Annotated in this window: 418 protein-coding genes, 2 tRNA genes, 1 other RNA gene, 8 pseudogenes, 1 riboswitch and 1 other annotated feature (2 of these 431 only partly in view); of the genes and pseudogenes, 344 read left to right on the top strand and 85 right to left on the bottom strand. The window is 45.7% G+C overall.

Annotation, left to right across the window (positions count from 1 at the left end; translation table 11 throughout):
- The 3 genes from pfkB to MHB71_RS15130 all read left to right on the top strand — a co-directional run.
- A protein-coding gene (gene pfkB, locus MHB71_RS15140; RefSeq protein ID WP_339188464.1) for a 1-phosphofructokinase crosses the window boundary here: on the top strand, positions 1-641 show its 3' portion. The gene continues 271 nt to the left of window position 1, outside the view; 641 of the gene's 912 nt are visible here — the last part of the coding sequence; its start codon lies beyond the left edge, outside the window; its stop codon occupies positions 639-641.
- Positions 642-731: 90 nt separating this feature from the next.
- Positions 732-2699, top strand: coding sequence for a fructose-specific PTS transporter subunit EIIC (locus MHB71_RS15135; RefSeq protein ID WP_340030062.1), 1968 nt, complete (start codon positions 732-734; stop codon positions 2697-2699).
- 143 nt (positions 2700-2842) lie between these two features.
- Positions 2843-3631: a class I SAM-dependent methyltransferase gene (locus MHB71_RS15130; RefSeq protein ID WP_340030061.1), complete on the top strand. Its 789-nt coding sequence runs from the start codon at positions 2843-2845 to the stop codon at positions 3629-3631.
- Positions 3632-3770: 139 nt separating this feature from the next.
- On the opposite strand, the gene MHB71_RS15125 is transcribed toward MHB71_RS15130, so the two are convergent.
- The 3 genes from MHB71_RS15125 to MHB71_RS15115 all read right to left on the bottom strand — a co-directional run bounded on the left by MHB71_RS15125 (position 3771) and on the right by MHB71_RS15115 (position 6945).
- Positions 3771-4910 (bottom strand): zinc-dependent alcohol dehydrogenase, encoded by a 1140-nt coding sequence (locus tag MHB71_RS15125; protein ID WP_036609757.1) that lies wholly within the window; start codon positions 4908-4910, stop codon positions 3771-3773.
- 79 nt (positions 4911-4989) lie between these two features.
- Positions 4990-6153 (bottom strand): oxalate decarboxylase family bicupin, encoded by a 1164-nt coding sequence (locus MHB71_RS15120; RefSeq protein ID WP_340030060.1) that lies wholly within the window; start codon positions 6151-6153, stop codon positions 4990-4992.
- Positions 6154-6324: 171 nt separating this feature from the next.
- The gene (locus MHB71_RS15115; protein WP_036670058.1) at positions 6325-6945 is read right to left on the bottom strand and encodes a GntR family transcriptional regulator; all 621 of its coding nucleotides are present in this window, start codon (positions 6943-6945) and stop codon (positions 6325-6327) included.
- A gap of 200 nt (positions 6946-7145) precedes the next feature.
- Between MHB71_RS15115 and garR the strand changes: the two genes are divergently transcribed.
- The 3 genes from garR (at position 7146) to MHB71_RS15100 (ending at position 10966) form a co-directional block, all read left to right on the top strand.
- Positions 7146-8039 (top strand): 2-hydroxy-3-oxopropionate reductase, encoded by an 894-nt coding sequence (gene garR, locus MHB71_RS15110; RefSeq protein WP_340030058.1) that lies wholly within the window; start codon positions 7146-7148, stop codon positions 8037-8039.
- A 51-nt stretch (positions 8040-8090) separates the two neighbouring features.
- A complete protein-coding gene (locus MHB71_RS15105; RefSeq protein ID WP_340030057.1) occupies positions 8091-9515 on the top strand; it encodes a four-carbon acid sugar kinase family protein in 1425 nt (474 codons plus the stop codon).
- A 92-nt stretch (positions 9516-9607) separates the two neighbouring features.
- A complete protein-coding gene (locus MHB71_RS15100; protein WP_036609749.1) occupies positions 9608-10966 on the top strand; it encodes a GntP family permease in 1359 nt (452 codons plus the stop codon).
- A 91-nt stretch (positions 10967-11057) separates the two neighbouring features.
- Here the strand turns inward: MHB71_RS15100 and MHB71_RS15095 are convergent, their stop codons facing one another.
- A complete protein-coding gene (locus MHB71_RS15095) occupies positions 11058-11936 on the bottom strand; it encodes an SDR family NAD(P)-dependent oxidoreductase (RefSeq protein ID WP_340030056.1) in 879 nt (292 codons plus the stop codon).
- 171 nt (positions 11937-12107) lie between these two features.
- Here MHB71_RS15095 and MHB71_RS15090 point away from each other — a divergent pair, with 171 nt between their 5' ends.
- A complete protein-coding gene (locus MHB71_RS15090; RefSeq protein ID WP_340030180.1) occupies positions 12108-12542 on the top strand; it encodes a MerR family transcriptional regulator in 435 nt (144 codons plus the stop codon).
- A 64-nt stretch (positions 12543-12606) separates the two neighbouring features.
- Here MHB71_RS15090 and MHB71_RS15085 read toward each other — a convergent pair whose 3' ends face one another.
- Positions 12607-13542 carry an AraC family transcriptional regulator gene (locus tag MHB71_RS15085; RefSeq protein WP_340030054.1) on the bottom strand — a complete coding sequence of 312 codons (936 nt, stop codon included), beginning with the start codon at positions 13540-13542 and terminating at the stop codon, positions 12607-12609.
- 203 nt (positions 13543-13745) lie between these two features.
- On the opposite strand from MHB71_RS15085, the pseudogene MHB71_RS15080 reads away from it, so the two are divergent.
- From MHB71_RS15080 to MHB71_RS15060, 5 genes and pseudogenes are all read left to right on the top strand, one after another.
- Positions 13746-13862, top strand: a pseudogene (locus MHB71_RS15080) (Atu4866 domain-containing protein); the annotation flags it as partial.
- 25 nt (positions 13863-13887) lie between these two features.
- Positions 13888-14625 (top strand): SDR family oxidoreductase, encoded by a 738-nt coding sequence (locus MHB71_RS15075; RefSeq protein ID WP_340030053.1) that lies wholly within the window; start codon positions 13888-13890, stop codon positions 14623-14625.
- 59 nt (positions 14626-14684) lie between these two features.
- A complete protein-coding gene (locus MHB71_RS15070; protein ID WP_017689438.1) occupies positions 14685-15587 on the top strand; it encodes a LysR family transcriptional regulator in 903 nt (300 codons plus the stop codon).
- A gap of 160 nt (positions 15588-15747) precedes the next feature.
- Positions 15748-16485: a fused MFS/spermidine synthase gene (locus MHB71_RS15065; protein WP_340030052.1), complete on the top strand. Its 738-nt coding sequence runs from the start codon at positions 15748-15750 to the stop codon at positions 16483-16485.
- Positions 16486-16649: 164 nt separating this feature from the next.
- Positions 16650-18269: a sensor domain-containing diguanylate cyclase gene (locus MHB71_RS15060; protein ID WP_340030051.1), complete on the top strand. Its 1620-nt coding sequence runs from the start codon at positions 16650-16652 to the stop codon at positions 18267-18269.
- 50 nt (positions 18270-18319) lie between these two features.
- Here the strand turns inward: MHB71_RS15060 and MHB71_RS15055 are convergent, their stop codons facing one another.
- Positions 18320-18682 carry a helix-turn-helix domain-containing protein gene (locus MHB71_RS15055; RefSeq protein ID WP_036609739.1) on the bottom strand — a complete coding sequence of 121 codons (363 nt, stop codon included), beginning with the start codon at positions 18680-18682 and terminating at the stop codon, positions 18320-18322.
- Between the two features lie 223 nt (positions 18683-18905).
- Entirely contained in the window at positions 18906-19898 is a 993-nt protein-coding gene (locus MHB71_RS15050) for a Gfo/Idh/MocA family oxidoreductase (RefSeq protein WP_340030049.1), read from the bottom strand.
- Between the two features lie 225 nt (positions 19899-20123).
- Between MHB71_RS15050 and MHB71_RS15045 the strand changes: the two genes are divergently transcribed.
- Positions 20124-20207 (top strand) — tRNA-Leu (locus tag MHB71_RS15045).
- A gap of 105 nt (positions 20208-20312) precedes the next feature.
- Here MHB71_RS15045 and MHB71_RS15040 read toward each other — a convergent pair.
- Entirely contained in the window at positions 20313-20498 is a 186-nt protein-coding gene (locus MHB71_RS15040; protein WP_036609735.1) for a hypothetical protein, read from the bottom strand.
- Between the two features lie 158 nt (positions 20499-20656).
- On the opposite strand from MHB71_RS15040, the gene MHB71_RS15035 reads away from it, so the two are divergent.
- Positions 20657-21811, top strand: coding sequence for a sn-glycerol-1-phosphate dehydrogenase (locus MHB71_RS15035; protein ID WP_340030048.1), 1155 nt, complete (start codon positions 20657-20659; stop codon positions 21809-21811).
- A 222-nt stretch (positions 21812-22033) separates the two neighbouring features.
- Here MHB71_RS15035 and MHB71_RS15030 read toward each other — a convergent pair whose 3' ends face one another.
- Entirely contained in the window at positions 22034-22630 is a 597-nt protein-coding gene (locus MHB71_RS15030) for a helix-turn-helix transcriptional regulator (RefSeq protein WP_017689431.1), read from the bottom strand.
- A gap of 448 nt (positions 22631-23078) precedes the next feature.
- On the opposite strand from MHB71_RS15030, the pseudogene MHB71_RS15025 reads away from it, so the two are divergent.
- The 10 genes and pseudogenes from MHB71_RS15025 to MHB71_RS14980 all read left to right on the top strand — a co-directional run.
- Positions 23079-23462: pseudogene (locus MHB71_RS15025) on the top strand (phage holin family protein); the annotation flags it as partial.
- 285 nt (positions 23463-23747) lie between these two features.
- Positions 23748-24035 (top strand): Dabb family protein, encoded by a 288-nt coding sequence (locus tag MHB71_RS15020; protein ID WP_017689429.1) that lies wholly within the window; start codon positions 23748-23750, stop codon positions 24033-24035.
- A 173-nt stretch (positions 24036-24208) separates the two neighbouring features.
- Positions 24209-24670: a HepT-like ribonuclease domain-containing protein gene (locus tag MHB71_RS15015; RefSeq protein ID WP_076318399.1), complete on the top strand. Its 462-nt coding sequence runs from the start codon at positions 24209-24211 to the stop codon at positions 24668-24670.
- A gap of 10 nt (positions 24671-24680) precedes the next feature.
- A complete protein-coding gene (locus MHB71_RS15010; protein WP_076249925.1) occupies positions 24681-25595 on the top strand; it encodes a DUF4261 domain-containing protein in 915 nt (304 codons plus the stop codon).
- 183 nt (positions 25596-25778) lie between these two features.
- Positions 25779-26156, top strand: coding sequence for a YtxH domain-containing protein (locus tag MHB71_RS15005; protein ID WP_017689426.1), 378 nt, complete (start codon positions 25779-25781; stop codon positions 26154-26156).
- Positions 26157-26377: 221 nt separating this feature from the next.
- Positions 26378-27187, top strand: coding sequence for a glutamate racemase (gene racE, locus MHB71_RS15000; RefSeq protein WP_036610949.1), 810 nt, complete (start codon positions 26378-26380; stop codon positions 27185-27187).
- Between the two features lie 227 nt (positions 27188-27414).
- A complete protein-coding gene (locus tag MHB71_RS14995) occupies positions 27415-28626 on the top strand; it encodes a M14 family metallopeptidase (protein WP_340030047.1) in 1212 nt (403 codons plus the stop codon).
- Positions 28627-28822: 196 nt separating this feature from the next.
- Entirely contained in the window at positions 28823-29080 is a 258-nt protein-coding gene (locus MHB71_RS14990; RefSeq protein WP_036670081.1) for a hypothetical protein, read from the top strand.
- Positions 29081-29222: 142 nt separating this feature from the next.
- Entirely contained in the window at positions 29223-29525 is a 303-nt protein-coding gene (locus MHB71_RS14985) for a heme biosynthesis protein HemY (RefSeq protein ID WP_017689422.1), read from the top strand.
- 21 nt (positions 29526-29546) lie between these two features.
- Positions 29547-29768 (top strand): DUF1450 domain-containing protein, encoded by a 222-nt coding sequence (locus tag MHB71_RS14980; RefSeq protein ID WP_017689421.1) that lies wholly within the window; start codon positions 29547-29549, stop codon positions 29766-29768.
- Between the two features lie 100 nt (positions 29769-29868).
- On the opposite strand, the gene MHB71_RS14975 is transcribed toward MHB71_RS14980, so the two are convergent.
- Entirely contained in the window at positions 29869-30267 is a 399-nt protein-coding gene (locus MHB71_RS14975) for a hypothetical protein (protein WP_340030046.1), read from the bottom strand.
- A gap of 149 nt (positions 30268-30416) precedes the next feature.
- Here MHB71_RS14975 and MHB71_RS14970 point away from each other — a divergent pair, with 149 nt between their 5' ends.
- Positions 30417-30698, top strand: coding sequence for a hypothetical protein (locus MHB71_RS14970; RefSeq protein ID WP_076326962.1), 282 nt, complete (start codon positions 30417-30419; stop codon positions 30696-30698).
- Positions 30699-30871: 173 nt separating this feature from the next.
- A complete protein-coding gene (locus MHB71_RS14965; RefSeq protein WP_340030045.1) occupies positions 30872-31702 on the top strand; it encodes an aldo/keto reductase in 831 nt (276 codons plus the stop codon).
- Between the two features lie 297 nt (positions 31703-31999).
- Here the strand turns inward: MHB71_RS14965 and MHB71_RS14960 are convergent, their stop codons facing one another.
- From MHB71_RS14960 to MHB71_RS14945, 4 genes are all read right to left on the bottom strand, one after another.
- Positions 32000-32725, bottom strand: coding sequence for a DsbA family oxidoreductase (locus tag MHB71_RS14960; protein WP_340030043.1), 726 nt, complete (start codon positions 32723-32725; stop codon positions 32000-32002).
- 82 nt (positions 32726-32807) lie between these two features.
- Entirely contained in the window at positions 32808-33236 is a 429-nt protein-coding gene (locus MHB71_RS14955; RefSeq protein ID WP_340030042.1) for a cytidine deaminase, read from the bottom strand.
- Positions 33237-33311: 75 nt separating this feature from the next.
- Positions 33312-35312 (bottom strand): LTA synthase family protein, encoded by a 2001-nt coding sequence (locus MHB71_RS14950; RefSeq protein ID WP_340030040.1) that lies wholly within the window; start codon positions 35310-35312, stop codon positions 33312-33314.
- 214 nt (positions 35313-35526) lie between these two features.
- Positions 35527-36681: a class I SAM-dependent RNA methyltransferase gene (locus MHB71_RS14945; RefSeq protein ID WP_036609715.1), complete on the bottom strand. Its 1155-nt coding sequence runs from the start codon at positions 36679-36681 to the stop codon at positions 35527-35529.
- A 239-nt stretch (positions 36682-36920) separates the two neighbouring features.
- Between MHB71_RS14945 and MHB71_RS14940 the strand changes: the two genes are divergently transcribed.
- Positions 36921-37553: an O-methyltransferase gene (locus MHB71_RS14940; protein ID WP_340030039.1), complete on the top strand. Its 633-nt coding sequence runs from the start codon at positions 36921-36923 to the stop codon at positions 37551-37553.
- Positions 37554-37737: 184 nt separating this feature from the next.
- Here MHB71_RS14940 and MHB71_RS14935 read toward each other — a convergent pair whose 3' ends face one another.
- Positions 37738-38949, bottom strand: a complete 1212-nt coding sequence (locus tag MHB71_RS14935; protein WP_340030038.1) for an asparaginase — start codon at positions 38947-38949, stop codon at positions 37738-37740.
- Between the two features lie 486 nt (positions 38950-39435).
- On the opposite strand from MHB71_RS14935, the gene MHB71_RS14930 reads away from it, so the two are divergent.
- Positions 39436-40638, top strand: a complete 1203-nt coding sequence (locus MHB71_RS14930) for a cytochrome P450 (protein ID WP_340030037.1) — start codon at positions 39436-39438, stop codon at positions 40636-40638.
- Between the two features lie 110 nt (positions 40639-40748).
- Here the strand turns inward: MHB71_RS14930 and MHB71_RS14925 are convergent, their stop codons facing one another.
- Positions 40749-41960: an MFS transporter gene (locus MHB71_RS14925; RefSeq protein ID WP_036609709.1), complete on the bottom strand. Its 1212-nt coding sequence runs from the start codon at positions 41958-41960 to the stop codon at positions 40749-40751.
- A gap of 204 nt (positions 41961-42164) precedes the next feature.
- Between MHB71_RS14925 and hemE the strand changes: the two genes are divergently transcribed.
- The 6 genes from hemE to MHB71_RS14895 all read left to right on the top strand — a co-directional run bounded on the left by hemE (position 42165) and on the right by MHB71_RS14895 (position 48655).
- Positions 42165-43229 carry a uroporphyrinogen decarboxylase gene (hemE, locus tag MHB71_RS14920; protein ID WP_036609707.1) on the top strand — a complete coding sequence of 355 codons (1065 nt, stop codon included), beginning with the start codon at positions 42165-42167 and terminating at the stop codon, positions 43227-43229.
- Positions 43222-44172, top strand: a complete 951-nt coding sequence (gene hemH, locus MHB71_RS14915; RefSeq protein ID WP_253507249.1) for a ferrochelatase — start codon at positions 43222-43224, stop codon at positions 44170-44172. Before hemE ends, hemH begins: the two co-directional genes overlap by 8 nt.
- The gene (gene hemY / locus MHB71_RS14910) at positions 44172-45596 is read left to right on the top strand and encodes a protoporphyrinogen oxidase (protein WP_340030036.1); all 1425 of its coding nucleotides are present in this window, start codon (positions 44172-44174) and stop codon (positions 45594-45596) included. Before hemH ends, hemY begins: the two co-directional genes overlap by 1 nt.
- A 181-nt stretch (positions 45597-45777) precedes the next feature.
- Entirely contained in the window at positions 45778-47199 is a 1422-nt protein-coding gene (locus tag MHB71_RS14905; RefSeq protein WP_340030035.1) for a CapA family protein, read from the top strand.
- Positions 47200-47223: 24 nt separating this feature from the next.
- Positions 47224-47976 carry a glycerophosphodiester phosphodiesterase family protein gene (locus MHB71_RS14900; RefSeq protein WP_047842367.1) on the top strand — a complete coding sequence of 251 codons (753 nt, stop codon included), beginning with the start codon at positions 47224-47226 and terminating at the stop codon, positions 47974-47976.
- 46 nt (positions 47977-48022) lie between these two features.
- A complete protein-coding gene (locus MHB71_RS14895; RefSeq protein ID WP_340030034.1) occupies positions 48023-48655 on the top strand; it encodes a fumarylacetoacetate hydrolase family protein in 633 nt (210 codons plus the stop codon).
- 122 nt (positions 48656-48777) lie between these two features.
- Here the strand turns inward: MHB71_RS14895 and MHB71_RS14890 are convergent, their stop codons facing one another.
- Positions 48778-49185, bottom strand: coding sequence for a hypothetical protein (locus MHB71_RS14890; RefSeq protein ID WP_340030033.1), 408 nt, complete (start codon positions 49183-49185; stop codon positions 48778-48780).
- Between the two features lie 386 nt (positions 49186-49571).
- On the opposite strand from MHB71_RS14890, the gene MHB71_RS14885 reads away from it, so the two are divergent.
- From MHB71_RS14885 to MHB71_RS14845, 9 genes are all read left to right on the top strand, one after another.
- Positions 49572-50129, top strand: coding sequence for a MarR family transcriptional regulator (locus MHB71_RS14885; RefSeq protein ID WP_074094440.1), 558 nt, complete (start codon positions 49572-49574; stop codon positions 50127-50129).
- 59 nt (positions 50130-50188) lie between these two features.
- On the top strand, positions 50189-51637 hold the full coding sequence (locus MHB71_RS14880; protein ID WP_338708340.1) for an aryl-sulfate sulfotransferase: 1449 nt from the start codon (positions 50189-50191) through the stop codon (positions 51635-51637).
- Between the two features lie 39 nt (positions 51638-51676).
- Positions 51677-52705, top strand: a complete 1029-nt coding sequence (locus tag MHB71_RS14875) for an ABC transporter substrate-binding protein (RefSeq protein ID WP_338708341.1) — start codon at positions 51677-51679, stop codon at positions 52703-52705.
- 27 nt (positions 52706-52732) lie between these two features.
- Positions 52733-53509 carry an ABC transporter ATP-binding protein gene (locus MHB71_RS14870; RefSeq protein WP_036670119.1) on the top strand — a complete coding sequence of 259 codons (777 nt, stop codon included), beginning with the start codon at positions 52733-52735 and terminating at the stop codon, positions 53507-53509.
- Positions 53510-53526: 17 nt separating this feature from the next.
- Entirely contained in the window at positions 53527-54300 is a 774-nt protein-coding gene (locus MHB71_RS14865; RefSeq protein ID WP_340030032.1) for an ABC transporter permease, read from the top strand.
- A 228-nt stretch (positions 54301-54528) separates the two neighbouring features.
- Positions 54529-55338 (top strand): DUF92 domain-containing protein, encoded by an 810-nt coding sequence (locus MHB71_RS14860; RefSeq protein ID WP_076326951.1) that lies wholly within the window; start codon positions 54529-54531, stop codon positions 55336-55338.
- A gap of 12 nt (positions 55339-55350) precedes the next feature.
- Positions 55351-55929, top strand: coding sequence for a TetR/AcrR family transcriptional regulator (locus tag MHB71_RS14855; RefSeq protein WP_036609680.1), 579 nt, complete (start codon positions 55351-55353; stop codon positions 55927-55929).
- Between the two features lie 60 nt (positions 55930-55989).
- Positions 55990-57921 carry an ABC-F family ATP-binding cassette domain-containing protein gene (locus tag MHB71_RS14850; protein ID WP_340030030.1) on the top strand — a complete coding sequence of 644 codons (1932 nt, stop codon included), beginning with the start codon at positions 55990-55992 and terminating at the stop codon, positions 57919-57921.
- Positions 57922-58081: 160 nt separating this feature from the next.
- Complete coding sequence (locus MHB71_RS14845) at positions 58082-59020, top strand: hypothetical protein (protein ID WP_340030029.1); 939 nt, start codon at positions 58082-58084, stop codon at positions 59018-59020.
- Positions 59021-59139: 119 nt separating this feature from the next.
- Here MHB71_RS14845 and MHB71_RS14840 read toward each other — a convergent pair whose 3' ends face one another.
- From MHB71_RS14840 to MHB71_RS14820, 5 genes are all read right to left on the bottom strand, one after another.
- Complete coding sequence (locus tag MHB71_RS14840; RefSeq protein WP_133384232.1) at positions 59140-60180, bottom strand: M42 family metallopeptidase; 1041 nt, start codon at positions 60178-60180, stop codon at positions 59140-59142.
- A 113-nt stretch (positions 60181-60293) separates the two neighbouring features.
- The gene (locus tag MHB71_RS14835; RefSeq protein ID WP_047842377.1) at positions 60294-60674 is read right to left on the bottom strand and encodes a lipopolysaccharide assembly protein LapA domain-containing protein; all 381 of its coding nucleotides are present in this window, start codon (positions 60672-60674) and stop codon (positions 60294-60296) included.
- Between the two features lie 132 nt (positions 60675-60806).
- Positions 60807-62597: an oligoendopeptidase F gene (gene pepF / locus MHB71_RS14830; RefSeq protein ID WP_036609671.1), complete on the bottom strand. Its 1791-nt coding sequence runs from the start codon at positions 62595-62597 to the stop codon at positions 60807-60809.
- 213 nt (positions 62598-62810) lie between these two features.
- Positions 62811-62996, bottom strand: coding sequence for a hypothetical protein (locus MHB71_RS14825; protein ID WP_036609669.1), 186 nt, complete (start codon positions 62994-62996; stop codon positions 62811-62813).
- A 3-nt stretch (positions 62997-62999) separates the two neighbouring features.
- A complete protein-coding gene (locus MHB71_RS14820; protein ID WP_017689395.1) occupies positions 63000-63233 on the bottom strand; it encodes a hypothetical protein in 234 nt (77 codons plus the stop codon).
- 162 nt (positions 63234-63395) lie between these two features.
- Here MHB71_RS14820 and MHB71_RS14815 point away from each other — a divergent pair, with 162 nt between their 5' ends.
- Positions 63396-63593, top strand: a complete 198-nt coding sequence (locus MHB71_RS14815) for a cold shock domain-containing protein (RefSeq protein ID WP_017689394.1) — start codon at positions 63396-63398, stop codon at positions 63591-63593.
- A gap of 155 nt (positions 63594-63748) precedes the next feature.
- Here the strand turns inward: MHB71_RS14815 and MHB71_RS14810 are convergent, their stop codons facing one another.
- Both MHB71_RS14810 and MHB71_RS14805 read right to left on the bottom strand, forming a co-directional pair.
- On the bottom strand, positions 63749-64921 hold the full coding sequence (locus MHB71_RS14810) for an MFS transporter (protein WP_074094449.1): 1173 nt from the start codon (positions 64919-64921) through the stop codon (positions 63749-63751).
- A gap of 40 nt (positions 64922-64961) precedes the next feature.
- Positions 64962-66302 (bottom strand): multi antimicrobial extrusion protein MatE, encoded by a 1341-nt coding sequence (locus MHB71_RS14805; RefSeq protein WP_340030028.1) that lies wholly within the window; start codon positions 66300-66302, stop codon positions 64962-64964.
- A 179-nt stretch (positions 66303-66481) separates the two neighbouring features.
- Here MHB71_RS14805 and MHB71_RS14800 point away from each other — a divergent pair, with 179 nt between their 5' ends.
- Complete coding sequence (locus MHB71_RS14800) at positions 66482-67561, top strand: tetraprenyl-beta-curcumene synthase family protein (RefSeq protein ID WP_017689390.1); 1080 nt, start codon at positions 66482-66484, stop codon at positions 67559-67561.
- Between the two features lie 53 nt (positions 67562-67614).
- On the top strand, positions 67615-68586 hold the full coding sequence (gene pfkA / locus MHB71_RS14795) for a 6-phosphofructokinase (protein ID WP_036609663.1): 972 nt from the start codon (positions 67615-67617) through the stop codon (positions 68584-68586).
- Between the two features lie 86 nt (positions 68587-68672).
- Here pfkA and MHB71_RS14790 read toward each other — a convergent pair whose 3' ends face one another.
- From MHB71_RS14790 to MHB71_RS14775, 4 genes are all read right to left on the bottom strand, one after another.
- Complete coding sequence (locus MHB71_RS14790) at positions 68673-70025, bottom strand: MATE family efflux transporter (protein WP_340030179.1); 1353 nt, start codon at positions 70023-70025, stop codon at positions 68673-68675.
- A gap of 201 nt (positions 70026-70226) precedes the next feature.
- Entirely contained in the window at positions 70227-71387 is a 1161-nt protein-coding gene (locus MHB71_RS14785; RefSeq protein WP_340030178.1) for a putative glycoside hydrolase, read from the bottom strand.
- 184 nt (positions 71388-71571) lie between these two features.
- A complete protein-coding gene (locus tag MHB71_RS14780; protein WP_029880762.1) occupies positions 71572-71760 on the bottom strand; it encodes a hypothetical protein in 189 nt (62 codons plus the stop codon).
- 174 nt (positions 71761-71934) lie between these two features.
- Complete coding sequence (locus MHB71_RS14775) at positions 71935-72756, bottom strand: YitT family protein (protein ID WP_036609659.1); 822 nt, start codon at positions 72754-72756, stop codon at positions 71935-71937.
- A 305-nt stretch (positions 72757-73061) separates the two neighbouring features.
- Between MHB71_RS14775 and MHB71_RS14770 the strand changes: the two genes are divergently transcribed.
- The 4 genes from MHB71_RS14770 to MHB71_RS14755 all read left to right on the top strand — a co-directional run bounded on the left by MHB71_RS14770 (position 73062) and on the right by MHB71_RS14755 (position 76512).
- Complete coding sequence (locus MHB71_RS14770) at positions 73062-74663, top strand: DEAD/DEAH box helicase (RefSeq protein ID WP_036609657.1); 1602 nt, start codon at positions 73062-73064, stop codon at positions 74661-74663.
- A 218-nt stretch (positions 74664-74881) separates the two neighbouring features.
- Positions 74882-75694, top strand: a complete 813-nt coding sequence (locus MHB71_RS14765) for a DUF624 domain-containing protein (protein WP_036609655.1) — start codon at positions 74882-74884, stop codon at positions 75692-75694.
- A gap of 51 nt (positions 75695-75745) precedes the next feature.
- Positions 75746-75937: non-coding RNA, 6S RNA (gene ssrS / locus MHB71_RS14760), on the top strand.
- A 182-nt stretch (positions 75938-76119) separates the two neighbouring features.
- Entirely contained in the window at positions 76120-76512 is a 393-nt protein-coding gene (locus MHB71_RS14755) for a DUF1499 domain-containing protein (RefSeq protein ID WP_017689382.1), read from the top strand.
- Positions 76513-76584: 72 nt separating this feature from the next.
- On the opposite strand, the gene tpx is transcribed toward MHB71_RS14755, so the two are convergent.
- The gene (gene tpx / locus MHB71_RS14750) at positions 76585-77103 is read right to left on the bottom strand and encodes a thiol peroxidase (protein WP_036609653.1); all 519 of its coding nucleotides are present in this window, start codon (positions 77101-77103) and stop codon (positions 76585-76587) included.
- A gap of 148 nt (positions 77104-77251) precedes the next feature.
- On the opposite strand from tpx, the gene MHB71_RS14745 reads away from it, so the two are divergent.
- A complete protein-coding gene (locus MHB71_RS14745; protein WP_036670140.1) occupies positions 77252-77878 on the top strand; it encodes a rhomboid family intramembrane serine protease in 627 nt (208 codons plus the stop codon).
- A gap of 69 nt (positions 77879-77947) precedes the next feature.
- On the top strand, positions 77948-78859 hold the full coding sequence (locus MHB71_RS14740) for a LysR family transcriptional regulator (protein WP_036609648.1): 912 nt from the start codon (positions 77948-77950) through the stop codon (positions 78857-78859).
- Positions 78860-78908: 49 nt separating this feature from the next.
- Here MHB71_RS14740 and MHB71_RS14735 read toward each other — a convergent pair whose 3' ends face one another.
- Positions 78909-79589, bottom strand: coding sequence for a zinc metallopeptidase (locus MHB71_RS14735; RefSeq protein ID WP_036609646.1), 681 nt, complete (start codon positions 79587-79589; stop codon positions 78909-78911).
- Between the two features lie 28 nt (positions 79590-79617).
- Complete coding sequence (locus MHB71_RS14730) at positions 79618-80046, bottom strand: MerR family transcriptional regulator (RefSeq protein WP_017689377.1); 429 nt, start codon at positions 80044-80046, stop codon at positions 79618-79620.
- 351 nt (positions 80047-80397) lie between these two features.
- Here MHB71_RS14730 and MHB71_RS14725 point away from each other — a divergent pair, with 351 nt between their 5' ends.
- Genes MHB71_RS14725 through MHB71_RS14715 form a run of 3 tightly spaced genes read left to right on the top strand, consistent with a single transcriptional unit; the run spans position 80398 to position 83659 of the window.
- Entirely contained in the window at positions 80398-81798 is a 1401-nt protein-coding gene (locus MHB71_RS14725; RefSeq protein ID WP_036609643.1) for an ammonium transporter, read from the top strand.
- Between the two features lie 38 nt (positions 81799-81836).
- Positions 81837-82925 (top strand): DUF294 nucleotidyltransferase-like domain-containing protein, encoded by a 1089-nt coding sequence (locus MHB71_RS14720; protein ID WP_152683033.1) that lies wholly within the window; start codon positions 81837-81839, stop codon positions 82923-82925.
- Positions 82922-83659: an exonuclease domain-containing protein gene (locus MHB71_RS14715; RefSeq protein ID WP_017689374.1), complete on the top strand. Its 738-nt coding sequence runs from the start codon at positions 82922-82924 to the stop codon at positions 83657-83659. Before MHB71_RS14720 ends, MHB71_RS14715 begins: the two co-directional genes overlap by 4 nt.
- Here MHB71_RS14715 and MHB71_RS14710 read toward each other — a convergent pair.
- Positions 83645-84136 carry a M67 family metallopeptidase gene (locus MHB71_RS14710; RefSeq protein ID WP_340030027.1) on the bottom strand — a complete coding sequence of 164 codons (492 nt, stop codon included), beginning with the start codon at positions 84134-84136 and terminating at the stop codon, positions 83645-83647. The two genes, MHB71_RS14715 and MHB71_RS14710, sit on opposite strands and share 15 nt — an antisense overlap.
- 226 nt (positions 84137-84362) lie before the next feature.
- Between MHB71_RS14710 and MHB71_RS14705 the strand changes: the two genes are divergently transcribed.
- Positions 84363-84914, top strand: coding sequence for a TlpA disulfide reductase family protein (locus MHB71_RS14705; protein ID WP_076318425.1), 552 nt, complete (start codon positions 84363-84365; stop codon positions 84912-84914).
- Positions 84915-85033: 119 nt separating this feature from the next.
- Here the strand turns inward: MHB71_RS14705 and cimA are convergent, their stop codons facing one another.
- Positions 85034-86653 (bottom strand): citramalate synthase, encoded by a 1620-nt coding sequence (gene cimA / locus MHB71_RS14700; protein ID WP_100529309.1) that lies wholly within the window; start codon positions 86651-86653, stop codon positions 85034-85036.
- A 531-nt stretch (positions 86654-87184) separates the two neighbouring features.
- On the opposite strand from cimA, the gene MHB71_RS14695 reads away from it, so the two are divergent.
- From MHB71_RS14695 to MHB71_RS14685, 3 genes are all read left to right on the top strand, one after another.
- On the top strand, positions 87185-88486 hold the full coding sequence (locus tag MHB71_RS14695; RefSeq protein ID WP_036670145.1) for a DNA polymerase IV: 1302 nt from the start codon (positions 87185-87187) through the stop codon (positions 88484-88486).
- Between the two features lie 116 nt (positions 88487-88602).
- Positions 88603-88845 (top strand): ferredoxin, encoded by a 243-nt coding sequence (locus MHB71_RS14690; RefSeq protein ID WP_017689369.1) that lies wholly within the window; start codon positions 88603-88605, stop codon positions 88843-88845.
- 217 nt (positions 88846-89062) lie between these two features.
- Positions 89063-90505 (top strand): L,D-transpeptidase family protein, encoded by a 1443-nt coding sequence (locus MHB71_RS14685; RefSeq protein ID WP_340030026.1) that lies wholly within the window; start codon positions 89063-89065, stop codon positions 90503-90505.
- Positions 90506-90547: 42 nt separating this feature from the next.
- Here MHB71_RS14685 and MHB71_RS14680 read toward each other — a convergent pair whose 3' ends face one another.
- A complete protein-coding gene (locus MHB71_RS14680; RefSeq protein ID WP_017689367.1) occupies positions 90548-90685 on the bottom strand; it encodes a hypothetical protein in 138 nt (45 codons plus the stop codon).
- 255 nt (positions 90686-90940) lie between these two features.
- Between MHB71_RS14680 and MHB71_RS14675 the strand changes: the two genes are divergently transcribed.
- From MHB71_RS14675 to MHB71_RS14665, 3 genes are all read left to right on the top strand, one after another.
- Complete coding sequence (locus tag MHB71_RS14675; protein ID WP_017689366.1) at positions 90941-92038, top strand: quinone-dependent dihydroorotate dehydrogenase; 1098 nt, start codon at positions 90941-90943, stop codon at positions 92036-92038.
- A gap of 134 nt (positions 92039-92172) precedes the next feature.
- Positions 92173-92988: a GTP pyrophosphokinase family protein gene (locus MHB71_RS14670; RefSeq protein WP_036609636.1), complete on the top strand. Its 816-nt coding sequence runs from the start codon at positions 92173-92175 to the stop codon at positions 92986-92988.
- Entirely contained in the window at positions 92975-93457 is a 483-nt protein-coding gene (locus MHB71_RS14665) for a DUF309 domain-containing protein (RefSeq protein WP_036609634.1), read from the top strand. The genes MHB71_RS14670 and MHB71_RS14665 overlap by 14 nt, the downstream gene beginning before the upstream one ends.
- A gap of 218 nt (positions 93458-93675) precedes the next feature.
- Here the strand turns inward: MHB71_RS14665 and MHB71_RS14660 are convergent, their stop codons facing one another.
- On the bottom strand, positions 93676-94224 hold the full coding sequence (locus MHB71_RS14660) for a thioredoxin family protein (RefSeq protein ID WP_036609632.1): 549 nt from the start codon (positions 94222-94224) through the stop codon (positions 93676-93678).
- 221 nt (positions 94225-94445) lie between these two features.
- Here MHB71_RS14660 and MHB71_RS14655 point away from each other — a divergent pair, with 221 nt between their 5' ends.
- From MHB71_RS14655 to MHB71_RS14630, 6 genes are all read left to right on the top strand, one after another.
- The gene (locus MHB71_RS14655; RefSeq protein ID WP_340030025.1) at positions 94446-96143 is read left to right on the top strand and encodes an RsmB/NOP family class I SAM-dependent RNA methyltransferase; all 1698 of its coding nucleotides are present in this window, start codon (positions 94446-94448) and stop codon (positions 96141-96143) included.
- Positions 96140-96886 (top strand): pseudouridine synthase, encoded by a 747-nt coding sequence (locus tag MHB71_RS14650; protein WP_036670158.1) that lies wholly within the window; start codon positions 96140-96142, stop codon positions 96884-96886. The genes MHB71_RS14655 and MHB71_RS14650 overlap by 4 nt, the downstream gene beginning before the upstream one ends.
- A 422-nt stretch (positions 96887-97308) precedes the next feature.
- Positions 97309-98112: a Cof-type HAD-IIB family hydrolase gene (locus tag MHB71_RS14645; RefSeq protein ID WP_315936455.1), complete on the top strand. Its 804-nt coding sequence runs from the start codon at positions 97309-97311 to the stop codon at positions 98110-98112.
- Between the two features lie 97 nt (positions 98113-98209).
- On the top strand, positions 98210-99250 hold the full coding sequence (locus MHB71_RS14640; RefSeq protein ID WP_340030024.1) for a hypothetical protein: 1041 nt from the start codon (positions 98210-98212) through the stop codon (positions 99248-99250).
- A gap of 107 nt (positions 99251-99357) precedes the next feature.
- On the top strand, positions 99358-99909 hold the full coding sequence (locus tag MHB71_RS14635; protein ID WP_340030023.1) for a GNAT family N-acetyltransferase: 552 nt from the start codon (positions 99358-99360) through the stop codon (positions 99907-99909).
- Positions 99910-100102: 193 nt separating this feature from the next.
- Positions 100103-101233, top strand: coding sequence for a glycosyltransferase family 4 protein (locus tag MHB71_RS14630; protein WP_036609621.1), 1131 nt, complete (start codon positions 100103-100105; stop codon positions 101231-101233).
- Between the two features lie 135 nt (positions 101234-101368).
- Here the strand turns inward: MHB71_RS14630 and MHB71_RS14625 are convergent, their stop codons facing one another.
- Positions 101369-102424 (bottom strand): hypothetical protein, encoded by a 1056-nt coding sequence (locus tag MHB71_RS14625; protein ID WP_076326933.1) that lies wholly within the window; start codon positions 102422-102424, stop codon positions 101369-101371.
- Positions 102425-102628: 204 nt separating this feature from the next.
- Between MHB71_RS14625 and MHB71_RS14620 the strand changes: the two genes are divergently transcribed.
- The 4 genes from MHB71_RS14620 to MHB71_RS14605 all read left to right on the top strand — a co-directional run bounded on the left by MHB71_RS14620 (position 102629) and on the right by MHB71_RS14605 (position 104446).
- The gene (locus MHB71_RS14620) at positions 102629-103210 is read left to right on the top strand and encodes a xanthine phosphoribosyltransferase (RefSeq protein ID WP_036609617.1); all 582 of its coding nucleotides are present in this window, start codon (positions 102629-102631) and stop codon (positions 103208-103210) included.
- A gap of 97 nt (positions 103211-103307) precedes the next feature.
- Positions 103308-103637 carry a hypothetical protein gene (locus MHB71_RS14615; RefSeq protein ID WP_036609615.1) on the top strand — a complete coding sequence of 110 codons (330 nt, stop codon included), beginning with the start codon at positions 103308-103310 and terminating at the stop codon, positions 103635-103637.
- Positions 103638-103756: 119 nt separating this feature from the next.
- Complete coding sequence (locus tag MHB71_RS14610) at positions 103757-103975, top strand: hypothetical protein (RefSeq protein ID WP_036609613.1); 219 nt, start codon at positions 103757-103759, stop codon at positions 103973-103975.
- Between the two features lie 141 nt (positions 103976-104116).
- Entirely contained in the window at positions 104117-104446 is a 330-nt protein-coding gene (locus MHB71_RS14605; protein ID WP_017689352.1) for a carboxymuconolactone decarboxylase family protein, read from the top strand.
- A gap of 73 nt (positions 104447-104519) precedes the next feature.
- Here the strand turns inward: MHB71_RS14605 and MHB71_RS14600 are convergent, their stop codons facing one another.
- The gene (locus MHB71_RS14600; RefSeq protein WP_036609611.1) at positions 104520-104984 is read right to left on the bottom strand and encodes a C40 family peptidase; all 465 of its coding nucleotides are present in this window, start codon (positions 104982-104984) and stop codon (positions 104520-104522) included.
- Positions 104985-104989: 5 nt separating this feature from the next.
- Positions 104990-105121: riboswitch (cyclic di-AMP (ydaO/yuaA leader) on the bottom strand.
- Between the two features lie 418 nt (positions 105122-105539).
- On the opposite strand from MHB71_RS14600, the gene pelA reads away from it, so the two are divergent.
- Positions 105540-106502 carry a pectate lyase gene (pelA, locus tag MHB71_RS14595; protein WP_340030022.1) on the top strand — a complete coding sequence of 321 codons (963 nt, stop codon included), beginning with the start codon at positions 105540-105542 and terminating at the stop codon, positions 106500-106502.
- 176 nt (positions 106503-106678) lie between these two features.
- Positions 106679-106762: transfer RNA gene (locus tag MHB71_RS14590), tRNA-Leu, on the top strand.
- 145 nt (positions 106763-106907) lie between these two features.
- Here MHB71_RS14590 and MHB71_RS14585 read toward each other — a convergent pair.
- Positions 106908-108593 carry a carbohydrate-binding protein gene (locus MHB71_RS14585; protein WP_127543925.1) on the bottom strand — a complete coding sequence of 562 codons (1686 nt, stop codon included), beginning with the start codon at positions 108591-108593 and terminating at the stop codon, positions 106908-106910.
- Positions 108594-109008: 415 nt separating this feature from the next.
- Between MHB71_RS14585 and MHB71_RS14580 the strand changes: the two genes are divergently transcribed.
- Positions 109009-109848, top strand: a complete 840-nt coding sequence (locus MHB71_RS14580; RefSeq protein ID WP_340030021.1) for a divergent polysaccharide deacetylase family protein — start codon at positions 109009-109011, stop codon at positions 109846-109848.
- Here the strand turns inward: MHB71_RS14580 and MHB71_RS14575 are convergent.
- Positions 109823-110566, bottom strand: coding sequence for an N-acetylmuramoyl-L-alanine amidase (locus MHB71_RS14575; RefSeq protein WP_076249888.1), 744 nt, complete (start codon positions 110564-110566; stop codon positions 109823-109825). The genes MHB71_RS14580 and MHB71_RS14575 overlap by 26 nt on opposite strands.
- Before the next feature lie 195 nt (positions 110567-110761).
- Between MHB71_RS14575 and MHB71_RS14570 the strand changes: the two genes are divergently transcribed.
- Positions 110762-110980 carry a YqzE family protein gene (locus MHB71_RS14570; protein WP_036609606.1) on the top strand — a complete coding sequence of 73 codons (219 nt, stop codon included), beginning with the start codon at positions 110762-110764 and terminating at the stop codon, positions 110978-110980.
- Positions 110981-111101: 121 nt separating this feature from the next.
- Here MHB71_RS14570 and MHB71_RS14565 read toward each other — a convergent pair whose 3' ends face one another.
- From MHB71_RS14565 to MHB71_RS14555, 3 genes are all read right to left on the bottom strand, one after another.
- A complete protein-coding gene (locus tag MHB71_RS14565) occupies positions 111102-112106 on the bottom strand; it encodes a hypothetical protein (protein ID WP_340030020.1) in 1005 nt (334 codons plus the stop codon).
- 154 nt (positions 112107-112260) lie between these two features.
- Positions 112261-113454 (bottom strand): YqhG family protein, encoded by a 1194-nt coding sequence (locus MHB71_RS14560; protein WP_340030018.1) that lies wholly within the window; start codon positions 113452-113454, stop codon positions 112261-112263.
- A 3-nt stretch (positions 113455-113457) separates the two neighbouring features.
- On the bottom strand, positions 113458-115221 hold the full coding sequence (locus MHB71_RS14555; protein WP_340030016.1) for an SNF2-related protein: 1764 nt from the start codon (positions 115219-115221) through the stop codon (positions 113458-113460).
- Positions 115222-115786: 565 nt separating this feature from the next.
- Between MHB71_RS14555 and MHB71_RS14550 the strand changes: the two genes are divergently transcribed.
- Positions 115787-118426, top strand: coding sequence for an adenosylcobalamin-dependent ribonucleoside-diphosphate reductase (locus tag MHB71_RS14550; protein WP_340030015.1), 2640 nt, complete (start codon positions 115787-115789; stop codon positions 118424-118426).
- Between the two features lie 82 nt (positions 118427-118508).
- Here MHB71_RS14550 and catA read toward each other — a convergent pair whose 3' ends face one another.
- Entirely contained in the window at positions 118509-119156 is a 648-nt protein-coding gene (catA, locus tag MHB71_RS14545; protein ID WP_076326925.1) for a type A chloramphenicol O-acetyltransferase, read from the bottom strand.
- 231 nt (positions 119157-119387) lie between these two features.
- Between catA and MHB71_RS14540 the strand changes: the two genes are divergently transcribed.
- From MHB71_RS14540 to MHB71_RS14500, 9 genes are all read left to right on the top strand, one after another.
- Positions 119388-119948, top strand: coding sequence for a flavin reductase family protein (locus tag MHB71_RS14540; protein WP_340030014.1), 561 nt, complete (start codon positions 119388-119390; stop codon positions 119946-119948).
- A 574-nt stretch (positions 119949-120522) separates the two neighbouring features.
- On the top strand, positions 120523-122616 hold the full coding sequence (locus MHB71_RS14535) for an acyltransferase family protein (RefSeq protein WP_340030013.1): 2094 nt from the start codon (positions 120523-120525) through the stop codon (positions 122614-122616).
- 258 nt (positions 122617-122874) lie between these two features.
- Positions 122875-124188, top strand: a complete 1314-nt coding sequence (locus MHB71_RS14530; RefSeq protein ID WP_036609593.1) for an extracellular solute-binding protein — start codon at positions 122875-122877, stop codon at positions 124186-124188.
- 101 nt (positions 124189-124289) lie between these two features.
- A complete protein-coding gene (locus tag MHB71_RS14525; protein ID WP_036609591.1) occupies positions 124290-125171 on the top strand; it encodes a sugar ABC transporter permease in 882 nt (293 codons plus the stop codon).
- A 36-nt stretch (positions 125172-125207) separates the two neighbouring features.
- Positions 125208-126062 (top strand): carbohydrate ABC transporter permease, encoded by an 855-nt coding sequence (locus tag MHB71_RS14520; RefSeq protein WP_164783106.1) that lies wholly within the window; start codon positions 125208-125210, stop codon positions 126060-126062.
- A gap of 30 nt (positions 126063-126092) precedes the next feature.
- Positions 126093-127874, top strand: coding sequence for a sensor histidine kinase (locus tag MHB71_RS14515; protein WP_340030012.1), 1782 nt, complete (start codon positions 126093-126095; stop codon positions 127872-127874).
- A complete protein-coding gene (locus MHB71_RS14510; protein WP_340030010.1) occupies positions 127871-129457 on the top strand; it encodes a helix-turn-helix domain-containing protein in 1587 nt (528 codons plus the stop codon). The genes MHB71_RS14515 and MHB71_RS14510 overlap by 4 nt, the downstream gene beginning before the upstream one ends.
- 90 nt (positions 129458-129547) lie before the next feature.
- The gene (locus MHB71_RS14505) at positions 129548-132124 is read left to right on the top strand and encodes a glycoside hydrolase family 2 protein (RefSeq protein ID WP_340030009.1); all 2577 of its coding nucleotides are present in this window, start codon (positions 129548-129550) and stop codon (positions 132122-132124) included.
- 215 nt (positions 132125-132339) lie between these two features.
- On the top strand, positions 132340-132570 hold the full coding sequence (locus tag MHB71_RS14500; protein WP_076208990.1) for a hypothetical protein: 231 nt from the start codon (positions 132340-132342) through the stop codon (positions 132568-132570).
- 117 nt (positions 132571-132687) lie between these two features.
- Here MHB71_RS14500 and MHB71_RS14495 read toward each other — a convergent pair whose 3' ends face one another.
- Entirely contained in the window at positions 132688-133803 is a 1116-nt protein-coding gene (locus MHB71_RS14495) for an FAD-dependent monooxygenase (RefSeq protein ID WP_340030008.1), read from the bottom strand.
- Positions 133804-134073: 270 nt separating this feature from the next.
- Between MHB71_RS14495 and MHB71_RS14490 the strand changes: the two genes are divergently transcribed.
- Positions 134074-134556 (top strand): MarR family transcriptional regulator, encoded by a 483-nt coding sequence (locus MHB71_RS14490; protein WP_036609579.1) that lies wholly within the window; start codon positions 134074-134076, stop codon positions 134554-134556.
- Positions 134557-134652: 96 nt separating this feature from the next.
- Here the strand turns inward: MHB71_RS14490 and MHB71_RS14485 are convergent, their stop codons facing one another.
- On the bottom strand, positions 134653-134952 hold the full coding sequence (locus tag MHB71_RS14485; protein WP_047842412.1) for a hypothetical protein: 300 nt from the start codon (positions 134950-134952) through the stop codon (positions 134653-134655).
- A 214-nt stretch (positions 134953-135166) separates the two neighbouring features.
- On the opposite strand from MHB71_RS14485, the gene MHB71_RS14480 reads away from it, so the two are divergent.
- The 5 genes from MHB71_RS14480 to MHB71_RS14460 all read left to right on the top strand — a co-directional run bounded on the left by MHB71_RS14480 (position 135167) and on the right by MHB71_RS14460 (position 140120).
- Entirely contained in the window at positions 135167-137191 is a 2025-nt protein-coding gene (locus tag MHB71_RS14480; RefSeq protein ID WP_340030007.1) for a Na+/H+ antiporter, read from the top strand.
- Positions 137192-137303: 112 nt separating this feature from the next.
- Positions 137304-138242: an aldo/keto reductase gene (locus MHB71_RS14475; protein WP_101313418.1), complete on the top strand. Its 939-nt coding sequence runs from the start codon at positions 137304-137306 to the stop codon at positions 138240-138242.
- A gap of 66 nt (positions 138243-138308) precedes the next feature.
- Positions 138309-139097: a polysaccharide deacetylase family protein gene (locus MHB71_RS14470; RefSeq protein WP_340030006.1), complete on the top strand. Its 789-nt coding sequence runs from the start codon at positions 138309-138311 to the stop codon at positions 139095-139097.
- A 214-nt stretch (positions 139098-139311) separates the two neighbouring features.
- Positions 139312-139518, top strand: a complete 207-nt coding sequence (locus MHB71_RS14465) for a YwbE family protein (RefSeq protein ID WP_340030005.1) — start codon at positions 139312-139314, stop codon at positions 139516-139518.
- Positions 139519-139520: 2 nt separating this feature from the next.
- Positions 139521-140120, top strand: a complete 600-nt coding sequence (locus MHB71_RS14460) for a DUF4269 domain-containing protein (protein WP_340030004.1) — start codon at positions 139521-139523, stop codon at positions 140118-140120.
- Between the two features lie 22 nt (positions 140121-140142).
- Here the strand turns inward: MHB71_RS14460 and MHB71_RS14455 are convergent, their stop codons facing one another.
- A complete protein-coding gene (locus tag MHB71_RS14455) occupies positions 140143-141585 on the bottom strand; it encodes a hypothetical protein (protein WP_340030003.1) in 1443 nt (480 codons plus the stop codon).
- A gap of 399 nt (positions 141586-141984) precedes the next feature.
- Between MHB71_RS14455 and MHB71_RS14450 the strand changes: the two genes are divergently transcribed.
- From MHB71_RS14450 to MHB71_RS14355, 20 genes are all read left to right on the top strand, one after another.
- Positions 141985-143784: a sensor histidine kinase gene (locus MHB71_RS14450; RefSeq protein ID WP_340030002.1), complete on the top strand. Its 1800-nt coding sequence runs from the start codon at positions 141985-141987 to the stop codon at positions 143782-143784.
- Positions 143759-145372 carry a helix-turn-helix domain-containing protein gene (locus MHB71_RS14445; RefSeq protein ID WP_076318456.1) on the top strand — a complete coding sequence of 538 codons (1614 nt, stop codon included), beginning with the start codon at positions 143759-143761 and terminating at the stop codon, positions 145370-145372. The genes MHB71_RS14450 and MHB71_RS14445 overlap by 26 nt, the downstream gene beginning before the upstream one ends.
- Positions 145373-145552: 180 nt before the next feature.
- Positions 145553-146539 (top strand): ABC transporter permease subunit, encoded by a 987-nt coding sequence (locus tag MHB71_RS14440; RefSeq protein ID WP_211081719.1) that lies wholly within the window; start codon positions 145553-145555, stop codon positions 146537-146539.
- A 17-nt stretch (positions 146540-146556) separates the two neighbouring features.
- Positions 146557-147465, top strand: coding sequence for a carbohydrate ABC transporter permease (locus tag MHB71_RS14435; protein ID WP_017689303.1), 909 nt, complete (start codon positions 146557-146559; stop codon positions 147463-147465).
- Between the two features lie 133 nt (positions 147466-147598).
- Positions 147599-149128 (top strand): ABC transporter substrate-binding protein, encoded by a 1530-nt coding sequence (locus MHB71_RS14430; RefSeq protein WP_036609560.1) that lies wholly within the window; start codon positions 147599-147601, stop codon positions 149126-149128.
- A 175-nt stretch (positions 149129-149303) separates the two neighbouring features.
- Positions 149304-150002 carry a hypothetical protein gene (locus MHB71_RS14425; RefSeq protein WP_340030001.1) on the top strand — a complete coding sequence of 233 codons (699 nt, stop codon included), beginning with the start codon at positions 149304-149306 and terminating at the stop codon, positions 150000-150002.
- A gap of 299 nt (positions 150003-150301) precedes the next feature.
- A complete protein-coding gene (locus MHB71_RS14420) occupies positions 150302-152056 on the top strand; it encodes a sensor histidine kinase (protein ID WP_036609555.1) in 1755 nt (584 codons plus the stop codon).
- A gap of 73 nt (positions 152057-152129) precedes the next feature.
- Positions 152130-153758, top strand: a complete 1629-nt coding sequence (locus tag MHB71_RS14415) for a response regulator (protein WP_076208977.1) — start codon at positions 152130-152132, stop codon at positions 153756-153758.
- Positions 153759-153881: 123 nt separating this feature from the next.
- Positions 153882-155567, top strand: coding sequence for an extracellular solute-binding protein (locus MHB71_RS14410; RefSeq protein ID WP_047842420.1), 1686 nt, complete (start codon positions 153882-153884; stop codon positions 155565-155567).
- Between the two features lie 189 nt (positions 155568-155756).
- Entirely contained in the window at positions 155757-156647 is an 891-nt protein-coding gene (locus tag MHB71_RS14405) for an ABC transporter permease subunit (protein WP_017689297.1), read from the top strand.
- A gap of 29 nt (positions 156648-156676) precedes the next feature.
- Positions 156677-157555 (top strand): carbohydrate ABC transporter permease, encoded by an 879-nt coding sequence (locus tag MHB71_RS14400; protein WP_036670224.1) that lies wholly within the window; start codon positions 156677-156679, stop codon positions 157553-157555.
- A gap of 32 nt (positions 157556-157587) precedes the next feature.
- On the top strand, positions 157588-158673 hold the full coding sequence (locus MHB71_RS14395; RefSeq protein ID WP_081745916.1) for an arabinogalactan endo-1,4-beta-galactosidase: 1086 nt from the start codon (positions 157588-157590) through the stop codon (positions 158671-158673).
- A 97-nt stretch (positions 158674-158770) separates the two neighbouring features.
- On the top strand, positions 158771-160843 hold the full coding sequence (locus MHB71_RS14390; protein ID WP_340029997.1) for a beta-galactosidase: 2073 nt from the start codon (positions 158771-158773) through the stop codon (positions 160841-160843).
- Between the two features lie 207 nt (positions 160844-161050).
- A complete protein-coding gene (locus MHB71_RS14385) occupies positions 161051-162490 on the top strand; it encodes an NAD-dependent malic enzyme (protein WP_282321973.1) in 1440 nt (479 codons plus the stop codon).
- A gap of 1 nt (position 162491) precedes the next feature.
- The gene (locus MHB71_RS14380) at positions 162492-163214 is read left to right on the top strand and encodes an HD domain-containing protein (protein ID WP_083656915.1); all 723 of its coding nucleotides are present in this window, start codon (positions 162492-162494) and stop codon (positions 163212-163214) included.
- Between the two features lie 300 nt (positions 163215-163514).
- Positions 163515-164582 carry an aromatic acid exporter family protein gene (locus MHB71_RS14375; protein ID WP_017689291.1) on the top strand — a complete coding sequence of 356 codons (1068 nt, stop codon included), beginning with the start codon at positions 163515-163517 and terminating at the stop codon, positions 164580-164582.
- 150 nt (positions 164583-164732) lie between these two features.
- Positions 164733-165224: a pyridoxamine 5'-phosphate oxidase family protein gene (locus MHB71_RS14370; RefSeq protein WP_340029995.1), complete on the top strand. Its 492-nt coding sequence runs from the start codon at positions 164733-164735 to the stop codon at positions 165222-165224.
- Between the two features lie 244 nt (positions 165225-165468).
- Positions 165469-167844, top strand: coding sequence for an RNA polymerase recycling motor HelD (helD, locus tag MHB71_RS14365; protein WP_340029994.1), 2376 nt, complete (start codon positions 165469-165471; stop codon positions 167842-167844).
- Positions 167845-168153: 309 nt separating this feature from the next.
- Positions 168154-170013, top strand: coding sequence for an adenine deaminase C-terminal domain-containing protein (locus MHB71_RS14360; RefSeq protein WP_340029991.1), 1860 nt, complete (start codon positions 168154-168156; stop codon positions 170011-170013).
- Between the two features lie 385 nt (positions 170014-170398).
- Positions 170399-171319, top strand: coding sequence for a hypothetical protein (locus tag MHB71_RS14355; protein WP_340029990.1), 921 nt, complete (start codon positions 170399-170401; stop codon positions 171317-171319).
- Positions 171320-171495: 176 nt separating this feature from the next.
- Here the strand turns inward: MHB71_RS14355 and MHB71_RS14350 are convergent, their stop codons facing one another.
- Positions 171496-172416, bottom strand: a complete 921-nt coding sequence (locus tag MHB71_RS14350; RefSeq protein ID WP_100529349.1) for an AraC family transcriptional regulator — start codon at positions 172414-172416, stop codon at positions 171496-171498.
- Positions 172417-172588: 172 nt separating this feature from the next.
- Between MHB71_RS14350 and yicI the strand changes: the two genes are divergently transcribed.
- From yicI to MHB71_RS14330, 4 genes are all read left to right on the top strand, one after another.
- A complete protein-coding gene (gene yicI, locus MHB71_RS14345) occupies positions 172589-174907 on the top strand; it encodes an alpha-xylosidase (RefSeq protein ID WP_100529350.1) in 2319 nt (772 codons plus the stop codon).
- Between the two features lie 75 nt (positions 174908-174982).
- Positions 174983-175993: an aminoglycoside phosphotransferase family protein gene (locus MHB71_RS14340; protein ID WP_100529351.1), complete on the top strand. Its 1011-nt coding sequence runs from the start codon at positions 174983-174985 to the stop codon at positions 175991-175993.
- Positions 175994-176012: 19 nt separating this feature from the next.
- Positions 176013-178964 (top strand): glycoside hydrolase family 3 C-terminal domain-containing protein, encoded by a 2952-nt coding sequence (locus MHB71_RS14335; protein WP_340029986.1) that lies wholly within the window; start codon positions 176013-176015, stop codon positions 178962-178964.
- An 82-nt stretch (positions 178965-179046) separates the two neighbouring features.
- Complete coding sequence (locus tag MHB71_RS14330) at positions 179047-180348, top strand: MFS transporter (protein WP_047842428.1); 1302 nt, start codon at positions 179047-179049, stop codon at positions 180346-180348.
- 160 nt (positions 180349-180508) lie between these two features.
- Here the strand turns inward: MHB71_RS14330 and MHB71_RS14325 are convergent, their stop codons facing one another.
- Both MHB71_RS14325 and MHB71_RS14320 read right to left on the bottom strand, forming a co-directional pair.
- On the bottom strand, positions 180509-181852 hold the full coding sequence (locus tag MHB71_RS14325; RefSeq protein WP_340029984.1) for an MFS transporter: 1344 nt from the start codon (positions 181850-181852) through the stop codon (positions 180509-180511).
- A gap of 30 nt (positions 181853-181882) precedes the next feature.
- Positions 181883-182305 carry a MarR family transcriptional regulator gene (locus MHB71_RS14320; protein WP_017689281.1) on the bottom strand — a complete coding sequence of 141 codons (423 nt, stop codon included), beginning with the start codon at positions 182303-182305 and terminating at the stop codon, positions 181883-181885.
- Positions 182306-182560: 255 nt separating this feature from the next.
- On the opposite strand from MHB71_RS14320, the gene MHB71_RS14315 reads away from it, so the two are divergent.
- On the top strand, positions 182561-183034 hold the full coding sequence (locus tag MHB71_RS14315; RefSeq protein ID WP_036609525.1) for an RbsD/FucU domain-containing protein: 474 nt from the start codon (positions 182561-182563) through the stop codon (positions 183032-183034).
- A 4-nt stretch (positions 183035-183038) separates the two neighbouring features.
- Here the strand turns inward: MHB71_RS14315 and MHB71_RS14310 are convergent, their stop codons facing one another.
- The 4 genes from MHB71_RS14310 to MHB71_RS14295 are packed head-to-tail and all read right to left on the bottom strand — an operon-like array spanning position 183039 to position 187007.
- Positions 183039-184157, bottom strand: coding sequence for a GerAB/ArcD/ProY family transporter (locus MHB71_RS14310; RefSeq protein ID WP_340029981.1), 1119 nt, complete (start codon positions 184155-184157; stop codon positions 183039-183041).
- A gap of 15 nt (positions 184158-184172) precedes the next feature.
- Positions 184173-184379 carry a hypothetical protein gene (locus tag MHB71_RS14305; protein WP_340029979.1) on the bottom strand — a complete coding sequence of 69 codons (207 nt, stop codon included), beginning with the start codon at positions 184377-184379 and terminating at the stop codon, positions 184173-184175.
- A gap of 37 nt (positions 184380-184416) precedes the next feature.
- The gene (locus MHB71_RS14300) at positions 184417-185565 is read right to left on the bottom strand and encodes a Ger(x)C family spore germination protein (protein ID WP_340029977.1); all 1149 of its coding nucleotides are present in this window, start codon (positions 185563-185565) and stop codon (positions 184417-184419) included.
- Positions 185562-187007, bottom strand: coding sequence for a spore germination protein (locus MHB71_RS14295; RefSeq protein WP_340029975.1), 1446 nt, complete (start codon positions 187005-187007; stop codon positions 185562-185564). The genes MHB71_RS14300 and MHB71_RS14295 overlap by 4 nt, the downstream gene beginning before the upstream one ends.
- A 245-nt stretch (positions 187008-187252) precedes the next feature.
- Here MHB71_RS14295 and MHB71_RS14290 point away from each other — a divergent pair, with 245 nt between their 5' ends.
- Together MHB71_RS14290 and MHB71_RS14285 are read left to right on the top strand one after the other, a co-directional pair.
- Positions 187253-187753 (top strand): GNAT family N-acetyltransferase, encoded by a 501-nt coding sequence (locus MHB71_RS14290; RefSeq protein ID WP_340029974.1) that lies wholly within the window; start codon positions 187253-187255, stop codon positions 187751-187753.
- A gap of 77 nt (positions 187754-187830) precedes the next feature.
- Entirely contained in the window at positions 187831-188451 is a 621-nt protein-coding gene (locus tag MHB71_RS14285; RefSeq protein ID WP_340019986.1) for a TraX family protein, read from the top strand.
- Positions 188452-188565: 114 nt separating this feature from the next.
- Here MHB71_RS14285 and MHB71_RS14280 read toward each other — a convergent pair whose 3' ends face one another.
- Positions 188566-192273 carry an amino acid adenylation domain-containing protein gene (locus MHB71_RS14280; RefSeq protein ID WP_340029973.1) on the bottom strand — a complete coding sequence of 1236 codons (3708 nt, stop codon included), beginning with the start codon at positions 192271-192273 and terminating at the stop codon, positions 188566-188568.
- A gap of 46 nt (positions 192274-192319) precedes the next feature.
- A complete protein-coding gene (locus MHB71_RS14275) occupies positions 192320-194062 on the bottom strand; it encodes a methyl-accepting chemotaxis protein (protein ID WP_076249981.1) in 1743 nt (580 codons plus the stop codon).
- A 509-nt stretch (positions 194063-194571) separates the two neighbouring features.
- Between MHB71_RS14275 and rpiA the strand changes: the two genes are divergently transcribed.
- From rpiA to MHB71_RS14210, 13 genes are all read left to right on the top strand, one after another.
- Complete coding sequence (rpiA, locus tag MHB71_RS14270; protein ID WP_047842431.1) at positions 194572-195243, top strand: ribose-5-phosphate isomerase RpiA; 672 nt, start codon at positions 194572-194574, stop codon at positions 195241-195243.
- A 25-nt stretch (positions 195244-195268) separates the two neighbouring features.
- A complete protein-coding gene (locus MHB71_RS14265; RefSeq protein ID WP_340029970.1) occupies positions 195269-195868 on the top strand; it encodes a GNAT family protein in 600 nt (199 codons plus the stop codon).
- 15 nt (positions 195869-195883) lie between these two features.
- Positions 195884-196345, top strand: coding sequence for a MarR family transcriptional regulator (locus MHB71_RS14260; protein WP_036670259.1), 462 nt, complete (start codon positions 195884-195886; stop codon positions 196343-196345).
- A 167-nt stretch (positions 196346-196512) separates the two neighbouring features.
- Entirely contained in the window at positions 196513-197376 is an 864-nt protein-coding gene (locus MHB71_RS14255; RefSeq protein WP_340029969.1) for a cobalamin-dependent protein, read from the top strand.
- A 15-nt stretch (positions 197377-197391) separates the two neighbouring features.
- Entirely contained in the window at positions 197392-199089 is a 1698-nt protein-coding gene (locus MHB71_RS14250; RefSeq protein ID WP_340030177.1) for an ATP-binding protein, read from the top strand.
- Between the two features lie 36 nt (positions 199090-199125).
- A complete protein-coding gene (locus MHB71_RS14245; RefSeq protein ID WP_036670264.1) occupies positions 199126-200079 on the top strand; it encodes an alpha/beta hydrolase in 954 nt (317 codons plus the stop codon).
- Between the two features lie 68 nt (positions 200080-200147).
- Complete coding sequence (locus MHB71_RS14240) at positions 200148-200861, top strand: class I SAM-dependent methyltransferase (protein ID WP_340029967.1); 714 nt, start codon at positions 200148-200150, stop codon at positions 200859-200861.
- A gap of 68 nt (positions 200862-200929) precedes the next feature.
- The gene (locus MHB71_RS14235) at positions 200930-201115 is read left to right on the top strand and encodes a hypothetical protein (protein WP_211081698.1); all 186 of its coding nucleotides are present in this window, start codon (positions 200930-200932) and stop codon (positions 201113-201115) included.
- Between the two features lie 55 nt (positions 201116-201170).
- Positions 201171-201608, top strand: coding sequence for a GNAT family N-acetyltransferase (locus MHB71_RS14230; RefSeq protein WP_036609514.1), 438 nt, complete (start codon positions 201171-201173; stop codon positions 201606-201608).
- 219 nt (positions 201609-201827) lie between these two features.
- A complete protein-coding gene (locus MHB71_RS14225; RefSeq protein ID WP_339198846.1) occupies positions 201828-202286 on the top strand; it encodes a MarR family transcriptional regulator in 459 nt (152 codons plus the stop codon).
- Positions 202283-205450 (top strand): MMPL family transporter, encoded by a 3168-nt coding sequence (locus MHB71_RS14220; protein ID WP_100529362.1) that lies wholly within the window; start codon positions 202283-202285, stop codon positions 205448-205450. Before MHB71_RS14225 ends, MHB71_RS14220 begins: the two co-directional genes overlap by 4 nt.
- Before the next feature lie 202 nt (positions 205451-205652).
- On the top strand, positions 205653-206279 hold the full coding sequence (locus MHB71_RS14215) for a GDSL-type esterase/lipase family protein (protein WP_017689264.1): 627 nt from the start codon (positions 205653-205655) through the stop codon (positions 206277-206279).
- 92 nt (positions 206280-206371) lie between these two features.
- Positions 206372-207433, top strand: coding sequence for a phosphotransferase (locus tag MHB71_RS14210; RefSeq protein WP_340029964.1), 1062 nt, complete (start codon positions 206372-206374; stop codon positions 207431-207433).
- 113 nt (positions 207434-207546) lie between these two features.
- On the opposite strand, the gene MHB71_RS14205 is transcribed toward MHB71_RS14210, so the two are convergent.
- The 3 genes from MHB71_RS14205 to MHB71_RS14195 form a co-directional block, all read right to left on the bottom strand.
- Entirely contained in the window at positions 207547-208224 is a 678-nt protein-coding gene (locus MHB71_RS14205) for a tetratricopeptide repeat protein (RefSeq protein ID WP_026081149.1), read from the bottom strand.
- A 14-nt stretch (positions 208225-208238) separates the two neighbouring features.
- Positions 208239-210227, bottom strand: a complete 1989-nt coding sequence (locus MHB71_RS14200) for a translation factor GTPase family protein (RefSeq protein ID WP_340029963.1) — start codon at positions 210225-210227, stop codon at positions 208239-208241.
- A 142-nt stretch (positions 210228-210369) separates the two neighbouring features.
- Positions 210370-211245, bottom strand: coding sequence for an AraC family transcriptional regulator (locus MHB71_RS14195; RefSeq protein WP_340029961.1), 876 nt, complete (start codon positions 211243-211245; stop codon positions 210370-210372).
- Positions 211246-211437: 192 nt separating this feature from the next.
- Between MHB71_RS14195 and MHB71_RS14190 the strand changes: the two genes are divergently transcribed.
- Positions 211438-212955 (top strand): tagaturonate reductase, encoded by a 1518-nt coding sequence (locus tag MHB71_RS14190; RefSeq protein WP_036609504.1) that lies wholly within the window; start codon positions 211438-211440, stop codon positions 212953-212955.
- On the top strand, positions 212952-214466 hold the full coding sequence (locus MHB71_RS14185; protein ID WP_179086417.1) for an altronate dehydratase family protein: 1515 nt from the start codon (positions 212952-212954) through the stop codon (positions 214464-214466). The genes MHB71_RS14190 and MHB71_RS14185 overlap by 4 nt, the downstream gene beginning before the upstream one ends.
- Positions 214467-214567: 101 nt before the next feature.
- On the opposite strand, the gene MHB71_RS14180 is transcribed toward MHB71_RS14185, so the two are convergent.
- From MHB71_RS14180 to MHB71_RS14170, 3 genes are all read right to left on the bottom strand, one after another.
- Positions 214568-215254 carry a hypothetical protein gene (locus MHB71_RS14180; protein WP_340029960.1) on the bottom strand — a complete coding sequence of 229 codons (687 nt, stop codon included), beginning with the start codon at positions 215252-215254 and terminating at the stop codon, positions 214568-214570.
- A gap of 34 nt (positions 215255-215288) precedes the next feature.
- Positions 215289-216245: a YafY family protein gene (locus MHB71_RS14175; protein ID WP_076326841.1), complete on the bottom strand. Its 957-nt coding sequence runs from the start codon at positions 216243-216245 to the stop codon at positions 215289-215291.
- 438 nt (positions 216246-216683) lie between these two features.
- Positions 216684-218711, bottom strand: coding sequence for a beta-galactosidase (locus MHB71_RS14170; RefSeq protein WP_340029958.1), 2028 nt, complete (start codon positions 218709-218711; stop codon positions 216684-216686).
- Between the two features lie 128 nt (positions 218712-218839).
- On the opposite strand from MHB71_RS14170, the gene MHB71_RS14165 reads away from it, so the two are divergent.
- From MHB71_RS14165 to coaD, 15 genes are all read left to right on the top strand, one after another.
- The gene (locus MHB71_RS14165; protein ID WP_074094530.1) at positions 218840-219673 is read left to right on the top strand and encodes an AraC family transcriptional regulator; all 834 of its coding nucleotides are present in this window, start codon (positions 218840-218842) and stop codon (positions 219671-219673) included.
- Between the two features lie 143 nt (positions 219674-219816).
- Complete coding sequence (locus MHB71_RS14160) at positions 219817-220605, top strand: alpha/beta hydrolase (RefSeq protein ID WP_340029955.1); 789 nt, start codon at positions 219817-219819, stop codon at positions 220603-220605.
- Positions 220606-220686: 81 nt separating this feature from the next.
- Complete coding sequence (locus tag MHB71_RS14155) at positions 220687-221352, top strand: SGNH/GDSL hydrolase family protein (protein ID WP_100529368.1); 666 nt, start codon at positions 220687-220689, stop codon at positions 221350-221352.
- A gap of 12 nt (positions 221353-221364) precedes the next feature.
- The gene (locus MHB71_RS14150; RefSeq protein ID WP_340029953.1) at positions 221365-222246 is read left to right on the top strand and encodes an SMP-30/gluconolactonase/LRE family protein; all 882 of its coding nucleotides are present in this window, start codon (positions 221365-221367) and stop codon (positions 222244-222246) included.
- Between the two features lie 432 nt (positions 222247-222678).
- A complete protein-coding gene (locus MHB71_RS14145) occupies positions 222679-225717 on the top strand; it encodes a X2-like carbohydrate binding domain-containing protein (protein ID WP_340030176.1) in 3039 nt (1012 codons plus the stop codon).
- A gap of 270 nt (positions 225718-225987) precedes the next feature.
- Positions 225988-227535, top strand: a complete 1548-nt coding sequence (locus MHB71_RS14140) for a response regulator transcription factor (RefSeq protein WP_340029951.1) — start codon at positions 225988-225990, stop codon at positions 227533-227535.
- An 18-nt stretch (positions 227536-227553) separates the two neighbouring features.
- Entirely contained in the window at positions 227554-229323 is a 1770-nt protein-coding gene (locus tag MHB71_RS14135) for a sensor histidine kinase (protein ID WP_036670305.1), read from the top strand.
- A 352-nt stretch (positions 229324-229675) separates the two neighbouring features.
- Positions 229676-230959, top strand: a complete 1284-nt coding sequence (locus MHB71_RS14130) for an extracellular solute-binding protein (RefSeq protein ID WP_235193818.1) — start codon at positions 229676-229678, stop codon at positions 230957-230959.
- 141 nt (positions 230960-231100) lie between these two features.
- The gene (locus MHB71_RS14125; protein WP_036610887.1) at positions 231101-231991 is read left to right on the top strand and encodes a sugar ABC transporter permease; all 891 of its coding nucleotides are present in this window, start codon (positions 231101-231103) and stop codon (positions 231989-231991) included.
- Positions 231984-232814, top strand: a complete 831-nt coding sequence (locus MHB71_RS14120; protein ID WP_036609483.1) for a carbohydrate ABC transporter permease — start codon at positions 231984-231986, stop codon at positions 232812-232814. Before MHB71_RS14125 ends, MHB71_RS14120 begins: the two co-directional genes overlap by 8 nt.
- Before the next feature lie 162 nt (positions 232815-232976).
- Entirely contained in the window at positions 232977-236024 is a 3048-nt protein-coding gene (locus tag MHB71_RS14115; RefSeq protein WP_340029949.1) for a glycoside hydrolase family 2 TIM barrel-domain containing protein, read from the top strand.
- A 171-nt stretch (positions 236025-236195) separates the two neighbouring features.
- Positions 236196-236501, top strand: coding sequence for a hypothetical protein (locus MHB71_RS14110; protein WP_017689244.1), 306 nt, complete (start codon positions 236196-236198; stop codon positions 236499-236501).
- A 456-nt stretch (positions 236502-236957) separates the two neighbouring features.
- The gene (locus MHB71_RS14105; protein ID WP_340029948.1) at positions 236958-237392 is read left to right on the top strand and encodes a hypothetical protein; all 435 of its coding nucleotides are present in this window, start codon (positions 236958-236960) and stop codon (positions 237390-237392) included.
- A 302-nt stretch (positions 237393-237694) separates the two neighbouring features.
- Positions 237695-238303 carry a 16S rRNA (guanine(966)-N(2))-methyltransferase RsmD gene (rsmD, locus tag MHB71_RS14100; protein WP_036609474.1) on the top strand — a complete coding sequence of 203 codons (609 nt, stop codon included), beginning with the start codon at positions 237695-237697 and terminating at the stop codon, positions 238301-238303.
- Between the two features lies 1 nt (position 238304).
- Positions 238305-238811, top strand: coding sequence for a pantetheine-phosphate adenylyltransferase (gene coaD / locus MHB71_RS14095; RefSeq protein ID WP_085981453.1), 507 nt, complete (start codon positions 238305-238307; stop codon positions 238809-238811).
- Here coaD and MHB71_RS14090 read toward each other — a convergent pair.
- Positions 238789-240117 (bottom strand): nucleoside recognition domain-containing protein, encoded by a 1329-nt coding sequence (locus MHB71_RS14090; RefSeq protein ID WP_340029946.1) that lies wholly within the window; start codon positions 240115-240117, stop codon positions 238789-238791. The genes coaD and MHB71_RS14090 overlap by 23 nt on opposite strands.
- Before the next feature lie 250 nt (positions 240118-240367).
- On the opposite strand from MHB71_RS14090, the gene MHB71_RS14085 reads away from it, so the two are divergent.
- Positions 240368-241408, top strand: coding sequence for a SepM family pheromone-processing serine protease (locus tag MHB71_RS14085; RefSeq protein ID WP_076318510.1), 1041 nt, complete (start codon positions 240368-240370; stop codon positions 241406-241408).
- 351 nt (positions 241409-241759) lie between these two features.
- Here MHB71_RS14085 and MHB71_RS14080 read toward each other — a convergent pair whose 3' ends face one another.
- On the bottom strand, positions 241760-242992 hold the full coding sequence (locus MHB71_RS14080; RefSeq protein ID WP_340029945.1) for a nucleotidyltransferase: 1233 nt from the start codon (positions 242990-242992) through the stop codon (positions 241760-241762).
- A gap of 219 nt (positions 242993-243211) precedes the next feature.
- Complete coding sequence (gene hmpA, locus MHB71_RS14075) at positions 243212-244447, bottom strand: NO-inducible flavohemoprotein (protein WP_340029943.1); 1236 nt, start codon at positions 244445-244447, stop codon at positions 243212-243214.
- Between the two features lie 463 nt (positions 244448-244910).
- On the opposite strand from hmpA, the gene MHB71_RS14070 reads away from it, so the two are divergent.
- The 21 genes from MHB71_RS14070 (at position 244911) to MHB71_RS13970 (ending at position 265081) form a co-directional block, all read left to right on the top strand.
- Positions 244911-245417 carry a DUF177 domain-containing protein gene (locus tag MHB71_RS14070; protein WP_047842456.1) on the top strand — a complete coding sequence of 169 codons (507 nt, stop codon included), beginning with the start codon at positions 244911-244913 and terminating at the stop codon, positions 245415-245417.
- Positions 245418-245484: 67 nt separating this feature from the next.
- Positions 245485-245658, top strand: a complete 174-nt coding sequence (gene rpmF / locus MHB71_RS14065) for a 50S ribosomal protein L32 (RefSeq protein ID WP_017689233.1) — start codon at positions 245485-245487, stop codon at positions 245656-245658.
- 372 nt (positions 245659-246030) lie between these two features.
- The gene (gene fapR, locus MHB71_RS14060) at positions 246031-246579 is read left to right on the top strand and encodes a transcription factor FapR (protein WP_047842457.1); all 549 of its coding nucleotides are present in this window, start codon (positions 246031-246033) and stop codon (positions 246577-246579) included.
- Positions 246576-247571, top strand: a complete 996-nt coding sequence (gene plsX / locus MHB71_RS14055; RefSeq protein WP_017689231.1) for a phosphate acyltransferase PlsX — start codon at positions 246576-246578, stop codon at positions 247569-247571. The genes fapR and plsX overlap by 4 nt, the downstream gene beginning before the upstream one ends.
- An 8-nt stretch (positions 247572-247579) precedes the next feature.
- Positions 247580-248569, top strand: coding sequence for a beta-ketoacyl-ACP synthase III (locus MHB71_RS14050; protein WP_036610885.1), 990 nt, complete (start codon positions 247580-247582; stop codon positions 248567-248569).
- 25 nt (positions 248570-248594) lie between these two features.
- Positions 248595-249536, top strand: coding sequence for an ACP S-malonyltransferase (gene fabD, locus MHB71_RS14045; RefSeq protein ID WP_036609461.1), 942 nt, complete (start codon positions 248595-248597; stop codon positions 249534-249536).
- Between the two features lie 244 nt (positions 249537-249780).
- On the top strand, positions 249781-250530 hold the full coding sequence (fabG, locus tag MHB71_RS14040; RefSeq protein ID WP_017689228.1) for a 3-oxoacyl-[acyl-carrier-protein] reductase: 750 nt from the start codon (positions 249781-249783) through the stop codon (positions 250528-250530).
- Between the two features lie 152 nt (positions 250531-250682).
- On the top strand, positions 250683-250916 hold the full coding sequence (gene acpP / locus MHB71_RS14035; protein ID WP_024630176.1) for an acyl carrier protein: 234 nt from the start codon (positions 250683-250685) through the stop codon (positions 250914-250916).
- A gap of 177 nt (positions 250917-251093) precedes the next feature.
- Positions 251094-252332 carry a beta-ketoacyl-ACP synthase II gene (gene fabF / locus MHB71_RS14030; protein ID WP_036609459.1) on the top strand — a complete coding sequence of 413 codons (1239 nt, stop codon included), beginning with the start codon at positions 251094-251096 and terminating at the stop codon, positions 252330-252332.
- Between the two features lie 13 nt (positions 252333-252345).
- A complete protein-coding gene (gene rnc / locus MHB71_RS14025; RefSeq protein ID WP_036670338.1) occupies positions 252346-253050 on the top strand; it encodes a ribonuclease III in 705 nt (234 codons plus the stop codon).
- 371 nt (positions 253051-253421) lie between these two features.
- Positions 253422-256991 (top strand): chromosome segregation protein SMC, encoded by a 3570-nt coding sequence (gene smc, locus MHB71_RS14020; RefSeq protein WP_340029940.1) that lies wholly within the window; start codon positions 253422-253424, stop codon positions 256989-256991.
- Between the two features lie 108 nt (positions 256992-257099).
- Positions 257100-258113, top strand: a complete 1014-nt coding sequence (gene ftsY / locus MHB71_RS14015; protein ID WP_036609455.1) for a signal recognition particle-docking protein FtsY — start codon at positions 257100-257102, stop codon at positions 258111-258113.
- 146 nt (positions 258114-258259) lie between these two features.
- On the top strand, positions 258260-258907 hold the full coding sequence (locus tag MHB71_RS14010; RefSeq protein WP_017689222.1) for a hemolysin III family protein: 648 nt from the start codon (positions 258260-258262) through the stop codon (positions 258905-258907).
- 262 nt (positions 258908-259169) lie between these two features.
- Positions 259170-259520, top strand: coding sequence for a YlxM family DNA-binding protein (gene ylxM / locus MHB71_RS14005; RefSeq protein ID WP_017689221.1), 351 nt, complete (start codon positions 259170-259172; stop codon positions 259518-259520).
- A gap of 63 nt (positions 259521-259583) precedes the next feature.
- Positions 259584-260963: a signal recognition particle protein gene (gene ffh, locus MHB71_RS14000; RefSeq protein ID WP_017689220.1), complete on the top strand. Its 1380-nt coding sequence runs from the start codon at positions 259584-259586 to the stop codon at positions 260961-260963.
- Between the two features lie 53 nt (positions 260964-261016).
- A complete protein-coding gene (gene rpsP / locus MHB71_RS13995) occupies positions 261017-261289 on the top strand; it encodes a 30S ribosomal protein S16 (RefSeq protein WP_017689219.1) in 273 nt (90 codons plus the stop codon).
- Between the two features lie 23 nt (positions 261290-261312).
- Positions 261313-261543 carry a KH domain-containing protein gene (locus MHB71_RS13990; RefSeq protein WP_017689218.1) on the top strand — a complete coding sequence of 77 codons (231 nt, stop codon included), beginning with the start codon at positions 261313-261315 and terminating at the stop codon, positions 261541-261543.
- A gap of 292 nt (positions 261544-261835) precedes the next feature.
- The gene (gene rimM / locus MHB71_RS13985) at positions 261836-262348 is read left to right on the top strand and encodes a ribosome maturation factor RimM (protein ID WP_036609454.1); all 513 of its coding nucleotides are present in this window, start codon (positions 261836-261838) and stop codon (positions 262346-262348) included.
- Between the two features lies 1 nt (position 262349).
- Positions 262350-263117 carry a tRNA (guanosine(37)-N1)-methyltransferase TrmD gene (gene trmD, locus MHB71_RS13980; RefSeq protein ID WP_340029938.1) on the top strand — a complete coding sequence of 256 codons (768 nt, stop codon included), beginning with the start codon at positions 262350-262352 and terminating at the stop codon, positions 263115-263117.
- A gap of 187 nt (positions 263118-263304) precedes the next feature.
- Positions 263305-263679 (top strand): VOC family protein, encoded by a 375-nt coding sequence (locus MHB71_RS13975; RefSeq protein WP_340029937.1) that lies wholly within the window; start codon positions 263305-263307, stop codon positions 263677-263679.
- 154 nt (positions 263680-263833) lie between these two features.
- The gene (locus tag MHB71_RS13970; protein ID WP_340030175.1) at positions 263834-265081 is read left to right on the top strand and encodes a hypothetical protein; all 1248 of its coding nucleotides are present in this window, start codon (positions 263834-263836) and stop codon (positions 265079-265081) included.
- Between the two features lie 3 nt (positions 265082-265084).
- On the opposite strand, the gene MHB71_RS13965 is transcribed toward MHB71_RS13970, so the two are convergent.
- Complete coding sequence (locus MHB71_RS13965; protein ID WP_340029936.1) at positions 265085-266050, bottom strand: polysaccharide deacetylase family protein; 966 nt, start codon at positions 266048-266050, stop codon at positions 265085-265087.
- A gap of 349 nt (positions 266051-266399) precedes the next feature.
- Here MHB71_RS13965 and rplS point away from each other — a divergent pair, with 349 nt between their 5' ends.
- The 10 genes from rplS (at position 266400) to MHB71_RS13915 (ending at position 275089) form a co-directional block, all read left to right on the top strand.
- A complete protein-coding gene (gene rplS, locus MHB71_RS13960) occupies positions 266400-266741 on the top strand; it encodes a 50S ribosomal protein L19 (protein WP_017689212.1) in 342 nt (113 codons plus the stop codon).
- Positions 266742-267046: 305 nt separating this feature from the next.
- The gene (gene lepB, locus MHB71_RS13955; protein ID WP_036609449.1) at positions 267047-267667 is read left to right on the top strand and encodes a signal peptidase I; all 621 of its coding nucleotides are present in this window, start codon (positions 267047-267049) and stop codon (positions 267665-267667) included.
- A 30-nt stretch (positions 267668-267697) separates the two neighbouring features.
- On the top strand, positions 267698-268561 hold the full coding sequence (ylqF, locus tag MHB71_RS13950) for a ribosome biogenesis GTPase YlqF (RefSeq protein ID WP_017689210.1): 864 nt from the start codon (positions 267698-267700) through the stop codon (positions 268559-268561).
- 463 nt (positions 268562-269024) lie between these two features.
- On the top strand, positions 269025-269726 hold the full coding sequence (locus tag MHB71_RS13945; RefSeq protein WP_083669772.1) for a ribonuclease HII: 702 nt from the start codon (positions 269025-269027) through the stop codon (positions 269724-269726).
- A 31-nt stretch (positions 269727-269757) separates the two neighbouring features.
- Positions 269758-271341 (top strand): hypothetical protein, encoded by a 1584-nt coding sequence (locus tag MHB71_RS13940; RefSeq protein WP_340029933.1) that lies wholly within the window; start codon positions 269758-269760, stop codon positions 271339-271341.
- Positions 271342-271812: 471 nt separating this feature from the next.
- The gene (locus MHB71_RS13935; protein ID WP_036609395.1) at positions 271813-272124 is read left to right on the top strand and encodes an EscU/YscU/HrcU family type III secretion system export apparatus switch protein; all 312 of its coding nucleotides are present in this window, start codon (positions 271813-271815) and stop codon (positions 272122-272124) included.
- A complete protein-coding gene (locus MHB71_RS13930; RefSeq protein WP_340029932.1) occupies positions 272118-272516 on the top strand; it encodes a YraN family protein in 399 nt (132 codons plus the stop codon). Before MHB71_RS13935 ends, MHB71_RS13930 begins: the two co-directional genes overlap by 7 nt.
- Before the next feature lie 320 nt (positions 272517-272836).
- Positions 272837-272998, top strand: a complete 162-nt coding sequence (locus MHB71_RS13925; RefSeq protein WP_133120486.1) for a paeninodin family lasso peptide — start codon at positions 272837-272839, stop codon at positions 272996-272998.
- Positions 272999-273058: 60 nt separating this feature from the next.
- On the top strand, positions 273059-274255 hold the full coding sequence (locus tag MHB71_RS13920) for a carboxypeptidase-like regulatory domain-containing protein (RefSeq protein ID WP_340029931.1): 1197 nt from the start codon (positions 273059-273061) through the stop codon (positions 274253-274255).
- Positions 274256-274537: 282 nt separating this feature from the next.
- Complete coding sequence (locus MHB71_RS13915; RefSeq protein WP_340029929.1) at positions 274538-275089, top strand: nitroreductase; 552 nt, start codon at positions 274538-274540, stop codon at positions 275087-275089.
- Between the two features lie 241 nt (positions 275090-275330).
- On the opposite strand, the gene MHB71_RS13910 is transcribed toward MHB71_RS13915, so the two are convergent.
- The gene (locus MHB71_RS13910; protein WP_340029927.1) at positions 275331-276941 is read right to left on the bottom strand and encodes a YifB family Mg chelatase-like AAA ATPase; all 1611 of its coding nucleotides are present in this window, start codon (positions 276939-276941) and stop codon (positions 275331-275333) included.
- A gap of 478 nt (positions 276942-277419) precedes the next feature.
- Between MHB71_RS13910 and MHB71_RS13905 the strand changes: the two genes are divergently transcribed.
- The 104 genes from MHB71_RS13905 (at position 277420) to MHB71_RS13390 (ending at position 385074) form a co-directional block, all read left to right on the top strand.
- Positions 277420-277875, top strand: coding sequence for a MarR family transcriptional regulator (locus MHB71_RS13905; RefSeq protein ID WP_036609387.1), 456 nt, complete (start codon positions 277420-277422; stop codon positions 277873-277875).
- A 244-nt stretch (positions 277876-278119) separates the two neighbouring features.
- Positions 278120-279280, top strand: a complete 1161-nt coding sequence (sucC, locus tag MHB71_RS13900; protein WP_036609384.1) for an ADP-forming succinate--CoA ligase subunit beta — start codon at positions 278120-278122, stop codon at positions 279278-279280.
- A gap of 63 nt (positions 279281-279343) precedes the next feature.
- Positions 279344-280273, top strand: a complete 930-nt coding sequence (gene sucD / locus MHB71_RS13895; protein ID WP_074094556.1) for a succinate--CoA ligase subunit alpha — start codon at positions 279344-279346, stop codon at positions 280271-280273.
- Positions 280274-280518: 245 nt separating this feature from the next.
- The gene (gene dprA / locus MHB71_RS13890; RefSeq protein ID WP_340029926.1) at positions 280519-281649 is read left to right on the top strand and encodes a DNA-processing protein DprA; all 1131 of its coding nucleotides are present in this window, start codon (positions 280519-280521) and stop codon (positions 281647-281649) included.
- Positions 281650-281765: 116 nt separating this feature from the next.
- Positions 281766-283865: a type I DNA topoisomerase gene (gene topA, locus MHB71_RS13885; RefSeq protein WP_340029925.1), complete on the top strand. Its 2100-nt coding sequence runs from the start codon at positions 281766-281768 to the stop codon at positions 283863-283865.
- A 57-nt stretch (positions 283866-283922) separates the two neighbouring features.
- Complete coding sequence (gene trmFO, locus MHB71_RS13880) at positions 283923-285260, top strand: FADH(2)-oxidizing methylenetetrahydrofolate--tRNA-(uracil(54)-C(5))-methyltransferase TrmFO (protein WP_036609377.1); 1338 nt, start codon at positions 283923-283925, stop codon at positions 285258-285260.
- A 26-nt stretch (positions 285261-285286) separates the two neighbouring features.
- Complete coding sequence (gene hslV / locus MHB71_RS13875) at positions 285287-285829, top strand: ATP-dependent protease subunit HslV (RefSeq protein WP_017689194.1); 543 nt, start codon at positions 285287-285289, stop codon at positions 285827-285829.
- Between the two features lie 116 nt (positions 285830-285945).
- Complete coding sequence (gene hslU / locus MHB71_RS13870; protein WP_036609375.1) at positions 285946-287346, top strand: ATP-dependent protease ATPase subunit HslU; 1401 nt, start codon at positions 285946-285948, stop codon at positions 287344-287346.
- Between the two features lie 981 nt (positions 287347-288327).
- Entirely contained in the window at positions 288328-288735 is a 408-nt protein-coding gene (gene flgB, locus MHB71_RS13865; protein ID WP_036670359.1) for a flagellar basal body rod protein FlgB, read from the top strand.
- Between the two features lie 6 nt (positions 288736-288741).
- Positions 288742-289191 carry a flagellar basal body rod protein FlgC gene (gene flgC, locus MHB71_RS13860; RefSeq protein WP_017689191.1) on the top strand — a complete coding sequence of 150 codons (450 nt, stop codon included), beginning with the start codon at positions 288742-288744 and terminating at the stop codon, positions 289189-289191.
- Positions 289192-289249: 58 nt separating this feature from the next.
- On the top strand, positions 289250-289561 hold the full coding sequence (gene fliE / locus MHB71_RS13855; RefSeq protein WP_282321926.1) for a flagellar hook-basal body complex protein FliE: 312 nt from the start codon (positions 289250-289252) through the stop codon (positions 289559-289561).
- Positions 289562-289698: 137 nt separating this feature from the next.
- Positions 289699-291282 carry a flagellar basal-body MS-ring/collar protein FliF gene (gene fliF, locus MHB71_RS13850; RefSeq protein WP_282321925.1) on the top strand — a complete coding sequence of 528 codons (1584 nt, stop codon included), beginning with the start codon at positions 289699-289701 and terminating at the stop codon, positions 291280-291282.
- Positions 291283-291293: 11 nt separating this feature from the next.
- Positions 291294-292310, top strand: coding sequence for a flagellar motor switch protein FliG (gene fliG / locus MHB71_RS13845; protein ID WP_036609368.1), 1017 nt, complete (start codon positions 291294-291296; stop codon positions 292308-292310).
- Entirely contained in the window at positions 292303-293166 is an 864-nt protein-coding gene (locus MHB71_RS13840) for a FliH/SctL family protein (protein WP_340029921.1), read from the top strand. Before fliG ends, MHB71_RS13840 begins: the two co-directional genes overlap by 8 nt.
- On the top strand, positions 293153-294472 hold the full coding sequence (gene fliI / locus MHB71_RS13835) for a flagellar protein export ATPase FliI (RefSeq protein ID WP_036609365.1): 1320 nt from the start codon (positions 293153-293155) through the stop codon (positions 294470-294472). The genes MHB71_RS13840 and fliI overlap by 14 nt, the downstream gene beginning before the upstream one ends.
- Before the next feature lie 11 nt (positions 294473-294483).
- On the top strand, positions 294484-294936 hold the full coding sequence (fliJ, locus tag MHB71_RS13830) for a flagellar export protein FliJ (RefSeq protein ID WP_340029920.1): 453 nt from the start codon (positions 294484-294486) through the stop codon (positions 294934-294936).
- A gap of 43 nt (positions 294937-294979) precedes the next feature.
- Positions 294980-295921 carry a kinesin gene (locus MHB71_RS13825; protein WP_340029919.1) on the top strand — a complete coding sequence of 314 codons (942 nt, stop codon included), beginning with the start codon at positions 294980-294982 and terminating at the stop codon, positions 295919-295921.
- A gap of 39 nt (positions 295922-295960) precedes the next feature.
- Positions 295961-297349, top strand: a complete 1389-nt coding sequence (locus tag MHB71_RS13820; RefSeq protein ID WP_340029918.1) for a flagellar hook-length control protein FliK — start codon at positions 295961-295963, stop codon at positions 297347-297349.
- Between the two features lie 19 nt (positions 297350-297368).
- Positions 297369-297926, top strand: a complete 558-nt coding sequence (locus tag MHB71_RS13815; RefSeq protein WP_047842480.1) for a flagellar hook capping FlgD N-terminal domain-containing protein — start codon at positions 297369-297371, stop codon at positions 297924-297926.
- Positions 297923-298306: a TIGR02530 family flagellar biosynthesis protein gene (locus MHB71_RS13810; protein ID WP_076249816.1), complete on the top strand. Its 384-nt coding sequence runs from the start codon at positions 297923-297925 to the stop codon at positions 298304-298306. The genes MHB71_RS13815 and MHB71_RS13810 overlap by 4 nt, the downstream gene beginning before the upstream one ends.
- Before the next feature lie 81 nt (positions 298307-298387).
- On the top strand, positions 298388-299203 hold the full coding sequence (flgG, locus tag MHB71_RS13805) for a flagellar basal body rod protein FlgG (protein WP_237175959.1): 816 nt from the start codon (positions 298388-298390) through the stop codon (positions 299201-299203).
- A gap of 68 nt (positions 299204-299271) precedes the next feature.
- A complete protein-coding gene (locus MHB71_RS13800) occupies positions 299272-299493 on the top strand; it encodes a flagellar FlbD family protein (protein ID WP_017689179.1) in 222 nt (73 codons plus the stop codon).
- Positions 299493-299954, top strand: a complete 462-nt coding sequence (locus MHB71_RS13795) for a flagellar basal body-associated FliL family protein (RefSeq protein WP_036609360.1) — start codon at positions 299493-299495, stop codon at positions 299952-299954. Before MHB71_RS13800 ends, MHB71_RS13795 begins: the two co-directional genes overlap by 1 nt.
- A 40-nt stretch (positions 299955-299994) precedes the next feature.
- Complete coding sequence (gene fliM, locus MHB71_RS13790) at positions 299995-300993, top strand: flagellar motor switch protein FliM (protein ID WP_036609359.1); 999 nt, start codon at positions 299995-299997, stop codon at positions 300991-300993.
- Entirely contained in the window at positions 300983-302257 is a 1275-nt protein-coding gene (fliY, locus tag MHB71_RS13785; protein WP_036609358.1) for a flagellar motor switch phosphatase FliY, read from the top strand. The genes fliM and fliY overlap by 11 nt, the downstream gene beginning before the upstream one ends.
- 28 nt (positions 302258-302285) lie before the next feature.
- Positions 302286-302651, top strand: coding sequence for a response regulator (locus MHB71_RS13780; protein WP_017689175.1), 366 nt, complete (start codon positions 302286-302288; stop codon positions 302649-302651).
- 11 nt (positions 302652-302662) lie between these two features.
- Positions 302663-303199, top strand: a complete 537-nt coding sequence (locus MHB71_RS13775; RefSeq protein ID WP_100529395.1) for a flagellar biosynthetic protein FliO — start codon at positions 302663-302665, stop codon at positions 303197-303199.
- A complete protein-coding gene (gene fliP, locus MHB71_RS13770) occupies positions 303196-303951 on the top strand; it encodes a flagellar type III secretion system pore protein FliP (protein WP_036609355.1) in 756 nt (251 codons plus the stop codon). The genes MHB71_RS13775 and fliP overlap by 4 nt, the downstream gene beginning before the upstream one ends.
- A 25-nt stretch (positions 303952-303976) precedes the next feature.
- Positions 303977-304246, top strand: a complete 270-nt coding sequence (gene fliQ, locus MHB71_RS13765; protein WP_017689172.1) for a flagellar biosynthesis protein FliQ — start codon at positions 303977-303979, stop codon at positions 304244-304246.
- Between the two features lie 10 nt (positions 304247-304256).
- Positions 304257-305045, top strand: coding sequence for a flagellar biosynthetic protein FliR (fliR, locus tag MHB71_RS13760; RefSeq protein ID WP_036609353.1), 789 nt, complete (start codon positions 304257-304259; stop codon positions 305043-305045).
- A gap of 23 nt (positions 305046-305068) precedes the next feature.
- Positions 305069-306151: a flagellar biosynthesis protein FlhB gene (gene flhB, locus MHB71_RS13755; RefSeq protein WP_179086416.1), complete on the top strand. Its 1083-nt coding sequence runs from the start codon at positions 305069-305071 to the stop codon at positions 306149-306151.
- A gap of 25 nt (positions 306152-306176) precedes the next feature.
- Complete coding sequence (gene flhA, locus MHB71_RS13750; protein WP_340029915.1) at positions 306177-308210, top strand: flagellar biosynthesis protein FlhA; 2034 nt, start codon at positions 306177-306179, stop codon at positions 308208-308210.
- Positions 308207-309559 carry a flagellar biosynthesis protein FlhF gene (flhF, locus tag MHB71_RS13745; RefSeq protein WP_076326818.1) on the top strand — a complete coding sequence of 451 codons (1353 nt, stop codon included), beginning with the start codon at positions 308207-308209 and terminating at the stop codon, positions 309557-309559. Before flhA ends, flhF begins: the two co-directional genes overlap by 4 nt.
- The gene (locus MHB71_RS13740) at positions 309556-310443 is read left to right on the top strand and encodes a MinD/ParA family protein (protein ID WP_036670376.1); all 888 of its coding nucleotides are present in this window, start codon (positions 309556-309558) and stop codon (positions 310441-310443) included. The genes flhF and MHB71_RS13740 overlap by 4 nt, the downstream gene beginning before the upstream one ends.
- A gap of 32 nt (positions 310444-310475) precedes the next feature.
- The gene (cheB, locus tag MHB71_RS13735) at positions 310476-311918 is read left to right on the top strand and encodes a chemotaxis-specific protein-glutamate methyltransferase CheB (protein ID WP_047842490.1); all 1443 of its coding nucleotides are present in this window, start codon (positions 310476-310478) and stop codon (positions 311916-311918) included.
- Positions 311919-311950: 32 nt separating this feature from the next.
- Positions 311951-314023 (top strand): chemotaxis protein CheA, encoded by a 2073-nt coding sequence (locus MHB71_RS13730; protein ID WP_076249812.1) that lies wholly within the window; start codon positions 311951-311953, stop codon positions 314021-314023.
- 41 nt (positions 314024-314064) lie between these two features.
- Positions 314065-314526: a chemotaxis protein CheW gene (locus MHB71_RS13725; protein ID WP_036609340.1), complete on the top strand. Its 462-nt coding sequence runs from the start codon at positions 314065-314067 to the stop codon at positions 314524-314526.
- A 10-nt stretch (positions 314527-314536) separates the two neighbouring features.
- Entirely contained in the window at positions 314537-315157 is a 621-nt protein-coding gene (locus MHB71_RS13720; protein ID WP_100529443.1) for a chemotaxis protein CheC, read from the top strand.
- Positions 315150-315647 (top strand): chemotaxis protein CheD, encoded by a 498-nt coding sequence (locus MHB71_RS13715; protein ID WP_091031874.1) that lies wholly within the window; start codon positions 315150-315152, stop codon positions 315645-315647. The genes MHB71_RS13720 and MHB71_RS13715 overlap by 8 nt, the downstream gene beginning before the upstream one ends.
- A 4-nt stretch (positions 315648-315651) precedes the next feature.
- Entirely contained in the window at positions 315652-316095 is a 444-nt protein-coding gene (locus tag MHB71_RS13710) for a hypothetical protein (protein ID WP_253507499.1), read from the top strand.
- A 15-nt stretch (positions 316096-316110) separates the two neighbouring features.
- Positions 316111-316899: a FliA/WhiG family RNA polymerase sigma factor gene (locus MHB71_RS13705; protein ID WP_017689160.1), complete on the top strand. Its 789-nt coding sequence runs from the start codon at positions 316111-316113 to the stop codon at positions 316897-316899.
- A gap of 62 nt (positions 316900-316961) precedes the next feature.
- Positions 316962-318371, top strand: coding sequence for a FapA family protein (locus tag MHB71_RS13700; protein ID WP_340029912.1), 1410 nt, complete (start codon positions 316962-316964; stop codon positions 318369-318371).
- 52 nt (positions 318372-318423) lie between these two features.
- Positions 318424-318744 carry a hypothetical protein gene (locus MHB71_RS13695; RefSeq protein WP_340029911.1) on the top strand — a complete coding sequence of 107 codons (321 nt, stop codon included), beginning with the start codon at positions 318424-318426 and terminating at the stop codon, positions 318742-318744.
- 65 nt (positions 318745-318809) lie between these two features.
- Complete coding sequence (locus tag MHB71_RS13690; protein ID WP_036609330.1) at positions 318810-319394, top strand: hypothetical protein; 585 nt, start codon at positions 318810-318812, stop codon at positions 319392-319394.
- Between the two features lie 3 nt (positions 319395-319397).
- A complete protein-coding gene (locus MHB71_RS13685) occupies positions 319398-320024 on the top strand; it encodes an endolytic transglycosylase MltG (RefSeq protein WP_036670382.1) in 627 nt (208 codons plus the stop codon).
- Between the two features lie 296 nt (positions 320025-320320).
- Positions 320321-321019, top strand: coding sequence for a 30S ribosomal protein S2 (rpsB, locus tag MHB71_RS13680; protein WP_017689155.1), 699 nt, complete (start codon positions 320321-320323; stop codon positions 321017-321019).
- A gap of 115 nt (positions 321020-321134) precedes the next feature.
- Positions 321135-321785, top strand: coding sequence for a translation elongation factor Ts (gene tsf / locus MHB71_RS13675; RefSeq protein ID WP_036609326.1), 651 nt, complete (start codon positions 321135-321137; stop codon positions 321783-321785).
- Positions 321786-322017: 232 nt separating this feature from the next.
- Positions 322018-322746 (top strand): UMP kinase, encoded by a 729-nt coding sequence (gene pyrH, locus MHB71_RS13670; RefSeq protein WP_017689153.1) that lies wholly within the window; start codon positions 322018-322020, stop codon positions 322744-322746.
- A complete protein-coding gene (gene frr, locus MHB71_RS13665; RefSeq protein ID WP_036670384.1) occupies positions 322746-323300 on the top strand; it encodes a ribosome recycling factor in 555 nt (184 codons plus the stop codon). The genes pyrH and frr overlap by 1 nt, the downstream gene beginning before the upstream one ends.
- Positions 323301-323389: 89 nt before the next feature.
- A complete protein-coding gene (locus MHB71_RS13660) occupies positions 323390-324157 on the top strand; it encodes an isoprenyl transferase (RefSeq protein WP_017689151.1) in 768 nt (255 codons plus the stop codon).
- A gap of 16 nt (positions 324158-324173) precedes the next feature.
- On the top strand, positions 324174-324968 hold the full coding sequence (locus MHB71_RS13655) for a phosphatidate cytidylyltransferase (protein WP_036670385.1): 795 nt from the start codon (positions 324174-324176) through the stop codon (positions 324966-324968).
- A gap of 70 nt (positions 324969-325038) precedes the next feature.
- Complete coding sequence (locus MHB71_RS13650; RefSeq protein WP_340029909.1) at positions 325039-326178, top strand: 1-deoxy-D-xylulose-5-phosphate reductoisomerase; 1140 nt, start codon at positions 325039-325041, stop codon at positions 326176-326178.
- A gap of 113 nt (positions 326179-326291) precedes the next feature.
- Positions 326292-327563, top strand: a complete 1272-nt coding sequence (gene rseP / locus MHB71_RS13645) for an RIP metalloprotease RseP (RefSeq protein ID WP_036609317.1) — start codon at positions 326292-326294, stop codon at positions 327561-327563.
- 62 nt (positions 327564-327625) lie between these two features.
- Entirely contained in the window at positions 327626-329080 is a 1455-nt protein-coding gene (gene proS / locus MHB71_RS13640; protein ID WP_100529405.1) for a proline--tRNA ligase, read from the top strand.
- 382 nt (positions 329081-329462) lie between these two features.
- Positions 329463-333782: a PolC-type DNA polymerase III gene (locus tag MHB71_RS13635; protein WP_340029907.1), complete on the top strand. Its 4320-nt coding sequence runs from the start codon at positions 329463-329465 to the stop codon at positions 333780-333782.
- A 256-nt stretch (positions 333783-334038) separates the two neighbouring features.
- On the top strand, positions 334039-334500 hold the full coding sequence (rimP, locus tag MHB71_RS13630) for a ribosome maturation factor RimP (protein WP_036609311.1): 462 nt from the start codon (positions 334039-334041) through the stop codon (positions 334498-334500).
- A gap of 123 nt (positions 334501-334623) precedes the next feature.
- Entirely contained in the window at positions 334624-335721 is a 1098-nt protein-coding gene (nusA, locus tag MHB71_RS13625; protein ID WP_036609309.1) for a transcription termination factor NusA, read from the top strand.
- A gap of 25 nt (positions 335722-335746) precedes the next feature.
- Positions 335747-336052, top strand: coding sequence for a YlxR family protein (locus tag MHB71_RS13620; protein ID WP_036609307.1), 306 nt, complete (start codon positions 335747-335749; stop codon positions 336050-336052).
- Positions 336045-336374 (top strand): ribosomal L7Ae/L30e/S12e/Gadd45 family protein, encoded by a 330-nt coding sequence (locus MHB71_RS13615; RefSeq protein WP_017689142.1) that lies wholly within the window; start codon positions 336045-336047, stop codon positions 336372-336374. Before MHB71_RS13620 ends, MHB71_RS13615 begins: the two co-directional genes overlap by 8 nt.
- Complete coding sequence (gene infB, locus MHB71_RS13610) at positions 336367-338955, top strand: translation initiation factor IF-2 (protein WP_036609305.1); 2589 nt, start codon at positions 336367-336369, stop codon at positions 338953-338955. The genes MHB71_RS13615 and infB overlap by 8 nt, the downstream gene beginning before the upstream one ends.
- A 25-nt stretch (positions 338956-338980) precedes the next feature.
- Positions 338981-339340 carry a 30S ribosome-binding factor RbfA gene (gene rbfA, locus MHB71_RS13605; RefSeq protein ID WP_017689140.1) on the top strand — a complete coding sequence of 120 codons (360 nt, stop codon included), beginning with the start codon at positions 338981-338983 and terminating at the stop codon, positions 339338-339340.
- 19 nt (positions 339341-339359) lie between these two features.
- A complete protein-coding gene (locus MHB71_RS13600) occupies positions 339360-340337 on the top strand; it encodes a bifunctional oligoribonuclease/PAP phosphatase NrnA (RefSeq protein WP_036609303.1) in 978 nt (325 codons plus the stop codon).
- The gene (truB, locus tag MHB71_RS13595; RefSeq protein WP_076249803.1) at positions 340331-341254 is read left to right on the top strand and encodes a tRNA pseudouridine(55) synthase TruB; all 924 of its coding nucleotides are present in this window, start codon (positions 340331-340333) and stop codon (positions 341252-341254) included. The genes MHB71_RS13600 and truB overlap by 7 nt, the downstream gene beginning before the upstream one ends.
- 82 nt (positions 341255-341336) lie before the next feature.
- The gene (locus MHB71_RS13590) at positions 341337-342263 is read left to right on the top strand and encodes a bifunctional riboflavin kinase/FAD synthetase (RefSeq protein ID WP_100529444.1); all 927 of its coding nucleotides are present in this window, start codon (positions 341337-341339) and stop codon (positions 342261-342263) included.
- Positions 342264-342422: 159 nt separating this feature from the next.
- The gene (gene rpsO, locus MHB71_RS13585; RefSeq protein WP_017689136.1) at positions 342423-342692 is read left to right on the top strand and encodes a 30S ribosomal protein S15; all 270 of its coding nucleotides are present in this window, start codon (positions 342423-342425) and stop codon (positions 342690-342692) included.
- 259 nt (positions 342693-342951) lie between these two features.
- A complete protein-coding gene (gene pnp, locus MHB71_RS13580; RefSeq protein ID WP_036609294.1) occupies positions 342952-345054 on the top strand; it encodes a polyribonucleotide nucleotidyltransferase in 2103 nt (700 codons plus the stop codon).
- A 175-nt stretch (positions 345055-345229) separates the two neighbouring features.
- A complete protein-coding gene (locus MHB71_RS13575; RefSeq protein WP_100529409.1) occupies positions 345230-346225 on the top strand; it encodes a polysaccharide deacetylase family protein in 996 nt (331 codons plus the stop codon).
- A gap of 99 nt (positions 346226-346324) precedes the next feature.
- The gene (locus tag MHB71_RS13570; RefSeq protein ID WP_340029906.1) at positions 346325-347608 is read left to right on the top strand and encodes a pitrilysin family protein; all 1284 of its coding nucleotides are present in this window, start codon (positions 346325-346327) and stop codon (positions 347606-347608) included.
- Positions 347568-348014, top strand: a complete 447-nt coding sequence (gene dut, locus MHB71_RS13565; protein WP_017689132.1) for a dUTP diphosphatase — start codon at positions 347568-347570, stop codon at positions 348012-348014. Before MHB71_RS13570 ends, dut begins: the two co-directional genes overlap by 41 nt.
- Positions 348015-348171: 157 nt before the next feature.
- Complete coding sequence (gene dpsA / locus MHB71_RS13560) at positions 348172-349071, top strand: dipicolinate synthase subunit DpsA (RefSeq protein WP_036609288.1); 900 nt, start codon at positions 348172-348174, stop codon at positions 349069-349071.
- Positions 349068-349664 (top strand): dipicolinate synthase subunit B, encoded by a 597-nt coding sequence (locus MHB71_RS13555; RefSeq protein ID WP_017689130.1) that lies wholly within the window; start codon positions 349068-349070, stop codon positions 349662-349664. Before dpsA ends, MHB71_RS13555 begins: the two co-directional genes overlap by 4 nt.
- A gap of 377 nt (positions 349665-350041) precedes the next feature.
- Positions 350042-351262, top strand: a complete 1221-nt coding sequence (gene dapG / locus MHB71_RS13550; protein ID WP_036670402.1) for an aspartate kinase — start codon at positions 350042-350044, stop codon at positions 351260-351262.
- Between the two features lie 47 nt (positions 351263-351309).
- Positions 351310-352188: a 4-hydroxy-tetrahydrodipicolinate synthase gene (dapA, locus tag MHB71_RS13545; protein WP_036670403.1), complete on the top strand. Its 879-nt coding sequence runs from the start codon at positions 351310-351312 to the stop codon at positions 352186-352188.
- Positions 352189-352664: 476 nt separating this feature from the next.
- On the top strand, positions 352665-354344 hold the full coding sequence (locus MHB71_RS13540; RefSeq protein ID WP_036609284.1) for a ribonuclease J: 1680 nt from the start codon (positions 352665-352667) through the stop codon (positions 354342-354344).
- A gap of 220 nt (positions 354345-354564) precedes the next feature.
- Positions 354565-355338, top strand: a complete 774-nt coding sequence (locus MHB71_RS13535) for an ATP-dependent Clp protease proteolytic subunit (RefSeq protein WP_235193785.1) — start codon at positions 354565-354567, stop codon at positions 355336-355338.
- Positions 355335-355565: a YlzJ-like family protein gene (locus MHB71_RS13530; protein WP_017689125.1), complete on the top strand. Its 231-nt coding sequence runs from the start codon at positions 355335-355337 to the stop codon at positions 355563-355565. The genes MHB71_RS13535 and MHB71_RS13530 overlap by 4 nt, the downstream gene beginning before the upstream one ends.
- A 90-nt stretch (positions 355566-355655) precedes the next feature.
- Complete coding sequence (locus MHB71_RS13525) at positions 355656-358394, top strand: DNA translocase FtsK (protein ID WP_340029904.1); 2739 nt, start codon at positions 355656-355658, stop codon at positions 358392-358394.
- Between the two features lie 195 nt (positions 358395-358589).
- Positions 358590-359417 carry a spore cortex-lytic enzyme gene (gene sleB, locus MHB71_RS13520; RefSeq protein ID WP_076318532.1) on the top strand — a complete coding sequence of 276 codons (828 nt, stop codon included), beginning with the start codon at positions 358590-358592 and terminating at the stop codon, positions 359415-359417.
- A 126-nt stretch (positions 359418-359543) separates the two neighbouring features.
- Positions 359544-360824 (top strand): pitrilysin family protein, encoded by a 1281-nt coding sequence (locus tag MHB71_RS13515; RefSeq protein WP_340029903.1) that lies wholly within the window; start codon positions 359544-359546, stop codon positions 360822-360824.
- A gap of 3 nt (positions 360825-360827) precedes the next feature.
- Positions 360828-362108, top strand: coding sequence for a pitrilysin family protein (locus tag MHB71_RS13510; RefSeq protein WP_076318533.1), 1281 nt, complete (start codon positions 360828-360830; stop codon positions 362106-362108).
- 1 nt (position 362109) lies between these two features.
- Positions 362110-362880, top strand: coding sequence for a 3-oxoacyl-ACP reductase FabG (gene fabG, locus MHB71_RS13505; protein ID WP_036670413.1), 771 nt, complete (start codon positions 362110-362112; stop codon positions 362878-362880).
- Positions 362881-363044: 164 nt separating this feature from the next.
- On the top strand, positions 363045-363308 hold the full coding sequence (locus MHB71_RS13500) for a DUF3243 domain-containing protein (RefSeq protein ID WP_017689119.1): 264 nt from the start codon (positions 363045-363047) through the stop codon (positions 363306-363308).
- 197 nt (positions 363309-363505) lie between these two features.
- Positions 363506-364273 carry a DUF3388 domain-containing protein gene (locus MHB71_RS13495; protein WP_036609270.1) on the top strand — a complete coding sequence of 256 codons (768 nt, stop codon included), beginning with the start codon at positions 363506-363508 and terminating at the stop codon, positions 364271-364273.
- 66 nt (positions 364274-364339) lie between these two features.
- A complete protein-coding gene (locus tag MHB71_RS13490; RefSeq protein ID WP_340020018.1) occupies positions 364340-365389 on the top strand; it encodes a RodZ domain-containing protein in 1050 nt (349 codons plus the stop codon).
- Positions 365390-365462: 73 nt separating this feature from the next.
- Positions 365463-365627 carry a hypothetical protein gene (locus tag MHB71_RS13485; RefSeq protein ID WP_167350848.1) on the top strand — a complete coding sequence of 55 codons (165 nt, stop codon included), beginning with the start codon at positions 365463-365465 and terminating at the stop codon, positions 365625-365627.
- Between the two features lie 155 nt (positions 365628-365782).
- A complete protein-coding gene (locus MHB71_RS13480) occupies positions 365783-366274 on the top strand; it encodes a YajQ family cyclic di-GMP-binding protein (protein ID WP_036609266.1) in 492 nt (163 codons plus the stop codon).
- Positions 366275-366593: 319 nt separating this feature from the next.
- Positions 366594-367181 (top strand): CDP-diacylglycerol--glycerol-3-phosphate 3-phosphatidyltransferase, encoded by a 588-nt coding sequence (pgsA, locus tag MHB71_RS13475; protein ID WP_017689114.1) that lies wholly within the window; start codon positions 366594-366596, stop codon positions 367179-367181.
- 107 nt (positions 367182-367288) lie between these two features.
- Entirely contained in the window at positions 367289-368545 is a 1257-nt protein-coding gene (locus MHB71_RS13470) for a competence/damage-inducible protein A (RefSeq protein WP_076249792.1), read from the top strand.
- Between the two features lie 243 nt (positions 368546-368788).
- On the top strand, positions 368789-369853 hold the full coding sequence (gene recA, locus MHB71_RS13465; RefSeq protein ID WP_036609261.1) for a recombinase RecA: 1065 nt from the start codon (positions 368789-368791) through the stop codon (positions 369851-369853).
- 282 nt (positions 369854-370135) lie between these two features.
- A complete protein-coding gene (locus tag MHB71_RS13460; RefSeq protein WP_340029902.1) occupies positions 370136-370873 on the top strand; it encodes a regulatory protein RecX in 738 nt (245 codons plus the stop codon).
- A gap of 310 nt (positions 370874-371183) precedes the next feature.
- Entirely contained in the window at positions 371184-372725 is a 1542-nt protein-coding gene (gene rny, locus MHB71_RS13455; protein WP_036609258.1) for a ribonuclease Y, read from the top strand.
- A gap of 154 nt (positions 372726-372879) precedes the next feature.
- A complete protein-coding gene (locus MHB71_RS13450) occupies positions 372880-373674 on the top strand; it encodes a TIGR00282 family metallophosphoesterase (RefSeq protein WP_036609256.1) in 795 nt (264 codons plus the stop codon).
- 117 nt (positions 373675-373791) lie between these two features.
- Positions 373792-374052 carry a stage V sporulation protein S gene (locus tag MHB71_RS13445; RefSeq protein WP_007430104.1) on the top strand — a complete coding sequence of 87 codons (261 nt, stop codon included), beginning with the start codon at positions 373792-373794 and terminating at the stop codon, positions 374050-374052.
- 85 nt (positions 374053-374137) lie between these two features.
- Positions 374138-375139: a dipeptidase gene (locus tag MHB71_RS13440; protein WP_340029900.1), complete on the top strand. Its 1002-nt coding sequence runs from the start codon at positions 374138-374140 to the stop codon at positions 375137-375139.
- Positions 375140-375332: 193 nt separating this feature from the next.
- Positions 375333-375905, top strand: a complete 573-nt coding sequence (locus MHB71_RS13435; protein WP_017689107.1) for a phosphate propanoyltransferase — start codon at positions 375333-375335, stop codon at positions 375903-375905.
- A gap of 312 nt (positions 375906-376217) precedes the next feature.
- Positions 376218-377774, top strand: a complete 1557-nt coding sequence (gene miaB / locus MHB71_RS13430) for a tRNA (N6-isopentenyl adenosine(37)-C2)-methylthiotransferase MiaB (RefSeq protein WP_340029898.1) — start codon at positions 376218-376220, stop codon at positions 377772-377774.
- Between the two features lie 265 nt (positions 377775-378039).
- Entirely contained in the window at positions 378040-378489 is a 450-nt protein-coding gene (locus MHB71_RS13425) for a YlbF family regulator (RefSeq protein ID WP_036609251.1), read from the top strand.
- 209 nt (positions 378490-378698) lie between these two features.
- The gene (locus MHB71_RS13420; RefSeq protein WP_036609249.1) at positions 378699-379103 is read left to right on the top strand and encodes a PaaI family thioesterase; all 405 of its coding nucleotides are present in this window, start codon (positions 378699-378701) and stop codon (positions 379101-379103) included.
- 78 nt (positions 379104-379181) lie between these two features.
- The gene (locus tag MHB71_RS13415) at positions 379182-379985 is read left to right on the top strand and encodes an NUDIX domain-containing protein (RefSeq protein ID WP_036609248.1); all 804 of its coding nucleotides are present in this window, start codon (positions 379182-379184) and stop codon (positions 379983-379985) included.
- 67 nt (positions 379986-380052) lie between these two features.
- Complete coding sequence (locus MHB71_RS13410; RefSeq protein ID WP_036609245.1) at positions 380053-380610, top strand: isochorismatase family cysteine hydrolase; 558 nt, start codon at positions 380053-380055, stop codon at positions 380608-380610.
- Between the two features lie 197 nt (positions 380611-380807).
- On the top strand, positions 380808-382262 hold the full coding sequence (locus MHB71_RS13405) for a nicotinate phosphoribosyltransferase (protein WP_340029897.1): 1455 nt from the start codon (positions 380808-380810) through the stop codon (positions 382260-382262).
- Positions 382263-382661: 399 nt separating this feature from the next.
- Positions 382662-383315, top strand: coding sequence for a hypothetical protein (locus MHB71_RS13400; protein WP_100529418.1), 654 nt, complete (start codon positions 382662-382664; stop codon positions 383313-383315).
- Between the two features lie 110 nt (positions 383316-383425).
- Entirely contained in the window at positions 383426-384445 is a 1020-nt protein-coding gene (locus MHB71_RS13395) for an oxidoreductase (RefSeq protein WP_340029896.1), read from the top strand.
- A 74-nt stretch (positions 384446-384519) separates the two neighbouring features.
- Entirely contained in the window at positions 384520-385074 is a 555-nt protein-coding gene (locus MHB71_RS13390; protein ID WP_340029895.1) for a hypothetical protein, read from the top strand.
- A 75-nt stretch (positions 385075-385149) separates the two neighbouring features.
- On the opposite strand, the gene MHB71_RS13385 is transcribed toward MHB71_RS13390, so the two are convergent.
- The gene (locus MHB71_RS13385) at positions 385150-385668 is read right to left on the bottom strand and encodes a MogA/MoaB family molybdenum cofactor biosynthesis protein (RefSeq protein WP_036609234.1); all 519 of its coding nucleotides are present in this window, start codon (positions 385666-385668) and stop codon (positions 385150-385152) included.
- A gap of 171 nt (positions 385669-385839) precedes the next feature.
- Between MHB71_RS13385 and MHB71_RS13380 the strand changes: the two genes are divergently transcribed.
- The 7 genes from MHB71_RS13380 (at position 385840) to MHB71_RS13350 (ending at position 392669) form a co-directional block, all read left to right on the top strand.
- Positions 385840-386958, top strand: a complete 1119-nt coding sequence (locus MHB71_RS13380; RefSeq protein ID WP_340029894.1) for a GTP-binding protein — start codon at positions 385840-385842, stop codon at positions 386956-386958.
- A 73-nt stretch (positions 386959-387031) separates the two neighbouring features.
- On the top strand, positions 387032-387367 hold the full coding sequence (locus MHB71_RS13375; protein WP_036609230.1) for a four-helix bundle copper-binding protein: 336 nt from the start codon (positions 387032-387034) through the stop codon (positions 387365-387367).
- Positions 387368-387901: 534 nt separating this feature from the next.
- On the top strand, positions 387902-389632 hold the full coding sequence (argS, locus tag MHB71_RS13370; RefSeq protein WP_340029893.1) for an arginine--tRNA ligase: 1731 nt from the start codon (positions 387902-387904) through the stop codon (positions 389630-389632).
- A 6-nt stretch (positions 389633-389638) separates the two neighbouring features.
- Positions 389639-390694, top strand: a complete 1056-nt coding sequence (locus tag MHB71_RS13365) for an ABC transporter ATP-binding protein (RefSeq protein WP_340029892.1) — start codon at positions 389639-389641, stop codon at positions 390692-390694.
- On the top strand, positions 390691-391401 hold the full coding sequence (locus tag MHB71_RS13360) for a hypothetical protein (RefSeq protein ID WP_340029891.1): 711 nt from the start codon (positions 390691-390693) through the stop codon (positions 391399-391401). The genes MHB71_RS13365 and MHB71_RS13360 overlap by 4 nt, the downstream gene beginning before the upstream one ends.
- Positions 391402-391500: 99 nt before the next feature.
- Complete coding sequence (locus tag MHB71_RS13355; RefSeq protein WP_053061520.1) at positions 391501-392046, top strand: hypothetical protein; 546 nt, start codon at positions 391501-391503, stop codon at positions 392044-392046.
- Positions 392043-392669 carry a YdcF family protein gene (locus MHB71_RS13350; RefSeq protein WP_340029890.1) on the top strand — a complete coding sequence of 209 codons (627 nt, stop codon included), beginning with the start codon at positions 392043-392045 and terminating at the stop codon, positions 392667-392669. Before MHB71_RS13355 ends, MHB71_RS13350 begins: the two co-directional genes overlap by 4 nt.
- 183 nt (positions 392670-392852) lie before the next feature.
- On the opposite strand, the gene MHB71_RS13345 is transcribed toward MHB71_RS13350, so the two are convergent.
- On the bottom strand, positions 392853-394943 hold the full coding sequence (locus MHB71_RS13345) for an ABC transporter ATP-binding protein (RefSeq protein WP_340029889.1): 2091 nt from the start codon (positions 394941-394943) through the stop codon (positions 392853-392855).
- 12 nt (positions 394944-394955) lie between these two features.
- A complete protein-coding gene (locus MHB71_RS13340; RefSeq protein ID WP_340029888.1) occupies positions 394956-396701 on the bottom strand; it encodes an ABC transporter transmembrane domain-containing protein in 1746 nt (581 codons plus the stop codon).
- Between the two features lie 485 nt (positions 396702-397186).
- Between MHB71_RS13340 and MHB71_RS13335 the strand changes: the two genes are divergently transcribed.
- Both MHB71_RS13335 and MHB71_RS13330 read left to right on the top strand, forming a co-directional pair.
- Positions 397187-397483 carry a HesB/YadR/YfhF family protein gene (locus MHB71_RS13335; RefSeq protein ID WP_036609218.1) on the top strand — a complete coding sequence of 99 codons (297 nt, stop codon included), beginning with the start codon at positions 397187-397189 and terminating at the stop codon, positions 397481-397483.
- A 56-nt stretch (positions 397484-397539) separates the two neighbouring features.
- Entirely contained in the window at positions 397540-397989 is a 450-nt protein-coding gene (locus tag MHB71_RS13330; RefSeq protein ID WP_340029886.1) for an NUDIX domain-containing protein, read from the top strand.
- 99 nt (positions 397990-398088) lie between these two features.
- Here the strand turns inward: MHB71_RS13330 and MHB71_RS13325 are convergent, their stop codons facing one another.
- The 3 genes from MHB71_RS13325 to MHB71_RS13315 all read right to left on the bottom strand — a co-directional run bounded on the left by MHB71_RS13325 (position 398089) and on the right by MHB71_RS13315 (position 400243).
- Positions 398089-398601 (bottom strand): hypothetical protein, encoded by a 513-nt coding sequence (locus MHB71_RS13325; protein ID WP_036609214.1) that lies wholly within the window; start codon positions 398599-398601, stop codon positions 398089-398091.
- A gap of 194 nt (positions 398602-398795) precedes the next feature.
- The gene (locus MHB71_RS13320) at positions 398796-399239 is read right to left on the bottom strand and encodes a DUF441 domain-containing protein (RefSeq protein ID WP_036609212.1); all 444 of its coding nucleotides are present in this window, start codon (positions 399237-399239) and stop codon (positions 398796-398798) included.
- 5 nt (positions 399240-399244) lie between these two features.
- A complete protein-coding gene (locus MHB71_RS13315) occupies positions 399245-400243 on the bottom strand; it encodes a YpdA family putative bacillithiol disulfide reductase (protein WP_076249782.1) in 999 nt (332 codons plus the stop codon).
- A gap of 178 nt (positions 400244-400421) precedes the next feature.
- On the opposite strand from MHB71_RS13315, the gene MHB71_RS13310 reads away from it, so the two are divergent.
- The 6 genes from MHB71_RS13310 (at position 400422) to MHB71_RS13285 (ending at position 405716) form a co-directional block, all read left to right on the top strand.
- Positions 400422-401015, top strand: a complete 594-nt coding sequence (locus MHB71_RS13310) for a metalloregulator ArsR/SmtB family transcription factor (protein WP_036671025.1) — start codon at positions 400422-400424, stop codon at positions 401013-401015.
- 413 nt (positions 401016-401428) lie between these two features.
- The gene (gene rsgA, locus MHB71_RS13305; RefSeq protein ID WP_340029885.1) at positions 401429-402574 is read left to right on the top strand and encodes a ribosome small subunit-dependent GTPase A; all 1146 of its coding nucleotides are present in this window, start codon (positions 401429-401431) and stop codon (positions 402572-402574) included.
- A 56-nt stretch (positions 402575-402630) separates the two neighbouring features.
- Positions 402631-402969, top strand: coding sequence for a L,D-transpeptidase (locus MHB71_RS13300; RefSeq protein ID WP_340029884.1), 339 nt, complete (start codon positions 402631-402633; stop codon positions 402967-402969).
- Between the two features lie 163 nt (positions 402970-403132).
- The gene (locus tag MHB71_RS13295) at positions 403133-403672 is read left to right on the top strand and encodes a GNAT family N-acetyltransferase (protein WP_340029882.1); all 540 of its coding nucleotides are present in this window, start codon (positions 403133-403135) and stop codon (positions 403670-403672) included.
- A 170-nt stretch (positions 403673-403842) separates the two neighbouring features.
- Positions 403843-405318: an aldehyde dehydrogenase family protein gene (locus MHB71_RS13290; protein ID WP_340029881.1), complete on the top strand. Its 1476-nt coding sequence runs from the start codon at positions 403843-403845 to the stop codon at positions 405316-405318.
- Between the two features lie 245 nt (positions 405319-405563).
- On the top strand, positions 405564-405716 hold the full coding sequence (locus tag MHB71_RS13285; RefSeq protein WP_164783094.1) for a hypothetical protein: 153 nt from the start codon (positions 405564-405566) through the stop codon (positions 405714-405716).
- A gap of 122 nt (positions 405717-405838) precedes the next feature.
- Here the strand turns inward: MHB71_RS13285 and MHB71_RS13280 are convergent, their stop codons facing one another.
- The gene (locus MHB71_RS13280) at positions 405839-406078 is read right to left on the bottom strand and encodes a hypothetical protein (RefSeq protein WP_074094612.1); all 240 of its coding nucleotides are present in this window, start codon (positions 406076-406078) and stop codon (positions 405839-405841) included.
- A 423-nt stretch (positions 406079-406501) separates the two neighbouring features.
- Here MHB71_RS13280 and MHB71_RS13275 point away from each other — a divergent pair, with 423 nt between their 5' ends.
- From MHB71_RS13275 to MHB71_RS13205, 15 genes and pseudogenes are all read left to right on the top strand, one after another.
- Positions 406502-406822, top strand: a complete 321-nt coding sequence (locus MHB71_RS13275) for a hypothetical protein (protein ID WP_074094613.1) — start codon at positions 406502-406504, stop codon at positions 406820-406822.
- A gap of 54 nt (positions 406823-406876) precedes the next feature.
- Positions 406877-410881 carry a type VII secretion protein EssC gene (gene essC / locus MHB71_RS13270; protein ID WP_340029880.1) on the top strand — a complete coding sequence of 1335 codons (4005 nt, stop codon included), beginning with the start codon at positions 406877-406879 and terminating at the stop codon, positions 410879-410881.
- 16 nt (positions 410882-410897) lie between these two features.
- Positions 410898-411728, top strand: a complete 831-nt coding sequence (locus MHB71_RS13265; RefSeq protein ID WP_047842537.1) for a hypothetical protein — start codon at positions 410898-410900, stop codon at positions 411726-411728.
- Between the two features lie 6 nt (positions 411729-411734).
- A complete protein-coding gene (locus MHB71_RS13260; RefSeq protein ID WP_017689072.1) occupies positions 411735-412283 on the top strand; it encodes a WXG100 family type VII secretion target in 549 nt (182 codons plus the stop codon).
- A 186-nt stretch (positions 412284-412469) separates the two neighbouring features.
- A complete protein-coding gene (locus MHB71_RS13255; protein ID WP_017689071.1) occupies positions 412470-412745 on the top strand; it encodes a WXG100 family type VII secretion target in 276 nt (91 codons plus the stop codon).
- 158 nt (positions 412746-412903) lie between these two features.
- Complete coding sequence (locus tag MHB71_RS13250) at positions 412904-414979, top strand: hypothetical protein (RefSeq protein ID WP_282321819.1); 2076 nt, start codon at positions 412904-412906, stop codon at positions 414977-414979.
- Positions 414980-415012: 33 nt separating this feature from the next.
- Positions 415013-415765, top strand: coding sequence for a vWA domain-containing protein (locus tag MHB71_RS13245; protein WP_127543696.1), 753 nt, complete (start codon positions 415013-415015; stop codon positions 415763-415765).
- 10 nt (positions 415766-415775) lie between these two features.
- Positions 415776-416618: a protein phosphatase 2C domain-containing protein gene (locus MHB71_RS13240; protein WP_036609194.1), complete on the top strand. Its 843-nt coding sequence runs from the start codon at positions 415776-415778 to the stop codon at positions 416616-416618.
- A 229-nt stretch (positions 416619-416847) separates the two neighbouring features.
- Positions 416848-417654 (top strand): SDR family NAD(P)-dependent oxidoreductase, encoded by an 807-nt coding sequence (locus tag MHB71_RS13235; protein ID WP_017689067.1) that lies wholly within the window; start codon positions 416848-416850, stop codon positions 417652-417654.
- A 153-nt stretch (positions 417655-417807) separates the two neighbouring features.
- A complete protein-coding gene (gene hrpB, locus MHB71_RS13230; RefSeq protein ID WP_340029879.1) occupies positions 417808-419364 on the top strand; it encodes an ATP-dependent helicase HrpB in 1557 nt (518 codons plus the stop codon).
- A 14-nt stretch (positions 419365-419378) separates the two neighbouring features.
- Positions 419379-420002, top strand: a complete 624-nt coding sequence (locus MHB71_RS13225; RefSeq protein ID WP_340029876.1) for a hypothetical protein — start codon at positions 419379-419381, stop codon at positions 420000-420002.
- 19 nt (positions 420003-420021) lie between these two features.
- A pseudogene (locus MHB71_RS13220) lies at positions 420022-420231 on the top strand (ATP-dependent helicase C-terminal domain-containing protein); the annotation flags it as partial.
- A 625-nt stretch (positions 420232-420856) separates the two neighbouring features.
- Positions 420857-421654, top strand: coding sequence for an IS110 family transposase (locus MHB71_RS13215; RefSeq protein WP_340029647.1), 798 nt, complete (start codon positions 420857-420859; stop codon positions 421652-421654).
- A complete protein-coding gene (locus MHB71_RS13210) occupies positions 421596-421994 on the top strand; it encodes a transposase (RefSeq protein ID WP_340029875.1) in 399 nt (132 codons plus the stop codon). The genes MHB71_RS13215 and MHB71_RS13210 overlap by 59 nt, the downstream gene beginning before the upstream one ends.
- 740 nt (positions 421995-422734) lie before the next feature.
- Positions 422735-423227: pseudogene (locus MHB71_RS13205) on the top strand (general stress protein); the annotation flags it as partial.
- 295 nt (positions 423228-423522) lie between these two features.
- Here the strand turns inward: MHB71_RS13205 and MHB71_RS13200 are convergent.
- Positions 423523-423915: a DUF202 domain-containing protein gene (locus MHB71_RS13200; RefSeq protein ID WP_340029874.1), complete on the bottom strand. Its 393-nt coding sequence runs from the start codon at positions 423913-423915 to the stop codon at positions 423523-423525.
- Positions 423916-423989: 74 nt separating this feature from the next.
- Between MHB71_RS13200 and MHB71_RS13195 the strand changes: the two genes are divergently transcribed.
- From MHB71_RS13195 to MHB71_RS13155, 9 genes and pseudogenes are all read left to right on the top strand, one after another.
- Complete coding sequence (locus MHB71_RS13195; RefSeq protein WP_340029873.1) at positions 423990-424964, top strand: acyltransferase; 975 nt, start codon at positions 423990-423992, stop codon at positions 424962-424964.
- Positions 424939-425139 carry a hypothetical protein gene (locus MHB71_RS13190; RefSeq protein ID WP_340029872.1) on the top strand — a complete coding sequence of 67 codons (201 nt, stop codon included), beginning with the start codon at positions 424939-424941 and terminating at the stop codon, positions 425137-425139. The genes MHB71_RS13195 and MHB71_RS13190 overlap by 26 nt, the downstream gene beginning before the upstream one ends.
- A gap of 505 nt (positions 425140-425644) precedes the next feature.
- Positions 425645-426018 (top strand): annotated as a pseudogene (locus tag MHB71_RS13185) (helix-turn-helix transcriptional regulator).
- A gap of 2 nt (positions 426019-426020) precedes the next feature.
- A pseudogene (locus MHB71_RS13180) lies at positions 426021-427029 on the top strand (Gfo/Idh/MocA family oxidoreductase).
- A gap of 269 nt (positions 427030-427298) precedes the next feature.
- Positions 427299-427739: a ribonuclease gene (locus MHB71_RS13175; protein ID WP_036609184.1), complete on the top strand. Its 441-nt coding sequence runs from the start codon at positions 427299-427301 to the stop codon at positions 427737-427739.
- A gap of 14 nt (positions 427740-427753) precedes the next feature.
- Positions 427754-428029, top strand: a complete 276-nt coding sequence (locus MHB71_RS13170) for a barstar family protein (protein ID WP_076249770.1) — start codon at positions 427754-427756, stop codon at positions 428027-428029.
- A 262-nt stretch (positions 428030-428291) separates the two neighbouring features.
- Positions 428292-428624 (top strand): hypothetical protein, encoded by a 333-nt coding sequence (locus tag MHB71_RS13165; protein ID WP_340029871.1) that lies wholly within the window; start codon positions 428292-428294, stop codon positions 428622-428624.
- Entirely contained in the window at positions 428611-429582 is a 972-nt protein-coding gene (locus MHB71_RS13160) for an MFS transporter (protein ID WP_340029870.1), read from the top strand. Before MHB71_RS13165 ends, MHB71_RS13160 begins: the two co-directional genes overlap by 14 nt.
- Positions 429583-429715: 133 nt before the next feature.
- Positions 429716-430183, top strand: a complete 468-nt coding sequence (locus MHB71_RS13155) for a helix-turn-helix domain-containing protein (protein ID WP_340029869.1) — start codon at positions 429716-429718, stop codon at positions 430181-430183.
- A gap of 416 nt (positions 430184-430599) precedes the next feature.
- On the opposite strand, the gene MHB71_RS13150 is transcribed toward MHB71_RS13155, so the two are convergent.
- Genes MHB71_RS13150 through MHB71_RS13140 form a run of 3 tightly spaced genes read right to left on the bottom strand, consistent with a single transcriptional unit; the run spans position 430600 to position 431166 of the window.
- A complete protein-coding gene (locus tag MHB71_RS13150) occupies positions 430600-430758 on the bottom strand; it encodes a hypothetical protein (RefSeq protein WP_340029868.1) in 159 nt (52 codons plus the stop codon).
- A complete protein-coding gene (locus tag MHB71_RS13145) occupies positions 430758-431033 on the bottom strand; it encodes a hypothetical protein (RefSeq protein WP_340029867.1) in 276 nt (91 codons plus the stop codon). The genes MHB71_RS13150 and MHB71_RS13145 overlap by 1 nt, the downstream gene beginning before the upstream one ends.
- Entirely contained in the window at positions 431011-431166 is a 156-nt protein-coding gene (locus MHB71_RS13140) for a hypothetical protein (RefSeq protein ID WP_340029865.1), read from the bottom strand. The genes MHB71_RS13145 and MHB71_RS13140 overlap by 23 nt, the downstream gene beginning before the upstream one ends.
- Positions 431167-431365: 199 nt before the next feature.
- On the opposite strand from MHB71_RS13140, the pseudogene MHB71_RS13135 reads away from it, so the two are divergent.
- The 3 genes and pseudogenes from MHB71_RS13135 to MHB71_RS13125 all read left to right on the top strand — a co-directional run bounded on the left by MHB71_RS13135 (position 431366) and on the right by MHB71_RS13125 (position 432753).
- A pseudogene (locus MHB71_RS13135) lies at positions 431366-431744 on the top strand (DivIVA domain-containing protein).
- 42 nt (positions 431745-431786) lie between these two features.
- Entirely contained in the window at positions 431787-432221 is a 435-nt protein-coding gene (locus tag MHB71_RS13130; protein WP_340029863.1) for an Rrf2 family transcriptional regulator, read from the top strand.
- Positions 432222-432256: 35 nt separating this feature from the next.
- Positions 432257-432753, top strand: a pseudogene (locus MHB71_RS13125) (metallophosphoesterase).
- A 1463-nt stretch (positions 432754-434216) separates the two neighbouring features.
- Positions 434217-434368 (top strand) — a sequence feature (23S ribosomal RNA rRNA prediction is too short).
- Positions 434369-435127: 759 nt separating this feature from the next.
- Here MHB71_RS13125 and MHB71_RS13120 read toward each other — a convergent pair.
- The 3 genes from MHB71_RS13120 to MHB71_RS13110 all read right to left on the bottom strand — a co-directional run bounded on the left by MHB71_RS13120 (position 435128) and on the right by MHB71_RS13110 (position 438106).
- Positions 435128-435613 (bottom strand): GerMN domain-containing protein, encoded by a 486-nt coding sequence (locus tag MHB71_RS13120; RefSeq protein ID WP_340029862.1) that lies wholly within the window; start codon positions 435611-435613, stop codon positions 435128-435130.
- A gap of 92 nt (positions 435614-435705) precedes the next feature.
- Positions 435706-437100 (bottom strand): N-acetylmuramoyl-L-alanine amidase family protein, encoded by a 1395-nt coding sequence (locus tag MHB71_RS13115; protein ID WP_340029861.1) that lies wholly within the window; start codon positions 437098-437100, stop codon positions 435706-435708.
- A 640-nt stretch (positions 437101-437740) separates the two neighbouring features.
- Entirely contained in the window at positions 437741-438106 is a 366-nt protein-coding gene (locus tag MHB71_RS13110; RefSeq protein WP_340029860.1) for a hypothetical protein, read from the bottom strand.
- A gap of 696 nt (positions 438107-438802) precedes the next feature.
- Here MHB71_RS13110 and MHB71_RS13105 point away from each other — a divergent pair.
- Positions 438803-439123 carry a transposase gene (locus MHB71_RS13105; RefSeq protein ID WP_076319340.1) on the top strand — a complete coding sequence of 107 codons (321 nt, stop codon included), beginning with the start codon at positions 438803-438805 and terminating at the stop codon, positions 439121-439123.
- A 20-nt stretch (positions 439124-439143) separates the two neighbouring features.
- On the top strand, positions 439144-439983 hold the full coding sequence (locus MHB71_RS13100; RefSeq protein WP_340030174.1) for an IS3 family transposase: 840 nt from the start codon (positions 439144-439146) through the stop codon (positions 439981-439983).
- A gap of 468 nt (positions 439984-440451) precedes the next feature.
- On the opposite strand, the gene MHB71_RS13095 is transcribed toward MHB71_RS13100, so the two are convergent.
- The 4 genes from MHB71_RS13095 to MHB71_RS13080 all read right to left on the bottom strand — a co-directional run bounded on the left by MHB71_RS13095 (position 440452) and on the right by MHB71_RS13080 (position 444287).
- On the bottom strand, positions 440452-440808 hold the full coding sequence (locus MHB71_RS13095) for a hypothetical protein (protein ID WP_340029859.1): 357 nt from the start codon (positions 440806-440808) through the stop codon (positions 440452-440454).
- A gap of 1625 nt (positions 440809-442433) precedes the next feature.
- Positions 442434-442811: a hypothetical protein gene (locus MHB71_RS13090; RefSeq protein ID WP_340029858.1), complete on the bottom strand. Its 378-nt coding sequence runs from the start codon at positions 442809-442811 to the stop codon at positions 442434-442436.
- A gap of 654 nt (positions 442812-443465) precedes the next feature.
- Positions 443466-443846, bottom strand: a complete 381-nt coding sequence (locus MHB71_RS13085; RefSeq protein WP_340029857.1) for a hypothetical protein — start codon at positions 443844-443846, stop codon at positions 443466-443468.
- A gap of 12 nt (positions 443847-443858) precedes the next feature.
- On the bottom strand, positions 443859-444287 hold the full coding sequence (locus MHB71_RS13080) for a hypothetical protein (protein WP_340029856.1): 429 nt from the start codon (positions 444285-444287) through the stop codon (positions 443859-443861).
- 514 nt (positions 444288-444801) lie between these two features.
- Between MHB71_RS13080 and MHB71_RS13075 the strand changes: the two genes are divergently transcribed.
- On the top strand, positions 444802-444903 hold the full coding sequence (locus MHB71_RS13075) for an SOS response-associated peptidase family protein (protein ID WP_340030173.1): 102 nt from the start codon (positions 444802-444804) through the stop codon (positions 444901-444903).
- 2324 nt (positions 444904-447227) lie between these two features.
- On the opposite strand, the gene MHB71_RS13070 is transcribed toward MHB71_RS13075, so the two are convergent.
- A complete protein-coding gene (locus MHB71_RS13070; RefSeq protein ID WP_340029855.1) occupies positions 447228-447539 on the bottom strand; it encodes a hypothetical protein in 312 nt (103 codons plus the stop codon).
- A gap of 781 nt (positions 447540-448320) precedes the next feature.
- Between MHB71_RS13070 and MHB71_RS13065 the strand changes: the two genes are divergently transcribed.
- The 14 genes from MHB71_RS13065 to MHB71_RS13000 form a co-directional block, all read left to right on the top strand.
- Positions 448321-449235 carry a sugar phosphate isomerase/epimerase family protein gene (locus tag MHB71_RS13065; protein WP_340030172.1) on the top strand — a complete coding sequence of 305 codons (915 nt, stop codon included), beginning with the start codon at positions 448321-448323 and terminating at the stop codon, positions 449233-449235.
- Positions 449232-450404 carry a Gfo/Idh/MocA family oxidoreductase gene (locus MHB71_RS13060; RefSeq protein WP_150367624.1) on the top strand — a complete coding sequence of 391 codons (1173 nt, stop codon included), beginning with the start codon at positions 449232-449234 and terminating at the stop codon, positions 450402-450404. Before MHB71_RS13065 ends, MHB71_RS13060 begins: the two co-directional genes overlap by 4 nt.
- A gap of 62 nt (positions 450405-450466) precedes the next feature.
- The gene (locus MHB71_RS13055) at positions 450467-451564 is read left to right on the top strand and encodes a Gfo/Idh/MocA family oxidoreductase (RefSeq protein ID WP_340029853.1); all 1098 of its coding nucleotides are present in this window, start codon (positions 450467-450469) and stop codon (positions 451562-451564) included.
- A gap of 286 nt (positions 451565-451850) precedes the next feature.
- Positions 451851-452510 (top strand): hypothetical protein, encoded by a 660-nt coding sequence (locus tag MHB71_RS13050; protein ID WP_339188136.1) that lies wholly within the window; start codon positions 451851-451853, stop codon positions 452508-452510.
- Between the two features lie 187 nt (positions 452511-452697).
- The gene (locus MHB71_RS13045) at positions 452698-453489 is read left to right on the top strand and encodes a GNAT family N-acetyltransferase (RefSeq protein ID WP_340029852.1); all 792 of its coding nucleotides are present in this window, start codon (positions 452698-452700) and stop codon (positions 453487-453489) included.
- Positions 453490-453662: 173 nt separating this feature from the next.
- Positions 453663-454382, top strand: coding sequence for a ferritin-like domain-containing protein (locus MHB71_RS13040; protein WP_076249764.1), 720 nt, complete (start codon positions 453663-453665; stop codon positions 454380-454382).
- 239 nt (positions 454383-454621) lie between these two features.
- Positions 454622-455281: an HAD hydrolase-like protein gene (locus MHB71_RS13035; protein ID WP_340029851.1), complete on the top strand. Its 660-nt coding sequence runs from the start codon at positions 454622-454624 to the stop codon at positions 455279-455281.
- A 313-nt stretch (positions 455282-455594) separates the two neighbouring features.
- On the top strand, positions 455595-456551 hold the full coding sequence (locus tag MHB71_RS13030; protein ID WP_340029850.1) for an IS30 family transposase: 957 nt from the start codon (positions 455595-455597) through the stop codon (positions 456549-456551).
- A 214-nt stretch (positions 456552-456765) separates the two neighbouring features.
- Positions 456766-457206 carry a hypothetical protein gene (locus MHB71_RS13025; RefSeq protein WP_340029849.1) on the top strand — a complete coding sequence of 147 codons (441 nt, stop codon included), beginning with the start codon at positions 456766-456768 and terminating at the stop codon, positions 457204-457206.
- A gap of 634 nt (positions 457207-457840) precedes the next feature.
- Entirely contained in the window at positions 457841-458218 is a 378-nt protein-coding gene (locus tag MHB71_RS13020) for a hypothetical protein (protein WP_340029848.1), read from the top strand.
- A 561-nt stretch (positions 458219-458779) separates the two neighbouring features.
- Positions 458780-459256, top strand: coding sequence for a GNAT family N-acetyltransferase (locus MHB71_RS13015; RefSeq protein ID WP_340029847.1), 477 nt, complete (start codon positions 458780-458782; stop codon positions 459254-459256).
- A 272-nt stretch (positions 459257-459528) separates the two neighbouring features.
- Positions 459529-460155 (top strand): Type 1 glutamine amidotransferase-like domain-containing protein, encoded by a 627-nt coding sequence (locus MHB71_RS13010; protein ID WP_340029846.1) that lies wholly within the window; start codon positions 459529-459531, stop codon positions 460153-460155.
- A 236-nt stretch (positions 460156-460391) separates the two neighbouring features.
- On the top strand, positions 460392-461171 hold the full coding sequence (locus MHB71_RS13005) for a Cof-type HAD-IIB family hydrolase (RefSeq protein WP_340029845.1): 780 nt from the start codon (positions 460392-460394) through the stop codon (positions 461169-461171).
- A gap of 201 nt (positions 461172-461372) precedes the next feature.
- On the top strand, position 461373 holds a 1-nt sliver of the coding sequence (locus MHB71_RS13000) for a nucleotidyltransferase domain-containing protein (RefSeq protein WP_340029844.1). 770 nt of this gene lie beyond the right edge of the window; just 1 of its 771 coding nucleotides falls inside the window; only part of the start codon is in view: it crosses the right edge, with 1 base visible at position 461373; its stop codon lies off the right edge, out of view.

Below are 461373 nucleotides of genomic sequence, written 5' to 3'. Positions count from 1 at the left end.
TCAAGCTGAAGCATGGAGAAGAGACAGAGATTAATGGTCTTGGACCTGCAATAAGTGCCGAAGAGGCGGAGCAGTTGCTTCACAAATTGTCCTCATTGCAAAAAGGAGATATTGTCATTCTCTCCGGAAGTGTACCTCCTTCACTTGGAACGGATTTTTATGATCGTCTCATTAAAGTGTGCAAGCAAACGGGTGCCGAATTTGTGATTGATACAACTGGCCCTGCGTTAATGGAAGCTCTTGAACATGCACCATTGCTGGTGAAGCCAAATCATCATGAACTGGCCGAACTGTTCGGTGTAACGATTAATACTCGCGAGGAACTGGTGTTATACGGGCGTAAGTTGCTGGAAGCCGGTGCCAAACATGTGTTGATCTCCATGGCAGGCGAGGGTGCATTATTCATTACCAAATCGGAAGTTCATCATGCGAATGTGCCAAAAGGCACTGTGAAAAACTCGGTTGGTGCGGGTGACTCCATGATTGGCGGATTCGTAGGTACCTATGTACAGAGCGGAGATTTGCTGGAAGCTTTCCGTACAGGGGTTGCATCTGGAAGCGCAACTGCGTTCTCGGATGATCTGGCAACACGAGAATTGATTGATGAATTGCGTAATCAAGTAACCATTACGACGATTTAGTCTAACGGTCTTATAGAAGGTCTTCATTGTAATTGTAATGTAGTGAGGCCTGCCTATGCAGGCCGACTGAACTTAAGGGAGTGTACCAAGATGAGAATAACAGACTTGATGATCCAAGAAACGATGATCATGGACCTGCAAGCCACAACCAAAGATGAGGCTATTGATGAACTAATTGCAAGCCTGAACCGAAGCGGACGAATCAATGATCCGGTCCTGTTCAAGGAAATGATCTATAAAAGAGAAGCTGAATCCAGCACAGGTATCGGTGGCGGAATTGCAATGCCACATGCCAAAACAACAGCGGTGAACGAACCAACAGTTGTATTTGCCAAGAGTAGAAAAGGACTTGATTTTGAAGCGTTGGATGATCAGCCAGCTCATGTGTTCTTCATGATTGCGGCTCCAGAAGGCGCAGGTAATACCCATCTGCGTACGCTTGCAGCTCTTTCCAGGTTGTTGATTGATAGCGATTTCATCTCACAATTGATGAGTACAGATACACCTGCCGAAGTTAGTGCATTGTTTGATGCCAAACAGGCAGAAGCAGCTGAGAAGGAAGCAGCCAAAGAAAAAGCAAAAGCTGAAAAAGCAGCAAATGCCGCATCCACTTCTACTACTGGTCAGCAACAAAATACTTCTGGTGTGATTGTAGGTAATGCCAATTCGGAAGATTTTGTTGTTGCGGTTACAGCCTGTCCAACCGGTATAGCTCATACGTTTATGGCTGAAGATGCACTTAAAAAGAAAGCTCAGGAAATGGGCATCAATATTCGCGTAGAAACAAACGGCTCTGAAGGAGCGCAGAATGTTCTCACTGCTGATGAGATCGCTCGTGCTAAAGGGGTTATCGTTGCCGCAGACAAAAATGTGGAGATGGCACGTTTCGATGGCAAACCGGTATTGCAAAGACCGGTGAGTGATGGAATCCGTAAATCCGAAGAGCTGATTCGCAAGGCCGTTAACGGTGATGCACCGATCTATCGCAGCCAAGGCGGAAATACCAAGGAAGAGGGCGCAAGCGCTGGCAAAATCAGTGTAGGTAGCAAAATCTATAAAGATCTGATGAATGGTATCTCGCATATGCTACCATTTGTTGTAGGTGGCGGTATCCTGCTAGCAATCTCCTTCTTGTTCGAACAGCTTGCTAGCCCTGAGAATCCGATTGTGCAACTGCTTCAAACGATCGGTGGCGGAACAGGTGCGTTCCACTTCCTGATTCCGGTACTTGCCGGATTTATCGCGATGAGTATTGGTGATCGCCCGGCCCTGATGCCTGGTATGGTCGGTGGATTGATGGCGGTTAACTCAAACGCTGGTTTCCTTGGTGGTTTGGCTGCCGGTTTCCTGGCGGGTTATGTAGTTATTGGTCTCCGTAAGTTGTTCAAAGGATTGCCAAAAGCGATTGATGGCTTGAAACCAATCTTGCTGTATCCGGTATTTGGTTTGCTGATCGTAGGTGCCATCAGTTTCTATGTCTTTGATCCAATCTTTGGTTCCCTGAACACATGGCTTGTAGATGCACTGGGTAATCTGGGTACAGGTAATGCGGTATTGTTGGGCTTGCTGCTTGGCGGTATGATGTCCATCGATATGGGTGGACCGTTCAACAAAGCGGCTTACACATTCGCTATTGGTGTATTCACATCCAGTGGTAACACAGACGGTGCATGGATGGCAGCGGTTATGGCAGGCGGTATGGTGCCTCCTCTGGCGATTGCACTTGCAACAACATTCTTCAAATCCAAATTTACAGAGCAAGAACGTAAATCAGGTCTGACTAACTATGTACTTGGATTCTCCTTCATTACAGAAGGTGCAATTCCATTTGCTGCGGCTGATCCATTACGTGTATTGACCTCTTGTATTCTGGGTTCCGCTGTTGCTGGCGGATTGACACAACTGTGGCACATTAATGTACCAGCTCCGCATGGCGGGATCTTTGTTGCAGCACTGGCGAACCACGCATTATTGTTCCTGCTCGCTGTTGCGATTGGTTCTGTGATCTCCGGTCTGATTCTGGGACTGTGGAAGAAGTCACCAACGCTTGTGAAGTAACAAATATAAGAAACATCTCCTGGGTGAAATTCACTTGGGGGATGTTTTTTATTTTAGCTTTTACATTCATCTATGGTAAAATAAATATAATTATATTTTGAAACTATGTTTCGTCTAATGAAACTTATGCAGGAGGAATTGGAATGTCTGATGTAATTAAAAGTCAGGTGCAGAAGCAGTTTGCGAAAAATGCTGGTAAATACGTGACGAGTTCGGGGCATGCCAAAGGTGAGGATCTCGCGTTGCTCGTGGCTTTATCTCAAGCCACTCCAGATATGAATGTGCTGGATATCGCCACTGGGGGAGGGCATGTCGCGAACGCTCTGGCTCCACTTGTTCAGCGGGTGACAGCTCTCGATCTAACAGAGGAAATGCTACAGGTGGCTGAACAATTTATCCAGGGCAATGGACACTGTAATGTAGATTTTGTTGCCGGGGATGCAGAGAAGCTACCTTTCGATGATGATATCTATGACCTTGTAACCTGCCGAATCGCTGCTCACCATTTTCCGGACGTTTCTTCGTTCGTTCATGAGGCATTACGAGTTATGAAGCCCGGTGGAAGGTTGTTATTCATTGACAACGTGGCACCTGAACGTGATGAGAATGACCAGTTTTACAATGAAGTGGAGAAGTGCCGGGATGCAAGCCATGTTCGAGCATGGCGCAAGACGGAATGGATTCATATGCTGGAGTATGCGGGCTTCCGAATGGAAACGATGGTTTCCTTCCAGAAGCGCTTTAAGTTTGAAGAGTGGTGTAACCGTGCGGCACTGCCGGAACGGGAGAGAAGGGAACTTGAAGCAAGCATGTTGAGTGCACCGTCCATCATCAGAAATTTTTTCAATTTTGAAGTGACAACGAACGGAAAGCTCGACAGCTTCCAAGGAGAAAGTGTGTATATCCAAGCGACTAAACCGACTCATGTCTAATTAGGTACAGACCATTTAGCTGGCTGAGCAGTTTATGCAACGGTAACAGGATGAATGTTGATAAAATAAAACAAGCAGAGTACCTTGAACAGGTAGTTCTGCTTGTTTTATTTTGCATATTTATAATCAAAGCGACGGTTCAGGGTTTTAGTATAACTTTGGTACATTCGTCTTCATGATCGTTGAAAATGCGGTATGCATCGCTTGCATTTTCCAGTGAAATCCGATGGGAGATGATCTCCGTTGGATCAAATTCACCAGCAGTGATTTTGCGGAACAATTCAGGCATGTAATGTATAACAGGAGCTTGTCCCATTTTAAGATTGATATTGCGTTCAAACAGATTGCCTAACGGAAACATGTTGTAGGAAGAGCCATATACACCCGTAAGTTGGAGTGTACCGAATTTGCGGATAGCTTTCATGCCGATTTCAATCGCACTCAGTGAACCGCCATGAAGTTTCAGCTTCTGTCCGATCTCCTCCAGCGTGGTTTTTTTACCATCCATACCTACACAGTCGATAACAACGTCGGTTCCGCCTTGTGTAATCTCACGAATGTGCTCACCCATATCATCGTAATCTTCGAAATTAAAGATCTCTGCATCGTTCAAACGTTTGGCTTTCTCCAGTCGATAGGGCAGGCGATCCACAGCAATAACACGTTTGGCACCTTTCATCCAGGCGAACTTCTGCGTCATCAGCCCAATGGGTCCACTACCGAGTACAGTAACCGTATCTCCCGGTTTAACTCCGGCATTCTCCACGCTCCAATATGCGGTTGGAAGAACATCGGACAGGAATAATAAAGCCTCATCTTCCAGTTCACAGGATTCAGGAATCACAAACGGAGTGAAGTTCCCGTAGGGAACACGCAATAATTCTGCCTGACCTCCGGGGTGGTTTCCGTAACGTTCGGTGAATCCAAAATATCCACCTGTATGAATATCCGGATTGCCATTGGAATTATCGCACTGGCTCTCCATGTCATGATTGCAATAGAAGCATTCACCACAAGCGATGTTAAAAGGCAGGACCACACGGTCCCCCTTCTTCACACGTGTCACTTCTGGACCTACTTCTTCTACAATGCCCATCGGTTCATGACCGATAACGTAATCTTTGGCAGCAGGCAAGGCTCCCTGATAAATATGCAGATCCGATCCACATATAGCTGTGGAAGTAATACGAACGATAATGTCATCCTTCTGTTGCAGTTTGGGATCTTCAACCTCTTTGACTTGAATGTCCTTGATTCCCTGAAACGTAACGGCTCTCATCTTTCATATTCCTCCTTATATAGTGGGATTCTCTGACAATTACCCCATTTCAGCTTAAATGATAGATATACATACTAAATTAAACGACAGGCCATTTTACTTTACGCAAGGCATCGAGCAACTCAGGCGGCGCATTCAGATTGTCACGGACCAGATCCCGCGGGGTTAACGCCATCCACTGATTCAGCGATACATCCTCGAATCGATCACTTCGGAATATCTCCAAAAACCATAAAGTGTCTGTGCCGGTATTTTGTATATAGTGTCCCATTGCGACAGGAACATATCCGACATCTCCAGCCCGATAGTCAAATGTGCGAGCAATGCCATTGCCTCCAAAGACAGTCATTCTCCCTTGTCCTGTCAGATAGTATTGCCATTCATCTGCATTGGGATGCCAGTGCAGTTCACGCATGGCGCCAGGTCGGATCTCAACGAGTGCGGCAGCAACGGTAGTTGAGATGGGGAAGTTGGTGGAGTCTACGATCCGCACGCTTCCACCGGGTGTAATGAGTGGTTCCTGGGCCAGCAATCGGTGTTTAAATGTGAGAGGGACGGTGCCGTATGGCGACTGAACTTCCTGGCTCTCGATGGAACCTGGGACAGTATCTTGGAAAATGTAGACCTGTTCCTTCGGCATTGAATGAAAAGCGGATTCGGGCACGCCGAAATTGACAGACAATACCTCTGGTGGGGTATGGGCAAACCAATCGGATATGGATAACGTATTCAGATCGGAGAAGGACCCGTCATCAAACACAAGCAGAAATTCACAACCATCCTCCAGTCCCTGAATGGAATGGGGTAGACCCTTGGGGAAAAACCAGAGATCGCCAGGCCCGACATCCGCAATAAAATTACGTCCGTTCTGATCTACCGAAGTGATTCTTGCCGTTCCCCAGATCATATAGGCCCACTCGGATTGCTGATGCCAGTGCAATTCCCTTACACCTCCCGGTGTCAGGCTCATGTTCACACCTGCCAGTGTAGTGGCAATAGGGAGATCCCGTACGGTGATTTCACGTGACCAACCCCCATGGTTCAATTGCATATGGGTATCGGAAAAAGACATTCTCAGATTGGGCAATAACCCGTTATCGGTTGCCGGAGGTACCAGCATATCGGGGTTTTGTATATCTCTCATGACGTCTCTGGGTCCCAGATCAGGTCCACCAGCGCCATCACTGCGAATGGGTTGCGGGATAATAAATGATTTTTCGTTAGGTTGCTGTCCTTTGGTCATTGAGTGATCCCTCCAGATTCAATAACATGTCACACGCGACATTGTATCGTTATGTTTACACCTATGAATCAGAGCCTGGATAATATGAGGGACAAACGACAAAAAAGACGTGACCGCATGCGGTCACGTCTTTATACGGATGTGAGAAAGTCGAACAATCCATGAATCCGGTTATCGAATCAAATGAAGGCAGAATTCCAGATCGGATTGCAGATGCTCTTTCATCAGTCGTTCGGCAGTCTGCCCGTCATGTGCCTTGATCGCTTCACAGATCTGATGATGCTCTTCAATGAGGAAGGGGCGCTGATAATACACAACCGTCTGACGGAATAGATAAATGACGGATTGCATTTTGTCGAAGAGATCAATCATCAATGCGTTATTACTCGCGCGCATGATGATTTCGTGAAACTCTTTATTGGCTTCCATAATCTCTTCTTTGCTTCCGGTATGTCCCACTTGGACGCAATGCTCAAGAGCCGCCACTTCCTGGGCGGATAAGAAGGCAGCTGCAGATTGAGCCGCATGTCCCTCCAGTAACTTCCGTAATTCAAACGTATTTCTTAGATCGGTCTCGGTTAGCTTGACGACCCGTTTGTTCACGACTAATCCTTCCTGTTCCAGGCGGCGGATGGATTCTCGGATCGGAGTCCGGCTGACATTCAGATCGGTCGCCAGCTTCTCTTCCACAAGTTTGGTTCCCGGAGAAAGGGTGCCTTGCAAAATCATGTCCCGCAGAACTTCATAGGCCTGCTGATAAGCTGGACGGGACTTGTCCGTACTTGGTTGCATTGTATTTCACCTCTCCCTTTACTTTAGCGAAAAAGAAGGCAATAAACAACAAGATTAAAAACCGAATTTTAATTTTCGGATACATAAATAATAAAATTGTATACAAAAATTAAAATGTTGTGTACAATAACGAATGTGAACAGGAATGATAGCGATTACAAGAGTGAAAAGCGAAGAATTTAGGCTGGAGGGATTGCAAGATGAAGAAACGAATTGGATTTATTGGACTCGGTATTATGGGACGTCCTATGTCATTGAACCTGATCCGGGCGGGATATGATGTAAGCGTATACGATATTAATCAAACGGCTGTGATGTCATTGGCTGATGCAGGAGCGCGAGGCGCAGCATCTCCGAAAGAGGTGGCTGAGCATAGTGATGTCATCTTCACGATGCTGCCCAACTCAGAGCATGTCCGCACCGTTATAACGGGCGAACAAGGTGTGCTGGCAGGAGCCAATACGGGAAGTATCATTATCGACATGAGCTCAATCTCGCCGGTCGTTTCCAAAGAGCTGGCTGAGCTTGTATCCAAATCAGGCTTGCATATGTTGGATGCGCCCGTAAGTGGTGGGGAACCCAAAGCTATAGATGGTACACTCGCCATCATGGTGGGTGGCAATGAAATGATTTTCGAATCTGTGAAAGAGGTTCTGCAAGTGGTCGGACAGGATGTAACGCGAGTGGGGGATAATGGTTCAGGTGCAACAGCCAAGCTGGCGAATCAGATTATCGTGAACCTGAATATTGCCGCCATGTCCGAAGCGCTTGTATTTGCAGCCAAGGCTGGCATTGATGTAGAGAAGATGTATCAGGCAATCCGTAGTGGCCTTGCTGGAAGTGCGGTACTGGATGCAAAAGTTCCACTCATTCTGGATCGTAACTTTGTCGCTGGGGGACGCATTGATATTAATCTCAAAGACATGACCAATGTGATGGAAACGGCGCATGATATCGGTGTTCCTTTACCGCTCAGCAGTCAGTTGCTGGAGATTTTCCATGCACTGAAGATTGATGGTAAAGCCGCAGATGACCATGGCGGAATCGTTCAGTATTTTGAGAAACTCGCAGGTGTAGAAGTGAATCGGGTCTAATAAAAAATTAAAAAAAGAATGTTAATAGATATAGATATGAGGTGGAGAGACATGACCTATCAGACGTTATCGGATATCCCCGCAGCTCTTCGGACGGACAACTCTTCTGAAGGAGTGCGAGGACAGATTAGGCAATTGCAGGATGCGAGGGCTCGCAAAATTATCGTGCTGGATGATGACCCAACCGGTGTACAGACGGTTCATGATATTGATGTGTTGACACAGTGGGACAAGCCACTGTTGCAGGAGGCGTTTCGATCCTCTGAATCGTTATTCTATATTCTGACCAATACACGAGGGCTGGATGCAGATACAGCGGAACGTATTAATCGGGAGATTGCCCGCAATGTGCAAGAGGTTGCAGCAGAGGAAGGAACGAGTTTCACCTTTGTGAGTCGTAGTGACTCCATGCTACGTGGTTATTATCCGCTGGAGACGGATGTGCTAGCCGAAGAAGTGGCGCGTGTCAGCGGACGTGCATATGACGGACAACTGATCATTCCGGCCTTTTTCGAGGCAGGACGGGTTACGATAGGCAACACGCATTATATGGTTGAAGGCGAACAGTTGATTTCAGTTCATGAGACGGAATTTGCCAAGGATAAAGTATTTGGGTATGAGCATGGAGATCTGCCATCCTGGGTAGAGGAGAAGACTTCAGGCCGTATTAAGGCTAGTCGCTGCCTCACCATTTCACTGGAGGAAATCCGTCAAGGAGTCGATATAGTCAAAGCGATTTTGCTAAAAGCCGAAAGCAATGTACCGATTATCGTGAATGCGCTCTCTTATGCAGACATGGATGTACTTTCTCTGGCTTTGCTTCAAGCAGAGGATGAGGGGAAAGCTTTTATTTTTCGGACGGCGGCCTCCTTTGTCAAATCGTATGCAGGCATCTCGGATCAGGCATTTCTGCCGAAAGAGCAGCTGATCGCAAGCGGACAGGAACAACATGGCGGAATCGTTGTTGTTGGTTCCTATGTGCAGAAGACGACTCGTCAACTGGAACAACTGCTTACGTTTCCGGGCATCATCAGTCTGGAGATCGATGTGGAGCGTGTATTAACGCCGGATGGATATACGGAAGAAATTCGACGTGTGATTGGTGAAGCGAACAGACAGCTTGCGGAGGGCAACAATGTTGTTGTATACAGCAGCCGTAAGCTCATCACCGTAGAAGGACATGAGGGCAATTTCAAGATTAGTCAGACGGTATCATCCGCGTTGGTCGAGATTGTGCAATCTCTTGAAGTCGTACCGAAGTTCATTATTGCCAAAGGTGGCATTACATCCAGTGATGTGGCAACAAAAGGTCTGGCCATACGCAAAGCAAGGGTGCTCGGTCAAGTGGCTGCGGGCATTCCGGTATGGTTGACAGGGGAAGAAGCCAAATTCAGTGGTATCCCATATATCGTGTTTCCAGGGAATGTTGGCGGGGAACGTGCGCTACTGGAGACGGTAGAGAAGATCGAAGCTTAAGCTTAATACGAAGGCGCGCGGTGTTCAGGTCGTTTGGGCCAGCGTAATACTGCGTGCTGACACAACATAACAACTTGGGGGAGGCTATTCGGATGTATTCCGTATTCGGTCTTAGTCATGATGCAAGTCTGCTGCTCTACGCACTGATATCCATTCTTGGATTGATTCTGTTGATTGCCAAATTTAAAATGAATCCGTTTGTTGCCCTGATCGTGGGCGCTGTCTTTATGGGATTGATCTCGGGGATGCCGTTCACGGATATCGTGAAATCCTATCAGGAAGGTGTTGCAAGCGTTCTCGGATTCATCGCGATTGTTCTGGGACTTGGAACGATGCTCGGGAAACTCATGGCCGAGTCTGGTGGGGCCGAACGAATAGCCCAGACACTCGTTCGTGTCTTCGGTGAGAAGAACGTACACTGGGCGATGATGGTTGTTGCGCTGATCTGTGGTATTCCGGTATTTATCCAGGTTGGAATCGTGCTACTCTTCCCGCTGGTATTTGTTATTGCGAAGCATACAGGGACGTCGCTGATCAAAATCGGACTTTCACTTGTCGCGGGTCTTGCCGTGGTACACAGTCTGATTCCGCCTCATCCGGCGGCGATGCTCGCGGTAGGAATCTTCAATGCCGATGTTGGTAAAACAATATTCCTGGCTCTGATTGTATCCCTTCCAGCCGCAGCAATTGCAGGTCCGCTCTATGGAACATGGATTTCCAAGCGGATCAAAGTCGAGACTTCAAGTGAGCTAATGGAACAGTTCACTGAGACCAAAGATCGGGAACTGCCTGGTTTCGGCATCACCCTCTTTACGATCTTGCTTCCGGTGATTCTGATGTTGCTCGCTACGATTGTGGATCTGATTTTACCAGAGACAAACGGATTCCGTCAGGTCGTTGATTTCATCGGTAGTCCGATTATTGCACTGCTGCTCGCTTTGCTCTTTTCCTTTTATTCTTTTGGATATGCACGTGGTTTCAGCAAACAGCAGATATTGAAATATACAAATGATTGCTTGGGCCCAGTTGCTTCCATTATCTTGCTGATCGGTGCAGGAGGCGGATTCAACCGTATCCTGACAGACAGCGGTGTAGGTGACGCGATAGCGGGTTTTGCCCAAAGTGCGCATCTGTCGCCACTCGTGCTGGCCTTTGTTATTGCCGGATTGATTCGTGCGGCGGTAGGTTCAGCTACGGTTGCTATGACAACAGCGGCGGGCATTGTGGCTCCAATCGCTATGACGATGCCGGGGGTAAGTCCGGAGTTGCTGGTGCTCGCAACGGGAGCAGGTTCAATTATTTTGTCCCATGTGAATGATTCGGGATTCTGGATTGTCAAAGAGTATTTGAATCTGTCTGTGCCGCAGACACTTAAGACATGGACGGTCATGGAGACCATTCTCGGATTTGCCGCCTTTGGCATGGTGTTATTGTTGAGTGTCTTTATCTAACAAGGAAAAAAAACCATAAAGCCTATAAACCTAAAAACACGCCGCTATGGCGTGTTTTTAGGTTATGTTTACTGCTCACCATCCATCATGATTAAGATGGGGTGATTGTGGTCTTTCCAGACTGCGTTGTACGAAAACGCTGCTCGTAGATCTCGTTTACCCGCTTTAAAACAGCAGGGCCTTGCTCTGTGAAACGAAGCGCTGTCGCTTTATTTTTAACCAGGAACGCACCGGATTCGTGTCCGGTTGGGGATAAGGCCGCATTATAGAGCAGCGAAGCGCCATGGCTTGGATGAGGAAAGAACCATTTCATGATAGGTTTGATATAGAAGGGCAGGCCGGATGTTTTGTTGCCCCTTAGCGTGTTATTTCCACCGGGATCTACGCTTAGTAGTTGTATGCCATCCGCACTGGCGGACTTGGCAACCTCGCGTGTCCATAGAGATAAGCCGAGCTTCGAGGTGGCATAAGGACCAAACAGTTTTTTGAATTCGGCTGGACGTTCCAGGATGTTCAGATCAAATTGTCTGACCATATTGAACGAGGTGGTGGAAGTATTAATAACTGTTTTCATCTGTCCTTTGAGTAATAGCTCAACTAATTCCATGTAGATGATGTAAGGGACTACCGTCTGAAGTTCAAAGTGTAGTTCATGCCCCTGATCAGAGAAACGAAGTTCAGCAGCGCTGCCTCCGGCATTGTTAAACAAGACATCGATCGAATCGGTATCGGATTTAATCTGATCTAGTGCAGTTCTCAGACTGTCGTAGTTGGTCAGATTAGCCTGAACCCAACGGAGCTGGCCTGTACGTAAGGCGTTCTCAATATCGGTATCCTCGGATGGGAAAGCAGAACGGTTGAGACCGATTAGCTGCCATCCTTCAGCCAGTAACTTTCGTGTCAGTTCAAGACCAATTCCTGACGTTGACCCTGTGATGAGAGCTGTGCGAAGTTGATTTTGTATATTCATATATACCTCCAGAAGAATGGGATTACAGAACGAATCTGTATGCTGCGCTCATTCTATAACTTGGAGTCGACTCCAAGTCAAGGGGTGTTGGGATGGAACGGATCATGCTTGACTTGGAGTCAGCTCCAAGTTGTAATATGGAGAGAAATGAATGTGGAGGAGGCCCATATGATGAGTGAGAATGAAGTGTTCTCCATTAAAGAAACGTCAGAACAGGCCGGATTATCAGAAGATACAATTCGTTATTATGAGAAGATTGGGCTGCTTCCCCGAGCGGAACGCAAGGCCAATCGCCATCGGGTATATCGCTCGGAGGATATCCATACAATGAAGTTGATCACTTGCCTGAAAAAAACAGGAATGTCTCTGGAGGAAATGAAGCCTTATTTACAAATGTCCATGGATTCCGATCTCGCAGATTTCCCGGAGGAACGGGAGATGCTGGTGAATCACCGGAAGAAAGTTGAAGCACAGATTGCTTCGCTACAGCAGGTGGTTGATTTTATCGACGAGAAGTTGGAGAAACGAAGTATGTATCCTGATGAATGTCCTATTACCGGGGAGAACCAGATGTCTGTTTTTGAAAAACAGAACCTATTCTCTTGATGGCACTGCTGCCTATATGAATCCGAAAACCCACGTCATGATGACGCGGGTCTTTTTGTTGTTTCTAGTTTTTAATATCGAGTGTAAGACGAAGTCGTTTGATATCGCTTTTGGGAGGGAGACCATACATGCGTGCATACTCCCGGCTGAATTGAGACGGACTTTCATAGCCAACCTGGAACGCAGCGTCGGCGGCATCGGTTGAACCTGCTAGCAGCATTCGCCGGGCTTCATGCAATCGAATTTGTTTCTGGAATTGCAAAGGGCTCATGGCAGTAATAGCTTTGAAATGATGATGTAATGAGGAAGAACTCATGTTGATCATGGCAGCAAGTTGTTCAATCCGAAGTGGCTTAGCGTAATCAGATTGGATGACTTCGATCACCTCGGCGATGTGCTGTGCATGACTGTCCTGAATAGCAAACTGCTTGATGGAATGTCCATGTTCATCCTGGATAATACGATATAGAATTTCGCGGATAAACAGAGGGGCAAGGACGGGAATGTCTTCAGGTGTATCCAGCAGCCGAACCAATCGGATCACGGCTTCAAGAAGGGAAGGTTTGGTTGAGCTAACAAACAATCCTCTCCGTGTTGAATGGTCAGGTTTGGGTTGTACAGAAGGCGTCTCCTGAATCAGATCGAAAATCTGCCCTGAATCAAAATCCAGTCGAATACATAGATAGGGATGTTCGGTTGTAGCCTGTACAACCTGCCCTGAAATAGGCAAGTTTACGGAAGCTACCAAATATTGTGACAGGTTGTAGGTGTAGCTCTCTCGGCCGAGTATAACTAATTTGGAACCTTGGGCGACAATGCAGAGGGAAGGCTGATAAACGGAATATATGGGTTGTGAGATCTCGGAGGCACGGATTAAGGCAAGGGATGGAATTGCTGTTGGATGTATCCCGTCATTTGGGGTGAAATGCTCAATAAGTTGAGCCAATTGTTGCTGCTGCTCCGTGATGCCCGTATCCGTTTCATTTGTTTTGATAAACATGAATTGCAGCCCCCTTGTAAACCACGATTACTATTATTTTAAAACGCGCTGGAGGAATAGGCAAGAATACTGCGGGATTTTTCTATCGTACAACGACTGATCCTCTACATAATGGAGATAAGCAACGGAATCTTTTGAAGCAGAAAGGAGTGAGAGACAATGGAGCGCAATTCAATGGGCGACCAACAAGAACCAAAACACCCGTATGTGGGAAACATATAGAGTACGTGGATGATACGGGATTTACAGCGGATGGAGACTTCAGGGACGGCGTTTTGTACCATGCAGGCATGGTTTTGTATAGAGAAAATGTACAATAACAACTAAATAAGGAGCGATTAAAATATGTCCAATGTAAAAGGGAAAGTGGTTGTCATTACCGGTGCGAGTAGTGGAATTGGCGAGTCAACAGCTCGATTGCTTGCACAGCATGGAGCACATGTAGTTATTGGAGCTAGACGTATGGAACGTTTGGAGGCATTGGCCTCCTCCATTCGTTTGGAGGGCGGATCGGTGGAGTATCATTCGCTGGATGTTACCAGATTGGAAGAGATGCAAACCATCGTTGACCTCGCTCAAACTCGCTATGGACGTATCGATGTTATTTTAAATAACGCTGGAGTTATGCCGCTATCTCCCCTTGAATCGTTAAAAGTAGATGAGTGGAATCGCATGATAGATGTTAACATTCGTGGGGTTCTGCATGGCATTGCAGCTGGACTACCCGTCATGAAAAAGCAGGGTTTCGGCCAGTTTATTAATATCGCCTCTATTGGAGCCTATGCCGTGTCACCAACGGCAGCGGTGTATTGTGCAACCAAATACGCGGTCCGCGCCATCTCGGAGGGGTTGCGACAGGAAGTAGGCGGAGATATCCGTGTAACCCTTGTATCACCGGGCGTGACGGAATCGGAACTCGCGGATACGATTTCTGATGAAGAAGCACGTGATCTCATGAAAGAGTATCGGCGCATATCGATTTCCGCCTCGGCGATTGCGCAAAGTATCTTGTTCGCCATTAGCCAGCCGGCAGAGGTGGACGTAAATGAGATTGTAGTGAGACCGACAGCAAGCATGGCTTAAGTTCGGATCCTCTTTTGGTATATAATAGATTCAATTGATACGAAAAGAGGAATAGTGCAGTGACATTACAACAACTAAAATATGTGATCGAAGTTGCCACGCGCGGTTCCATGAATGAAGCAGCCAAAAGGTTGTTTATCTCGCAACCCAGCCTTTCGAATGCCATTCGGGATCTGGAGCAGGAGTTGCGAATTACTATTTTTGAACGTACCAATAAGGGAATATCTCTGTCTAAAGAAGGCGTTGAGTTTCTGAGTTATGCACGTCAGGTGGTAGAACAAGCTGAATTGCTGGAGAATCGTTATCTGAACGCCAAGCCATCCCCGCAGCACTTCTCTGTATCGACGCAGCATTATGCGTTTGCAGTGAATGCCTTTGTTCGTCTGGTACAGCAGTATGGTCAGGATGAATACGAGTTGGCGCTTCGGGAGACAAAGACCTACGAGATTATTCAGGACGTGAAAAGCCTGCGCAGTGAAATTGGCATCCTGTATTTGAATGAGTTCAATGCCAAGGTGATTAACAAATTGTTAAAAGATGCGGGATTGGTTTTCACGAGTTTGTTCACAGCCAAGCCCCATATCTTTATCAGTGTGAAGAACCCGCTGGCGAAGCAGGAGTCGGTTGCAATCGAGCAACTGCAGGATTATCCGTACTTGTCATTTGATCAGGGAGAGTACAATTCCTTTCATTTTTCCGAAGAGATCCTGAGCACGTTATCTCACCCCAAAAGCATACAGGTCAATGACCGCGCAACATTGTTTAACCTGTTGATTGGTCTGAATGGTTATACGATTTCTACAGGTGTACTTAGCGCTGATCTGAACGGAGACGAGATCATTCCTGTTCCGCTGGAATGTGAGGAGTCCATTAATGTAGGGTGGATAAGCCACAAGAGCACTTCTCTCTCTAATCTGGGTGTAGCATATGTCCAGGCTCTGCATGAGGCCATAGGGTCTTAGAAGTGTTAAAACGTTCATCAAAAGGCCGTTTCCGTATGAGTCGGAACGGTTTTTTTGTTGTACTATGATCTTTCAAGTATAGGGTGGTATGTTGTCATCCGGTGTAATAGAATGAAGGTATATGTCGAATGTGTGCAAGAGATCGAAGGGAGAACGGTTAGTGAGAGTTCTGTATCGGAATAAAAGTGAACAGCATGAGCTGACGGTATATGATACCAAAAAGCTTTATGGAGAGAAGGGCCAGTTTCGTGTATTAGAATTCTCCAACGCAGCCGTGCAGGGAGCCATGGATCTGGATGAGCCTAACCGGATGGTGTTGGAGTATCCAAGAGCGATGGTGCATCTAATGGAACGGAATGATCCTGAGTTTGATACCGTATTTGTGGTGGGACATGGTATTGGCACATTGCCAACCTACTTGTCTGATCGTCAGGTAAAGGTGGCTGAGCTTGACGCAGAGGTCGTGGAGTTGAGCCAGACCTTTTTTGGATATGAGGGAAGCCCTGTGCTCATTGGGGATGGTCGTGAATTATTAGGTCAGGAACCCGCTGCGACATATGATTATATTATTATTGATGCCTTTACGGCAACGGGTACACCCGAGCAGTTTATATCCAGTGATTTTTTTGCCATGGTCAAGGACAAGCTGGACTCGGACGGAGCTGTGATCCTTAATGTGTTCGGGCGTGCGGGCGACGATCGGCTTGTCAATGCGATCTATACGACACTTCAGGCACAGTTTGCCTATACACGTGCATTCGCATTACCTACAGAAACAGCGGATGAAGTTCAAAATCGCATTTTAATGGGTAGTCATCACCCGATCGAATTTCAGGTTCGTCAGATGGCAGGGTTTGTTGAACAAGAGCCAGAAGAAGGATATATCATTGTCGATTAGGGCGATCCTGAACAGTGATTCTTCCAGGGAAAGTAAAATGTCATTAAATCGTCAATCTTACGATGTAATTGTTAAGATTTCTCAGTCTCTTTATTTGATCTTAACAACTTTCGTATAAGATAGAAGGAATATGCTTTTTCATGAAAATCCGGGGGAAGTAAACGATGATTGCACAGATCAAGAGATCTAGAAGATTACGAAGAAAAATAAAAAACATCAAGAAGATCAGCCTCACGGCTTTACTCGGCGGGTTGGTCACTATTTCAGTTATAATGACATTGACCCTCATGGTCATCTCATCTTATACATCTCAGAAACAGTCACTCATTGATAACACCCTGTCCCTAAACTATGCAAGCGCTGTGCAAATGAGCCAAACGCTGGATTCGCTTTTTTATTCCATGCAGGAGAGCTTGAAATATGCAGCCAATTATTTCCCGGATATGGATCACTCCAATACAAAAGAGTTGAATTCCACATTGGATTTGGTTCGCAATAGCAGTAATTTTTTCAATTCCGTTTCTTTGGTAGATAAAGCGGGAGTAGTTAGGTCTACCTCACCTTACTCACAGGCTAGCGTAGGTCACCATGTTAGTTCCAATGCAGCAAAAGAAGCGGTTAGCTTGAGGACTTCGTATATCTCCGAAGCGTACCAGACACCCAGAACCAAACGCAGAATTGTATTTGTCAGTGAACCGATCTTTGATTCGGCAGGGGAGTACCAAGGAACGATTGGTGGAAATATCTTTTTACAGGAAAATAATATATTGAGTCTGTCTTTTGGCAGTCAGCTCAAGACAAGTAATGGGTCCTACTTTTTTATTGTGGATAAGAAGGGCACTTTGTTATTTCACCCTAACACCAACCGAATTGGTGAAAATGTCAGTAAAAATGAAGTGGTGCAAAAGCTGTTAGCAAACAAGAACGGTAAAGAACAATACAAAAACCTCGCAGGTGTGGATTCGCTTGCAGGTTATTACAAAGTTCCATCAACAGGTTGGGGCGTCGTAATCGTGTCTCCAACCCAAACGGTGTACGATCAGTTGAATCATCATATCCGTATGTTGTTGCTGTACACTTCAGTGCCTTTCCTGATCCTGACCCTTATTGTGGTTCGGGTTGCACGCAAGCTGGCCAGTCCTTTTGCTATGCTTGCTGATTTGGTGAATCAGGTCGATAAGGGACAAGTAGAACTGCCTGTGATGAAACCTCACTGGAATAGAGAGGCAGATCTTCTAACAAGAGCAGTTGTTGGCGCATTGGCGAACTTTAGGAAACAGACAAACCAGCTTGTCTATGATGCCAGAACAGATGTTTTAACAGGCATGAACAATCGCAGAACCTTCGAAGAAGTCATTCAGGAATGGATTCAGGATGAGGTGCCATTCTCCATTATTGTTCTGGATATCGACCGCTTCAAGTCCATTAATGATACATTCGGGCATCATGCTGGGGATGAAGTATTAAAACACATTGCCAATATCATTCAATTGTCTGTTCGACCAGAAGATGTCTGCGCCCGGTTTGGTGGAGAGGAATTTGTAGTCTTGTTAAGAAATTCCGAGTCTAACGTCGCTTTTGAGATTGCTGAACGTATCCGAATAACGGTCGAAGAAAGCGTATTGCCCATAGATCGTTCCGTGACCATCTCGGCTGGAATTGCTGAATATCCGAAGCACTCCACAACATCCACAGAACTGTTTCACTTGGCGGATAATGCATTGTATCAAGCGAAGGAAGAGGGACGTAACCGTACGGTTACGATCCAATCGGTTATTAAATAAGCGAGCAAAGAAGCTGTTCCCTAAAAACCAGGGACAGCTTCTTTTGTGTTTTATACCTCTTGTGAGGATCTGGCCAGAACCTCATTTGTATACGTTTCTCCCCAATCTCGCATGCTGAAGATAATCGGCCTTAACGTTTCACCAAATGGTGTGAGGGAATACTCCACTTTAGGTGGGATCTGGGGGTATATTTCACGATGAACAATTCCGCTGCTTTCCAACTCTCGAAGTTGCAGGGTGAGCATACGCTGGGTAATGTCAGGAAACAATTTTCGGATCTCGTTAAATCTCAAAGGACCGGAGAATAAATGATACAAAATGGCACCTTTCCATTTGCCTCCGATTACACTGAGGGTAACTTCCACGGAACAGCCGTATGGCGCGGGACATAGCTTGGTTGCGTCCTTTTTCATTATAAGTACACCTCCACTTTACAGTGATTTTCTATAGTATCTATTTGGGTGGTTATATTACATAACGTACGTATAGTTCATGAAAGAGCATATCACTTATGATGCGGATTATAAACCCTAACTCTAGGCGAAGGAAGATGTGCTGATGTCTATAATATAAAAAAGAGCCCCGGTTTCAGGCTCTTCTCTGGATGTATAAAATATGATGATAAGCGTAAATACGCTACTTCAGTGACGATAGAATGGAGTCACATAGAGCCATCGTTGCAATATTATCCTTGGCGCTGGAATGTGGGACAGTCTGATTCTGGCAACACGCGATAAAGTGCGCCATTTCACCAACAAACCCGCGTAGATAAAGGTCACGATAAGCTCCTGACATGGGAGATTCAGAAGGTGTATATACGGTATCTTGCTCCTCGAGAGATTTCCAGGGAAGGCTGGTCGAGCTTCGGGATTGATGAACAGTAAGTGTGTTGATCTCTTCAGCTGACGCAAATCCGTTGTCAAAGGTGACGAGTACACTTTCACTCTCACGTGACCAAGCACTCATGCCGGTAAAATAAGCGCTGCCTACTACGTTATTCTCAAATACAAGGGAAATACTTTGATTAATGTGTTCCCCGTCCTTCACGGTTGTGCCTGTAACTCGTATTACTTCTCCGAATAAGTAACGCATCAGATCGACCAGATGAATGGCAGCGAGCTTCATGAACTGTTCCTCATCCTTGCAAAATGGGGTACTGTCTACAGCGAATTTCATCTGGAATGAACGTACCTTACCTAGCGAACCACTATCAATTAGCTCCCTCAGCTTCATGTATACGGGGGCATAACGTTTCATAAAACCAACCATGACAACGACGCCAGCCTGCTCGGCAGCTTCTGCTACAGTGGCGGCTTCCGCTGCGTTCCATCCGAGCGGCTTATCCACGTATACCTTCTTGCCAGCCCGAATGCATTCGAGAACAAGAGCGGTCTGATCTACAGGCTGGGCGACCACAACGACTCCGTCACAGATTTCCTGCTGCAACATAAGCTGAGCATTATCATACGCTTGTCCGTTGCTACCAAATCGCAGCAGAGCTGCTTCAGAGCGTTCCATACTGCGTGTGGCAATGGCCTGGATCTGCGCTCCGGCTTCAACAACAGAAGGGTAAATATTCGTGGACGCATGAAACCCGGCACCGATAAAGCACAGATGGGTTGTTTTCAAGGTGGATCTCTCCTTCATTTTTGCATTCTTATGGATGGTATATTTGTTGTTTAATGCTACGATAGGGTGTTTGAAGTTGAGAAAAAAGGACATATGTCCTTTTCTTGAATGAATAAAAAAGAAGTTGCATTTTTATTTTGGAGCATGTATACTCTGAATTACGGTAAAACAAGGAATTGTTTCACCGGAACGCTTTTCATCGATGGATGAGGAGATACATATTATGCGGTCGTGGCGGAATTGGCAGACGCGCACGGTTCAGGTCCGTGTGGGCTAACCCCCGTGGAGGTTCGAGTCCTCTCGACCGCATCTAACAAAAAAGGTTCGTGAGTTGCTCTAGGGCAATTCACGAACCTTTTTTTATTTTGTGGATCGTTCGTGTGAAGCCTGCATTTTGCTACCAGCATGCTAATGCTAATGTTGCCGCTGGCGCAGAATGACTGCCGTGATGATCCCGGCAATGGCTCCTGCAATACCAAATAGCGTTACACTGGCAACCACTTCAACCGACTGGAGACGAAACAAAAAAGCGATACCGCTGCCAAAAGTGGTTCCGGCGAGAAATCCGAGCGAAATTCCTAATTCTTTCGTTAATTTCATTGCTTCACCTACTTGGAAATGTGAGATATGGATTTGCAAATATTGGGTACAGGCAGTAAAGTGTGATCAGGAAAATCATCACATTTTATTTCCTTTTTTATCTTGTGGTTTTAACCCGTTAATTATGCATGATATCTCATATGGGAGGGTAAGAGCGAATGAATATGAACGAACGAATTGCAGCATGGAATGAGGAAGCACAGCAGTGTGCTTGCGGTCATCAACACAGAGTGGTGGATATGCTGATACATCTGGAAGCTGGTGCCATTCAGAGGTTACCGGGTTATTTGTCTGAGCAAGGATATCGTCAGGTGACGGTTGTTTATGATCGACATACGTTTCGGGCCGCCGGATCTGATGTGCTGAGTAGTATTCGCGAAGCGGGAATGCATGTGGATGAGATCGCTCTACCGGAGAATCGCACGGGGGATATCATTGCGGATGAAGCAGCTATTGTACAGGTCATGTTGGGTGTGAGACTCGAAAGTCAGGCTGTAATTGCGGTGGGTTCAGGTACCATTCATGATCTGGTGAGATTTGTTTGTTCCAAAATGAATAAGCCCTTTCTGTCGATACCGACAGCGGCTTCAGTAGATGGCTTTACCTCTGCGGGTGCACCCTTAATTGTAAGCGGAATCAAACAGACATTTCAGGCTGTTCCGCCTGAAGCCATTTTTGCTGATATGAATATCCTGGAGCAAGCTCCCCAAGTGATGACGGCTGCCGGATTCGGAGATATGCTTGGCAAATATACTTCCCTTGCAGATTGGATTGTTTCTCGTGATCTGGGCGGGGAACCGTTCTGTCCGGTTGCTTATCGGATGACAGAAGAAGCGCTGAATACCTGCATAGATCATGTACAAGCGATTGCGGAGGGGCGAGCAGAGGGAGTAGCTGTATTAATGGACGCATTAATTGTTTCCGGTATCTCCATGCTGATCATTGACCATTCCCGTCCGGCATCCGGAGGTGAGCATCATCTGTCCCATATTTTGGAGATGGATCTGATGCAAGCGGGAGAAAGACCGGTTCTGCATGGTGCCAAAGTTGGCGTAGCATGTGCATTGCTTACAGTGAAATATAAAGAACTTGCACAGACATCGGATGAACCAGTGTTTGGGATATATGATCAATTGCCGGAGGCTTCTCAGCTCATCGCATGGTTGGAACAAGTAGGTGGACCTGTGACTACTGAGCAACTCGGTGTAACCCCGGAGATGGTGGAACATGCATTCAACACAGCGCATACGCTTCGTCCTCGATATACCGGATTGAGATATATCAATGAAGTGTTAAACACGAGATTAGGATGACCTTTTAGAGAGAATGATCATGATGAAATGCATTAACTTCACTTGTAGCGGGCTGTGATGGCTCTCCTTGGGAGCAAAAGACGAAAAAGGGTAGGTTATCTGACATTTCAGATGGAATAGCCAGAACAGTGCTTCAAGTCCGAGAGAGAGGGCATGCATTTATTTTAAAAAAGGCTCTGGCCTCCCTATAGGGAGATCAGAGCCTTTTGGCTGTTCGCTTATTTAGTTGTTGCGACGATCTTTCAAGATGACATCTGCGAACAAAATAGTTTTCGGGATACGGAAAAATTGCTCCGCTTGTTCCTGAAATGCAGCAGAAGGCAGTGTTCCCTGATGCAGCCATTTGCGGAAAGTGCCGGGATGAACCCCGATCCAGTGGCTGACATCTGTCACCGACAGATCATGGACCATACACAAGCCTGTCAAAATACGGTTACTAACCGGAGAACGGGTCACCGTACGCTTCATGAAGCGAGATGACTCGGGTTGACATATGACAGGGCTATTGCGCACAACTTCTTCATTGAAGAGAATATGACGCGGGTAGCCGAGTAATTGGCAAGTCTTGTCCAAATTGGTACTGCCGGGTATCCGTCCTTCATATACCCACGCACTGACACTGCGTGAAGAGATGGAGAGGTCTTCAGCAAGCTGGGACAACTTGATATCATTGGCCATCAGCACGGCAAGAAGAACACGATTGCGGATTTGACAGCGTGTCGGTTTTCGGAATCGTTTAACACGGACGCCTTTTCCCAAGTATTTACGGTTGATCAGAGACCACGCCTGGATGGAATGTTGTTCTGGTTGATTAGGCATATTTCCTCCGATTTTTTTTAACCAAATACTACAATAAACAACGGGGTACTTTCAAGTGCCGGGATTACCGGTTACAAATGCGTCAATGCGTCAATTCACGATAAAGAGGGAACTACGAACTAGACCATGCGCAATTCACATCCTAGTATATTCCTAGATTACAATGTTTCACTAAAAATGTGGGGAGAAATTGGACAGGAATAAAAATAATATAGTTCTAATTACTTATTACTAGGTCTAAAGAACTTTTATCTGTTTTTTGTTGATATGATGCGGTTTATTTCCCTGAATTCCCCAAAATCATGTGATTTTCGTTCCCCTGTTGCGAAGAGGATGTGCACAAATCTGAAATGATAAATCCGCATGTTCAGCATGACATGTGACCTGTCAAATCTCTTACTTTTACATATATTGTATGATACTCAAGTGTAAAGGAGAGGTGAGGAACGTGCATCTATCTGTGAATACCTTTGCTGTCATCTCGGGAGCATTTGTTACGTTTGCTTTTGGCGGATGGGATCAATTGCTGAGCCTGCTCGCGGTCGCGATGGCTGTGGATTATATAACAGGTTTGGCAGCGGCGGTAAGAACAGGTACCGGGTTGAATAGCAACATTGGATTCTGGGGGATTGCTCGCAAAGGGCTCATGCTGACAGTTGTTTTGCTTGCTCATCGAATTGATCTGATCATGGGAACCGATTTTATCAAAGGCGGAGCTATTTATTTCTATCTGGTGAATGAACTCATTTCAATTACCGAGAATTATGCCAAAATCGGTCTTCCATTGCCTGCAAAGCTCAGACAGGCCATTGCAGTGTTGAAGAAACAGGAGGATCAGGAGTATCTGACGAATCGTGAATGGTCCAAACCGCAGCAAACCCCGGACAACATCAAACAGCAGGCTGAAACAGGACAAACTTTGCAGGATGACTCCGTGAAACAGACAGAGGATGGATCTCAAAAGAAATCCGAATCGAAAGGAAACGGTTCGGATTAGTTTTTCTTATCAAGAGAACGTTTCCAAGTATCCTTTCGTAATAGAGAACGTTATGATATATTTTGGATACATGAAAATTCATTCATTTCTACTATTATATTAAACGAGGTGTTTGCCCAGATGATAAAACATATTGTCCTGTTCAAAATGAAAGATCGCTCAGCAGAAAGCATTGAAGCTGCAGCTCAGGTGCTTCGCAATCTGGAAGGTAAAATTGATGTCCTGGTTTCACTTGAAATCGGGATTGATGTGCTTCGCTCGGAGAGATCGTTCGACATTTCACTCACAGCGGAGTTTGCGTCACTGGAGGATCTCCAGGCGTATCAGGTACACCCGCTTCATCAGGAAGTTATCAAGTACATGAACGAAGTCAGAGAACAGTCAATTGCAGTGGACTACGAAATCTGATCTTTCATTCAAACTACGTTGAGATAAAGGGGACTCTGCATGAGCGATTTAAGAGACGTTATGGAATTTCTATATATTTTTGTTGTGTTTCTAATCGCTTGTCCTGTGATGATATTCTGGCTTAAGCGAAGAGGGAAACGGAACCGATAACTCACTGAACGGGAAGTGAACGAATGTATTATGTGAACAGAGAACAGATTGCCCGCCGGCTTGCTGCTGTACCAGAAGTAGCTGAAGGGCTTCGCGGGGCAGCAGAAGCTTGGGATGGGAGTCTCATGCTGGGTATGGTACAGGAACGTTGTCTTCACCTGGCGATCGAGATTGTTACCGATGTGGGAAGTTATCTGATAGACGGCTTTATCATGAGAGATGCAAGCAGCTATGATGATATTATTCAGATTAATTATGAAGAAAAGGTTTTTGATAATCCGACCTATGAGATATTGCGTCAGCTTGTCACGTTACGCAAGCCACTGGTGCAGGATTATTACACTTGGGAGCGGTCTGAGCTCCATCCACTTAGCGTAGAGTTGCCGAGTATACTTGAACATTTTACTACTCAGGTTAGCGCCTACGTGGAAAAAGAACTTGGTCCTTTCAATACGGCACAGGCCGAGGGACAGCGTAAGGAATGAGGGAAATCGCATGACAAATGAATCAAAAGAATTCAATGAAGTAAATACTGAAAGTAACGAAACAAATGAAACACCTTCCGGGTTCCATCCGGTGTATATGGTTGAACTTTTGTTCCGGGAACGTCCAGAGGTGGATCGCCTGCGTTTGCAGGAAGCTATGATCCGTCATACAGGACAAGTCCGACTGGATGTGAAACAAGAGAGCGGAGGGCAAAAGCATGAGATGCTTGTCTTCTATCATCTGGACCACAAGGTATCCTTCCAGGAAGGGGATATCCCTGCTCAGACTTGCATGCTTCCTGTGAATGAAATCGCAGATCGTGCTCGCTTTGGCGGTGCTCTGCAACAAGCATGGCATTGGCCGGATGCAGGACAAGCTGTGGAAGCTGCGCGTTACTCCATTCGGATACATGATATGTTCACGGCTGCCATGCCTCGTAAACAGCGCCTGGAGCTGTTTCAGAAGACTGTACTGGCAATTATGGAGAGTGTGACCTGTGACGCGCTGTATTGGTATGGCAGTGATAAGCTGGTTGAACCGGAAGCATATACGCAAGCTCAGGAACGTGAGGAACATCTGTATGCAGCCATGAATGTTCGAATGTATCAAGCCGGAGGTACAGAGGAACAGCGCGGGTTGGTCATGGATACCGTGGGATTATCTGCGCTGGGTGTACCTGATGTCCAGTGTCACTTCGTCGGTCTTGATCCCGATACGGTGGCTCAGACCTTACTGGGTGCAGCGTATTACATATTTGATCAGGGGGATGTTCTGCAAGATGGACAGACGCTGGGTTCTTCAGGTGGACGTCGCTGGCGTTGTGAACATCAGGCGGCATTGATTGCACCTGGACGATATGTGATTGATTTGGACCCGGGGGATGAGCATGCCGCGGCTGATCTCGAGCCGGCTCGTCAGAACTGAGTTTAAGCCGTCATTTGCATCCATTCAAAAAGGGCGTTCAGATTATTTTTAACATCTGGAGTGTCAAGTCAAGCCTGTGCTGCTTATAATGCATCAACAGAGTAGGCATTCGCCCGGATGGCTGAGCGACAGACCGTTGCTTCTGATCCGGTACTTAAACAATAGTAAAGGGAGAGATGTGACGTGAAGGATTCTAACAAAAGTTTGTTGTGGGGAGCTCTTATTGGCTCCGTGGTTGGTTCAGTAACGGCATTATTGCTGGCGCCAAAATCGGGACGTGAACTTCGTCAGGATATTACAGAAGGTGCTCGTCAGGTATCGGAGAAAGGTCAGGAACTGGCTGGTATCGTGGGAGAACAAAGTTCGCAGATCGTATCCAAAGTTAAAGAGACCGCAGATGTTGTAATTCAGGATATTCAATCCTGGCGCAATTGCGCTGAAGGGAAAGAAATTCGCATATCGGCAGCCATTGTGGATAATGATATCGATAAAACAGTGGATGAACCTGGAATTGACATCGTAGCGAAGCTTCCTGCGGATGAGTCCAAGGACGACAACTAAGCAAAGCTTGGGATAAGCAGGCTTTCCTCTATTTAGAGGAGAGCCTGCTTTGTTGCGTGTCCACACATAGATGACGTAGCGCGTGGATTTAATTTGAACCCTGCGATGAAATCGGGTAAGATGTAGGTACCTTTTTGCCGGAATGTTCATACGGTAGGAAGAAAGCTCTGAGAAACAATCGTTTTGAGAACCAATTCAATGAAGAAGGAAGCGGTGTGTTCGTGCAGCAAGCAATCGCTATATTAGACTCCGGTGTGGGGGGATTGACCGTCGCCAAGGAAGTGATGCGTCAGCTCCCGCGGGAAAAGATCATTTATTTTGGGGATACTGCCCGGACACCGTACGGACCCCGTTCGTCCGAACAAGTAAAACAATTTACGGAACAAATCGTTGATTTCTTGATCCAATTCGATCCGAAGGTTATCGTTATCGCCTGTAACACAGCAACAGCAGCCGCGTTGGAGTATATCCGTGCCAAGGTGAATATGCCTGTCATTGGTGTTATACATCCGGGTGCGCGGGCCGCAATCACAGCGACACGTACAGGACGTATTGGTGTGATTGGTACCACGGGTACAATAGGTAGTGGGGCTTATACATCGGCACTCAAGCAGTTGTCCCCCTATATTGATGTGGTCAGTCAGGCTTGTCCGGCGCTGGTGCCGTTGGTGGAACAAGGTGAATTTCGTTCCGAGCACACGACACATACGGTGGAACAATCATTGGGCGAGATCAAACAACAGCCAATCGATTGTCTTATTCTGGGTTGTACGCATTATCCCTTTCTCATGGACACGATTCAGGAAGTTATGGGACAGGAAGTGAAGTTAATCAGTTCAGCAGATGAAACGGCACGTGAAATCAGTACGATTTTATATGACAAACGAAAGCTGGCCAGTGGGGATGAGACTCCGGTGCATCAATTTTTCTGCACGGGTGACCCGCGTATGTTCCAGAATATCACCCGCCGATGGTTGGGGGAGCAGATCTCCAAGACCCCTGTTGTCTGGCAAGTTACGCAATTATCATAGTTATACTCAAATTATGCATGAATAAGACTTTTAATTAATGTATTTTGGTTGTGGACTATCCCGGAACTGTGAAGTTCCGGGATTTTTTGTCGTCATTATGCATTAACCGGAGATAAACATGATTCTTGTCACATGACGGACAACCTGACCTGCATACATATGGTACAGACACGAAATCGGTCAGAACGGACAGGAGACCTGTCTTTTCCTGTGGAAAGGAGAACAACATGGATCTACAGTGGATTATTGTTCAGCGGGGAGATACGTTGCCGCGAATTGCGTCAGCACACCATATGACCAAAGAGTTCCTTGCTGCACTAAACCCGGAAGTGGCTTCCCAGCCGTACTTGCTGGCAGGTCAGATGCTGCGTATTGCCCCCGGGACAGGTCGCAGATACGCTGTACCGCCTGGAGAACGTGTAGGGGAGATTGCAGGGAGATTTGGTCTGGACGAAGAGGTGTTGCGCCAGGCCAATCCCGAAATCACCAATATAACCGACTGGGTTGGTCGCTGTATTCATATTCCGGCTTCGAATGGAAAAACTATTGTAAAGATTCAGGGAGAGTATGGTTATCGAGAATTAATCAGGGATATAGACAAGCTGGAGAATCAATACCCGTTTATTGAAACGGGGTCCATTGGAACAAGTGTCATGGGGAAGTCGTTGCCTTATTTGCGTATTGGGCAAGGGTCGAGACATATCCATGTTAATGCTTCCGTTCATGCGAATGAGTGGTTGACAACAGCAGTTTTGATGAAGTTTATCGAAGAGTATGCCGAGGCGTATAGTGCGCATAGGACATGGCATCAATATCAGACAGAACGCTGGATGCAAGAGACGACACTCTGGGCCGTGCCGATGGTTAATCCGGACGGGGTCGAACTGGTTCAGGAAGGTGTGGTCAATCAGCATCCACACGCACAGCAGTTGTTAGCCTGGAATGCGGACAGATCACATTTTACCCATTGGAAGGCCAACATCAGAGGGGTGGATCTGAATGATCAATTTCCAGCCCATTGGGATGAAGAAGCAGCGAGAAGAGGTATAACCTCACCTGGCCCCAGGGATTATGCGGGGGCAGCGCCATTGACAGAACCGGAGGCACAGGCGCTTGCGCAGTGGACGCAGCAACATACATTTGATGCGGTTGTCTCCCTGCATAGTCAGGGACAGGAGATCTATTGGAACTACCGTGATCTGGAACCCAGAGAGAGTGGACCGCTGTCGCGTAGACTCGCCAAAGCTTCCGGCTACAAGGCGGTGAAGCTCGGTGGCAGTGATGCCGGATACAAGGACTGGTTTATTCAAGATTTCGGTAGACCGGGCTTCACGGTAGAAGTTGGATTGGGTGTTAATCCGCTTCCCGTAGAACAGTTTGATGATATCTGTATAGAAGTGGGAATGTTGCTGGCTGAACTGTTATCCAATGGACAATGAGGCAAGACCCTGAATTATGATGGTGTGAAACTTAACAGTAGATCATTCGTATAACAGGAACGGACGCCATGAGCGACGTTCCGTTTTTATTATTTTTGATAATGGCATGTTACGTCATTCGTTCTGAATGGTTTTCGAACGGGTAATGATGGATGTGCCTTTTCGGCGACATATATAATTATACGGAGGGATTCAAATGAAGTGGAGAAGACTACTGTCGTTCAAACGATGGACACAAGTTTTCAAAAGGCTCCCCCGGCTGCTCCGGGCTCCGCAGATTCCTTTGGGAGAAAAGCTGTTGTTTATTATTCCAGCGCTGTTGTACTGGGTACTTCCTGACGTAATGCCGTTTATGCCCATCGATGATATCGGGGTCACTTTGATTCTGATGAACTGGTTTGTAAGCCGGGCAGAACGTAAATATCCTGTGCTTCAGGAGGGGACACCTTCTTAATTTGCGGCCCGATGGATCATTTTAACATTGAATTCGCATCAATGTTATTGCGAAGAGCGGTAACTTTCTTTACAATAGATGCTGTAGTTTAAGAATGCTGAAATTGTTGAAACCTGCAATTACAATATAGGAGATGAAGAGAATGAACTGCAAAATTACGCGTAATGCTGCTAAAGTATTGAAGCTTGAATTGGACAAGCCAGAGAACGAAGGGAAAAACCTGCGCGTTGTCATCACACATGCACATGGTGACCATGCTCACTACGGCCTGGATATCGACACACCAAAAGAAAATGATACGGTTGTATCTACCGATAAAGAGATTGATGTCATTCTCGCGAATGACCAGCCTTTGTTGAACGGTGTTAAAATTGACTACCTCTACTTCCCGGAAGAGGGATTTGTTATTACGAATCCGTCCCAGGGTAATCACGGCGACCACTAAGGGCGCGAAGAAGGGGAACTCATGGCTAACGATATCCGCGTATGCGAAAAGTGTAATCATGTCCGACTGAAATCGATTGTGCCCAAGTTGCAGAAAATGGCTCCAGACACGGAGATCAAGATTGGGTGCAAATCCTATTGTGGTCCTTGCGCGAAACGTGCATTTGTCTTTATTAATGGTCGGTATATCAGTGCGCCGACAGAAGAAGAAGTGCTCGCCAAAGTCGCAAAGTTTGTGAAGTAGTAGGATATAACAAGGTGAGTGGAGAAAACTGTCCACACATCAGAAAGGAGAGGCTACGTGCCTCTCCTTTTTTGCGTTTGGGTAGCGGTGAAAGGGTGTGTTACTCCATAGCACCTTTGACCAACTCAGTAATTTGGAAGGTATCTTCTCGAATTTCAATGGCAATGACGGTAGTATCCTTTTTCAGAAAATGTACATGTCCCAGCCGTTCTTCCTCTAATTCCACCCATCCTGTATCCGCTAACTTCTGAAAATAATCCATTGGCGGGTAAAGTCCTTGCTCACCCCCAATATGTTTCAGTTCGTAATTAGCGCCTTTTTTAAGGGTGGGATGATCGGAATAAGCTATGTTTTCAATAAGTTTTGCATTGGTTGGGACTGGGATGTCTGGGTTCATGGATGAGGCTGTATATCCTTCTATCTCGTATGTTGCAGGAGTGCAGCCTTGTACCCAAATGAGGAAGGGCAACATACAGAGTGTCATTAATATTTTCTTCAAATGAATTCCTCCCGACTCACATGATTATTTAATAAACGTAGCGTAATCAACTAAAGTTACGATAAAAATACAAAAGAAGAATAAGGAATGCTTGTGTTATCCATCCTAAAGGGGTAACAGGAACATGATAATCCCAAGGAGGAATACTCATGCCGAAGCGTTATGATTCCAGTTTGCAAGCCGATACCACCGTATCTCAGGCGCAAAATGCGGTGAACAAGCTTCATTATGCTGTATCTCAGGCCATGTCTCATCCGACGGCACAGACCATTGTACAGGCGGAACGACGTCTGGCACACACGGAGCAGGCGATGCGACAAGCAGAGCTTTCACTCGGAGGGCAAGGTGTTGAGTTGGCAGAGGAAATGTTCATCGAGGAGAAGAGAAGATTGAATTCTATCCAGAGTCAGCACGGTCAAGGGAATATATAACGTTCCTGTCACATCAGAACCCGCAGGGCAGTAATGCTTTGCGGGTTTTTCATATCTTTTGCAAAGACTCTCGATCATGGGTTTACTCCGACAGTATGTCGAATGGCCGCTTAAAATTCTGTGAGAAGGTTAATAGAACAAGAGCAGGCAAAATTCCATACGGGAGGTACAGAATGACAAAACATATTACAGATTGTACGATTCTGAACAACGGAGTAACGATGCCATGGCTAGGATTTGGAACATATAAAGCAAAAGGTAAGGAAGTACAACAGGCGGTTGAGACCGCTTTGGAGGTTGGATATCGCAGTATTGATACCGCGTCCATCTATGGCAATGAGGAAGAAGTGGGACAAGCTATTGTAAGCAGTGGTGTTGCCCGTAACGAACTGTTTGTGACGACCAAACTCTGGAACGAGGATCAGGGATTTGATTCAACGTTGAGAGCATTTGAAGCCAGTCAAAAGGCACTTGGACTGAATGTGATTGATCTTTACTTAATTCACTGGCCTGGCAGAGACCAGTATAAGGAGACGTGGAGAGCATTCGAACGTCTATATAGCGAAGGAAGCATTCGTGCGATTGGTGTGAGTAATTTTCAAGTACACCATTTGCAAGATATTATAGATGAGGGCGGAACGGTGCCTGCGGTTAATCAGGTAGAGCTGCATCCGGGTCTGATCCAGCAGGAACTTCAGGATTTCTGCGGGGCGCAGGGAATTCAGTTAGAGGCTTGGAGCCCGATCATGAAAGGCAAGCTGAACCAAGAGTCTACCCTCAAAGCGCTGGCCCAGAAATATGGGAAAACGCCAGCACAGATTATACTGCGCTGGGACATTCAGAATCAGATTGTGACGATTCCGAAGTCGGTTACCCCGGAGCGTATTCGTGAGAATGCGGACATCTTTGACTTTGAATTGACACCGGATGAGTTGAGACAGATTGATGCACTTGATTCCGATAAGCGGACGGGTCCACATCCGGATCAACTGTTCTGGGATTAAGTGGGTGAACGCTAATTGAATATAAGTGTTTGATGCACTACTTGTGGTTGTTCCGGTTACGGAATCGTTCTTTTGATCGCTGTTGTCTCCAAATTTTTTTGATTCCTCTTTTCAGAGGATAAAATTTGGATACAAAGGCGCACGCTTCGCTTCTTCAGAATCGATTCCGTCCCCTCCACAGTAACTGTTCATCAAACACAAATATATACAATGAGCTTGAGTGGTGTGTAGCATATAAAAAAAGCAGCAGGATCGGGAAATATCCCTGATCCTGCTGCTTTTTGTGTTTGAATTGGCTTAATTTTTTTTCGGGACTTCGCATCCGTCATCTGTGCAGATGCCACTGTCGTCTGTTTCTGTTGTGTTGGATTCAACCATGGTGAATGGGGAACGCTCGTCCCATGCTTTTTGAATGGCATCCAGAAACACCTCGTCAGGTTGAGCGCCCGATACGGCGAACTTACGGTCGAATACAAAGAACGGTACACCGCGGATACCAAGTTGCTCGCCTTCTGCTTGGTCAGCACGGACATTGTCGGTGAATTGATCACTGGACAGCACTGCCGTAGCTGCATCTCGATCCAAGCCGACTTCCTCTGCTAACTGAGCCAACACTTCAGTGTCGCCGGAGTGTTTACCTTCAATAAACACAGCTTGGAATATCCGTTCACTCAGTTCAAGCGCTTTACCTTGTGTATCTGCCCAGTGCGTTAATCGGTGAGCGGAGAAGGAGTTCGTAGGGATCATGGCATCGATATTGTATTCCAGTCCTGCCGTGCGAGCATTGGCATTCATCTGAGCATTCATACCTTTGGCCTGTTCCACGCTAATATTATATTTGGAAGCCAGATATTCCGTATTGGTTTTGCCTGGGTTCAATGCAGCATTTGGATCAAGCTCGAAGCTTTTGAATTGCAGCTTCACTTCATCGCGGTGTGGAAACTGTTGTAGTACATTCTCCAGGCGGCGCTTGCCGATATAACAGAAAGGGCACAGAAAATCAGACCATATCTCAATATTCATTATGTGAAAACCTCCATCATCCATATAGTTGAAACTGATATAGTTACAATTATAAAGCCACTTTCTATAATTCGCAAGGAGATTACTTTTTATCCCGATATGCTTTGGACCAATGATAAGGTTGAATCTCATCCAGTCTCTTGAAGACCAGCTGACCAGAAGGGTCGTATACGGCAGCTTTGACTTCTTCGCCCCAGTAAAATAATCGTTCCTGGCATACACCACAAGGTGTAAGGACCTTGAATTCTGAATGCTCGTCATCACGAGTGATACAGAGGGAGTGGGTGACACGTTCGTTCAATTTGTGGGCTTCCAGATAAGCTCCTGTTTCCATACATAGATGCGTCGCATCGTTGATGACCTCTGGAGCTACACTAATCAGCAGCGATCCAGCTTCGGTATAGACGGCACCCGCGCCGCCCCATCCCTGAGGATAACGTTGCTTCACAAATTTTGCGGCTGCATTGAACAATTGCTGTTCAATATTGAGTGGTTCAGTGTGTGATGTCATGTAATGCAAGTTCTCCTTTTTAAATCCAATTCAATTCATTTCGTGTATTTGTTTAGCTTGTCATTACGATATTGTTCATTGCGATGTTGCTGTTGAACTGTCTTCCTCTCGAAAGCGCTGAATCAAATCATAAGTAATGACCGTGTCCGAGACATGCAATCGTTTGGTTGCTTCATCATGACTGGGGCGGCAAGCATTGATGTCCGTTTTGTCGCGTGTGGACAGGTCATAACAAGCACCGCTCTCATAGATATAATCATCCGATGGAATATAGAATACAGAACCATCCGAGAATGTGCCATTACGCAGCACAACCGTACGCCCAGACTCGTCATATACGTCGTTACCCATGTGATAATAGGACTGGTCGGATAAGCCTAGCAAATGCAGTACGGAAGGCGTGATGTCCAGTTGTCCCGAAGGTTCGTTGATGGTTCCGGCAGCTGCTCCGTCCGGTAAATGCACGAGCAGGGGGACCTCGTTCATGATCTGTGCCATATCCAGTTCGTTCAGTGAACGTCCCAGGAACTGTTCGTATTGTGATTGTTCCTTAATCGAGTTGTCGTGATCCCCGTAGAACATAAAGATGGTATTTTCCCATAAGCCCCGATTTTTCAGATCCTCGACCATCTTACCCAGTGCCGAATCCACGTAATGAACGGACTGCAGATAGTTACCAAACATGGTTCCCTGGAACTCGCCTACATCCAGTTGCTGCTTCTCTTTTGGCAAGGCATACGGATGGTGACTGGTAAGAGTGATTAGGAAGGAATAAAATGGTTCGGTCACCTCACTACTCATTTTCTCAACGGATTGCCGGAAAAAGGATTCATCAGACAGGGACCAGCCAAGCGGGTCATCCTGTGCAAAATCATTTTTACTATAAAACTTGTCGTACTTCATGTTCTGATACATTGTATACCGATTCCAGAAGCCGCTCTCATAAGCGTGAAATACGTTGGTGCTATACCCGTTATCCTTCAGAATGGAAGGAAGTGAATCATACGTATGGTCTGCATAACGTACAAACGCTGATCCAACCGGAAGTGGATGTAGGGAAATGTTTGCACCAAAATCGGCATCTGACGTTCTGCCCTGACCGGTCTGGTGGTAAAAGTGACTATAATACTGACTTTCCTTCATCAGTTCATTAAAATGCGGTGTGATCTCCTGACCGCCAATGCTCTGACCAATCATGAAGTTCATAAAAGCCTCACCCTGAACAATGATGACATTGCTGTCTTTATATTTGCCAAACAAGGCATCATTCTGCGGGGCAGTTCCTCGCCTTTCAGCAAAGAACGCTTTTGCTTGCTCAACATCAGCGGGATCAGCCTGCGGCCCGGAGCCGATGTGGTCTTTGGCAAAGTTGTACAGATCATAACCGTGAAAAGCGAGCAGTCCGGTCACATTATACATGGATACATTCCACCAGTTGTTATCGAACAGGCCTTTGGCCCATGTTTTGCTGTAGAAATAAATCGGGCCAACCGCGAGGCCAAGTCCCAGCACAAGGGCGATGCTGCCAGCCGTGAGACGGCGGCGCAACCGTGCCTTGCCATCGTTGTACGAATACCTCCCATAGCCATGAACAGACGGACTGGTGTGCTTCGAACGGTAACGTCTGTTGAATAGTACGATAGCTGCGAACGGAATAACGACAAGCCAGTCGGCAAAGAACCAGAGATCACTTGTGTAGATCAGTGTAGCGATGCTGTCACCCAATGCGTCAACTTGTCTCGCCTGCAACAATACCGGGATGGTCAAGAAATCCTGGAAATAGCGATAATACACCATATCGGCGTAGATTAGTGCGGTAAGCAGCAGGTTAAGCACCACGAGAGACACGATCATTCCTCTACGTGGTAGCAACCAGGTCCAGAAGGACAAGAGTAGTAAAGATCCAATAGCAATGACTTTATCCAGCAGTCCCATCGTAATGTTATAAGCGTGAAGATTGTGATGGATCCACATGAGTTTGAGCAGCATGAGCACAAGAAAAATAAGATATAACGTTAATGGATGATTTAAAAGCCCGCGTGGCATGGAGCTGCGCGTAGGCCGAGTGACAACCATATGTATGTCCCCCTTGCTTTTGTTGTTTTGTTATCGGAATGTAAAATAGGGCTCCATCCATTATAGCGTGGCCTCATGTGTTTTCAACTATGCCTCAGGGAGAATTGAATCTTGTCCAGCCGAAGACCGAAGTCGGTGAATTCTTATGACCAGAAAAGCGCACAAAAAAAACGCCCCGGCCATAGATGGCAGGAGCACTTTAGATTCGAAATAATTATGAAGATTGTGGTGTTTTATTTCGTGGGGGCAGTGGGCCCAAATACTGATAGTACTGGGTTTCAATTCGTCCGTTGAACAACTTGCGACGTTTGTCTGCCTTATGACCGAAATACTCCTCAAAAGCTTTGGTTGACGTGATTGCAAAAAAGGACCATGTTGGCATGTCGAGGTAACTGCGCCCTAATGAGCGGAGCAACTTCTGAACTTCTTTTTCTTCACTCAAACGTTCACCATATGGGGGATTGGTAATGATGACACCATATTCACCCTGTGGTCTAGCGCGATGAGCGGGCAGGACGCTGACTTCAATATCTTTGGCGAACCCAGCACTTTTGATCGCTGCCATAGCAACTTCAATCGCTTCAGGATCAATATCGCTACCTGAAATTTGTAACGGGACATCGTCACGTACAGCATCAAATGCTTCTTCGCGCGCCTGTTCCCATAATTCTTCAGGAATGACAGCCCAATCCTCAGAGTTGAAGGTCCGACGAAGACCTGGTGCAATGTTCCAGCCGATCATAGCGGCTTCGATCAGCATTGTGCCTGATCCACAGCATGGGTCATAGAATGGACGGGATACATTCCAGCGACTGAGCTGAATAAGAGCGGCAGCAAGTGTTTCTTTCAGTGGCGCTTCGGTGACGAGTTTACGATAACCCCGTTTATGCAGACCTGGTCCCGTTGTATCTAAAGTAAGCAGGGCACGATCGTTCAGCAGAATGACCTCAATCACATAACGAGACCCATCCTCTGGGAACCACTCTGTGTCATAAGTCAGCTTCAGTTTCTCTACGATTGCTTTTTTCACGATCCCTTGTGATGCAGGCACACTGCTTAACTGGGATTTTTGAGAACGACCCTCTACAGGGAATTCGCCGTCGGCAGGAATCCACTCTTCCCAAGGCAACGCTTTGGTGCCTTCAAACAATTCGTCGAAAGTCGTGGCAGGGAATTCACCCATTTTCACCAATACGCGATCCGAACTTCTCAGCCACAGGTTACAACGGCAAATATCAATATAATCTCCTGTAAAGAAAACCCGGCCATTGTCGATCGTAACATCTTCATACCCCAGTTGCTTCAGTTCCCGGGCAACAACAGCCTCGAGTCCCATCGCCGAGGTTGCAATCAATTGCAATTGAGCCATGTGATTCATTTCAACTCCATTTCAAGCTGGAGAAGGAATATCCTTCTCTCTGCTGTATAGTAACGGTGCGGCCTTGCCGCTTTCCGTGAAAAAACTTACAATGAGAAATGCGGTGAACGTATGCACTCCTCTTTCGAGGTGATGCACCAGTCAACCGCCTGTGTTGATAACAAACATTTATTATAGAACATTGGCATCCATATGGAAAGCAGTCCAAGTGTCCAAGGAGGATTTTAGTGGTGAATCTGACCCCTGATGAATATGTAAATCAATTATTTCAAGAGGATGACCTTTTGCTGAAAGTGAAAGAGGCCATCCGTTCGAACGGTATGCCGGAAGTTTCGGTTGCGGCGGCATATGGACGTCTGCTCACGTTTCTAGCGAAGACATCCAAAGCAGAAGCTGCGCTCGAAATCGGCGTGCTGGGCGGTTACAGTGGGATCTGCATTGCACGCGGATTGCGTGAGAGTGGAACCCTGACGTCTCTGGAACTGAAAGAGGAATATGCAGCAATGGCGCGTGGTCATCTGGAAGAAGGCGGTTTTGGCGAAACGGTGGAGTACCGTATTGGCCCGGCGGCAGACAGCCTGGAGCAATTGGAGCAGGAAGGTCGCACATTTGATTTTTTCTTTATTGACGCAGATAAGGAGAATTATCCGGTATATCTTGATTATGCCATCAAGCTGGCTAGGCCAGGTGCTGTCATCGTAGGTGATAATTGTTTCCTGCGTGGTCGTACGCTGAATCCGGACAAGCAGGGCCCGGCCGTGCTGGCTGTTCGTCGCTTCAATGAACAGATGGCAAGTGACCCGCGCCTGGTGACGACCATGTTGCCGGATTACGATGGGCTGGTACTTGCCTGGGTGAAGTAAAAGTGGATATTTCCTAAAGATAAAACTCCGATGGAACACGATCTCACGCTTTTATGCTTGTGAGGTGGATCGTGATGCTGTACGGAGTTTTCTAAAAACACACAAAGAAGAGACGACACACCTTGAATCACAGGGAGTATCGTCTCTTTCTTTGTATTTACAGATATTGTTGTAGTAGTTTTATTTATACTTCAGGTGTTCCGTACGTTTCAAACCATTTTTTGATGGTGTCAAAATCATCACTGAAGGACAAGCCCAGCATCAATAATACACGAGCTTGTTGTGGACTCAGGTTGTCGCCTGCAATGATACCTTTGCTGCCACCGTACACACTTCCTGAACCCGTCCGAGTGGTGGTCACAAAGATGACACCTTCTTCAATGGCTTTGGTACGAGCTTGTCCCATAGCTCTGGAGATACCGCCAGCTCCGGTACCGGAAGTCACAATTCCTTTGGCACCGCTGCTCACGAATCCTTCAATGGCTCCGCCGCCAGCTTCTTGATACGAGATCGCGATTTCTACTTTGGCCAGATCTGCCTTTGTGATTTTACTTAGATCAAATACGGGCTTTGCTGTGCCTTCAGGTTTCAAGGCACGTGCAGGAGCACGGTAGATTCGGATATTTTCTTCATCAATATATCCTACAGCGCCGAGCATCGGCGTTTCAAACGTATCTGTTCGATAATCATTTGTCTTGGTTACACCGCGAGCAAGCTGGATTGTGTCATTCAACATGAGTACTGTGCCAAATGAGGTGGTACGACCACTACCTGCAAGTTTGATGGCGTTGTACAGATTGGCTTGAGCGTCAGAACCGATGACGGTCCATGGGCGCATGGAGCCTGTGATCACGACAGGTTTGTCACTCTGAACCGTCATATCGAGGAAATAAGCGATTTCTTCCATTGTATCTGTACCCGTGGTAACGACAACACTGTCATACGTTGCCAGAGCTTTGTCTACCGTCTGCGACAAGTCATAGAGGTCGGTCATGCTATAGGAACCTGAACCTGAGTTTCCGAATTGGAGTGTGCTAACATCAGCAATCTTCTGTTTATCCGGTAAGGCATCTACCATCTCTCCAATGGGAAGTGTGCCTGCCTTGTAATTCTGGAAGCTGGTGGCATCCTCGGATTGACCAGCAATCGTTCCGCCAGTTCCGATCACCAATACATTAGGAAGTGCAGATTGTTTGGAAGAGTCTGGTATTGCAGGGATGGAAGTATTGCGAGCTGGAGTAGTAGTTGCTGTCTGAACAGCACCTGTTGTGCCTTTCACCTCTACCGTAGCTGCGTGCGCGGCGTAGGTTCCAATGGGGGACAACGAGATGGTCAATGCTGTTAAAGCTGCGGTACTCCATACGGCCCAGGGACGAAGATTGGATGTTTTACTCATGAATAGCACTCTCCTTCAAGTAAGTGTGATGTTAAGTTTGTTAAGAAGAATATGTATACCATTTCAAATTGATTGTATTTCATGTTAAATAATATGACAAGCATAGATAATGGTAGAGTAATCGATTACATTCGTAGATAATGAGAGTAAAATGATTATTTATGAGGAATTACGAAAGAATATTCATTTTGCTAGAGATATATAAGAGCTGGTTTTAGTAATTTTGAAGGAAAATAAACCCTTTTAATGTTAGTTAACATTACATAATGAGTCTTTTGTCCTGATAAAATGAAGAATTTCAATAAAAGAATGTCGAATTGGGACTCATATCAGAAGTAGGTAACAGAATGAGAGGATGATAGTAACGCATATTAGGTAATGGGGATCAATTACGGTCTAAAGAGTGGTTTCGTAATAGAGTTATGTTTATAATAGGGGTGATCACCATATGTAAATAAATATATAATATTGATTGGAGGAGAAACGATGAAACAGGCACCGAGAAAGTATGCAAATTACATTCCGATTCGGGAACTGGAGACTTTGGAAGAGAGGTTATCTCCCTTCAAGGTGTATGCAGAACTTCGTGATAACACTCCAGTCCGCTATGATGAGCATCGAGAATGTTGGGATGTTTTTGGTTATGAAGATGTGAAGTATGTTCTGAAAAATCCGAAACTATTCTCTTCTGCACGTGATCGTGCCAATACGAGCATGTTGACGACAGACCCTCCCAAACACAAACAGCTGCGTGATCTGGTGAACCAGGCGTTTACACCCAAGGCAATTGAAGCATTGGCTCCGCGTATTCAGGAAATCACAGATGAGTTAATTGCTCCACACCTGTCAGAAGGACATATGGAACTTATCGATGACCTTGCAACACCATTGCCCGTCATTGTCATTGCGGAATTGATCGGAGTCCCTGCGACGGATCGTCAAAAGTTCAAAGACTGGTCTGATGTATTGGTGAAAGGCGCGCGTGATGATAGTGAGCAGGCCTTCCAGGAGTTATTGGAGGAGAAAAAAAGAAATATGCAGGAGTTGCATATCTATTTCACTGGCATTATGGAAGAACGTCGGTTGCAGCCAAAAGATGATCTGATCTCATTACTGCTTGCTGCGGAGATTGATGGTCAGAAATTGACTTCAGATGAAGTGGTAGGCTTCTGTATTCTCTTACTTGCTGCCGGTAATGAAACAACAACCAACCTGATTACCAATGCGGTTCGTATTCTGTCTGAACAACCCGAGCTACAACAGGAGTTGCGCGAACATCCTGAGCGGATTACTTCTGCGATTGAAGAGACGTTGAGATATTATCCGCCAATTGTGGCGATTGGGCGGGTCGCCAAGGAAACTGTAGAGTTGAATGGTCAGACGATTCAAGCTGGAGAGCAGGTGATTTCCTGGGTTGGAGCAGCCAATCGGGACAGTGCCCAATTTGAAAACCCGGAAGACTTCATCTCTGATCGCAAACCTAACAGGCATATGGGCTTTGGTTTTGGCATTCATTTTTGTTTGGGTGCACCACTCGCTCGATTGGAGGCAAGGGTAGTTCTTCATACATTGCTTCAGCACATGGGAAACATTCAACTTATGCCGGGAACGGCTCTGCAACCGATACAAAGTGCCTTTGTGTTTGGTGTGAAACATTATCCGATACAATACAATCTAATAAATAAATAATTAAATGAATGGCACATGAATGACAAAAGCCGCTTTCAGGCCCATTAGGCGCTGGAAGCGGCTTTTTCTGATAAAACGTTTATATCGACTAGTTAAGAAATGATAGGGAATCAGGATTCCGGAATAGAAGCAGGTTTGTTATACAATTTGAATCGGACCCAAACCATATTGAGTAGTAACAGTCCGCCAGAGACGATAAACAGACCTTCGATCCCGATGAAACCTGCCATAAATCCTCCAATGATCGCTCCAAGCATGTTGCCCAGCGCCAGAGTACTCGTATTAAAACTGAATGCACGGCTGATCATGCTATCGGATGTATAGGAACGGATCAGGGCATTAACGCTCGGAAGCAAGCCACCCATGAACACACCCATCATGAAACGAACAAGAATGAGCTGCCACACGGTCTGAACAAATGCCTGCGGAATAAGCATGAGTCCTGTTCCTATGAGAGAGAACGTCAGCACCTTGTGAGGACCAATCCGGTCACTCAGCTTCCCGAGAATCGGAGACATGGCCATATTGGATAGTCCCGTAACTGCACCGACAAGTCCTGCCCAGAAGGCCACATTTACATCCGAAGCATGCAATTTTTGCACATACAGCGGCAAGAGTGACATGGGGCTAATCATCGCAAACTGCAACAGAAACGTCACAGCAAACAGTGCGGGCAGTTGAGGTGACTTGTTCAATTCCTTCAGACCGGATAATACGGATTGTGCCGGTAGTTTGGCTGCTTCTTGACGGTCAAACTTCTCTCTCACCAGGAACATGGCAAGCATGGAAGCAACAAAGATCAGTCCACCTGTAATGTAGAAAATGGGGCGGAAGCCTACCGCATCCGCTAACAATCCACCAATGAGTGGACCCAGGATGGTGCCGGCAACCTGCCCGGACTGACTGATTCCCATGGCAAAACCCATGCGGTCTTTCGGAGTGGTACCCGATATCAGTGCAACAGCTGCAGGATTGAAACCGGAGATGGTACCGTTAAGCAAACGCAATAAGAGAAGCTGCCAAGGATTCTGTGCCAGACCCATAAGGGCAATTACGATGGCCATCCCGAATCCCGAACGCAGTAGCATTACTTTTCGGCCATACTTGTCCGATAACTTGCCCCAGAGCGGTTGGAACAAAAATGAGGTGAGGAAATTGGCTGCAAAAATAAACCCCGCCCATATGCCAATTTCATGTTCGCCAACAACACCCAGATCTCTTGCGAGATAAAGAGACAAAAATGGGGTAATCATGGTCATGCCCGAATTGACCAAAAATTGTCCGAACCAAAGCACAATGAGGTTTACTTTCCACGTTTTCAAAGTGCTTTCACTTCCTTTCAAAGATATTTCTGTAATTCTCAAAAAAACACCATTCTTTCATTATAACATAATTGGCATATGAGGGATGGGTGTAAGGAATGTCATAGTATTGTCACGTAGAACGCATCTGCATGTGGTTGTTACGGCTGTTTAAAAAGGGCATAATGGTAATTATGAGTCCAAAAACTATTGGAGGCTTCTTACATGAGCTATAATGATCGACTGATTCGGGCAAGTTTTAAACAACAGGTAGACCGTGTCCCGGTATGGTACATGCGTCAAGCTGGACGTTACGATCCTGAATATCGCAAAATTAAAGAAAAGTACTCCTTGCTAGAAATCTGCAAACAACCCGAGCTGGCGGCTGAAGTTACACTCATGCCGGTACGCAAACTTGGTGTAGATGCGGCTATTTTGTATTCCGATATTATGAATCCGGTTGCCTCTCTGGGCATTGATTTTGACATTGTAAAAAATATTGGTCCAGTTATCGATAATCCTATTCGGTCCGCTGCAGATGTGGATCGGCTGCGTCCCATCGACGTAGAAGGAGATCTGTCACATATTCTGGAAACCATTCGAATTCTGGATAAGGAGCTTGATGTGCCTCTTATTACGTTTGCGGGCGCACCATTCACGATTGCGAGTTATCTGATTGAAGGACGACCTTCGAAAGGTTATATCCGCACCAAAACGATGATGTACAGCGAGCCTGAGGTGTGGCATAAGCTGATGCAGAAGCTTGGTGATATGGTTATTACATATGTCCGTGCGCATATTGCAAATGGCGGTAAGGCATTCCAGTTGTTTGACAGCTGGGTTGGAGCACTTTCTCCCAAAGACTTCAGAACATATGTGTTGCCTACGATTACCCGTATCTTTACCGAATTATCGGATTTGAATGTACCGAAGATTTATTTCCCTGGTGTTGCATCCGGTGAGTTGTTGCCAGCACTGCATAATCTGCAAGCCGATGTGATTGGACTCGACTGGAGAGTATCCATTTCGGAAGGGCGTCAACGTCTTGGTGGCAAATTTGCAGTACAGGGTAACCTGGACCCATATTTGCTGACTGCCCCGATGGAACTGATCAAGGAGCAAGCCAAAGTGATTATTGACGAAGGAATCAAGGAGCCGGGTTATATTTTCAACCTCGGACACGGATTATTTCCTGAAGCATCGCTAGAGAAGCTCAGAGAACTAACGGCGTATATTCATGAATATTCTGCCGAAGCAATGAAGAGTGGGGTGACGGTAACCAATGACTAATACTGTAGGTGTACTGGTGATGTCGTATGGCACACCGGAAAATATGGAGAGTGTTGAAGCGTATTACACACATATCCGCAGAGGACGTCCGCCTGAACCAGAGCAATTGAAAGAACTGACGGATCGTTATGAAGCCATTGTTGGCGGTGTTTTCCCACTTCGGGAGAACACAGACAATCAGGTCAAGGCCCTTCAAGAGACATTAAACCGCGATGAGCGTGGCACTGAGGTGGAATTCCGTTGTTATCAAGGACTGAAGCATGCCTATCCGTTTATTGAGGATGGCGTGGAGCAGATGGCGAAGGATGGAATTCAGACAGCGATTGGTATTGTACTGGCTCCTCATTTTTCCACGATGAGTGTAGGCAGTTATATCAAACGTGCGCGTGAAAAAGCAGAAGAGCTGGGCGTTCATATGTCCTTTATTGAGAGTTATCATCTGCATCCAAAGTTAATTCAGGCGTTGTCCACACGTGTCAGTGCCAAGCTGGATGCGTTCGAAGAAGCTGGAGCAAAACGCGGAGATGTGAAGGTGTTGTTTAGTGCGCACAGTCTGCCGGCGCGTATTGTGGAGATGGGTGATCCATACCCGCAACAATTGCTGGAGACTTCAGAAGTGATTGCCTCACGTGTAGGCATAACCAATTGGCAATTTACGTGGCAGAGTGCCGGACGAACAGCTGAGCCTTGGCTTGGACCGGATATTCTGGATACGTTACAGGAGCTTTCTCGTGAACAGGTAGAGGATGTGCTGGTGGCACCAATCGGGTTTGTCTCGGATCATCTCGAAGTGCTCTATGATCTCGATATCGAGGCCAAATCGATTGCCAAAGAGATCGACATGCGCCTGATGCGTATTGACTCTCTCAATAGCGATCCTCTATACATGGAGACGTTAAGCGACGTTATTATAAGCCAATGGCAGCAAGGGTCGGATGAGTAATGGGTGATAAGAAACGCCGTGTTGTTGTTGTCGGCGGTGGCCTTACCGGCCTCAGCGCGGCATTTTATATCCGCAAGCATTACCGGGAAGCGGGCGTTGAACCCGTGATTACTTTGGTCGAGAAAAGCTCGTCCATGGGAGGCATGATTGAGACACTGCACCGGGATGGATTTGTGATTGAAAAAGGGCCGGATTCTTTCCTGGCTCGCAAAACAGCAATGATTGATCTTGCCAAAGAATTGGAGATTGATCATGAATTGGTAAGTCAGAATCCGGAGTCGAAGAAAACGTATATCATGCAGCGTGGCAAGCTTCATCCTATGCCAGCAGGACTTGTGCTCGGTATCCCGACAGAACTAAGACCATTCTTGAGAAGTGGACTGGTCTCTCCGGCAGGCAAACTGCGGGCGTTGATGGATTTTGTCATCCCGCCGCGTCGTACAACAGAGGATGAATCGCTCGGTTATATGATTGAACGCCGTCTTGGAGCAGAAGTGCTGGAGAACTTGACGGAACCACTGCTCGCGGGAATCTATGCAGGTGATATGCGGCGATTGAGCCTCCAGGCTACCTTCCCGCAGTTCGGAGAAGTAGAGCGCGATTACGGCAGCTTGATCCGGGGCATGATGACGGGTCGCAAACCGGCTGAGACGCATACCGGAACAAAACGAAGTGCCTTTCTGAACTTTCGCCAGGGGTTGCAGAGCCTTGTTCACGCCCTCGTACATGAACTGCAGGATGTGGATCAACGTCTGAACACCGCGGTGAAGTCACTGCAACGTCTTGATGCAGCACAAACCAGATACCGTGTTGAACTGGATAATGGCGAAATGCTTGAAGCCGATGATGTAGTGGTTACTGTGCCAACATATGTTGCGTCGGGGCTGCTGAAGCCTCACGTCGATACAGCGGCACTGGATGCGATTAACTATGTATCTGTAGCCAATGTGGTGCTTGCTTTTGAGAAAAAAGAGGTCGAGCATGTATTCGATGGATCGGGTTTCCTTGTTCCGCGGAAAGAGGGCCGTAATATTACGGCTTGCACGTGGACATCGACGAAATGGCTGCATACCAGTCCCGATGATAAAGTACTGCTTCGCTGTTATGTTGGTCGCTCCGGTGACGAACAGAACGTAGAGCTTCCGGATGAAGCGCTGACGAATCTCGTTCTCAAGGATCTGAGAGAGACGATGGGTATTGAAGCAGTGCCGATCTTCTCCGAGATTACAAGGCTACGTAAATCCATGCCACAGTATCCGGTGGGACACCTCCAACATATTGCTGCCCTCCGTGAGGAGCTTGGCAGCAAATTACCGGGTGTGTACATTGCAGGTGCAGGTTATGAGGGCGTAGGTTTGCCTGATTGCATCAGACAAGCGAAGGAAATGTCTGTTCAGGCTACACAAGAGCTTGCAGCAGATTAAGTACAGCAAGAGAGCTGTCTCAAACGTAGAATTATCTACTGGAGAGATGGCTTTTTTATGTGAAGATCTGGAAGCTAACTGAGTTCATACCCTTTCAATCGATACAGTTCCAAGGAATGATGGAAATCCAGAATATGCCTGATATAATGGTATGTATGGCTGTGAAGAAGAGGAGTTGCTTATGTATCCCCCAAGATCAGAGCGAAGTGTAAAGAAGAAAAAAGGTAGTAAACGCACCCGCAATACAATCACAATCATCTGGACAGTTAATATTGTATTGATCATTGCAATTGGTCTGGTGGGCATTTTTTATGTCATTAATACACGTCAGCAACAGGCAGACCAGCCGGTGAAACAAGAAATCGTCGATCAGGATCAGCCTTCCATTGGAGACGATGCCAAAGGCGGCGATCAAGTAACTTCTCCAGACTCGGAATCTGATGAGACTTCGGAAGAAGAACACGAAGCTACGGATGAAGAGACAACAGCGGATGCAGATAAGACATCTGGAGTAGCGACACCTGACACTTCAAGCAATACCAATAGTGAGAAAGTAGAATCCGGAACGAAAAAACCTACGGCAGATTCGACACCGTCCGGCACAAAGGGAAATGCAGGTGCGGATCAGCAATCAGGGACGTCGAAACCTTCCAATTCAGCGAAGGATGTCACGATTAACTTTGTTGGTGATATTCAATTCTCGGGCAAAGTTGCTGAACTGCTGGATAAGAACGGTTATGATTATCCCTTTGCCAAACTCGGCAGATTATTCAAGGATGATGATCTTACCATCGGTAACCTGGAGACACCAATAACTCATGGTGGTACCAGTGCAGCTGACAAAACCTATGTGTACAAATCTTCGCCCAAAGCATTGGCGGCAATGGCCTCTGCGGGTTTTGATGCTGTCAATTTGGCTAACAATCATATTTTGGATCAGGGCGTAGAGGGCTTGGTGGATACGTTAACTTATCTCAAGGAATATGGCATAGCTCACACCGGGGCAGGTATGAACAGGGATGAGGCCTATGCACCAGCATATCTGGAACGCAAAGGCATGAAAATTGCATTGCTTGGGTTCTCCCGAGTTGTACCGGAAACGAGTTGGAAGGCGGAAGGCAATCGGGCTGGCGTGGCTGAAGCCTATGATTCTACAGGAGCAGTCAAAGCGATCCAGGAGGCCCGTAAGAAGGCTGATCTGGTGATCGTGGTTGCACATTGGGGAGAAGAACGTGTAAGTACTCCGAATAGTGACCAGACCCGATTGGCTCATGAGTTTGTAGATGCTGGCGCTGATCTGGTCATAGGTGGTCATCCTCATGTGTTGCAAGGGTTGGAGTACTATAAGGGGAAGTGGATTGCATACAGTACGGGAAATTTCATTTTCTCCAGATCAACAACCGAAGAGACTTGGAAAACGGCGGTATTTCAGGCTCGCTGTAGTCAAGATGCAGCTTGCAGCATGAAAGTTATCCCTTATGAGGCCGGGCTAGGTCAGGCCATTCCAATGATTGATGAGGCGAACAAACTGCTGTTGGAACAGATGGCAAAGCTCTCCCCGGGTATTCGATATGATGGGAATGGAGTCGCTTCGCCTAATTAAAAACCTTTTTGAGGAGGGAATCGAATGAACAACCTTTGTGTAGCACACCGTGGATTTTCTTCTATTGCACCAGAGAATACGATGGCTGCATTCCTGATGGCCATGGAGCGGCCTGAAGTTCAGTGGATGGAGCTGGATGTGCAGTTGTCGCGTGATGGTGTACCAGTGGTCATTCATGATTTTACAGTGGATCGCACGACAAATGGCAAGGGTCTGGTTCGGGAAACTGATTGGGCTGATCTGCAACGTCTGGATGCCGGAGCATGGAAAAACAAGTCTTACAAAGGCGAACGGATTCCGGCGCTGAGTGAATTGTTAGATCGCTCGTGCGGCAGAGTACGTTTGAACATTGAACTGAAAACGCAGGGAGACATGTACCCGGGTCTGCCTGCGGCTGTTATACATGAAGTGAGAAAAAGACATATGCAAAATGATGTTGTGATCACCTCATTTGAACCAGCCGCTCTGATCGAAGTGAAGAAACTTGCACCGGAGATCCAGACAGGGCTGATTATCGATGCACGACCAGGCGATCTGTTAACCGCCCTGCGGCAGATGAATTGTACATTCCTCTCGATTGGATACACCAATGTAGACAAATCCTTAATGAACGAGATGCGGAGTGCAGGCATTCGGGTGATGGCTTGGACAGTGGATGACAAGACCATTATGAAGAAACTGGCGGCGGTTGATCCAGAACTCATGTTATGTACGAACCGTCCTGACGTATGGGAGCTGGCATTTCAGGAGACGAGCAGCCGATTTTTCAGACCTTAACTTTACTATATGCACTAATGAATCCGATAAAGGTGGTAATATACCCATGTTGACTAACATTCGCAATGTATACTGTGTAGGACGCAATTATAAACTTCATGCGGAAGAATTGGGTAACGCGGTTCCGGATGAGCCAATGATCTTTATGAAACCTTCTCATGCAGTCGTGCCCCTGAATGGTGAAACGCTTGAATTGCCTGCTAGCAAGGGTGAAGTTCACTATGAAGCTGAACTGGTCGTGCAAATCGGCCGGAGTTATGAGCCAGGTATGGCGGTAGATGAGCTGGTGGAGGCGTATGCATTTGGTGTTGATTTTACGTTACGTGACGTACAGAGCGTGATTAAGAAAAAAGGCCACCCATGGACAGCGGCCAAAGGGTTCAGAAATTCCGCTCCGGTTACTGCATTTCAGGCATTCCCGGGTGCGGCAGCTTTACTTGAGAAAGACTTTACATTGACCAAAAATGGTGAGGAAGTCCAGCGTGGTAACATTCGTAACATGATCTTCAGTTTACAAGATATTGTGGATTATGTAGGTCACCATTACGGCCTGGGGCCGGGCGATGTCATTTTTACAGGAACACCTGAAGGTGTTGGACCAACACAAGCAGGAGATGTGCTCGAACTGGCATGGGACGGCGAATCCTTGGGTGCCTGCACGATTGGGGTAGCACAATAAGGATTACACATCATACCTGCTTGAGGTGAGTAGGGTACAAGAAAGGGGCGTGAATACGCTCCTTTTTGCTGTGTTATCGTGGATATATGTTTATACCTTCATCGTACGGATACGCTACTAATTTACGCCAAGCTGTATGCTGTATTTGCGCTCTGTGTGACCAACTCTTCCAGTTCAGCTTGTTGTGCAGCATGTTGCTCCGAGCTGATACTTCCATTTGCGAGCCGTTCATCCAACTGCTCTCTGAGCTGTCTTACTTGTATAGCGATGACCTCATCCAAATTCCCGTTGTTTTCTTCCGTAATCGTCCTCAGTGACTTGCCGTTGTACAGTTCCTGGTACAGATCCGCTTCTGAAGCCTGATTCAGAGCGTCGAGCAGCTCATCACTGCTTCCCTCACGAGTGTCCAAGTCAACGATGGACCATTTAGCAGTAGGTATGGGAGAGATGGCGGATTGGCCCCATGCTGTTCCAGCGAAGGACATAGTGACAATCATTGTGCCTATAATAATGACTCTTTTCATATTCATATGGATAATCCTCATTTCTGTAGTTGAGTACGAACTGAATCGTAGCTTGTCGTAGATGTAGTTGTTGATGTTTCGATCTGAGAATAGTGTAAACGGGAAACCTGAAGTGAAACTTAAAACAGGATAAGTAATTTCAAACCAGCGGGTAATGACGGTAAAAGTAGATCTATATTTTAATTCTCACTTGACAGGTTGGGTTAGTTGGTTATATGATAATCTCAATTATTTTAATACTCATTAAATGAACAGTGAACTAATTTGAACTGAAAACTGCATTGAGCTGATTGGACCACCAAAGGCTCCCGGGACTACTCCTCTAAGGAATGTCCTCGGGGGCCTTTTTTCGTATCTTTATTGAAGCTTCAAACGATCAGGGAGGTTATGAAATGAGTGATAGAGACTGGGAAGCGTTGGAGCGGACGGATTGGTTATTTCGCAAAATGGTCAGACGATTTGTCAAAGAGCGGGATCGCATCTCTGTAGAAGGTATCAGCCTGCCAGGCATGCTTATCCTGCACAAAATCATTCGTGAGGGAGAACAGCGGCTTGGAGATCTGGCAGAACAGTTGGACTTTACATCCGGTGCCATTACTGCTCTAACCGATAAGTTGGAAAAAAAGGGACTCACCATCCGCAGACGAAAGGAAGACGATCGCCGGACGGTTTTACTGGACATCACATCCAGCGGTCGGGAGATGTATGCGAGAAACAGCAATATAGGTGCCCGATGTATCACGCTTCTGTTTGAGGGTTTTACGAGTGAGGAACTGGAGCAGCAAAGTCAATTCTACGAGCGGGTAGTAGCGAATCTGGAGGGGTTCTCGGATACGGTGCTGGAATTGGCGGAGAGCAACGGGATACAAGAACATGATCGGTCCTCCGCAAGTGACCTTGAGCAGAAGCAACGGGAAAATACCGGGAAGAGGAACTATCTCAGTTATTGAGGTTGGGTCAAAGTAACGACATTTGATATACCACAAACATTCTAGGGGAGAGATGATCAATGGGACACTCAACAATATATCCAACTGGAGCGACGTTATACAATCCGGATAAGGCTTGGGGCGGTTATACCGTTTATCAGGCAGGTGAGGAAGGCGTAGTATTGATCGATATGAATGGCAAGGAGGTTCACCTGTGGAAAGGATTGTTAGGTTTTCCGGCCAAAATATTACCTGGCGGCTACGTGCTGGGCAGCACGGGTCGGAGAGATCCGAAGTTCGGTATTCAGGATAATGTCGATCTGGTTCAGGTGGATTGGGACGGCAACATTGTATGGAAATACAATAGCTACGAACACATCGAAGATCCGGGGTATGAGCCACTATGGTATGCCCGCCAGCATCATGATTATCAGCGTGAGGGGAATCCGGTAGGTTATTATGCACCTGGCCTTGCGCCAAAGACGAAGAGTGGTAAAACACTTATTCTGGCTCACAAAAATGTGAGTAACCCTCAAATTTCAGATAAGCCATTGCTTGATGATGCCATTATCGAAGTGGATTGGGAAGGGAAGGTACTCTGGGAGTGGCTGCCTAACGAACATTTTGAAGAATTAGGTTTTGATGAAGCTGCTCGAAATGTCCTGTTCCGTGATCCGAATACACGTTCTTTCGGTCATCTGGGTGGTGGTGTTGGTGACTGGTTACATATTAATTCTGCTTCTTATGTCGGACCCAACCGTTTCTATGAGGAAGGAGACGAACGGTTCCACCCCGACAATATTATCTGGGATGCCAGGGAGGCCAACATTATCGCCATTACAGACAGACAGAGTGGAAAGATCGTGTGGAGATTAGGGCCAGACTATACTTCACCTGAAGTGAAAAACATCGGCACAATTATCGGGCAGCATCATGCACATATTATTCCCCAAGGTCTACCGGGTGAAGGGAATTTGCTCGTATTCGACAATGGCGGGTGGGCAGGTTACGGCCTTCCAAATCCGGCTTCTCCATTTGGATTGAAACATGCGATTCGTGATCACTCCCGTGTACTGGAGATTAACCCGGTCACCCTGGAGATTGTCTGGCAATATACCTCGGCAGAAGCAGGTTTCTCGGTTCCGACGGATTCTTATAAATTTTATAGCCCATACATCAGTTCCGCCCAGCGTTTACCTAACGGCAACACCCTAATAACCGAGGGTTCCAATGGCAGATTGTTTGAAGTCACAGCGGAGCATGAGCTGGTCTGGGAGTATGTCTCCCCGTACACAGATGGGCGGAATACCAATATGGTCTATCGCTCATATCGAGTTCCTTATCAGTGGGTTCCGCAGTTGGAGAAACCGCAGGAAGTTGCCATCGAAGTCATTGATGTCTCCACCTACAGGGTCCCGGGAGCAGCACCCAAAGGTTCTGCATCCATCGTGAGCGTAGAGATAACTCTTCCATTTGTGGAGGGTGCAGCCTGTGTGGCAACGTCGGATGAAGGCAAGTCGGACGGTTAAGCGTCAAGAATCATGACTAGATCGAATGGGGTGTATATTGTGAGAAAACCATCCATAGTAACTGGCATATTGATATTATTTCTGGCAACGGCACTCCTATTATCCGGATGCAGTTCAAACGCAGCAGGATCTGGAGCAAAAGATGCTACCGGCAAGAATACCGATAATGTAAAAATTCGAATCGCAGATACAAGTACGAATCCAACGTTCAGGGTAGCCATTGCCAAAGGTTTTTTTGAAAACCGGGGCATTGATGCAGAGAGTATTACGTTTGGCTCACCGGCTGAAGGTGTAAATGCACTATTTATCAAACAGGTAGATATTGCGTACGGGGCGGACTTCCCTGTATTAAATGCTTTGTCTAAAGGGGAATATTCAGTCATCGCTTCTGCAGGCCAGACTACGGATGAAGCGGCAGCCGCCTGGAAGCTGTATGCAAGGGAGGATATTCAGAGTGGAGCGGATTTGAAGGGCAAGAAAGTGAGTTTCATTCGAGGCACATTTATTCCGTATCTATGGGATGAATATTTGAAAGATCAGGGGGTGGCGCTGAGTGATGTGACGCAAATTGGTCAGGGGGCTTTTGATGAAGCCTACATCGCACTGAAACAGGGAGACCTTGATGCCGCTTGGGTTATAGGTTCCGCGTTAACCGATAAATTCGATGCACTCGAAGGAGTACATCAGCTGACGGATATGTCTCAGACCCCTATACGCCTTGGTATGGGAGTGGTATCGAGTGATGAATTCATCCAGGCAAACCCTGAAAAGATCAGTGACTTCCTTGCGGCGCTGGATGAAGCATCCACGTATGCTCAAGCGCATCCTGAAGAAGTTGCGGATCTGATGTATCAAGAGACCAAACAGCCTAAAGATGCCACGTTGAAAGACCTTCCGATCAATCCATGGGAAGTTGGATTTACGCAGGCTGCTTATGATAGTTTGGCAGGTCAGAAGCAATATATGGTGGACACTGGAATCATCGAACAGGATTTTGATCTCGACTCCAAACTCGATCTGACTTCTCTCCAGCAGGCTCTGCCGGATAAAGTGACATATAGTAAATAATTTATATTGAAATGGGAGGTGTCCGTTATGTCCTTACCTGCAACTCAGCATACCATTCATATTGAACAGCTTCGGAAAACGTATCATGCCCCGACCAATGGGGATGTGCATTATATCATTAAGGATGTCGATCTGGTTATCAAGGGAGGAGAGTTCTTTGTCCTGCTTGGTCCCAGTGGGTGTGGCAAGTCAACGCTGCTGAATATGATTGCGGGTTTTATCTCCAAGTCGGGCGGACAGCTCAAGGTGGATAACAAGGAGATCGACAGACCGGGCAGGGATCGGGCAATGGTATTCCAGCAGGCGGATTCTTCTCTCTTTCCATGGCTAACTGTGAGGGAAAATGTTGAATTCGGACTTCGAATGTCCAAGGTGCCTAAGACACAACGACGTGAGATCTCTGATCGTTACATCCAGCTTGTGGGACTGAGTGCTCATGAGGGGAAATTTCCAAAAGAACTATCAGGTGGTATGAAGCAGCGTGTTCAATTGGCCCGCGTACTTGCGAATGACTCGGCGATCTTGCTGATGGATGAGCCATTCGGTGCGCTGGACGCCATGACGCGGCGGACCATGCAGAAAGAACTGGTTAATATTTGGAAAGAAACCCATAAAACCGTTATCTTTGTCACACACGATATTCAGGAGGCGTTATTGCTTGGTGAGCGCATAGGCATTATGTCTGTAGGTCCGGCTTCGAATATAACGGATATTTACCACAACAACTTACCTTACCCGAGGAACATCGCCTCGTCTGAGTTCAACACCCTGTACGACCGGATTCAAGGCCACTTTGAAGAATAATTGAGGTGATATACAAGATGAAATGGTTGGAGAAAAAATGGGTGTCTATCCCGCTTCTATGGGTAACGGTCATCTTAATCTGGCAGCTCGGTGCCCTCATCTATGGGCCTGACGTAATCCCTGGTCCGTGGCAGACGATCCTGGGAGCACGCGAACTGATTGCTGACGGTACGCTGATGGAGTATATCGGAATCAGCTTCACTCGTGTACTGGCGGGCTGGGTACTCGGAAGCATCATTGCTATCCCGGTAGGGCTGATTATTGGTAAAGTTCATCTCATCCGGCTGTTCGCGGAACCGTTCCTTAACTTTATACGTTTTATCCCGCCGATCGCCTTTATTACCTTATTTCTGGTGTGGTTCGGTATTGGAGAACAATCCAAGATCGCGCTTATTATGTACGCAACCTTCTTCATTGTTGTATTGAATACACTGACAGGTGTACTCTCCGTCGAAGAGGACAAAATCCGGTTGGCCCGCAGTATGGGAGCCAATGAACGGCAGATTCTGCTGCATGTGATTGTTCCGGCGACAACCCCGTATATCTTCACGGGTGTGCGACTGGCGATGGGAACCTCGTATATGGCCATAATCGGTGCTGAGATGATTGCCTCGAATGAGGGAGTGGGTTACTTAATCTGGAATTCCAGACTCTTTTTCCGAACAGATTGGATCTTTGTCGGGCTGATTTCCCTGGGTTTTATGGGATTCCTGACGGATCGATTGTTCAACTGGTTTGGTCGCAGAGTACTCTACCGATATGGGGTCATTGGAGGAGCGAAGCGGGTCTGAAACAGAACCTGGGAACACCGAATTCCAGACGTTACTTGAAGAGGGAGGGTATCTTGTTTTAACGTTTGATCAAAAACCTGTTTTGGCACTTCTACACGAGGCCAAAACAGGTTTTTTGTGTGCTGGCGTAAGGAGTTTCGGCATTGGGATCAAACCGTGGTATAATTGAATTTCAAAAATACAATAAACGTCATGCGGGCTGTACATACGCTGCATGCAGGAGACATTATGGATTGGATTATTGGCGCCGTATGCGCTTCTATGGTGGCAGGTGCTGCCTATGCGAAAAAGTCGCTAACCTTGTCTGGCTGCCTGGCAGCCATCATGATGGGAACGATATATTACGGAGCGGGTAACCTGTTCTGGTTTGGCACGTTATTGTTGTTTTTCATTACTTCAACGTTGCTCTCCAGGTTTCGTAAAGATCGGAAGCAGGAGCTGGAGAAATCCTATGCCAAGTCAGGAAATCGGGATGCCGGACAAGTGATGGCTAATGGTGGAATGGGTATGTTCCTATGTCTGGGATACTGGATATTTCCACATCCGGCATGGGTGTATGCTTTCATTGGTGTAATGGCTACCGTTACATCGGATACATGGGCAACCGAAATTGGGAGTCTCAGTCGCAAGCCGCCGCGCTCTGTTCTCACGTGGAAGGTACTTACGCCAGGTGCTTCAGGAGGTGTCTCACTTCTTGGCACCGTGGCTGCAGCCGTAGGCGGGGGTCTGATTGGTGCGGGAGCATTCTTGTTTTCCTGGATCGCCGGGATAGAAGGGCTTAGTCTGTTTAGTTGGACTTTTGTCGGTCTTGCAGGCGGGTTGGCAGGGGCTTTTGCCGATTCCTATCTGGGCGCAACGGTGCAGATGATGTATCGTTGTACTGTGTGTGGCCGTGAAGTTGAGGTACATGAACATTGCGGGCATCCAACGGTTCGGGCTCGTGGCTGGGCATGGATGAGTAACGACCTGGTGAACGTGCTTAGCTCGGTGATCGGCGGATGTGTGGCGATTGGTTTAGGTAACATTTTGGCGTTGTAAGGGGGAGTACATTTGAGCACTGTACAGGGAGACAAATCGGAGGCTATTTTGGATGCGGCCTATGGTATTTTTGGCTCGAAAGGTTTTTATGAGACCAAAATGTCTGATATTGCAGACGAAGCCGGCATCGCAAAAGGCACCATTTATTTATATTTCAAAAGCAAGGAACAATTATTTATCGCAGTATCCAAGCGGGACTGTAACAGTTTTATCAGCCGTCTTGAATATGCTTTGAACTCGTATGAGAACACAGGTGATAAACTTGGAGCAATAGCCAAGACCCACCTTACGTATTATTATGAGCGCCGCAATCATACCAAGCTCTTTTTTATGGCACCCAATAATGATCCGGATCTGATGAAATTCATGAAGGCATTTATGAATCAATACATGAGTATGGTGTGTGAGGTATTGGAAAGTGCAAGTGTACCTGAGCCTGTATTGCTCGCTGAAGCCTACATTGGAATTCTGGACCGGCTGAAGATGGATATCATGTTGAATCCGGAGTTTAATGAGGAACATCTGAACAAACGAATTGCTTTTGCAGCAGCATTGTTTCTGGACGGATGCCGTTCTTTTTTACAAGTTTAAAGTAAGTGCGCGGATGTACGTAATATTGAATTTTAATTCACAGAGAAGTGGGTACGAGCAATGAACATAATGACGGTAGAGCAAATTGCAAAAAGTTATGGCGAAAAAATATTGTTCAAGGATGCTTCATTTGGTATGGCTGATCAGGACAAGATTGGTGTCGTTGGGGTAAATGGAACCGGTAAATCCACGTTTTTGCGTGTGATATCTGGTATGGAACCTGCAGACGCGGGACAGATCTCGATCGGTAATGACGTACGTATTCAGTTCCTGGCGCAAAATCCGGATATCAATCCGGATAATACGGTACTGCAACAAGTATTCGAAGGTGACAGCATGGAAATGAAAACCGTGCGCGAATATACGGAAACGATGGAATTATTGGAACTGAATTCGTCCGATCCAGCGTTGCAAGAGCGGTTATTACGTTTGAATCAGCAAATGGAGCAGCTTCAGCTCTGGCAGATGGAGAGTGAAGCGAAGAGCATTTTGTCCAAATTGGGTATTCGTCAATTCGATGCACTGATGGGCACATTGTCTGGTGGACAACGCAAAAGGGTAGCACTTGCTGCTGCACTGATTCATCCTTGTGAACTGCTCATTCTGGATGAGCCTACGAACCATATTGATAATGATTCGGTCGTTTGGTTGGAGCAGTACTTGCAGAAGCGCCGCGGCGCACTGCTTATGATTACGCATGATCGGTATTTCCTGGATCGTGTGGCGAATGTCATGCTGGAATTGGATCATGGACGTTTGTTCCGATACGAAGCGAACTATACACGTTTCCTGGAACTGAAGGCGGAGCGCGAAGAACGGGAAGCTTCTTCGGAACAGAAGCGTAAGAATTTGCTTCGGACGGAGCTTGCATGGATTCGTCGTGGTGCCAAGGCTCGGACGACGAAACAAAAAGCGAGAATTGATCGCTTCGAACAACTCAAAGACCAACAAGGAGTCCAGCGCTCGGGTTCATTGGAAGTATCCGTTGGCTCCACTCGTTTGGGTAAAAAGATTCTGGAGATCGAGCATCTTTCCAAATCCGTGGGTGGCCGCACGCTGATCGAAGATCTGAGTTATATTGCTGTACCTGGAGATCGGGTAGGGATTGTCGGACCGAACGGTAGTGGTAAGTCCACGTTGCTTCAGATGATATCTGGCAAGCTGGAACCCGATGCAGGTGTGGTTGACGTTGGTCCTACGGTCAATCTGGGTTATTTCACACAGGAACATCAGGAGATGGACGAATCTCTTCGTGTGATTGAGTATATTAAAGAAGTGGCCGAGAATGTGAAAACGGCCGATGGCTCTCTGATTACAGCATCCCAGATGCTGGAGCGGTTCTTGTTTACCCCGGCATCCCAGTGGACGCCAATCTCACGTCTGTCTGGTGGAGAGAAGCGTCGCCTGTATCTGCTGCGTGTGCTGATGGCTGCTCCAAATGTATTGCTGCTGGATGAGCCGACGAATGATCTGGACATCCAGACACTCGCTGTACTTGAAGACTATCTGGACGATTTTCCTGGTGTTGTTTTTGTCGTATCCCATGATCGCTATTTCCTTGATCGTACTGTGGATAAAGTTTTGTCTTTTGAGGGCAACGGTGCTGTACGTGTACACGTCGGCGACTACAGTGAATATGCGGAATGGATGCTGAAAAATGCGCCTGGAACTAATCAAGAGAGTGATACAGGAGTAGCGAAGGTGAAGCAGTCATCGGAGAAAACGACGCCTGCTGTGTCAGCGGCTAAACCGAAGTTGAAATTCAGCTTTAAGGAGCAACGTGAATACGACCAGATTGATGAAAATATTGAGAAGGCTGAAGCCAATCTTGTCCGGATTAACAAAGAGATGGAAGAGTCATTTAGTGATTCTGCCCGTCTGCAGGAGTTGATGGCGGAGCAGGTTGAGGCTGAGCGTCATCTGGATGAATTGATGGAACGCTGGACCGTTCTGAATGAACTTGCAGAGCAGATTGAACAGAGCAAGTCTTGATTTATGGTTAACCATCGCCCTTTTTCCTTCGTGACATTATGTCGCATAGGAGGAGAGGGCGTTTTTTGTCTGCAAATTTGCGGATTAAAGTGAAACGTTCTGTATGTTCATAACGTTTTATAAGTAAAGAATTCCATAGAAGGGAGAGAACACCACACTTATGTATAAGGAAATTAATGAACAATTGGCAGTGCTCAAGGAAAAGGGGAGAATTTACGAGAAATGGACCAAACGTCTGGAGAAGCTTCAAACGGAGGAAAGCGAATGGGAAGCAAAGGTAAAACGTCGTCTGGAGCATCTCCAGAAGGAGCAGAAGGACGTTGATCGACTGAACAGTATGACATTGTCAGCATTTTTCTATCAATTGATTGGCAAAAAGACAGAACGGCTGGAGAAGGAAGAACTGGAATTCATGGAGAGCAAGGCTGCATACGACACCGCTTGTCGCATGTTACAAGACGTACAGGAGCAACGAATTCATGTGGAGCAGGAGTTGGAGGGCCAACGGCAGTATCAGTACTGGCAGAGTGACTACAACGCTCTGTGGGGGAAGAAGGAAGGTCGTCTGCTGGACCAGGATGCGGAATTGCAACAGATGGCTGAGAATCGGGAACATCTGGCGAGCGAGCTACAAGAACTGGATGAAGCTTTCCGGGAGGGAGAATATCTGCTCTATGCTCTTGAACGTGCCGAGAAGGCTTTGTCTTCGGCAGGTAATTGGGGGATATATGACATGATGGGCGGTGGAGTCATCTCCACGCATATCAAGCGAGGAAGAATGGATGACGCTCAGGTCGCCATCATGGATGCAGGTAAGCGTCTACGACGTTTTCAGAAGGAACTGGAGGATGTAGAGATGGCTGTACACGCGGATCTGCATCTGGGAGGTCTGCTTTCATTCGCAGACTATTTCTTCGATAACCTCTTCGTGGACTGGATGGTTCAGGACAAAATTCGCAAAGCCGAACGTCAGGTGAAGGATGGACTGAGTGCGGTTCGGAAAACCATGCATGTGTTAAGAAATGAAATACGTGACCATAAGGCAGAGTTAGAGATATTGGATCGTAAGTATCATGCATATGTCGAACAGGCAGATTAAAAGACATGACAACAAAGGCCCCTTCCAAGCACACCGAATTGTGTGCTTGGAAGGGGCCTTCTGCTTAGACGAACATGTGGATATTATTCATGACAATTTCGTCGATCAATGATTCTGTTTTACTTGGTTGTAATGTAGGCTGCGAGCAATCGTGCCGTATTCAGGACAGCATCCTTATGTGTACGCTCCATGGAATGAGATGCATGAACTCCAGGACCGATCAGTGCTGCACGGATATTGTTTCCTCCTCGTAATGCTGCACTGCCATCTGAGCCATAGTGGGGATAAATGTCCACGACGTAATCCATTCCATCTTGTTTGGCCAGTTCAATGAGACGGCTAGTCATATCATAGTCATACGGGCCAGAAGAATCTTTGGCACATATGGAAACGTCGGTTTCTTTACAGCTCAGGTCATCACCCATAGCTCCCATGTCTACAGCGATCATTTCACTGATTTCCGCAGGGATATATGATGCGCCATGTCCAACTTCTTCATAGTTCGAGATAAGCAGAGAGACGTTATGTAATGGTTTCCAGCCTTCACGATGTGCAGACTCAAGGATGCCAAAGAGGGCAGCCACGCTGGCTTTGTCGTCCAGATGACGTGATTTGATATAACCACTCGGCGTGATGACTGCGCGAGCATCAAAGGAGATAAAGTCGCCGACAGAGATCCCGAGTTTCAACACATCTTCCTTGGAGGAGACGACCTCATCGATTCGAACTTCCATATGGCTCTCGGACCGTTCAAAGGTACGTGCATCCGGATAAACGTGGACAGATGGATGAAGGGAGAGAATGGTGCCTGTGTATGTCTTTCCATCCCGAGTATGGATGCTGCAATATTCGTTTTCAATACTTTGCATCGAAAAGCCACCGACAGAGGTAAGCTTCAATGTGCCATAGGATGTAACCGAGCGTACCATGGCCCCTAGCGTATCCACGTGAGCGCTTAAAGCGATTGTCTTGGAAGAGTCCTGTCCGGGCAATGTAAGCACCGCACCGCCCTTGTTATTCAGCTCACAGGCGATGCCCAGTGCGGCTGCTTCCTTCCGGATCATCTCGATAATATGATGTGTGTAACCACTTGGGCTTGGTGTATCCAGCAATTTTTTCAGAAAAGACAGAACGTATGATTCATCAATTGTAAAACTCATTGTGTAATTTCCTCCTCGGATCATGGGTATGGTGTGAAACAAAATACAGCCTGTCTGGGGGAGAGAATGTGATACTACCATTCCTGACTCGCCAGCAGGCTGTCTCTGATTGGTTACAGTGTTCCCGTAGGGTTTCCTTTGCGCTGACTCTGGATCGAATCATTCTCCAATAGGCTGTCGGATTCATTTGAGTCAAGCGAATCCATCGATTTGAAAGAATCCAACGTAGATTTGCTTGTCGCGGAACTTTCCAATTCAGATACACGCAATTTCAATTGTTTGTTCTCGCGTTGCAGTCTGTATTGGCGATAGATGCCATATGACCCTACAATAATTCCACCGATCAGGGTACAGCCGAGAATCAGCAAGATCAGCGGGATTTGTACCGTGTTAAATAACAGGTTGACTTGTACGGAATCCACATTAATAACCGCAAAGATTCCCGTGAGCAGTGCAAAAACAAGACCTGCTATGAGTGCCCATTGCATTTTCATGGTGTTGCCTCCTTGTTGAACAATTGAGAACTAGATATGCATTACCCATATTCGGGTATGTTGCATCTTGCAATGATGATAAAATCCCCTGCCCAAACGGGCAAGGGATGCAGGTCACATGGAAAGACAACCTTATTTGGTTAGTTGCTCCATCTGTTCAATCAGTTCCTTGAAGACACTCATAGCTTCACGAATTGGCTGTGGTGTAGACATATCCACACCTGCTTTTTTCAGAATGTTGATGGAGTAATCACTGCCACCACTCTTCAGGAAGCCAAGATAACGGTCAACAGCCGGTTGGCCTTCTTCCAGGATTTGCTTGGAAAAGCTTGTTGCTGCGGAGAAGCCTGTAGCATATTTGTAAACGTAAAAGCTGTTATAGAAGTGGGGAATACGAGCCCATTCCATTTCAATTTCTTTGTCGACAGCCATGCCTTCTCCGTGATATTTAACGTTCAGATCATAATAGATCTCGGATAACAATTGTGGTGTTAATGCGTCACCTTGTTCCGCACGTTCATGAATGATTTTCTCGAATTCAGCAAACATGGTCTGACGGAATACCGTTGTACGGAATTGGTCGGCATAATAGGTCAACAGATACAATTTTTCCTTTGGATCTGTTGATTTGTTAAGCAGATAATCCATCAGCAACGCTTCGTTGGTTGTGGATGCAACCTCAGCCAGGAAGATGGTGTACTGGGCATCACGATACGGAAGTGTTGTATCAGAGTAATGTGAATGCAGAGCGTGACCCATTTCATGTGCGAGTGTGAACATGCTGTTCAGGTTATCTTTGTGATTCAACAAGACATACGGGTGAGTGCCGTAAGCGCCCCAAGCATATGCGCCTGAACGTTTATTTTCATTCTCATATATATCGATCCAACGGTTATCATATCCAGTCTGCAATGCGTCAGCATAGTCCTTGCCGAGTGGTTTCAGACCGTCTTTAACCGTTTGTTTCGCTTCCTCATAGGTAATATCCATTTTGTATTCGTCTACGAGTGGAGCGAACAGATCGTACATGTGCAATTGATCCACACCCAGCAACTTTTTGCGCAGGTCCATATAACGATGCAATAACGGAAGGCTCTCGTGAATGGTATCTACCAGATTCGTATACACATCCGTTGGAATGTTATCTCCGTAGAGGGACATTTCCATTACGGAAGGGTACTTCCGTACATTAGCGTAGAACATATTTTTGGTTACATTTGCATTCAAGGCAGCCGCAATTGTATTCTTCTGTTTGGCATAGGTTTCGTATACCGCTTTGAAGGCACGTTCGCGAACTTCGCGATTAGGATTCTCCAAGAACTGAATGTAGCTGCCGTGTGTCAGCTCAACTTCGTTACCATGTTCATCCTTGATTCTTGGGAACTTGAGATCGGCGTTATTCAGCATGCTGAATATTGTCTGTGGTGCTTGTGAAAGGTTGCCTACCTGTGCAAGCAAAGCCTCTTCTGCTTGGCTAAGAACGTGGGCTTTTTCGCGTTTCATCTCTTCCAGCGTAAATGTATAAGCAGAAAGTTTTTCGTTCGCAATAAATGCGTCCAACTGATCATCCGGCAGGGAAAGAATCTCCGGTGTGACAAAAGAAAGTGCTTCACCAACCCGTACGCCTAATTTCTGGGCTTTTTGGGACAGGTTTTGATATGTAGGATTCGCTGTGTCTTCATCTTGATGCATACGTGCGTACACAAAGAGGCGTTCTATTTTGAGGCTGATCTCATCTTCGAATTCGAAGCAAGATTTGAGTACATCAGGTTGATTCAGTTTGCCTTGGAATTCGGAGGCCTTCTTGGTCAAAGACGATACTTCTTCATATTCTTGATCCCAGGCTTTCTGATCGGCAAATAAATCTTCCAGTTTCCAGCTATGTTCAGCCGGCACCTCGGAACGTTTCAATAATTGACTCATGGAAATCCTCCTTTGATGATCTAATGAATGGTTGGACGAAGCTGCCTTCGTCTCGCTTGCCTGTGCGGAGAGAGACGAAGGAATCAGACTAAGTACCAGGATAACAGATAGCGATTTCTGGTATTTCAACGGCCTTCCTCCTTACGATACGAATAATCTCGTATAGTATGACCTTAGGCACGTTGAAATATTTGAGCATCTGGGTCCCCGTGATTAGGCTCCCATGTTATACAGAAAATAAACGATCAGGAAAAAGGCGAAACAAATGAGCAGGGTAGCAATAAGCGCCATTCCCCGTCTCAGTCGATCCGGGATGGAATTGCGTCCCAGAATAAGCACAATACCAAGGGAGAAGGCAAGGATAATAAAGATGACGACATTGCTTGAGTCAAGCTGCATGGGTTAGACCCCTTTGAAGGCAGCCATCAATTGACGCCATTCATCCTCACGGTTCTCAAAATCTGCTTTTGGGAAACGGCGTTCAGCCCAGTGCATTAATGCAGGACGGCTAAGGAATGTATGGCATTCTTCGCCCCACTCTTCCGAAATTTCTCGCAGTACGAGATATTTGCCTTGAACTTCTACGGTCATCATATTCCACTTGTCTGTTTTGTATATTTCATGTTTTTTTATCATAGGTAGTCTCCAAACTAACGGTTTTGGTAAAATGATACCGTACCCTACGATTCAAAGCAAATTTTTTCGACATTTATGGAAAGATAAATTGCAAAATGGAAGCCCATACAGTATAATAAGGGTATTCGCCATAGATGGCGATATTTTTAGGAGGTTTTTCATTTGAAAGGTACAGTTAAATGGTTTAACGCAGAAAAAGGCTATGGCTTTATTTCAGTTGAAGGCGGCGAGGACGTATTCGTACATTTCTCCGCAATCCAAGGAGATGGCTTCAAAACATTGGAAGAAGGTCAAGCGGTAGAATTCGAAATCACTGATGGAAACCGTGGTCCTCAAGCAGCTAACGTAAACAAACTGTAAGAATTTATCCGGTTAACGGACTTCTTATATATTATAAATTTATAGCTGAATATTAAGAACCTAAGCACAGTCCCCCATGGGAGGCTGTGCTTTTTTTGATTCTAAAATTTTCAGTGTAAATAACGGTAGAATACGATGTAAGTTTCCCTGTGTGTTCAGGAGACACGATTGGTCATGCTGGACCATAACTTTAATCCGAAACCGATTAGTGCAGCCAGGGAGAAAGCCATAGCGGTGAGATAGAAGGTTTGTCTGCCTGCATGTTCCAGCAGCAGTCCGCCCAACGTTCCACTAAGAAGTCCCGAAGCACTGGACCAGACAATGGTGAACAAGGCCATACCTGTAGCTCTGTAGCCGTCCGGAACTAGGCGAATGATGTAGCGGACCGCCGTAACGTAAAAAATACCGAAGGTAACACTGTGCATCGTCTGAATTGCAACAACGGCTGCAGGTGTATCGGATATGGACATGAGAAGCAAACGAACCGTATACATCAGTGCAGCAAAAGCAATTAGCGGCAGTTCTTTATAACGGTTTCCATACTTGCTGAGCAGTAGAAATATGGGGATTTCACTTACGGAAGAGATCAGCAAAGACCAGCCGATCAGCCCCTCGCTGGCACCCAGATCTTTTAGCGTGATGGTAAGAAATGCTTCGTTCATGCGATGTCCCATGGCAAGCAAAAATACACAGCCAAAAAAGGTTAGCACATCTCTGCGTTTCAAAATAGCCCATAACCCCGATAGATCCATTTTGCTACTGCTTCCCGAAGGTTGATCCTTCAATTGAAAACTGATCAATAGTGTAGTTGCAGCAAGACCAACGCAGACCCAAATCGTCCATGCTGGACCAAAAGATCCAAGGAAATACCCGATACTTAATGCAAAGAAGGCATAACCGATCGATCCGAAGACTCGAATGGAAGTGAAATTTCGGCCGTACTTGCTGGCCGTTGTAATAGCCATCGTATCGGAGAGTGGATAGACCGGATAATAGAAAAAGTAAAACAGGGTCACGAGTACAAATACCTGACCGAAAGTTGTTGCATTGGCGAGCATGATCCCTGTGATCAATTGACCACCAAGCAGAATGATCATCACTTTGCGTACCGTTTGGTAGCGGTCGCTGGCCATGCTCCAGAACATATTGGAGAACACAGAGATGAGGGGGCCAATTCCGTAGAGATATCCAATCTCAGCCCGACTGAAGCCCAGATGACTGAAGTAAAGCTGGAAGTAGGATACCACCAGGACGGTGGAACCAAAGATGGTGAACATGAGAGCCCGCAGCCAGTTCTGATCCGGGCGGGCGTTGTGACTTAATTTCATGATGAGAGACTCCAATCCTGATAACAATTCAATGATTTTATTACCCTTTCAGGGATGTTGATTTACGGTCTTTGGGCACGGACATCGTAGGTTCTTGCTTCGTGCGCCGGATGACAAGCCAGACAATGATGAGTTCGGCGAGCAGGCCAAGGGATTGGGCAACAGCGCCAATCATGCCGTTCCACGCAGGAAAAATACTAACCAGTATAAGCAGCACAATTACCGTGCAGATTGCATTCGCCGTTTGTGAACGAAACATCGTTTTTGTCTGACCACGAAGCAGAATGAGGCCATTGCTGAAATCCAGAAAAGGGAAGATCAGCGGAAATAAGACGAACGCACGCAGTGTCCACAGACTTTGTTGCAAAAGTTCGCCCTGAACGCTCATGACATTTTCGAGTACCCATGGTCCCAAGGGGGTATAGGCAATCGACACCATCATCGCAAACGGAATAAATCCGGTGACAAGTGCGAATTTTCGTACCAGTTTGGCGTCTACAAGGTAGAAATTCAGCACGATCTGATGGATGTATGTAAAGAAGCTTAGCATCAACTGCATCAGACTGCTTGCTATGGCAAAGGATGAAATGGCTAGTGCGATCCCGGTCGTTTTGCCAAGTACGATGTTAATAACCGGTCCTATGAACAGCGCTACAAAGCTGGATAACAGAAGCGGCTTATAAAAGCGAAATACGTCTCCCTTGCTCTCGACGGGATGATCCTCAAGCTTGGCTGGCATCTTGCGCTTGATGCTGTTACCCTCCAGAAAGCTGACAAGCGCTTCAATCATCATGCCAGTAGCAAAAATGATAGCGCCTACACGTCCACTGTCAATGCTGTCTGTGTATATGAAATAGAGGGATAGGCCGTACATACCGGCTAAACGGAATACCATCCCGATGGTTAACCACTTGGTGCGGTTATTCGTAATGATGATCCCCTGATAGATGTTTCGGATCACTGAAAAGATACTCACATACATGAGAATTTCATATACGTCGATGACTTTGTTCAGCAGATCCGGACTTACACCAAACAAGTATTTGAACACCCCGGTACCAACGGGAGAGTATACGATAAGAAACCCAATGAGAAGCACACAGGCAAGAAATATTTTGGTCACAAACGTGAGGGCCTGAAAGGAAAGGCGATCGCGAACCAGTGCGGAACAGGTTTGCCGCAGCAGGGTGGAGGGGCGTTCCGTGAGGGTTAACAAGCTACCGGCGATGGCATAGCTGGCAATAACCGTCTCGGGATGAGCGGAACGTGCTAATGTGCTGTTTATGATGACGTGAGAAATGGTGACGAGAGAGGCGGAAATGCCAAGTGGCACAAAAAAAGAAAATAACCGTCTCCACGAAAGTGATTCACTTGACGACATGTCAACGACTCCTTTGATGGATGAAATATGCCTAGTATATCACAAAGCTTTGGGCGCGGATGCGATTTTTTATGCGGAATATGCGGCAGATCATTTGTACAATTAAGGGGATCATATTATAATAGGAATGGTTAAAAATCGCTCTAATACGTATTCAACCAAGTGGAGGCACATTTATTTTGAGCCAATCAAATCGAAAACGTCATCAATATCCGCGTGGACCGCTGGCATTGATGAGAGGGGTGTACAAATACACCATTCCGGAAACACGGAAGGCACTGAATGGATGGCGTGCTCAAGCTGAGGCGATTCCGAATGAGGAGTTGCGTACACAGGCACTTGCCAGTCTGAAGGATAAACAGTTTCACTGTGAAGGCGGAACCGTCTACGCATTGGCTGATTTGCCCAACAGACACATTCTGATTCCGCTGATCGTTTCATATCAAACTATTAGTGATTATTTGGACAATCTGTGCGACCGCAGCACGTCGATGGACCCGGATGACTTTCGTCTTCTCCATCAATCCATGCTTGATGCGGTAGATCCCGAAGCAATTCCCGTCAATTATTATGCCCTCCGTGAGGAGCAGGATGACGGTGGATATCTGCGGAATCTGGTGACCACATGTCAGGAACTGACCCGTCAGTTACCAGGCTATACGTCCGCCAAGCCCCAAATTCAGGATCTGGCAGGCCTATACACGGACCTGCAGGTATATAAGCATATCAAGCCGGAACTGAGAGAAACGGCACTGCTCGAATGGTGGTCGGAGCATCGTCATCGCACACCTCAGTTTCGTTGGAACGAATTTGCTGCTGCAACTGGCTCTACACTGGGCGTTTTCATGCTGTTTCTGGCTGCGAGTGACGATCAGTTGACTGAAGAGCAAGCGGCCTCGATCCACACGGCCTATTTCCCACATGTATGCGCATTGCACATTATGCTCGATTATTTAATTGATCAGGATGAGGACCGCATCGGGGGAGATCTCAACTTCTGCAACTATTATGAGAATGTGGAGACAATGCTGGACCGAATTGCTTTTATTGTGGAGATGGCACGCAGCGATGTACAGAAGATTCCGGGAAGCTCCTTTCACCGGATGATCATCGAAGGACTGATTGCCATTTACCTGTCTGATCCCAAAGTCAGCGAACAACAGGAAGTTCGCGTTGTATCCAAACGTCTGCTGAAAAATAGTCCGATCACAAGAATATTTTTCTTCATTTTCAGTCGCTGGATACGGAAAAATATGTAAGTCAGGTGTGATATTGCGGAGCCTGAAGTGAAACTAGAGGAGGAAGAAACATCATGACAGCAGTAAAGAAAATCGCAGTATTAACGAGCGGTGGTGATTCACAGGGGATGAACGCGGCTGTTCGTGCGGTTGTTCGCAGCGGACTGTTTCACGGTCTCGAAGTATTTGGAGTTCAACGTGGATACCAGGGTCTTTTGAATAATGACATTTTCCCAATGGATTTGCGGAGTGTAGGAGATATCATCCAACGTGGGGGAACGGTTCTTCAATCGGCACGTTGCAAGGAGTTCTATACCGCTGAAGGTCAGCAAAAAGGTGCGGACATTCTGCGTGCGCGTGGCATTGACGGTCTGGTTGTTATCGGTGGGGATGGTTCCTACAACGGAGCAAACAAACTGAGCAAGCTGGGCATTAACACCATGGGTCTGCCAGGAACGATTGATAACGATGTTTCATTCACCGACTATACCATCGGATTTGATACAGCTGTAAGCATAGTAGTTGATGCAGTAAACAAATTACGTGATACGATGTCTTCACACGAACGTTCTTCCATCGTTGAAGTTATGGGTCGTCACTGTGGGGATATCGCTCTGCATGCCGGACTTGCTTCGGGTGCTGAAACGATTCTTGTCCCAGAAGTTCCATTTGATATGGACGAAGTAGCAGATCGGATGAAAGCTAACTTTGCACATGGCAAACGTCATAGTATTATCATCGTTGCAGAAGGCGTAGGCAAAGGTGAGGATGTAGCAAAAGAACTGATGGAACGTTGCCCAACGTATGAGCCACGTGTAACCGTTCTGGGTCACATTCAGCGTGGGGGTACGCCAACACCTTTCGACCGTAACCTGGCAAGCCGTCTTGGCGACTTCGCTGTTCGCAGTCTGATTGCAGGCGAGACAGACAAAGGTTGTGGCATTATCAAGGGTGAACTTACCCTGACGGATATTGATAAAGTGGTTAACACAAAAAAAGATTTCGATATGGTGACTTACGAGCTTGCACAACGTTTGTCCCAATAATTCGATTCATACGCAAAGAGCACAATCCCGCTTTAACGTGGATTGTGCTCTTTTTGTTGTTTCCAAAGTAAGTGAGTGTTCTGATGCTACCCCTTGCGGAGTGCGGCTTGTTTTTGTACTAGGAAGAGTCTCCAGAGAAGCGCTGTTGCTCCTACAGCAAGGCCGGCAATGAGGCCGATCCAGTATCCGAAGGCACCGAGTGAAGTATACGTAGCAGTTAGATAACCTACAGGTAACCCAATAATCCAATACGCTATGAACGTAATGATCAGTGCCGGATTAACATCTTTGTAGCCACGCAATGCTCCTTGGGTCGGTGTAGCAATCGCATCCGAGATCTGAAAGAAAATGGCGTAGATGAGGAAATGCTGCGTAAGTGCAATGACCTCTCGATCATTCGAATACACGCCTGCAATCTGTTCGCCGAACACAATCAACACGATCGCTGTCAGCAGTGAGAGCCCGATGGCTCCACCAATTCCAAGCAGACTGTATTGTCTGGCATCTCTCAGACGCCCCGCACCTGCCTCATAGCCCACAAGGATCGTAAGAGCCATACATATGCTCACAGGCAGCATGTAGAGCGTAGAAGCGAAATTCAGCGCCGCCTGGTGTGCAGCAATTGTTGTGGTATCGAAACGGCTCATCATTAAAGTCACAGCAGCGAAGATGGACGTTTCGAAAAAAGTCGCAAATCCGATGGGCACTCCAATCTTGAGTAACTCTTTCCATTTGGAGAATGAGACACGGGTCCATTGACGGAAAATGCCATACTGGGCGAAAGGTTCGACCCGATGGACAAAAAAGAGACTAATAAGAAAGATCAGCCAGTATGTACATGCTGTAGCAACACCAGCACCAACACCGCCCAATTGTGGAAAGCCCCAGCGGCCGAATATCAGCAGATAATTTAGAAAGATGTTAACGGGCAGGGAAACCAACGTAATGAACATCGTAGTCCGTGTCTGGCCAAGTGCATCCATGAAGCTGCGCAGCACTGTATATCCGAAGAGCGGAATAATGCCAAAAGCGAGTGCGCACAAAAAATAGAAGGCGACTTGGGCAACCCTGGGCTCCAGAGGCATTCCGTTCAGTATAGGGCCAAGTAACAACGCCCCGGCTCCGATAACGACGAGACTGACTGCAATCCCGAGATACAGCGCCTGGATGACGTTATACCCAATCTGATCATTACGTTTGGAACCTAACAGATGGGAAACGACAGGTGTAATACCGATCAGAATCCCGCTTAGTCCAGTTTGAACTGGCATCCACAGACTTGTGCCGATTGCAACTCCTGCAAGGTCGGCTGGGGAAAACTTGCCTGACATATTGGTGTCGAAGAACGACATGGCAGAGAGGGCGATTTGAGTGGTGAAGATGGGCAAAAATATAATCAGGAATTGCTTCACTTTTTGGGAAAAACTTGTTGTGTTCATGTTCACTGGCAGTGCCTCACTATTCTATAGAGATGTCATCCGAGTGTCATATCTGGACAGCTATTTATTGTAGTGGATTTTGTTCAATTTGAATAGGGACAGAAGCAGAGTAGGGGGCAGAGAAAAATGAACACCAAAAAACCTCGCTCCGCTTCAAGCAGAACGAGGTTGGATGAAATGAGAAGTATGAAAGAGTGCGGATTACTTATATTGTACACCTGATGTATAACGGTTGGACGCATTCCAGAGCAGATATTCATGTACATCCATGTCTTTCATTGCTCTAATCTGGTCTTCCACTTGTTTCTTGCCATACTTGACATAGTGTCCACTGCCCAGCCAGCTTGCTGTGAAGTCCTGGATCCACGGACGAATGACGGGTTTGAGTTCTTTGGTAGGGTCTAGTTTCTTGTGTGCATCTTCCATTGAACCCTTGATGGTTGTGTAAGGATCTTTGTCAGGATCCTTGACCCCATACCAGCCAGTTGAATAGTGACTCGGATATACCATCGGTGAAATGACATCCACATTTTCGGATATTTTAACAAAATCCTGTCCAATGCCTTCAGCCGCAGGTACAGAAGCGGCATAACCGAAAATATCAACCGAGACACGAACACCTAGCGGGGCCAACTCCTTGCGTGCATATTGCACGAATTCAGCCACAACATCCACGCGTGACTTGTCAGATTTGGTGTATTTGAGTACATCGGCTCGAGTTTCGAAACCTTCCGGGAAACGAACGTAGTCAAATTGAATCTCTTTAAATCCAAGCTTGGCAGCTTCCTTGGCAATCTCAATGTTGTAGTCCCATACTTCCTTGCTATAAGGATTCACAAAGCTGTCGCCTTTGCCATTTGCCCATACAGATCCATCCTTGTTGCGGAAGGAGAGCTCCGGATTTTTCTTGGCAAGAATCGTATCTTTAAATACAACGACACGTGCAATCGGGTAGACCTCATGTTTTTGCAATCGTTTCATCAAGGCATCGATATCCCGGATAAAAGGTTGGGATTTACCCATTTTCTGAAGCGCTTTGTTTTCTGTGGGATAAGTTATGTATCCGAGATCGTCTTTGATATCAATGACCATGGCATTCAGTTCTGTACTGTCTGTCAGCTCCAACAATTCTTTCATACGTGCGCCGCCTGCGCTGTAGGCCGTTACATAAATACCTTTGACCACAGGTGCATCAGGTTGAGGATCAATTTTGGCAGGTGGGTTATCGGCATCAATAACAACCTGATCTTTTTGAGATTGGATAATTGCGGTGTTAAAACTGTTGGTTAACGATTGGAATTGAGGGGTTCCCTGGTCCGCCACTGCGGGGGCACCACCAAAGCTTCCAAAGGCCATAGCCATTAAAGCCCAAAACATGTTCATTCATTTCCACTCCCTTATGTGTGCATTCCATGTATGAATTATACATTAAAGCCTCTGGGCTTTTAACCATATTAATCAAGTAATGAAACACATGGAAAAAATGAAAACCGCTTCCTGCTGAGGAAATCCCCTGCAAGAAGCGGCGTGATCAATCTGAAAAAAATTATTGAATGTAAATCTCATTTTGATGCTCACAAATACTGTACTGAATGATTTCCATTGCGTCTCCCTGTTCCAGGATGCCCAGCCCATCCCGGAGGACAATCAGTGAGTCGAGTTCATTCGGTTTCAAGAAAGGGAGCATTTCCGGGCACCATCTGTTGACAATCTCAAACAGTTTTACCGTTTCCATATCCACAATAATCACCCTTTCCTACTCGAATTCCAAAATGGTAAGTCATTCGGCGCGATTCGGGAAAGCATATGGCCTGTGAAATTGAAGGGTTGAACCTGCTATACAACATATTTAGGAGCCGTACACCGTTATTATACCACAATGTTGTGAATTGTTAACCGTACAGGTGTCTCAACTTCTGCGAAATGAACCCATAACACCAACCGTTTCCACAATGTTAACAAAAGCGTTTGGATCTGTATCCTTGATAATACGTTTAATTTCAACCAACTCGTAGCGGGTGGTAACGGTCATGAGCATGTCCTTCTCAATATCCGTGTATGCTCCCTGAGTCTTAATTTTGGTAACTCCACGAGGCCGAACAAGTAATTTTTTTAACATGGCTTCGGTTTCGTTTGTAATAATGTACAGTGTTACTTTGACGTGACTGATATGGATCAGATCAAGCACTTTGCCTGTAATGTAGATGGATACCATCGAGGCCAAGGCTGTATTCCAATTGTCACTCAGGTAACCTGCAAGCATAATGATCGTACCGTTCATACCGGCCATCACTGTACCAATCGGAAAGTCTCGTTTACGCGTGAAAATGGACCCAACAATGTCGAGTCCTCCTGTGGAGCCGCCGACTCGGAAGGAAACGCCAGTACCCATTCCAATAAGCACACCGCCAAATACAGAACTAAGTAAAGGATCTGTAGCCACAGCAAAAACAGGCAGAAGCGCAATGAACCAGGAAGTGGCTGCTACCGAAAGAATACTTAATGTAATGAAGCGTCGTCCAAGAATAAACCAACCTGCAATGAGCAGGGGAATGTTAAGAACAAAATACATTATACTAAGATTCAACGTTGTAAAATAACCCAGAAGCATTGAAATACCGGACACCCCGCCGCTTAAAAGCTGATGGGGGACCAAAAACCAGTTGAAGCCGCAGGCAATAGCTGCAGCACCCAAAATGATCACTAAAGAGTGCCAAATTATTTTGGGCAATTTAATCACCTCATTTATATTTAAAACCAGATTGCTGGTAATCTTGAATTGTTTTGTGATATAATAATTTGTGGATATTCTTGAGTAGGAAACTTTTCCTAAATGGAGCAATAAAATTTTGAAATGTTTCAAACACATGTATGTAGTTTTAGTCTTATGTTGGGGACCCATTCATGGAATTATATTCGTTAGTGAAAATAATTCGTCCCGTTGGGATACCCTATAAATATTAACGCTACTTAAGAATACAGACAACAAAGTGGATTGTCCACCATGTCCACCATATAAAAGGAGCATGAATAATTTTGACAAATTTAAACTTTACAGATTTCAATCTTGAACCACTGGTGCTGCAAGCCATCACTGAGCTCGGGTTTGAAGAAGCAACACCGATCCAATCCAAAGCGATTCCTTTGGCACTCGAAGGCAGAGACTTGATTGGTCAAGCTCAAACAGGTACGGGTAAAACAGCTGCATTCGGTATTCCGTTGATCAGCAAAATCTCAAAAAGTGACGAGAAAATCCGCGCCCTTATTATGGCACCTACACGTGAACTTGCAATTCAAGTTGCTGAAGAGATCGAAAAACTCACTCGCTTCAAAGGTCTGCGCTCCCTGCCAATCTACGGCGGACAAGATATCGTGCGTCAAATCCGTGCACTGAAAAGAAAACCACAGATCATCATTGGTACACCTGGACGTCTCCTTGACCACATCAACCGCAAAACAATCAAACTAGATGATGTACAAACTGTTGTACTGGATGAAGCAGATGAAATGCTCGACATGGGTTTCATGGAGGATATCCAATCCATCCTGAAACAAGTTCCAGACGAGCGCCAAACGATGCTGTTCTCAGCAACAATGCCTCCTAACATTCAAAAATTGGCACAACAATTCTTGAACAATCCTGAACACATTTCTGTGATTCCGAAACATGTTAGTGCACCATTGATTGACCAATCCTATATCGAAGTACCTGAGCGTCAAAAATTCGAAGCATTGAGCCGTTTGTTGGATATGGAATCTCCTGAACTGGCGATCGTATTCGGACGTACAAAACGTCGTGTTGACGAATTGGCTGAAGCTTTGCAAAAACGTGGATATTCTGCAGACGGTCTTCATGGTGACTTGTCCCAGAATCAACGTGATGCGGTAATGCGTAAGTTCCGTGACGGTAGCATTGACGTACTCGTTGCAACAGACGTGGCTGCACGTGGTCTCGACGTATCTGGTGTAACTCACGTTGTTAACTTTGACCTTCCGCAAGATCCGGAGAGCTATGTTCACCGTATCGGTCGTACAGGTCGTGCGGGTAAAGAGGGTGCTGCTTGGTCCTTCGTTACACCGCGTGAGATTGATCACTTGCACTTCATCGAGCGTGTAACACGTCACCGTATTCCACGTAAACCACTGCCAACAATGGCAGAAGCGGTTGAAGGTAAACAACGTTTGACAGCAGAGCGCTTGCTGGAAATCGTACAATCAGGCGAACTGAACGAATACAAAGGTATTGCGATTCAAATGCTTGAGCAATATGATTCTGTTCAACTGTTGTCGGCTGCACTGAAGCTCCTGACAGGTGACAAGAAAGATGCTCAAGTTGATCTGACTCCTGAAGATCCAATCCGTGCAAAACGTCGTAAACCGGATGTTCGCTCTGGCGGACGTAAACCATCGGGTTACAGCGGTAACCGCACAAGTGGTAGCGGCGGCAGTGGTGGTGGTTACAACCGCGATCGCAACAGCAGTGGCGGCGGACGTGGCGGTTACAACCGTGATCGTAACAGCGGCAGCAGCACTGGCACTGGCGGTGGAAGCAGAGAAGGTGGTTACAACCGTGACCGCAAACCGCGTCCAAGCAGTAACGAAGGACGTCGTCCAGCGAAAGATTCTTCTTTCGAGTAATATAAACGTATGATCTGAAAAATGGAGCGGGCAACTGCTCCATTTTTTTATTTTCAAAGTGACTGCATCATTTTATTTTACTATCATAAGCGGCCAGAAGCGCTAGCTAAGGACAATGACGATCTCTTTTCGGGAAGTACTGGCTTTTCCTATCTATAATAAGGTATATTAATATTAGACTTCAGGTAATTCGCAAGGCTGCAGAGGAGGAGAAATGTTTGGAATTTAAAGGAGCTATGGGTGGGATCTACCGGCTTACAGAGTGGATTACGAGACTGGCCGCAACCAATCTGTTGTGGGCTATTTGTTCGTCTCCGTTCTTGTTTTTCTTGATTATGAAACTGCTCGTGATGCAGCAGAACCTCGCAAACGAATCATTGCAAATGAACTGGGCTATTGCTATTGTGGCACCGCTTACACTGTTCCCGGCGACTTCGGCGCTGTTTACGGTTGTTCGTAAATGGAATATGGGCGATACGGATGTACCGATCTTCCGTACTTTCTTTGTAGGTTACAAGGAAAACTACAAGCAAAGTTTAATTGGGGGTATTTTTTACACACTGCTGTTCGCGATTATGTATCTGGATTATACAGTGTACATGACGCAGTTCCGCAATATGCAGCTCGTGGGAATCATCATGTTAGTACTGCTTCTCTTGTTATTTGTATCACTGTTTAACTTTTTCTCGATGGTTGTACATTATCATATGTCCATCGGACTCATTATCAAAAACGCGGTATTGCTTACGCTGATCAGACCATTCCGTGTATTTTCCACATTGCTGGGAAGTGGATTGCTGTTCTACATCGGTTTCCGTTATCCGGTCTTGTTTGTTTTCTTCATTATCAGCATCATTGCTTGGTTCGCTTTCTTTAACTTCTACGCAACCTTCAACAAGATGCAGGAGCAGATGGAGAAGATGCAACTCAAGAAGGAAGAAGAGGAAGCTGCTGCGCTGGCTGAACAATCAGCAGAGAATGGTGAAACACCTGAGCCATCAGACGACAAAAACATTACATTGCAAAAATAAAACATGATGAATCGCCATTTACTTTTTACACAGTTAGGGATATAATAATTGTACATCCTGCGATGTACGTTTCGGTTATTCGTTGTTTTGAACCAATGATGATGTCTTCGGGAGATCAACACAGAATGTTGCTGAAAAGCCCTGTCTATACGACATGGGGACTTCAAAAAGCATTTTTGCGGTCACCCACCTGCCAAGCAGGTTCATAAGACAATGTAGCCGGACGGCATAGGCGGGTTCCTAAATCTTCATGTACAGCACCCTGACTTTTCCTCTACAAAAGGAATTTCAGGGTGTTTTTAAGTTGTGATGAATGTTTTTGATTGGTTTTATGATAAATATGATGCTTGCCCTTTTGTTACTACTTGAACAATGTTACACTAAGATACATAAATGGAACGGTTACAATCAAAGGAGGAAGGGTCTTGACCTTAAAGAGAACGCTCGTCGGTATCATCCGCAGCATGGAGGGGACCAGCGATCGAGCCAAGGATCCCAAATTAAAAACACGGTATTATAACTTATCCAAAGACAGAGCCTGGGAAGAGGTCTCTTCGACACTCAAAAAGATTCCGGGTTATAAAGTGCTGCATGAAGTGCCTTCTGTTGGAGAAGTTATTCTGGAGAAGCGGACTACTTTTGGACGGACGATGGATATTACAGTTTCCATTATCTCAGTAAGTCCTGTTCGCAGTGCGGTGGATATGTATTCAGCTTCACGTGGTTCACTTGGAGACTTGGGTTCCAATTATCGCACGATTATGAACTTATTCTCTGTACTGGATAAAAAGCTAAGCAAGTATAAAGCAAATGATTGAAATAGATGATAAATAACAAAAAGCGAGTGAAGGTTAACCTTCCTCGCTTTTGTTCTGAACGTATGATAACTTCTACAGCAAAGCTTTTACAGCAGCAATCGCTTGTTCGAAGTTAGGGGAGTCTGTCATTTCAGGCAAATACTCCACATATGTAATCCGGTCTTCGGCATCCAAAACAAAAATGGAGCGCATGTCGAGTTGGAATTCTTTGATCAGAACGCCGTAGTCTTCACCGAAAGAACGTGTTTTGTAGTCTGACAATGTAACTACGCGGTCAACACCAGCTGCTCCACACCAACGGGCCTGAGCGAACGGAAGGTCAACGCTTACTGTCAAGACAACAACATTGTCTCCGAGTTCTCCAGCTTCCACGTTGAAACGACGAGTTTGCGCATCGCATACGCCAGTATCCAGGGAAGGAACAACGCTGATTAATTTGATTTTGCCTGCGAAGTCTTTCAGAGAAGCGTCCTCAACCAGGTTCTTGCTCAGTGTAAAATCAGGTGCTTGATCGCCCACTTTCAGTTCGGGTCCGATCAATGTAATAGGGTTGCCTTTAAATGTGGCTGCGCCTGTACGTTCTTGTGTCATAATAATGTTCCTCCTTATAAATTGGTGATCCGTGCCAAAATCCATTATAATCTTTTATGAAAGGCATTGTCCAATTCGGGCATGTACCATTACGATGGATCAGAGATGTGAGTCCGATCTGAACAGGGTGGAGTGAAAGAAGAAATTTATGATATTTATTCGCTATGAGAACTGGAAAGGTTATTTGAAGTATTTCCCTTTGACGTCGCTTTTTTTAATTGCCAATGTAGTCATGTTTATTGTGTTAACGGTGAACGGTGGATCAACGAACAATATGGTGCTGCTGAAATTCGGGGCACTTACGAATCATGAACTGTTCGCGCATGAATGGTGGCGTTACATTACATCCATGTTCCTGCATGCGGGCTTCGGTCATTTATTGTTTAACAGCTTTGCGTTAATTGTATTTGCTCCACCGATGGAGCGTTTGCTCGGGTCGGTAAGGTATGGTGTATTGTACCTGGGTGGTGGTGTATTGGGTAATATTCTTGCTGTTGCGTGGTACAACTCGGTTGGGAGTATTACCATCTCGGTAGGTGCTTCAGGAGCGATCTATGCCGTCTATGGTGCATTCCTGTATGTAGCGCTGTTCCAGCGAACGATGATGGACGAGGCTTCGCGCAAAACGATGTACACATTGCTTTTGTTCGGGATCATATTCTCCTTTGCCATGTCAGGCATCAACTGGATGGCTCACCTTGGTGGATTGTTGGGTGGATTCTTTATTTACGGACTGTTGATCAGATTGTGGAAACCCCGCAGCTTAAAGCGGTAGTCAGAACGTTCTCAAGATGGAATACAGTCAAGGATAAGTAGGGTATAACAGATTGGAGCGATCAGGCGAGTGGAATTAAGACAGTTGCATTACTTTTTGAAAGTGGCACAGAAGGAACATGTAACACAGGCTGCTGAAGAGTTGCATGTGGCACAGTCGGCGGTGAGTCGTCAGATTCATCAGCTGGAAGAAGAACTGGGCGTGGACCTTTTTATGCAAAAGGGACGAAACCTGCAGTTGACTGCAGTAGGGCAGCTTTTTTGCAAACGAATTGAAGGTATCTTGAAAGATTTGGACAAGGCAGTTGGGGAAGTTCATGAGTTTCTGGACCCGGAGCATGGAGAAATTCGAATTGGATTTCCGCATAGCCTGGGGATTCATCTCATTCCTTCCGTGGTGGCTGCTTTCCGTCAGCGCTACCCCAACGTGAAATTCAGATTCAAGCAGGGGATGTTTCCTACGCTGATTCGTGATGTGTTATCCGGAGAGGTAGACTTGGCATTCATTTCTCCTTTTCCAGAGAAGCATGATCAAGTAGATGGCGATATTGTACTCACGGAAGAATTACATGCGATCCTTCCTCCTAATCACCCGTTAGCTGGTGAAGAGACAATTGCGCTTGAACAGCTCAAGGATGATAAATTTGTATTGTTTAGCAAAGGTTATTCTCTTCGTCCTATTGTGTGGCATGCCTGTCTGGAAGCTGGTTTTACACCCAAGATCGCTTTTGAAGGGGAAGAGACCGACACCATCCGCGGATTGGTCGCTGCGGGCATGGGGGTCAGTCTTCTGCCTGAGATGGCGTTATTCCAGACGAACCCTTTGCAACCGGCACATGTGGCTATCTCCCATCCAAAAGTAACGCGAACTATCGGGTTAATTCATCGTGCGCATGATAAACTGCCGCTGGTTGCTCAGTCCTTTCGTTCATTCTTGCTTGATTATTTCGGTTTACAACAAAACAATACCCCATCCGATTAACGGTGGGGTATTGTTTTTTGTTTTTGTTTTTGTTGTATTAAGTATCCAATTAATCACGGCTGTTGAAGATTCCGATGTAACGAATCAACTCAAGCAGTGAGATCAATGCTGCAGCAACGTAAGTCAAGGCTGCGGCATTCAGAACTTTTGCAACACCTTTTTCTTCTTCATTACGGATGTACCCTTCGGATACCATAATCTCTCTAGCGCGATTACTTGCATTGAACTCAACCGGTAAAGTGATGAGTTGGAATGCTACAGTTACGGAGAAGAAGATGATGCCGATACCTACAAGGTTCATGGCATTGAAGATGAATCCTGCAATCAACAGGAATGGAGCTAATCCGGATGCAAAGTTCACAATTGGGAAGATCCGGTGACGCAGTGCCAGCATCGGATAACTTTCTTTATGCTGAATGGCGTGGCCAACTTCGTGACACGCTACCGAAACAGCTGAGATTGAGTTTTCGTAATATACTGGTTCTGATAAACGTACAACCCGATTGATCGGATCATAGTGATCAGAGAGTGTACCGCGTACAGGTTCAATTGGAACATCATGCAGGCCGTTAGCATCAAGCATCTGGCGAGCGGCATCGTAACCAGTCATTCCGTTCTGGTTCGGTACCTCCGACCAACGTCTAAACGTACCTTTAACGCGAAATTGCGCCCATAAAGAGAGCAAAAAGGCGATAATGATCAATACGAACATACCGTTATTAAAACTCATATTCATTCCTCCGCTTTCTAAGAATAAGCTACATCATGGTGTTCTCAAGCAAGATTTTTAGTGCCTCCATTGTACCGGCACTTTTGGTGAGGAGTCCTGCCATCATTTTACGTGCTTGTACAGGTTTCATCTCTCCAAGTAGCGGTTTGAGTTCGTTAACCTCTCGCTCAAGTTGTTGTACGTGAAGTTCCAATGTTGTCAATTTGCTGGCAACTTGTTCTTCTGTACTAACCAGACGCCACTTCTCAAGAGACTGCTTAATCTCGTCGAGACTATACTTCTCTTGTTTCATCTGTACAATACGTTCAAGCCTCGTTAAAGTTTCATTACTATAGAGACGATAATTTTTTTGTGTACGTTCTTCGGGAGCGATTAGTCCAAGCTTTGTGTAATAATCAATCGTCCGTTCACTAACACCAGCGGTCTTGGCGAGTTCGCCAATCCGAAAAAGTTTCATATCCCCAATGATATTCACCTCGCTTGCAAGTTCAAATGTAGGGAATTGTAGTTTCCACTTGTGAATTTCTAGACTACGCCCAATTTTCTTACTAATAAGTATGATACATGATCTTTAACCGTACAGTCAAACGTTATGCTTTGGCAATCAGCATACTGCATTTCTATATCTATGTACTCATAGAATGTGATTATGTACTTAAGTGCAAGAAAAAGACGTATGACTTTATTCCCAGAAATAATTTTCAATTTTGATGAAAATACTCTTGTCAACTTTCCTCTCTTCTGCTTATAATGACATTAAGAGTTTCACGTTATGTGAAGAAACTTAACATAAGAGGGAGTGGGGTATATGAGAAAGAAATGGTTGGTTTCCATGTTAGTAATGCTTACTTTGTTCGCTTTTCCGGTTAGCGCATTTGCGGCTGCGGAGGGTCCGACTAACATTGAACTTCAAAGTGGTTTGAACTCAGCCTTTACGTTTTTGGCTGTTGTACTCGTGTTCTTGATGCAAGGGGGATTTGCTTTACTTGAAGCGGGTTCAACACGAATGAAGAATGCAGGACACATTGCGGGTAAGACCATCCTGACATTGGGAATTTCAGTTATTGCCTTCTGGGCTTTGGGTTTCGGTCTTGGTTTCGGTAATGGTAACAGCTTCTTTGGAACAACAGGATTTTTCCTGAGCGGTGACAAGATGGCTGCTTCCTTCGAATCACTGGCTTTCTCCGATGTTCCACTGACTATTAAATTCGTTTTCCACCTCGCTTTTGCGGCGGTATCTCTGGCCATTGCCTGCGGTGGTATGGCTGAACGTGCAAAAATGAGCGTATATATTGTATTCGGTACACTTTATACCATTATCATGTATCCGGTTGTTGCTCACTGGGTATGGGGCGGCGGCTGGTTGGCTGAGCTGGGTATGCAAGACTTTGCAGGATCGACGGTTGTTCACTTGACTGGTGCGACTGCAGCATTGGTAGCGACGATCTTGTTGAAACCACGTATTGGTAAATACAACAAAGACGGCAAACCTAACATCATTCCTGGTCACAACCAAGTGTATTCCGTACTCGGGGTTATTATCCTCTGGATCGGTTGGTTCGGATTCAACCCAGGTAGTACATTGTCTGCCATGGGAGATGGATTCTTCGGTTATGTTGCATTAACTACTAACGTAGCTGCTGCAGCCGGTGGTGTTGCTGCGCTGTTGATCTCATGGGCAGTACTTGGGAAGTCTGATATTCCTAGCATGTTAAACGGTGTGCTTGCGGCACTCGTTGCGATTACAGGAGCATGTGCATTCGTTGAACCTTGGGCAGCCCTGGTTATCGGTGCTCTGGCGGGTATCATCACATTCTTCACAGCACAGTACTTCGATCGTAAAGGAATTGACGATCCAATCTACGCTTTCTCCGTACATGGTATTGCTGGTATGTGGGGTGCAATCTCCACAGGTTTGTTCGCTACTCCTGAACTTGCCGAGAATGCTGGTGTAGGTCAAGCGGGTCTGTTCTATGGCGGTGGATTCCACCAATTGGGCGTACAGCTTCTCGGTCTGGCAGGTGCTTTTGCCTTCGTACTGGTAATGTCCTTCATTATTCTGGGCGGAATGAAAGCGATCATGGGCATCCGTGTTACTGAAGAAGAAGAAACAATGGGTCTGGATATCAGTGAGCACGGTACTTACGGATACCCTGAACAAATGAAAAATGTAGATTCTAAATCCAATGGTGGTACGTTCAGCTCCTGAGGTGAATGATGCTGAATCATGCTTCAAGGAGGCTGGACATGATGGAACCCATCTCGTATACAAACTATTCCTGGTCTTATCAGGGAATCGATGGTGCGGTGTCTTCTCAAGAACTGCGCCAGGCACGTGTAATATTACAGAACGAGCTCCAGGAATTGTTGTCCGCTTCCTTGTCGCCGATCGAGTGGTACCAAACGGTAAATGAACTGCATGACCGGATTGCACGGAAAGCAGTAGAGTTATGCATTCAGGGGATGGTTGAGGAAGGCTTCGGCCAACCTCCCGTCCCCTATGCCTTTATCGTATTTGGCAGTTCCGGCAGGGAAGAAGCAACGTTATGGAGTGATCAGGATAATGGCATGATCATTAGCGATACTCCACAAGAAGGTAAAGAGGAATATTTTGCTCAGCTCGGACTGCGAATGACGGATATGTTAGAAGAGCTTGGTTACGCCAAGTGCGAAGGCAAAGTCATGTGCTCTGAGCCACTCTGGAGAAAAACGCTGGCGTCATGGAAGCAACAATTAGCAGATTGGAGCTCGGATCTGAATTGGGAGCCCGTTCGTAATCTGATAATTGCTTCAGACATGCGTTTTGTTGCAGGTGAACAAAGTCTGGCGGAGGAATGGATCACGAGTTTTTATGAACAGTTCAGACTGGTTCCTGAACTTTCGGATGCAGTTCTTCGCAATACGGTTAAACATAAAGCTACATTAAATGTACTCGGACGTGTGGTCACAGAACGATTTGGTGAACATGCAGGCGGATTTGATGTCAAGTATGGCTTGTACATTCCGCTGGTGAACAGTGCACGTTATTTGGCTTTGCAACATGGGATCAAGGAGTCATCTACGTTAAAAAGAATGGAGAGACTGACTTCACTTGAAGCTGTTCCATTTACATTACTGGATGCATGCCAGCGGGCCTTCTTTGCCGCTTTGAAATTTCGCAGAAGTACACCGATTGTCATCCAAGGGGATTTGCAACATAGCAGTGGGTTCCTGGATGAGAAACAGATGAAACAAAAACAGATTCATTATGAGCTCAGGGATACGCTCGGGTTGGTACGACGAGTGCATCGTGCTTTGCAAAGACAGTTGCGTTTTGCAGAAAGGAGACGTCCATGAGAGAGCCGGCAAGGGGCAATACAGGATTCTGGAATTCGCTGCGTCAGGGAGGGGTTCCTTCCGCCATCGCTTCCATTATGGGAGCCCCTACGGCGCAACACATGGCGTTTATCCGCTCTATGATGAGAGAACAGCGCAGACCTGAGGTTCTGCATACACCTCTAAATGAGCTGGACGCAGTTGTATTTGATCTGGAAACGACGGGATTTTCGCCACAGCACGGGGATGAGATTATCTCATTTGGTGCGGTCCGTATACATGGAGGTGTGGTACTGGAAGGAGAACAGTTTTATACGGTGGTGCAGTCCAAGACCGCAGTTCCGGAACATATTACTGAACTTACAGGTATTACACAGGAGATGACGTTGGACGCACCGACTTTGCTGGAAGGGCTGCATGATTTCATGTCTTTTGTAGGTGGAAATGTTCTGATTGCACACGCAAGTGCGCATGACCGAGCTTTTCTGAATGCAGCTCTGTGGCGGACTTCAAAGGTAAGGCTGACGCACCGTTTAATTGATACGATGATGTTGGCCCGCTGGCTTGAACCGAGCAGGCCGGGGTATGGTTTGGATGAATTGCTGGAATCCAGAGGGATTCCGATATATGGACGTCACCATGCACTGGAAGATTCAAAAATGACTGCACAGTTATGGTCCTGCTACTTGGAGGACATGACTCGTAAAAATGTGGAGACCTTGGGTGATCTGTATACCCAGCTAAGTCACGCATAACGGAACGGGAAGCAGATTGTATGAAGGCACAACGTGTTGTGTCGGATCCTGCGATTCCTTCGAGGATTCAATCAGATAACTGTTCAGATGCATATGAGATCGCAACCCGCTTGTAAGGTCGGGTGAGCCGATGAGGTACATCTGAAGCAAACCGGCGAAGGCCGGAAGAGCTTGCAAGTCCTCTAAGGAAGGAACAGGCCTGGTCTGGGGATGAGAATGGAAGATACCGATGAGCTTGGGCTCGGAGAATACGCACCGAATCCATTCGGCATCGTCCAGAGTAAAATGGTGCAGCGGGTCAGGTGCTACGTTACGAATGGGCTGAAACCGACTGATTCGTATACCGCCCGCTGCGGTTTCACCCAGCATAACCCCGCAGGCTTCTTGTGGCAGCGAAAGGAACATGTGCTTTGACATCTCTTGTTCTACGGAAGAAGGGATGTAGAAGGCGTTTTGCTGCCCGTGAAGTGCTGCCATTTGTATTCACCCCTCTCTCTTTGGCTCCTGCTACGGCAGGAGTCCTTTTTCATTTTATTTTCTGTGATGCGGATTGTAAAATTTTAAAGGAAAAGGGTACAATAATAAAGAGAACATTTGGGAATCATGTTCTGGTGAACTATGATAGAGCGTGATAAACACTTAGCATGTGCAGAAATTACGGTTTCAGTTTCAATGTGCTAATTATATAAAAGGGTGGCGGGTTATGAAACGAAACATATACATACTCCTTGGTGCTGTCTTGCTGGTTGGTATTGCACTGGCCCAGAATGCGGGTGACGGCATTGCAGCCGTCTTTAAGCAGGAAGAACCGATGCCTACTGAGACGGGACCACGTGCGGGTCTTCTGGCACCTGCTTTTTCTCTGACAGCAATGGATGGAGAGACGTACAGTGTGGGCGGTGCCAAAGATAAGGCCACATTCGTCAGTTTCTGGGCATCTTGGTGTGAGCCGTGTAAGCAGGAAGCTCCGGAGCTGAACAGAATGGCTGCGAAATACAAGGATAAGCTTGACATGTATGGGGTTAATGTAACGTCATATGATAAACTCAAGGATGCCAAAGCTTTTGTAGATGAGTACCAACTGACATTCCCTATTCCCTTGGATGAGAAGGGGACTGTGTATGCTCAATACAATGGGGTGGCTTTTCCAACGAATGTTCTGATTGACTCCAGAGGAGTTATACAGGAGATTGTTCTGGGCATATTGCCCGAGAAAGAGTTGGAACGTAAGATTAAAAAGTTAATTGCGAATTAATTTTCATGTAAACAAAGAAGCCTTTGCATCCATGATTCATGGGTACAGAGGCTTCTTTATATTTTCCGGGAAATAAGCGTTAAGAGGTTGTTCAAAAAACGCTTTTTTGAACATGCACTTTAGTGGTTGCTTATCCCATGAGCAGGAATAGGGAGTGTACCCGGCTCATCCTGCAATTTTTCTTGAAGCAACGCATAGCGGAAACTGTGAACGAGAGCTTCCCAACTTGCTTCAATTACGTTCTCGGATACACCGACAGTGTTCCATGTGTTTTCCGTATTTTTGGATTCGATCAATACACGAACTTTGGCAGCTGTAGCATCCTTCTCATCGAGTACACGCACTTTGTAGTCTGACAGATGCATGTTGGCAAGGGAAGGGAAGTATTGCACCAGCGCTTTCCGAAGGGCGTTATCGAGTGCGTTAACCGGACCATTGCCCTCAGCAGCGGTATAAGCGCTTGTTCCAGCGATATTCACCTTGACAAAAGCTTCTGAAACAACGGATTTGCCCGCCGTTTTCTCTACAAGCATTTTGAATGATTCAAACGTGAACAATTCTTTCATGTCACCGTTCGCTTCACGAATTAACAATTCAAGCGAAGCATCCGCACCTTCGAACTGGTAACCCTGATGTTCCAGATCTTTGATTTTCTCAATAATCTGACGTGAATTGGCACTGCTTGGATCGAACTCAAGCCCCAGTTCCTGTGCTTTGGATACAATGTTACTTTGTCCGGCAAGTTCAGAGACCAGCACGCGTTGTTTGTTACCAACCAGTTCAGGCACGATGTGTTCATAGGTACGTGAATCCCGCAGGATGGCAGAGACGTGAATTCCACCTTTGTGAGCAAAAGCAGCATTGCCGACATAAGGCTGATTTATCGGCATATTCACATTGGCAATCTCGCTAACATAACGAGCCACGTTTGTAAGTTGTCTCATGGAATCTTCAGTAACACATTCATAACCAAGTTTCAGTTGCAGGTTCGGGATAATGGATGCAAGATTGGCGTTACCGCAACGCTCTCCATAACCGTTCATCGTTCCTTGCACCTGACGGGCTCCGGCTTGTACAGCGCTGAGTGTGTTGGCCACAGCCAGTTCACAATCATTATGTGTATGGATCCCGAGATGTGCATGAGGCAGGCTTCTATGCAATGTGGATACGATCTCGTGCACCTCGTTTGGCATCGTCCCGCCGTTGGTATCACACATAACGAGCCAGTCCGCTCCAGCTTCATGGGCCTTGGTCAAGACCGCTTGAGCATACTCCGGGTTATGTTTGAATCCGTCAAAGAAGTGTTCTGCATCAAAGATCACTTCCATTCCATTCTGTTTCAGATAGGCGATGGAATCATAGATCATGGACAAGTTTTCTTCCAATGTAGTCTGCAAAGCGGTGTGCACATGGAAGTCCCATGATTTACCGACCAGGGTTGCAGCCTGAGCACCAGATTCGATCATGCGCTTCAGGTTGGCGTCTTCACTAGCAACACTGCCTTTACGGCGGGTACTGCCAAAAGCAACAACCTTTGCGTTCAGGTTTAATTCCTTGACTCTTTTGAAAAACTCAATGTCCTTGGTATTGCTGCCGGGAATTCCGCCTTCAATATAATGGACACCCAGGTCATCAAGCTTCTTGGCAATTTTGAGTTTGTCGTCTGCCGATAAGCTGACACCCTCCCCTTGTGTGCCGTCACGTAAAGTCGTATCGAAGATGGAAATGGCCTTTGACATGAAGATCCTCCTTTGAGATAAAGCGCTCTTTTAAAAGTTTGGATTTTAAGTTAGGAAAAGCTGTTAAGTACGTTAGTGGACGAATCCTTCGATTCGGCAACGCTACACTGTGTTAAACTCAATGCGCTGATTTGTCCTAAAGTCGTCAATTTGTATAATTAATTATTATAGCACCATTATAGCCAAATGCTACATGGAAATCGCAGTTTCATGTAACAATTAACGTATTTTAGAGAAAAAAGAAGGATGTTAATCATAATCCGGATGTATGTTATAATCTATTATTGAGTTTTAATTGTAATATATGGAAGAAAAGGAGGGGTGATTTTGACTTTTTTATGGGAAAATACGATTATTGCTCTGATCACTTTGATATTTTTTGTGAGTGTAGGCTGGTTAATTATTCGGTCTCTGATCAGATCTCGCAGAAAATAAATGCTCATGACTGAATTAACATAACGGGTTTGATATACTATAGAAGAAAGAAATTCGTTTCATTAATTAGTGTGCAAGAAAGGGCGGGGGTTCATGATGTCTTCAGACGGCAATCCTCCAGCAAATGTGGATCAATACTACCCTACAGCCGGACGGGTGATTCTACATGTCGATATGAATGCTTTCTACTGCTCTGTACATGAAGCCGAGGAACCAGATTTATATAGAGGAAAAGCAACGGCCGTTGCGGGCAGCAGTGAACTGCGAAAGGGTGTAATTGTAACCTGCTCATATGCCGCTCGTAATCGAGGCATCTCAACAGGTATGGTTGTTCACCAAGCCATGAAAAAGTGCCCTGATCTCATTGTGATTCGTCCTGATTTCCATTTATATCGTCAATATTCAAGAGCGTTCATGCAGATTGCGTATAGTTATACGCCTCAACTTGAGGCTACATCCATTGATGAATGTTATCTTGATATTACGGGTTCAAGGCAATTCGGGAATCCAATGGAGATTGCGGAGAGCATTCAGCGGAGAATCAAGGATGAATTGGGGCTGCCATGTTCCATTGGCATTGCACCCAACAAATTATTGGCGAAAATGGCTTCGGATCTGAAAAAACCGAACGGTATTTCCATTTTACGCATGAGAGACGTACCCCGGATTCTTTGGCACAGACCATGCAACGAGATGTTTGGCATTGGCAAAAAAACGGCTGAAAAGCTGAAAAAATTGGGCATTGAAACGATTGGTCAATTGGCCAAGTCGGATGAGAACATGTTGACCGAACTATTTGGAGTTAATGGAGCATGGCTCAAAAATTCTGCGAATGGCATTAACCATTCCGCAGTTCACGCGGAACGGGAGGCCAATAAATCCATTGGGCATACAACCACTTTACCGGCGGATGTATCGGATATGAATGAGATTCATCGGGTGTTCCTCAATATAAGTGACCAGGTAGCCAGAAGGTTGCGCAAGCACGAAATGTTCAGTCAGGGTATTCAGATTACAATCCGGACACCGGATATGAAGACAATCACCCGATCACGTCTAATGGAAGTTCCTACGGAGGATGCAACGGTCATTTACCGTGAGGCCTGTAAACTATTTGAGAAGCATTGGGGTAGTGGCAAGCCTGTACGCATGCTGGGTGTGACACTTCAGAACCTGATTCCAAGAGAAGAATCCGCTGTGCAGATGGACTTGTTCGAATATGAGCAGAAGCCCAAGAAGGACAATCTGATTCGGATTATGGATCAGTTACGTGATAAATTTGGTGAGAATGCTGTTGTGACCGCCGGCATGCTTGGAGACGATCCTTCCGTGCTGCTTCGTAATCATAAAGTGCGCGGTACTTCCCTGCAAAAAGATAACTTGCAAAGTCTTGATTAAATAAGGGATAATAGAGACTTGTGGTTGCAAATTGATTTGTAATTATCCTTACTTTGTATTAATATGTTTCTAGATAAAAACACTGTACGTTTTGAATTTTAGGAGGAGAGAATGTAATGAGTAAATATACTTGGGTTGAAAAAGACACATGCATCGCATGTGGCGCTTGTGGAGCAACAGCTCCAGACATCTACGATTATGATGATGAAGGTTTGGCTGAAGTTATCTTTGACGGCGATGCTAACCATGGTGTCAAAGCTATTCCAGACGACTTGTTTGACGATATGCAGGATGCATGCGATGGCTGCCCTACAGATTCAATCAAAGTAGCGGACGAGCCTTTCAATAAAGAAGGCTAATTATTTCTCACATGAACATAGAGCACTTTCTTTTGTCTTAACGACAAGGGAAGGTGCTTTTTTGCATTCATTTAACTGTGATTATCTGACTATGGATCAAGGACGAACATTGTCGAACCCCCTTTTTTCCACCGGGTACTCAAGTCCTATGGATTCAACGCCTGGTTATGCCGATATATAATGATATACGGAAAAAGGCGAAATAGTGGAGGATCGGATGCAAAATACTCATCTAAGAACATATGTCAAGAAACATCCCGACAATAAAATGGCTTGGTACTTGCTCGGAAAGGAATATTTGGGCGAAGGACAGGAGGCCAAAGCCAACTATTGTTTTCAGCAAGCGGGCGAGGTTTATGAGGCATTTGAACGCAGTAAAGCTCCTGCTGACATCTGGGTAGACTATCAGGATAAACTGGTGGAAATGTCTGAGCAAAAGGAGAAAAAACAACGTAGACGCAAAATGTGGCTCACGTTGCTCATGCTGCTTGTGCTGGCAGGTCTGCCACCTGCGGACGCTCCGGGTTTCAGTCGGGAAGCGGCCGACGCACTGTCAGCAGCACTGGAATCCACAGATGACATCGAAGCGCCTGTAGAAGCGGATAAACAGGTTGGAACTGCATCCATTGCGCCAAGCAATGTGTTCACTGCTGCGGCATTTGGTGGAGGTAATCATGGCGAGGCTGCGCTCGCAGCTGCCTGGTCCGGGTCTGACCCAAAAGTAGAGACCTCTGCTGTACTGGGTATGCAAACCTCGGATGACTGGTCTTTATGGAAGCGAAATATGCCTGTGAAATACATAGTACAAACCAATACAAGCGGGAAATTAACTGCACAGAGTTATGATGCCAAGCAATGTAACTGTGAACCTCCTGAAATTACACCGAAAATCAAAAAGATGGCCTTGGCGTGGACCGCCAAGCAGGAAGCAGCTGCATCATTATCAAGTGCAATCGTTGCCTATCGCAAAAAAAATGACGCTTGGCCTAAGAGTGTAACGCAAATGGCTCAGCCATTTCCGAACAATATTCTGGGAGAGACTGCGTCAGGGATGCCCGAGATGTTTCCGAAGCTGTTAGCTTTGCATCAAGGAAAGGCACAGGAAGGAAAGAATGATTCGAGTGGTAAAGAGAATGGTTCAACATCTTCGAATTTGTCTCAAGGCAAAAATGCCGCTTTTGCAGATACGCTGGGAGGTCAGCCTTTTTTGCAGGAACCGCTGGAGATTGTCATTGATAAGAATAAACATAAACTTGCATTAATTAGTGGGGATACCATTGTTCGTATGTATGATGTGGGACTTGGCGGTGATCGAACACCGGAGGGGTCATTTGTCATTACAGATAAAGTGGTCAATCCGAATGGACGCTCGAACGGGGAGTTCGGAAGCAGAGGTATGCAACTCTCGAATACAAATTATGCCATCCATGGGACCAACGAGCCAAACAGTATCGGACTGGATGAGTCCCTTGGATGTGTGAGAATGCGTACAGGAGATGTAGAAGAGTTATTCGCTCTTGCTCCGCAAGGCACTCCGGTACGCATTGGAGAAGATGTACTGCCAGATCTGACGCTTGTTCCAGAAGCAAAGCAGCGTTATCAGCATACACTTGTTCCAAAGCAAAATAATCCGAACAAAACGTATCACTGGCTGAATTGATCTGTTTGATATGTAGAATCAGATGGATTCAGCCTGAATCATCTACATGTTGGCAATAATGATAAGAGCACCAATGATGATGATCAAGCCGCCTACACTGGCTGCTGTCCATGCAATGGCTTTGCGATTCACTTCTTCTTTCTTTTGCTGTAATGCAGGTGGTTTACGTTTGGGAGCCATGAGTTATTCCTCCTTATTTGGAATAGAACTGGTGTAGAGTAACCATGCTCTCATTGTAAAGAATTCAACTCGTCATTTCCAGTGGGCGGGTGGATTTCTTGTGAGCATTTTGTATTATTCGATTTGTGCTGTCTATGCGCAAACTACTTTCCTTTTTAATAAGAAACAGATAAACTTGTGAGTAGAGTGTTTTTTTACATATGAAAAGACGGACAACGGCTTTTTGGCGTACCGGACCAGAACGGAGTGAGTGATTTGTTATACAGAAGTCTTGCTAAACCTTTGTTGTTCAAAATGGACCCTGAACAGGCCCATCATCTGATTATTGGCGGCCTTAGTGGCGTGGGTAGCATCCGTCCAGTTCCTTCCGGACTGCGTGTGATGTACGGCGTTCGTGAAACGTCTGATCTGGCTGTTGACATGTTTGGGTGTCATTTCCCTACACCTGTTGGTCTGGCTGCGGGTCTGGACAAAAATGGGCAGGCCGTAACGGGCTTTTCTTCCATCGGATTTGGATTCATGGAAGTGGGAACCGTGACACCACTTGCACAACCAGGTAACGATCAACCACGGCTGTTCCGTTTGCCTCCAGATGAGGCGTTGGTGAACCGAATGGGCTTCAACAATCTTGGTGCGGAAGCCATGGCAGGTGAATTGGCACGTCTACAGGATCGGCGTATTCCAGTGGCTGTTAACATCGGCAAGAATAAGGCAACTTCTAATGAGGAAGCTCACCTGGACTATTCGAAGTGCATTCAGGCACTATACGATTATGCTGATCTGTTCGTGGTTAATATCAGTTCACCAAATACACCGGATTTGCGTAATCTGCAACATGGGAATGAATTGAAGGAACTGCTCGCTGCGGTTATGAACGAGATGAACGTGCAGCATGCACGAGCGGGCGGAGCGACCAAATCCGTTCTGGTGAAAATTGCACCGGATGTGAATGATCAGGAACTTGAATATATGGTTCGCACAATTGCAGACAGCGGTGTTGCTGGCATTATTGCAACGAACACAACCATCAGTCGTACAGGACTTTCCCACCAACATGCGAAGGAAACAGGCGGTCTGAGCGGTAAACCTCTACGTGATCGTTCAACGGAGATTATTCGCCAGATCTATCGCCAGACCGAAGGCAAACTTCCGATTATCGGTTCAGGTGGCATTTTCACAAGTGAGGATGCATACGAGAAAATTAAAGCCGGAGCAAGCTTGGTCGAAATATATACAGCATTGATCTATGAAGGACCTGAGGTGAATCGGCGCATTCATGCCGGACTGCGTGAGTTGCTGCGCAAGGACGGTTATCGTCATATCTCCGAAGCGGTTGGTGCGGAGCATCGTTAAGAAGGAATGTGAATCCCCGGAATGAAATATAGAAGCATGGGAAGAGCGTAAAATGGTTCGGGACTCTTCCCCCCACCAAACATCATGTATAATGGAATAGAACAGGGGACGCTATAGAGACAGGAGGCATAAGCATGGACGGTAGAGACTGGGGTACATTTTTACTTCCTTATGAACAAGCGGTAGAGGAATTGAAAGTCAAGTTTAAGACAATGCGAGCGGAACTGAAGAAACGGGAAGAGTATGCCCCGATTGAATTCGTTACCGGTCGTGTCAAAAAAATATCCAGTATTCTGGAGAAATCCAGACGACTGAATGTGTCGCTTGATGACGTGGAAACAGGCATTGAGGATATTGCAGGTATCCGCATTATGTGCCAGTTCGTGGATGATATCCGTCGGGTTGCCGAGTATATTCGAGGTCGTAAGGATCTCACGGTACTCATTGAGAAAGATTACATTACGAATTTCAAAGAGAGCGGCTATCGTAGCTTCCATATGATTATTGAGTATCCCGTTCAGACGGCTCTGGGACAAAAGAAAGTTTTGGCCGAGATACAGATCCGGACACTTGCCATGAACTTCTGGGCTACCATTGAACATTCGCTGAGTTACAAGTTTCGCGAAGGGTTACCTGATGAGATGAGAACTAGGCTGAAAAAAACGGCTGAGGCCGCGTTTATACTGGACAACGAGATGTCTGCTATTCGTCTACAGATTTTGGAGGCGCAGAAGGCATTTGAGGATGATTCCAATATCGTGTCAAGAACATTGAATATCATTCATCAATTATACTTCTACCACCTTGTCAGTGAAGCAATTGAAGCACAGAAGCGATTTAACGATTACTGGGAACGGCATGATATGGAAGGGCTCAAAGACTTGCTGGATGACGTGAAGAAACTTCTGAACAACGCCAGAAAGGGCGAAAACCCGGATGAGCATCTATGAGCCACTGTACGTTGACTACTTAATCTACTTCAATCGGGATCAGGATTATTTCGAGTGTCATGAGGTGTTGGAAGAATTGTGGCTGGAACGTAACCGGGATTCTCTCTATAAAGGGTTGTTGCAAATTGCAGTTGGTTTATACCACTTCAGGAATGGCAATCTCCGCGGAGGAACGATGATGTTACAGAGCTCACTTGATCTTCTGGAACCTTATCCTGCTACGACTCTGGGCATTGAGCTTGGGATTTTGGTACAGGAAGTAAAGGCAATCGTGAAGCAACTGTCTGAGCCTGACGCTCAGTCTGTGACTTATAGGGATTTGTCCATACGAATTGTTGATGAGGTCTTAGAACAAGAGATATCTAGAAGATCGCTTGAGCTAAAACCAAATATTCCGCAACGCCGGAGTCCTACCAGAGGGCGAATATACGAAGAGAAGATGAAGGCGATGGATCAGAGTAAAAGTTGAACCGTAATCAGCGTTAACATTCAAATGAGCATCCCATGGATATGAAGTTCCATGTATATGAAACACCCCGACGATTCCTGTAAAGGGAACGATCGGGGTGTTTTTGAATGTTGCGTCATATTCAGATGATTGCAGGTGGCGCAGCCTGTCCTTCAACAGAACAGTGTCTGGTGATACAAGTGCCTGATTGTAGATACTTGTGGAAACGGATCTATCAGTTAGCTTGCCGAAGGAGCGGCACTGCCTTTATATTTTTGGAAAAATTGTTTGTAATCATCCAGTGTGTAGCCTTGGTCACTGCCATTCTCTTTCAGTCCGCCAACCATACGGTCTTTCTCGACACCAGCCTCATAATAGACGAGTGTAGGCGTGAACTCGATATTGTAATCGGTCCATCCTGCTTCGAATTCACGCAGATTGAACTGCGGAAGCTCAATACCTTCACTGTCAACCAGTGGCATCAACTGAGGTGTTGTTGCACGGCAGTGCGAGCAGTCGGAAGCAAAGAAATAAACAAAAAAGCTGTCTTTGTTATCGATTTTGGCTTTGAGATCAGTGGGAACAATAATTTGTTGATAGTTGGGATCACTAAGTAGCTCCCGTGTAGCTGGATTAAGCTTGGAAGCAGCGATGCCATAAGCATTTTCCACTGAATCCATCTGTTTCTTGGATTGCTGGTCTACGACAACCAGTGCTGCAATCATAATGATTAAAATACCCAGGAAAATAAGGATCGCAGCACTTTTCTTTTTCTTCTTGGATTTCATTGGACATCCCCCATCGATCATATCGAAATATAGTTTGGGCAAAAATAAAGGTTGGGATAATATGCATAAACACCCGAATTTTTGCTCAGGAATCAATCTACTTGCCATTATACTACATTACACGCTGTAGTGGAATAGATACGATATGATAGGAAAGCAAAGCTTGGATATGATAAAATAAAACGATATTGCAATCTTACCAAGACAGGATGAGTGGGAATATGGGTGTAAAGTTACCTTTGATATTTGCTGAGCGAATGAAAAGTTTGCTTGGTGATGAGTTTGAACAATTCATGAAATCTTATGAACAGTCTCCTCATGCGGGACTGAGAGTGAATACGCTAAAAATATCGATGGAACAATTCGATGAGATTGCTCCGTTTGATCTAAGACCTATTCCGTGGTGTGAGACAGGATTCTATGTACCTCATGGTGTTAAACCGGGGCTGCACCCTTATTATCATGCAGGCCTGTATTATATACAGGAACCAAGTGCAATGGCTCCAGTTGAATTATTGCAGGTGGAGCCTGGAGATCGCGTGCTTGATCTGTGTGCTGCTCCGGGAGGAAAAACAACACAGATTGCTGCAAAGCTGCAAGGCAAGGGTGTACTTGTGACGAACGATATCCATGCTGAACGCACCAAAGCGCTGGCCAAGAACGTGGAACTGTACGGGGTGCGTAACGCGGTTGTTTTGAATGAGTCGCCAGAGCGGATCGCAAATGCATTTCCTCATTATTTTGACAAAGTATTAATAGATGCGCCTTGCTCAGGTGAAGGCATGTTCCGCAAGGATGAGGACATGGTGAAATCATGGGAACATCATTCGGTGGAAAAATGTGTGCTCATGCAGCGAGATATCTTGGAGACTGCGGCACGATTGTTAGCCCCGGGCGGAACTATCGTGTACTCGACATGTACCTTTGCGCCGGAGGAAAACGAAGCAATGATTGCGGAGTTTCTGAATGTAAACCATGATTTCGTTGTCAGGGACATTCCTGAAGAAAAAGGATTTGCTCCAGGACGTCCGGAATGGGTACGTAAGATGATGCCAGAGAAGGCAGAGGAGACGGAAGCTGTACTGGATCAAACGCGTGGCACCGCAAGATTGTGGCCTCACCTTTTGGAAGGAGAGGGGCATTATGTCGCTGTGTTGCAGCATCGTGCAGGGCAAGAAATAGAAACAGATCAACCTGGAGTAGTTAAAGAAGGAGCAATGGAGTATGGACAGGTCGTGGATGTGTCCAGGATTGAAGCAGAGGGGAACAAGGATCACTCTATTGCTGCTTCTTCAATTGCTATGACCAAGGCTGATCGTAAAAAGGAACGTTTATTGCGAATCGAATCCCGAGAGTCCCATGACAGACAGGCTGGTGGCGGCAAGAATTCGGGTAGACAGAGTAAAAAAGGTAAAGATCACGGTGGACGTAAATCGGAACGAGGTCAGGGACGCGGAGCTGATCCGGCAAGTATTGATCCGGTTGCGATATACAGTCAGTTTATGAAAGAACAATTGGAGATTGAGTTAACTGGAGAGACGGTATGTTACGGAGATCGGGTGTATCAATCATCAGTTGGTGCAGCTCGGTTGGAGGGACTGAAAGTCATTCGTCCAGGCTGGTTTATGGGCACGATTAAGAATGGACGATTTGTTCCGTCCCACCCGCTTGTGTGTGCTTTGAATACATCTGAAGCACGGCGAAGCGTAAATCTGTCATCCGCTGATGGCGAAGCCGTGAGATACCTCAAGGGTGAAACGTTAAATATTGAAGAAGAACGAGTGGTGCTCAAGGCGGATACGTTTGCCAAAGGGTATGTTCTTGTATGTGTAGATGGTTATGCCGCTGGCTGGGGAAAATGGCTGGATGGTGTACTGAAGAATGAATATCCGGCAGGTTGGAGGTGGACATCGGTATGAGTGGAAAAGGAAAACAAACGTTGCGTCTGGACAAAATATTAAGCCATATGGGTGTGGGAACACGAAGTGAACTTAAAAAGATGGTGAAACAAGGCAGAATCCACGTGGACGGCAAAGCGGTGAAAGACAGCGGGGTACAGGTGAACCCCGAGGTCAACGTCATTGAAGCCGATGGAGAGCGGATTGTGTATCGGGAGATGATCTATCTGATGCTGCATAAACCTCCGGGTGTCGTGTCTGCTACCGAGGACAACAGAGATAAGACGGTACTGGATCTGCTGCGCAAAGAGGATCGGGTGTTCAATCCTTTTCCTGTGGGACGACTGGATAAGGATACGGAGGGACTGCTCATTCTTACGAATGACGGTCCACTTGCCCATGATCTGTTATCTCCACGCAAGCATGTGCCCAAAACCTATGAAGCCCGTGTGCTGGGAAACGTGGATGAAGCGGATGTGCAACGTTTCAAGGCGGGCATTCAATTGGATGACGGATACGAGACGCTGCCGGCCGAACTGACTATACTTGGTCAGGAAGAGACGGAAGAAGGTACGATCTCGTCGATCTCGCTTATTATTCACGAAGGGAAGTTTCACCAAGTGAAACGTATGTTTCAGGCGGTAGGCAAGCGTGTGGTCTATCTGAAACGCGTAGCCATGGGTGAGCTGGAACTAGCTTCCGATCTTGCTATCGGAAGCTATCGTGAACTAACCGCAGATGAGTTGAGCCTTCTGCGGAAGTAAAAGCTCCCGACCTTCGCGAAGCAGAGCAGGGAGTGGTGGAGGGAAGCGAAGCCCCGATACTAACGCCGAAGGCGAGAAAGCTCCCGTCCTTCGCGAAGCGGAGCAGGGAGTCGTGGAGGGAAGCAAAGCCCCGATACTAACCGCCGAAGGCGAAAAAGCTCCCGCTCTTCACGAAGTGAAGCAGGGAGCCGGGCAGAGAGCGAAGCCCTGCCCGTAATGGTCCCGGTTAAGCTTGGGCGGGAGCGCCGCTAACCAGCGGTGTGCCCGGCAACAAGCGTTCCTACGCCAACCGTGACATAGCAAGACCCGACCTAACACCGTTGCGCAAGACGGGAGTCCAGAGGGCAGAGCCCTCTGGGGCCCTCCCTCGGAAGGGAGGGTTTGGGTGGGTGCGACTACTAACAGATGAGGATGAAGCTAGAATGACCTATAAATTAATTGCACTTGATGTAGATGGAACACTGCTGAATGATCATCATGAACTAACCGAATGGACTCAGGAGACCTTGATCCAAGCTTCCCGTCAGGGAGCAGAGATCGTTCTGTGTTCAGGTAGAGGTCCTGCCAACACGATTCCTTTTATGGAGCAGATGGGACTGGATGGATATGTGATTACACATAATGGTGCCGTAACGGCGCAAGTGGATACCCGTGAGGTGGTTCATCATTTTGCATTAGATGGACAAGGACTAGAGCCGATCATATCGTACTGTCGAGCCAATGGAGTACATTTTGACATCAATACGGCATTTGGTCTATATGTGGATCAACCGGAAGGTTTGGGTTTGCAGGTGCGTGAGATGTATTACAACTTTATGGCCGAGCCATTGAAGTTACCCAAGTGGGTTGACATGACAGAACCGCTGGCGAAGTTCACTGCATTTGGTCCGATTGAACAGATGGATGCAGTACTTCAGGAATGGTCTACCTGGAATCTGCCTTATTATATGACACGGAGTGGTGACTTTTTTATTGATCTGATGCATCCCGAAGCGTCCAAAGGCGCTGCACTTAAAAGGCTTGCCGAATCGAAGGGAATCTTGCCTTCGGAGATCATGGCGATTGGTAACTACTTCAATGATATTACGATGCTGACCTTTGCGGGCAAAGGCATTGCCATGGATAACTCACCGGACGAGGTGAAAGCTGCTGCGGACGAGGTTACACTCTCGAATAACGAGCAGGGAGTGGCACACGCGATCCAAAAATATGTGTTATCCGTCTAACCTTACATCTAATATTTGAAATGCACGCTTCCCTCATAATCTACCGTCCTCAGGGGCATCCTAAGAGAATAACGTTAGGAATGGAGGAGGACGCGTGATGAAATATGATGTGGAATTGGTTGCAGACCTGCGGACATCAGGTGGAGAAGTACAGGACGTGATGGTCAATGGTCAATATGCAGGCTCACTTTTCCTTGTGTACAGAGAAGGAGATCGTTTATCAGGTAGTCTTCAGATCGAGCAGGAGTCTCTGCCAGATGATACAGAGCAACGTATCGTGGAAAAAGTGCATGCCTATGTTCGATCTCTTGCAGATGCGTTGGAAGCTGCATATTATGAAGTGTTGGTTAGTTGTGGCTCATTACATTCGGTTCTGCATCAGCCTGAGTCAGAGACAGTGTGGCCGTCTGAAGAGAGGAATCATGACGAAGGCAGCTATGACGATATAGGTAGCAGTGGAAGTAAGGTAATTCCTGTTTCACAAGCCGAATCGTTTACATATGAAGATCGGGATCAGGTTCTGGAGATGGAAATGGTAAGCGCAGGACGCAGCATATCGACGTATATATTCAATGATGTCGAAGGGCAGGAACTTGCAGAAGCTTCCTTAAAACAATATGGCGCTGATGTACAAGGTGAAATACACTGGTATGACGAGCCGGAAGAGAATCAATTGGAAGCTGCGGCAGAGTTGCTGGTCAGAGAGCTGGATGAAGATATCATCGATACGATTACGATTCGCATGTGGCATCAGGGCAACGAACTCGAAACGCTAGAGTGGGTACATCGCGATTTCTCCGAGGAATTTGAGGATACCGATGAATCGGATCTGGATGAATTGGAAGCTGCTGAAGAAACATGTTATGTCATGTTGAAGCGTAAGGATCGGGAGTTCCGGGTATATGAGCTGTTTCTTCAGGAACGAGGTGGATTGCCTGTGGGAACAGCAACAATAGACACTTCTCATTCCGATCTGACGGGATACATTGATTACGAGGTTCCTGGTACCAGTATTCAGCGAAAGAGCCTGGTCGAAGTGTTGATGCAGGAGTTGGACAAGGAAATGGAGTTTGATACCCTGCACCTTACGATGTTGTATCGAAATCAGATTATTGATGAAGCCAGAATAGATGGGTAAAAGGCAGCTGCCTTTTACCTTTTTTTGTTCTCATTCATTTTGACGAAAAATCCATTTCCCGGTATAGTACCATTAGTTTAAAAGAGATCAGGAAGCGGAGGAGAACAATGAGGCACTCATTCAGGATCAGTAGCGAATATATTAACGATGGTTTTCAAGCGGTTCAGGCGAAGCCGGAAGATACGGAGGATGTGATGTCGCTGCTGGTGGAGACAGCCGAATGGTTACAGAGCCAAGGTTCTTCCCAATGGAACGCTTTGCTTAAAGGTGAAGATTCACATGATACGGCAGGGGCGATTCGCCGTGGGGATGTGTTTGTATTCAAAAAAGGGGCGGACGTAGCGGGGATGGTCATCCTTTTGGTTCAGCCAAGTCCTTGGGATATTCATCTTTGGGGTTCAAAAGCTCATGCCGAGGATGGCGCAATTTATCTGCATCGGTTAGCGATTCGAAGAAAATATGCTCAGAGCGGTTTAGGACGGTCCATTTTGCAATGGTCCAGCAGCGGCATACATTTTGAAGGCAAACATAATCTTCGGTTAGATTGCGGAGCGAGCAATGCTACGTTGAACGCCTTTTACGCGAGGAACGGGTATACTTTTTTGGGAGTGACCGATGGTTACAGTACATATGAGAAGCCCGTGGAGCCACTGAGCTGAGAATTCTGACTATCCTATGAATATGTTGACGACAACCGCAAGCGATGGACTGCTGAATTAAAGCTTTTGCTTCTGAGGGGAACGTTTCATGAATATGTTGTATATACGAGTTATCGTAATATAGATGTTCCGGCTTCCCTATGTCATAATGGATAGTAGAGCAGTACGTAAGTTAGAAAGGGGGAAACTAACGGTGAAATTGCTGCAGGCGCTTTTCTTTCCTCCGGAGCAGCCCGGAGGTGTATCCTCTATGATTCCGTATATGCAAGAGAGATTTACAACCCCGAGGTGGGAAATGGATCTGTTCTCGTTGCCAAAGCGAATTCGCAATAAGGGCAGAGAGGAAGTTCAGTTCGAAACGTTTGACTGGACTGAATATCAGGATAGTCCTGTTGTCCAAAAATATATTCAAACATATCGTGATTATCTTTGGTGGACCAAACTGCGAATTCAGAAGCCCTATGATCTGATCCATGCCCACCACCCAATTGCAGGACTTGCGATGAAAACAGTTTTCCCGGATACACCCCTCATTCAGACGATTCACTCCAGTTATGAACGAGAATTAATCCTTAATGGACGCATTGAAACGGATGGACCGGAGCATCGATTCCTGCTTGCGATATATGGTGAGCTGGAACACCAGGCAGAGCGCCTCTTGACGGTGTCGGATTCGTTCCGTCGTTATCTCGCTCCCTACGTGAAGGAACCTGATGTCATCGGTGTGATTCCCAATGGATTTGATGAGAAGCGCTTTAAGCCGATCCCTCATGATAATGCGATACCACAGCTGGTCACGGTATGTCGACTTGTTCCGGCAAAAGGGTTGGATATTCTTTTCAAAGCCTGTGCGGAACTGAAGGGCCGAGGTCATGATTATGTGTTACATATTATTGGAGATGGACCGATTCGTCCTGACCTGGAAGAATTGGCGCAGCGATTGGGGATCTATAATGAGACCATCTTCTATGGTTACACACTGCACCCTGAGGAATTCATGCCATTCTTTGATATTTTTGTACTTCCTTCACGGGCAGAAGCATTTGGTTCCGTCTTCGCTGAAGCGGCGCTGAGTTGTCTTGCCCTTGTGGGTACGGATGTAGGTGGGATACCGGAACAGATCGAGAACGGTAGTAATGGGTTGCTTGTACCGGCAGAAGATCCTTCTGCATTAGCTGAAGCGCTTGAAAAGGTGATGCTGGACCCCGCTTATCGTTATGAACTTGCCCGTTCAGCGTGTGAAAAAGCCAAAACACATTACTCGCTCGGCAGATCGGTCAATGAGTTGAAAAAGATGTATCTACAGTTTCCTAGCCAAGCCTAAAACGTAGTGCAAAAAGTGCGAGCCGCTGTGATAAACAGCGGCTTTTTATCATGTTTAAGGAAAGAGTACCCTCGGTGAATTGTGGTTGGAAGGCAAACGGATGCTCATATTCATGAAATACATGGACCGTGAGATTTATATATTGTTGCGTTTACGAAAGGTGCCCCAGCGGTTCAGTACCAATTTGGCAGCCCAGATTAATGCCATACTTCCAAAGATGGGGTAAAGGATGGACAGCAGGGAACTGAATCCAAACTGGCTGAGTGAGTAACACAATAGCATAATGGTTAATGTAATGAAACGGGGATGGACACGTATATGTTGTCTCAGTTGCAAGGTCATTCCATAGATATCGGCTACAAAGGTAGTGAATATTTCCATGAAAATAAGGGATACATATACAGATTGCACTGCCCATCCAAGTTGAAAGGCAATGCTGCCCATCGGGATTTCGAATTGGATGATGCCGGGCATCTGAGCTGACATGGCAAAATGAGCTGCCATCAGCATGAAACCAACGCCAATTCCACCCAATACTCCACCCCACTTCAGCACATTCCGACTACGAATCTGGTTACCTACAGGCACAAGAACAGCTTGAGCCAACACCAGATTGAATGAAGTATACAATAGTGGAGACAGCCACACTTGAATAGGGTTTGAGTCTGTCGTCAGTGTGATGAATCGGGAAGCACCTGGATGATGGATCGTACTGGTGATCATGAGCAGAGATAACAGGAGCATCATGGGCACGACGATGCTATTCATTTGTAGGATGGCTTGAATGCCTCGACCGAGAAGCAGATATGTCCCTACAAGTGTGACGATCAGACCTGTCTGATAATGCAAACCCAGATGCTCGACAAAAACGGAGCCTGCTCCGGCAAGCATGACACTGTTCACGCCAATGAGAATGAGAAGGGTCACCCAGGTGATCCATTTGCCCGCCTTATGGCCGAATAAATGTTTGTTCAGATCCTCATAAGAGCGGGACCCGGTATCGTGAGCGATCAGCATCATTTTGGTACCTAACCAGACAAAGAGCATGGTGGATAAGCCTATGGTGATGGTGGCCCATTTGCCATACTGGGTAAAAAACTGCAAAATTTCCTGCCCTGTAGCGAAGCCGGCTCCGACAACCGTTCCGATGTATGTAAATGCGATCTGCAGCACCCGAAATGCCTGTTTCATGTGTTTCCCCTCTCAGGCCCCTGTATAGTTTGGACATGCGGGTACCATGGTACAAGGTATGCTTGACCCACGAAAGTCATGACAATCGATAATGAGCTTTGGCTTGAAATGCGTCTCAAGGACAGCTCCCAGGCAATTTCGCTTGAACTTATAGATAGATATATGATACTTTTACCTCATAGGATAGGCTTGGGAGGTCAAATCATGGAATTATTGAAACAACGAATTTTACAAGAAGGTGTGGTTATCTCGGATCAAGTATTAAAGCTGGATGGTCTGTTGAACCACCAGATTGATCCTGCATTAACGATGGAGATGGGACGTGAGTTCGCTGCCCGTTTTCGTGAAAGTGGAGTAACTCGGGTAATCACGGTAGAATCCTCAGGGATTCCGGTTGCGTTTGCCGCAGCCTATGAACTGGGGGTGCCACTTGTATTCGCCCGTCGCAAAAAAACACTTCTGGCTGATCCTGATGCTTACTGTGAACGTGTACCGTCCTTTACCAAAGGAATTGTAACTGATATTATGGTATCCCGCGAGTTCATTCATGAGAATGACCGCATTTTGTTCATTGATGATATTATTGCCAATGGAGATGCCGCTCGTGGCGTCATCAAAATTATCGAGCGTTCCGGTGCGGAACTTGTCGGATTCGGCGTTGTGGTCGAGAAAAGTTTCCAGGCAGGGGCACGCACGATTCGTGAACAGGGTATTCCGGTGGAAGCCTTGGTACGCATTCGTTCCCTGAACGATGGTACGGTACAATTTGACGATAACGAAATGTGACATTTTAAAGGAATAGGGCCTATTTTTTGAACTATGCCTTTGCATGACCGCCGATTTCATTTATAATGGGGTTATGTTAGGGAGAGGAGGCAACACCATGGGGAACCAACCGGCAACAGAACAATTTTTTAATGATAAGCTGGCGGAATCGAAAGTTCATTTTGAACGTGCCCTGGATTGTAAACATACGGAATTCGATGACCTTTATCCCTATATGATTGAACATCCTCAATTTTTCTGGTACAAACGCTATGTTGCCTGGTCAGAATTACTGACGATTGTAGGCTTGTGCGAAGAGTTGTCCTTCTCTTGGAAAGAACAATTTACACCGCATCAAGTGGAGTACCTTGAAGAACGTGTGATGTCCGCCAAAGTGCTTGATTTTTGGTTCGAGAAGAACGACAGCAAAGAGCACGCGCAGCGGTAACTTTCAGTCGGGACATAATTTCGAATGACATGACAGTCCAATACAGTCACGTGAGACCTAAATGACTTTTCATTTAGGTCTCTTTTTGTAAATAAATTTGAAATATAGGAGCCATGAAGATGATTAGTGATACAGAATTGGACGCCCTGCGTCTGTCAGGTGAGAAAGTTAGAGTCGTACGGGACGAGCTGGAATCGAACGACGTGAAGGGGATTGTGGTTGCCTGGGATGGCGAGCAAGTACTTATCCGTCGTCAGAATCGACGTGTCGTTAAGCTGGACCGAGGTTACAGCTATCAGCTGTTCAGCGAGCCTCGCCAGAGTCCACTTAGTGAGTAACAGCTTGTAATTATGGCAGGGCCATGAGCGTTAAATGTTTGGAATTACCATGATTTCTTGGCATAATTGGCTCACTCGGGAGAGAAGATAGGTACAGTGAGGAAGATCTGTAACTATAGCCGAGAGGGTGTGCTACAAGCCATGACATTGATGAATGATAAAGTTCATGCCTACAAGGATCAGATTGGAGCATTAAGCGATGTGCTGCCAGGTGTGGTGAAGTCGTATCATGAGTTTACCGGAGAATGTTTCCAACCTGGTGTGATTGATGCGAAGACAAAACAGCTAATTGCGCTTGGCATTGGATTATTCGCCAACAATGAGGTATGTACCTTCTACCATGTAGAAGAAGCCCGTGCTAAGGGCGCAACAGATCAGGAGATTATGGAGACCGTAGCCGTGGCTGGAGCTGTTGGTGGAGGACATGCCCTGTCTCAGGGTGCGATGCGAGTGCAGAAGGCGCTGCATTAGTAAGCAATGCAACATACATTTTTAAGTGCAAAAAAGGCATCCGGTTAATAACCGATGCCTTTTTGTATGTGAATCACATTTTACCTAACATTTTATCATACATAAACTGTCCAGTTACCCGACGTGCTGTTACATAACGATCATTGAAGTATGGATTCGATAACTTCGTGATGCTTACACCTTTACTGCTGGAGGCATGAGCGAATTGTCCGCCGCCGATATATACACCTGTATGTGAAATGCCTTTGCCTGTTGTATTAAAGAACACCAGATCACCTGTCCGAACATTGCTCTTGGATACGGGAGTACCTGCTTTGGCTTGCTGCTGCGAAGTACGTGGTAATTCAATGCTGTATTTGTTGAAAAGATATCTCATAAAACCAGAACAGTCGAAGCCGGCTACAGTTGTGCCACCCCATTTGTAAGGAATACCTGTCATGTTGTTCACTACGGAGTTGATACTGCTTGCCTCTGTGCTTGTTGCCCCGGATGTAAATAATACAGCTGCTCCAAAAATGGAGATAATCAGTTTTTTCAAAATCAATGTTCTCCCTTCGATGCCTACGGAGTTAGCTAAGGGTTCGGTAGAAGGTTCCCTATATTTCCTATGTATAAGAATAATTCACCCAAATTGGTTCCCCCGTTTTCAAACATGAAACTCGGCAATGAATAATTAAGTTTTTGTAACTATTTGAAACTATATTGCATAAATGCGTAATTGTCAAACCCATTTAAAACCCTTCGTAATACCTCAATGTTAGCGGAATTAAGGTTTTTATATGAAAGAAGGGATCGAGTTTGGGTATCATTCATGACAAAAACGTCATTATTGATTCGTGTAAGACGAATTTGGATAAATAGATAGGTTTGTCATGAGTTAAAAGAACTATTCCGTTATGTAGAATTAGAGAGATTATATTCATTAAGTTGCATATATTGACAAAAATCGATTTTTTGCATATTATCTGATTATCCAATCCACATATTGGATGAAAATTGATTTTATTATGCAATAAATACAAATAAAGGAGGTTCGGGGCGTATATCATACGTAAAGTAGAAGTGGAAGATTTATAAAAACGAACATAGGAGAGTGTTACATTTGAAAGCGAAGAAAATAATTACTTTTGTCCTGGCATGTACGATGGTGTTCTCAGTAGTTGGAATGGCAGTTCTCCCTGTAGGGACGGTATCTGCTGCAGATGCGTCGGGTACTACAGCGAGTATTTCTGATATTTTGAAGAACCAGCTGCCGGATGGAGGTTGGAGAAAAGATTATAAACAGACAAGTGGAGAGTGGGCAAAGTCCACGATAGACAACAAGGCTACATACTCAGAAATTAGAAGATTGGCGAAGGAATTTAAAAAGACGAATGATCCGCGTTACTCCACAGCTGCAATCAAAGGAATTAACTTTTTGATCAACATGCAGTATTCAAACGGCGGGTGGCCACAAGTTTACCAAAGCTCCGGATACCACAAGCACATCACTTACAATGATGATGCCATGATTAATGTAATGATTATGCTGGATGAAGTAGCAGCACGCAAAGGTGATTTCTCATTTATCGACAGCACACTTGCTAACCGCAGTAAAAATTCAGTTGCCAAAGGTGTGGAGGCGATTCTGAATACACAGGTCGTTTCAGGTGGTAAGCTGACAGCATGGGGACAACAACATGATTCCAACTCTCTTAAACCAGCGAGCGCAAGAATCTACGAAGTGCCATCTCTGACAGCTGGAGAGAGTGTAACGATTGTTAAATTTCTAAAAACCAGACCTGCTAACGCTAAAATTACCGCATCCATTAAAGGAGCGGAGGCTTGGTTTAACAAAGTGAAAATTACGGGTTACAAGTATGAAAGAGCTAATGGAGATAGTAAAATTATCGCTGATTCCAAAGCTGCACCAATTTGGGCACGCTTCTATGAGATCGGAACGGATAAACCAATCTTTATTGGTCGTGACGGGGTAGTTAAATACAAATTAAGTGATATTGATAAAGAAAGAAGAGGCGGTTATGCATGGTATGGCAACTGGCCTTCCAAGCTGTAATTTGTAGTATGCTTCCGTTTTAATGAACCAAACTATTAGTAGCAGTTAAAGGTAAAGCCCGAATCGACATGGACGTCTGATTCGGGCTTTATTGTTATTATTTTCAGTGTTGACATGATAGATTACGCATGATATATTATTTCTTGTCGCCGATATTGATGACGGAGATACAATATGCGGTCGTGGCGGAATTGGCAGACGCGCACGGTTCAGGTCCGTGTGGGCTAACCCCCGTGGAGGTTCGAGTCCTCTCGACCGCATCTAATAAAAAGACTCCTTAAGCTAACGCTTAAGGAGTCTTTTTTTGCATTTTTTGATATAACACTAACTTTAGTGATGAGTATTCAAGAGGTTAGTGCTTAGCTGCACGTACAGTAAATGTCTTCCATCAGCCATACGGAACGTTTATTGTGCTGCGGTAACATTAACGCTGTCAATATTCGGTCCTTCCGATCCGGTGGTAACCACTTTCAATGTATTGGTCCCCGTGTTCATGGGGACCTGTATTGTTTTTTCAACCCAAGTGGACCAGCTTCCCGTAGCCGGAAAGGGCTCGTTGCTAATGACTTTGGTTCCGTTCACAAAAATGTCGAGGTTCCGAGTGCCGCTTTCCAGCGCATAACGAAACTTTACGTTTTTGGTACCTGTTGTCGTGTTATTAATGCCGTTCCATTGAATGGCCGAACCAGTCATCGCATTGAAGTTAACATACCCGGACCCAGTGTAACCGGTGTAGATTGTTTCAATGGCAGCTTCCGTAAGTGACGTTCCGGTCTCGGCTTCATACGTAGTGCCACTGCCTGTATTCCCGCCGCTATTTCCGCCAGTAACGTTGGCAACAAACGTTGTTACGCTCTGAGGCGGGAGCTGTGCCGTGAAGGCTCCATTGGATACGTTAAGCGAGGTTCCGCTTGCCAGATTTCGACTGCTGTCCGTAATCCATGAGGACACAGTAGAGGCATTACCATTCTGCAGAACGAATTTTTGGCTTGTGGCTGAAGTTCCACGGTTAATTGCCACGACGACGACTTTGTTATCACCTTTATAGGCTGAGACAAATGTGTTCGTATCCGGATTTTTCGTTGCATCGACTCGCAGGTAGCCTGGACGCACGAATTTAGAGAAATGAGCCATATTATACCCGCGTTTGCTTATGGTACCGTCCTCTTTCATCGGACCATACTGTCTGCGGATGTACCACCACACGTAGGCCTGGAAATCACCTTCTACCATGGCATTGTGCATGTGATAGGAAACGTCTAATGCTTCAGGCCAGCGGTCTGCTGAGTTGTTGTCACTGTTTGGAACATACACTTCAGTCATCCACAGTTCTTTACCGGCTCCTTTTTGCTTAAAGAGAGGGTAGGCAAAATTCGAAATCTGGGTTCCATACGTATGTGCTCCCAGAATGTCCATGTTGGCAAGTGCCTGCGGATCATTCAGGATTGGGTCGGATATGTTCTTTAAGTACTGGAAGGATTCAGGCGCCATGACTTTGGTACCTTGGATGGACCCGGCATTTTCTTTCATGAATCGAAGGATCTCTTGTGGAGTCCACCAAGTCCAGTCATGAGCATAATCCGGTTCGTTTTGTACAGAAATGGCATACAGATCTACGCCGTTATTTTTCATGTAGGTTACAAAGTCGTTCAGATGTTGCGCATATGCGGTATATTTGTCGTATTTCAGACGTTTGGCATTTGTGTCCCCATTGCGGTTGAATGTTTCAACCATGCTGCTTGGAGGATTCCATGGGGATGCAAATACAATAGCACCCTTTTCGATAGCCCGTTTGGCTGTGGCAACTTCACGATACCAGTTATTGGAATCTGGATCAACGTAGATTCTGAGAATGGAGAAGCCTAATTGATTCTGGTCATTACCAAAAGCAGTTTCACGTTGAGCGGGAGTCAGATCACCAATCCAGGCAGGAAGGTTAATGCCCCCAAAGCCCTTGATCAGCTGTTTTTCCGAGGACAAATTAATGTTGGCATCGCTGGCTGCTGACACATTTGTCGGGGTTAACATCAAAGGCAGGGCTGTTAAACAGGCCAAAAGAACATTAATCGTCTTTTTTAGTTTGAATTTCACTACTTTCATCCTCCTCGATAATAGTAAGTTACATAGAGAAACCGCAACCAGGAATAACAAACAAGAATAGCGGATTGTCTGGCATTTATTTTATGTAAACCCTTTCAAAACCTCCTTCCATAAATCATAGGATAGAATTGAAGCATAGAACCTCTTTCATTTGTTGATTCTACTAAAAAATTCCTAAACTGAAAACCTGACAAATTACAGTATTTTTTCTAATTAATCTCTATTTTCTAACTATTCAATGACAGTTCTTGTCTGAATGCAAAAGGGAAAACTGGAATGATGGGGGATTCGCTTGAGATAGAGGTCTTCAATGGGCGGGGGTATGATCATTAAGGAAGGCTTTGGCTTACATATTCCTCCCTTCATTATCAAACAATGAGATCACAGAAGTTACGGGGAGGGAATCATGATGAAGGTACAGAGAAAGAATTATCGATTCATTGCAGGTATCATGGCATTATTGATTGTGTTTTACGCAGGCATATCGGCAGGAGGGCCTACAGCGGCAGCTTCAGAGTCCACATCGAATCACAAACGGTTAGCGATTATCATCGATGATGTTGGTAATGACATGAAGGGTACGGCAGAGATCCTGGCGATGCCAGTCAAACTGACGGTAGCGGTTATGCCTTTTTTACCAACAACGAAGAAAGATGCGATGGCTGCACATGAAAAGGGAATGGATGTGATTGTGCACATGCCCATGGAACCCAAGAAAGGACGACCTGAATGGCTGGGCCCGGGTGCAATCACATCCAATCTAACAGATGAAGAAGTCCGCTCACGCGTGGAGAAAGCGATTGATGATGTGCCCCACGCCATTGGCATGAACAATCATATGGGTTCCAAAATTACTTCGGACAAACGCATCATGTCCATTGTGCTCGATGTATGCAAGGAGCGGGGCCTCTTCTTTGTAGACAGCCGTACGAACTTTCGCTCTGTGGTGGGGGAACTGGCCGTATCCAAAAATATGCCACCTGTAGGTAATGACATTTTCCTGGATGATCAAAATTCCAAGCAACACATTCGCAAGCAACTGGATCTGGCTGCTCAGCGTGCGATTGACAAGGATATCTGTGTTGTCATTGGTCATGTCGGTCATTCGGGGATGAACACATCCGCAGTAATTCGTGAATCCGTCTCCCGTCTGCAAAATCAGGTCCAATTTGTAGGGATTGGTGATCTGGTTCGAGATGTGTGGCAATGGCAGTCTGCTCCTACACTACCGACAGATAATAAATAATGCCATTGGCAATGGACTGGGCGATTCGTTTTTGCTCAGCGGGGTCATTCATTCTAGCTCGATCTGCCGCATTGCTCAAAAATCCGGTTTCGACGATGACGGCAGGTTGCTTCACGTAATTCAATATATAAAAGGGCTTGCCCCATACAACCCCGTGCTCCGTTCCGTACAACTTGTTCATGGCATCCTGAATGGATTGGGCCAGCAAATAACTCCTGCCTTCTTTTTGGTGCAGTACCACCGGGCCGTGTGCTGTCGATCGGGGACTCCAGTTTGCATGAATGCTGACCACGATATCTGTACTTACTTCTTCGCTAAGGCTTTTACGTTGGGCAAGATCTCTGGTATGACGGGAGCGGCTGTTCAGCCAGCGGTTCTCATCACTAAGTGCATAATCACCAAGTCGATTGATGATAACGGCATAACCTTTGCTGCGAAGCAGGAGATAGACCTTTTGGCTAATGGCCAGGTTGATATCTTTTTCCAGCACACCTTGGGCTGACGTACCACCGTCAATACCCCCATGGCCTACGTCGAGCAGGATAACAGGTGCTGCAAAGGCATGATGACTTGAGCGATAAGCATCTCCATCGGTCACTGGCAGCATGGATGGACTGTTCTGGGACGGGGCTGCTTTTCCATAAGCGACATGGGGCAGGATGGGAAGACAATGGAAGCTAATGAGCAAGGCCACCGAAGCGGTCAGCAGCTTATACATGGGAATACACACTCCTTCATGAAATAGGTACCGGACGCAGATTAAAGACTGTATGGATACCTTTGGCATTAGACTGTGCATTTTGAGGGTTTTCATACTCCTTTCAATAAAAAAATGTTTAACCATTGCACATCCTGCACACAATAGAACTATCGTAAGCTCCGTGAAAGTGCAGGAGCGAAGGAGGCAGAGGTTATGGCCAAAAGTGATGAGTTGGTAAAATACATTACGCAACGTGTAGTACATTATATCGATACGCCGAAGGATGAGCGGAAAGGTCGCACCAAAAGGAAAGAGCCGTGGGCGATGAAGTGGTTTGGTATGATCCCTTTCGCTGTATCCCTGTGGGTGGGGAAAAAGGAAAAAGAATTCGATACACAGTCTCATAAACGAAGTTCTTCGGGAAAAGGGTGACTATCGCTTACCTATTTCACTAATGGTAAACCAAAAGACGCAATCCCTTAATAAAATGGGAAGGCGTCTTATTTGTTGTTTTACAGGTTATCTGAATGTATCTTTGAGAATTTGCTGATGATCAAGGATTTACGAGGTAAAAATGGCCATCTTGCTGCAATGTGTTCAAAGGGACAAAGCGTTGAATGGATGATTTTCCACCTAGCGATACATATAGAATGGACTCTGCTTCCTGATCTGTATGCCACAGCTGATAACCGCTAACGGGTAGAGGACCGCCGTATACAACGTTACGATCACCCGCTGAGAAAACAATCTCTTGATTCTCCCCGTGTTGTAACACATCTTGTGCCCGGTCGGCAGCAACAGGTTTGGAGGTAATCCACAGCAGATTGTCAGCCGGATTGAAGACGGGTCGCAGATGAAGTGGATCGACTGATAAAGATGGCGTTGTGGATAAATCAGTTAAGCTGGCAGAGTTCTGTTTGGAATCAGCCTCCAGCAGGTTCAGGAACTCTGACGGTAGTACATCTCCGTTCGTAGCATCAATATAAAGTGCAGGATGATTAGGTTGCTCCACTTTCCAATAAGCCAGCAGGGGAAGAGCATAACCAAGATGAAGCTCTCCTCCAGCAAGTAATGCCTCAAGGTTCACATGTTGTCGATCCAAGGTTTGTCCAAGAAGTTCATTGTTGTATGGTGACTGTTCTCCATGACCATATTCACTAAGCATCAACTGACCCTGCTCTGTGGCCGTAATAATCATATATCCGATCGGTTTGCCTTCAAACTCAGCTTGTACGAACCAGCTATGTAAACCCGGCCCCAGAGGGTAGAAGTTCAGGTCGGCGTTCTTCCAATGCACTTCGCCGTTAGCTGTACCAAGTGTAACAGCTTGTTGCTCTGCAAACCGTTGTACAGCAGCGGGAGCTAGCTTTTCATTCTGAATGGCATGATGTTCGGGGCTATACTCTGTTGATGATGCGGGGGATAGCGAAGAGGTTTTTTGTTCCTCTGCATTGGCTATCGACCAAAAAGAGAATAGGGCAAGACAACTGAGCAAGCCCAAGGTTATACAGGTTGTTTTCCGAGCGTTGTTCCAACACGTATGAAAGAATCGTTTCAAATTTACACCTACTTTTTCATTTATCCGTTACCTGAGCGGGTCCTAGTTTCATTCTAGGGGACAGGCTATGCAAAGGTTGCCGCAACCTGTCGGGCGGCTGATCATGAATAAACACTACTTTTGCCAGCATTTGCAGGAAAAGTAGTGTCTTCGTCTATCTTAAGTGAAACATGCCGCTGCTAATGGCAGTCACTTTCACTTTGGGTTCATATTGCCAGATCATCTCGGTCCGGCGTGTCTCATACTGCAGTTTCATAGCTTCGCGATCGATTACCGCCTGTTTTGCTTTCTCTTCTTCGGCATCTGTCTCGGAGTCGATCGGTACTGCTGCCTCTGCCGCCAGTTCTACATCTGCTCCAATGGGTTTAGCGTTAGTTATATCCACAACTTTTATCAGTGGTACAGGTGGCGTGCGGTTAGAAGGGACATTTTCCGTGTCTGAGGTTATGTTACCTGGTGATTCTACTTCAGGCATATCTTCTCGGAGTACCGCCTCATAGTAGGTGTCCAACACGTCGAGCTCCAGATCAAGCCGCTCTTGGGCTTTCTCTGCCCAGCTGTAATCGAGTTCCAGCAAGCGGTTCGTCAAATGAGATTCCAGAGCAGCTCCGGCATCAAATAACGAAACTTTAGCTGTCTGTACATGCATGTTCTCCGCAAGCCTCGGACTAAGATCTCGTCGGTTCAGCTTGGTGCCGAATTTTTCTATAATTTCACCCGAGCGAAGGGAAATGCCGAGAAAATGCAATTCCTCCCGTTTCAAATCACAGGCGAATTCCACCTTGAAACAGACACCAAGCCAAGGCTCATATACGGCTGGCGCTGTAGCCCGCAATTGCCGTTTGGCAGCCTGTTCGAACAGGTTCACGAAGGCACCGCCTTCACGGGCAGCGCCGAAAATCTGCTGCAGTCTGCGACTGCCATACACCACTTCTTCACGCAATATTCGTCCTGGCCCCAGCTGTGGCAACGATGGCGTAATACCGAAGTAACGGCCTAAAATAGTTTCTTTTGGTGGCTCGCCTTGAGGACTGCCGTTGGTTACGCCATTCGTTCCATCAGGGTTAGGAACAGCAGGAGGTGATGCTTGCGCAGCTTTGGCTTCTGCTGCTTCAATGGCCTGCTGATAACTGTCAGGATCAAATATAAATGTAAAGGACATCGTCTCAGCGGGTGCTCCGGTTCGTTCCACGAACCCCCAATAATAGGGGCGATTGGTCAACGCTTTGTCCGCCTCAGGCGAGAGTTTGACTGTAACATGGGCAGGGGAACGCTCCATAATCTGACAATCCAGTGCTTCCAGATAGGTGAGAACATAAGCCTGCACTTCATGGGGAGACATGGTCATGAGTTAGCTACCTCCTTTACGAAGATCTAACAACCCGGATACGGCAGGCCCTTCATCTGAAACCTCACGTTGAATAGAGTTCAACGATTGTCCAAGTGAATCCATTTTTCGGCGAATATCTTCATCAGTTTGTGATTCCAGCATGATTTTGTACAAACTTTTCTCAATAGACTCCTTCTTCTCTAACCGTTCCAGAATGACATCCAGCCCGCCGATCACCATCTCAAACATATTGATCTTCTCATGCAGCAGATTCAGAATATGTTCCTCAATGGTTCCAGTCGTGGATAAATTGAAGATGTTCACGTCATTTTGCTGCCCCAGCCGGTGTACCCGACCGATTCGCTGCTCTACCCGCATAGGGTTCCAAGGCAGATCAAAGTTGATCATATGATGGCAAAATTGCAAATTGATGCCCTCACCACCCGCTTCGGTTGCAATCATGGCCTGTACACGCCCGCGGAAGAGATCCATCATCCAGTCTTTTTTGCCTCGATTCATACCACCCCGATAGGGTACAGCCGTAAGCCCATTGTTGCGGAAATAGTTTAGCAGATACTCCTGCGTGGCCCGGTATTCGGTGAAGATAATTACTTTTTCATTCATGTTCCAAATCAGTTCCATCGTTTTCTCCGCTTTGGTATTCTCCTTGATCGCTTTAATATGGGCAACGAGTTCCCAAATCTTGTCCCGAAGGGGAGAGTCCAGCGGAAGTTTCTTCGACAGATTAACCAGCGTCACGAATACAGCATCCCGACTGCTGCACACTTCACGCTGCAATGTAACAAGGGAGAGCATGCTGCTCAGGTTGCCGCCAGCTTCCTGGTACTGGTCTTTAACAAAGGAAGTCACGCCATCATAAAGCGCTTGTTCTTCGGGCGATAGTTGCAGATTCACGTTGGAGACATTCCGTTTGGTAAATTGAACAGGGCCTTCGCCGCGGCGGTTACGAATCATGACTTTGGATAACTCGTTCTTAAGCTGTTCCTGATTTTTCGGAACCCGTTTGTCTACAACAAAGTTGGCCGCAAAGTCACCCTGACGACCCAGTTGACCGGGCTTCAGCAGGTTGATCAGATTGAACAATTCACTCATATCGTTCTGCACAGGTGTAGCTGTGAGCAGCAGACAATACTTTTTGCGCAATTTGAGCATGAATTGATAGTTGGTTGTTTTCTTGTTTTTGAGTTTATGAGCCTCGTCAATAATAATCATGTCGTAGTCGGTATTCAGCAGCATATCTTTATGCGGGTCACGTTTGGCTGTATCCATGGAAGCAACAACCACTTCATTCTGCCAGGAATAGGCCTTTTTCTGGGCAATAGCAGGGATGCCAAATTTTGAATTCAACTCCCGTACCCATTGCAGTACAAGAGAGGCTGGCACGAGAATGAGTACCTTGGATACGAGACCCCGAACCATATATTCTTTCAGAATGAGACCGGCTTCAATGGTTTTGCCAAGACCCACCTCATCGGCGAGAATGGCCCGGCCTGACATTTCAAATAATACTCTGCGTGCAGTGTCCATCTGGTGAGGGAGTGGAGTGAGACCTTGTAGATGCTTGAGACATTGGATCTCGTCAAAATTGGGAATCAGGTTGGTCTCTTCGGCTTGAATGCCGAGTTGGAAGAGTCGATAATCCCCCCAAGGACCTCCTTTATCCAGTCGTGATTCCAATTGATTAATCCAGGTCCGATCAAATTCCAACGGAACGGGTAGCTCGGCTACAGGTTGATTCATGTGGTGCGGGTTTTTCCGATTCATGGTGTTTCCTCCCCTGCCATACGTGATGACGTTTTATTCGTAGGTAATAGTATGGACGAATGAGAGTCAGTTCATAACTATATAAGTTGAACTACATTTTATTTGCACGAACACTACGATGACAGAACAACCTTCCAATCGCTGTTATCCCCAGATTTCTTTGATTCCCTTTTCTGGAGGGGGAAATCCGGGGATAGCGTATGCTTTCGATGCAGCTTTCTTTCAGAAAGCTTTTAGGCGAACGCTTCGCTTTTTCAGGTTTTTTCTGTCCTCTCCGTTGACGTGCAAATGATTAGTTTAACTTATATTGAACCCAGAAATTTAGTAAAGGCACATGTTTTTTCTGTGCCAAAAAATTCACTGATGTCGTATTCATGCGTATGAGGGTGTGTGAAGAAGTTTGTCCGAACAGGGGAGTCTACAAAATAAGGTCTGTGATAAAAGTCATGTGGAAAATCAATATATGGTGTAATATACTGTTTTTATATCACTATATGTGGTGTTTCATCATAATTTACTCTTATAGTGAAAATGGAGCTTTATATCGGGGAGGTTGAATGTAGCGATGAAATCGAACCAACGATCGTACCAATTAGAAGGACTCAGCGAAAAAATATTTCTGGACCGATACGCCTGGAAGGACGCTGATTCGAATCATGCCAAGGTTGGAGATGTGGTATTGGTATTAACGAAGGATGATCCGAAGTTCCCAACCAAGGAAGTGGGCGAAATCATAGAACGTCAGGGTCAGCTTGTACAGGTAAGAACTCGAAGCGGAGAGATGATCGAGACAAGTGTGGAGAAATTGACACTCAACATAGAGAAAACACCGGAAGAGATGTGGGACCGTCTTGCCAAAGCGATGGCTTCTGTCGAATCCACAGCCGATCAGCGGGCAACGTGGGAGTCCAAGTTCCGCTCTGTGTTGGAAGATTGGAAGTTAGTACCCGGAGGCCGCATTGCTGCGGGTGCGGGGGCAAGCGACGAGTTGACACTCTTCAATTGTTATGTCATTCCGTCTCCGCAAGACAGTCGGGGTGGAATCATGAAGACTTTGACCGAGATGACGGAGATTATGGCACGTGGGGGAGGTGTTGGCATTAATTTGTCCTCTTTGCGTCCTCGCCGAGCGGTGGTGAAAGGTGTCAACGGATCATCCAGCGGTTCCGTATCGTGGGGCGGATTGTTCAGTTATACGACTGGACTGATTGAACAGGGCGGAAGCCGCCGGGGTGCGCTCATGCTGATGATGAATGACTGGCATCCGGATGTGCTTGATTTTATTACCGTGAAACAAACGATGGGGCAGGTGACCAATGCCAATCTGTCTGTATGTGTGAGCAACGCATTTATGGAGGCTGTCAAGCAGGACGGAGATTGGGATTTGGTTTTTCCCGATACGAACGATCCAGATTATGATACCGAGTGGAACGGGGATATGCAGCATTGGAAAGCCGCAGGTCATTCGGTGGTGCACTATCGTACACTGAAGGCTCGCAAAATCTGGCATACCATTATTGAATCAGCCTGGAAATCGGCAGAGCCTGGTGTGGTATTCATGGAGTACTACAACCAGATGTCCAACAGCTGGTATTTCAATCCGATTATCTGTACTAATCCGTGCGGGGAACAAGGCCTGCCTGGCTGGGGTGTATGTAATCTGTCTGCGATCAATCTGTCCAAATTCTACGATGAAACAAATCATGATGTGGCATGGGATGAACTGGCGGAAACCACTCGTATCTCGGCTAGATTTTTGGATAATGTCATCGATGCAACACCATATCATTTTGAGGAAAATAGACTGAATCAGCAGCGTGAACGCCGGGTTGGGCTTGGCACAATGGGACTGGCAGAGCTGATGATTAAGCTGCGTATTCGATACGGCAGTCCTGAATCTCTTGTTTTTCTGGATAAACTGTATGGATTCATGGCGAAGGAGGCCTATCTGGCATCGGCAGAGATTGCAACAGAGAAGGGAGCTTTTCCAGCTTTCGAAGCTGAACCGTATTTACAGAGTGGATTCATGAAAAACATGGTTGCGACGTACCCTGAAGTGGGAGAGGCCATTCGTAAACAGGGCATTCGAAATGTCACACTGATCACACAAGCGCCAACGGGAAGTACAGGTACGATGGTGGGCACATCAACAGGTATTGAGCCGTATTTCGCCTTCAAGTATTTCCGTCAAAGCCGTCTAGGTTATGATGAACAGTTCGTACCGATTGCACAAGACTGGCTGGATGAACATCCGGGTGAAGCTTTACCAGACTATTATGTGACGGCAATGGATTTGTCGGCTGAGAATCACATACGGGTGCAGGCTGCGATCCAGCAATGGGTGGATAGTTCGATCTCGAAGACGGCCAACTGTCCGGCTGATTTTACAGTGGAGGATACGGCTGAGCTGTACGAACTGGCCTTCGACCTTGGCTGCAAGGGAGTAACGATATACCGCGACGGCAGCAGGGATGTGCAGGTGTTGTCCACGTCGAAGAAGGAAGAGACCCAAGGTGAAGATCAGAACACGGCGGAAGCTGAAGAGAAGACAGTCGTATCTGCTATAGAAAACCCGAATAATGCTGAAGTACAGGCAAGTGATGGAACTTCCAATAGCCAGGTTGGTGTTAGAACGCATTCTTCTGATCAAGCCCCTTCCTCTTCTACAGTGCTGGATAAACAATACAGAAGCCGTCCTCAAGTACTGCGCGGTGCGACATACAAAATCAATACGCCATTTGGGATGGCTTACATTACGATCAATGATCTGGAGGGAACGCCGGGTGAGATCTTCCTGAACGTGGGCAAAGCGGGATCGGATGTGTTTGCCATGGCTGAGGCACTCGGTCGAGTATGCTCTCTATTCCTTCGATACGGAGATCATGGGCACAAGGTTGAACTGTTGATCAAACATCTCAAGGGAATCGGTGGTTCGGGAGCGATTGGCTTCGGAGCCAATAGGGTTGAATCGATTGCTGATGCAGTCGCCAAAGCATTGGAAAGTCATGTACAGAGCGATGTGCAGGAGAACGAACCTGGAGCATTACAAAAACAGAATCAAGTGGAGAGCACGTATCCAAAAGTAGAGGATCAGAAAACCTTTATCGAATCGAGAGATTTATGTCCTTCATGCGGCTCGGCATCCCTGATGAATGTGGAAGGTTGCAGAACATGCAGCAACTGTGGGTACAGTAAATGCAATTAAATATCTTTTGAAAAAAAGAGAAAAAGAAAGGCACTCCTGACTCCATTACGAAGTCAGGAATGCCTTTTTGTCATTTAGCTAACTAACACCAATCCTGGCATCGATCTGCAAGTGATTGCAATTCATTAAATACAACACCAGCATGGTAGCCGTCGCACACGGCGTGATGTAACTGAACGGATAAGGGAAGATATACTTTATCGTTCTGTTGAACATATTTCCCCATCGTGAAAATAGGCAACAAGTAGGTTCCCTCATTGTAAATATTCAGATTAAATCCCGTAAAGTTCACCCAAGGAATACTGGAAACGGGAAAAGTATTTGGCGGTTCATTGGGTTTGGCAACAAATTGTTTGTGATCTTTGTAATTCTTCATATCTTCCAGATAACGAATGTGGAACGTCTCAAAATCTTCATGGAATGCTGTCCAGATCGTTGAGAAACTTTTGTTGTCCTCATGAAAAATCGTATAACTCGGAGACAATTCATCCCAATAGCCCAATCTCCCCTCGGCATCAAAACAAGTTCGAAATTCCCTGTGTGCATTGACGACCGTAGAGATCATATGAATAAGAGCCGGATAGAACTTCAATCCTTTAAGCTTCAGTTCGTTGATCAATAGAGTGATATCCAGATTAGCAGTTATGCTGTAGGTACATCTGACCTGATTCAAGTAGTGGTCAAAGTATGGCTTTCGATCCCACTGATCTAACACGATTGAATTAAACATAAGTTATAACCTCCTAAATTTGAATAATGGATTTATTTAGGAGGTATATTTGACTGATTTGACCATATCCTATCACATTCCCAGTATCATATTTTTAGAAATTGACCATTTCAGTATACCATGATAGTGAATATGTCGCTTATAGCGAAATCGTCTGCAAAACGCTTTTTCAACCTGTTTCTTTCCTTTATAATTAAAATTGTCTTTATAACGAAGAAGAGAGGGGATTAGATGCGTCAGCCGATAGAAGAACCTATATTTTATTCTTATCCTGGAATGGTAGCGGTGGTGACTTCACGTCATGAGGGAGTCCAGAATGTGATGGCGTCCGGATGGCATACATACATCGGATCATCACCAGGCGTATATGGCATCTCGCTTCGTAAGGAAACATACTCCTATGAACTCATTGAGAAGAGTGGCGTATTCGGTGTTCATATCCTACCAGGTCATCGATCAGAGTGGATTCAAGCTGCAGGAACGTTCAGTGGGAGAGATACGGATAAATTCACAAGATTCGGCATTCCGTATGAGGAAGGAATCAAGGTAAGTGTACCCATTTTGACAGACGCTTATTTTGCTTATGAATGCAAGGTTATGGAGATTACGACATATGGTGACCATGAATGGATTGCAGGCGAAGTATTGCAGCGATATCAGGATCAGAAGTACTTTCTGGAGAATGGAATGGTTGATCTGGAGAAGTTGCAAATCCCAATGTACACAGGGCGTTCAGCATACCGGATCATGGATGCGAGGACAGAAGAAAAGATTCACCCGTTCCACCTCTAGGGTCCTAGGCAAGAAGAAGCAATTATGAGCAAAACTTTCAATCCGGTCTGACATAGGTTTATAATGGATATTGGCTGCTGAGCAAGTCGGCAGCCTTTTGTTATGAATTTAATTGTTTCAATCGATGTGTGCGTGGGTATGCTGGTTTGCGCAAGCGGGACAGGTAATTTTAGCCACTCGATGAAAAGTACTATATTTAACGACAAAATTAGAGTATGATTTTACAGCTATATGAGCTGGCAGGAAAGGTTACATCGGTTTAATCGTTTGTAACTATTCCTGTAAAGTATAAGGCTTAATACGGGCGTATAATGCTAAACGTGAACTCACGAATGAATATAAAGAATATTTTAATAATTAAACTTAATGGACAGGCAACTCGTCTTCTTTAAGATTATAGAATTCACACAGAATGTCGCATCATCGGATCGTGCTTCGAACAGAAGCTTTTCTTATGCTGTAAATGAAAGATGGAAGGTGCAATACGTATGTTAATGACAACCAGAACGATCAGGAGTTCCTTTATGCCCCCAACACCGATGTTGTTGACTCACAGTAACAAGGAGGGGCATGCATGTCACAATCGTTAAATCGTAAGAGACATATGAACGGACTTGACGGCTTGCGAGCCATCGCTGTACTTGCGGTAATCGCGTATCATCTGAATTTGGATTTTATTCCGGGCGGACTGCTCGGTGTAGGTATATTCTTTGTTCTCTCGGGATATTTAATTACAGATATTCTCGTGTCACAGTGGCAGGAACATGGACGCATTTCACTCGGTGATTTCTGGGTAAGACGGGTAAGGCGTTTGCTTCCAGGCATGCTGACCATGACAGCTGTGGTGATGATCTGGTTGGCCTGTACAGACCCATCCCGGCTTGCTGCGCTTCGTGGTGATATCGTTTCGGGTGTATTATACATAAGCAATTGGTGGTATATCTTTCACAACGTTTCCTATTTCGAAAGTTTTGGCCCTCCATCACCGTTTGGACATTTCTGGTCGCTGGCTGTGGAAGAGCAATTTTATCTTATATGGCCTCTTCTACTGATGGCAGCAATTGTAGTGTTCAAAAGAAAGGGATGGCTGGTCGTCTTCATTGTCGTCGCAGCGGAATTATCTGCTGGCGCAATGGCCATCATGTATAATCCGGATTTGGACCCGAGCCGTGTATATTATGGAACAGACACGCGGGCATTTGCACTGCTTGCTGGTGCTGCTCTTGCCGTGGTGTGGCCTAGTCGCAAGTTATCGAACTCTCTGTCTGGCATGAACCGGCTTGTGCTCGATGTGTCGGGACTTGCTGCGCTCGCTTTGTTAATCTACATGATGCTGAACAGCAGTGAATATGATCCGTTTCTGTATCAAGGGGGCATGGTGCTTCAAGCTATCGCAACAACGTTGCTGGTAGCGGTGTTGGCTCACCCATCGTCTTTCCTGGCACGTATCATTGGCGCGAAGCCATTACGCTGGATCGGAGAGCGATCCTACGGATTATATCTGTGGCATTATCCAGTCATTATTTTAACCAATCCCGCGGTGGATACGGGAGGAGCACATCCTGTACGCATCATTTTACAGGTTGCTGCAACGGTTGTACTGGCCTCATTGTCCCTTAAATATATTGAAAATCCGATTCGGTACAATGGATTCCGTGATTCTTGGTCCCGATTATGGGGAAGAGGGCGGTCATCAATCGGTATACGTAACGTATGGTGGAAGCGGGCAGGTCTGTTGATGACGATTCTGCTGTTGTCCTATACGGTATCTCAGATGATGGTCTCCCATGCAGCGAACTCCGATTCCCATTCGGTATCGATGTCCAACACATTAAATGGAGAGAATTCCGTAGCGGAGGAACAGGGACAGGATGTGTTGCCAGCTATTACAGGAACGTCAGGCTCTGGCCAAAAGAACGATGCTCATACCCATAAACCGGAAGCAGGAACGAAAGATGATCCGGGGAAAAATGAGAAGCCAACAGGAGAGTCTTCTCCAGATTCAAAACCTGACGAACAGGACAATTCAGTGAATCCTGGCAAGGACGGTCAGTCTGAAGATAAGCCGGCTGATGACTCCGTGACGAACGAGAATGATACATCGGATGACGCCGGAGCGAATCAATCCGATAATACGGATCATACGGATGATACACCTGATTCATCTCAGGACAATGAAGAAACGGCTCCTCCAGCCCAGGATGGTAAGGTTCATTATACTGTCATTGGAGATTCGGTGATTTTGGATGCAAAACCGTATCTGGAGCAAAGTATATCAGGAGTGTATGTGGACGGACATGTTGGTCGTCAGATGTGGCAGGCAGGCGATGTATTGGAAGGTCTGAAGCAAAACAACCAAATGGGCAGCAAAGTGGTGCTGGAGCTCGGGACGAATGGTTCTTTTAACTCCAAAAACTTGAATGCTGTGCTTGATTATCTGAAGGATGAGGATCGGGTATATCTGGTTACTGTGCGCGTACCTCGTCCATGGGAACGAACGGTGAACAGGGCGTTGAATGAAGCAGCATCCAAATACAGCAATGTCTCGTTAATTGACTGGAACAGTGCAAGTGAGGGACATGACGAATATTTTGAAAAAGATGGCGTACATCTCACTACGCAAGGGTCCGAAGCTTTTGCAGAACTGGTGAAGAACAGTATCCAATAATACGCAATCCATATTTAATACGATTTAGCACTTATTCATTATATATAGCCTGGGGTGAAGCTACCGACGGCTGCAACAAGAAAGAGCTCTCATTGTGAGGGCTCTTTTTAGTTGTTATGAACAAATAAGCCAGCAAAGTAAATTCCAAACAGGGGAACCGATATTTTTCACCCCTGCATCCGTGGATCGTCACCTTACGGTATGATAGCGTTAACATTTACAATAAGTGTATTCAAATCGCCGAGGGGGATTATAGAGATGTTGAAAAAATGGCTTTCGGGTTTCCTGGCAATAACATTGTTCTCCATTATTCTGGCTGGCTGTGCTGGCGGGGACACTTCAGAAGGAGGCAGCGGCAATGACAAAGTAACCGTCACACTCTGGCACAACTGGACCGGACAGGATGCAAAGGCGGTTGCGATGCGCAAAATAATTGAAGATTTTCGCGCGGCGCATCCAGATATTGAAGTTGTGGATGAAGGCCTGCCCACAGATGGTCTCAAAACCCGGCTTCGCACGGTGGCCGCTGCCAACGAGATGCCAGACCTGTTCGTGATGTGGCCAGATGCCATGACTAAGGAATTTGTAAAAGGTGACCTGTTACAGCCCATTAATGCAGAGCTGGACGCAAAGCCGGAGTGGAAAGATAACTTTATCCCGAATGCATTGGACGGATACACCGTAGACGGGAATATCTACTCCGTGCCGATGAATCTGGCGCCGAGTTCCTTCATTTATTACAATGAAGCTCTTTTCAAACAGTACAACGTAAAAGTACCTGAGACGTGGGCGGAACTGGAACAAGCGATTGCTACTTTTAATCAAAATAAAGTTATTCCCATGGCACTTGGCAACAAGGCCAACTGGGTAGCTCAATCAACGATATTCAGTACACTGGCTGATCGGATTACCGGCACAGACTGGTTCTTGAAAGCGGCAGCACAAGAGGGTGCTAGCTTTACCGATCCACAATTTATTGAAGCCTTGAACAAGATGCAGGAGCTTGGCAACACCAAAGCATTCCAAGATGGATTCAACAGTATCGATGAGACACAGATGATGCAACTTTATTTCCAAGGTAAGGCAGCGATGGTCATGAACGGCGGATGGGCCTTGGCAAATCTGGTGAACAATGCACCTGAAGAGGTGTTGAACAACACACATATTACGATTCTTCCTCCAGTGGACGGAGGTCAGGGTGAACCAAGAACAACATCCGGTGTAGTAGGAACCGGGTTGGGTGTAAGTAAAAAGCTGAGCGGTGCGCAAAAAGAGGCAGCGATGGAGCTGTTCTACGCGCTGGCAGGACCTGATGGTCAGAAGGCCACATTGGATAGCAGTACATTGGTGAGTTACAAGATTGATCTGGACAAAACCAAAGCACATCCATTGTTCGTTGAATTATATGATCTGATGCAGGAAGTGAAGATCACGCCAGTATACGATTCCAAGCTGGGATCGGCAACGGTTGAGGTTATTAATAATGCATTGCAAGAGTTGCTTATGGGCGGCAAGGCCGAAGACATTGCGGCTAAAATTCAGGCGGCTCAAGCCAATGCAGTTAGTCAGTAACCATTCGTTAAAACCCCTTCCCGGTAGGGGAGGGGTCTTAAGTATGGATGAGATAGTCAGTTGCAAGTTGGTAAAGGCATTTATGGAAGGGAAGTGAACAGATGAACGCACTGCGCAGTCGGCGTTTTATTATGCTGGGGCTTGCCCCGGCAGTCATCATTTATGCATTGTTTGTATTTGTACCGGTCGTGTGGTCGGCATACTACGGTTTCTTCAACTGGTCCGGCATCGGCGCATCCAAATATATTGGTATGGATAATTACGTGGAGATCTGGCATGATCCTGTGTTCTGGCGGGCACTGAAAAATAACGTTATTTTTGTGTTGGCATCGGTATTTGGACAAATTCCGTTAGCGCTGATGTTGGCGGTCATCTTACACAAAAGTAATCCGTTACAGCGGTTTCTGCGCTCAGCCGTATTTCTGCCGATGGTGTTATCCACTGTCGTTATCGGTATGATCTGGCAGTATATCTATCATCCGCAGATCGGGATATTGAACTTTCTGCTGGACGCACTGGGGCTGGAAAGTTGGAAGCTGCAATGGCTTTCCGATGACAAGATTGCCATTTTCTCATTGGTACCGCCGCTGCTCTGGAGCTTTGTCGGGTTGTATCTGATTATCTTCATCTCGGCGTTGCAGAATATTCCAGGCGAGATTCATGATGCTGCCAAAATAGACGGTGCTTCAGGAATCCGGAAACTGGTGTCGGTCTCTTTGCCCATAATCTGGGGTACGGTTCAGGTAGCGATCATTCTATGTATTTCGGGTAGTCTGAAATCATTTGATCTGGTCTACATCATGACCAAGGGTGGTCCGGCACATGCGACGGAACTGCTTGCAACGTATATGTACAATTCAACCTTTACAACATACCGATATGGTTTTGGTAGTGCGATCTCCACAACCATCGTACTGATCTCCCTGCTGCTGATCGGAACAAGCCAGTGGCTAACTAGTCGCAAACGAAAAGAGAATCAATAGAGAGGAGGAGCTATCATGCGCGTGACACCTGTATCCATGCCATCACCTCGAAGCAGCTCGGGCCATCCGATTCGTCGCTTACGTAGCGGAATTGTTTGGACGCTGCTAACGGTCTATGGTATTTTAACATTGTATCCGTTCTACTGGCTCGTGATTAGTGCATTCAAAACAAATGAAGATTTCTATAGCAGGCCCTTTGGTCTGCCGGAAAACTGGAATGTTGCCAATTTCAGCAATGCATGGGAAAGCTCCAGGCTAGGGACTGCTTTTGGCAATTCACTAATCGTATCGGTGGGTTCACTTATTCTGACGCTGTTTATTGCAGCGCTGGCTTCATTCATCCTGGCTCGTTTCCAGTTTCGCTGGAAAGGGTTGATCATGACCTTCTTTGTTGTTGGTATGCTCATTCCGATCCATAGTACGCTTGTCCCCTTATTTATTCTAATGAAACAGATGTCCTTGCTAAATACGTACTGGGCCTTAATATTACCTTATACGGCTTTTGCATTGCCTACGGCCATTTTTGTGCTTACGGCTTATCTGACAAGTGTTCCACGTGATATTGAAGAGGCAGCTTTTATTGATGGAACAGGACTTTGGGGGCTGTTTACCCGAATCATGCTACCCATGTCTGTGCCTGCGTTGTCGACGGTTACGATCCTGAGTTTCCTGCATGCGTGGAATGACTTTTCATTTGCGCTTGTATTCATCAACAAAACCGGATTGAAAACGTTACCGCTGGCCATTGCGAACTTTGCGGATGGGTATCAAACCGATTACGGATTAACGCTTGCTGCCATGACCCTATCGGTCATTCCAACCATTATCTTGTATCTCATATTCCAGGAACAAGTTATGAAAGGCATGACAGCAGGAGCTGTCAAAGGATAAGCGAAAGCGCATCCAGAGGAGGAGAAACGTTTGGCACGCTGGCTCACATCTTCGTTACAAAGGAAGCTATCGGTCGTCGTGACGGCTTCAATGATTGTGCCATTGCTGGCCTTGGGTCTGTTCGCCTTTCTGATCTCTTCCCGCATTACAGAGCAAAAAACAAAACTGTCTGGCATGGATACGCTGAAACAGGTGGAAGCAAATCTTCGTTATATGCTGCAAGATGCCGAGAACCTATCGATTTTCCTGATTGGAGAACGGGACATCCAGCAGTATCTTAGCCACAATGAAGATCATGAGCTGGACCGGGTGGATATCCTGGGCAGGATGACCAATCTGGCGGCTTCCAAGAAATATATCGCCAACATCGCCATATATCCAAGCCGATTCGATGCCACATTGTCTACGGCTACCTGGTATGAATCCAATAATTCAAGCTTATCTTATCCACCAGTGCCGAGCGGAGAAGCAGTGAAAAAATGGACGGGGGTATATCCGGTCCAGAATTATGCGGGTATACAAAATGTGATCACATTGGTTAGGCCAATCCGTAGTATCCATGATTATCGACCCATCGGCTGGTTAGCCATTAGTCTGGATGAGAAGGCCATATCCAAGGGATGGGCCGCTCTGGGATTAGGCAGAGGGCAAGGCAGACTGGAGCTCATCGGCAGTTCTGGAGAGATTCTGTCTTCGATGGACAAATCCCGGCTTGGACTTAAGCTGGAAGGTGTCGAACCAGGGATTTCGACGTTAATTCAGGATGGCGGTAGCGGAACCACCACGTATGGCAGTGGTGACGATAAACGGACGTTGCTCTATTATCCGGAAGAATTGACGGGGTGGACGTTGGTTGGAACAGTCCCATACGACCAGTACAAGTCCGAGAATCGGTATATCCTTATTCTAACCGGCTGCGCCGTTGCCATGTCTGCTGTGATCAGTGCTGGCTTGGTCTGGTTTACGGTGCGGCGTGTGACGAGGCCGCTTCGTGTGCTTACCCGGCATCTGTCCCGAATTGATCCGGAACGCCCGCTTCCTCTGTTTCGATCTGAAAGTGATGACGAGATTGGCAGGCTTGGGGAGAGTTACAATCTGCTCGGTGCACATATTCAGTTATTAAAGGAAGAGGTTATTCGAGGTGAAGCTCGCAAAAAAGAAGCGGATCTTCGGGTGCTACAGGCGCAGATTAATCCGCACTTTCTGTATAACACACTCTCTTCGATTCACTGGATTGCCTTAATGTCTGAAGAGAAGAGAATTGCGGATATGGTTGAGGGCCTGAGTGATTTTCTACGTATCAGCTTGAATAATGGTCAGGATTACTGCCCTGTGGAACAGGAAATTGCTCATATTCGCCATTATGTGCGTGTGCAGTCGATTCGTTTCCCTGATCAATTTGTGTTGCATTATATCGTAGATCCAGCACTTGAGAAGCGAATGATGCTGAAGCTATTGCTGCAACCGCTTGTTGAGAACGCAATGATTCATGGCATTCAGCCCAAAGCAGGTGTGGGTACCATCACCATAATGATTCGCAAGGACCCGGATAATGAACAGATAAATGTGTTGGTGCTGGATGATGGTGTAGGCATGGAGCCGGACAGACTGGAGCAATTAAGGATAAGCATTAGGGAATGGAAGGGAAAACAGCCGGAAAAACAGCTAAACCAAGGCGGTTATGGGCTCTGCAATGTGAATGAGAGACTGCTGCTCCATTATGGAGCGGATGCACAGCTTGAAGTAGACAGCAGGGTTGGGGGAGGTACCCGGATTTCGTTTTCCATTCCAATCTTGGAGGGTTCGCCATGAGACTATTAATTGTTGATGATGAAGTGATTATCCGTACAGGGCTTGCCAACGTTATCGCGTGGCATGAACTCGGAATTGAGCTTCTTCAACCTGCTGCCTCCGCAGAGGAGGCGTTAACACGTTTGGCTGAGGAACGTCCGCATATCCTGATGACGGATATTCGGATGACAGGCAGATCGGGACTGGAACTGGCAGAAGAGGGCCTGCGATTGTTACCTGAGCTGGAGGTCATTATTTTGTCCGGATACGATGACTTTTCTTATGCCCAACAGGCGATTCGCCAAGGCGTTACAGATTATCTGCTCAAAACAAGCAAACCGGAAGAGATCATCAAAACCGTATTACAGGCCAAACAGCGAATCACGGAACGTTGGGCAGAGAAGTCCAAAGAGGGCCAGCTTATGCGGGAGAATCGAGAGCGGTTATTTGCTGGATGGATCATTGATGGTGACACCGCTTCGGGTCATTTTCCTTCATTTTTGCGATCTGATGCTGGAAAAGAGGCATGGGTTGTTGGCCTTGATGATGAACAGATTCTCAGACAAGTCATTATTCTTCGAGCAGAGGGTTGGGATCGATCCTCGGATGCGCTATTACGATTTGCGGTGCAGAATACCCTGGAGGATATGTTACCTGGTGCCATTGCTCATGTAGAGAAACAGCAAATTATCTGTGTAGTTTCATGGCCGCCTGTAGAACATGAAACTACGTTCAGGCTGGAGAGTGCATTACGTCGGGTGGAGCAATTACTGAAGTGCACCCTGCGAGCAGCGGTAGGTCTGCCTATGCGTGGATATGCAGATCTGCACGAAAGCTATAGAACTGCTTCAGCTGCCTTCCGATATCGGGGTTTGATGGATTATAAAGTATGGCATTATGAGCACGTTCAGAATCGCCAAGGTGGTAAAACTGTACTTACGCACGAAGAGGAGACCAGACTTGGTACAATATTGCTGGATAATGATTCAGTCACGTTAACGACTTGGACGCGGGAACTTGTGGCTAATCTGATTACAGAACCGGAGGTCACACCAGAATCGTTCAATGCTTGTCTACACTCGGCCGTCATTGCAGGTCATCGCTGGCTGACTCGCACAATGCGAGCCACAGGGCGTGAAGAACCCGCAAGGCTCGAGCCCTGGTTGCCGGAACCGGATGCCGAAGCTGCGGAACTCGGGGATATGCTGTTCCATCATCTGTATGGTCTGATGCATGTCTATCATAGCCGAATGGGTCAGGGACAGGCTGCCCATGTGCAGAAGGCTATCGGTTATATTGAATCATCATTGGCACAGGATATTAATCTGCAGCAGGTAGCTGGACATGTTCATTTGCATCCGGGTCACCTCAGTGAACTGTTTAAAAAAGAAATGGGTGTGACCTTCGTAGATTTTGTCACCGATATGCGTATACGAAGAGCGATGGATATGCTCGCGGTGTCTCCAGCGAAGGTCAGTGAAGTCGCTGCAATCAGCGGCTACGAGGACGTGAAATATTTTAGCAGACTGTTCAAAAAACATACCGGCAAGACCCCGAGTGAATATCGCGAAGAGGCGTTGTCGTTCAAGCCTTCGGGAAGTTAGAAATGAGCAGATTAGGAAACATGTCTTGCCTTTCTGCAAACGTTTTCGATATGGTATTACTCAGGGTTATTGGAGAGTGAGGGCATACTGATGAAGACCTATAGTTCAAGTCAGGATTTATCGGGACAATGGAAGATACAGCATTTTGAAGTTGGAGAGAAGCGGGCAATGGATGTGGCAGCAGCTGCACTGGATGACCGTTTCTGGATCGGGGCTGAAGTGCCTGGCGATGTACATGCTGCATTGGTTGAGCGCAGTATCATTGATCCGCCCTATTACGGACATAATGATGCCAAAAGTCGCTGGATTGAGCAAAAGGAATGGTGGTATCGCACAACCTTCAATCTGGTGAGAGATGCAGAGACGGAGGAGCACTTTGAATTGGTGTTCGAAGGATTGGATACGTTTGCAACGGTATATGTCAACGGCCATGAAGTCGGGAAAACGGCCAATATGCTTATGTCACATGCATTTGATGTAACGTCTCTGGTACGCAGCGGCTGGAATGCGATTGCTGTCAAGTTTGATCCGCTTCACATGCATCACCGGGACAAAGAAACCTTTGACTGGTCCTCGTATACGAAGGAACGGCCATGGTTGCGCAAAGCAGCGATGAACTTTGGCTGGGACTGGGGTCCACGCATGGTTACGGTGGGGATCTGGGGTGCGGTAAGGCTGGAAAAACGAACAATCGCCAAGCTGGAAAATATGTATGCTCGTACGGAATCAGTCAGTTCAGAGTTGGCAGTCTTACATGTCACAGCGGATGTGAAGTCGGTCTTGTCTTACCGTAACAGACAGAAACGTGAGCAGGCTGTGGTTGCGACCTGTAATGTTCGTCTGTTGGATCGCAGTGGACACGAGGTGGCAGGTGTCACTGAACTACCCGTAGAGGGTGGTGTAGCAGATACCACATTAAACGTTACGTCACCTCAGTTATGGTGGACTCATGATCTGGGTGAGCCGTATCTGTATACGCTGGAGGTTACATTATTCGCCGATGGCGTTGAGGTGGATCGTTATAGCGAGCCTTATGGGTTACGAACGATTGAGCTGGCTCTTCACAATGAACGGGGTGAAGATGCATTTACTTTTATTCTGAACGGAGTCAAAGTATATGCCAAGGGTGCCAACTGGATTCCGGCTGATCATCTGATTGGCGCCATCCCGAACTCTCGATATCGTGAGCTTGTCGAGCTGTCGGTGGAAGGGCATATGAACATGCTGCGTGTCTGGGCTGGTGGTATATATGAGAAGGATGTCTTCTACGATGAGTGTGATCGGCAAGGGGTGTTGGTGTGGCAGGATTTTGCATTTGCAAACGCATTGTTCCCGGATTTCAATCGTGATTTCATGGATAATGTACGGCAAGAGGTAGAAAACAATGTCCTGCGCCTGCGTAACCGTGCCTCGCTTGCTCTCTGGTGTGGTAATAACGAGATAGACTGGCTCTATGATATGAAGTCGGCAAGTGGAGATATTACCAGTCCGTTCTACGGCGAACAGATATATCATGAGCTAATCCCTGAAGTGCTGGAGCGCTTGGATCTGTCTCGTCCGTACTGGCCTTCTTCGCCGTTCGGAGACAGCAACGGTCAGGATGCGAATGACCCGGATGTGGGGGATCGCCACAACTGGCAGGTATGGCATGGTTCGGTCTATCCAAGGAAGCATGGAGAGCCACCACTGCTGGACTACAGTATTGAAGGTGTAACGTTCAAAAATTACAAAAACGATCATGCATTGTTCAGCAGTGAATTTGGTATGCACGCCTCGGCCAATCGTTACACACTGGAGAAAAATATGCCCGCAGGTCAGTTTTACTGGGGCAGTCCGGAGATGGCCTATCGTAACAAAGATACCAATCATCAAAAAGGTATTTTGCTGATGGAGGGTTACACAGGGATTCCGCAAGATATAGAAGAGTATATGAACTACTCCATGCTTACTCAAGCAGAAGGGCTACGATATGGAATTGAACATTTCCGGCGCATCAATCACCGCAACAGCGGAGCGCTTGTATGGCAATTGAACGATAGTTGGCCAGGAACAAGCTGGTCCATGATTGATTATGAACTGCTGCCGAAGGCATCCTTTTATTATGGGAAAATATTCTTTCATCCTGTCCTGTTGTCACTGGAGCATGAGCCGGGTGAACCGCTTGCGTTGTGGGTTGTGAACGATACACGTGACGTCTTGAAAGGGGAGCTTCGACTCAATGTCTATGCATTGAATGGAGAGAAGATCTACTCCAGCTCATATGCTGTTGAAGTAACATCCCAATCCTCACGGTGTATTGTTGAATTAACTGAAGTAGAGGTGTTACAGGGTAGACGCGCGGAGGAAGTAATGGTTGAGTTGGTATCCGAAGGATTTGCGGCACCGAGTAATCGATACTTCTTGCGCGATCCTAAGGATGTGACGTTGCCAGAGTCGCAATTGAGCGTACATGTGAACGAGGAGGAGCAGTCTGTTACGGTTACGGCCAGTGGTGGGATTGCACGATTGGTGAAGCTGGAGCTTCCCCTTGGGCGTGTCCGATTCAGTGACAATTATTTCGATCTGCTCCCCGGTGAGAGCCGAACAGTGAGACTACGTCATCCAGAGCAAACGTCTCTGCCACTGACAGAACTTCGAGTTAGTGCCATGAACGGCAGAGAAGGATAAAATAATAATCACAGACTTCGAATCTTATTCGAGGTTCAAGGTGGTAATCCTGATCAGGGATGCCACCTTTTTTACTTTTGCAGCAGGGTGAGTTCATGTCGTTGTGTCAGGTGGTTTAGTCCTTATTCCACAAGCAAAACTTCCAATCGGGTTCACATCTTGAATCATTAAGGTTAGAATGATATAGAGAAATCGTTTTCAAAGGAGGTGGATTCATGTCATTTGTCTTTTACCCGGAGATGGTTATATTCATTCTGATGTTGATCCTGCTGATTATTGGTATCGTATATATCGTTCGTAAAAGCAAACAAGTATTGCGCCGCTTAAGCAATCTGGAGAAAGCAGTATATGAAAAAGATAACATCTCATCCTATCCGAAGGACGTTGATACTGTACAAGAAGGAGCACCCAGAGAAGACACGTTTGCTCCACGCAAACGAAAATGAAGAAGGATACGGAATTACATAAAAAAGATAAACCAACAAGCCAAACAGCCGATTCTTCTCTATGAGGAAGTGATCGGCTGTTTGGGCATATAGGCATTTTATCCGTATTAACTGGGTTTAGAGAAAGGATTCATAACGCTGTTGGAAAGAGGATTCCATCTCCACTTGTCGAGCAAGTTGCTGCTGTACCTTTGCACCGCGAATCGTCTGAAGTTCCTGAAGTTGTGCAGTGGAACGGAATTGATCTGCAGCCATTTGGACAAGTAATTCGGAGAGCACATCCGCATCTTCGAGCGCGGCATTAAGTCCAAATGCACCGGTTGGGGTCATGGTATGAGCGGCATCACCGATGAGTACAACATTGTCCTGTGCCCACGACGGGCAATAGCTGCTTTCAACAGATAACAGAACAAAATCACTCCAGCTCTGAATGTTGGCAGCTACAGAATCAGATAGGCAAGGAAAAGCAGATACAAGTTTATCTACAAAAGGAGCAATCGGCTGCTCTCGCAGCTTGGAGTAAGCTCCTTCGGGAATGTTCCATCCAATCTGAACATAACCGCCGAACTGTGAGAACAGTGCGAGCTGTTGACCATCCATGCTGGCCATTCGAACAGCGGGTTCCCAACCTACGGGTGCCGGAATGCGTGCCCAGAGCAGATCATACCCATGCTTACGAATCTCCGGGGTCATACCGGAATGTTTGCGTACAGCAGAGTATCTGCCATCAGCACCCACAATTACAGATGCTTCAATGGAGGCAGGAACACCCTTCTGCCGAATGTTAATACCCACGACCTGGCCGTTCTTGTCTCGTAACAAACCGGTCATAATCGTATTGAATAGTACTTGTTCGTTTGAATTGTGCTGCTGAGCATGCGACACGATGGCTTCCAGGAGATGATCTTGGGGTATATGAATACCAACATGAGATTCTCCATTGCCTGGTGATACCGTATGAATAATCTGCCCATTTTCCCAATACTGAATCTGTTCCAAGAGCAGCGCTCCGCGTTGCTGAATGAGGGAATAGAGGCCGTGTTTATTTAAAATGGCTTCGCCGTCCACATTAAGCAACTCCCCGCGAAACGACTTGTGCAGGTGGGGCTGCCGCTCAATGAGCATCGTGGAGATTCCTTTTTGATTCAGTAAATAAGAAAGCAAAGCACCGCCAGGTCCAGCGCCCACGATGCAAACATCCGTTTTGAGTTGTGATTGTGTATTCTGATTCATGTGCATAAGTCCCTTGCATTATAATGGTGACGCTTTATTTACTTTATAACAACAGATTTATTAAAATCATTAAGTAACTAAAAGTAACTTTAAAGATATAGGTTATTATAAACAAACCCGTTGCCATAATGCAATAGGCGAAACCCAAAATAAAACAAGAGTCTTGCAGTCAACGATAAGGTGTCGGATACAAGCGCATTTTTCACAAACATCATAGTGTAAATATGTTACAATATAAGGTAGGTTATGATGAAAGGCGGAGGAACGTTTATGAGCCCGGATACGGAGCGAAACTCTCAATTGGCAAACGTAGATCAATTGTTGGAGGCCTTCTTCAGATATAAAAATAAAGTATTGGATCAGCAGCAGAAGACCGAAACCAACTGTAAACTGAATCCGACAAAAAGTCATATATTGGGCATGATTTTACGTGAAAAACGCTGCATGGCGGTTGATGTGGCCAGACAACTCAGTTTGTCTTCCGGCGCAACCACCATTGTACTGAATCAACTGGAGACGGAAGGGTTGATCCAGCGGGTGCGCAGTGAAGAAGACCGGAGAATTGTGTGGCTGTCCTTAACGGATGAAGGCGCGCAGCTTGCCAAGACACTTAATGCGAATCGCGGCCGAATGACGTGGGAATTGTTGCAAGCACTTTCCGAAGAGGAGCAACAGCAGATGTTTGGCATGCTGAAGAAAATTGAACTGAAACTGCTGGAGAACATGAAGTCGTTTGAGCAGATCCACCGGTAGTCCATAATATGACTTGATCCTTGAAGACGTCAGTCCTCATGAGTTCGCCCTAATTGCGGGGGGATGAACCTTGAAGACTGGCGTTTTTGAGTTGGTTTACAAATGAAAGCGAACCACATGATCTGTCATGCCTTCTTGGATCAGAATTTCTTTTTGCTTGCTGCCCATCAGGTCAAAGTGGGGAAAGGGCTGGCGCCGATGAATGTATCGCGGGTCCAACCCATGATCGTTGCACCAACGTTCGAGACGTTCCAGATCTGCACAGCCAACTTTGGTGACACTGGTGATACCGGGAAATCGGTTGTCAATCCAGAAATGAGTGAGGTACGCAATCTCACCCCGAGCCACTTGTTCCTTCCAAGCAGCAAGCTCTTGTCGTTTAATTCCAAATGCCATAGATGCAAGTTCCTTTCCAAACGGGTATTGTCCTGAGCATATTGTAACATCTTATATACAGAATCCATCAGAATTCTTTCATTCAGACTAGTCTGAGGCGAGTTGATTGGGTATATGAATATGACAACATTTTTATAATAAAGGTTGGATTATGTTAAAATAAACCTATACAACAAAGGTTTCACCACTTCTATAGCGGAAAGGGATTGTCATCATGGAAATATTTATTGCCGTACTTGTGTTACTGGTACTGATTGGTTTATCCAATATTTTAAACCGGTTTGTACCCTTTATTCCCATTCCGCTCATTCAAATCGTGCTTGGTGTAGCTATAGCTTTGCTTCCCGCAGGTGTTCACCTGCCGTTGAATCCGGAATTGTTCTTTGTACTGTTCATCGCTCCTTTGTTATACAACGATGGTAAGCGAACGCCAAGGAATGAATTATGGAATCTGCGTGCACCGATACTTCTGCTTGCACTAGGGCTTGTATTCGTGACGGTGGTCGTGGCGGGATATGCCATTCACTGGCTGATTCCTTCGATTCCGTTACCTGCTGCTTTTGCTCTTGCAGCCATACTGTCCCCGACAGATGCTGTGGCCGTTGGCGCCATGGCGGGCCGGGTACATTTGCCCAAAGGCATACATAGGCTTCTTGAAGGTGAAGCATTAATGAATGATGCATCTGGCCTCGTGGCCTTCAAATTCGCAATTGCAGCCACAGTTACAGGTGTATTTTCCCTGGCGAATGCAACCTTCAGTTTTATTCTGATTGCGATTGGCGGACTTCTCGTCGGGGCCTTGTTATCTTTTCTGTTAATCAGACTAGGGTTATGGATCCGTAGACTGGGCATGGAAGATGTGACCATTCACATGCTGCTGCAAATCCTGACGCCATTTATCATCTATCTGGTGAGTGAAGAAATTGGGGTATCAGGTATTCTTGCGGTAGTGGCAGGCGGTATTATCCACGCCATTGAGCGTGACCGTGCTGAATCGGTTCAGTTGAAAATGCAGGTGGTATCTGCGAGCACATGGTCAGTCATTTTATTTATACTAAATGGTCTGGTGTTTGTTATTCTGGGTGTACAGGTCCCGGATGTGTTGAGTACCATATTTGAAAATGTTTCGTTTAATAATCTGCAGGTGTTGGGATATGTGGGCTTGATCTCGGTGCTACTGCTGGTTCTGCGTTTTCTCTGGATCTATCTGTTCTGGCAAGGGAATGAATTGCTGCGTACCAAATCCTCTATTGGCCGGCCCAGATTCAAGGATATTACGATCATTTCCCTCTCTGGGGTGCGGGGGGCTGTAACATTGGCGGGTGCGTTCTCCATTCCTTATGTGCTTCAGGATGGATCACCTTTCCCTGAACGGGATCTGATTATTTTCCTCGCGGCAGGGGTTATCCTCTTCTCCCTGATTGCGGCGAGCGTGTTTCTTCCAGTTCTGGCCAAGGACGATGGGAAATCCACAGAAGAAACACCGCAGAAGTCAGAACGAAAAGCACATGACATTATGCTGAATGCGGCAATACGAGCTGTCAAATCCGAAATGAACGATGAGAACAAAGCTGCGGCACTCGCGGTTGTCTCCGACTTGTCCAAGTACATCAGACAGGCCGCAGGTCAGCTTACCGCCGATAAACGCAAAGATATTCAGAAACAAGAAACGGCGATTAACCTGATTGCCACCCGGGCGGAGCGTAAAGAAGTTGAAGTAATGTTAGACGAAAATGCAATTGCTTCTGATGCGGCCTTCAAATGTGACAGCTGGCTGGATCGCAAGGAAATGATGCTGGCGAATCGTGCAAACACTCAGTTCATGACCTCGATCAGCGAGATCGGGCGTGTGTTAGGACATCTCTTCACCAACCGGTCCCAGAAGCCGAATCAACCATTTATGCTTGAAAATGCAGAACTGTTCCGTCAGGTGAAGTTGCGCACCTCTGAAGCGGCAATTAAGGCTATTCGTGCCCATATGAACGATGGGAATCGAGTTGTCGCACTGTCGGTCATTGCCAAGTATGAGCGTGTAGTTGCCAAATTGCGCACCTGGAACCAAGGTAAAACGGAAGATCCATTTAATCAGGAGAAATTGGAGTTGCAGATGGTGGCGATTCAGGAACAGCGTAATACAGTGCAACAACTGTATGAAAACGGTGAAATCACCCGTGATGTGGCTGCGAAACTGCGCCGGTTTATTAACGATGTGGAAGCGACTGCGTTGAAAAACACTTAATCCGATAAACCCGATATTTTAAATATGCTAAATGGTTTGATATAATATGTAACAAGAAACACGCATCATTACAGAAATGTACTTATATCGATCAGTGAAGGAGAGATGAGACATGGCAGAACAACAAATTCGGTTGGGCAAGACGGATCTGATCGTGAATCCCATTGGACTGGGTGCGAATGCAGTAGGCGGACATAATATCTATCCGGACATGCTGAATGATGAGACGGGTAAGGAAGTGGTTCGTACAGCTTTGAAACAAGGTATTAACTTTCTGGATACGGCATACATCTATGGACCGGAGCATTCCGAACGACTGATTGGTGAAGTACTGAAGGAAACTGGTCAGCGGCAGAATACCATCATTGCAACCAAGGCAGCTCATAAATTTGTGGATGGCAAGATTGTCATAGATAACTCACCTGCTTTTCTGAAAACAGCCGTGGATGAGGCGTTGAAACGTCTGCAAACCGATTACATTGATCTGTTCTACATCCACTTTCCGGATGAACATACGCCTAAGGATGAAGCGGTAGATACGTTAAAACAATTAAAAGATGCTGGCAAAATTCGTGCCATTGGCGTATCTAATTTCTCCATTGATCAGTTGCGTGAAGCCAACAAGGACGGGCATGTAGACGTACTGCAATCTGAATATAATCTGTTCAAAAGAGATGCGGAGAAAGAGCTGTTGCCGTATACGGCTGAGCATAACATTTCTTTTGTTCCTTACTTCCCTCTGGCAGCGGGACTGCTGGGCGGGAAATATAATCGTGATACAACCTTTCAGGATGGACGGGCAAAGAACCCGCTGTTCACAGGTGAAGCTTTCATTGAAAATCTCGATAAAGTTGAGCAACTGCGCAGCATAGCACAATCCAAGGATGTTGAGGTCGCTCATCTGGTTCTGGCCTGGTACCTGACTCAGCCTTCTATTGATGCATTGATTCCGGGTGCCAAGCGACCAGAGCAGGTCACTAACAATCTGCAAACATTAAATGTGGAATTAACTGCTGAGGAAATTGCAGTCGTGGATCAGATCTTTCGTTAATGAGTTCGGGTGAATCGGGAAATGCTAACAGGGAGTTTACGTATGAAGACAAAGTGAGGACACCACATGAACCTGAAGGCAGCCCGAGTCATCGGAATGTTCACGCTAATTATTTTGCTGGGTAGCAGTTCTGCCTATGCGAAGCCTGTACAGAAGAACCGTCAGTATTATGAGGAACGAGGAGAGATTGTGTGGGAAGTTCCCACACAGGATAAACTCATCGCCCTTACCTTTGATGATGGACCAGATCCGATTCAGACTCCGCAGATCCTGGCTTTGTTACAGCAGTATCATGCTAAAGGAACTTTTTTTGTACTTGGCAAATGGGCAGATAAATTTCCTAAACTGATTAAACAGGAACAGCTCGAAGGGCATGAAATCGCCAACCATACGTATGCGCACACGTATGCAGTTCGATCAACTAGTGCGGACAAGTACATGAAGGATATGAACGAAGCGGAAAGTTCCATCATTAAAGCTGGCGCGGAGCGTCCCCTGTTGTTCAGACCACCGGGCGGCTATTACAATGACATGGTCATCCAGGCTGCCAAACAAAAAGGGTATACCATTGTACTCTGGTCTTGGCATCAGGATACACGGGACTGGGCTTCTCCAGGTGTATCGGCTATCGTTAACAAAGTGTTGAAGAACGCACGTAATGGGGATATTGTACTTTTTCACGATAAGGTGGAAGGCAAGTCGCATACGGTAGCAGCACTCAAAACGATCCTGCCGAAGTTACAGCAGCAGGGGTACCAATTCGTTACGGTGTCTGAGCTACTTGCTGTAAAGGCACGCGAAGCTGCGAAGAATGGAACTTCACCTTCGTCTTTGTTGAAGCATGTGCAGCCCTGAACATGGTAATCCAATTAGAAACCGTAGGTCTCAGTTGAAGAGACCTGCGGTTTCTTTATCTTGGTCTTCATATCAACCATGGAACCAGCCTTAGGAGGTTATTGCCGTGTCCCTTTTGTTTTGAAACCAAAACGTCTACAATAGATGGAGCTTTGTGTTTAAGGGTTATATAGTATACAAGATATGAATTATGACATAGAGGAGAGTGAACATAATGAATGGACAACAACGTGTAAATATTAAGCCAGGTCTGGAAGTGGACATTGTGCTGAAGCAGGATCAAGCTACAGGTAAGCTGACACGTGGCATTGTGAAGGATATGTTAACCAAGTCACCTACGCATCCACACGGAATCAAAGTACGACTGACGAGTGGTCATGTGGGACGTGTGAAACAGGTCATTACAGGAGGCTCGAACTAACTGTGGCCCAAGACGGGGAGATGAGTAATACCGCAGAAGTAATGGCACATCTGGCTTCGGGTAATACACGTCAGCAGGACGCCTATCATGTGTTACAGAGCAGTGGATTGCTCGATATATTAGCTGACTATCACCCATATCCAGCAGGAACGGTGCCAATTGATATTGATATTCCGGGCAGTGATCTGGATCTGCTGTGTTATGCAGAGGATCTGGATGTGTTTGAAGCCGAGGTATACAATCGAATCGGAGCCGTTGCTGAATTTCAATGTGTACGTGGTGGGGATCTTCCAGACCAACGTCCTTATGTGACTTGTAATTTGCAAGTGGGACATTGGCCTGTGGAGATTTTTGCCCAACCCGTGCCAGTTTACAGGCAGAATGCATACTTACATATGATCGTAGAGTGGAGATTGTTGCAACTGTGGGGAGACGCGGGACACCGTGAGATCCGCAGACTAAAACAGGCAGGGTGGAAGACGGAGCCTGCATTTGCTTCTGTACTTGGATTACAGGGAGATCCATATGTGGACATGCTGTATCTGGCAGAGATGAAACGTGAAGATCTCTGGAACTGGGCGCGTTCACGCACGTCTTTTTGAACGGTTTAGCATAACCCTTTGGTCAGATTAGAAAGATGGCTACAATTGTTGTTACTGTGAGTCCCAGCATGACAGGTTTCAGGTTGCGTCTTGCAAGTTCAAAAGGACTGACTCCGCAGATTGCAGCCGCAGGAATCAATGCCCATGGAATCAAGGTTCCGCCACCTACCCATATGGCTGCAACCTGACCTAATGCTGTCAGTACAGGTGCGGAATCTGCTGAACCTGCAAACATGGACGCAATCGAGCCAACCAGGGATATCCCCGAGAACCCCGAACCATCCATTCCGGTCACTGCTCCGGTTACCGTCATTGTAATCGCGCCCACCGTATCATTTAATGGCACCAGCCCAGCAAGTGCGACCCCGAGATCATTCACAATCCCGTGTGAACCTTCAGGAAGAGGGTTGATGAACAACTCCGTAATCGCAGCATCTCCCAGATAAAAAAATGCGGCTATGGGAATAACCGGTCCAAACACCTTGAAACCAAACTGAAATCCTTCTATTAAATAGTTGGTCGTTTCCTCTGGTCCCGCATGTCGATGTGCGGCAAGGGTGACACCTATCAGTATAACCACAGTGGTTCCGCCAATTAGAGCTGTTGCGTCACCGCCTTGCAACTTCAATATAAACATCAGAATCACATCAACTGCGAATAACAGAGGGATAAGCAGAGCGAACACCTTTTTCAGACGGGGCGACATGACTTGACGTTCAATAGGCAGATTGCCAGGTTGAGAAGTGGACACAGCCTCTGATGAAGAAGAAGGTTCCGTGCTCACGGTACCTGATGTAACGTTTGGGGAATGAACAGGTGAACCTGATTTCATTTCTTTGCGCAGCATCCAGAAGGCTGTAAGTGTAGATACGGTGCCCATGACAATGACCAAAGGAATGCTGGCCGTCATGACGGAAGTAACCGGTATACCCGCCGCATCGGCTGTAAGTTTGGGAGCCCCCTGAATAATGTAATCTCCCGACAGTGCAATCCCATGTCCAAACAGGTTCATGGCAATAGCAGCTCCAATCGGAGGAAGACCTACACGCACGGCTACAGGAAGCAGTACTGCACCAACGAGTGCTACGGCCGGGGATGGCCAGAAAAATAGCGATACTACCATCATAATCAATCCGATACCCCAATACGCGACCTGAGGAGAACGGATAAACCGGGTGACAGGTGTTACCATGACCTCATTAATGCCGGTTCTGATTAGAACACGGCTCATCGCCACAATAATCGAGATGATAAAGATCGTACTCAGCAATTCTTTTGTTGCATAGATAAAACTGCTGAAGATCCCGGCAACTGACCCGCTTAAGGTTTCGGTTGCCAGAAGTCCAATGGTCATAATACCCGCGACACAGATGATGGTAGTATCCCTGCGCCGGATCATTACCGCAATAATCAAGACGATAAATGCCAGATAGACATAGTGTAACGCAGTGAGTTGAATATTCATCGAACAGGCCTCCCTACATCCTGGTGACTAACCCGAGGAGTGATATATCGTATGCATGTCAAGATCGGGCGTTCGTGGAGTCCGGGGCTTGCCGCAGCATTTATTTTTAGGGAGAAGCTTCTGAGTAATAATGAAGGATTTTTTTTACAACTGGAGAATTTATTACTACATGAAGCTTGTTACTCTTGAAATTGGAGCGGATGGAAGTCACCAGAATTGATATGTGAAGGTCACAGGACCCCATAGACAGTGGCAAGCAGGGGTGATTACAATAAACATGCCATCATAAGGAAGAAAATAGAAAAAAACTATGTTGAAATAAAGTGTGTGTTCAATAAGTCTGGTTTCAGTACAGCGGACTTTTTGAACTACCTCTAAAAGGGCGGGAATCCATAATCCATGAATTTGATCCGTTCACTTCGTTTTAAATTTATAGTGGGTCTTACATTGATCATGCTGCCATTATTCATGCTGCTTTATTACAACAACGTCTACGCCATGAAAGTTGTACGTGACAAAGTATCCCTCACCAATATGAATCATCTCGCCAAGAGTGTGGAGCAGAATGAACGTGTGTTACAGGAGACGAATCGGTATTTATATAGTCTGGGCGAGCGGGACCCGGATATTATCTCTCTGTTTTTTCTGAAATACGGCAGCGGCGATTATATCATTGCAAAGCAACGGATTATGAACAAATTCATGACAGATATCGGTTTTTATAATCTAATCGATTCTTTTTTTCTATATGATGCTGTGAATGATGATCTGCTGCTCGCGACTTCAGGCAATTATGATGTCAAAAAGTCGGTTGTGCAGGAGAGTATGCCAGTCCAGATGCAGCAATTGGAAGGGGATATCCAGAAGCCGGAATGGAGCATCGTGCGTGGCGGGACGTGGAATGCGCTGGTGAAAACGGTGCGAATCAACCAGCAGTTCTATGCAGGTGCACTTGTTGATATGAATGCACTGAATCATACACAACAATTCACTGAATCCGGAGATCGGGGAGGTGCAGTCATTGTTGGAACAGACGGTGGGGCACTCTCGGATTCCACATTGAATACTGCACAGATTCAGCTGGCTGCAGCGCATCTTCCCGGCCTGAAGAATCCGTATCAGGTGATCTCTGAAGTTGTGAACAAGGGAGAAGCACGTCAATATTTGATGTTGGGTACTGCATCGGCCATGTCCCAGATGAATTATATCGTGCTGCTGCCTGAGGAAGACATGATGCGTAACCTCCCGTTTTTCCAGCAGATCATTCGTCTGCTTCCCATTGGTGCGGCAGTAATTCTGGTTACTGCACTGATCTTTTTGCGGCATCTGTTATTCCGCCCGATGAATGCGTTAATCCGAGGCATGAGAAGGGTCAGCCGTGGAGATCTCGATGTGAAGCTGGACCCGCCATCTTCGTCGGAGCTTGAATTTATGACACGAAGTTTCAATCAAATGACCAGTGAGATCAGGCATCTGAAGATTGATGTGTATGAGGAACAGTTGCGGACGCGGGAGGCAGAGTTCAAACAACTGCAGATGCAGATCAATCCTCACTTTTACCTGAATTCACTCAATATTATTCATAGTCTGGCTTCCTTGCAAAAACATGAGTTGGTGCAGCAGATGGCTGGTCATCTGGCCGATTATTTTCGATTCAGTCTGCGTGCAGGCAAACGTGTTATTCGTCTGGATGAAGAGCTCGAGCACATTCGTCATTACTTAGAAATTCAAAAGCTGAGGTTTCCAAGCAGATTCGATTTTGAACTGGATATCGAACCGAATCTGGGACATTATGTGATTCCGCCATTAACCATTCAGCCTTTTGTGGAGAATGCCATTATTCATGGATTTCAGCGCCGGACACAAGCATTTGTCATTCGGATCGTGGCGCGCCTCGGTCAGAAGTCGTCCGGTCAGGTAGATGGGACGGTGCTTCAACTGATGATTGTGGACAATGGTGTTGGATTTGAAGAGGAATTGTTGGGGCGTCTGCAACATGGACAATACGCTGAAGACCCGAGTGGACAGCATATCGGTATATGGAACGTGGCTCATCGGCTTTTAGTGAAGTATGGTGATCAAGCCAGTTTGCAGTTTGGCAATGAGGTGGATCATGGCGCCAAAGTCATCATTGATTTACCCGCTCAGACCGAAGAGGAAGAAGGGGGAGCCTATGCGGAACCTGTTGATCGTGGATGATGAAGTGTATGCATTACAAGCGATGGTGGAAGGAGTCGATTGGCAAGCAGCAGGCATTGACCAGGTATACAGTGCTGGTGATGCCGAAGAGGCAAGAAAGATTTTAAAGGCTAATGCTATTGATATCATGATCTGTGATATCGAGATGCCTGGTGAAACAGGGCTTGACCTGCAAAGTTGGGTGTTAAAACATGATCCAGGTATAATGACCATTTTCCTGACAGGGCATGCTTTATTCGATTATGCTCAGACAGCCATTAAGCTAAACAGCTTTGATTATGTGTTGAAGCCGGCTCCAGCGGATCAATTGATTAAGGTAGTAACCCAGGCGGTGGAGAAGATCAAGGATGGAGAGCAGCGTACCCGTACCAACGAAGTTTATGAGACCGTATACAAACGCTGGAAAACCCATAAACCGCTACTGACGGAACGCTTCTGGAAAGATGCCATCTCTCAGCGTATCACGTTAACCGAACAACGGTTGCAAGAGCTCGCAGAACTGTATGGTGCCGAGATTGATCCGCATGCTCGTGTGTTACCTATTGTGATCTCAGTAGAGGAATGGGTGCGTGATTTTGATTTGCGTGACGAAGAGGTATTGGAATATGCCCTTCGTAATGCAGCCAAAGAGATGCTGCTTAGCGACAAGCCCGGTGAGGTGTTTCAGGATCAAAGTGGATTAAATATTGTGCTTGCTTATGAGCAAGATGGCATCATTCCGAGTGCGAGCGAAGTGGCACAACGTTGTCAGGGATATATTCAGGAATGTGGTACGTATTTCTACTGTCGGTTGTCCTGTTATGTTGGTGCCCCGGTTGCTGTGACTGAGCTGCAAGGCATGTTAAATGAACTGATGGATATGGAGCGGCGAAATATTAAGGAGCTTGAAGAAGTTTTTGTCTATGATGAGCGGGGAAGAGATCAGGAAGATCGCTTTTTGCCTATTCCATGGTTTTCGGAATTATCTATTCTTTTTGAGACAGGTAAAGTAGGGGATTTGCGAGAACGTGTGGATGAGATTTTTGAGTTGCTTGCTGCCCAAGAGGGTTTATCTCCTGAAATGCTGCATCTCTACTATCATGCCATGCTGCATGTGGTCTATCCGCTGCTTCATCAGAAAAACGTGTCAATACGCAGTCTGTATCCGGGTGAACGGGAGCCGGAGGAGAGTATGGTGACAAGGTCGTTGCCGCAGTTGAAGCAGTGGACGGCTGATCTGATTGATCGTGTTATCCCGGTGTTGTACCCGGACGATCATAGCCCTATGACCATTGTGGATCAGTTGTGCGTTTATATTGAAACTCATATTGGTGAAGAACTTATGCGAGAGGAACTTGCAGCTTTTGCCGGATTCAATCCCGCTTATCTATCACGTCTGTTTCGGAAAGAGAAGGGGATGTCCCTATCTGAGTTTATTCTGCAGGGCAGAGTAGCCAAAGCGAAGACATTGTTGTCCCAGTCCACCGTCAAAGTGACGGATATCGCTGGCAAGGTGGGGTACTACAATTACTCGCATTTCACCAAAATGTTCAAAAAGTGCACGGGTATAACGCCACAGGAGTTTCGAAAACAGTCACGTACCGTATAGTTCAGGGCGCAGCATGCTGCGTCTTTTGTTTTTTTTGGTACTAAAGTCATAATTTGATAAGTCAACAGGTCACCACAGCAGATAGAGGTCTTACTCGCCCCGCCGTATACTTGAACCACAGGAGCCGCAACGGAGCTTCATCCTGAGGAAGAATTCAAGAGGAGTGAGGGAGAACAAGTTATGAAGACACAACCCCAGGCGGGTAAGGGAGTACGGATATCGGAAATACCGGGAGAAACAGTCCGAAAGCGCAAGTCTGTGTGGCACAATCTTGGCAAATTCAAGGTGCTGTATCTCATGTTCTTGCCAGGTGTCCTGTTTCTACTGGTGAACAACTATATGCCGATGTTCGGCGTTCTGATCGCATTCAAAAATGTAAACTATGCTGATGGTATTTGGGGTAGCCCATGGAGTGGATGGGACAATTTTAAATATTTGTTCTCAACCAGTGATGCATGGGAAATTACCCGAAATACACTCGCGTATAACACGGTGTTTATTGCACTGAATCTCTTAGTAGGTGTCGGGCTTGCTATTCTGCTCAATGAAGTGAAGAACAAGGCAATGTCCAAGTTATATCAATCACTTATGTTATTACCGTATTTCTTGTCCATGATTGTGGTCAGTTATCTGGTACTGGCTTTCCTGGGCAAGGATTCAGGCTTCATGAACTCAACGGTTCTGCAGATGTTCGGCGGTCAGCCGATCGACTGGTATTCAGAGCCGAAGTATTGGCCGTATATTTTGCCACTGGTGAACACATGGAAAAATATTGGATATTATGCCGTCATTTATCTGGCAGCTGTCGTGGGTATCGATGAAGAATATTATGAAGCAGCTGTGCTCGATGGCGCAACCAAATGGCATCAGATACGTTTCATTACCATTCCGTTTCTCATCCCATTAATCGTCATTATGACGTTATTGCAAATTGGCCGTATATTCTATGCAGACTTCAGTCTGTTCTACCAGGTTCCATTGGAATCGGGGGCGCTGTTCCCTGTAACGAATGTACTGGATACCTACGTATATCGTACGTTCCTTATCGGTGGAGATATCGGGATGTCATCAGCAGCTGGTCTATACCAAGCAATCGTTGGATTTGTGCTGGTTCTTGTATCCAATACCATCGTAAGGCGAATAGATAAAGATAATGCATTATTTTGAGAGGAGGCAAGTCAGCTGTGAAATCACGTGATCCACTAGCCGTATCGAAGCGTTCCGCATCCGTTATTCATGCGATGTTTCTATTCTATGCCATTGCCTGTATCGTGCCGATCCTGCTTGTCTTCGCCATCTCATTTTCGGACGAGACAACAGTAATTGCCAATGGATATAAGCTTATTCCAGAGAAATTCAGCCTGACGGCTTATGAGTTTCTGTTCAGAGATATGGATCAGATCATTCACTCGTATGGTATATCCTTTATCGTTACCGTTGTAGGTACCATTACAAGTGTTGCGCTGACCGCATTGTATGCGTATCCGCTCTCACGGAGAGATCTGCCTTACCGGGGCTGGTTCGCCTTTTTCATCTTCTTCACAATGTTGTTCAATGGGGGTCTGGTACCTTGGTACCTGGTCTATGTCAACGTATTGGATCTGAAAAACTCCCTACTGGCACTCATTATGCCGCTACTGCTATCGCCATTCTTTGTACTGGTCATGCGTACATTTTTCGCGAACTCCATTCCGGTGTCTATTCTGGAATCGGCTCGGATTGATGGTGCGGGAGAATTGAGAACGTTTGCACGTATCGTGCTTCCGCTCTCTCTTCCCGTAATGGCAACCGTTGCGTTGTTCAGTACATTGAATTACTGGAATGACTGGTACCTTAGCATGATTTTTATATCAGATAACCGGACGATCAGCCTTCAGTACCTTATGTACCGGACGCTGCTCGATATTCAATATTTAACAACCAACTCCAACGTCTCTTCACAGATTTCGTCGCAGGGTGGATTGCTCAATCTGCCTAACAAAACTCTGCAAATGGCGATGGCTGTGGTCGGTATTGGTCCAATTGTACTGGCATATCCGTTCTTCCAGCGTTATTTCATCAAAGGTCTTACGGTTGGCGCTGTGAAGGGATAACTCTGAACCGGTTAGCGGAGTGGGCAAGGTAAATGAAGATGGACTGAAAGGGCATATACAGAAGTAGTTATCGGTTTAATTGTGAATTGGGGAATTCGGTTGTATGGTTCAACACATGACAGGAGGGGTTCAATTGGTTAGATCATTAAAGGTATGGTCACGCATGATGGCAACGGTTATGGCGCTGAGTCTGGTGCTGGCTGCTTGCTCATCAGACAAGGGTGGAACAACAACACCTGGCGCAGAAGGCGGAGGAGCAAGTGAAGGTGGGGGCAAACCCTATGAAGTGACACTGTTCTACCCAGGTACACCACAGAAGGATGTCGCTCTGGTGGAAGCCGAGATTAACAAAAAGATGGAACCAAAGATCGGAGCCACGCTTAAGATCAATGCAATTGACTGGGGACAGTGGGATAACAAGCTGAATCTCATGATTTCCTCAGGTGAAAAATCAGACATTATCTTCACAGCAGCTTGGCAGAACTACACGGTGAATGTAGCTAAAGGCGCATTCTTGCCCTTGAATGATCTGCTTGATGCACATGGTCAGGATATTAAGAAAAACCTGGACCCTGCCTTTCTGGAAGGTTCCCAGGTGGACGGCGTGAATTACGGCGTTCCTACGAATAAGGAACTTGCTGCCACACGTGGTGTGTTGGTACGTAAAGATCTGGCTGACAAGTATAAGCTGGACCTGACAGCTGTAAAAACTTGGGCTGATCTGGAGCCACTTCTCAAAACAATCAAGGAAAACGAGCCAGCCATTACACCATTCTATATGTCCAATACCAACGGTAACGGGCTGTTAGAGAATCTGGATTGGGATTATCTCGGTGATGCTTCCGTACCTGGAGTCATCTCCAAAACAGCAGGCGGAACAACGGTGCTGAATGAAGTGGAGACCCCAGAATTCAAAGAAGCGGCTGAACTCGCTCGCAAGTGGTATCAAGCGGGATATATCAACAGTGATGCTGCTACTTCTAATGTGTTCCCGAAAGACCAGGCGAAGGCTGGAAAAGCGTTTCTCTGGACAGATGGCATGAAGCCAGGCAAGGATAAAGAAGAAGAAGGGTATGTGGGTTTCCCACTCACTCAGATTGAGATGACACAGCCAACAATCACGACGGGTGATGCATCTGGAGCGATGCTTGCAATCTCCCGTTCTTCAGAGCAACCGGAGAAAGCGATGCAGGTCATTAACCTGCTGCATTCCGACAAGGAAATTAACAACTTGTTAAACTTCGGAATTGAAGGTACACATTATGTGAAAAAAGACGGACAGGATAATATCATTGCTCTCCCTGATGGCGTAGATGCTAACAGTCGTACCTACAATCCAGGTGCACAATGGCAACTGGGTAACCAATTCCTGAACTTCCTCTGGGATAATGAAGATCCACAGAAATGGGAGAAGTTCAAAGAGTTTAACGCCAAAGGTGTGAAGTCGCCTGCACTGGGCTTTACGTTCAACAGCCAATCTGTCAAAAATGAAATTGCTGCGGTCAACAACGTGAACAAACAGTTCAAGCCGGGTATGACATCGGGCGCCGTTGATCCAAATGAGATGATTCCGAAATATCTGGAGAAATTGAAAGCAGCGGGAATTGATAAAATTATTGCAGCCAAACAGGAACAACTCGATGCATTCTTGTCTAAGCAATAAATGATCGTCAGCCATGACAGAGAGACCTGTGTTATTACAAGCTCTTGTCAGCGGTGAAAATGGAGGACGTTTTCGGTGAACAACCGAAGACGTTCTTTTTATTGTTGTTTTTGGATTGTTAATCATAAATAGGAAAAATATGATATAATAAGGTGGTTGATTAGGGGGTGTTCGTGTGTCGAGAACCAGACTTGTGTTCTCAGGGGCTTTATTGCTATTTGCTATCATCTTTACATGTAACCATCATCTTGGTTTTTCTGTTGGAGATACCATGCTGTCAGCAATAGGTATATCACCGTATACTACATCTTACTTGAGTGGAGTTCATATCACACTTTTCCTCGGATTGGGGATATTCGCGTGTGGATTCTACCTTACTCGCAAAGAGATTGGGAAATCATTCCCCGGTCTTGCAAAAGGGTTATGGATCGTAGTTATCGCTATCGTTCTCAGTTATTCGTACATGACGGATAAATTCATGTATGTAGCCAAGTGGGGAGCTTCAGGCATTAATGCGGTATCCTATGTACAGAATGCAAGCTCTTGTACCTTTAACGTGCTGAAAACGGGTGAGACCCGAGCAACCTGTGATCTGACACTCAAAAATTACGGCAGAGATTCCGTATCCGCCGTGATATTGCCTGATCTCGCACGTAGTTATAAGTTAAAGGACGATCCCCTATTGGAAGCCTTGCAGTCTGTCCAATTAAGGCCCGTACATGTTGAGATTGAACGCCATGGAACGTTTACAGGTAAGTTGGAGTTTTACGGGAAAGCGGAATCCCCTCTGTTCGTCAATGGGAAACTTATGGATATTGTGCTGGATGTAGGCGTGGATGGAGCGAATACGGTATTTGATTATGATATTCCATAGTTGATATTTTCATAGAAAAAAAGAATAATTACATAAACAGAAGTGGAATAAAGTTTGAGTTGAATAGAACGATTAAAGATATATACTGAAATTAGATAGAGAGCTGGCTAATCGCTGGCTCTTTTTGTGCGTGGAAGTTGCATTTAGTGCAGAAATATTGGTTTTATCTCCTTTCCCCTTGAATTGGTAACGCTTACGCTAGATAATGAATCGGTTTGTCTCAAAAAAATTGTTTGTCTTTAGCGCTTACATCATTACAATTAATGTCACGACAAATTAAGACAAGGTGAGATGAAAAGATGTCATATCGGACAAACCTGTTTTCCAAAATGGTCATTCTTATTCTGATTATGCTGATTCCTGTAGTGCTTTTGTACTGGTACTCCAATCACAAAACAACAGCTGTTCTCAGAGATGAGTTGAATCGATCCAATAGTAACCAGCTTGAATTTTTCCAAAATCAAGTGAACACACACATCGAACTGTTATCCTCATGGCCGAATCTGCTCATACATGATCCTGATATTGGCAGCTTCCGGCGAATCTATGCGGACAGTAACTACTTTGATCTGGATGCGATCAACCTGGTCAAACGTATTCAGAATAAGCTGAGTATTCAGGAAAGCTCATCCAATTGGGCCACGAAATTATATCTGTATTCTCCTTCGCTGGGCAGGGTGGTTTCCGAAAGGGACGCACGTTCTTACGATAAAGAAGCGCTAAGGGAAAATATTATTTCCGGCTGGGATGTACGCAAAATTCAGGATGGGGAAGATGATCGGTTCATGTTTAGCTGGATTACGGTATCTCCATACGGTATTAAAGACCCGGCTAATAATGCAGAAACGATTATTAAACTGGAGTTTGATAGTGACAACATCCGGGATATGCTCGACAAATTCAAAGACGATGGCAGGCATGACCCCTTCTATTTCCGTGAAGAATCGGGTGTTATCTATAACCGGACTTCAGATCGTTCATTAACGAATCAGTTGATGGAAGAACTGTCCATCCATAAACTTCAGGACGTTGATAATCGTACAGTAGTGATCGGGAACGAGCCATATATGGTCAACACTGTGAAATCCAGTACAACAGGCTGGTATTTGGTGGACTATATGCCGCTATCAGATATTCTGAAGCCCATTCATCAATCCAATATGCTGTTCTATTCTTCCATGATTTGTTTGTTGTTAATGAGTTTTGGTGTGGCGTACTTGTTCTATGTACAGGTGCAGGTGCCAGTGAAACAACTCATTCGCGGGTTCCAGCGGTTGAAGCAGGAGGATTATTCCGTGAGGATTAAGCCGAAGGGCCGCAATGAATTCAGTTTCCTGTCCGAACGTTTCAACTTGATGGTGGAGCAGATCCAGCAGTTATTTGAACACGTTTACCTGGAACAGATTCATGTACGTGAAGCTCGGTTGAAGCAGCTGCAATCGCAGATTAACCCGCACTTTTTCTATAATTGTTTCTCCTTCATTACAAGTATGGCGAAACTCAAGCGTATGGACGCTGTTGTAGCGATGTCGCATAATCTATCACGATATTATCGGTATACAACAAGACAGGAGCGGGACGTGGTACCGTTGACAGAAGAGATTGAATTTGTCAGCTGTTATCTGGAGATCCAACGGATGCGTATGGACCGCATTCATTACAAGATTGATCTGTCTGATGAGATGTTAAGACAGGAGGTACCGCCACTCATCGTGCAACCCCTAGTGGAGAATGCGGTAATTCACGGTATCGAAGCGGACGCGGAGGCCGGAGAAATAAGAGTATCCGGGGAAAAACAGGGTGGTGTCATGGTTCTTGTCGTTGAAGATGATGGGCAAGGCATGACGCAGGAGGCACGTGAGGCGCTTCTGAATAAGCTCAGGGGAACGATGGATCAGGAGATGGGCTGTGGCCTGTGGAATGTGAATCAGAGACTCCAGCTTCGATATGGGGAGCAGGCAGGACTGGATGTAACGGAATCGGAACTTGGTGGATTACGCGTTACGCTGTCATGGCCTGCCGAACAGGAGTTTCTTCTGGAGAATGAAGGATAAGCACTTGGAATGTGTAGCGCAAGATGAACGATGGAATCCATTTGTAGAATGAACGAAATAGGGAGTGAATCATTTGATTGATATATTACTGGTAGATGATGAGACATACGTAACAGAAAGTCTGGAACTTACGATCCCCTGGGGAGAGCTTGGAGTAACGACCGTGCTGCGTGCCGCATCCGGTAAGGAAGCGTTGGAGATTATGGAGGAAAATGCAGTAGACATCGTAGTTACCGATATTCGCATGCCTGGCATGTCAGGACTGGATCTCATTGCAGAGGTAAGCAAGCGCTGGTCTCATATCCGCTGTATTTTACTAACGGGTCACAGTGATTTTGATTATGCTAAAAAAGCCATTCAATTACAGGCAGCGGATTATATCCTGAAACCCGTAAACGATGATGAGTTTATGGGATCGGTGTCGGCAGCTATCACGTCTCTTCGCGATGAGTGGGATGAATTCGATAAATATCACCGGCTGTTATACAGTCGGAAGTCTGACTATAAAATTTTGCGGGAAAATCTCATGCATGATCTGCTGCTGGGGCGTGAGATCACGGCGCGGGCACTTCGGGAACAACTGCAACAATATGAGATTCATATCGATCCAGAACAATCGGCTGTGATGATGCTGATTCGCCTTACAGGACGTTTCTCATCAATGGACCAGCAGTCTCTGGATCTGATGGATTTTGCGGTAGGTAATATTGCAGAGGAAGTACTTGGAGAGCAATTTAACGTGTGGTTTGGTCGTGGACCCCATGAGTGTCTGGTTATGTTCTTGCAGAATCAAGATCAGATCGAAGCTCCGCAGATGGACTTGGAGACGTTGAGAATCTCAGCTGAAACTTTCCGTGAGCATGTCATTCGATATTTACAGGGAGATCTGTCCATGGTAGTTACACCGTCATTTCCCTTTAACGAGTTGACAGCAGCTTATCGAAAAAGTCTGGGTTCGCTTGTCCTTTCAGGACCGGAAGAACACAAGATTATATATATGGACATGGATCAGGCACTCAGCAAAAGACCGGAGAATGATGCAACGCAGGCGCTCGAAGAGCTGTACAAACCACCTGTACTTCCGCAATTGCTTGAGACCAAGCAATGGGAAGCGGCAGCGCGTAAGCTGAACACGGTCTTTGACGCGGCAGAACAGGTACGATTGTCCAGAGAACATGTGTATGAGATGTATCTTTCGGTAACTAATGCATTTATGTATATCGCCCATAAACAGGGGCATCTGGTCCATGAGATTGATCATGCGGGATTCGATCTGCTCCTTGCTCATCAGTTGATTCAATCCCCCGAGAAGCTGCGGCGTTGGGCCACCGAGATGCTGGCGAAGCTTCAGGAAGAGTTGTCCGATCAGGAAGGTGTGCAGAGCCGCAGGCATGTAATCAAGCAGGTTCAGGAGCTGGTAACAAGAGATACAGGACAGGATCTGTCAGTGAAGATGATTGCGGACAAGGTATATTTACACCCCGTATATCTATCGAAAATTTACAAGGCAGAGACAGGGGAAGGTCTTGGGGACTACATGATTCGTATGCGCATGGAGCGTGCTCTGTATCTGCTTAAGAATAGCAACAAAAAAATATACGAGATTACGAGTGAACTTGGCTATCAAAATCCGCAATATTTCAGCAAAATGTTCAAAAAACATTATGGTATGACACCAAATGAATTTCGGGATCAGGCATAATTTCAACAACATTCCAGAATATAGGTTGGCAAAGGTGCAGAAATCTTGATTTCGTATCATAGGCTCAAAGGCCTGGTCAGCCTATAATGAAAGGGTAACCAAAACGATTTAAGGGGGAACAACATGAGAGCGCAATCAACGAAAAAGAGATTCTTGACGCTTCTCGCTACAACGCTGAGTCTAACTGTCGTTCTTGCAGGATGTTCAGGAGGCAGTGGGGGCGGAGATAGTGCAACACCAAGTACATCTGGAACCCAAAACGAATACAAAGAGAAATATGATCCGGCAGTTACTATTACTACAGCATGGGGAATCGATCCAGAGCTGAAATTTAAAAATGGCGAATCCATGGAAAATAACGTGGCAACCAAGTGGGCCAAAGATCAATTCGGGATTGAAATCAAATCGTTGTGGTCAGTAACAGACACAAATGGAGCATTTGCAACCAAGCTTCGTCTTGCGATGTCATCAGGACAGGAAATGCCTGATATTGTAAACGTAGGTGATAATCTGCTTGCTCAGGATCTGATTGATTCTGGAATGTATCAAGAAGTAGGTCCACTGTTCGATAAATATGCTTCGGACACATGGAAAAAAGCAATTGAACAAGATCCAAACGTATGGAACCAGTATAGTCGTGATGGAAAAAGAATGGGTATCCCTGTTCTGGACTATGCCTACAACAATGATTACTTGCTCTGGATTCGTCAGGATTGGCTGGATAAGCTGAACATGAAGGCACCAAAAACCATCGACGAACTAGAAGCTGTTATGGAAGCATTCAAAAACAATAACCCTGACGGCTTGGCTCCTGATAAAGTCACTCCGCTCAGCATTGGTTTCAAAACTTCCATGAATACATGGATGGGAGACCCATCTTGGATCTTCGGAGCATATGGAACATTGCCGTTCCAATGGAATCTGGGGGAAGACGGCAAGCTGGAGTATGGCTCCATCAATCCGGGTATGAAGCAAGGTCTGACCAAATTGAGCGAATGGCTCAAAAAAGGATATATCCCGCAGGAAGCAGCTCTATGGGATGAGAACAAAACAGCAGAGCCAGCAGTTGCAGGAACTGCCGGTATTATTCCAGGACCTTACTGGATGAGTGGATGGCCACTTCTTGATACAGTGAAAAATGTACCGAGTGCCGTGTGGAAACCGATTGAAATTCCTACCGGTCCTGAAGGCAAAGCGATGCGTCACGGGACACAGTTCGTTAATGGTGTTACGTTGATCAAAAAAGATATGGCGCACCCAGAAGCATTCTTTACGTACCAGAACTACCTGTTCGACAATTATGCTGACCCGGCTCCGGGTAGCCAGTATGACAACGGTCTGTTTGCAGGCTATGACTATCAATTGGATGCAGATGGGAAACAAATGCCGATTGACGAGATCGAAGGCGGATACGTGAACGTTGTACGTTATTTGCTTGTTCGTGACGGTGCTCGTATTCCAGATGCACAGATGAAAGCTCTGATGAATTTGGCCAATGGCAAAGAGCCGGAAACCAAGCTTGAAAAAGATGTTGCTGTCAACTACGGTAAAGAGACTCCAGCAGCAGCGAAAGTGTTGCTGAGCCAAGAAGAAATTTCCTTCAAGAACATGTTCACAGGCCCGACAACAAAGACGATGAAATCCAAGCTTGACTATTTGAACAAAATCGAGAATCAAGCATTTAACGAAATTATCTATGGCAAAAATCCGGTTGATGCGTTTGATACCTTTGTACAAACGTGGAAATCCGGTGGCGGTGACCAAATTACGCAAGAGGTTAACGAATGGTATGACAGTGTGAAAAAATAATTACAAGGAGCGCCCAGACGACTAACGTCTGGGCGCTTTTTTTGTTTATTAGAGCTGAGGCAAAGTGGTTGAATTTGTGCCATTTATATTGCTTTTATGTGCTGTTTGGACCCCGTAAAAGGTTGATATAATCGCATTATAAGCCACTCAGGGAGTACTTGAGTAGGAAGAAATACAGGGGGAGCAATCATGAGAACTTTGAAACGCACTTGGCCATTCCACGTTATGCTGTTGCCAGCCATTATCTTTCTGATTATCTTCAGTTATGTGCCTATGGGCGGAATCATTATGGCGTTCCAGAACTACAAGCCATGGCTTGGGATTAGCGGTTCTGAATGGGTTGGGCTGGACAACTTTAGATATTTGTTTGAACGTGAAGACAGCTTACAGGTCATCTGGAACACATTAATTATTGCTGTACTTAAACTGATTTTCAATTTATTTGTTCCATTTGTTTTTGCCATTCTTTTGAATGAGGTTCGCAAGATGGCTGTACAGCGAACGATTCAAACACTCGTATATTTACCTCACTTCTTGTCCTGGGTCATTCTGGGCGGGATTTTGATAGATCTGTTGTCAACAGGCGGCTTGGTTAACCGGGTTCTGGGAACCTTTGGACTTGGGCCATATTTCTTCCTGGGAGACAACAGTTGGTTCCGATCTACGGTCATTCTGACAGATGTGTGGAAAGAATTTGGCTATAACATGATTGTCTTTCTGGCTGCCCTTGCCGGAATTAATCCAGCGTTGTACGAAGCAGCGGAGATTGACGGAGCAGGACGCTGGAAACAGACACTGCACATTACAATCCCTTCGCTTGTGCCGATGTTGATGGTTGTAGGAACACTGGCGCTTGGTAACGTACTGAATGCCGGATTTGACCAGATATTCAACTTGTATAACCCGCTCGTATATCAAACGGGTGACATCATTGATACATTTGTATATCGTTCCGCAATGCAGAATGGTGAGATGGGCTTTGCAACCGCGATCGGATTGTTCAAATCGGTTATTAGTATGATCTTGATTCTTGTATCGTACAGCTTAGCCAAAAAATACGCTGGATATCGCATATTCTAAACGAATGAACAGAGAAAGAAGGGACCACGATGTATCATAAATCATTGCCTTATCGCGTGTTTAATATAGTCAATACCTGCTTTCTGATTTTGGTCGCCATTATGTGTATCGTACCAATGATTCATGTACTGGCAGTATCCTTTAGTACGAAGGCTGCTGCCGATGCCAATCTGGTCAATCTCTGGCCCGTAGGTTTTTCACTTGAGGCTTACAAAAAAACGATGAACAATCCAATTTTCTTGAACTCGCTCTGGATTTCACTTCTACGTACAGTGATCGGTACAGCTATTACCTTGCTGATTACGTTCCTGGCGGCGTATCCGTTGTCCAAAGAGAATAGTGAATTCAAAGGCAGAACGATCTACTCCTGGATTTTTGTATTCAGTATGATTTTCAACGGGGGACTGGTGCCGTTCTACATGGTTATCCAGAAGATCGGGTTGATGGATTCCTTCTGGGTACTGGTACTCCCAGGAGCAGTTAACACATTCCTTGTCATTCTGATGCTGAACTTCTTCCGCGGTATTCCAAAAGAGCTGGAGGAAGCGGCGCTGATGGATGGAGCTAACCATTTCAGAACATTGTTCAGGATATTCCTTCCCATTTCGATGCCGTCCATTGCAACAATTGCATTGTTCAGTATGGTGTTCCACTGGAATTCCTGGTTTGATGGATTGCTCTACATGAATAACGCTAAGGATTACCCACTTGCTACATTTATGCAAACGGTCATTATTGGACGTGATATGAGTAGCATGAGCATGAATCCAAAAGAAATGGAAGCTCTTTCTCAAACCACGGTAAGGGCAGCTCAGATCTTCATCGGAAGTGCACCGATCTTGATTGTGTATCCTTTCCTGCAACGTTTCTTTGTCAAAGGTATGACGTTGGGCTCAGTTAAAGGCTGAGCCTGTACCCCAAATTAATGGAGGTTGATACAGTGAGCAACTTGACGGAAAAGACATTCATTCTGGGAATGGATGTGTCCTTTATGGATGAAATCGAACAGCATGGCGGGAGTTATAGTGATGTGGATGGCAAGGAACAAGACTTGCTGTCCATCCTGAAGATTAATGACGCTAACGCGATACGACTTCGAATCTGGAATGATCCTGTTGGTGGATTCTGCAATCTGGAGCGGACGGTGGAGGTAGCCAAACGGATCAAGGAACAGGGCTTGAAATTTTTGCTTGATTTCCATTATTCTGATCGCTGGGCTGATCCAGCCAATCAATGGAAGCCGAAAGCATGGGAGCACCTGTCCTATGAAGAGCTTCAACGTGCGGTATGCATGTATACGGCAGACGTTCTGAGAACGTTGAAGGAACACGATGCGCTTCCGGACATGGTGCAGGTGGGCAACGAGATTACACCAGGCATGTTATGGAATGAGGGACGTGTCGGTGGAGAAGAGCATGATACGGATGAACAGTGGGAGCGTTTTGCAGGCCTTGTGAAGTACGGAATTGCTGCGGTCAAATCCGTTGACGCGGATATTCAGATTATGATACATATTGATCGTGGTGGAGATAACGCCGAGAGCCGCAAGTTTTACGATCGCTTTGAAGCACTGGGTGTGGAGTTTGATATCATTGGTCTCTCGTATTACCCTTGGTGGCATGGCACACTCGACGCATTACGTGACAATCTGCATGATCTGGCTGAGCGTTATGGCAAACCGATCAATGTAGTTGAAACCGCTTATCCCTGGACGCTGGAGCAGCCGGAAGGCATTGAATGGATTTTGAATCAGGAAGATATGTTGTTACCAGGATACCCTGCAAGTGTCGAGGGACAGACCAAATATCTGAAGGATCTTTTGCAGATTATTCGCGAAGTTCCTGGTGGTTTGGGGCACGGATTCTATTATTGGGAACCTGCCTGGATACCAAGTAAAGAAGAATGGTCCGTCGGTCATCCGAATAACTGGGGCAACCTCACTATGTTTGATTTTAAAGGTCGCAAGTTGGAATCGTTTACAGCACTTGCTACTGTTGAAGAATCAGATGTCGTGACATACGTGTAATCTAGCGTAATATGTATCGTCTGTGAAGTCGTTGTTATCGTTATCGTTATCATATATAAACTAAAAAAACAGTAATTAAAGCAAGGGAGTTGTCCTTATGACATACAAATTTCCACCTGTAAGTTCCAAAGCCCCGCACATGTTGCATGGCGCAGACTATAACCCGGAGCAATGGCTCCGCTATCCTGAAGTTCTGGAAGAAGATATTCGCTTGATGAAGCTTGCCAAGTGTAACGTGATGTCCATTGGTATCTTCTCGTGGGTATCCCTTGAGCCGGAAGAGGGCGTATACACGTTTGAATGGCTGGATCAGGTGTTGGATCGTTTTGCAGCAAACGGTATCTATGCATTCCTCGCTACACCAAGTGGTGCCAGACCTGCTTGGATGTCCGCGAAGTACCCGGAAGTGCTCCGTGTATCCGAGAAGCGTGTCCGCAATCTGCATGGTTTCCGTCACAACCACTGTTATACTTCCCCGGTATACCGTGAGAAGGTTACTGCGATCAACACAAAACTGGCAGAACGTTATTCGGATCATCCGGCTGTAATTGGCTGGCATATCTCAAACGAGTTCGGCGGAGACTGTCATTGTGATTATTGTCAGGAAGCATTCCGTGGTTGGGTTCAGAAGAAGTATAAAACACTCGATGAACTGAATCATTCGTGGTGGACCACATTCTGGAGCCATACGGTTACAGACTGGAGTCAAGTGGAATCTCCGGCGCCACACGGTGAGACACAGGTGCACGCAATGAATCTGGACTGGCGCCGTTTCGTTACGGATCAGACAGCTGATTTTATCGTGCATGAAACGAAACCATTAAAAGCTCAGAATCCTGATCTGCCAGTCACAACCAACCTGATGGAATTCTATGGCGGTCTGAACTATTGGAAGTTCGCTGATATTCTGGATTTCCTCTCTTGGGACAGTTATCCGACTTGGCATGATGCATATGACGACGCGAAACAGGCATCACGTATCGCGATGATGCATGATATCGTTCGTTCCATCAAAGGCGGTCAGCCGTTCTTGCTGATGGAGAGTACTCCAAGTTCAACGAATTGGCAAGATGTCAGCAAACTGAAAAAACCTGGCATGCATTTGCTCTCTTCTCTCCAGGCTGTGGCACACGGCTCCGATAGTGTTCAGTACTTCCAGTGGAGAAAGAGCCGGGGGTCCAGTGAGAAACTTCATGGTGCGGTAGTAGACCACGTAGGAACGGAACACACTCGAGTGTTCCAAGATGTTACCGACGTTGGAACGGCTCTTGAAGGTATGGAAGCTATTGTAGGAACAGCGGTTCCGGCAGAAGTTGCAATCATTTTTGATTGGGAAAACCGCTGGGCCGTTAATGATTCCCAGGGTCCGCGTAATATCGGTGTGAAGTATGAGCAGACCGTGGAAGAGCATTACGAAGCGTTTTGGAAAAAGGGAGTCGCTGTAGACGTTATTGATATGGATGCAGATCTGTCCAAGTATAAGTTGCTGATTGCGCCAATGCTCTATCTGGTACGTGAAGGTGTCGGGGAACGTATTGAGAAGTTTGTAGAACAAGGTGGTACGTTTGTAGCAACTTACTGGTCTGGTATTGTTAACGAAAACGATCTGTGTTTCCTGGGTGGATTCCCAGGCCCGCTGCGTAAGACACTTGGCATCTGGTCCGAGGAAATTGACGGACTGCATGATCGTGATCTGAACGGAATTATCCCTGAGAAGGGCAATGAACTTCAGCTCAATACAGCGTATGATGCAATTGAACTGTGTGATCTGATTCATCTCGAAGGCGCGAAGTCCCTGGCTACGTACCGTTCTGACTTTTATGCCGGACGTCCGGCATTGACGGTTAACCAGCTGGGTTCAGGAAAAGCATATTACGTAGCGACACGTCTGAAAGCACCATTCTATGATGATTTCTATGCGAAGCTAATCGCTGACCTGAACATTGAGCGTGGACTTGAAACTGAGCTGCCTGCCGGAACAACGGCACATACGCGTACAGATGGTACAGCAGATTATGTGTTTGTACAGAACTACACGCCAGATGAGAAGCTGGTTAAACTAGATGGACAGTCCTATACCGATCTGCTCAGTGGTGATGCTGTGGAAGCAAGTCTCAGCTTGAAGCCATATGACATTTGTGTTCTGCGCAGACCGGCTGCTCGAAAATAATATAGGTTCATCCTTACTTTATAAACGGAGTTAGGATAGACAAAGAGTGCCCTGAACGCCTGAATTGGTGTTCAGGGCATCTTTTTTAATTTATGCATTTGGCTGTTGAACCACTTTTTCTGGACAAGATAAAGGATAAACGTGTCCGCGTAGCGAAGACAAACACGTAACATGTAACTCAAGACTTTCAGTCTGGGAGGAATGGAAATGAATCAAAGAAATCTGGATGGTAACAGCATTATTATTCGACTGGAAATGACAACTAAGGATATCAAGTTTGGCGAAGTGGCTTCGGTCATCTCGGAAGCTGGGGGAGACATCATTGCCATCGACGTGATTTCCACCAATCAGGATGTAAGCGTGCGCGACTTGACGGTCGCAGTTACAGATGCACAAGATAACAGTAAAATTATAGAAGGGGTGCGCCAGCTCAAAGGTGTGTCCATTATTAACGTATCGGATCGGACGTTCCTGCTTCATCTGGGCGGTAAGATCGAAGTAACACCAAAGACCCCGATTCAAAACCGGGAAGATCTGTCACGTGTGTACACTCCGGATGTGGCTCGTGTATGTTCAGCCATTTCAGAAGAACCCGGCAAAGCCTTCTCATTAACAATTAAACGGAATACAGTGGCCGTCGTATCTGATGGCAGTGCGGTACTTGGACTGGGCAACATTGGTCCCCGTGCAGCGATGCCTGTCATGGAAGGTAAAGCGATGTTATTCAAACAGTTTGCTGGTGTGGATGCTTTCCCAATCTGCCTGGACACACAGGATACCGAGGAAATCATACGTACTGTGAAAGCGATATCACCTGGTTTTGGCGGCATTAATCTGGAGGATATCTCGTCACCGCGTTGTTTCGAAATTGAGCGTCGTCTGAATGAGGAATTGGACATTCCTGTATTTCATGATGACCAGCATGGCACAGCGGTTGTGTTATATGCTGGTCTGATCAATGCGCTCAAACTGGTGGGCAAGTCCATTGAAGATGTGAAGATTGTGGTCTGTGGCATCGGTGCAGCAGGTGTAGCATGCAGCAATATATTATTGTCCGCGGGAGCCAGCCGGCTTATAGGTGTCGATCGTGAGGGTGCGATTGTACGGACACAAACCTATGAGAATGAAGTCTGGAGTGATTATGCAGCTCGTACTAATCCCGAACTGGAGACTGGCTCGCTGCGTGATGTCATTCGTGGAGCCGATGTATTCATTGGCCTGTCCCGCGGGAATCTGTTAACTCGCGAAGATGTACAGACCATGGCAGAAGATCCAATCGTGTTTGCAATGGCAAACCCGGTGCCTGAGATTATGCCTGCCTTGGTGGAAGACATTGTGGCTGTAATGGCAACAGGACGATCCGATTATCCGAATCAGATTAACAATGTGTTATGTTTCCCGGGTATCTTCAGGGCAGTTCTGGATTGCCGTGCTACTGAAATTAATGAAGAAATGAAGCTGGCAGCCGCGCAAGCGATTGCTTCGGCCATTACGGACGAAGAGCGTACACGTTATTACATTATTCCGAGTGTGTTCAATGATAAAGTGGTCAAATCGATGCGCAGTCGCGTAATTGAAGCGGCTGTTAAGACGGGTGTAGCTCGACGTATTCCTCGTGAACAGGCCCGTGAAGGCGGGGAATCGTAAGATGTCAGAGAACCCTCTTCAACCTGGTGGGAATCTGCAAGAATTAGGGCACATGCATAATATAGATGGAATAACGGCAGGAGAGGCTGTTCTGCGCGCCGCCCGATCCTTTGTTCAAGGGGACTCATCCAAGCATAGTGATGGCCATGACTGGCCGCACATTGAACGGGTAACCGCACTTGCGGTTGAACTCGCTCACCGTATGGGTGCAGATCCATTTGTCTGCGAACTGGCTGCATTATTACATGATGTACCGGATGAGAAGCTGAATGAGAGCTTGGAAGCCGGGATGGCCAAACTGAATGACTGGCTGGATACCCAGCCTCTTGACCCGGATATACGTAATAAGGTTGTGGGTATTATTAGCACCATCTCATATGCGGGAGGACAGCGTCCTGCGGTCAGCTCGCTTGAAGCACAGGTTGTACAGGATGCGGATCGACTGGATGCATTGGGTGCGATTGGGATCGCGCGAACCTTTGCCTTTTCAGGTGCCAGAGGGCGCGAGATGTACGATCCTTCCCTTCCCCCACGGGAGCAGATGACCCGTGAGGAATATCGCAATGGGCGCAGCACAACGATAAATCACTTTTACGAGAAGTTGTTCAAGCTCAAGGATCTGATGAATACCTCCTATGGCAAGGAGCTGGCGGAACAGCGTCATGATTATATGGTGCAGTTTGTGGACCAGTTCAAAAGGGAATGGGAGGGCACGGACCGTTAGGCAGGCATAATAAGCATGAGTATTCCACAGAGGTATAATTAGTAACAGAGGCGAATCTTTGAAGTGGCGAAAATCCATTTTGAAGATTTGCTTCTTTTTGGGTTAATAATGTGTATTAACATACATAAAGGAATCAATTTCACAATACCTCTGACTTATGACATGGCAACGGAAGACCTTACATGGTACAATAAATCGTTCTCCTGAATGAATTCAGGCAAAAAAAGAAATATGGGGTAATAATGAACATGATTATCAAATGTAAAATTTCAGGTTCGGTAAAGAGGAGGGGTCATCACCATGTCGTTTGGTGCGCGTGTACTTAAGACGGGGATCGCGGTCACGCTTGCCTTGTACCTAAGCAGCCTGTTCTTGAACCCGCAATCTCCCGTGCCTGCCGCAATCGCGGCTATATTCGCCATGCAGCCTTCCATCTATCGTTCTTGGAAATACTTCCTGGATCAATTGCAAACGACCACGCTGGGAGCTATTGTCGCCCTGGTGGGGGGCATGGTGTTGTCCAATGAGCCAATCGCCGTTGGATTAATTATTGTACTTGTCATCATGATCTGTCTTAAATTGAATATGGGTGAGACGGTTGGCCTGACACTGGTCACGGTTGTATCCATTATGGAAGCCTCGGGTGACTGGCATTTTGCACTCAATCGTTTTCTGTTGACACTGGTTGGTATTGTATCGGCGTTTCTCATCAATATTACGGTATTTCCTCCGAAACCGAAGGTTCAGTTCGTGAAGCAGATCCATAGTGTATTCAGCGGTATGTCGTTGCTTCTGCGAACTTCGATCTCGGATGAGATCAAGGAAGTTGTATTCCGGGAGGAGAAAAGCAACCTGGGCGGTTCCATTAAGTCTTTGTCCGACAAGTATAACTTGTTCGAAGAGGAACAGAAAAAGATGAAACGTTCGAAATTCAGCGAAACTCGTCAGATGGTGGTCTACAAACAAATGCTGCTGAGTTTGCAAAAAGGGTACGAGGTGCTGGATTCGGTGGAACGCCACTATTTCCAGGCACCGCGGACAACGGCCATGGATCAGTTTTTTGACTCACATCTTGAACTGGTTATCAAATTCCATGAGCATGCACTGCTCAAGTTCGAGGATAAGCTGAAACCTAATGGGGAAGAGGCCGCACAGTTTGTATTGGATAATGACCGTTTCATGGAGCAGGCGATCACCCAGTTTGATATCGACAAGGAAGGGATGTTACGATTGTCCATCGTGGCAGCTGCCATTTATGATTACGGATATCAGTTGGAACGTCTGAATCGACTAGCCGAACATGTGCATAGCGCCAGTGAAGACAAAGAATCACAGGACAAAATTTTGAATTGGCTTAAGTGGCCTTAGGCATGATTCGTAATCAAAAGTAGACTTTTTGAACAACCTCTCTACGTGCGAATTGCGTACCTGCTTGGGGATCATATACAATGTAGTTACAACATAGCCCGGACAATCGTGTCCGGGTTGTTTTGTCATACATAGGGCTGAAGGGCATGAATGAATATTAACGAACTGAGGGATAGAGACATGATTATAGAGGAATTGGACGCTGAACTAATGGAGTGGTTGAGTGGGACAAATCTGGAGCATAAACAGCATGAAGCCATACAACTGCTGACCGTATCTGAGGATCAATGGCCGCATCAGGCGATGATCAGTATGGGGGAAGTGATTGCGATAAATTCGCATCAGCTTAGACTGGCTCTATGGCCAGGTACACAGACCAGTATGAACATGAGCAAAACAGGCAAGGCTACCTTGATTGCGGTTCAAGGACATCGATTGCTGCATATCCGTATAGAAGTAGAACGGCTGCCTGAGATGAAGGGGGCTGTTCATCCGAGAGATCGTTTTGGAGCACAAGTGCTTCAGGTACGTGTGGATCACGCGCCATATGCGGAGATCACTTCAGGAATAACCTTTCAATTAAAAGATGAACTTGGAGCAATTACACGCTGGAAAGAGACAATTGAAGAATTACGAAAGTAGGCAAGAGTAGCTAAGTCAGTTGAGTACCCGGTGATTGGGTAATAATGAAGAAGAAAACAACAAAAAACGCCTCCGCTTGCATCGGGACGTTGTCACTGGTACAATAAAAAATGGTTTTCAGAAAATTAGAACTAATTAACATATAATTAAAATGTTTACTTTCTAATAATTATACCATTGCCTTTTCGGGCTTGTCAAATGGGATTTTGAGGACACAATCCGGGGAAAGAGGGGCTATTAACATATGAGTACAGATCAGCAATGGATTAAGGAACAACAACGGGTCAACACCGTGACCGATCAGATCGAACGCAAGATCACAACGCTGGAAGATGAAGTTGGTTCCTTCCGTGACGAAGTGGTTGGCATGAGAAAAGATTTCTGGGACGAAGTCACGATGAACTTTAGCGAAGCGGATGATGTTGGGGAGACTTCAACCAGCATGCGGCAGCAGTCACAGGTACTGTCCGATCGGGAGCGCAGCCATCTCAATACAGCAGCTGCGTTGGATAAAATGAAACGACTGCATCATTCACCGTATTTTGGGCGCATTGATTTTAAGGAAGACGGATATCCAAATGCAGAACGCATTTATCTCGGCATTGCATCGTTGCTGGATGAGAAGGAAGAATCTTTTCTGGTCTACGACTGGCGTGCGCCAATCTCCAACCTGTATTATGACGGAGCACCGGGTCCAATCACGTATCATACACCCAGTGGGGAGATCAGCGGTGATATAGAGATGAAGCGACAGTTTGTCATTCGGGATGGTCGTATCCGGTTTATGTTTGACACAGGGGTCACGATTGGTGATGAGTTGTTGCAGGCCGTGCTCAGTCGAACTTCGGATGCACAGATGAAGAGTATTGTAGCGACCATTCAGAAGGAGCAAAACCGGATTATCCGTAATGACCGGACACGTATGCTCATTGTGCAAGGCGCAGCCGGCAGTGGCAAAACATCCGCGGCGCTCCAGCGTGTGGCATATCTTCTCTATAAATACCGCGAGCATCTGCAAGCAGATCAGATGGTTCTTTTTTCACCAAATCCAATGTTCAACAGTTATGTCTCCACGGTACTGCCTGAGCTTGGGGAGGAAAACATGTTGCAAACGACCTTCCAGGAGTATCTGGAGCGCCGTTTGGGTCGTGAATATCAACTGGAAGATCCGTTTATTCAGCTTGAATATGTACTTACGGGGACGGAAGATCCCGATTACGATGTTCGCATGTCCAGCATTCGCTTCAAGTCGTCCGAAACGTTCCTCAAGGTGATTACACGTTATAAGGAAAGTATGTTGTCAGGTGGTATGAAATTCAAGCCGGTTCGCTTCCAGGGCCGAGCGATTGTTACGTCAGAGGCTATGGCTGAGAAATTCTACAGTTTCGAGTCATCCGTTAAGCTGGTGAGTCGACTGGAGATGTTACGGGACTGGATGCTGAAAGAACTGTCTGCCTTTGGTAAAGGTGAACTGGATGCGCCTTGGGTTGATCAGCAGCTTGATCTGATGGAGCCGGAGGATCTGCAACGCGCGTATCAACGGTTGAAGCGCAAGCAAAAAGGAAAGACCCATACGTTTAATGACTTCGAGCAGGAAAGAGGGATTCTGGCACGTATGGTGGTCAGTGACCGACTCAAACCGTTGCGAAAATGGATTAAGTCCTTACGATTCGTTGATATAAGACAATTATATGCATATCTATTCAACGATCAGGCTCAGATGGAGCGATTGCTGGGTGACGAAGCGCTGCCTGCTCAATGGGATGAAATCTGTAAGATGACTTTACGCAGATTGAAGCTTCAGGAGTTGGCATATGAAGATATTACGCCATACTTGTACTTGCGTGAGCTTATGCTTGGATTCCATATTAACTCGAATATTCGTCATGTCATTATTGATGAAGCCCAGGATTATTCTGCGTTTCAGTTGGCATTCATGAAGAGATTGTTCCCACGGGCGAAAATAACAGCACTTGGTGACTTTAATCAGGCAATCTATGCCCACTCTTCAGTACTTAGTGGAACAGGACCCTTGACTAACCTGTACGGACCAGACAACACGGAAGTCATTGAGCTGACCAGAAGTTATCGATCTACCCGGGAGATCGTGGAGTTTACACGGGGCATGGTGCCTGGTGGGGAAGAGATTATTCCATTTAACCGCAGCGGTGAGAAACCTAAAGTGATCGTTTCTTCTGATTCAGAGCGTCATATGAATGTCATCACAACAGACCTCAAGCACTTGATTAAGGAAGGGTACGAATCGGTTGCAGTTATCTGCAAAACCGCCGAAGAGAGCAGAGACGTACATGCTGCATTGAGTAAGGCGCTGCCCACAGCACCGAAGTTAATCAAGAAAACGACGCTGGCTTTTGAGCAGGGTGTTCATGTCATCCCAGCGTATCTGGCCAAAGGTGTGGAATTCGATGCAGTCCTGATCTATGACGGCTCTGCGGAGCAGTATGCTCAGGAGCATGAACGCAAGTTGTTCTATACGGCTTGCACACGAGCGATGCATCTGCTGCACGTTTACTGCGTGGGCACACCTAGTCCGTTCATTACCGCCCAGTCGGAAGAAAAGTATGATCTTGGCAAGGTGTCTACTGCGCAAGTGGACTGACATAACACTTCATATGCATGAGGAAGGCTTCCGTTCAATGGAACGGGAGTCTTTTTGTATATGATACATAGATCAGGAAAAAGCTAGCTTAGCGAGGGAAGTATACGTGATGAGGCTACAGCCATTTAGATGATGGTATTGATAAAAATACCTAACGTGAATCCGTAAGGATTGGGTTTCATGGATAAATATGACTTGATAATTTGTATTCAAGCACAATCGATGTGATTTTTCTTTACACATGAGGTCCAGACTCATATAATCGTAACAATATATTTTTTTGGATCGTTTATTAAAGGAGGCAACAAAATGAACAAACCATCTTTTGAACGGCCACTTATGGCCGATTGTGTACCGGATCTGGTCGCTACAGCACGGGGAGATTTGCCAGCGACTTTGGTCATTCGGGGAGGTACGCTGGTAAACGTGATATCGGGTGAGATTTTACCTGAGATGTCCATAGCTGTACAGGGAGCTCGAATCGCTTATGTCGGTAAAGATGTAAGCCACACTATCGGAGAACATACGCGGATTATTGAAGCAAACGGTAAGTATATCGCTCCTGGTCTGCTGGATGGACACTGCCATATCGAAAGTACACAGATGAAAGTAACCGAGTTTGCGAGAGCGGTGTTGCCTTCAGGCACGACCGGAGGTTTCTTTGACCCTCATGAGATCTCTAACGTGCTTGGCCTTAAAGGTCTGAGACTGATGCTGGATGAAGCACGGACCACACCGATGGCAGCTTATATGCAGGTGGCTTCCTGTGTGCCTTCCACGCATCCAGGATTGGAGACAACAGGTGCTTATATCGGGCCTGAAGAGGTAGCTGAGGCTCTTTCCTGGGGGCCGGACATGATTGGTCTTGGTGAAGTGATGAACTTCCCTGGAGTGGTCTATGGGGATGAGACGATGATCGGTGAGATACAGGCAACGCTCCGGGCAGGTAAAGTGGCAGACGGTCATTTCACCTGGGCTGCAGATGACTGGCGTCTGCCAGCCTACGCAGCGAGTGGTGTTACAGGGGATCATGAATGTGTGACCAAGGAAGATGTGGTTGAACGTCTGCGACTCGGGATGTACGCGAAGATGCGCCAAGGTTCGGCATGGCATGATGTGGCTGAGACGATCAAAGCCTGCACTGAGCTTGGACTGGATACACGCCGGATGATGCTGGTGACCGATGACCGAAGTTCTGAATCCTTGCTCAAAGAAGGGCATATGGATTTTGTTGTTCGTCTCGCAATCTCCCAAGGGGTGAAGCCGGTTACGGCTTTCCAGATGGCTACCATTAACACGGCTGAGCGTTTCGGAGTTGCGCGCGACATTGGTGCGGTTATTCCGGGCAATATAGCTGATATTATTCTGCTAGACGGCCGGTTGGCGGATGTACGTGTGGGCATGACGATTGCTGCCGGGCAAGTTGTAGCCGAGAACGGGAAAATGACGGCGGTCTGGGACAGCTTCACGTACCCTGAGGAAGCGCTGAACACGGTGAAGTTAGAAGCTAATATTCAGCCAGAAGATCTGGAATTGGCTGCACCGATTGCAGAGGGAACGATTGGTGCCAAAATCATTCATGTGACAGAGAATCATGTGGATACGAAGGAAAAACACCTGCCTGTTACCGTAGAGAACGGCAAGGTTGTGGTTTCAACTTCAGGGGAAGTATGCAAAATTGCGGTATTGGAACGTCACAAACAAACCGGGAATCGAGCGGTAGCGCTTGTTGGAGGCATCGGCTTCACATCACCTGCAGCGATTGCGATGACAGTTGCTCATGATAGTCACAACCTGTTGATTATCGGTAATGATGATGCATTAATGGCTGAAGCCGGCAATCGCGTCATTCGTATGCAGGGCGGGGTGGCCGTGGTAACGGCAGCAGGGGTAACCGAACTCCCGCTACGGATTGCAGGTTTGATGTCAACTGAGTCTTTTGAAGTCGTTGCAGCCCAATCGGCAGCAGTCAGTGAAGCTTTACAGTCCGCAGGATGTACGTTGAATAATGCGTTCATGACGCTTTCGTTGCTCGCGCTGGTTGTGATTCCAGAATTACGTTTGTCCGACAAGGGGCTTGTGCGGATCTCGGCAGAAGGTATTGAACTGGTGTCTCTTTTCGATGAAGTGGTTGACAATACACCGGTAGCTCCATCGGGTAATGAATGAACGGAAATGTCGACGAGGCATCATTAAATAGGGTTCCATATAAAGCCGCCTTAGGGCGGTTTTTTGGTTTATTTTGAGAGAAAACGCTTTCTAGGTCTTCTGGAGCTTGGTGTACATATGGCAATAATGACTGAAGTCATGCTGGAATAAGGATTGAATTTGAAAATAATAAATAATTGTGACTTTTGAACTATACATACAGAACTACGAATTCCCGAAATATAGTTATATGATTCTTTCGTCGTAAGTCTTAAAGATGATATTGCATATAAAAGCAATCCGAATTCGTCGTACCTAATAAGTATCCATTAAATGAATATGAAACGACACAATTTCATCCAGATTTGCACGTCAGAGCTGATAACTTCAGAGGGAGTGTACAAATATGAAAAGCAAAAGGGGTTACCGTTTTATCTTATTACTGAGTTGTTTGATCTTGTGTGCGAGTACAGCCTGTTCTTCGAAAGCCGTTGCCATTGGTTCTGTGGATAGTTATGAAACGATTCATGGTAACCTTGATGTGCCGGTAAGAGCGACGTGGGTGTGGGACACAACCCAGATTCGAAGCAATCCTCAAGAGGTTTTAAATTACGCTACAGCGAATAAGATCAATACGATCTATCTGCAGATGAACCGGGATGTAAAAATTCCTGATTATAAAAGTTTTATCCGTCAGGCCAGAGCCAAGAACATTGCGGTTGACGTCATGGATGGAAGATCAGCGTGGGGATTGACGGAAAGTCGGGAACAGATTGCATCTTTCCTGGACTGGATCGAGGCATATCAGGCGCAGGCGTTGTCCAATGAGAAATTTGCTGGTATTCATCTGGATATTGAGCCACATGTGCACCCGCAATGGAAAATCAATCAAGCCAGTGTGATTACGCAGTGGCAAGGCAATGTGGAGTACATTGTTGAGCGAGCTTCACGGATGAAGATGCCAGTAGCGGCTGATCTGCCTTTCTGGCTTGATAACTACAAGATTCCGGGTTCCACGATGGCCGTAAGCAGTTGGATGATTCGCAAGTTTGATTCCATCACCATTATGGCTTACCGCGATACAGCTGCTGCAATCTATAGTGTAGCGAAGGATGAACTTGCGGAAGCAGCTCTGCTTGGCAAGACGATCTCAATCGCCGTGGAAACAAAGCAAAGTAAGGAAGGTGACTTCATTACTTTTTATGAAGAGGGATCTGCTTATATGGAAGCACAATTAAAATTGGTCGAAAAAATGGCTTCAGTACATGCGTCCTTTAACGGTTTCTCCGTACATGAGTACACTTCATGGAAGACACTGAAAAAGTGAGAAACTGTTAAGCTTCAAAGCGTAAGGCTGATAGCAGCGAATGAGATGAGTTCTAACTGAGCCAGTGTGGCTCAGATCAGATCGTTACCTCACTCGTTCCCAGGAAAGTTGATAAAGTAGATAAAGAAGGTGCTTGCAGCTGAATAGCTGTGAGCACCTTCTTCTTTTACACCCTTTTACACCTGTACCAGGGCAGACTCCACTCCTACGTTCTCATAGAACATTTTGCGATACTGTGAAGGTGTAGTGGCTTTATGCTTTTTAAATGTAGTGATGAAGTAGCTTAGATGCTCGAAACCCACATCCATGGCGATATCAACAATTTTGTGATCCGTATTCTCAAGCTGAACGCAGGCCTGCTGAACACGGTAATAGTTAATGTAATCAACAGGTGTTTTCTGCACCATTTGTTTGAAGAAACGACAGAAGTGTCCTTCACTCATATTGGCCTCATCGGCCAGTTCTTTCAGCTTTAATGGTTCAGGATACCGTTTGTGAATATAACTGAGCACGGATTTCAGGCGCTCTACCTTGTCATGACTCCCTGTAGCCACAGTGCCTTTGAGCGGAGCAGGTCTCATATGTTCGAACATTCGGGCAAATATGAGGTACAGGTACGCTTTTGTTGACATTTCACACGTTTCGGTTCGGGTAGCATGGTCTGCAAATATGCGTTTCAGGAGATCCAGAATTTCTTGTCCCCAGTTCTCATCTGCCTTGATATGACTGGGGGGAATCACCGTTTTGCGTACCAGTGGACCGATGAATTTCTCTTGGACCGTATCGAAGGCACGGCTGCCAAGCAGTTCGGGATTAAATACAATGGAAGAGAATACGCAGGGCACATCGCCCTTCAGATACCCCGCATGAATCTCACCTCGATTGATGAAAATGGCTTCTCCAGCTTGAACCTCAATGGTGTTCATATCAATTTGAAAGACGGCGCAGCCCTGGGTCACCATGGTGAACTCCATCTCATCATGCCAATGGCAATCCAGAATGCTATCCCCGTTCAGTTGTTGAATATCCGGGTACACACTGACGGGATACATGGCATTGCCGTGAATCCGGTCTTCCCGTAATCGTTCACGTTCCATATCAGATTCTCCTTTTGTATCATTATTAATGTAATCGTTTCCATAGATTGGTGGTGATGTTCAAGAATCGGATGTTTATTATCAAAATCGTGATATATTTGGTCAAAATAAGAGAAGAAATTCGTTATTAATATCAATATTATTATAATATAACCAAAGGGGGAAACAAAACATGAAATTTACTGATGGATTCTGGATGACTCGTGAAGGGTACCAGATTCAAAACCCGACTGACATTCGTGATATTGTGCAAAAAGATAATTCTGTGACCGTATATGCGGCAACTAAATATATTCGTTCCAAAGGTGACACGTTGAATGGTACATTGCTTAAAGCAACATACAGCTCACCTATGCCAAACGTTATTCGTGTAACCTTGAATCATCATAAAGGCGGCGTGAAAAAAGGGCCTGTATTTGAGCTTAACACACAAGAAGCCAACGTTGAGATCTCAAAAAATGAACAAGGTGCTGTTTTGAAAAGTGGCAACCTGGAAGTTCAAATCGACAAAACAAACGGTTGGGATATTAGCTTCCTATATGGAGGAAAACGGATTACTGGTAGCGGTCAAAGAGCGGCTGGTTATATTACAGGTCCAAGCAAGGAAGCGTACTTCCGCGAGCAGCTTGATCTCGGTATTGGTGAATACGTTTACGGACTTGGTGAGCGCTTCACACCGTTTGTTAAGAATGGCCAAATCGTAGATACCTGGAATGAGGACGGCGGTACAAGCAGTGAGCAGTCCTATAAAAACATTCCGTTTTATTTGTCCAATAAAGGATATGGCGTATTTGTAAACCATCCGGAACGCGTATCGTATGAGATTGCATCCGAGAATGTATCTAAAGTTCAGTTCAGCGTAGAAGGCGAGACGTTGGAGTACTTCATTATCGGCGGTGACAATCCTAAGGATGTACTTGATAATTATACGAAATTAACAGGTAAACCAGCGCTTCCACCGGCATGGACTTTTGGTCTGTGGCTGACAACGTCATTCACAACGGATTATGATGAAGCAACGGTTAATCATTTCGTAGATGGTATGGCTGAACGTGATCTTCCACTTTCTGTATTCCATTTTGACTGCTTCTGGATGAAGGAATACCAATGGTCTGATTTCGTATGGGATGAAGCGATGTTCCCGGATCCGGAAGGCATGCTTGCACGTCTAAAAGAGAAGGGCCTTAAAATCTGTGCTTGGATCAATCCATATATTGCAGAAAAATCCTACTTGTTCGATGAAGGTATGGAGAACGGTTATCTGGTGAAAACAGCCGATGGCAGCGTATGGCAATGGGATATGTGGCAAGCAGGTATGGCTCTGGTTGACTTCACGAATCCGGATGCTGTGAACTGGTATAAGAGTAAGCTGGAAGTCCTGCTGGATCAAGGTGTAGATTCCTTCAAGACTGACTTTGGTGAAAGAATTCCGACAGATGTTGTGTACTTCGATGGTTCTGATCCGGTTAAAATGCACAACTATTATACACAGCTCTATAACAAAGCTGTATTTGAATTGCTCGAAGAGAAGATTGGCAAAAACGAAGCTGCCTTGTTTGCACGCTCTGCAACAGCAGGTGGTCAACAATTCCCGGTTCACTGGGGCGGAGACTGCTCTTCAACGTATGAATCCATGGCTGAATCCCTTCGGGGCGGCTTGTCGCTCGGACTTTCCGGTTTCGGATTCTGGAGCCATGATATCAGTGGTTTTGAAAGCACAGCGAGCCCTGATGTCTACAAACGTTGGGTACAATTCGGACTGTTATCTTCACACAGTCGCCTGCACGGAAGCACTTCGTATCGTGTGCCTTGGTTGTTTGATGAGGAATCCGTGGACGTTGTTCGTGACTTTACCAAACTCAAAATCAGCCTGATGCCGTACCTGTACAATTCTGCGGTGGAGTCAACGGTAAAAGGGATTCCGATGATGCGCGCTATGCTGCTGGATTTCCCAGAGGACCCAACAACATACAGCCTGGATACGCAATATATGTTTGGCGATTCAATTCTGGTGGCTCCGATCTTCAACAAAGAGGGTGATGTGCGTTACTACCTGCCTGAAGGAACTTGGACGAACTATCTGACTGGAGCGAAAGTACAAGGTGGACGCTGGATCAGTGAAAACCATGACTTCAAAACACTGCCAATGATGGTTAAACCAAACAGCCTGATCGCTGTCGGTGCTGTGGATAGTAAACCGGATTATGACTTTGCAAATGATGTGTCCTTGCACTTGTTCGAACTGGCTGATGGTCAAACGGCTCAAGCTGTTGTTGTGAACCAAGCAGCTGAACAGGAGCTGACAGTTAACGTTACACGTAATGGATCAGTGCTGGATGTTCGTGCTGAAGGTGCGGGCAAACCATGGAGCTTGGTACTTCGCGGCATTGAGAGTGTATCCAGCGTTGAAGGTGGTTCCCAAGTGTCTGGTGCAAATGGTGTTGTTGTTACAGCAGCAACAGGCGCAAGCGCGCTTACAATCCAACTGTAAAATGATATAGTAAAAGAAAAGGACGGTGCCGAAAGGTGCCGTCTGTTTGTCTACGATGATAGGAGATTGAATGAAATGAGTACAATGAATTCGGGTTTGCACTGTACGATATCAGCAGAGATGCTGCATCAACTGGTAGAAATTCATTTTGGAAGCGATACCAAAGTGAAGGAGTTTGGTCTCCTGCAAGGTGGACTTTTTAATACAACGTATCGGATTCACCTTGAACATACATCCTATACGGATGTGATTTTACGTTTGGCACCAGAGCGGGGAGAGATGGAGGCTGGTTCTGCGGCTGATCCACTTTTTTCTTTTGAACGCACGATGATGGCGGCTGAACCGATTGTGTATGAATATTACCGTAACGCAGGCATTCCTGCTCCCAACATTATCGCCTGTGATGACAGCGGATCAATCATCCCAAGAACGTACATGTTTATGGAGTTTATCCCGAGTAAGCAGCTGGATCACGCATCAATTTCAGATATAAACAAAGAGCGATTGTACCATCAGCTTGGCGCCTATACCGCCATCATGCATCAGATCGAGGGTACATCGTTTGGCTGGCCGCAGGGGGATGGGACGATTAAAGGCTCGGATCAATGGTCCGAGGTGCTGCACTCTTTTGCAGAAGAAACAGCACTTAAAGCGGCACGAGCCGATTATATGTCAGGTGTGGGAGAAGATATCGCTGCTATTTTCATCAAAAATAAAGACTTATTTGATCAAGTGACCCGCCCGGTACTCGTTCATAATGACCTGTGGGAAGCAAATGTACTTGTTCATCAGGAAAACGGTGAGCTGAACATTGCGGCCATCATTGACGGAGATCGTTCCATGTTTGCCGACAGGGAGTTTGAAGCCATATTGTCGTCAGAATCGGTGGCTTTTCATGAAGGATATGATCGTCCATTGGACTCATCCGCTGAAGGACAGGCACGCAGGCTTGCCTATCGAATACTGTCTTCGTATTTTAATGCCTACGTTCATGAACATCAGGTCAATCAACCTGAAGATGGTCAGAAGTATCACCAGCGCACGCTGGATTTACTGGAGCAATGGAAGCAACTTGGACTTAACTAATTCGCAGGGGGAATGAAGGATGAAGGAGTATCATCAATACCCGATGTGGGATGCGTCACTTTCACTTGAGGAAAGGTTGGATGACCTGATTGCACGATTGACCACCGAGGAGAAGATCAGACTAATTCCTACACGCGAAGCAGCTGTACCAAGACTGGGCATTCCAGCCTACAACGTTGGGGGCGAAGCTGCTCACGGAGTTGCATGGAAAGGGGAGGCAACGGTATTTCCGCAACCACTCGGTCTATCAAGTACCTGGAATACAAGGCTCATGCGGGAGATTGGTTCAGTCATTGGCGATGAAGCGAGGGCATACCATCACCGTAATCCTGAAGTTCACGGGTTAACATTGTGGGCACCAACGGTTGATCTGGAACGTGACCCACGTTGGGGCAGAACGGAAGAGGGATATGGCGAGGACCCGGTCCTCACGGGAGAAATGTCGGCGGCTCTCGTCAAAGGTATGCAGGGGAATGATCCTTTTTATCTGAAAATGGTCGCGACATTGAAACATTTTTTTGCCAATAATAATGAGAAAGATCGGCTGAATTGTTCACCCAGCATTGATCCGCGCAATCTGCGGGAATATTATTTAAAAGCATTTGAGACACCATTTGTGGAAGGCGGAGCTTTGTCCATGATGACAGCTTACAATTCCATCAATGGTACACCTGCCATTGAGAGTCCATTTGTGAATGATGTGGTTAAGGGTGAGTGGGCGATGCCAGGTTTCATTGTATGTGATGGTGGAGACCTGTCACAGACGGTGAATTATCATGGTTATCATACCAGTCATGCCGAATCAGCAGCAGGTGCGTTGAAGGCAGGAGTGGATTGTCTTACAGATGAAGTTGATCTTGTTGTATCTGCTCTGGAAGAGGCTCTTGACCGGAATCTGTTGGAAATAGTTGATTTGGACAGAGCGATCCGGAACATCTTTGGTGTGCGAATGCGACTTGGACAACTCGATCAGTCCGGGCTCAATCCATATGCGTCTATTCCCGAGTCGGTATTATGTGCACCGGAACATGCCAAACTTAGTTATCGTGCCGCTGCCGAATCGATTGTTTTGCTCCAAAATGATGGATTGCTTCCGTTGCAGCCAGAAGTGTTGCAGAAAATCAGTGTGATTGGACCACTTGCGGATGTTGTCTATACCGATTGGTACAGTGGCACATTGCCTTATCGAGTATCCGTCCTCGATGGATTGCGCAATCGGCTACCTGAAGCAGACGTGACCTATATGGATGGGAATGACCGTATTCAGCTGAAGACAACAAACGGTCAGGTTATAACCTTGGGTGTGGAAGGTACACTCGTCGCTATACCGGAAGTCAGTGCACCTACTGCCGCCGAATTTGAACATCAGGATTGGGGTTGGGGAAGTCATACGCTGAGAAGTGTAAACAATAATCGATACGTTAGTTTAACCGAGCAAGGCATATATCAGGCAAACGCACCGGAGATTGGTGGCTGGTTTGTGAAGGAAGTTGTTCGAATAGATCCTCTAACGGATGGAAGTAACACCTTACGGACGTGGAACGGTATTCCTGTTGGACTGAGCGAATATCAGGGACAGTCTGCTGTATCACCACTCCGGCCACAAGGAGAACAAACTACAGCTACAGGTACAAATCCGAATGATGTTGGTGACTCTGGACACGCAATTCAATCACCAGGTAATACACAGAGACCTTCTGCATTCAATATTGATATTGTGAAACGCGGAATACAACAAGCCGTAGAAGCTGCACGTGGCAGTCAGGCATCTGTCGTTGTTGTTGGCAACAGCCCATATATCAACGGCAAAGAAGAAATTGACCGCCCAAGTCTGCTGCTTCCGCCGAGTCAGGTCGAGCTTGTCAAAGCCGTGTGTGAAGCCAATCCCAATACAGTGGTTGTCATTATGGGCAGTTATCCATTTGCCTTGCAGGAGTTGAAAGGTATTGCCCGCGCAATCGTTTATATGACACATGCAGGTCAGGAATTGGGGAACGCGCTTGCAGACGTGCTGTTAGATTATTATGCCCCGGCAGGCAGATTGAATATGACATGGTATGAAGACGAATCACAGCTTCCTGACATGATGGATTATGACATCATTCAGAATGGCATGACTTATATGTATCATGAAGGACCGGTTCAATATGCATTTGGTCATGGCCTGACGTATTCCGAATTCGAATACGAAGCGATTCGTGTAAGTCGCAGTGCTTCGGCGGAATCCACCACCACAGATCAATTGAAGATTGAGGTGGAGGTACACAATAAGGGTGAACGTGACAGTGATGAAGTTGTTCAGATCTATGGATCTTCATATACCTCCCGAGTGAAACGTGCTCAGAAGCAACTGCTTGCTTTCCGTCGTGTTCATGTCAAAGCAGGGACGCGTGTTACGATAAGTTTCGAGGTTCCTGTTCAGAAGCTTGCGCTATGGGATGTTACCCGAGATCGATACTGCCTGGAGACAGCGACCTGGGCTATCCTGGCAGGGCGTTCTTCCGCAGATATACGTCAGTCGGCTGATATTAAAATTGAAGGTGAGACGATTCCTGATCGTCCGCTGCACTTGCTTACCTTTGCGGAGAATTACGATGCTTGTGCAGGTGTTCTACTGGATGAATGTCTGGAAGGACGTTCGGCAGTTCGGGCAATCACTCCGGATGAATCTTTATATCGAGAGGGTCAGTCGTCTTGGATCTCTTTCAACCATAATGCTGTTCAAGAAGTACAAGGATTTGAAGCCAGAGTGGCAGCTTTTGGAGAAGAGGGAAGACTGGAGATTCGTTCCGGAGGACTGAAAGGCGAACTGCTCGGTGTGTGTGAAGTTTCTGGACCTGGAGGCAGTGTGAATGGGAAAGATATCAAGTGGACAACAGTTCAGTGTTCGCTAGAGGCCCCACATAAGGTGAATGAGCTATATATTGTCTTCAAAGGTGGAGCAGCGTTACGGCACTTTAGATTGTTGTAGTTGTAGCGTGTCCTGAATAATCAACCTCCGAAACAAGCACAATAATGCTATTGTGTGTAGAATCTGTAAAGGTGGTTGTGGTATGAACGATAAAAAGTGGGACCTCGTCGCACTTGCTTCCATCCCTTTAATTATGACCTTGGGTAATTCCATGCTTATACCGATCCTGCCACAGATTGAACGTGAGTTGAAGGTATCTGCATTTAAGGTCAGTATGCTCATTACAGTCTACGCTGTAGTTGCCATCCTGCTTATTCCTCTTGCAGGGTACTTGTCGGATCGTTTTGGCAGAAAAGCAGTTATCATTCCCAGCCTCGTTATTGCAGCCGTCGGAGGTGCTGTCGCTGGTGTGGCAGCATGGATGCTGAACGGAAACATAGCCTACTGGACCATTCTGGGTGGCAGGTTATTGCAGGGAATAGGTGCTGCGGGCGCATTTCCTATTGTTATCCCGTTGGTTGGGGACATGTTTAATGATGAGAATGAAGTAAGCAAAAGTCTGGGTATCATTGAGACCTCGAATACGTTTGGTAAAGTCATAAGTCCGATTCTGGGTGCAGCGCTGGCAGTCTGGTTCTGGTATGCGCCATTCATGGCTATTCCTATACTTTGTGTGCTTTCGCTGGTTCTTGTTATTTTCCTGGTGAAGACTCCTAGGAAAAAAGAAAAGCCTCCCACCTTTACGGAATTTGTGGCATCCATTCGTGACGTATTAAAAGAAAAGGGACGCTGGTTGTATGCGTTGTTTGCAATCGGTGGTATTTGCATGTTTGTCATCTTTGGTGTGTTATATTATCTATCCGAGACGCTGGAGAGCGAATTTGCCCTGAAAGGTGTACTTAAAGGACTTGTCCTTGCGATTCCGCTGGCAGCGTTATGTCTTTCTTCTTTCCTGGCAGGGAAGTGGATTGGGAAGAACAAAACGCGAATGAAATGGCTTGGCTTCACAGGACTTGCGCTTCTGACGGTATCCCTTGGCGTTATAGGTTTATTCGATAATATCTATGTTGTAGTAGGTCTTTTCACATTGGGAAGTGCCGGAATAGGTGCAACGTTACCATGTCTGGATGCATTGATTACAGAAGGCGTGGATAAAAAACAGCGGGGCACAATCACGGCTCTGTTCAGCAGCATGCGATTCATTGGGGTATCTCTCGGTCCGCCTGTAGTTTCTTTGCTGATCGGTTCTCATCATTTCCTGCTTTTTGGTGTGCTCGCTGCGTCTGGCGCAGTGGGCGGATTGCTAACCTTATTTGCAGTTAAACCGGATAAGGGAGATCAACCTACTTCAGGAAGCAAGCAGAAACAGGATGAAACATTTAATGATGTGATTGAGACGAGTAGAGGGTATGCTCCCATAGGTCGCAAGAAAAGTCCATTTTAGATAGACGGTGCTGAATGCTGCGTTCATATCCATGCTGTCTTAAGTTTAACATTCAGAGCTGTTCCAATAAAAAACGCGTTTACGCCTAAGAAAGCGGATGAATTTGCTTTCTCGGTGTAAACGTGTTTCTCGTTTCTATGAGCAGAATGACCTTAACCAATCATTCGTGTTTGCTTTTATTTGACTGGCTTGTTTCGGTGTTGCCGGCTCCAGATTCTGAATTCTTGGATTGATCTTGAGGTGGTTCCGTTGCGGTAATATGAGTATGAGCGAGCAGAGCATGAGGTTCAATGGAGAAGCTGCCGCTTCGTTTTCCCTGAATCAGATATATAAGCAAGAACAGAATCATAAACATCACGGAATATCGATACATATCGGTATAACTGGTTATGGCCGCAATGGCACCAAGAAGAAGGGCACCGGTCGCAATACCCAGATCCAGCGAGTTTAAAAACATACCATTAGCCATACCCCGTTGAGTAGGAGATACAACTTGAATCATCCAGGTCTGGAGAGACGACTGCATGGAACCATAACCGATTCCGTAGACAAAGGCAGCAATGAACAGGAGGGACATGGAGGTTGCATACGAGAGCAGAATGAGGCCAGCAGCAACGAATATTGCCCCTGGAATGAGCAGTGCTTTTGGACCTTTATTGTCATAGATCCGTCCTGCAAATGGTCTAACCAATAACACGGCGAGTGCATTGAACAAAAAGAATAGCGCAGGATTGGCCAGATTGGCTTCCTTACCATACAAAACGATGAATCCGACAAGCCCACCATAGGTGATGGATAATAGGCAATTCAGCACACTGGGCAGAATCAGCTTGCGGTTGAAAGGTGCCTTCTGTTTTGGGTTGGACCCTGAAGCACTTGTTGTGGCTTGTGGCATGATGGTTGTACTGTTATCGGTTCTGACTGCTTTTTTGCGTGTCAGCGAATAACTCAGTGGATAGATCACAGCGAGCACACCCGCAGTACATAACATCAGGGTTACAAAACCTGCTCCCTGGAGCAGAGTGACCCCAATGATTGGCCCCATAGACATAGCCAGGCTAGTTGATAGACCAAAGTAACCCATACCTTCACCCATTCGTTTGACGGGCACAATGTCCGAGGCCATCGTTGGAAAAGCGGTACTGCTCATACCAAACCCGATACCAAACAACATTCTGAGCAACAAGAGCACAGCTATGCCTGCAGCAAAATAATAGCCGAGCGTTGCCAGCAGGGCTACGGACAGGCCTATATAGATCATGGCGTTACGAAGACCCTTCTCCAGTGCTTTCGCGGAATAGAGACGGGCTGCTATGGCACTTAGTGCAAAAAGACAGGTGAATAAACTTACTTCAAATGCATTGGCGTGAAATCGCTCCTGAACGTAGGACGGAAGCGGAGAGACAATCATGTGCAGTTGCAAGAACAACAAGAAGTTGCACAGCATCAGCAGTATAAAATCGGTAGTCCATAGTCTAACTTGTTGTGTAGATTGTTCTTTCATGATGATGTATTCCCCCTGAGTTGTGATTCATTACAAGTTGCGGTTAATGAGGGAAAGAGTATGTTTAAATGCTTCCATCTGGTCTTCGGATATACCTTCAGCAAGTTCTTTATTCATTTCTCTTTCAATCGGAACGAGGATATCAATTAACGCTTTGCCTTCCGTGGTGAGATATAACAGATAGGCTCTGCGATCCTGTTCGCTGGTCCGGCGTTCTACCCAGCCTTTTTTCTCAAGCAAATCAATAATCCGCGCAGTGGTGGGTTGGTCTTTGAAGACACGTGCAGCGAGCTCCTTCTGATTCACACCTTCACCGCGGTCAACATTAAAGAGAACAGAAAATTGCTCTGTCGTAATATCATAAGGTTTGAATCGCGTCGCAAGTAAAGCTACAGCTTTACGATGTGTGAAACCCAGCATGAATCCAACAGATTGTTCCAGTGTATAGTCCATGTGATTGCTAGACCTCACTTCCATAATAAAATGTCCCAATTAATTAGTTGTTACAACAACTATATGTCAAACAAGTATTTTTGTCAAAATGAAATATTCTCATATCGAACTTACGTGTGCGCTGTGCAATGATCCGAAAATACTGTTAGAATAGGGATGAAACCGCTTTTATAGGATGGATGTCTAGCGTGCTTGAAGAATGGAGAAAACCAATTTGCTCTAACTGATGTTGGAGATGAACAAGGAGAGCTGTGTATGCTAAAGAATATACCCGCAATAATACCTCCAGAGTTACTCAAAATCATGTCCGAAATGGGTCATGGAGACGAGTTGGTTCTGGCGGATGGCAATTTCCCCGCAGCCAGTCATGCCAAGCGACTAGTACGTTGTGATGCACTGGGAGTTGTTGAACTGCTGGATGCCATCCTGCAATTATATCCACTGGATACCTATGCTGAGCGTCCCGCTGCTGTCATGCAGGTTGTGAAAGGGGATCAGGTGATCCCGATCATATGGGAAGACTACCGCCGGTTGATTGAAGAATACGAAGGCATTACGGATGCTTTTGATCATGAAGAACGATTTGATTTTTATAAACGCGCTTCGAATGCCTATGTGATTGTTGCAACTGGTGAGCGAGCGCAATACGCCAATCTGATTTTGAAGAAAGGTGTCATTTTCCCCGATGCTGATCCTGGTCAGGAACAGCAGAATGCTGAATCGAACTGAATAATTACGGCGACGGAGCAGTGGATGCTCTGGTCGCCTTTTTATTTTTGCCATTGCGGAGCCAGTATACCAGAACGTACAGAATGGGCATGGATTCAATAAGTACCGTGTACAAAGGTACAGCGTAAGAGCGGATAGCCAACTCGTAAGAGGCGGCATCTCTGGCATATTGAAGCACGATGGCGGAAGCCGTCCCCCCAATTAGATACACAACAGATTTTTGCTGCCTGATCCCGCTGAGTTTGGAGAGACAGACGGAAGCGACATACAACAAAAATGAGCTGCGAGTGAACATCGTTGTTGACCAAATTGCGATCAGAACAGGGTCCAGATTATCCAGGAAATCTCCGTATCGCGCAAAGCGCACCATTTCAAGTAAAGGATAGCGAAGTCCGGCGGCAACATACGGACCAAAGTTCATCAGCGTGAACATCCAGAACACAACGATGAATATAACAACGGTGATGCCGGCAAATAACATGCTTTTCAGCATAGGACGCCTAAAAGCAACGACCGGTGCGAGGAAGAGGAAAAACATCCATTCGGAGAACCATGGCATGGTGGACAAAGAACCCATCATGATCTCACCCAGATCATGATGGGTTGCCATTGCAAGCAGTATGCCGGGATTACCTCCGCCCCCAACCGCCGGAATAAGTAAGGTGGAAGTGAAAAGCTGTACCAGAAAAATACCTTCCGACATAAATACAATCGTAACCAATCCTGAACGCGCAGTCAGGCAGATGCACAGCAAAGTCAGGGTTGATGTTAACCAAATCGGAGTCTGTGGCAGATACATCGATTGCAGGAAGATAATAAAATTCTCCACATCAATGGACAACAAGTAGATACATAACATTACAATTAACCCGATATAAAAGCGATGCACAACCTTGCCCACGATATCCTCTCCATAGGAGATCCAGGGTTTGTCGGGGTTAATGGAACCCAAACGGTATGTAAAGAACAGAAAAATCAGACTGATCAGAAAGCCGCCGATGGTGGATAACCATCCCTGATAACCACTCATTTTGAACAAACGTTGCAGAAGAAAGGCAACAGGTTCGGAATACAGGTAAACAAACATGAAGCGGTAAGCCTGCCCGGCAGTCAGATGGTTCATCGTTAATCTCCTTTCTTATTTAATCAAGTGATCAGCCCAGCCAAAGACCAATTGAATTACATCATTGGGATTAGGCCATGCTGACCAGCTTACTGCAAGTGTATTCCATACGAGAAAAAGGCCGAGCAGTATGAAATAGGCACGTCTGATTGCTTTTTTGCTTGTTTTTACAGATGACCAATCCAGTAAATAAAGTCCCGCAAATACTAAAACGGCTAACACATATGTAACCTCCTTAAAAAAGCCATTCCCGTGCATGTTAGAAGCTTGACTCCGAGCCGACAAATTGAATGTTGATATTTGTGTTGACGGTATACTGAAGATCATTCTTTACATAGTTGATCCATGTAGGCCGCAGCTTCTTCCAGACCTGAGGGTATCTCCATTCGAGCCTGTATCCAAGCATGAGTATATCGGATCCTTGGTGTTTCGCGGTTTGGATGGCCTGAGTAAGATGAGCACTCACTTTTTCATTGGCTGCTTGTTCAATGTCCTTAATACCAACGATATCTTCAGCTTTCAGAACAGGAATGACCGAATTCAACTCAGTTCTTCCGGTCAGGTTGATAACAAAATGTGGTTCACCATTCTGGAGCTTTACATGTATATCCGAGTGCATACGGTATAACTTCATGCTTGCTTTTTGTTTTTTGGTTTTAACGGAAATGATCATTGAATCGAGGTTTTGCCCTGCCCAGGCAACAGCACGTGCTTCATCGGCCGAGAGAGTCCCAACCATTCGCATCTGTCTGAAGATCGTTCCACCGATTTGACTGACCCACTTTTTGGATTCTCCCTCTTCACTGACCATGTTGGTTTTTTTGCTGCCTAACATCGATGAGGCAAATCCCTGATTCATTTTATCGGATGTAAATACGCTTAACACCTGGGTTTTTAGCAGGTTTTCCTCTGTGGAGAATTCCCGCAGCACGTCACTTGGCGTTTCTTCAAATACAGGAGTCAGATCAGAAACGTCCTTGGCCCTGCCATTCGCAACCATCACGTAGCTGCTCAGGTGGAAAAGAGGTTGACGTGAAATCCATTCCATCGTGTCTTCAATTCCCTCACGTGCGTAGGCTTGGCCAAAGACAATCACTCGCGTATGTCCCCAGGATATTTTACGTGTCAGGTCTGTCTGTATACGCTCTATTGCATCTGCAATTGTCGGTGCCGTTGCTGAAACTGCTGCATAAGGATCTTTGCCTGTACCCCCACCTTCGGGAGAGAGACGATTGGGTAGCGGCATGCTAAGGGTGACCTCGATCTCTCCAGGGGTATCCGCTTTGTCAACGTACATGGCCGTAATAAAGGTACGCTCATTAATTTCGACTTTCGACCAGCATCCGGTACATAACAGACAGCAAATAATGACGACCATAATTGGAAGGGGAGGCCGTCGAAATATCATGGTGTATCCTGCCTCCTTTCATTATCGGTCGCATAGGCTTTGGTTCGTTTTTTCATCATGAACCAAGGTACCCGAATAAACGTATCCTTAAAATCACGCAGGACGAGTGGGGCAAAAGGCTGCATGTACGGAACACCAAATGAACGCATGCTGACCATATACCAGTACAACAGGTAGATAGAAATGACTACACCGAATAGACCCAGAGTTCCACCCATTAGCAGAACAGGAAAGCGGAGCAGTCGGAAGGCCAGACCTAACTCGAAATGCGGAATAATAAAGGCTGCAATGCCTGTAATGGACACCACAATAACCAATGGAGCAGAGACAATACCTGCCTGTACAGCGGCTTGTCCAATGACAATACCGCCAATAATAGAAACCGTCTGTCCAAGCGGCTTTGGAATACGTATTCCAGCTTCACGTAATCCTTCAAAGGTAATCTCCATGATGAAGGCTTCAATTAATGCCGGAAAAGGAATGTTCTCTCTTGCGGAGGCAATTGTTATGAGCAGATTGGTTGGAATGATCTCGGGATGAAATGTAGTGACTGCTACATATACGGAGGGCAGCAGGAAAGCAATGACGGCAAACAGCAAACGGATAATCCGGATAAATGAAGCCGAATGGAACCGCTGATAATAGTCCTCGGACGACTGCATCAAAGAGAAAAATGTGACTGGAATAAGCAGTGAGAAGGGCGTTCCATCCTGCATGACCCCGATCCGTCCTTCTACGAGAGCAGCTGCAACGGTATCTGGTCTTTCGGTATATTGATACTGTGGAAAAGGAGAGAGCGGATGATCTTCCAGAAATTCTGATAGATAGCTGACACCCAGACTGCTGTCCATATCAATCTCACCCAGGCTGATTAACACATTTTCCAAAATCTCAGGTTTGCATAATCCTTGAATATAAATGACAAAAACTTCAGTTTTGGTATATTTGCCGATGGTGAATTTGATCATTTTAAAATCAGGATGTTTGATTTTGTGTCGCAGTAGAGACATATTTACATTAATATCTTCGATAAACGCTTCCTGGGGGCCAACAACGACGACTTCATTTGTTGATTCAGGTACGGAGCGTTTCTGATAATTTTGAATTGAAAAAATGATCATGCCAGACATGCCTTCGATATAGAGTGCTGCATTACCGGTTACGATATCATCTACCAATGTTTCCGCTGAGTCCCTGTGCTGATTTTCGAGAGAAAAAAAGGTTCCACTCACAACTTGCGTTATGAAATCGGGACCGACCTCGTTCCGTGCAGCCTCCTCAAGCAAGGGCTTAACAATAGCTTCGCGCATGATCTGTGTATCAACAATGGATTGAATATAGAGCAAAGTGCAATGGAGCGGCCCGATCTGAAGGGGCTGATAGATCATATCTGCCACGCCGACTAGACGTGATTGCACCTGTATCAGAATGCTTTCTTTCATAGATCCCTTCCTCCTAAATCAATGAATGGTTCGGTCCCCTGTCCATTATGAGCGATACTATAGTGTGCAACGCTTCGACTGAAATATACTCCGAACGATGAATGTTCGGTATCTCCAGAGAAAAGTTCCTGGATACTACAAACTTTGATGCAGATGATGAATGGGGAAAAGGAAAGGACTGTTTTACAATTGAAAGAAATACAAAGGGGGAGACGATGCTCTCCATCCCAGAGGAGTTGAGTGAAATGCAGCACCGAATCAGACAAGCGGGTCTTCTTGATAGTAACGAAGTGGGACGTTTGTTCAATGAGTACAGGATGTTCTACAACCAAAATGCTGATATTGAGGCAGCACGTCAGTATATTAGAGAACGAATGGAAGGCCATGAATCGGTGATTTTGGTAGCAGAAACAGATGCGGAAAGTGATCATGGGACAGATGAAAGTAACGGTATGTCACTCTCGAATGGCTTTATTTGTACTGGATTCGTTCAGCTATATCCCAGTTTCAGTTCGGTATCGATGGGGCCTGTCTGGGTGCTTAATGATCTATATGTGCATCCGGATTATCGTCAGCAAGGCATTGCCAGGAAGCTCTTGCAAGCAGCCAAGCAATTGGCATCTGAGCGAGGAGTTCTTCGTATATCACTCTCAACTGAGTTAAGTAACAAACAAGCGCAAGCTTTATATGAATCCGAAGGATATGCACAGGATACCAAATTCATGTATTATGAACTTAACGTATAAGAGGTTGCTCAAAAAGACGCACTATATGAATGAATGGCACACTTGTGTCGTCGGCAACAAGGGAGGGGAGTCGCAACATGATGCAGTGGATTGCCATGATCACGATGTTAATTGATCATATAGGGGCTGTCTTTTTTCCACATATTATAGAGTTGAGGATCATAGGCCGTATCGCTTTTCCAATCTATGCGTTTGCAGTGTATGTCGGTTATAAACATACACGAGACGTACAAAAATACATATGGCGGCTGTTCTGGATCGCGATCATATCACAGGTGCCGTTCATGGCTGCGTTTAATCATTATTCTCTGAACGTGGTATGGACATTGTGGTCAGCCCTGTTGGTATTATTCGTTATTGATAAATTGCCATCCAAACTACTGGCGATTCCGATTGTAATTGGAGCAGGTTGGTTCATGGAAATTAGCCAAATGGATTACGGGATGTACGGGTTGTTATTGGTTCTGTTATTCCGCTATTTCCAGGGTCCTGTACTTGTCGTAGCACATGTCGTGTTAAATGGACTATATCTTCTGCTGCATAACAGCTCTGTGCAAATGTATAGTGTGCTCGCAACAGCCGGCATTGCTATTGCTCAGTATTACCAAGCGGGATTCCGTATGAAGGGGCCACGTTGGGTCTGGCGTTATTTCTATCCAGCTCATCTTGCCATCATTGCAATTATTCGATGGGTCTAAAAAATGATCCGAAAATGCGAAGAAAAGAAGCCATCTTATCGTCAGTGAATGACGATAGATGGCTTCTCTTTGTGTGACTTTATTTATTAATTAAATGCTAATGATAAAGTGAACTTACTCCATTGCTGTAGAAGTGCCGTTATGGCGCCGGATTGCAGACGGGAAATATCCAATCTGAACGGCGTAGTCTAACATGGCGGAGATGAAGCGATCATCTGTTTTTGCACATGAGATGCCAGCAGGTTCCACATAAGCCGTTGTGACAGGGCAAGCATAGACATATGCTGAATCCTTCGCACCGTCGCCTTCAAGCTGTGCAATAGCCAACTGAAGAGCTTCCGGCTCTTTGCTGATGCTCGCATCGAACAACCAACGTGTGTAATCGGCGAAAGGTAGCGTTTCGACTTCGTAACCAGCCCGATTCACAGAACGGATCAGCTCATCATAACGGATGGGCTCCGGATTACAGATGTGGAATACACGACCGGCGGTATCCTGACGTAAGGCCAGATGAACGATAGCTTCACTTGCATAGTTTATCGGTGTAAAATCAACCATCCAGTCAGCCGCAGGAGCCTTGCCGAGCAATAACATTGCTTTGATCATACGATAAAAGGCGTTGCTATCAATATTGGACTGGAAGCGTCCAGTTTCGGAGTGGCAAGTGAGATTACCTGCACGATAGATGCTGACAGGTACACCTTCCTCTGCCGCAATCATGAGCACTTTCTCGGCTTCAAGCTTGCTGTCCGAATACAGGTTGTCCACATGCAAGTCAGCCGGGAACCGATCATATTGCAGGGAAGATTCCCATTGTCCGCTGAGTGCCAGATCTTCCGGAATACCCATCGTGGATACATGGTGGAAGGAAGCACCTGGTTTGCTGCGAATCAAGTCTAGCAATGCGACCGTTCCTTCCACGTTTGTTTTGGCGAACTGATCGGCATCGCCGAAATGACGTACGTCTGCAGCGCAGTGGATGACACGGTCAATTCGATCCTGAACATAAGCCCTTTGTTCAGCGGACAGACCGAGATTAGGTTGTTCGAGATCCCCTTCAATAATCTCCACGCGAGTGGAGAGTTGGTCAGTCAGTTGTTTGCCGAAATAACCTTCCAGCACGTTAGTCAAACGTTCCATTGCAGTTATTCCATTGGATGGTCGACGAACAAGGGTGTAGATTCGTGTACTGGAATTCAGAATTAACTGTTGCAGCACATGAGAGCCCAGATAACCAGTCGCTCCGGTCAGTAACACATGCTCAGGTTCACGAATGAGCGGATACCCCAACTGGGGCGTTAGCTCCACAGGGTGTTCGGATAGTTGTGTAATCATACCTTCGGTCACCACTGAATCCGTAACTTCTGCAGCACTGAGAGACAATGCTTCCACACGACGAGCGAGAGCACGGATTGTTTTCTCGGCAAAGAAGTCGGCGATTTTCAGCTGTGGATAATGTGGCTTCAGAATGACCAGTACATGAATGACCCGGAGTGAATCCCCACCGATATTGAAGAAGCTGTCTCCGACACCGAAGTCATCGTGCTGAAGGATTTCTTTCCATGCGTCCAGGATAATGGATTCCGTCTCCGTCTCAGGCATGACCCGGTCAGGGCGATCTTCATGTCGTTCCACATGAGGCAGGGATACCATCGCTTTGCGATTGATTTTTCCAGTTGGTGCAATCGGCATTTCATCCAGCTGACATATCCACTTTGGTACAAAATAAGATGGAAGTTTCTCCGTCAGTTCTGCCTTGATGTCCGAAACAGAGAGGGTACTGCCATCTTTCGATGTAAAGTAACCAACCAGCATATTTTGTCCATCGGATTCTTTCTTCGGAATGACGGCAACGTTCTGGATCTGATCAAGCCGTGCAAAGTGATCTTCAATCTCCCCGATCTCAATCCGGTGACCGCGAATTTTTAGCTGTGAGTCACTGCGACCAACATATTCGAGCAACCCAGTATCCAGCAATTTGGCAATATCGCCAGACTTGTAGATTTTCTCACCTATCGCAAACGGGTTCTCAATGAATGCTTGCGCTGTACGTTCTGGCTGATTCAGATAACCTTTGGCCAATGCAGGGGTAGCAATATATACCTCACCAGGTACACCTGCCGGACAGAGCTGTTGTTCTTCATTTACAATGTATACTTTGTAGTTATGAATCGGTTTACCGATAGGGATGTTCACCACATGTTCAGGAACCTGCTCACTGATGCGGTGAGTAGTTGTGGCTACTGTACATTCGGTAGGTCCGTACACATTAACAATATCAATCTGGTTTCCAAATTTGCGCTGGAAGGCACGAACCTGTTCACCATATAACGCTTCTCCGGCTACAGTAATGATTCTGACTTTGGCCAGCTTGTGGAAACCTTCATCGGATAAGTAGGAAGCAAGCTGATTGAAGAAAATCGTAGGCAGTATCGTAATGATGGTTGTTCCTGTCCGTTCAATTGCACTTGCGAATTCTTCAACGGATACACGTTCTTCCGCAGACAACAGATATAATTCTGCTCCATAGAACAAGGCGCCAATGGTATCCCACACGGATGCATCAAAGCTGTATGTAGCAAACTGAGTTAATACATCACCTGGTTGAATGTCACAATCACGCTGAACCACACTGCCAAGATTGATTACACCCCGGTGGGCAATCAGTGCACCTTTGGGTTTACCGGTCGACCCTGACGTGTAGATAATATACGCAAGATCATCCGGTTGAATATCCAGATTGGGGTTACTTGCTGCAAATCCGGCTAAACGACCATCCACAGAGAGAATCTGACGGACCGTAGCTATACTGGAGAACAAGCTGGAAGCTTGGGCATAAGAAGCTTCCGTTGTCAGCACGAAGGAGGACGCCGTATCTTCCACGATATAACTGTTACGTTCTTGTGGATGCTCAGGATCGATCGGAACATATGCACCACCTGCCTTCAGAATACCAAGCAGGGAGATGATCGTCTCCAGACTTCGATCCATAAAGATACTGACGAATTCACCTTTCTGCAATCCATTGGATAACAGAACACGTGCAACCTGATTAGCTCGTTCATTCAATTCCCTGTACGTATAACTTTTGGATGGAGATGTTATCGCTGGTAAATCTGGATATGCCGCTGCCGTTGCTTCGAACCAGCCATGAACCGTTTGATTCTCTGGTTCGAGAACAGAAGTATCATTCATTTCACGGTAAAGCAATCGATCTGAGGCGGAAAGAATATCTACCGTACCGATTGCTTTCTCACCGTCACGCACAAGGGCGAGTAGAAGAGTCTGATAATATTCTGCATATCTCAGCACCGTAGACTCTTTTAACAGTGAACTATCATAGAACAGATCGAGGATGAGCATGTTCTGATCATCTCGAACGTTCCAGTTTAATATTTGAGGAGCTTGAGGCAACTGTACACTATTCAGCATAAAAAACGATTCAGGGTATCCAGCGTTTTGCAACGTGTATTCAATCTTGAGTTGCTCTGAAACCTGATGACATAGTTGGCTGAAGGTCAATTTCCCCTGAATCTGTAATGAAAGATAGGAAGCTGCCTGATCGGGGGAAAGTATACCTATGGCAAGTTCCTGTTCAGCTGACAATCGGAATAACAAGGCTGCATAAGCTGAGAGGAGTACCGGGTACACCATCTGTTCTCCATACTTCTGTTTAAGTTCACGGCTCAGAGAAGCATGTAATGTGATTTGAGCAGACTGATAAGAGAATGATTGTTGACGTCGCCCAAAATCCAGTGGAATCTGCAGAACTGGCAAGCTAGATTCCATGGAATGGGAAGAAGATGGTTGGTTTTCAATCACTTCAGTTATTCCTCCTTGGTTCAAACCGAATGTTTGTGGATTTGAATTATTGTTTGCTTACATTGAAATGAGAGATCAATTCTTGGAGTTCCTCAGACATGCTGTTAAGGCGTGTGGAGGAGTCTACCAGTGTAATCAAAGATGCTTTTTGCTCATCAACAGATGAGGAAATTTGTTCACTGCTGTTTGCTGTCTTGCTTACGCTTGAAGACAAGTCGTCCGCTGTAGCGGTCATTTCCTCCGTACCCGCAGAGATTTCTTCCGTCGCGCTTGATACTTCCTGAATCTGATTAGATACTTTTTTCGCTGCTTCTAAAATATCTTCGAACAGTTGTCCTGTTTGATCGGCTACGCTGAGTCCTGTATCTACTTCTGACGTACCTTGTTCCATTGCACGTACAGCTTGTTTAATTCCAGCTTGAATCTCTTGGATCAATACGCCAACCTGGCTGGTTGCTTGTTCAGACTGCTCGGCAAGTTTGCGTACTTCACCTGCAACAACTGCAAATCCTCTTCCTTCTTCACCAACACGAGCTGCTTCAATGGAAGCATTAAGAGCAAGCAAGTTGGTCTGGCTGGAGATACCCGAGATGATATTGAGAATATCGCCGATTTCCTGTGAACGACTCTCCAGAACCTCAATGGCAGAAGCGGTATTCTTAACCGATTCCGTAATCAGATTCATCTGTTCAGATACCTGACGGACAACACTGTTACCTTGTTGCGAACGACGTTCCATCTCATAGGCTTCATCCGCTACACTTGCCGAGCTGCTGGCAATCGTCTGGATTACGGTAGCCATCTCGGACATGGCACGTGCACTATCCCGGGTTGCCTGTTCTTGTGAACGAATGTTGGAAGTGATTTGAGTCACATTATTATTGATAGAATCTGCATTCTCACTGTTGCGCTCGGAAACTTCATATAGCTCTTTGGCAGACTGATTTACTTCTTGTGATGTGATTTGCACTTTAACGATAGTATCGTTGATTTTGCGAACCATGGTGTTGAACTTCTCGTTAACGAGTCCCAGATCGTCTTTGCCTGTCGGAATGTTGACATTCAAATTACCCCGACTTACGTCATCAATTCCTTTGATCAAGTGACGGATAGGGGAAAGTGTGTTTTTAACTACAAGGTATTGGATAATCAGGAATAACAGCAAGAAGGCCACAAGGATGATAATTCCGTTTTTGAGCAAGGAGTTTAGTCCCGCGGGTACGGCTGATGCATCTGCATCAACGGCAAAATATGAGAAAATCTTTCCGTTGCTGTCTTTGATTGGATATGCAATGGTTGTCCATGTTCCGAAATCATCGGAATAAAATGTTGTGAATGTTGGGCGATCCGTATTAAGCATTTCTTTCAGTGCATTGGCTACAACGACCGGCTGCTCATACATGTCACCAATATTTACGTTCTCACTTTGAAAAGCCTCTCTTAGGTTGGTCGGCATCGCTACAAGGGAAGTTAATCTCTTGTTATCGCCACCGAGCTCAACACCGAAGATGTAGGCTTGTGCAATGTTAGGATAATATTCTTGCATCTCATCGAAATACGCTCGTAATTTCGTTTGTGTTGCTCCATCATAGCTACCTTCCGCAATAGCAGCTTGTACCTCGGTAGGATTGATATCTTCAGCCCATTTTTTGGTAATTTGTTCCACCTGTCCATGCAGCTGTTCAACAAGAACTGTTTTTTGAAAATAGTAACTGCTTGCGATAAGTGCTACCCCGATGATAACGATATTAGTAAATGAGAGTAACAAATTTTTGGAGAAAAACGACATGCTTTTCCAACTTAATGATTTCACTAAACTCCACTCCTGATCTTCTTTAAATTAAGAAACTTTAGGGTTGCATTGGTACAGTGAACTAGATCATTCCGTGATCCCCTCCAAAGGAAATTTATGCGACCATGGTCTTGGTTTATCAGTCGCTTTCGTAGAGACTTATGTACCGTATGAACCATAGGTGTCTAATTATTAAAACACATCTATAATTAATATGTCGTATAAAATGTCGTTAAATTGAATAGTATCGTTAAATTTTTTTTAATATTTTACGTATTTATGGACATATCAGATGGTTTATAGGTATTTAGAACTGTTTATTTTAAAATTTCCCATTTTTTAGCTTCATTCTGTATTCTATAACATGGTGGGTAAAAATACATCCTTCAACAAACAAAAATATGATGGCAGAGATGCAACAGAAGGCACGGATATACATCGGAAGCGGTTTTATCTATAATAACTACATATGCATTTCTCAAATTATGAGCAGCGGGGGTTTATAGATGAATCTTAAACAGATAGCAGCAGAGCGTGCGGCAGAATATGTTGAAGATGGAATGAAGGTTGGATTGGGTACAGGTTCAACAGCTTATTATGCCATCTGCCGGATCGGTGAGCGGGTACGTGATGGATTGAACATTCAAGCGGTAGCCACTTCAGAGGCTTCGGACAAGCTTGCCCGTGAATGGGGGATTCCCATCGTCCCATTTGACCAGATTGGACGTCTGGATCTGACCATTGATGGCGCTGATGAAGTAGATCCCGAATTTAACCTGATTAAAGGGGGGGGCGGGGCTCTTTTGCGTGAGAAAATCGTGGCGGCCAATAGTGACAAATTGATTATTGTAGCGGATGGCAGCAAAGCCGTGCAAAAGTTGGGGAAATTCCCGCTTCCAGTTGAGGTGGTTCCATTTGCTTCTGAGTGGACCTTCCAGGCGCTCGAAAAATTGGGGTGTCAACCACAGTGGCGGATGGATGGACAGCAACGTTATCTGACAGACAACGGAAACCTGATAGCAGATTGCCACTTGGAGGCGATTGATCACGCTGCGGACCTTAATGTTCAATTGAACATGTTACCAGGTGTTGTTGATAACGGACTATTTGTGGATATGGCTAGTACAGTCATTCTTGCCAATGCGGACGGAAGTATCGAAGAGCTTCATCGTTCTTAATATGGAAGAGGGTGCTTTTCATCGTATGAAAGAACTGCCAATCGTTGATGGTGAACTTGTACTCAGGTGTGTGGAGAAACAGGATCTGGAAGAACTCTATGAATTGATCTACAGTGATGATGTACCTGAATGGAAGCAATGGGATGCACCCTATTACCCACTTAAACACGAAAGTTATGAAAGTTTTGAACAAGGTATGCTCAAACGTATGGACGTAGATCCAGGCGATTCCAAACCCGTATCAATCCGTATTATTGAATCCGACAGACAAATTGTGGGTACAATCAGCTATTACATAGAAGATGAGTTATCCATGTGGCTGGAAATGGGGATTGTAATATACAGATCTGTCCAGTGGGGACGCGGGGTTGGCACACGCTCACTTGTCATGTGGTCAAGTCATTTGTTCGAACAGATGCCTTTGGTTCGGGTTGGATTGACTACTTGGTCTGGTAATGAACGTATGATGCGTGCGGCTGTGAAAGCCGGATTACAGGTAGAGGGGCGAATGCGGAAGTGTCGTATCGTTCGGGGGCAGTACTATGATTCAATTCGTATGGGGATGCTCCGTGAGGAGTGGGAGCAGAAGCTGGCCCCTCATACGAGCCGAAATGTAAACAACTGATGGAGGATTATTGAAATGCTGAACACGGAGGACAACCGGGAACTGTCTTTACAATTATTCGTGGTTCTTGTTCGGGCCTACAATTCTGTGACCTCACGTTCCAATCGGGACATCCAGAGTCACGGACTGAATACGACAGAATTTGGTGTGCTTGATTTGTTATATCATAAGGGACCACAGGCATTGCAAAAGATTGGTGAAAAGGTGTTAATGTCCAGTGGTAATATTACGTATGTTGTAGATAAGTTGCAAAATAAAAATCTGCTGTTTCGTCGACCTTCCAAGGAAGATCGGCGTGTCATTTACGCTGAGTTAACCGAGGAAGGAAGAGAATTGTTCACACAGATATTTCCTCAACACCATCAGGTCATCATTGATGCTTTGGAAGGACTTGACCCTTCCGAGAAAGTAGCTGCGATTAAGATGTTGAAGAAGCTGGGACTGGCGGCAGAAGGGAAAACTGACTTGCGTTCATAACGCAGGTCAGTTTTTTTGTGGATCTCGAAAAGTACAGGTATATACTGGCTGACTGACTTGCAAGGCCCTCCATAATATAGGAAGATTGTTCTATACATTCATCGTGTGTAAAACATGATTATCGAAAGTTCATGTATAATGGAACATAACGATTAAGAGCGGAATGGATGGATTGGATCAAGTATAAGGTATCACCAGAAGACCTGGCGATTAATCTCAATCTGATCAAAGAGACATTGGAAGAAGAATTTGACCATCCGTCAAAGGCACTTCTGCTCGAGTATCTGGAGATGGGAATATATAGAACAACACATATGGAGTCACAGGCGGGTTACATCAACGAAGCCATGCCACATGGAGATGCCGCGCAATCGTACTTACAGTGTTTGCTTGAGAATAAACGGAAAGAAGCCTTTGAGATCATTGAAGCCCAGTTAGAAGCCGGGGTGACGATTCGTGATATTTATCGATATATCTTTCAGCCTACCCAATATGAAATTGGACGATTGTGGCAATGCCATCGTATCAGTGTGGGGCAGGAACACTTTTGTACGGCAGCGACCCAGTCATTCATATCACGTCTTTATTCTCGCTGGCTGATTCATACGGGTCAGGATAAAAAACTAGTGGCTACCTGTGTAGGCAGTGAACGACATGAGATCGGACTGCGTATGCTCACAGATGTGTTCGAGATGGAAGGTTGGGATACGCACTATCTGGGAGCCAATGTTCCCAATGGAAGTGTAATAGAGGCTATAGAGCGGCATCAGGGCGATGTTGTTGCGATTTCAGTTACGATGACGTATCACCTTCATCTGGCCAAAGAGTTGATTCATCTGATCCGTCATCATCCGGCAACGGCACATGTGAAGATTATGGTGGGGGGATATCCCTTTAATATTGATCAGGAGTTGTGGAAAACGATAGGAGCTGACGGTTATGCTCCAGGAGCCGATGAAGCGGTAGCGGTTGCAGAACAATTACTGTCTCAGCCAGCTACATGTAATTATCTTGATATGGTTAGGGATTAGGAGAGGGATGTTGTGATGTCTAATGAGAGCGGAGAGATACAGAGGCTACGCAGAACGATTGAGCAGTTATCAGATCAGATGATCCGGAGTAAAGAGCAAGAGGAACGGACACTTACGGAATTCTCGGATATGAATAATGAACTGGTGACACTCCAGCGTCTGCTTGCGAAGAACAATAACAGTCTTGAAGCTGCACGTCAGCAAGCAGTAGATGCAGGTGATTCAAAAATCGCATTTATTGCAGGCATCAGTCATGATTTTCGTACGCCATTAAATGGCATATTGGGGATGGCTGAGATGCTCAAGTTGTCTCCATTGTCTGAAGAACAGGAAAATTCCGTTTCCGTTATACAGGATGCTGCCAAACTGCTGCTTAAGCTGATTCAGGATCTTCTGGATCTGTCCAAACTTGAGGCGGGGCAGATGCGACTTGAACTGGGAGAAGTGGATCTTCAAGAGACGATAAACTATATTGTTCGTTTGCTCGAACCCCAAGTCAGAAAGAACGGAAATCAGTTATCGATAGACTGTGACCCCAGAATCTCTACTCTTCTTGAAGGGGATTCAACGAGGATTACACAGATACTGATCAATCTAATTCAGAATGCGAACAAATTCACATCAGAAGGTACAGTGCGGGTACGAGTCACCCTTATGAAAGATGATGAGATTACACAAATGATCCGATTTGAAGTCGAAGACACGGGGATTGGTATCTCGGAAGAAGATCAGAAACAGTTATTTCAACCCTACGTGCAGACTGAACGAGGACGCTCAAGTGAGTATGGAGGAACGGGCCTTGGATTATCGATCTGCAAGTCGCTCGTTACACTGATGGAAGGTCAGATTGGAGTAGACAGTCAGGAGGGTGAAGGATCAACATTCTGGTTCGAACTTACACTTGGTAAGAAAGACGGTAACCAGTCTGTTGCTTCCGCTCAAGAGCATCAGGGGCAGGATATGGATGATGAAGCTCCTCCTGTATCTGTATTGCTGGCCGATGATAATGTCATCAACCGGCAGCTTGTTATGTTGCAGCTCAAAAAACTGGGAATAAACCAAGTGGATGCTGTAGTGAATGGGGAAGAGGCAATAGCTGCTTTTCTCAGCAAAAAATACAGTTTGATTCTCATGGATTATATGATGCCAGTGATGGACGGTTTGGAGGCAACACGCAAAATCCGCTCGATAGAAATGGATGAAATGCGCCATACCACACCAATCATTGCAATGACAGGTAATGTCATGCAGGGAGAGAAAGACAAGTGTATGGAAGCCGGGATGAATGACTTTATTGGCAAACCCTTCACGCTGGAAATTTTGAGTAAGATGATCGAGAAGTGGCAGCAATCTTCCGAACCGACCGAGGTACTAAATATGAGCATCGTACATGAAATTGCGGAATTAAACACCGATGGCGATCGTACACTCCTTGGTATGTTGTTGGACATGTATCGTACCGATACACCTGGCAAAATTGAGGTGCTACGCAGACATATTGTGTCCGGTGACCATGTTGCTGCAACCGAGGTAGCCCATGATCTGAAATCAGGGAGTTTGAGCCTGGGGATTCGTTATTTATCAACTTTGTTTGCTCAGATAGAGCAGTTCGCGAAGGAAGGTCAATCACGGAAAGCAGAACCTTTGCTGGATGCTTTGTTACCCGCCTATCAAGCCGCATGTGCATCACTGCAACGAGTAAGTAAAGATTGAACATATCTTAATGAGGAAAGAGGGTAGGGCTCGTTCATGTTATTCTACGTACTTGCAGCACTGGTACTGATCTTTCTTGCTCTTCTGTGGGCAGGAGGGCTTTATTTTTTCAAAACGGCCATTCGCCGTACACCAAAAACGTTTTTGGTAGATAATCCAAATCTGATGCCTGAACCGGACAATGAAATCATTAGCAGTGCTTCTGACCTGAAGTGGCTGGATGCTCAGCCTACAGAAGAGATATCTCTTCAATCACATGATGGATTAAAACTGTATGGTACATGGCTCGGTTCCAATAAAGGGTCGAACCAGACGGTTATTCTGGCACATGGTTATTCGGGGAGAGGCAGAGAAATGGCTGGATTCGCCCGGTTTTATGCGGAAAAGCATGGTTATAACGTACTCATGCCAGATGATCGAGGTCATGGACAGAGTGAAGGTGATATCATCGGTTTTGGTTGGTTAGATCGTAAGGATTATGTCCAATGGACGAACTGGGTGCTTGAAAAAGTGGGTACACAAGGGGAAATCATATTGCACGGCATATCCATGGGAGGAGCAACCGTACTGATGACAGGTGGTGAAGTCCTGCCGATTCAGGTTAAAGCCATTGTATCTGATTGTGCGTATACATCTGTGGAAGAAGAACTAACGTTCCAGTTAAAGCAATTATACAAGCTACCTGCATTTCCGTTTATACCTGTCACAAGTCTGATCTCCCGGTGGAAAGCAGGGTATTCCTTTAGAGAGGCTTCGGCTCTCAAGCAGCTTGCCAAAGTTAACGTTCCCGTGTTATTCATCCACGGAGAGGCTGATACGTTTGTACCAACGGAAATGGTGTACAGGTTGTATGAAGCCTGCCCAACCGAAAAGGAATTGCTGACCGTCCCCCGTGCGGGTCATGGTACAGCGTTTCAAGTCGATCGCACCGGATATGAGGCGGCACTGGAATCCTTTATGAAGAAAAATCTGTCGCCTGCTTTTAATTGATTTTTTTGTGACAATCTGGGTATTAAGTAGAAGATGCAAATCATTTACTAAACGATGGGGGTATCTTGATGGGAAACGAACAATTTGAGGCTGCGCGAAAAGCAGAGGCAGGTTATCATTCCAATTTCTATCAGAATAATGAATTATTCGCCTCCGGTACCTGGATGTCGAGGCCCATGCCTATGGTGATGGATATGCTGGAACGTCTACTTGCTCACAAGGAGGAATTGCGTGTCCTCGATCTGGGATGCGGAGTGGGAAGGCATACGATACCGATTGCACAGCGCCTTGCAAAAACGAAGAGTGAAGTCATCGGTGTGGATTTGCTGGATGAGGCCGTAGACGGACTTCGCAAGTATGCGAAAGAATATCAGGTTGATCATATCGTGCAGGCAGTGAAAGCAGATGTTGAACATTATGCTGTGGAGCCAAACTATTTTGATTATATTGCTGCATGTTCTTGTCTGGAACATGTCTCAAATAAGCAAGCCTTCATGGAAGCGATAGACCGGTTACAGGCCGGAACTCGTACAGGGGGCATTCATTGTATTACGATGAGTACCAATGTGGAGGAGAAAGAAATCAATACAGGCAAGGAGATTGAACCATTAATTGAGTTGAACCTGCCCACAGCCGAGGCGATTGCTATACTGGAGGATGCCTACAAAGGCTGGAATATTCTGCTTCAGGAACATGTTACACAGACGATTGAAGAGGAAAAGTATGATGAACCGACACAATTTCGTTGTGAACTGCTTCGTTTCGCTGTGCAAAAGCAATAAATTCTCTGCCGGGACCTGACAATGGACCCGGCCCTCTTAATGTGTGGTCTGAAGGGAGATCGTTAAGGATGAATACATATGTAATAGGGATGGATGGAGGAGGGAGTCACACGCGTGTGGCTGTCGCAGATCAGAACGGGAAGATTTTATCCTATGTACAAAAGAATGGTTGCAATCGTTATCACGATACCAATGCTGAGCAAAATGTGCTGGAGGGTATCGGAGCTGAATCGGCACACGACTTGAACTTTTAGAGGCTAACGACTACAATACGATAACGGAAACAAGCAAGGTATAGGAGGAATTAAGGTGTTAATTAATCTGAAATCACGCATACAGGAGCCGGAAGTACAGGAGCTGTTGTCCTACTCGGTTTTTCCTGATCCGGATCACTTGAACCGTGCGTTGCAACAATATGTAGAGAAAGACGAATTGCAAATGGGCGGTTACGAAGATGAGGGACAATTGATCGGTCTGATTGGATATGAGAAGACAGGAACAAGTGAGGTTACCATTCATCATATCTCGGTTTTGCCTGAAAACCGCTTTAAAAATTATGGACGTGGTATGATCTCACAACTGTTGGCAACATACAATCCTGATAGACTGATTGCGGAGACCGAACTGGAAGCCGTCGAGTTTTATCGGAATACGGGGTTCGTGGTATATAGTCTGGGTGAATTATACCCAGGTGTGGAGCGATTCCGTTGTGTGCTTGAAAAAGAGGAAGATACAGACGAAGAGTAGCACAGAGGCCTTTTATTACTTTAAGGAATATATGGATTATCATCAGTACAGGATGTTGGATTTGGCAATGAGCTGAGTCGGACGTCCTGTTTTTTTGTCGTTTTCATCAAAAAAGCAGGAAAAAAGTATTGCTTTGTAAGATTGTTTCATTATAGAATAGTTTCACAGAAGAATAGTTCGTCAAGTGAACTATATAGATTTGGGAAAGGAGAATGAAGAATGAGTACACCGGATGCAAAAAGTTTGGTGAACCGCTATTTGGATGCTTCCTTTATGGTCAATAAGCGGTTTGATACGCGGATACGTGAACAAGTGGGGCAGACCATAACGACCGATCAGTTCTGCGCACTTCGTCTGATTGAAGAGAAACCTTTCTGCACGCCCTCTGATCTTGCAGAGCTTTTGTGTATAGGTAAGAGCAGCATTACCGCTTTGGTCAACAAGCTGGTGGATCGCGATCTGGTCCATCGGGCCGGGGATGAACGTGACCGCCGCGTTGTATATCTGACACTGACGGATACCGGACGACAGGTATACAAGGAAACAGAACAGGAAATACAGCAGATTCTGGAGCCGTATCTGGTTCATTTTAAACCGGAAGAAGTCCGGATTTTCATTGAATCTTTTGAGAAGCTTGCAGCTTTGCTATCGCATGAAGGAGGACGGGAGAACGAATGAGAACGATACTAAAAGCAAGATGGTGGTTAATGGGGCTATGGGTTGTTGTAGCTGCCGTGTTGATGTTTACCGCCCCTAACATGAGTGAACTGATTCGGGAAAAGGGACAGTTTTCGGTTCCGGAAGGGTACTCTTCCACCCAGGCAGCAGCGATTCTGAATGAAGCTGCAGCACAAAAAGGAGAACAACAGGGGAGCCAGATCGCCCTTGTATTCTATAATCCCGATGGGCTGGGCACCACGGGGAAACAAGAGGCAGAGAAGGCCGTTAAGCAATTGGAGGCCGACAAGGAGAAGCTCGGTATTCTGTCCATTCTGGAACCTTTCTCTCAGCCTGAACTGTCCGAGAAGATGATCTCAGCTGACGGAAAAACGATTCTAACATCGCTATCCATTGATCAGGGAGATCGTACGGTCAAGGAAATGCGGGAAGACCTGAATGAAGCATTGAAGTCCGTCAATGTGGAGCACTACATAACCGGTAAAGGTCTGATTGATGAGGACACCATTGAAAGTTCCCAAGAGGGGCTTAAGAAATCGGAATATATTACCGTTGTCTTTATTTTACTCATTCTGTTCCTGGTCTTCCGTTCGTTTGTAGCTCCGTTTGTCCCGCTACTGACGGTGGGGATCAGTTACATTGTATCGCAACAGATTGTTGCATTTCTGGTGGATGGGATGGACTTCCCGATATCCACATTTACACAGATCTTTATGGTCGCCGTCATGTTTGGGATTGGTACGGATTACTGCATCCTGTTGATCAGTCGGTTCAAGGAAGAACTGGCTCATCATGAGAATACGTGGGATGCCATCATTGCCACCTATCGTACTGCCGGTAAAACGGTACTCTTCTCAGCACTAGCTGTGCTGGTTGGATTCATTGCGATCGGATTTGCCCAGTTTATGTTGTACCGCTCTGCGGTTGCCGTAGCTGTAGGTATTGCTGTGATGATGCTTGCCTTGGTGACCATCGTGCCATTCTTTATGGCGGTGTTAGGCAAGAAGTTATTCTGGCCGTCGAAGGGTTCACTTGAACATGCCGAGAGCAAGATCTATGGTGCAGCTGGTCGCTTTTCACTTAAACGTCCATGGGCTGCGCTGCTCATCGTTGCAGCTGTCTGTGTGCCTCTTCTGGCAACCTACGATGGCAAACTGTCGTTCAACAGTCTCGATGAGATTGGCGAGAAATATGATTCCGTAAAAGCATTTAACATTATCTCTGACAGCTTTGGTCCGGGTGAATCGCTGCCGGGTCAGATCGTCATCCAGAACGATGAAGAGATGGATAATGCAAAGTATATGGCCGTTGCCGAGAAAATTAGCCGGGAAGTAGAGAAAGTAGCCGGAGTCTCTGGTGTCCGTAGTATGACACGACCTACGGGTGATGAGATTAAAGATTTTGAAGTTACACAGCAAGTGGGAACATTATCGGATGGACTGGGTGAAGGCAAGACGGGTCTGGACAAAATCCGTGATGGACTGAGTGAAGCCAGCAGTCAGCTAAGTAAAAATGAACCACAGTTAAAAGAAGCTGCTGATGGAGCAGGTGAACTTACCAAAGGAACCTCCCAGTTGCAATCGGGTATCACGCAACTCAGTGAGGGACTAGGGCAGATTGAAAAAGGTATTCGTGACGGTTCCGCAGGTGCGGGTGATCTGAAAGCCGGACTTCAGCAAGCCAAAACGAGTGCAGATCAGCTTGCGCAGGCGAACAATCAGTTGCTTGAAGCCTATCGTCAGGCGGGAGCAGGGGTCGCTGCACTGGGGGATGGAACCCGAGAACTGGAACAACAGCTGAACGGGGTTTCAACAGCTCTAACCAGTCTGTCCGAATCCTTCACAGCACTTGAAGAGCGTTATCCTGAATTGCAGCAAGATGCTGATTACCAGCGTATCAAAGGTACGATTGGAGAAACAGGTTCTGGCACAGCGCAGCTTGCGCAAGGTTTGGGTCAGATTAAGACCAAACTTGGGGAAGCCGCTGCTGGAATTAATCAGGCCAATGAAGGGTTTGCCTCCGCAGCAGCCGGACAAAAGGCGCTTGCCGATGGCCTGGGCCAGATTGTAACGGGAATCGGTCAGTTGCAATCCGGTCTCAAACAGGCTGCAGATGGTCAGGGTAAAGTGATTAGTGAAATTCCTTCCATTCAGGATGGACTTGGCCAGCTTCAGGGTGGTCAGGAGAAAATCCAACAAGGCTTCTCGGATCTGAGTGGTCAGCTGACACAACTGACAGATGGACTGAATCAAAGTGTCGATGGTATTAAACAGGTATCCGGTGGACTGGATTCAGCGCAGGACTACCTGACGCAATTGCAAAATTCACCAGATTCCGATCTGGCAGGCTGGTACGTTCCTGATGAAGCACTGAACAGCAAAGACTTCACACAGGTATTTGATACGTATCTGTCTGAAGATCGGAAAACGATGACGATTGATGTTATTTTCGCCGAAAATCCATACGGAACAGAAGCCATTGATCGTGTTCCTGACATTGAGGCGGCAGTACATCGCGCGGTACAAGGCAGTACGCTTGAAAAAGCAGACATAGCCATAGGTGGCGTTACCAGCACGTTCGCAGATTTGCAGGAGATCTCGAATAACGACTATACACGTACTGTAATGTTGATGCTGGCAGGTACATTCATTATTCTGGTCGTGCTGCTTCGCTCGGTCATTATGCCATTGTATCTGATTGTTTCCTTATTACTGGCTTATTTCACATCGATGGCGTTAACCGAAGTGATCTTTGTTAATATCCTCGGATTCGCAGGCATTAGCTGGGTTACTCCGTTCTTCGGATTTGTTATGCTGATTGCACTTGGTGTGGATTATAGCATCTTCCTGATGGACCGTTTCAATGAGAACAAAGGTATGAAAGTACAGGATGCGATGTTGTACGCGATGAAGAACATGGGCACCGTTATTCTATCTGCCGCAGTCATTCTGAGCGGTACATTTGCTGCGATGTATCCATCCGGTGTTCTCTCGATGATGCAGATTGCCACAGTAGTCCTTAGCGGACTGATCTTGTACTCTCTGCTGTTCCTGCCATTCTTCGTCCCAGTGATGGTGAAGATGTTTGGCCGGGCCAACTGGTGGCCGTTCCCGAACAAGGAACAATCAGATTCCGTTGATTCGGATCGGACCATAGGCATGTAATGCATTGCAATGGATCAGGCTCTGCCGCGTTATGCGGCAGGGCTTTTTTCTTTTTTTACCTCTACAGAGAAGAAAAATAGTTTTATGCAAAAGAAAGGTGCATGCCTAAGGACACCATCCCGCGCCTTGTCTTGCCACTCATCATAAGATATAGAGCAGTTCATTATTGTTCAGAGAAATCACAGCAGAGAGGGGCGACGGGATGGTATATCGATATGTGGCTATAGGAGATTCATTAACGGTAGGTACAGGAGCGTTGCTGGGCACCGGCTTTGTTCCTTTATATCGGCGAATGGCAGAAATGAATGTTCGTACGTTTGTATCCATGGAAAATATGGGCGTGAATGGACTGACGTCGGGGGAAATGTTGCAGATGATCTCTTCGCATCCCCGAGTGCGGCAATCGCTCCGTGAAGCGGATATCATTACCATATCCATTGGCGGGAATGATCTGATTCGTACGTTTAAAGCAAGTAATGGTATTCCAAATGCCAGCAAAATGACACAGGTGCTCGGAGAAACCCGCAGTAATGTATCCCAGATCATGCGGCACATTCGGCAGTTAAAGGGCAACCATGAGTATATGGTCCGATCCATCGGATTGTACAACCCGTATCCACAAGCGACGGAAGCTGCGTACTGGGTGCGCCAATATAATTCGTTTTTGAATGGAGCGGGATCAGGCAACTATGCGTGTGCTCAGGTGTATGACAGGTTTGAAGGTCGTGAACGTGAACTGTTGTTCTGGGACAGAGTGCATCCCAATGCAAGAGGGTATCGTGTCATTGCGGAGCAGCTTAATCGGACGGGATATTATCCGTTCTCTTGATCACTTTGGAACAGAACTAGACCAAGCGATGGACTTCCTTTAAGATAAATAAAAGACAGTTCCATTTTGTGAGATAAAGGGGTTAATTTTTGGTGCAAAACATCGATTCCGGTTCCCTCCATCCTTCAGACCAGCAGCGTATATCCGAAGTGTTGGCCTTATATGGTTTTACATCGGATTGGAAAGGCGAGCGTGGAAAGGGTGGGATGAATAATTCTACTTACATGCTCCATGTAGACGGGACTAATTACGTCATGAGACAATATGAAACACATAATGATCCGATGAAAATTACCTTTGAACACGAGGTGCTGGCAGCCCTTCAACGATCGAACTTTAAGCTTGATACACCTTCACCTGTAAGGCGGTTATCTGGTGAGGGAGGTACATTCCTTCGTGTAAAAGATACCCTCACTGGTCATACCAAAATCGTGACTCTGTTTCATTATAGGGAAGGCGTCAATCCCATCTGGCACACACCAGATCAATTGATAGGGCTCGGTAAAGCGGCGGGGGCCCTGTCTTCTGTTATGGCTACGCTGGATATACCACTTGAACCTGTGTATCCACCATACTATCGAATTCAGGATGCGTATCCGCTCTGTTCACAAGAACGATTATTACAGTTATGCACATCGCCGCCGGAGCAATTGGCCGCATGTACAAATGAGTTGAAGCAACTGAGAGAGGCGCTGCCAGATCTGTTTGAAGCCCTGCGGGGTATGGAACATCTGCCGCATCAATTGGTTCATGGGGACGTGAATGCCTCGAATGTATTGGTAGATCAGCAGGATGGTGGAATCTGTGCCATTTTGGATTTTGAATTTGCGACATGGGATTTGCGGGTAATGGAGCTGGCTGTTCCGATGTCTGACCTCCTTACCATGGACAAGAGTGAAGATTGGATGTGGCAGGCACAGGAGGGACTGATCAGGGGATTTCGGGAACAGGTCAGCCTGAAACCGGAAGAGTTGCTGGCTATACCTCGATTGATTTTACTGCGTAGTCTGGATGTGGTCATGCATTTCATCAGTCGGATGTTCGAGGGTACAGATGAGCCGGAAGTGGCTGTGGAGCAGATTGTGAAGCTGAAACAGCGGATCGACTGGATGCGTCTTCATGAAGAACGACTGCGTGAGATATTGGTGTATTAATATCGTTATTAAAAATAAAGTGCACTGGTACTGCTCATACGAGGGCAGAGATCAGTGCACTTTTATTGGTTAGAAAAGTGATATATGAAGATTACAGCGTATAGCGAATGACATTACAATCCACGTTTGCGGAACCAACTGCGGACAGCCCAGCGGCGCTCCTGACGTTTTTTGTATTTGGGCAACGAACGATAAACGTTCAACGATTGCTCGTATGCCTGCTTCGCGTCTGCATTGCGCCCAAGGGAACGGTGAACCGAACCGAGCAGATAATAGGCTTCACTGGAAGAGGAATGAATCTCCTGAAACTGATGCACATAATCCAGCGCTTTGTCCTCATGCGTATCTTTGAAGGCTCCAGCAAGGGTTAGGTACGGGCGTCCGTACTTGACTCTGGGGTTGATCTCGAGGGCTTGCAAAATATGACGTTCGCCTTTTTCGATGTTGCCCAAATGAAGCTCAGTTGTTCCTAATGCCTCCCAGTACTCAGCCGATTGCTCGTATGGGCGTTCCAGTTCAAGCAATAACGCATGTGCCTCACTGTAACGCTTGCGCTCAATTAACAGGCGAGCCAGTTCCAGCTTGGAAGAAACTTCATTAGGACTCATGGCAAGCTGTTGCCGAAGCCGTGAGATGTTACGCATACGTTTGAGAGGTTTCGTGAAGCTTGGGAACACCCCAACGTAACGACGATCCAGGAAATACAGTATAACGAGTAAAATCAGGATGGCTATGAACGGATTACCTACAATCCGCCATAAAAGGCCAAAGATAAGAAATTTAATAAGCACAGGTTCAACTCCATTTATGATGTAATCGCGTTTCGTACACTTAAAATATATTTCGACTGATCCAGCGGGTTAACTCCTCTGCGTTTGCGCGTATGATTCACATCCGCAGGACAATCTTGGTATCCGGCAAACGAAGTCGTAAGCACTCCGCGGCCGCTGGTCTCGGAACGCAGTTTCACCGGATAATCCATTGAGGTGGCAAGAGGCATAACTCCTTCAATAATACAACGTCCGCTACCGATGACGGGGGCTTCGAAGGTTGCCCGCATATGTACCAGATCACTAAGGGCCTTACCGCCGTATTCCTCCGGGACCGTCAGCCGGAACTGAAGAAGGGGTTCCAGCAACGTGGTACCTGTTCTCGACAATCCATCCATGATTCCCATAGGCGTGGCTACAACAAAATCCAGCGGATGTGTATGCCAGACATGATGTTCCCCTTCCACCAGCGTGATGCGCAGATCGGTTACTTCCCAACCGAGCATACCTTGAGACAAGGCTTCCGGAATTCGTCGTTCAACTTCATTCTGATAACGTAACAGCAGATCTTCTGTCCTTACGGTTGAGGCATAGATCAGACCGCTTTCGCGAGGCAAAGGTTCAATCTTGAAGCGGAGGATGGCCCAGCAGGGCTTAGGCATCGTATAGGCAATGTAACCTTCTCCGGCTGTACGGGGTGTCTCCTTATAGATGACGGATGGCGGATCAAACACGACATCCAATCCGAAACGACTCAGCAACAGGCTGGATAAAATCTCAAGCTGAATGGTTCCCATGACCTTGAGATGCAGTTCTCGTTCCTCCGGCAACCATTGCAGGTCGAGTAAGGGGTCTTCATCCGTCAACTCTTGCAATGCTGCAACAAGATCGGGGTAACGTGCCGGGTCCTTGCCATGTACTTGTACGGTCAGCAAAGGTACAGCCATCTGTGGCAGAGGAGGTACACCCTCAGGATTGCCGATAATGTCACCCACATGTGTATCACTCAGTCCGTACAGCGCAGCAATCTGCCCCGCGTGAACGGCACCGGTATCCGCCCATTTCCGTCCATCCATGCGGCGAATCTGCGTCACTTTCTCTTCAAGCTCCCGCGTCGAATTATGGATGGTATCCCGATTGTGTAAGCTGCCAGCATACATACGGACGTAAGCCGTGCGTCCCATCGTACGGTCACGTTCAATCTTGAACACAACACCGGATACGGGAGAGTCCACTGGTTGTGCAGGTGGAGGAAGAAATGCAAGAACCGTGTCCAGCAATGCCGTGACGCCAATTCCTTTGCCGGAAGCCCCATAACACACAGGGAATATCTCACCCTGATGCACATACCGCAGGAATGCTTCATTCAGATCCCTTTGCGATAACGGAGTCTCCTGGATGTAGGCTTCCATGACCTCTTCGTCCAGCTCGGCAAGTATCTCTACCAGACCTGGAATGGAAGGTGTGCCATCTGACAGAGAATCTTGATTCGGGTTCCAGAGGGAGTCGATGCCATGAAATGAATCTTCATGGAGCTGATACGCTTGGATTTCGCATGCGAAAGGGGACAGGGTGGAACGAATCTGCTCCATTACCGCTGGGGCAGACGCGCCAATCCGATCCATTTTATTAATATAAATGATGGTTGGGATGCGAAGTGAACGAAGGGCATGCCAGATGGCTTCACTCTGGGACTGAATGCCTTCAACTGCCGACAGAATGAGAATAGCGCCATCCATTACCCTTAGCGTTCGCTCTACTTCGGAGCTAAAATCAATGTGACCAGGCGTATCAATGAGGTCAATGATGGTGTTCTTCCAGATCAGAGAGGTCATGGCTGCCTGAACGGATATGCCACGTTCTTTCTCAATGTCCAGGGAGTCTGTGGCTGTTGTTCCGTCATCTACACGTCCCGGACTGCGGACGACACCACTCTCAAATAACATATGCTCGGTGGTGGTTGTTTTCCCCGCATCCACATGGGCGAAGATACCAATATTCCTGCGATTCAATTCGTTTAACATGGAATGCTAAGCTCCTCTGACAACGGAATGCAATGTTTCCGACAAGTAATAATCCAGATTATCATACCACATCTTCCATATGGAAGAATATGTGGATATATATGATTAGGCCCAGGCACCTATGTTCCAGTCTGGTTCTATTTTAACGAGAACTGTTCATGGTTCTGCGGTATGCTGCGGGTGTTGTACCGGTTAATTTTTTGAATTGACGGTAAAAGTGGGGCAGGCTGTCGAACCCGCAAGCATCGGCAACGGCTGCCATCGTCTCATCACCTTGCACCAGATGCTCTTTCGCCATAATGACCCTTCGTGCTAATGCGTAATCCGTTAGAGTCATTCCCGTGTATCGTTTGAAGGCACGACTGAAATGGGCAGGGGATACAGAGGCGTGCTGCGCCAGTTCAGGGAGGGACAGGCCATTCCGAAGGTTATCGTCAATATGAGAGATCGTAGAAGAGAGCCATGAGGGACCTGGAGCGGATTTACCCGGATTCGCAGGTCCCGCAGCTTCCAGACGTTCCAGAAAAATGAGCAACAGTTGCAGCCTTAACAGGGCCGCATGTGCGCTTAGATGATGACCGAGCTGGAATTCGGTCTGAATATTATCAATGAGGGCGGCCACCTGTGATTGCTCCTCTGTGTTCAGATGCCTCTTATACACGCGTTGTTTACGACAACGTTCAAACAGGCTTAGCAAGGAAGAAGCAGCGCCTCCAGCGGTCGATGCCAGCAAGCCCGGGCTGAAGAACAATGCGGAAGATGTGACAGGATTGCCTGCATCCGGCAAGGCTCGGTGAACCGTGCTGCCCGGTATAATGAACAGATCTCCTTCTTGCATATTCTCAAGTCCCGTATCAATAAAGATGCTTCCCTGACCCCGATATACATAGATAATTTCATGCCAGTCGTGAAGGTGATCTGGCAATTCGTTCTGAGGGGATTTGGTATCGCTGTACACCAGGCGGAACGGAATACCGGATTCTGCTTGAATAGTCGTACGAACAGGTGAACGTTCCATAAAGACTCCTTTCCAGACGATCGTCTTCAACGAGATGTTATACCTGGTCATGAGAGAGTATATTTACCGCAATATAAGCAATTTAATTTCCTTTTATTGATGATACAATGAATTTAAAGCGTTTACAATAAAAGGGTGCAGAGCCTTCGAGCTGCATTCCGACAGTACAAATAATCGATGAGGTGAGTGTCCATGTCGGCAAGCACGAAACGGCCAAGGTTGAAGCTGAATTTACTGGGGAGCGATGGTCAGCGCAAGTGCAAGGAGATTATGGAGCGTCCCGTGAAGGTTTTGCAGATTGGAGAAGGTAATTTCTTGCGGGGATTTGCAGACTGGATGCTTCATGAGAGTGCCAGACAAGGCAAATTCCATGGAAGTGTAGCTGTTACCCAACCACGACCGGGAGGCAAAGCCAAGCTGGAGCAGATTCGTGATCAGGATGGATTATATACGATGATTACGCGTGGGCTGTCTCAAGGAAAGCCGGTTGAGCGGACAGAGTTGATCTCCATTTTCTCACAGTGTATCAATCCGTATGAGGAATGGGATGCCTTTCTGAACTTGGCGGAACTGCCTTCACTTGAGTTCGTTATTTCCAATACAACCGAATCAGGATTGAAATATACGTATGCGGACTATATCGAGGGTGAACCCGTCCAATCATTTCCGGGGAAATTAACAGTTTTCCTGCATCAGCGATATTTGAAATTTGATGGTGATCCATCCAGAGGTTTGATTCATCTGCCATGCGAGCTGCTTGAAGGCAATGGTGACGTGCTTCGCAGTTGTGTTCTCCGTCATAGTGAGGATTATGGGTATTCGGAAGGCTTCCGCTCATGGATCGAGAACCATAATCACTTCTTGAACAATCTGGTAGATCGAATCGTAACAGGTGCGCCGACCCAGGAGGAAGCCGATTCCCTGACGAATCGCTGGGGGTATGAGGACCAGTTGATTAATACGGCAGAGCCATATCATTTCTGGGCCATTCAGGGTGATGAATCATTGGACAAAAAACTTCCTCTCAAGCAGGCAGGTCTCAATGTACATTGGGTGAAAGATCTGAAGCCTTTTCAGGTACGCAAAGTTCGTATTTTGAATGGGTCACATACCTTAATGTCATCCCTCGGCATTCTGCAAGGTAAGCAGCATGTGAGAGAAACGATGGAAGATCCGTATTTTGGCTCATGGATCAGGGAAGCTGTGCATCAGGAGATCGTGCCTGCTCTGGATATGCCCGATCATCAGCTGGACCAGTATGCAGAAGAAGTGTTCGAACGGTTCCTTAACCCATATATTGATCACAAATTGCAAGATATTGCTTTGAATACGATCGGAAAATTCAAGGTGCGTGTGCTGCCAACACTATTGTCTTACGAGCAAAATCAGGGAAGTTGGCCAGAACGTTTAATTCAAGGGTTTGCTGGATTATTGTGTCTCTATCGTCCGGTAAATACGCCAGAAGGTTACAAGGCACAAAGACTGAATGGAGAGGACATTCTGCTGCGGGATGACCCGGATGTCCTGGCTACTTTGGCTGCACACTGGGACGGTTATGACACGCTTAACAGGGATCAGAACCAACTGGATAACCGGGTAGCGGCTGTGTTGTCAGATACCCTGATCTGGGGCGAAAATCTGGATGCAAGAGAAGGGCTGCGTGCAGCACTTGTTCGTGAAATCGGATTGTTGGAAGGTGAAGGGAAATGAACACAACAAGTACAATCAATGACTGGATTGCCATTCAACCACAGGATGATGTCATTATAGCGCTTCGGGATTATGCGAAAGGAGAATGCATTACCCTGCCAGACGGTGTTTCTTTTACCTTGCTGGATGACGTGCCCAAAGGGCATAAGATTGCTGTTCATACCCTGGCACCGGGTGATGATGTGATGAAGTATGGTTTCTCCATCGGGATTGCCCAAGAGCAGATTGAGCAGGGAAGCTGGATTCATAGTCACAACCTGAAGACGGGTCTGCACGGATTGCTTGAATATGAGTATCAGCCGGGCGCGCAGGTTCAGACGGACATGCCTCCGGAACATCTGCGCTCATTTGATGGATATTTGCGCCCCAATGGTGACGCAGGTATTCGTAATGAGATCTGGATTGTGAATACGGTTGGATGTATCAATAAAGTTTGTGAAGCTTTGGCACGTATGGGGCAGTCCCAGTTTGGAAGCCGGGTAGATGGTGTATTTCACTTTCCGCATCCATTCGGGTGTTCACAGCTTGGTGATGATCTGAAGTATACACAACAGTTGCTGGCCTCCTTGGTGGAGCATCCGAATGCAGGAGGCGTGCTCGTCATCGGTCTGGGCTGTGAGAACAATCAGGTCGATGAATTCCGTGAGTGTATTGCTCCGGAATACCGCGGTAAAGTACGGTTTCTCAAAGCACAGGAAACGGATGACGAGCTTGAGGAAGGGCTTCGACTGATGGAAGAACTTGTGGAGATCGCTGAACATGAACAACGGCAGCCGCTTCCGCTCAGTAAACTTAAAATTGGTTTGAAGTGTGGCGGTTCCGATGGTTTATCTGGCATTACAGCCAATCCGCTGGTCGGTGCAGTTGCTGATATGTTGGTTGCTGCCGGGGGTACGGCTATTCTGACGGAAGTTCCGGAGATGTTTGGTGCGGAGACGATCTTAATGAACCGGGCTGCCAATGAGCAGGTATTTCACGATTTGGTGGACCTCGTGAACGGCTTCAAGCAATATTTTGTGAACCATGGCCAGAACATCTATGAGAATCCTTCACCTGGGAATAAGGCTGGTGGCATCACAACGCTAGAGGAAAAGTCACTTGGATGTACGCAAAAGGGAGGACGTTCTTCCGTAGTCGACGTTCTACGTTATGGCAAACGTGTAACTCAAACCGGTCTGAACATTGTAGAAGCACCGGGTAATGACCTGGTGTCTGTAACGGCACTGTCTGCGGCGGGTGCACATATTGTGCTCTTCACAACAGGGCGGGGGACTCCCTTCGGAGGTCCGGTACCTACCGTCAAGATTGCGACCCAATCCGATCTGGCGAATCGCAAAAAACACTGGATTGACTTCAACGCAGGCCAGCTGTTGGAGGGGCAGACGATGGATGAGGTGAAAGTGCAGCTGTTCAGCCAGCTGATTGACATTGCTTCAGGACGGTCACACACACTCAGTGAGCAGCATGGATTCCGGGAGATTGCCATATTCAAGGATGGCGTAATTCTCTAAATCCATTGTCGATGGGGGCTGTTGATCGTCTGGGTTACATTATATGGTGAACCACAGCCAATTCCGGTTGAAATTTGCACTACAACCGGGATTGGCTTTATTTAGATTCCACGGATGCCAAGCGCTTTGGCGATGCTTGATAATGCGGCTGGTGAGGCATGTTGTTGCAGTTGAGCAACCAGCAGTTCACGCGCCTCTGCAACGCTACCTTCAAACGGCTTAATGCCGTGACGTTCCATCCAGTGACCAGCAGTCTCGTATGCGGAGCTGTTCCAGGCGACTTTGCCTTCTGCGAGCCCTTCTTTTTCTTTGGTGCCACTGATCACAATGGCTACACAGCCCTGAAGGTCCAGAAGTCCACGGTCAAATGTTTTTTTGTCCTCTTTTGCCCCGAAACCGGCTTGTGATCGCAAGGCACGTCCATCGATGCCTTCTTGTTCTGCAACTAACGCATGAAGTTTGAACGCTTCACGGGAGAGTAGACCCGCTTCATACTGTTCCTTGATAGTTCTGGGATCGGCAAGCAGTCGGTGTACCCAAGGGAAGTATTCAGATGAGACAAGAAGCGCTTTCTTTTTGACAAATTTTCCATATGCAGCAATGCCCTCTTCAGCCAGGCGTGAACGCCATAACCAAGGATCGAATTCATCATCCTTGTGCCAATGTTCTTTGGGGGTTAGCGATGACAGAGAAGGATAATCGGTAAATAGTGGTGCCAGAGGCAGCAGCCCTATAGACTGGATACGCTGTACTGCTTCTTCGTACGTTATAACGGCTTCATATGTCATGATATCAGTAGGCTCCTTTTTGTGTGTAGTCAAGCTACGACTTGGTTGAAGCAAGGTATCTCCGGCTCACTTCCTCGGCATGCTGACGAATCTCACTGCGAAGTTGGAGAGGTTCAATCACTTCAGCTTCACGTCCTAATCGGTAAAAGAATCGTACGGCCCAGTCCCATTCCCCTGGTGGACAAAGGAATGATAATTCCCAGAGATCCGGGGCAATTTCAGTCATCTTTTCACCAATATGCTCGTCCTGTTCAGCTTCAATCATTCCCCTATAGCTCAGTTGTACCTTAACCAGGGTTGGCGGCTGTTCTGGAGGGATCGGCTTGCTCTGCTGTTGCTCCGCCTGTTCGTGAAGCACCAGTGCATCCTGTGGTTCGATCGCTTTGACATCGATAATTCGGTCAACCCGGAACAGACGCTGTTCACCATGTTCGAGGGAATATGCTTCACAGTACCAGAAGCCAGAGGAAGCATATACCCGTGTGGGACAGATATGCAACCAACGCTGACGTGATGCGGAGCGATACAGCACACTAAGCCACCCGTGTTCGGGTATACATGCCAGCAGTGCGTCCAGATGAGGAAGAATGTAATTGCGGTCTGGAATATGATGATGCAGTTGTTTGAGCATGGGATCAATTCGCGACATAATATCATCCGGAATGATAGCCTTAACTTTGTTCATCAGGGTCCAGCGTTTCTCATGAAAGGGTGTGTCGGCGTAGCGACTTAGACCTTCAAGAGCGAATAAGAGCGTCGCTGCTTCTACCGGGTCCAGCTGTAATGGGGGTAATACGTAACCCTCCATAAGACTGAAACCGCCTCCCGGACCGGAAATGGCAATAATGGGCACATTCATCTCGGAGAGGGATTGAATATCCCGAAGAATCGTGCGACGGGAAACCTCAAATTTCTCACCTAATGAGTGTGCCGTTTCGTGACCATGCTGTAATGCCATTACAATGGCAGCAAGCCGATTTGTTCTGTTCATGTCAGCCACTCCGTTTCGATCTGCGCCGCCGGAAAGTGATGTCGTAGTTATATTTCTATTGTAACAACGAATAAGTGACATCATGAGTGTCACCAATTTTTCAACTGTTCATTATTTTATAATGGATCAGCATCAGGATTCACAAGCATGTTCCGGCAGGCTTTGTTAAAATGTGTTTCTCGTCCAATTCGCTTTGCATACTGATATTTCCTTCTATCAAAAAGACCACAGATCATGCCAAAAACCCGTATCCGGTGTAGACGGATACGGGAAGTAGCAGCTTTTGGCTTACAGAAGACGATAAAGGTCTGAAATCTATACCAATATCCTCGCTGAAGACAATAAGAAGTATAAAAGGAATGAATATGTGACACTTTGTATCGCGGGAATTTCTATCACATTATATTATTCCGAATGATTTCAATTAAGCGAAATCGCTTATTTCATTTCGAGCAATTGCACTCCACGGGCTTCAATCTCAACACTTCCCGAAAGCTCACGATTGGTGAGCAGATCATGTGCCTTAGTTGTTCCCAGATCATAGGATTGTGTGGTTGCGTTATGGTTCATGACAAACAGGTAGGGTCTGCCGTCTTTGGTTCGTGCGCTTACTTCAACACCTTCTGGTGTCTCAAGCAAGGATTCTACGTTCTTGGCTGCTGCAAGCTGTCCCAGCAAACCATCCAGGAAGCGCTCATCCGGGTCGGATGCAACGTACCAGGCTTCACCTTGGCCAAAGGTATTACGTGTCACAACAGGCATGCCTTTATAAAAGTCGTCTCCATACTCCGCGATGACTTCGGCTCCTTCACTGTGCAGCAGGTCACACAGCATGCCGCAGCCATACTCTCCTTGAAGATCACCGTAGGTTTCTTTGAGGACAATGCGGTTCTTTTGCTCAGGTAGCAGAGCATCAATCTCTTCCACCCAGATTCCGAGCAGTTTACGGAGTTCTCCCGGATATCCACCTGTAGTCACGAGGTCGTTCTCGTTGACAATGCCGCTGAAGAAGGTCGTCAGGAATGTTCCACCTGCTTCAACATACTTCTCCAGTTTGGCGGCAAACCCTGGTTTAACCATGTAAAGAACAGGGGCAAGGACAATGTCGTATTTGCTCAAATCCGTATCCACACTGACGATATCTACCTGTATGTTGCGACGGAAGAAGGTTGCGTAGTATTTATGGATCTGATCCACATAGTTCAGGGCAACCGTTGGTCCGCTTGATTTTTCGATGGCCCACCAGTTATCCCAGTCGAACACAATCGCTACTTTGGATTCAACAGATGCATCCAGCGTGGTATCTCCAAGGATCTGCAATTCCTTGCCCAGCTCAGCGACTTCGCGGAATACACGTGTATTCTCATGCCCAGCATGCTCAATAACTGCACCGTGATACTTCTCACAGGCACCAATGGAGCGGCGAAGCTGGAAGAACATGATGGTATCGGCCCCGTGCGCAACAGATTGATAACTCCACAGACGCATGACACCTGGACGTTTCAGTGAGTTATACGGCTGCCAGTTCTGCTGACTTGGTGTTTGCTCCATCAGCATGAACGGTTGACCATCCTTCAATCCGCGCATAAGGTCATGAGCCATTGCCGTGAAGCTGACGGGTGTTGCGAGACCAGGATAACTGTCCCAAGAGACGATATCCAAATATTTTGCCCATTTGAAATAGTCTAATTGCTTGAAGAATCCCATCAGATTGGTAGTAACAACGGAGTCCGGAATATGTTTTTTGATCGTATTGTATTCCAATAGATAACAATCCAGCATGCTGTCGGAGTTGAAGCGAGAGTAGTCCAGCGAGATTCCCTGGAACGTTGAATTGTTGTTACCCCAATGTTCGCTCAGGTTACTCGGTAATACAATCTCGTCCCAATCGTAGAAGGTATGCCCCCAGAAATTCGTATTCCATGCTTTGTTGACCTGTTCCAGAGTCTGATAGCGTTCTTTCAGATACACGCGGAACGCTTTCTCACAGTTGTCACAGTAGCACTCACCGCCATATTCGTTGGAGATGTGCCATACGAGAACCGCGGGGTGATCCTTGTATCGTTCGGCAAGTTTATCCGCAATCTTCTCAGCGTATTTGCGATAGGTCGGGCTGTTGGGACAGGAATTATGGCGCCCACCGAATTTGCGTTTGCGTCCATCGGCATCTACACGAAGCACGTCTGGATATTTCTTTGCCATCCAGGCCGGATGGGCAGCAGTGCTTGTTGCAAGGCATATATAGACACCGTTTTCATGTAAACGATTAATCAGTTGGTCGAGTTCTTCAAAACGGTAAGTAACTTCATCAGGCTGAATCAGTGCCCATGAAAATACGTTGATTGTGGCAATATCAATGCCTGCCAATTGGAACATGCGCAGGTCTTCAAGGTGGGTTTCGTGATCCCACTGTTCCGGGTTGTAATCGCCCCCGTAGAACATTTTGGGCAGTTTGTTACTAATCAATGTGTTCACCTCTTGTATAAGAATAATCCTATACTATATGATACATATGACTTTTAAAATATAATAAAAGTAATGACTCATATAAGAATACGGAAGTTTATTTCAGCTTATACCCAAGGAGGCATCCCATGTTTATCTCCCCCCGACATCAACGATATTTCATGACATCACGTGATCAGCCGTTACCCCTTTATATTGAGAGCCTAGGTTATAACGGCAATCAGGAGAAGGTGTCCAGACCTGTCGGGTATCCCTGTTACCATTGGCTTCAGACCGTGAAGGGAGCCGGAGAATTCAAGTTTTCCGGGTCCACGGTCGTACTGGGGGAAGCATCAGGTATTTTGCTGCCGCCAAATGAACCGCATGAATATGTGCGCGCCCAAGGAGAGTGGGAGACATTCTACATTACATTTGGCGGTTCCCAGTGTCCGGCAATCTTGGAGTCACTTAGTCTGGGTGAAGCAGCGTTGCATCAGTGGGAGCAGAGCAGTCCGTTCAATGATTACGGCCAGGAAGTGCTGGATTCGATCAGAAGTGATCAGGATTTGTCGGGACTCGAGGCGTCAGCGGATATATACCGATTTTTGATTTTGCTCAAAAAACATGGCATGACCGGCAATCGGTCTTCGATCTCTCATGCCGTGGAGAGACTCGCTCCGCTCATTGCATTCATGGAACAGCATTATGCGAATCCTGAGATTGGTCTCGAACATATGGCTGACGTCACGGGGATCTCATCCAGACATCTGAACACCTTGTTCAAGCAGTCCTTTGGCATGACAGCCTACAGTTATTTCATTTTGCTGCGCATTCGCAAAGCCAAGGAAATCATGACCGCAGACTATAGACCCACGATTAGGGAAACTGCAGTTAGGGTAGGGTTTCGCGATGCAAGCCATTTTGTAGCAACTTTTCGCAGGATTGAGGGGGTGACTCCTGAACAGTTCCGTAATTTGTACTAACATGTACCCAAATGATCAAAAAGTGATGCCAGGAAGGTATTGATGCGTTAGGGTCATTACCGTTATGATGGTATCGATTCCTGAGATTCGAAAACGTTTAAACGGACCCATGTATCCGTTCTACTTGGAGAGGATGATTGAAGATGACAACAACTATACCCTTATGGGATCATGCTGCACCTTATGCAGCCCAGGGTCATGAAGACGAGATGCCACATTTGATTCCATTTATTCAGCCCGGTTCCGAGAGCGCTGTCATTGTATGTCCAGGGGGCGGCTATGGATTTTTGGCTGATCATGAAGGTGCTCCAATAGCCGAATTGTTGAACCGTGCAGGTATAAGTGCATTTGTCCTGAATTATCGGGTGGCGCCTCACCAGCATCCTGCACCGATAACAGATGGTCAGCGTGCCATACGTTATGTTCGTGCTCATGCTGAGCAGTATGGCATCAACCCTGCCAAGATTGCAGTACTTGGTTTCTCCGCAGGCGGACATCTCACAGCAACACTGGGAACACTGTATGACGAGGGACAACCGGATCATGAGGACCTCATCGAACGCCAGAGTTCACGCCCGGACCGAGTTATTCTCTGTTATCCGGTCATTACGATGGAGTCGTATGGACATGCCGGTTCCCGTGAGAATTTGCTTGGGTCTGATGCGTCTGCCGAGCAGATCAAGGCTTTCAGTGCGGAGCAGCAGGTAAGAGTGGATGCTCCTGAAGCGTTCATCTGGCACACCAGCGATGACCAGGCAGTGCCTGTAGAGAATAGCTTGCGTTACGCACTTGCATTGGGTGCGCATGGCATCCCCTATGACTTGCACGTTTTTGAGAAAGGCTCACATGGACTTGGATTGGCTGAGGACAACCACGCGGTTCGGGTATGGTCAGATCTGTGTCTCACATGGCTCAAGAATCAAGGTTGGTAATCACTGATTGGATAACAACTTAACGGTCTGATTAATCAATTATTCTTATATTAGCGCCTTGGAGCGAAGGAGAAAATAACGATGAAATTGCAAAAAAATGACAAGCTTCTGTTTATCGGGGATTCGATTACAGATTGTGGTCGGGAACATCCAGTAGGCGAAGGCAGTTCAGGTCTGGGCCATGGTTACGTAGCGCAAGTCTATGCCCTCTTGCGGTCCATCTATCCGGAATTGATGTTGCGTGTCCAGAATGTGGGTAATGGTGGAAATACGATTCGTGATCTGAAACAGCGTTGGGATCGTGATGTGCTTGACCTTAAACCGGACTGGCTGACGATCATGATTGGCATTAATGATGTATGGCGTCAGTTCGACAACCCATTGTCAACAGACTCACATGTGTTTCTTGAAGAATATGAATCCACATTGCGTGAACTGGTGGCTTCGGTTCGTCCCAACCTGAAAGGTCTGGTGCTAATGACGCCTTATTATCTTGAGGCCAATCCGGAAGACCCGATGCGGGCAACGATGGATATCTACGGAGAAGCGGTACGCAGGGTAGCGAATGAGTATGATGCGGTGTATGTGGATACACAGGCTGCATTTGCTCCATTTTGGGATCATTTCTATACGTCTGTGCTGACTTATGACCGGGTACATCCGGATGCAACGGGCCATATGGTACTGTCCAAAGCATTCTTGGATGCCATCGGATTCGAATGGTCAGGCAGCGTCAAATCTGAATAAGGACGTGAGGGCATGAGCGACGTAACTGTAGCAGTACAAACCCCGGCATTACTGGGGGAAGGTCCAAGCTGGGATGCAGAGAACAATCGATTGTTGTGGGTAGATATTGAAAGCTTCAAGGTGCATGTGTATGATCCAGCTACAGGGCAGGATCAGGCTTATGATGTCGGTGAACATGTCGGGGCTGTTGTTCCCTATCGTGGTGACGAAGTTGTGGTTGCTTTACGCAGTGGATTCCATACGTATCACTTGCTTACGGGTGAGCTGCAGGCTATTGAAGACCCTGAACAAGATAAGGATACCAATCGTTTTAATGATGGAAAATGTGATGCGAAGGGTCGCTTCTGGGCAGGCACGATGAGCATGAATAATGAGAGCAAAGCCGGATCATTGTATTGTTTGGAGCAAGGGCAACCCGTTCGCACAATGGTACAAGGTGTGTCTACATCCAACGGTCTGGGCTGGAGTGCGGATCGGCAGACCATGTATTACATTGATACCCCGACACGTTCTATTGACCGGTTTGATTTTGATTTGACGGCAGGTACGATTCAAAATCGGACAAGTGTCATTCACATACCGGAGGAATTCGGTTTTCCGGATGGGATGACGGTTGATGGTGAGGGCATGCTGTGGGTTGCGCACTGGGGCGGAGGAAGAGTCACTCGTTGGAACCCGCATACATCAGAACTGTTGCAACAGATCGAGGTGCCGGCAGATCAGATAACATCCTGCTGTTTTGGTGGACCGGATCTCGAAGAGTTATACATTACAACAGCACGTATAGGGATTAAGGAAGAACGTTTGAAAGAGACACCGGATGCGGGCTCACTTTTTGTCATCAGACCGGGCGTTAAAGGGCAGGAGACTCACGCTTATGGTAGCCAGCAATAAACAGGTGCCAATTATACAGTGAACCTTAGTGAACCTCTGCCTGGGTTGCCAGCTAAGAAACGATTCATTCTTTACTCTTATATAAAATGTCGAAAGGTGCTGTTCTAACAGCATCTTTTTTTGTTGTATAAACCAGTTTAAACACTGAAAATATTTTACAAAAATCGGAATTTCGACAGAGGGGTTTGTGGATTGCCAGCGAATGTTATTTATTGAAAGTATTATCCAGATAACCGCGAATCAAGAATGATTATGTAAGCGCTTAATAATATGACTGGAAGGGGGTGAGGCTTCTTGTATCAAGGGATGCATTGATTCGTCTGGCACGCCATCATCAGCACGATGAGACAGCGGGGATAGACCGAAATGCAGTAACGAAGTAGAAGAGGAGGATAAGTTAATATGAGAACGTTTATGGGGAAATTGCGAATGATGAGCCTGACGGTTGCTGTAGTAACCGCCTCGCTGGGAGGACTTGCTGGAACAACAGCGGCGGCACCAAGTGAAGCCTATGAGTGGAAAAATGTGGTGACTGGTGCAGGTGGCGGGTTTGTGCCGGGCATTATTTTCAACGAGTCGGAAAAGGATCTGATCTATGCCCGTACAGATATCGGGGGAGCCTATCGCTGGAATGCGGCTGACGAGAGGTGGATACCCTTAACGGATTTTGTCGGCTGGGATGACTGGAACAAGAATGGTGTGGACGCACTGGCTACGGACCCGGTTGATCCCGATCGGGTGTATATGGCAGTTGGGACGTATACGAATTCGTGGGACCAAAATAATGGCTCCATCTTGCGCTCTACGGACCGGGGAGATACATGGCAGACCACAACACTTCCGTTCAAAGTGGGCGGCAACATGCCGGGACGTTCAATGGGAGAACGCCTGACCGTGGACCCAAATGATAACAGTATTCTGTATTTCGGTGCACGAAGTGGTCATGGGTTATGGAAAAGTACCGATTACGGTGTGACTTGGAACGAAGTCACAAGCTTCCCGAATCCGGGAAATTATGTGCAAGATCCTTCGAATGAATATACCAGTGACATCGTAGGTCTGGCATGGATTACATTTGACAAAACAACAGGTTCGGCAGGGCAAGCAACCCAGACAATCTATGTGGGTGTTGCGGATAAAGATCAAAGCGTATATCGCAGCACAAATGGCGGCCTGACCTGGTCAGCTGTTGCTGGTCAACCTACAGGTTATATCCCGCATCATGGTGTGTTTGATCCAGACGGAAGCCTCTATATTACGTACAGCGATGGTGTTGGACCCTATGATGGGGCAAAAGGTGACGTGTGGAAACTGAATACATCGACAGGTGTCTGGAACAATATCAGCCCTGTTCCAAGCAGCAGCACGGATAATTATTTTGGATATGGCGGATTGGCTGTTGATGCACAGAATCCCGGTACATTGATGGTTGCGACATTAAATTCCTGGTGGCCGGATGCCACCTTGTTCCGGAGTACAGATGGCGGAGCGACGTGGACACGCATATGGGAATTTGAAGGATATCCGAATCGGAAGTTACGTTATACACAGGATATTTCGGCAGCGCCATGGCTCACATTTGGCACCAATCCTGCCCCACCTGAAACAACCCCAAAACTGGGCTGGATGATCGGTGATCTGGAGATTGATCCGTTTGATTCGGATCGCATGATGTATGGAACGGGTGCTACGATCTATGGAACGAAGAACCTGACAGACTGGGATGATGATGAAAAAATCAATATTTCAGTGATGGCCAAGGGGGTTGAGGAGATTGCCGTGCTGGATCTGGTCAGCCCGCCAAGTGGTGCACATTTGATAAGCGGATTGGGAGATGTCTCCGGATTCCGTCATAACAATCTGGACCAGGCTCCAGCTACCATATTTACGAGCCCGAACTATCCTTCCACAGAAAGTCTGGATTTTGCAGAGTTAAGTCCAAATACGATGGTTCGCGTAGGTAAAGCAGATTATGCTGCTGATCCCAATGCAAAATCCATTGGTTTGTCCAGTGACGGAGGTACTACGTGGTATAAGGCCAATGCAGAACCTGCCGGCACAACCGGAGGAGGGACCGTAGCCATCTCTGCGAATGGTAACCGACTCGTATGGAGCACATCAGATAAAGGCGTACATTATTCGACTGACGGCAATTCATGGACGGCAAGTACGGGCATACCTGCACAGGCAAAAGTGATTTCGGATCGTGTCAATCCAAACAAATTTTATGGATTTGCAGCGGGTAAAATCTATGTGAGTGTGAATGGTGGTGCTACTTTCACGGCAACATCTGCGACCGGACTTCCGATGGAAGGAAATGCCGATCTGGATGCCGTTCCAGGTGTTGAAGGTGAACTCTGGTTTGCAGGTGGTAGTGAGGAAGAAGGTCCTTACGGATTATGGCATTCTACGGATTCAGGCGCAACATTCACGAAGCTTGCCAATGTAGAGGAAGCAGACAGTATCGGATTTGGTAAAGCGGCCCCTGGGCAGAGCGTTGTTGCGTTATACACGGTTGCACAAATCGATGGAACACGTGGATTCTTCCGCTCCGATGACGGTGGTGCCAATTGGGTTCGTATCAATGATGATCAGCATCAGTATGCTCGTGTAACCACAATTACGGGTGATCCGCGTCTGTATGGAAGAGTATATCTCGGAACAAATGGCCGCGGAATTTTGTATGCTGACCGTGTTGGAGGTAACAATGGCGGAGGTACACCAGTGACTAACTCTGCGATTACACCGGTTACAGCCGAATTTGATCGCAAAGCAGGCAATCAGGTTAATATTCCAGTCACGTTAACACTTAACGGCAATACACTTGCATCCATTCGCAACGGGAATGCAACGCTGGTTTCAGGTACAGATTACACGTTGACAGGCAATGAGGTCGTATTAAGTGAAAACTACCTGGCTTCACTGCCAAATGGCGCAGCGGCGCTAACCTTTCAATTCAGCGCAGGCGCTCCTGCGACCTTGAATCTGCTCATTAAAGACACGACAGCTGCACCTGTTGGAACTATACGCATTGAGATGTTTAACAGCAACACTTCAGCGACGGGCAGCTCGATTAGTCCCAAATTCAAACTGACAAACACAGGTACTACAGCCTTGAATCTGTCTGATGTGAAAATCAGATATTATTACACGATAAACGGTGAACAGCCTCAGAACTTCTTCGCTGACTGGGCGACTGCTGGCAGTGCAAATGTAACAGGCACGTTCAGTGCACTCAATCCGGTACGGACAGGTGCTGACCACGTGCTTGAGATTGGATTCACAGCTTCTGCTGGAACTCTAAATGCAGGACAAAGCACGGAAATCCATACGCGCATCTCCAAGAACAATTGGACCAACTATACGCAAACGGATGATTATTCTTTTGCAGGTAGTCAGACTTCCTATACGGACTGGTCCAAAGTCACTGGTTATATCGCGGGAAATCTCCAATGGGGAATTGAACCATAAGTGAGTGATTAACGAAATAAAGGATTGAAATAAGGGTCCTGATTCGCCAGATGATCAAATGGCGAGTCGGGGCTTCTTATTTTGTCGAAATATAGTGTAAACTATAGATAGTTACCATTGCTTAAAGGATCGTTTTAGGATATAAAAAGATGTACAATTAATTTAGAATTAATGTAACCGCTAACACTGGAAAGTGTTTATAACCGATATATAATAGTTGGTATAGCCTGTACAGATATAGAGGAAAGATTAGACAAGGGGGTCGCGATCATGAACCGGTTGTGCAAGGTGCTGATTGTTGACGATGAGTTTCTGGTAAGACAGGGCATAAAGCACCATATGAACTGGGAAGCGGAAGGATTTATCATTGTGGGTGAAGCTTCCAACGGTGAAGAAGGATTACAGCAGGTGAACCTGTTAAAACCGGATATTGTGATCACCGACATTGTCATGCCTGTCATGGATGGCGAAACGTTTGTCCGTACACTAAAAGCCAGTAATCCGCAGATTGAAGTTATTGTACTTAGCAGCTTCAGTGAATTCGAGTATGTACGTTCAACGCTTCAGCACGGGGCAGCCGATTATATACTGAAACCCAAGCTGGATACAAATGAATTATTGCAAGTCCTTCAACGCACAGCGGGTAAAATTCCGGAGCTACAGTTCGAGCCGTCGCACGATGGCTGGAGACTTGGACAACTGATGGAGAAGATGCTGTCCGGATTTACACTGGATGAAGATAGCGAAATGCCGATCATTCGAGATACCTTTCCGTATGAATCCTTTCGCTTGCTTGTGTATAAACCCGTGGGTGCTGGAGGGAATCCACTAAAGATGGATCAGGAACAGATTGAATCCAAGCTCCGCAGTGATCTGCCTGAAGTAGAATGTGCAATGGTTCCCGCAGAGGGTACATTACCTGTGATGCTTCTTAATGTCGATCCTGTGAGAGATGAATGGATGCTTGAACGGATCAGACAGTTGGCCAGTGAAAATGCAGCAGGAGAAGACAGTCCTGGTTGGGTGCTTAGTGAAAGCTTTACTTCATTTGAACAGATGGGTGTTGTTTACCGGGAACGCCTGATTAAGCTGATTGAATATCGTTTCTATTATAAGGATCGACCAATCCTGGTGTATGGTGAACTGCCTCCAATGCATCCCGCAGGTTACCAGTTTAATGTGAATATGTTTTTGCAGCATGTGAAGCGTAACCGGGTCGAAGCGGCAAGGGAGTATTTACAGGATCATGCAAAAACACTTGGACGGGATTATATTGCCGACGTGTTTGAGATCAAATCATTTCTCGGTAACTTGATCTTCAACGTGACCATTACCCTCGCGGATATGGATGTTCAGTCTGCCGGGCTGGAAGAGAGCAAATATACGTATTTTAAAAATGTGGACGGCGCTTCGAGTCTGGACGAAGTCATGACTGTGCTTGACCAATTCATGACGGAAGTTCAGGAGTGTACCGTTGGTGCGGGTGGAAAACGAAGTGATCCCAACATGAAGATGCTGCTGGATTACATGCATGATCACTTTGATCAGCCGCTCGGGCTTGCTGAAGTAGCCAAGCACTTTCATTTTAATCCATCGTATTTATCCAGTTATTTCTCATCTCACAAAAAAGAAGGATTTAATGAATACTTAAATAAAATTCGGATTGAAAAAGCCGAGGAATTGCTCCGATCCGATGATGTAACGATCTCTGAGATTAGCAGTATGGTAGGCTATTCCGATCATAGTTACTTTTGCAAAGTATTCAAAAAATTCACCGGATTATCACCAAGCCGATACCGGCGCAAATTCTGGGCATAAAGTCAGAAGGATAAGATCATGAAGAAATGGATGAACCAATTATCTCGTCTCGGATTGTTTCCCAAGTTGTTTCTGGTTATGGTGGTCAGTATTGTCCTCGTTTCTGTACTCATCTTATGGACGACCATTCACATGTCAACCAATCTGTTTACTGAGACGTTCAGTATCACCAACTCCAAGGTGCTTAATCAGATCAAAACAAATTTTGAATCCTTTAATGAGGCCATTGCTGCCGTATCGAATAATGTGACGCAGAGTGGATCGATCCGAGGATTCCTGTCCGAAGGAGATGCCGATTCCCTCACGATGGCCAAATCCTTCTATAATATGAGGGAAACGATGGATCGAATTCAATCCATCACAGAATCCTACGAAGTTGGGATAACAATTATCGGGATTAATGGACGGAGCTATTCCACGAATCGTGCTCACCTTCAGTTGTCCGTGGATGAATTGAAGCAGGAGCCAATTACGATGGAAGCCGCTGAGACGCCGAGTCGTCTTATCTTTGATGTTTACCAAAACGAGGCAACGCTTGGGAGTCAGCAGATGATCTCTGCGACGAAAGCGTTGACGGACCGAACACGCAGCCGGATATACGGTACGCTCTATGTCACGATGAGAGAAGACATATTCCGGCAATTTTACAGCAGTTTTACAAGTCGTGGCAATGATGTGGTCATTATGAATGAAAAAGGTGAGATTGTATCATCGAATCGTGAAGACTGGATCGGAACAACTCAGCTGGATTTGCTATCGTATGCCCGGGATATGAACAACAACTCTCCGAGAAGTATTAATGCTCGTGTGATGGATCAGGATAGCGTTGTGTTATCCGAGTATTTACCGTTCTATCGGTTTTATATTGTCAATGTAGTGGATAAGGATCTGGCGATGGGTCAACTTATCGACATGAAGACGGTTGCCCTGATCTGTGCTGCTATCGTTGTGGGGGCACTCATCCTCGTGTTTCTCATCACCAGCCAGATTACCAAGTCACTGCGCAGACTTGTGAAGCAGATGTCCAACATTACGAAAAGTGATCTGGACAACTACATTCCGGTGAGCGGAAGCTACGAGAGCAGGCAGCTTGGTCATGCTTACAATTACATGCTTGATGAACTGCATGATTATGTGGATCAGTTAGTACAGACACAGCATGAACAACGTAACGCAGAGCTTGCGGCATTACAGAGTCAGATTAATCCTCACTTCTTGTATAATACACTTGCATCTGTCAAAGTTCTGGTGCAACAAGGCAACAAAGACAGGGCAGCGGAGACGATTAATGCATTAATTGGATTGTTGCAAAATACGATCAGTGATGTGAGTCAGACGGTTACCGTGGAACAAGAAGTCGAGAATTTGAAAAATTATGTCTTCATTAATCACGTCAGATATGGTGGCCGGATTAAAGCAGCTTTCTACGTGGCTCCGGATTGTACACACTATCATGTACCCAAACTGGTGATCCAGCCGTTTATCGAAAATGCATTTTTCCATGGATTCATCAAGAAAGAAACGGGTACGATTCATGTCATGGTTTCCAGAGCGGGAGAATCACTCATCTGTGAGATTATGGACAATGGGGATGGAATTGAAGGACTTGTCATGGGAGAAACGTTGCCCAATCCAAAGAACAATCGTCAACTATTCAGCGGTATCGGTATTCGCAATGTACATGACCGTATTGAGTTATTATATGGTTCACCTTATGGGGTCACCATTATGAGTACGGTTGGGGAAGGAACGAGAGTCACCGTTACACTACCTTTAATCACGAGTTGAATCGAAACCCGATTCCATTAAATACACTTAAAATCGAGATCCCTCGCTTCTGTTATATACAGAGTCGGGGGATTTTCACGTGTCAGAGGTAAAGCGGGTGAAATCATTTTTGTACTATTCCAAGATCAAGAAATTACAAAATCAAAAGAAATTACAAAAAACCAAATTTAATGCAAACGGTTTCTGTAAAGGTTTTCATTATGGCAATAAGATGACAAATCCGTACAAAATTATTACTAACGAATGGAGATATGGGAATGATAAGATGAATACATCGAAAGCAACCGCTTTCAGAAAACGCAAACAAATTACACACAAAGAGGTCGAAGGGGAGTTGAATGTTTTGAAAAAAATGTGGGTATTGATGCTCGTTACAGTACTGCTGTTGTCCGCATGTTCATCCGGTGGCGGAGGTAAATCCGCTAGTGGTGGTGACGAAAAAACAAACGAAATCACGGTCTGGGCTTGGGACAAAGCTTTTAACGTAGCTGCAATGGAAACAGCAAAAGAAGCATATCAAAAAGCAAATCCTGATGTGAAAATTAACATCATTGAATACGCTCAAGCTGATATCATTCAGAAACTGAACACAGGTCTTAACTCCGGAACTGCGAGTGGTCTTCCAAACGTAGTTCTGATTGAAGACTATCGTTCACAAAGCTTCCTGAATGCATATCCTGATGCGTTCAAAGATCTGTCTTCCAGTATCACGGCTTCCGATTTTGCAGATTACAAACTCGGACCAACAGCGTTTGATGGCAAACAATACGGAGTACCATTTGACTCCGGCGTTGCTGGTTTGTACTACAGAACAGATCTGCTGGAGCAAGCTGGCTACAAAGCAGCTGACCTGCAAGACATCACTTGGGATGACTACATCCAAATTGGTAAAGACGTAAAAGCTAAAACAGGTAAAGAGCTTCTTTCTCTTGACCCGAATGACCTTGGTTTGATTCGTATGATGATTCAAACTGCAGGTAAATGGTATTCCGCAGAAGATGGTAAAACACCTGACATTGCTAATAATGCTGCTCTGAAAGAAGCGTTTATTACTTACAAAGCAATGATGGATGCCAACATTGTTAAATTGCACTCTGACTGGAGTCAATTCGTTGCCAACGCCAATAACGGTAGCGTAGCAACAATTCCTACAGGTAACTGGTTCTCACCATCTGTACGTCAAGAAGCTTCCCAATCCGGTAAATGGGCTGTAGCTCCAATACCGAAAATGGCTGGTCAAGCAAACTCTGTTCACGCATCCAACTTGGGTGGTAGCTCTTGGTATGTTATGAACAACGTTCCTGGCGCAGATCAAGCAGCTGATTTTGTAGCAAAAACATTTGGTTCTGACAAACAATTGTATCAAGATCTGTTGAACAACATCGGCGCAATTGGTACGTACAAACCAGCAGTTGATGGTGACGCGTATGCCAAAGCAGACGAGTACTTCGGCGGACAAAAAATCTTCACAGACTTTGCAAATTGGACGAAAGAAATTCCAAGCGTAAACTATGGTATCAACACATATGCCATTGAAGATATTCTGGTTGTAGAAATGCAAGCATTCCTGAACGGTAAATCAATCGATGACGTTCTGGCTGATGCACAAAAACAAGCTGAAGCACAATTAAACTAAGATACCCAAGGTAACTTATAGAACCCTAGGAAACATCGGAGCCGTCTCCCACGTCCGGCGCAAGTCGAACCGGATATGGCGAGAGGCTCCGTGGGTTCTACCCATGTTCCATGGAGAGAGAGGAGCCATACTGTGAAAGCCATGAATACAGGAGACAGTCTCCAAAAGAAAAATAATTTGACTGGATGGGCTTTTGTTTTGCTGGCTGTTGTCGGGATTGTTGCATTTTACTTCTACCCGATGATTCAAGCGCTGCTCTTATCGTTCAAGTCTGGTGTAGGAGCCAATCTTGAATTTTCGGGCCTTTCTAACTACAAAAGATTGTTAGTTGATACAACGTTCCGTACAGCATTATCGAATACATTTATCTACTTGATTATTCAAGTGCCTGTAATGATTATCCTTGGTTTGTTTATTTCCGTATTGCTGAATGACAGCACACTACGTTTCCGGAGTTTCTTCCGTACAGCGATTTTCTTGCCTTGTGTAACTTCATTGGTAGCGTACTCTGTTGTATTCAAATATCTGTTCGCACCAGATGGAATGGTGAATCAATTCCTGATGGGCTTGCACATTATTGGCGATCCAATTCAATGGATCACAGACCCGTTCTGGGCTAAAATTACGATCATAATCGCCGTTACTTGGCGTTGGACCGGATATAACATGATTTTCTATCTGTCATCCCTGCAAAACATCGATCAATCGATCTATGAAGCTGCAAGAATTGACGGAGCGAATGCTTTTACACAATTCTTCAAAATCACTGTACCTTTGCTTAAACCGATTATCCTTTTCACGTCCATCACATCAACGATTGGTACATTGCAAATCTTCGATGAGATCATGAATATTACCAAAGGTGGTCCAGGTAATGCGACCATGTCGATTTCACAATACATCTACAACCTTTCGTTCAAATATTCACCGGACTTCGGTTATGCAGCAACAGTGTCGTATTCCATCGTAATCTTGATTATTGTATTGTCCATCATCCAGTTTAAAGTGGCAGGTGATAATAAAAATGGCTAAAGCTAAAGCAAAACGGATTTTCACGTATGTGTTCCTATCCATCGTCGCCTTTGTATCCATTTTCCCTTTCTTCTGGATGCTGGTCAGTTCAACAAATGCATCTGTCGATGTAACGAAAGGCAGATTGTTACCGGGTTCAGCTTTCATTGATAACTTCAACAAACTGATTGATTCGACAAATCTGGTACAGGCTCTCGGAAACTCGGCGATTATCTCTGTAGTCTCCACTCTCTTGGCACTGTTTATTGGTTCCATGGCAGGTTATGGTTTCGAGGTATATCGCACGAAGTCTCGTGACATTGTGTTTAATATCCTGTTGTTATCCATGATGATCCCGTTTGCAGCGATCATGGTACCACTGTATCGTATGTTCGCAACAATCTCGGGAGTTGCACCGGTTATCGGAATCAACACGATGGCAGCAGTGATCCTGCCAACCATCGCAACAGCGTTCCTGATCTTTTTCTTCCGTCAGAACACCAAAATGTTCCCGAAAGATTTGCTGGAAGCTGGACGTATTGATGGTTTGAGTGAACTCGGCATCTTCTTGAAGATCTATATGCCAACCATGAAAACAACATATGCAGCGGCAGCAATCATTACATTCATGAGTAGCTGGAACAACTATCTGTGGCCACTCATTGTATTGCAAACACCTGACCAACAAACGATTCCACTGTTGATCTCAAATCTGGGTGCTGGTTATTCTCCGGATTACGGAGTAATCATGACAGCAATCGTGATTGCAACATTGCCAACAGCAATTGTGTTCTTCATTATGCAAAAACACTTTGTGGCAGGTATGGTAGGTTCCGTGAAGTAATGAAAACAGCATAATCCGTGTAAATGACGGGTTCAGGAAAGAAGAGAGGACGCCAGTTATGGCGTACCTCTGTCTTTTTTGTTTGTTTATGTAAAGCAAAAGGAAATCCAGCGTAAACCTTGAATAAGTCAAACTATAACGTTTTAAAGGGAGAGAGAGCCGATGAAAGCAACAAAGGCAGATATCAACTGGTTGGGGGACGTAAGTGTATTTGAGGTAAACCGTCTTCATGCCTATTCCGATCACCGTTATTACCAAACAATGGATGAAGCTGTAGTTTCAGGCGAGATGTCCATGCGTTATGATCTGAATGGTACGTGGAAATTCAACTATGCGATTCGTCCAGACAGCCGTTCTGAGTTTTTCTATACATCCGATTTTTCCAGTGAAGGCTGGGATGATATTGAAGTTCCGGGGCATATCCAACTTCAAGGATACGGACAGATTCAATATGTAAATACACAATATCCTTGGGATGGCCTGAACGACATTCGTCCGCCGGCATTACCACAGGATAAAAATCCGGTTGGAAGTTACATTCGCACATTCCACCTGCCGACAGGTTGGGAGTCGAATCCGGTATATATTTCTTTCCAAGGTGTAGAGTCTGCATTCTATGTATGGCTTAACGGACAATTCGTAGGATACGGGGAAGACAGCTTCACGCCATCTGATTTTGACCTGACGCCATTCCTTCAGGATGGAGAGAACAAACTCGCAGTTGAGGTGTATCAACGCAGCACAGGCAGCTGGCTGGAAGACCAGGATTTCTGGCGTTTCTCCGGCATTTTCAGAGATGTGTATCTGTATACGGTCCCAACTGCACACGTACGTGATGTTCATGTTCGCACAGATCTGGACAAGTCCTATACCAACGGTACGTTGCAAGTGGATCTGAAGCTGGAAGGAAAAGCGGTTGCAGGAGCACGTGTAGAGGCTGAACTTCGTGATCGTGAAGGCAATACCGTTAAAACGTTTGAGTCCAAAGTTAACGATGGGCAAGTAAGTCTTCGTGAAGACATTGGTACAGTGAACCTGTGGAGCGCAGAGATTCCATACTTGTACCGTCTCTATATTCGTGTATATGATGCTGCGGGTACACTGGTTGAGGTTGTTCCTCAAGCCGTTGGTTTCCGTACATTTGAAATGATCGATAAAGTGATGCACATCAACGGTAAACGTATCGTATTCAAAGGTGTGAATCGTCATGAGTTCAACCCGCGTCGTGGACGTGCAGTTACGAAGGAAGATATGCTGTGGGATGTTCGTACGATCAAACAGAATAATATGAATGCTGTACGTACGTCACACTATCCAAACCAAAGTCTGTGGTATGAGCTGTGTGATGAATATGGATTGTATGTTATTGACGAGATGAACCTGGAGACACACGGATCTTGGCAGAAACTTGGTGCTGTTGAGCCTTCATGGGTTATTCCAGGTGACAAACCGGAATGGCATGATATCGTTATGGACCGCGCTGTATCCATGGTGGAGCGTGACAAAAACCATCCGTCCATTCTGATCTGGTCTTGTGGTAATGAATCACACGGTGGTGAAGTCATCTACAAAGTATCCCAATACTTCAAATCAGCTGATCCAACACGTCTGGTACATTACGAAGGTGTATTCCATGATCGCCGTTTCGATGAAACAAGTGATATGGAGACTCGCATGTATGCCAAACCGGCGGACATCGAGGAATTCCTGAATGCAAACCCGACGAAACCTTATATTAGCTGTGAGTACATGCATGCCATGGGTAACTCTATTGGCGGTATGCACAAATATACGGAGTTGGAAGACAAATATCCGATGTATCAAGGTGGATTCATCTGGGATTACATCGACCAATCCATTTATAAAAAAGATCGTTACGGCAAAGAATTCCTCGCTTATGGCGGAGATTTTGGTGATCGTCCATCAGACTATTCGTTCTGTGGTAACGGGATCGTCCATGCTGACCGTAAAGTAACTGCGAAAATGCAGGAGGTTAAATTCCTTTACCAGAACATCAAGCTGTTCCCGGATCGTGAAGGTGTTAAAATTGTGAACGGTAATCTGTTCGCAGATACATCTGCGCTAGAACTGGTATACAGCCTGGAGCGCGAGGGACATGAAGTGCTGCGTGGAACATTGGAAGTCAACGTGGATGCCCAAAGCGAGACGGTAGTGAAACTTCCGCTTGGTGCAGAAGCCCTGGCTGGCGGTGAGTACGCTGTGAACACTGCATTTGTGTTAAAAGAAGCTACAATGTGGGCTGACAAAGGCGAAGAAGTGGCATTTGGACAGTTTATTTTCACACAGGATCAGGTCAATGATGCAGTTGAAGTCGACTTGAATCTTGTAAGTGATGTACAAGTTATCGAAGGTGACGTTAACATCGGTGTTCGTGCCGGCAAGACACATGCGCTGTTCTCCAAACAGTTTGGGACACTGGTTTCCCTGAAATTGTCCGGTCGTGAGACGATTGCTGTACCACCTGCACCGCTCTTCTGGCGTGCAATGACGGATAATGACAAAGGTATGGCGATGGGCTTCGAACTGGGTGCCTGGTATGCAGCGAGCCTGATGCCACGTTCTGTAGAGTGGAAAGCGGAACAGAAACCGGATCAATACCGGATCGAGTTCACGTACAAGCTCAACATTTCGGAGGATGTACAAGTTAAAGTGGTATATACCGTTCATGCAGATGGAAGCGTGCGTGTGCATAATACGTACAAAGGTACAGCCGGATTGCCAAACCTGCCAATTCATGCATTGTCCTTCAGAACATCACCTGACTTCGAAAACGTGGAATGGCTTGCGATGGGACCCGAAGAAAATTATGCAGACCGCGCATTTGGCGCACGTCTGGGTATCCATGGCAGCAAGGTAGCTGATACTATGGCTCCATATCTGGTACCACAGGAATCAGGCAACCGTACGGGCGTACGTTGGGCCAAATTGACAGACAACGCGGGACGTGGCTTCAAAATTGAAGCATCCGGAACTCCGGTTGAGCTGAATGTTTCACCATATACGGCATTTGAGCTGGAGAATGCACAACATGCGTACGAATTGCCTCCTGTACACTATACGGTCGTGACTGTAGCGGGTAAACAAATGGGTGTTGGTGGTGATGACAGCTGGGGTGCTCCAGTTCATCCGGAATACCTGATCCCTTCGGACGGCGAACTGACATTTGAATTTGTCATTCGTGCACTGTAAGTAAAAGGATCATACAGAATAAAAGAATGTATTCTATAAAGAACAGAGGTCTTCGCTATCGGAGGCCTCTGTTTTGTTATGTCAACGAACAGCTTGAGAGGCTTGGTATGAAACCGTTCTCTCTCCAACCTCGTAATGTACGAGACAGGAAACATAAGAGGGGGGTTCAAGATGAGTAAAAAAGCAAAGACAGGTATATGGGTGACGGTGTTGGTCTTCTTGGGCATCATAGTTGGATGTTTCATATGGTATTTCAATACCGCTTCAGGTGAACGTGCACTCAAAACAATGAGGTCCAATAACTCGGGTGGCCTGGAGAGGGTTGTTAAAGTGTACAGCAATAACGGTGAATTGATTCAGACCTATGATGGCAAGATTGACGTGGAAGATACGGAATACGGCAATAAAGTATTATTTGATCTCAATGGGAAACGTGTTGTGATCTATAATGCAACGATTGTTGTTGAAGAGAAGTAAAGCAAAATTAAGGAAATGATATAAGGGTCGGGTGAGATTTTTATGGTGGATATGTACCTCATAATCCTAGTTGCTATCTTGGGAATGATCCTGTTCTATAGCTTGATCGCTTATTTCTTGATTCGTTTCATTTCGAAAAAAGCTTTCAAGCTGACGTTAACCAAATATGAAATGATGGAGATTATGACTTGGCTCGCCGTGTTGTTTATTACCTTCATGATGATTAAGAATGGTTCAATAAATCTTCTCTTACCGGTTGTTGCACTCATCATTCCATTGATCAATTTACGACTTTCCAATCGAAAACATCGAGAGCTGAACTCGTAAGGTCTTGCTACGTTGGGGTAAGGCACAAGAAGGATGAACATAGGAAAGGTTGACGGAGATTACATCACTAGTCAACCTTTTCTAGTTGTATGATTATGAATGGTGAAAATGAACGGGAGGATTTCAATAATGATCTTCGGAAAATCAACGGATACTTCAGGTGTAACGCAAGTTGCCAATCTTTCGGATGAGTTGCAGTCTGTTTTTGATCAAGCAGAAAGCAAATATCAAATAGTCGATATTGAACTCTTCTTTGTTTTCAGGTGTCTTCCTGAGGAATACGAGAGAAGGTCCACGGTCAGGCATGTGAAGAAGGAGAATGTCATCTATTTTGATCTGGTGGTCAGCGAGGATCGTTATAAGGCATTAAGCAAAAGCAAACAACGGTATGCGTTAAGCCATGAGTTTTATGCTTTTTTAAGTGAAAAGATCCAGAAATACAAGATTGAACATTTAAAAGTGAATGAGTTTATTGCAGATATGGGCATGTGGCTGAGGGAGATTGGATGGTTGCAGACCGAAGAGGAAGCCGAAATAAGTGAATTTGAAGAAAAGTATAACTAGCAAAATAAATTAAAACATAAGCAACAAAAAGAAGCCCTCTTTCGAGAGCTTCTTTTTCATGGGAGAGGAGAAACCGGACGAAGAGCTTATGGGGAAACGTAAGTCTTCTCCGCGGTTGTCTACGACACTTGTGATGTCGATAATTATAGAATCGCCCGATTGTTTCCTTTTTATACATATGCGTCAACAATTCGTCAACAATTTTCCAAGGGAAATGAAGACCGCACATTTTTCAAACCGAACCCGAATGTGGTACGATAGTCGTATCAATAAACTTACATAGAGAAAAGGTGACTCGTCAAGTGAGAGTGGTATCTGGGAGTGCAAAAGGCAGGCCGCTGAAGGCTGTTCCTGGCACGGGTACGCGGCCAACCACCGACAAGGTGAAGGAAGCGTTATTTAGCATGGTTGGTCCTTATTTTGAGGGCGGCACAGCATTGGATCTGTTTGCAGGCAGTGGAGGTCTCGGTATTGAGGCGCTGAGCCGCGGCATGGACAAGGCTGTTTTTGTTGATTTGGAATCGAAAAGTATTGAAGTCATCCGCATGAATCTGAAGGCAACCAAGCTGGAAGACCAGGCGGCCGTATATCGTAATGATGCAGGTCGAGCATTGAAGGCACTCGCCAAGCGAGGCACAACGTTTGATCTGGTGTTTCTCGACCCGCCATATCGCATGAAGAACGGGCACGAGTTAATGCTGACCATGCACGAACTGGAACTTTTGGAACCCGAAGCAACCATCGTGCTTGAATATGAATCCAAACATGATTACCCTGAGCAATTCGGCCCGTTTGAACAAACGCGCAAGGCTTTGTATGGGGAGACGGCAGTATCCATCTATTATTATGCGCCTGAAGCAGTTGAAGATGGAGAATCCATTACACCGGAAGAGGAGGCTCCTCATGACTGAAATGATACATCGACAGGAACGGATCGCCGTATATCCTGGAAGTTTTGATCCCGTAACGATGGGGCATCTGGATATTATCGCCAGAGCGTCGAAGCAATTTGATCGCGTCATTGTGGCTGTGTTGAACAATATGAGCAAAAATCCGCTGTTTACGGTGGAGGAACGCAAGGAACTGATTACGGAAGTAACCCGCCATCTACCGAATGTCGAAGTGGACAGTTTCCGCGATCTGACAGCCAATTACGTCCGGCAAAAGGAAGCTCAGGTCATCGTTCGTGGTATACGCTCGGTAACTGATTTTGAATACGAGTTGCAATTGGCGTCGACCAATAGCAAGTTGAACCCGGATGCGGAAACCATATTTATGATGACAAATCCGAAGTATTCCTATTTAAGTTCCAGCATCGTCAAAGAAATCGCTCATTATCATGGAGATGTTACAGATCTTGTCTCACCTGAAGTGGAAGCTGCGCTCCGTCAGAAAATCAGCGAGAAAACCGGCGGTTAAACCAGAAGGTAAGACCTGATAGACTAACCATGACTGCAAGAAGTAACGCAAGTCCCATGCATGCAGCAGGGAAGATGCTCCAAATGGTGTTGATCGTGTATGTGTTACCTGGACTATGTATGAGTAGCCAACCAAATGGTGTTGAGAGGTCTTGCTCTGCATTCGTCTGTAATGTGGTCCAGACTTCTGTGCTATAACGGCTGAACGGCATCCATAGGAATAGACTGATGAAAAAGGCGATTAATCCATGAGTCAGACGAACTCCGGCAAAGTACAACATCGATTTGCTGCCCGGACCAGTTGTTTTCAAGACAGCAGAGACTTGCAGATGGGAGCATAAACCACCCCATCCCAGAACGGCTGCAAGTAGAGACATGAGCAGCATGGGTGTTAATGAAGTCTGGCTCAAATGATAGGTGCCGAGGTGAAGCTCGAAGAAGGCTGGCCACAGCGCAGCAGAGGACCCGGGAGTCAGATAAAGGGAGACCAACCGGATAAACACGGCAAAACCGATCATGTATCCTCCAGTCATCATTAAGGTCTGCACAGCTTGGGATACGGTGTCACCTAACAGTTTGCCAAATCCCCTTCCATCACGACGATGGGCTTCCCTGGCTGCAATCATCATATCGGACCATATACTGCGTCGTTTGAACGTTGCGTGGTTCGGTGCAGATGAGCGACTTGTGGAACTTGCAGGCTGAGAATCAAGAGAGCTGTTATCTGCTTGTACTGCTGTCGAGCTAACTCTGTCTTTCTGGTTACCCGGTGCAGGCAGGAGACGTGTGGCAAGAATGGCAGCAATCCAACCGCTGATCCAGTGGACCACGAGTAGAAAATATCCGGCCGCTGGCTGGTGGAGAAAAGCAGCACCGACGACCAGTATGATCATCATTGGATTGGCAAAATGAGATGCCGCCGCAAGGACAACCGCCTGCTTGGCGGTAATTTGTCTATCCTGAAATAAACGGGATACCGCATCTGCTCCTGCGGGGAATCCGCCGCACATGCCAACGGCAATCGCCAGACCTGCGTTGCCTGGGAGTCTGAACCAGCGTTGCATTAACGGTCCAAGCAAGGCGCCGATCGCGTGGGTGAAGCCAAACGCAGTGAGCATTTGGGATAACATGAGGAACGGGAGCATGGCAGGGAAGATGATTTTCCACCATATATCCAGACCTTGAATAGAGGCATCAAACGCTTGTTTGGGGGACGCAACTACCGCAATGACCAACATTAAAGCGCCGGTACTTAGGATTATCGTTCGTAACGGGCCAGAATCTCTAACCTCGCTCTGTAATGTCATCGTTTCACCTCATATCAGATAACGCCGATTTGGCATCTGAATCGTTATGGACGGCCGAATGACGCCCGAAGGGCGGTTCGGCCTTGACCGGACAGGCTATTGTATACAGCGGCCTATCCGGCCTGTACCATTGTATGCACAAGGACCAGAGTGTTAGACTTGAAAAAATGATTAAACAAGATGGAATTACGATCGCTGATTAGTGTAGAGTTCAGCTTATATAGAGATACAAAGAACGGAGGCTCATGCGATGAATCGGATTCGGAAATCTGGCGGATTCAGAGCTTCGATCTTTGTGATCGTGGTGGCTCTGGTCGTCTATGTTGCCGTGTACATGCCAACGCCGTATATCATATATATGCCTGGCAGTGCAGATGAAGTAAAACCAATGGTAACAGTTAAGGGTGGAGACCAGGAAGAACACGGTGTGTTTATGATGACAACCGTGTCGGCAACATATGCCAATGTGTTTTTGCTAGGAACCTCTCTGTTCAATAAAAATGCTCAAGTGGATAAAAAGGAAGACCGACTGCGCGGCAAAAGCGAAGCGGAATACTCTGCCGAACAGGTGTGGTTCATGAGTGACTCACAATCCTCCGCAATGGAGGCTGCATATGAGCAGGCTGGTGTGACTTACTCTATTGTACCTGAACATATCTTTGTATTTGGACTGTCCGAAGATCCAAAACCGGAAGGAGACATTGCTCCGGGAGATATCATTCTGGGAGTGAACGGAACAGCTACGCCGGATAATACCGTGCTTTCTGCCGAGTTAAAAGATAAAAAGGTCGGAGATACGGTTGAAATGCAACTGGAACGTGGTGGAGAGACCATTAGCCGGGACGTGAAACTGATTCAGGTAAAAGACAGTAAAACGGGTGAAACCCGCCCGGGACTCGGAGTAATGATTGGTACGGTTCAGAAGGTGAAAGCTGAAGAGCCAGACAAACAGATCTCCTTCACCGATACTCAGGTTGGTGGTCCGTCTGCCGGCTTGATGTTTACGTTGGAGATCTATAACCAGTTAACACCTGGAGATCTGACCAAGGGGCATCGAATTGCGGGTACAGGTACCATTACCAAGGAGGGTGTGGTGGGTGCCATTGGTGGTGTAGTACACAAGATTGTAGCCGCTGATCGAAAAGAAGCGGAGATCTTCTTTGTACCGAAGGATAACTATAAAGAAGCAGCAGCCAAGGCTGAACAGATCGGCACCAAAATGAAACTTGTGCCTGTAAGCACGGTGGATGATGCGTTGGCTTATTTGAAATCCTTGTCCGTAAAATCATAGGATTTTAAACGGGCGGGAAGAGATCGAGCCAACGTTGAAGCGGATGGATAAAGAACGGATAAAATCGGAATAATTGATTACAGTGGAATGAAGTGTGATCAAGAGTTTTGAGAAGATCAACAGACTCACTAGACCCAAAGGGGTAGAGATACCCAAAAGATTTAAGAGAAAAAGAATTAAGAGAACAAGAGAAGTGAATAAGGAAATCCCCTTGTTGCGAGGTGCCCTGAGCGGCGCGCAGCAAGGGGATTTTTTAATTATATAGTTGAGTGTCGAATAGTGGATATCAATGATCTGTTTGATGATGGAATAAAAAGCTCTATAGAGATGAAGCTTATGGTCAAAAGCGGATTACAGTCTCACAGGCGACTCATAGTAGTCACTAAACATCTTGCGTGTGTCCTTATGCTCGCAAGCGAGCCCATACGCAACCTGAGCTTGTATATCCAGTTCCAGCTGATTGTGTGTGAACGTCGACGGTTTCAGTACAACAGGAAGCGATGCAGTCTTCTTCATTTGTTTAAGCAGGCTCTGCCCTTGAGCATTAAATCCGAGGACTCGGAGATATCCGGGTCCGGCAGCCAATTGCTCTGGTGAACACTCGGCTTTGGTGTGATTCAGGAGCAGGTGTGCGAGCATACGCTGGAGCTTGGTGCGTGTGTATCGTTTGGTCTTCATTGCATTCAGGAGTGCTTCGACTGAAGGCTCCGGGAGCTGAGCGAGTGCACGGCTCAGCCGGTGTTCCAGGCCTTCCGTGACTTCGGCGATGCGTTCCAGCTCGGAGGCACGGCGGGTGGCCGCAAGGTGCAACAGCGGCTGTGCAAAGCGCTCCCAGTGTATGGGAGCGCGCCCTTCCTGCCATTCGCGATGCAGAATGGCAAGAGTTGCCGCCGGCACGTATGGCGCGGCGGCGTTGGGTCCGTCCGCGATTAGCAGGCGGCGGACGGCTGTGGCACTGGCGATCGCCCCCGGCCCGGGCGTCGCCTCATGATACGCGGCACCGGTACGCGCCACCGTAAAGGGCTGGATCGCGCTGCCAAGTCTTTGCAGCGCGATCAGGTAGTGCAGCCCAAGCGAATTGTTGGGCTGCTCCAGCAGTGCAGCGGCGTCGTGAACATCGACGCCGCCGGGCGCCAGCGCTGCCGCCGCGCCTGCGTACGCGGCGGGGTAGCTGGCGCCTTCCCGCAGGCGGCGCGCGATGTCCTCGCGCATCCCTGCGGGCTCCACAGCCAGCACGCGCGCAATGCGCTGCAGGCTGTCCAGGTCGCCGGACTCGCTGCCAAAGCAGAGCGAGTCCACAACGCCGGTGCGGTGCAACAGCGATACCGCACCGAAGGCAAACCACTCGGCCGGTTGGACCGCGTACGCAACCGGCAGTTCAAGCACGAGATCCGCGCCTGCGTGCAGCGCCATCTCGGTGCGTGCCCTTTTACCCACGATGGCGGGTTCGCCACGCTGGAGAAAAGGGCCGCTCATAACTGCGACAACGGCGTCTGCTCCGCTTAGCCGCCGTGCTTCCTGCAAATGATAGACATGCCCATTGTGCAAGGGGTTATATTCAACAATAACGCCTACGGCTTTCATGATTAGACGTACTCCTTTCGATTGGATAACCGAGTATGTATAACATCCATTCCATCATAGGGGATGTCATGTATTAGATCAAATCATGCACCAATTCAGACAAGAAAAAGGCACAAATCCAACATCAGCAGATGTCAGACTGTGCCTGCAAATCTATTGTATATTACAGATTTTCGATAATCGGAGAACGGCTTCTTCAACTTAATAAATCAGCACGCTTTAGACACTTTCCGGCGTGGGAGATAGACTTGCTTTGGGCCCAAAAAATTCATAATGAATGTTGTCCGCGGCAACACCAAGCGCCTGAAGTTCCGTATACACTGCCCGCATGAACGAAACCGGTCCACACAGATAATACGTGGAATCCAGTTCATCGATCACTTGACGAAGCCAGATCGCATCTATATAACCTTCCTTATGAAAATACTCATTTTCACGATCAGCATCCTCAGGTTGAGTATAACAATAATAAGCTTTAACGCCCTGATTACGTTTGGCCAGACTGTCCACATAATCACGGAACGCGTGAGATTGACCATTGGGACTTGCGTGCAAAAATGTAATGGTTCGATTTTCATTCAAGTTAACCAGCGTATTTAACATACTGATCATGGGCGTTAAGCCAACACCACCACTCAGGAGAACAACAGGCTGCTTATCGTCTGCAATCAGCGTGAAGTCCCCAGCAGGAGCAGATAGCTCCACCAGACTACCTTCTTCAATGTGATCGTGGAGATACGTTGAGATAACTCCGTCAGGACGCTCTAATACACCTCGCTCACGCTTAACGGAAATGCGATAGTGGGGTTTACCCGGGGTATCTGAAAGGCTATACTGACGAATCTGGGTAAATGACTGTGCCTCTGGTTTGATTTTGATACTGATGTATTGTCCCGGTTCATAACTAGCAATGGGCTGGCCATCGTCTGGAACGAGGTAAAAGGACGTGATGATTTCACTTTCCTGCACTTTCTTGGCAACCTTGAAGGTACGGAACCCTTCCCAGCCACCCGTTTGGTTTTCCGCTTCCGTATACATATCCTGTTCAATCCCGATAAAGGCGTCTGCAATGACATTATAGGCTTCGCCCCACGCCGTGATAATTTCATCCGTTGCCGCGTCTCCAAGTACATCTTTGATGGCTTGAAGCAGATAGGTGCCAACAATCACATATTGCTCGGGAACGATACCCAGGCTGCGATGTTTATGTGCAACTTGCCGGACGGCAGGCAGGATGGAGGACAGATTATCGATATGCAGGGCAGCGGTGTATACCATATTGGCGAGGGCGGCTTGCTGTCGTCCCTGTTTCTGATTTGCGTGATTGAAAATATTCAGTAGTTCCGGATGAGCTGTGAACATCGTTTCATAGAAATGGCGTGTGATCGCTTCGCCGTGGACTTCAAGTACGGGTACTGTAGATTTAATGACTCTAATGGTGTGCTCGCTTAACATACATTTTCCCTCCCGATATAATATGAAATAGTTGGATAATAAATCGGTCATGGAGCTGATCATGCTTCGGTTTATAGCAAGTATAGATAGGGAGCAAGCGGGTCTGTGTGACATAGATCACACTAAACGTTAACGAAATGTGACCGCTATTTGCAAGGAACTACAATTAAAATGACGACTTGTAGTTTATCTTAAAGTGAGTCTATAATAGACCAGATGGAGTAAACGGTTCTGGGCCATTGGTTTTAAAATAGGGTGTAAAGTTAAAAGTGTTGACAAACGTCTTGAAAAATCGGTATAATGATTTTTGTTTGTTAAGTCAATTTCATAATACTTTTAACGAAGATTCGTCAGAATACATACAGTCAGGATTTATTGCTTTACAAAAGCAGGCTTGACCTGTATAACTGTCGTGATACGTTTGATACGAATTATGAAATTGGTTTCGTTTGGAGTGATGGAAATGTTAATGCCATTTCGCAAAGTGGCTACCAGTGATGGTCCCCTGAAGTTTAACGAACAGTGGGAGATCAAGGAACTGGTTTCTAACCGACAAGATATCACAGCCGTTACCCCGCTGACTGCGGACTTATCTGCAGAATTCAGAGAAGGTGACGTTGTGGATGTTCATGGCAAGCTGACTGTAGGAGTGGACATGTTGTGCTCCCGTTGTCTTAAGCCGATCAATGAACATTTTCATATTGATTTTCATGAGCAATTCAAGCAGGGAAAACAGCCAAAGGAATTACACGAAGACGATGATACGCTCTATGTGGATGGAGATAGCGTTGATCTGAAGGGTTATGCCGAGGAAGCTTTTCTGCTGGATCTTCCGTTTATACCGCTATGTAGCGATACATGCAAAGGGTTATGCCCCAAGTGTGGCCATGAGCTGAACGAAGGTGACTGCGGTTGTGATAACGAGGTTATTGATCCGCGGCTTGCAGGGCTCAAGGATTTTTTTAAATGAGCATGATTGAAAATCGAACATTTTAAGACTACCTGCAAAGGTTGATTTTGATAAGGAGGTGGGAATAATGGCAGTACCTCAACGGAGAACGTCCAAGACGCGTCGCGACAAACGTCGCACTCACTTTAAATTGGCTGTACCGGGCATGGTGAAATGTGAACAATGTGGCGAACTTAAACTTAGTCACCACGTGTGCAAAGTGTGCGGAACGTACAAAGCAAGAGAGATCATCTCTCAATAATAGTTGGACATTAAGTAGCACTTCATTTCGATGAGGTGCTACTTTTTTTGGATTAGAGAGTGTAGGTAGAGTGAGCTAACAAGCATGAAATCCTTGCACCAGAAGGGTGAATTGTTTTTGTTAGGCCAGTCTTTCTTTTTGACACGGGATGAGATATACTATAGTTTAGTACCAGGTTCTAAGATTTGACGTTACATATAGATGAACCATAATCCGTTTGAGAACGACCCTGGTGACCAGGGATGCAACTATAGAAGCAACACGAAAGAATGGTTGAACTGGCCGGACGGGACGGTTCCGTAAACGATACAGCGGGGGGTGTCAGGCATCGAACGTGTACCGAAGAGACAGAGGCAACAGCAGTTAACCAGAATGATAGAAGAGAACCCGTTTGTGACGGATCAGGAACTTACACGCCAATTGAAGGTGAGTATTCAGACGATTCGTCTTGACAGGCTGGAACTTGGAATACCCGAACTTCGGGAGCGGATGAAACTGATGGCAGAGCTCTCGTATGATCAGGTACGCTCGTTGCCCTTGCATGAGATTATCGGTGATATTGTGGATCTGCAACTGGATAAGAGCGGGATTTCCCTGTTTGAGATTAAGGAAGAACACGTGTTTTCCAGAACAGGGATTGCACGCGGACACTATGTCTTTGCACAGGCCAACTCCTTGGCTGTAGCGATTATTAATGACGAGATCGCGTTGACTGCATCAGCAGACATTCGCTTTGTCCGTTCGGTTCATTTGGGAGAGAAATGTATTGCAAAGGCTTATGTGAGATCGATTCCGGGTCAAAAGGGCAAAGCCAAAGTGGAAGTATTCACTTATGTAGGTGAAGAAATGGTGTTTCAAGGCAACTTTGTAATCTACCATTCAGGTGGAGAAGACAGCGGAGAAGGAGGTCATTTGGAATGAAAATCGTCATTGATGCCATGGGAGGCGACAATGCACCTGCATCAACGGTAGAAGGTGCGATTGCCGCAGCCACGGAATGGGCGGATACACAGATCGTACTGATCGGCGATGAAGCCAAGCTGGAACCTCTTTTGAGTCAGTCAGGTGTGAGACCTGCCAATCTTACGGTCCGGCATGCTTCCGAAGTTATTGGTTCGGATGATGAACCCGTCAAAGCAGTGCGTCGCAAAAAGGATGCCTCCATGGTGGTCGCAGGCCGTATGCTGAAAGAGGGCGAAGCGGACGCGATGATCTCGGCGGGCAATACTGGAGCGCTCATGACAGCGGGTTTGCTTGTTGTAGGTCGCATGGAAGGCATTGAACGTCCGGCGCTTGCGCCTATGATTCCAACGATTGATGATGTAGGTGTGCTTGCGCTGGATCTAGGAGCGAATATGGATGCCAAACCGGAGCACCTTGCACAATATGGCTTGATGGGCAGTTTGTATCGGCAAAAAGTACAGGGCATTGAGTCCCCACGAGTGGGCTTGCTCAATGTAGGAACAGAGCCAGGCAAAGGAAATGAGTTGACCAAACATGCATACCCTTTACTGGAACAACTCCCAATTCGTTTTGTCGGTAATGTTGAGGCACGTGATGTGCTGACTGGCGCTTGTGATGTGCTTGTATGTGACGGTTTTGCAGGGAATATCCTGCTGAAGTCGCTGGAAGGCACAGCAGGTGCCATTTTCGCCTTGCTTAAGGAACAATTTTCATCTTCTCTCAAAAGTAAACTGGCTGCAGCTGTACTAATGCCTGAGCTGCGTGGGTTGAAACGAAAGCTGGATTATACGGAGCATGGCGGAGCGCCACTCCTCGGTTTGAGCAGACTGGTTGTGAAAAGTCATGGATCTGCTGATGGCAATGCCATCAAAAATGCTGTGCGCCAAGCTCGGATTGCAGTGCAGAATCAGCTGGTAGAGAGCATATCTAAGGAAATTAGCGGGAAGTGAGTGACGATATGAATAATTTGCGCCCAGTAGGGATTATTGGTACAGGGAAATATGTGCCTGAGAAAATTTTGACAAATAGCGATCTGGAGAAAATGGTCGATACCAATGACGAGTGGATCGTCAGTCGTACAGGAATCAAAGAGCGTCACATCGCTGCACCCGATCAGGCAACTTCTGATCTGGCATATGAGGCGGCTATTAAAGCCCTTGAATCTGCAGGCATGACAGGCAGTGATCTTGATCTGATTATTGTTGCAACCATTACTCCGGATTCTTCGTTCCCATCGACAGCCTGCATCTTGCAGGACAAATTGGGTGCAAAAGGTGCCGCGGCATTTGATCTGTCGGCTGCTTGTTCCGGATTTGTATACGGTTTGGCTAGTGCTACGAGCTTCATCCAAAGCGGTATGTACAACAATGCACTTGTCATTGGTGCGGACTGCTTGTCTCGTATTACGGATTATACAGACCGTAACACATGTGTCCTCTTTGGTGATGGAGCAGGCGCGGTAGTTGTTGGTGAAGTTCCGGAAGGTCGCGGATTCAAAGCGTTCGATCTCGGTGCTGAAGGTGCTGGCGGTAGTCTTCTTCAGATGGAAGGCGGCGGTTCCCGTCTGCCTGCTACTGCAGAGACCGTTGAAAATAAAAAACATTACATCAACATGAACGGTCGTGAAGTGTTTAAGTTTGCGGTACGTGTCATGGGGACGGCTACCATTGAGGTATTACGCAAGGCTGGTATGGAGCGTACGGATGTGGATCTGTTTGTTCCTCACCAAGCGAATATTCGAATTATCCAATCTGCGATGCAACGACTTGAACTTCCTGAAGAAAAGGTTGTAGTCAACGTGGATAAGTATGCAAACACCTCTGCTGCTTCCATACCGCTTGCTCTGGTAGAAGCAGCGGAGGAAGGTCGCATGAAAGCCGGAGATACCGTTCTGATGGTTGGATTCGGTGGCGGTTTGACATGGGGTGCATCGGTACTCGTTTGGTAAAATAGACATCTGGGAGATGAATGAGATGGGTAAAATAGCATTTGTATTTCCCGGACAGGGATCACAGGCTGTAGGCATGGCCAAGGACGCGTATGAGTCCGTGCCTGCGGCAACCGAAATTTTTCGCACAGCAGATGAAACATTGGGTTTCTCGCTGAGCAACCTTGTATTTGAAGGACCGGAGACCGAGTTGAAACAGACATCAAATACACAACCGGCTCTGTTGACAGCAAGTATTGCCTTGCTAGAAGCTTTCAAAGAAAAAGGAATTCAGCCTGACTATACGGCTGGACACAGTCTGGGAGAATATAGTGCACTGGTGGCAGCGGGCGTTCTTTCGTTTGCTGACGCAGTGAGCACTGTGCGGGCACGTGGTCAGTATATGGAACAGGCAGTACCGGGTGGACAAGGAGCGATGGCTGCTGTGTTGGGTGCGGATCGGGAAGCGCTGGGGGTGCTTTGCCGTGACGTATCTGAAAGTGGTCATGCGGTTGAACTTGCCAACATTAATTGTCCGGGACAAATCGTCATTTCTGGTGTGAAGGAAGGCGTAGCTGCTGTTGCGGAACGAGTGAAAGAAGCAGGCGGTAAACGCGCCATTGCATTGGAAGTAAGTGGTCCGTTCCACTCTTCATTGATGAAGGGTGCGGCTGAGAAGCTGGCAGAGAAACTGAAAACCGTTACGTTCTCACCGGCATCGGTCCCTGTAGTCGCTAATGTGACTGCAAGACCTGCAGAGGATGGACAGGTTCAGGATTTGTTGACAGCTCAGGTCTATTCTCCTGTATTATGGGAAGACAGTGTGACATGGCTTATTGAGCAAGGTGTGGATACGTTCATCGAGATTGGATCTGGCAGTGTATTGACCGGTTTGATTAAAAAAACAGATAAAACCGTAAAACTGTACAATGTGAACAGTCTTGAAACGCTCGAAGCAACGGCAAGTGAATTAGAAGGAATTATATGAGTTAAACTAAACTTTTTACACGAGAACGGAGAGGACAGAAAAAACCTGAAGAAGCGGAGTGTTCGCCTAAAAGCTTTCTGAAAGAAAGCTACATCGGAAGCATACGCTATCACCGGATACTTTAGAAAAGGGAATCAAAAAATCTGGGGATAACAGCGATCGGAAGGTTATTCTGTCATCGGAGTGGCAAGTGTAAACATTCTTTGGTTGAACTGATATAGATTTGGGGAAAGGAGGAATTATTATGTCTAAACCATTAGAAGGTAAAAATGCACTCGTTACCGGGGCATCCCGGGGCATTGGGCGCAGTATTGCACTGGCACTTGCAGAAGCTGGAGCGAACGTAGCCGTGAATTATGCGGGTAGCCAAGCGGCAGCTGAGGAAGTGGCAGAAGCGATTCGTGCCAAAGGAGTCAAGGCGATTACACTTCAAGCCAATGTTGGCCTGATGGATGAAGCTGAACAAATGGTCAAAGCTACACTCGAAGCATGGGGCAACGTTGATATTCTGGTGAACAATGCTGGAATTACCCGTGATAATCTGATCATGCGTATGAAAGAGGAAGAATTCGATCAGGTTATTGAAACCAATCTCAAAGGTGTGTTTAACTGCCTTAAGGCGGTTACACGTCCAATGATGAAACAACGGTCGGGAAGAATTATCAATATCTCCTCGGTTGTAGGTGTGCTCGGTAATGCTGGACAAGCGAACTATGTTGCTGCCAAGGCAGGTGTCATTGGCCTGACAAAGGCATCTGCTCGTGAACTGGCTTCTCGTGGAATCACAGTTAACTGTGTTGCACCAGGATTCATTGAGACAGATATGACAAAAGAGTTGTCCCAGGAGCTGGTGGACGGTATGCTAAGTGGTATTCCGTTGTCCCGTTTGGGTCAGCCGGATGAAATCGCCGGTGTAGTCACTTTCCTGGCTTCACAGGCTTCATCTTATATGACAGGGCAGACGCTACATGTCGATGGTGGCATGTACATGTAATTCTTCCCGGACTTAAACAGTAGTCGGGGAACAGGCGCTGGACGATCCGAAATGCCGGAAAAAGGCCGGGTTCCCCGGCCGGGAGCCGCATATGTCTTCTATGGCATTTTGCCTGCGATTCTCGTATAATACCAAAGAAGGAGGTGAACCGGATGTCCGATGTATTGGAGCGTGTAAAACGCATCGTCGTCGACCGCTTGGGCGCAGACGAAGCTGAAGTTACACTTGAAGCATCTTTCAAAGAAGATTTGGGTGCTGATTCTTTGGATGTAGTGGAATTGGTCATGGAATTGGAAGATGAATTTGATTTGGAAATCTCTGATGAAGATGCAGAAAAAATCACGACCGTAGGTGAAGTTGTAAACTACATACAATCTCATACCTAAAGTCATTTTTAGTCCCGCACATGTTTTCGAACAGGCGGGACTTCTCATCATTCATTGGTTTTTCTCATTCCGCAAGCAGCTCTACTCAAGCAAGCCTATCTTGGTTGAGTAGATGTCTGTTTGCGGATATTCCCACAAAATACTTGCGTAATGCAGTCGATATAGAGGTGACTCGGTTTGAAACAAAGAGTAGTAATTACCGGAATGGGCGTAATGACATCGCTCGGAAAAGATTTGGAAACGTTCTGGGGCAGTTTAATGGCAGGAAAGTCCGGAATTTCTCAGATTGAGGCGTTTGATGTTAGTGAATACACGACACAGATTGCAGCCGAGATCAAGGATTTCAACCCGGAAGAATATATGGATCGCAAGGATGCTCGCAAAATGGATCGTTTTGTACAGTTCGCTGTGGCAGCCGGCTTCAAAGCCGTTGAAGACAGTGGTCTGAAAATTAACGAGAATATTGATGCAGAGCGTTTCGGTGTATCCATCGGATCAGGTATTGGTGGATTGGGTACGTGGGAGGACCAACATAATGCATTGTTGCAAAAAGGTCCAAAACGGGTAAGCCCATTCTTTATTCCCATGATGATCTCCAACATGGCTTCAGGCCAAATGTCCATTTCTCTTGGTGCCAAAGGTCCTAACATTAACGTTGTTACCGCTTGTGCAACAGGTACACACTCCATCGGAGATTCCTTCAAGCTGATTGCCAATGGTGATGCAGATGCCATGATCTGTGGTGGTGCGGAAGCAACAATCAGACCAACGGGTCTTGCAGGGTTCTGTGCGATGCGCGCAATGTCTACACGTAATGATGATCCTGCGAAGTCAAGCCGTCCTTTTGATACAGAACGTGATGGTTTTGTTATGGGCGAAGGCGCTGGTGTTATGATTCTGGAATCCCTGGAACATGCTCAAAAACGTGGTGCACGCATTTATGGTGAAGTGATCGGTTACGGTCTGACAGGCGATGCACATCACATGACAGAACCAGATCCGGACGGAGCAGCACGTTGCATGAAGATGGCACTTCGTAATGCGGGCATTGAGCCTGAAGAAGTGGACTACATTAATGCACACGGAACTTCGACGCCTGTAGGCGACAGATCCGAAACGCTTGCGATCAAAAAGGCGTTTGGTGATCATGCGTACAAGCTCGCTGTGAGTTCCACTAAATCCATGACGGGCCACATGCTTGGTGCTGCTGGTGGTGTAGAAGCGGTTATCTGCGGATTGTCACTGACACATCAGACACTGGCTCCAACGATTAACCTGGAAAATCAGGACCCGGAATGTGATCTGGATTATGTACCAAATGTTCCACGTCAAACCAAAGTTAATATTGCCATGTCCAATTCATTTGGATTCGGCGGTCACAATGCCACCATTATTCTCAAAAAATTTGAAGCATAAGGGGCTAGTTCGTTTGAGTGAAGATCTGAAGCAGTTACAACATAAACTTCAAATCAAATTTGACAACAGGCAGCTTTTAAAACAAGCGTTTACCCATGCTTCTTATGTAAACGAACACCGGTTCAGTCAGCATCAGGACAATGAGCGTCTGGAGTTTCTGGGCGATGCCGTGCTGGAACTGACTGTATCGGAGTACTTGTATCATTTGTATCCTAACCGTCCGGAAGGTGAATTAACTAAGCTGCGGGCATCCATTGTCTGTGAGCCTTCCCTCGTCAAATTTGCTGAAGCGTTGGGTTTTGGGCAGTATGTACTTCTTGGTAAAGGTGAGGAACTAACTGGAGGACGGACACGGCCGGCTCTGCTTGCAGATGTGTTTGAATCTTTCATTGGTGCATTGTATCTGGATCAGGGGCTTGCGCCTGTTCGGACATTTCTTGATCAGCATGTCTTCCCATTAATTGTATTGGGCAGCAAGCTGCAAATGAGTGATTACAAAACGGAACTGCAGGAACTTACTCAGCATCACAATATGGGAGCTTTGGAATACCGTATCGTTGAGGAACGGGGACCTGCCCATGAACGTGAGTTTGTCTCGGAGGTCCATATGGGTCAAGAACGACTTGGCAGAGGTACAGGACGTTCCAAAAAGGAAGCGGAACAACAGGCTGCATCTGCAGCACTTGATCGACTGAAGCTTCCGGAAGCCGGAGCTTAACCGATAGCGCATAGACAAACGAAGAGCAAAGAGCAGCCCGCGGGTCCGCCCCGGCGGAAGTAATCGGCCGGACTGCTTTTTGCTCTTTTTTTTGTAAAGAGGTTCAGGAGAAGGTTACCTGATCGTTAACTAAATAAGTGAACGTTATTTTACACAAAACGAAGAGTGCAGAACCAATCTGAAGAAGCGAAGCGTGCGCATTTATCAACGGATTTTTCCCTTGGATAAGGGAATCAAGAAAATCTGGGGATAAGGGCGATCGGAGGATGGTACTGCAATCGAAGTAGTCATGTGTAATGACAATAGTTCATTTTATTTAGGCGCTTGAATGCAATACTTGAAATTTGCAAGAGGAGGTGACGAGAAACCCTATGTTTTTAAAACGGATTGAATTGGGTGGATTCAAGTCATTCGCCGACAAAACGGAGATGGAGTTCGTTCGTGGCATTACGGCTGTTGTAGGTCCGAACGGAAGTGGAAAGAGTAATATATCGGACGGAATCCGCTGGGTTCTGGGGGAACAAAGTGCCAAGTCGCTGCGTGGTGGCAAGATGGAAGATATCATCTTTGCAGGCAGTGACGCACGGAAAGCCGTTAATTTCGGTGAGGTGTCGCTAACACTTGATAACGAAGATCACGCACTTGCATTGGATTTTGGTGAGGTGACGGTGACTCGTCGTGTACATCGCAGCGGAGATAGTGAATATTTTATTAACAAACAATCTTGTCGTTTGAAGGATATCACGGAGTTGTTTATGGATACCGGCATCGGTAAGGAGGCCTACTCGATTATTGGACAGGGGCGAATCGAAGAGATTCTGAGTACCCGTTCAGAGGATCGCAGAGGTATCTTTGAAGAAGCTTCAGGTATCGTTAAATATAAATCCCGCAAGCGGGATGCGACGCGCAAACTGGATGAGACAGAGCAAAATTTGCTACGTATTCATGATCTGGTGACTGAACTGGAAGATCAGATTGGCCCGCTAAAGGAACAATCGGAGAAAGCGATCCACTATAAGGAACTTCGTTCTCAGCTCAAATCGCAGGAAATTTCCATGTATGTGTACCAGATCGAACAGATTCATGCGTCCTGGAGTAAGGCAAATGAGCGCCTGCAATCGCTAAGACAGGAAGAGGTTGGACTGGCGGCGATTGTCTCTACGCATGATGCCAAGCTGGAAAATGATCGGAATGCGTTGCGTATCCTGGAAACAGAGACAGAGCAACTGCAAGCCGCTTTATTGCAATTCAGTGAAGCGACAGAGAAAAGTGAAGGACTTGGAGAATTGCTCAAGGAGCGCTCGCACCATCTGCAAACAAATCAGGAGCAGCTCAAAGTAACGCTTGCCGCCAGTGAAGAGAGACATCGCGAACGGGAAACCGAGCTGCTTGCACTGCGTGAGAAGTTTGGCAAGCTTGAGCATGAACTGAATGATGTGAGAAATCAGCTGTCTCAGGAAGAAGCCAAACTCATCGGTGTCACAGGTGGCATTAGTCAGCAGCAAGAGGAAAGCCTCAAAGGCAATTTGCTGGAACTGATGAATCAGATGGCTCAGACACGCAATGAAATTCGTTATGTGGATCAGCAGAAAGAAACGCTGGAGCGCAGAATGAATCGCGCGGCTGAAGAATCAGGCAAATGGGAAGAGCAGAAAGAGACACTGGAGAGTCGCAAAACGGACATTGAGAAAAAAGTTGTTCGCTTGGGCAAAGAAATCAGCGATCTACGTGGTGGTTACATTACGGAAAGTGAACGACTTCAGTCGCTGCAGAAGCTGCTCGAAGAAAGTCGGGGTACGGTCCGTAAATGGGAACAGAAGCGTGAAGCTCAAGTTTCCCGCCGCGATACGATGAAAGAGATGCAGGATGATTTTGACGGATTCATGCTGGGTGTCAAGGAGGTTCTGAAGGCTTCACGTAAAGGTACGCTGAGCGGTGTTCATGGAGCTGTGGCTGAACTCGTAAAAGTTCCCGAGAAGATCGAACTTGCGGTAGAAACAGCAATGGGAGCATCCTTGCAGCATGTGGTCATGGAAAATGAATCAGTTTCCAGACAGGCAATTGCTTTTCTGAAGCAACGCCAGTTGGGGCGTGCAACGTTCCTGCCTCTGGATGTCATTCGTCCTCGTGCCATTGGAGCGGCTGAACGTTCTATGATTGAAGGTATGGAGGGTTTTGTGGGGATCGGTGCTGATCTTGTACAATTCGAATCCAAATATGCTTCAATCATTGGCAGCTTGCTCGGTAATGTTATTATTGCCGAAACGTTGGAGGTCGCCAATAAAATTGCGGCTCGCTGTCAGTATCGTTTCCGGGTTGTGACGCTTGAAGGTGACGTGGTCAATGCGGGTGGTTCCATGACAGGTGGTAGCCAGCACAAGAAAAATGTGAGTCTGCTCAGCCGGAAACGGCAGCTGGACCAGCTCGACCAGGATATTTTGGATACGGAAAATCAAATCGTGAAACTGCATCGCAGTGTGGATGATGTAAAAGTTCAACTGGAACAGTGTCAGGACAAACTGGATGAACTTCGTCAGTCCGGTGATGATACCCGAAATGCAGAACAGCAGGCTTCGATGGAAATGAAACAGGTAGAGCATGAGCTTCGCCATGTGCTTGAACAGGTTGCCGTTGCCGGGCAGGAGAAGAGTGGCTTTACCGAAGAGATCAAAGAGCTGGATACGGCTCGGATCGTCGCTGTGAAGAAGCTGGAGCAGCTTGAAGAGGAAGAAAAAGCGACTCATCGTGCCATTCATGCAGCCGAGTTTGCTCGGAAAGCCAATGAATCTGCGAAGGAAGAATTGCAGAGCCAACTCACCGAATTGAAAGTGCGTGAAGGCAAGCTTGATCAGGAGCGATTCTCCAATGGAGAACAATTGCGACGTCTGGAGAGGGAAGTAGAGTCGCTGGTGAAAGATCTTCGTCAGAATCGCACGTTGCTGGCTTCGATGGAAGCAGATCTCAAGAAAACACAGACCGAGAGTGTTAAACAGATTGAAGATCTGAACCAGTACAAGCTGAAAAAAGCGGAAGCTTCCCAGGAGCTGGACTTCAAACGTGCTGCCCGAAGTGAGTTGTCGAAAAAGCTTGAGCTTGCAGAGAGCGAAACGAAGGAACAGCGCACGCAGTTAAAAGCTGTGGAAGAGCAGATGCGACAGACGGAAATTTCCGTGAACCGGCTGGATGTTGAGCTGGAAAATATACTGCGAAAACTGACGGATGAATACGAACTAGGCTATGAACTGGCCAAAGAGCGTTATCCTGTGCCGGAAGACGTGGAGCATACACAGGCAGAGGTACAGAAGCTGAAGCGCAGTATATCCGCCCTGGGTGATGTGAACCTGGGAGCGATTGAGGAGTTCCAGCGAGTCAATGAGCGATACGAGTTCCTGAGTGAACAGAAGAATGACCTGGTTGAAGCTAAAACAACGTTGTATCAGGTTATTCGGGAAATGGAAGACGAGATGGCGAAGCGATTCAAGATCACGTTTGATGCCATCCGCCGTGAGTTTGGTACCGTGTTTAGCAAGCTGTTTGGCGGGGGACGTGCTGACCTTGTTCTGATGGACCCGGAGCGCTTGCTTGAAACGGGAATAGATATCGTGGCTCAGCCACCAGGCAAGAAACTGCAAAACCTGCAACTGTTATCCGGTGGGGAGCGGGCTTTGACGGCGATGGCTTTATTATTTGCTATTCTGCATGTCAAACCGGTACCATTCTGCGTGTTGGATGAAGTAGAGGCAGCACTGGACGAAGCTAACGTGGTACGTTTTGCCCAGTACTTGCGTGAATTCTCCGAACAGACACAGTTTATCGTTGTTACCCATCGTAAAGGTACGATGGAAGAGGCAGATGTGCTGTACGGTGTTACAATGGAAGAGGGCGGAGTATCCAAGCTCGTTTCGGTTAAACTGGAAGATGAGGAAGCAGTAATTGCCTGATCTGATCCAAACCTGCGAGACAAACGAACTCATTGTAATCATTGAAAATCATTCAGATTGAGCATTTTTGCAAAACCGCTTAGATTATGTACACGATGGAGGGGCTTTATGAGTTTTTTTAAAAAGCTTAGAGACAGCATTGCAAGCAAAACGGAGTCGGTCACCAAACAGTTTAAGGATGGATTGGAAAAGACACGTAAAGGGTTAGTGGAAAAAGTGTCGGATCTCGTAATCCGTCGCAAAAAAATCGATGAAGAGTTCTATGAAGAACTGGAAGAGATTTTGATCGGAGCAGACGTTGGTGTGAATACAGTCATGAATCTGATCGAAGACCTGCGCGTTGAGGTGAAAAAACGCAAAATTGAGGATGCGGCTGAGTTGCAGCCTGTATTGTCCGAGAAACTGACGGGTCTTCTTCGCGGTGAACAGAATAACGAATTGAAAATGAACCCGGATGGCATTACCGTCATTTTGTTCGTTGGTGTTAACGGTGTTGGTAAAACAACAACGATTGGCAAGCTGGCACATCGATTTAAACAACAAGGTAAAAAAGTCATCATGGCAGCTGGAGATACGTTCCGTGCCGGAGCCATTGAACAGCTGGAAGTATGGGGGCAACGTGCCGGTGTCGATGTGATCAAACAGCAATCTGGTTCTGATCCAGCAGCGGTTATGTATGACGCGGTGCAAGCAGCGAAACAACGGGGTGCGGATGTTCTCCTCTGTGATACAGCAGGTCGTCTGCAAAATAAATCGAACCTGATGGACGAGCTTAACAAGATCTATCGTGTCATTCAGCGTGAAATTCCGGATGCTCCGCATGAAGTACTGATGGTACTAGATGCAACAACAGGTCAGAATGCTTTGAACCAAGCCAAACTTTTCGGTGAGAAAAGCGGTGTAACTGGCCTCGTACTGACGAAACTGGATGGAACAGCCAAAGGGGGGATCGTTGTTGCGATCCGTCAGGAGCTGGACTTGCCTGTGAAGCTCGTAGGACTTGGTGAAAAAATTGATGATCTGCAGCCGTTTGATTCGGAGCAATTTGTGCATGCTTTGTTCGCCGGATTGATCCAGGAACAGCCAGCGGAAAGTGCTGAAGAAGAGGAAGCTAATTCCTAGAATCATTAATAATAGGATGAATTAATAATGTTAACCGTATTGCCAGTGATATACGTGATAAGTGTCACGTGTAATGTCACTGGCAATACGTGTATAATGGAGGAATGAAGCAGGCAATGTCAAAGGGTTAGAAAGGACGGTTGAAAATGGCCAATACGTATACCTATTCTCGCCGTGAAGAAGTCGCCAATGCGGTGACACATGGAATCGGCGCTGCACTCAGTGTAGCTGCACTGGTGATATTGATTGTATTTTCAAGTATGAAAGGCACGGCTTGGCATGTGGTCAGTTTTACGATCTACGGAATCACCATGCTGTTGCTCTATACAAGTTCTACACTCGTGCATGCATGGAAAGATGGAAAAGTGAAAGATTTATTTGAGATTTTCGACCATTCTTCCATTTATTTATTTATTGCGGGATCTTACACTCCGCTTTTGTTTATTGCTGTTCGCGGTACACTTGGATGGACCCTGTTTGGTATAATCTGGGGTATCGCATTATTCGGCGTGATCTTTAAGGCATTTTTTACGAAAAAGTTTCTATTCATGTCCACGATTTTCTATATTGCGATGGGCTGGCTGATCGTTATTGCCTGGCAACCTCTTATGGCGGCCATTCCTACAGGTGGCATTGTGTTGCTGGTTGCTGGAGGCCTGATGTATACACTTGGTACGCTCTTTTATGTATGGCGTGGATTTCCGTACCACCATGCGATTTGGCATCTCTTTGTGTTAGCAGGCAGTATTCTTCATTTCTTTATGGTACTGCTGTACCTGACACCACTTCGTTAGAACACCATAGACGGATGCATCTCCACGGACTGAGACGCATTCGTTTTTTCTTCTACATAGAGGTGGGTCGCAGGGACACAGATAGAATTTGCTTGTAGTGAAGAAGGGCATAAACCACCCGTTAAACATCGAAATAACGTATCATCAGAGCTGTTTTTATTGTGACAAGTATTTTTGCTTGACAACCTGATTTGTTTTAGGTATTATTAGGAACGTTGCAAGAGTGTAAAGTGTTTTTCCTTGACGAAGGGAGTGCCCCGATGTGAGTCAAGAAAATCGGCTTGAGAAGACAAACCGGATTAACTTGCTGTTTGCTTTTTATGAATTGTTACTTACCGAGAAACAGCAGACTTTTCTAAAGTATTACTTTCATGACGATTTCTCACTTGGTGAAATTGCAGCCGAGTTTGAGATCAGCCGCCAGGCGGTATACGAGCATATCAAGCGTGCCGAACAAGTGCTGGAAAATTACGAAAGCAAGCTGGGCTTGCTGGAAAAGCATGAACGGCGTAATCGCAATCTTGAAGATTTGCAAAATGCATTGGAACGCGCAGGCGTCTCCATTGATAACAACAAACAAATACACGATATCGTTGCTCAGCTTAGTGAATGAAATATTGGCTGAGCGGAACGTATCGGTCTTGAAAACAGTATTAAAGCTTAAGGAGGTGGGATCATGGCATTTGAAGGATTAACGACCCGATTACAGAATGTGTTCAGCAAGCTGCGCGGCAAAGGCAAGGTGTCTGATGAAGATGTAGCCGAGGCTATGCGCGAGGTACGTCTGGCATTGCTCGAAGCGGATGTAAACTTCAAAGTGGTCAAGGAATTCATCGCCAAGGTGAAAGAGAAGGCTGTTGGCAAAGAAGTGATGGAGAGCTTCACGCCAGGAATGGTCATCATCGACATCGTTAACAAGGAACTAACGGATTTGATGGGTGGAAGCCAAGCGAAACTGGCTAAAGCGAACAAACCGCCTACGGTGCTGATGATGGTTGGTTTGCAGGGTGCTGGTAAAACAACCACATCGGGTAAACTGGCTAAAATGCTGCAAAAGCAAAACAGCAGACCATTGCTTGTTGCAGGAGATATTTATCGTCCCGCAGCGATCAAACAGTTGCAAGTACTTGGCGAGCAGATCAAAGCGCCGGTATTCACACTGGGAGATCAGACAAGCCCTGTTGAGATCGCACGTCAAGGTCTTCAACATGCGAAGGATAACGGTAATGACTATGTTATTATCGATACAGCTGGACGTCTGCATGTTGATGAAGAACTGATGGAAGAACTTCGCCAGATTCACAGCGTAGTGAATCCGGATGAAGTACTGCTTGTCGTAGACAGCATGACAGGTCAGGATGCGGTTAACGTAGCAGAACACTTTAACCAGCAGCTTAATCTGACCGGGGTTGTCCTGACAAAGCTGGATGGAGATACTCGTGGTGGTGCTGCGCTTTCCGTCAAAGCAGTTACGGGTTGTCCAATCAAGTTTGCTTCCCTTGGAGAGAAACTTGACGCTTTGGAGCCGTTCCACCCGGAACGTATGGCTTCACGGATCCTCGGTATGGGTGATATGTTATCTCTGATTGAGAAAGCACAATTAAACATTGATACCGATAAAGCCAAGGAAATGGAACGGAAGATGCGTAATGCAGAATTCACGTTTGAAGATTTCCTGGAGCAGATGGATCAAGTGAAAAAGCTGGGACCAATCGATCAGATCATGGATATGATCCCCGGCATGGGCAAGATGAAACAAGCCAAGGATCTGAAGGTTGATGATAAACAGATGGGCCGGATCGAAGCGATCGTTTACTCAATGACGACCGAAGAGAAACGTAACCCGGACATGATCAACCATAGCCGCCGGAAGCGTATTGCTACCGGAAGCGGAACATCTCTGGCTGAAGTAAATCGTCTGATCAAGCAATTTGATGAGATGCGCCGCATGATGAAACAGTTCTCGGATATGATGGGACCTAAAGGCGGCGGTAAAAATAAAGCGATGAAGCAGCTTAAAGGTATGGGTAAAGGAATGAAGTTTCCTTTCCGTTGATTTAAGCGAAGCTGGATCATATACAGATTTCATTGAAGGAGGTGAATTTTCAAATGGCAGTTCGTATTCGTCTGAAACGTATGGGTGCTCACAAAGCTCCTTTCTACCGCGTAGTGGTATCGGATTCCCGTTCCCCACGTGACGGTCGTTTTATCGAGGAGATCGGTTACTACAACCCGGTTGAACAACCGGCTGTTGTTAAGATCGATGAAGATAAAGCATTGGCATGGCTTCAAAACGGTGCACAAGCATCTGACACTGTCCGCAACTTGCTTAGCAAAGCGGGCGTGATGAAGAAGTTCCACGAGTCTAAATTATCTAAATAAAGTGCTGATTCGGAGGGTCATCTATGGAAGAATTAGTAAGCATAATTGCTAAGGCTTTAGTCGATCATCCGGAAGATGTGACGGTTCGGACGGTTGAGAAAGACCGGCTTGTCGTTTATGAGTTAACCGTTCATCCTGACGATGTCGGGAAGGTAATTGGTAAACAGGGACGAATCGCGAAATCACTTCGTACGGTCGTCACATCAGCAGCAGTTAAGATGGATAAACGGGTTACCGTTGATATCATATCTTAAAGATATACGAAAGGGGGTTAGGATGCATGTCCTAGCCCCTTTTCGTGCATGCTGAAACTTAAATAATATGATTGAGATAGCTCGTCAAGTATGATTATTTGCGGAAGTAGTGAAGGGTACGGAATCGATTCTGAAGAAGCGTTAGCGCTCGCCTTTATCACCGGATTTTCACCTTTAAAAATAATTAAAAAAATTAGGGGATAACAGCGATCCGAAGAACGATCCGTAACCGGAACGGTCGCATGGAGATCATCAAATATGAGTACCACATGAATGGATCTTAGGAGGAATTATGGCAGAGTTTATGAATGTAGGTAAAATCGTTAATACGCATGGAATTCGCGGTGAGGTGAGAATCATGCCTATAACCGATTTCCCGGAAGTGCGTTTCGCAAAAAATGCAGAGTTGTTTTTCTTTACACCAGATAATCATCCAGTCATGGTTAACGTGGAATCTGCACGTTTGCATAAAAATATGTATATTCTTCGTCTGAAAGAGTACGGCAATATTAATGAAGTAGAAAAGTTTAAAGGCGGCATGGCCAAAGTGTTAAAAGAGAACCTGGCTGAATTGGAGGAAGGTGAATACTACTTCCATCAAATCGTTGGGTGTTCGGTTATCACCGAAGAGGGTGAAACGCTTGGAACCATCTCTGAAATTTTGACTCCGGGTGCCAATGATGTATGGGTTGTCAAAACGCCAGCAGGTAAAGAAGTGCTGATTCCCGTTATTGATGATGTAGTACTTGATGTGGACATCGAACAGCAGCAAGTGAAGATTCACCTGATGGAAGGGCTGCTGTAACATGAAAGTGGATGTATTAACACTATTCCCGGAGATGTTTGATGGCGTATTCGGAGCAAGCATTCTGGGTAAAGCCCAAACGAAGGGGCTGGTATCCCTCGGTGCAACCAACTTCCGTAATTATGCGACAAATAAGCACAATACGGTCGATGATGCTCCTTACGGTGGGGGTGGAGGCATGGTGCTGAAACCAGATCCGATCTTTGCTGCTGTTGAAGATGTACTGCAGCAACGCGGAGAAGCCGCGGCAACCATGAAAGCTCCACGTATCATTTTAATGTGTCCGCAAGGTGAGACGTTTACACAGAAAAAAGCAGAAGAACTTGTTCAAGAAGATCATCTGATTTTTATATGTGGACATTATGAAGGTTACGATGAGCGCATCCGCGAATTTCTCGTGACGGATGAACTATCTATAGGTGATTACGTACTCACGGGTGGGGAATTGCCTGCTATGGTTGCGATCGACAGCATCGTACGCCTTATTCCCGGTGTGCTTGGTAATGAGACAAGCGCAGTAACCGATTCATTCAGTACTGGACTCCTCGAATATCCACACTACACACGTCCACCCGAGTTTAGGGGCATGAAAGTACCGGATATGCTGTTGTCAGGACATCACCTGAACATTGAGGCATGGCGCAGAGAGCAGTCTTTGCTTCGTACGTTAGAACGTAGACCGGAGATGTTGGAAACGGCGGACTTGACGGACAAAGAACGCATTTGGTTGAAAAAGATACGCTCAAACCGTAAAAATAGTACAGAGTAAATATATGCAACGTATAAACACGTAAATATATCTTTTTATAGAGTTTGAAAAAGCCAACCTTGATACCAAAGGTTGGCTTTTCTTATGTGTTTTGTAAAGAAAGCTGGATATTCAATGGGTTATTCTATAAAATGGAGGTATATTTTAAAACTCAGTTTCACTAAATGAAACCAAAGGCGGTGTATGAATGACTTACAATATTATTGGTCTTGATCATATTCAGCTCGCAGCACCAGAAGGCTGTGAAGAGGAGGCACGTCATTTTTTCAATAAAGTTCTGGGCTGGACGGAGATTCCCAAACCTGAAATTCTGAGAAAACGGGGTGGTGTATGGTTCGAGTGTGGTAGACACCAAGTTCATATTGGGGTACAAAAAGATTTTATTCCCGCCACAAAAGCTCATCCGGCATTTCATGTACAACATTTGGATCAGTTGTGTGATCATCTCATTCATAACCAAATTCATATTGTCGATGACGAAGCAAGGGCAGATGAAGGTGTAAGACGTTTTTATATAAATGATCCTTTTGGCAATCGTCTTGAGTTTTTAGAGTGGGGTTAAAATCATTCGTTTAAATCGTTTAATTACGTAGGCACTTTTTTGCAGCTTTGAACATTTTTGCATGACCACATAATAGGGTTGTAAAAATAAGGGGTTTTCTTTATGGTGAACTCAGCTGGATTTGAATAACAACGAAAAGCTGAGGAGGAAGATGATGAGCAATCAGCCTAATGAAATCGCCAGACTAAATATTAGCCAAGCCGGAGAACGCTGCAAAATGCTTTTAGGAGATCTAAACGGGAATGGCAGACTTGAAATGTTGCTGGTACAGGCAGATGGGGGTATAGACGATCGGTATGTCCCGCATCAGGTATGTTGTTTGACTGCATTTGATCTGGAAGGAACATTACTATGGCAGGTCGGAACTCCTGATCCCGATGCAGGGGGTCCGGGTTCAGACTATCCCGCTCAGGTAGCAGATTGGGATGGAGATGGAAATAATGAAGTATTGTGTGTCATGGACAAACAATTTCTGGTGTTGGATGGCCGGACCGGAGAGATTAAAGAAACACGTGATCTGCCAGGTGATGAAGCACATGACTGCATTATTCTCACCAACCTGACGGGTAACCAGCAGAAAATGGACATTATACTGAAAGACCGCTATAAGACGTTATGGGCACTCGACCATGATTTTAATTTGTTATGGAAGCATGAAGGGAATCCGGGACATTTTCCATGGGTATACGATATCGATGGAGATGGGAAAGATGAAGTGATGGCCGGATATGACATGCTGAATCATGATGGGACATTATTATGGTCTTGTCAGAATCTCGATGATCATGCTGACTGTATATGGTTTGGAGACGTTGACGGTGATGGGCAAGTCGAGGTTGTCATTGGTGGCAGTGTTACGGTCATGATGGACCGTTACGGTAATGAGAAATGGCGTTATGAAGATTCAATTGAATCACAGCATATTGCGTTAGTCCATTTTTGTACTGGAATGGAAGGTTTACAGATTGCAGGTCTGGACCGGATTGTCCGGGGGGATGAGAATGGTAAGGATGGAATGTTCATGCTGGATAGCGCAGGGCAAGAAATATGGAAAGAAAACCGCACGACTCGTGGCTGGTTAACCATTATAGAGCCTGTATGTAACTGGGATGAAGGTGGACTCGATTATATTTTGGCGTATCGCAGAGGTGGAGATGTGTTGCCTTCTTTGGTAGATGGAGATATGAAAACGGTTACTGAATTCCCGAAAGAGGGATATGCGGTACATGCAGACCTGGTTCAGACGGGGAAAGAACAGATCATCATCTATGACGCAGAGGAAGCAGTGATTTATTCCAGCTCTCCGATGACATTATCACTTACCGATGCAAAAAGAGCCAAGCCACAGCTTAAAAGGCTGTATAACTCGACTCTGTATCCGGGCGGTGAAGTTAAAATCTAGGTTTTACTGGTCATTCTCCGATGCAGATGATTCGTTCTGCGGACTGGATTCGGGTTGAAGCAAGGTCGCCAAATCAGTACCTGTCGTGACCGTCAAGCGAGGCAGCTTCATGGGATGATCTCCTGGATGCACAAATCCAGACTTTACGGTAAAGGCCATGCGATATCCATGTTGCTGTAACTTGTAGATCATCTGTGTACTGGTATAACCAAAAGGATAGGCCAGATAGGGTGTGTCTATTCCGGTTTCCTTCATTTGCTGGATATCATCATCCAGAAGACTGGTGTCCAGACCGACAGGTACACTGTTCCCACAGCGCATAAATCCCTTATGATGCAGGTTATAGGTATGGCTGTTGAACTCAAATACGTCGGTTGCTGCCTGCATCTCTGGTTTGGAGATGAAACTGTTGATGGCGGGCTCAAATACCGAAGGTTTATCCTGAATTTTACTGCCTATGACAAACAGTGAGGCATGAAAATTATATTTCTGAAGCACAGGGTAAGCTAATGTATAGTTGTTCTGGTATCCATCATCAAAGGTAATCACAATGGACTTCTGTGGCAGGGAAATCTTCCCGCTAACATATTGCTCAAGCTGATCCAGTGTAATCGTGCGGTAACCTTCATCATGCAGGTATTTCATATTTTGCTCAAAATCCTCCAGATTAATGATGGATTTATTATCTGTCTCGTGATTATTCAATTTGGGCTCTATGTAATGATACATCAGTACAGGTACTTCTGTAGCAGTACCTTGTTCAATCCTGAAGGTAGAACGATCCAGCGCAGATTGGTTAGAGAAGTCAGTGTGTGACAGCTCGAATGCTTTGCGTTTGACTATGTCCCAGGATGTGCAGGCTTTGTGTGACAGTGCATTCGTTGGGTGAGTTACGGCATATGAATATAGTGTAATGGAGCATGTGAGCATGGCGAGTAGGGCAAGTGTGATCTTTTTCCAATATTTCATAAGTCTTGGGATTCTCCTTTTAAAGTGGTCAATAAGTTATATCATAGACGATATTACTACACTGGAAGTTACAGTATTTTTTCCTGTATCAGGTTGACTTGCAGATGAGAGCGTTGATTCACTTTCCATATGGGAGAATGTATTTTAGAATGAAGTTAACATGTGATGGATGAGTTTCAGAGTGGCAGATTAATCAATAGGCATTTGTTTAATTTCTCTTGTGTTTTGATATGCTGCGTGGTACAATAATTCTGTTATGTGGAATACGGCGGTCCTCTATGGATGATGAAGGAGACAAGGTGATCTCTGGAAGAAGTATGAACGCCTGTATGGAAGGAGGGAGTCATAGATGAATATCGTTCAAGCGATTACACAAGAACAACTTCGCAAGGATCTTCCGAGTTTTCGTCCTGGTGACACTTTGAAAGTGCACGTTAAGGTAATCGAGGGAACTCGCGAGCGTATCCAATTGTTCGAAGGTGTTGTGATTAAACGCCGTGGTGGTGGAATCAGTGAGACTTTTACAGTTCGTAAAATTTCTTACGGTGTAGGTGTGGAAAGAGCTTTCCCGCTTCATTCCCCTAAAATCGATAGAATCGAAGTGGCTCGCCGTGGTAAAGTTCGTCGTGCGAAGCTTTATTATCTTCGTGAACTACGCGGTAAAGCAGCGAGAATTAAAGAAATTCGTTAATATAACGGATACCGGGAAGGGCTTGGAGACAAGCCCTTTTCGTTTTTGTCCGGGAAAAGTTGAACCGGAGGTACACTTCCGAGTAAAATGGTATGGCAACACATGCGGGGAATAGTCCGGGAGGCTTGTAAAATCAGTTATTGATAACATTTGAATTGTGGATTAAATGTACTGTAATGCTTGGTGTAAGATTACATAACTGATGTGAATGTTTTTGTATCCATCCATTGAGTTATTGGAACGATACAGAATGCTGGATGTGTGTACTGCTATAAACATGTACTGTGAAGAGAGGAAGATCTTGAATGGAACAAGAAGTTCAACATGACCGGGGCAATCCTGCCGAAGAGAAAGACAGTCGATCCAAAAAAGCCAAAAATGAAATTGTTGAATGGCTTAAAGCCATTGTTATCGCATTAGTTCTCGTCATTCTCATTCGGTGGTTGCTCTTCAAACCGTTTGTTGTGGACGGTCCGTCCATGCAGCCGAACTTTGAAACGGGTGAACGTGTGATCGTCAACGAAATCTTATATGATATCAGAGAACCGAAGCGCGGTGAAGTTATCGTCTTCCATGTACCATCCGAAGGTCGAGATTTCATTAAACGTGTTATTGCTGTAGAAGGTGATACCGTTGAGGTTCAAGACGATACCGTGATGGTTAACGGTAAAAAGGTTGATGAAACGTATATTCAAGGAGCCATTGATGCAGCTGAAGCAAATGGTGGAACCTATAACGTGAAGGATTTCCCGAATGAACAGTTCCCTGATGGCAAAGTGCCGGCAGGTCATGTGTTTGTCATGGGAGATAACCGTCCGAATAGTACAGACAGCCGTATGATTGGTTATGTTTCTTTAAAAGATATTATTGGTCGTGCAGATGTGATTTTCTGGCCGATCGGTGAGATTAAGTGGATCAACCACTGAATTTGAAGTAAATAATGAGGTGAAGACAAGTTGACGATACAATGGTTTCCAGGTCATATGACTCGAGCCAGACGCCAGATTCAGGATAAGTTAAAGCTCATCGACGTGGTCATCGAACTATTGGATGCCCGTCTGCCTGTCTCCAGCCGTAATCCAATGATTGACGAAATATTGCTGGATAAACCCCGGATGATTTTGTTGAACAAATCGGATTTGGCAGATGCAAAAGTGACGCAAGAATGGATTGAATATTTCAAAAAAGAAGGAATTACCGCTTTTCCTGTAGATGCTTCGACGGGAACCAATGTTAAAGATATTCCCGTGCAGGCCAAGCTTCTTCTTAAAGAAAAAATTGACCGTCAAATTGCTAAAGGGATTAATCCTCGTGCGGTTCGCGGGTTGATCGTAGGGATTCCCAATGTAGGTAAATCAACACTGATTAACCGACTGGCTGGACGGAGTATTGCGTTAACAGGAGATCGTCCTGGTGTGACGAAGGGGCAACAGTGGATCAAGGTAGGCAAAGAAATGGAATTATTGGATACTCCAGGTATTCTTTGGCCTAAGTTCGAAGATCAAAATGTAGGTTATCGTCTTGCTGTAACTGGTGCGATCAAAGAGGAAATTTTGAATGCAGAGGATATCGCCTTTTTTGGAATCAGTTACCTGATGCGTTATTACTGGGACGCCCTTGAAGAGAGATACGGACTTCAGGAGTTCTCCAAGGATGCAGATGATTCAGACAGTGTTATTGCGATTATGGAACAAGTTGGCCGTATACGTGGTTGCATTGTAAGCGGTGGACGTATTGATCTGGAAAAGGCATCACGAGCATTTCTGCGTGAACTGCGAGCGGGTAAAATGGGACGTTTCTCTATGGAAGCTCCCTATTAAAAAAATGGACTCTACATGATGGAGATCATTGTCTTCATTGGTTCATTTCATATATACAAGTGCCGAAAGAAGCGGCCGTTACCGGATTACCGGGAGCGGTCGTTTTTTTGTGTATACAAACGCGGAAGTAGAGCTGGAACATACGTCGAAAACGATAAAATGGAAGAGGATTGAAGAACAGTACGCTTTATGGAATTGGCTGACCTATATATCAGGTGCATCTAAATCGTGCTATGATAAATGGTGGTGCAATTTAAATTAGACGAGGTCTGATATATTCAATTTATACCATCAAATACCGATAAATGAAGACATCACTATCTTTATATTGTAAATCTCAAGGAAAAGTTTTACTGAGAGAGACAGGTTGTACAGAACAAAAGACAGAGGATCTACGTCTATATTATAAAAAGTTGTAAGTGATACGTATGCTGAAAAAGCGTGGGTAGAGGAGATGAGCGTTATGGTTGAAAATAATGAAGAGATCGGGTTGAATCTACTGGATACTCCGATTGGACCAAAGAAGAAAAAAGAAGTCAGTGAACCTCGAGATCTGTTGCTCTATGAGCGGGAGTATTGGGACAGTGGATTTGAACGTATTGCTGGTATTGATGAGGTGGGGCGGGGCTGTTTGTTTGGGGATGTTGTGGCAGCGGCGGTTATTTTACCGAAGGATCTCATCCTGGAAGGAGTGAATGACTCCAAGAAATTAACGGAGAAAAAACGGGATGCATTATATGACATCATTATGGAAAAAGCGCTGGCGGTAGGTATCGGGTACGCGGATGCAGAGACAATTGATCGGCTTAATATCAAACAGGCTGCGAGACTTGCGATGAAACGTGCGGTTGAAGCATTGGGAGAAACTCCTGATTATATGCTGGTGGATGCTGAGAAAGTGGATGTGAATGTACCTCAACTGTCCATTATTAAAGGTGATGCTAACAGTCAATCGATCGCAGCGGCATCTATTATTGCCAAGGTAACGCGAGATCGGCTGTGTAAGGAAGAATGGGATACGTTATATCCGGAATATGGTTTGTCGATACATAAAGGATATGCAACAAAAGTTCATCGGGAGCAAATTATGGCATTGGGGGCAACCCCGATGCATCGGCGCAGTTTTCTGGGCAACCTGCTTGGAGAGCAGCAATCTTTGTTTTAAACACGGGTTTGAAGAAAGGAGGGGGAGAGATTTGAATATCGGTTCCATGATAAAGGGGTTAATGGGAGACAGTAAGCCTGGCAATGCCAAACCGCTTGAATTAAAGGAAGGTCAGGTGGTTCGTGGCTCCGTCGTTAGTGTATCCGATGATGGGGGAGAAGCAGTTCTGCAGATTCAAGGTGTGCAGGTGCGCGCCAAGTTGGAGACTCCACTCCGTCCGGGTGAGACCACGTTGCTTCAAGTGCAGCCTCCAGGTGAAAATGGCATAACGGTAATGAAACCTATGACGGGTACACTTGCTGAGCTGCCACAAGCTTCGCTGAACAACCTGCTTAAGGATGTAGGACTGCCGGATACAAAAGGGAACCGGGAACTGTTACTTGCCATGCAGCGTAGCGGATTGCCGCTAACGAAGGATAATGTGGCTATGGTCCAGAATATGATGACTGCCAAACCCGCACAGGTCCCTGTGGAAGAATGGGTGCAGGCGACAGGAATTGCTTTTCAGCGTGGTCTTCCGGTTACGGCGGAAACAGTAAAAGGATTACACCAGACGGTGTTTGGCCCCCCTCTGCACCAGTTGTTAAGTGGGCTGGCTGACCAGTTGGAAACGATGCTTACTCAAACAACAGGTAAACCACTATTGCCTGGAGAACAATCTGCTACGTTGAAACCAGCAGTCGTGGCTGGTGCACCTGTTGTACCGAATGCTTCACAGACGGAAGAAGGATTGGTTGCATCAGGCAATGGTCGTCAGGTGACTGGAACGGGAACACCTGCTTTGTCAACGCAACAAGGACAAGCGGCGTTGGCAGGTTCTATATCCATGACGGATGGCGGGGCAGACGATGCAGGTACTGCGGTGAAAGGAAACGTGCAGACCGGCGGAGGCACAGGAAATGCTGAAGCCGGGGCCAAGGCAGTTGCCAGCAACGTTGAAACGGCTGGCAAAGGAGGCGCAGGTATTCCGTCTGGAACCGGAATACCTGGCGAGAGCCCGCGCGGGGCTGACGCGGGCCAAGTCGGGAGCCGCCCGGGTACACCGGGGGCGGCAGCAGAATCTGTGGCTGGCCGTGCAAGTGCAGGCCAGCCTGAAGCAGGCGCGGCCGGTCGGACTGACGGTCGCGCTGAAACGCCTGCTGCTGCGGGGACGCCGTCCGCAGCAGGCCAGGCGGCGCCAGCAGCGCCTACGGCAGCGCGCCTGGCGCCCAAGCTGCTGGCGCTGCTGGACGCCCTGCGCAGCGCGTCCACTGCCGCACCGGCACAGCCTGGTGCGGCAGCACAGGCCGCCCCTGCATCGCAGGGCGGCCAGGCGGCTGCGGCTGCCGGAGGCGTGCCGCAGCCGTTGCCAGCCGGCGCTGATGCGCCGCCGGCTGGCGGTAGTGCCGCAGCACCTGCGGGAGGCTGCGGCAGTGCACGCGCCTGTCACCCACGAGGGGGACCCGTGGGTGGGGCGCGTGCTGAAGCTGCTCGGTGCGGAGCACGAGCAGCAGGCCGTTCACGGCGCGGCAGTGCAGCCGCGCGTGGGGGATGCGGCGAGTCCGGCAAATGCGGACACGCTGAAGGGCTTGCTGCTGCAGCTTGCCAGCAGCGAAGGTGCACCAGCGGCGCTTAAGGATGCCGCCGGACAGGCCGTGCAGTATCTGACAGGTCAGCAGTTATTGCTGACAACAGATCGCAGTGCTACATTTGCACAGATGCACTGGTTTATTCCGATCACTGGACCGGACGGGGAAGAAACGGCGTCTGTTCAGATTCAATCACGTCGTGGATCTCGTGGAGAGCTGGATGCGTCCAACTGCCGTCTATGGTTTGATCTGGACATGAAAAGTCTTGGGCCTACTCTGGTAGATGTCCATGTGGTTAATAACATTGTCAGTCTGCGTGTATTAAATGATCGCGAAGGAATGGGACCGCTTCTGGAGAGCGGACGAGAGGTGATCCATCAGGCATTGGACAAGCTGGGCTATCAACTGCTGACCTTCAAGGCGGAACCGTGGCCTGCGGGCCAGGAGCCGGGCGCGGAACGAAAAACGCGGGCTTCGGACTATAGTCCTGAACGATACAAAGGGGTGGACTTGAAGGTATGAAAGACGAGTCGTCACAACCGGACCTGCTTTCCAAAAAGGCGGTTGCCCTAAAGTATGTCCCTGGAGAGAGTGAAGCACCTGTTGTTGTAGCTAAGGGGCGCGGCAAAGTGGCAGAAGCCATTCTGGATAAAGCCAGAGAAAACGGCGTGGCTGTTCAGGAGGATGCAGCACTTGTGGAGGTGCTCTCCAAGTTGGATCTGGATGAACAGATTCCGGCAGAACTGTATCAACTGGTCGCAGAGGTGCTAACGTACGTCTACCGTGCAGATCGCATGGCCTCAGGACGTGAGGAAAATGAGTCATGGTAGAACGTAGATTGGGTCAGGAGCCAGGATTAAAGCTCACACGACAGCAGAAAGGCCGGTTAGGTGAAGAGGCTGCCTGTCAATGGTTGCGAGAGCACGATTATCGGATCATTAGACAGAATTGGCGTTGCCGTAGCGGTGAGATTGACATCATTGCTTCCTGCGAGGGCCTGATTGTCTTTGTGGAAGTAAGAAGCAGGAGTGGAGCCGCTCAGTACGGTACACCTCAGGAATCGGTTGATATGCGTAAAATGCAGCAGGTGCGTTCAACAGCATCCGTGTATTTGCAAATGACGGGAGAGACGGAACTTCAGATCCGTTTTGATGTAATTGCCGTAATGCTTGATCAAGCAGGGAAAACTGTCTCTGTGAATCATATTGTTAATGCTTTTTAAGAATTACACTAGAAGTTATTATTGTATTATGTGATACGAAATGTATCTTTTCAATGTGAGTCGGTCAGTAATTTCGAAGTACAAGTTTAATTATGTCTTATCTTTGCATTCGTTTTAGTTTTAAAATTAGTTAATATACTAAAGCCGTAGTTCCTATTTATACAGGAGCTGCGGCTTTTTTTGATTTAACTATGAAATCAGAAAACAGAGGATAGAGCGTTGAAAATAAAATCATTGTATTTCAGAAATTTATAGATACAAAATGTATCATTTGTAATAAAATAAGAAAGTTGAAATTTAAAGAGAGGTTGGTGGGATGTATGAAAGAGTTTCAGAATACTTCGAACAACACAGTAAAACAAGTATGGGAGTGCCCTCGGATGGAAGTGCTGGATATCAGCGAGACCATGAACGGTGGACAGGGGATTTGGCAATATGTTTGGGACGGAGAATTCTGGAAGCTTGAGCTTATGGTCAGTTAATTTAAGAAGTTAAAGAGGAATGTTTGATCAATAAAATAAATGGTGAGGTGTAGTGAGAAGATGCAGACAAGTATCAAATGGATCATTCGACTAAGTACACTATCTTTATGTTTCATTTTGTTTGGAATCATGTATTCCGGAGTTTCTTATGCAGCCGATCCGTCTACACAGGCAAGTGTATCAGGTAAAGTTATTGATCGTCAGGGATTACCTGTCCAGAACGCTACTGTCAAGTATTGGCTTAATTATCGTGGGGATACGTCAGAGAAAAGCGTGAAGACGGATGGGAATGGACGGTATCATATTATAGAGTCCGTTGAAGACAATACGGACATTACTTTTGTAGTTGAAGCAGAGGGTTATGTGACGTACAGACACTATAGCTCCTACGGATTGTCCGGTGGAGAGCAAATACAACTTGATTTTCGTATTTATGAGCCATCCACGATTGTAGGAACAGTCAAAGATCAGGCAGGCAGACCGGTTCCAGATGCTCGTATAAAAGTAACAAGTGTCTTTGATCGTATAGTGAAAACTGATCAGCAAGGTCGATATGCGGTTACAGGAATTGATTACGCCTATAATCCGAACATTGCAATATGGGTAGATGCCGATGATTATATGTTATATGAACAGGATCGCTTGGGTGTCCGGGAGGGAGGAACCTTGAGAATGGATGTTGTTTTGGCAGAGGCGGCACACGTGCGGGGAAAAGTTGTAGATGAGTCGGGCAATCCAGTAAGTGGGGCTAAAGTTAATGCTGGAGGTTCGGCAACAACAGATGCTCAAGGCAACTATTTAATAAAGCGCGTACCAACAGGGGCTAGAACGATAACGGGAGAAGCAGCAGGATATCTAAAAACGAGCCTGAGCGTTACTCTTGTAAAAGGAGATCATAATACGTTTAATATCGTACTTAAGAAGGATGCAGATATTACACCTCCAGTAACCAAGTACAGATTAGTTCCTATTACAGATACTGTGAACGGGAAAATATACATCAAAGGATTTACATTCAGACTTCAGGCAACAGACGAAGTCAAAGGCTCGGGCGTAAAAACAACGCAATATCGAATCAATGGGGGAGAATGGAAGAACTATGAAGGACCCGTCAAGTTTTATGCCCCTGATGTCAAGGTGGTAGAGTACTATAGTACAGATATTGCAGGTAACCAGGAGAAGTACAACAAAATGGATTTTGTTAATGGCACATTTGAAGGGAATGGCACGTTTGAAGGGGCGAGTTACGACGATTGATTACTCGTTGATATGATATGTGAATCAATAACATGAGAATAAAAGACGGTTCTGACTTTATGATTCCTCGTGGTGAATCAACATTCAGAGTCGTCTTTTCTGTTCGTAATGACCTTAACGGTAATGACCTCTGCCGCCCCTTTGAATCTCGTGATCAGATGGGTGTATAATCAAGAAGGTAAACTGGTATTTTATTATGTCATAAAGAAATTATATTGAATGTACAAGGCCGCGAATCACTATTGCGGTTGCAAATGATTTTATAAACAGGAGGTACGGCCGATGAGTAAAGCTACGAAAACAACAAATGAAGTCAGAAATGCGATTCAAAACCGTCGTACGGTGAAAAAATTCAAAAAAGAAGCTGTTCCTACACAGCAGATTATAGAATTGCTGGATACGGCAGTCTGGGCTCCTAACCATAAACTGCGTGAACCTTGGAGATTTTTGTTGTTTACCGGAAATGGACGGAAGAAACTGGCGGAGGCTATTGATGCAGAAATGGGAGAGGACAACAAATTCTCACCCAATATTATGCAAGTTCCATCCGTTATGCTTGTCGTGCTGGAAGAAGATCCAAGACAGAATATTTGGGACGAAGACTTCGCTGCGGTTAGTGCATTGGTTCAAAACTTTTTGCTTGCAGCCTGGAGTGAAGACATTGGAACGTTCTGGGTGACCAAGCCATTCTTGTACGCTCCCAAATTCCGCAAATCGCTTGGAATAGAGGCGGGAGAGAAGATTGTAGGTATGATTTATATGGGATATCCTGATGTTATTCCTTCTGCCAAAGAACGCACACCAGCTAAGGAGAAACTCACTCTTTTCGAATAATAAATTATTAAAAACCTTAGCTAGCAACGATCCCTTATGTTTCAGGGAAATCCACGTACAAGTACCTTTCTTCACAGAAGAGAAGGGCTTGTACGTTTTTTGTCATGTTGGTGTATCCGCATTGTAGAATCTGCATAAGGAATCCTTCTCGATTTTCCTTTGATGTCTACAGTTTCATGCCCATTTCACTGCCTTTGGGTAAATCGGCCTGTTCTTCCCTCTATATGCTTCTAAAATAGCTTCAAAATAAATTAAGATCCAATTGACGATACTGGATGGCTTCAGCCACATGAGCTGTCACAATTTCACCTTCATGGTCCAGATCGGCAATTGTCTGTGCCATCTTGATAATTCGATCATGTGCACGCATGCTCAGGTTTAACGTTTGCAGCGTTTGCTCTAACAGTTGCTCTGCCTCTTGGGGGAGATGGATCGTTCGTCGCAAAAGCGTGCCCGAAAGCTGGCTATTCCAACGAACTGAACTTTGGGCATAACGTGTAGCCTGAATTTGATGAGCGTGGATCACTTTTGCCTGCATTTCTTCAGAGGAAGGGGAAGCAGCAGACTTGCGCCACTCGCCTGGTGGAGGAACTTCAACCTGAAGATCAATGCGGTCCAGCAGTGGTCCTGAAATTTTGGCTCGGTACGCGGCAACACGGGCTGGACTACATATGCAGCGTTGCTCCTCCGAATGAGCGGACAAATATCCGCAGGGACAGGGATTCATGGAACATGCAAGCATGAACTGCGCCGGAAAGGTGAATGCAGCCCGTGCCCGACTAATTGTCACTGTGCGATCCTCTAACGGCTGCCTTAATACCTCCAGCACTTGGCGCTGGAATTCAGGTAATTCATCCAGAAACAATATGCCCCGGTGGGCAAGGCTCACTTCACCCGGTTTTGGGATACCACCGCCTCCAATCAGACCAGAGGTGGATATCGTGTGGTGAGGGGAGCGAAAAGGTCTGTCTGCAATCAGGCCTTGAGGCGCTTCTTTCAACTTGCCTGCGGCACTTAATACTTTGGTGACTTCCAACGCTTCATCTTCTGACAAAGGAGGAAGGATGGAGGGTAGACGTTTGATTAACATCGTTTTGCCCGTGCCTGGCGGTCCAACGAGCAGTATATTATGCATGCCGGCTGCAGCAATCATAAGCGCGCGTTTTACATGATGCTGCCCTAGAACATCACTATAGTCGTCTGCAAATAATGGTGTTTGTCTCGTCTTCCTATCCGCCATCTTATGAGTCTTATCAGTTATAGGAGCAGCGAGGTGTGCATAATTTTTCAACACGACTGGTCCTGCATTCGAATTATTTGGTATTCCCACTGAATTAGAGGGTTGATCTAAATTTTCCGGAGCAATATCCTGTAAATGACGAATGCCAAAAACCTGGATACCTCGAATCAGTGACGCTTCCTCCACGTTATCCAAAGGTAGGAGCACGGACGTAAAGCCTTGCCGTTTGGCCAGATCCACCATGGATAAAATGCCCGGCACGGACCTGATCGAACCGTCCAACGCCAGTTCGCCAACCACGAGTGTCCGTTCCTGGGGAGGAAGTACAAGCTGGCCGCTTGTCATAAGTAAACCAATAGCAATGGCTAGATCAAAGGAAGATCCTTCCTTGCGTAGATCAGCGGGGGCCAGATTGATTGTGATCCGCTGTAAAGGATACTGATATCCGCAGTTTTTAATCGCTGCACGAACACGTTCAACGGCCTCACGAATGGCTGAATCCGGTAAACCGATGATGGACGTCTGTGGCAGACCATTGGATAAATCAGTTTCCACCTCGATCAGAACACCATCAATTCCGTACAAACACGCACTATGCAATTTTCCGTACATAACAAAGAAACACCTCACTCGATTCTTGACTCCGCATAATACGGGCCAGTCTACGAATTAAGGTGCTTCCTCAGCTTCTATTAAGCATTTTATATAAAAGGAATCATGGAGTCAACCTGTCATTATCATTGCTGTAGTCATCTTTCCTGATCCCTGAATTTTATTTCTGGAAGGAAATCATTAAATAGCTTTGCGAACATGGTTACGTATAAACTTTCATTATGTTTATTAAATTTAGCCCGAGAAAGCGTGAATCTGTTCGATGGACTTATCTATTATTGTTGTTAAATCATGGGGATGAACTGCTGATTATCTAATTATATTTCTGTTTTACACAATCTAATTTATCATAATTAAATTGAATAGTAAAATCATTTGTGCTCAATTATTCTGTTTTTTTTCTATTTTGTGATAGTATAGATCTATAGTTCCCGTATTATTAGGAATAGATTGCACAATAGGCAGGTGAGAAAGACATATGCAGACTGACAGTTTGAAGCTGGATAACCAATTATGCTTTGCCATATATGCTTGTTCACGTGAGATTACGAAGATGTACCAGCCTTATCTGGAGGTACTTGGCGTAACGTATTCCCAGTATTTAGTGTTGATGGTGTTGTGGGAACGTGAAGAATGTACGGTTAAGGAGATCGGGGAGGCTCTCTATCTCGATTCGGGAACGTTGACACCACTTCTCAAACGTTTGCAGTCAGCAGGACTTATTAATCGCGAACGCTCAGCTCAGGACGAACGAAAAGTATTAATTACACTAACCGACTCGGGCCGTGAATTGCGGAACAAGGCATTATCCATACCTGAATCCATTCAGGGAGATGCGTGTTTGAACAGTACAGAGTTTGAAACATTACTGGGTCAGTTCAAAGGATTGCTGGAGAAAGTTCACGAAACCAACACTAACGCAGCCAAAAAATAAAATGTAGTTTTACATCAAGGAAACCTTAGCTTTTAGCTGAGGTTTTTTTCCATATATACCCAAGCATTCACAATATGGGATCATACTCATATCAAAATACTGTCTATTAACCATTAGTTTTTTAAGGAAAGCGTTTTAAAAACGTGTTACAATGAATTGGGCTTGAGTGAAAATAGTCAACATTTGTCTTTTGTTAGTCTACCAACCCGCCTTGTTGCAGTCATGTTGATAGGAGGATTCGAGAATGAATATCCATGAATATCAAGGAAAAGAAGTACTGAAACAGTATGGAGTTACCGTTCCAAACGGAAAGGTTGCTTATACAGTCGATGAAGCGGTCGCGGCCGCTGAGGCATTGGGCAGTCCAGTGACTGTTGTCAAAGCACAGATTCACGCAGGTGGCCGGGGTAAAGCCGGCGGCGTAAAAGTGGCAAAGAGTACGGATGAAGTTCGTGCCTATGCTTCTGAAATTCTGGGCAAAGTATTGGTAACACACCAGACTGGACCAGAAGGTAAAGAAGTGAAACGTCTTCTGATTGAAGAAGGATGCGATATCCGCAAAGAGTATTATGTGGGTGTTGTTGTGGACCGTGCCACAGGCCGTGTAGTTATGATGGCTTCCGAAGAAGGCGGTACTGAGATTGAAGAAGTAGCTGAAGCTACACCTGAGAAAATTTTCAAAGAAATCATTGACCCTGCCATTGGATTGCAAGTGTTCCAGGCCCGTAAACTGGCCTACAGCATTAAGATTCCAAATGAACTGGTGAACAAAGCTGTTAAGTTCATGCTCGCGCTGTACACTGCATTTGTCGAAAAAGATTGCTCTATTGCCGAGATCAATCCTCTCGTTGTTACCGGAGATGGAAACGTTATCGCGCTAGATGCGAAATTAAACTTTGACTCCAACGCCCTGTTCCGTCACAAAGACATTTTGGAACTGCGTGACCTGGATGAAGAGGATGAAAAAGAAATCGAAGCTTCCAAATACGACCTCAGCTACATAGCACTTGATGGCAACATCGGCTGTATGGTCAATGGTGCGGGACTTGCGATGGCAACGATGGATATTATTAAATACTACGGTGGAGACCCGGCCAACTTCCTTGACGTTGGGGGCGGTGCAACAACAGAGAAGGTGACTGAAGCATTTAAGATCATCTTATCCGATGCCAAAGTAGCTGGGATCTTTGTTAACATCTTTGGTGGCATCATGCGCTGTGATGTTATCGCCAATGGTGTTGTTGAAGCCGCGAAGCAGCTTGGCCTGACCAAACCGCTGGTTGTTCGTCTTGAAGGAACTAACGTGGAGCTTGGCAAACGTATTCTGGGTGAATCTGGCCTGAATATCGTTCCTGCTGATTCCATGGCCGATGGTGCACAGAAAATTGTTGCCCTCGTAAAATAAGTTCATTCCTTAGTACCGGAGCTGTCCGGGAATTGAAAAATAACCGTAAGGATGTGAAGCAACGTGAGTATTTTGATCGATAAAAATACAAAAGTCATTACGCAAGGCATTACGGGTTCAACGGGAATGTTCCACACGAAGGGCGCATTGGACTACGGAACCCAGATGGTAGGCGGAGTTACACCGGGTAAAGGCGGAACTAATGTGGATATCACGTTGGAAGACGGTACAGTAGCTAGTCTGCCGGTGTTCAACACTGTGCAGGAAGCGAAAGAAGCTACAGGCGCAACAGCGAGCGTCATTTACGTTCCTCCTGCATTTGCAGCAGATTCCATTATGGAAGCTGTTGATGCTGAGCTGGACCTCGTGATCTGTATTACAGAAGGTATTCCGGTTCTTGACATGATCAAGGTTGACCGCTTCATGGAAGGTAAAGATACTGTCCTGATCGGACCAAACTGTCCAGGTGTCATTACACCAGGAGAATGTAAAATTGGTATCATGCCTGGTTACATCCATATGGCAGGGCACGTAGGCGTTGTTTCCCGTAGTGGAACACTTACCTATGAAGCCGTTCATCAACTGACGACACGTGGTATTGGACAATCTTCAGCTGTAGGAATCGGGGGAGACCCTGTAAAAGGCTCGGAGTTCATTGATATCCTCAAACGGTTCAATGAAGATCCACAGACTCATGCGGTCATCATGATTGGTGAGATTGGTGGTACAGCTGAAGAGGATGCTGCAGATTGGGTACGTGAAAACATGACCAAACCGGTTGTTGGCTTTATCGGTGGCGTAACAGCGCCTCCAGGCAAACGGATGGGCCATGCTGGCGCTATTATCTCTGGCGGTAAAGGTACAGCCAAAGAGAAAATTGCTAAGCTGGAATCATGTGGAATCAAAGTAGCACCAACTCCTGCTGAGATGGGTTCGACTTTGGTGAGTGTACTTGAGGAACGCGGTATTTTGAATTTGTGCACGACACATTAATTCTTTTTCGTTATAATAGAAGAAACGGCTCGGAAATGATTTATTTCTGGTAGACCGACTATTATGGTTACGGAAAAGGTAAGCAACCTTTTGTCCTTGAACAGGGCGAAGGGTTGCTTTTTTGCGTTTTTTTTTACGGGAAAAGGGGGAGGAATTGTCTCTCATCTGCGTAAACGCTTGCATTCCGTGGTCACTTAACACACAATATGAGGGAAGATCTCTTCCCGCTTTGGGAGGTTTATGGTATGGAAGAAAGATGGATCTTGTTTGGGTTACATGAGATGGAGGGCATTGGCAAGAAAACAATCTCGAAACTGATTCTGGGACAACATGAATTACCCGAACTATTGAATTATGGTGAAAGCGACTGGGTCGCAGCAGGCTTGCGCAAAGATCAGGCTGCCCGTTTGGCTTGCCAATTTACTATCGACTGGATTGAGAGTAAAAGAGAACACGTTTACAATCAGGGGATAGAGGTTATTACTTATCTGGATCAGAATTATCCCATATTAATGAAGGAAACCGTTCAGCCTCCCTGGGTAATGTATGCTCGAGGGGATGTTAGTTTGCTACACAATTCGTCTATTGCCATGGTGGGAACTCGTATGCCAACCGTGTATGGGCGCAAAGTTGGAGAAAAGCTGGCAGAGCAATTATGCAATGCAGGACTGACGATTGTAAGCGGGCTTGCCCGCGGTATTGATAGCGTATGTCATGAGGCAGTACTACGTGCAAAAGGAAAAACGATTGCAGTATTCGGAACAGGGATTGATAATATATACCCACCCGAAAATACAAGTCTCGCTGAACGAATCGCGGAGACGGGGCTGCTTTTGTCGGAATATCCACCAGGTACGAGAGCGCGCCAGGGATTATTTCCGGAACGGAATCGAATCATTGCGGGTCTGACATTGGGAACATTGGTTGTTGAGGCTGACATTCGCAGTGGTTCACTCATTACAGCAGATGCTGCGCTTGAAGCAGGCAGGGATGTATTTGCAGTCCCTGGACCTATTACATCGCCGAAAAGTCGGGGAGCACACAATCTTATCCGTCAAGGGGCCAAATTGGTCACTTGTGCAGCAGATGTGTTGGAAGAGTATCGATTGGGCTTGCCAAATGCAGAACAACTTCCTTACAATAGAGGACGTTCGACCGAAACAACCGAGCCTTCCGGGCGAGGGATATTCGCTGAGGTTAAGCTCTCTCCAGATGAACAACGTGTGATTTATCTGTTGGAACAGGGAGAACAATCATTGGATCAACTGGTTGAGCTGCTTGGTTGGGATTTTGGACATTTGCATTCAGTTCTGTTATCTTTAATCATAAAAAAGCAGATTAGCCAATTACCAGGCACTAAATACGCGAGGGTATGACGAAGCTACAACCTACGTAGTGCGTGGAAATATATAATTAGCAGAAGTTATTAACTATGCATAAGCTTACAGAAACAGTTTAATGACAGTTTCATGACTGAGAGGAGGATGAACCTATGGCGGATGCACTCGTAATCGTGGAGTCGCCCTCAAAGGCGAAGACGATAGGCAAATATTTAGGCAGCAAGTTCATCGTAAAAGCTTCGATGGGGCATATTCGCGATTTGCCAAAGAGTCAGATCGGCGTTGAGGTAGAGAATGATTTTAATCCGAAATATATTACGATCCGCGGCAAAGGTTCAATTTTGAAAGAACTGAAGGATGCACGGAAGAAAGTGAAAAAAGTGTATCTCGCAGCTGACCCGGATCGCGAAGGTGAGGCTATCGCATGGCATTTGGCCCATGCCCTTGAACTGGACGATACGGCAGATTGCCGGGTAGTATTTAATGAAATTACAAAACAGGCGGTCAAAGATGCGTTCAAAACGCCGCGGAAAATCAATATGGATTTGGTTAACGCGCAGCAGGCAAGACGTATTCTGGATCGGCTCGTTGGATATAAAATTAGTCCGTTATTATGGAAGAAAGTGAAAAAAGGTTTGTCTGCAGGCCGGGTTCAGTCCGTGGCTGTTAAAATCATTTTAGATCGTGAAAATGAAATTGATGATTTTGAGCCGGAAGAATACTGGAGCATTACCGCCAAGCTGACAGCAAACGGCAATCCGTTTGAAGCCAAGTTTCATAAACTGAACGGGGCCAAAACAGAGCTGGGCAGTGAAGATGAAGTGCAAGCGATCCTGAAACAGATCGAAGGTGCAGACTTTACGATCAAGGAAGTTAAAGAGAAAGAACGGAGCCGTAACCCCTCCGCCCCGTTTACGACAAGTTCTCTGCAACAGGAAGCGGCGCGTAAATTGAATTTCAGAGCTTCCAAGACGATGTCGGTCGCCCAACAACTATATGAAGGTGTAGACCTTGGAAAAGAAGGCACAGTAGGTCTCATCACGTATATGCGTACGGACTCCACACGAATTGCGGCATCTGCACAAGAAGAAGCCAAAGAATATATCGTTGGTAAGTATGGTGAGCCATTTGCACCTGAGACTCCACGAAACTATTCCAAAAAAGCAGCTAATGCTCAGGATGCGCATGAAGCGATTCGTCCAACTTCAATTCTGCGTGACCCTGACTCAATCAAGTCATTCATGAGTCGCGATCAGTTCCGGTTGTACAAACTGGTATGGGAACGTTTTGTTGCGAGCCAGATGTCTTCGGCTATCCTGGATACACTCTCTGTAGATATTGCTGCGGGGGACACCATTTTCCGTGCAGCAGGTTCGAAGGTACGATTCCAAGGTTTCATGAAGGTATATGTTGAAGGAAACGACGATGGTACAACCGATGAAGATCGTCTGCTGCCTCCGTTGAAAAGTGGAGATGTGCTTGAGAAGCAGGAGATTGAGCCAAAACAGCATTTTACACAACCGCCACCACGATATACGGAGGCAAGGTTGGTTAAGACGCTTGAGGAATTGGGTATAGGGCGTCCGAGTACATATGCGCCAACACTGGAGACCATTCAGAAGCGCGGATATGTTGCAATTGAGGAAAAGAAATTCATGCCGACCGAGCTGGGTGAACTGGTCATCGAACAGATGGAAGAGTTTTTCCCTGAAATCCTGAATGTAGAGTTTACCGCGAACATGGAAGGTGACCTTGACCATGTGGAGGAAGGTTCCGAGGATTGGGTCAAAGTACTCGCAGAATTCTATGAATCTTTTGAGAAACGCCTTGAGTTTGCGGAAGAAGAAATGAAAGAAATCGAGATTGAAGACGAAGTATCCGATGAGATCTGTGAGAAGTGCGGCAAACCGCTGGTTTATAAACTCGGACGTTTTGGCAAGTTTCTTGCGTGCTCGGGCTTCCCTGATTGCCGGAATACCAAACCGATTATCAAGGATATCGGCGTGACTTGTCCGAAGTGTAAGGAAGGTCATGTTGTTGAGCGTCGTAGCAAAAAAGGACGTATTTTCTACGGTTGTGACAAATATCCTGAATGTGATTTTGTCTCATGGGACAGACCTTCAGCCAAACCATGTCCAAGTTGCGGATCGCTAATGATTGAAAAGCGGAACAAAAAGGGAGCACGATTGCAGTGTACTTCATGTGATCATCAGGAGCCGGTGGATGAACCGGATGACGAATCAGCGGATTAATATATATGCGAATCAAATTTAGTGAATTTTGAAATTGTTTTATGGGGGTAAATGATTTTGACGAATGAACAACAAGTAACCGTTATTGGTGCCGGGCTGGCAGGAACAGAAGCGGCCTGGCAGATTGCAAGTCGCGGCGTACGCGTGAAATTATACGAGATGAGACCTGTTGTGAAAACGCCAGCCCATCATACGGATAAATTTGCAGAACTGGTATGTAGCAACTCGCTTCGTGCGAATGGATTGACCAATGCAGTGGGTGTGTTAAAAGAAGAAATGAGGATGCTCAATTCTCTCGTATTGTCAGCAGCAGACAAACATGCAGTTCCCGCAGGTGGGGCGCTTGCTGTGGACCGTGATGGATTTTCAGGTGAGATTACATCCACGTTGCACCAGCATCCGCTCATCGAAGTGGTGAATGAGGAATTAACTTCTCTGCCGGAAGATGGCATCGTTGTTGTTGCAACGGGGCCGCTGACCTCACCTGCCTTGTCTGAGCAAATCAAGGCACTAATGGGGGAAGAGTATTTCTACTTCTATGATGCAGCTGCACCGATCATCGAAAAAGATTCAATTGATATGAATAAAGTGTATCTGGCTTCCCGTTATGATAAGGGTGAAGCGGCATATCTGAACTGTCCGATGACAGAAGAAGAGTTTGATGTCTTCTATGAAGCTCTCATTACTGCTGAAGTCGCTCAATTGAAAGAGTTCGAGAAAGAAATCTACTTTGAAGGCTGTATGCCAATCGAAGTGATGATGAAACGCGGAAAACAGACGGCTCTGTTTGGTCCGATGAAACCGGTAGGTCTGGTTAACCCTCATACAGGAGAGTTGCCACATGCGGTTGTTCAGCTTAGACAGGACAATGCAGCTGGAACCCTGTATAACTTGGTGGGCTTCCAGACGCATCTGAAATGGGGAGAACAGAAACGTGTCTTCTCCCTTATTCCTGGACTTGAAAATGCAGAGTTCGTTCGTTATGGCGTAATGCACCGTAATACATTTATTAACTCTCCTAAACTGCTTCTTCCGACGTATCAGTTTAAAGAGCGTCCAAACCTGTTCTTTGCAGGTCAGATGACGGGTGTAGAAGGATATGTGGAATCTGCTGCATCAGGGCTTATTGCCGGCATGAACGCAGCCAAAGCAGCACTTGGGCAGGAACTGGTGGTATTGCCGGTAGAAACAACACTTGGCAGTATGGCTCAGTATATTACAACGGCTGACTTCAAGCACTTCCAACCAATGAATGCAAACTTTGGTTTGTTGCCGAAGCTTGAAACGAAGATTCGTAACAAAAAGGAAAAAAATGAAGCTCTTGCACAGCGTGCCCTGGATGGCATCACCAGTTTTGCTGCGGCAGAAGGTCTAACTGTTCCGGAACGCGTATAAATTATTCGTGGGAGGATGCTGATATCATGGATATGTCATTTCATGCTACAACGATCTGTGCTGTTCGTCATAATGGTAAGGCTGCAATCGCAGGAGATGGTCAGGTGACCATGGGCCAAAGTGTTGTGATGAAGAATACAGCCAAGAAGGTAAGACGTTTGTACCGCGGACAGGTTGTTGCTGGCTTTGCTGGTTCTGTGGCGGATGCGATCACCCTGTTTGAGAAATTCGAAGGTAAGCTGGAGGAGCACCATGGTAACTTGCAACGTGCTGCTGTAGAGCTTGCCAAGGATTGGCGTCAGGATCGGATTTTGCGTAAGCTTGAGGCGCTCTTGATTGTGATGGACAAATCAGGTATGTTGCTCATTTCAGGCGGCGGGGAGATTATCGAACCGGATGATGACGTTATTGCTATCGGATCAGGTGGAAACTTTGCCTTATCTGCTGCGCGTGCGTTGAAACGTCATGCAGTAAACCTGGAAGCGAAAGATATTGCGCGTGAATCACTTCAGATTGCCTCAGAGCTATGTGTATATACCAATAATAATATTATTGTAGAAGAGTTATAAGCCAAAGAAATCTCCCGTAGTGGAGCATGATTCTGTAATCTGCTCCAGGACGTCTAGGGGATTCTTTGTCCTTGTTAGGAAAAATAAATTCAACATACTGGTAGGAGGGAAGCAATATGAATACTCAAGCGTTAACACCGAGACAGATTGTTGCAGAGCTTGACAAGTATATTGTAGGTCAAAAGAAAGCTAAAAAATCGGTAGCTGTAGCCCTTCGTAATCGATATCGGCGTAGCCTTTTGCCTGAGCACACTCAGGACGACATTGTGCCTAAAAATATCTTGATGATTGGACCTACCGGTGTGGGTAAAACGGAAATCGCCCGTCGCCTTGCTAAACTGGTAGGTGCGCCATTTGTGAAAGTGGAAGCTACCAAGTTCACTGAAGTAGGTTACGTTGGCCGTGACGTTGAATCGATGGTGCGTGATCTGATTGAGACATCACTGCGGATGGTGAAGTTGGAGCGGACTGAAAAAGTGAAGGACAAAGCTGAAGAAGCTGCCAATGAGCGAATTGTACATATTTTGGCTCCTTCACAGTCCAAGTCCAAGAGTCAGCGTAATCCCTTTGAGATGATTTTTGGTAATAATGGCAACAACGTTCAGGAACAGGATGAGCCAGAACCGGATACCGGGGTTGCCGAACGCCGCCGTAAGATCAAGTTTGATCTGTTGTCCGGCAAGCTGGAGGATGACATCATTGAGATTGATGTCGAAGACACTGCGCCTAACATGATGGACATGTTTGCTGGACAAGGTAATGATCAGATGGGCATGAATATGCAGGAGATGTTTGGAAGCCTCTTACCTCGTCGTACGAAAAAGCGCAAGCTCGCCATCAAAGAAGCGCGCAAAGTGTTGACCCAGGAAGAAGCAGGCAAATTGATCGATATGGATGATGTTACACAAGAATCCATTCGTCGAGCAGAGCAGACAGGTATCATTTTCATAGATGAAATTGACAAGGTCGCCAGTCAAGGGCGCGGTAGTGGTCCTGATGTATCCCGTGAGGGTGTGCAACGTGACATACTGCCTATCGTAGAGGGCTCTACAGTAATGACGAAATATGGTCCTGTCAAAACGGATTATATTCTGTTTATGGCAGCTGGCGCATTCCATGTCGCCAAACCCTCTGATTTGATTCCTGAGCTTCAGGGACGCTTCCCAATTCGTGTGGAACTAAGCAGTCTAACACTGGAGGAGTTTGTATCCATTCTGACTGAACCCCAAAATGCACTGACCAAGCAGTATGTTGATCTGTTGCGCACAGAGAATATTGAGATTGAGTTCTCGGATGAGGCTATTCGCGAGATTGCCAAATTGGCTGAATCCGTCAATCAAAATACAGAAAATATAGGTGCTCGTCGATTGCATACGATTCTTGAAAAGCTTTTGGAGGATTTATCCTTTGAGGCACCTGAGCTTACACTGGAGCGTATGGTGATCACTCCGGAGTATGTCCGGGAGAAATTAAATGATATTGCGCTTGATCGTGATTTGAGCCAGTATATCCTGTAACATGCGGCTAGTAATGTAGTTGTTAAGATGATGCTATAAATGAACGGTATGCAAGAGAGTAGAGAACATTTGTGTGATCGACAAAGGGAAGCGATCCTTTAACGAATCACAAAGGCCCTCTTACTTAACGCATATCGTTTATTTTTGTTTCTATCTAAAGGATTTTGATGTTACAACCGATAAAAGATGTGTGGTTGTTATACGGATCGACAAAACCTAGGACTTGTGCCGCATGTATCCGGAGTTAAAACCTATCGGAGTGGTAGTTATTCTTCCATTCCAAACCCAATGATTCCCATTAAATGAATTTTCCTTATTCCAAGTCTGGTCATCGGTTTAGTCGACAGATTGGTAAATGTTGCGTAAATGCGCAAAATGATGAATTGTTGAAAAGTTTGAAGCCACTAATTGTTTTCTTAAAATTAAAATATATAGACCCCACTTAATTGTTAAGAAAGTGTTGTGTGGGCAAGACGAGTTTTCTTTAGTCTTGAAAGATAATTTGTCAATTGATTAATATACAGCTTTGTATGTATACCTATCATATTGTCCTTAAACCCTTAGTATAACAGCAAAAAATTCTAACATTATCAACTATGAAATATTCGGAAATATACATAATTACGGGCGTTATAAGCTCATGCTGAGACTCGAATTTTTTTTTTTATTTTAAGAATGTTAAAGAACAATAAGGGAGAGTATTAACATACTTTTGTTTTGGGCCCGAACATTTACGAAAAAATTCATAATTTGCAGAAAATACACAAAAAGCCCCGTCTTTCAGAAAAGATAGGGCTTTTTTCTTATTGTAATAAATCCCAAACTCGAAGAAACTTATGTTATACGACAACATCAGAGTTAATTCTACTTAAGTCCTAGAAAACCGTGTAAAGACGAATGTTTTTGTCGAAAAAAACATAAGAATTTTTAAGGGAAAAGATACAATCTTTTTCCATAACTTCTAAAGAGAGGAGGGAGATTGTGAATCTTTTAAACGATATCAGCTTTAAAAGATTACAAGGTGCACTCGATGCGTCCAATATCAGACAACGAACAATTGCTGACAACATCGCGAACGCCGACACCCCGTATTTCAAGCGCTCGGACGTTTCTTTTGAAGAAATGTTGCAAGGGCAAATGAATGGAGATATGCCTGTTCTTAAGGGTAAAGTAACTGATGCAAGGCATTTTGTCATAGGTCCTTCCTCTTCCGTACCCACGCCAGTAGTTAATATGGACCAGTCAACCTCCATGAATAACAACGAAAACAATGTCGATATAGACAGAGAAATGAGTCTTCTGGCGGAGAATCAGTTACGTTATAACGCTTATATTCAGCAAGTGAACGAACAAATTAAAATCATGCGTGTTGGCGTGGAAGGGAGATAACCTAAATTGAACATTAGTAATAGTTTTAGTATCAGTAGCTCAGCTCTGACAGCCCAACGGTTGCGGATGGACGTAATATCTTCCAACATTGCCAACGCAGAGACTACGCGCGCGAGCGTATCCAATGGTGAAGCGGTCCCTTACAAACGTAAAATGGTTGTGCTTGAGCCGAATAAAACGTCATTTGGTACGATGCTGCAAAATCAGATGAGAGGTAGCGGTTCAGGAGATGGCGTAAGAGTAACGGAGATTCGCGAGGATCAGTCACCTCTGAAGCCTGTGTATGACCCTTCTCATCCGGATGCAAACGCAGAAGGATATGTATTTATGCCTAATGTGGATATTGCGAAAGAAATGGTCGACATGATCTCTGCTTCGCGTTCATATGAAGCAAACGTAACAGCACTGAATTCAACCAAAGCGATGATCTCCAAAGCTTTGGAGATTGGAAGATAATCTGCTTAAAAATGAAAATAAGAAAAATACAAACCAGGGATGAAGGGGAGGGACATTAATGATTCAGAACAACATGTTTAGCATACAGGGGATACAACCGCTACAGATGAAGAGTGCAACCGAAAGTAAGCCTTCTACACCAGCCGAAACCATTCAGAGCTTCGGTACATACTTACAGAATGCATTAGGGTCCGTTGCAGCACAGGAGGCTCAATCGCATGAAATGTCGAATCAATTTTTGGTCGGCAAAGCGAATGTGGATCAAGTGATGATTGCTTCAGAACAGGCCTTGTTAAGCCTACAACTCACAACTCAAGTCCGAAACAAAGTGGTCGAAGCATACCAAGAAGTTATGCGAACGCAGTTATAAAATAACCTACTTGCGCTTCGATAATAGCGCTGATCATTACAACAAAGCAGCTGCGATGCTGCTCCTGATCGTCAACCTATGAAACGGCTAGGGTTGAGTAAGGACAGACTAAGCAAAGTTTCGGATGGGGTGACAGAGTGAATGAGAGAATCGCCCAGTACAGGGATAAGGCATCCCAGTATTGGAATAGTTTTAGCAAAAAGCAAAAAGTATTATTTATATCCACCTTCCTGTTCCTGATTTTGGCTGCAGTTGTACTCACGATGCAATTGTCCAAAACGGAATATGAAGTTGCTTTTACAGATTTGAATGCAAGTGATTCAGCGGGCGTGATCAGTTATCTCGATTCATCTAGCATTCCATACAAATTAAGTTCAGATGGCAAGACCATATCCGTACCGAGTACAAGTGTTGCAATTGCAAAGGTGAATGTTGGATCTCAAGGGATTATTCAGAATGGTTCATTAGGGTATAAGTCATTCGAGGAGTCATCATCCCCCATCGGGATGACGGATAAAGAGTTTGATGTAAAGTACAACAACGCTATAAACGGAGAAGTTGAACAGTTACTTCAGCGGATGCAAGGGATACAGGATGCTAAAGTACTGGTTAATATGCCGAAAGATAACATCTTTGCTGGTTTGGAAGAACAAGACAAAGCATCAGCATCGGTAGCTCTCCAATTCAAACCGGGTTATCACCCAAATCAGGCAGCGGTAGATGGCTACTTTAACTTGGTTAAGACTGCAATTCCTAATCTGCCTGTTGAGAACATCACGATTACAAACACAGATGAAGCAGAATTGATTCCAACTGCCCGAGGTGGCAGTGGCGGGTTGTCTTCCGAAGTTCAAGAGAACATGGCACTACAGAAAAAGTTTGAAAACGATGTCCGTAATAACGTAAAGCAGTTCCTTTCCCAGATTGTAGGCGAAGACAAAGTTAATGTTTTGGTAGCCTCCAAACTTAATTTTGACAAAGAAACACGTAAGGAAAATCTGGTTACACCTGTTGATGTAGATAATATGAAAGGCATCGAGATCAGTGTGCAGGAGATTCAAAAGAGCTACACTGGCGCAAGCAATCCAACAGGTGGTGTTGCTGGCACAGGGCAAGAGGAAGTTCCGGGTTACCCATCATCTGATGCAACCGGTAACTCTACCTCCGAAGAATCATCAAGCACTATAAACTACGATGTTAATCGAATCGCCAAGGATATTATTTCCAGTCCGTATACTGTAAAAGACTTAACCATTAACGTTGCAGTTGAACCACCGAATGGAGAAACAGAATTACAGGGACCGGTTCAGGACGCAATTGAGAATATTTTGGTTAACATTGTTCGTGCTTCACTGGCAGACTCAGGCACTATAATAAGTGACGCCGATCTGACAAAGAAAGTTTCAGTTATGTCACAAGGCTTCCAGACTGCCTCTGCAGACAATACAGGTTTCCAGCTTTCCTCAACGATGATGTGGGGTGGAGGCGCACTCATAGCGGCATTGATCGCAGCGGTAGTTATTTTGTTAGTACGCCGTCGCCGCAAACAAAACGAAGTCGAAGAAGAAGAGATTCCTCTTCCAATAGCAACAGAGTTCCCGTCCATTACGCTGGACAGTGTAACGAACGAAAGTCAGGTGCGCAAACAATTGGAGAGTTTGGCCAAGAAAAAGCCAGACGAATTCGTCAATCTGCTGCGTACATGGCTGGCTGACGAATAGAGGTGAGCGCATTGGCAAAGGCAAGCAGTCAAGGTTTGACTGGCAAACAAAAAGCAGCAATATTGTTGATTACATTAGGTCCGGAAGTATCGGCTCAGATTTTCAAACATCTGCGTGACGAAGAGATCGAGCAACTTACGTTGGAGATTGCCAACGTTCGCAAGGTTGATTCTTCCGAAAAGGATATGATCATGGCCGAGTTTCACCAGATCTGTCTGGCGCAGGAATATATCTCTCAGGGCGGTATCAATTACGCCAGAGAAATCCTGGAAAAAGCTCTGGGTTCATCAAAAGCACTTGAAGTCATTAATCGTTTGACAGCTACGCTGCAAGTCAGACCATTTGACTTTGCGCGCAAAGCAGATCCGAATCAAATTTTGAACTTTATTCAGAATGAAAGCCCGCAAACGATTGCCCTGGTTCTGTCTTACCTGCAATTCGAACAGGCAGCAGCGATTCTATCATCCTTGCCACAAGAGAAACAGGCAGATGTCGCTCGCCGGGTGGCTGTTATGGATAGTACTTCGCCAGAAGTTATCTCTCAAGTGGAGCGGGTTCTGGAACAGAAGTTATCCTCTACCGTAACGCAGGATTACACCAATGCAGGTGGTATCGAATCGATCGTTCAGATTCTGAACGGAGTCGATCGGGGGACAGAACGTACCATTTTGGACTCGCTCGAGATTCAGGATCCAGAGCTTGCAGAGGAAATCAAAAAACGCATGTTTGTATTCGAAGATATCGTCAATGTGGATGATCGTTCGATTCAGCGCATTATTCGGGATATCGACAACGCAGATTTGCAGTTGGCACTCAAAGTGGCAAGCGAAGAAGTTCGGGATGCCGTGTTCCGGAATATGTCGAAACGGATGTCCGAGACATTCAAAGAAGAGATGGAATTCATGGGACCTGTGCGATTGCGTGATGTTGAGGAAGCTCAGACACGTATCGTAGGAACGATACGCAGATTGGAAGAAGCCGGTGAGATCATTATCGCACGCGGTGGAGGAGATGATATCATTGTCTAATTTGATTAAATCTTTCCAGTATGTACCGGTTGATGACCGTAAAAAACTTGAAAATCATCATCATTATGGTGGTTCTGAGGAGTCTGAAACGGAATTAAGTGGTGTGAGTGCTGAAGGTTCTGAAGTTGAAACACTTCAAGCACGCGTGGACGAAGAAACACAACGTCTTACCGCAGAAATGCTGGAAGATGCCAAGGAGTTTGCAGAAAAGCAAGTACGTGAAGCTTCAGAAGAGGCAGAGCGCATGCTTCAAGAGGCCCGTGAACAGATCGACAGCTGGTGGCAGGAACAACGACAACAGGATGAACATCTGACCGAAGCGCTTCGTTCACAAGGTTTCCAACAGGGTTTTGAGGAAGGCAAAGTACAAGCTGAACTGGATCTCCAGGTGCAGATCGAAAAGATGATGATTGAAGCCCAGGAAGTGCTCAGGGAAGCTTATGTAGCTAAAGATCAGATCATTCAGGAAGCCGAACCGTTCCTCGTGGAGCTCGCTTGCGGGATCGCTGAGAAAGTCATTGATAAGCAACTTACCATTGAACCCGATCATACATTGGAACTGATTCGTCAGAGTTTGTCACGTAAACGGGAGCAGGGTTTGATCACACTCTGTGTGGCACCTGATCAGTTTACATTTGTACAGGCAGCTCGTGAAGAATTGTCTCTATCTATTGACTCTCAGGCAGAATTGCAGATTTTGCCTGATTCAACGGTCAAAGATAAGGGATGTGTCATTCGTTCTTCGTTCGGAAGTGTAGATGCGAGAATTGATACACAGCTTGCTGAGATTAAAAAAGAACTGGTCCGCATAGCACTTGAGGATGAGGAGCGAAAAAATCAACATGAAGGTTCTTAGTTCACAGCGATATATGGAACATTTGCGCCAATTCGATCCTGTTCGTATTAACGGCAAAGTTACTCAGGTCATTGGTCTTATGGTGGAGTCAGAAGGGCCAGATGCAAGTATCGGTGACGTATGTTATATCTATCCTGGTAAATCGGCCAAGCCTCTTCAGGCCGAAGTTGTTGGGTTTCGAGATAACAAAGTGCTGCTTATGCCACTGGGTGAACTTCAATCCATCGGTCCTGGCTGCGATGTAGTAGGTACGGGTAAACCACTCGGCGTTCAGGTAGGCTCCGAATTGCTCGGTAAAGTATTGGACGGACTTGGCCAACCGCTGGACGGTTCCCTCCTTCCATCCAGAATGCCGATGTACTCTACCTCCAATACACCGGTTAATCCAATGGATCGTCCACGTGTACTTGAAACGATGGGTGTTGGTGTAAGAGCTATCGACGGATTGTTGACCGTAGGTAAGGGACAGCGTGTAGGTATTTTTGCCGGTTCTGGTGTTGGTAAGAGTACATTGATGGGCATGATTGCTCGTAATACAGCAGCAGATGTCAATGTCATCGCGCTTGTGGGTGAGCGTGGACGTGAGGTACGCGACTTTATTGAACGGGATCTGGGTCCGGAAGGACTGGAACGTTCCGTAGTCATTGTTGCAACATCAGATCAGCCTGCCCTGATTCGGATTAAGGGAGCAGTTATTGCGACCACTATTGCAGAGTATTTCCGAGATCGTGGAATGAACGTGATGCTCATGATGGATTCGGTAACCCGATATGCGATGGCACAAAGGGAAGTGGGTCTGGCTGTAGGCGAACCTCCGGCAATGAGAGGATATACGCCATCGGTTTTTGCAAGTTTGCCCAAACTGCTTGAACGGGCGGGTACAGGACCTACCGGTTCGATTACAGCCTTTTACACCGTTCTGGTCGATGGGGATGACATGAATGAACCGATCGCGGATGCGGTAAGGGGTATTCTGGATGGACACATTGTGTTAAATCGATCCATTGCAAATAAAGGTCATTTTCCAGCGATTGATGTGTTAGCCAGCATAAGCCGTGTTATGAAGGATATTGCTCCAGAAGAGCAGTTGGAAGCCGTTAATAATATGAAACGTTTGATGGCTGTGTACAAAGAATCGGAAGATTTGATCAATATTGGAGCTTACCAGCGGGGATCAAATGCAGCCATAGATGAATCGATAGACCAGATTGATAGTATATGGAACTTTACCAAGCAGAAAGTCGACGAGAAAGTCACTTTAAGTGAAGTACAGGAACGTTTGATTCTTGAATTTGCAAGGAGATGAATGGGTAAACGATGAAATTTCGATATCATTTCCAGAAAGTTGTTGACCTGAAGAGTAATGAAAAAACACAGGCAGAGTGGATGTTATCCACAGCGATCGGTAAACTTCAGACGGAGGAAGATCATCTGATACAACTTCTTAATGATAGAAGTAATCTGATCGGCATTATCCAATCTGCTACGGAAAATACAGCGTCTGTAAACAGTCTGCAGGAGATGCAGCGTTATGTATATCACCTTGACGAGTGCATTTCACGCAAAAACAGTGATGTTAAACATGCTCAGGTCAATGTGCAACGGAATCAGACGTTTCTGAACGGTAAGATGGTTGATGAAAAAGTATGGCTTGGAGCGAGAGACAAGGCAAAAATCAAATTTCAGCAGGAGATGCTCCTCCGGGAACAGAACGATCTGGACGAGATGGCTACTGTACGCTTCGCTGCCAAAGCCGGACGCGCGAATTGATGTGAGCCGGACGCGAAGTTGTCTCGTGAAGGAGGAATAAACGATGGCTGTTAAAGATGATAGCGACATGGAAAAAGAGTCGGGAGGCGGTTGGGAAAAGTTTCTCATGATTTCTATCCCGATTGTATTCACCGTGGTATTGCTAGGTGTACTACTTACGCTATTTAATGTAGATATTCGTAATAATTTGTTTGAATTTGCCAACAAGATACCGGTAGTTAAGGAATGGGTACCTGATCCTGTACTGGATCCGGAGAAGGAGAAGCTGGAGAAGAGTGAGCAGCAGGTTGAAAGTGCTGAAGCCACAATCGAAAAGCTGAAATCCCAAGTAACTGCCAAAGAAACAGAGCTCAAGGCAGCACAGGAAGCGACAACAACTGAAGCAAAGAAGGCCACGGACCTTCAGAAGAAGTTGGATGATGCGGAAAAAGCGGATGAAACGGCTACAGCAGCAACGCCCGAAACGGAATCTGATTATCAGAAACAAATCAAAGATTTGGCTAAAATGTATGCTGACATGAGCCCAAGCAAAGCTGCACCGATTTTGCAAAATATGACGAATGAGGAAATGGTATTGTTGTTGAATGCCATGCAGTCATCTGCTCGGACCAAGGTGCTTGAAAAGATGGACCCGAAAACGGCAGCCGATGTCACCATGATGATGAAGGATGCCAAACCGTCCGGGGATCTGGCGCTGGATGCGCTGCAATCCAGATTGAAGAAAGAAACCACAGCAACTTCAACTGCATCCACAACCACAAGCAAAAACCTGGATAAAAACCAGCTTAGTCAAACATTTGCTTCGATGTCTGCTTCAAGTGGTGCCAAGCTATTATTGGAAACATACAAGTTAAGTCCTGACAAAACATTGACCATCCTGAATTCAGTAGATGATGCAACACGCTCTCAATTGCTTGAGAACATGTCTTCAGAGGATTCGGTTGAAACTGCAAAAATTTTGAACAGATTAATGGGTAACAAGTAGAACTGATTACTCTGTATAACCGAGAGGAGGTGAAAATAAATGTCGATTGTATATCAAATGGCATCCACAGCATCTGCAAAAGCAACGGGGACAGGTCAGACAACCGGAGCACAATCGAAAGGTTCAGCTGTAGGTGCTAGCGATGAATTTCTCCAAACTCTTACACAATCGCTATCTGGAGGAAACACAGAAGGTGATAGTTCAAGCGCTACTGGAAGTTTAACTGCCAATCCGTTGGTGTTTTCCTTTGCTACAAGTGAAGAAGGAGAAGCGGCATCAATCACGGCTATACTGAATTCGTTGTTCACGGACTTGGATTCACTTGACGAAGCTTTGGAAAATGACCCAGCTCTACTTGCAGGTTTGCAAACTCTGATTCAACAGATGTATACACAATTAAGTGATCCTTCAGGTACTAATGCAGAAGGTTCCGACGAGTCTTCGAACGGAGCGGAAAGTGTAAAAATAGTACCCGCAATTGAACTGTCGCAGCATCCTGCAGCAGTACGTTTTGTTCTGCAAGATATGCTTACACAATTAGTAGCTGGAATGAATGATCCTGAGAGTAACGTTGCGAAGAACGCTCCTGAATTCAAACATTTGTTACAATCTCTGCAGAGTCAGCTTCAAGAGTCTGGAGTGGATACCACTAGTAACAAAGGATGGACTGAACTGAAATCCATACTGGATACATTGACTGCAGTTAAGGATCAGACTGCACAAGTTGCTCCAAGTACTTCGCTTCAAACATCCAAACAGGATTCGGTCGTACCACAAGTTCTTGTTGCGGCAGTGGCGAATTCTGGAACCCAGGTGAAAGCTGAAGCTGAGACAACATCTGCTTCAAATGCAGGTGGAGAAGTGGAACACTCAACCATCATTACTGCAGGAGAGCTGTCCTTGCGTTCATCAGGTACAACAGCAGGAAAACCGGCTGAACCTGTAATGCAAACATCACAGTTTGCGAAGGAAATGACACAGTTTGTTGTTAACAAGCTGGATATTGTCCAGCAAAAAGGATTTTCCGAGGCGACCATCTCACTTCGGCCTGAGCATCTAGGTAAGTTGGATGTTCAAATTACCTTACAGAACGGGCAGTTGGTTGCACGGTTTATGACTGAGCATACGATGGCTAAAGACATGCTTGAACAACAAATGACGCAGCTGCGTTCTTCACTTCAAGCCCAGGGAATTCAAGTGGAACGACTTGAGGTTACCCAGAACAGTTCAATCGGATCACAGATGTATCAGGACGGAGGCCGTCAGCCGGGAAGTAACTCTCAACAACAACGCCGTTCGCGTGAGCGTGAGGAACAATCGGATGATGCTATAGCTACAGCAGGGATTCAAGAAGAATTGCGTAACTGGCGTAGCGAGCAAGTCGAAGGAAATGAATTACAGAGAGATACGTTTAGTGCTGAGGCTTAAACAGAAATGAGGTGAGCATATGGCTAATGAAATTGTTTCAACGAATAATACCTGGCCGAACTATTCGGCAGCCAATAAAGCAACCACAAGTGCCGCAACAAAGGAATTGGGTAAAGATCAGTTTCTAAAAATCCTGATTACCCAGCTGCAAAATCAAGACCCGATGCAGCCGATGGAGGATAAGGAATTTATCGCTCAAATGGCACAGTTCAGCTCAGTGGAACAACTGGTCAATATTTCTACGCAGCTTAAAACATTGAACCAGTCCCTTGGTGCTGTATCCGGTATGATTGGCATGGAGGTAAGTTGGCTTTCTTCTAATAAAGATGATAACGGAACTCTTCGTCAGGGTATTGTAGATTCCATCATTGTAAGAGATAGCGTTCAATACGCAAAAGTGGGCAACGACGAGATTAAGCTGGATGAGATCATTCAGGTGAATTATCCAAAACAGGCAGAAGAGAGTCAAACTCCGGTACAGAACGTTCAGGATGTAACTCCTGAAACGAACGAGAGCCAGGAAGTTGAATCATCCGCTGAAACGGGTGATACGGAAGATAGCGGGAAAACGATATGAGTGATCGCATAACGGTTGGACAATTATACGCAGGCCCGATTACACCGAATATGCTTCAAAGACCCAAAACGGGAGAAGCTTTGGCTATACCCGAAAAACCTTTTGCAAAAGTGCTGGAAGATAACCTTCTGAAATTGAGCAATCATGCTGCCAAACGATTGGAACAGCGTGGTATTGAACTCAAGACTGAGCAAATGGAACAGATTGGTTCTGCTTTGGACAAAGCTGCTGCCAAAGGAGCCAAAGAGTCATTGATTTTAATGCAGGATATGGCTTTTATCGTCAATGTCAAAAATCGTACTGTGGTTACAGCTATGGATAGTGAGAGCATGAAGGATAATGTGTTCACTCAGATTGATAGTGCCGTAATCATTTCTTAACCGGCTGGCCCTTCTCGGGAGCCGGAATGCCGCTGACCGACTGATGCGGTAACCAAATGAAGACTGGGAGGATTTTTAAAAATGATAAAATCAATGTACTCAGGCGTTTCCGGGATGCGGGGTTTCCAAACAAAACTCGACGTAATTGGTAACAATATTGCGAACGTAAACACGGTTGGCTTCAAAGGCAGTCGGGTTATGTTCAAAGATATTATGAGCCAAACAACGGCAGGGGTAACTGCTCCTGGCGATGCAAGTGGTGGTGTCAATGCGAAACAAATCGGTCTTGGTGTAACGGTAGGTTCAATTGATACGCTGCATCTGGCAGGTAGCCCAATGACAACGAATAATCCAACAGATCTTCGGATTAATGGAGATGGATTCTTCTTGGTACGTTTGAGTGAAGATCAGGAAGTACCTTACCTGACTCGTGCAGGGGATTTCCATGTGGATGCTGCACGTAACCTTTTGACTTCGGATGGATTGTTTGTTCTGGATAACGGTGGTGGAAATATTACGATACCGGATGATGTTGTTTCCTTCACGATAGGTCAGGATGGAACAATTAACCAAACCATGGCAGACGGAACCATCGAAGCGGGTCCACAGATTGGAATAGGTAAAGTTGTCAATCCAGAAGGCCTTGAGAAAATTGGGGGCAACTTGTACCGTATGACAGCAAACGCGAATCCGGATGGGGCGCTGGAACCATTAACAGCGAACAGTGCTGAGGACGGAACAGGAGCAATCATTGCTGGACAGCTCGAGATGTCTAACGTGGATCTGACAGGAGAGTTTACTGAGATGATCGTAGCTCAACGTGGATTCCAGGCAAACTCCCGAATCATTACAACGTCGGATGAAATACTTCAGGAAGTTGTTAACCTGAAACGTTAATAACTGATTAATGAATTTTTAAAACGTGGGGGAGCTTGCTCCTCCCACTCTGATTAAGGGGGCTTAGCATGATTTCGGTTACGCGGTTAAATGGTTCTCCCATGTGGTTAAATGCGCTGATGGTTGAAATTGTGGAAGAGACGCCGGATACGTATATTACTCTGGTAACTGGAAAGAGACTGATTGTGCTTGAAAAAGCCGCTGACGTTATTTCCAAGATTAAAGATTACAACCGTGAAATCGGGGTTCAGGCAGCCACTATTAAAGTGCAGCAAACGGAGGAATCCTGATGAAAAAAATGATGCCCTGGCTTGCAACAATGTTGCTGGCGATAACACTCATTGTGGTGGTTGTGTTTGTATTTATGCAAGGACAGAACGGGAATAAGGACGACACACATACGGCGGCAGCCTCAGAAGCTAAGAAGATGACTGCGGATGAGATTGTAGAGGTTTCCTCTGAGCTTGGAGAAATTAAAACCAATTTGGCTGATACGGATCATGTTGTAGTTGTCAGCTTCTCATTCAAGTTGTCAGACAAAACAGCCAAAGAAGATTTCGAGAAAATCAAAGAAATTACAGTGAAGCCTATTATCATTCAGACGTTTGCGGATACAAAGTCTGAGGAGCTGGCTACAGCGAAGGGCCGCGTACAATTTAATGAGAGATTGACGGGACTAATTAATGAAGCTTTACCTGAAGGTAAGTTGAGCAGCACCAGTTTTTCAGCTTTTGTAATGGCGCCAATGTAAATGAACAGAACACGCTGTAGACCTGTAAGGGGGTGAGAACATGGTGGATGTATTATCACAAAATGAGATTGACGCCCTATTAGCAGCCCTTTCTTCTGGTGAAATGGACGCAGAAGAATTGAAGAAGGAAGAAACTCAGAAGAAAATCAGATCGTACGATTTTAAGCGGGCAGTGCGTTTTTCCAAAGACCATATCAGAAGCTTGACTCGTATTCACGAAAACTTTGCACGCTTTCTCACCACTTATTTTTCAGCCCAACTGCGGACGTTCGTTCAAATCAATGTCGTTCAGGTCGAACAGTTGCCTTATGATGAGTTTATCCGTTCTATTCCTAAGATGACGATATTGAACATTTTTGAAGCGGAGCCACTACAGGGACGAATGGTGATGGAAGTCCATCCAAACGTGGGATATGCGATGTTGGATCGCCTGCTTGGTGGAACCGGAATTGCTCCAACCAAGATCGCATCCATGACGGAGATTGAGACGACCATCATGGAGCGGATATTCAGCCGAGCATTTGAAAGTTTGCAGGAAGCATGGAAAACTGTGTTGGATATTTCCCCAAGGATGGAAGCGCTCGAGACCAATCCGCAATTTATGCAGATTGTATCTCCCAATGAGACCATTGCTCTGATCTCGCTCAGTACCAAAATTGGTGACACGACAGGCATGATCAATCTATGTATACCGCATGTCGTTCTTGAACCTATTATGTCACGGTTGTCAACTCATCAGTGGTTTGTTTCGGAGAAGAAAACGAGAGCTCCGGAGGAGTATGATGCTCTAAAAGAGCGTGTAAACAAAGCCAAGTTACCAATCGTTGCGGAATTGGGAGAATCGAGAATTTCAATTGCAGAATTTCTGGGTCTGTCCGTTGGCGATGTCATTACGTTGAACAAACCAGTTGATGAGGGACTTTCCATAAAAGTGGGTGACAAACTGAAATACATGGGCAGTCCGGGGACAATCAAAGACCGTGTGGCTGTGCAAATAGACAAGATTGTCACCGAAGGAGTTGAAGAATTTGACGAGTAAGGATTATTTATCCCAAGAAGAAATCGATGCTTTGCTCAGGCAATCGGAATCGATAAACAGCTCGGAACCCGCTGAAAAGACGGTTGATGATTTTTTGACCGAGCTGGAGCAGGATGCCTTGGGGGAGATTGGTAACATTACATTTGGTAGCGCGGCAACAGCCTTATCCACGCTATTAGGCCTCAAAGTAGATATTACAACACCTAAAGTTTCTATCATTAGTCGAACGCAGTTTGAAGAAGCTTTTCCTAAGCCACATGTTGCCGTTCATGTGAATTACGTGGATGGATTCGAAGGTATTAACTCACTTGTTATCAAGAAGAGAGATGCCCAAGTCATCGCTGATTTGATGTTGGGTGGAGAAGGAAATCCGGTCGATGAAGAACTGAATGAAATCCATATTAGTGCAGTACAGGAAGCGATGAACCAGATGATGGGTTCCTCTGCAACCTCAATGTCCACGATTTTTAATCGTTTTGTGAATATTTCCCCTCCGGGAATCGATATTCTCAATCTGGAGAGTGGAGAGGGTGTAAGTAATCTTCCAGCAGATGAGACACTTATCCAAGTTTCATTTCGTTTGTTAATCGGGGATCTGATCGATTCCAATCTGATGCAGTTGCTTCCAGTACATTTTGCCAAAAGCATGGTAGATATGCTGATTGGAGGCGCTCAGGAGTCAACTGCCAGCGCACCAGTGGCATCAACACCTGAACCTGCGCCAGCAGCTGTACCAGCAACGCCACCACCGGTTGCGGAGCAGCCGCCCGTTCAGCACCAACAGGCTCCACAGGCTCCACAACAGCCTGCTCAGGACTATAACGGATATGGACAGGCCCCGATGGGTATGCCTCAAGGAATGCCGCCACAGCAGCCGTATGGCATGCCACCGCAGCAACCTTATGGTGCACCTCAACATTACGGTGGAATGCCAAATAGGAATGTTAACGTACAACCAGTTCAATTCGCCAATTTGCAAAATGGGGCGTATGGTCAGGTAGACGAAAACAATTTGAATTTATTGATGGACATTCCCCTTAAGGTCACCGTAGAATTAGGAAGGACCCAGAAGCAAATTAAAGATATTTTGGAACTGTCACAGGGTTCGATTGTCGAACTGGATAAGTTAGCCGGGGAACCTGTCGATATTTTGGTGAATAACAAACTGATCGCCAAGGGAGAAGTTGTCGTTATTGACGAAAACTTTGGTGTTCGTGTTATAGATATCGTTAGCCAATGGGACCGAATTCAGAAATTACAATAAGCACAATTTAGGGAGGACTTGAATCAAGATGGCAAACCGAATTTTAGTCGTAGACGACGCTGCATTTATGAGAATGATGATCCGGGACATTTTGTCCAAAAATGGATATGAGGTTGTTGGTGAGGCACAGGATGGCTCACAAGCAATTGAGAAATTTAAAGAGCTTCGTCCGGATCTAATCACAATGGATATTACGATGCCTGAGATGGACGGCATTGCAGCTTTGAAAGAAATCAAGAAGATTGATGCTAACGCTAAAGTAATTATGTGCTCCGCGATGGGTCAACAAGCGATGGTAATCGACGCTATTCAAGCAGGTGCTAAAGACTTTATCGTTAAACCGTTCCAATCTGACCGGGTTATCGAAGCGATCAGCAAGACACTGGGCGTTTAAGAGACATGATGATGGCTCAGGGTGATATTCCAGGAGGAGCTGGCGTGGGAAGTAATTATTATTTACAGCTTGTATGGGTGATTGTTGTCCTGGCCGTCATCCTGGCCCTTATTGTTTATCTGATCCGTTTTCTAAACAAAAGGAATCAGCAAATGTTCCGGCACGGCACAATTCGTACCCTGGGCGGAGTTGGACTGGGGCAAAACAAGTCGTTGCAAATTATGGAAATTGGTGGGTGTGTATATCTGCTTGGTGTAGGTGAAGACATCCAGTTGATAGATAAGGTTTCGGATTTGGAAGAGGCCCAAAGAATCATTGATTCCTTCGAACGAGATGCTGCTGCACAACAAGGAAATCTCTCACCTCTCATTGCCAAGCTCACAAAACGTTTCCGTAAAGAAGAACCGCCGCGGGAAATGGAACTAGAGGACACAACTTCTTTTCACGAAATGTTTGAATCCAAACTTCGGCAGATGCCTAACCGTAAAGAGAAGATGGAAAAGCTCCTGGATAAAGACAATACTACAGATCGGTCGAGGGATTCATGAAGAAAAAGATTTGGTTAGCGTGTTGTTTATTAGGACTTATCAGTCTGGCATCTGTAACGGTTGCCTTTGCCGAACCCATTCCGAATATTGATATTCAGATTGGAAACGGTGATGGAGGGACACCAAGCACGAGTTCACTGTCCATCATTCTGTTAATTACAGTGCTTAGTATTGCTCCAGCAATGCTTGTACTGATGACCAGTTTTACCCGGATTGTAATTGTGCTCGGTTTTATACGTACATCTTTGGGTACACAACAAATGCCACCCAATCAGGTGCTGGTCGGTTTGGCGCTATTTCTGACACTTTTCATTATGTCGCCGACGTTGTCTTCCATAAATCAGGTAGCGCTTCAGCCCTATCTCCAGGGAGAGCTTACGCAAACCGAGGCACTTGAAAAAGCAGCGGATCCCATGAAGAAATTTATGTTTAGTCACACCAGAGAAAAAGATCTTCTGCTGTTTATGAAGTACAATCAGACTGAACAACCAAAGACCTATCAGGATATCCCAATTACTGTTATGGTGCCGGCATATGTAATCAGTGAGTTGAAGACAGCATTCCAGATGGGGTTTATGATTTTTATTCCGTTTCTGGTTATAGACATTGTTGTCGCGAGTACACTCATGGCAATGGGGATGATGATGCTTCCGCCGGTCATGATCTCATTACCTTTCAAAATACTGCTCTTTGTCCTTGTGGACGGGTGGTATCTGGTTGTCAAGTCACTGTTACTGAGTTTTAACACTTGATCCGGAAAGTTAAAGGAGGACGGTCATGACTTCGGAATTTATTATCGGTCTGGCCGGGAAAGCGGTATACACGTCATTGCTGGCCAGCGCACCTATGCTTATACTAGCTCTGGTTGTAGGACTTGCAATCAGTATTTTTCAAGCGACAACTCAAATTCAGGAACAAACATTAGCTTTTGTGCCCAAGATTGTTGCCGTACTTCTGTCAGTACTTTTGTTTGGACCTTGGATCTTAAATATCTTGGTCGATTTCACGTTTAACATTCTCGATAATCTATACAGATACATAGGGTAGGCTTTAGCAGATGGAGACATTGTTGCAAAGTTTCCCTGTCGCTCTGCTTATGTTTTGTCGAATCACATCATTTTTTGTAACTGCGCCAGTTTTTTCGGCTCGAAATGTGCCGGCTTCAGTTAAAATAGGTATCTCTGCATTTGTCACATTATCTGTCTATCTGATTTACGGAATAGACCAGACCGTACCCACAGACCTGAGTTATGTCTTATTGATCATCAGAGAGATTCTAATTGGCCTGCTTTTAGGTTTTGTGGCTTATCTGTTGATGACGGCTGTTCAGACTGCGGGGACCTTTATCGATCTACAGATCGGTTTTGGTATGGCCAATGTATACGATCCAATGACAGGTGCTTCCGCTCCACTTACGGGTAACTTGAAGTATGCATTTGCTATGCTTCTGTTTCTAACGATGAATGGTCACCATTATTTGCTGGATGCGATAGTTTACAGTTACCGGTGGGTACCATTATCTAATGTGTTTTTCCTACGGTTGGCAGATGGAAGTATTGCTGAATTTTTGATTCAGACCTTAGGTCAATCATTTATGCTGGCTTTTCAGATGTCGGCTCCGATTGTAGTTGCGTTGTTTTTGACGGATGTTGGATTGGGTTTTTTGGCCAAAACTGCTCCTCAATTTAATGTATTTGCAGTTGGGTTGCCGCTTAAGTTACTCGTTGGTCTTGCTATTTTGCTTTTGCTGGTTCCCAGTTTCTCCTTTGTATTTAGTCAATTGTTCGAAGCGATATTCAGATCGATGGAAAAATTGCTTGGAACCATTGGACAAAGGCCCGGCTGAGTGAAACGGAGGAAAAGACACGGATGAAACTTCAACTCGACCTCCAGTTGTTTTCAGGGGAGAAGACGGAGAAAGCTACCCCGAAAAAGAGACAGGATACACGAAAAAAAGGACAGGTTGTAAAAAGCGCTGAACTATCTGGCGCATCCATTCTCCTAATCGTGTTTTTGATCATGATGGTATTCAGCAATTTCTATAAAGAACGTATAGTTCGTCTGTTTACAGATATCTTCATCAATCGATTGAGTATGGATATCACCGGAGAGAATGTGATGGCGCTTATGATGCGCTATGGCATTGAAGTTTTGTTATTGATCGCTCCCGTTTTGCTGGGTGCGTTCCTGGTTGCTTTGATCGTTAACTACATGCAAGTTGGTTTTCTTCTTGTAGGGGAAGGTTTGAAGCCAAAACTTGAGAAACTGGACCCGATTAAAGGTTTCAAAAATATATTCTCTCTCCGCTCATTAGTGGAATTTGCTAAATCCATTTTGAAAATGTCGCTTATCGGTTATCTCGTTTACAGTACAATTAAAGGCTACCAGTCAGATATTGCTTCACTTTCTCATTTTTCATTGGATGCTATTTTACATTTCGCTGCGTCGATTACTTTAAGTCTTGGTATCAAGATTGCAGTGGCATTAATGATACTTGCGATATTTGATTACATGTATCAAAAGTATGACCATGAGAAGAAGATTCGTATGTCCAAGCAAGACATCAAAGACGAGTACAAGAAAATGGAAGGTGATCCGCTGATCAAAGGTAAAATCCGGGAACGCCAGCGTCGTATGGCTATGCAGCGCATGATGCAGGAAGTGCCAAATGCGGATGTGATCATCACGAACCCGACCCACTTTGCGGTTGCGCTAAAGTATGAAGGTTCCGAGATGGAGGCACCACAGATTATTGCCAAAGGTCAGGATTATGTCGCCTTGCGTATTAAGGAAATAGCCAAAGAAAACGGTGTTATTACGATGGAAAACAAGCCGCTGGCACGGGCATTGTTCCAGAGAGCCGAGATTGGTGACGCTATACCGGCCGATTTGTTTCAAGCGGTAGCTGAAGTGCTGGCTTATGTATATAAACTAAAGGGCAGAACGAAATAAAAGGGGATCGGAGGCCGTACATTCATTGAAGATTAAAGATATAGCTGTCCTTGCGGGTATCATTGGCATTGTGTTGATGATGATTCTTCCGATCCCAACCTGGCTGTTGGACTTGTTGCTGGTCGTCAATATTTCAATTGCACTGATGATACTCCTTGTTGCAATGAACAGCAAAGAAGCGTTACAGTTTTCTATTTTTCCAGCTTTGCTGTTGATCACTACACTATTCCGACTGGCTCTGAACATTTCGACTACCAAGCTAATTCTTGGTGAAGGGGATGCTGGAGCTGTAGTTGCTACCTTTGGTAGCTGGATTGCTGGAGGGCAAATTGCAATTGGATTTATCGTGTTTTTGATCCTCGTTGTCGTTCAGTTTATCGTTATTACAAAGGGGTCTGAGCGCGTAGCTGAAGTTGCTGCCCGATTCACCCTTGATGCGATGCCTGGTAAACAAATGAGTATTGATGCGGATCTGAATGCGGGTCTGATCAACGAGCAACAAGCTCGTGAGCGTCGTTCCAAAATTGAACGTGAAGCCGATTTCTATGGAGCGATGGATGGAGCAAGTAAATTCGTAAAAGGTGACGCAATTGCAAGTATTATCATCCTCCTGATCAATCTCATTGGTGGATTTATTATCGGTATGACTGTGCATGGGATGGCTTTCGCAGATGCGATGGCAACGTACTCTGTACTGACTATCGGAGATGGATTGGTAAGCCAAATCCCGGCTCTGCTTATTTCCACAGCAGCAGGACTTATCGTCACCAGAGCGTCATCAGAAGGAAACCTGGCAGATGATATTACGGGGCAACTGTTTACATATCCAATACTAATTTATATCGTAGCTTTCGTTATTGCCATGCTCGGTTTCTTCACACCAATTCATGTTATTACTACGCTTCCGTTGGCAGGTGTGTTGGCATATGCCGCGTGGCGTATGCAGAATAATCTGAATTTGAAACAAGTAGCGGAAGAACAGTTGGAAGAAGAACAGCAGATTGAAGAGGTTAGAAGTCCTGAAAGTGTAATTAACCTGCTTCAGGTGGACCCTATTGAGTTTGAATTTGGTTATGGTTTAATCCCGCTTGCTGATAATCAGCAGGGTGGGGACTTATTGGATCGGATCATCATGATTCGGAGGCAGTGTGCTCTTGAACTGGGGTTGGTCGTTCCGGTTATACGGATTCGAGATAATATCCAGCTCAGACCCAATGAGTATGTTATCAAAATCAAGGGTAATGTGGTAGGTGGCGGAGAACTGTTGTTGAATCATTACCTTGCCATGAGTCCTGGCTATGATGAGGAGTCTGTGACAGGTATTGAAACGACGGAACCTGCTTTTGGACTTCCGGCACTATGGATTGATGAAGTAACCAAAGACATAGCCGAACTTGCAGGATATACGGTCGTTGATCCGCCTTCCGTTGTGGCTACACATCTGACGGAACTGATTAAGAAACATGCGCATGAGTTACTTGGAAGACAAGAAACAAAAGCACTTGTGGATAATCTCAGAGAGAACTATTCTGCCCTTGTGGATGAACTGATCCCTTCTCTACTTTCCATTGGTGATGTACAGAAAGTGCTTGCCAAGTTATTGCGTGAGAAAATATCTATTCGAGATATGGTTACCATCTTCGAGACACTGGCTGACTATGGTACGTATACGAAAGATCCTGATGTGCTGACTGAATACGTCAGACAATCCCTCTCACGTCAGATTACTCAGCAGTTCTCACAGAAAGGTGAGACACTTCGAGTGATCACGGTTGGACCTGGTCTTGAGAAGAAAATTGCTGAAAGTGTGCAACAATCGGATCAAGGCAGTTATCTTGCGCTAGACCCTGTATCTACACAAAGTGTATATCAGAAGCTCAGTGAACAAGTGAACCGTTTGATTCAATCAGGTCAACAACCTGTTGTATTAACTTCTCCAACCATTCGGATGTATCTGCGTCAGGTTATTGAACGTACTATGCAGGACATTCCTGTGCTTTCCTACAGCGAGTTGGAGCCGAATGTTGAAATTCAAAGTATCGGGGTGGTGAACTTATGAGAGTAAAACAATACGTTGTTGAGACCATGCCCGAAGCTATGCTTCAAATTCGCAAAGACCTGGGAAGTGATGCCGTTATTCTGTCCACCAAAGAGATTAAGGTGGGCGGTGTAATGGGAATGTTTCGCAAAAAACGGATCGAAGTTGTAGCTGCAGTGGATAAGGAAGAAAACAAGCAAACAACAAAGCCAGTACAAAATCAATTCACGCCTGTACCTCGTGCATTTGTACCTGAGGCTTATCGGCAAACAGCTCGTTCGTTTGTTGCGGCTTCTGATGAGTCGGTGACAACGAATACAGCTGATCAAAGTGTACAGGACCAATCTGCGGCTGCACCGTCTGTGTTTGAATCGCGTAATATCGGTTCAAACATAGACAGCGGCTCAGGTTCTTCGAGCACGGATCATAAACCGCGACCGCAAGGGGCGGATTTTTCGGGTTCAACAACTGCTCCGAAGCCAACAGGTTCAGACCTGCAGCAGGATAAGTTAATGACTGAATTGCAGGATCTTAAACAGATGGTGACCAGGCTTTCAAAGCAAGGTACTTCTGCGGACCCTGTGCCAGAGGAACTGCATACGATCCGAGAACGTTTGACAGAACAAGATGTTTGGCCTGAAGTATGGGAATCCTGGTTTGATTCAATTCAAGCAAAATGGTCTGAGAATGGATTAAAAGAACAAGATGTAGAGCAAATAGTGAAGCTTGAGGTTATGCACTTTTTGGAGCAACGTATTGAAGAAGGCATTCTTCCTACCACGCGAATCGTCTATGTAGCTGGACCAACCGGTGTAGGGAAAACTACGACAATTGCAAAATTGGCTGCTGAACAAATGTTCAAAAAACAGCGTAAAGTTGGATTCATTACATCAGATACGTATCGGATCTCGGCGGTAGAACAGCTTAGAACGTATGCATCTATACTGAATGTTCCACTTGAGGTGGTGCAATCGCCTGGTGATACACAACGTGCCATTTCTCGATTAGAGAATTGTGATTTGATCTTTATGGATACAGCGGGTAGAAACTACAGAAATGAATTACTTGTTTCAGAACTGCAAAGTTTGCTTGCTCCTGTAGAGAATAGCGAAACCTTTCTGGTCATGAGTATGACTTCCAAAAGTGCTGATATGGTGCAGATCACGGAACATTTCAGTAAATATGGACTGGATAAGGTGATTTTCACCAAAATGGATGAGACTGGGAGCTGCGGTCCGCTATTTAACTTGTTACACCGTTTTCCACTCAAGCTCGCATATGTGGCAAATGGACAAAATGTTCCGGATGATTTGTTGAAACCAGATGCAGATTCGTTGTCCAAACAGTTGCTGGGAGAATGGTCACAATGAAGGATCAGGCAGCTACACTTCGAAGTATGGTCTCCGCGCCATTGGAAATGGAAGGCATTGAGCGAGATATTCGATCCTCGAAAATCATTACTGTGGCCAGTGGTAAGGGAGGTGTTGGCAAATCCAATTTCACACTGAACTTTGCCTTGGCATTGCAGGCTTTGGGGCAAAAGGTACTTGTATTTGATGCCGATATTGGAATGGCTAATATTGATGTTCTTATGGGTACGTCTTCTTCCTATAATCTTTACCACCTGTTGTACCGACAAAAATCCATAAGGGAAATCATACAACTGGGTGCCAGTGGCTTGCCTTACATTGCTGGAGGATCGGGCATGAAAGAGTTGTTCTCATTGTCTGATCGTGATCTGGAGTTTTTCGCCAGTCAAGTCGAGGATATTGCCCAGGAAATGGATTATGTCATCTTTGACACTGGGGCAGGACTCTCCAGAGAGAATATGAAGTTCATCGGTGCTGCTGATGAATGCCTGATTATAACTACACCTGAACCGACTTCAATAACCGATGCTTATGCTTTAGTCAAAGTTATGCACGGCCAGGAAAATGCTACACCCTTTCGGATGATCGTTAACCGGGTGGAAGACGAACGAGAAGCGGAACGGGTGGCAGAAAAAATAGCTGGAGTGGCGAGGCGGTTTTTGCAGACGGATATTCCGCTGCTTGGGTATATTTCAGAAGACGCCCAGGTAGTCAAGGCGGTTAAAAGGCAAATGCCCTATAGTCTGGCTTATCCGAATGCCAAAGCCTCTAAAGATATAGAGAAACTTGCTCTTCGTTATCTGGCTGTACCTGCAACTCCGGGATCCGGAACCTTGACAGGAATCAGGGGATTTATGAATAAGTGGCTTAAACGAACAACATGATTTCTGAATAAAGGAAACAGGGGTGACACAACATGGCGGCGTATCAAGTATTGGTTGTCGATGATTCCGCTTTTATGCGTAAGATTGTTACGGATTTGATCCAAGCGGATCCGGAATTCAAGGTTACGGCAACGGCATCAAACGGTAGAGAAGCGATTCAAAAATCACTAGAATTGAAACCCGATATTATTACAATGGACGTTGAGATGCCCGAAATGAATGGGTTGGATGCATTAAAATCAATTATGAAGGAATCTTTCGTTCCTGTGATTATGCTCTCTGGTATCAATGAACAAGGCATGAAAGAAACCATTATGGCGCTTGAAGCCGGGGCATTTGACTTCATTCGCAAACCATCTATTTCACATGACCAGGATATTGCTCAAGTTGGTAAAGCCTTGGTTGAGCGCATGCGTGCTGCGATGAATGAGATCAAAAGAAAAGCTGATCGTGAGTTATCCATGAAAAATAGAGACATGTTGCGAGGAGCAGTTGCTCCCCCAACTCAGCCAGTACAGAAAGAACTGCCGGCTAGGGATCGAGCGGAGCCTGTGAAAAAAACGATCGAACCTGTCGAGACGATTCAACGCTCTCTTCGAGAGCGCACTGAAGCCTTTCAGGCCAAAGCCAAGAAACCAATTGAACCATTGTCACCTTCAAAACCAGGTCGCGTAGAGAATAAACCGGAGCCTTTGCCAAAGGCTGAGCGTAATTTGGGGACGAAGGCAGAAAAAGCAGTGAGGTCAGCTAATCCAGTACAGACTCCAAAGGAAGTTCGACTACCTAATGCAGCTAGAGTGGCAGCTGATCAAATAGCGGCAACTTCTGCCTCTGCAAAAGCCAAGGATGTAATCAAGCCTAATCCTGTTCCCAAAGGTGGAGGAGGGCTGGAAGGACCATTCAACAAACTTGTGGCAATAGGTTGTTCTACGGGTGGACCGAGGGCTCTCAAGACATTGCTCGAGCAGTTGCCTGCTGATTTGCCTGCACCGGTCATTATTGTGCAGCATATGCCGCCCAATTTCACACGTTCTCTGGCTCAACGATTGAATACATTCAGTCCACTGCATGTGGTTGAAGCTGAAGAGGGCATGGTTCTGAAAAAAGGAACCGCCTATATAGCACCCGGCGGATTCCATGTGAAAGTTAACAAAACAGCAGACGGGAAGTTTATCGTGAAGTTGACTGAAGATCAACCAGTGAATGGACATAGACCTTCAGTGGATACGATGTTTGAGTCACTTCTACCGTTTACATCTTTACAAAGGCATCTTGTTTTGCTAACGGGAATGGGAAGTGATGGAGCACGTATGATGAAGCGATTATACGAAGCTGGAGTTACATCAACCTTTGCCGAGAATGAAGAAACATGTGTTGTATATGGTATGCCGCGTTCTGCTGTAGAGCTGCAATGCGTTCGTCATCTTCTGCCATTGCAGGAGATTGCTTCTAAACTTGTTCAAGCAGTGAAATAACGGAGTGTAACTCACGGAGGAGGTGCCTCACAATGGACATGAACCAATATTTATCCATGTTTATTGATGAGTCTAATGATCATCTGCAATCGCTTAACGAAAACATGCTTCAACTTGAAGGCAATCCGGAAGACCTGGGCATAGTTCAGGTTATATTCCGCTCTGCTCATACCTTGAAGGGTATGGCAGCAACTATGGGCTTTGAAGATTTGGCATCACTGACACATAAAATGGAAAATGTGTTGGATCTGGTTCGTAATGAGAAGTTGAAAATGCAGGATTACATTTTTGATACCATGTTCAAGAGTCTGGACGCTTTGGAAACTATGGTTCAGGATATTACCGAAGGTGGACAAGGTAAAGCAGATGTGTCGTCAATCGTAGCTTCACTTCAAGCCATTGAAAATGGTGAAATGACAAACGGAAATGGACCTGCTACAGAAACAAACAAGCCGGCTAACGCTTCAATCTCTTCGGCTGTGGAGCTGGATGAATTCCAATATTCAGTGCTGGATCAGTCGATCGCCGAAGGTCATCGTGTGTTCTACGTGGATGTGCTTGTTAGCGAGCATAGCCAGTTAAAAGGTGTACGGGCTTATATGGTCTTTGATATGCTGGAACGTTCAGGTGAAGTCGTTAAAGCTTACCCATCCGTTCAGGATATTGAGCAGGAGAAGTTTGAGCGCAGTTTCTCGTTGTATTACATAACAACTAAAGAAGCGCACGAACTGGAAGAAGGCATCATGAGTATCTCTGAAATTGAAAGTGCAAAGCTCATTCAACTGGATCAGGAGACTCTCCAGCAGATGGCCAATCAGGTAGCAGCTACAGTTGAAGCGCCACCCGCACCAACAGCTGTAGCTGAGGTTCCTTCGCCAGATAAGAATTCTGTACCCAAAGAAGAAGCCACAACGGCACCAGCTAAAACAGCTGCACCGAAGCAAGCTGCTGCACCTTCACGTACCATTCGTGTGGATATTGAACGTCTCGACGTATTGATGAACCTGTTCAGTGAATTGTTGATTGACCGTTCACGTCTGGAGCAACTGGCCAGTGAAACAGGCAACAATGATTTATCCGATACAGTAGCTCATTTAAGTCGAGTTAGCACAGATTTGCAAAATATTGTACTGAAATTGCGGATGGTTCCGGTAGATACCGTATTTAATCGATTCCCGCGCATGATCCGTGATCTGGCTAAGACACTTGATAAAAAAATCGATCTGGTGATTACAGGTGCTGAGACGGAACTGGATCGTACGGTAATTGATGAGATTGGTGATCCGCTTGTGCATTTACTGCGTAACGCGGTTGACCATGGTGTGGAATCCATTGCAGAGCGTGTAGCTGCAGGTAAACCAGAGATGGGTACAGTAAACCTGCGTGCCTTCCACAGTGGAAATCACGTATTTATCGAGATTGAAGATGATGGTAAAGGTATCTATCGCGACAAGCTTTTGAAAACCGCGATCAAACGTGGTGTTGTAACCGAAGAACAAGGTGCCAAGATGAGTGACGATGAAGTGAATCAACTGTTGTTCGCACCTGGTTTTAGTACTGCTGATATTATCTCGGATATCTCTGGCCGGGGCGTTGGCTTGGATGTAGTAAAATCGAAGATTACTTCGCTTGGCGGTAATGTAACGATTCATTCAACTCCAGGCAAAGGCACGAACTTCTCTGTTCAGCTTCCGTTGACACTATCCATTATTGCTGCAATGCTTGTACGACTTGGTTCTGAGAAATATGCTGTTCCGTTGTCCTCCATTGTAGAGACGGCCATTGTACAACGTGAGCAAGTTCGTAATATTCACGGCAATAAAATGATCACATTCCGTGAGTCACTGATTCCGTACTTGTCTTTGAGCGAAGTATTCTCTGTACCGGATTTCAATGATGCTGATGAGCAAGAAACAGAAATTGTCGTGATTCGCAAAGGCGACCGTCTTGCAGCCGTAGCTGTTGAAGAATTTATTGGACAAAGTGAGATTGTTCTCAAATCAATGGGAACCTATCTTCCTGCTATTGAAGGAATCTCTGGAGCAACCATTCTCGGAGATGGACAAGTAGCCCTGATTCTTGATCCTAATGCATTTATTAAATAAGCATAGAGCTAAGTCTTACATTTAATAGGGAGGTTTTTTACATGGAAGAAGAGTTGAAAGTCATCGTCTTTAAATTGGGTTCCGAAGAGTATGGTATTGAGGTAGACAAGGTTCAGACGATTGAGCGCATGATGCCAATTACCCGTGTTCCCAAGACACTTTCCTTTGTAAAAGGAGTTATTAATCTACGCGGTGTTGTAATTCCGGTCATTGATCTACGCGGTCGTTTCTCCCTTCCGGAAACGGAATACACGGATCAGACTCGTATTGTTATCGTAGGTGTAGACGACATGCAAGTTGGCTTTATCGTAGATTCTGCCAATGATGTTATTGATATCAAGAGCAGTGCGATCGATAGCCCACCAGAAGTGGTTGGCGGCGTCAAAGCGAGATACCTGCGAGGTGTTGCTAAATTGGAAGATTCACGCTTGTTGATCATGCTCAACCTAAACGAAGTATTAAATAAAAGCGAGATTGTACAGCTGGAAAGTGTTGAGGGCTAGTACCGTGGAGATGTTCAACCGATTTGAGGTATTCCAGATGGATGTGCTCAAAGAGGTCGGTAACATTGGAGCAGGCAACGCCGCAACGGCGTTGTCTCAACTCCTCAACAGACCGATTGACATGGGTGTACCTACAGTACAAATGCTCCCTTTTGAAGAAGTTGCCGAAAAAGTGGGCGGAGATGAACGCATCGTGGTTACCGTGTTTCTTCGTGTAGAAGGCGAGGCACCGGGAAATCTTTTCTTTATGATGACACCAGAGGCTGCTAAAATGTTGTTAAATAGACTTGCCGGGTTTGATCTGAAAGAAGGACTTGATTTTACAGATATGGAACAATCAGCGCTTTCCGAGATTGGAAATATTTTGGCTGGATCCTATCTTTCTTCTCTGGCAGATTTCACGAAGTTGTCTATGTATCCAACTGTCCCTGGACTTGCCATCGACATGGCAGGTGCCATTCTAAGTTATGGCTTGCTGCAATTTGGCGAGATGGGTGACGCTGCATTGTTGATTGACACATCTTTCTTTGAAGGTGAAGATCAAGTTGAGGGTCAGTTTTTCCTCATTCCGGATCCACCATCCTTTGCAAAGATATTTGAATCGCTAGGGGTGCCACTGAGCTATGATTGAGGACAAAAGCGTCGTTAAAGTCGGTATGGCGGATTTAAACATCGCTCATCTTCCTGGTGTAATCCGTACGACTGGCTTGGGTTCGTGTGTGGGATTAACAATGTATGACCCACATTTGAAGCTGGCTGGAATGGCGCATGTCATGCTTCCTACTTCAGAGATCGCCCGTGAAGGGAAACTGAACACTGCGAAATATGCGGACACGGCGTTGCCTGAGCTTTTGGAAAAGATGATTAAACTAGGCGCTTCTCGCTCACGTATTGTGTCTAAAATGGCCGGAGGCTCTCAGATGTTTGCCTTTGCTGGCGCTGGAGATACAATGCGTATTGGACCAAGGAATGCAGATTCTTGTCGAGAGTGGCTTCAAAAACTCAATATCCCTCTTCTAGCAGAAGATACGGGTGGGAATTATGGACGAACGATTGAGATGGATTGTGAAACTGGACTTTTGACTATTCGAAGCGTACAAATGGGTGTAAAGGAACTATAAGACTATGATAGGAAACTACCGCATTAATCTTGGAGCAGGCATCGTTGGGTTTATTCTTACTTTTTTTGTAGCATACAGCAGCAATGTGCTGATGACCAGTTTAATTCGCGGATTGATCGGATTCGTAGCCTGGTTTGTCCTTGCATATGGTTTACGCTGGGGATTGGGATTGCTGCTGAACCCTCAGATCGAGGGAAATGGGTATGGTTATGATTCATCAAGTGCTCAAGATCAAAGAGGTTCACAGGTGGACATTAAAATCGAAGACGATGGACAAGAGCTGAATGATTTGCTCAAGAGTGGACAGAACGCTTCATCTGGGGACGATCTTCCGCCATCTGAGACGAAAGCTCCAACGGGATTCGCCCCTTTGGATCCGCCTAAACTTGTCCGGACCAAGGATCCGGAGGAATTGGCGCAGGCCGTTCGTCACCTGACAGACAAATAAGGAGGGTGAAAGTAATTGAACGAGCGTAAAGCTTCACATTTGAACCATTCTGATCTGTGGGAAAAGTGGAAAGAACATGGAGATCTTGAAGCCAAGAAAACGTTGATTGAAAAGTATCTTCATATTGTAAATTATGTATCCGGTCGACTGGCTGTTGGTTTACCCAAAAATGTTCCCAAGGATGACTTGGAGAGCAATGGCGTTATGGGGTTAATTGATGCATTGGAGAAGTTCGACTATGAACGTGGTCTGCAATTTGAAACTTATGCATCATGGAGGGTCCGCGGAGCCATTCTTGACGGTCTGCGTCAAGGTGATTGGGTTCCGCGTTCTGTGCGTGAGAAGGCCAAGCGAATTGAAGACGCCTACCAACAGCTGGAACAAAGTTATCTCAGGTCTGTTAGTGATGAGGAAATGAGCGAGTACTTGGACGTATCCACTAAAGATTTTCAACATATGCTTCAGGAAGTGGCAGTCATGTCACTTTGCTCGTTGGAGGACCCAATTCGTGAGGAAGAGTCTGAGACTCGTCTGTCTTTGATGGTGGATGAGAAAGCCAAAAATCCGGATTATAAAGTGAATGAGTTTTATTTGAAGGAAGCTTTGGTGCAAGGGCTTGACAAGTTGACGGTAAAAGAGAGAACGGTTGTTTCACTCTTGTATTACGAAGATCTTTCTCTTAGTGAAATTGCTGAGGTTATGTCTCTTTCTCCGTCTCGTATATCCCAGTTACATTCCAAGGCAATATTACGATTACGCGGCACGTTGGACAAACAGAAAGATTTGTTGATGCGTAAAGATTAATAGAGAGAAGTAATATCATTGGAGTTTGGGGAGTGGAAAGTCTAAAAGGGGGAAGAATTGCGGTGACACAGCGGACTGCTTTGGAACAATGTTTAAACATTGTTTTATCGGACGACAAATGCACAGCCTACCTTGAATTTTCCAAAGAGGAAGAAGGCTTTGCCTGCACGATCGATGAACTTGAACAATTTGTGGCAAACAAGGGCATCAAACAAGGTGTATCGCGAGAGGCATTATTACTTTTTGTGAGCAACCCTGAAACCTATTTGAAAGATAAATACAAGATTGCAGAAGGTGTCGCTCCCATTCAAGGAACAGATGGATTCATCAAGGTTCTGGTTGGAATGGACGATACGAATGAACGACGACCACTGGAATCGGAAGATGGAACTGTCGATTACAAAGAAGTGACCCGGTTAAACAATGTCCGTAGTGGCCAGATCATTGCAGAGCGGATCGCTCCTAGCGATGGCATACCAGGCAGGGCAGTAACGGGTGAGGAAATTCCTTATCGTCCGGGAAAAGAAGCTCGGTTTAAAGTTGGGAAAAACGTTGTGATTAACCCGGATGGTTCTGCGATGTATGCTGCACTGGATGGGCTGGTTACCAAAACGGACGGTAACAAACTGAATGTGTTTCCGGTTTATGAAGTCAATGGTGACGTTGACTACAATAACGGTAATATCGACTTTGTAGGCACAGTTGTCATACGAGGCAATGTACTTACCGGATTTAAAGTAAAAGCAGCAGGGGACATTCGTGTCGTCGGAGGTGTCGAAGGAGCTGAACTGGAAGCAGGCGGCTCAATCGAAATTACCGGTGGTATTATTGGTTATAACAAAGGACTGGTACAAGCAGGCCATAATGTTAAATGTACTTTCATTCAAGAAGGCAACGTAGATGCCGGTGAAGATGTTCTGGTTTCCCAAAGTATTATGCATTCCAATATTCGTGCTGGCCACGGTGTCATCTGTGCGGGAACCAAAGGTCTTATTGTTGGTGGCTCGATCCAGGCTGGTCAGAACGTCTCAGCGCGTATTGTGGGCAACAGCATGTCCACGGTCACTTCCATTGAAGTTGGTGTGCTACCAAAGCTGCGTAACGAACTCAATGATTTGCGTAAGGAAGTCAGAGAACAGATGGATTCCTTGGACAAAACGAAGAAAGCTTTGACATTGCTGGATCAATTAGCTGCCGCTGGACAACTAACTCCAGATAAAATGTCGATGCGAATCAAGCTGAATGCTACGCAGAAATCTGCTCTTCGTATAAGTGAAGAAACGAAAATGCGTATCTTTGAAATTGAAAAGGCACTTGAAGATACAAGTAATGCTCGTGTTGATATTCTGAAGATGATTTATGGAGGCTCTAAAATAGTTATCGGCAGATACACGAAATTTATTAAAGATCCAGTGAGTCGAATTTCATTTTATTATCACGATGGTGATATTACGATGGTTCCATACGTTTAAGTACAGCATTCAGGCACAGGAAGAAATCCATTCGAAACCGTGAGGTGAGCGTATGAGTTTCAAAGCAGTGGAGTTGCAGATTGCGGTACCACGAACAAGTGAAGCGGGACGTTATCAAAGTGAAGCCCAGCAGCGACCGATTACGGATCAGAATCTTTTGGCAGAGCAAACGTCGAAAGAAGCAAATGAAGCAAGGCAACGAAGTGAAGGAATGGACGAAACTTCACAGACTTCGGTGCGTGATGGGCATAACCATGATGGAGATCAGCAGAGTGGTTCCGATGGACAGGAGACGGTTCAGGCTCAAGCTCAAGAAACTGTGAAACCTGCAGAGCACCCTTACAAGGGAAAACACATAGATCTGTCTTTATAATAAATGGTTGTTATGGACATGCAGTCTTGCGCACCGATGGTTGAATCAGAAGGAGAGAACCCAATTTGTCACCATGGATCATTATTGTCATATTAGGGGCCTGCGCCATCGCCTACGCTTGTATTATGCCTCGGAAAAACAAGGCGCAAGAGCCTGGGCATCAACTGGTGCAGGAGATGGAATCTACGCTTGAACACTACATGACCGAGATCGAAAATGATAATGATGCTCTTATTCAACGTGTGGCTGAAATGAAGGGAGAAGCGACAGCAGCCGATCAACGTATGCAATTGCAACTTCAGGAATTACAGCAGCGGTTGGATCAGCTGGAACAGAGCAAAAAGAATGAAGCTGTCGCATCACCTGTTCCACACTCCGGTAATGTATCCGTACAATCTTCCGAAGGTTTGCAAGCACAAGCGCTCGTGAAAAGTGTACAAGCAGAGGCGGCCCAGCAGGCGTTAGAAGCAGACCAACAGACCAGTGAAGTCGAATCTTTGCCTGGGCGTGAATCGATTAAAGATCGATATGCAGAACTCTTTAATCTACATGCTGAAGGTAAGTCGATGGATGCCATATCCAAGCAGACAGGCATTCAGCGAGGTGAGGTACAGTTAATACTGCAACTGGCAGAACGGGAGGAAAGCTAAGTCATGGACAAGCGATCCTTATGGATTGGTCTGGGGAGCGGCATGATTATTGGTGCGGTTTTGCTTCAACTGGCCACAGTTGGACAAAATGCATTGTCGGATAGTAATCTGGACCCCGAGCAGACTGCCAATATGACCAAAGAACAGCTTGAAACGGCCGCGAAAACCTTGGATATGAAGTTGGTCGGTTCTGAAGAGGAACTATACACAGAAGCAGAGTGGGTGGCAAAGAAAAAGCAGGAGAGCAGTGAGTTGCAGGGGAGTACAGCAACACCGCCAGAGACAGCAACCTCTACGGAAACACCTACCGAGCCTGAGAAGCCACAAGAGCCTGCTGCAAGTGAAGGTGAAGGGCAGAAAGAGATAACTGAGCCGAAGACAACAGAACCTGTAACGCCAAGCAATCCGAAAGGCGCAACAGTATCATTTAAAGTACGTTCAGGCAACAGTCTGGCGATCGTTGCAGCAAACCTAAAAACTGCGGGAATCGTAGATGATGCTCAAGCATTCATAAAGGCTGGCAAGGCTGAGCGAATCAATACCAAAATCCAGGTGGGTACCTATGCGCTTGAAAAAGGCGAAAGTTTCAAATCCATTATCGCAAAAATCACGAAAGAACCGTCAAACTGAGCATGCTCGGACAGGACGGTTTTTGCGTATTAAACGGTACATTTTCAAAGCTTGATAATAATTAGCGCCTGAGTTACATATCAAGTTTAAAATGATTCGATACTAGCAAAAAACGAAAAGTAGATTTTAGCTTCAAAGACTGTTGCATCGGACAGTCAGTTATGCTATATTAGATAACGGTGTTAAAACACACGCATGTGCTAATTTTGTTGAGGGTGCTTTCCTTATGGAGAGTCTTGGCGAAAAATGATGCCGGCGGAGGACACAATAAAAACCATATTAGGAGGTGTGTGAAGATGGCAGTAATCTCCATGAAGCAGCTTCTCGAAGCTGGGGTACACTTCGGTCACCAAACTCGTCGTTGGAACCCAAAAATGGATCGTTATATCTTCACTGAAAGAAACGGAATTTACATCATCGATTTGCAAAAAACGGTGAAAAAAGTCGAAGAGGCTTACAATTTCGTTAAAGGAATCGCAGGAGAGAATGGTAAAATTCTTTTCGTGGGCACTAAGAAACAAGCTCAAGATTCTGTTAAAGAAGAAGCTGAACGTGCTGGTCAATTCTACATTAACCAACGCTGGCTCGGCGGTACCCTGACTAACTTCCAAACTATTCAAAAACGTATTGATCGTTTGAAACAGTTGGAAGCTTGGGAAGAAGACGGTACATTCGCTGTATTGCCTAAAAAAGAAGTTATCTTGCTTCGCAAAGAAAAAGATCGTCTGGAGAAATTCTTGGGCGGTATTAAAAATATGAAAGGCCTGCCAAGCGCCCTGTTCATCATCGATCCACGCAAAGAGCGTATCGCTGTTGCGGAAGCTCGCAAATTGGGTATCCCAATTGTTGGTATCGTTGATACTAACTGCGATCCGGATGAGATCGATTATGTTATTCCAGGTAATGACGACGCGATCCGAGCTGTTAAATTGCTGACAGGTAAAATGGCTGATGCTGTAATCGAAGCTAACCAAGGCGAAGAAACTTCCGCTTAATAGATTCGAACATATGTTATAAACTAAATGAAAAGGGTGGTTGGCAGGTGGATAACCTCTCACTGCCCTTTTTTTAGAGTGTACGTACAATACTTAATGTTGGAGGGAATTTATAATGGCAGTTAATGCGAGTGCAGTAAAAGAACTTCGCGAAAGAACGGGCGCTGGTATGCTCGATTGCAAAAAAGCACTGGAAGAAGCAAACGGTGATGTAACAAAAGCAGCTGAATTGTTGCGTGAGAAAGGTCTTTCTGCAGCAGCAAGCAAAGCAGGCCGTGCAGCAACTGAAGGCGTTGTTGAATCTTACATCCACGCTGGTGGACGTATTGGTGTCTTGGTTGAAGTTAACTGTGAAACAGACTTCGTTGGTAAAACGGATCAATTTAAGGATTTCGTTAAAGATGTAGCTATGCAAATCGCTGCAGCTAATCCTAAATTCGTCACACGTGAAGAAGTTCCTGCAGATGAGCTGGAAAAAGAAAAAGAAATTCTGAAAGCTCAAGCTCTTAACGAAGGCAAACCAGAAAAAATCATTGAAAAAATGGTTGAAGGCCGTATCGGTAAATACTACGAAGAGTACTGCCTGCTGGAACAAACTTTCGTTAAAGATCCAGACAAAACGATCTCTCAATTGCTGAACGAAAAAATCAGCCAAATTGGTGAAAACATCTCCATCCGTCGTTTCGTTCGTTACGAACTGGGTGAAGGTCTTGAGAAAAAAGTAGACAACTTCGTAGAAGAAGTAATGTCCCAAGTAAACAAATAAGACGGTTTCTATAAACCGGCGAGCAGAATTGATTTTCGAAGATATAAGAATGATGAAACTTCGAAGCGTAAACTCCCTTATATCTCAGGAAAACAGTGCCTTACCGGTTAAACGTTTTTCCTAAAAGAGCGGAACACAACTGTGTTCCTTTCTTTTTAAGCAGGAGGCCATGCGCGAGAAGTTTTGTTGGTTGAACACCAAGCGTGTTCGATTCAAAGTGGAGGGTGAATAATTGGAACAGCCAGTATTTAAACGTGTTGTCTTAAAGGTCAGCGGAGAGTCTCTTTCCGGTCAAAACGGCTACGGTATTGATGCAGATACGATCTCGTCGATTGCCCAACAGGTAAAAGAGGTTGTTGCACTTGGTGTACAGGTTGCTATTGTATGTGGCGGCGGAAACATCTGGCGTGGAATTGCCGGTAGCGAAAACGGCATCGATCGTGCAACTGCCGATTATATGGGTATGCTGGCGACAGTAATGAACTCGCTGGCACTGCAGGATGCTTTGGAACAGATTGAAGTGCCTACGCGTGTACAGACATCTATTGCAATGCAACAGATTGCAGAGCCTTATATTCGTCGTAGAGCTATTCGCCATCTGGAGAAAGGCCGGGTCGTTATTTTTGCAGCAGGTACAGGTAACCCGTTCTTTTCCACGGATACAACAGCAGCACTGCGCGCAGCGGAGATTGAAGCAGAAGTTATCTTGATGGCCAAAAATAAAGTTGATGGTGTATACTCAGCAGATCCGTTTAAGGACAGTACAGCTGTGAAATTTGATCAGTTGACTTACATGGATATTCTTAACAAAGACCTTGGTGTAATGGATTCAACGGCATCCTCGCTTTGTAAGGACAACAACATCCCGTTGATCGTATTTGCCATTACGGAACAAGGTAACATCAAACGTGTTGTTCTGGGCGAACGTATCGGAACAATCGTTAAAGGGAGTGTAGATTAATGCCACAAGCGGTTAAACAACATGCCGAAGAGCGTATGGAAAAAGCAATTCAAGCATTGCGTCGTGACCTGGCTACTTTGCGTGCAGGCCGCGCAACTCCAGCTCTTCTGGACCGAATTCAGGTAGAGTATTATGGAGCAATGACGCCATTGAATCAACTCGCTAATATCAGTACTCCGGATTCCCGTACACTGATGATTCAGCCTTGGGACAAATCCTCCATGAGTGACATCGAGCGTGCCATCATGAAATCGGATCTGGGTCTTACTCCAGCCAATGATGGTAGCATGATCCGTTTGTCTATTCCGGCATTGACGGAAGAACGCAGAGCGGAACTTGTTAAGCTGACGAAGAAGTTTGGTGAAGAAGGTAAAGTAGCGATTCGTAACATTCGCCGTGATGCGAATGATGACATCAAGAAACTGGAAAAGTCAGATATTTCCGAGGATGAATCCCGGAGACATCAAGATGATATCCAAAAATCGACCGACAAGTTTATTGCTGAAGTCGATAAGGTACTCGCTGCCAAAGAAAAAGAAATCATGGAAGTGTAAGACAAGCGCAGCCCCTCCAATACGGTGGGGTTTTGTCTCTTTTTCCAAGCTTCAGATAAAGAAACTTCAGGGATTTTGGAGGAACAGGAATGATCAAACGGGTTCGGTCGTGGTGGAATGGGGCTGACAAGCAGGAAACGCTGACTATATCCGAGGACAATATCCCGCAGCACGTCGCCATCATCATGGACGGCAATGGACGATGGGCCAAACGTTTGGGGCTGCCGCGTATAGCCGGGCACCAAAATGGCATGAAGGCGGTCAAACGTGCGACCATCGCGGCGGATGAACTGGGCATCAAATATCTGACGATGTACGCTTTTTCGACAGAAAACTGGACGCGTCCAAAAGAAGAAGTGGATTTTCTGATGCGACTTCCGCAAGAATTTCTAGCTATAGAGCTGGATGAACTTATAGAAAAAAATGTGCGCATTCGCATGATGGGTCAAGAGGAACATTTACCTTCTCATACCATTAATGCCTTGCGGGAAGCCATTCGTCTTACGGAACATAATACAGGTCTCGTTTTGAATTTTGCAATGAACTATGGAAGTCGTCGTGAAATGACGGACTGTGTTAAACAGATCGCTCTGCAGGTGAAATCGGGGGAACTATCGGCAGAGGATATAACACCTGAACTCATTGATAGACATATGCTGACGGTTGACATGCCTGATCCGGATCTGTTGATCCGGACGAGCGGAGAGTTGAGATTAAGCAACTTTATGCTTTGGCAGCTTGCATATAGTGAATTATGGTTTACGGATATATACTGGCCCGAATTTGGCAAAAAGCATTTGCTTGAAGCAGTAGCCGAATATCAGCGCAGAACAAGGCGTTACGGCGGTTTGAAATAGATGGAGGATGAAGCCGTTGAAACAGCGACTAACGACAGGAATCATAGCAGGTGTGTTGTTTTTAGGTTTTTGCATGCTGGGCGGACCCTGGTACCATGGTTTGGTATTGCTTATGGCTCTCATCGGTTATTATGAATTTGTTAAAATGACCGGGGTGATGCCTTTTTCAGGTGTGGCCCTGATTGGATATGCTGGTGTGTTTGCCATTGTGTTTCCTTGGGAAATGTTTTGGGAGGCAAGACCGCTATCCTTATTTCAGGTCATCTGGATAGTAATGCTTGTACTGATGACAGCTTCGGTTGTCACCAAAAATAAGGTTCCCGTGAATACAGTGGCCATGCTTTTCCTCGGCGTGTTGTATATAGGGATCGGTTTCTATTACATTGCAGAATCCAGACATCTGCATCATGGGTTGTTCTGGACGTTCCTGTTGCTGGGCTCCATATGGGCCAGTGATGCAGGAGCTTATTTTGTAGGGAAACTCATTGGTAAAAACAAACTGTGGCCTTCTATCAGTCCAAACAAAACTATAGAGGGTGCACTGGGTGGCATCGTAATTGCAATTGTTACTTCTGTTATTTTTGCATTAGTATCAGATGGTTTGCTTTCCTGGCAGAGAGCGATTGTGATCGGAATTGCCTGTGCAGTTGTAGGTCAGATGGGTGACTTGATCCAGTCTGCATACAAACGTGTATATAATATCAAGGATTCAGGCAGTCTTCTCCCAGGGCATGGAGGCATTCTTGATCGGTGCGACAGCTGGATTGTTGTTTTTCCATTCGTACATATACTAATGCTACTGCCCTACTAAAGAAGAACATGAGTCTGAGATAACAGCATTGTTCGCCGTAGGCATTGGATAATTAAAGATGAGGTGCAGCATGAAAAAAATTGCGATTCTTGGGTCAACCGGTTCCATTGGAACCCAGACACTGGATGTAGTTGACATGCATCCAGAACTCTTTCAAGTGGAGGGACTGGCTGCCGGAGGCAATACAGACCTGCTGATCGAACAAACCAAACGTTACCGGCCGAAGAAAGTATCAGTGGGGTCCAAAGAACTGGCGGAGAAGATAGCTCCACATTTTCCAGCAGGAACGCAACTATTTTATGGCAACGAAGGACTCGTAGAAGTTGCGGCAGGAACCGATGCGCATACGGTTGTTACAGCGGTGGTGGGCAGTGTTGGATTGGAGTCAACGCTTGCTGCCATAGATGCAGGCAAACAGATCGGACTGGCCAATAAGGAGACATTGGTTACAGCGGGGCATATCGTTACGACAAGAGCGGCTGCCAAAGGAGTTTCTTTACTGCCCGTTGATAGTGAGCACTCTGCTATATTCCAATGTTTAAATGGTGAAAACAGAGAACGCCTGACAGGCATCACGCTCACCGCTTCAGGTGGATCATTCCGTGATCTTACCCGTGAACAGTTGAAGAACGTGACTATAGAGGATGCGCTTAAACATCCAAATTGGTCAATGGGCTCCAAAATCACGATAGACTCGGCAACGATGGTAAACAAGGGTCTCGAGGTCATTGAAGCACATTGGTTATTTGGTCTTCGATATGATCAGATTAATGTATTGCTTCACCCAGAGAGTGTTATTCATTCCTATGTGGAATTTGATGACACAAGCATCATCGCACAACTGGGGAATCCAGATATGCGTGTGCCCATTCAATATGCACTGACTTACCCTGACCGCTTGCCATCACCGGCACAGCGTCTGTCTCTTGCTCAAGCTGGGAAATTACATTTCCGTGATATGGATATGGAACGGTTCCCGTGTTTAAGAATGGCGTATGAGTGTGGTAAAATGGGAGGAACCGCAACAACGGCGTTTAATGCAGCCAACGAGGTTGCTGTAGCCCGTTTCTTGCGTAAAGAGATTTCATTCCTTAAAATAGAAGATATTATTGCTTCTGTGCTGGAAGCACACCACAATGTGGACGAGCCTGATCTGCAGGAGATCGCGCGTTGTGATCAGGAGAGCCGTAAGCTTGCGGCTAGTCTGTAATCTCTTTTTTCATAACAAATTGGAAGAAGTGATTCTCTTGTGCGGCATCAGAGAATAATGATAATCTAGAGGGACAGACTGCGGTGTGTGCCGTGAAGGAGGATGGATAGGGATTGGAAACCATACAAGTGGTATTTCTAACGGTGCTCATGTTCTTTGTCATCGTGACGGTTCATGAATGGGGGCATTATTATTTTGCCAAACGCGCCGGTATTCTTGTACGGGAGTTTGCGATCGGTTTTGGTCCCAAATTGTTCTCATATAAAAGAAACGAGACCCAGTTTACATTGCGTTTGTTGCCTTTTGGTGGATATGCACGGATGGCAGGGGAAGATCCGGAACTGGTAGAGATCCAGGAAGGACAGACCATTGCGGTAAGATCAGCGGATGACCAGGTGAAGATGATCTATCTGGATCAGCTGGATAACCGTAAAAATGTAATACGTGGTGAAGTCATCTCCATTGATATGGAGAGAGCGCTGAAGCTTCAACTCGATGTAGATGGAGAGATTCAGGAGTATCGTATTCATCCTCAAGCAATGTTGGTAAGTCGTGGTAAACAAACGCAGATTGCACCGAAAGATCGTCAATTCGGCAGCAAAACTGTTGGACAGCGTGCATTGGCTATTTTTGCGGGCCCACTCATGAACTTTATCTTGGCCTTTGTGCTGTTTGCTGTATATGCCCAGATGGCAGGAGTTCCAGTGGAAAATCCAAAAAATCTTGTAATTGGTGAAGTGCTTGAAGGTGGGGCAGCCGATGAGGCGAACCTGCAAAAGGGCGATATTATCGAAACCATCAATGGTACTGCAATTGGTACGGATTCACAAAAAATGGTGTCGATGATTGCCGATTCCAAAGACAAGCCGATGGAATGGACGCTGCGCCGGGGTTCGGATACGTTTAATATAACGATTACTCCACGTGCTGTAGAAGGACAAGAAGGCGGTAAAGTGGGAATTGTACCTACGTTACCAACCCGATCTGTTGGATTTGTAGAGACATTTAAAGTCTCAGGCGTGGCCATGGTTGATACAACCAAAATAATATTTGAAGGTTTTAAACATCTGATCAATCAGTTCAACATGGATGATATCGGTGGTCCAGTTCGCACATTTGAAGTGACAGGACAAATTGCTAAACAAGGGATTGAACAGTTAACGAGATGGGCAGCGATTTTGAGTCTGTACCTTGGGATTTTCAACCTGCTACCAATACCTGCACTGGACGGCAGCCGTCTGGTATTTTTGGGAATTGAAGCGCTGCGCGGCAGACCTGTTGATCCCAATCGCGAAGGCATGGTGCATTTCGTCGGATTTGCGATGTTGTTTGTGTTGATGCTGGCAGTAACTTACAATGATATATTACGTTTAATTAACGGATAATTACGGTTGGACTACGCTCTGGACATTCAGAGATAGTCGTTATGGGAGGACGCTGGAGTCTTATGTCAAAGGAAAATGATAAACAGTTCGTGACTGAAATCACACCACAGGGTGAGGATTTCTCACGCTGGTACATTGATGTTATCAAAAAAGCTGATCTCATGGACTATGCACCCGTACGCGGTTGTATTGTGTTCAAACCAGACGGATTTGAAATCTGGGAACATATTAAGGATGAGTTGGATCGTCGTTTCCGGGAAACGGGTCATCGCAATGCGTACTTCCCGATGTTCATTCCTGAGAGCTTCTTTCAAAAGGAAAAAGAGCACGTGGAAGGTTTTAACCCTGAATTACCATGGGTTACGGAAGCTGGCGGAGAGAAGCTGGAAGAACGTCTGGCAATCCGTCCTACATCCGAAACGATTATTGGTCACATGTATTCCAAGTGGATTCAGTCTTATCGGGATCTTCCGGTACTGATCAACCAGTGGGCTAACGTAGTTCGTTGGGAAAAAAGAACGTTGCCTTTCCTTCGCACAAGTGAGTTCCTGTGGCAGGAAGGTCATACAGCGCATGAGACGGAAGAAGAAGCACGTGAAGAAACGATGAAAATGCTTCAGATTTATCGTGAAGTGGTTGAGGAATACTTGGCTATTCCTGTAATTGTGGGTCAGAAAACCAAGTCCGAGAAGTTTGCGGGTGCGGTGGATACCTACTCGATCGAAGCCATGATGAAGGATGGACGTGCAGTACAAGCAGGTACATCTCACTACATGGGGACGAACTTTGCAAAAGCATTTGAAATCCAGTATCTTAGCCGGAATAATGTGCTGGAGCTGGCTTACACTACTTCATGGGGAGTAAGCACACGTTTGATCGGTGCATTAATTATGGTTCATGGAGATGACCGTGGTCTCGTACTTCCTCCTAAAGTCGCACCGACTCAAGTGGTCATGATTCCAATTGGACCTCCGAAAACACGTGATGCTGTTGTTGGGCGTGCAGATGAGTTGTTCACTGAGTTGAAAAAAGCTGGAGTCCGTGTGAAAATGGATGATCGCAGCGATGTTCGCCCAGGTTGGAAATTCAATGAATACGAGATGCGCGGTGTTCCGATTCGTCTAGAGATTGGTCCACGTGATATGGAAAATGGCGTTTGTGTACTCGTATCACGGATCACAGGTGAGAAGAAAGTGGTAGAACAAGCAAACCTGGTAGAAGAGATCCAGGCTATGCTGACACAGATCCAGGTAGATATGTTAGAGCGTGCTCGCACATTTATGTCGGATAACTTCTACTCCGTGGATACACTCGATGAGATGAAAGAACTGATGGAAAATAAACGCGGGTTTACACTGGCCGGATGGTGCGGTTCAGAAGCTTGCGAAGATAAAGTAAGAGAAGTCACAGGTGCAACAAGCCGGAACATTCCGTTCCAGCCTGCGGAAGAAAAACATACGTGCCTGGCTTGTGGTGAACAGGCAGAACACACGGTTGTGTTTGCAAGAGCGTATTAAGTCAGGATAACCTGACTATATACATTGAACTAAACACTTACATGAGAACGTAGAGAACAGAAATAACCTGAAGAAGCGGAGCTAAAAGCTTTCTGAAAGAAAGCTACATCGGAAGCATACACTGCGCCTTTATCCCCGGATTTTCCCCTTTGTAAATGGGAATCAAAAAATCTGGGGGTAACAGCGATCTGAAGGGTGTTCTGTTATCGGAGTGGTAAGTGTAAATATCTTTTTGTTCAATGTATATAACGGCACGTACGGACTGTAAGAGTAATGAATGGAGAGCTTCTGTCGGATAAAATGAGTCGGTGCGAGTTCGGATCGGTGACATTTTTGAATGCAGGGGCTTTTCATGCTTTAAGGGGGTACAAGGAGGAACACGATGAGCGGATTCGAGGAGAAAAGAAAACGGTTTGAGTTGTTGATGAAACAGGCAGAGCTTCCGGCTGGTCTGTTAGAGCCCTATTTTTTGGATGGATGGATTGAACAAGTAGAGACCAATCGAAGTAATCGGGAATGGAATATTCTGATTGCAAAGGATACGTTGGTACCCGCTCCAATCTATCGCACATTTTGCCTGCATATCCAAGAGAAAATGAATCATATCGCCAAAATTTCATTTGGCTTCAAATACACGGACCAATTACAAAATGGTGATATCGTCAGTGAATATTGGAATCTGTTTCTGGAGTGGGTTACCCGTGAGATTCCATCTGTAAATGGTTGGATGAACCGGACAACCTTTGAATGTGAAGAGGATCTTCTACAACTGACAATGAGTGATGCAACGTCGATGGAATTGGCTCGTAAGAAACAGATTGATCAGGCTATTACAAAATTCTATGACAAATACTTTCATCTACCTCTTCGCATCAAGATGCAAGTGGGTGAAGTGGGAAGTAATAAAGAGGCCATGGAACAGTTCCAGGCCCAAAAACGTGTAGAAGAACTTGAGGTCATCGAGAAGATGATGAGTGAAGTGGACACAGAAATCCCGGTGGATGAGGAGCAGGGTGATCTGCGTTTGCAAATGGGTTATGACATCAAGGAACCTGCAGTACCTATGCAGGAAATCCAGGATGAAGAGAAAAAGGTCACGCTTCAAGGTTCGGTGTTTGGTCTGGATCGTAAAGAACTGCGAAACGGAAATACGTTGTTTACCTTCTACCTGACCGACTTCACGGACTCCATGCAAATGAAGATGTTTGCCAAAACAAAAGAAGATGTAAAAATTCTCAGTTTGTTGGCTAATGGTAAATGGGTGAAAGTGCGTGGTCGTGTAGAATATGACCGGTTTATGCAAATTCCTGAACTCGCCATGATTCCATCGGACCTGATTGAAGTTAAAGCACCGCCGTCTCGCAAAGATAATGCACCAGAGAAGCGGGTGGAGTTCCATTTGCACTCTACGATGAGTACGATGGATGCTGTAACTTCAATCGACAAATACGTGAAAATGGCAGCAGAGTGGGGACATAAGGCGATTGCAGTCACTGATCATGGTGGGGTGCAGGTATATCCCGAGGCTTCCAAGGCTGCTAAGAAAAACGGGATTAAAATGATCTACGGCCTCGAGGCCAATGTTGTGAATGACTCTGTTGCCGTTGTAATGGCTCCTCAGCCATTGGATCTCCAAACAGCAACATACATCGTATTTGATATCGAGACCACAGGTTTGTCGGTAACACAGAACAAAATCATTGAGATTGCAGCAGTGAAGATGCAAGATGGTAAAGAAATCGACCGGTTTGCAACGTTTGTGAATCCGCATGAACGCATTCCCTACAACATTCAGCAGTTGACCAATATTAATGATGACATGGTAAAAGACGCACCTGAGCTGGAGCCTGTCATTCGTGAGTTTGTGCAGTTTGCTGGTGATGGTGTGCTTGTTGCGCATAATGCACGTTTTGATATGGGCTTTATCCAGGCTTCGCTGAAGCAAATTGGAATGCCAGAGCTTCCTAACCCTGTCCTTGACACGTTGGAACTGGCGCGATTGTTATTTCCAAAAAATAAGAACCACCGTCTGAATACGATGGCAGATAAATATAAGGTTGGACTTGAAAGTCATCACCGTGCCATTGATGATACGATTGCACTCGCGGGTATACTGATCGGATTATTAAATGATGCTGCTCAGATGAAAGGTTTAACGAGGCTTGATCGCTTGAACGATTATGTAGGTGTCGACTTGTCGAATACAAGACCTTTCCATTGTGGAATCTATGCATTGAATGATGTCGGTAAGAAAAATCTATACAAGCTGGTATCTCTCTCTCATACGGAACATTTCAAGCGGGTACCGTGCATTCCCAAATCAAAACTGATTAATTTGCGTGAAGGGCTTGTTATTATATCGGGCTGTGAAAAAGGGGAGTTTTTCGAAGCGGTGCTTAACAAATCGCTCGAAGAAGCGGAAGAGATCGCTGAGTTCTATGACATACTGGAGATCCAACCACTTACCATGTATATGCATTTGGTGGATAAAGGGTTGGTGGCTACACCCGAAGAAATCAAAACAGCGATCCGTAAAGTCATTGATATAGGCGCAAAATTTAATAAACCGGTCATAGCCACAGGTAATGTTCATTACTTGGAACCTCGTGACAAGTTATATCGGGATATCACCATTCACGGAATTACAGGTTTTAGTCCACTCAAAGATCAACGTAAACCGGATGCACATTTTAGAACGACGGAGGAAATGCTGGAAGAGTTCCAGTTCCTGGGCCAAGATAAAGCTTACGAAGTCGTTGTTACAAATACGGTAGAGTTATCTGATCGTTTTGAGGAGATTAAGTTATTCCCGGACAAACTGTTTACTCCAATTCTGGAAGGTGCGGACGAAGAAATCCGTAATACCTGCTATGACACTGCCAAGTCTATCTATGGCGAGGAATTACCAGAAGTAATCGTTGCACGACTAGAGAAAGAGCTCATTCCAATTATTAAATACGGTTTTTCTGCCAACTATCTGATCTCGGAACGCTTGGTTAAAAAATCGAATCAGGATGGTTACCTCGTAGGTTCGCGGGGATCGGTTGGCTCCTCTGTTGTTGCTACATTCCTGGGTATATCCGAGGTTAATCCACTACCTGCTCATTATATTTGTGTGAATTCACAATGCAAACACAGCGAGTGGTTCCTGGACGGCAGTGTTCGAAGTGGATTTGACCTTCCAGAGAAAGAGTGTCCGGATTGTGGTGGCACACTTAAAGGAGAAGGCCAGGATATTCCGTTTGAGACCTTCCTTGGATTTAAAGGAGATAAAGTTCCCGATATTGACTTGAACTTCTCTGGTGATTATCAGCCTCATGCTCATAACTATACGAAAGTGCTATTTAGTGAGAAGAGTGTTTTCCGTGCGGGGACCATCGGTACGGTGGCTGAGAAAACAGCATTTGGTTTTGCCAAGAAGTACGAGGAACATCATCAGAAGAAATGGCGTGGAGCTGAATTGAATCGTTTGGCCTCTGGCTGTACTGGGGTGAAACGGAGTACTGGTCAGCATCCCGGTGGTATTGTCGTAGTACCTGATTATATTGAGGTCGAAGACGTTACACCTGTTCAGTTTCCGGCTGACGACGTTAATGCGGAGTGGAAAACGACACACTTTGATTATCATGCTTTTGAAGAAAACTTGCTGAAACTTGATATTCTGGGGCACGATGATCCAACTATGATGCGGATGTTGCAGGATTTGACAGGGGTTGATCCAACGACCATTCCGATGAATGATCCGAAAGTCATGAGCATGTTTAACTCAACCGAAGCTTTGGGTGTTACACCGGAACAGATTAGGTCGCCAGTCGCGACGTTTGGCGTGCCGGAGATGGGAACGAAGTTTGTACGTCAGATGCTTGTTGAATCCCAGCCGACGTCTTTTGCCGATTTGCTGCAGATTTCCGGATTGTCCCATGGTACAGGGGTATGGCTTGGAAACGCTCAGGATCTGATTAAGAACGGAACGTGTAACATTAAGACGGTAATTGGTTGTCGGGATGATATCATGTTATTTCTGATCTATAAAACGGGAATGGACGCAAGTCTGGCATTTAAGATTACCGAGAGTGTTCGTAAGGGACGGGGCCTACCACAGGAATGGATTGACGAGATGAAGAATTGTAAAGTGCCTCAATGGTACATTGATTCGTGTCTCAAAATCCAGTACATGTTCCCGAAGGCTCACGCGGCCGCTTATGTTATTTCGGCAGTACGTACGGCGTTTTTCAAGCTGTATCATCCGATTGAATATTACGCAACTTACTTTACTGTTCGAGCTGATGAGATTGATATCGAACTGATGTGTCAGGGATATGACGCGATCTATCGCAAAATTACGGAAATTGAGCAATTAGGTTTCCAGGCACCTCCAAAAGAGAAAAACATGTTACCTGTCCTGGAAATGGGTCTGGAAATGGCAGCACGCGGATTCTCGCTGAAATCCATTGACTTATACCGTTCAGAAGCGACAAAGTTCATCGTTGACGGAAAAACACTAATCCCTCCATTTTCAGCTTTGGCAGGAATCGGGGATAATGCAGCTCGCAATATCGCTGCGGCAAGAGATCATGGTGAATTCCTGTCAGTGGAAGACTTCCAGCAGAAGTCGAAAGCAAGTAAGACTATTGTTGAACTCCTGTCGAATATGGGATGTTTCCGTGGCTTGCCAGAGAGCAATCAGCTTTCCCTTTTCTAGGATTGAATTTGGATCTAACCATAGCGATTGTTGGGGGAACGTAATTTTTCCTTCATTAGTAAGTAAACTGCCTGAAGCATCGCTTACTTGTCACTATTACCAGACTATGTTATAATTTTTGAAGTGAACGAGATAGTACGAATTTCTAAAGAGTGGGGAAACCCACTCTTTAGTCTTTGGTATACAAGAATCTTGGGTATTGAATAATCTGCCAGTGCTTTTTTGCTGGTGTAACCTAAGTTGGAGGTTATTGGTTTTGAGCACAACGAACATTAAATCTACCGTGGAAGAAATGATCCAACCCTACTTGAACGAACAAGGCTTCGAGCTGGTTGACATCGAATACGTCAAAGAAGGCAGCAACTGGTTTTTACGGGTGTATGTCGACAAAGAGGGTGGCATCGACATCGACGATTGTGTCTTGATCAGCGAAAAGCTGAGCGCCAAGCTGGATGAGAACGATCCGATTCCAACCATCTATTTCCTTGAAGTGTCTTCTCCCGGTGCGGAGCGTCCACTGAAAAAACCTGAGGACGTTACCAAAGCTGTAGGCAAAAATGTTTTTGTTACAACCTACGAGCCGGTGAACGGATTGAAGGAATTTGAAGGCAAGCTGCTTTCCTTTGATGACGATGAACTCGTGATCGAAGCAGGCAAAAAACAGCATGCCATTTCTTATGATAAGGTTGCCAGTGCGCGCCTAGCTATTTTGTTTTAAGTGCCTTGTTCACTTTATTAATGAAAAAGACACATCTCACGATAACGGCAAGGTGCTCATGAGTTCAGAGCCTTTCGCCGTTTTACGTATGAGATGCCATGTTTGAAAGGGGGATCAACATTCATGAGTACGGATTTTATTGAAGCAATGAATGAATTGGAACGGGAAAAAGGGATCAGCAAGGATGTGCTGTTTGAAGCGATCGAGGCTGCACTAATTTCCAGCTACAAGCGGAATTTCAACACGGCCCAGAATGTGCGTGTTGACATGAACCGTAATACGGGAGTTATTCGGGTGTATGCCCGTAAATTGATCGTGGAAGAAGTCCTGGATTCACGTACCGAAATTTCATTGCCTGCTGCACGAGAAATCAACCCACACTTCCAGCTGGAAGATATTGCGGAGATTGAAGTTACGCCGCGTGATTTCGGACGTATCGCGGCACAAACTGCCAAACAGGTAGTGACCCAGCGGATTCGTGAAGCCGAACGCGGCCTGATCTACAACGCTTTCGTAGATAAGGAAGAAGATATCGTTACGGGAGTGGTGCAGCGTCAGGATTTGCGCAATATCTACATCGATCTGGGCAAAATCGAAGCGGCTTTACCGCTGACCGAATTGATGCCGAACGAGAAGTTTGTTCATGGTGACCGTATTAAGGCGTATATCACCAAGGTCGAGAATACGACGAAAGGGCCGCAAATCATTTTGTCCCGTACCCATCCGGGCCTCTTGAAACGTCTCTTTGAACTGGAAGTGCCTGAGATCTTTGACGGTGTAGTTGAAATTCGCTCCGTCGCTCGCGAAGCAGGGTTCCGCTCCAAGATTGCCGTTCATTCCCGCAACGAGGAAGTTGATCCAGTTGGATCTTGTGTAGGTCCTAGGGGAATGCGCGTGCAGACCATTGTGGGTGAGCTGCGCGGTGAAAAAATCGACATCGTTCGTTTCTCCGATCAGGTAGACGAATATGTTGCTAATGCACTGAGTCCTTCCAAAGTATTGGAAGTTCATGTATTTGAGGAAGAAAAGATGGCTCGGGTTATCGTTCCGGACTATCAACTGTCCCTCGCAATTGGTATCAAAGGCCAAAATGCCAGATTGGCAGCCAAATTAACCGGCTGGAAAATCGACATTAAGAGCGAGAGCCAGGCGGAACAGGAATTCGGCAGAGAAAAAGATTCTTCTTCTGAAATGCATCAGGATTCCGTCTCCGTCGACTAAAGTAAAGTACGGGGGGCGCTGACGTATGAAACCAAAAAAAGTGCCGCTGCGCAAATGTGTGGCATGCCAAGAAATGATGCCCAAAAAGCAGCTGATTCGCATTGTTAAAACGCCAGAGGATGAAGTGCTGATCGATTTGACTGGCAAAAAATCCGGACGTGGTGCCTATTTATGCGGCAAAGAGTCCTGTTTTAAGCTCGCACTCAAAAACCGGGCTTTGGATCGGGCGTTAAAAGGCAAAGTCTCACCTGAAATTTACGAGCAATTAGCAGCTGACTTCATCGCGGTTGAGGATGAATTCATAGCAGCACAGGAGCGTGAACATGACTAATATTAAAACGCTGTCTTATTTGGGACTCTCTATGCGTGCAGGTAAACTTGTAACAGGTGAAGAAATTGTACTTAAAGCGATCCGTTCTTCCGAAGCTAAAATGGTTATTGTTGCGGGTGACGCCTCAGCCAATACACAAAAGAAATTTCGCGATAAATGCGGAACTTATAAGGTTCCTCTGTTGATCGGATTTGACCGGGATAGTCTGGGTTCAAGTATCGGTAAAGACACGCGTGTTGTTCTTGCAGTAACGGATCGAGGGTTTGCAAAAATGATCTCCAAGCAAGTCGGTATAATGTCGGAGGTGGAGTATATTGAGTAAACAGGAAAACAAGGATAAATTGCGGGTTTATGAATATGCGAAGTCCCTTAATATGAGTAGTAAAGAAATTATAACCATTCTTAAAAAGCTGGAAATTCCCGTAAACAATCATATGAGTGTCATGGAGAATGGTTCAGTCGGTAAGGTGGAACAATTTTTTAAAGATATAAAATCCACTGCTGCTTCGAAACAAGGCAACGATGCAAAACCAGTTGCAACTTCGGCAGTACGTAGTGACAAACCAGTGGACAGCAACAAGCCGGCCGGCGGAGTGAACACGCCGATTAGCAGCAACCCATCCGGTAGTCCCGTACAAACAAAAATACAACAGGAAAAGCAGGTAGGTATGAACAATAGACCAAATTCCAACAATAACAATGGCACTCAAAGACCCAGCGGCCAAGACAGTCGCAACAGAACGAACTCTTCCCAAGGCTCAAGCCAAGGAGGACAATCAACTAACCGTCCAAGACCAGCTCAAGGTGGACAAAGCAGTACTGCATCCCGTCCGCAAGGAACGGGTGGTCAACGTCCGAATAACAGCGGTGGCGGTCAAGTAAGAACTTCAGGCCCTAACAGCGGTGGTAATACAGGTACTGCTGGCAACCGTAGCGGTGGCCAAGGTCAGAGCCAAGGACAAGGCCAACGTAGAAGCGGCCCAGGTGGTACTACTGGCAGCAACAACAATAGTGGTAACCGTTCGAACAGCGGTGGCGGTGGACGTCGTTATGATGACAACCGTGGCGGTAACTTCCGTGGTAACCGTGGTGGCAAGAACAACCGCAACAGAAATCAACAACAGTACCAACAACGTGAGAAAATTGATAACACACCTAAGAAAATCATCGTTCGTGGTGATATGACCGTTGGTGAAACAGCGAAGTTGCTCCATAAGGATGCTTCCGAAGTTATCAAAAAGCTCATCGCTATGGGTGTTATGGCAACAATCAACCAAGAGCTTGATATCGAAACGATCCTTCTGCTTTCAGGTGAATTCGGTGTTGAGGTTGAAGTGAAGATTGTGCTTGAAGATGACCGTTTCGAAACACTGGAAGAGAATGATGATGCTGCTGACTTGCAGGCTCGTCCACCAGTAGTTACGATCATGGGTCACGTTGACCATGGTAAAACTACTTTGCTGGATGCGATTCGTTCTACGAATGTATCCGATGGCGAAGCAGGCGGAATCACGCAACATATCGGTGCTTATCAAGTTGAAATTAACAACAAAAAAATCACGTTCCTGGATACTCCGGGTCACGAAGCGTTTACAGCGATGCGTGCACGTGGCGCACAAGTTACGGATATGACGATTATTGTCGTAGCTGCGGATGACGGTGTTATGCCACAGACCATTGAGGCGATTAACCATGCCAAAGCTGCTGGGCTACCAATCATCGTTGCTGTCAACAAAATTGACAAGCCGGGCGCTGATCCAGATAAAGTGAAACAAGAATTAACCAGCTATGAACTCGTTCCGGAAGAGTGGGGCGGAGATACCATCTTTGTTAACGTGTCAGCGAAACAAAGAATGGGTCTGGAAGGTCTGCTTGAAATGATTCTGCTCGTTGCAGAAGTGAACGAATACAAAGCGAACCCGGACAAACGTGCCCGTGGTACAGTGATTGAAGCCGAGCTGGATAAAGGACGTGGCCCAGTTGCACGTATCCTCGTACAGCACGGTACATTGAAAGTCGGCGATGCTTTCGTTGCAGGTAACTGCTTCGGTCGTGTTCGTGCGATGGTCAATGACAAAGGTCGCAAATTGAAAGAAGCTGGACCTTCAACACCTGTAGAAATCACAGGTCTGACTGAAGTTCCAGGTGCGGGAGATCCATTCATGGTGTTTGAAGATGAGCGCAAAGCGCGTTCCATCGCTGACAAACGTTCGATCACGCAACGTGAATCCGATCTGGGTACGCATACTCGTGTGACGTTGGATGATCTGTTCCAGCACATCAAAGATGGCGAGATCAAAGATCTGAACGTAATCATCAAAGGTGATGTACAAGGTTCGGTTGAAGCATTGAAAGGTTCCCTTGCGAAGATCGAAGTTGAAGGTGTACGCGTGAAAATTATTCATAGCGGCGCTGGTGCAATCACAGAATCCGACATCATTTTAGCTGCAGCATCCAATGCTATCGTGATCGGTTTCAACGTTCGTCCTGATAACCAGGCGAAATCAACTGCAGATCAAGAGCAAGTAGACATTCGTCTGCATCGCGTGATCTACAGTGTTATCGAAGAAATTGAACAAGCGATGAAAGGTATGCTCGATCCGATCTACAAAGAAAAAGTTATCGGTCATGCTGAAGTTCGGAGCACGTTCTCCATCAGTAAAGTGGGTACCATCGCTGGTTGTATGGTTACCTCGGGTAAAATTACGCGTTCTGCGGAAGCACGCCTGATTCGTGATGGCATTGTCCTTTACGAAGGTAAGCTGGATTCCCTGAAACGTTATAAAGATGATGCCAAAGAAGTAGCACAAGGTTACGAGTGCGGTATCACACTTGATAAATATAATGATCTCAAAGAAGGCGACGTTATCGAAGCTTTCATTATGGAGACAGTACAACGATAAGCAAGGAAGCATGAGGTGAACAACAATGGCTAAGATTCGTACAGGTAGAGTGGGCGAGCAGATCAAGAAAGAAATAAGTCTGCTCATCCAGTCTGAACTGAAAGATCCACGTATCGGCTTTATTACGGTAACGGGAGTCGAAGTGACAGGAGACTTGTCGCAAGCCAAAGTTTATCTGAGTGTCTTCGGTGAACAGGAACAAAAAGATAACACGCTGAAAGCTCTGGCAAAAGCAAATGGATTTTTGCGTTCGGAGCTGGGCAAACGTATCCGGTTCCGGCATGTTCCCGAGTTGATATTTAAGATTGACGAATCCATCGCTTATGGCAGCCGAATTGAGAAGCTGCTTGGCGATATTGGTTCCGACAAGAACGAATCCCAGTAACAGAATAGAGGAGACGGCAATGCACACTTATGAACAGGCGCTCCAGGCCGGAAAGCAATTTCTGCTGGAGCATGATGATTACCTGGTCGTGTCGCATGTACAGCCGGACGGTGACGCAGTCAGCTCGACGGTAACGGTGGGCTGGCTGCTGTCATGTCTGGGTAAGACATTCACGATGATTAATGAAGGTGAAATCCCCGGGCGCATGCAATTTTTGTGGGAAGCAGGCAACATTGTGAACATGACCGAACAACCACCGCAGCGAAAATATAAAGCTGTTATCTGTGTGGATTGTGCAGACTTTGCCAGAGTAGGTTTGACACGTCATTATTTCGAAGATGATGCTGTTATCTTGAATATTGATCATCACCCTACAAATGACGGTTATGGTACAGTCAACATCATTAAGTCAGATGCTGCTGCTACGGCTGAAATCTTGTTCGATTTTCTTAACCTGTTCCAAGTAACATGGGATCAAGATGTTGCGACGGCAGTTTATACAGGATTGCTTACCGATACAGGTGGATTCCGCTATGCCAACACCAGCCCAAATGTAATGAAAACGGCCTCCAGACTGCTTGAACATGGCGTGAATGGACCCTATCTCGCCCAGACCTTGTTGGAGCAGGTGACTCTTCCGCAAGTTCGGATTTTGAATCAGGCACTATCAAGCCTGCAGATGACAGATGATGGAAAGATAGCCTGGGTTGTTATTACACCAGATGATATGGTGGCTTGTGGAGCAGCTAATGAAGATCTTGAAGGGGTAGTGAACTATCCGCGCAACATTCAGGGCGTGGAAGTTGGTATCTTTTTCAAAGTCATCAACGAGAATGCAGTCAAGGTTTCTTTGCGTTCAGCTGGTAAAATTGATGTTGCTGCACTAGCACAGACCTTTGGCGGAGGCGGGCATGTGCTCGCAGCCGGATGTCGTCTGGAAGGCAGACTTGATGATATTATCGCAAAAGTACTGAAGCAGGTGAATTCACAATGGTAAAGCCATTTGAAGGTGTACTTCCGGTATATAAACCGGCGGGATTTACTTCTCATGATGTTGTAGCCAAAATGCGTCGCATTCTCAAAATGAAGCGCATTGGGCATACGGGCACACTTGACCCACAAGTTACAGGCGTTCTGCCGCTCTGTCTTGGACGGGCGACACGTGTGGTAGAGTACATGCAGGAGCTTCCGAAGGAATATCTGGCTACGCTCAGACTGGGACTGTCTACTGACACAGAGGATATGACAGGGGAAGTCATTGAGCGGGCTGAAACGACTGTGGAAGTAACACAGGAACAGGTTCAACAGGTGCTTGAGCAGTTTCTGGGAACGATTTCACAGGTACCACCTATGTATTCTGCGGTAAAGGTAGACGGCAAACGTCTTTATGAGCTTGCTCGTGAAGGTAAGACGGTAGAGCGTAAGAGCCGTGAGGTCACAATCTATGAGCTCGAACTTACTGGGATTGAGACTCAGGGTGAGACCACCGATATATCCTTCCGGGCCTTATGTTCAAAAGGTACTTATATTCGGACATTGTGTGTAGACATTGGCCGGCAACTCGGATATCCATCGACCATGGTTCAACTGGAACGTACGATATCGGCAGGTATCTCTGCAGATCGTTGTCTTCGTATTGAAGAAGTGGAACAACTTATGGCTGACGGGACTTTGGCGGAGGCGCTGATTCCTGTTGACGAGGCTATTGCTTCAATTCCGGCCCACAAGGTTGGAGAAGAACTGACCAAAGGAGCACTGCAAGGTCAGAAACTGTCTGCGCGTCTTCTGGAACCGCCTGTGGAGCAACCTGGTTTGCTGCGGTTGTATGCTCAGGATGGTACGTTTCTGGGGATATTTGAGCGGGATGAACTAAAACCAACGGTGAGGGCAGTTAAAGTCTTTTTGCCGGAATAAAGAGGTTTCGGGCTTGGAGTTGTGGTGATGCTCTAGCTTGGCCTATCTAGTGAAATGCAGGTGAATGATTGTGAAAACCGTAATGCTAACCTATCCGCAGACGTTACATTCGACTGAGCTGAGCACACTGCCCCAAGTGCTTGCGATTGGTCAATTCGACGGACTGCATCTCGGACATGCAAGTGTCATTTTATCAGCTGTCCGCATTGCGCGGGAAACGGGCATGCAGGCAGCGGTCATGACCTTTCATCCACATCCGAAGGAAGTTATGCGCAAAGGGGATTACGAGGGTTATTTAACTCCCTTGAGAGATAAAGAAGAGATCTTGGCAGGAATGGGCGTTGATGTACTCTATGTGGTGGAGTTCAATGAGGATTTCTCACGGTTGACGCCGCAACAATTCGTACACGACTTGTTGATTCCTCTTCAGACACGAACAGCGGTGGTGGGTTTTGACTTCCGTTTTGGTCACAAGGGTGCAGGGGATGAACAACTTCTTCGTACTTTGGGAGAAGGAGAGATGACGGTGGAAACCGTTCCTCCTTTCTTGTTAAATGGTGAAAAAGTAAGCAGTTCTCTCATTCGTGGCCTGTTGAAGCGTGGGGAGATGGATGAGGCCAGTCATTGGCTTGGCCGACCTTACAGCATCAGAGGAACCGTCATTCACGGGGAGAAGCGTGGACGAACGATTGGATTTCCTACAGCCAACCTTGAACTCACGGATCATTACGTTACCCCGTCGAAGGGTGTTTACGCTGTTCGTGTGCAGTATGGCGAACAGGAACTGCGTGGGGTAATGAATCTCGGTGTGAAACCTACGTTTCACGAAAGCGGGATGAAACCTACGTTTGAAGTGCACCTGCTTGATTTTGATGGACACTTATATGACCAGGAACTAAAGGTTGAGCTCGTTCACTATATTCGTGCAGAACGAAAGTTTGACTCCATTGATGCATTAATTAGCCAGATTCGTGAAGATGCATTAACTGCCGGCCGCCTGTTATCTTAAAGGTTCAGGATTAAATGCATGTTTACATTTACTTTAACTAGGCAATTATGATATACTGTACTACGTTGTCGATTGAGACAACATTAACCTTGGCTTGGTTGCTTGCTCTCACCGGCGGTGACGAGGCTAATGGCGATTATATTGAAGGAGGTGAACAGGATGGCATTGACTCAAGAACGTAAACAACAACTGATCGACGAGCACAAAACTCACGAGTCCGATACAGGATCTCCAGAGGTGCAAGTTGCTATCCTTACGGAAAACATCACAAGTTTGACAGACCACTTGCGTACGCATAAGAAAGACCACCACTCACGTCGTGGACTTTTGAAAATGGTAGGTCAACGTCGTAAGCTTTTGGCTTATGTGAAAAACAAAGATGTTAAACGTTACAGCGCACTGATCGAAAAACTCGGATTGCGTCGTTAATTATCGTACATGTTTTCAAAATCAACCTGGCTGTTATCCGTCATTCTTTTGTCTAAAAGGACAAGCGGAACTTACAGCCGGGTTGTTTTGTAGATGAACATGTTGCCATATATTTGTAGATGGGGCTCCGTGAGGAGCTTTTGTTGTGCAGGTTAGCATGTTGAAAGTTCCATACATAGCTAATGAATGCAGGACAAGCAGGAAATACTGTGAATATGCAGAATCCATTGAATTAGGAACGAATAAAAGGAGGGGTTTCATGGAACAGCGTGTTGAAATGCAGCTTGGTGGAAGAAAACTTACGCTTGAGACCGGGCGTTTGGCCAAGCAGGCTAATGCTGCCGTTAAGGTAACATACGGGGATACCGTGGTATTGTGTACCGTGACAGCATCAAGTGAGCCGAAAGATCTGGACTTTTTCCCATTAACGGTGAACTATGAAGAAAGATTGTACGCCGTAGGTAAAATCCCGGGAGGATTTATTAAACGTGAAGGCAGACCGAGTGAGAAAGCGATTCTTTCAAGCCGTCTGACAGACCGTCCAATTCGTCCTTTGTTCCCGGAAGGCTTCCGGAATGATGTACAAGTTCTGAATATCGTTATGAGTGTGGATCAGGACTGCGAACCGCAAATCGCTGCAATGATTGGTACATCAGCAGCATTGAGCATTTCGGATGTTCCATTCAGCGGACCGATTGGTGGCGTGAAAGTTGGACGTATTGATGGCGAGTTCATCATTAACCCAACGATTGCACAGCTTGAAGTTAGTGATATTGAACTGGTTGTTGCAGGAACCAAGGATGCCATCATGATGGTTGAGGCCGAAGCAAACGAAGTGGCGGAAGAAGTGATGCTCGAAGCAATCATGTTTGGACATGATGAGATCCAAAACATTATTGCTGTAATCGAACAACTTGTGCAAGTTGCTGGAAAAGAAAAAATGGCTGTTAAGTTGCGTACCGTTAATGCTGAAGTTAACAACAGTGTGCGTGAATTCGCCAGCGCTCGTCTGGTCGAAGCGGTTAAAATCGCCGAGAAGCATGCTCGTCAAGATGCAATCGATGTAGTGAATGACGAAACCGTTGCTCACTTTGAAGAGAAATATATTGAAAGTCCGGAATTGTTCAAAGACGTGAAGGAAGTTCTGCACGATATCGTCAAAGAAGAAGTGCGTCGTCTGATCACGCATGATAAGGTTCGTCCAGATGGACGTGGACTTGCTGAAATTCGCCCAATTGAATGTGATACATCTCTGCTGCCACGTGCACATGGTACAGGACTGTTTACGCGTGGGCAAACGCAAGCACTTAGCGTTTGTACACTTGGTGCACTGGGTGATGTTCAGATTTTGGACGGAATCAGTCTTGAAGAAACGAAACGATTCATGCATCACTATAACTTCCCACCATTCAGCGTAGGCGAAGCGCGTCCATTGCGTGCTCCAGGCCGTCGCGAAATCGGACATGGTGCTCTGGGTGAGCGCGCGCTTTCCAAAGTGATTCCTTCCGAAACGGATTTCCCATACACGATTCGTTTGGTATCTGAAGTTCTTGAATCCAACGGCTCATCATCTCAGGCAAGTATCTGTGCCAGCACTTTAGCTATGATGGATGCAGGTGTACCAATCAAAGCTCCAGTTGCGGGTGTAGCTATGGGTCTGATCAAAGACGGAGATCATGTATCCATTCTGAGTGATATTCAAGGTATGGAAGATCACCTCGGTGACATGGACTTTAAAGTAGCTGGAACACCTGAAGGTGTAACTGCAATCCAAATGGACATCAAAATTGCTGGTATTAATCGTCAAATTTTGTCTGATGCATTGGCGCAAGCCAAAGAAGGCCGTATGCACATTTTGGGCAAAATGAACGAAATTTTGAAAACTCCACGTGAGCAGTTATCACAATATGCGCCAAAAATTACAACGATGCATATCAATCCGGACAAAATCCGTGATGTGATCGGTGCAGGTGGTAAAATTATCAATAAAATCATCGAAGAAACCGGTGTTAAAATTGATATTGAACAGGATGGACGTGTCTTTATCGCTTCTTCCAACCAGGAGATGAATGATAAAGCCAAAGCGATCATCGAAGGTATTGTGCGCGAAGTATTGGTCGGCGAGATTTATGTCGGTAAAGTAAAACGCGTAGAAAAATTCGGTGCATTTGTTGAAGTACTTCCTAACAAAGAAGGTCTGGTACACATCTCGCAACTGTCAACTGAACGTGTTGCCAAAGTGGAAGATGTTGTAGCTATCGGTGATTCCATTACGGTAAAAGTAACGGAAATTGACCCACAAGGTCGAATCAACTTGTCCCGTAAAGCAGTTTTGACTGCTGAAGCTCCGGCTCAATCCTAGGATACCGAAGCGACAGGTTATAAATGGATAGATTGAATGAAGAGACAGAATGTGAATTTCTGGCTCTTTTTTTAACGTTTAAATACGTAAAGCAAGGATGAAACCATGGCTTAGCATTCATATTTTTGCCCTTGTCCTCATATGATGGGGACAAAGACGGCGGGAGGATGGAGCTGTGGGAAACCAATCCAAAAAGCTGGCGGCTGTTCTGGCGGGTGTGACTGCGGTCATATTGATCGGACAAGTTGGCAGTGTACGTACATACATTACGGAGATCCGTGATGGGCCAGGTACGCAAAATGCTTTTGACATGTTTAAGGAGGCAACTGGAGAAGATGCGCTGTTGTCTGCGATTCGGGATAAAGCGGCTGAAACGAAAATTGCTCCGGTAAATGCCAGAGTGGATCGGGTATGGAAAGCGATTCCTGGTTATAATGGCATGGAGATTGATGTGGAAGCGACATACCGTAAGGCGCTGAGTGGAACGTTGAATACCAAAATAGCGTATGTCTACCGTCAGATTGAACCGGAGATCCAGCTTAAGGATTTGGGTGCACATCCGATCTATCGGGGGAATGCAAACAAACCGATGGTTTCTTTTATGATTAATGTGGCCTGGGGGAACGAATACATTAAACCGATGCTGGATACGCTCGATGCCGAGAAAGTGAAGGCTACTTTTTTTCTGGATGGAAGTTGGTTAAGCAAAAATGTTGAACTGGCCAAAGAAATTCAGAAACGTGGGCATGAGATGTCCAACCATGCATATTCTCACCCTAATATGAGTCGATTGAGCGCAGAACGGGCCAAGCTGGAAATTAGCAAAACCCAGGATCTGCTCCATAAAACACTGGGCGTAGAGAATCGTTGGTTTGCTCCGCCATCCGGTGACTTTAATCAGAAGACCGTTGACATTGCTTCATCCATGGGACTGAAAACCGTGTTATGGACAGTAGATACTGTGGATTGGCGTAAGCCAAGCCCGGATGCCGTTGTTGCCAAAATTGCTAAAAATACTGAGGCTGGAACGTTAATTCTAATGCACCCTACAGCTGCTTCTTCGGGAGCTTTAAAGGGCATGATTCAATCCATACGGGCCAAAGGTCTGGTGCTCGGAACAGTAAGTGAGACGCTGTCTTCGGAACGTGTAAATACCTCTACGGTTGAGTGAACGTTGTTTTTTTGTTAATATCAAACAGTTGGAACCAAATGTCGATTTCAATTTCAAGGTTGAGATCAAGGCAATTATAGAGATGTAGGAGGGCCAACCATGAAAAAAATTCAGCTGGGCAATGGCCTCAGAGTTGTCATGGAACAGATACCGACCTGCCGTTCTGTGTCTTTCGGAATATGGGTCAAGACAGGTTCGCGTAATGAGCAACCTGCAAGTAACGGAGTATCACATTTTATTGAACACATGTTATTCAAGGGAACAGATCGTTATGATGCCAAGGCGATTGCGGAGCAGTTCGATGCGATTGGCGGTAACGTGAATGCATTCACTTCCAAAGAATATACGTGTTATTATGCTAAAGTGTTGGATGAACATTTGCCGATTGCGGTTGATGTATTGTCTGATATGTTTTTCCGCTCCAAAATGGATGATGGTGAATTGATCAAGGAGAAAAACGTCATTCTGGAAGAAATCTCGATGTATGAAGATACGCCTGATGATATGGTTCATGATCTGATGGCCTTGGCCGCTTATGGTGAGCATCCACTCGCATACCCAATCCTGGGTACGGAAGAACGTCTCAAAGTGATGGATTCCAGCCATCTGCGTGCATATATGAAGGAGCACTACACGATTGAGAACACGGTCATTAGTATCGCGGGTAATATTGATGACAGTGTAATCGATCTGATGGAGAAGCATTTTGGTGCTTTTGATGTAAATGGAGTATCGGAAGCAGTCACGATGCCAGCCTTCCAAAGCGGACAGCTCTTTCACAAAAAGAAAACGGAACAGAATCATATCTGTATCTCGTTCCCGGGCTGTAAAATCGGAGATCCGCTGCAATTCGCTATGGTTGTTCTGAATAACGCCATTGGTGGAGGCATGAGCTCCAGACTGTTCCAGGAAATTCGTGAGAAACGGGGTCTTGCGTACTCCGTGTATTCCTATCATAGCTCTCATGCGGACAGCGGACTTTTCACGATATACGCGGGTACAGCACCGAAACAGACCAAAGAAGTGCTCGATCTGACCAAAGAGGTTCTACGCGACTTGGCTGTTAACGGCTTGTCCGAAGATGAACTTCGTAAAGGAAAAGAACAGCTGAAAGGTAGCTTGATTCTGAGCTTGGAAAGCACAGGCAGTCGCATGAATCGTCTGGGTAAAAACGAGCTCATGCTGGGCAGACACCATACACTGGATGAGATGATTGCCAAAATTGAGCAAGTTACCATAGACGATATTAACGCGGTACTTGATCTGATGTTTGCTGAACCTTTTGCACTTGCTATGGTTGGCGCTTCAGATAAGACGATCGCTGGATTGAGAAGGGATGATTTTGTTGCATTACGTTCAAATACAGAAACTGCCGGGCAATGAAGATATTAAACTGCCTCAAAAAATGTCGGAGCTGGCATCCGGCTTTGATGTAGTAGCTGCACTTCAGGAAGATGTTGTATTGCAGCCGGGTCAGCGTACGCTGATTCCTACCGGACTTGCGATGGCAATGCCAGCTGGATTGGAAGCACAGATTCGTCCTCGGAGCGGACTGGCTTTCAAACATGGTATTACTTGCCTCAACACACCGGGGACCATTGATGCGGATTATCGCGGAGAAGTTAAAGTTCTGTTGATTAATTTGGGTCAGGAACCGTTCACAATTGTACGGGGAGAGCGCATCGCACAGATCGTCTTCCAGACCGTGCCTGCGGTTGAATTGACTGAAGTGAATGAACTTTCGGAAACGGTACGTGGCGAAGGTGGATTCGGTCATACCGGGAAATAAGCAGCGTAAATATACCTATTCTTTAGAGTCGTCCCTGACAGGGGCGGCTCTTTTTTACATTTGAGAAACGGACGGTGGAATGCAATTATTGTTTTCACCCCCCTGTGGGCCCCTGCATACGATAAGGCATACATGTGGTGAAAGGAGTGACGTCCCGATGCTGACCGGAGTCCGGATTGTAGTCCTGGGCGGAGATGCGCGGCAGCTTGAAGTCATTCAAAAGTGCGCTGAGCTGGATGCAACGGTAAGTGTGGTGGGTTTCGATAAAATAGAGCGTTCCATTCCAGGGATCGAGCACCAGGAACTGGAGGATGAAGTGTTTGCTTCCGCAGATGTACTCGTACTGCCTGTTGTCGGTTGCGATGAGCAGGGAAAAGTAAGTACTTCATTCAGTGACACACCGATCTATTTGAAAAAGGAACATATTGCAGCATTACCAGAGCATTGTATTGTGTTCACAGGTATGGCAAAGCCGTTCTTGCGCGAACTTAGTCTTGAAAATGGGCTGCGACTTGTTGAAGTACTTGATCGTGATGATATTGCACTTTATAACTCTATTCCAACAGCTGAGGGAGCCATCGCCATAGCAATTCGGGAGACGGACTTCACAATCCATGGTTCGGAATGCATTGTGCTTGGCATTGGTCGAACAGGATTCACAATGGCCAAAACACTGCAGGGACTTGGAGCAAATGTACGGGTGGGAATCAGGCGGGAAGAGGATGCTGCCCGCGCTACAATAATGGGCTGGAAGCCTTTCATGACAACGGATTTGGCCGCTCAGACCGGGGAAGTTGACTTGCTTTTTAATACGATACCGACTATGATAATCACAGCACAAATCCTGTCCAGAATGCCGCAAAAGGCTGTCATTATCGACCTCGCATCCGCTCCTGGCGGCTGTGATTTCAGGTATGCCGAGAAACGCGGTATCAAAGCGCTACTTGCGCCAGGCCTCCCCGGCATTGTTGCTCCCAAAACGGCTGGCGGCATTATTGCCGACGCGTTGATCCGTTTGCTTTTGGAAGAACAGAACGCACGGGAGGTTAAATCATGAACTGGCAGGGAAAAACGGTAGGTTATGCAATTACGGGTTCTCATTGTACGTTTGAAGAGGTTATGCCGGTAATTAGCCGCTTCGTAGCTGAAGGTGCCAACGTCGTTCCGATTATTTCGAATTCGGTTCTGACGACGGATACACGCTTTGGTACGGCGCAAAATTGGCAAAAACAGTTGAAAGATATAACAGGTAATGATATCATTTCTACAATTGTTGAAGCGGAGCCATTAGGGCCTTCCAAGCTGCTTGATGTGCTGGTTATTGCTCCATGCACAGGGAATACAACAAGCAAGCTGGCTAATGCGATGACCGACAGTCCAGTGCTAATGGCAGCCAAAGCGCAGATGCGCAATCAGCGTCCACTTGTGCTCGCGATTTCCACGAATGACGGTCTGGGCTTGAATGCTGCGAATATCGCCAAATTGCTTGTGGCTAAATACTTGTATTTTGTGCCATTTGGGCAAGACGATCCAGTGAAAAAACCAAACTCGTTAGTCGCCAAAATGGAATTGATTCCAGAGGCTTGCTGGAGTGCTCTTGAGGGCAAACAGTTGCAGCCGATGATTGTGGAGCGTTCTTCACAGGCTTGATGGAACAATGATTCGGTGACAACGTTTATACGCTTGGAGAAATGAAGAAGGGTTCGAGAGACAAAGAAAATCATGGGGGACAATATGCTGGATTGAACAGCTACTATGTCCACGTTCCTGTCGATAAGGCATTCCTGCTTGCGGGCAGTACAGGTTAAGCAAGCGGGAGAGGTCTATTGTGAATGTATGCATCATGACCTCGATAACAACCGCGACCTTTGATTTGCGATTGTCCCAGACAATTACAGAAAATAAGGAGCGGCATGGAATGCCGTATAAAATGCTGAAATTATCGCATCAGAACGCTCCCTAGAGTGATCCATTTGTTGATTTGACCCGTGTCCAGTCTTCTTGCGTACACAAATGGAGGAATAAAGATGCGTATCATGGTACAGAAATTCGGAGGCACGTCTCTCTCCACTGTTCAGGCGAGAGAGCATGTGCTCCGTCATGTTAAACGTGAACTTGAAGCAGGATTGAGTCTGGTCATCGTTGTGTCTGCGATGGGGCGCCGCGGCGAGCCATATGCGACCGATACGTTGCTGGACTGGGCTGCACAGAACGGAAACGCACTATCCGCACGCGAAAAGGATTTACTGCTGTGCTGTGGTGAAATCATATCGGCGACAACGTTGAGCAGTTTACTCGAACATGAAGGCATTCCAACTACAGTGCTGACCGGTGCACAAGCAGGTTTTGTGACGGACGACAATTTCGGGAATGCCCGGATATTGGATGTCCGTCCTGTTCGTGTGTTGGAGCAGCTTCAGCTTGGCCGTGTCGTTGTTGTAACCGGATTCCAGGGGCAGACAGAGAACGGAGACTTCACGACATTGGGTCGTGGGGGAAGCGATACGTCTGCTACAGCTCTCGGTGCAGCATTACGTGCTGAAATGGTGGATATCTACACAGATGTGAACGGAATACTCACCGCTGATCCGCGAATTGTTGAGGATGCACGTCCACTGACTGTTGTGAGTTATGCAGAGATCTGTAACATGGCCCACCACGGGGCCAAGGTAATCCATCCACGTGCGGTTGAGATTGCGATGCAATCCCAGATTCCAGTGCGGGTAAGATCTACTTTTGCAGACACGGAAGGAACGCTGGTTACGCATCCGGAAGGATTCCAGGATGTGCAGACAGGCATTGTTGACCGTTATGTAACAGGCATCGCCTACGTGAGCAATGTAACGCAAATTACGGTGGATGTGCCTGGTGGTGGTGCAGATCGATTGCAACTCAAAGTGTTCAAAACCATGGCTGAGAATTCAATCAGCGTTGATTTTATTAATGTTACCCCCTCGGGAGTTGTCTATACGGTTTTTGACAGTGATTCCGAGAAAGCCATACAGGTATTGCAGGAGATAGGTCTCAAGCCACAAAGCCTGTCCGGTTGTGCCAAAGTGTCCGTCATTGGCGGAGGCATTAATGGTGTACCTGGAATCATGGCTCGAATCGTGGAGTCCTTGACACTGGCAGACATTCAGATCCTGCAATCGGCAGATTCGAATACAACGATCTGGGTACTCGTAAAAAAAGAAGATATGGTTCAGGCCCTGAGGGCACTTCACGCCTCATTCGAACTTCATTTGTAAATAACTGAAGTTAGAGGAGCCAAACCTGTTTTGAAGGAGGAATCGAATTGGACTTTGGAAGATTGATTACAGCAATGGTCACTCCGTTCAATGAACAAGGAGAGATTCATTGGGAGGAAACGGCACGTCTAATCGACTATCTAATTGTAGATCAAAAGTCGGAGACGCTTGTGGTTTCTGGAACAACAGGGGAGTCTCCAACACTTAGTGATACTGAGAAAGTTCAATTATTCGAATTTGCAGTGAAACATGCGGCCGGTCGGTGCAAAATTATAGCCGGAACGGGAAGCAATAACACGGCACATTCCATCCATTTGACACAGGAAGCTGAACGTGCCGGAGTGGATGGCATTTTGTTGGTTGTTCCGTATTACAATAAACCTAGCCAAGAAGGTTTGTTCAAACATTTTGAAGCGATTGCAGGCTCCACCAAGCTGCCAATTATGCTCTACAACGTGCCTGGGCGTACAGTAACCAGCCTGTCAGCAGAGACAACGCTTCGTCTTGCACAGATTCCTAACATCGTCGCTACGAAGGAATGTGCGTCTATGGAGCAGGTTACGCTGATTGCAGCAAGTGCTCCAGAAAATTTCAGAGTTTATTCCGGTGATGATGCTTCAGGCTTACCAGCGATTGCGGTTGGAGCACATGGAATTGTCAGCGTGGCCAGTCATGTCGTAGGGGCAGAAATGAAGAAAATGATTGACGCCTTCTATGGCGGAGCACCTCTTCAGGCTGCTCAGATTCATCAGCAGTTGTTCCCGGTGTTCAAAGGCCTGTTTGAGTGTCCACAGCCTCTACCAAACCCCGTAGCGGTGAAATATGCGCTGACATTGCGTGGTCTAGACGTTGGTTCCGTACGGTTGCCACTTATTCCGCCAACGGAAGAGGAGCAGGTTTATATCAAAGGTTTGCTTAATTTGTAATCATTTTGGTTGTATATGGACTATTTTATTAATCATGGGAATATCCTTCAGATCAGCAAAAGAACCGCTCCTCTTCGTAGAGGCTGCGGTTCTTTTTTTTACGAGTAATGTGAGGTTTCTTTTCCACTGCTAAGGGGAAACCTACAGGTTAACGAGAGAGTGACTTGTTTTTTTTGTTTTTAATCATGTATAATGATGTCAAGTGACTGGGTGCGGTATTTTTTTGAAATTGAAAGCGACATCGCTTCGTGGTGTAGCTTTGCGGTGAAAAAGGAAGGAACGGCTAAGAGGGAATTTCAACTCCAACTTGTTGGTCAAAGGGAATAACTTCGAAGAACTTCTTCCAAATATCGTGAATAAAGGTGTTCTTTTGCATTCATCCCGATAGGTGGGTATGTGATGTATGGACTACTTTTCTTAACTTACAATAAATAATAAGGTACGACGTCCAACTACCATAGGAGGTTTAGATTCATTTGTCTAAGAAAAATAATAACGATAAACTGATGATTTTTGCTTTGGGCGGCGTAGGCGAGATTGGTAAAAATATGTACGTCATCCAATACGCCAACGACATTGTAGTCGTAGATGCTGGTCTTAAATTCCCGGAAGAAGATATGCTTGGTATTGATATTGTCATCCCTGACATTTCTTACCTGACTGAGAACCGTGACAAAGTAAGAGGAATCATCCTTACTCACGGACATGAGGATCACATTGGTGGTCTGCCATATGTTCTCAAACATCTGAATGTTCCTGTATACGGAACAAGACTTACGCTTGGACTTGTAGAAAACAAGTTGAAAGAAGCGAATTTGCTGGGTGATACAAAACGTATTCTGATTGATGCTGATTCCGAGATCCAACTTGGATCTGTTCTGAAAGCATCGTTCTTCGCTACTAACCATAGTATTCCGGATTCTGTTGGTGTATGTGTCGAAACACCGGAAGGTGCAGTTGTTCACACAGGTGACTTCAAATTCGACCATACTCCAGTCAATGGTCAATATGCAGATCTTCAGCGTATGGCACAGATTGGAACAAATGGCGTGTTAGCGCTGTTGTCCGACAGTACGAACGCTGAGAAACCTGGATTCACACCATCGGAGAAAAATGTGGGTATCGTTCTGGAAGATATCTTCCGTAAAGCTAGTCAACGTGTTGTTGTGGCGACATTTGCTTCCAACGTACACCGTATCCAACAGGTGATCAATGCAGCAGAAGTGACTGGACGTAAAGTTGCAGTTATCGGACGCAGCATGGTGAACGTGGTTGGTATTGCATCAGAACTGGGTTATCTTGAGATTCCGGATGGCATGATCATTGAACCTGAAGAAGTAGGCAAGATGGCAGCTGATCGTGTCGTGATTCTCTGCACAGGAAGTCAAGGAGAGCCAATGTCAGCACTGACACGTATGGCTCGTTCCACGCACCGTAAAGTGGACATCCTGCCAGGTGACACCGTCATTATCGCAGCAACTCCGGTTCCAGGTAATGAGAAATATGTAGGCCGTACGATTGATGAACTGTTCCGTCTGGGTGCTAACGTGCATTACAGCGGTGCTAACAGTGGCGTCCACGTATCTGGTCACGGTAGCCAGGAAGAGCTGAAACTGATGCTCAACCTGATGAAACCGAAATTCTTCTTGCCGATTCACGGTGAATTCCGTATGCAGCGTCGCCACGCGGTTCTTGCTGAATCTGTAGGGGTAGAACCTGAGAACATTTTCATCACGGATATCGGTGAAGTGATTGAAATTCAAGGTGGAGCAGCACGTAGAGCAGGTAAAGTTACTGCAGGTAATGTGTTGATCGATGGCTTGGGTGTAGGCGATGTGGGTAACATTGTACTTCGTGACCGCAAATTGTTGTCACAAGATGGTATCCTTGTTGTTGTGGTAACACTCAGCAAACAGGATGGAAAAATTGTTTCCGGTCCTGACATCATCTCTCGCGGATTTGTGTATGTTCGTGAATCGGAAGGACTATTGGATGAGGCCAACCGGATCGTTAGCAGCACATTGCAGAAGTTGATGAGTGAGAACGTTAACGAGTGGGCTTCACTCAAAACAAATGTTAAAGATGCACTGGGACGCTTCCTGTATGAGCAAACTCGTCGTAGACCGATGATTTTGCCAATCATTATGGAAGTTTAAAATAGGCTAAACAAAAACATATATTCAGGCACACAGTCGCCCCTTCTCTACGAGTAATATTGGACGGTTCCTCGTAGAGAAGGGGCTTTTTTTGCGTTTTCAGGAAGATCTGCGATAAGTCAATATGTGAAGCAATTTGATGTAGCGGGTATAAGGCGGTTGGAAAAGTCCCCATACTAAGGAAATACATTAAATGTTTCTGGAGAAGGGGATTATTGAAATGAATGAACGTATGAATGACAAGCAGGCGTCAAGATCCAATCAACCGGAAGTTGAAGCGCCGGAAATTCCGATTCAGGAGGAAAAGGCCATCTCTCCCGTGACAGAGACTATTCAGCAATTTGGGCAGACACAGTCTCCTGCAGGTGAGTCGAATATTTTCTGCATGACCATTATTGGACAGGTCGAAGGGCATTTGATTTTGCCGCCACAAAACAAAACAACAAAGTATGAACATATCATTCCACAGCTGGTGGCCGCAGAACAAAATCAGCGTATTGAAGGTATACTGATCATTTTGAACACGGTAGGTGGAGATGTAGAGGCGGGTCTAGCCATTGCAGAGATGATTGCTTCTCTAAGCAAACCTACGGTGACTGTGGTCATTGGAGGCGGGCATAGCATTGGAGTACCGATTGCTGTAGCTTCAACATATTCCCTGATTGCCGGAAGTGCAACGATGACGATCCATCCGATTCGGATGAACGGCCTTGTCATTGGTGTACCTCAAACGTTTGAGTATATGGAGAAAATGCAGGAAAGGGTTGTTCGGTTCGTGACTTCTCATTCGAATATCTCTGAAGAGATGTTCAAAGAACTAATGTTTAAGACTGGTGAGTTGAATCGGGATATTGGTACAGCTGTAGGAAGCGCAGATGCAGTGAAACATGGATTAATGGATGCAGTGGGCGGGATTGGACAGGCTATTGCTCAGTTAAATCAGCTCATAGGAGACAAGAGACAGACTCTGCAAGCGGGAGGTTATACCCAATGACATTATATACAGTGATGCCCCCGGAACAACTCTGGTCGGGAATGTGGAAAGAGGGCGAAGATACGAGGGAGATCAAAATGAATGGTTTGTTAATGCAGGTAAGACCTGTTAATGACAATGAAGCCGTTATTGTTCGTTTGCTGGATTGTCCACTTGAAGCCTATCTCAATCCTGCCAATATGCCGGGTTCGACCATTCCGATTTCGGGTAACTTGGGATCAGCATAACGCGACGAATTCAGACAAATTGAGCAGAAAAAGAACATATGTACGGATTATATTTGTATGGTATAATATTCTTCTGGGGGTGACCTGATTTTGGCCAGAAGAAAAAAGAGGAAAAAAAAGGGCGCTGGTTTTAGTGGCGTTTTAAAATATGAAATTTACGGGATTGTGCTTATTACCCTTGCTGTCATAGCATTATCGGGTGAAGCCACCGTTGGACGTTCGCTTTCCAAGATGTTCGGACTGATGCTTGGTAAGTTTTATTTTGCGATTCCACTTGTTGGTATTTATTATGGTCTCATGGTGATGATTCACCGGAAATGGCCGAGTGGTTGGACCACACGCAAGACAGGACTTGTTTTGCTGGTCTTTGCCTTAACCTTGATGAGTACTGTCTCTGCAATGCACCAGAAGCTCATTCCGGTTGGTGCGCTTGAGCCTGGTGCTGTGATTACGCAGGTACATAATGATATGCAAACCGAGTTGCTAACCCCTGCTGTGCCAGGTGAGAGGGACTCCATGCTTAACAAGGACATCAGCGGTGGTTATCTCGGAGCTGGGCAATTTGCTCTTTTCCTGTGGCTGTTCGGCAGTCTTGGGGCGAGACTCATCATGATTGTCATGTTTATCATCAGTTTTATGCTGATTACGAGTCTATCTTATGTGGATTTGATACGAATATTCCGAACAAAGATTTGGGATGCCGGGAGTTCGATGTACAAAAAGCTGGAGTCGAGACCCTCTGCACGTTCTGCTTCAACTTCTGATGCCAGAAAGAAAGGTAACGCCCGTAAAGTGGTACCTGTTCCTGTTGAAGATGACGAAGACGAGTATGAGGATGAATTAGAGGAACAGCATCTACCAAAACGAAACTCGCCCATATTCTTCCAACTTTTTGGGAAATGGGGAGCTAAACGGGAACAGGCGACATCAGGACGTGAAATGGATGAGGTCGATTCGGCAGAAACAGAACAGATTGTGTACCGCGCCGAACAAGATCACAATCTAGAGGCGTGGCAGGATGCAACCGAAGACGTAACTAACAAATCAGCTTCATCACGTGTTCCTGTTCAGGCTAAACCTAACTCAGCGCCGATCATTCGAGACTTTTTTGAGCATGTCAGAACAGAAGAGGCAAGCATTGAAGATGATCTGGACGATGCTTATCCTTTCCCGGATAATCTGGCCGATCCAAACGTAGTACAACAGGGCGAGCATACCATTAAAATAACGGATGAACTGGTAGAGACAGAGTGGTCTGCATCCGATGCAGGTACAAACGGGATGAATGCTGTGGATGAGATTCAGAGTGGAGAAGAAGTACCTAATGATGCAATGCAGGGAACAGATACTCCAACTCCTGAAGGGCAGGACACACAACCGGTGAAACCACCACTGCCACCTCCTAAGCCGTACAAGCTACCATCATTCCGTCTACTTGCCAAGCCAAACAATGGGGGCAAGGCGGGTGACCAGAAGGATTATATGCAAACAGCACGTAAGCTGGAAGCCACACTGGAAAGCTTCGGTGTTCGCGCCAAAGTACTTGAAGTGGTTCGTGGTCCTGCCGTTACAAGATATGAAATTCAACCTGACATTGGTGTCAAGGTCAGCAGAATTGTCAGCCTAACTGATGATATCGCGTTGGCTCTGGCGGCAAAAGATATTCGGATGGAAGCACCGATTCCCGGAAAGTCTGCTATTGGTATCGAAGTACCTAATGGTGAAGTATCGGTTGTAACGATGCGTGAAGTAATGGAGACAGCAACGTTCCAGGAGGCAGAATCCAAAGTGACCATTGCATTTGGCCGAGATATCTCGGGACAGACGATTATTGGTAACTTGGCTCGTATGCCCCATTTGTTGGTTGCGGGTGCTACAGGTTCCGGTAAGTCGGTGTGTATTAACGGAATTATTACCAGCATATTGTACAAAGCCAAGCCGGATGAAGTGAAGTTCCTGATGGTCGATCCTAAGATGGTTGAGTTGAACGTATATAACGGGATTCCCCATTTGCTGGCACCGGTAGTAACTGATCCTAAGAGAGCGTCACTTGCTCTCAAAAAGATTGTGGTTGAGATGGAGAAACGATATGAACTGTTCTCCAAATCAGGCACTCGTAACGTTGAAGGTTACAATAATCTGATGAAAGATAATCCTGCGGCTGTTCTGCCTTATATTGTTGTCATAGTGGATGAGCTTGCAGATCTCATGATGGTTGCTGCCGGAGATGTGGAGGATGCCATTGCACGACTCGCTCAGATGGCTCGTGCAGCCGGTATCCATCTGATTATTGCTACACAGCGGCCTTCTGTGGATGTTATTACTGGCGTAATCAAAGCCAACATACCTTCTCGTATCGCCTTCGGTGTATCCTCACAGGTGGATTCTCGAACCATTCTGGATATGGGTGGGGCCGAGAAACTGTTGGGTCGCGGAGACATGTTATTCATGCCAATGGGCGCATCGAAACCGGTTCGTGTACAAGGTGCTTTTATGAGTGATGAAGAAGTGGAAAATATTGTGAATTATGTACGTGGTCAAGGTGAAGCACAGTATGATGAGTCCCTTGTACCTGAGGTGGACGACTCTATCCAGGCTGAAGATGAAGTACAGGACGAGTTATACGAAAAGGCAGTGCAGATTATTCTGGAGGCCAAGCAAGCGTCTGTTTCTCTGCTACAACGTCGAATGCGAGTAGGATACACCCGTGCCGCACGTTTGATTGACTCCATGGAATCCCGGGGCGTGATTGGTCCTTACGAGGGTAGCAAACCACGGGAAGTGTTGGTCTCGCTTGAAGAGTACCAACAAAACAAAATAAGCTCGTAGCTTGTAATGCACATGAATATTCAGGCGATTCGAGCCCTCAACCTTAATGGTTGGGGGCTTTTTTCATACAATTTGACTGAAGTTTTACCATGATGTCCAATGATCGGATGATTTGGTGCATAGGAAGCAAGCAGGCTTGTCATAATAACCTTAGCGATTCTGTTAATCCCACAAGAGAAAGGTAGAGCACAGTCGATGCGAAAAATGAACATATGGCTTTTCACTGCTATTTTGCTGATGTCCGCATTGGGAATCCGTTATTTGCTTCCTGAGAATGCAGCAACCGAAAGTTCGAATCAAAGCACATCACAAGTTGAAGAGAAAGCCTTGCCTACTTTCAGCAGCAACGCTGTGAAATATGGAAGTTACGGTCAGGATGTATATGAGCTTCAGGGGCGTCTGAAGTACCTGGGATTTTACAATGGTAAAATCGACAGTAATTTTGGCAGCAGCACACTGAAATCCGTCAAATGGTTTCAATCCGAGTTTGGCATGAAGGCAGATGGTGTGGTTGGAGCTGAGACCAAGCTCAAGCTGTACAATGCGTCAACCAAATGGTCGCCAACAGAGCCGCCGCTACACAAGGAATCCTCAGGTGGAGGTGGAGGTAGCAACAATACGGCAGATAAAGAGCAAGACAATATGGGATCTGCCAATGCCCTTGGTCTCTCAGAGAATGAACTCAAGATTATGGCTAACGCTGTATATGGTGAAGCCCGGGGTGAACCGTTTGAAGGTCAAGTCGCAGTAGCAGCAGTAATTATGAATCGCGTGAAATCACCAAGCTTTCCAAATACGCCTTCTGGCGTGATCTTTCAGCCAGGTGCATTTACGGCTGTAGCGGACGGACAGATCTATTTGGAACCAAACGCACAAGCCAAAAAGGCAGTTGAGCAGGCCCTGAATGGATGGGATCCGTCCGGTGGATGTCTCTATTATTTTAACCCGAAGACAGCAACATCCAAATGGATCTGGACCCGCCCACAAGTGAAAACAATCGGACAGCATATCTTTTGTATGTGATGATGTTGGAAGCAACCAGAAGGCGTGACTTCGGTTGCTTCTTGCCTTTTGAATGGGTTAAAATGGTTGTTACGTTTAGCTTAATACGATTGCATGATAAATGACGCCGTAAAGGGGTTTTGACATTTGAATACATCAGGATTCGAACGAGGTAGCAAGAGACAGTTTCGTATACATGTGCTTCCCACTAAACGTTTTAAAACGTTTGCTATATCGTTATATGCAGGAGTTCCCTTACGGGAAGATACAGTAACCAAAGTAGCACTGACACCTTTTGTTCTGCGACGCGGCACGGAGACCTATCCGGAAACAACGCAATTCCGTGAGCAACTGGAGCATCTGTATGGAGCAGGTTTTGGTTTTGACGTCTATAAACGCGGGGATTACCAGATTGTACAGTTCCGAATGGATACCATTAATGATTCCTTTGTTGGAGGGGATGAACAGCTACTGGATCGTTCATTTGCTTTCCTAGGAGAGGTTCTTACCCGACCTGCACAGGAGAATGGACATTTCAGGACGTCTTATGTACAAGCAGAGCGAGAGACTGTTCGTAAAAAGCTGGAGTCCATCGTGAACGATAAAATGCGCTATGCGGCTGAACGCAGTATCGAGGAAATGTGCAAGAACGAGCCGTACCGTCTTCATCCACTGGGTGAGCGAAAGGATCTGCCCGGGATTGAGCCTGACACACTTACTGCGTCTTATCAGGAGTGGCTGCAGCAGGCGAGTATGGATCTGTACGTGGTAGGGGATACGACACTGGAGGAGGTCGAGAACCTTGTTCAGCGTCATTTCAATGTAGATCGAACGTCCTCCTCTGATTACCAGACACAGGCAGCGGTTCGAGGAAATAAGGAAGTGGAGACCGTTGTTGAGCGACTGAATGTGAGTCAAGGAAAACTCAATATGGGACTCCGTACATCTATCACTTATGAAGATCCTCAGTATGCCGCAGCACTAATGTACAACGGGATTCTCGGTGGTTATCCTCATTCCAAACTGTTTGTCAATGTTCGTGAAAAAGAAAGCCTGGCGTATTACGCGTCTTCGCGATATGACGGACATAAGGGCATTGCAACGATTCAATCCGGGATTGAAATCCCTAATTATGAGAAGGCTGTCACCATCATCAAGCAGCAGCTGGAAGAAATGAAAAGCGGTACAATCAGTGATCTGGAAATGTCTCAGACCAAAGCAATGATCCGTAACCTGCTCAAGGAAATGCAGGATTCTGCTTTTGAGATGATCGCTTATGACTTCAATCGACAGTTGTCTGGCAAAGAGAGAACGGCTGAAGAACTTTTGGCTCAGGTAGAACATATTAGCAAGGAAGATGTACGTGAGGCGGCAAAACAATTCCGTCTGGATACGATTTATTTCTTGCGGGATGAGAAGGAGGAATAATCGGTGGAGAGCATTCGGTATGAGCATTTGCAGGAGACACTATATTACGAAGTAATGGATAACGGACTGCATGTCTATATTTTGCCTAAACCGGGGTTCCAGAAAACGTATGCTACGTTTGCAACCAAGTATGGATCGGTGGATAATCATTTTCAGGTTGAGGGGCAGGAAGAAGTGAAGGTCCCGGATGGGATTGCTCATTTCCTGGAGCATAAAATGTTTGAAGAACCAACAGGCGATATTTTTGCAACATTTGCGTCTCACGGTGCCTCAGCTAATGCGTTTACGAGCTTTGATCAGACGGTTTATTTGTTTTCAGCGACTGAATATGTGAATGAAAATATACAAACATTAGTCAACTTTGTGCAAAATCCTTACTTCACGGATCAAAATGTGGAAAAGGAAAAAGGCATTATTGGACAGGAAATTGACATGTATGCTGATAATCCGGATTGGCGTGTTTATTTTGGATTGATCGAAGCCATGTATCAGAAACATCCGGTGCATATCGATATTGCAGGAACGGTGGAATCCATCCGTACGATTACCAAAGAGATGTTGTATGAGTGTTATAACACCTTCTATCACCCGAGTAATATGCTCTTGTTTGTGGTGGGTGGTGTAGATCCACAGGAAGTCATTGATATGGTTCGATCGAACCAGGAGCAGAAGGATTATAAGCCACAGGGGAGCATTCAGCGTTTCTTCGAACCGGAGCCTGAGCAGGTAGGAGAAGCCAGACGGGAAGCGAAACTGGCTGTTTCACTGCCCAAATGTCTGTTTGGATTCAAGGAGACGGACGTTGGACTTACCGGGGAACAATTGTTACGGCGAGATATGACAACGCAGCTTATGATGGACCTTTTGTTTGGCTCAAGCACACGATTATTTCAGAAGCTCTACGATGAAGATCTGATCTCGGACAGCTTTGGACATGAGTATAACAGTTCGCCGCAATATGCGTTTTCAGCCATTGGTGGTGATACAAAAGACCCGGATCAACTGCTCGCGCGTATACGTGAAGAAGTGGATGCCATTGTAGAAAAAGGGTTCGATTCCACGGATTTTGAACGTGCACGCAAAAAGAAAATAGGCGGATATTTGCGTATGCTCAATTCTCCGGAGAACATTGCGCATGAATTTACACGTCAGCAATTCCGTGGCGGTGATTTTTTCAATATGCTGCCGCTCTATGAATCGATTACACTGGAAGATGTAAATCTCAGACTGAGAGAGCATATTCGGTGGGATCATCTGGCTGTATCGCTAGTCGTGAGTCCTTGATATGGAGAGGGGAACGGGACAATTGAAGGCAATCGGGGAAATGACTGTACTGGTAACTGGCGCAAGCGGTGGCATCGGAGCGGCTATCGCAGAACGCTTTGCCAGAGTGGGAATGAATGTTGTTATACACTATATGAAATCGCATGAAGCAGCGAATGAAGCCGCCAGACGGTGCATGGAACAAGGCAGCGGAAAAATCATGACCGTGTCTGCGGATCTTCGCAGCCGGGAACAGATTGAGCGTATGCGTGAGAAGCTGGAGTCGCACAATCTCATGCCAGATATCCTTGTGAACAATGCAGGAATCTCGCACTATGGGATGTTGGCTGATGTTACAGAGGAGATCTGGGATGAAGTGATGGCGATTAACCTCAAAGGCACGTTTATGTGTACACAGGAAATGATGCCTCACATGATCTCCCAAAGGTACGGCCGGATCATTAATGTATCGTCGATCTGGGGGCTGTCTGGTGCTTCTTGTGAGGTGCTGTATTCCACAACCAAGGGTGGGGTGAATGCATTCACCAAAGCGCTTGCGAAAGAACTCGCGCCTTCCGGAGTAACCGTAAATGCCGTTGCTCCTGGTGCCGTTCAGACATCCATGCTGAGCCATCTGGATCAGAGTGAACTGAAGATGCTGGAAGAGGAAATTCCGGCAGGAAGACTTGCTCAACCTGATGAAATCTCATCATTGGTTTATTTTTTGGCTCTCCCTGAATCGGGTTATATCAATGGGCAGATCATCAGTCCAAATGGCGGTTGGTTAACGTAAAAAAAGCAAGAAAACTTGACTGGCTGTGAACGAACCGGGTGAAGGTTGCTGAGAAGCAGTCGTCTTCCGGATTATTTTCAAAATGCTCGTATATAAAATGCTTCGAAAGCACATATTACAACTGTTGATTTTAAATCTCATGCGTCATCTAAGGAGGATTTATCATGTCAACAGAAAAAACAGTGCTCTCCAGTTTTGACACATGGAAGAAGTTCCTGGGTGACCGCGTACTGCAAGCAGAGAAGATGGGGATGAGTGAAGAAACCATCAACAAACTTGCGTATGAAATCGGCGACTTCCTTGATGAGAAAGTCGATCCGGCGAACCATTCCAACCGGGCATTGAAAGAGTTATGGGATGTCGGCGATGCTGATGAGCGTCGTACGATTGCGTGCCTGATGGTCAAATTGGCCAAACAAAACGCATAAGATTACAGATGAAGAGCTCCCGCAAGGGGGCTTTTCTCTAATGATTACAAACGGATTACAGAGCTGTTCTTGTAATTCATTTTCATTTTATATATCATTAACGTGACCCATTTGTAGAAGATGTCTCAGATTGTTGTCCAGTGGATATGTTCTGTTGCTGTCGAATAATGGGGAATAATGCATTACGGGGTGTTGAAATGGAATCTAAACAATGGTACATGGAATATAAAATACATAAGAACAGACCCGGTTTGTTAGGCGATATTGCCTCTATGCTGGGGATGCTTGAAGTGAATATATTGACCATTAACGGTGTTGAAGGCAAAACTCGAGGCATGCTGCTTGAATCGGATGATGATGAAAAAATCCGTTTGCTTGGTGAAATGCTTGGCAAAGTAAACAGCATCACCGTATCGGCTTTGCGGCAACCTAAATTGGTGGATATTTTGGCCGTACGTCATGGCAGATACATTGACCGTGACTCGGATGATCGCAAGACATTTCGTTTCACACGAGATGAACTTGGGTTACTTGTGGACTTTTTGGGTGAAGTATTTAAGAGGGAAGGCAATCAGGTCATCGGTTTGCGCGGAATGCCTCGTGTTGGCAAAACGGAGTCTATTATTGCGGGCAGCGTATGTGCAATGAAGCGATGGACGTTTGTTTCCTCCACACTTCTTCGTCAGACGATAAGGAGTCAAATGTCCGAAGACGAATTGAACCCGAACAATGTCTTCATCATTGACGGAATTGTAAGTACAATTCGTTCCAGTGAGCGGCATTACAATTTGTTGCAGGATATTATGTCCATGCCTAGCACCAAAGTTATTGAACATCCGGATATTTTTGTACAGGAATCCGAATATGATTTTAATGATTTTGATATTATTATTGAATTGCGTAACATTCCCAATGAAGAGATTATTTATGATACGTTTACGGCTAGCTACACCGATGAATTGTAAGGAACCGTACGGAATCATGGAATAGATTAGCAACAACTCAAGAGATAAACATAAGGAGGAGATGGCATGTCTGAACTGGGTCAGCAGTTAAGGGAGGCCCGGCTACAAAAAGGGATGAGTCTTGACGATGTACAGGAAATGACAAAAATTCGCAAGAGGTATCTGGAGGCCATAGAAGCAGGAGACTATAAAGTGCTGCCGGGTAGCTTCTATGTGCGTGCTTTCATCAAAACCTATGCGGAGACCGTGGGACTGAACCCTGATGAGCTGCTGGAGGGACACAAAAAAGACGTACCCGAAGAAGAGACGGAAGCAACGATGGAACCGGTTATTCAGAAGCGTTCCAGCCGTCCGGTTGAGCGTAGTAATCGGTGGATGTCTGTCGCGTTGATGTGGACATTCCCTGTATTGATCGTAGTACTGTTGTATGTATACGTGGTGTATAACAATGGTGATGAATCAGATAATCCGGGTCTTGATCAGGTCAAAATTACAGACAGTCAACAACAGCCTGAGGATAAACCAGATCCACCTGCCGACAACGGACAGGCATCTAATCCGCCTGCGACAGATTCAGGTACTGACGGTACTGGTGAGGGCGACGCTGGGGGTAATGGTGGCGGTACAGACACTGAAGGACAGACGGACGGTCAAACTGATGGCCAAACGGACGGACAGACGGATGAAACTGAGGAAAAACCAACTGACAATTCACCGTCTAATGTGACTGTTGCAGAAGATGGGAAATCAGGGAATATTACGAATTTTAAAGTTAACGGTAGTGCAGGGCAACCTGTAACGGTTACGATCAAAGCAACAGGTCATAGCTGGCTGGAAGTGTATAAAGGCGAAAACTCCAGTGGAGAGAAGTTGGAGTATGGTAACACAGCCGAAGGTGACAGCTATACCTTTGAGCTTGATAGTACAGGCATGTATATTAAGTCCGGTTACGCTGCAGCGACCACGATTGAGGTTGGCGGGCAGGTTGTAACGGATGGCAAGGCGACCAATCGGATCCGTTTGAAGCTTGGTGAAGATAGTAGTGACACTACTTCTTCCACAGGTGTTGAAAATGGATCAACGGACGGTACAGGGGGTACCACGGGTAGCGAATAACCGGGTCAACTGCAGGAGACAATAATCGTGTCTTAACTTGCAGTTAACTTTTGGTGAAGTGAGGTGGATGGCTGTGACAGTCAGCTGGATCGTAACAGGTTTAGGGATCATTGTCAGCCTCCTGGGTTATTACCTGACTCCAAGTGCTTGGGGTTACGGAATATTGGGTTTTGGACTTGCACATGTACTTTTGGGTGTGCTCGATATGTTCAGACAGCCCAACCGCAGCCGCTATTAGGTTGGAAGCTGGACCAGCAAGCATTTTTGGCAGCCACTTGAAGTGGAAGCCAAAAATGCTTTTTTCTTTGTGTAAAACAGCTTGAAATTAGACTTTTGCTTAAGGTATCCTCTATAATGTTACAGAACATACGATTAACTGAAAGGGTGACTGGTTTGAGCTCAGAAAATTCATTTGATATCGTGTCCAAAATGGACTTGCAAGAACTGACAAATGCCGTTACACAAACCGAGAAAGAAATTGGCGCTCGTTATGACTTCAAGGGCAGCAAGAGCAGCCTGAAGCTGGATAAGGATGCGTTAACGATCGTATCTGATGATGAGACCAAACTCAAGGCTGTCATTGAAGTGCTGCAATCCAAAATGGCGAAGCGTGGTCTACCATTGAAAAACATTGATTACGCAAAGGTAGAGCCAGCGTCTTCTGGTACAGTCCGCCAGCGTTTGAATTTTAAACAGGGGATTGATCAGGACATCGCCAAGAAAATCAATATCCTGATTCGGGACTCCAAGATGAAGGTGAAGAGTCAGATTCAGGGAGATCAACTTCGGGTAACTGGTAAGAGTAAAAATGATTTGCAAGCTGTCATGCAGCTGCTAAATGGTGCTAACCTGCCTCTGGATTTGCAATATACAAATTTCAAGTAATAAGGCCTTTTTGTAGCAAAAGTGTTTTTTGACACGGTATTGGGCGTATATTATACTAAGTGTGCATTGCTGGCAGTCAAGCATCAAGTCCAGTCCTCATCGTTTGCTGACTTTGTGAAAAGCAGTACATCTTCTGGAAGTCACCGGAACGTTTAAAGCGTTTTGCTTTTGAGCGGTTGACTTTATTTTTTGCGTTTCTACATAGTGGGATCATGTTAATATGGATTGACATTGAAACTGTACATTTCATGTTCCGGATGATGATAACGGGATTATGATGATTGTTTGGAGTAATGGAGGATATGAGGGAGGGCGTCTTGTGAATTTACCCAACCGGATTACGCTTGCACGAATTTGCTTAATCCCTTTTTTGATGGTGTTCCTGCTCGTGGATTTTCCATTTTATCCAGAGCCGTTGCAGCTTGGAAGCTTGTCGCTTCCGTATAATCAACTGATTGCTGCTGTTATTTTTATCATCGCCGCAAGCACAGATGGAATTGACGGATACCTTGCGCGGAAAAATAACATGGTTACCAATCTGGGGAAACTGCTCGATCCACTCGCAGACAAGTTGCTGGTTACTGCAGTTTTGATCTCGCTTGTGGAGATGGGCAAGCTGGATTCCTGGATTGCAGTTGTGATTATTAGTCGTGAATTCGCAGTTACCGGCTTGCGTCAAATTGCATTGCTGGATGGTTCGGTTGTTGCCGCTAGTGCTTGGGGCAAGCTGAAGACTGTAGTGCAGATTGTGGCGATTGTGCTGTTGCTGTTGAACAATTTCCCGTTTTCATACACGGGTATTCACGTCGATATTATCGCGGTATGGGCAGCAGCGCTTATTACCATCTGGTCGGGTATCGATTACTTTATCAAAAACAAAAATTTGCTTCATTTAACAAAAGCATAATGGTTTGTTCTTAAATGGGTAATCATGAAGGAAGCATTGGGTCAGGGGCAATAGGAAATTATCCTATTGCCCTTTGATCACTCACCACGTGTACAGGAGGATGCTCAATGAAGGCAGAAATCATTGCAGTTGGCACAGAGCTACTGCTTGGACAAATCGTCAATACCAATGCCAGATACCTATCCCGTGAATTGGCTGCGATGGGGATCGATGTATATTTCCAAACGGTGGTTGGGGATAACCTGAACCGACTTAGTGAAGCTATTCGCATTGCGCAGAGCCGTGCAGACGTTATTTTATTTTCCGGTGGCATCGGACCTACCCAAGATGATCTGACCAAGGATGCGCTCGCAGCTGTTCTTAACCGGAAACTGCATACAGATCGAATGGCAATGGACAAAATTGAGAGCTTTTTCAGAGATCGTAATGTGGATATGACAGAGAATAACCGACGTCAGGCGATCGTTATTGATGGCGGAACACCTCTGGCCAATGAAACGGGCCTTGCGGCAGGAAATGCGATTTCTGACAATGACAAATATTATGTTGTGATGCCTGGACCACCTAAAGAGTTGATTCCAATGTTTGAACAGGAAGTCAAACCTTGGCTGTTCCAGCATGTACTCACAGAAGAGATGCCGATCTATTCCCGAATGCTCAAATTCGCAGGTATTGGTGAATCTGCTCTGGAAGATCGACTTCTGGATCTGATTGACGCGCAGACAGACCCTACGATTGCTCCTTACGCGAGCGAAGGCGAAGTTACGGTACGCGTCTCCACAAAGGCTGCGAGTGAGGGAGAGGCGAAGCTGAAGCTGGATGCGATGGAGGTTCAGATTCGGGAGCGTTTGACAGAACATCTCTACGCGAACGAGGATGTGCCTATAGAGTACACGATTGTAACCATGATGTCTGACATGGGGCTGACGCTCAGCGCTGCTGAGAGCTGTACAGGAGGGCTTGTCATGCAAAGTCTGACCTCTATACCCGGAAGTGCGTCAATGCTCAAAGGTGGAATTGTTTGTTACTCCAATGAAATTAAAGAAAAGCTGCTGAATGTGCCTCATGATTATCTGGAAGGTGAAGATGCACCTGGGGCGGTAAGTCCTGAGGTTGCAAAAGTGCTTGCTGAGCAGATTCGCATGATTGGCGATGCTGATTTTGGCTTGGCTGTTACCGGTGTAGCTGGACCGGGATATTCGGAACGCAAACCACCCGGACTTGTCTTCATCGCTCTTGCTGAACGTGGAAAAGAGACGGAAATTCATGAGCTGCGTATTAATGGTAATCGCGAGACGGTTCGCATTCGTTCAGCCAAAGCGATTCTCTATCGCTTATGGCAAAAACTTGTGGCGATGGATTGATTAGTTAATAGCTTCGATTGCATTTACAGTTCCAAGCAAGTATAATTAAGGAAGACGGAAGAACCGTAGAATTAGGCTTTACAGCCTTGTTTACGGTTCTTTTTTCTGTTTAATGGAAAGTTTCCTTGAGGAAGAGGCGCCTCGGCCTTTACAAAAAAAACGAATGTATGTTCGAAAAAAAGCTTGGCAAACGTGTTAAAACAAGGTATCATTATCTTATAAACAGTAAAGGGTGTGAGCTTATTGTCAGACCGTCGTGCCGCGCTTGATATGGCGCTCCGTCAAATAGAGAAGCAATTTGGTAAAGGATCCATCATGAAACTGGGTGAGTCCACTCATATGAATGTGGAAATTATTCCCAGTGGTTCCTTGGCTTTGGATATTGCATTAGGAACAGGCGGCTTGCCTAAAGGCCGTATTGTTGAAATATATGGACCTGAATCCTCTGGTAAAACAACCGTAGCATTGCATGCTATCGCTGAAGTACAAAGAGCGGGTGGACAAGCTGCATTTATCGATGCCGAGCATGCTCTTGACCCGCAATACGCAAGCAAACTTGGTGTTAATATTGATGAATTGCTTCTGTCTCAGCCAGATACGGGTGAGCAAGGGTTGGAAATTGCAGAAGCTCTTGTACGCAGTGGTGCAGTAGATATCGTCGTTATTGACTCTGTAGCCGCATTGGTTCCAAAAGCAGAGATTGAAGGCGAAATGGGCGATTCACACGTTGGTTTGCAAGCGCGTTTGATGTCTCAGGCGCTGCGTAAACTGTCTGGTGCAATCAGCAAATCCAAAACAATCGCAATCTTCATTAACCAGCTTCGTGAGAAAGTCGGTGTTATGTTTGGTAACCCGGAAACAACACCTGGTGGTCGTGCTCTGAAGTTTTATTCCACAGTACGTCTGGATGTGCGTCGTATTGAGAGTATCAAATCAGGCAATGACATGATTGGTAACCGTACTCGTATTAAAGTTGTGAAAAACAAAGTGGCACCTCCGTTTAAACAAGCGGAAGTGGATATCATGTATGGCGAGGGTATCTCGAGAGAAGGCAGTATCATTGACATTGGTACAGAGCTGGACATCGTTAATAAAAGTGGTGCATGGTATTCCTACGAAGGCGAGCGTTTAGGACAAGGTCGTGAGAACGCAAAGCAGTTCATGAAAGAGCATAAAGATATTGCTGACATCATTGAACAAAAAATTCGTGTAGCCAGTAACTTGGTTACTGCAGTTCCTGCGCCAACGAGTGAAGAGCAACAAAAAGAAGCAGCAGAAGAACAAGAATTGTTTGAAATCAACGAGTAATCTCTCAAAACCTCCCTTGTAGGGAGGACCCTGAGGGTGTTCCCCATTGGACTCCGTAAACTTATCTGATTGAGCTTGGATCAATCTGGATAATGGATTGTAGTGGGAGTACTCGTGCTGTCTAACAGCCCCTGTCCCAATGGACAGGGGCTGTTAGCACGCTAACTGTGGAGTAAAGGCCGGGCAGAGTTCCCGGTCTTTTGTATTATTGGTGTTCTTTGTCTTATCTGAAGGTGTGTTTGGCGTAGTCAGAATGAAAATGTTATGAAAGGGGAGACCAGAATGGATCAACATGACGAGGATTTATATGAAGAAGCAGAACAGGATGGCCTATCCCAATTTCCGGACAACGAAGAACTTATTATTACACGTGTAGAACGAACGAAGAGCAGGCAAGCTCGTTATCGAATCACTTTTGGCATCCACTCCATTACGGTTCTTGAAGATGTGATGATTAAATACAGGATGACTCAAGGTAATACGTTTATGAAGAAGGATCTGGAAGATATCATTCTAGCTGACGAGCGACAGCGGACGTATGCACAGTCTCTGCGTTTTTTGGAGCATAAGCCACGTACGCGCCATGAATTAAGTCAGAAACTTCGTCAGAAGGAGTTTGCTGCACCTTTGATTGAAGAGGCGCTGGATCGGCTTGAGCGGGAGAACCTGGTGGATGACGATCTATTTGCGAAGGAATGGACAAGACAGCGTATGGAGGGCAAGCGGAAGGGAAAACTGTGGATAAGGCAAGAGCTGCGTCAAAAGGGCATTGCCAATGATCTCATTGTTGAGGCACTAGAAAGGATAAGTACAGATGCGGAATTTGAGACTGCTTTGAGTGCCGGACGAAAAAAATGGAATCAGGTCAAAGGGGACGTCAAAGAGAAGAAAAATAAAACGCTTCCCTTCCTAATGAGACGTGGTTTTTCAATGGATATGGTGCGCAAGGTCGTGAATTGTTTAATTGAAGAAGATGAGGCTGGGGACCCTGAAGATGACGAAGCGTTGTTATGGGATTAGCAGACTAGAGTCTCTATACTGCATTCTCTTGACAATTTCTTTCGTCAAATACTAAAATGGACATGAGTCTGTAAGAAATGGACAACCCTTTTTCCTTCCAAAAAAGCGGTTTCGGTTTCTTAAGATTTATACCATTCTTAATTATGGGTTCGCTGGAAACAGTGAATAGTACGTGGAAACATGTACATGTGAAATGAAAATCGGCGGGGGATCGCCGTGAGTATTCGTTATTCCCAAACATATGTAAGGTTTGAAAACTGCAAATTGACCCAAGGAATGCCTTGGAGGAACCAACGAGGAGGTGAACAGTATGAATCCTGCAATCACGATCGCTCTCGTTGTGGCCGCGCTAATCATTGGGTTCGGAGTAGGGTATTTTATTCGCAAATCTCTTGCAGAGGCTAAAATCTCTAGTGCGGAACAAGCTGCCGTACAAATCGTGGAGAACGCGAAGAAAGAGGCAGAGGCACTGAAGAAAGAAACGGTGCTGGAAGCGAAGGATGAAATCCATCGCATTCGTGCTGAAGCTGAAAAAGACACTCGTGAACGTCGGAATGAAATTCAACGACAAGAAAGACGATTGTTGCAAAAAGAAGAGTCGCTGGATAAAAAATTGGAATCACTCGAACGTAAAGAAGAGCAAGTGGCTAACAAAGAGAAACGAATTGATGAGACTCAGCAGCAGATCGAAATGATTTACAAAAACCAGGTGACAGAGTTGGAACGTATATCCAACCTCACCATGGAAGACGCACGCAGTATCATACTGTCCAACGTAGAACAGGAAGTTCGTCATGAGACGGCTCAAATGATCAAGGACATTGAACAACAAGCGAAGGAAGAAGCGGACAAAAAGTCCCGCGAGATTATTACACTCGCTATCCAACGTTGTGCGGCTGACCATGTAGCGGAAACAACGGTTTCTGTTGTTACCCTGCCAAATGAAGAAATGAAAGGCCGGATTATCGGTCGTGAAGGACGTAACATCCGTGCGCTTGAAACCCTTACAGGGATTGACCTCATTATCGATGATACGCCAGAAGCTGTTATTCTGTCGGGCTTTGACCCGATTCGCCGTGAGATCGCCCGTACTGCGCTGGAGAAACTGGTGGCTGATGGACGTATTCACCCGGCACGGATTGAAGAGATGGTTGAGAAATCCCGCAAAGAAGTGGATGAGCGCATCCGTGAATACGGTGAGCAAGCTACCTTTGAAGTGGGCGTGCATGGTCTGCATCCGGATCTGATCAAAATTTTGGGCCGGTTGAAGTTCCGTACAAGTTACGGTCAGAACGTCTTGAAACATTCCATGGAAGTCGCTTATCTGGCTGGACTGATGGCTGGCGAACTGGGAGAAGACGTAACTCTGGCAAGACGTGCAGGTCTATTGCATGACATCGGTAAAGCGCTGGATCACGAAGTGGAAGGATCACACGTCGAAATTGGCGTGGAACTGGCGAAGAAATACAAAGAACATCCGGTTGTAATCAACAGTATCGCGTCCCATCACGGAGATTGCGAAGCGACTTCGGTCATTGCCATGTTGGTTGGCGCAGCAGATGCGCTCTCCGCAGCAAGACCAGGCGCACGCCGCGAAACGCTGGAAACGTATATCAAACGACTGGAGAAGCTGGAAGAAATCTCAGAGTCCTTCGAAGGTGTCGAGAAATCGTACGCCATTCAGGCCGGACGCGAAGTTCGCGTTATGGTACAGCCTGAGAAGATCGATGATGCTGAAGCCTTCCGCTTAGCCCGTGACATCACGAAGATGATTGAGAATGAACTCGACTATCCGGGTCACATCAAAGTCACCGTCATCCGGGAAACCCGTGCGGTTGAATACGCAAAATAGAGCATTACGGAAAAGTGGCCGCAGTAGTGGGCCACTTTTCCTGTTGATAGCCTGTTAAAAGGCAACTACACATCATGGAGCATGAGATAGAGTCCTGCAAAGGTTCAACATTTGAAGTAAGAGGACTTTGCAGGAATTGAGGAGGCAGTAATCAATGAAAGTTTTGTTTATTGGTGACATTGTAGGCAACGTGGGACGTAAGGCATTAAAGGAAAATTTACCGTATCTGAAATCGAAGTATAAGCCACATGTAGTGATTGTGAATGGTGAAAATGCGGCAGCAGGTCGTGGCATTACCGGTGCAATCGCAAATGAGTTTTTCAACTGGGGTGTACATGGTATTACACTTGGTAATCATACTTGGGACAATAAGGATATTTTTGATTTTATAGATGATGAGCCCCGCATGATTCGTCCAGCAAACTTTCCACCAGGCACACCAGGACGAGGGTACACGGTTGTCAAAGGCGAAGGGAAAGAGCTAGCGATTGTCAATCTTCAAGGAAGAACGTTCCTGCCTGCTCTGGATTGTCCATTCCGTGTAGCTGATGAAATTGTAGATGAGCTGCGCCAAGACCATAAATGTATTTTGGTCGATATGCATGCTGAAGCGACGTCAGAAAAGATTGCCATGGGATGGCATCTGGATGGCCGTGCGTCTCTCGTTGTAGGTACACATACGCATGTACAGAGTAATGATGATCGGATTTTGCCTGGAGGAACGGCTTACTTGACGGATGCAGGCATGGTAGGTCCTCGTGACGGTATATTGGGTATGGAGCGTGAGGCCGTGCTGCGTAAGTTCTACACCCAGCTACCCGTACGTTTTGTTGTGGATGATGGCAAATGGCACTTCCATGGTGTTTTTGTTGAAATTGATGAAGCCACAGGTGCGGCAACACGCATCGAAAAAATTCGTCTGACGGAGGACGAGTGGCGCATGGAATAGGGGTATTGTCCCAATTTGCAGGGAAACCCGTCTAAAAAGAAGGAATTTTTTTGCCTCCCGCGAATAACATCTAGTAAGTGGAAACAAACTTTCAACATTCCCAGGGAGGTACTTACCATGGATGTATTAAAAGTTTCAGCAAAGTCCAATCCTAATTCTGTAGCCGGCGCTCTTGCAGGGGTTCTTCGTGAACGTGGAAATGCTGAACTGCAGGCAATTGGAGCGGGAGCACTGAACCAAGCCATTAAAGCGGTAGCGATAGCCCGGGGATTTGTAGCACCAAGCGGAGTTGACCTGATTTGTATTCCAGCTTTTACAGACATTGTGATCGACGGCGAGGACCGAACGGCCATTAAGCTGATTGTGGAGCCCAGATAATACATGCAGTATGCATTGAACCTGTTTACGATGTAGACAGGTTTTTTTGCGTTTTTTTGCAATCACATATTGAGGAGGGTTTAAGATGTCCATGTCTGATTGGCGTGTAGCTGATTTTCACTGTGATGCACTGAGCAAAATTTTGATGCAGCCTGCTCTTTCATTCCAAGGTGCTCCACAACTGGATGTGAACTTGCAACGTTTGAAAGAGGGGAATGTAGGGTTGCAGGCGTTCGCGATCTATTTACCCGAAGTACTTGGCAGAGGCAAGTTTGAACATGTGATGGGGCAGTTGGAGATTTATCGTAGACGTGTGGAGAGAAGTCAGGAGCGGCCTGGCGGCACACAGACGTTGTTATGGCGTGAACAGGTGGCTCAGGTGGGGCAAACAGAGGGTCTGTGGGGATTAATCACACTGGAGGGTGTGGATGGCCTGGAGGGCAACCTGTTCTATCTGGAGTTATGTTATCAGATGGGCGTTCGAATTATTGGACTAACGTGGAATTATGCCAATTGGGCGGCTGACGGAGTAATGGAGAAGCGTGGAGCAGGTCTGACCGAGAAGGGGAAGGAACTGGTGCGCCAGTGTAATGAAATCGGAATGCTGCTCGACGTGTCACATCTGACGGAGAAAGGGTTTTGGGAACTGGCTGACTTGAGTAAACGTCCTTTTATCGCCTCCCACTCCAACAGCTACAGCGTATGTCCCCATGTGCGTAATCTGAAAGACGATCAGATTCAGGCTATCATTGCCCGGGAAGGGCGGATTGGACTGACGTTTGTACCCTGGTTTGTAAAGCAGGAGGGTGAGGTACGTATAGAAGATCTGCTGCCTCATATTGAGCAATTCTGTTCTCTCGGCGGGCAGCATCACCTGATGATGGGGTCTGATTTTGATGGGATATCAACGTATATTCAGAGACTTGAACATTCAGGACATTATCCGAGACTGACGGAAATCCTGCTCAAGCATTATGATGAACATCTGGTTCGTGGCTGGTTGTGGGGGAATGCGATGAGTTATCTGGGGGAACACTTGCCAGAGAGCAATCCGAAGATGCAGATGAAGGGGAATTCCATGAAATAGTGAACTGGTGTGTGCATTGAATGTGTTGAATTGAAACTTGTTTTCCAAATAAAGGAGGGGAATGATGGTGAAATAAGTGTATTTCATGAATTTTCACCAGTTCGTTTTCATTTCACTCCAAAAAGGGGTATAATACCATTGGATTGTTAAGAGCCTGAGTACAGGCCATAGATAAACAAGGAGTGAATTTACAATGAGTAAAACAGTACCTGTGGGCGTATCTGCCCGTCACATTCATGTATCCCAAGAGCACGTTGAAATTTTGTTTGGCAAAGGTTATGAACTGACTGAATTTAAACCTCTGTCCCAGCCTGGCCAATACGCTGCTAACGAAACTGTAGCGGTAATTGGTTCGAAAGGACAGTTTGATAAAGTGCGTATCCTTGGACCTGTTCGCCCTGAAACGCAACTGGAGATCTCCATGACAGATTCATTTGCGATTGGTGTTAAAGCACCTGTACGTGAATCTGGAAGCATTGAAGGTACACCAGGAATCACAATTAAAGGTCCTGCTGGCGAAGTAACGATTGATAAAGGTGTTATCGTTGCTGCTCGTCACATTCACTTCCATACTTCTGATGCTGCTAAATGGGGTATCGAGGACAAACAAATGTTGAAAGTTCGTCTGGGTGGAGATCGTGGTCTGGTACTGGAAAATGTACTGGCTCGTGTATCCGATTCTTTTGCACTGGACATGCATATTGATACAGATGAAGCTAACGCTGCTGGCGCTCGTAATGGCGACACTGCTGAAATCATCGATTAATAACATGTAATAGCTTCAGCCCCCAATTATGGCGGACTGAATAACATATAAACCTGAGCACAGCCAACAGGGGCCGGTTAATTCCAGCCCTGACGGCAAGGCTCAGGTTTTTGTGTTTTCTGAGTGCTCTTCTGAGCATGGCATGTTTCGGATTAGACGAAGGGAGATGCGCTTTGGATGTGGAACTACAGCCCAATTCATGCTATAATTTGCTGTAATGCTCTTTTAATGTTCCAAGCAAGATATTCATGTGGAACAGGGATGAATGAACGATTTTTTATTAATAGAGGCTGTAAGGAGTGACCGAAGGAAATGGCTAAAGACTCAAAAAAGGATTACTCCCAATATTTTGATTTTTCCGATGCCAAAGTAATTTCGCAAGATGAATTCAGCAAAAAGATAAGAATCCGGGGCCGTGAGATTAACATCAAATCGGAACCCAATCATCGTCAGGAGAAACAGCGGGGCAAGGAAGACGTCCAGGTGCTTTACGAAAATGCCGTTCCCGATGAACTGAAAAACATAGGGAAAGGTAAACACTATATTGTATATACGTATGGATGTCAGATGAACGAGCATGACTCGGAGACCATCAAAGGACTCCTTGAGTCTATGGGATATCAGGCTACAGAGAATCGCAAAGAAGCTGATATTATTCTGCTCAATACGTGTGCCATACGGGAAAATGCGGAAGATAAAGTATTTGGTGAGCTCGGTCACCTGAAAACGCTAAAACTCGAACGTCCGGGATTGTTACTTGGCGTATGCGGTTGTATGTCCCAAGAAGAAGGCGTCGTCAACCGAATCATGCAGAAGCATGGCTTTGTGGATATGATCTTTGGTACACATAACGTGCATCGACTGCCACATCTAATCCAGGAAGCGTTGTTCAGCAAAGAAATGGTTGTTGAGGTATGGTCCAAGGAAGGCGACATTATTGAGAACCTGCCGAAGAAACGCGAGGCTATGCGCGGCTGGGTGAATATTATGTATGGCTGCGACAAGTTCTGTACATATTGCATCGTTCCGTTTACGCGGGGCAAAGAACGCAGCCGTCGTCCTGAAGATGTCATTGCCGAAGTTAGGGATTTGGCACGACAAGGCTTTAAGGAGATCACGCTGCTTGGTCAAAATGTGAATGCGTACGGCAAGGACTTCACCGACCTGAACTACAGTTTTGGTGACTTGATGGATGCCATTCGCCAAATTGATATTCCAAGAGTACGTTTTACAACCAGTCACCCACGTGACTTTGATGACCACTTGATTGAAGTGCTGGCCAAGGGCGGAAATCTGGTGGAGCACATTCATCTTCCGGTGCAATCTGGCAGTTCGGAAGTACTCAAACGTATGAGCCGCAAGTATAACCGGGAACACTATCTGAAGCTGGCTGACAAAATTAAAAAGGCCATCCCGGATGTTGTGTTAACAACGGATATTATTGTTGGTTTTCCGGGGGAAACGGAAGAACAGTTTGAAGATACACTTTCCCTTGTCCGTGAAGTAGGGTATGATTTTGCCTATACCTTTATTTATTCCCCGCGTGAAGGTACACCGGCTGCAGTGATGGAAGACAACGTACCGATGGAAGTGAAGAAGGAACGTTTGAAGCGCTTGAACGAAACGATCAACGAATACAGCCACCGAAGCAATGAAGAGCAACGCGGCAAAATCGTTGAAGTGCTCGTTGAAGGCGAGAGCAAACGGAATTCCGAAGTTCTGGCAGGACGTACACGCAGCAACAAGCTGGTGCATTTTGAAGGACCTAAAGATTTGATCGGTACTTTCGTACAAGTGGAAATCACCGATCCGATGACTTTTTATATTCGGGGCAACCTGCTCTCCGAGCCGGTAGCTGCCAATCAGTAATACACACACACAAATAAGATGAATGATTTTTTGCACTTAGCGGGGTTACGCCGAGCGTAGCGAAGGTGACGGAATCGATTCTGTAGAAGCGAAGCGTTCGCCTTTGTCTCCGAATTTTAACCTTGAACAATCTCAATCGAAAAAATTCGGAGACAACAGCGATCAAAAGAACGATCCGACACCGCAGCGGTCACTCAGCAGTCAGCTGAACTTAGTGCAACAGTGAGTTTCATCTTATATCATCTCATAGAATGGAGCGATTTCAGTGGCGCAGGAAGAAGTGCAGTACAACCATTATGGAATGCCAACCTACGATACGCGCAATCTGGTCATACGCGACGACATTATGGGAAAAGCCAAAGAATTGGCTGATATGCTCGGAACGAGTGAGGAAGTTAGACAGTTTCAACAGGCTGAAACCAAAATTCGGGATCATGAGCGCATCCAGCAGTTGATTGCAACGATCAAGAAAAAACAAAAAGAGATTGTTGCTTTTGAAAGCTTCAAAAATGTGGAGATGGTCAGCAAAATTGAACAGGAAATTGAAGATCTGCAAAGCGAACTGGACAGTATTCCATTGGTTACGGAATTCCAGCAGAGCCAGAGCGACATCAACTACTTGCTTCAACTAGTGATCTCTGTAATCCGGGATACGGTTTCTGAAAAAGTAAACGTGGAGGCTGGAACGGATTCACCTCCGACCAGTTGCGGTTAAATGACGGAAGGGTGCGGACGCTGTCCGCGCCTTTTTTGACATTACATAACCGTTAATGTGGAGTGGCTATCGCCAAGTACTCGGAATATAATTCCAAGCAAAGCTCCACGCTGTGGGGTTATTTTGTGTGGCGCGGCTGATTTTTAATGATAAAGGCACATGACATCAAGAGAGCTTGATACGTACAGTGAATAAAGGAGAAATGAATAATGAGTATTTTGGACAAAATGGTGGAAGACGGAGACGGACGATTCTGGGGATTTCTCGGCTGTCGTTATATTAAAGGAGACGGAAAAGAAGTACAGATTGCGTTGACAGCAGGCGAACATCATACCAACTCCATGGGGATTATTCATGGGGGTGTATTGACTTCACTGATGGACCAGGCAATGGGTATGGTTGCAACAGCAGCAATGGAAGTGGATGGCTGTGTGACAACAAATCTGAACGTACATTTTCTTGCACCAATGAAACAAGGGGAATTAACGGTGACAGCTACGGTACTGCATCAAGCAGGACGCAGTGTTACGACTCAATCGGAGGTTCGTGATGCATCGGGCACATTGGGATGTATGGCTACGGCGACATTCCGCATAGCACGCCCTAGAACGTAACGCACGAATCCTGCGGTTGACAAAAGATATTATTATGTCATAATGAAATTATCAAAATGAAAATAGTCGGTGGTGCCCATGAGCGAAAACTACGAACACTTCAATGCAGAGAGCGACGAACAAGCAGCACGTGCTTATAGTTCCCAAAAATATCGTACCCCCGATGGTGTTCCTGCGGATATCGTTATGTTCACCTTGACCAAGCGGGAACGCAAGACAGTGACGAAGACACTTCCCATTCGGGAACTGAAAGTGATGCTGATCAAGCGCAAAGGCTGGCCTTTTGCAGGCAGATGGGCATTACCCGGTGGATTTTGTCAGGAGAATGAATCCATCTACGGTGCAGCGAAGCGTGAACTGATGGAAGAGACAGGTGTAGATGGTGGACATCTGGAGTACTTGAATGTATACAGTCAGCCGGGTCGTGACCCGAGGGGCTGGATTATCTCTCACGCATTTTTCGCGCTTGTGGAAGAATGGATGCTGGATCAACGCCAAGCGGCAGATGATGCTGAGGATGTTGGATTGTTCACCATCCAGGAGGCGCTGCAAGAACTGGAACTGGCCTTTGATCACAGAACAATTATCGAAGACGCTTATCGACGTATTCAACAGCAGATGCTGGAAACGACGATTGCTCGTCAGTTCCTGCCACGTGATTTTACATTAAGTGAATTATATCAGGTTATTCAAAGTGTTGTACCGGATTTTGAAGAACCAAACTTCATTCGCAAGATTACGTCTACCCGCAGCCGTAAAGGCATTGTGGAAGAAGTAAGAGATGAAGAGGGGAACCTGGTGAGTTCCAACCAGTACTCGCAGCGTCCGGCGCAGTTATATCGTTTTACAGAACTCGTACCACGCCTGTCCATCTACACGTAATAAGGTGTAGATGTGTCAATCTGATTGAATCAGGATCAACCATTTCTAGGCTAAGGGAGTGTTGACGATGAAAGCACTGATTGTCATTGATTTTACGAAGGATTTTGTGACAGGTTCTTTGCCTGTAGGTCAGCCAGCAGTAGAGATCGAGGAGACGATTGCAGCTGTAACCGAGGCCTATTGTAAGAACAAACATGAGGTAATCATGGCTGTGGATCTGCATGAAGAAAATGATCCGTATCACCCGGAGACTGTACTTTTCCCACCTCATAACATCAGAAATACGGAGGGAAGACAGTTATATGGTCGTCTTGCCCAAGTGATGGAAGAACGGAAAACAGATATACAGTGGATGGATAAGACGAGATATAGTGCATTCTGTGGGACCGATCTGGAACTCAGACTGCGTGCACGTGGTATTACGGATATTGCACTGATTGGGGTATGCACGGATATTTGCATATTGCATACCGCAGTGGACGCTTACAATAAAGGGTTTCATATTACGGTATACGAAGATGCCGTTGCCAGCTTCAATCCGGCAGGGCATGAGTGGGCACTTGGACATTTTCGTTCCAGCCTTGGTGCTTCGGTGGTTAAGGCGAGCGAGACAGTCTTGGCTTAATTTACTCCATAGTCATGTTTGGTTGACCTCATGTTAGGAACCGGATGAATGTGGTGAATGGTGTATAGAGTTTTTTACGGGAGACTTGTTTGTTTAATACGGATGAACAGAATCATGAAGAATGAGTCTCCATATGTTAACCCGTGTTCACAGATGAAATCTGGGAGCACGAGCGGAAGTCAGAGAGGATGAGACAAATGCAGACAACTAGCCTGGCTTTACATACGGATAAATATCAGATCAATATGATGTACGCCCATTGGGTGAATGGTACTCACAAGCGGAAGGCGGTATTTGAAGCCTATTTCCGTAAGCTTCCTTTTGGCAACGGATATGCGGTATTTGCCGGATTGGAACGTATTGTGAACTATATCAGCCAGCTTCGGTTTACGATGGACGACATCAAATTTTTATCCAAACAAGAGGAAAATTACGATCCGGTCTTTCTGGAAGAGTTGCTCCAGTTTTCATTTCAGGGGACGATTCATTCCATGAAGGAGGGCGCAATTGTTTTCCCTGACGAACCGCTCATTCGGGTAGAAGGCTCCATTATGGAGACTCAATTGGTGGAGACGGCGATACTTAACTTCATGAATTATCAGACGTTGATTGCAACCAAGGCTTCGCGGATCAAACAAGTAGCGCAGCAGGATACGTTGCTCGAATTCGGCACACGGCGTGCGCAGGAAGCGGATGCTGCCATCTGGGGCGCACGTGCCTCGTATGTAGCAGGCTTCGATGCAACGTCTAATATGCTGGCCGGAGAGCGCTTCGGAATCCCAACAGCAGGTACACATGCCCATTCCTGGGTACAGAGCTTTATGAGCGAACAGGAGGCGTTTGACGTGTATGCCAAAGTGTTGCCTGATCAGGTTACACTGTTGGTTGATACTTTTGACACGTTGAACAGTGGAGTACCTCACGCCATCAAGACAGCCAAGAAGTTGGAGAGCCAAGGCAAAAAGATGAATGCGATTCGTCTCGACAGTGGTGACCTAGCGTACTTGTCGATTCAGGCACGTCAGATGTTGGATGAGGCTGGCTTGGATTATGTGAAAATTGTTGCATCTAATGATTTGGATGAAAACACGATTTTCAACCTAAAGGCTCAAGGAGCACGGATTGATACATGGGGTGTTGGTACACAGTTGATTACCGCTTCTGACCAGCCATCTTTGGGTGGAGTGTACAAATTGGTGGAGCGTGAAGTGGACGGTGCCATGCTGCCTACGATCAAAATATCTGCCAATCCTGAAAAGGTGTCCACTCCAGGTAAAAAGGAAGTGTTCCGGATCATTGATCCGAAACATGGCAAAGCGATTGCAGATTATATCTGCTATCCAGATGAAGAGCAGCCGCTACAGGGCGGACCGCTCAAGCTGTTCAACCCGCTACACCCTTACCTGAAAAAGACGGTTACCCGCTACGAAGCGGTCAATATGCTGGAGCCAATCTTTGTGAATGGACGTAAAGTGTATGAACTGCCTAATCTGGATGAGATTCGGGCGTATCACAGGGAACAGATGAACCTCTTCTGGCCTGAATACCAACGGAAGCTCAACCCGGAGATCTACCGTGTGAACATCAGCCCTGCGGCATGGAATATGAAGCAGAAGCTCATTGCGGAACATGTGAAATCCACAGAGGAATAGTTCACACATAAGAATTACAGAGAGGCATAACCAGTGAGGGATACTGGCTTATGCCTTTTTGCTGCCTATAAAATGTATACGTTCTTAGCGGAGTTGAACGATTCGATGATCGCAAGAAGTAATTTCAGCTATACGGGTTCTGTCTTCTGTGAAAGTACGTCGATAGTTGATAGACGTTATTCTTATATGATCCTTATGGGATGGACCAGTGATGTAAGAAATCTCATGGACAGACTGCCAAGGTAGCAGGCTATACTGGATAATAGTCATCCCCAATTCAAGAGGTTGTAGGGGGAAAGCAGTAATTATTTCTCGGGAAAGCGCAGGAGCCGCCAAATTCTGCATCGCATTGTTTCAATCCCGTAGCTGTAGGGGATGAAAGTAAGAGGAGGTGCAGACATGAGATGGATATTAGGACTGGTCTGGATCGCTTTTATTGCCTATGCATTGTTGTTGGCACCGGGGCAGTCACCTGGAAGTGATCCGATATTCAAAGAACTGATCACCCTGCAAAGCAAAGAACCTTGGTTACTTACGGTGTTTTCGTGGTTAGGTATTTTCCCGGCAGTTTATGCCTGTATGCTGTTAAGAACATCTGTGAAAGAACGAGGTGGCCGTGTACCGGCTTGGCCTTTTGTCATACTTTCTTTTGGATTGGGTGCTTTTGCCCTGCTTCCCTATTATGCATGGTCATCATCCGCAAATAGAGCTTCGGGTTACGGAAGCTTACATTTTGGTCGTCAGCGTGAGTCGGGAATTGGACGGGTAGCAACCCACAAGCTGACGCATGTAGTCCTTCTGCTGTTGACGCTGGGGACAGCTTTCTATGCCGTGACGCAAGGTCATCCGGATGTATATATGGAAGCATTCAAGCAATCTGCCTTTGTACATATCATGACAATTGATTTTGTACTGCTGACCTTACTTTCCATGATTGCGATATACAGGGATACTAAAGTGAGTCGACGTTCAGCAGCTTGGACCGCGGCAGGCATCATCCCTATTGTGGGTCCACTAATCTATCTGTTGACGCTCAGGAGAGACAGAGTTTGATCATCAATATTTGAAGAATTCCACAGGTAAAAGGAGCCGTTAAGCTGAATGCGAACAATTCATGTGCTTAATGGAAAAATATATAAAATCCAAAGAAGGAGTGGCTATCGATGAAAAATCATTTTAACGCATATGTTGTCCGTAAAGAAGAACAGGGCGGAGTGAAAGCTGCTATAGAGCAACTGAAGAAGGAAGATCTGCCAAATGGAGATGTAACGGTACAGGTGCAGTACTCCAGTGTCAATTATAAAGACGGACTCGCTACCCTTGAGAAAGGCGGTGTCGTTCGTGAGTACCCGATGGTCCCGGGGATTGATCTGGCCGGAACGGTAGAGGAGTCGGTCAGTGGACGTTTTGCACCAGGAGATCGGGTGATCAGTACAGGATTTGAACCTGGCGTATCCCATTATGGAGGCTATAGCGAGTATGCTCGTCTGCGCAGTGAATGGCTGGTGCCTCTGCCACCGGGTCTCAGTGAGAAAGAAGCCATGGCAATTGGAACCGCAGGATTTACGGCTGCACTTTCGGTAGATGCGCTGTTACAGGCTGGAGTGACACCGGAGATGGGCAAGGTTCTGGTTACGGGTGCAACGGGTGGTGTTGGCAGTATGGCAGTAGCGATTCTGGCGAAACTTGGTTTTGAAGTAACAGCCAGCACAGGCAAGAAGGATCAGGAGGAGTCATTGCTCCGAAACTTGGGCGCCTCAGAGGTTATTACTCGTGAAGAAGCTGATGCTCCAGCTAAAGGAGCGATGGGGAAACAGCTATGGGCGGGAGTTGTTGATCCAACAGGAGGACCGGCTCTTGCGGAGCGATTGAAACAGATTCAATACGGAGGTGCGGTAGCGGTATCCGGGTTAACTGGAGGCACAGCTTTTGAATCCACGGTACTTCCGTTTATTTTGCGTGGCATCCAGCTTATTGGTATAGACTCTGTATATTGTCCGATGGAACGTCGGGAACGATTGTGGAAACTTCTCGGCGGAGAATGGAAACCGGAGCGCGCGCTGGAACTGGGAATTCGGGAAATTTCCTTGGATCAATTGCCTCTTACGCTGGAGACGATACTCCAAGGTGGTGCAGTGGGTCGTACGGTGGTCAATACAATATCAGATCTGCCATCCGCATAAGATTCTAAGTCCTTAGACATGCTAATTCTACCTGATTGGGTCACAGCACACGTGGCTGGAAAGGAAGGATTGGCATGTGGTTTGCTAGAAAAGGGCGAAGTCTGGTTGGAAAAACAATGAAGTCGGTACTTGTAAGTGGTGTGTTGATCACGAGTGTCTGGTCCCTGGCGGCTTGTTCGGCATCATCCATTGAGCAGGAGCGGAAGGTCTACACCCGTGAAGCGACAGATGAAGGAAATGTGCGGGCACAGAGTCAAGGACACGGATTAAACGGTGAATTGGTGAGTGAGATCAGTAAGAGTTTTGAAGCAAAAGGCATTCAACTGATGAATAATATGTCTGCCGATGACGGCCATGGTGGGATCTCTTATATGTATTTGTTGAATGGAAGTGGCAGACACATCGTGAAAGTCCATATTTTCAGTGATGCGACAACCCGAGCTGCTAGCATGAAACAAATGTATAGTGAGGATCGTGATAAGGCTGTCTTGGAGAATGGGCTTGGCCGAACAACGATTCGCAGCAAAGGGTACGTCTCACTCGTTTATACAGCTTCTGGTGGGGAAAAGGACAAGTATGAACAGGATGTTATGCAGGTGTTCCAACATGTGTTGGGGCAGCTAAGGTAAGAGAAGATGGGAGCACAGAAAACTTTCAATCCTTACCGTACAGCTGAAAATAAACCCGAAAACCCGTCTGATCTTTCAGACGGGTTTATATATTTCACGCATGACATGCCGCAGCTCGGGCAAAATGAGTTTTTCCATGGCCAATTTGACGGCTCCTTTGGAACCCGGCATGGAGAATACGGCTGTGCGTCCAATCGTTCCAGCGACGGCTCTGCTCAGGATGGCAGCGGAACCGATATCTTCGGTGTAACTGAGAAAACGGAAGATCTCACCAAAGCCCGGTAGTTCCTTGTCCAGTAGTGAGGATACTGCTTCGTAGGTTGTATCTCGGGGTGCAATCCCCGTCCCGCCGCTAAGCAGCACGGCTTCAATATCATCACGAACAGCTGCATCTTGCAGGATGCTTCGAATGTTCTCCGTTTCATCTGGTGTGATGATGTATTCAACAATCTGATAACCCGCTTCATTCAAAAGCTGGTGCATGAGCTGGCCACTGGTATCGGTGTCTTTGGTTCGTGTGTCAGACACTGTAACAATCATGCACGATACCGTGTCAGGGGCTTCCTGGCGATGTTGTTCCACTGAATTAGTCATGAAACTTCCTCCTTCAATCAACATGTCCTCATAGCATAGACCATCCGTTAGAATCAGGCAATGTACTGGGGAAGAGTTGAACGTTATTGCACAACGAATGCGGGATGGTGTACACTCGCTAGATATAGATAGATCAGGTTACAAGAAGGACAATCAGAGAGGTGTATACGCATGAATGAAACGATTATAAAAGAACAATCCATACCTGTATATATACTGTCAGGTTTTTTGGGGAGTGGCAAAACAACACTGCTTGTTCAGTTGATTGAACATTGGCAACAGCAGGGTTTGCGTCCCGCAGTGGTTATGAATGAGTTGGGCGAAGTCAATCTGGATGGTCAGATTGTGGATTCCACCGTTCCAATGACAGAGATGTTAGGTGGATGTATCTGTTGTACCGTACGTGGTGACTTGGGATTGCAACTTGCTGATCTCGTTCAGGAGGAATCACCTGATGTGATCATCATTGAAGCAACCGGTGCGGCGAATCCAATGGAGATTCTGGATGCAGTAACTGAGACTTCACTTTACATGCGATTGGAACTGAAAAGTCTCATTACGGTTGTGGATGCAGCACATCTATCTGGTCTGTATCAGGAGCAGAAGGGGCAGACCTTCAAGTTAATGCAGGAGCAGATTCGTTGTGCGTCTGTGCTTCTCTTGAATAAAACGGATCGGGTGAGTGCACAGGAACTGAAGGATCTGGAGCAGCTTTTGGCAAAATGGAATGGTTTCGCACCTGTAATCCCTACGGTCAAATGTGAGGTGGAGATGGATCTGTTGCTTCGCAGCGGGGCAGACGTGCACGTACGTGATTCAGCTTCTGAAGCAGGCAAGCCGGCTCACAAAGAGCATCATGTGCATACGGAAACCTGTGGTACACATGGCTGCAATCATGGACATGAGCATACAGATCATACAGTCCAAGGCGATGCTACGAATACTGACGCATCTCATAGCCATAGTCATGACCACGGTCACGAGCATTCTGCTCCTCATGCCTCACACGAACATGTTATGGTGTATACACATTATTTCAGTCATCCGGTGAACAGTGAGGCGTTTGAACAATTTGTATCTGCTTTGCCACGGGATGTGTATCGAGCAAAAGGCATCTTATCGTTTAGTGACACGGCGAGCCGTTTCTGGTTCCAGTATGCCTACCGTGAATCGGATTACATGAAGATCACACCTCAGGGAGAGGTCCCTAATGTTGCTGTGTTTATAGGTGAACATTTTGACCAAACTGTCATTCGTGACCAATTACTGGAATTGGAAGCGATAAAGTAGGTTAGATGATTCAATATTCCTCCGAACTGGGTATTAAGATGCATAGCAAACTTTGCCTGGGGGGTAACTTTAAATGACACAACAACAATATCAACAATGTATCGATGCTTGCCTGGAGTGCATGAATGCATGCAACGTATGTTACATATCGAGTCTGAAAGAATATGATCTGGCGATGTTGCGTGATTGCATTCGTTTGAATCGGGAATGTGCAGAGATCTGCAGTTTTGCTGCACAAGCGATGACACGTGGAAGTGATTTCATTGCTGAAATATGTGAATTGTGTGTGAAAGCTTGTGAAGCTTGCGCCGCTGAGTGTGGCAAACACCACCATGATCACTGCCAAGCATGTGCAGAGGCTTGCCGCAGATGTGCAGAAGCTTGCCGGTTGATGGCAGCAGTAGCGTAAATATTATTTCACTGGAATATATAATTAAAACCTATAATGACCGTTTTCCCCTAAGGAAAGGCAGTGAACACAAGCATCTGAGACGATGTGCCTATGTGTTGCCTTTCAGTAGGGGATTTTAATGTAGGTTGCCAAGTCTGATCGTGGTATGTATAATGATGGCAATGAATTGAAACGAAGAATATCAATGATCGGGAGAGTAGCCAGATCCATACATGACAGCGAGCCGGGAGAGGTGGAAGCCGGTATGACATGACCTGAGTGAACCGCACCCGTGAGATGGTTATCCGAAAAGATGTGCGTATCCCGACCGGGGATAGGCCATATCTGTCTGAGGGTAATCCGGCTTGCGACCGTTATACGCATCGAGCGGAACAGGTTCTACTGGTATGCATGTTGAATCATATTAGGAGTAGCTGTTCACCTAGAGTGGTACCGCGGGAACTGTTAATTCAGCTCTCGTCTCTTATTTAGAGACGAGAGCTTTTTTGTGTTTATTTTCAGCCAATAATGAATGGATAAGGAGTGTTTGGCATGTTGATGAAGCTGGCTGCGGCCGATATTGCCCCTTTAACGGGATTGAATAAACAAGAGGTTCTGAGATTACTGGAAGTCCCACCACAGGCGGAGATGGGTGATGCAGCATTCCCTTGTTTTGCATTAGCGAAGTCATTAAAGAAAGCACCGGCAGTCATTGCGACCGAGCTCGCAACGGGATTGCAGGCATCTGGAATTGAAGCGACTCCCGCCGGGCCGTATGTAAATATCCGTTTTAATCGGGAGAAGCTCGCGCCGAATCTGCTGAAAGAACTGGGGAATGCGGCATTTGGTAAGCTTCAGCTTGGTCAAGGTTCACGTGTTGTGATTGATATGTCTTCCCCTAACATCGCAAAACCCTTCGGAATCGGACATTTGCGTTCTACTGTAATCGGTGCAGCACTGTATCGGTTGTATAACGAAGCGGGTTATACCTCTGTAAGTGTGAATCATCTGGGAGACTGGGGAACCCAGTTTGGCAAGCAGATCGCAGCGTATAAACGGTGGGGCAATGATGAAGCGTTGCAGGCAGACCCGATCCGTACGTCACTGGAACTGTATGTGCGCTTCCACGATGAGGCGGAGAACGATCCTTCACTGGAGATTGAGGCACGCGACTGGTTCCGCAAGCTGGAGCAAGGGGATGATGAAGCACAGCGGTTATGGGCGTTCTTTGTGGAAGTGAGCATGAAGGAATTCAACCGGATGTATGAACGTCTGAATGTGCAGTTCGACCATACGCTGGGGGAGAGCTTTTACAATGACAAGATGGGTGCAGTGGTTGAAGAACTGAAGGCAAAAGGTTTACTTGAAGAGAGTGATGGAGCACTCGTGGTACGTCTGGAAGATGAGAACATGCCCCCGTGCCTGATTATCAAAAAAGATGGAACAACAATCTATCCTACTCGGGATTTGGCTACGGCAGTCTATCGTCATGAGGTGATGAAGGCAGATCGGTTGTTATACGTGGTCGGAGGCGAGCAGAAGTTACATTTCCGGCAGGTATTTGCGGTCCTATCCCGGATGGGTCATGAATGGTCTGCGAATTGTGAACATATCCCGTTTGGATTAATGCGTTTTGAGGGACGGAAAATGTCTACCCGCCGCGGTAAAGTCGTCTTTTTGCAGGAAGTGTTGGATGAGGCAGTTGCTCGTGCTTTGCAAATTATTCAGGAGAAAAACCCGAATCTGGAGAACCCTCAGAAGGTGGCTGAGGCGGTCGGTGTAGGGGCCATTGTCTTCGGTGATCTGCGTAATAATCGGTTAAACGATGTAGACTTCTCCTTGGAGGATGCGGTGAGTTTTGAAGGAGAGACCGGACCTTATGTGCAGTATACCCATGCCCGGATTCAAAGTGTGCTTGCCAAGGCAGAAGAGGCGATCCGCGTGGAAAATGAAAACACTCTGACTAACCCCAGCCTTGCGGATGGTGAGAATGACACAGGGGCCACTCCATCCAGTGTCGGAGATACCTCATGGGCATTGCTGAAACTGCTTGGTGAATATCCCGAGTATCTGGAAAAAGCGATTCATCGGAATGAGCCTTCGGTCATTGCCAAATATACTATAGATGTCGCTCAAGCATTCAACCGTTTCTATCACGCCGAACGGATTGCAGATGCGTCATCTGATGTAAGATCCTTCAGGGTGGCATTGGCCAAACGGACTGCCGAACGCCTCGCGTACAGTTTACATTTGCTAGGTGTGCAAGCTCCAGAGCGGATGTGATCCCAGGTGATATGGAGTAAACGTGGACTTTTCAAGAAAGCCAATCAAGATGTACCAGACTCATCAGGTCGAGGTATGTTGCTTCAACAAGTGAGCAAGCGATTAGGTAATGCTCAAGTACTTGATGAAATTAATCTGGAAGTGAAGCAGGGCGAATGTGCTGTACTTGTTGGCAGAAACGGCTCGGGCAAAAGCACGTTGCTACGTATGTTGGCAGGTATTTTGTTACCCGATACAGGATCGATCCAGCGCACAATGAAGGGTTCTGATGGGTATGCAGTAGATGGCCTGCCTCGTTTGCCCTTTACCTCTGGAGAGTATTTGTGGGACATGGGTCGGATTCGGGGCATTCGCCCCGAAGTACTGCGTGAGCGGATTAGAGAACTTAGTGAACTTTTATATCTCGATACCGCGATCGATCAGAAGTTACCCCTATTATCGAAGGGCACATTGCAAAAAGTGAATTTGATTCAGGCCCTGTTACCTGGACCGGGTGGTCTTTTGTTACTGGATGAACCGTTGTCAGGCTTGGATATTGCAGCTCAAGAGGGCATTGTATCTTTATTGGGGCAATGGAAGGATGAAGGTACATCTATCGTTACAGCTTGTCATGAACCGTTGCTAATTGAACGTTTGGCAGACCATGTGATTGTGTTGAAGAAAGGCAGCGTGCTCCGTTACTGGAGTCGTGAAGATATACTTCAAGCTGGCGAACCCGTTGTACGTATTCAAAGTCTGACGAAAGCTGGAGAGGATCTGGTTAACGATCTATCTATCATACAACAACCGGGAGTGCTGTCTTTAGTTCGTAATACAAGCTCAGGGATATCCAATGTTTGGTTGTGGGATTGGAAAGTGGTTCAACAATCAACAGATGATGTCCTCAGAATGATTCTGGCATCCGGAGGTTCGGTTGTGTCTGTACAACAGGAGGAAAGTCAATTACATATGGAAAGTCTGCTGGAAGGACAACATCCAGCTGTACATGCGAGTCGTAGAGGTGTCACAGAATCTGTTGACTTAAGCTCTTCCATGGATGATGTGGGGGGAGAAGCCAAATGATCTATCTGACCCGATATTTGTTAAGGCATCACATTCGCTCACAGAAATATTTTGCACCGGTTATCTTTTATATCATCGCCATGCTGCTGATCTATTCCTACAAACCCAACCCTATTGCGGACAGTTACAGTGTCACGGCTATGCTGTTATTTCTGGCAGCTGCTTGGCTCGGAGTAATGGTGATGAATACCGAACCTGCAAAGCAGTATCAATTACTTGTCCTTCATGCAAGAAGCAGGCGTAAGGTTGTAACAAGTCAACTCATCTGTGCCTGGATAATGCAATTCATGCTCACCGCAATCACTGTGCTGTATCCCGTGTTCGCGGGAATGTTCGAGAGACAACCCACAAGTGAGGAGTGGATGATGACTTGGTTAGGCCATCTGGGGTTATCACTGCTGGGATTAGGCATCAGTGTATTCTTTCAAAAATCGTACATTCCCTTGCTTAGTCGCAGTATGCCTGCTCTCATTATTGTATTATTACTATCGTTTATCCAAGGTTCCTTAAGTGAACGTTTGCCTGGATCGTTAGAATGGCTTGGCCGCATTCTTCCACCAGCCTTTTATCTGGTTCGTGAGATGATGTTATTTGATGAATCAAAGATGGATTCTTTTGTTTCGGTTATGCTGTGGACTGTGCTCTATGCATTAGGGTTACTAATCATCCATGTGTGGCTGTCCGGAAGAAGAGATCTGCGGAGTTAGAAGACGCGCTTCCCGATAACTTGAATGTTGCTCTTGGTTTGGTTAGGATAGAGGGACATGGAATGGTTAACATTGTACGGTTGAAGGGGGCGCTCGCATATGCAAAATACAGATATCCAGAATGGTGACATGCTGGACAGCGAACACTCCAGGGAATTGTTTGCCTATTACGGATTGGCAGTGTACTACGGGCAGGCGCTTGAACAGCAGCTGGTCAATCTGATTTTATTAATGAAAATGTCTCAGGGCAAAGCCGTGTCTGAAGAGGATCTGGAAGATCTGTACGAACGAAAGATGAGCAGTTCACTGGGGCAGCTCATTCACGAAGTGCGCCATCATTTTACATTCTCTGAGGAAGAGACTCGCCAGTTGAATGAGTTATGGCAGCAACGTAACCGTATTGTACATCATTATTTCAAGGAACGAATTCATGAGACATTCAGTCCGGAAGGACGATCACGCATGATTAAGGAATTGGAGGATTTCAAAGACCGTGCACAGGAGTTGGAGATCCGTCTTCAGCAATATACGGGTGCCTGGATCGCAGAGCTTGGTCTGGATGCTGAATCCGCAGCAGCTCTGCAGACACTGGAGCGTATGCATACCGAGAGTATGCAAGCAAGGGCTTTGGAAGAGGATGAATGACAAGCAAACGGATAACGAAACGCTGGATATTAATGACGGCTCTGGCTGTAGTATTGATTGGAATCTTGTGGATTGGGATTACCGCAATACGTATATCAGCATATACGGATGAGGATTCATCCAGAATATCGGATGCAGCGATCATTCTAGGCGCAGCCGTGGCGGGGGATAACCCTTCACCTGTATTTCGCGAACGTATTGAACACGGGATTGAATTATACCGTCAGGGTACCGTTCGTAATCTGCTTTTCACAGGCGGGTCAGGTGATGATGGAGAACATACGGAAGCTGAAGTGGGTCAGAAGTATGCCATCGCACATGGAGTAGATCCTGCGGACATTCGCATAGAGACCAAATCCAGAATTACCGAGGAGAATCTGGTCAATTCAATTCCAATTGGTGAACAGGCCGGTTATCAAACCTATACGATTGTGAGTGATCCTTTACATATGAAACGGGCCATGAAGCTGGCTGCCGGACTGGGTATGGATGCCGTACCTTCTCCGACACGAACTACGGCGTATCGAACCTGGCGCAGCAAGTTTCCTTTTCTCGCAAGAGAGACCGTGATGTACATGGGATATACGATCAAAGGATGGATAGATAATCCGCAGCAGCCGTGAGGTTGCGCGCGGATTGTTTTTTTGTCTGGCCGAAATAAACAGTAACGGAATTTGAATCCCGATGAAAATACAAAAAACCGATCTACACCGCAAACCCTGAGGTAGCTGTGTAGATCGGTTTTTGTGTTGCCGTCGAGTACATCATTTTGATTGGTTACTTAAAGAGCTTTCTGTTTTACTCTGTTATGCATTGCCTCCGGCAAAGGAGGTTGAGGTTGGAATGATCTCACCCGACGGATTCCCACTGGTTGCACTCGCTGCTGCTTGCGCACCTTGCTGAAGCTGATACATCTTATAATAGCGGCCTTTAAGCTCCATCAGTTCATCATGTGCACCTTGCTCAACGATACGTCCACGATGCAAAACCAGAATCTGATCTGCCGAACGAATAGTGGACAGACGGTGAGCAATGATGAAGGTGGTACGTCCTTTTTTGAGGACTTCGAGTGCGTTCTGAATTAATGCTTCCGTTTCCGTATCAATATTGGCTGTCGCTTCATCCAAAATGAGGATGGCCGGATCAAACGCCAGTGCACGAGCAAAGGAGATCAACTGACGCTGTCCAGCAGACAATGTGCTTCCTTTTTCGATGACAGGTTCGTCAAAGCCTTGAGGCAAATGAGCCAGTATACGTTCAGCGCCTACATCACGCAGCGCCTGTTCAATTCGTTCACGGGAGATCTTCTCATCGCCGAGACTGACGTTGGAAGCAATGGTGCCTGTGAACAGATACGGGTCCTGCAATACAATCCCCATATGCTCGCGAATCCACTGTTTAGGCAGATCTTTGACGTTCTGACCGTCAATCGTGATCTTGCCTTTTTGCGGATCATAGAACCGGAACAGCAGGTTGATGATTGAGCTTTTACCTGAACCGGTGTGACCGACCAGAGCGACCGTCTGACCTTGGGATGCTTTAAACGAGATATTGTGAAGCACGTAATCTTTTTTATAGGCAAAGGATACATCATCGAAGACAACATTCCCTTTGTATCTTGGCATAGAGCCATCGGTTACAGCTTCTCCCTTTTCATCCATCAGCTCAAAGACGCGACCAGCGGATACGAGGGAGGAGTCCAGGTTGGCGAGTTGATTCACCATACCGGTGATTGGCTGGAACAAGCGACCCAGAACATCAACGAAGGCATACAGAACACCTAATGAGATAATACTTGTGCCATCCAGCACACTGGAACCAAAATACCACAGGACCACCGCAAATGCGATATTACGTAATACGTTAACCAGGTTGTGTGAGGTGAAGGCATTCAGGTTCAGCATTTTGTTCTGGTGTTTCATATAGTCATCATTCAGATCTTCGAATTCCTGTTTGGTTTGTTTCTGATGGCGGAATACGCGGATAATGGACATCCCCTGAATGGACTCGTTAATGATTGCATTGATTTCACTCAGTCGGGATCGAATGATCGTGTTGTAGCGAGTGGCGAATTTGCGATAGAGCACAATCCATGTAATGAGCATCGGCACAACGAATAATGAGATTAGACCCAGGCGAACATCAAGAAGGAAGAGTGCGACATACACACCTGTAATTGTGATGATTCCTGAGAAAAAGTTCGAAAGAACAGCAACGAACAGATCCTTGACGGCTTCTGTATCGTTTGTGACTCGAGATACAACTTTACCTGCGGGCAGGTTATCAAAAAAGTGCACCGGCAGTCGCTGAATATGGGCATACACATCGTTACGCAGTCTTTGAATGACCTTGTTGGCCGAGGATTGCAGCCAGAAAGTTTTACCAAACTCCATAATGACCGAGATCACGAGGAAGATCATGTAATACACAATTAATTGATAGATGCTGGGCATCTCCGGTTTGTAAAAAGCAAACAGTTCACCAGCGGACAGGGGGGTTGCCGCATATTGGCCTGTTACCTCACCTGCGCGTGTAACCGTGAGGGTTCCATCCGTATATGTGCGGTCCCCGTCAGGTGCGCTTACCGGTTCGTTTACAAAATAAAAACTTCTGCCGGCTTGTAATACCCGCACTTCGGAACCTTTGTTTTCATCCGGTTCGAACAAGCCTTCGCGTTTGTAGTTCTTACCGTTGTAGACTGCGGATTCATCAGAAGCTGTTGTCTCATAGAAAGGCTGCTCAATCGCGAGCAAGTGATTGTCGATCATGGATTTGGCGATGAACGGCCCGGCAAGCTCGGCCGCAACACCAATAGTAAGCATAATTAATGCAGCGATAAATGTTCCTTTGGCTTTCAAGGCGTAATCAAGCAGCCTTTTGCCTGTATTAGACTTCAATGAATTGACCTCCTACGTGGACAGATTGGACTCGACCTGTTGCCGTTCATACTGTTCACGGTACCAGCCGTTCATGGCTAACAATTCCTGGTGAGTGCCTTCTTCCGTAATTTTCCCGTGCTCCAGTACGATGATTCGGTCAGCGTGTTCAATAGCAGACAGGCGATGAGTCGAGATCAGCGTGGTTTTGCCCGAGCGTTTGTTGCGTATATTTTCAATGATTTTGGCTTCGGTACGTGCATCGACAGCAGATAAGGCATCATCCAGGATCAGAATATCAGGGTTAGCAATAAAGGCACGCGCCAGCGATACCCGCTGTTTCTGTCCACCGGACAGAGAGATTCCTTTTTCACCAACGAGTGTATCCAGTCCATCGGATAAGGTTCCCAGATCCCCGTCAAAAGCGGCGGTACGAATGGCTTCCATGATGACTTCATCACTGGCCCCAGGTTGACCGAATTGAATGTTTTGACGAACTGATTTGGAGAACAGAACTTGTTCCTGTGGTACGTACCCAATCCAGCTGTGCAAGTCATCTTTGGCGATATCCTGAATCGGATGACCCGAGATGCTTAATGTGCCCGAACCGGCAGGGTATTCATGAAGCAGTTGTTTGAGCAAAGTAGACTTACCGCTACCCGTACGACCCACAACACCCAATGTTTGACCCCGTCGCAGCGAAAAGCTGATATGACTGAGATTGTCGACAGTGGAACTTGGGTAACGGAATGTAACATCCTGCATCGCAATTTCTTCCGGATTCGTAACGTGGGCAGGTTGCTCCACATCTTGTACGGCAGGTTCTACCGATAAAGTCTCGTTGACCCGATCAAGCGAAGCGCTACCACGTTGCATCAGGTTAATCAATTCGCCGATGGCAAACATGGGCCAGATCATCATCCCCAGGTACATATTAAACGATACGAGATCCCCCAGGGTAATTTCATTATGAAATACAAGATATATGCCGTAGGCAAGTGCAATCACATAACTGAGTCCAACGAAGAGGCGGATGGTGGGTTCAAATAGGGCATCCATTCTGGCAACAGCCAGGTTTTTGCGATACACATCTTCGGTCACGTCGGCGAACCGTTTCTCGTCCAGACGTTCCTGCACATAAGCACGCACGACACGAATCCCGGCGATGGATTCCAGCACCTGGTCGTTCATATCTCCGAATGCATCCTGTGCCAGGGTGTAACGTTGATGTACAGCTTTACCATAGATCATCATGGCAATGGCGATAAAAGGTAATGGCAGGATTGCCGCCAAGGTCAGTTTCCAACTAACCAGGAAACCCATGGCGAACAATACGGTGGCCAGAAAGGCTGTAGAGTCTGTTAAGGTCAGCATGCCGAAGCCTGCTGTAGTGGCAATGGCACGAAGATCATTGGTGGCCCGAGCCATCAGATCTCCTGTTCTGTTTTTCTCAAAAAAGGGAGGAGTCATCCGTAACAAGTGGTCCATAAAGCGGGAACGAAGCAGCCGCTCCACTAGGTTGGCACCACCAAACAGTTTGTGCATCCAAACGTATGTAACCAGATAGATAATGATGACCGTTCCCAGAATAAGCAAAATATAACGCGTAAGTGAGGTGCCGGTAATGGAACCGCGCACAATCTCGTCGATGGCATTACCAAGAAGACGAGGAGGCAGCAGTTCGGCAATGCCCACCAGAATAAGCAAAATGACACCGGTTAGGTATCGTTTGCGTTCCAGCCGGAAGAACCAGGCCAGGTTTTTAAGTACAGAGAACAAGTGTTATCCCTTCCTTTCGATGTCCGAGAAATGCAAATTCCGTTCATGAATGCCGAAATGTACCCACAAAAAAAGACATACCGCACGCAGGCGGTATGTCTTCATATAATCATACGGCAGCATGGCTCAGAGAACAGAGCCGTCACCATATATAAGTTCGATTGTGAGTATACATCACAGAGGTTCTAATGAAAGATCGCCTGTCATGCCGACTTATGAACGGAATAATGATTTCGGGTGTGCTCCGGTATTTAGTTGTGTGCTGAATTGACCTATCATATGTTTGTTAAACACCGTAATCACCCTTTCTTTTTTTGGAAATAAATACAATGTAGACCTCGTATGTTTGCATCTTAACACCGGCTTTTACAATCTGTCAAACATTTTTCACAACTTATTTTGTCTTTATGTGGTCACTCGGGTTTGTATTCAAGTCCCTGTCGAGATATGATGGAACATATATATACAGAAGGAGCTGACACCAAATGAGTACCATACATGTATCCGATCAAGCTGCTCGCTGGTACAAGGAAGAGCTGAATTTGAACGAGGGAGACAGCATTCGATTTTTTGCACGTTATAGCTCTGGCGGAGGTCTTCACCCTGGATTTTCGCTAGGTATTGCTGTAGAGAAACCAAGACATCCTGCGGATCAAACCGAAGTTTCGGGGATTCAATTCTTTATGGAAGATCACGATTATTGGTATCTGAAAGGGCACCAACTGCATGTGGACATCGTTGATGAAGGTCAGGATATCGAATATCGTTACACGGAAGTCTAAGCAATAGATGGATTACAGGTCGCCACCGGCTTCCGAGTAGGAGGAGGGGATAAGCAGTGAATCTGCCACCACGAGATTTGGCCCAGTATATCGCAAAACGCTCTCATATTGTTGTAAAAGCGGCGGTGCGGGCTGAGAACGAACAAGGTGAATTACTGCTGATTCAGCATGCTGAACATGGTCACTGGCGGTTGCCAGCAGGTGAGATGCGCCCGGGTGAAGCCATTGAAGGTGCTGCACATCGGGAGTTATGGGAAGAGACAGGTTGGACTGCTGATACCATGACACTGGAAGGTCTCTATTCGGGGCCTGACCTTCGGCATCTGCATTCAAGCGGAGATGAAGAGTATTATGTCATTGCCCTGTTTCGGACAGTGATCATTCAGGATGACCTTGTGGAGTCGCGTGTAAATAGTGATGCAGGTCTGAAGTTTTTTGCCCTGGAGTCGTTACCACCTCTGAATCAGATTAGCCGAATCCTGTTAACGCGGGATATTGCAGAATAAATTAAGTGTTGACCGCAAAAAAATGACCTTGGCATGCACGATAAAGTGGATGCCAAGGTCATTTTTTTAAAAATCCGATTATGGTGCTCAGAGCATGAATTACACCTGATCCAGTGGTTCATCATCCATCGCAAAATCAAAATCATCAATATCGAATACCTGTACAGGCGATTCAGACTCAATTATGCGTGCAATCAGTTCAACCTGATCGGTGAGAATCGGGATACTCAGGCGCTGAGATGTCAGCAGCAGTTCGGTCTCAATGGGATCGAAATACTCCCCGTACTGTGCCGTATCTATTGCATTGATAATGGCAATGGATACTTGGTCACCAAATAAAATGGAGGGGCTTTTGGCCCATGGAACAAGTAACGCACGCTCTATTTTTTTCTTATTCAGCGGTTCCTCGAAATAAGAAATCATTTCATTGATTTTGGATTTCACATGCTGATCATCTGCCGGGTTATCCATCATGGGATCAGGACTGGTCTGGAATTCATATAGCTCAAGGATGGTGGTATAAGGAACAATATATTCAACAGGCGCGGGCGGCGCTAACAATTGACCGTAAATGGCCACCATCACGGCTTCTGTAATAAACTGACGTGACATGGTTCCTGAATCCTCCTGCGCCATTAATAGTTGCAAAGTGAATCTATATTTTCATGCAACAGCATAACCTCTAATATGCATTATTCTGCTGTAGACTCGTGTACATAATTTGCATGAATAGAAGTATATCACACAACGGTGGGAAATACAGCCAATCTGCATAGCATGTAAGGTCACAAGCTTCACAATTTGATTCAGGATTTGCCCAGCAGCAATGATAAAATTCCCGCCGCAATCAATGGACCCACAGGCACACCCTTGAATAGGGCAACCCCAAGTACCGTTCCGATTAACAGCCCTGCAACGACAGTTGGCTGTGTACCCATCAACGTAGCGCCACGTCCTCCGAGATATGCCACCAGTAATCCTACGCCAATGGCGAGCAGTGATTTCCAGTGCAGGAAAGACTCACCGATCGTCTGCAGACTCATCTTGCCACTGGCAAGAGGTGCCATCACGCCAATGGTCAGAATGATAATGCCCAGTGTAAGTCCGTATTTTTCAAGCCATGGAAATGCCTGATTCAGGTTCAGGACTCGTAGCAACAACAGAAATACCATCGCTACGGTCACAGGTGTGTTGCTGCTGATAATCCCGAGAGCCGCAAATACGAGCAACAGCAGGGAAGTCATATCCATTGTTTTCATTTCCCTTCAGTCTGTCCACGTTGTTTGCTAACGATATGTTCCGCAATGTAACGTCCATGCCAGCGCCCGGATTCAATAAAGACTTCATTGGCATTACGACCCGAAGCGATGACTCCGCCCACATATACACCAGGTACGCTGCTTTCCATCGTTTGTGCATCATATAGAGGTTTATCCATATCATCAGACATCTCCACACCTACCGACGTGAGTAGTTGACGATCTGGACGGAAACCGGTCATTGCCAGTACGAAGTCATTATCCAGTTCCCGAGTGGAACCATCCGTGTGTATCAGACGAATCGAATCATCGAGTATTTCATTCACGCGTGATTCCAGGTGGAGTGTGATATGACCTTTTGTCACCATGCTCTCGAATAGCGGACGTACCCATGGTTTAATATGCTGGGACAGACCACTGCCGCGATAAACCATATCAATATGTGCTCCGACCCGAACCAGTTCCATGGCTGCATCCACGGCTGAGTTGCTTCCGCCAATAATGGCGACACGTGTACGGGTATAAGGGTGGGCTTCCCGGAAGTAGTGGGTTACCTTATCTTTATCTTCTCCAGGAATGCCCAGATAGTTAGGATGGTCAAAATAACCGGTAGCTACAACTACATTGCGTCCAACATGTACGATGGCCTCCCCGCGGCGATTGAGCGTATGTACCTCAAACGTACCATCATCCTTGCGTTTAATTTCACGGGCTTCCTCATAGTTATGAACACGCAGACCAAAATGTTCGGCTACCCTGCGATAATAGGCAAGTGCTTCATAACGAAACGGTTTATCATTAGGTGTGCTGAACGGAACGTTTCCGATCTCAAGCAGCGGGGCTGTGCTGAAAAACTGCATATGGGTTGGATACAGATAAATAGATTGAACGATATTGTATTTCTCAACGATCACAGCGGACAGTCCCAGCCGCTCACATTCAATGGCAGCAGACAGACCGCATGGGCCTCCGCCGATAATAATGACATCTTCCATGTTCTTAATCCTCCTTATTTCAAGCAATATAATCCTACCGTAAATAACGAGCCAATGCCAGTTCAAGCGTGGAGTTTAATTAGACAAGCTTACTTGAAACCAAAGGAGTTGACGTGTAGAGAAGAAAAGACTAATATCGAATTAGATATATATCTAATTGAAAGCGAGATGAACGATGATGCAGCTGGAGAAAATTGTGGCTTATCATAAAGCGTTGGCTGACCCGACCCGGCTTCGCATGCTGCTGTTGTTGGCACAGGGTGAACTGCACGGACAGGCACTTGCCGAGCGGCTGAATCTGTCACAGCCAACCGTGACACATCATGCATCCAAGCTGAGAGAGGCGGCGCTGATTAAGGAACGACGGGAGAAAAATACAGTGTATTTCACACTCAATCCTTCGTTTATCCGCGAGAATGCACAGGCTTCGGTTGATTTTATCTTTAATCGAGAGGAGGTTGAGGATATGAGTGATGTGAACGAAACATTGAAAGCGTCGGTCATGAGGAATTTTTTCTCCAAAGATGGACGACTGCGTCAGATTCCGGCTCAATACAAGAAAAAACTGATTGTACTTGGTCATCTGGTCGAGCAGCTTGAATTTGGTCGGAAGTATACGGAAAAAGAAATCAATACATTTATAAAGCAATACCATGAAGACTTTGCCACGATTCGTCGGGAATTTATCATGCATCAGTTCATGTATCGGGAAGAGGATATCTATGAATTGAATCCGAAGGAAATGTGGACACGCTGGGATCAGGTTAAATAGAGTAGCTGGTGGTAAAAAAAAGTTTGGGCTTGACAACTGTAAAGCTAAGTGTGTAACATAATGGATAATTCTACAAGGGAGGCGATTGTTTATGACAAATTTAAATGCAGTATACGTTAATTTGAATATGAACAGCGTCTCCGGAACGGATCAAAGCATGTAATTTTGCGTTAGCTGGATAGCAGTATCCATTGTAACGTGAAGTATCGCATGCTCAGATGAAGCCACGGGTGACGCACCCGTGGCTTTTTTGTTTGCCGATAAAGGGTGTTCCTGAATTGTTTATATCGGAGGGTTAAGTATTCTATCCGGTAGATCTACAAGAAGGGATGATCTTTGATTCGGCTAACTACTTATTGCCACGGGTGTATTTCTACTCGTGGTTTTTTTGTTTTGATCTGAACCGGAGATGATTGTTCACTCGGCTTGAACGAAGTAAACAACTTATTTTGGGAGGAATTTTTATTCTAGATAACCATATTGAGAAGTACGGCTGGTCAGCAAAGTGGCAGGAACTGTGGCAAGAGACAGGGATGGAAGAGCAGGAGAAAAAGCCAGCCAGAATTATCGCAGACCATGGACATCTGCAACGTTTGATTACAGAAGAGGGCGAATGCTGGGGAAGAATTTCGGGCCGAATGCGTCATGATAGTCTGGAGACCAGCTTGGCACCAGCGGTTGGAGATTGGGTGGCCATTACAGGTCAGGCAGGTGAAGAAGCAATTATTCACAATCTGGTGCCCCGTCGGAGCAGGGTATCAAGACAGGCGGCAGGTCCAGTGACCAAGGAACAATTAATCGCCGCAAACGTAGATACACTGTTAATCGTGGCTGCACTTAATCATGATTTCAACCTTAGACGACTCGAAAGGTACGTGATGATGGCTTGGAATGGTGGCGTAAGGCCAGTCATTGTCTTGAGCAAAAGTGATCTGTGCAACAATGTGGAAGAACAGATCCGAAGTGTAGAAGGGATTGCTCCAGGCGTTGAAGTGCTTGCGATATCTGCAGTGGAGGGTCAAGGTAAATCCTTACTGGAACGATATTTGCAGCCAGGGCTGACTGTTGCGCTCACAGGATCTTCTGGCAGTGGCAAGTCTACGCTGGTGAACTGGATGATGGGTGAGGATGTGCAGCTTACGCAATCCGTCCGCGAGGGAGATAGTCGTGGGAGACATACGACAACACACCGGGAGATGTTTGTACTTCCACAGGGAGCCGTATTGATCGATACTCCAGGAATGCGCGAGCTTAATCTCTGGGATGAGGGCAATGATGGGCTGTCGCATGCGTTTGGAGAAATTGAAGAACTTGCCGCCACGTGCCGATTTCTGGATTGCAGTCATACACGGGAAGCTGGATGTACAGTGAAAGAGGCCATACAGGATGGTTCATTGGATGAAAAAAGACTGAATAATTATCTGAAAATGCAGAAGGAATTGCAATATCAGCAACGCAAGGAAGAAGTGGCATCCAGAAGGCGTACCGCTTCCAGCAAACCGGCCAATAGTCGCAAACCCAAGCACTCCCGTAGTGTGAAAGAGTGGGAGGAAGCCTGAAATCAGGCGGGCATCATCCGGTATCTTGCATAAGATAGGTCAGGAGGGATGTCATTATGCCAGATTACAGGATTATTGTAGCTCTGTCTGACCACATGTTATATCTTCTGGATGGCAATCAGGTGATTAAGGGTTATCCTGTGGCCACCGGCAAGATGCTCACGCAAACTCCAAACGGGGAGTTCACTATTATTAACAAACAATCGAATCCAGGTGGGCCATTTGGCGTGCTCTGGATGGGGCTGTCTGCTCCCCATTATGGCATACACGGAACCAATGAGCCCTGGTCTATTGGCAAATCCGTCTCCCATGGTTGTATACGCATGTACAACTCGGATGTACTGGATCTGTCTTCCAAGGTATCTGTAGGCACTAGGGTAACGATCCGGCCGTAGGGCCGGATTTTACTTTTATAAGAGGCAGTTCAAAAAGTCCACTTTTGATTACGAATCCTGCCTAGCGGCATCAGGACTGAAGTGGATGAATTTGGAATTATAGAAAGAAGAACATATAATATGGTAAAGCTACGGCAGTTACGAGAGAAAGTGAGGGATAGCTATGCTGATCAGGCCAGCGCGTGAAGGGGATGCGCAGGGGATAGCTTATGTACATACTGAGAGTTGGAAAACTACGTATCGGGGAATTGTGCCTGACGATTTTTTGGATCATTTGACTATAGAATCAAGATTGTCTCAGTGGGAGAAGACTATTCGTTCTGGCGAAAAGGATCAGATCCTGGTGGTAGCTGAACAGGATGATGGGAACATTGTCGGATTTGCTTGTGGGGGTAAGGAGCGTGAAGGCAAATTACCTTATGATGGAGAGTTGTATGCTATATATTTGCTGAAGGAAGTGCAACAAACGGGGATAGGTCAGCAACTCGCGACACATGTCGTTCATCATCTGCAGACCCACAATATGAAACGTTTGATCATATGGGCTTTGGAGCGTAATTCAGCTTGTCGCTTCTATGAAAAGATGGGAGGCACTCCAGTCCAGACACAGTCCCTCCACATTGGTGGTCAAGATCTGATCGAAGTTGGCTACGGATGGGAGGACTTGAGCCTCTTTGGAGAGAAGAGCCTGCCCGACTGTTGAAAGACGTCCAGATGCTGAGAGAATAGTGGGGGTTGTATTGTTTCCCTTAAGCTTAAATAATGGAAGAGCTAATTCAGGTCTTCACGTTTGCGTAATTCTGAACAAGGTTAATGATGTATTACACCGTTGTGCAGGTGTGACATTTAATCTTGATCAGGAGGCGTATTCACATGACTTTAATGGACACTGAACATACAACATGGACGAAACAATATATTAATGGCAGCTGGGTAGATGGCTCCGGTGAGAAAACAATGGAGAATATCAATCCTTATACGGGAGAAGTTATTGCCACATGGCGCTCTTCCAATAAGAAAGACATAGATAAGGCTTATGAGTCAGCTCAGAAAAATTCGATTGAATGGGCGAAGTCTTTGCCCGCTGCGAAAGAAGAGGTGTTGCGTAAAGTTTCATCCCTGATGGCGGAGCGCAAAGAGGAGATCATTCAACTGTTGATCACGGAATCCGGGAGTACCCGGATCAAATCGGAGGCGGAGTTTGCAGCGGCTAAACGCATTGTGGATGAAGCAGCATCTTTTCCTTATCGTATGAAGGGTGAGATCATCCCGTCCAATACCCCTGGCAAAGAGAACCGTGTGGTTCGTGAGCCTAAGGGAGTGATTGGTGTTATCGGGCCATGGAACTTCCCTTTGCATCTATGCCTGCGATCTGTAGCTCCAGCGATTGCCCTTGGTAATGGTGTGGTGATTAAACCAGCATCAGACACTCCGATTACGGCAGGTTGGCTCATTGCCGATTTGTTTGAACAAGCCGGTCTGCCTGAGGGCGTGCTGAATGTCGTTGCGGGAAGTGGCAGTGAAATCGGGGATTACTTTGTCGCTCATCCGGTTCCCAAAGTAATTTCATTCACGGGTTCCACAGAAGTTGGACAAGGGATCGGTAAACTGGCGGGGGAACATTTAAAAGAAACGGCACTGGAACTTGGCGGCAACAACGCGATGGTTGTGCTGGAAGATGCTGACATTGAACGTGTTGCCGAAGCGGCGGTCTTTGGCAAGTTTCTGCATCAGGGACAGATCTGCATGGCTCTGAATCGTATTATTGTGCATGCCGATATTTACGACCAATTCGTCGAATCATTTGTTGCCAAAACGAAGAATGTTCAGGCAGGTGATCCGGCGGATGCTAACACACTCGTGGGTCCTCTCATTCGGGAAAAAGAGGTAGAACGATTGCTGGAGCTTGTGGACAAAACCAAGGCCGAAGGTGCACGGTTATTGCTCGGAGGGACCAGTAAAGGCAGTGTGCTGTCTCCTACTGTACTTGCCGATGTTAAACCTGAACAAGATATCGTGCAGCAGGAATTGTTTGGCCCAGTGGCAGTGATCATGAAAGCTCATGATGAGCAGGAAGCTGTACGTTTGGCGAATGATACTCCTTATGGACTTAGTGGTTCCGTATTCACCCAAGATCTGAATCGAGGATATCAGGTTGCCCAGCGCATTGAATCGGGTATGGTGCATGTAAATGATCAGTCTGTGAACGATGAAGCGCATGTGATGTTTGGCGGTGAAAAAGCTTCAGGGATTGGACGTTTCGGTGGGGATTGGGCGATTGAGAAGTTTACACGTACTCGTTGGATCAGCATTCAGCACCAATATCGGGAATATCCGGGAGTGAAATAAGTCGAAAAAGAGTAAATTAGCAGCGGCATTTATGAATGATTAGAGTGGGTTACAAAAAGATCGACAAATCATGCGAAAGTCCGTCTCCAGCTTGGTGGGACGGGCTTTTTGCACAATATTACACCTTGGCAAAATACGGCTTAATATAAGAGTGGAAAAGCTGTTTGGGGCTGACGCTATCTGGTTATTTATGGATACACGGAAGAATCGATCCGTAAATCCAATGGCAAAGGGGCTTTAAATTCATGTCCATTGACCGCTTTATTCTGAGGAAACTGAATACCTGTCAGGAAGAACATACACGTGCCAATTTGGTTCGGCTGTTTGTCATTCGTATTCGTAAAGCCGAGATTGCGGAAGAACATGATGCCGCCTATGTCCTGAGCAAACTGCACTGAGCGATGGCTGATAATAATTGCGATCCGCTGTTAACGTGTATACAACTCAAAAAAGGAAGCTTGTCTATAACGACAGCTTCCTTTTTCATGTCTTGTAATGACTGTGTCTTGGTTGAATCCTTTTAATATAACGATAAGGCAAGGGAGTCGTTTTCACTTCGACTGTGGAGAATGGCTTCTCCATTAACAATCTCAATACTAATTAAAGAATGCAGACATTTTTGAATGGCGCGTTTACCGTTGCTAATTTTATGCTCAAGAGCACTGCTAAGCAATCTTAATGTCTTCTGCATAGGTTGTTTGTTTTCTTGATTAAAATATACAGGGATTGATTTGTTTTGAAAGGTTATTAGGGTTCTCACTTGAAATCACCTCACGGTTGTTATTTCATACAGCTAATATTAAATTCCAATGCTTAAAATTACCTTAAAATCAGCTTATGAAAACATAAAGGTGGGTAATGTTTGAAAAGTGTTCACAATTCAATTGTGAGCGAAGGAATAAAAGTCCTGAAAAACGTAACTTAATTACCATTTAAATGGAACAAAAAACGATAATTTTCGTATCCTCGCAATATTAAATTGCATAACTGCCACAAAAGTTCTGAGTCGAATGTACGATATTTTAATATATACGTGGGTCATATGTAACAAAATTACAGGTGGTACATTGCAAACAGGGTGTTTATGTAAGAAAATAGGGTTGATATAACGATTCATTCTCTTTTTTTTTGATTTAATCTGACATTAGGACAATTTACATATGAGACCATGGGAGGGATTCGGATGATTCTAACCGTGTATTCCGGCCGCGAGGAAGGAGAATGGTTCGACATCGATGTTCCGGACGAATGTACCATTGAACATTTGAAGACATTACTCGGCGTTCGCATTTTTGGACAGGCACCGGGAGACGGCATTCAGTACATCCTTGAAGCCAAGTTTCCGGAAGGTCTGTGGTTCTCTCCGCAGAACGCACAGCAGTTAATGGAAACGGGACTGAGACAAGGCAGTTGCGTACGTGTCCAGCGGGCTTTTTCAACAACTTCGGAAGAAGCGCCTGTATATGGAAGACGTTCATTGTTTCAGCAGGACAGCAACGAATAGGGCTTTTGAACGTATACATTCATTATTGAACGAACTAAAGGAGGTCTTCTCTTCGTGAATGTGTTATATCAGCGTTCTCCAAGAATGACACCGGTTCTCAAGGAAGAGAGACTCGAAATACTCAGGCCTCCAACAGAACCGAGCAAACCCACGTTTTCCATGATATCCATTATTGTGCCGATCATGATGACTATGGTCAGCATTGGTTTCTACGTATATATCAATATGACCGGCAAAATGAATAACAGCAGTTATATGATGTTTCAGATGATGACGGTCATGATGATGCTTACTTCTTACACCATTCCATTCTTCGTGTATCTGAGCAACAAGAAATCATATCGCAAAAAATTGGAAGAACGAAAAATAATGTATCTTGCCCAACTGGACAAACACCGGGAAGAACTGAAAGAAGCTCAGGCGGAGCAAGTGAAGAGCCTATACGAAATTCATGGTGATCCGGGTGTGTGTCTTCAAGTGGTGAAGAACCGGAACAGTTCCTTGTGGGAGCGTTCACCAGAGGATGATGATTTCCTTCAGGTGCGCATTGGTACGGGAGAGATTCCATTCCGCATCAAACTTCAGGTTCCGCGAATTGATGGTTACGAGAAGGATGAGCTGATTGAAGCGGCCCATGAACTTGCGGCTGAATTCCAGACGGTACCGGATGCTTCCATTACATTGCCTTTGTTCCAATCGAAGGTTATGGGACTTGTCGGTGATCGGGAGGAAGTGCTTGCTTCCCTGCGAGTCATCATCTCACAACTGACGGTACGCCATTCCCCGGATGAACTGAAGCTTGCTGCTTTCTATGAAGAAAAGGACAGCAAAGAATGGGACTGGCTTCGCTGGATGCCCCACATCTGGGATGAAGACCAAGGACAACGCTATATGGCCGACAGGCACAGCGGTGCGCATCAATTGGCGGACAGCTTGTTTTCCGTGTTGAACCGGCGTCGTAACAATAAGGAAGACCGCTACAAGAAAAGCGTACAAACGCCATGTTACGTTGTGATTCTCTCCGATACGCAATTAATTGAAGAAGAACCGTTGCTTCCGTTGCTGCTGGAGTCGGCTCACGAGATTGATGTATGCACCATCATACTGGCTAATCGCAAGGAGTCTCTCCCGATGCATTGTCAGTTGATTATGGATGCCTCCAAAGGCAAAGGGGTGTATATCAAAAAAACGGAAGATGCAGATGTTATTCAACAAACGTACAAGCCTGATGTGATCTCGAAGGAGATGGCAGAGGCGCTTTCCCGTTATATGTCACCGATCCGCTTAAAGCGGTCATCTGCTTCAGATATCCCGCAAGTGCTTCCGTTATTCGATATGCTGAGCACATCACGCGTGGAAGATCTGGATGTGGTGTCCAGGTGGGGACAGACGAGATATCCTGATACGCTGCCTGTACCAATGGGTGTACGCGCTGGCGGCAAAAAAATTGCGATAAACCTGCATGACAAGATTGAACGTCAGGGTCATGGTCCCCATGGTCTGATTGCAGGTACAACTGGTTCAGGTAAAAGTGAAGTTATCCAGTCCATCGTAGCTTCACTCGCTGCAGAATTCCATCCACATGATCTGGCCTTCATGCTGATTGACTATAAAGGTGGCGGTATGTCCAATACATTTGTTGATCTGCCTCATGTGGTAGGGACGATCACCAATCTGGATGGGAATCTGATCGAGCGGGCGAATATTTCACTTCGTGCCGAACTGGTCAGAAGGCAAAAAATATTAAATGATGCGGGAAACCTCCAGCATATTGATGAATATTACAAGATTCTGCGTTCCAGACATGAACAGCCACTGCCACATCTGGTTATTATCATTGACGAGTTTGCTCAATTGAAGCGGGACCAGCCGGAGTTCATGGATGAATTGATCAGTATCGCGGCCATTGGCCGGACACTTGGGGTTCATCTAATTCTGGCAACCCAAAAGCCAGCTGGTGTTGTGGACGATAAAATATGGAGTAATTCGCGCTTCCGGATCTGCCTTCGCGTACAGAGTGAGGGAGATAGCAGGGATATGATCAAGATTCCAAATGCTGCCTGGATTACAAAGCCTGGTCGTGGATATTTCCAGGTTGGTAGTGATGAAGTGTTTGAAGAAATGCAATTCGCCTGGAGTGGTGCACCGTATAACCAGCAGGAGGATTCAACAACGGTATTACCTGTTATGGAAGTGCGCCTGAACGGTAAGCGGGAGCCTCTGTTAACTGGAGAGCGCAGAGCCGTTCTCAAAGGTGAAGATGTTCCGAAACAGCTTCAGGTATTTATTGATTATGTTGCGCAGTCTGCAGCGGATGCGGGTATCCGTCGTTTGCCAGGACCGTGGTTGCCACCTTTACCAGAGACACTGGAATGGGAAGGTCTTCAGGAATGGCAGGAAGAAGAGAATCGGGATCTGCTGCTTGATGGCGGAGCGAGTGGTCTGAAACCACTGGTTGGTTTGCTGGATGATCTCCCTAATCAGCGCCAACAACCGCTCGCATTGCCTGTGGATCAAGGCCATCTGGTCGTGTACGGTATGCCAGGACTGGGCAAAACAACATTTGTTCAGACCTTGCTTATGTCTCTGGCCCGTTCCCACAGAACTGAGCCCTGGCATGGTTACATTATCGATATGGGTCGCATGATGAAGGACTTTGCAACACTACCTCAGATCGGTGGCGTGATGATGGCTGAAGAGGAAGACCGGATCAAGCGGTTATTCCGCTATATTCTCAAGCTGTCAGCACAACGCAAAGATATCATCTCGGAGGCGGGGGTTAAAACGATTTCGGCGTACCGCCGGACAGCTCACGCGGCTGTCCCGCAGGTTGTGGTCGTTATCGATGGTTATCTTTCATTCCGCAATGCCTATCCGGAAGAAAATGAACTTCTGGAGACGATCCTGCGTGAAGGCGGAAGTCTGGGCATCACCTTTGTGCTCACCGCCAATCGGGTAACAGATGTATTTGAAAAATTCAGAAGCAATATTCCCAATGCGGTTTCATTTGAGTTATCCGATCCAAGCGATTATTATTATGCCGTGGGGAGACCTTCCAAGGCACCAAGCCAACTTCCGCCAGGAAGAGGCCTGGTCAAAGGGCAAGTGCCTCCATTAATGTTCCAGGCGGCATTACCTTCTTCAGGGGCAGATGAGGGCAAGCGTTCATCGGCACTGCGCCGTACGATTGCTGAGATTCGCCAAGGCTGGACAGGGGAAGAAGCGCCGCAGATTGCTCCACTTCCGGAAGAGATCAAACTGAAGGATCTGCTCATTCGGACAGGATCATATGGTCAGGCTTGGGATACATCGTCTGTAACTGTCCCTGTGGGATTGCTTACGGATGATCTGGAACCATTCGAGCTTAATCTGCGTGAAGGTCCGCATTTCATGGTAACGAGTCCGATGGAAGGCGGCAAAACGACATTTTTATTGACATGGATGTTATCACTGGCTTATCATGCTTCTCCGGAAGATGTGCAAATATACACAGTAGATATGCGTTATGGCTCAGGTGGGCTGGGGGAAATCAGCAGTTTGCCCCATGTCCGTGGACATGTATCGCGAGAAGAACAGCTTGTACCTGTCATTCAACAGTTGTACGATGAAGTTCTGAAAAGAGGCGAGATTTCCGGTGGACCGGAACTTGTGCTCGTCATCGACGATGCGGACACCTTGTCCAAGCAGCTAAACGATTTTAATGTGAAAGATCAATTGGGAGCGATTGTTCGTCAAGGAAGGGATCGCGGTGTACACGTGATTCTATCCGGAGTTCCGGCAGACTTCCCAACCTTTGGTTCTGACTGGGTAACGGATGTGAAGGCTTCCCAGAGTGGAATGCTGTTCGGGACTTTAGACCCTAACGATCTCTCGTTCTTCCGTATACCTTATTCCGAATCTGGAGGTAGTTCAGGTGGGCTGAAGGTACTGCCTCCGGGTCAAGGTTATTATGTAAAACGTAAATATTCCAGGGTTAAAGGTGCAGTTCCATGTGATGACAGCTGGAAAATGACCGATTGGATTTCTGAAATTCGTGACCGATGGCATGTTGTAGTTTGAGGGGAGGTGGCTCATAATGTTGACGGTTCATGATTCTAAGCAAAAGGTAGTCACGTTGCAAACAAAGGAACTTTTTTTCCTGGCTGGTATTCTCGGTTCAGACCGACTGCTTGGTGTGGAAGATCCGTTTCGCGGCTATATGGCGGAGGATATCGCGATGGAGTGGGAGCGTGTCAAAACCTCTCTGCTTGACAAAGGATATCTGATTCGGGATCAGGATACCGATGAGCTGATCATGACACCGACCGTTTTCTCCAGGGTAGCCATTGCCGGATTGTCCGACAGAGCTTGTTGGATTCGCTACACGATCAACGGCAAGTCGTATGAGAGTTATATCCATTGCACGGATGAGCGGGTCGTTGAAGTTTCCCGTGTTGACGACGTACCGGACTCGTTCCGGCTCAGCGATCTGGGAAGTGTTCGTGAAGCCATTGATGTTCTGATAGAGCGGATGAAATGGAGCGGCCATTCTCCTGCGGAGAAACCGGCCCTAATGTGCTCCAAGAAAAAATTTTATGATGTCATGAATGAGCTCGAAAACAGCGGAGTACAGACCGTAGCAGCGGAACTCGAACAGGAGACAAGTGATCCTGAGGGCTCACTTGCACTGGCACGCTGTCTGGTGGGTAAGGAGTCAGACGGGGAGCTTAGGTTGCTTGTATGGAATGAAGACGGGTGGAAGTCGCAGTCGGCAGCATTTGCTGCAAGTGCGGTATCCAACTGGTTGTTCCGGATGAGCACTGCGGCTTCAGATGATTGGCTTGTTGCAGCACTAACGACTAGAGAACAGTTTCACGAGATGCTGCTGGACTGGCTTAAACAGCCTGCAGGGGAAGAGGAAAGGTGATGGTAAATGCGCATTCGTGTGGAACCGGATGTGCTTCGGGCACTGAGCAAGCAGATTCAGTATGCAGCGGAGCAAATACAGCAAAAGATGACAGTGTTGGATCAGGCGATTCATTCGCTGGAGTGGGAGGTTGAATCCCGCGCAGCGGTGATGAATGAATGGAATCACAGTAAACGACTGGGCGAGGATGCGCTGCGTCGATTAATGGACTTAAGCGTACAGCTGGGACGCAAAGCGTTGTTATTCCAGCAGGCAGACATGGAGTATCGTTCCGTGCTGAGTCATGTGAACACAGCCTATGGTAATGCGGTCAATATGCTGAATGTTCTTCAGAACAATCGTACAGGAGAAATCATGCCTGCACATTCTGCAACTGTAGCTGTAGTATCCGATCCCCTTTCCGCAATGGCGGCCGTATATCGTGTACAGGATGCCGCTCCGCCTGATGGCTCCCCGGCTACACTGGTGCAGGCTATGCAGCCTGAGCCTGTAGCATGGAGATTCACAGATCCTTCCTTTCGGGGAAGAAGAGGGACCGAGCCTGTTGTTTCCTGAACAGGGTGAATAAAAGTAACAGCAGAAAGTGAATATTTTTTTGTAAATAGGCTGTTAGGAGAAGTTTCAAGTGCTGAAAATGGGGTAAATAGGATTAGGTCCTTCGGCTTTTGTCCGATCGATCCTGGTATAGTACAATTTGAACAAGTAAAAATTTAATTGCACAAACCAAGGAGGAATTTACAAATGGCAGGACGTATTTTAGTTACCCCAGAGCAGCTTGATCAGGTTTCCAACCAATTTAAACAAAGCGGTGAGCAAAGTCAGCAAATCGTATCTACATTGACTCAATCCATCACAAGCATGGAAGGACAATGGGAAGGTATGACAAAGCAACGCTTCTTCCAAGAGTTCCAAGAAGCTAGCAAACAAATGCAATCATTCGTTCAAACGCTGAACAGCATCAGCGCTGAACTTACAGCTATTGCTAACAAATTCCGTACAGCTGACCAAGCTCGTTAATCTGCTTTACATAGATCAGGCCGATGTGAAGTCTGAATTCGTCCTGAATTATAGGTGGATAGCAAGCTGAAGATGTACAACTACAGCAAAAACCGGGCGTTTTCACAACACCCGGTTTTTGTTGCAACTATGACACTAGGACAGAGAGAGGGATAAGCATGTCTTTTCAACCAAATCCCGGGGATGAAGTGGTGATTAACGACATTGCCTATACGATTGGGCAACATCCGGCTGCGCCGGGTCTGGCTTATGCCCAAGCCGGAAGGCAGGGGATTGTTTATCAGTTGTTACCCCGAAATGGTTCCATTCATGGGGCTAAAGCACTAAAAGTATTTTTTCCTAAATTCCGTATTCCGGCTATGGTATATCAGTCTGAACATATGGAGTCTTATAGTGAACTGCCAGGTTTGCAGGTATGCAAGCGTGATGTGCTCACTCCGGAAAGAAACGGAGCGCTCATTGGAAAACATCCCGATCTGTTATATGCGGTGTTGATGCCATGGGTGCAAGGTCAGACCTGGTTCGATGTGATCAGTGATCAGAGACAGTTGACGGCTGAGGAGAGCCTGAAGCTGGCCAGAGCGCTTGCTGGAACTGGTTCGGCTATGGAACAACGTGGACTGGCTCATTGCGATATGTCCGCTCCCAATGTAATGATTCCGTTTTTTTCCGAAGTGGAGAACCTGGGGAAGACGTCTGCGGTAGAACTTGTGGATGTCGAGCAGATGTACGGTTCCAAGATGGATCGTCCGGATGCCCTGCTTGCCGGGTCACCCGGTTATGCAGCCCATCGAACAGTGCACAGTGGTTTGTGGAGTTCATATGCTGACCGATTTGCCGGAGCGGTTATCATTGCTGAAATGTTAAGCTGGTCCGACCCAGTGATTGTAGAGAAAGCGTGGGGCGAAAGTTATTTTGACCAGCATGAAATGCAAACGGTGAGTGAACGGTATTATGCCATGCGGGAGTCCCTTGAGAAGCGTTGGGGTTCCAAACTGTCCGATCTGTTCATTCGAGCTTGGGAAAGTCACGATCTGAGCAGTTGTCCGACGTTTGGTGAGTGGTATGTTGCATTGGCTGCGGTAGACGTGGATCAGGCCAATGCAGCGGCTGCTGTGACAGCGGAAGAAGAAGCTGCCAATTCGTCCGAAGCTGATGTGAATCTGAAAAAGAGCTCAGAACCAGTAAGTGAACCGGTGAATACGCAAGACGGGAACCGTCCTCAAACGCCGCACTCTCCCGATCAGGAAGCGGTTGTGAACCGTCTGTTCCTGCAAGCAAGAGCCCTGGAGGATGAAGATAAACCGGCTGCAGCACTGGAAGTGTACCGCTCGCTTTATCATTTTATTCCTCATAACAGCGCGATGCAGATGGAAGTCGAGGCTGCAATTAAGGAACTGGATGCAAAGCTTAATCCAAAAGAAGACACAGACAAACCTGTACCTGTGCCATTCTACAGATCCAAAAAGTTCATGATTTCCTCCGCTGTGCTTATTGTATTGCTGGCAGGTGGCGTGCCAACGGTCAAAATACTCGCCGATCAGGCAGAGGTGAAACAGAAAGAACAGCAGGAAGCCACACGACTGGCAGATATCAAAGCTGCGGAAGAGGCTGAAGCAGCAAAGGCAGCTGCGCTCAAACAGCAGGAAGAACAAGAGAAACAAAAGGCCGCAGATGCTGCAAAACTGGACGCGGAGGAAAAGAAAAAACTTGCTGAAGCCAAGCAGAAGGCAGCTGAAGCAAAGAAAAAAGAAGAAGAACGTAAGGCGTTACAGGCCAAGTACGACAAACAGGCGAAATATGAGGCCTTTCTGGTGAAGCAGGAACAGCAGAAGAAAGAAGCGGCTAAGAGAGCGGAGCAGGAAAAATACGATAAACAGGCGAAATATGAAGCTTATCTGGTCTGGAAAAAAGAGAATGATGCCAAGCTTGCAAAACAGGAAGCGGAGCGTAAAGCGGCAGCTGAAGTTAAACGTCAACAGGAGATTGCTCAGAAAGCAGCTCTGAAGAAAAAACGTGCCCAGAATGTGGTCACGCTGATTGCTCATTACAATAAAACGTATAACGCGCAAAAAGGCAGAAAAATTGAAAATGCGGAATCGTATGCCCGTGATTTCAAAAATCTTTACAATACCGATGCTTCCTATTTCAAAGGTGTTGGCAAAGTAGCCGCTCGAATGAGTGCCATTAACAAATTTCTGAGCAACAACAGTTACAAGTTGCCCAACTTATAAATTAATGTGAATGATGGAGGTGACTCACCCTAGATGAACTACACGATTCAAGCATCACAGCGTACACCTGCACTTATTATATATTTAATTGATATTAGCGCCTCCATGAACATGGTTCTGGAAAATCGTCGACGGATTGACGTCGTCTATGATGCCTTATCTCTCGCGATTCGCCAAATGGTGTTTCGGTCTACCAAGGGAAATCGTCTGACACCTCGCTATCGTATAGCCATATTGGCTTACAGCGATGATGTATATGACTTGTTGAACGGAATCAAAGGAATTGATGAGATCGCTGCCGTTGGTTCTTTGCCTGACCTGACTCCGAGACGGTTTTCAGATTCTGCGAAGGCTTTCCTGCAGGCGGAAAAGATTCTACAGGCCGAAATTCCAAATATGCAGGACTGTCCTGCGCCACTTGTATGCCACATGACCGATGGGGTAGCCACAGGTGAAGATCCCGAGCCTATCGCGAAAAGAATCATGGGTATGAGTGTACCTGACGGCAATGTGCTGGTGGAGAATATTTTTATATCGGATCATTTGCTTGAAGGACCAATTGCTGAACCTAGAAGATGGAAGGGAATCTCTTCGGAAACGAATCTACAGGATGAGCATGGAGAGAAGCTGCGGAATATGTCATCCATCCTGCCCGAAAGTTATCGGGAAATGCTTGTTGAAGCTGATTATTTGCTTGCACCCGGTGCACTCATGATGCTGCCAGGTACATGTGCAGAATTGGTATCAATCGGGTTCCAGATGTCCGCTGCTACGCCTGTGAGATAGGAGGGGAATCATGAGAGCGATGCGTTTGGCAACATTGTCTGCTGGAGATAAGGGGGGCCATGCCGAGCAACGGCATGGCAACTTTCGCTATGTGAGTGTACAGACCGGGGAACAGCCGCTAACTCGCTATCAAGGCACATTCAAGTGCAGATATGGTTATGGCAGAGCGGCTGAGACGGTACATCAGGGAGATACCGGACAGGACTTTGCTGCGGTACGTATGAAAGGGAATATCTGCAATTTTGTTTTGTGTGATGGCGTAGGCATGAGTTACCTGGGCGATTTTGCAGCGCGTTTTCTAGGGAATGCTTTGCTGGATTGGTTGGAAACGACGCAACACACAACGGTAGAGGGTGTTGAGCGTCTTCTCCATGATCTTACCCTTCCCGCATCGGAGCAATTGGAGAAATTACAGCCACTGGAAAGTTCCCCTTTGTTGCTGCGTGAAGTATTGATGGAAAAGCGAAGTCGGGGCAGTCAGGCCATGTATGTCTGTGGGCGGATTGAGCTCACGGGAGGCGGCCGCAAAAGTCGGGTGTGGCTTGCGTGGCAAGGAGATTCCCGTATTCGCCTGTGGCGTAATGGTCAGGAACAGTCTGAATTATTTCAGACTCACTGCAAGACAAATGAGCGTTGGTCTACCCTTGAAGGACCTGTTGGTGGTAAGCCGCACATCTGCGAGATGAAAGGGTCCGCAGGAGATTCACTGCGTCTTCAGTTATATACGGATGGACTGAACGACCTGGATGCCATTCAAGCCTATGTCCCGGATGAACACATTCAGGTATTGCTGGATGCGACACATACCGGCGGTCTTGAAGATGATGCCGCTTTCATTGAGCTGGAATGGTGAGTGCGGGATATCAAGTTGTGGATCGATCCTGATGAAGCTGTGACAGCGGCGAAGATCAACTGTGAAAAAACTTGTTGGTGTTGATTTAAAAGACACTCTTTTTGGGTAATCTTGTGAAGAATTGATTTTAAGTACGTGTTCAAAAGCGGACTTTTTGAACAACCTCTTTAACGATGAGCTTGAACGTACATTCTTACATAATTGCTAAATCAAAGGAGTGGAATGGATAATGACACAACATAACGGCAAGTCACGGTTCCAGGGTAAGGTTGCGATTATTACCGGAGCAGGGTCCGGGATTGGGAAAGCCACTGCGGTCAAGCTGGCTAAAGAGGGTGCACATGTTGCATTGTTTGATCTGGTGAATGATCGGATCTCGGAAACGGAAGCAGAGATTAATGCGCTGCACCCCGGTGCGGCAAGAGCATTTGATGTAGACATTTCCGACCCGGCACGTGTGGAAAAGGCTGTACTGGAAACCGTTGAGTTATTCGGCGGTTTGGATATTGTTTTTGCCAATGCGGGCATTAACGGTGTATCGGCACCGATTGAGGAAATTCAGGTTGAAGATTGGCAACAGATTATTACAACCAACCTGAATGGTACGTTTTTCACAATTAAATATGCATTGCCTCACGTGAAAAAACGGGGTGGCGGCAGTATTATCATCACGAGTTCGATTAATGGCAATCAACGCTTCTCAAGCTTTGGCATGTCGGCATACAGCACGTCCAAGGCAGGACAGGTTGCTTTTGCCAAGATGGCTGCGCTTGAGCTGGCGAAGTTCAAGATACGTGTAAACGTGATCTGCCCAGGAGCGATTGCGACAAATATCGATCAAAGTACGGTTAAAACGGATGATCTACAGCAGATCATTATTCCGATGGAGTTCCCGGAAGGACAGCAACCACTTGCGGACGGGCCGGGTCAACCGGAACATGTTGCCGATCTGGTAAGTTTCCTCGCATCGTCCGAATCCAGACATATTACCGGAGCAGAAATCGTCATTGATGGTGCCGAGTCATTGCTCAGCTAAGGGAGCATTCTGGATAAATTTCATTTTTACTAAGGCGTGTCTTAGGGTGTGTCTGCGATAGTCGTTCCTCTGGAACGGCTTTTTTTGTTATAATGCTAACATTCGAATAGAGATACTGAAGAGCAGTAGGGTACATTCATTAGGAGCGATTATATGCATATAGAGTTACCGATACAAGAGGTTATTCCTGAGTTAAGACAGTTATTTCGGGATCAAGATACAGGTGTGTTAATTGCAGAGCCAGGAGCGGGAAAAACGACTGTTGTACCGCTGGCTTTGATGGAGGAGCCGTGGGTTGCGGGACGGAAAATCATTATGCTGGAACCCCGAAGGCTGGCTGCGCGTTCGGCTGCATCGAGACTGGCGGCTACGCTAGGGGAAAAGGCGGGCCAGACTGTAGGATATCGTGTACGCATGGATACCCGGGTGAGTCAGGCGACACGTATTGAAGTTGTGACGGAAGGTGTATTGACCCGGATGTTGCAGCAGGACCAGGGTCTTGAGGATACGGCGATGATTATATTTGATGAATTCCATGAGCGTCACTTACACGGAGACTTAGGCTTGGCTCTGGCATTGGAATCGCGAGCGATGTTACGCCCGGATCTGAAACTGCTGGTGATGTCGGCAACCCTTGATCCTGTTCCAGTGTGTACACTGTTGGGAGAAGGAACGAGATCAATTCACTGTCCGGGCCGCACGTTTCCGGTGGAAACACGATATGTGCCAAGACCGGCAGCTATGCAGCTGGAACAATTCACGGCTCAGACGGTGACCAAGGCATTAGTTGAACAGGAGGGAGACGTGCTTGTTTTTCTTCCTGGTGCAAGAGAGATACACCGTACAGAGCGAGAGTTATTAAACGGTTCTCTTCCTGGACATGTGAAAGTTCATTCTCTGTATGGCAGTATGTCGATGGAACAACAGGATGAGGTCATACGCCCGGCGGCTGAGGGTTGGCGCAAGGTCGTATTGTCCACGTCCATTGCGGAATCCAGTCTTACGCTGGCTGGCGTTAAAGTTGTGGTGGACGCAGGGCTGAGTCGTGCATCGGCATTTTCGCCGCGCACGGGTATGAGCCGGCTTGTCACCCTGCCGGTGTCCAAGGCGTCAGCCGATCAACGGCGGGGTCGTGCAGGGCGAATTGCCCCGGGGGTGTGTTACCGGCTATGGAGCGAAGAGGTTCATGGGGGACTGCCTGAGGCAGCTCGCCCGGAGATCACCTCCGCGGATCTTGCGCCGCTGGCGCTGGAGCTTGCCGTCTGGGGTGTCCAGTCCCCAGCAGAGCTGCAATGGCTGGACACCCCGCCTGACGCCGCCTACGGCCAGGCACAGGCGCTGCTGCGCCAGCTGGGCGGCCTGGACGACGCAGGCCGCATCACGCCCTTCGGGCGGCGGATGAACACGCTTGGCGTGCATCCGCGACTGGCCAGCATGCTGCTCCGCGCAGCGGAGCTTGGGCTGGCCAGCTACGCCAGCATGCTGGCGGCACTGCTGCAGGAGCCTGCCGGCCTCCGCAGCAGTGGCAGTGCAGGCGCGGGCACGGACCTCCGCCCGCGCGTAGAGGCGCTGCTGACCGCTGACAGCAGCGGCATGCCGCAAGCGGCAGCGGCTGTCGCAGACGGCCCGGCCGTGCGGCGCATGCTCCAGGAGAGCCGCCACTGGGCGCTCGGCGCTCGGCCCGGCGGCCGATCCGGTAAGGCCGGATGAGGACAGCCTGCGGATTGCTGCTGTCCTTCGCCTATCCGGACCGGATCGGGCAACGCCGGGAGGACGGCCGCTATCTGCTGAGCAGCGGCCGCGGCGTACGGCTCGCAGCGACAGAATCGCTGAGCCGTGCAGCGTATCTGGTCGCAGCCGAGGCAGACGACCAGGGCGCAGATGCGCGCATCCTGCTGGCTGCGCCGTTGCAGGAGCAGACATTGGTGCAGGCAGGTCAGCACTTGCTGCACAATGAAGTGCAAGTGGCCTGGGATTCCAACACTCGCAGCGTGCGCGCACATAAGAGACTTCGTATTGGAGCCCTTGTGATTAAAGAGAGCAGTATTGCACAGCCACCTGAAGATCAGGTGCTGGAAGCACTGTTAAACGGGATACGGATGGAAGGGCTGGATTGTCTGCCCTGGACAAAAACGTCCAGACAACTTGCGGACAGGCTACGGTTCCTGCATCTCCATTTACCTGAGTGGCCTGACCTGATCGAAGATGATCTGACCGAAGAGTTGGCAGAACATCTTACCCCTTATCTGACAGGCATGCGATCGGCAGCCGACCTGAAGAGATTGTCAATGCAGGATGTATTACTGGGTGGATTGAGCCTGGGCGCAACGACAACAACTGGACGATGAAGCGCCGACGCATATACAGGTGCCCAGTGGCTCACGTATTCCTGTGGACTACAGTCGTCCAGAGGACCCGGCGCTGGCAGTAAGATTACAGGAGATGTTTGGACAACAGGAGACACCGCGTATAGCGGGTGGGCGAGTCCCGTTGACCATCCACTTGTTATCGCCAGGCTCAGCGACCTGTACAGGTTACACGAGACTTGGCCAATTTCTGGCGAGAGACGTACTTTGACGTCAAAAAAGATCTGAAAGGTCGTTATCCGAAGCACTACTGGCCGGATAATCCACTTGAAGCGGTCGCCACAAATCGAGCCAAACCACGGGGCAAATAGATGAATTATTTCGTTTTTCAAATATCAACGATTTGGTTCCCAAAGGGCGCGTATCAGGGTTAGACTCTGCTGAACAACAGTCAGTTTTGTAGCTGATCGAATCATTCTCTGTCTTAAAGAATCACCCTTTAACCAGGACTTGTCTCCAAACTCGCTAACGTGCATCTTCTACTATCTTTTCGCTCCATGTTACGTCACTTTGCCTTTTCGTCCCATGCTGCGTCACTTTCCCTTGACGTGCCCCGGCACGTCTGCTAAAAACTTCCGGCATGGAAGGAGAATTCGGCAAAATCTGCTTCTTTAGAGGTTGAAGGCACAACCCAGAGCGTATCTTCAACCTGCCGAAGCCAAAGCGTAACTGGAACGTGCCTGGAGCAGAAAATGGGGCTGAACATGGAGCAGAGCGCTAGCTATGATGAACGTAACCGCAAAAAATAGCCCTCCATATTGCTGCACATCGTAGGTTAAAATGGACAGTAAGAAGACCACCATTTCAGAGCTACACAGCAAAGGAGAGCTATCCCTATGAAGTCTACCACAAAATTCATTGGTTTAGATGTATCCAAAGAAAAAATTTCTGTCGCTATTGCTGACGAGGGTAAAGACAAGCCGCGGTATTACGGTACCATTGCTCATGCGCCTGCTGCCTTACGCAAACTCATCAAAGAGTTGGGTCCGGCAAGCTCCCTCTCGTTTTGTTATGAGGCCGGTCCTACAGGATACGAAACCTACCGCTGGATCGAATCCATGGGGGCCCATTGTGTCGTCATTGCCCCTTCACTCATCCCCAAACGCTCCGGCGATCACGTGAAAACCGATCGACGGGATGCCGAGCAACTGGCACGTCTGTTCCGTGCAGGCGAGCTTACGCCGATTTACGTTCCAGCACGTGAAGATGAGGCGCTTCGTGAATTGGTTCGGGCACGCGAATCGGCAAAAGAAGATGCTCACCGGGCTCGTCAACGCGTGCTCAAATTTTTATTGCGTCACCAGATCCATCCGCCTGAACAAATCAAACGTCGCTGGACGAAAAAATATCGCGTATGGCTTGGACAACTGACCTTCCCGAATGCGCCTATGCAGATTGCGTTTACGGAGTACCTTCATGCCATGGACGAGATCGAGCAACGCATCGGTCGACTGGAAAAAGCCTTGATTGAAGAGGCAGCGACCAGTTCCAAAGCCGATTTGATTCAGATTTTACAGTCTCTGCGTGGCATTGGATTTCTCACGGCCGTCACGCTTGCTGCGGAGATCGGTTCCTTTGCCCGGTTCCGTTCTCCTGCTCAGGCTCATGGCTTACTTGGGCCTGGTTCCGCGTGAGCATTCGTCTGGAGTCCGTACCCAACGAGGCTCGCTCACCAAAGCGGGAAATGGACGATTGCGTCGCACCTTGATTGAATCGGCATGGAGTTACCGCCATCGGCCTGCGATTAAAGGGGACTTGGCCCGCCGTTTGGAAGGTCTGCCTGCGGACATAAAGGCTCATTTCATGGAAAGCCCAGGAACGGCTGCACCGAAAATTCCGCCGTTTAGTTTATGGATTAAACAAACACAAAAATGTCGCGGTCACCGCGGTGGCCAGGGAACTGACCGGGTTCATTTGGGCGGTCGCCCGAACGTTGGAGCTACCGAACGCTCAGTAATCTGTTATTCATCTTGAAGAGACGGATGGTTTAAAAGGAAAAAGGGGAAAACTCCGGAGCCTTAGGCCCGGGAGTTCATGGAAGGTTCAGGAGAGAATGTACGAGGTTCGTTTGCACTAGGCTTTTAATGGGCTGAACGTGCGTGGCTAGCTTGTAAAAGCTCTCCTTGACGAAGGCATACCATGTGGTAACCAACCCACGGATAGCAGCGTGCCAACCGTCGCTCGCATATGGACTCCCGCGCTTAGGGCTTCGGGGAAAAGCAGCTTTTTGTGATGGACTTGACAAAAACGTTCATAGCAACGAACCTGTGACGTCTTATTCAGCGATTTGAAGCGCCCGCAGTAATCTAAGGAATCTGAAACACGCTATATTTGAATAACCAGCCGTTTACAACGGGTTTGTCAGGTGATTTTGGTAAATAACGTGTCTCATGTTCCTTACAAAATAAAATGAAGACCCGAAGGCTAAATAAGACGTCCTCGGTTCCTTAGAAAATCGTCTGGGACAATCCGCCAGGATCAGCCAGTCTGGACTTCAAGATATTCTGGACGCCGACGTCCTTCCACGTAAGAGTATGCCTGACAACGTATCACATACCTGAGTTTGAAGGCACACCTTGATGAGGATTAATAAGGAATGAACTTCAGCAATTTTTTACTATCAACACATAGTATATTGACTTGCAAACGTTTAAAAGAAACTTAGGCGGGTAATAACATAGCGAACCACTCAATAATATGAGGAGGGATTCACTATGCAGAAGAAAATCGTAGGTGTGTTTAATACAGAACGTGAAGCATCGCAGGCTATCGAGGGTTTGAAAGCACAAGGATTCACTTCAGACGAAATCTCCGTTGTTACACAGGATCGGGATGAACTGAAGGCAATTCGGGAAGAGACAGGTACCAAAGCCCCTGAAGGCGTGGCTGCTGGTGCAGCAACAGGTGGTGTACTTGGTGGTGTAGCCGGTCTGCTCGCAGGTATCGGTGCACTAGCCATACCCGGCATAGGACCGATTCTGGCCGCAGGCCCTATCGCAGCAGCATTTACCGGTGCGGGCACTGTGGGCGCAGGAGCCTGGCGGATTGGTGGGTGGACTTGTGGGTCTTGGTATTCCGGAAGAGGACGCTAAACAGTATGAGGAGTATGTACAGAATGGTAAAATCCTGTTGCTCGTAGATTCTACGGATCGGGACTCCGATGTGTACGATGTGTTCAGTGGCAACAGCCAGCTTAACCGAGACAGAGCCGAAGCAGGCTCATCGCGGAGATGTGCCAGCCGAACGTCCGGATCTGGATATGGAAGAACGCAGATTGGAAGCCCAAAACAAGGCAGCGCGATTCGGTAACAATACATTCCTGTAAACTTGCCGCGAATTTAATCGATATGAAATAAAACCCAATGACTTATTATCTGTAAAATGGAATGACATATATGATCCACCAGATGGTCATTAGCCGGTTTCCTTAAGGGAAGCCGGCTTTTGTCCCTGTGTTGCATATGGGTGGGTGTCAATAATGTCGGATGGTGTTTTTACCCAGTCAAGCAGGGAATAACAATACATATAACAGTACAGCCAAAGCGAGTCCAATCACCAGTAGCATCATGGTAAGAAACCGGATTAATCCGGTCGATGCCTGAAACGTCTGTTCATTGATTTGTGTACGCTTCCGATGATACGCTGCTGCCGAATACACAATGATGGATATGCCGGCAATCAGAGAAGTGATACCCGTAATAATCGCCGCAATATGTGCAAGCCGATCATACGCCGACGAGTTGAAACCAAATCCGGCAGCAAGAAATCCGATGCCCGCCATGGCAATACCGGTGCGTACCCAGGCCAGAAAAGTTCGCTCGTTAGCCAGATGTTGCTGGACATACTTGGAATCGGTAGTGGTTACGTCTTTGTCTGTTAAAGAAATGTGAATCAACTCCGTTCATTAAATCTACGGCTTCATTTTCATTATATCTCTTATCGTAAAACCAAGAAAGGATGGCTGAATGTATGCCTCGCAAAGAACGAATTACAGAAATAGAGAGCTTAAGGGGAATCGCCTTTGGAGCGGTGGTTCTCCAGCATTCCATCGCACATTACTCATTAGTCCCGGAAACGAGACTGGAGGATGGCGTGTTACTGGCCATACTGCTGATGCTCTCCAAATTTGCAGTTCCTTTATTCATATTCATAACAGGTATGGTGCTCTTCTATAACACGGGAGACAAGCTGCATTACGGCAAGTTTATGAGAAAAAGAGTAACCGACGTGATCGTGCCTTACCTGATCTGGTCACTCATTTATTTTACACTTACACCGCGGGGCTGGACCGGATTTGGATGGAATGACATCCCAGACCTAGGCCTGAAGTTGCTTACGGGCAAAACGACTTCACACTTTTGGTACATCATTATGTTAATTCAGTTTTATCTGTTATTTCCGCTCTTCTTGCGAGCCATTCGTTATGTATATAACCGATATGAGGCCAAGGGGCGCTTGATCGCATTATTGATTTCTGGTGTGGTGTATCTTGTACTTGCGGATCAATTAAGAAACATCGCCAAGTTCATGGAACGGGTGAATATCCCGGTGCTGACAGATGCTTTTACAACGTATGCAGACCGTAATTTCCTTTATTTCTTTATTTATTTTGTACTTGGTGCAGCAGCGGGGTTATCCGTCCAGCACTGGAATGAATGGATTCATCGATTGCGCTGGATATACTGGACAGTGTTTATTGTTCTGGGTCTGCGGTTTACTTATTTATTAATGCTGGAGTTTCAAAAGCCGGAGGGAATCAAAATTACGTTCTACACAGTCAGCTTGATCCGCCCTGATATGGCACTCTTTCTGATCGCTTCCATTATGGTCATGTACCAGCCTGGCCGGAAAACTTCACAACCTCAGGGCTACACGATTGCTGGGATGGATTGGTGGTGTATCGTATGGCGGTTATCTGATGCATATGTTGATGCTGCGGTATAGCTACATTCCGGATGAGTTGTTTTACGTTGCTATGGGTTGGAACCCTGTCGTCCGAATGATCATCACCTGGTTGTTGGCTCTTACATTATCCTGTGTAGTGACATGGCTTATCTCGCGTGTAAGCTGGGGCAAATGGATTGTGGGAGCCGTACCGAAATCTGTCCGCAATAAATGAAAACATCAACATATGAAAAATTCATAATAGATCATCACAGGCTGTACAGGAGTATAAGGGAGTAGAGTATACGGACACAAGATACAGGAGCACAGGTATTACAGCTTTTGCACAGACTTTCTTGTCATTAAAATTCGATCTCACGACTCCCTGAGCCCTGAAATAAACAAACTTTCGAATCAATTTCATAACTCACTAAAAATGGATTTCTGTAACTGGATATAGACAAATTGAACCGTTTCGATCTATATCCAGCCTTGATTGAAGCAGCTAAAGGTATTATGAAATTGATTCTTTTGAATATAAATTAAAATTTCATTACATGAAAAATTCACAACAGAAAACCTTTTTCCGTGCTTCCCCCAGGCTAACGCGTATTCACACGATTTCTTGCTCTCCCTCCTTGAAGATGGATAAAAGGGAGGCAAAGCGGAGAAAGATGGCAGAACCCGAACATAAGTTTTATAATACTAGATATATAGGTTCTGACAGGAGGGGAATGAACGTGGCTTTTATGATTGCACAGCGGGCATTTATCAAGCTGTATCTGATTACGATGGTTGAACAGCACAGGGGGTATGGTTACGAGATGCTGGAGGCGATGAAGCAGGAATTCAAAGACTACGGTTATGTACCACCCAGAGCGAGGTATATCGGGCACTGCATGAATTGGTACAGCAAGGTGTTTTTTATCGCACGAAAAAGCTTAAAGGTAATGATCCAAAGGTCGATTTTCAGGAAATCGTTTTATATCATTTCACGGATGATGGTGCGGAAAAAGCTGAGTTATACAAGAAACAGGTCAAAACGGACCTGGATCGTTGTCTCGGCATGTTACACAAGGCAGAAGAGGACAATTACGGTACGAAAGGAAGATGAGCATGAATAGACAGTTACAGTGGGGGGTACTTGGTACGTCAACCATTGCCAAAAATGCAGTCATTCCGGCGATTCAGCAGTCTGAACGTGGTGAGGTGTTGGCGATTGCCAGCCGCAGCAAAGAAAAAGCGGAAACCCTTGCCGAAGAACTCGGTATTGCCAGATCGTATGGCAGTTATGAAGAGGCTCATCGCTGATCCGGACATTGAAGCCGTCTATATTCCTTTGCCTAACCATATGCACAAAGAATGGACCATCAAAGCGGCACAGGCTGGCAAACACGTGTTGTGTGAGAAACCGGCTGCCTTGAATGCAGATGAATCGGCAGAAATGATCGAGGTATGTCATCAGCATGGTGTTCTTTTTGCAGAAGCGATTATGTATCGATATCATCCCAAGCACAGACGTGTGCAAGAGATTATAGCTAGTGGAGAGATTGGCATCGTCAGAGCCATCCATGGTAATTTTACCTGTAATACCGCTGATGACAAGGAGAATGTAAGGTTCAAAAGAGAGATGGGCGGCGGATCATTATTCGATCTTGGCGTGTATCCGATCTCGGCGGCCCGGATGTATCTGGGACAGGAACCGGAAGCGGTGACAGTTCACGCTCTATTCTCGGACGAGCATGATGGCGTGGATATGATGGCGTCGGGACTGGTAGAGTTTCCGAATTCGGTAGCTTTAACTTTTGACTGTGGCATGTGGGCTTCAGGTCGAGCGGAGATGGAGATTCTCGGGACGGAAGGGCGGATTGAACTGCCAAAAGTATTTGGCTGGGAGAACAGCGATATTCCACCTCAGATTATTGTGCACACCGATTCGGTCAGCCGTGAGGAACGTGTATCCGTGTCGAATTCCTATGTGCTTCAGGTGGAGACGTTTGCAACGGCTGTGCTTGAAGGAGAGGCCTTACCTTTCAGTCCGGAAAATACCATTCAAAACATGCGCGTTATTGATGCGTGCCTGGAATCGGCTCGAACTCGTCAACGTGTGCAATTGATCGGTTAGATTAGGTCAGGTCAGTTTAAACATACTAGAAAAGTAGACTCCATCTTCAGGGATGAGAGTCTTGTTTTCTGTCTTAAAATGTTACCATTATAATATTTTACAAATTCAACGTCTTTATTTGATATTTCTACCAAAATGATGTGATATAAATAGTCATGAGATGACTTGTTTACTATAATCTAGCAGAACATACAACTAGACCATTACAGCTTGCAGAACGCATATCGTGACAACGTTCATCTACTTTGAGGGATCGGGAGGCCGGATTGATGAAAAAATTGATATCCACCGCATTACTGGCATTGTTGTTAACGTTTGTTTTCCTCACAGGTTCACAGTTCACTCCAGTCGCACAGCAGAAGGCATCTGCTGCAACATGTACCATCATCAATACGTTTACAGGTGTAGCAAATTATTTGAGTGCAAATGGAACGTTGCCATGTAACTTTATTACCAAATCACAGGCAACAGGACTTGGCTGGGTAGCGTCAAAAGGAAACTTGGCTGTAGTTGCTCCTGGGAAAAGCATCGGTGGGGATACATTTGGCAATCGGGAGGGGCTTCTGCCTTCGGCCAGCGGACGTACATGGCGCGAAGCGGATATTAACTATACTTCCGGCTTCCGTAATTCGGATCGAATTGTGTACTCCAATGATGGACTCATCTACAAAACGACAGATCACTATGCATCATTTACACGTTTGAAGTAGAGGAAGGAGCAGCCATGAATACCGTGATTCTGGATGGAGAAGGCTTTACGAGTAGCGCTGAACTTCATCAACAATTAAAGGACAAGCTGAAGCTACCGGATTTTTATGGCGGTAATCTTGATGCATTGTGGGATTGTTTGACGGGTACGATTGAACTTCCACTTGAGCTAAAATGGACCAACTACCAAATCAGCGAAGAACGCCTGGGGAATGAAGCAAACCGGGTACGTGATTTGATGTTGGAGGTACAGGCTGAACAGGCTGGATTTCAATTGCTTGTTGAGAAGTAGGCAGCAAATAAAGACAGTTCAAATACAATACGTCCAGCCGAGCAGACCACATGTGGTCTGTTTTTTTTGTGTTATAGGAGGTTGTTCAAAAAGGTTGTCCCAAAAGTCCCTGTGTTGATTACGAATTCTCTGAAAGAATAGCGAGCTATAACTTTGCTTATTTATCGTTAAAATTATTTTCACGGAGGTATTGATTTCTGCATAACTTACGTTAAAATAAAATTAACATGAAAAATATTTTAACGTTGAGGAGTGAAAAGGGATGAGCGATAACACAGCAGTTGGCAAGCAAGGTATGGGTGAGTTAATACGAATCAGACCGTACATGCAATTTATGCTTAGTAAAGTTGTATCCAGATTTGGTGATTCGATTGACTCGATTGCCTACAGTTGGATGGTTTACATTCTAACCGGTTCGAAAGTGTTGATGGGTACGTTGCTGGCGGTGAATTTTTTGCCCAATATCCTTCTGGGTCTGTTCGCCGGGGCTTTGGTTGATCGCATGTCTCCCAAAAAAGTGATTGTGATTACGAATACCGGTCGCGGGTTGTTGGTGGGTATTACAGGCTCTGCTGTTTGGATTGGGCCAACTTGAAGTCTGGCATCTGTTTGTCATTACAATTCTGAATTCTTTGCTGGAATGCTTCACTAGTCCTGCAGAAGTGTCCAGTGTCCCCCGATTGCTTCCCCCATCAATGCTGCTTTCGGGTAATGCCATGTCCTCTTCCGCAACCAGAGTGGCCGAACTCGCAGGACTTGCAGTGGCGGGTGCCCTTATTGCTACAATAGGGATTGCCTGGACGATCTTGATTGATGCGGGGTTGTTTGCGCTAAGTGCTTTAATTATGAGCCGAGTAGGCTACCCTGAAGCCTTAACAGCTGCTAACAAGGGATATAAAACATCAATTGAAATGGATTCTCTTCCATCCGACAAAAGTAGTATATTCTCCGAAATGGCGGAAGCTTTTCATTTTCTCCGTAAACATGCCTTATTGTTAATTGTCTCCATCCTGTTTGCTTTCGTTAATTTCTGCCTGATGCCGTTTAATGTTCTTCGTACACCCTATGTCATTGAAACGTTGCATGCTGGCGCTGGGGGATTAAGTCTGCTTAGTGGGCTGATGGTGGGAGGTATGTTGCTTAGCGGTGTATGGTTGACACAAAGGGGAGCGAATTATCGTAAAAGTGTGCTGGTCATCAGCGGTATTGTCATGTTGGGTCTCAGTTATGCGATGACGGCACTACCCGCTTACATGACTTCCTTCCAACTGCCGGTTGCAGCGGCCTTTTGTCTAATGATGGGTATGGGGATTCCGCTGGCTACAACACCGCTGGCCACCTATCTTATGGAAGTTACCCCTTCGGAGATGCTGGGTAGAGTGTATGCCCTTCAGAGTATGCTCGTCTTGAGTGTTGCACCACTTGGCAGTCTGGTTTCGGGAGCACTTGCAGATTGGATGACCATGCCTGTTCTTTTTATCGTTTTTGGTATTATGCTTGCCATGTCAGCAGGTATGCTGTTATTTAGCAAAAGTTTTCGAAGTGCCCTGTGAAGATATTCAGAAGTGATCATTAGCCGATTTTCCGTATCAAGTCATTTCTCGCTCGTTTTGACCGAAGTCCTGACGCAACGGTATAATAGAGATATCGATGGACAACAGGTACCCCGGAAATGAGGATACAGGGATGGCGCACAAGGTTCTTTCAACAATTGAAGAAATTAAAATCTACTCCGATCCGTATCGGATACAGATCATGAATATGTTTAACAAGCAGGGCAGACCATCCACTGTCAAAGAGATCGCCGACCAGATGGGTGAGGTGCCAGCCAAAGTTCACTATCATGTAAAAAAGTTGGAGAAAATTGGTCTGCTAACCATCGTTTCCACACGTGAGATTAATGGGATTATCGCAAAATACTACGAACCATTCACCGGAGAGATCCATCTCCGTCACGAAGATGAAGACAAGGAAAACTCTCCATTGAAACAGGTGTTTCGGTCCGAGACACTCAAATTATTAAATGAGATGTTCGAACAAAGTCGTCAGCGATTCATGCATCAGGCGGAAAACGAAGATCGGATGTTTCTCTCGGACATCACGCTGTATGCAACCCGTGAGGAAGTAGAGCAGGTTTGTATAAAAACATCATAAAACTCTGTGAACCCTATACTACAAAAGAGAATCGACAAGGGGAACATGAGGTCTTTCAGTTATTCTCTGCTCTCTCTAAACCTATAGTGAAAATACCTGCTTCTAAGACAAATGCAAAAGAGAAAAAGAAAGCTACGTCCAGTAAGGGTAAAGCAACTCCGAAAACGTCTCGATCTGTGTCTAAGCGGCAGGAATCTGCATCATCTGGTAGTGAGTCGGAAGAATAAACGGATGGAATACATGGGTTCAGCCTTATTGATGGAAGCAAGTAACCGCAAACGTGAGAGACTGCTATGGAGAAAACTAGAAAAAGCCGCCCAATGGCGGCTTTTTAATGCGTGATAAGGAAGGCTAATGGTGGAGCAGTCTATGGAATCAATCAATTTTGACGCTTACCATTTCAGTTCATAACAAAGTTACATGTTCTCATCGTAGCCCTTCACATCACGTTTGGCTGCGGTTGCGGGGGAGTTGGATGTACCATATTCTTCGACCGCTTCCCAGGCATCTGCGTTATCGAACTTGCCAGCCCGTTGCTGTCTTCCTTCTCCAGCACCACTCGGAGGCATGGTCATTACTTCTTCTTCAACGGGCCGATCGTTGCTGATCTCCCGATTAGGTGTGTCGTCAATACAGTAAGCGGTGTAGGGGATAGCCTCAAGTCGTTCGAGGGAATATCTTCGCCGCACGTTACACAGGTTCCATATGTACCTTGCTCCATACGTTCCAATGCATCGTTCACTTGATTGAATTCGTCTGTTAATGTATCGTCAATCGCCAGATCACGGCTACGTTCAAATGTTTCCGTACCGGCATCTGCCGGATGATTATCGTAGGAGGACAGGCTCACCGGTTGAATCTTTCAGCGACTCGACTGGAGCACCGTCTTCCATGCTAGATTCAAAATGACGCTGTAAGTTTTCACGTTGCTCCAAAAGGGCGTTTTTCAGTATTTGATGTTGATCTTTAGTTAATGTACTCATAAGGACATGCTCCTTTCCCGTTGTGGGGTGTAGTGTGTCTTTACCCGAATTGGATGAAAAGCAATCATTTTCGTGAGGAATAGGGCTGTATCGTTTTATATCTGACGGATTATGTGTTATAAAAAATAGAGAGAGAAAATGCCGTATGATCTTTACAGGAAATAGAAACACGGCTTGGCTTATAATGGAGGTTGTCAATATGGATGAACATATGAAACGAAGATTGGATAAACAGAGACAGTTGTTCAAACAATTGGGTGTGCAGCTAGATGCGTTATCGATTCATGAAAAACAATTTAATTATAAACTTCGTGGTTATGATCCGGATGAGGTAGATGCTTATCTTGACCTGGTCATCAAAGATTACGAACGTTTCTATGCCAATATTGCAGATCTGATGGACAAATGGCAAGAACAGCAGTTAACGATCCGTGATCTCAAGTCGTCCGCAAAACCGGTGGAAGATCCGACCAAGATTGATCGCAAACAACTGGATGATATTGTGAAACAACTGGAATACAGTGTGCGACAGGCTCAAGATCAGAGCACGTCCCGAAAAGGATCTGTTCTCTGAATAAGGTCAGCATGTCCTGGATTATATTAAATAAAGGTGGTTAATCATGAGTACTCATTTTTCGGTCAGTGTGCATTGTTTGTTGTTATTGTCACTCAGCGCGCCTGAACGAATCACGTCTGCACATATTGCAGGTAGCGTGAATACCAACCCTGTCGTCGTCAGACGTATTCTGGGCGGGCTGAAAAAGGCAGGATTGGTGAACTCCTCTCCTGGAACAAGAGGCTTCTACTTAGCGAAGCCATCAAGTGAAATCACATTAGCCATGATCTATCAGGCTGCCAAGGACGAAGGTCCATTGTTCCCGATTCACGGCAATTGTAACCCGGATTGTGAAGTGGGCTTGCATATAGACGGCTTGCTGACCAATCTGTATCAGGTTGCCGAGGCGAAGGTGGAGCAGTTCTTTGCATCCATTACACTTGAAGATATGGAACGTTCCTGTGCCCAGATGCAAGCTGTTCCATCACAGACAGAGTAATTGTAATCAGAGGTAAAGGAAAGGTGGGTTGTTATATGAAAATTGTAGTCATCTCTGACACGCATTGTTCACGTAAATCACGGAAGTTACCGACTAGCTCCTGGATGTATTGCCGAGTGCAGATCTTATTCTTCATGCCGGTGACTGGTCGGATTGGAGTGTATACCCATTGCTTAGTGAGTATGCACCAGTTGAAGGGGTAGCGGGTAATACGGACCCGTCCGAAATCGCTGAAAAATTGGGGTATTCCCGTATTGTTGAAGTGGAAGGACTTCGTTTGGGTCTTGTACACGGTCATCTGGGATCAAAGGGTACGGAGCAGAATGCAATTCATACCTTTGCAGGCCAGCATGTGGATGCTGTGATCTACGGACACTCACACATCCCGGTGATGCATACCGTGGACAACACACTGGTATTTAATCCGGGGTCGCCTACGGATCGGCGTTTTCAGAAACAATACTCATTTGGCATCATGACAATAGAACAGGGGAAAATACAGGCTGAACACGTTTTCTTTGATCGGGATTAGAGAGATATGCGCTGGTTGCAAGTTGGACGAGTGCAAGAACCAGAACCAGAACCAGCTACTGAAGTGGCGACTTGATAACTGATAGGGAACCTTTTCCTTAAATTTCATCTTATATTTTTATCTAATTAAGGGAAGGATTAAGAAGTTTATAATTCCTTTGAAACAACATGTGAGTCTTCTCTAGTATTATACTTGAGAAGAGGGTGCTTAAAATCTACAAGAGAAAAATGTATATATTAATGAAAAAGGTTATGACGGTGACGAGCTAGAGATGATTGAAGTAGTAATCTATTAACAAAGTACAGAAATGAAGGAAACGAAGAGGAATAATTAAGGCTGTTTAATCCGGAACATATGAAGAATGGGTTTAGGAAGAAGCAGTCACAGTTTAGTGGAGAGAAGTTCTGTTTCTACTAAGAAACGTCATATATACTGAATTTTCTTGCAAAGAGCCACAAATGATTATTTAGATGAGCACTTAAGCATAATGACTATGGCGATAAGGCTAGGAGATGTAGCGTCGAAAATCTCCGCTCAGACATCACGATTTAGTTTAAACATGAATGAGGTGATTTTCGGGGATGTTTGTCTCCGGATTCATTACATGAAGTATTGAATATACAAAGAAACCGCCTCCTTTAAAATGATGGTCGCACTCCCATTTTTCCGAGAAACGGTCTATTTTTTAACAAAGAGACTTTTTTATATTTTTTGAAAAATGGTGCTGTAATATCCTCCTATACTCCTTACCAAGATAATAATGAGGTTTCTCTTTGGGCATGTGCAGGTGTGGATTTGGTATCTCAAGAATCGATTATGAAGGGATATCCTAATCAAAAGTTTATGACGAAAAGAGATCTAACTCGCGAAGAAGCAGCAATGATTATCTATAAGCTAATCCAATGGAATAAATAATTTTATATCGAGGAGCAAAAATAAATTGAATTAGGTCAGTTAGCGCATAATAAGAGAAATTGATCTAATTGTTTTTATACCAAGTGAAGAATGCGTTCAAGGATCTTTTTAGGTAATGTAACATTTGAAGCGAGGGTGGATGGAATATAAAAGAGAGTAGTGGAATAGACTTGGATTTCTTTCATCCCACAAACAATGATATATAATCTTCCTCTTGCTGTTTTACACAAATATGGGAACTTCCAGTTCTATTTTCTCGCAGAGCACTAGAAGTTCGTCATGAAGAAATAGCACGGTTTATTGCCTCACCAATTCTTCAGGAGTAACTATTATCAACACTTTAAGAAGAGAATCATGAAAGCAATCAGGGCCATTTCTTTTGAATACCCTAGTAGATAAGCTACTAATATAATTATAATTATTCACACCAATCACTTGCACTTTCATTTTTGTATGCTCTGATTAAACATCCTGATCTTACTATCGAACGTTGCACCTATAATTGACTATATGAAGGGGCATCGCCAACGGATAGAAGCTACCCTGAGGATAACAGGCTTTTGTCTCCCCTAAGAGTCACATTGACGGGGTGAATTGGCACCTCGATGTCTGCTCATCGCATCCTGGGGCTGAGATAGGTCCAAAGGGTTGGGCTGTTCATTGGCGAAAACCCAAGAACTACGAATCTCTTTCAAAATTCAATGTAAATGTTCTGCTACATATCCTGCCCCCTTTAAAAAGACAATTAGATTTACACGTTGTAAATATTGTGGAGAGAGCGTGTCTTCGTAGATTATGCCGAGGGAATCATTGAGACCGACCCGTTTTGGCAAGGCATTATAAATGACCAATACTAAATTTTTATACTGTAACCACCTAACACCTGAGGGAGTTGAGAAATTATTCAACACATATGCCCCTAAAAATTAAACTTTGATAATTAGTGTTCGTATAGCTTGTAAAGAGCAAAAGTACTTCCTATCTATAGTATGTAATTTGGGTATAATATAAGTAAAAACCAGACTTTTATGGTTATAGTCAAATCATAGCTACAATATTTTTTATCTTCTAACGACTTTAATTTTTGTTAACTATAGAGGTAATAGAGTAAACTGTTGTGGAGTTAAGTGACCTCTTTAAGCAGTGCAATAACGAAGATGTGTTTGAAGGCATTAGTGTAATTACCTCAACAGATATAAGAATGGATTCATAAACGAGTCAGTTGACAGTCTTAATATACAATTCCAAAAAGTAGATTAGTTTCTGCTAGTGATAATGAGCAGATCATCGCTGTTTTCATTCGTGAAATCCCTAAATATCGGGCTAAAGGATAAATATTACTTGGATATTGAGTACCAAAATATACGATAGTCGACGATATTTTAAGCAAAATAATATTCTGTGTGAAGAAAAACAGCCGTTTCTAATAGAGATTCGGCTGTTTTTCATTCATCAAAAGTTATTCACGGGTTAGTGGGTTTTCTAATTCCACATGGCCCATTAAACTTTCAGTTGCATTTCCGTTAACAAGCAGTTCAATGCTTGTTACTTCATCAAACTGAAAAAATGTCTTTCTTAGTGCATCAATTGCTAAAAGTTCTCCACCAGATCCTAATCTTGCTTCATCCGGAATATTTACATCTAATATCAATTTTCCTTGATCAAAAGTTGCTGAAAGTAAATCAATATTTTTCCACAGAGGGATTAGTTCCAGTTGATCGCTACTTTGAAGGGATGCGTAAGTTTTGCTATATTTATCGGATTCATCTTCGAATGTAATTTCCTTCTTTCGTTGATCGAGTTGTAATAGTTGATCATCAGCGTAATAAACATTAATTTCTTGAGATTCCTCGCTATTTTCGTCCTGATTAGCTATTGGAGCCTGGTGTAGTACTGGTAGGATCAGAACCCTGCACTGGACTTGAAGAAGTAGGTTTACTACCACAACCCACCGCTAGTAAGCTTATGGCACAAATTGCGATAGCAACATAGATTAGTTTTTTCATAGAAGCACATCCTCTTAAAGTATTCGCTTACCTATAACTTTAGATACTCTTTTATTCCATCCACAATGGCTTGGGCCGCTTTATTTAGATTGGTTTCTGACATCATGGCCTCTTCCTCAGACTTGTTACTTAAGAATCCGATTTCTAAGAGAACAGCCGACATTGTAGTTTCGCGGATGACCTGATAGTTTCCGTTCTTAACGCCACGATCTTTAAATCCCAAGGCCTTAATTAAATTTTTATGAATAATAGTCGCGAGTTCTTTACTACTTTCACGTTGGTAATAATAAGTTTCGGTTCCCGATACTTGAGGGGCAGCGGTTACGCTGTTGCCGTGTATAGATACAAACACATCTGCCTTAAGATCGTTTGCAAGCTTCACACGTTCCGAACGTGTAGGGTAGATATCCGTTTCACGAGTCATAATTAACTCTATATCAGGTTCTTTTTCTAGAAGAGCCTGCACTTTTAGGCCTAAAGCAAGGGCAAAAATCTTCTCAGGTTTTTTGGTGAAACTTATTGTACCTGGATCACTTCCTCCATGTCCTGGATCAATAACGACTATTTTTTTGCCACTGCTGACAGGAGTGGCAGGTGCAGGTTGATTTACCATACTGAAGTCTAAGATGAATTTTCCAGATGTAGTCTCTTGCGTATAATTAACCGAACTTACATTGTTTAATTCAACGACGATTCGAACCTGAGCAGGATCATTTTTGAAAAGCGAATATCGTACTTCAGTAACACCTGGATAGTCGCTAGTATCCAACCTTCCCATGGATCCTCCAGAGGGTACTTGTTCCATATTACCAAAGTTGGTAGATGGGAAATCCACAATAATTCGTTCTGGATTTTTTAGTGTTGATATGACTGGAGTAACTTCACGTTCTAATGAAACGACCAATTGATTATTAGTATAATTTATATCATGAATCAGGTTAGTGGTTGTTTCATTTCCATTCCCATTAGAGGGAGGAGATGGGATTGATGTATTATTGCTAGTTAGAGTAACGATCTTGGCTTTGTTATTCCAGCCAACTCTCAGACCCATCTCTTCACTAACAAAACGTATGGGAACGACAACTGTATTTTTGATCATTTGCGGAGCAATGTTAAGAGATACGGTGTTATTTTGAACATTTGCTTGATCTTTTCCAACGGTTAATGAAACTGCATTAGAACCTTGTTGGATATTCACGTTTTGTGTTTTTTGGTCCCAGTTCACATTGAATTTTAAATTCTCTGCAACTACTCGGATTGGAATCATAATATTGTTTCGGACATTAACTACTTCAACATCATTAGGTAAAATTAGTTCTTGACCATCTAAAATAATTTTGGTCTGATTTGTAGCTGCTTGAGTATGCATAGGAATCAGAAAGAGTAGCAACGCACTAAACAGTAACATGATTATAGATTTCTTCATTTTACACCTCGGTTTAAATTTACGTAGTATTAAACTTAAAGCTGAATGACAAGGTTACAATAAGGTCTTCATCTATAAAAAGGAATCACAGGAAAATAACCTATTATTTGAAGTGATCAACCCAGAGAAAGTTGAACTGATACTATGAAACTGAAAGGAATCAAAATAACGGGAAAACCAATCACCTCCTACAACCCGCAAGTTAGTTTAGAAATTGAAATACTAACTATTCTTAATTATTACATCATCTTACAGTTATACATATTTATCCTGCGAATCCGTACAAAAAAATGAAAAGATATGTAACTATCCCAATATTTAATGTTATGTTTACTATAGTTTCCTCGAGATGTAATTTTGGGAGAAAAAATTCCTGAAATTTTCTGCACATTAATAAGAACGCTATAACCCGTACAAAAGTTGCGCAGAAATTGGTTTTGATACAAAATTATTCAAATTATGGGTCGCAGAGCCTCATGGGGATGTTGGACTTAGTTAGCCGACAGCTATAAGTGAAGGAAGATTATATAAGGTTTTTAGGAGGGATTTAAGTTAGGAAGAAATATACACCCCAAATTCTCCACCTGAAGAGTTTGGGGTGCTTTAAACCATATTAGTAGGAATTAGACATTAGATTTAATCAACCGTATTCTACCAAATAGGATGCTTGGATCCAACCCCATTGTTGAAATTTGTAGCTGTATACATTTACCCAAGTAACTCCGTTCACAACTCGTGTTTCATTACCGTTCACCAAGTCTCCAGCGTAGTGAGAGCCGATATACTCACCAGTAGGGGAAGGTGTTTTTCTAAAATTGGAAGATGCATTAACCTGCCATGTTGTCGACATAATTGTAACAACATCAGATCCGGGTTGTGTAGTAATTTGAACATCTGGACTAGAAGAAACGACACGATCAGTTATTCCTTCAGATGCAAATGCGCCTGTTGCAGGGAGAAGCACTGTTGCTGACACTAGTGAAACAGCAATAAATTTTTTCAACATCTTCACAACACTCCTTGTTCATGATTGTAGTTAACTTATATAGAAGTATAACAAGAAAAATTGTAAAAAAAATAATATATAACTATCACCTTACTTATATCCTTGTATATTCCATATAAGATATATACACAATATACCATATAATCTCATATTGTAGAAACAGTTTTACTTAATTTGAATATTGTTATGAATTTGAATAATTTTGGTTTCTGAAAAAAACAAGTTGAACAAAGGGTATAAGCGAAACTTTACTTATAATACACGAAAAAATTTGTTCCTTAAAAGGGACGGTGGGCTGAGTACAAAAAATAAGGTAACTTAGCTAGTTCTTTTTAATATTTTCTTATAACTTGCCTTCAATAATTAGTTATTATCTCTTCTTTACTGTGTTGTTTTGAAGTCATGCTTGTTTCAAACAATGGACCAGAACTTACTTTATAAAAAATTCTTAATAAATTATTTAAAGCAAACTCAGCAAATGGTTGTTATTTGATGTTTGAAAACACCTTATAAGTGAGAGAAAAATGATACATACACAGTAAGAATGTGGAGCCATTCAGGTGTTTGTAAACTCCATCTTGTTCGCTTAAAAACTACTTATGGAGGCGTTTATGGTATTATCCCCTTTAAGTAGACATTTGAAAAAACCTTCATGTTATCATGAGGGTTCAAGTGACACTTGGAGGGGATATTTTTATGGCCAAAAAAGGACAAACATTTCACACGTATACCGAAGAATTTAAATTGAATGCGGTTAGATCCTATGTCGAAGGTTCTTCAAGTTACAAGGTGGTCGCTGATCGCGAAGGAATTCGAAACTGTTCACAACTGAAGGTGTGGGTAAAAAAATGGAAAAACGGGGAAGCATTCGATGAGCGAAAAAACAATGTTCCGAATCCACTGAAAGGACGGCCTCGTACTGCCTTTAGCAGTGTAGAAGAGGAACGGGACTACCTTCAAGCACAGGTAGATTATTTAAAAAAGCGGTATCCAAATCTAGTAAAGGAGAAGCACTAAGCCAACGGGAGAACTACGATATCATAGACGAATTGCGTTGCTCGCATGGCATTACACGCCTATTATCGATTACAGGAATACCCCGTTCCAGTTACTACAAATGGCGAGCAACACAGCCACAGCGAGACGCAAGACAAGACCGTGAGCGTGAGATCAAAGAGCACATGATGGCTATTCATTTTGCAAATCGAGAGTTTGGTTATCCTCGCATGACAACGGCGCTCTGGGAGTCTGGTCTGAACGTTAATCACAAGAAAGTATGGCGAATCATGCGGGAACTATCGATCCAATCGGTAATTCGCAAGAAGCGGAAGAAGTCCAGCTATACGCCATCTGTGATTTATCCGAATCGCCTAAAGCGCAAATTTCATGCCACAGCACCTCAGCAAAAAATGGTGACGGATATAACTTATATTTCGGATGGAAACACATTCGTTTACCTGTCTGTGATTCAAGACTTGTTCAACAACGAAATTGTCGCTTGGCAATTATCTAAACGGAACGATGTTCATTTCGTATTGGATACGGTGGAACAATGGACACAAAAAAGAGACGTTTCGGAAGCCGTGCTCCATTCGGATCAGGGCTTCCTATACACGTCTCAGGTGTACAACTCACGATTAGAAGCATTCGGCGTCAAAGGCAGCCACTCTCGCAAAGCAACCTGCCTGGATAACGCATGCATCGAATCTTTCTTTTCGCATCTCAAAACAGAGAAGCTGTACCTTATCCAGTGTAATTCAGAAGCCGAGATTCGACAAGCCGTGGAAGATTACGTGTACAATTACAACTACCGACGCTTTCAAGCCAAACTCAAACAGCGCGCACCGATTGAATATCGATGCGCGCTGGCAGCATAGCTTTTTTCATCTGTCTACTTGACCGGGGTATGACCATTAACAATGGGGTATCATATTATAGCAAATTTTCAAGCTAATTGTGACAAAAAAAGGTACGTTGAAAGTGTATTCTAATAATGGTGATTTGGTTTTTGGTCCAAAGGATGCTCTAGTCAGAGGTTAAAATGATCCGAAAAATGGTAACGACCTTAAACTGGAAGCTACAAAATGCAGATATTCCTACGGGTGTGGCTAAAACTGTCGTATATGACAAGGGGGGGCTGAATCGTCTTATGGGCCTCATAAGCGTGTATGGTTAAATCAAGCTTTAGCGGTAATTTCCTCATCGCAGAAAAGAATGGTCGCAGCGAAATTATGATTCACGGAGGTTCTCCTGCCACCCACTTATCACTTTCTTGGTACCCACTTCGTCCAACTTACGGTTGTATCAGACTTTCTAATGCGGATCAAAAAGCATTGATTGATATCTTAGTAAGACACGGAAGTAATTTTTTTAACAGGCTTAACTTTTTTGCTCTCTGTATTATATCTGAAAAGAATCCATTGATCTGAAGGATACTCACTAATGAAATCAATACTTTTTCCGTTCTTATGCCATAAAATTAAACTTGTTCTAATATAGTTGGTTGCCCGAAGGAGATAAACAATACGCTCTTTTTTAGTATCGTATATTGCTAAAGTGCTTTTCTCCGTATTTCCATAAGAAAATGCAATGATGTCTTCTTTTGGTGACCAATTATATGACGCAATTGTTTCGACACCTTGTTTACCTGCTTTTTCAAGACGTTCGTTTAAAATAGTGTACTCTCCTGTTGTAAGGTTCACGAGAATGAGGTTGCTACCTGCACTTTGTTCTGCTTGAATAGCAATCCACCCGTTAGATGGGGATCCAACTACACTAGTGATATCAAGTAATTTAACTTCAAAATCTCCCGTTTGTAGAGTGTGCTTTTCTTTACCATGAGTAACTACAATGGTGTCAATGATGTTTTGTTCGAAATCTGCAGCAACATCTTGCTTTAAAGTTTTCGCGGTTAGTGTGATGTTGTTACCTTTCCAAACAATTTTGTTTGAACCTATCGTTTTTTTAACTTAGTTATACTCTGGTATGTTGAAGAGTTCACAGAAGTTGATTTAGCAGTAATTGGAGCTACTGACTTATCAAGAGTATGGAAGGAAGTTGATGATAATGTGCCTATGCTTCCTAAGACAATGACGCTTGACAATAAAACATTGTGTATTTCATTATAATTTCTCCTTCGGTTGGGGAGGCGGATACGTGATGTGGTTCCTCCAGATCGTTATCTGCATAATATAAACGCAATCCAAATGTAAAATGTTTCTTTTTTTATTTCTTTTTTAGAGATGCTTATAACTATAAACAAGCTGCACTAGGTATAACAAAATTTCTGCATAGTGTTAAATATAGTTGGACTGAATAGGGAATTACCCAATTCATTGCTGTTAATAATGTTTTCGTAAACTGTGATAAGAACAATGATAATGAATTACGTGAATATATTTTGTCTTTCAGTAGTTCAGAAGATTACGCTCTCGGATGATTATAATGGATGGATTTAGGCACCATTATGGGTGAGACCTCGAGAAGCTTAGAAACTGATTCTAAGAAAATGTCTAAGATATTGTTGATCGATTGTAGGTAGTTAGCTCGACATTTAACTACACCAATATGTGTAGCGACACAGATGCAAAAAAATACGATAGTCATTGATGGAGCTGATGATAAAATTAACGCTTTGTCGGATCCACTAAGTGTATACTACTCAACCCATGTTCAGAGTCGATATACTATGTGGATGAAATCCGATAGCTGAGAGAGAGTCTGACGGCTTTAAAGAGGAGGACACGGCAAGATGAACGGTGTGCTGGATAGAGCACAAGGTTAAAACAGCTTTGACCCTACTGATAAAGAAAGCGTGTCCTGCTGTAACGCTTCCGCTAAGTACATTTACAGTGAATTGAGCTAGTGGAAAAGATGAATCAAGCTAAAGGCTTAATTGCTCTTTTGGTGTTTTAGAAAAACAATAAACCTTTGTTAAAAAGTAGCCTGCTAGAAAACTGATGGCTTGGAATCCGCTCTGAAAAAGTTAAATATTAAAAATTCTCCAATTGTAGCTATGGCCGACATAGCTGGAGTCTATAAAATAGCTCCATTAGATCTAATACGTATTTATTGAATTCACTTCTAAGTAGCTCATAAGAGTTTTCGAAAGACAGAGCGATAGAAATTTATAATAAAATTCTGACTGGGTTACTTTAATTGATTAGAATTTAGCTTATACCGCGTTATTTCAAGTTTTTATTCGCAGATATATTTTCACTAAAAAAAGATCCAATCGCTTAGTTACATCGCGAAGGATCTTTTTAGTAAATATTTTATTTAGTAATTGAAATTTCACGTCCAAATTTTGATATAATCCCAGTGATTATTAACCAGTCTCTTCAAGAGCTGAGAGCAAAATATAGCCCTCTACACCTGAATTGTTCCAGACATAAACCCATTCTTGTCCGTTCACAACAAAAACTTCACCGCCATGCTGACCGGTTAAAGTATATCCTGGATATACTGTGAGTACATGTGCCCCAGTTGGCGATGGAGTTTTTCTAATATTTGCTACAGTTCTGACAGTCCATGTATAAGCCATAATGGTAATTTCATCTTTTCCTGGCTCAACTGTGATTGTTGAGTCAATAACATTTGGTGTATTAGGTCTGATCCTATCCGTTGGATTATCCGATGCAAAAGCTCCAGTTACTGGAAGTGCCATTGCGGCGACTAAAGAAACAGCAATTAATTTTTTTAACATTTTTAAATCTCCTTTTTAGTTGGTTTTTGATATGTAAAAATGATAATATAATCCTTTATATTTACTATTTAACTTATATATGTAAATAAAGAGGATATACATAATATACCATATAATCTCACAAAAAGGAAATGTCAGTTTTGTAACATTTATAATAAGTCAAACAAATAAGAACTTATTTTCTAAACATGGCTTAAGTTTTTTTATAATGTGTTAGAAGTTTCAAAGCGAAAATTACTTATCGTGGAGCAGTGCTATTTGTTTGAATTGAATAAATCCTAATAAATAACTTCTTTGATACACAAACCACCGTTTACCAGAGAAGTTATTACATTATTATTCCTGATAAAGTAAAGATAATTTTCAGAGTGCTTAATTTTGGATAATATTTATATATTGTAAAAATTAAAAAAATGGATCATTTTAATTTTTGAAGTTAATCTTAAGCATTCGTACTTTGATTTGTTTGACTAATTTGTAAGGGGTTCTCACATATCAGCTTACAAGGTGTACAAAGCATAACAAGGAGCTAGAGAAAACAGGATACCCCTTCTCAAAAAAATGAGGAGGGATATCCTGTTTATAGGTGTTGAGATTTTAAAGTGCTTTCAATCATTATTAGAATTTTTTTTTGGGGGAGTAGTGAGATTAGTGTTAATCTTCAGAACTAACGAGTAGAAATTTTCCGATAATATTCTCGTTGCTATCGTACAAGTTTATATACTTATCGACTTTTGGTTCATTCATACTCTGAATTGCTTCTTCGGGAGTTCGTGGCAAATCTTGATTCATATCTGAAGTCTTGATGTAACCTTCAGTTCCGTCTACACCAAAAGCCTTAACTAGATCTAATTCTGTTTCATCATGATAAAGAAGTGAACCATATGATTCACCTTTATCATTGATTTTTATTTCCATTTGATCTTTTGAGGGACTAGTATCAGCAGATGCAGCTCCCCAGCCATAGACACCTATTCCAACTCCTAAAGCAAAAGTCACACCAACTGTAATTAATTTTAGTGATATTGTTTTCATTAGAAAATCCTCCTAATGTTGAATGATTGGTGTTTTAGAACTACCGTAATATTCATATTTACTAGTACCAGACTGCCAAACGGCAAATATTGCTTCAGTTTGGTAATCCCCTGATCCGGAATTTATAGTCATGGAGGCATTTGCATATGAAGATACAGATTTATTATAAGTGTAGCTGCCTTGCCTTACCACGACACCATTTTTATACAATATTGGCTTCGCTCCTAAATACCCTACATCAAGTGAACTACCATTAGTGGTTTGAACCAAAGCACCTGCTGTCATAGGGCTTGAATCATCAAGGGAGGCGAAGCCCTTAGTACCGTAGCCGGAAGACCAGTTACTAGATGTATACGCTGCAAATACGGATGGTGTTAAAGAACCGAAAATAATACCTGCAATTAAGAAAATGCTTAAGAATTTGATACGTTTAAGCAACATATACTCATCTCCTCTATTATACTTTTTTACTTTAACTCCCCCCAATTGTAGTAACTCTATTAAATTACTCAATTTCAAATTATTGTAACGTTGCACTTGGTGGTTGTCAACCATTTTTTAGGTTATTTAGATGCTTATGTAACCGTTCATCGTGATAATACGCTGTGAATGGAATGAAGGGTGTCCCATTAAAATCAAATGCGATTAAACTACACTTGCTCTTTGTATTTGGAGGACATCAAAAAAACAATATTTATTTACCTTTTCCCTCTCTCCCTTTAAATCATCCTACACATTTATACTATCGACCTGTTTTAATAAGATGTTATACATCTTATTAAGATATACTGTATGCTGTAGTACCTTTACCTCTTGGGCATATTAATCTTACAGTTTCTATGATTGGTGTAAGGAAGGTATGGCAAAGCAGCCAAAGCGTATACTGATGAAGGATGACAGAATATTTTTGCTTGCCGGTCTTTATGATACCTAGACAGACCCGGACAGAAACAAACTGAGTACGTGTACCATCATCACTACAGAACCGAATAGTCTAATGGAAGATATCCACAATCGTATGCCGGTTATTTTGCGACCTGAAGATGATGATAAGTAGCTTGGCCGAAACAGTGATGTTCAATCGTTGCTCGGAATACTAAAACCATTTCAATCATCTGAGATGCGGTTATTTGTTCCAAAGAATTAGGGAATGTGAGGAATTATTGAAGGAAGTAAATTATGAGTTAAACGGGAGTTAGCACCCTAGGGGGACACTCTTTTTTATACAGAAATATATGGAAATACCTACATTCATTTAACCGCACAAACAAAATAATGGGTAATTTATTCGGTATAGGGATCATTATCGCAATGTTTGTAATTGCAGTGCTAGCTTTTAAAGCAATGTTTAGAAATGTAAAAAGAAAGTTCAAACCTAACGCTAACAACTTAATACACTGCGAAACTTGCAGAAGTGTGATTTCTGCGGAGGCTTTTATGTGCCCACACTGCGGGCAACATTACGGTAAATCAGCGCTGGTAATTCTATATTTTAATGTTTATTGGCCGGATGAGGATTTTTGTTGGGGGCATTTTATGGTCTCCAACTCTTCTTTGAAGAGAAGGAGGTTCTTATTTTTATCCAAACATACTTTAATTAATTGAATATCCAGTAATGTTCTATACTTGGTGGTCTAAAGAAATTAAAATATAACTTATTGGATTTATTTGCATCTATTGTAATGAGGGTGGTCTTAGATAGAGGGACTATGGGATGAATATAAAAGAAGTATTATTGCTAGCTGTCTTGTGTTGAGTGTACTCTGAGTAGCTGTTTGTGAATCCGATGAGGCGCAGGCACCAGATCCTGTTCAATCAACAGTGCAAGAACCTGCCCAAACAAAGGAAAAAGATCAAGTTAAATGATTAACAAAGTGTATACATTGATGAAGCTGATTATGAGGGTGAAGAGCTAGAGATGATTAAAGTAGTAAATCTTTCAACAAAGTATAGAAATGAATGGAACGAAGAGGAATTCCTGAAGCTCTAAAACCCGAATCATATGAAGACGTTAACTCCGATGAAAGTCGAAAGTATTCAACTTGAGTTAATTAACTTCATGTCTGAAAACGTTGAAAGTGTCGAAACTACAATAAATTGTGATACTAAACAAGAGCCTGGAATGGCTTTGTTTGTATCGAGCCTTATACCCATTTAGTTGCTTCTACGGCGAACATCGTGTAAACATAACGTAGAATATTACTTGGATCAAAAGATGCGGGTGTTGGATTACCGTAACGAACAACGGCATACTTCATCTGTCATGAGTCTCCATCGTCGAGCATAATAGCCAGGCTGCAGCCGCGGCTAATCATGAACCGACGTACTTCATAGTCTGACTGGAACACCACTAACAAGATTTTTGATCTATCCAAACCAATTGCTGTGCGTGGACTGAAGCGATAAGCATTTTGAGTATTGTCTTTAGCGTCAGGACATGCTTTAGCATCACCAGTACCATTAGTGGCAGTATAGACTGCTGCAGCACTAGCGTATGATACAGACTGTACTGGCCGATGGCTCACTTGATGTTGCTCAAGCTAGTTCAGTGTATGCTCCGACAACGCCTGTACTAATGGCATAATATATGGTACCTCGTTTGGTAGCAGCACCGCATGGTCCTTGATTGAGAGTTTATTAATGTACTCTTGCTCCATTGTGTATAGCGATACTAGTCAATTGACCGTTTGTAAGGTTGAAGAATATTCCGTTGACTTCGATCTGTGGATGGTTAACAACAGCTGTAGCACCGATATTGCGAGTACTATGGCCCCCAGATCTGCTTTAATTGCATGCACTACTCTGCCGTTTTGTGTATATTGAATATGTAGAGCGATTGTCATATACAAAACCTATGCTCCGAATTAGATGTCGGTTGTTTGGTAGGAGTACCTGCTCCGTTAATGTCAGCTTGATTAGCATATTAATTTGCATAACTTTTGGATGGATGTAAAACGTATCTCCCGATAGCCTAGAGAATATCGTGTGGGCTTTCATTAGATGGATTCAACTTTGATTGTGTTCAGATCGGCTTGAATATACCGAACTGCGTTTCTGGCATGTGTGATTGTTACATATTTTTACTAATATATTCAATCTAAATTGTAGATATTACGGTTATTATAAAGTTTGTTTCTGGTCTATTAGCCAATGCAAACGTAGAACTGGAGACATAGATAGGTGAATAGAAGAATTAGTGAGAACACTGCAATGGATGAGTTGAATATATATTTTATGATCAGAGTTCCTTTCCTTGAAAATGAGGTTAGATATCCAAGATAAAAAGCACCTTGAATTATGCAAACTACGCGTAACCGGAGGTGCTTTCCCTTTTAGCACTTTAATTTAGGCTAATTTATAATAGTAGTTTGGTCCCTTTCTTTAGTACGTTGCATCAATTTTAACGTTTTTCGCTTCTATTTGTTTACCTCCTGTTGACTCAAATGCGTTTTCTTTCTCTGATTTCCCTTCAATATAAATGGAACATATAATTTTCCTGCCGACATCTGTTGGAATGAGATTGAAAATATCCTGTACATAAAATTTAGATATTAAATGGCTTTCGAATGATTCAATGGAGTTATAATCATAAAGTAAAATTAAATCCTTGTTAGATGCAACATTGTATCTATATTTTAGCCTCCATGCTAAACTTTTTAATTCTGAACTGTATCTTTCTTTTATGGTCTGCATTCTAATGACCTCAGAACTTTTATGAACAATAGTTTTAGTTTATATTAAACTGGTAGAAATTGCTTAAGCATATGGTGTTTCAGTGGATGTCGAAAGTAAGAATCATTTGAACTCCAAAATTTAAATGTATATTCTAACTTACGTAAAACTTAAATATATTGTATGATACAATGCAACATTACAAAACATTTTAATTTTGTTTTTATATGGAATTGAGACGTGTCTTGATACTCTAGCTAGCCACATCATAATCCCGATCATATTTTGGAATAAAACAACGATTTAACTTCCATAAATAACTATTTTTTCTTGTTGTTCTTTCAAAAAGTTTTGAATGACATTTATGCGCTTGGTCGGCTAAAAGATGCAACCATGTTTTAATTGAATTCTAGTGGCCGGTTGGATCCATATCAGCTGTTTCACGTTATCATTTCTGAATTTAGGAGATAAATTTAATAACTTTACTAACTCTTTTTCTTCGCTCTCACACTTCGATGCATCAACAAGTACTTGTTGATGCTCTTTGACTTGATCCTTTTCCGCTGTATATAAAATTATTGTACAAGGCATCTTTGAGCAGAATTCAAATCTGTTCCAGAGATGTCTTTTTTGATTTTTGATCACATCATTCTCTTGAGAAGTTATCTCTGAATGGGGAATGTGCTCTGTTCGTTATCTGTCATTCATCTGTTGGCGTTTTCCCCTATGGTGACGTTCAGTGGAGTGATACAATGCCTTTACGACATGAAATGAATACGTTTACATAAGGAGATGGATCATGATGAAACTGTCTGTATTCACGGTGGCTACCCCTGATCTGAATGCAGAAGAACTGGCATCGGCTGCGGCAGCAGCGGGAATTGATGGAATTGAGTGGAGATTCCGTGGAATTCCTGAAGATGCTATATCTGAAGAGCCTTCTTACTGGAGAAATAATCGATGCTCGGTAGATCCGAGTCGCTGGGAGGAACAGGTTCCTGTTTTTCGTGAAGCAGCGTTAGGGCAAGGTAGAAAATCCATTGCACTTGTACCGTATCTGAACTGTGATGATCTGTCTGCCACCAAGCAAGCGTTTCAGGCTGCTGCTGGTTTAGGAGCATCTATGATGCGTGTGGGTGTCCCTGGATATGATCGCAAGACCAGTTATCCTGAGTTGTATCGTAAAGCCGTTGAATATCTGAGTGAAGTACAAGATCTGGCCAAACAGTACAACATCAAGGCGATTGTAGAGACGCATCATCAGACGATAGCACCGACGGCATCACTGGCCTATCGGCTTGTGCAATCGCTGGACCCGCAGCATGTGGGTGTATTGTACGATCCAGGCAATATGGTGCATGAAGGATATGAGAATCATCGAATGGGACTTGAGTTGCTGGGCCCTTATCTGGCTCATGTACATGTAAAAAATGCCGGTTGGTTTGAAGCAGAAGGGAAAGATTTGCAAAAGGCTAATGTGACTGGGAAGAGCAACGGAGTGGCTCTGAATACAGACTGGAAATGTCACTGGACGCCGCTGACTGAAGGCATGGTCGATTGGGTACAGATGGTGCGGGATCTTCGTGCCGTCGGGTATGACGGATATTACGGAATAGAGGATTTTAGTGGTGCCTTGGAATCCAAGGCGATGTTACAGCATTTTGCAGACGTTTTTGCCGAAATTGAGCGACGTGTGGACGAGGAGGAGCAGTCATGAGTATCGTACGAGTAGCGGTGATTGGTATAGGAAACATGGGAGCAGCACATGCCAGAACGTTGGTGGCTGGAGAAGTACCCGGTGCAGAGCTGGTCGCCGTATGTGATGTAAGAAGAGAGATGGAGAGTTGGGTATCCAGTCACCTTCCGGCAACGGTCACCTATTGGCAGGATGCAGAGCAGATGATGGCTTCGGGTACGATTGATGCAGTCATTATTGCAACGCCGCATTATGATCATCCGGAACAGGCCATTCAGGCTTTCCAGCATGGCTTGCATGTCATGATCGAGAAGCCGGCCGGTGTATATACGAAACAGGTACGCAAGATGAATGAAGCGGCCGCAGCCAGCGGTAAAGTCTTTTCCATGATGTACAACCAGCGGACCAATCCACTCTATATTAAACTGAGAGACTTGATTGCTTCAGGGGAACTGGGAGAGGTACGGCGTACCAACTGGATTATTACGAACTGGTATCGATCCCAAAGTTACTATGATTCCGGCGGCTGGCGGGCAACATGGGCAGGTGAAGGGGGCGGTGTACTGATTAACCAGGACCCGCATCAACTGGATCTGTGGCAGTGGACCATCGGCATGATGCCGGTGCGAATGCGTGCTTTCTGTTCGTTTGGCAAGTATCGGAACATTGAAGTGGAAGATGATGTAACAGCTTATGTGGAGTATGAAAATGGAGCAACGGGTGTCTTCGTAACGACTACTGGAGAAGCACCGGGTACCAATCGATTCGAGGTCAACGGAGACCGGGGTAAAATCGTGATCGAAGATGGAAAACTTACGTTCTGGCGACTTCGGGAATCTGAGCCTGAATTCAATCAGCGGTTTACCGGAGGTTTTGGACAGCCAGAATGCTGGAAATGCGAGGTTCCGATTACAGGTGTGGAAACGGGTCACCCGGGCCTGATTCGTAACTGGGTAGATGCGATTCGTACAGGCGCACCACTTATTGCTCCCGGTGAGGATGGTATACACGGATTGACGTTATCGAACGCTATGTTGCTGTCTACCTGGACGGATAACTGGGTGGATCTGCCGATCGATGAGGATCTGTTCTACGAGCATCTGCAGGAACGCATTGCTGGTTCAACGACGAAGAAAGACAAGGCATTCAGTGGCAGTCAACCTGCTGATTTGAGTCAGACGTTTAAATGAAGACAATTTCTTATATAGACGAATTCATTGTAATCAACATTTTATAATAAGGATGGGATGACATGGCTAAAGACGGAATGTTTTATGCACCAAAAAGTGTTACAAAAGAGGTCGTTTGTGGTCCGGGTGAGTTCACGATTGCTGCTGTTGCGCTGGATCATGGACACATCTACGGCATGGTTGGGGGATTGTTGGATGCTGGAGCTACCCTCAAGTGGGTGTATGATCCGGACCCGGCGAAGGTAGCGGCATTTCAGAAGCAGTTCCCACAGGCTCAAGTTGCTGGATCTGAAGCCGAAGTGCTTGCAGATGATGAGGTGTTATTGGTGGCAAGTGCAGCGATCACTTCAGATCGTGCACCGCTTGGCATGAGAGTTCTGGCCGCAGGCAAGGATTATTTTACAGACAAAGCCCCATTTACCACACTGGAGCAATTAAAGTTTGCACGAGAAGAAGTGAAGCGAACGGGCAAGAAGTACATGGTGTATTACAGTGAACGACTGCATGTAGAAAGTGCGATCTATGCGGGGCAACTCATTGAACAAGGGGCAATCGGCAAAGTAGTGCAAGTTATGGGTACAGGCCCGCATCGCCTGAATGCTGGAGGAAGACCCGACTGGTTCTTCAAGCATGAGCAGTATGGCGGTATTCTCTGTGATATCGGGAGTCACCAGATCGAACAATTCCTGACGTTTGCATCATGTACGGACGCTGAGGTAGGTTTCAGTCGTGTGCATAACTTCAATCACCCACAGTTCCCGGAACTGGAAGACTTCGGCGAAGCTTCTCTGATCGGGGACAACGGAGCGTCCGGTTACTTCCGAGTGGATTGGTTCACACCCGATGGTCTGGGCACATGGGGCGATGGGCGTACAGTTATTCTGGGAACGGACGGTTATATCGAACTGCGGAAGTATATCGACATCGCAAGGGAACCTCAGGGGGATCAGGTGTACCTGGTCAATCATGAAGGGGAGTACCGTTACAATGTAAAAGGCAAGGTCGGCTACCCGTTCTTCGGTCAGCTCATCCGCGATTGCCTGGACCGGACCGAGACAGCCATGACACAAGAACATGCATTCAAAGCGGCAGAACTCTGTCTGATTGCACAGCACAAAGCCATGAGCGAGCGCGTGGTGTGGAGTAGCGGGGCGAAGTAAATGTTTTAGGTGAAGGAGAGCAAAGGTTGATCACTAAAGGTTATTAGTAAAGTTGAGTGAAGAAAGAGCAGCCCAAATGTTAAACTGCATCCAACAGGTTAGTCTTTTCTAACGAATGGAGCAGTTTGCACTGGGGCTGCTTTTTTTGAGTATGTTCGTGACTTCGCATATGGATTAATTTGGGTTATATTATATGTAGTTCTGATATTCGTTAAAAAGAGAGGTGTTTACGAAGTTCGTAGAACTGATGTTAGGTAAATTTATCAGAAAGAAGGAGAAATATATAATGACTCATAAACTAATCATAGTAGATGGAATACCGGGATCTGGGAAGTCGACGCTTTCGGAAATGATATCTAAAGAGTTGGATAAACAAGAAATAAACAATATATTTTATCATGAATTAACTGAAAATCACCCACTATTTATATATGAGCGTAAATTTACGACCTTAAAAGATCAAGAGGAAGCAGAGTATTATTTTAATCGAGTAGTTGAATTGTTTAATAGTTTTGTAGAATCCCATAAGAATAAATCGGAAGTTATTATAATCGAAAGTGTATTATTTCAAGATACATTAAGTTTTGCATATAACATGGGAATGAACCGGCTAAAGATGGAAGAACTATTTAGCAAATTAGTAGATATATTAAGAAACATGAATCCTATTCTCATTTATATCTATCAATTAAATGTTAGAAGAAATTGGGAAATACTTGGTAAGATAAGAGGTGTAGAATGGATAGCTTCTTTACATACTCAAGAAGGATTAGATGAAGCTGAGAGAGATTGGAAACCGAATCAAGAATTTATTAAGTCATTGATTGAAGAATGGGAGATACCAAAATTAATTATTGAAAACAAAGATTATTTATGGGAGCAATATAATGAAAGAACTAAAGAATTTTTGAGAGCTAATTCAATGCTATCTGACAACATCACCTAACATCACATTCCTACTGCGGGCATTCGCCCCTTGGTCACCAGAGGCGTCTCGAGGAAGAGGTTCAGGCGACACATTGATTTCCCTAAGATAAGAGCTATCTAAGGGAAATCAACGTCAGGAATGCACCAACGTTATACGCAACCACCCAGGAGTAATTGTATGCGGATCAAGGAAGGGGATAAATTGAATGATATTGAATTTGGAACTAGCGGATATTTTAGAAAAATCTGAAATTAATTATATGGTTGATCGAATGACTGCAATTAGAGAACGAGGAGGAAACCCTGAGGGGATTGAAATAAAACGATTCGGGGAGAGCACGGCGTTTTATAGCAAAACCATGCCCTGGGGTCTATTTAATAATGTAAAGGGAAGAATTTCTGAAGATGTCATTGAAGATATCTTAGACTTTTATAATGAGCGGGAGAGGAATTTTGAGATTCAAGTCATCCCCGGTAAGATAGATCAAAAAGTAATGAGAACGCTCCATAATAAAGGCTTTTATCAATCAGGATTTCATACAACGCTTTTTTGTGAACCTGGAAATCTAAATTCGTTTGATCATCATAAACTGGAAATTCGTGAACTACTTGAAGATGAGTTCGATACATATGCAGAAATTCATTGTTTAGGTACAGGATTATCTCTTGATGGGAAAGAACACGTAGCTGCAAATAACCGAGTACTGTTTTCCCGTCCTGGATGGCACTATTATTTGGGGTTGGATCAGGGCTATCCAGTTGCAGTAGCTGTAATGTATATAGAGAACAATGTTGCTTCATTAACATTTGCGACAACACTATCTGAATATCGAAATAAAGGATTTCAAACAAATTTATTACTTAGACGAATTCATGATACCTACAACAATTGTAATCTCGTTGTTAGTCAGTGCTCATTTGGCTCGCAAAGCCATCGGAATATGGAAAGAGTGGGTATGAGAATTGGATATACCCGGGCAACATGGACAAGGAATTAATTGTGAGGGGAAATTTAGGCTGGCATCGCCTAACATAATATTCAAGCAGCGGCCCTTCGGAGCCTGGTCTGCGAGGTGGATTTCGAAGAGGGATTTCAGCAGCCGGCCCCTTCAGGGTTCATGAATACATAAACGTTATCTGACATAAACCTATTACATTTTAGGAGCAAATAATGAATATCACTTTCTCGAAATGGGTGCAATATTATCGAAGAAATAATCAAAATCTCAAATATATTCATTGGGATGACAACTATAAATTAACAACTAATGAAAGAGAAATAATCATTAAGTCAATTCAACAGTTTCAATTAGGAGAAAACTCTGAAGGTAAATATCTAATTAAACGTGCACAAGAATATGTACATCAGACACAAGATCAGGATTACTATGAAGCGCTTATAGAGTTCATTAAAGAAGAACAAAGGCACGCTAGAGATCTAGGCAGATTTATGAAGGTACAGGGAATCCCACTCCTTCGTAGACATTGGGTGGACAATGTATTTAGAAGATTACGTCGATATGCGAGTTTAGAACAATCAGTCATTGTTCTATTAACTGCTGAGATCATTGCTAAGTTGTACTATAAAGCTTTGCAAAAATCTACAAAGTCAGAAGTATTAATAGATTTATGTAATCAGATTTTAAGTGATGAGGAGAAACATGTTCAGTTTCAATCTGAAACACTTCATAAATTTGCTCAAAATAGAAGCGTTCTCTTTAACAGAATAGTTTATATCCTTCGTAGAATCCTTTTTGAAGGAACGCTAATTATAGTGTGGTATCAACATAAGCCTGTATTTAAATCTGGGGGATATAAACTCAAAAGTTATTACTATGAATGCCGTCATGAGTTTAACTTAACAAAGAAGATTATAGCTAATTCACAGTAGAGGTTTACGTCAGGTAACATTATATCCAAGCTTTGGGTCCTGACGCTCCCTCGGTCAGCCCGAAGGGAATTGGCAGGGAAGTGGAATCTGGCGGACACATCCGCACCGACTAACCGCATCGCGGCCGTCTTTTGACGGAGCCTTAATTCGGTGGGACGTCGTGAATACAGAACTTTATAGGTGATCAGCGTAAAAACAGTATAACAATTCATTATTTTATTTTGAATAGGAGTGAAATCATGCTGGAAGCGGTTATTTTCGATATGGATGGTACACTATTTCAAACAAACAAAATCTTAGAGCTATCGTTAGAAGAAACATTTACTATCTTGAGGTCTCTAAATGAATGGTCGAGTGAGACTCCAACTCAAAAATATCGTGAAATAATGGGTGTTCCTCTACCAGTAGTTTGGGAAACGTTATTGCCGAACCATTCAAATGAAATCAGACGAATTGTGGACGAGATCTTCCTAGAGAAGCTAATTGCAAATATTAATAATGGCAATGGCGCCCTGTATCCGCATGTCAAAGAAATTTTTAATTATTTGAAACATGAAGGCTATTTCATTTTTATTGCAAGTAATGGACTAAACGAATACCTTAATGCCATCGTTAACTGCTACAAATTAGATAAGTGGGTGGCAGAAACTTATAGCATCCAACAAATAGGAACTCAAAATAAGGATGACTTAGTCGGTCATATTCTTAAAAAACATCACATCAGCAATGCAACTGTAGTTGGGGACAGGATTTCTGATTTCAATGCCGCAAAAAACAATGGGTTGAAGGCTATTGGTTGTCGATTTGATTTTGCCCAAGAAGGGGAGCTTGCACAAGCGGATTTTATTATTGACGACTTACTTGAATTAAAAAATATATTTAAACATCAGGGAAAATAGAATGCTTTTGTAATTATATCGAAGAAGACGCTGAAATCATATAACACCATATTTAAGCTGCGGTTACCCCTTGGTCACAATGATGTTTTTGGCAGGGGAGTTGATTCATGTGACAACTTGCTGCGCAAGTTCGTGAATACAGAACGTTATACGCAACCCCTTAAGAATGTTAAACCATGCAACCAATTAATAACAAATGACGAATTGTAATATGAAGTGCGACACCTACTGGAAATAAATAAAAAAGGGCCCATGGCCGGATTCGTGTAGAATGAAGTCACCACAACACCATTCACACAAGGAGAATCCAACCATGAGCTACAGACATCTTAACATAATCGAACGTAGCAAGCTAGAAATCCTACACCAGCAAGGCAAAAGCTCAAGAGCCATTGCGAAAGAACTGGGGAGGCATCCATCAACAATTTGTCGTGAGTTAGATCGTGTGGCTTCATCACATCCGTATCAGGCAGAACAAGCTCAGCACGCTTATGAGGAGCGTCGTAAGGCTTCGGTCTCTCCAGGGAATTGGTCAGATGCTTTGGCTGCTTCACTGGAGGAAAAATTGGAGGCAACGTGGTCTCCGGAACAAATCACTGAACGTTTCCGCACCGAAGGCCGCCGTGCAGTCTCCTTCAAAACCATCTACCGCTGGATCTACGCTGGGCGCTTGGTTCAAGGTGTATTACAGGTTCTTCGACACAAGGGGAAGCGCCAGAAACCCGCAGAAACTCGCGGTAAATTCGCTATTGGTCAATCCATTTCAGATCGCCCCAAAGAGGTTCGTTCCCGTGAAACGTTTGGACACTGGGAACTGGATTCCGTCGTATCAGGTCGTGGGAAAAGTAAAGGCTGCGTAGCGACGTTGATTGAACGAAAAACACGCCTATATACCGCTGTTCTCATGCCCGACCGTACCGCTTTGTCGATGGAGATTGCGCTCGGTGTAGCGATCTCACAGTACCCTACAGGGACCTTCCTCACAGCTACGGCTGATCGAGGAAAGGAGTTTGCATGCTATGCCAATCTGAAAACGACCCACAACCTGCACGTTTATTTTGCTGATCCGTATTCGTCTTGGCAACGCGGTTCCAACGAGAATGCAAACGGGTTGCTTCGAGAGTTTTTCCCTAAAGGTACCGATCTCGCTCAAGTGGAGGATGAAGATCTCGCACACTCTCTGGATTTAATCAATAACAGACCCCGAAAATGCTTGGGGTGGAGAACAGCTCACGAAGCTTTCACAGAGGAACTGTCGCACTTGACTTGACAATCCGTCAAATAATAAATATAGGTGAAAGAATATATTTACAACGTAGCAGTTGAAAACCAGGATGAACGGAATATTAGAAGGTGTACCATATAACAATAAATTTCCACATCGTTAGTTATGCTCCTCGGTCATCAAGAGGAATACCAGAGAAGCGGATTCATAATAAAGTGCAAACTAAAGAATATTGCTATTATGCGAAAGAGAGGATCAAATGAATTATCATTTCGGTTTTTCATGGAAGGGTCTGATAATCTTTTTATTGCCAATGATACCCAATATATTTTATTTTTTAATTCCTGCGTCAGATATATCAGGAAACAATGCAAATAGCCATTTGATTTTAGATGTTTTGGAGCACGGAAGTCAGGCGATATTTTTCTTTCTTCTGATATTTGTTGTAAGAAAACAAGCATCTGAAGTGCGATGTCCTTATATAATTGGTATGGCAATAATGTTGATTTTTTATTATGGGCTATGGATATTGTATTTTACAGGCAACGCAAACTCGATTATTTTTTTGGGGATGGCCGTTCTCCCGGTAGTATATTTTATATTAGCTGAGATTTGGCTTCAAAATTATCTGGCTATTATACCAACAGTACTTTTTGGTATTGTGCATGTCATTAATACATATTTGTCTATTGCGAATTAAAGGGAAGACAACAATTCTCTTAAATTTTGATTGTGCGTTCAGCATGTTATTCTATATCAAGGATTAAGTCCCGAATGGTAAGGTTAGAAGTAAGCCATAGCTTAAGGCAGGGGTGTCCAACGTGAGCAGGAATCTGAATGAAGCCATCGGCAAATCTCCGGTCCGAGGAACACGAGCCTCTTATAAGGCTAGCGTTCATTGGATGAAGTTACTACACAAACCAAAGTTGATACTGCTGAAGGCGTACGAGAGTAAATGAGGGGATCTTTCCTATGCGGAAACGGATTTGATAGGAGCAAAAGATAGAATCCAAAAGATAAAACACGTAAAGACATATTAAATACATAAAACACACAAGACATATAAGGATGTGGAATCGAAGAAAAAGGGGCAGCGTATAACAATGCATTTTTGCTTCGTCGCTGACGCTCCTCGGTCTTCAAGAGGGATTTCGGAGAAGTGGAATCAGGCGACACATCCAACCGGCTAAGTGGCAAAGCCACCCGAACCTCCGGTCCTTAAGCCGTTTGGACGTCAGAAATGCGCGACGTTATACGCAATACCCTAAAATTAAGAAGAAACTAAAGAACAATAAAAGAAGAAACATAATAAAACTTAATTGAAGGTGATAATTATGAAAGAATGGGACTACAGTAAGCCTTGGTTTCATGGCTCGCCATTATTTCTAAATGAATTACTAGTCGGAAGCACAATAACTCAAGATCGAGAGTTAGCAAGAATCTTTTCGCAGAAACCATCTATTGTTTCTTTTGATGAGAATGGCGCAAGATTTCATAATGGTAAGTTATGTGGATACATTTACATAATTGATGAGGAAATTATAAGTGAGGATGTATATCCACATCCAGCAACTACCATGAAACCTGGTGAAGAATGGCTCATAAAAAGAGGATTAAAAGTACGAAAGATAGATGAGACAAAAACAAGAGCGGAAGAACAACTTTCAGAGCAAGAGGAGTTAGAATTATTGGAAAAGCTAAACAACAGATAGCCCATAGCTTGGTCACAGAAGAGGGTGCTGCAAATAACAATGTATTCACGCCTCAGGCCATTCGGCCCTGGGTCAGGCAGGGGAATTGGGGCAGCCGGACAACCCTGCACTGGCTAAGTCCGTCAGACCCGGCTGTAGCCCTTAAGCCAGTGAGGGTTTGTGAATACAAGAACGTTATCTGTAAGATTGAAAAATGATTAAAACTGTAAAAAGAAAAAGTATATATTATCTAATTATAGAGTTAATTCAATTGCAACGTTCTGTTGCTAGAGGGGAAGTGATCAAGGTGCTAATTTTGATCCTGCTTATAATTATTGTTATGGGAGTAGCAATTATAGATGGGAGATTAAAAAAGAAACTTGAAAATGATAAAAGAATTATTTAAAGATTAGATGTGTTAATTAATGAAGTGAGAGATATCCGTAAAAAATAGAGAAATAATAATCACCAAAGAATAGACAACCTCGTTGGGGTTCATGAATACAGGAACGTTAGATGAAATCCCCAATCAATAAAGACTAATACTTTTGAGTGCATTTCATTTTTAAGGGGGAAACATAAATGATAGAACTTAGGAAAATAACATTTGATAATTTTTCAGAATGTCTGGACTTAAGAGTTGAGGAAGAGCAAGGCAGATTTGTAGCATCTATTATATATACTCTTGCGGAATTGTATGTTGTTATAACAAATAAAAGCAGTTTTATTCCAATGCCATATGCGATTTATTGTAATGATAAGATGGTTGGATTTATCGCAATGTCATATGTTATTTCTGAGAGTGAAGATTCTGAAAATTATTATGACATATATAGATTTATGATAGATAAACGATATCAGCGCAAAGGATATGGCAAAAAAGCAATAGAAAAGTCAATTGAGTTACTTCGAACTTTGCCGCATGGAAAGGCCTCAGAAGTCGTGATTCTTTATTCGCCCGAGAATAAGGCAGCAAGGAAACTTTATTCTTCTCTTGGTTTTGTAGAAACAGGGGAGTTAGATGAAGACGGCGATATTTTGGCAAAACTGATCTTATAAAGCAAGCAGGATTTCTATGTAGTAATTCGAAAAAATAAGGTGAATCATCTAATATCATATTAACGCATCTGGTATTCGCCCTAGGTCGCTGGGAGGGATATCGAGGGAGATGGGTCAGGCGACAATCCTGCACTGACTAAGTCCGTCGGACCCGTGCTGTCGCGCTTAAGCCAGTGAGTGTTCGTGAATACAAGAACGTTATAGGAAATCAAGAGAAAGCCTAAATAAATTATAAAGATTAGATAAATCATTAGTTAAGGACGGTGATTTCAATGAGTAGCTTGTTACTAACCTCTTGTGGTTTTTATACTGAAGATATTAAAAATCAATTTCTGGAATTTATTGATGGAGATATCTCTCCATTAAAAGTCTCAATTATTACAACAGGATCCCCTAGAAAAGAAACTAATAGATATGCACAAAGAGCAAGGCAAGAGTTTAAGGATATGGGATTTCAGCATATCAATTTTGTAGATATTGAATTTGATGACCCGCAAATTCTCTTACATAGAGATGTTATATATATCAATGGTGGAAATCCATTTACATTATTGTATTACGCTAAGAAAAGTGGTGCTGATGAAATTATCAGAACACTGGCCGCACAGAATGTAATTATAGTTGGAGTAAGTGCAGGAACGTTATTACTGGGGCCGAATATTAACATCGTCGATTTCTTTACTCCACAGATGAACACAATGAGTTTAACGGATTTTAAGGCATTAGGTGTAACCGACAAGCTTATTTTTCCTCACTATGATCGAGAGGACATATTTAAAGATAGTACTAATAAAACAATTGAAGAGAGAATAGTAGAATTTGAATGCAATGAGAAATGTAAGGTGACAAGGCTTAAAGATGAAGAATATATCTCAATCTTAATGAACCAAGCACATTGAAAGTCGTAAATTCATTGAAAGTAGCTCGAAGAAGCCCCAAAAATCTTGCCAACACCGTATTCACACTGAGGGCTAAGCCCCTTGGGCTGTCAGTGGGGTTTCGAGGAAGTAGTATCCAGCAGACAACTCTTGTGAGGATAAGTCTTCGACCCAGTCGCTCCTTTAAGTCTCTCGGGTTCGGAAATAAAACAACGGTAAATAAAATAACGAAGCAGTTTATATTGGGAGTTGATTCATTGAAGTATTCAACTGTAGTTCTTGACTTGGATGGAACATTATTAAATTCAAAAAAAGAAGTATCTAAGAGAAACGTAGATGCGGTCTTATCTTGTTATCAGAAAGGAATGAGAATAATATTTGCAACAGCTCGACCGCCCAGGGCGGTTAATTGTTTGCTTCCACAAGGATTAGTAGATATCGGGGCTTTTGTATATTACAACGGAGCTCAAGTGATATGTAAGGAAACCAAGATAGAAATTAATGAATCAATCCCTGCTAATGTAACTACAGAAATTCTTGATTACTGTTTGAAGTGTGACCCTCAAATTGAACTGACTATGGAAGTGAAGGATGAGTGGTTTAGTTTAAGAGAGCTTGATTATATGAGCTCAATGAACACACAATCAAACCCCATAGTAAAACCCTTAAAAGAAATAAAGCAATATGATGCCACGAAGATACTTCTGACTGGCAATAATCACAATTCTGGATTGTTTGAAAAATTCGAGGGTAGAGTGAATATACTAATTACGGATAATAATAAATTAGTACAAATCATGCCTCTTCTGGCATCTAAGGAAATGGCAATTACTAAAATCTGTGAATTATATAATGTAGAATTGGATTCCGTTATTGTATTTGGTGATGATCATAATGATGTAGGCCTCTTTAAGATGGCGGGATATTCTATTGCTATGGGAAATGCGATTAGGGAATTGAAGGAAATCGCTTATGAAATAACCGTTAATAATGATGAAAACGGTGTTGCTGTAAGTCTAGAAAGATTTTGTGGGTAACTCAAGGTTACTTTATCTAACAGTACATTCATACACCGTCGCACTTGCTCCTCGGTCGCCAAGAAGGATATCTGAGAAGTTGATTAAGGCAACACATTCAATCAGCTAAGTCTATTAACTCGTTCCCTACGGTAAGCTGCTTGAACGTCAGGAATACAACAACGTTAGCCGAAAGAAGTTCTTATTTTAGGAGGAGTCTATA

This window comes from Paenibacillus sp. FSL H7-0940 (assembly GCF_037979415.1).
Taxonomy (GTDB): domain Bacteria; phylum Bacillota; class Bacilli; order Paenibacillales; family Paenibacillaceae; genus Paenibacillus; species Paenibacillus amylolyticus.
The sequence above is the reverse complement of the archived record's forward strand: the minus strand, read 5'-3'. Positions and strand labels throughout refer to the sequence as shown.

Bases quoted from the DNA above. Each gene is read 5' to 3' on its own strand.
- MHB71_RS15135 (WP_340030062.1), top strand. From the start codon at position 732: ATGAGAATAACAGACTTGATGATCCAAGAAACGATGATCATGGACCTG.
- MHB71_RS15130 (WP_340030061.1), top strand. From the start codon at position 2,843: ATGTCTGATGTAATTAAAAGTCAGGTGCAGAAGCAGTTTGCGAAAAAT.
- MHB71_RS15125 (WP_036609757.1), bottom strand. From the start codon at position 4,910: ATGAGAGCCGTTACGTTTCAGGGAATCAAGGACATTCAAGTCAAAGAG.
- MHB71_RS15120 (WP_340030060.1), bottom strand. From the start codon at position 6,153: ATGACCAAAGGACAGCAACCTAACGAAAAATCATTTATTATCCCGCAA.
- MHB71_RS15115 (WP_036670058.1), bottom strand. From the start codon at position 6,945: ATGCAACCAAGTACGGACAAGTCCCGTCCAGCTTATCAGCAGGCCTAT.
- garR (WP_340030058.1), top strand. From the start codon at position 7,146: ATGAAGAAACGAATTGGATTTATTGGACTCGGTATTATGGGACGTCCT.
- MHB71_RS15105 (WP_340030057.1), top strand. From the start codon at position 8,091: ATGACCTATCAGACGTTATCGGATATCCCCGCAGCTCTTCGGACGGAC.
- MHB71_RS15100 (WP_036609749.1), top strand. From the start codon at position 9,608: ATGTATTCCGTATTCGGTCTTAGTCATGATGCAAGTCTGCTGCTCTAC.
- MHB71_RS15095 (WP_340030056.1), bottom strand. From the start codon at position 11,936: ATGAATATACAAAATCAACTTCGCACAGCTCTCATCACAGGGTCAACG.
- MHB71_RS15090 (WP_340030180.1), top strand. From the start codon at position 12,108: ATGAGTGAGAATGAAGTGTTCTCCATTAAAGAAACGTCAGAACAGGCC.
- MHB71_RS15085 (WP_340030054.1), bottom strand. From the start codon at position 13,542: ATGTTTATCAAAACAAATGAAACGGATACGGGCATCACGGAGCAGCAG.
- MHB71_RS15075 (WP_340030053.1), top strand. From the start codon at position 13,888: ATGTCCAATGTAAAAGGGAAAGTGGTTGTCATTACCGGTGCGAGTAGT.
- MHB71_RS15060 (WP_340030051.1), top strand. From the start codon at position 16,650: ATGATTGCACAGATCAAGAGATCTAGAAGATTACGAAGAAAAATAAAA.
- MHB71_RS15055 (WP_036609739.1), bottom strand. From the start codon at position 18,682: ATGAAAAAGGACGCAACCAAGCTATGTCCCGCGCCATACGGCTGTTCC.
- MHB71_RS15040 (WP_036609735.1), bottom strand. From the start codon at position 20,498: ATGAAATTAACGAAAGAATTAGGAATTTCGCTCGGATTTCTCGCCGGA.
- MHB71_RS15035 (WP_340030048.1), top strand. From the start codon at position 20,657: ATGAATATGAACGAACGAATTGCAGCATGGAATGAGGAAGCACAGCAG.
- MHB71_RS15030 (WP_017689431.1), bottom strand. From the start codon at position 22,630: ATGCCTAATCAACCAGAACAACATTCCATCCAGGCGTGGTCTCTGATC.
- MHB71_RS15020 (WP_017689429.1), top strand. From the start codon at position 23,748: ATGATAAAACATATTGTCCTGTTCAAAATGAAAGATCGCTCAGCAGAA.
- MHB71_RS15015 (WP_076318399.1), top strand. From the start codon at position 24,209: ATGTATTATGTGAACAGAGAACAGATTGCCCGCCGGCTTGCTGCTGTA.
- MHB71_RS15010 (WP_076249925.1), top strand. From the start codon at position 24,681: ATGACAAATGAATCAAAAGAATTCAATGAAGTAAATACTGAAAGTAAC.
- MHB71_RS14995 (WP_340030047.1), top strand. From the start codon at position 27,415: ATGGATCTACAGTGGATTATTGTTCAGCGGGGAGATACGTTGCCGCGA.
- MHB71_RS14990 (WP_036670081.1), top strand. From the start codon at position 28,823: ATGAAGTGGAGAAGACTACTGTCGTTCAAACGATGGACACAAGTTTTC.
- MHB71_RS14985 (WP_017689422.1), top strand. From the start codon at position 29,223: ATGAACTGCAAAATTACGCGTAATGCTGCTAAAGTATTGAAGCTTGAA.
- MHB71_RS14980 (WP_017689421.1), top strand. From the start codon at position 29,547: ATGGCTAACGATATCCGCGTATGCGAAAAGTGTAATCATGTCCGACTG.
- MHB71_RS14970 (WP_076326962.1), top strand. From the start codon at position 30,417: ATGCCGAAGCGTTATGATTCCAGTTTGCAAGCCGATACCACCGTATCT.
- MHB71_RS14965 (WP_340030045.1), top strand. From the start codon at position 30,872: ATGACAAAACATATTACAGATTGTACGATTCTGAACAACGGAGTAACG.
- MHB71_RS14960 (WP_340030043.1), bottom strand. From the start codon at position 32,725: ATGAATATTGAGATATGGTCTGATTTTCTGTGCCCTTTCTGTTATATC.
- MHB71_RS14955 (WP_340030042.1), bottom strand. From the start codon at position 33,236: ATGACATCACACACTGAACCACTCAATATTGAACAGCAATTGTTCAAT.
- MHB71_RS14950 (WP_340030040.1), bottom strand. From the start codon at position 35,312: ATGGTTGTCACTCGGCCTACGCGCAGCTCCATGCCACGCGGGCTTTTA.
- MHB71_RS14945 (WP_036609715.1), bottom strand. From the start codon at position 36,681: ATGGCTCAATTGCAATTGATTGCAACCTCGGCGATGGGACTCGAGGCT.
- MHB71_RS14935 (WP_340030038.1), bottom strand. From the start codon at position 38,949: ATGAGTAAAACATCCAATCTTCGTCCCTGGGCCGTATGGAGTACCGCA.
- MHB71_RS14930 (WP_340030037.1), top strand. From the start codon at position 39,436: ATGAAACAGGCACCGAGAAAGTATGCAAATTACATTCCGATTCGGGAA.
- hemE (WP_036609707.1), top strand. From the start codon at position 42,165: ATGAGCTATAATGATCGACTGATTCGGGCAAGTTTTAAACAACAGGTA.
- hemH (WP_253507249.1), top strand. From the start codon at position 43,222: ATGACTAATACTGTAGGTGTACTGGTGATGTCGTATGGCACACCGGAA.
- hemY (WP_340030036.1), top strand. From the start codon at position 44,172: ATGGGTGATAAGAAACGCCGTGTTGTTGTTGTCGGCGGTGGCCTTACC.
- MHB71_RS14905 (WP_340030035.1), top strand. From the start codon at position 45,778: ATGTATCCCCCAAGATCAGAGCGAAGTGTAAAGAAGAAAAAAGGTAGT.
- MHB71_RS14900 (WP_047842367.1), top strand. From the start codon at position 47,224: ATGAACAACCTTTGTGTAGCACACCGTGGATTTTCTTCTATTGCACCA.
- MHB71_RS14895 (WP_340030034.1), top strand. From the start codon at position 48,023: ATGTTGACTAACATTCGCAATGTATACTGTGTAGGACGCAATTATAAA.
- MHB71_RS14890 (WP_340030033.1), bottom strand. From the start codon at position 49,185: ATGAATATGAAAAGAGTCATTATTATAGGCACAATGATTGTCACTATG.
- MHB71_RS14885 (WP_074094440.1), top strand. From the start codon at position 49,572: ATGAGTGATAGAGACTGGGAAGCGTTGGAGCGGACGGATTGGTTATTT.
- MHB71_RS14880 (WP_338708340.1), top strand. From the start codon at position 50,189: ATGGGACACTCAACAATATATCCAACTGGAGCGACGTTATACAATCCG.
- MHB71_RS14870 (WP_036670119.1), top strand. From the start codon at position 52,733: ATGTCCTTACCTGCAACTCAGCATACCATTCATATTGAACAGCTTCGG.
- MHB71_RS14865 (WP_340030032.1), top strand. From the start codon at position 53,527: ATGAAATGGTTGGAGAAAAAATGGGTGTCTATCCCGCTTCTATGGGTA.
- MHB71_RS14860 (WP_076326951.1), top strand. From the start codon at position 54,529: ATGGATTGGATTATTGGCGCCGTATGCGCTTCTATGGTGGCAGGTGCT.
- MHB71_RS14850 (WP_340030030.1), top strand. From the start codon at position 55,990: ATGAACATAATGACGGTAGAGCAAATTGCAAAAAGTTATGGCGAAAAA.
- MHB71_RS14845 (WP_340030029.1), top strand. From the start codon at position 58,082: ATGTATAAGGAAATTAATGAACAATTGGCAGTGCTCAAGGAAAAGGGG.
- MHB71_RS14840 (WP_133384232.1), bottom strand. From the start codon at position 60,180: ATGAGTTTTACAATTGATGAATCATACGTTCTGTCTTTTCTGAAAAAA.
- MHB71_RS14835 (WP_047842377.1), bottom strand. From the start codon at position 60,674: ATGAAAATGCAATGGGCACTCATAGCAGGTCTTGTTTTTGCACTGCTC.
- pepF (WP_036609671.1), bottom strand. From the start codon at position 62,597: ATGAGTCAATTATTGAAACGTTCCGAGGTGCCGGCTGAACATAGCTGG.
- MHB71_RS14825 (WP_036609669.1), bottom strand. From the start codon at position 62,996: ATGCAGCTTGACTCAAGCAATGTCGTCATCTTTATTATCCTTGCCTTC.
- MHB71_RS14820 (WP_017689395.1), bottom strand. From the start codon at position 63,233: ATGATAAAAAAACATGAAATATACAAAACAGACAAGTGGAATATGATG.
- MHB71_RS14810 (WP_074094449.1), bottom strand. From the start codon at position 64,921: ATGAAATTAAGTCACAACGCCCGCCCGGATCAGAACTGGCTGCGGGCT.
- MHB71_RS14805 (WP_340030028.1), bottom strand. From the start codon at position 66,302: ATGTCGTCAAGTGAATCACTTTCGTGGAGACGGTTATTTTCTTTTTTT.
- pfkA (WP_036609663.1), top strand. From the start codon at position 67,615: ATGACAGCAGTAAAGAAAATCGCAGTATTAACGAGCGGTGGTGATTCA.
- MHB71_RS14790 (WP_340030179.1), bottom strand. From the start codon at position 70,025: ATGAACACAACAAGTTTTTCCCAAAAAGTGAAGCAATTCCTGATTATA.
- MHB71_RS14785 (WP_340030178.1), bottom strand. From the start codon at position 71,387: ATGGCTATGGCCTTTGGAAGCTTTGGTGGTGCCCCCGCAGTGGCGGAC.
- MHB71_RS14780 (WP_029880762.1), bottom strand. From the start codon at position 71,760: ATGGAAACGGTAAAACTGTTTGAGATTGTCAACAGATGGTGCCCGGAA.
- tpx (WP_036609653.1), bottom strand. From the start codon at position 77,103: ATGACACAAGAACGTACAGGCGCAGCCACATTTAAAGGCAACCCTATT.
- MHB71_RS14745 (WP_036670140.1), top strand. From the start codon at position 77,252: ATGATATTTATTCGCTATGAGAACTGGAAAGGTTATTTGAAGTATTTC.
- MHB71_RS14735 (WP_036609646.1), bottom strand. From the start codon at position 79,589: ATGAGTTTTAATAACGGTATGTTCGTATTGATCATTATCGCCTTTTTG.
- MHB71_RS14730 (WP_017689377.1), bottom strand. From the start codon at position 80,046: ATGAAACTTTTTCGGATTGGCGAACTCGCCAAGACCGCTGGTGTTAGT.
- MHB71_RS14725 (WP_036609643.1), top strand. From the start codon at position 80,398: ATGAGAAAGAAATGGTTGGTTTCCATGTTAGTAATGCTTACTTTGTTC.
- MHB71_RS14720 (WP_152683033.1), top strand. From the start codon at position 81,837: ATGATGGAACCCATCTCGTATACAAACTATTCCTGGTCTTATCAGGGA.
- MHB71_RS14715 (WP_017689374.1), top strand. From the start codon at position 82,922: ATGAGAGAGCCGGCAAGGGGCAATACAGGATTCTGGAATTCGCTGCGT.
- MHB71_RS14710 (WP_340030027.1), bottom strand. From the start codon at position 84,136: ATGGCAGCACTTCACGGGCAGCAAAACGCCTTCTACATCCCTTCTTCC.
- MHB71_RS14705 (WP_076318425.1), top strand. From the start codon at position 84,363: ATGAAACGAAACATATACATACTCCTTGGTGCTGTCTTGCTGGTTGGT.
- cimA (WP_100529309.1), bottom strand. From the start codon at position 86,653: ATGTCAAAGGCCATTTCCATCTTCGATACGACTTTACGTGACGGCACA.
- MHB71_RS14695 (WP_036670145.1), top strand. From the start codon at position 87,185: ATGTCTTCAGACGGCAATCCTCCAGCAAATGTGGATCAATACTACCCT.
- MHB71_RS14690 (WP_017689369.1), top strand. From the start codon at position 88,603: ATGAGTAAATATACTTGGGTTGAAAAAGACACATGCATCGCATGTGGC.
- MHB71_RS14685 (WP_340030026.1), top strand. From the start codon at position 89,063: ATGCAAAATACTCATCTAAGAACATATGTCAAGAAACATCCCGACAAT.
- MHB71_RS14680 (WP_017689367.1), bottom strand. From the start codon at position 90,685: ATGGCTCCCAAACGTAAACCACCTGCATTACAGCAAAAGAAAGAAGAA.
- MHB71_RS14670 (WP_036609636.1), top strand. From the start codon at position 92,173: ATGGACGGTAGAGACTGGGGTACATTTTTACTTCCTTATGAACAAGCG.
- MHB71_RS14665 (WP_036609634.1), top strand. From the start codon at position 92,975: ATGAGCATCTATGAGCCACTGTACGTTGACTACTTAATCTACTTCAAT.
- MHB71_RS14660 (WP_036609632.1), bottom strand. From the start codon at position 94,224: ATGAAATCCAAGAAGAAAAAGAAAAGTGCTGCGATCCTTATTTTCCTG.
- MHB71_RS14655 (WP_340030025.1), top strand. From the start codon at position 94,446: ATGGGTGTAAAGTTACCTTTGATATTTGCTGAGCGAATGAAAAGTTTG.
- MHB71_RS14650 (WP_036670158.1), top strand. From the start codon at position 96,140: ATGAGTGGAAAAGGAAAACAAACGTTGCGTCTGGACAAAATATTAAGC.
- MHB71_RS14645 (WP_315936455.1), top strand. From the start codon at position 97,309: ATGACCTATAAATTAATTGCACTTGATGTAGATGGAACACTGCTGAAT.
- MHB71_RS14640 (WP_340030024.1), top strand. From the start codon at position 98,210: ATGAAATATGATGTGGAATTGGTTGCAGACCTGCGGACATCAGGTGGA.
- MHB71_RS14635 (WP_340030023.1), top strand. From the start codon at position 99,358: ATGAGGCACTCATTCAGGATCAGTAGCGAATATATTAACGATGGTTTT.
- MHB71_RS14625 (WP_076326933.1), bottom strand. From the start codon at position 102,424: ATGAAACAGGCATTTCGGGTGCTGCAGATCGCATTTACATACATCGGA.
- MHB71_RS14620 (WP_036609617.1), top strand. From the start codon at position 102,629: ATGGAATTATTGAAACAACGAATTTTACAAGAAGGTGTGGTTATCTCG.
- MHB71_RS14615 (WP_036609615.1), top strand. From the start codon at position 103,308: ATGGGGAACCAACCGGCAACAGAACAATTTTTTAATGATAAGCTGGCG.
- MHB71_RS14610 (WP_036609613.1), top strand. From the start codon at position 103,757: ATGATTAGTGATACAGAATTGGACGCCCTGCGTCTGTCAGGTGAGAAA.
- MHB71_RS14605 (WP_017689352.1), top strand. From the start codon at position 104,117: ATGACATTGATGAATGATAAAGTTCATGCCTACAAGGATCAGATTGGA.
- MHB71_RS14580 (WP_340030021.1), top strand. From the start codon at position 109,009: ATGATGAAGGTACAGAGAAAGAATTATCGATTCATTGCAGGTATCATG.
- MHB71_RS14575 (WP_076249888.1), bottom strand. From the start codon at position 110,566: ATGTATAAGCTGCTGACCGCTTCGGTGGCCTTGCTCATTAGCTTCCAT.
- MHB71_RS14570 (WP_036609606.1), top strand. From the start codon at position 110,762: ATGGCCAAAAGTGATGAGTTGGTAAAATACATTACGCAACGTGTAGTA.
- MHB71_RS14560 (WP_340030018.1), bottom strand. From the start codon at position 113,454: ATGACCATGTCTCCCCATGAAGTGCAGGCTTATGTTCTCACCTATCTG.
- MHB71_RS14555 (WP_340030016.1), bottom strand. From the start codon at position 115,221: ATGAATCGGAAAAACCCGCACCACATGAATCAACCTGTAGCCGAGCTA.
- MHB71_RS14550 (WP_340030015.1), top strand. From the start codon at position 115,787: ATGAAATCGAACCAACGATCGTACCAATTAGAAGGACTCAGCGAAAAA.
- catA (WP_076326925.1), bottom strand. From the start codon at position 119,156: ATGTTTAATTCAATCGTGTTAGATCAGTGGGATCGAAAGCCATACTTT.
- MHB71_RS14540 (WP_340030014.1), top strand. From the start codon at position 119,388: ATGCGTCAGCCGATAGAAGAACCTATATTTTATTCTTATCCTGGAATG.
- MHB71_RS14535 (WP_340030013.1), top strand. From the start codon at position 120,523: ATGTCACAATCGTTAAATCGTAAGAGACATATGAACGGACTTGACGGC.
- MHB71_RS14530 (WP_036609593.1), top strand. From the start codon at position 122,875: ATGTTGAAAAAATGGCTTTCGGGTTTCCTGGCAATAACATTGTTCTCC.
- MHB71_RS14525 (WP_036609591.1), top strand. From the start codon at position 124,290: ATGAACGCACTGCGCAGTCGGCGTTTTATTATGCTGGGGCTTGCCCCG.
- MHB71_RS14520 (WP_164783106.1), top strand. From the start codon at position 125,208: ATGCCATCACCTCGAAGCAGCTCGGGCCATCCGATTCGTCGCTTACGT.
- MHB71_RS14510 (WP_340030010.1), top strand. From the start codon at position 127,871: ATGAGACTATTAATTGTTGATGATGAAGTGATTATCCGTACAGGGCTT.
- MHB71_RS14505 (WP_340030009.1), top strand. From the start codon at position 129,548: ATGAAGACCTATAGTTCAAGTCAGGATTTATCGGGACAATGGAAGATA.
- MHB71_RS14500 (WP_076208990.1), top strand. From the start codon at position 132,340: ATGTCATTTGTCTTTTACCCGGAGATGGTTATATTCATTCTGATGTTG.
- MHB71_RS14495 (WP_340030008.1), bottom strand. From the start codon at position 133,803: ATGAATCAGAATACACAATCACAACTCAAAACGGATGTTTGCATCGTG.
- MHB71_RS14490 (WP_036609579.1), top strand. From the start codon at position 134,074: ATGAGCCCGGATACGGAGCGAAACTCTCAATTGGCAAACGTAGATCAA.
- MHB71_RS14485 (WP_047842412.1), bottom strand. From the start codon at position 134,952: ATGGCATTTGGAATTAAACGACAAGAGCTTGCTGCTTGGAAGGAACAA.
- MHB71_RS14480 (WP_340030007.1), top strand. From the start codon at position 135,167: ATGGAAATATTTATTGCCGTACTTGTGTTACTGGTACTGATTGGTTTA.
- MHB71_RS14475 (WP_101313418.1), top strand. From the start codon at position 137,304: ATGGCAGAACAACAAATTCGGTTGGGCAAGACGGATCTGATCGTGAAT.
- MHB71_RS14470 (WP_340030006.1), top strand. From the start codon at position 138,309: ATGAACCTGAAGGCAGCCCGAGTCATCGGAATGTTCACGCTAATTATT.
- MHB71_RS14465 (WP_340030005.1), top strand. From the start codon at position 139,312: ATGAATGGACAACAACGTGTAAATATTAAGCCAGGTCTGGAAGTGGAC.
- MHB71_RS14455 (WP_340030003.1), bottom strand. From the start codon at position 141,585: ATGAATATTCAACTCACTGCGTTACACTATGTCTATCTGGCATTTATC.
- MHB71_RS14450 (WP_340030002.1), top strand. From the start codon at position 141,985: ATGAATTTGATCCGTTCACTTCGTTTTAAATTTATAGTGGGTCTTACA.
- MHB71_RS14445 (WP_076318456.1), top strand. From the start codon at position 143,759: ATGCGGAACCTGTTGATCGTGGATGATGAAGTGTATGCATTACAAGCG.
- MHB71_RS14440 (WP_211081719.1), top strand. From the start codon at position 145,553: ATGAAGACACAACCCCAGGCGGGTAAGGGAGTACGGATATCGGAAATA.
- MHB71_RS14420 (WP_036609555.1), top strand. From the start codon at position 150,302: ATGTCATATCGGACAAACCTGTTTTCCAAAATGGTCATTCTTATTCTG.
- MHB71_RS14410 (WP_047842420.1), top strand. From the start codon at position 153,882: ATGAGAGCGCAATCAACGAAAAAGAGATTCTTGACGCTTCTCGCTACA.
- MHB71_RS14405 (WP_017689297.1), top strand. From the start codon at position 155,757: ATGAGAACTTTGAAACGCACTTGGCCATTCCACGTTATGCTGTTGCCA.
- MHB71_RS14400 (WP_036670224.1), top strand. From the start codon at position 156,677: ATGTATCATAAATCATTGCCTTATCGCGTGTTTAATATAGTCAATACC.
- MHB71_RS14390 (WP_340029997.1), top strand. From the start codon at position 158,771: ATGACATACAAATTTCCACCTGTAAGTTCCAAAGCCCCGCACATGTTG.
- MHB71_RS14385 (WP_282321973.1), top strand. From the start codon at position 161,051: ATGAATCAAAGAAATCTGGATGGTAACAGCATTATTATTCGACTGGAA.
- MHB71_RS14380 (WP_083656915.1), top strand. From the start codon at position 162,492: ATGTCAGAGAACCCTCTTCAACCTGGTGGGAATCTGCAAGAATTAGGG.
- MHB71_RS14375 (WP_017689291.1), top strand. From the start codon at position 163,515: ATGTCGTTTGGTGCGCGTGTACTTAAGACGGGGATCGCGGTCACGCTT.
- MHB71_RS14370 (WP_340029995.1), top strand. From the start codon at position 164,733: ATGAATATTAACGAACTGAGGGATAGAGACATGATTATAGAGGAATTG.
- helD (WP_340029994.1), top strand. From the start codon at position 165,469: ATGAGTACAGATCAGCAATGGATTAAGGAACAACAACGGGTCAACACC.
- MHB71_RS14360 (WP_340029991.1), top strand. From the start codon at position 168,154: ATGAACAAACCATCTTTTGAACGGCCACTTATGGCCGATTGTGTACCG.
- MHB71_RS14355 (WP_340029990.1), top strand. From the start codon at position 170,399: ATGAAAAGCAAAAGGGGTTACCGTTTTATCTTATTACTGAGTTGTTTG.
- MHB71_RS14350 (WP_100529349.1), bottom strand. From the start codon at position 172,416: ATGGAACGTGAACGATTACGGGAAGACCGGATTCACGGCAATGCCATG.
- yicI (WP_100529350.1), top strand. From the start codon at position 172,589: ATGAAATTTACTGATGGATTCTGGATGACTCGTGAAGGGTACCAGATT.
- MHB71_RS14340 (WP_100529351.1), top strand. From the start codon at position 174,983: ATGAGTACAATGAATTCGGGTTTGCACTGTACGATATCAGCAGAGATG.
- MHB71_RS14335 (WP_340029986.1), top strand. From the start codon at position 176,013: ATGAAGGAGTATCATCAATACCCGATGTGGGATGCGTCACTTTCACTT.
- MHB71_RS14330 (WP_047842428.1), top strand. From the start codon at position 179,047: ATGAACGATAAAAAGTGGGACCTCGTCGCACTTGCTTCCATCCCTTTA.
- MHB71_RS14325 (WP_340029984.1), bottom strand. From the start codon at position 181,852: ATGAAAGAACAATCTACACAACAAGTTAGACTATGGACTACCGATTTT.
- MHB71_RS14320 (WP_017689281.1), bottom strand. From the start codon at position 182,305: ATGGACTATACACTGGAACAATCTGTTGGATTCATGCTGGGTTTCACA.
- MHB71_RS14315 (WP_036609525.1), top strand. From the start codon at position 182,561: ATGCTAAAGAATATACCCGCAATAATACCTCCAGAGTTACTCAAAATC.
- MHB71_RS14310 (WP_340029981.1), bottom strand. From the start codon at position 184,157: ATGAACCATCTGACTGCCGGGCAGGCTTACCGCTTCATGTTTGTTTAC.
- MHB71_RS14300 (WP_340029977.1), bottom strand. From the start codon at position 185,565: ATGATATTTCGACGGCCTCCCCTTCCAATTATGGTCGTCATTATTTGC.
- MHB71_RS14295 (WP_340029975.1), bottom strand. From the start codon at position 187,007: ATGAAAGAAAGCATTCTGATACAGGTGCAATCACGTCTAGTCGGCGTG.
- MHB71_RS14290 (WP_340029974.1), top strand. From the start codon at position 187,253: ATGCAGCACCGAATCAGACAAGCGGGTCTTCTTGATAGTAACGAAGTG.
- MHB71_RS14285 (WP_340019986.1), top strand. From the start codon at position 187,831: ATGATGCAGTGGATTGCCATGATCACGATGTTAATTGATCATATAGGG.
- MHB71_RS14275 (WP_076249981.1), bottom strand. From the start codon at position 194,062: ATGTCGTTTTTCTCCAAAAATTTGTTACTCTCATTTACTAATATCGTT.
- rpiA (WP_047842431.1), top strand. From the start codon at position 194,572: ATGAATCTTAAACAGATAGCAGCAGAGCGTGCGGCAGAATATGTTGAA.
- MHB71_RS14265 (WP_340029970.1), top strand. From the start codon at position 195,269: ATGAAAGAACTGCCAATCGTTGATGGTGAACTTGTACTCAGGTGTGTG.
- MHB71_RS14260 (WP_036670259.1), top strand. From the start codon at position 195,884: ATGCTGAACACGGAGGACAACCGGGAACTGTCTTTACAATTATTCGTG.
- MHB71_RS14255 (WP_340029969.1), top strand. From the start codon at position 196,513: ATGGATTGGATCAAGTATAAGGTATCACCAGAAGACCTGGCGATTAAT.
- MHB71_RS14250 (WP_340030177.1), top strand. From the start codon at position 197,392: ATGTCTAATGAGAGCGGAGAGATACAGAGGCTACGCAGAACGATTGAG.
- MHB71_RS14245 (WP_036670264.1), top strand. From the start codon at position 199,126: ATGTTATTCTACGTACTTGCAGCACTGGTACTGATCTTTCTTGCTCTT.
- MHB71_RS14240 (WP_340029967.1), top strand. From the start codon at position 200,148: ATGGGAAACGAACAATTTGAGGCTGCGCGAAAAGCAGAGGCAGGTTAT.
- MHB71_RS14235 (WP_211081698.1), top strand. From the start codon at position 200,930: ATGAATACATATGTAATAGGGATGGATGGAGGAGGGAGTCACACGCGT.
- MHB71_RS14225 (WP_339198846.1), top strand. From the start codon at position 201,828: ATGAGTACACCGGATGCAAAAAGTTTGGTGAACCGCTATTTGGATGCT.
- MHB71_RS14220 (WP_100529362.1), top strand. From the start codon at position 202,283: ATGAGAACGATACTAAAAGCAAGATGGTGGTTAATGGGGCTATGGGTT.
- MHB71_RS14215 (WP_017689264.1), top strand. From the start codon at position 205,653: ATGGTATATCGATATGTGGCTATAGGAGATTCATTAACGGTAGGTACA.
- MHB71_RS14200 (WP_340029963.1), bottom strand. From the start codon at position 210,227: ATGTTAAACGAATTGAATCGCAGGAATATTGGTATCTTCGCCCATGTG.
- MHB71_RS14195 (WP_340029961.1), bottom strand. From the start codon at position 211,245: ATGGAACGTTCACCTGTTCGTACGACTATTCAAGCAGAATCCGGTATT.
- MHB71_RS14190 (WP_036609504.1), top strand. From the start codon at position 211,438: ATGTCGGCAAGCACGAAACGGCCAAGGTTGAAGCTGAATTTACTGGGG.
- MHB71_RS14185 (WP_179086417.1), top strand. From the start codon at position 212,952: ATGAACACAACAAGTACAATCAATGACTGGATTGCCATTCAACCACAG.
- MHB71_RS14180 (WP_340029960.1), bottom strand. From the start codon at position 215,254: ATGACATATGAAGCCGTTATAACGTACGAAGAAGCAGTACAGCGTATC.
- MHB71_RS14175 (WP_076326841.1), bottom strand. From the start codon at position 216,245: ATGAACAGAACAAATCGGCTTGCTGCCATTGTAATGGCATTACAGCAT.
- MHB71_RS14165 (WP_074094530.1), top strand. From the start codon at position 218,840: ATGTTTATCTCCCCCCGACATCAACGATATTTCATGACATCACGTGAT.
- MHB71_RS14160 (WP_340029955.1), top strand. From the start codon at position 219,817: ATGACAACAACTATACCCTTATGGGATCATGCTGCACCTTATGCAGCC.
- MHB71_RS14155 (WP_100529368.1), top strand. From the start codon at position 220,687: ATGAAATTGCAAAAAAATGACAAGCTTCTGTTTATCGGGGATTCGATT.
- MHB71_RS14150 (WP_340029953.1), top strand. From the start codon at position 221,365: ATGAGCGACGTAACTGTAGCAGTACAAACCCCGGCATTACTGGGGGAA.
- MHB71_RS14145 (WP_340030176.1), top strand. From the start codon at position 222,679: ATGAGCCTGACGGTTGCTGTAGTAACCGCCTCGCTGGGAGGACTTGCT.
- MHB71_RS14140 (WP_340029951.1), top strand. From the start codon at position 225,988: ATGAACCGGTTGTGCAAGGTGCTGATTGTTGACGATGAGTTTCTGGTA.
- MHB71_RS14135 (WP_036670305.1), top strand. From the start codon at position 227,554: ATGAAGAAATGGATGAACCAATTATCTCGTCTCGGATTGTTTCCCAAG.
- MHB71_RS14130 (WP_235193818.1), top strand. From the start codon at position 229,676: ATGTGGGTATTGATGCTCGTTACAGTACTGCTGTTGTCCGCATGTTCA.
- MHB71_RS14125 (WP_036610887.1), top strand. From the start codon at position 231,101: ATGAATACAGGAGACAGTCTCCAAAAGAAAAATAATTTGACTGGATGG.
- MHB71_RS14120 (WP_036609483.1), top strand. From the start codon at position 231,984: ATGGCTAAAGCTAAAGCAAAACGGATTTTCACGTATGTGTTCCTATCC.
- MHB71_RS14115 (WP_340029949.1), top strand. From the start codon at position 232,977: ATGAAAGCAACAAAGGCAGATATCAACTGGTTGGGGGACGTAAGTGTA.
- MHB71_RS14110 (WP_017689244.1), top strand. From the start codon at position 236,196: ATGAGTAAAAAAGCAAAGACAGGTATATGGGTGACGGTGTTGGTCTTC.
- MHB71_RS14105 (WP_340029948.1), top strand. From the start codon at position 236,958: ATGATCTTCGGAAAATCAACGGATACTTCAGGTGTAACGCAAGTTGCC.
- coaD (WP_085981453.1), top strand. From the start codon at position 238,305: ATGATACATCGACAGGAACGGATCGCCGTATATCCTGGAAGTTTTGAT.
- MHB71_RS14090 (WP_340029946.1), bottom strand. From the start codon at position 240,117: ATGACATTACAGAGCGAGGTTAGAGATTCTGGCCCGTTACGAACGATA.
- MHB71_RS14085 (WP_076318510.1), top strand. From the start codon at position 240,368: ATGAATCGGATTCGGAAATCTGGCGGATTCAGAGCTTCGATCTTTGTG.
- MHB71_RS14080 (WP_340029945.1), bottom strand. From the start codon at position 242,992: ATGAAAGCCGTAGGCGTTATTGTTGAATATAACCCCTTGCACAATGGG.
- hmpA (WP_340029943.1), bottom strand. From the start codon at position 244,447: ATGTTAAGCGAGCACACCATTAGAGTCATTAAATCTACAGTACCCGTA.
- MHB71_RS14070 (WP_047842456.1), top strand. From the start codon at position 244,911: ATGTTAATGCCATTTCGCAAAGTGGCTACCAGTGATGGTCCCCTGAAG.
- rpmF (WP_017689233.1), top strand. From the start codon at position 245,485: ATGGCAGTACCTCAACGGAGAACGTCCAAGACGCGTCGCGACAAACGT.
- fapR (WP_047842457.1), top strand. From the start codon at position 246,031: ATGATAGAAGAGAACCCGTTTGTGACGGATCAGGAACTTACACGCCAA.
- plsX (WP_017689231.1), top strand. From the start codon at position 246,576: ATGAAAATCGTCATTGATGCCATGGGAGGCGACAATGCACCTGCATCA.
- MHB71_RS14050 (WP_036610885.1), top strand. From the start codon at position 247,580: ATGAATAATTTGCGCCCAGTAGGGATTATTGGTACAGGGAAATATGTG.
- fabD (WP_036609461.1), top strand. From the start codon at position 248,595: ATGGGTAAAATAGCATTTGTATTTCCCGGACAGGGATCACAGGCTGTA.
- fabG (WP_017689228.1), top strand. From the start codon at position 249,781: ATGTCTAAACCATTAGAAGGTAAAAATGCACTCGTTACCGGGGCATCC.
- acpP (WP_024630176.1), top strand. From the start codon at position 250,683: ATGTCCGATGTATTGGAGCGTGTAAAACGCATCGTCGTCGACCGCTTG.
- smc (WP_340029940.1), top strand. From the start codon at position 253,422: ATGTTTTTAAAACGGATTGAATTGGGTGGATTCAAGTCATTCGCCGAC.
- ftsY (WP_036609455.1), top strand. From the start codon at position 257,100: ATGAGTTTTTTTAAAAAGCTTAGAGACAGCATTGCAAGCAAAACGGAG.
- MHB71_RS14010 (WP_017689222.1), top strand. From the start codon at position 258,260: ATGGCCAATACGTATACCTATTCTCGCCGTGAAGAAGTCGCCAATGCG.
- ffh (WP_017689220.1), top strand. From the start codon at position 259,584: ATGGCATTTGAAGGATTAACGACCCGATTACAGAATGTGTTCAGCAAG.
- rpsP (WP_017689219.1), top strand. From the start codon at position 261,017: ATGGCAGTTCGTATTCGTCTGAAACGTATGGGTGCTCACAAAGCTCCT.
- MHB71_RS13990 (WP_017689218.1), top strand. From the start codon at position 261,313: ATGGAAGAATTAGTAAGCATAATTGCTAAGGCTTTAGTCGATCATCCG.
- rimM (WP_036609454.1), top strand. From the start codon at position 261,836: ATGGCAGAGTTTATGAATGTAGGTAAAATCGTTAATACGCATGGAATT.
- trmD (WP_340029938.1), top strand. From the start codon at position 262,350: ATGAAAGTGGATGTATTAACACTATTCCCGGAGATGTTTGATGGCGTA.
- MHB71_RS13975 (WP_340029937.1), top strand. From the start codon at position 263,305: ATGACTTACAATATTATTGGTCTTGATCATATTCAGCTCGCAGCACCA.
- MHB71_RS13970 (WP_340030175.1), top strand. From the start codon at position 263,834: ATGAGCAATCAGCCTAATGAAATCGCCAGACTAAATATTAGCCAAGCC.
- MHB71_RS13965 (WP_340029936.1), bottom strand. From the start codon at position 266,050: ATGAAATATTGGAAAAAGATCACACTTGCCCTACTCGCCATGCTCACA.
- rplS (WP_017689212.1), top strand. From the start codon at position 266,400: ATGAATATCGTTCAAGCGATTACACAAGAACAACTTCGCAAGGATCTT.
- lepB (WP_036609449.1), top strand. From the start codon at position 267,047: ATGGAACAAGAAGTTCAACATGACCGGGGCAATCCTGCCGAAGAGAAA.
- MHB71_RS13945 (WP_083669772.1), top strand. From the start codon at position 269,025: ATGGTTGAAAATAATGAAGAGATCGGGTTGAATCTACTGGATACTCCG.
- MHB71_RS13935 (WP_036609395.1), top strand. From the start codon at position 271,813: ATGAAAGACGAGTCGTCACAACCGGACCTGCTTTCCAAAAAGGCGGTT.
- MHB71_RS13930 (WP_340029932.1), top strand. From the start codon at position 272,118: ATGGTAGAACGTAGATTGGGTCAGGAGCCAGGATTAAAGCTCACACGA.
- MHB71_RS13925 (WP_133120486.1), top strand. From the start codon at position 272,837: ATGAAAGAGTTTCAGAATACTTCGAACAACACAGTAAAACAAGTATGG.
- MHB71_RS13920 (WP_340029931.1), top strand. From the start codon at position 273,059: ATGCAGACAAGTATCAAATGGATCATTCGACTAAGTACACTATCTTTA.
- MHB71_RS13915 (WP_340029929.1), top strand. From the start codon at position 274,538: ATGAGTAAAGCTACGAAAACAACAAATGAAGTCAGAAATGCGATTCAA.
- MHB71_RS13910 (WP_340029927.1), bottom strand. From the start codon at position 276,941: ATGTACGGAAAATTGCATAGTGCGTGTTTGTACGGAATTGATGGTGTT.
- MHB71_RS13905 (WP_036609387.1), top strand. From the start codon at position 277,420: ATGCAGACTGACAGTTTGAAGCTGGATAACCAATTATGCTTTGCCATA.
- sucC (WP_036609384.1), top strand. From the start codon at position 278,120: ATGAATATCCATGAATATCAAGGAAAAGAAGTACTGAAACAGTATGGA.
- dprA (WP_340029926.1), top strand. From the start codon at position 280,519: ATGGAAGAAAGATGGATCTTGTTTGGGTTACATGAGATGGAGGGCATT.
- topA (WP_340029925.1), top strand. From the start codon at position 281,766: ATGGCGGATGCACTCGTAATCGTGGAGTCGCCCTCAAAGGCGAAGACG.
- hslV (WP_017689194.1), top strand. From the start codon at position 285,287: ATGGATATGTCATTTCATGCTACAACGATCTGTGCTGTTCGTCATAAT.
- hslU (WP_036609375.1), top strand. From the start codon at position 285,946: ATGAATACTCAAGCGTTAACACCGAGACAGATTGTTGCAGAGCTTGAC.
- fliE (WP_282321926.1), top strand. From the start codon at position 289,250: ATGATTCAGAACAACATGTTTAGCATACAGGGGATACAACCGCTACAG.
- fliI (WP_036609365.1), top strand. From the start codon at position 293,153: ATGAAGGTTCTTAGTTCACAGCGATATATGGAACATTTGCGCCAATTC.
- fliJ (WP_340029920.1), top strand. From the start codon at position 294,484: ATGAAATTTCGATATCATTTCCAGAAAGTTGTTGACCTGAAGAGTAAT.
- MHB71_RS13825 (WP_340029919.1), top strand. From the start codon at position 294,980: ATGGCTGTTAAAGATGATAGCGACATGGAAAAAGAGTCGGGAGGCGGT.
- MHB71_RS13820 (WP_340029918.1), top strand. From the start codon at position 295,961: ATGTCGATTGTATATCAAATGGCATCCACAGCATCTGCAAAAGCAACG.
- MHB71_RS13815 (WP_047842480.1), top strand. From the start codon at position 297,369: ATGGCTAATGAAATTGTTTCAACGAATAATACCTGGCCGAACTATTCG.
- MHB71_RS13810 (WP_076249816.1), top strand. From the start codon at position 297,923: ATGAGTGATCGCATAACGGTTGGACAATTATACGCAGGCCCGATTACA.
- flgG (WP_237175959.1), top strand. From the start codon at position 298,388: ATGATAAAATCAATGTACTCAGGCGTTTCCGGGATGCGGGGTTTCCAA.
- MHB71_RS13800 (WP_017689179.1), top strand. From the start codon at position 299,272: ATGATTTCGGTTACGCGGTTAAATGGTTCTCCCATGTGGTTAAATGCG.
- MHB71_RS13795 (WP_036609360.1), top strand. From the start codon at position 299,493: ATGAAAAAAATGATGCCCTGGCTTGCAACAATGTTGCTGGCGATAACA.
- fliM (WP_036609359.1), top strand. From the start codon at position 299,995: ATGGTGGATGTATTATCACAAAATGAGATTGACGCCCTATTAGCAGCC.
- MHB71_RS13780 (WP_017689175.1), top strand. From the start codon at position 302,286: ATGGCAAACCGAATTTTAGTCGTAGACGACGCTGCATTTATGAGAATG.
- MHB71_RS13775 (WP_100529395.1), top strand. From the start codon at position 302,663: ATGGCTCAGGGTGATATTCCAGGAGGAGCTGGCGTGGGAAGTAATTAT.
- fliP (WP_036609355.1), top strand. From the start codon at position 303,196: ATGAAGAAAAAGATTTGGTTAGCGTGTTGTTTATTAGGACTTATCAGT.
- fliQ (WP_017689172.1), top strand. From the start codon at position 303,977: ATGACTTCGGAATTTATTATCGGTCTGGCCGGGAAAGCGGTATACACG.
- fliR (WP_036609353.1), top strand. From the start codon at position 304,257: ATGGAGACATTGTTGCAAAGTTTCCCTGTCGCTCTGCTTATGTTTTGT.
- flhB (WP_179086416.1), top strand. From the start codon at position 305,069: ATGAAACTTCAACTCGACCTCCAGTTGTTTTCAGGGGAGAAGACGGAG.
- flhF (WP_076326818.1), top strand. From the start codon at position 308,207: ATGAGAGTAAAACAATACGTTGTTGAGACCATGCCCGAAGCTATGCTT.
- MHB71_RS13740 (WP_036670376.1), top strand. From the start codon at position 309,556: ATGAAGGATCAGGCAGCTACACTTCGAAGTATGGTCTCCGCGCCATTG.
- cheB (WP_047842490.1), top strand. From the start codon at position 310,476: ATGGCGGCGTATCAAGTATTGGTTGTCGATGATTCCGCTTTTATGCGT.
- MHB71_RS13730 (WP_076249812.1), top strand. From the start codon at position 311,951: ATGGACATGAACCAATATTTATCCATGTTTATTGATGAGTCTAATGAT.
- MHB71_RS13725 (WP_036609340.1), top strand. From the start codon at position 314,065: ATGGAAGAAGAGTTGAAAGTCATCGTCTTTAAATTGGGTTCCGAAGAG.
- MHB71_RS13720 (WP_100529443.1), top strand. From the start codon at position 314,537: ATGTTCAACCGATTTGAGGTATTCCAGATGGATGTGCTCAAAGAGGTC.
- MHB71_RS13715 (WP_091031874.1), top strand. From the start codon at position 315,150: ATGATTGAGGACAAAAGCGTCGTTAAAGTCGGTATGGCGGATTTAAAC.
- MHB71_RS13710 (WP_253507499.1), top strand. From the start codon at position 315,652: ATGATAGGAAACTACCGCATTAATCTTGGAGCAGGCATCGTTGGGTTT.
- MHB71_RS13695 (WP_340029911.1), top strand. From the start codon at position 318,424: ATGAGTTTCAAAGCAGTGGAGTTGCAGATTGCGGTACCACGAACAAGT.
- MHB71_RS13685 (WP_036670382.1), top strand. From the start codon at position 319,398: ATGGACAAGCGATCCTTATGGATTGGTCTGGGGAGCGGCATGATTATT.
- rpsB (WP_017689155.1), top strand. From the start codon at position 320,321: ATGGCAGTAATCTCCATGAAGCAGCTTCTCGAAGCTGGGGTACACTTC.
- tsf (WP_036609326.1), top strand. From the start codon at position 321,135: ATGGCAGTTAATGCGAGTGCAGTAAAAGAACTTCGCGAAAGAACGGGC.
- frr (WP_036670384.1), top strand. From the start codon at position 322,746: ATGCCACAAGCGGTTAAACAACATGCCGAAGAGCGTATGGAAAAAGCA.
- MHB71_RS13660 (WP_017689151.1), top strand. From the start codon at position 323,390: ATGATCAAACGGGTTCGGTCGTGGTGGAATGGGGCTGACAAGCAGGAA.
- MHB71_RS13650 (WP_340029909.1), top strand. From the start codon at position 325,039: ATGAAAAAAATTGCGATTCTTGGGTCAACCGGTTCCATTGGAACCCAG.
- proS (WP_100529405.1), top strand. From the start codon at position 327,626: ATGTCAAAGGAAAATGATAAACAGTTCGTGACTGAAATCACACCACAG.
- MHB71_RS13635 (WP_340029907.1), top strand. From the start codon at position 329,463: ATGAGCGGATTCGAGGAGAAAAGAAAACGGTTTGAGTTGTTGATGAAA.
- nusA (WP_036609309.1), top strand. From the start codon at position 334,624: ATGAGTACGGATTTTATTGAAGCAATGAATGAATTGGAACGGGAAAAA.
- MHB71_RS13620 (WP_036609307.1), top strand. From the start codon at position 335,747: ATGAAACCAAAAAAAGTGCCGCTGCGCAAATGTGTGGCATGCCAAGAA.
- MHB71_RS13615 (WP_017689142.1), top strand. From the start codon at position 336,045: ATGACTAATATTAAAACGCTGTCTTATTTGGGACTCTCTATGCGTGCA.
- rbfA (WP_017689140.1), top strand. From the start codon at position 338,981: ATGGCTAAGATTCGTACAGGTAGAGTGGGCGAGCAGATCAAGAAAGAA.
- MHB71_RS13600 (WP_036609303.1), top strand. From the start codon at position 339,360: ATGCACACTTATGAACAGGCGCTCCAGGCCGGAAAGCAATTTCTGCTG.
- truB (WP_076249803.1), top strand. From the start codon at position 340,331: ATGGTAAAGCCATTTGAAGGTGTACTTCCGGTATATAAACCGGCGGGA.
- MHB71_RS13590 (WP_100529444.1), top strand. From the start codon at position 341,337: ATGCTAACCTATCCGCAGACGTTACATTCGACTGAGCTGAGCACACTG.
- rpsO (WP_017689136.1), top strand. From the start codon at position 342,423: ATGGCATTGACTCAAGAACGTAAACAACAACTGATCGACGAGCACAAA.
- pnp (WP_036609294.1), top strand. From the start codon at position 342,952: ATGGAACAGCGTGTTGAAATGCAGCTTGGTGGAAGAAAACTTACGCTT.
- MHB71_RS13570 (WP_340029906.1), top strand. From the start codon at position 346,325: ATGAAAAAAATTCAGCTGGGCAATGGCCTCAGAGTTGTCATGGAACAG.
- dpsA (WP_036609288.1), top strand. From the start codon at position 348,172: ATGCTGACCGGAGTCCGGATTGTAGTCCTGGGCGGAGATGCGCGGCAG.
- MHB71_RS13555 (WP_017689130.1), top strand. From the start codon at position 349,068: ATGAACTGGCAGGGAAAAACGGTAGGTTATGCAATTACGGGTTCTCAT.
- dapG (WP_036670402.1), top strand. From the start codon at position 350,042: ATGCGTATCATGGTACAGAAATTCGGAGGCACGTCTCTCTCCACTGTT.
- MHB71_RS13535 (WP_235193785.1), top strand. From the start codon at position 354,565: ATGAATGAACGTATGAATGACAAGCAGGCGTCAAGATCCAATCAACCG.
- MHB71_RS13530 (WP_017689125.1), top strand. From the start codon at position 355,335: ATGACATTATATACAGTGATGCCCCCGGAACAACTCTGGTCGGGAATG.
- sleB (WP_076318532.1), top strand. From the start codon at position 358,590: ATGCGAAAAATGAACATATGGCTTTTCACTGCTATTTTGCTGATGTCC.
- fabG (WP_036670413.1), top strand. From the start codon at position 362,110: ATGGAGAGGGGAACGGGACAATTGAAGGCAATCGGGGAAATGACTGTA.
- MHB71_RS13500 (WP_017689119.1), top strand. From the start codon at position 363,045: ATGTCAACAGAAAAAACAGTGCTCTCCAGTTTTGACACATGGAAGAAG.
- MHB71_RS13495 (WP_036609270.1), top strand. From the start codon at position 363,506: ATGGAATCTAAACAATGGTACATGGAATATAAAATACATAAGAACAGA.
- MHB71_RS13490 (WP_340020018.1), top strand. From the start codon at position 364,340: ATGTCTGAACTGGGTCAGCAGTTAAGGGAGGCCCGGCTACAAAAAGGG.
- MHB71_RS13470 (WP_076249792.1), top strand. From the start codon at position 367,289: ATGAAGGCAGAAATCATTGCAGTTGGCACAGAGCTACTGCTTGGACAA.
- MHB71_RS13460 (WP_340029902.1), top strand. From the start codon at position 370,136: ATGGATCAACATGACGAGGATTTATATGAAGAAGCAGAACAGGATGGC.
- rny (WP_036609258.1), top strand. From the start codon at position 371,184: ATGAATCCTGCAATCACGATCGCTCTCGTTGTGGCCGCGCTAATCATT.
- MHB71_RS13450 (WP_036609256.1), top strand. From the start codon at position 372,880: ATGAAAGTTTTGTTTATTGGTGACATTGTAGGCAACGTGGGACGTAAG.
- MHB71_RS13445 (WP_007430104.1), top strand. From the start codon at position 373,792: ATGGATGTATTAAAAGTTTCAGCAAAGTCCAATCCTAATTCTGTAGCC.
- MHB71_RS13440 (WP_340029900.1), top strand. From the start codon at position 374,138: ATGTCCATGTCTGATTGGCGTGTAGCTGATTTTCACTGTGATGCACTG.
- MHB71_RS13435 (WP_017689107.1), top strand. From the start codon at position 375,333: ATGAGTAAAACAGTACCTGTGGGCGTATCTGCCCGTCACATTCATGTA.
- miaB (WP_340029898.1), top strand. From the start codon at position 376,218: ATGGCTAAAGACTCAAAAAAGGATTACTCCCAATATTTTGATTTTTCC.
- MHB71_RS13420 (WP_036609249.1), top strand. From the start codon at position 378,699: ATGAGTATTTTGGACAAAATGGTGGAAGACGGAGACGGACGATTCTGG.
- MHB71_RS13415 (WP_036609248.1), top strand. From the start codon at position 379,182: ATGAGCGAAAACTACGAACACTTCAATGCAGAGAGCGACGAACAAGCA.
- MHB71_RS13410 (WP_036609245.1), top strand. From the start codon at position 380,053: ATGAAAGCACTGATTGTCATTGATTTTACGAAGGATTTTGTGACAGGT.
- MHB71_RS13405 (WP_340029897.1), top strand. From the start codon at position 380,808: ATGCAGACAACTAGCCTGGCTTTACATACGGATAAATATCAGATCAAT.
- MHB71_RS13400 (WP_100529418.1), top strand. From the start codon at position 382,662: ATGAGATGGATATTAGGACTGGTCTGGATCGCTTTTATTGCCTATGCA.
- MHB71_RS13395 (WP_340029896.1), top strand. From the start codon at position 383,426: ATGAAAAATCATTTTAACGCATATGTTGTCCGTAAAGAAGAACAGGGC.
- MHB71_RS13390 (WP_340029895.1), top strand. From the start codon at position 384,520: ATGTGGTTTGCTAGAAAAGGGCGAAGTCTGGTTGGAAAAACAATGAAG.
- MHB71_RS13385 (WP_036609234.1), bottom strand. From the start codon at position 385,668: ATGACTAATTCAGTGGAACAACATCGCCAGGAAGCCCCTGACACGGTA.
- MHB71_RS13380 (WP_340029894.1), top strand. From the start codon at position 385,840: ATGAATGAAACGATTATAAAAGAACAATCCATACCTGTATATATACTG.
- MHB71_RS13375 (WP_036609230.1), top strand. From the start codon at position 387,032: ATGACACAACAACAATATCAACAATGTATCGATGCTTGCCTGGAGTGC.
- argS (WP_340029893.1), top strand. From the start codon at position 387,902: ATGTTGATGAAGCTGGCTGCGGCCGATATTGCCCCTTTAACGGGATTG.
- MHB71_RS13360 (WP_340029891.1), top strand. From the start codon at position 390,691: ATGATCTATCTGACCCGATATTTGTTAAGGCATCACATTCGCTCACAG.
- MHB71_RS13355 (WP_053061520.1), top strand. From the start codon at position 391,501: ATGCAAAATACAGATATCCAGAATGGTGACATGCTGGACAGCGAACAC.
- MHB71_RS13350 (WP_340029890.1), top strand. From the start codon at position 392,043: ATGACAAGCAAACGGATAACGAAACGCTGGATATTAATGACGGCTCTG.
- MHB71_RS13335 (WP_036609218.1), top strand. From the start codon at position 397,187: ATGAGTACCATACATGTATCCGATCAAGCTGCTCGCTGGTACAAGGAA.
- MHB71_RS13325 (WP_036609214.1), bottom strand. From the start codon at position 398,601: ATGTCACGTCAGTTTATTACAGAAGCCGTGATGGTGGCCATTTACGGT.
- MHB71_RS13320 (WP_036609212.1), bottom strand. From the start codon at position 399,239: ATGGATATGACTTCCCTGCTGTTGCTCGTATTTGCGGCTCTCGGGATT.
- MHB71_RS13315 (WP_076249782.1), bottom strand. From the start codon at position 400,243: ATGGAAGATGTCATTATTATCGGCGGAGGCCCATGCGGTCTGTCTGCT.
- MHB71_RS13310 (WP_036671025.1), top strand. From the start codon at position 400,422: ATGCAGCTGGAGAAAATTGTGGCTTATCATAAAGCGTTGGCTGACCCG.
- MHB71_RS13300 (WP_340029884.1), top strand. From the start codon at position 402,631: ATGCCAGATTACAGGATTATTGTAGCTCTGTCTGACCACATGTTATAT.
- MHB71_RS13295 (WP_340029882.1), top strand. From the start codon at position 403,133: ATGCTGATCAGGCCAGCGCGTGAAGGGGATGCGCAGGGGATAGCTTAT.
- MHB71_RS13290 (WP_340029881.1), top strand. From the start codon at position 403,843: ATGACTTTAATGGACACTGAACATACAACATGGACGAAACAATATATT.
- MHB71_RS13285 (WP_164783094.1), top strand. From the start codon at position 405,564: ATGTCCATTGACCGCTTTATTCTGAGGAAACTGAATACCTGTCAGGAA.
- MHB71_RS13275 (WP_074094613.1), top strand. From the start codon at position 406,502: ATGATTCTAACCGTGTATTCCGGCCGCGAGGAAGGAGAATGGTTCGAC.
- MHB71_RS13265 (WP_047842537.1), top strand. From the start codon at position 410,898: ATGTTGACGGTTCATGATTCTAAGCAAAAGGTAGTCACGTTGCAAACA.
- MHB71_RS13260 (WP_017689072.1), top strand. From the start codon at position 411,735: ATGCGCATTCGTGTGGAACCGGATGTGCTTCGGGCACTGAGCAAGCAG.
- MHB71_RS13255 (WP_017689071.1), top strand. From the start codon at position 412,470: ATGGCAGGACGTATTTTAGTTACCCCAGAGCAGCTTGATCAGGTTTCC.
- MHB71_RS13250 (WP_282321819.1), top strand. From the start codon at position 412,904: ATGTCTTTTCAACCAAATCCCGGGGATGAAGTGGTGATTAACGACATT.
- MHB71_RS13245 (WP_127543696.1), top strand. From the start codon at position 415,013: ATGAACTACACGATTCAAGCATCACAGCGTACACCTGCACTTATTATA.
- MHB71_RS13240 (WP_036609194.1), top strand. From the start codon at position 415,776: ATGAGAGCGATGCGTTTGGCAACATTGTCTGCTGGAGATAAGGGGGGC.
- MHB71_RS13235 (WP_017689067.1), top strand. From the start codon at position 416,848: ATGACACAACATAACGGCAAGTCACGGTTCCAGGGTAAGGTTGCGATT.
- hrpB (WP_340029879.1), top strand. From the start codon at position 417,808: ATGCATATAGAGTTACCGATACAAGAGGTTATTCCTGAGTTAAGACAG.
- MHB71_RS13215 (WP_340029647.1), top strand. From the start codon at position 420,857: ATGAAGTCTACCACAAAATTCATTGGTTTAGATGTATCCAAAGAAAAA.
- MHB71_RS13195 (WP_340029873.1), top strand. From the start codon at position 423,990: ATGCCTCGCAAAGAACGAATTACAGAAATAGAGAGCTTAAGGGGAATC.
- MHB71_RS13190 (WP_340029872.1), top strand. From the start codon at position 424,939: ATGCATATGTTGATGCTGCGGTATAGCTACATTCCGGATGAGTTGTTT.
- MHB71_RS13175 (WP_036609184.1), top strand. From the start codon at position 427,299: ATGAAAAAATTGATATCCACCGCATTACTGGCATTGTTGTTAACGTTT.
- MHB71_RS13170 (WP_076249770.1), top strand. From the start codon at position 427,754: ATGAATACCGTGATTCTGGATGGAGAAGGCTTTACGAGTAGCGCTGAA.
- MHB71_RS13165 (WP_340029871.1), top strand. From the start codon at position 428,292: ATGAGCGATAACACAGCAGTTGGCAAGCAAGGTATGGGTGAGTTAATA.
- MHB71_RS13155 (WP_340029869.1), top strand. From the start codon at position 429,716: ATGGCGCACAAGGTTCTTTCAACAATTGAAGAAATTAAAATCTACTCC.
- MHB71_RS13150 (WP_340029868.1), bottom strand. From the start codon at position 430,758: ATGACCATGCCTCCGAGTGGTGCTGGAGAAGGAAGACAGCAACGGGCT.
- MHB71_RS13140 (WP_340029865.1), bottom strand. From the start codon at position 431,166: ATGAGTACATTAACTAAAGATCAACATCAAATACTGAAAAACGCCCTT.
- MHB71_RS13130 (WP_340029863.1), top strand. From the start codon at position 431,787: ATGAGTACTCATTTTTCGGTCAGTGTGCATTGTTTGTTGTTATTGTCA.
- MHB71_RS13115 (WP_340029861.1), bottom strand. From the start codon at position 437,100: ATGAAGAAATCTATAATCATGTTACTGTTTAGTGCGTTGCTACTCTTT.
- MHB71_RS13110 (WP_340029860.1), bottom strand. From the start codon at position 438,106: ATGTTGAAAAAATTTATTGCTGTTTCACTAGTGTCAGCAACAGTGCTT.
- MHB71_RS13105 (WP_076319340.1), top strand. From the start codon at position 438,803: ATGGCCAAAAAAGGACAAACATTTCACACGTATACCGAAGAATTTAAA.
- MHB71_RS13090 (WP_340029858.1), bottom strand. From the start codon at position 442,811: ATGTTAAAAAAATTAATTGCTGTTTCTTTAGTCGCCGCAATGGCACTT.
- MHB71_RS13085 (WP_340029857.1), bottom strand. From the start codon at position 443,846: ATGAAAACAATATCACTAAAATTAATTACAGTTGGTGTGACTTTTGCT.
- MHB71_RS13080 (WP_340029856.1), bottom strand. From the start codon at position 444,287: ATGTTGCTTAAACGTATCAAATTCTTAAGCATTTTCTTAATTGCAGGT.
- MHB71_RS13070 (WP_340029855.1), bottom strand. From the start codon at position 447,539: ATGCAGACCATAAAAGAAAGATACAGTTCAGAATTAAAAAGTTTAGCA.
- MHB71_RS13065 (WP_340030172.1), top strand. From the start codon at position 448,321: ATGAAACTGTCTGTATTCACGGTGGCTACCCCTGATCTGAATGCAGAA.
- MHB71_RS13060 (WP_150367624.1), top strand. From the start codon at position 449,232: ATGAGTATCGTACGAGTAGCGGTGATTGGTATAGGAAACATGGGAGCA.
- MHB71_RS13055 (WP_340029853.1), top strand. From the start codon at position 450,467: ATGGCTAAAGACGGAATGTTTTATGCACCAAAAAGTGTTACAAAAGAG.
- MHB71_RS13050 (WP_339188136.1), top strand. From the start codon at position 451,851: ATGACTCATAAACTAATCATAGTAGATGGAATACCGGGATCTGGGAAG.
- MHB71_RS13045 (WP_340029852.1), top strand. From the start codon at position 452,698: ATGATATTGAATTTGGAACTAGCGGATATTTTAGAAAAATCTGAAATT.
- MHB71_RS13040 (WP_076249764.1), top strand. From the start codon at position 453,663: ATGAATATCACTTTCTCGAAATGGGTGCAATATTATCGAAGAAATAAT.
- MHB71_RS13035 (WP_340029851.1), top strand. From the start codon at position 454,622: ATGCTGGAAGCGGTTATTTTCGATATGGATGGTACACTATTTCAAACA.
- MHB71_RS13030 (WP_340029850.1), top strand. From the start codon at position 455,595: ATGAGCTACAGACATCTTAACATAATCGAACGTAGCAAGCTAGAAATC.
- MHB71_RS13025 (WP_340029849.1), top strand. From the start codon at position 456,766: ATGAATTATCATTTCGGTTTTTCATGGAAGGGTCTGATAATCTTTTTA.
- MHB71_RS13020 (WP_340029848.1), top strand. From the start codon at position 457,841: ATGAAAGAATGGGACTACAGTAAGCCTTGGTTTCATGGCTCGCCATTA.
- MHB71_RS13015 (WP_340029847.1), top strand. From the start codon at position 458,780: ATGATAGAACTTAGGAAAATAACATTTGATAATTTTTCAGAATGTCTG.
- MHB71_RS13010 (WP_340029846.1), top strand. From the start codon at position 459,529: ATGAGTAGCTTGTTACTAACCTCTTGTGGTTTTTATACTGAAGATATT.